Genomic DNA, 461,373 nt, shown 5'->3' with positions numbered 1-461,373 from the left:
CAGCAACCTTTGCAGTTTGATTTAGATACCCTTAAGCTTCAGGCTGTTATTGATTCTATTTCCGCGTCTAAACATACAAGTTATAGTCCTACACTTACGGTGTTTCATAATATTTATCAAATGATGATGGATGATGACATTTTAGATTCAGAATCATTGAAGTATATGAATCCACTCATTAAAATGGATGATAGCAAAAGACAATTTGAGCGTTGGTATAATGCCAAGCAAGAAGATCCTACGACCGTTGAGCGGATAAAAAAACAGCATGATTTTCACATGAACATCGTTAATAAACTGCATGAAGCTGGAGTACCTATAATTTGTGGCACTGATGGTGGTATTGGAGTTACGCTTCCAGGGTTTTCAATTCATACAGAACTGGCCTTTTACAAAGAAGCTGGCCTTTCTAATTATGAAGTGTTGAAAACAGCTACTGTCAATGCTTCTCGAACGCATTCAATGATGAATCAACTTGGAACTATTGAAGAGGGCAAGATTGCTAATTTGTTATTAGTGGATGAAAACCCGCTTTTTAAGTTGTCTTCGCTTAAAAAACCCACCTATGTTTTTGTGAAGGGGCGAAAATTGGACAGAGCGACTTTGGATTCTTTTAATGAAAAGGCAAAAAATCGAAAGAATTTAATAGCTACTGCTCTGAGGTATTTGGAAAACCTAATCATTGAAAAATAAACTACTGGTAAAAATGTATATGAAATCAGAAAAATTAAAATAAGATTTAATAGAAAGGCTTGTTTGCATCATAATTTATAGAACTGCGTCATAATTTTCAATCTATCATCAAACTTTATACATAAGGCTTCATAAGTGGTTAGAAGCATATTGCTTCTTGATAGATATTTGTAGAAACAAAAATTGAGCTATTAATAATAAAAATTAAAGTGTAACAAATACCTATCATCGCTCGTCATAACATTCAAAATACATCAATCATAATCATCAATCATAATCATCAATCAAAAAACGAACAGTACATGTTTTTCAAATCAAAAGAAGGAAAAGAAAAAATCTTATCCCTTTACAATCAAAAGTTGAATGAGCTGAATATTGAATATTCAGAAAAATTTATAGAAACAAAGTTTGGAGTCACTAATGTTATCATTACTGGCGACACTAAAAACCCTCCATTAGTACTGATTCACGGCACAGGAGGTTGTGCACCACAAATTTTAGATTCTTTCCCCAATCTAGCTTCAAAATATTGTGTCTATGCAGTAGATGTGTTAGCACAACCCAATAAAAGTGCAGAGAATCGATTAGACATGAAATCTTTAGATTATGGAAAATGGCTTATTGAAGTAATCATAAAACTAAGACTGAAAGACGTGACCCTGGTAGGCTTTTCCTTTGGAGGTTTCATTAGCTTAAAAGCACTAGTGTTTAATGAAACGACTATAAAACAGGTATTCTTAATTGCACCAGTCTATATTGTTAATGGTAATCCTCTTGTAGGTTTGTTTAAAATGTTCCTACCATTAAAAAAGTTTATAAAAACTAACAATCAAAAGCACATTAAAAAGGTAATGAACGTACTTTTTTCTGAATACGATGATTTTGCATTAGAGTTTATGTCTTCTACGTTTCAACACTGCAATATGGATTTTTCTCCTTTACCAATACTATCTAAAAATGATGCAAATAGAATAAAAACACCGATTACCATTTTTGCCTGTGAAAAGGATATCATGTTTCCCGGAAAAAAAATGATTAAAAGAGCAAAACGAATATTTTCTTCTATAGAAGAAGTTGTTTTGATTGAAGATGCTAAACACGTACCAAATTCAAAGGATTTTAAAAAAATAGAAGATTTAATTATTGATAAAAACAGGCACTGAAATGATACAAGAAATTAAATCTTTAAAATTTCCCAAATCCAATATAATTTCAATAAATGGAATTGAGTTAGAAGTATTTGAAGCGGGTAAAGAAAATATTGGCAATCCAATTGTACTCTGTCATGGCTTTCCCGAACATGCCTTTTCTTGGCGTTATCAAATACCAGCGCTTGCTAAAGCTGGTTATCATGTCATTGTTCCAAATCAAAGAGGATATGGCAATTCATCGCGCCCTAAAGAAGTAACGGCATATGATATAACCCATTTAACAGATGATTTAGTGGCCTTACTTGATTATTACAACTACAGAGATGCTGTTTTTGTGGGGCATGATTGGGGCGCAAATGTAGTTTGGAACCTTGCACTCTTGCATCCAGAGCGTGTCAATAAAATACTAAATCTTGCATTACCTTATCAAGAACGAGGTGAAAAACCATGGATTCAGTTTATGGAAGAGATTTTTGGTGAAGATTTCTATTTTGTTCATTTTAATAAAAAACCAGGAGTAGCAGATGCTGTGTTAGAGAATCATGCAGAAAACTTTCTTCGTAATTTATTTCGTAAGAATGTGCCTCTTGCACCACCAGAACCAGGAATGTTAATGATGAATCTTGCAAAAGCGGAAAAGCCTTTTGGTGAGCCTATTATGAACGACGTTGATTTGTCTGTATTTGTAACGGCCTTTAAAAATTCTGGGTTTAATGGCGCTATTAATTGGTATAGAAACCTTGACCGAAACTGGCACGTATTAGCAGATATAGACCCAATCATCAAACAGCCTACACTTATGATCTATGGTAATCTAGATATGATTCCAAAATTTGAAAGGCTACAGGATTTTGTTCCGAATCTGGATGTGATTTGTCTAGAGTGTGGCCATCACATTCAACAAGAGTTACCACATGAAACAAATGAATCGATTTTAAAATGGTTGGCAAAATTTAATGGTTAAAAAAGAAATGGAAACAAGAATGGTATTTTATAGAGAAGGAGCAGAATTTGTTTGAGACTATAGACAAGCCTTAATTTTTGAATCCATTTAATTAACAATACTAAAAATACGTATGAAACATTTTCTTTTATTCATCGGATTCCTAATGTTAAACGCTTCAGTTTTTGCACAAACGGAAGTATCTAAAATAGAAAACACGCTTTTAAATTATATAAATGGTACTTCTTACAATAAATCTGCACTTATTGAAAAAGCATTTTATACCAATGCAAACCTGTATTTAGAAAAAAGTAACAAAACACTTTGGACCGTTCCTGTCAAAGAATATGCAAGTTGATATAAAAATAAAAAAGAAGGAGAATTTACGGGAAGAATAGGTAACATTTTATCGATTGACAACTTTGAAGGTGTTGCTACTGCAAAAGCAGAAATTATTATCCCTAAGAGTGGTTTAAGATACATTGATTTGTTTCTTTTAAAAAAAATTGAAAACGAGTGGAAAATTATTAGCAAAACTGCTAGCAGTGAAAAAAGTAACCAAAATGGTGATAAAATATTATTTATAGTATCCAATGCCTCATTCCATGGAACATCTAAACTTCCAACGGGTAATAGCTTCTCTGAAATTGTTAATGCTTATGATACGTTTAAAAAGGAAGGGTTTACTGTGGACTTCGTTAGTCCATATGGAGGTAGTATTCCACTAGCTTATATTAATACATCTGACGCACTCCAAAAAAAACTGCTTTACAGTGAATACTTTATGTATGCTTTAAAACACACCAAAAAGCCTAAAGAAATTATTGCAAAAGATTATAAAGCGGTTCATTATATCGGAGGTGGAAGTGCAATGTATGATGTGCCTAAGAATAAAGAAATTCAAAAAATAACAATGACCATTTTTGAAGAATATAATGGTATTGTCTCTTCAGTATGTCATGGAACGGCTGGTATTGTTGATTTAAAAACAAAAGATGGGAAGTACTTGGTAAATAATAAAATAATTAGTGGATACCCAGAAGCTTATGAAAAAGAGGGTGCCGAATATTTTAAGCAATTCCCTTTTTTAATTCAAAAGACCATAGAAGAAAGAGGTGGAATATTTAAATATTCTCCTAGAAACTCGGTACATGTAGAGGTACAAGGAAATGTAATTACAGGTCAAAATTATTTATCATCTAAAGATGTAGCATTAAAAATAATCGAAAATTTAAATAATCGAGAAATCAGTCAATAAAATGAAAAAAGCCAACCAAATTTCACTAACATATTTTTGCATAATAGTATTGATGGGTAGTACAGTTTCATGCTCAAATGGTGATAATATTGCAGGTTTTAATCGTGCTTATGTAAGCATACCCGATTCAAGTTTTGAAGCGATACTTATAAAAACAGGTGTAGATTCTGATGGTATTATAAATCAGCAAATGCTAAGCAGTGATGCTGAAGGAATAGCTACCCTTGATTTAAGCAATCTAGATTATGGAGCTATTACTGATTTAACAGGAATAGAAGGCTTCACTAGTTTAAGGAAATTAATTGCCACCCAGCATGATATAGCACAAATTGATTTAAGTGATAATTTAAATTTGGATACGTTAAATCTTGCGGGTAATAAATTGTTAAGTATTGATATTAGCAACAACAGTAAACTAGTTTTACTTGATTTGACTGCTAATGAAATGAATTCAGTAGTTGGATTATCAGAATTAGGTGAATTAAAAGACTTGGATTTGTCTTGGAATTATTTTGAAACTTTTAGTATTTCTAGCGAGTCGTTAGAGGTTTTACATATGAGTAATAATGATTTGTATTCACTCGACATTAGTTCAGATCCAAATCTAAAAAACCTACTTTTAACATCAAATAAATTGCAAAGTTTAGAGGTGATTTCAAATAAAAAGTTAGAAACATTACTGGTTTCTGATAATGAGCTGCAAACTATTAATCTCTTAGAAAATAATGATTTAACGCATCTTTATATCACCAGTAATTCACTGGATAGGTTAAACGTGAGTTTTAATCAAAACCTTATTGATTTAAAAGTAGATAGAAATCCAAATCTGTCATGCATTAAAGTTCTTGATGGACAAAGTATACCACAGATTTCTAAATCAGATTATCAAGAGCTAAATGCTGATTGCAATTAAAAACGCCATAAAACTTTGAGATACAATCTATTTAATTTGCGGGCTTACTATAAAATGCAATAGAACAATATTTCATTATAGTAGACATAAGTAAAATTATTGGCACCCTATTTATTTCGGGATTTTACTATCTGATATTGAGCTTGTGGATATTCATGATAATCAAAGAATAGAGTACTATTATTATAATCAAATTTTGAGATGAATATAACCGAACAACTAAACACCATTAATGACTACTATGCTCCAAAAATAATTGGTGAAGTAAATGATGTTTTTATAAAACTGGTGAAAATACAGGGTAATAAAGTTCCTTGGCATCATCATAAAAATGAAGATGAATTATTTCTTATTATCAAAGGAGCGCTTCTGTTTGAAATAGAAAATCAAGAACCGTTTACCATGAAAAAGGGAGACTTGTTTATTGTGAAAAAGGGAATCAGTCATAAGGTAAGTTCTAAAAACGAATGCCATATAATGCTTATTGAAAATAAATCAACATTGCATACAGGAGAGGTTGTTAATGAAATTACTAAGCCTATTAAAAATCAAATCTAGTATGATAATGAACTATAAAAAAAGGTGTTTAAGTCTGCTATTGTTGTTGATTGTAGCATTCGCTTATACACAACCTAAAGAAGCAGATAAAATTAGGATTCTGTATAAATGATTGATATATAATTAATTATAATGAAAAGTTGCAATTCTGCCACCCCGACCGAGAAAATCCAATCATTAAAGGGTTGGATTTTTTTGGAATCATTGCCTTTTTGTGTTTAAGGAACCCATTTGATATCACTAATATCACATAAAGTGTTTACGTTTGGGTGACTATTTGGTACTAAAAAGACGCTTAACCCCTTCCTCATTTACAGAATAGTAAATAATAGTAAATTTAGATTTAGCTTAAATATTATAAACCCGACGGTTTTAGATTTTTAAAGTACAGAATAACAGTATTTTATATGATTTAATTAGTAACCGCATACGCTACCGTATACCGTGAGCTTCAAAAAAAAATCCGTTGATACTGAATGTAAATCATTCAATTTCAACGGATTAGTTGTAGCGAGAGAGGGACTTGAACCCTCGGCCTCCGGGTTATGAATCCGACGCTCTAACCAACTGAGCTACCTCGCCATATTATTTTTAAACGGCTGCAAATATAGTGGTAATTTATTTGTTCTTCAACAAAACTTCATGAAAAAAATTATACTGATCATTTATTTTTTTATCATTTAGAAATATATATATTGCTCGGCATAAAGTAGCATGACAATGAGCGATAAAATAAAATTTGAAATAGAGTTTGTAATTCAGTCTTCACCACAAATGTTATATCAGTACTTAGCAACGCCTTCAGGACTGTCTGAATGGTTTGCGGATAATGTTAATTCTAGAGGTGAAAAATTTACCTTCATTTGGGACGGGGCAGAAGAAGAGGCTAAACTGTTAAAAAGAAAAACAGATGAGTTTGTACGTTTTGCTTGGGAAGAAGCAGACGATGATAGCTTTTTTGAAATGAAGATAATAGTTGATGAAATAACAAAAGATGTTTCATTGTTTATAACCGACTTTGCCGAAGAAGATGAGATAGACGAGTCTAAAATGCTTTGGACCAATCAAGTATCTGATTTAAAACAGGTATTGGGTTCAGCTTAAAAATATTCTTATTTACAGTATCTTTGAGCCTTAATTTTTTAAGGCTTTTTTTATGTTCAATTTTAATGGCGGACTACTAGAGGATAATTCATCTTTTCTAAATGAAAAGAATAGGGGAGTGCAGCTGGGTGATGCCGTTTTTGAAGAGTTAAGGGTAGTAAACGGTGAAATAATTTATCTAGAAGATCATTATTTACGCCTAATGTCGTCCATGAGAATATTGAGAATGGAAATTCCAATGAACTTTACTATGGAGTTCATGGAAGCTGAAATTCTTAAGATATTCTCTGAAAGTGACCTTAAAAAAGCAAAGCGGGTTAAATTCAACGTTTTTAGAAATAGTCAAGAAGATTATTTTGATTCTGATAATAGTATTTCTTATTTTATTAACAGCAGTACGTTAGAGAATCCTTTTTTTGTATTGAACAATAGCATTTATGAAGTAGAACTTTTTAAAGACTTTTATAAAAATTCTACGATGCTATCTAACTTAGATACCAACAATAAAATTTTAAGTGTTGTAGCTGCGATTTACGCCCGTGAAAATGATTATCAGGATTGTCTGTTGCTTAACGAGAGAAAGCAGGTTATAGAGGCTATAAATGGTAATATTTTTGTAGTAAAAGGTAGTCAGGTTAAAACTCCGCCCATTACCGATGGTTGTACCAATGGTATTCTTAGAAAAAAATTGGTGGAACTGATTTCTAATTTAAAAGAGTTTGAGTTTGTGGAAGACAGTGTTTCTCCTTTTGAGCTACAAAAAGCAGACGAACTTTTCATAGTCAATGCAATTGACGGAATTATTCCTATAACCAAATACAGAAAGAAGGATTTTGTTAATATCGTTTCTAAAAGTTTATTGGGTAAACTAAATGCTGCGGCAAGATTGTCTTTGAGTCCCGGGAGTTAATTTAAACTTGGGTTCTCTGGAGCATTTGACCATAAAAGATAATTACCGCCTAATTGAATCATATTTTCTTTCCAAATGGCTTTTGCGGCCCTTTGAATGATTCTGCTTTCATGTTCATTTTCTACAACTATCCATGATTTTGAAGTAAGCTCTTCGTCTAGTTGTAAAGATGACCAGCCCGAGTATCCTAAAAAGAAACGAATATCATCTTCTGATATAATTTCCTTATTGATCAATTCTACAGTGGTTTCAAAATCTCCTCCCCAATATATACCATCAGAAATCTCAACACTGTTGTCAATTAAATGCGGAACCTTGTGTATAAAATAGAGGTTGTCTTGCTCTACGGGACCGCCATTATATACTTGAAAAGGTAATTCTATTTCAGTAACCAATTCATTGATTTGGTACTCTAATGGCTTATTTAAAATAAAGCCAACAGAGCCCTCAGTACTGTGTTCTGCTAATAAAACTACAGACCGGTTAAACGAAACATCTCCGGTTAACGATGGTTCGGCCACTAGTAATTTTCCTTTGGTTGGCTTTAAAGCTATCATAAATTTGATATGATTATATTTCTAAAGTAAGACAAATCCTCTTAAAAATCAAAAACATAGAAATAAAAAAAGCGCCTTTTAAGGCGCTTTTCATAAATTTATCAGTGTAAAATTAGTTTACAGCTTTACCTAAATCAGCACCTGCTTTAAACTTAACTACATTTTTAGCAGCGATTTGGATAGTTTTTCCAGTTGATGGATTTCTACCTTCTCTTGCATTTCTTTTAGATACGGACCAAGAACCGAAACCTACTAAAGAAACTCTATCTCCTTTTTTAAGAGAATTTTCAACATTTCCCAAGAAAGATTCCAATGACTTTTTTGCCGCAGCTTTTGTGATGCCAGCGTCAGCTGCCATTGCATCGATCAATTCTGTTTTGTTCATAATGTGATAATTAATTGTGATTAAATAATTTATACCTACTAACAAATTTATATGGATTTCTGGGCAACGCAAGTAAAACGGGCGGAAATCCCTTATTTTGTTGATAACTCAGCGTGTTTGTTGATAAAGTAGGTTTTTTTCTACGTTTCTTTCAGCCCAATAATAACGGGGCTTCAGCCCATTTTTGCATTTTCTTCCAAATTAAGGCCGTTCAACAGGTCTTTTACTTTCATTCTTTTCTTACCCTGTAACTGTATTTCTAGTAGATTTATATATCCCTCTTTAACGGCTACTTTTATCTCTTTCTTATTAAAAACTAGAGCTCCCACTGCAAGGTCATGTTTTTCGGTTTCGGTTTCTACCTTATATATTTTTGTGATGATATTTTGGTCACCATTTGTAAGTGTGGTCCAGGCAGCTGGGTACGGACTTAAACCTCTGATGAAATTATATATGGTAACGGCAGAATTGCTCCAGTTTATTTCACAAGTTTCCCTATGAATTTTATGTGCATCTTTTAAACTTGGTAAATTAGGCTGCGCATGGGTAGTAAAATTCCCAGATTCAATTTGTTCTACGGTTTTTAGTACGGTGTTTGCTCCTAAATGCATTAACCTATCATGTAAATCTTCGGCATTATCGGTTTCTTCAATCACTGCCTCGTCTTGCATAATTATTTCACCGGTGTCAATTTTTTCGTCAATAAAAAATGTGGTAACCCCTGTTTTTGTCTCTCCATTAATAATTGCCCAATTGATAGGGGCCGCACCACGGTATTGTGGCAATAGTGAAGCATGTAAGTTAAATGTGCCATATTCGGGCATACTCCAAACTACTTTGGGTAACATTCTAAAAGCAACAACAATTTGTAAATTGGCATTTAGCGATTTTATAGTATTTAAAAAGTCTTCGTCTTTTAGATTAGTAGGTTGTAGTACTTTAAGATTATTTTCAACGGCGTATTTTTTAACTGCAGATTGATTAAGTTTTCTTCCTCTACCCGCAGGTCTGTCCGGTGCTGTAATGACGCCAACAATATTATATTCATTTTTAACCAGTTTATCTAAAATGCCTACGGCAAAGTCCGGTGTTCCCATAAATACAATTCTCAATGCTTCCATATTATAATAGTTGGTATTCGTTAATGTTGTTTAATGTAATATAATTATCCTCCAAGAGCTCCTGTATTGCAGCAATGGTTATCTCTTGAGTGGTATTGAGTTTATTTTGTAATTCTCGTGAACCTGCATTTTTCTCTTTTAATATTTGGATGATTTTTATTTTGGCGTGAACAATAGGTGTGTTTCCTGTTGACTGACTAACACAAACATCACAGATTCCGCAGGGTTGTTCTTGTTGTTCTCCAAAATAATGTAAGAGCTGTATGCTTCTACACATAGTATCATTTTCAATGTAAGTAAGCATAGCATCAACTTTTGCTATTTTAAGTTGGTTTTGTTCTTCAATATTTTTTGCAAATACATTTATAGTCCTGTCATCATCTCTTGGTACCAAGAAAAACAATTCTAAATCGCTAGATGCGCTTGTGTAATCTATAATCTCATCTTTTGCCAATTGTTCAAAATTTTGATGGATCATTTTTTCTGGTAGAGCTGTTTTTTTGGATAATACATAGGTGTTAATATGTGTGTCAAACTCAAATAACCCACCATAAGTTCGAAGTACAATTTTTATAAAATCACCCAGTTTGTTGTTCTTATCTATATATCGATAAAGGGTGTCCTTGTCTGTTATAAATTTAATGGTAATTTTTTTTGAAAAGCTTTCAGAAAGTGAAATAACCGAATTTCTGTCCAATAACTGTAAGGTATTATAAGTAACAAAGGTATTGAGCTTATAAATGCTACAGAATTTATTGAAATTAAGATGAAATTTTGCTTCGGTGAATTCACCAAATCCAATTTGAAAGAAAGTATTTAGTTTTTTATAGATCAACTTCACCTGGGCAACACTAGGTAGAATTTCAATAAACTGCCTTTTTACCAGAACTTTATCAGTTGTATTGGTCAGTATTATTGCTTTTGAGAATTCCCCATTTCTACCGGCTCTACCAGCCTCTTGAAAGTAATTTTCTAAACTATCGGGAATTTGATAATGTATAACCAATTCTACGTCTGGTTTGTCTATGCCCATACCAAAGGCATTGGTGGCGACCATAATTTTGTACTTGTTCTTAAGCCAAAAATTCAATCGTTCTGTTTTTTTTGCCTGATCTACACCGCCATGGTAAAAAGTAGCACTAAGGTTGTTGTTCACCAAGAACTTAGACAATTCTTCTGCCATTCTTCTACTTCTAACGTAAATTATGGCACTATGCCGTACTTTTTGGCAGTATTGCTTTAAAAATCCTCTTTTATCTTCGGTAAACTGAACTTCTAGCCCAATGTTTTTTCTAAAAAATGAATCTTTTATGACTAAAGGGTAAGTGAGTTCTAATGAACTGATAATATCTTCACTTACTCTTTTTGTAGCCGTTGCGGTCAAAGCTACCATTGGAGGAGTAGGGTGTAATTCCCTTAAAATGGAGCAACTTAAATAGGCGGGTCTAAAATCATGTCCCCATTGTGATATACAGTGAGCTTCATCAATAACATACATAGAAACGTTCATGCTTTTTATACGCTCTTGTACTAATTCTTGCTGTAGGCGTTCCGGTGATAGGTATAGGAATTTGTAATTACCATAAATGCAATTATCCAATAGTTTATCGATCTCGTTGAATTTAAGTCCGCCTTTTAGACCTATGGCTTTAATGCCTAATGATTGAAGATTGTTTACTTGGTTTTCAATTAAAGCGATAAGCGGCGATATTACAATGCAAATGCCTTCTTTTGATAACGCAGGAACCTGAAAACAAATAGATTTTCCACCACCAGTGGGCAGTAGACCTAGTACATCTTGACCATTGATTATGGCATTGATGATTTCTTCTTGAGAGCCCCTAAAACTATCAAAACCCCAGTATTTGGATAAGATTTCTTTTGGGGTATTATTCACTAGCGCCGTTTATATGGTCTATTACAAATTGCAATCTATTTTCAATGGTTCCAAAAGGAACTTCAACAGGTTTGTACCCTAATTGTATGTACGTGTTTTCCAATTGTTCATGAATACCACAAGCTTGCTCAAAATTTTCCATTCTTTCATTATCCTGTACATAGATTTCTTTCCATGGTGGTAGTATTAACACTTCGTCATACCTGTTTTTTGAACATAAATCGGCATAACGTGGCTCAGGAGATTGCCCAAAATAGTTCATATATGCAATAACGTCAGGTAATCCACGATCGTAGAACACATGTTCTTTATTTATGTTGTTACCGTTCTCAAAATGCTTTAGTCGAGCATTGATCAACTCATCGTTAAAACTCTTGGCATCTTTAACAAAATCAATAGGGTTGACCAATTGATCTTCTAATGAAACATCACCCAATGCATCTAAAGTCATGGTTCTTATAACTTCATGAAAACAATGGTAGCCATTATTTTCTAGGGATGATATCAATACGGTTTTTCCAGTCCCCGGTCCTCCAGTGACAACAATTCTTTTGCTTTTCAAACTCTTATATTATAAACGCAAAAGTACATAAACCGCTAGTATTAAAAAACTGGTGTATTAGACTTATCTTTGCTTAAAATATGAGTTATGGACGAAAAGAATCCAGAGGAATTTTATAAAAAATTAAGAGAGCAGCTTACAGAAACTTCTAAATGGCCGTCTAATTATCTTTACAAGTTCATTGTTGAAACCGCTACAGGTAAAATAGACCAGATCGAAGCAATTTTTGATAATATGGGAGCTGTCATCAACTTAAAGAAATCCAAAAATGGAAAATATACCAGTGTTTCTATTACCGTTAATTTAAACGGACCTGATCAGGTTATAGAAAAATATAAAGAAGTTGGTGAAATAGGAGGGGTAATCTCCTTATAAAATAGCATTTCATCTATAATTTTATTAATTTGGCATCGTTATTAGAACACTTCTCAAACACAATAAGCTAAAATTTTCAATTTGCAATTAGTAGAAAACCTAGAATACAATACGGAGCGTCCTCATTTGATCATACCTGAATACGGTCGTCATTTTCAAAAAATGGTAGATCATGCAGTGTCCATTGAAGATCGCGAAGAAAGAAATAAAGTAGCCCAGGCAATTATAAGTGTAATGGGAAATCTACAACCACATTTACGTGATGTGCCAGATTTTCAACACAAACTTTGGGATCAACTTTTTATCATGTCTGATTTTAAGTTGGATGTGGACTCACCTTTTCCAATTACTTCAAAAGAGGTATTGAAACAACGACCCGATGCATTAGAGTATCCACAGAATTTTCCTAAATACAGGTTTTATGGCAACAACATAAAACGTATGATAGATGTAGCTGTAGAGTGGGAGAAAGGTGATAAACGCTCTGGTTTAGAGTATGCAATTGCCAACCATATGAAAAAATGCTATTTAAACTGGAACAAAGACGTTGTTGACGACAAAGCTATATTTAAGCATTTATTTGAATTGAGTGAAGGTCGCATAGACTTGGCTTCAACAGGTGAAAGCTTAACGGATAGTGGTCAGTTTTTGAAGAATAGAGTTGCCAAAAACCCTAGGTCCAGTTCAAATAAAAAAAATCAAAGAAATAATAACCGCGGTAAAAAACGCTATTAATTTCCACTTCTCTAGATGGGGACATTCAAAATTGAAGGAGGGCACCAGTTATCTGGTGAAATAACACCTCAAGGTGCAAAGAACGAAGCACTTCAAATACTTTGCGCTGTACTACTTACAGATGAAAAAGTAACGATCAACAATATACCGGATATCGTTGATGTAAATAAACTCATTGCACTTTTAGAAGATCTAGGTGTTAAAATTCAGAAGAAAGGCAAAGGCTCCTATACATTTAAGGCAGACGATGTTAATTTAGAATATTTACAATCTGATCAGTTCAAGCAAGATGGTAGAGGTTTAAGAGGATCTATTATGTTGGTAGGTCCATTATTGGCACGTTTTGGAAAAGGATATATTCCTAAACCAGGTGGTGACAAAATTGGACGTAGACGTTTAGATACCCATTTTGAAGGCTTTATTAAGCTTGGTGCAAAATTTCGCTATAATAAGGAGGAATACTTTTATGGTGTTGAAGCAGATAAGCTGAAGGGTACCTATATGTTGTTAGATGAAGCTTCTGTAACCGGAACTGCGAATATTGTAATGGCAGCTGTCTTGGCAGAAGGTCAAACAACTATTTACAATGCAGCATGTGAGCCTTATTTACAACAACTTTGTAAAATGCTAAATAGAATGGGCGCTAAAATTACAGGTGTTGGTTCTAATCTATTGGTTATTGATGGAGTTGAAAAATTAGGAGGTACAGATCACCGTATGTTGCCCGATATGATTGAAATTGGTAGTTGGATTGGTTTGGCGGCAATGACTAAAAGTGAATTGACCATTAAAGATGTAAGTTGGGACGATTTAGGACAAATACCTACGGTATTTGGTAAACTAGGTATCACCTTAGAAAGAAAAGGAGATGATATTTACATTCCTGCGCATAAAGATGGCTACGAAATTCAAAATTATATAGATGGATCTATTTTAACCATTGCAGATGCGCCTTGGCCGGGATTAACTCCAGATTTATTGAGTATTATTTTGGTAGTTGCCACACAATCAAGGGGAGAGGTATTGATTCATCAAAAGATGTTTGAAAGCCGTTTGTTCTTTGTAGATAAGTTATTGGATATGGGGGCAAAGGTTATTCTTTGTGATCCACATAGAGCTACTGTTATTGGTCATGATTTTCAATCTACATTAAAGGCGACCACAATGACCTCGCCAGATATTAGAGCAGGTGTTTCTTTGTTAATTGCAGCATTATCTGCTAAAGGAACGTCTACCATTCATAATATTGAACAGATAGATCGTGGTTATGAAAATATAGATGAAAGACTACGCGCTATTGGTGCTAAAATTGTTAGAGTGTAATACTTTAATTATAAAATAAATAAAACTCCATAGTAGATGCTTGTCTATTATGGAGTTTTTTAGTTTTTATACTATTTTTCTATAACTGTCCCATCAGGATATTGAGCGAATCTACCACGATTAACTTCATGGGTATGGTCAGGGTATCTCCATGGCCATCCTCCAAATTGTGTGGTTCTAAATTCATTCATCGCATTTTGTAATTCTTCATCGGTATTCATTACGAACGGACCGTATTTAGCAACAGGTTCTTCAATAGGTTTACCTTGTAGTATAAGTAAATGGGCATCTGCACCAATGGCTTCTATCTTAATTTCTTTAGTGGCATCAACATTTACGCCATGATTCGGCTCTATGGATTCTCCTGCAAGATTTATGGTGTTGCCATCATAAAAATAAATTGTCCTTTGTGTACCTATTTTTGCTTTTGGCAATGTAAGGGTCCCATTTAATTCAACTGTAATATTCCAAATGGCAACATCATTCTCTGGATCATTTGCCCAAGAGTCAGGTGCTGGATCTGGTACATTGTTTGCTTTAAATTGCCCGGCAATAACTTTTACGCTGGCGTTTTCTAATTTAACAACAGGAATTTCTTCGTGCCATAACATTTTAAAGTGTGGGTCTACAAATTTACTTTTAGCAGGTAAGTTCAGCCAGATTTGAAATAACTCTAAAGGATTTTCTTTTTGAGTGTGTACCAAGGGAAACATTTCTGAATGCTGAACACCTCTACCGGCCGTCATCCATTGTACATCACCTTCACCAAAACGCCCAGCGGCACCAAGTGAATCTGAATGATCACAAAATCCTTTATTAACAATGGTAATCGTTTCAAATCCACGATGTGGATGAGCAGGAAAACCTGGCACCGTTGTACCATGATACATTCTATACCCATCCTTTATCTCAAAATCATTCCCTAAAGTTCTTCCTTCCAATGAATCATCTGGTCCTAACTCTCCATTGCCTTTTGGATAATGGTCTAAATGATAAACACAAAATAAGAAGGGATCTTGTGTTTGCCATGGAAAGCCTAGTTTGAAAATGTTTTTAATTTCCATATTTGTTTTAGTTGTCAATTAAACAATCAGTGAACCGCATTGTTGATTTCTACCCAATTGTTCTCTGGGTCTTTTAAATAAATCTGCCTAACACCATCCGCTCTTAAGGTTACTGAATTCTCTGCCCCTGGCCAGTCATAATACGTAATTTGTTTTTCTTTTAAAGAGGCTATTAACTCATCTAATTTTTGGGTGGCCAAACATAGGTGCACACTCTTGCTGTGCTGCATGGCAACACTATCTTTTCCTATTAAATGTAGCTGAGAATTACCTTGTATAACAAACCACTTAAATCCGCTTGGCGCTGATGGATGCGGTATTTCTTTGAGGTTTAAAACGTTTTTGTAAAAGTCTCCCACCTTGTCCAAATCCTTAACGATTACAGAATAATGGTCATAATCAAAATCAAACGATTGGGCAGAGACAACTGTACTACATATGGTAAATAGTAGTATGGTTATTTTTTTCATTTTTTTGTTGTTTAAGTTTGGTTCAAGTTACTTAAAAATGAAAGAAGCTATCTGTTAAGATAGCTTCTTTTTTCTTTAGAATTATTGACCGTTTAATGGTGGCGGACCATCTATCATAGGTTCATAAACTTCATCACCTTTACGTGTTTTGTATTCTTCTTTTACTTTATTCACCAATTTTGGATTTTGAAAGAGGTCTAGCATAGTCATTGCCATTGCCTTAGATGCATGTATCATTCCTTTATGACCAATAGACATGCCGCCGCAAGCCACTACGGCCCAGGAATGCCACGGTGTGCCGGTAGGAGCTACTGATACCCCTAAATTTATATTTGGTACGTTCCAACTTACATCACCAACATCTGTAGATCCACCACCTGGATTCTTTTCCGTTTCCTTTAATGGATGTACCGATCCGTCTATTCCCACCTCTGGTTTACCTGTTGCTTTTTGTATTGCCTTACCAAAGGCAGTTTCTTCTTCAGTATAGGTTATAGGACCTAATAATTCCAAATTAGATTGCATAATTTCTCCCCCAGACCGGTTTACCAATGTTTCATAAATACCCGATACCAAAGAAATCTTATAATCTACATTGGCCATAATAGCGGCACCTTCCGCCATTTCTTTTACCCGTTCATAAGTGGGTAACATTTTTGATCTTTTAGGATCTCTAACACGTACCCAAAGCTTGGCATAATCTGGGACTACGTTAACCACTTGACCTCCATCTTGTATATGATAATGTATTCTAGAAGTTGGTAAAATATGTTCTCTATAATAGTTTATACCAGTGGTATAAAGCTCTAGGGCATCAGAGGCACTTCTTCCATTCCATGGATCGGCAGAAGCGTGAGCTGTTTGACCGTAAAATTCTACGATAAAATCTATTAATGAAAGTCCGCTCTGTACGTCTGCCTCTATTTGAGCAGATGGGTGCCAGCTTACATTGACATCTACATCATCCCAAAGTCCGGCCTTTACCATCCAAACTTTTGCAAAATACTTTTCTTCTGCAGGTGTGCCTAAAAATTTAACCGTTCCTTTTATTTTTCCGGCTTCCATCAATTCTTTAATAGCAATTGCCGAACCCAAACTTGCGGTACCGAACATGTTGTGACCACAACCATGCCCAGCCGCACCTTCTTCATAAGGTTCTTTTACGGGTGATGCCTTTTGAGAAATTCCCGGCAAGGCATCAAACTCTCCCAAAATACTGATTACGGGACTTCCTGATCCGTATGTAGCTGTAAAAGCGGTTGGGATATCTGCAACGCCTCTTGTAACTTTTAGCCCATTTTTTTCAGCATAATCGGCTAAAATTCGTGAAGATTCACTTTCGTCAAAAGCAGTTTCTGCCAATGCCCAAATAGAATCGCTAATTTTAATTAATTCTTCTTTGTGTTTTTCAATAGAAGTGATGATTTGGTTTTTGTCTTTGCTCATTTTCTGGGCAAAAACTGTTGCACTCAAGCAAAAACAGAGCGCCATTAGAATTGTTTTTTTCATTTTTTCAATTAGATTAAGTAGTTGTTTTGATTAGTCCTTTTAAATATACTCAACTTTAACCTAATTTCTTCCGATGATTTTTTGTATTCTAAATAATTATGAAAATCGTAATTATGATACTGCTTCTTTGTAAGTTTCTAAGCAGCGTTCCCTTGCCATTTTGTGATCTACCATTTTTTCTGGATAATCTTCAGTACCATATTCAGGAATCCATTCCTTTATGTATTTTTTGTCCTTATCAAATTTATCTACCTGTGTCATGGGGTTAAAGATTCTAAAGTAAGGTGCCGCATCTACACCACTGCCTGCTGCCCACTGCCAATTGCCAATGTTAGAGCTCATCTCATAGTCTAATAATTTTTCCGCAAAATAGGCTTCTCCCCAACGCCAATCTATCAATAAATGCTTACATAGAAAACTAGCAACTAACATTCTTACCCTATTGTGCATGTAACCTGTTTCATTTAACTGCCTCATGCCGGCATCGACCAATAAATATCCTGTCTTGCCTTTTTTCCATTTGTCAAATTCTTTTTCATTATTGCGCCATTCTATTCGGTCATACTTGGCTCTAAAAGCATTGGTGACCGTTTTAGGATAATGGTATAAGATGGACATGAAAAATTCTCTCCAAATTAATTCGCTCCAAAATACTTTGTTTTGTTCGGCTATTGCCTTTTTCATCATTTTACGAACAGATACGGTACCAAAACGTAAATGAGGTCCTAATCTAGATGTTCCTTTATCTTTTGCGGGAAAATTACGAGTGTCTTCGTAATTGTCTATTAGGGTAGGGGTTACATCATAATCTGGGACTTCAATTTTAGATTTTTCAAAACCGATATCGCTTAATGATAAATTTGGTAATCTGGTATTTTTAATCAAATTCGATAAATATTGGCTGGTGTAATGAATGTCCAAATCTGTATTGGCATTAAACTGTTCTTGCCACTTATTTTTATATGGTGTATAAACAACGTAAGGGTCACCATCACTTTTCGCAATTTCAGATTTTTCAAAAATCACCTGATCTTTAAAGGTCTTAAATTCAATGTCATTCTGCTTTAAAAGATCTGCGATTTTCTTATCTCTGTTCTTTGCGTAAGGTTCATAATCCCTATTGGTAAATACGGTTTTTACATTAAAATCTTCAATGATTGTTTTAAAGGCATCAATTGGAGAACTGTGATACATTGCAATAGAGCTTTCACATTCTTCTTGTAGTTGCTTACGCATGCGCTTTAGAGTATCATGAATAAAGGATACCCGAGCATCGTTTTTTGGCAATTTGGATAGTATTTCTTTATCGAAAATGAAAATGGGCAATACTTGATGATTACTTTTCAAAGCTTCTAAAAGACCAACATTATCATCTAACCTTAAATCTCTTCTAAACCAAAACAGTGATACTTCTTGTGACATTTAGTGTATGTTTAATGTTGAGAGTCCGCCATCAACTCCAATTATTTGTCCGGTCATCCAAGCGCTTTTATCGCTTAATAAAAATATTGCGGTTTCTGCAATATCCTCTGCATTACCAATTCTGTTTAAAGGGTGGCGCTCGTTCATTAATGCTCTTTTCTTATCATTGTTCAATAGTCTTTTTGCCAAAGGTGTATCTACTAATGATGGGGCAATAACATTCACTCTTATCTTTGGCGCATATTCTGCAGCCAGGGATTTGGCAAATCCCTCAATTGCTCCTTTAGATGCTGCAACACTTGTATGATATGGCATTCCTGTGCCAACAGCAATAGTACTGAAAAAAACGATACTAGATTGTTCGTTCATTCTAGAGACAATGTGTTTCATAACTTTTACTAAGGCAAAGAAATTGAGTTCCATATCATCTTTTATTGTCTCTAAAGACATCATTTTAAACGGCTTTAAATTGATGCTACCTGGGCAATACACAAAGCCATCTAATTTTTCAGGTAAAATATCAACATCAAGTTCATCTACCGTAACATCAAAAGGAATATGAGTAATATTTTTGTGATGTAGGTTTTCATTTGTTCTTGATGCCACAAATAAATGGTGTGTGTCCTTTAACGTTGTAATTATAGACTGCCCAATACCGTACGAACCGCCTATCAATAGTATATTTTTCATTTAAAAAGATTTAAATTCAAGTTGTGTTGGAATATCTGCTATGGAACCGAATAGTTCTTGTAATTTTTGCTCTCGAAAACTGAATATCTCTTGTAGTTGTTTTTTTACTAAAATAGGATGAGCGATCTGACCTAATATCCCTAATGGTAGTTTATAGTCAATGATGTCTTCCATTTCTACACCTTTGTCAATTTCTTTTATAAAGTGTTTATGATGCCAAAGTGCATAGGGTCCAAACCTTTGTTCATCAACAAAATAGCTTCCCTGCGCCACATGCGTAATCTCTGTTACCCATTTTGTGGTAAACCCAGGAAATGGAGAAACTTTATATTGTATTATCTGACCGGGAAACATTTCCCTGTCTGCCCCGGTAAGTATATTGAAACCCATATGTTTTGGGGTAATAACTTTTAAGTTTGCAGGGTCTGATAAAAATTGCCAAGCTTCATGCCTTGAAATAGGTAAAGCCTGTTTAGAATGTAGCTGATATAATTTCATATTCTATATTGAAAATAAAACAAATATTATTTTGTTTAATTAAATGTAAAAATAGTTAAACAATTTAATAATAACATTTTTATCGGTTCAAAAATTAACTTTATCGATTAAAATAAATTTAGGTTGCTTAAAAACAGCAGATTATCATTATTCTATCTTATTTTGCATCAATGAAAATCTTAAACCTTCTATTGTTTGTCACTTTCACTATCATTTGCAACGCTATTGGTAATGCACAGCAAAATGTTCAAACAGTGGGTGAACTGCCAAGTGATGTTTTTGAAACTTCTGGTCTTATTTATTACAACGGAAAACTAATTACCCATAATGATTCTGGTAATGAACCAATTTTGTATGAATTGGATACCTTGTCTTTAACCATTCAAAGAAGAGTAACCGTCAATAACGTAACCAATATTGATTGGGAGGCAATTTCTCAGGATGAGGATTATATCTATATAGGTGATTTTGGCAACAATGTTGGTACAAGAACAGATTTGGCAGTGTATAGAATTTCCAAAGATGATTATACTAGCTCAAATACTGTAACGGCCGAGATAATTAATTTCTCTTATGAGAACCAACAAAACTTTGAAAATAATGGCAACAGTGATTGGGATGCAGAAGCGTTTGTAGTGCTTGAAGATAATATACTAGTTTTTACAAAGCAGTGGCAAAGTCTAGGATCAGAGGCTTATCAATTTTCCAAATTACCTGGAAATCATGTAGCTATTAGCGTGGGAGCCAATGAGAATATTGGTTTGGTAACCGATGCTACCCATGATATTGAAGCTAATAGGTTGGTATTGATTGGTTATTCATCAATTTTAAGCCCTTTTGTTGGTGTGGTAGAAGATTTAAAAATTGATATGCCTTTTGAAGGATTTACCCAAGAATCTCTTGGACTTAATTTTGTGCAGACGGAAGGTATAACACAAACAACTTCTGGTAACTATTTTTTCTCTTCTGAATATTATTCTAGACAAACACCCACTATTGAATCTCCATCAAGGTTGTTCTCATTTCAAATACCATTAGTTGATTCTGAAGAACCTGAGGAACCGGAAACTCCCAATGAACCAGAGAATCCAAATGAGCCCGATAATCCAGGTCTGCCAGATGACAATGACGAAGATGAAGAGGATGAAAAATTGATTATTTATAGGGATCATTCTTCTGATCATTATTACTATTCTATTTCTACCGATAAAAATGTTTACGGGAAAGTAATTTATGATGTTACCGGTAAAGAGGTTTGGCAGAATTCTGAAAATGTAGAAAAAAAGGGTATCATTATCCAGCATTTAGAATCTTCAATATATTACATGGCTATTTTTTTAGAAGACAGTGTGGTTTCTACTCCCTTTGCTGTTTATTAAACTATAGGGTATACTATTTAAGTATTTGTTAACATTTCTACCCTTTCTTTATAGCTAGTTTTGTGATTATAACTAATCACACAAAAAATCATGAACAAAGTAGTACTTTTTTTATTGGCTATTGTTGCCTCTTTAACTGTTGAGGCTCAAATAAATACTCCTGCACCTAGTCCTGCAGCGAAATTAATTCAGACCGTTGGATTAACAGAAGTAAGCATTGATTATTCAAGACCATCTATGAGAGGTAGAAAGGTATATGGTAATTTGGTGCCTTTTGAAAAATTATGGCGTACAGGTGCAAATGCATACACCAAAGTTTCTTTTGATACCGATGTTACTATTGGAGGTAAAGAGGTTAAAGCGGGCACATATTCAATTTTTACAAAACCAGGAGCTTCTAATTGGGAAGTTTATATTTATACTGATATTGTTGGTGGTGGAACACCTAGTAAATGGGAAGAGAGTAAAATTGCTGCACAAATAACAACACCTGTATATAATATTGAAATGCCGGTTGAAACTTTTACCATCACCGTTGATGATGTTACCAGTAACGGTGCTAGTATTGGAATAATCTGGGAGAATACCTATGTAGCCATACCTTTTACGGTTCCTACCGATGCTGCCGTTATGAGTAGTATTGATAAAACCTTGAACGGACCAACTGCTGAGGATTACTATGCTGCCGCTGTTTACTATTCAAGCGAAGGAAAGGATGTTAAAAAAGCAAAAGAATGGATGGACAAAGCTATGTCCATGACAGAGAAACCTGCATTTTGGCAACTAAGACAACAGTCTTTAATTTTGGCTAAGGCAGGAGATAAGAAAGGGGCTATTGAGGCTGCAAAAAAATCTTTGGAGGGTGCAACTGCAGCCGGAAACAATGATTACATTAAAATGAACAATGATTCTATAAAAGAGTGGAGTTCTAAGTAATTACTACAATTTCTAAAATGAAAAAAGTCCGTGCTAAACACGGACTTTTTTTATGGGAATTATTGTCGTTTTATTCAAATACCTTAACACCATCATCAATGGCCAAATGGTAATATTCAGCATCTATACCTGTTTTGTTTTTATAAGACCTAAGCAAAGCCTTAATACTTTCATCTAAAGATTTTGTTTCAATAAGGTTTATGGTACAGCCACCAAAACCGCCGCCCATCATTCTTGAGCCAAGTACCCCATTTAGTTCCTCACCGATTTTTACCAAGTGGTCTAATTCGCTGGTAGTAATTTCATATTCGGTTGACATGGCCCAATGACCATCTTTTAAAACATTACCGACAGCAATGGCATCACCAGCAGTTAATTCTTGCATCATTTGCAATACACGTTCATTTTCTTCTATGATATACTTTGCCCGTTGAATGTCAATCTCATTCACCTTATTTTTTACCCTGACCAAATCATCCTTGCTTATATCCCTTAAAGATTTTACTTGGGGTCTATATGCTTGAACTTGCTTAACAATGTTCTCACATGATATGCGTCTTTTATTGTATTCAGAATCAACAGCTAAATTATGTTTGATGTTGGAGTTGATCAAGACCCAACTATAACCATCTAAATTAATTGGAATATACTTATGGCTTAGATCATTGCAATCTAAAAAAAATGCATTTCCTTTTTTACCGAAAAGCACGGCATATTGATCCATTAGCCCACAATTTAATCCAATCTTATGTTCTGCTTCTTGTGCGATTAGTGCAATATCTTCCCTTGAAATTTCTTTGTCAGATACTTGCGTAATGGCGTAAATAAATCCACAGCATAGGGCAGCAGAGGAGGACAGACCTGATCCAATTGGTATATCTCCGCCAAAAACACAATTCATTCCTTTTAAAGGGTAGTTTTTGGCTATTAAAATTTCAATGATTGCTTTAAAGTAATTTCCCCAAAAAGATTCAAATACTTTGTGCTCACCATTTAATTGAAAAACTATTTTCTCCGGTTGGGTCAAAAACGATTCTATCTGAATATTGTTTTCTTTATTACCGGAAACCGCAAAATATATACCTTTTTCAATAGATGCGGGTAGCACAAGGCCTTGGTTGTAATCTGTATGCTCACCAATTAAATTGATGCGCCCAGGTGCCTTTATTAGAATGGGATTTTTAAGATAATTAGCTTCAAAATAGGACTTAACTTTATTATGTGTCATTAAGAGGTTGAGTTGTTCTTAAGTTAATGGCTTCTTTAACATTCGGTCAAAAGCTTCAAATATAAAAGATATTACAATAACCAATGCTGCTCCACAGAAGTTAAGCCATAAATAGCCTAATTTTTCTTGTCCGGACGGGTAAATGTGAATTAGGTAATAATAAATTATACAGATAATAATTTGGGTTACCACAGCCGCAAAAAACACAGCATTACCTTTAATGAATTTGAAGAAAAATGCAATTAGAAATATCCCTAATACATTTCCATAAAAGATACTACCAATAATATTTACTAACTGAATAAGATTATCGAAAAGATTGGCAATACATGCAATCAAAATAGCGACAATACCCCAAATTAGAGTAAAAAATTTAGAAGCTTTGACATAGTGGGCTTCCGTTAGTTGTGCCGAACTTCTATTTCTCTTATATAAATCTAAAGCTGTAATGGTCCCTAAAGCATTTAATTCCGATGCAGTGGACGACATTGCGGCAGACAGTATTACAGCTAGCAATAACCCAACAAGGCCAGTAGGTAGGTTGTTGAGGATAAAGTGTATAAAAACATAATCTTTGTCATTGGTTTCTACAACATCATTAGCTTGACTTATAAGTGATTTTGCGGCTATTCTATTAGTACTGTCTTTTTGGTTAATGCGAATAATCTGCTTTTTAGCTTCTTCAACGGCGGAATATTCTTTTATTTCCAATGCAGCGGAAAATTTGTTTTGGGCTATTCTTTTTTCTGCTTCTAAAGCTATTTGTCCTTCTTGCAGTAGTTTGTAGTCTTCAGCATATTCAGATTCCATAACCGCTTGTGTTGCAGAAGGGTTGAAATTTAAAGGAGATGGATTGTATTGATAGAAGACAAAAACCATTACACCTACCAATAATATAAAGAATTGCATGGGTATTTTGAAAATGGCATTGAATACAAGTCCTAACTGACTTTCTCTTATGGATTTACCTGAAAGATATCGTTGAACCTGACTTTGGTCCGTGCCAAAATAGGCTAGAAAAAGAAAGAGTCCGCCTGTGATCCCGCTCCAAAAAGTATATCTACTAGAAGTATCCAGATCAAAATTCAAAATTTCAAGTTTGTTACTGGCACCTGCAATTTTCATTGCTTTGCTAAATGTAATATCGGAAGGTAAGTAGCCTAATATAAAAAAGAAAGTGATGAACATACCGGTCATAATTATGAACATCTGCTGTTTTTGCGTAACACTAACGGCGTTTGTGCCACCAGATACGGTGTAGATAATTACCAGGGTTCCAATAATAATGTTCAAGGTTCTTAAGTCCCAACCTAAAACAGCCGATAAAATAATTGAAGGTGCAAATATGGTAATACCTGCTGCTAAACCTCGTTGAATTAAGAATAAAACCGCGGCTAGTGACCTAGTCTTTAGATCGAACCGACCTTCTAAAAATTCATAGGCGGTATACACCTTCATCTTATGGTAAAGTGGCACAAAAACCATGCAAATGATAATCATGGCAAAGGGCAATCCAAAATAGAATTGCACAAACCCCATTCCGTCGTGAAAGGCTTGACCTGGTGTTGAAAGAAATGTTATGGCACTTGCTTGCGTTGCCATAACAGATAAACCTATGGTCCACCATTTAGAGTCGTTTCCGCCACGTACGTAATCATTAACATTCTGGCTTCCTTTGGTTTTCCATACACCATATATTACGATGAATAGAAGTGTACCGGCAAGAATTATCCAATCTAATCCTTCCATATTAATTGAATGAGGTCATTACGTAATAGAAAACAAGTACATAAATAAGGTTTAACACTAAAACAATGGTGTATTCTTTTTTCCAGGTGGTATTTTCATTTCGATCTTTACTCATCCTTTAATTTTCACTTTCGTTTCTACTTTCTCTTTTCCTACGGATAGCATATTAGAAAATAATTTATACGCACCTGGTACACCTACGGGTAATTCTCTAAAAAAGCTAAGTCCAGTATAAATATAATATCCCTTTCCATATGATGAAATCAGTAGACTACCTTTTGAAGCTTCTTCGCCTTCATCGTGCATTTCAAGTATTGGTGTAAACTCTTTACTCCATTTATTGGGAAAATATAATCCTCTTTCTTGTACCCAACCGTTAAAATCATTTTCATCAATCTCATTTGGAAAGTGAACCAAAGAATGATCTTTGGCTATAATGTTGACCTCAGAATTTTCATTGGTTACCCTATCTCTTGAAATTTCAATATCATACGGTGCAATATTTTCAAATTGTGCGCCCCATCTACTTGCTGTGTTATACTGCACAATTACCGTACCACCGTTCTTGGCATAATCTAAAATAAACCGTTGTTTAAATTTAAGTTCATCTACAACATTATAGGCTCTGATACCAAGTACTACAGCGTCATATTTATTTAAAGATTCTTTTGTAATGGTTGATGGGTCAATAAGTTGAACATTGTAGCCAATTTGTTCTAAACTTGTGGGTACTTCATCGCCTGCACCCATAATGTAACCAATATTTTCACCGGCTTTTTGTATGTTCAGGCGTACCACTTTTGCCTCGGAAGGTAGTAGAACCGTTTGGGTAGGGACATGATCGTATGCAATGGTGACCAATTCCTTTGTGATCTCTTTTCCGTTTACTTTAATGATAGGGGAGATACTACTTTCGTTTTCAGTAGACGGCGGACTTAAAGTGAAATACACCGTTTGTTCATCACCTTTTTTGGCAATGGAAAAGGGTTGTGTGTCAGTATCAAGTTTCCATCCTTTACCGTATTCCAATGCTATAGTTCCTGAAATGCTGTCTTGGTGTGCTTTTATGGTAACCGGAACTTTTTTACTTGACGCATCCGCAAATATCAATACTTTATCGGCAAAGCTTGCAGTGGCTTCCGGTATAATTTCAAAAGGTTGATAAATTTCACCTTTATCGGGTTTTGCATATTTATAAACAACAGGTCTTGTTATTGGTATTAAAGTGCCATTTATGTTCACTAGGAATTTTGCATAAAATGCTCTTGGCGTTTCTGGTTTGCCAATTAAATCGGTATTAGAAACCTTGTACGTACCTAAAGTACCTTTCTCAATTAACCAATAAGGGCTGGTGTAATCTGTTGAAGAAGGTATGTTCAGGTCCACTTTTTTGGTGACAAGGTTATTATTCTTTAAAGCTTCGTTGTCAATAGCTACTTTTTGATCGTTTATAAAGACCGACTTTAATTTTATGTCAATATCACTTCTATTCAGTGCCTGCACATTAACTTCAACCTCTTGTCCTGGGTTGGTATAAGCGGTTTGGGTAAACGCCTCTAAATGCAATCCTGATATGGCGAAAATTATAGCGGTTAATTCTTTGGTTTTTAGTTGTTTCCAATGTACATCAGATATTCCTTGTAATAAATTGTATGCTTTAAGTAATTCCGGAATATGAACAGTGGGGTCTTTGAAATTGAAATTCTCTTGTACCTTATAAAGGATATCACCTATTGGTTCACCACCATCAACTCTTTTCCAAGTGGTATCAATGCCATCGAATAAATTGGATTTATCTTTGGGTAAATCACCTTTCAATAATTCAATGTATTCATCTTCTGAACCCCTTGTACTTAATCTACCAAACCCTTGGCAAAGATGTTGACTACTTGCCAACGAAGCTATTTCATTATTAGACTTGCCTAACATAGGGTAGTAGGTACCAACATCCATATGTAGTAAATTGGTTTTATCTGCAGCCTTAAATTTTTCTTGACTACCGTAGAACCACCATGATGTATTAAAAAATAATCTTTTTGGCTGCCATATATCGGTCATTTTTAACTGCTCTGGGTATGCATTTGCATCATTTGCCAGATCAAAAGCTTCAAAACTTAACATGGCAGATGATGTATGGTGTCCATGTGTGGTGCCAGGTGTTCTATGATCAAACCTATTGATAATAACATCTGGCTTAAACGTTCTAATGGTTCTAACGACATCACCTAGTATAGCTTCTTTGTTCCAGATTTCTAATGTTTCACCAGGTTGTTTTGAATAGCCAAAATCATTTGCCCTACTGAAAAACTGTTCTCCGCCATCTACTCTTCTGGCCGCAAGTAATTCTTGCGTTCTCAATACTCCCAAAAGTTCACGTAGTTCTGGTCCAATAAGATTTTGACCGCCATCTCCTCTGGTCAATGACAAATATGCTGTTCTAGCTTTTACGTTATTAGCTAAATAAGCTATTAAACGAGTGTTTTCATCATCGGGATGAGCAGCAATAAATAGGGCGGTACCAAGAAAATTGAGTTTTTCAATGGAGTGGTAAATATCTGTTGCTGAACTGTTTTTAGGGGTTTGGGCTTTCAGGGTGCCGAGTACAAATAGACTGCAGGTAACGAACCCTAACAAATATCGCATTTTCAGTTGGTTTTGGTAGTAATTTCAAATATAATAAGATTAGTACCTAAGCTTACGATTTTACGACTTCTTTAACAAAATCATATGATCTGCTCTTCCTCTTCTTCCATATTCAAAAACTCTCCCTGTTGATAGGTAGAAATAAGAATTACACCTTTTTGAAGTACCAGGTTATTGGGGTAGGTCAGTATCTCACCGTTACTTCTTCTTAAATGTAAGTGAAAAGCCCTAATATCCTCTATTACGAATTTATCTAGATCAGCATTATCAGGGTCTAGAAGTTCTTTGTCCAAAATGCGAATGGTGTTACCAATTTTAAAAGGAAAGGAGAAGAAAATGATGACACCAGCGGTTATATTGCTCAGTATGGACCATTGCGCGAATAATGCAACACCAATTACTGCAAATACTGAAGATAACATTACACCTAGATCTTGATAATTTACGCTCCAAACAAAAGTAAGTGCTACTATTGCAATGATGGTCAACGCAATATTTATGAATTTAATGATTAGGTTGGTTCTTACCGGATTAAAATCACTGATTTTACTCACTTTTCTTACCGCAGTAGTAAAAAGGAATTTTAAAATTAAGATGACTAAAAGTACAATGAGACTATAAATTAGTTCATTGTAATGCTCATTAATAAATTCTTTCATATGCTATAACCCTAAACTATCGCGCAAAGATAAATCCTTATTCGATTTTTGTTGCCAATAGGGTGTTGTAATCCTGTTAATTCTTGTTGCTTTAGAAGTCAGTACTTTTTTGTTGTCACCAAATCCGTCGTGAAAGGTGTCTGTCCAACTTTCTATTAGATATGGAAATTCGTTTTCAAAGTTGATTTTTAAAGTGCGCTCAAGTTCTGGATACTTAATAGTGTATGTATTGGTATTACCTTTTGTATCTAAAGAGGTAATTGCATTATACGCTTTTAATTCTTTGTGGGTTAACCTTATAAATTCAAGAGAAGGAACTATAGAAACTTCACCAATTGGTAAATTTTTTGGGTCTATTCTTACTTTGTTCCAAATTTCATTTTCAAGAATGGCTTTTTCCATACTATAATCTTGGTCGCCTTCAGATTCAAAATAAGAATGACTGGTAATTTCAAAATCTTCTCTATTGTTCAATTGCGCATAAACATGTCCGCACCATTCTTGCGATGAGAAAGATACTTTTATAGCGTGTTGGTTATCTTGCACAGGATAGAAACTACTGGTCATAATAGAGTAGGGGTAAATTCCGGTAATGTAATTTTTTGTGGAATTTAACTTAAGAACCGGAATGTTGGTTTTATGGCTATTGTCAGCTTTAACTTGTTGTTCAGGTAGAAATGGTTCCGTTACATAAATCATTACTGCGCTACCTTCCCTGATCTCACCATATCTTGCCTGTTCTAGTTTGTAAGATGTAATTTCAGCCGTACCATTGTACCAGTATTTTTTAAATTCTTCGGATAACTGTTTTTTAGGTACTTCTACAACGGGTGTAGTTGTTGCCATGGCTAAAGTATCGCTATTCTTTTCCGATTTTTCTTTGCAGCTGGAAAAAATTAAAAGGACTCCGAAAATACTGTAAAATAATGTGGTTGGTTTTAATTGCTTTATACTTTTCATGGTGATAGTTTTTTATGTTACCAATTTTGATAATGTGTCATATACTAGTTGGGTGGGCAGGCCAACGACACTAGTGTATGAGCCTTTGATTTCTTCAATACCTATTAGCCCTATCCATTCTTGAATTCCGTATGCGCCTGCTTTATCATATGGTTTATATTTTTCAATATAATGATGAATCTCTGATTTGGCTAAATGCTTGAACTTGACTTCGGTAATCGAATGTTGTACAATTTGTCGTTCAACTGTGGTAAAACATACAGAAGAAATAACTTGATGCCAATCTCCGGAGAGCTTGCTTAGCATTTCTTTGGCTTCAGTCTCATTTGCTGCTTTTGCCAAAGACTCATTCTTATGCCAAACCACCGTATCAGACGTTATCAAAATATCTTCAGATTGAAGCTCATTTTTGAAAGCACTGGCTTTTAATTTAGCCAAATAATCCGAGATTTCTGCGCCCTGTAATTCTGATGGATACACTTCATCAACAGATTTTATTTGTACTTCAAAATCAAGCTCCATATCCTTGAAAAATTGATGTCTTCTTGGGGAGCCTGATGCTAATATTAAGCGATAATCTTTTAATTTTTGTTTCAGCATGATCTAATCGTTTGCTGCGCTAAAATGATTGGTCCAATCGCCACGTACTTTTAAAACTTGCTCAATAACATCTCTTACGCAACCATGTCCACCATTTTTGTGAGATATGTATTTGCTTACATTCTTTACTTCTGCTACGGCGTTTTGCGGGCAGGTGGGTAGTGCAACAGCTTTCATGGGGGGGATATCTGGTATGTCATCTCCCATATATAAAATATTTTCTGCTTCTATATGGTATATATCCATATACTCATCTAAAGCATCCATTTTATAATGTGCTCCCATATAAATATCCGTAACTCCTAAACCTCTTAGTCTAGTACGTACCCCTTCATTGGTGCCGCCAGTAATAATACAAACATTATAACCTTTGCTCAAGGCAACTTTAAGAGCATACCCGTCTTTTACACTCATATTGCGTAATAATTCTCCATTGCTGGTAATCATCAGGCTGCCGTCCGTGAATACACCATCGACATCGAAAATAAATGTTGTTATATCTTTTAAATACTCTTTATAGCTCTTTTCCATGTTTTTCTTTAATTGCGTTGCTTAAAAGGGTGTATAATTCCCTTTGGTGTTTGTTTTTTAATAGTTGTAAATGGTTGTGTAATGTTTTTAGATCACCTCTTTTGGCAGGTCCTGTCTGTGCTTGTAAAGGAGATAAATCATTTAATTTAGTGGCAGTTTCTGTAATTAATGGTTTTAGAAGGTTAAAATCAATTTGATGTTCTTCACAAATTTCAGCTCCTAAGGTATAGAGATAATTGGTGAAATTATTTACGAAAACGGCAGCAACGTGTAGTGTTTTTCGTTGTTCAGAATTTATTTCGACAACGGTATTGCTTAAGATATTGCCAAGATCGGTCAATAATTCAATATCGGTTTTAATAGCTGCTTCTATGCAGATAGGTATAGAAGCAAATGAAACTATTTTGCCTTTTGTGAAGGTTTGTAAAGGATAAAATATGCCAGGTCTTTTTACCCCGTTCAAAACAGCAATGGAAGTGGCTCCAGAGGTATGGGCAACGAGTCCGTTTTTATCCTTGAAAAAGCTTGTTACTGTACCAATAGCATCATCGGAAATTGCTAAAAGGTAAATATCCGCATTTGGTATATTGGTATAGTCCGTATTCACCAATAGTTTATCTTTTACAAATTCTAAGTGAGTGCTGTTTCTACCTACTACTTGTTTAATATTAACACCATCGGTTTGTTGTAGGGCATAATAAAGATTTTGCGCTACATTACCGGTGCCAACTATTATTACGGATATCATGTCGCAAAAGTACAAAGTTTATAGATCTATTGTTGTATTAAAATTAACAGTTTCAAAGACGTTATAAAGTGGTAAAAGTCATTCGTAAATGGTGAAAAGGCCTTATTTTTGCAACTTGAAAATCAACTCCTATCTTCCATGACGGAAATGTTCAAGAAAATATTCTTCTCTACGCGTTTAATGTCCATTTTGTTTATTGTTTTTGCCACGGCTATGGCATTCGGTACTTTTATTGAAAGCTGGTATAGTACAGAAACTGCTAGAATTTGGATTTATAATACCTGGTGGTTTGAGCTTATAATGGTGTTCTTCGTTATCAATTTTATTGGTAATATTTCTAGATACCGTTTATTAAGATGGGAAAAGTGGCCAGTACTAATTTTGCACCTGTCATGGGTCTTGATCATTGTTGGTGCCTTTGTAACGCGTTACATTAGTTTTGAGGGCATGATGCCTATAAGAGAGGGGAATACAGAGAATGTGTTCTACTCAGATAAAACATACTTAACCGTTTATGTTGACGGTGAAATTGACGGTGAACCTCGAAGAAAAATTTTAGAGGACGATTTGATCGTTACTCCGGAAGCTATAAAGTCTAACTTACCATGGAGTGCCGATTTCAATGGTGAAGATTTTGAAATTTCCTATGTTGAATTTATAAAGGGAGCTAAACAAGGCTTGTTACCGGACCCAAAAGGAACTAAGTTTTTAAAAATTGTTGAAGCTGGCGATGGTGAAAGACATGATCATTTTTTAGAAGATGGTAAAGTCTCTAGTATTCATAATGTGTTATTTGCCCTGAATAATAAGACAGATGGAGCAATCAATATTATGACGACCGATTCATTATATCAAATTTATGCTCCTTTTGATGGTAATTTTATGCGAATGGCAGACCAATTTCAAGGGGTTTTGGTTAAAGACAGTGTACAACCTTTACAGTTAAGGTCTTTGTATAATACGGCAGGTATGCAATTTGTAATACCTGATTCTATTACCCAAGGCTCATATGGTATTGTTGAAATTCCGGAAGATGAGAAAACAAAAATGGATCAAGATGCCATTGTTTTTGATGTATCGGCCAATGGGGAAACAAAACAAATAAAATTGCTGGGTAGCAAAGGGCCATCTGATTTTAGTGAGAAGGTTAATGTAGGCGGACTCAATTTTTCCATTAGATATGGATCTAAGGTACATGAGTTGCCATTCGGTATTAAATTGAACGATTTTATCGCCGAAAAATATCCTGGTACAGAAAAAGGTTATGCCTCTTTTATGAGTAGGGTGACTATTGAAGATGAAAGACCTTTTGATTACGATATTTTTATGAACCATGTATTGGACCATGAAGGTTATCGTTTTTTTCAATCTGGTTTTGACCCTGATGAAAAAGGGACTACATTATCTGTAAATCATGACTTTTGGGGAACTTGGATCACCTACATTGGTTATTTTCTTTTGTATATAGGATTAATGGGAATTATGTTCTTTGGTAAAACTCGTTTTCAAGATTTAGCAGATTCTTTGGATAAGCTTAAAATTAAAAAGAAAAAAATGTTTGGTGTTGTTACCCTTTTAATGACATTATCATTCTCCTCTTTTGCTCAAGAACAACATACACCAGAAGAGGGTCACCAACAGGCGCCAAGCAAAATGCAGATCGATTCTTTGCTTGAAGCTAGTATGGTCAGTAAAGCCCATGCCGATAAGTTTGGTAAATTGGTAATACAAGATGAAGGTGGGCGTATGAAGCCTATCAATACATTTTCATCTGAACTCCTTCGAAAGCTAAGCTTAAAAGATTCTTATTTAGGATATACATCTGATCAAATTTTACTTTCAATGATGATGAATCCGGCGGTTTGGTACAATACCGAATTTATTGCCTTGGATAAGAAATCGCAAAACGATAGTATTAGAAAAATTATAGGTATTCCTTCTGGTCAGAAATACGTTAAAGCAACTGATTTCTTTGATAAAAAAGGACAGTACAAATTAGAACCTTTTTTAAGAGAAGCTACCGCTACCAACAATCCGAATAAATTTCAACAAGATTTTAAGGATGCCAATATCCGATTAAGTCTATTGAATCAGGCTTTAGGACAAGACATTGTTAAGATTTTTCCATTGTTGGACGATGAAAATAATAAATGGATTTCAGCTGTTGAATATAGGGGTGGGCAGTATGAGATTAGAGATTCTTTGTACGCGAATTTTGTAAAAAATGCAATGCCTTATTATTTAATGACGTTAGGTAAAGCGCAACAAAGTGGAGACTATGCTTCTGCTGATAAATTATTGGCTGCATTTCATCAAAATCAGCTAAACCATGGTAGTGAGGTGTTGCCATCTCAACAGAAGATAGATACAGAGGTAATCTACAACAAGCTTAATATTTTTAATAGGTTGTACCAATATTATGCCTTAGTAGGTCTTTTAATGTTCTTTGTTCTAATATTTCAAATTTTCAAAGATCGTTCCATTTGGAGAGTGGCAATTTATTTTTTCAAAGGAACTATCATGTTGTTGTTCATTTGGCATACCGCTGGTCTAATATTACGTTGGTATATCTCTGGGCATGCACCTTGGAGTAACGCTTATGAAAGTATTCTATATGTAGCCTGGGCAACCATGGGTATTGGCTGGGCCTTGGGTCGTAAAAGTGACATGACTTTTGCAGCATCTGCATTTGTTACTTCAATGTTATTGTGGATAGCGCACCAAAGTTGGATCGATCCATCTATTGCCAACTTACAGCCAGTTTTGGACAGTTATTGGTTAATGATACATGTTGCGGTAATTGTGGGTAGTTATGGTCCCTTGACCGTAGGTATGATATTAGGTCTGGTATCCTTGATCTTAATGATTTTGACTACCAAAAAGAATAAAGAACGTATGGCAATCAATATCAAAGAATTGACCATTATTAATGAACTTGCCTTAACCACAGGTCTTGTGATGCTTACCATAGGAAACTTTTTAGGTGGTCAATGGGCCAATGAAAGTTGGGGGCGTTATTGGGGTTGGGATCCAAAAGAAACTTGGGCATTGATTTCCATAATGATCTACGCCTTTGTAATACACACCAGATTAGTGCCAGGTCTTAGAGGTAAATGGACATTTAACTTTATGAGCGTTGTTGCCTTTGGTAGTATTATGATGACATATTTTGGTGTAAATTTTTACCTGGTAGGTCTACATAGTTATGCAAGTGGAGCACAGGTTATTACGCCAACATTTATATATTATTTAGTTGCTGGAGTTTTAGTACTGGGCGGAATTAGCTTTTGGAGATATAAAGTTAATTATAGTAAATAAAAATAAGTATAGTATAAAAAGCCTCATGGAAATTTCCATGAGGCTTTTTGTTTTTAGTTACTCGTTAATTTTAATCTTTATTATCCAATAAATCCATTAATTCTTCGGCTGCTACCTTTCCTTTTTCCTTTAAAAAATCTCTAGGCGTATTATCGCCTAATTCAAAAACTATGGCCGGCATATGGTGGTTAACGTAAAAGTAATTTCTAGATACCATTGTTGGTTTTATTTCTGTTGATGGCTTTACATTGGTATGCTTCTGTGGTAGTCTATTGGTTATATTATTTATCCAGTCGAATACAATTTTGCCTTTATTACCGGTAATCGTAGAATCTATTGGATAGTAAATATCGTCCCAGGTGGAATGAAAATCTGCACCAAAAACAAATTCATAACCCTCAGATTCCTTTTTTACAAGAAAGTCTCTTACGCTTTGTGTTTCGGGTTGATTGAAATCTTGCCAATCTCGGTTTAAATCAATTCCGCCCATATTGTGTCTCCAATGTCCATTGTCTACCCCATCAGGATTCATTAACGGAACTACGAACAAGTCATAGTTATCTCTAAATTTTTGGGCCTTTGGAGAATCTCCGCTCAAAGTTTCAATAAATGATTTCATGGCAAGAAAACCGGTAACCTCTGGCGGATGTTGTCTAGAAATGACCATAACGGCTTTTTTGTGGTCTCCAGTGCTCACTTCCATTAAATTCATTGCTCTTTGTTCTTTGCTTTTGCCAATTTCGTAGGTTGAAATAAAGTCTTTGGTAGCTAATGAATCAATCCAACTTTTTACCCTAGTAGATCCGTAAAGTTCTTGTGCTGTAATATAAGTAGGGGATTTGTCTATATTTACTTTTATTTCTACCATTTCCGGTACTGCCTTTATACCAAATGAGCCAGAACCTTGGTTGATACTGGTAAAATTGGTGCTGTCCAATGGTGTAAAATGCAATCCATCTGTACTAATTTTAGGGTAGTATCTACTACGTGAATCTTGATAGGTCATTTTTATTGTTATGGTCTTTGGAGTGTTAGACCACACTTTAAATGCATACCACGGGCTCACATTAACAGGTGTATTCTCAGCATTAATCAAAGTGGTGTAGTGATCGTTGCCATCAAAAGTAACTCCGTTTAATCTTCCGCTTTCAAAGTCATTGCTAAAGAATACAGTTTCATGATCAAAAGTCCATACGCCTTTCCATTGCTTTTGTACTGGTTTGGATAGGGTAGATACCACTGCACTTTTACCTTGTCCTTGATATCCCTTGGCAATAGGTTCTTGATTTTTACAAGATAAAATCAACATACAGATCACTACGGTAATTATCGTTTTTTTCATAATTCTTTGGTATTCTTTAAACCTAGTCTATTTATTTTGAAGACTAACCTACATTATTCATTATAAATCTATCAACAAAAAAGAAAAATGAACTCATGAATTACAGTTTAATTGCAACTTTTCAATAATTCTTAATACGAGCATCACTCTATTAAATTTTAATGAATATAAGTTGCTTGTGAATGATTGTAAAGGGCGAATAATGTTGGTTGGTTTTTTGTTTTATCTAATTTGGTAAGGTATAAGTTAAGGGTGTCATTACGTTCAATTTCCTTACCTTTATTTTTTATAATTTTTGCATATGAATTCGAAGATAAAAGGATTAAATACTATTTGTACCCATGTGGGTGAATTAGAAGATAAGCAGCACAAAGGCGCAGTTTCTCCACTATATATGAGTACTTCTTACGCCTATGAAGATGTTGATGTAAAACGCTATCCAAGATATTTTAATACACCCAATCAAGAAGGTCTTTGTAAAAAGATCGCAGCGTTGGAGCATGCAGAATCTGCACTGATATTTGGTAGTGGAATGGCAGCTGTAAGCACCTCTCTATTAGCGTTTTTGGGTGCTGGTGATCATGTAGTGCTACAGCAGACGCTTTATGGGGGAACCTATAATTTAATTAACGAGGAGTTTTCTAAATACGGTATTGAATACTCTTTTACATCAGGATGGAACGCCGATGCTTTTGAGGCAGAAATAAAGGCAAATACCAAAGTTATTTATATAGAAACGCCATCTAATCCTTTATTGACCATAACAGATTTAGAGGCAATAGCGGCCCTGGCTAAAAAACATGGTTTAATAACCATGATAGATAATACTTTTGCTAGTCCGGTAAATCAAAACCCTATTGTTTTTGGAATTGATATCGTAATTCATAGTGCAACCAAATATATGGGTGGGCATTCGGATATTTGTGCAGGTGCAGTCGCCTCAACAACAGAAAATATGGACCGCATTTTTCAATTGGCGAAGAATTTTGGAGGAAGTTTAAGTGATTATACGGTATGGTTGCTAGAAAGAAGTATGAAAACAATGGGCATACGCGTTAAAGCGCAAAATGAAAATGCTTTGGCAATGGCAACTTTTTTAGAGGGATTGGAAGAGGTTGAAAAAGTATATTATCCTGGTTTACCAACACATATAGATCACGATATTGCCAAAAAACAAATGAAAGGATATGGTGGTATGTTGTCATTTGAATTGAATGAAAAATTAGATTCTTCAAAGTTTCAAAAAGCTTTGAGCCTAATAAAACCATCAATGAGTTTGGCAGGTGTAGAAAGTACTGTGTTATCCCCAACACAAACATCACACGCCTTAATGAGTGCAGAAGTAAGGGCTGAACAAGGTATTTCCGACGGATTAATTCGTTTTTCGTTAGGAATTGAGGAAATAGAAGACTTAAAGAAAGATATTCAACAAGCATTGAATTCCATTAAATAAATTAATAATTAGTAGTACTAAGAAAGAATATAAAATGAAATTGGATATTTTGGTTTTTGGAGCACACCCTGATGATGCTGAACTTGGGGCAGGAGGTACCATTGCAAAAGAAATAGCACTTGGAAAAAAAGTAGGTATAGTAGATTTAACACGTGGTGAATTGGGCACAAGAGGTTCTGCTGAGATACGTGATAAGGAATCTGCTGCTGCTGCAAAAGTTTTAGGTGTAGCTGTGCGAGAAAATTTAAAGTTTAGAGATGGTTTTTTCGTTAATGATGAGGAGCATCAACTGGAAGTCATAAAAATGATACGTAAATACCAGCCTAATACCGTTTTATGCAATGCTATTGATGATAGACATATAGACCATGGTAAAGGAAGTAAGTTGGTCAGTGACGCCTGTTTTTTAAGTGGGTTGAGAAGAATAGAAACAACAGTTGGGGAGGATAACCAAAAAGAATGGAGACCTAAACAAGTTTACCATTATATACAATGGAAAAATATTACACCAGATTTTGTGGTGGATATTAGTGGCTATATGGAAGAAAAAATCAATTCAATTCTGGCATATGCCTCTCAATTTCACGACCCTAATAGTAATGAGCCAGAAACGCCAATAAGTAGCAAAACTTTTATACAAAGCGTTAAGTATAGGGCAGAAGACTTAGGTAGATTGGTCGGTGTCGATTATGCAGAAGGATTTACAGTAGAAAGATTGGTAGCTGTAGATTCTCTTGATAACTTGATTTAAGCAGACTCTTTATATTGTTTTTGTGGTTGTTGAACCCTGGGTACGGTGAAGTAAAAACTTGAGCCTTTGCCCAAAGCACTGTGTACCCAAATTTTACCATTATTTTTTTCAACCATTTCTTTACAAAGGGAAAGTCCAAGTCCGGTGCCTTTTTCATCATTTGTACCATAAGTGGTGTGGTTGGAATCTTTTTCGAACAATTTACTGATGATATCTTCGCTCATGCCCATACCATTATCCTTTACATAAATTTCACAGGTCTTGATTTTTTGAATGGCGCCTATCACAATTTGCCCGTTGTTAGGAGTAAACTTAAGGGCATTGCTCAGTAAGTTTCTTATAATAATGTCTATTTGGTTGGGATCACACCAAATTTGACAATTGGGTTCAATTCTATTGACTATTGAAATAGATTTAGATTCGGCAATTTCGGATAACAAAGCTACATTTTCTTCTACAATGCTATCTAATTGTGTGGTAGCATGTTTTGTAACAGAACCGTTCATTTGCGTTTGACCCCACGAAAGTAGGTTGTTTAGAGTAAACGAAATAGTATCAATATCTACCTTTAGCTTGGGTACAAAATTCAAGAATTCTTCCTTGGTCATTTCCCCTTCTTTGAATAATTTCAAAAGACCTTGAAAAGCCCCAATTGGTCCTCTAAGGTCGTGACCAATTATGGAGAATAATTTGTTTTTGGTTTGGTTTAACTCATTTAAATAGGCTTGTTTCTCTTCTAAATCAGATTTTTTATTTCTTAACTCAAGATTTAATTTTTTCTGCTGTTGTTCATTTCTATGAATTATGAACATAATAATGGCAAAAATGATGAGAATAATAATGGCTACGTATACAAATATCTTCTGCTTTGCCAATGCTTTTTCATTATCATCGATCAACTGTTGTTTTTGTTGATCATATTCCATTTTTGTTTTAAGCATATTCAATGCTTTTTCATTTCCGGTTTGCGTTAATGATTCATAGGTTACCTGATAAATTTCATGATACCATAATGATTTTTCAAAATCTTTTTTCTTCTTATGTAATTGTGCTAATTTCTTAGCGCTGTTCTTAATTCCGGTTCTAAGCCCAATTTTTTTTGATAGATCAAAAGCATTTAAGGCATAAGCCTCGGCAATACTATCTTTACTTTGGTTCATGTAAGCCTCGGTCATACCAATTAAGAGGTCTATTTTGGCACGGTCATCCTCTATTTCTTTATGTAATAATTCGCTTTGTTTATACCAATAAAGCGCCCAAGTATTCTTGTTCTTTTTTAAATAGATTTTGCCTTTAATTTCATAACAGAACGCAAGCCATTCTAGAATTTTTTCTTTTTCAAAAGTTGCAATACTTATGTTGATATTGTACATGGCATATTCAAGCTCATTCATATCTGCGTAAGTAGATGCGATATTACTTAAGGTCTCGGCCATAAAAATTGGGTTACCTACTTCTTCATGTATTGCTTTTGATTTTTGTAAAAAGACCATAGCTTGTTCATAATCTTTTTGTTCAAGGTATAAATGCGCAATGTTGTCATTTACAATGGAAATGGAATTTTTATCATTGTTTTTTTCGGCTATTTCAATGGTTGCCAAGTACCATTTTAAAGCTTTTGAATAATCTCCTTTGTAACCATATTCTTTGGCCAAATCATTTAACGTTCTAATGATTAAAATAGAATTGTCATTATTTTTTTTGGCAAGCTGATAGGCTTTTTCAAAATAGGTAATTGCTTGGTCTATTTTGCCTTTATCAGAATAGTAACCTCCAATGGCGTGAAGAGAACTTATCTCACCATTTACATATTTGGATTTTTTGCTTAAATCAAGACTTTGTTTACTTAAAATTAAAAGACTGTCAAGATTATGATAGCGATGTTCAGTGGCAAGATTTATTAAATTATGAATATATAGTGTATCTCTGGTATCGAAAACATTAGAATTTCTAAATTCCTTTATTTCTTGCAGTAGCGTATCTCTTTTAGTATTTTGAGCTAAGGCTTTAGGAGCTATAATGCAGGAAAATAAGAACACACCAAGCCAACCCTTTAGTAGGTTGTATTTTAAACTTGAGGTTATTCTGCTAAAATTCATGGTAATCCCTATAACTTGGTTTAAAATTAGGTTAGTAGGCTAGGGATATAGAATAAATGTTGTGAAATGCGCTTTATTGTGTGTTTTAACGTCTTAAACGTGTAGTTGGTCGATGATTTCTTAAATCAAGGATGAATTATTAACCCAAAATATGGTTTTGTTAGTGATGTTCTTGTAAACAAATTATAATGAACTTAGAAGTTTCTTTCTAATTGATATCTATGGGAAGCTCAACAATAAACTGGCTGCCTTTGTTAGGTTCGCTTTTTACCATTATCTCTCCATTATTTTTAATAACCATAGCTTTTACAAGCCTTAGACCTAAGCCGGTACCTTTTTCTGAGTTTGTACCATAACTAGAGAAATTTTCAGAAGAACTAAAAAGCTTTTGAACATCGGTCTCTGTCATTCCAACGCCTGTGTCAGACACTTCAATAACCAAGTTCTTATTTTTTATTTTGGTGGAAATCGTAATCATGCCATTATTTGGGGTAAACTTAATGGCATTGTTAATTAGGTTTCTGAAAATGATATTAAATTGTTGTAAATCGGCAAAGACACTATGGTTAGCAGCTACTTGATTATTTACAACTATGGATTTCTTTTTAATTTCATTTCTATATAGTTGTAGAATTGTATCTAGTTCTTCTTTAACTAATATACTTTTAATATTTACGGTGCTACCTTGCATTTGTGTTTTTCCCCAATGTAAAAGATTGTCCATAGTAAACTGCACTTGTTCAATATCTTCTTTTAACTGTGGAGCAAATTTCTCAAAGTATTCTTTTCCTTCCGGGTCTTCTAGGTAAAGACCCAATATTTCATTTAAGGATATAATTGGACTCCTTAAATCGTGTCCAACTATTGAGAATAACCGATCCTGATTGTGATTTATTTGTTTAAGCGCTTTTTGATTCTCATTTAATACTTTTGCCTGATTGGCCAGTTTTTTATTTAATATTTTTTCTCGTCTATTGGCATTTAAAATAATGAATACTATTATAATCAATGTAAGTAGTGCAGCTAATGCCCATTTAATGTATTTGCGTTGTTGACTTAGTGCAAGCTCACTTTGGGCTTTGAGTTCTTCAGTTTCCTTTTCATAATTTAATCGTGCATTAAGCATAGTTAAATTTCGTGTATTCTTTTTCTTGAAATTATCATATGATAATTTTTCGGTCATCTCTAAATACTTCAAAGATTCAGCAACATCATTTTGCTGTTTTTTAATTTGATATAGAATACGATATGCTTGTTCTAAGCCACTATCGTGATTAGATGCTTTATATAATGCTATACTTTCTAAGATGTTTTCTTCTGCCAAGGGTAGGTTGTCCTTGCTTAGATAGGTGCCAGCTATACCGTATATAATATCGGCTTTGCTTTTTACATCGTTAAAGTTTTCATGCAGCACCAATGCTTTTTTATAATAATCTAAAGCGGTGTTAAAGTTATTTTTTGCTTGATTATAATACCCTAGTGTATATTGTGTCCAAGCCAGCCATGTTTTATTGGTTTGACTCTCAAATAACTTTAAACATTTATCTAGGTGAATTTTTGCTTCATCTAAATTGTTTAGTTTAATGTTTAAATATGCTAGATTACTTAATAGCATTACATCTTTAGTAGGATCCTTTAAATTTTGGGTCACTTCTAATGCCTTGTCGTAATATGCCAAAGCTTCGTTATAATTTTCCAATTTGCTGAAAATTGTGCCTAAATTCATGTTCATTCTAAACAGAAAAAACAAATCGTTTTGTTTTTCTGCAATTGAAAGTGCATGTAAAAAATTAGCATATGTGGCAGGGTAATCTTGCTTGAAAAAACTAGCCTGTCCTTGTACATTGTAGACCTTCATTTCAGTTTTTGGGTAAGTCGACAATAAGGGACTTTCAATGACCTGTAATGCATATTCTATTGATTTATTGGTATCCCCAGTATAAAGAAATAAAGTTGCTAAATTGGTCAAAGCTTCTAGCTCTCCTTGTTTGTAGTTGTTCTTTAAACTTAGTTCAAGTGCCTTTTCAGAATAAACGAGCATGGAGTCTTGCTCAATTAACCTTGAATAATAGGATAAGTAATTTAGGTTATCAATATATGCGGTATTGTCTTCAGTAAAGTCTGGTCCTCCTGTTAATTCAGAAATTTTTAATTTATAAAATTGAACACTATCAATTTGAGAAAAAGAGGTAGAATAACTTAGGCATATTAATGCAATGAGTAAAAAATTATATTTATAATTTGATTTAGAACGCATTAGGGGCTAAGTAGGTTGTTTTATTTAAAACTTCAAGTTATAAATAAATTAATTAAACGTTTATTAAAATTATTTATTTCTTCAAATTTCAATTTATTATTTGTTAGAACTAAAGAAAAAAATTATCTTTGCACTCGCTTACAAATGGTGGTTGTAGCTCAGCTGGTTAGAGCATCGGTTTGTGGTACCGAGGGTCGCCGGTTCGAACCCGGTCTTCCACCCTAAAGCAGATAGAAAGTCTTGGATTTATTCCAAGACTTTTTTGTTTTATAGGTGTTGGCTGTCAGTTTTTTATGCAAAAAAAATAAGCCTGACACAAAGTGCCAGGCTTATTAAATTTAAATAGGCTGATGCTTAATCTACCTTTAATTTTTGCTCTCTATTGGCTATTTCCCAAGCAGTGTAAAATACTAATCTAGTTCTGTTCTCCAATAGATCATAATTGATTTTATCTGGTGTATCACTTGGTTTGTGATAGTCAGCATGCGTACCATTAAAATAAAATATGATGGGAATATTATTTTTAGCAAAATTGTAGTGGTCACTTCTATAGTAAAAACGATTAGGGTCGTTTTCGTCATTATAGGTATAGTCCAATTCAATATTCATGAATTTCTTATTCACTTCTTCTGATAGGTTGTGTAATTCAATACTAAGCTTATCAGAACCTATTAAGTAAATATAATTTCTGTCTCCTTCACGTTTTGGGTCAATTCTACCGATCATGTCAATATTTAAATTGGCTACGGTTTGCTCTAGAGGCACAATAGGGTCAACATCAGTGTAATATTGAGATCCCAATAGTCCTTTTTCTTCACCAGTGACATGTAAGAATACTATAGACCTTTTTGGTCCCTTACCTGCATCGGCTGCATTTTTAAAGGCTTCTGCAATTTCCAATAGGGCAACAGTACCCGATCCGTCGTCATCTGCTCCATTATTTATTTGACCATCACCACTTACGCCAATATGGTCTAAATGAGAAGATATCACTAAAAATTCATTTGGTTTTTCTGAACCTTTTATGATGGCAACAACATTCTCTGAAGAGACCTTGTCATTAGAACTTTCAAAATTCAAAGTCAATTTTTCAGTTAAAACTTTAGAATCGTTTTCTTTTTCTATTGTCGGTAAAATACTTTCTGCAAGGGTTTGGTCTATAAACAAACTGTAAAACTCAGGGGCGTCATTATTTACAACTTCCATTCTACCACTGTTGTTTTGCTTCATAGATTCAAATCTGCGTTTAAATCTGCTGAAATTGTCCTTATCGTAATATAGTACTCCCTTGGCACCTTTGTCAACTGCAATTTGTATACGCTTGGTCAATGACTCTGACATATTGCTCCAAATAGATTTTTCTGAAGTGCCTGAAATAACGTAAGTACCATCTTCTTTTATGGGTTCACCAGATTTTAATAGTACAATTTTATCTGTAACATCTACATTGTCATAACTAGAGTATATCGTATCATCAATACCATAACCTATATAAACAATTTCATCATTTGAAGAATTTGCATCAGCAAAAGTAAGTACGTGTTCTCCTATGATAAAATCCGTATTGTTCAAGCTTAGTTTACCTATAGGTAGTTTACTTATCTCTAAAGGTACTTCTTGAAAATAGTTGCCATCTTCTTTTGCTGCAGGAATACCTAACTTTTCATATTCGGCCTTTAAGTAGGCTATTGCTTTTTTCTGACCTGGTTGTCCGGTTTCCCTACCTTCAAACTCATCCGATGCATAGATATATAGATGATCTTTTAATTCAGCTTCGGTAATTGTTTCTGCGTAAGTAATTTCAGATGCAATTTGTGGTTCTTCAGAAGCGTTTTCTTTAATGGTTTTTTGGGAAGAATTACAAGATAAGGCCGTTGCGACCAATAAGAATAGTGTTTTTTTCATTTTATAGTGATCAAAATTTATCAAAAATAATTAAATCTTAGTTGGTTTCAATTGTTGTATTCAACAATAAGATTACCTGCTTATTAAAAGCTTTAATTTTTTAAAGCTTCAGAGATAGCCGCTTCAACTAATGGCTCCATAACCATATAGCCTTCAGCTGTTGGGTGTACTTCATCTCTGGCATATTTCTTAGGAAGTCCATTACGCTCATCAACCATTTTTGAAAAATAATCTAAATAGATATGACCATGCGTATTGGCATATTCTTTTATCATCTCATTAAGCTTAATAATTTTTCCAGCAGGTTCTAAACCTGGCTTCCAAGGATAATCGTAGGCCGGTAAGGTAGAGGAAAGAATTACCTTAATGTCATTTGCATGCGCCATTTCTGCCATGCCTTTAATATTGTCCATAATCATTTTTAGGGTAGATGGCCCTGTATTACCTGCTATATCATTGGTTCCTGCCAATATTGTTACCACTTTTGGTTTAAGATCAATGACATCTTGTCTAAATCGTATTAACATTTGTGGCGTAGTTTGACCACTGATACCGCGATTAATATAGGGCTTGCCCTTAAAAAACTCCGGACGCGTTTTTAGCCAACCTATTGTAATGGAATTGCCCATAAACACCACCCGGTTTTCGTTTTCTTTGGCTTGTTCTATTGTGTCATTAGCAGCTTTAAAATGATTTAGATCAGGCCAATCTTGTGCATTTACAGAGGTTAATCCTAAAATAGATAGCATATAGGTAAACATTATTGTTTTTATTCTATTCATCTTTATTATGATTGTTGAATTTGTTCTTTTTCTTCAGATTTTAATGGGATGTTGTTTATAATATTCGCCTTATTTGGTCTTTGCGCTGCCAAATAGGCTAATAAGCACACAGAAATGACCAATGGAAGGGCATTGGCGGTATTGTAATATGCAAACAATCCTATGAAGGCAGGGATTTCAATAAGGGCATATTTGATATGTAAAGCCGATTGATACTTTTTTAGCTTTTCTTCTAAACGACTTTCTGATTTAATATTGGAAGTCATTTTTTTGAAGATCCATTGACTGCCAAAATACCCTAACATTGCAAATACGGGTACCATGTATAAAAAGACCCCTTGCCCTGCAGTACTCGTATTAAAAGAATTGATCTGTAAAAATACCCAAAGGGTAAAAATGCTTAAGCCTATTAATAGGAATAGGTGCATTATTGTAAGACTTTTGATAAAACTTTTTATTTCCATATTCTAATTTAAAATCCTAAGATAATATAAAATTGACCTATGATGAATTTGACGGGTTATTACTTGTCATTATTTAACCTAGGGCATCTATTAGAATTTTTATCTTTGCGCAGTATGAAAAAGATACTAACTATTTCTGTTCTGCTATTTTTAGCTGTCAAAGCTTACGGTCAAATTGAGCAAGATAAGGTTCTTCACTACTTAGGAGGTAATTTATATGGTCTTGTGGGGGCAGGGGTTGCGAATGAAATTTCAGATGGAGACAGAACGTGGACTTTTGTTGGTGCAGTTGGTGGAAGTTTGCTTATTGGTTTGGCCAAAGAGGCCATTGATCAAAATCAATATGGAGGATGGAGCAATGAAGATTTGTTAGCTACCGTATTGGGAGGTGTAACAATTGGTGCTACAATTGATATTTTCAAAAAAAGAAAACAATGTAAAAGGGAGCAATTATTTAAAGATGCTACAAAAACTGTAGATTACCGTCATCAAATGAAATTCCCAATAAAAACAACAGAGATCAACTCGCTATTTGTATTGGGAATGTCCAGTACTGTTCTAGAAAGGTAGTTTTCTAATACTTTGCACTTTTTCCTGTTGCAATAGTACGATTTATGAAATCGCGAATATCATCATTTGCAGTTTTTAAATCTTCTCTTCGTAGGTACATCATATGACCTGAACGATATCCTTTAAAACTAAATCTATCTTTCATGCGTCCGCTCGGGTCTACTTGCCACATGGTATATTTTGCATTGAAGTAGGTGGTAGCTCCATCATAATAGCCAGATTGTACCAAAACATTTAAATATGGGTTTTGTGCCATTGCTTGTCTTAAATTATCTCTGGTGTTGTCATCGTCATTGTTCCAAGGGTGTACCGGACCGAACATATTATATTTTACATCGGTCTTAAAATTTAACTCTTCCTGTAAGTAATAGTTAATGGCAGGGGTAAAGCTATGTAGCCAAGATGTTAATTCAGAATTATAGTCCGGCTTTGTTCCAGATAGTTGTTTATCTATTCCCAAATATCTTGAATCTAAGCGTCCTACGGTATGTCCGCTTTTATCTTTTAAAAGATTTTTCCAAAAGAAAGAAGTAGGTACGGAAAGGTTGTGGTCAAGAATGTCTTTTTTGTTCAATCCTGAGTAATAAGCCATTTTATCTGCTACAGCCTCTTTTTCGGAAGCCTCTAAAAATCCTCCTTTAGCCAATGCCGGTATTAACTTATCAATTGTATATGCTTCAGACTCCGGTAGAATTTCTAAAAGATCTTTACTCTGTAAGGCAGGTGGTAAAGCTTTGTGATGCCATGCCGCTGCAGTATAATAAGGTAGGTTTATTGCTTCGGCAACAGGTCCGGAATTGCGTATCACTTTATAATCAGCCGGTGAAACCATTATAACACCGTTTAAATACATCCATTGTTGATTTTGTAAAGCCAAAGAAAGACCCATTACACGTGTGCCCCCATAACTTTCCCCGATTATATATTTTGGCGAGCGCCATCTGTTGTTTCTGGTTACAAAGGTGTTCAGCCATTCTGCCAAATATTTAATATCGGCATTTATGCCAAAGAATTTGTCGCGGTCTACTTCTTTTCCGCTTGCAGGGATAGTTCTGCTATAACCTGTGTTTACAGGATTTACATAAACGATATCCGCAATATCTAAAACTGAATGTGGATTGTCATTTACACCATAAGGTTGAACAGGATATCCTTCATCATCAATTTTTAAAACCTTTGGTCCGGTATACGCTAAATGCATCCATACCGAACCTGATCCTGGACCACCATTAAATGAAATCAATAGCGGTCTTGCAGCACGATCCTTGATGTTGTTTCTAGTATAATAGGTATAATGTAAAGAGGCTATGGGTTTTGCATTTTCATCCCATACAGGTTGGGTCCCGGTCTGTGCGGTGTACGAAAAACTAGCGCCATTAATGGAAGCGTTATGTTGTGTTGTGATAACGGTGTCTACGGGTAATTCCCTAGACTGGCCAAAGGCAAATGCAGTGACCAAACAAAAGGTAAATTGTACTATTTTTTTCATGGTTTGATAAGGTTCTGTTGTAAAACGAAAATAAGCATAATTGTGCTATTTTATTCGTTGTTCGGACCTATTGAGTTTTAAATGTCAAATCCGTAATTATGATGGTTTTAAAAATGGAATGTTTAAAATTTTTTAGCTGGTATTCATAATGTTAATACAACTTAATTAATTATGGAATTACCTGATAATTATTTACTTTTCTAATTCATACAACTAATACTCATGAAACAACTTACAAGACGATCATTTAATGGTTTGGCTACTAAAGGCCTGTTAGGATCCGCCTTTCTCGCCAATATGCCGTTGGCAAATGCCTTTACAACTAATAAAAACAGTAAAAAATTAGGTGTAGCCTTGGTTGGTTTAGGGAGCTACAGTACTTATCAATTAGCACCTTCTTTATTGGATACGGAGCATTGTTATTTGGCAGGAATTGTAACCGGTACCAAAGAAAAGGAATCTGTTTGGAAAGAGAAATACAATATACCCAAAGAAAATATTTATAATTATGAGAATTTTGATACCATTGCGGATAATGACAGTATAGATGTTATTTATGTAGTATTACCCAACAGTATGCATGCGGAATTTTGTATTCGTGCGGCAAAGGCGGGTAAACATGTGATCTGTGAAAAACCAATGGCCGTAAGTGTTGCGGAATGTGATGCAATTATGAATGCCTGCAATGAGCATAAGGTTAAGCTTTCTGTTGGTTATAGAATGCAAAGCGACCCTTATACCCATGAAGTCAAAAAATACGTTAGGGAAAAAACTTTTGGTGATGTATTGTTTGTTTCATCTGATGCAGGATATGTCTCTAACGGTAATCCAGATCAATGGCGATTAAATAAAAAATTATCTGGTGGCGGAGCGCTCATGAACATGGGTGTGTACGCTATACAAACCAGTATTTATGGTACAGGTCAGAACCCTATTTCAGTTTCTGCACAAGAATTTAGTACTAGACCTGATTATTTTAAGGATACCGATGAGACCATTACAGCTCAGTTTAAATTTGAGAATGGTGCTGTTGCACATATGATGACTTCGCATAATGCAAATGGTAATAGATTAAAATGTCATTGTAGTAAAGGTTGGTTTGAGTTAGATCCAGCCCATAGTTATGGACCAATAAGTGGTAGAACTTCTAATGAAGATGTCTTAAAGTTTCCACATAAAAGACAACAGGCTTTACAGATGGATGATTTTGCAAAGCATATTTTGTTGGACAGTAAAAACTTGGCTCCTGGTGAAATGGGAAAAAGAGATATGATAATTGTAGAGGCTATTTACAAATCGATAAGAGAAGGTGGACAAGAACAGTTATTGTCATTAGGTGATTTAGGTATTGTGGTGTAATTATGTGAAAAACAAATAGTTAAAACTTAACTTAAAGTTAAGTTCAAGATTTGATCACTTCGATTTCAAGTTAAATTTACATGTTAACATTATCATAAGGTTTAGTTCATTTATTGCTAATTTTTAGAATACCTTATTACAAGGTTATCTCTATAGTTTTGGAATTCATAACCTAAAAACTATATTGATAATGAAACAAACGAAAAATTTACTATTTAAAGCCCTTTTCCTTTCTTGCTTAGGATTAGCTGTAATGAGCTGTGATGGAGAAGATGGTGTAGATGGTACAAATGGTATTGACGGTGTAGACGGTGCTGATGGCGCAGACGGAGCCGATGGTGCTGATGGCGCCGATGGTGCTGACGGACAAGATTTGACTCTGGAAGAATCTATTCCATTAACTAGTTCCGTAACTCCAAACGAACTTTTCGAACTAAAAGGTGCTTTTGCAGGTTCTGCCGACCTTAATATGATCATGTCTTCTGCAGATATCTTAGAATCTGATTCTACTTTTGTTTATGGTTCTTATATGGATGGTGCTGCACTATATCCTACCGAAGATGGTAACTATACTTTGATCAATAATCTAGAAGCAGATTACTCCATTGCAAGAATTATGTTGAATTCTGAACTTCAGCCTTTACAAGGAGATTATATAGTAAATTCTACAGCTACTGCATTTACGGCAATGTGTTCTGGATCTTCAATTACTGTTGAAGAGCACGGATTTGGTCCTTTATACCTATCTGGTGGAGAATGGGGCGGTAACGCTAAAGGTGTATTTAAAGTAAACCCTTTTAGAGCAAAAGAAGACAGGGTAGAAGTAGAAAGATTACCTGCACTGGGTGAGTGGTCAACTGAAAATGCTGTTGTTATTGGTAAAGATGCCTATTCTTCTCAAACGGTAATTTTTATGGGTGATGATCATAGTGATAATACATATCCGCAAGCTCATTTTGGAATGTACGTTGGTCAAAGAGGTGACCTTTATGGAGGTAAACTTTATGTACTTAGAGGTACAAATCCAGTAGAATCTGCTCCTGGAGAAGGCGGTCAGTTATTTGAAATGGGTATGGCTCAAGACATTGAATACGATGTAGAATGGGTAGAAGTTACTGAAAGAACTATAGATGAGTTGAACCAAGAAGCTATTGACTTGGGAGCTATAGGATTTCAAAGAATTGAAGATATCGATTGGAGAAGAGGTTCTGCCGATGCTCAAAGAGAAGTATATTTTAATGCTACCGGTAGAATACGTGGTGATAATCCGGACCTTAACTTAAGAGGTACAGGTTTTGGTCGTGTTTACAAACTAGTTTTAGATCCTGAAGATCCAACGGCTCCTGCTAAATTAACTGTTGTAGTTGATGGTGACTTAGAAGGTGGAAAAGGTGATGGAATGCATTCTCCAGATAACATTTTGGTAACTGAGAACTATGCTTACATTCAAGAAGATCCAAATGGTTATGGTGATTTAAATGCAGATATAACAGGTTTTGCCAAATTATGGCAATTAGACCTAAATACGGGCAACTTTGTTGAAGTTATGGAATGTAACCAAACATATGCTGCAAGTGTTGGTATTGGTAATACCGATAGTATGTGGGAAATAACCGGCTTGATCGATGTTACCGATATCATAGGTGCATCTGAACCAACCTTTATTGGTGGAGCTCAAGTACATGGTTGGAATTTTAGTACCACTCCTGATACAGCTGTAAGGGCAGACGGACTAAAATTTGTTGACCCAACAGCAATTAGTGAAGGCAGTGCTGCATTAGAAGGTTCAGTTTTATTCAAATTGACTGGCTTACCTAGATAAGTGATGTAATTGTACCAAGTTTAAAGGTTCCCTTCACTGGGAACCTTTTTCTATTCATATTAATTTCAAAGTGAAACATGAGAGCATTTTATTATAAATGGATTTTGATAGTATTTGTTTGTTTTTTTCTGTCCTGCAAGAATGAGGAAACAAAACCTTTGTTGGCTATAAATGCTAATGATCAATCTATGTTCAACAATGCTATAAGGGAACATTATTTTTTGGCATTGGATAGTACTTCTTATTACATGCAGAAATTAGATACCACACAATCGCTCTCAAAGAACAAAGAACTGTTTTTAAAAAGTAGGGAATGGTATAAAAGGGTAGAGCCTATGCTTATCGCGTATGATTATGAGAATTACATCTCAATGAATGCGCCTAATTTGCTTAAGGTAGAAATAGACGACCATACCGATATTAAAAAACAAAAACCAAAGAGTTTTCAAGTATTGGAAGAGCTCCTTTATAGTGAAGAAGGATATTCCAATGAAGATTTGAATTCCGTATTGGAGTATTTAAAGATTAGAATTCCGTTTGTACGAAAAAATCATATTCTCATCACCCAAAGAGATAGGCATCATTTAAAAATGATAAGAGATGCCATTGTAAATGTGGCTACTAAAGGTATTACAGGTTTTGATTCTCCAATGTTGGCAAACTCATTGAACGAAGCTGTTTATAATTATGAAATGCTACAAATAGTTTTGGATATTTATAAAGAGGCTTTTAGGGATAATACCTTATATGTACATTGGAAAAAAGAAATTTCTTCCACCATTGATGATTTACAAAGTGCCAATTTTGATGAATTTGATCGATACTCGTTTATAAAATTGCATACCAATACGCAATTGGATCTAGTGGATAAGACTGCTAATGATTGGGGAATTGAATTAAGCCAATCAAGGGCTTTAGACCCTAAGGTGACCAATCTTTTTGATAAGAATTTTTTCAATATGAAGATGTTCTCCACCCAAAGAGCACCAGATATTACTGAAGAAAGAATTGAGTTAGGAAGACAGTTGTTCAATGATACGGATTTATCCGGCTCCGGTACTATAAGCTGTGCGACTTGCCATATTGCGGAAAAAGCATTTACCGACGGGCATAAAATTGCTAAAGGTATAAACGGACAAGATTTGCAACGTAATTCACCAACATTAACCTATGCTGTTTACCAACGTTCTTTGTTTTATGATGGTAGGGCAGATGGTCTCGAGGATCAAATTGTTGGAGTCACCAATAATGAAAATGAGTTTCACATCGATTTGGAAAAATTAGAAGAGAAAATTCAAGATAAATCAGTGTATAAAGTTCAATTTGATTCGCTTTACGATGGCAAAATTACCGATATGAACGTGCGTAATGCTATTGCAACATATATAAGAAGTTTAGCTCCGTTCGATTCTAAATTTGATCGGAACATGAACAATCTAGAAGAAACCATGACTACTGAAGAGATTACCGGTTTTAATCTTTTTATGGGTAAAGCTGCGTGTGCCACTTGTCATTTTCCACCGGCATTTAACGGTACGGTGCCTCCTAAATATATGGAAAGCGAATTTGAAAATTTGGGCGTGCCCAAAAATGCAAGTTTTGAAAACCCTGTTTTAGATGATGATTGGGGGCAGTATTATCCTTATGAAGTAGAGGAGAAGAAGCATTTTTTTAAAACTTCAACAGTGCGTAATGCAGAATTAACCGGACCCTATATGCACAACGGGGTGTATGAAACTTTAGAGGAAGTAGTGGAGTTTTATAATGTTGGTGGTGGTCAGGGCATGGGCCTAGATGTACCTTACCAAACATTACCACCTGACTCTTTACATCTATCGACTACAGAATCAAAGGCGATTATTGCTTTTATGAAAACACTTACCGATAAAAGATTTGAGAAAGAAGCCATAAACTAGAATTTTTCAAAAACACCTAAACCAAAAAGGGCAAAATCATATTTAACTGGATCCAAAGGGTCCAGTTTTCTTAAGCTTTTATCTAGCTCGGCTAATGCTTTGGCATCGTTTTGTTTTCTTTTTAACAATCCTAATTTTCTAGCTACATTACCTGAATGTACATCTAATGGACAAGATAATTTTGAGGTAGGTATTCCTTTCCATATGCCAAAATCTACATTGGTAGTTGCATCTCTAACCATCCAACGTAAAAACATATTTATCCTTTTGGCGGCAGAACCTTTTAAAGGGTCAGATACATGCTTTGTTGTGCGTTGCTCATATGGTAACTCAAAAAATATTTTCTTGAATTTAGAAATGGTGGGCTGTAGAGAATTTTTGTCTTGAAGGGTTGTGAAAATACCTTCAAGACCTTGGTGTTGAAGGTAAATATTCTTTAAACTTTTTATAAAATATCTTAAATCATTTTCATTGAAAGTTCTATGAACAAATCCTGATAAATTATCTAAATCATCATCGGTATGATTAAGCACAAAGTCATACGGACTTTGTCCCATTTTTTCCATTAACTTATGAGAATTATTGATGATGCTCTTTCTGTTACCCCAAGCAATGGTTGCCGTTAGAAAAGCACTGATTTCAATATCTTCTTTTTGTGTGAAAAGATGCGGAATTTGTATAGGGTCGGTTTCTAAGAATTCAGGTTTATTGTATTCAAAAACCTTTTCGTCAAGAAATATTTTTAGCTCACTTTTTGTCATTCAATAGAAATATCTAACAATTGCATAATTAGCACAGGAACCACTAAAACCATATTGTAAATGGCGTGTAGCGCCATGGACCATAACAGACCAAATTTTACCCGTATGTAGCCTAAAAGAAAACCTACACTAATTTGTGGTGCAACCAACAATGGAGAAAAAAGTAAAACCTGAGTGCTCATTTCAAAATTACTGATATGCATAAAGCCGAACGCAATTGTAAACAAATAGAAAATTGGTTTAAAAAATTTTGAATCTTTAAAAAAGACAAGCGGACCTCTAAATAATAGTTCTTCAAAGAAAGGAGCTACAATTACTGCTAAAAAGAAAATAAGTGCCACTGAGTAGTTTCCAAATAAATCATCCATGGCATGTTTGCCCATCTCAAGCTTTAGGATACTTTCTAAAACTGCAGCTACCATTAATAATAGAATACTTGCCGTTAATGCAATAATTAAAAGCTTGAAGAGAACTCTCAATTTTTCTGATAAAGAACTTTCAATATCTTGTGTATAGACAGGTTTTATTATAAATGAAAGTAGCTCTTGAAGCATACGGATCTTGGTTATGCTATTATTATTTCCTTGTCTACAATTTTACCATCTACCATGGTTAATTTACGGTCTGCCATTTCTGCCAATTCAGCATTGTGGGTCACAATTACAAAGGTCTGACCAAACTTTTCACGAAGCTCAAAAAATAATTTATGCAGGTTGTCTGCACTTTCTGAATCTAAATTTCCACTAGGTTCATCAGCAAAAATTATGGAGGGGTTATTGATCAACGCACGGGCAACCGCTACCCGCTGTTGTTCTCCGCCAGATAGTTCTGATGGTTTGTGGTCATATCTGTGACCCAGGCCCAAAAAGTTTAATAGTTCTTTGGCTCTATCTTCAGCTTCAGATTTTGGCGTCTTTTTTATAAATGCAGGTAGGCATACATTTTCAATGGCCGTAAATTCTGGTAATAATTGGTGAAATTGAAAAATGAATCCTATATGTTCATTTCTAAATTTTGCTAAATCTTTATCATTTAGTTCCGTAGTTTCAATACCATTGATCAGTAACGTACTGTCTTTTCTATTTGATTGAACGTCTAAAGTTCCCAAAATTTGTAATAAGGTAGTTTTACCGGCACCGGAAGCACCAACTATAGATACTATTTCTCCTTTTTTAATATGGAGGTCAACTCCTTTTAATACTTCTAATTCTCCGTAATATTTATGAATGTTAGAAGCTTTTATCATGAGTTAAGTTTAGTTTAGAGTTGTGATAGTTTGAAATTCAAAATTAATGAAAAAGGGGCACGTTAAAAACTGTAATTTTCATTTAGTGATCATTTAGCCCAATGTTCTGGAGCCATTATTTAAGACTATATAGCAATATGAACTATTTATGATATTTTTACGTTTGTTGATGAAAGAAATATTAAATTTGTTCAACCTAAATTTAATTAGGTTAAACATTAAATATAAAATATGTCCCCGTATAGAAATTTAGAAGAATATAATCTTGAAATTACCGATGAAGTTAAAAGTAGGTACTCATCTATTATTGATGAAATTGGTGAAGATGTAGCAAGAGAGGGTTTGGTTAAAACACCTGAACGTGCTGCAAAAGCAATGCTATTTTTAACTCAAGGTTATAAGCAAGATGCCGTTGAAATTTTGAAAGGGGCAATGTTCAAAGAAGATTATGATGACATGGTCATTATAAAAGATATTGAGCTGTATTCCCTATGTGAGCATCATATGTTGCCATTTTTTGGTAAGGCACATATTGCTTACATACCAAATGGTCATATCGTAGGATTAAGTAAAATTCCAAGAGTGGTAGATGTTTTTGCAAGAAGGTTACAAGTACAGGAAAGGTTAACGCATGATATTTTAGAGTGTATAAATAATACTTTAAAGCCTAAGGGAGTGGCCGTTGTTATAGAAGCTTCACATATGTGTATGATGATGAGAGGTGTACAAAAGCAAAATTCTGTAACTACAACATCTGGTTTTAGAGGTCAATTTGAAAAAATTGAGACTAGAAATGAATTCTTGAAGTTAATTAGTGCTAAACTTTCCTAATTACTATCTCTGCACGTTGAGAATATTTTTTGTAAAATTTGGCATCTTTGTTGTATTCTAAAGTTAGAATAACTAATTTTTAAGTATGTCAATTTTAAAAGATAAAAAATACAAGCAACTTTTCATGGGGTTGCTATTTGATGGTATAGGTATGCTTTCTTTTGCTATACCTTTCGTCGGTGAATTTTCAGATGTGGTATGGGCTCCACTTTCTGCGTGGTTAATGACACGTATGTATAAAGGAAAAATAGGTCAAGCTGCCGGTGTTTTCACTTTTATAGAAGAAATTGTTCCTGGTTTTGATATCATACCTTCGTTTACGCTAATGTGGTTATATACATATGTGTTCAAGCCTTCTAAAAAAGGGCGTACAATTGAAGTGTAAAATCCACCTTTATTTTTATAGAAACTCTTAACTTTAACTCAAATACCATGAGTTTTGAAGAGAAGAAATTTTGTTGCAAAATCTAGTCTAAGTGGTCTTGCCGCTTTACTAGGAGTTGATATTATTTATAAGGAATTTATGCCTTTGGATTACACACCTGTGGCGTTACAAGAATCAGACCCGTTTAAGCTATTCAATAAGGATAAAGGCATGGTCGTACTAAACGATAAGCCTTGGAATATTGAGGCTCAAGCTCATCTTTTAGATGATAGGGTAACTCCAAATAAATCTATTTTTATTCGAAATAACGGATTGATTCCGGAAGACATAGATGTTGATACTTGGACACTTACCATAGACGGAGAGTCTGTTAAGCAGGAGAAAACATATACGTTGTCTGGGCTAAAGTCAAAATTTAAGCATCATACCTATCAATTGACCTTAGAGTGTGGTGGTAATGGTAGAAGCGAATTTGATCCACCTGCAAAAGGAAACCAGTGGACTGTGGGTGCGGTGTATTGTGCTAGTTGGACAGGTGTGAGATTGCGTGATGTGTTAGAAGATGTCGGTATTAAAGATGATGCTGTCTACTTTGGTTATCATTCAGCAGATACACACCTTAGTAGAGATCCTACTAAAGAACCGATATCTAGAGGAGCGCCCATGTCAAAAGCTTTACAAGATGAAACATTGTTGGCTTTTAAAATGAACGGTGAAGATATTCCCTTAGTACATGGTTATCCTTTACGGGTCATTGCAGGAGGATGGCCAGCCTCGGTTTCTGGCAAATGGTTACAGCGTATTAGCATTAGAAATATAGTTCATGACGGTACCAAAATGACCGGCACGGCATATAGAGTGCCTTGTAAACCCGTTGCTCCTGGTGAAAAAGTCGCGGATGAAGATATGTGTATCATTGAATCTATGCCGGTAAAATCTTTAATTACCTATCCAAAATCTGGAGCTGTTTTATCAAAGAATAAAAAATTAAGTATTAGAGGTCATGCATGGGCAGGTGAACTAGAAGTTGCCAAAATGGAATACTCTATAGATTTTGGCGCTACTTGGCATCATTGTACAATTGAAAAACCTGCAAACCGATTAGCGTGGCAGCATTTCTCAGCAGATATTTCATTTCCGCAAGAGGGTTATTATGAAGTTTGGGCAAAAGCTACCGATTCTAATGGGGTTAGTCAACCTATGTTATTGCCTGGGTGGAATCCAAAAGGGTATTTAAACAATGCTTGTCACAGGATAGCCGTAAAAATCGCATAAATGAAAAATCAGAATCATAATAAGCTAAAACGCGATTTTCAGGAATTATACAGAAAGATTATATTAGCTTGCGCTGTTATTGGCATTGGTGCAATAATTTTAGTGTATTTAATAGTTGATCCAAGTTTTTCTACATTTAAAACGGATGCACCACAAACCGAGCTGGTAACTATTCCCGAAGAGGACGATTACGATAAGATAGAAAATGGAATTCATGTACGTACCGGTTTTATAGATGCCCCGGGAATGATGGTTACCGTTCAAAACTGTACCAACTGTCATTCCGCTAAGTTGGTAATGCAGAACCGAATGAACGAAAATCGCTGGAAATCAACTATAAAATGGATGCAGGAAACCCAAAATTTATGGGACTTGGGAGAGAATGAAGCTGTAATTATTAATTACTTGGTAACCAATTACCCACCTAAGAAATTAGGTAGGAGGGCTGTACTGACGGATATTGAATGGTATCAATTTGAAGAATAAAAAAACAAAAGCCTTTGAATTAAACATCAAAGGCTTTTAGTTTTACATGTGGTTTATATTTTTACTACTCTACCGTAACAGAAAAAGTCTGAGCAATATCTGTTTCTCCGCCTGCATCTGCTAAAGTGCCATCGTTAGGTTTTGTAGGCTCATGACGTAACGTAATTGTAATTGTTCCAGAACCTGAATCACCAGTTGTTAATTCAAATTCAATACCAACTGGGTTTCCATCTTCATCGGTATCAGAATAAGTCACTTCAGATAAAGAACCAGATAGTCCAAAGAAAAACTGGTGCTCGTCTGCTTCTTCTTCTACTTCTTCGGTAATGTCCTCTGCAGGTGTTTCCGTTTCGTTCAATAATACAATACTCCCAGTATAGGTCGTATTTGCGGATAAATTATCAGCTGTTACCACAGGAGCATTAGGTCCATCTCCATCTAAATCTTGAGATTGCAATGTTGCAGAACCATTAGCGCTAGTTAACGTAACTGTCATGGTAGTAATAATTTCTTCTTCGTTTACTACTTCTGGGGTATCGTCATCACTTGAACATGAAGTCATTACGGTTGCCATTAAACTTAGTGCTAGAACGGTTTTTAGTGTGCTGTTTCTTTTCATAGTTTTACTTGTTTTCAATTGTTAGTAATAATTATTATTAATAGTTAAAAATTAGGCGCATACTTATATTTCTGCCCATATCATCTACAAAATAACGTTGCCTATTTAGGTAGTCACGATAGTTTGTATTTAGTAAGTTGGTTGCACTTAGACCTACGGTTAAGTCATTTTTATTTTTAATTGTAAAAGATGCTTCCGTATTTATTGCCAATAGGTGATAAGCTTCGGGCGGTGTATTAATTTCCAATAATACGTTCTCTTGTTGTTGAGGAGAAAAAACCTCAATATTTTCTGGATATCTGGATTGTTCAAATACATATTGACTTTCAAGACTTATAAGAAAATTGTTCCATTTGGTATTGGTGTATGTAATGCTATTTGTAAAATTTGCAGCGGGTATATTAATCAAAGGTGTGTCTGTTTCACTATCTGTACCTTTTACCCAAGCAAACTTATGATCTGTTCTAATGTTTGATGTCCAATTATTATATAAAGAAGCATCAATACCAAACAAAACTGCATTGGTCTGACGATAAGACCATACGGGGAAAGCGCCACGTATAGTAAATTCTACACCCGTTGGTTCAAGAAGTATAAAGTCTCTAATACTATTAACAAATGGAGCAATAGAATACCCCAATTTGTTACTATTTCTTTCTAGTGAAGCTGAAAATTTAGAAGAGGTTTCACTGTTCATTCTCAAATCTCCCAATTCTATTCGTGCCGCAGAATGGTGAAGACCATCGCTAAATAATTCAGATGGGTTAGGTGCTCTTTGAGATAGTGCATAGTTAAACCGTAAATGATCTTTTCCGTTTATTTCATAATGGAAACCTAATGTTCCTGAGACGTTATGATAGTCAAAGACAGGATTTGTTAGTAGTTGCGTACCTAAATCTTCCAATATGATATCGGCAAAATCTACATCATAACCACGTTCTTCCCAGCGAGAAGTTCTATAGAATTTTTTGGAATCTATTCTGCTGAAATCATATCGTAGTCCGGCATCTAGCGTCCAATCGGTATCAAGTTCATAACTTCCTATTGAATACAAACCAAAATCAAATTTATCGTAATCAGGTATTAATCTTCGGACACCGGTATCTGGATTGGCAAAATTGGTTTGGAACCTTCCTAGAGCTCCAACCTTGAGATCTAGACCTTGTTTTGCATCAAATTTTATATTGGTAAGTACGGAATGTGTGGTTAAATCAAGATCTAAAGATGCTTTATCCGCATCATCGCCTACACGTATATCATATTCGAATCTTCTGTTTTTTTGAAAATCGTATTGCAGGGTCCATTTTCCAAAACCTTCAAATCTTCTATAATAATTTAGCTTTCCTAAATGGTGGCTAACTTCTTGGTATGGTTGGGAAATATCATAAGTGAAATCGTTTACCACACTTGGTACGTCACTATTAATGGCTGTTATTAAATCATCTATATTGCCAATATGCGATGCTCTCAATATGCCAATTTCCGAATTAAAATATGAGTAGTAACCTTCCCATCCTTGTATAAAGTCTCGTTTACCTATACTAAGTGAGACCCCACTTTCTTTAATACCTGTATTTGATAATATATAATCTGGTGCTTCAAGATCCCCAAGTCTTTTAAATGACCCTTGTCCTTTAATATAAAGGCCTGATTTATATGATTTGGTCAATGAAGATGTTATGTTACCACCACGGCCATTGGAGGCAAGATTAAGTTGGGTTTTACCGAATAAAGAGTCGGTTCTTATTATTGGTAAAGGTTCAAGTACAATAACACCTGCGATAGCATCTCCTCCGTATTCTATAGCGGCAGCACCTTTTATAACGCTTATATTCTGATTTGCATTTACGTCTACATTAGGGGCATGCTCTTCTCCCCATTCCATATCTTGCATACGAACGTTATTGTTCAAAATTAAGATTCTACTACCGTTTAAACCTTGTATGACCGGTTTAACTATATTTCCTCCGGTATTTAAGGTTGATACTCCGGCAATCTTTTTTAATGCATCTCCTAAACTATTACCACTGCTTCGTTCGATATCTTTAACCGATAAAATATTTTCCTGAGCGGAATTTGTGTTTTTTGGTACATCACCAACAACTTTGACCTCCTTTAATTCTTCTAGGTGATGTTCTAGCCTAATTTCTGAATAGGTATCCCCATTAATGGTCAATGTTACAAACTTTGTTGTACATTCTGGATGCGATATTTCAAGTTCTATAACCCCGTCACATAGCTCCTTAAAGCTAAATTTTCCGTTTTGTTGGGAGACTGTAGAAAAACCTTTGCCAGTTATGTTAATAGTTGCTCCACGCAACGGACTGTTGTCATGGAAATCAACAATTTCTCCTAATAATATTGAATTGCAATCTTGAGCGTAAATAATTGTGCTACATAGGATTGCGAAAACATATAAATAATACTTCATTATATAAGTTTAGCGCTATAATAAATTGGTTGAAAAAGAAAACCAATTTTAAAATTCGGAAGGGGTATTAGGCTTGGAAGGGTGGGGGACGACCAAAAGTAGTGTACCTGAAAAGCGTTTTAGGTACTGTAATTGAAAAAGGTAACAGTTTTTTTTCCGTGATAATAATTACTGAAGCAAATATGAATAAAAATGTGGCAACAAAAGTGTATTCAGCGTTTTGATTCTGAACTGCCAATTCACAAATACTACAATTTTCTATAGTATCTACTTTATTGTCTTGATGGGAATAGACATGAAAAGAAGTTACCTTGATCAGCATAAGGCAGAACAAAATAAATACTGAGAAATATGTAAATATTGATCTCTTCACAGCGCTAAAGTACTAAAAGATGTAGAACTGTTTGTTAAAGAAAACCCAACAAAAGTGTGTTAGAATAAAAATCCAAGTCCAATTCTTTTCAGCATTTTTTTCTCAAAAGCCCAAAAAAATCTAAATTGACCAAATAACCATCCATAAATTACCAATAACACTTGATAGAAAGGGAAAATTAATAAAATTCGTAAAAACCAATACAGAGGGCTTCCCCACCAGGCAGTCGAAAAATTTTCTTGCTGAAGACCAATTAAATCTAGAAAAGGCTTTGCTACATATACAGATGATGATCCGGTGATGGCAAATACTATAAATATAATTACAAGTTGAAAATTACTGGTGATTCCCCAGCGTTCTTTTAATTTCTGCATGGCATGTATTGAAAACGCCAAATATACTTTTTATATACGTGGTATAAAAGGGCCTAATCGCTGATTGTATTTTCTTTGGAAATAAATAAAATAATTATACAGCTTATAATTTACTTCATAGCCATAATCAATTTGTCTAGAGTAATCTATTTGCATTTCATATAAATTTGGATTGTATCTAGCAGGCTGTAATACTCTTTGGTTCCATTCTAAAACCATTATTTGATTTCTATTTTCCAAGAAATTTTGCGAATAATAACCTTCAGGTTTTGCTATTGAGGCCAACCATATATTAAAACCAGGTTCTATGATAATAATTTCATATTCAGTTTCTTCACTTGAAATGGAAATGGTATCTCCTTCAACTTGGGTAAAGGCATTTTTTTCATCTTCGCTTATAGCTAGTGATGCGCTCTTTGTACCACAATTAAATAACAATGCACAAAAGGTCGCAGCTATAGTACCGTAAATAATTTTAAATATCTTCTTTTTCATAGAAATAAGATACAAAAAAAGCCGCTTGTATTTACAAGCGACTTAACTATATGATTTCTAGGTATTATTTACCGAAAAGACCTCCTAAAAGGCCTCCAAGACCACCTTGTTTTTTATTGCTGCCCATTACCATACCGGCAACATCATCTAATATGCTTCCGTCACCATCAGCATCTAATAATGAAGTGATAAGGCTTTGGTTTTCTTGAGGTTGACCTCCCAGCATACTACCTAAAAGAGCGTTCATGCCTGTGCCATCACTTACATTGCTCTGCGCAGTTTGCTTACCTAAAAAGCCCATAACTATAGGGGCTGCAATTTTTAATATTTGGGCAACCGATCCGGAATCTAAACCGGATTTTGCACTTAAAGCACTTTCTACTTGTGGTTGTTTACTTCCGAATACATGACCTAAAATACCCGCACCGTCATTCATTACACTTTCGTCTACACCGCCACTAAACAAACCTCCTAGGTTATCTAAGATTCCGCCACTATGATTACTTGATAATGCACTCATTAAACCCTGAGCACCTTCTGGTGTTGAAACGTTTTTTTTCATTGCACCAAGAATTAGTGGCATTGCCATACTTAGTACATTGGCGGTTTTGTCTTCAGGCTGATTTGTCTGCCCAGCTACACCGCTAATTAATTGTTGCCCCATTGGGCTATTTAATAAATCTAATAATCCTGCCATTGTAATGGTTAATTTAATGTTTATGCTGTAAAATACGAAAAAGAGTCAATAAAATATGCTATTGAGCTCTTAATTTAGTAAAGAAATAATTTGGTCGGCCAATTCTTGTCCAATTCTTTCTTGTGCCTCTAAAGTTGCTGCACCAATGTGTGGAGAAAGCGAAATACTAGAGTGCATTAGAATTTTAATTTCTGGTTTTGGTTCAGATTCATAAACGTCTAAACCGGCAAAAGCAACAGTACCGTTTTCTAAAGCATCGATCAATGCAACTTCATCTAAAACACCACCCCTTGCGGCATTGACGATACCAACACCCTGTTTCATTTTGGAGAATTCAGCTTTTCCCAGAACATAGTTCTCTTGACCGGGAATATGCAATGAAATATAGTCTGCATTCTTTAGGACATCATCTTTGTCAGTGTTCTTTAGTGTGAACGTAACATTTTGACCATCATAAAAAGTAAGCTCAATGTCTGTCTGCGCTACATCTGGATCACAGTATATAACCTTCATACCCGCGCCAATGGCAAGTTTAGCGGTAGCTTGACCAATGTTACCAAATCCGAATATACCTAAGGTTTTACCTCTAAGTTCCGTACCCTTTGAGTAAGATTTCTTTAATCCTTTAAAGTTACTATCACCTTCTAAAGGCATATTTCTATTTGCGTCATATAAAAAACGTGCCCCTCCATAAAGGTGTGCAAAAACCAATTCTGCCACAGATTCTGATGAGGCAGCTGGTGTATTTATGACATGAATATTTTTAGATTTAGCGTAATCTACATCAATATTATCCATACCAACACCACCTCTACCAATTAGTTTTAGAGTAGGACAGGCATCAATTAATTCTTTTCTAACTTTGGTAGCACTACGTACCAATAATGCTTCAATTTTATTTTCGTTGATATAGTTGCTTAATTGTTCTTGAGCAACCGTCGTCGTTAAAACGTTAAATCCAGCTTTCTCCAAAGTGGTGATTCCATTTTGGGAAATTCCATCATTTGCTAATATCTTCATATGTTTTAATACAATTTTATTGTTGTGTTCGGTATATGTTACAACAATTATCCTCTTCTTTCCATTTCGCTCATGACGTCTACCAATACACCAACACTCTCTAATGATAATGCATTGTACATGCTAGCTCTATACCCTCCCACAGAACGGTGACCGTTTAAACCATTAATTCCGGCTTCTTTTAACAAACTTTCAAAAGTGGTTTTTAAGACATCATCCGTAAGGTTGAAAGTGGCGTTCATTAAAGAACGATCCTCTACATTGGCAAAGCCTTCAAAAACAGGATTTAGATCAATCTCAGAATAAAGTAATCTTGCCTTCTTTTCGTTGATTTCTTCTATAGCTGCAATACCACCAAGATTTTTTAACCATTCTAACGTTAACATAGAAGTGTAAACTGCAAATACAGGTGGAGTATTGAACATGCTATCTTTCGAAATATGTACTTGATAATCTAACATTGAAGGAATTTTTCTTGATACTTGACCTAAAATTTCTTCTTTAACGACAACCAAAGTTGTCCCTGCAGGACCCATATTCTTTTGTGCACCGGCGTATATTAAATCGAACTGAGAGAAGTCTAAACTTCTTGAGAATATATCTGAGCTCATATCACAAACAAGAGGACAGTCGGTTTTTGGAAACTTCTTGAATTGGGTACCAAAAATTGTATTGTTAGATGTAATATGTAGATAATCTAAACCGCTGGGAACTGAGTATCCTTTAGGTATGTATTTAAAATTTTCATCTTTAGATGAGCCAACTTCAACCACATCGCCAAATAATTTAGCTTCTTTAATGGCTTTATCGCTCCAAGTACCTGTATTTAAATAACCTGCTTTTTTCTCTAGTAAATTGTATGCTACCATTAAAAATTCCATACTTGCACCACCTTGAAGAAATAATGCTTTATAGCCTTTGTCTTTAAGATCTAGCAGTTCTAATGCCAATGATCTTGCATTTTCCATTACGGCAACAAAATCTTTACTTCTATGTGAAATTTCAATAAGTGAAAGTCCAGAACCATTAAAGTCCATAACAGATTCAGAAGCTTTTAAAAGTACTTCTTTTGGTAAGATACAGGGACCGGCACTAAAATTATGTTTTTTCATCTTGTGTGTAATTTAAGGTTGCAAAGGTCAGAATTTTTTGAAGATTTTTCTTTACTATCGCTATTTAATTCTTAGAAGTGTTCAATAAGAATGCTATAGTATCTATTCCGTCGGCATAGTCGTTTAGCATTGGTTTTTGGGTGTTTCCAAAAGAAATTTCATCTTCTACAAAACCAGATGAAACAATACATTGTAAGTTTTCTTTATTGTCCTTAAGCTTCTCTTTTAATGTTGACTCATCTTCGTAGTACTCGTAAAACAATGAAGCTATTGGCGAACCAAAACTTTCCTCTTCTTTTAAAATCAAAAAACCATTATCCAATAATTTAAACTCGCTCATTAAATAAACTGCTTTATTGTAATCGTAGTTATTGGCGTATTTATGGTGGTTGATAATGCTATTGTACGGAAACATTGCTTTGAAAAAAGTGTCAATATTATATTCTTTTGGGAGGTATATTTTAGATACGCTTCTACACCCTAAACCAAAATATCTAAAAATATCCTCTCCTAATGCTGTTAGTTCTTCTTGGGATTCCTTTCCGGATAAAACAGCCACAGAATTTCTGTTTTTACGAATAATATTTGGTTTTTTACCGAAATAATACTCAAAATAACGTGCCGTATTGTTACTTCCAGTCGCAATTACAGCATCGTAATGATCAAGTTTTTCTTTGGTAAATATTACTTTATCTTTTAAAGCAGGTTCGGTGTCAATTAAAAAATCAATGAGAAGTGGAATTAATTTTTGATCATTGCTTGATAGTTTTACTAAAGCTTTATTGCCGGTAATTAAAACGCATAAAAGATCGTGAAACCCTACTAAAGGAATATTACCAGCCAAAATTAACGCTACAATCTTTTCATTGTTGATGCTAAGGTCGTAGTTACTCAGCCAGGCTTCAATATTTTCTTTAGAAAGTACTTTTCCCCATTCTTTGAAAGCATGGGTACAGTTTTCTTCTGTAAACCAGCCATTGTAATGATGTGCTCGTTCTATTTCTGATTTGAAAGAACTTACCCATTTGTCATTTAAATGATCAGAAATGGTGTTTTTGTCTATTAATTCACAAAAAGTTCTTAGAAAATTTCCAAGTTTAACAAAAGCTGTTATCGTAAGGTTGCTATGGGCCATTATATTTGTATACTAAATAGGTAGGAATTACCTTTGTGCAAAAATAAGCATGCCCGTTCTTTTTTGGGCATTTTAATGTAGAAGAAATTATGGCAATTATAATAACTGATGAATGTATAAATTGTGGGGCTTGTGAACCAGAATGTCCAAACACTGCAATTTATGAAGGAGCAGATGAGTGGAGATATAGTGATGGTACATCTTTAGAGGGCAATGTTGTTTTACCTGATGGAAAAGAAGTTGACGCGGGTGAAGTACAGGAACCTATTAGTGATGAAGTGTATTATATAGCTCCAGATAAATGTACCGAGTGTATGGGCTTTCATGAAGAGCCACAGTGTGCAGCTGTATGTCCGGTAGATTGTTGTGTGCCAGATGATGACCATGTTGAAACAGAGGAGGTTTTATTGGCAAAGCAACGCTTTATGCACCCTGAATAAATGAGGGGGTAATTTTTAGAATATAGCTATCATAAAAAATATATTCTGAATTAGATTTTATTATTACTTCTTGATGAAATAAAAAAAAAGCTACCTAAATCAATAGGTAGCTTTTTTATTAAATAAACTAAATCAAAATCAAAACTTGTAATTTAAAGATAAGTTGAACATGGTTCCTAATTGGCTAAAGTGGTAACCATCATACGTCATTTGAGAATAACGTTGGTTGAAAGTAATTAGGTTAGATTGGTTCTGAGTCAGAGCTGGATCTGCCAAGATAGCATCTCCTGCAGCATTTTGAGAAACAAAACTCCATTCTGGTAATACGTTGAACAAGTTGTTAATGTTTAAGGCTATAGTTAATTTATCTGTAGCACTGTAATTAACTCCTAAATCCGTAACTACTTTTGGATCGAATTCTGTACCCAAATTAAAGTTACCATTTGCATCAGTACTTAAACCTTGTTGAAAGAAGCTGGTTTTACCAAATAATGTGTTATTCAATGAAAAACCGAATTTATTGATGTCATAATTAGCTCCTAAAATCCACTTTGTTCTAGGTCTTGATGTAAAGAACAAGGCTTCTTGCGTTTGGTTAACTACAGATTGACCAGAATTTGCTACTAAGGCGATATCCTTTACAGGACCGTCTAGTTCATTCTGAATTGTATAGTTACCAGATAAGTTCAAATCTAAGCTGCCTTCTCCAATTTCAATTCCTTTGTAGGCAAGTACAACATCTACACCAGAGGTTTTGGTGTCAATTGCGTTAGAAAAGAAACTTACGTCACTTAGGTTGTTGTTCGCCAATAAAACGTCTAATGCGTTAGTAGCGTCGCCACTAGGGCCTATCTCATTACCTAATACAATTCTATCTTTTACTTTAATGTTGTAATAATCTAAAGTATAGCTGAATTTATTAGCGATTTTTCCACCAAAACCTATAGTAAAGTTTGTAGATGTTTCAGCGTCTAATTGAGGTATACCCAAAAGTTTTGCTTGTGTAGACACGTTGTTGATCAGACCACCAACTTGAATACCTTGACCCGGTACAAAGCTGTACTGTGCTTTTTGAGTATAAATTTGGTGTAGGGTAGGAGCTCTAAAACCAGAAGAAATAGAACCTCTCAATGTAAATGCATCGCTAAACTTGTAACGAGAACTAAACTTATATATGAACGTATTTCCAAAATCAGAATAGTTTTCCGTTCTAATAGTACCACTTAGTAAAAATGCATCAGATACATCGTAGTCTAAACTTAAATATCCACCAATGTTATAACGATTGAATTTTCCTGAGTTTTGAGGAGATGCACCTGCAAATGAATCTGCACCACCACCGTCATAAGAGGCAAGTTCACCTTCTATAATTTCAAAAGTTTCTGTTCTAAACTCAGCACCAACACCAATACTTACTTTGTCTGAAAGTAACCTTGAGATATCAATGTTACCAACATTATGGGAAAATCTAGTTCCTCCCGGATCAAAAGACTGCTGGCTATTTTCTCTATATAATTCTGAGCCTTCAGTAATTTCACCGTCATCAACAGAGCCATTGCCATTAGCATCTATAAATACAGATGGAGAATATACAACATTTCTATTGTGGGTATTGTTTACCTTATACGTTTGTAAGTTGCCACCGGTTGTGAAGCTTGCATCAACATTCCAATCATTAATAGTTGATTTAAATCCTATTGTTGCATTATAATCACTTAATAAACCTTCAAATGTTGGTAAGTAACCATCATATCCACCTGCAGTATTTGGGTTGTCACCAGGAAAGAAATCAGCTAGATAAGGAAAATCATCAACTGTTCTCCAATATGGTGTTCTGTAGTTTGCAAAACTATTTACAGCTTTGTAGACATATGCAGCGTTACCATATAAAGTGGTGTTTTCGCTTAAGTCATAACCTAAATTTACGGAGAATTTTGCAGCAGCAGTTTCTGGAGAACCATTGATGTTACCAGCATCTGGACGTCTTGATAAGAATTCTTGTACATCTGCAATATCGGCACCAAAATCAGCGGCTTCACCAGCAGCATTAACAGTACCTGGTCTATTTGCTTGATTTACTTTAGATAAATCCAATGTATAATTTACAAAACCTTTGTCTTCGCCTATGGTAGAACCGTTATTGATTGCTACACCGAACATTTCACCATCACCTTCAGAGGTAATACCTGTTCTCAACGTGGCAGAACCTTCATTTGGAGAATCTTTTAGAATAATGTTCATTACACCCGCAATAGCATCAGAACCATATTGAGCAGATGCTCCATCTCTAAGAATTTCCACTCTTTTAATCGCATCTGTAGGTATTGCCGATATATCAGCACCGGTTTCACCACGACCTGGGGATGTTTGAGTGTATAATAATGCACTTAAGTTTTTACGCTTTCCGTTTATTAATATCAACGTTCTACTTGGTCCCATATTTCTTATCTCATAAGGATCCAATAACGAAGTTGCGTCATTTACAGGTGTCTGTACCGTATTAAAAGATGGTATTCTGTATTGTAAAGCTTTGTCAAAAGTAGCCTGACCGGTAGAGGTCAATTCTTTAACACCAACAACATCAACAGGTAGTGGTGTATCTGTATTACTTCTAGGAGCGGTTCTAGACCCAACTACAATAAATTCATCTAGGGCTACACCTTCAGATAATTGAACATTAATTACGCTTTTGCCAGCTGTAGACACTTCTTGGGAAGCAAAACCTATATAGCTAAAAACTAATTTGGTGTCATTTTCAACATTAATGGTGTAATTACCATCAAAATCTGAAGTTGTTCCGTTTGTGGTTCCTTTTTCTACGATGTTCACACCTGCTAAAGGCATTCCTGAATCATCGGTTACCTTACCTGTAATGCTATTTTGAACCTTAGTGTTCAATGTCATGGCAGATATACCGTTTGTACTGGAGTTTAGTCTTAAAACCTTAGCTCTTTGTGGTTTTTTATGATAAACTACATAATATTTATTTCCTAAATATTCAAAATCGAAACTAGTTTTACGTTCTAGTTTATTTATGATTTTATCTAAAACAGGGAACTTATATTCCTCAGGGTTTAAACTGGTAGTAGATACCAGAGTGGGGTTGTAAGTAAAATACACTTCGTGCTTTTCACTTATCTCGTTTAAAAACTCACTTAAAGTGATTTTTTCTTTGAGTTTTTCAGACGCCATCATGCTAATACTACTAGTACATAGTAGTGTTGCAAAAAGCAATCTCTTTATTTGTTTTGTTCTCATAAATAAATAGTTTAGTTAATAAATAGGGTTTTCTTGTACGCGTAAAATATTTCCTTTGTTAATAATTCTTGTTCCTGTAGCCTTCTCTATGGCGGCTATACATATATTTAAATTCTGATTGGGAATACCACCGGAAATGGGTATTTCTTTTAAATGATCAGCTGAATACTGTACTTCTAGACCATATGTCAGTTCTAAATTGGTCATAACATCTTTAAGTGGAATTTCATTAAAGGCGTATGTACCGCCTCTCCATAAAGCATATGGGGTTTCAATATTTACCCTTTTATGAAGTAATTTTTTACTCTCATTTGAAAATGAAACCATTTCGCCCGGTATCATTTTTGCCACTTCACCATTTTTAAATTCTAAATGAATGGAACCCTCGTCAAGAACTACGTTTGTTTTTTGTTTTCTGGTATTCACATGAAACTGTGTGCCCAATACTTCAACCTTAAGGTCATTGGTTATTACCCAAAACTTGGCATTTGTACTTGGTATGGGTTTAACTTTAAAATAAGCTTCACCCATTAAGTTCAACAGGCGTGGATTATCATTGTCATATGAAATTTCAGAGTTGCCATTAAGTACCACAGATGTACCATCAGGTAGCTTTAGATCAATTATTTCTCCGTAATTGGTTTTGTGTACAGTGGTGGAATGTTCATTAAAATATGTAATGCTGCTGTAGCTGATAAGGATTAAAAGTACTGCAGCAGCTGTAGAGAATAATACCGTGTTCAATGAGCGAACTTTCTTCATTTTTTTTGTTGAAGAATCGTCAATATCAATTTTATCTAAAACCTTTGATAGCGCATGATCAACATCGATGTTGCTAGGGTAGTCTTGATTGAAATTAATACCCGTAATTATAGATTTTGCATTATGAACTGTTTCTATATGTTCTGGATTTTTTTGTATCCAAGAATTCCAATAGGAGACATCGTTATTGTTTAAGCCTTTGGCCCAGTTTTCAAAAGACGCATCGTTTAGAAAATAATGTAGATCGAATTTGTGCTTCTTGTTCATTTAGTAAGGTATTCCATTTATAAGAGATTTACTTCTTAAAAATATACCCTATTAAATTCAATTTTTTTTCAAAATATTTTTAATCTGTTGATTTTCAGATACTTTTCTTAGCTTTGATAAAGCTTTTTGAAGTACGTTTAAAACACTTTGGTAGTTCATATCCATAACTTCAGCAATATCGGAACTTTTCATTTCGCTGTAGTATTTCAAATAGAGTACCTCTTTTTGTCTAGGGGATAAATTATTAATCAGTTGGGCTAAGGTAGACGTGCATTTAAAATGCATCTCTTGGTGAATTGAAATTTCTTCGGCAGAAAAAGTAAAATTAGATTTAAATAGCTGTGCTTCAGAAATTGGAACGTTCTTTTGATTTTTTTGTAATTGTTTGATCAACCTTCTTTTGAAAGATACAAATAGGTAGGATTTAAGATTCTTAATCTCATTTTGTTTTTCGCGTTCTTCAAATAGTTGAATGAAGAAGTTTTGCAGACAATCTTCCGTTATTTCTCTGTTGTTACTAAGCTTTAAACCGTACACGTGTAACTGAGGATAGTATTTTTTAAAAAGGAGACTAAAGCCGTTTGCTTCGCCCTTTTTAAAGAAATACCATATTGTTTCATCTGAATGAAGTTCCATATATTTTCACATGTTCTGCTGACAAAGTAAGAAATATTTCTTAAATAATGTTAAATACGCTCAATTTAAGTATCGTTTAGCTAAATAATTTGAATTATATTTAATTTAATCGTATGTAATTTAACAGATGTGTTAGATTTAAAAATGAATGAAAATTGTGTTGGTAAAAACTATATTTGCACTCTTGAAATATTATAAATTATGAAAGCAGGTATTGTAGGGTTGCCAAATGTTGGTAAATCAACACTTTTTAATTGTTTGTCCAATGCTAAGGCACAAAGCGCAAACTTTCCGTTTTGTACAATTGAACCTAATATTGGTGTGGTTAATGTCCCAGACTCAAGGTTAGAGAAGTTAGAGGAATTGGTAAACCCAGAAAGAGTGTTACCTGCAACTGTAGAAATTGTGGATATTGCCGGCTTGGTTAAAGGTGCTAGTAAGGGAGAAGGTTTAGGGAATCAATTTTTAGGTAACATTCGTGAAACTGATGCTATTCTTCATGTATTACGTTGCTTTGATAATGACAATATAGTTCATGTTGATGGTAGTGTTGATCCTATTCGGGATAAGGAAACCATAGATATGGAGCTTCAGTTGAAAGATTTGGAGACTGTAGATAAGAAATTGGAAAAAGTAAAAAGAGCCGCACGAACGGGAAATAAGGAAGCTCAAAAAGAAGAAGCTGTTCTATTGGCAATTAAGACAGGTTTAGAAGCCGGTACCTCCGTAAGGGCTATCGAAATTGAAGAGGAGTTAAGGCTAGAATTTGTGAAACCGTTACAGTTTATAACCGATAAACCGGTAATGTATGTTTGTAATGTGGATGAAGAGGCAGCGGTTAATGGAAATGCGTATGTAGAAAAGGTGAAGGAAGCAGTTGCAGCAGAAAATGCAGAGGTCATATTCTTGGCTGTTGGCACTGAGGCTGACATTACCGAATTGGAAACATATGAAGAGCGCCAGATGTTTTTAGAAGATTTGGGCTTGGAAGAGCCTGGTTCGGCAAAATTAATTCGTGGAGCTTATAAGTTATTAGAATTGGAAACCTATTTTACCGCAGGGGTAAAGGAGGTACGTGCATGGACAATTCCTGTTGGTGCAACTGCGCCACAAGCAGCTGGAGTTATACATACCGATTTTGAAAAAGGTTTTATTCGTGCAGAAGTTATTGCTTATGATGACTATGTTGCCTTTGGGAGTGAGTCAAAAGTAAAAGAAGCGGGTAAAATGAGAGTTGAAGGTAAAGAATACATTGTTAAAGATGGTGATGTAATGCATTTCCGTTTTAATGTGTAAGAGGCTACTGATGTTAATTGGCGATTAATTTGATTGTTAAGTCTGTTTTTTAGTTAGATAATTAGTTGATTTGTTTTCTTTGAATAAATTAAAATTTTATCTATCTAAATGCAGAAGTTTAAAAAAATATTACCGCTTTACTTTATTATTTTATGTACAATTAGTTGCTCGGATTCTGAATCGAATGATTTGGGCACAGATGAATTTGTAGAGTTAGGAATTCCGGAGTTGACTACTAATATTGCTACGAATATTACTGATAATTCAGCTGTTTCAGGGGGTGACATTTCTGATGACGGAGGTGCGGAAATAATGTCTAAAGGAGTTTGTTGGAGTGTTTCTTCAACACCAACAATTGATGATTTTATAACATCTGATGGTACTGGCGCAGCAGATTTTACAAGTGTAATTGATGGGTTGGAACCAAATACCGAATATTTTGTGAGGGCTTACGCAACCAATAGTGAGGGTGTGGGCTATGGGAATGAAATAAGTTTCACTTCAATTGAGCCTGGACCTATTGCCAAAATTTTTAATGGAGATGTAATTCTTACTTCACAACAGGAGGTTGATGAATTTGGAGTCGTCGGTTATACCCAGATTTCAGGAAATATAACTGTTCAGGATATAAATTCACCTTCATCTATTGAAAATTTAAGCCCATTATCAACCATTTCTTTAATTAAGGGATCTTTGATAATTAAAGAAAATCTTTTTTTACATGAAATAACAGGTTTTGATGCCCTGGAGAATATTGAAGGTAGTTTAACCATTATTGCAAATGATAATTTGGAATCCATAAATAGTTTTGCCAATGTATTGTCAATTGGTGATGACTTAGAAATTTATGGCGTTAATAATGGTTCAGGTACAATTGATGGATTTGGCAATTTAACAACAATTGGTTCTAACCTGACAATACAGTTAGCATCTGGTGTTGAAAATTTGTTGTTTTTTGAATCAATACAAATGGTGAATGGTTCAATTTTTATTGCGTTAATGGAGAGTTTAACGAGTTTAAACGGATTGGAAAAATTAAACACCTTATTTAGCTTAAGGCTAAATGCTAATAATTCTCTCTTGTCTCTGTCTGGTTTAAATAATATTTCCAATATTGATGAGGCTTTAATGATTTCGGGTAATAGGTCTCTTGAAGACTTGAAAGGTCTAGAGTCACTGACAACTATATTAAACGGAGATTTGAATGTGAGTAATAATGTTAATCTTAAAAACCTGGGTGGACTTAACAACTTAGAGTCTATAGGCGGAAAACTTACAATATCAGGAAATGACTTACTTGAAAACCTTCAAGGCTTAAATAGTTTGAAGATAACTGGCGCTGGAATCGATTGTATTTTATGTGTTGGAACAATTGAAATACAATCCAATAATGCTCTTTTGAATATAGATGCTTTGGAAAACTTGAACACTGCCTGGAATGCAGATATTATTGTTGAGTATAATGAAAAACTAGAAAATTTAAATGGTTTTCAAAATCTATCTAATATTTTTAAATCATCTGGTGGTTCAAGTATATTTGGCGTAACATTAAGTCAAAATTCTAATTTAAATGATGTCTGTGGTCTAAAAAACTTATTCGATTCCAATCAGGGCAATTATTATCTTGATGGCTTTGGAAATGGAACAATATTACCGGAAGGAGAAGCAAATTCCTTGTTTCGAATGTGTGAATAACTTTGTAGTATATAAGTTTTGTAATATAAAATAACGCTGTAATGCATTTCCGTTTTAACGGTTAATGTTCATATATAGTCAGCCGATCTCGTAGCATTTTTAATTCTTGCTCCAGTCGGTTGACTTTTTTTATCATATGATTAATGGTGTCTATTCCTTCCATGTTAATACCAAGGTCATTTCTCAATCTGTAAATGCGTTCTATTTCTAATATGTGCTGTGGTAACACATAATTTTTGTTGTCAATTTCCTGAACTTCGATCATCTCAAACTCTAACAAGTCGTCAATGAACTCTAAGGGAGTTTGCGTTTGTTTGCAGTATACTTCTATTTGTATATAGTTCTCTAGATCCATAATTATCTTAATTCTGATAGCTGTTTAAACAATTCTTTTTCTTTTTGAGATAGATTGGTTGGCATAGTGATCTTATAGGTAATATATAAATCTCCATGCGTACCTTTCTTTTTATAAATAGGCATACCTTTTCCTTTTAACTTTATTTTGGTATCGTTCTGTGTTTCTGGTTTTACTTTTAATTTAACCTTTCCGGTCAATGTTGTAATTTCAATTGAGCTACCTAAAATGGCATCATAAAGAGAAATAGATTCATTTTTATATAAATCGTTTCCTACTCTTTGAAAATCTGTGTTGTTGTAAATTTCAAATGTTAGATATAAATCCCCTTTGGGACCACCGTTTACACCCTCGCCACCATAACCTGTAATCTTTATTGTTTGTCCGTCTTCGACACCTGCAGGGATAGTGATTCTAATTTTTTTGTTTCCAAGATTTAAAGTCTGCTTTTGTTCCTGTAGAATATCGGTCATATTTAAATTTAACGTAGCATTTAAATCTTGACCTTTAAATTGGGAGGTTCTTTGTCTTGTGCTGCCTCCAAAGCCGCCACCACCGAACATGGATTCAAAGAAATCTGAAAAATCTTCTTGCTGCCCGCTATAATTGGTGTAAGTTCTATTGGTATTAGAATTGGAACGGCGCTGGTTTTTTTTGGCTTCTTCAAAAGCTTCGGCATGTTCCCAATCTTTACCATATTGGTCGTATTTTTTTCTTTTTTCAGGATCGCTTAAAACCTCGTTCGCTTCATTAACGCGTTGAAACTTCTCTTGTGCGGATTTATCATTAGGGTTTAAATCCGGATGAAGTTTGCGGGCCAATTTGCGATACGCCTTTTTAATATCTGCTTGAGTAGCCGTTTTGTCTAATTCAAGAATTTTATAGTAATCAATAAATTCCATAAGTATTCAAATTCTTCATTAAAGATATTTAATTGACGAAAAAACTACAATGACATAGGTCAGTTATTATTAGTTCATTTATTATGAATTTTAATGCAATAGTTTTTGACCGAATTACCATATTTGTTGAGGCTATCAACAAAAGACATGAATTAATTGTTAATTACTTTAACAGTTAGCTATTTTATCTTTTGCCGAGTGGTGCTATCTTTAACGCAACTTTCATAATTTTTTTTATATGGCTCAAGAATCTCAATATACTGAAGATAACATACGCTCGCTCGATTGGAAAGAACATATCCGATTAAGACCTGGTATGTATATTGGTAAGTTAGGGGATGGGTCTTCTGCCGATGACGGAATCTATATTCTTTTAAAAGAGGTTATAGATAACTGTATAGATGAATTTGTAATGGGCGCTGGAAAGACCATTGAAATCTCCATAAAAGATAAAGTTGTAAAGGTAAGGGATTACGGTAGGGGTATACCTTTAGGTAAAGTGGTGGATGTAGTCTCTAAAATGAACACTGGTGGTAAATATGATAGTCGCGCCTTTAAAAAATCAGTGGGTCTAAACGGAGTTGGTACCAAGGCGGTTAATGCCTTATCCAGTTTTTTTGAGGTGCAATCTTCTAGGGATAATCAACTAAAGACCGCGCAGTTCAGTTCCGGGAATTTAGAAAGCGAAGTAGGTCCTGAGGAAACCAGTAAAAGAAAAGGTACCAAAGTTACCTTTATACCTGATGAGACCATTTTTAAAAATTACAAATACAGGAATGAGTATGTAGAACGTATGCTCAGAAACTATGTTTACTTGAACCCAGGGTTGACAATAGTTTATAATGGTGAAAAATTTCATTCTGAAAACGGATTAAAAGATCTTTTAGAGGATAATAACAATGTAGAAGATATGTTGTACCCTGTTATCCACTTAAAGGGTGAAGATATAGAAGTAGCCATTACCCATAGTAAAACACAATATAGTGAGGAGTACCATTCTTTTGTAAATGGTCAGCACACTACCCACGGTGGTACGCATCAAGCAGCATTTAGAGAGGCGATCGTAAAAACTATTCGTGACTTTTATGGAAAGTCTTATGATGCATCTGATATTAGGAAATCAATAATATCCGCTATATCGATCAAAGTAATGGAGCCGGTTTTTGAAAGTCAGACAAAAACTAAATTGGGTTCTACGGATATGGGTGGAGACTTTCCTACCGTACGTACGTATATCAATGACTTTGTTGGTAAGTATTTAGATAACTATCTACATAAGAATGCAGAGACGGCAGAGAAACTTCAACGTAAGATTATGATGGCGGAGAAGGAACGTAAGGAGCTATCCGGTATTCGTAAACTTGCTCGTGATAGGGCAAAGAAAGCCAGTCTTCATAATAAGAAATTACGGGACTGTAGGGTGCACTTAAGTGATATGAAGCATGATCGTAGATTGGAAAGTGCCCTGTTTATTACCGAGGGTGATTCTGCATCTGGTTCTATAACAAAGTCAAGGGATGTGAATACTCAGGCCGTTTTTAGTTTAAAAGGAAAGCCTTTGAACTCTTACGGAATGTCAAAGAAGATTGTATATGAAAATGAAGAATTCAATCTTCTGCAGGCAGCATTGAATATTGAGGAATCTATTGAAGATTTACGATATAATAATATCATTATTGCCACAGATGCCGATGTAGATGGTATGCATATTCGTTTATTGTTGATTACCTTCTTTTTGCAATTTTTCCCGGAATTGATAAAGGAAAATCATTTGTATATTCTACAGACTCCTTTATTCAGGGTTAGAAATAAAAAGGAGACTATTTATTGTTACAGTGATGAAGAGCGTCAAAATGCGATAAATAAGTTAAGTGGTAAACCAGAAATTACCCGATTTAAAGGGTTGGGGGAAATTTCACCTGATGAGTTTAGACATTTTATTGGTGACGATATTAGGTTGGAGCCCATAATGTTAGATAAAGCAATGTCCATTGAAGAATTGCTAAGTTTTTATATGGGGAAAAACACACCCGACCGACAAAAATTTATTATCAACAATCTTAAAGTAGAAGTTGATTTAATAGAAGATAAAGTAGTATAAATTAAGTTAATACGATTGCTTCTGAATGGAAGAAAATGACGATTTGAACGAGGAAATTAACGACAACCTTTCCGAAGAAAATAACGAAACAACTGAACCTGCCGAGGCCCTTACAAGGGTAACCGGTATGTATAAAGATTGGTTCTTGGATTACGCTTCATACGTAATTCTAGAAAGAGCTGTACCTGCTATTGAAGATGGTTTTAAACCTGTGCAGCGTAGAATCATGCATTCACTAAAAGAATTGGATGACGGTAGGTATAATAAAGTGGCGAATGTAGTAGGTCACACTATGCAGTATCACCCACATGGTGATGCCAGTATTGCCGATGCCATGGTTCAAATAGGTCAAAAGGACCTTTTAATAGATACCCAAGGAAACTGGGGTAATATTTTGACCGGGGATAGAGCGGCTGCTTCAAGATATATTGAGGCAAGGTTATCTAAATTTGCCTTAGAGGTTATTTTTAGTCCTAAAATTACCGAGTGGCAGGCTTCTTATGATGGAAGAAAAAAAGAACCTGTAAACTTACCCGTAAAATTTCCTTTGTTATTAGCTCAGGGAGCGGAAGGTATTGCTGTGGGGCTTTCCACAAAAGTACTTTCGCATAATTTTGTGGAGCTGATTGATGCCTCCATTAAGCACTTAAAAGGACAACGATTTAAAATCTTTCCGGATTTTCAAACGGCTGGTATTATTGATGTTACCAATTACAATGATGGACTTAGGGGTGGTAAAATTCGTGTGCGTGCAAAAATTTCCCAGTTGGATAAAAATACACTGGTAATCAATGAGATACCTTATGGTACTAATACTGGTAGTTTAATAGATTCTATTTTAAAGGCCAATGAAAAGGGTAAGATAAAAATTAAAAAAATTGAGGATAACACCGCCGCGGAAGTTGAAATATTGGTGCATTTGCCCAGTGGAATTTCACCTGATAAAACAATAGATGCCCTTTATGCATTTACGGCGTGTGAATCTTCTATTTCACCATTGGGTTGTATTATTGAAGATAATAAACCCTTATTCATTGGTGTAACGGAGATGTTGAAAAGATCTACGGATTCTACGGTTGATCTTTTAAAACAAGAATTGGAAATTCAACTTGGTGAGCTAGAGGAGCAATGGCATTTTGCCTCTTTAGAGCGAATTTTTATTGAGAACCGTATTTATAGAGATATTGAGGAAGAGGAGACTTGGGAAGGGGTAATAAATGCTATAGATAAAGGACTTGCTCCACATACAAAGCATTTAAAACGAGCCGTTACCGTAGAGGATATTACCAGGTTGACTGAAATTCGTATTAAAAGAATTTCAAAATTTGATTTAGATAAGGCCCAACAACATTTAGAGAGTCTGCAAGAGCGTATTGCGGAAGTTAAAAACCATTTGGCTAATTTGATAGAGTTTGCCATTGATTATTTTAAAAACCTAAAGGAAACTTATGGCAAGGATCGCGGTAGAAAAACCGAGATTCGTGTTTTTGACGATATAGAAGCTACCAAAGTGGTTATAAGGAATACCAAGCTCTATGTAAACAGGGAAGAAGGTTTTGTGGGTACTTCGTTAAAACGTGATGAATACGTGACGGATTGTAGTGATATAGATGATATTATTGTTATCACCAACGAGGGAAAGATGATGGTTTCAAAAGTAGATTCCAAAACTTTTGTTGGTAAGGGAATCATTCATGTCGCTGTATTTAAAAAGAAAGATAAGCGTACTACCTATAATTTAATATACAAGGACGGTAAAGGTGGGGCTACCTATATAAAACGTTTTAATGTTACCAGTATAACACGTGATAGAATTTATGAGCTAGGTACAGGTAAGCCTGGAACACAAGTACTATATTTTTCCGCAAACCCTAACGGTGAAGCTGAAGTTATTACCGTGTTGTTACGTCAAGTTGGAAGCATTAAAAAATTAAAATGGGATATTGATTTTTCAGATGTTCTTATAAAAGGAAGAGCCTCTAAAGGAAATATAGTAACCAAATATTCCGTAAAACGCATAGAACTTAAGGAAAAAGGTGTTTCCACTTTAAAACCAAGAAAAATTTGGTTTGATGATGTTGTGCGTAGATTGAATGTTGATGGCAGAGGTGAATTGTTGGGGGAGTTTAAAGGTGATGATTTACTTTTGGTTATCAATCAAAAAGGTGTGGCTAAAACATTTTTGCCAGTGCTTACTTCGCATTTTGATGACGATATGATCGTACTTGAAAAATGGATACCTGAGAAGCCCATCTCAGCCATTTATTGGGAGGGTGAGAAAGAAAGATTCTACGTAAAAAGATTTTTAATAGAGAACGAAAATAAGGAGGAATTATTTATTTCAGAACATCCAAAATCATACTTGGAGCTTGTTTCTACAGATTGGAGACCAATGATTGAAATTGAATTTCCAAAACCTAGAGGTAAAGAGGCTAAGGAAAATGAAAGTGTTGATATTGAGAATTTTATAGCTATAAAGGGAATTAAAGCTTTAGGTAATCAATTGATTACTGAAAAGGTGAAAAACATTAATAGCTTAGAGCCTTTGCCTTATGAGCCGGTTATCCCTGAAAAAACGGAAGATATTGAAGTAGTAGATGAGCAGGCAGTAGATTCTGGTACCGAAAATAAGAAATCAAAAGATGTAGATGGTGGTTCTGCAGATGAACCCACTTTATTTGATTAATTGAGTTTATGAAGAATTTTTTTGAAGAATTCAAGAATTTTGCCATCAAGGGCAATATGATAGATTTGGCTGTCGGTATTATTATTGGCACCGCATTTAATAAAGTCGTCAGTACTATTGTTTCTGCTATTATTATGCCTCCTCTCTCTTTGTTGACAGATGATGTTAATCTTTCAAATAAAAAGTGGATACTTAGGCAGGCAACGGATAGTGCAGAAGAAGTTGCCATTGGTTATGGGGAGCTTATAGAGTCACTTATAGATTTTGGAATTATTGCTTTTACCATTTTCGTAATGGTGAAGTTTATTAACAGGTTCAAGCAGAAATCTGAAGATCCTACAAATAAAGAGGTGGAAACACCAAAGAATATTGCGCTATTGTCTAGTTTGGAAAAATTGTTACAGGAGCAAAATGAGATACTTAGAAACAAGAAATAATAGTTTTGTGTTGAACAATTGAATTGTCTTATCGTAAAATAGAAAGTTAAGATTAGACATTTTTTTAGAACGGTTGGTTTTATAACTACCTTTACAAAAATTTGAATTAATGGATTTTACTAACCCGCTGGTATACGGTGCACCAGCTTTTATTGCCTTTATCTTATTAGAATTGACCTACAGCAAAACTCATGGAGATGATGATCTTTATGATTGGAAAGATTTTGCAGCTAGTAGCGCAATGGGTATTGGTTCGGCCATTATTGGTCCTTTACTTAAGGTTATTTTGTTGGTAGTTCTTTTTGAATGGGCCTATGAATTGTTCAACCCAATGGTTGATGGGGTGAGAACCAATATAATGGGATATGAGTCCTTTGGGTATGCTTGGTACGTGTGGCTCTTATGTCAGTTGGCCGATGATTTTACGTACTACTGGTTTCATAGGGCAAATCATGAAATACGAATTTTATGGGCTGCGCATATAGTACATCACTCTTCAGATAATTTTAATCTTGGTACCGCTATAAGAAATGGGTGGTTCACCTTGTTGTATAAACCTTTCTTCTATGTTTGGATGCCTATTATTGGTTTTCCGGTAGAAATGGTTGTAGTTTGTTTGGCTATAGAATCTTTCTGGCAGTTTCAATTGCATTCCCAATATGTGCCTAAAATGGGCTTTATAGAAAAAATCTTCAACACTCATACCATGCACCAAGTGCACCATGCACAGAATGTAGAGTACTTAGATAAGAATCACGGTGGATTTCTTAATTGTTTTGATAAAATGTTCGGTACCTGGAAAGAGTATGATGAAGAAATTGATGTAAAATTCGGCGTTATACATGCTCCTAATTCTAATAACCCTATTGTAATACTTACCCATGAATTTAAAGATATATGGGCAGATGTGAAGAAGGTGAAGAAATTTAAACATAAACTAATGTATATTTTTGGTCCTCCAGGATGGAGCCATGATGGTAGTACAATGACTGTTAAGCAACAACAAAGGCTTTTTAAGCAGCAAAAAGAACAAAACCCTGAAATGGCTTTTGATAGACCAAATTAAACACCTCAGGCGGTTTAAAATACAGTTGCAAGAAAATATAAAACCCTAATTAAACACATGTTTAATTAGGGTTTTTACGTTATTTAATTTTCCTATTGATCTTCAATTGGTGTAGCGGGCTTCTTATTCTTTTTCATTCTTAGGTCAAAGAATTCAACCATTAATGAAAATGCAATGGAGAAGTAAAGGTATCCTTTCGGGATGGTGCCCACTTCATTTCCAAATACAATTAGATGACTTAAATGAGCTGCTTCTGCAATTAGCATAAAACCTATTAAGATTAAAAAAGAAAGCCCTAGGATTTGAATGGAAGGGTGTCTATTTACGAATTCACCAACAGGATTGGCAAATAACATCATTATGATTACTGAGATAACTACGGCTACAATCATAAGTATTAAAGCATCGTTAGGGTTGGGAGAGATGCCGTTTGTCATTCCTATGGCAGTTAAAATAGAGTCAAATGAGAATACAATGTTTATTACGGTTATTTGCAAAATGGCATTGGTCAGGGATGTGGATCTCGCTTTCTTTACTTCGCGTTCGTCATGCCCTTTATCTTCGACCTTTTCATGAATTTCCTTAGTACTCTTGTAAAGCAGAAATAAACCTCCTAGAAAGAGTATTATTCCCTGTCCGCTAATTCCTCCTGTAATCCATTCACTGTCAAACACCCAAAACGGTTTTTTCATTGAAGTAAGCAATGAGATGCCAAATAACAATACAATTCTCATAACCATGGCCAATACAAGTCCAATATTGGTAGCTTTTTTTCTTTGTGCAGGTTCTAGTTTTCCTGCGGCAATGGAGATAAAAATTATATTATCTATACCTAAAACTATTTCAAGAAATGTTAGTGTAAGTAGGGCAATCCAAGCATCTGGACTGGCGAAAATTTCAAACATGGTTAGTTGGTTTTAATTGCGGTTCCGGTTTTTACTACTAATTTTTTGTTAGGGTCTTTTACAGCGCTTTTGTATTGAAAGGTGTAAGAAGAATCCGTTGTACTAATAATTTTATAATGTATAGCTGTTTTGCTATTAATGTCTTGTAGCACAAATTCGCAGTCATTGAACCAGCGGACGGTGGCGCTGTCTATTTTGTTTTCATAATAGTCAATGCTGTAATCTTTGGTTCTTATAAATTTTCCTTCCTTGACAGTGTCTCCAACTTCATAAGTGAATTTAAAAGTGCCTGTTTTATACTTTTCGCAATCGCGCTCAGGTTGGTAACAAGAACAAATTAAAAGGCTTGTAATAGCAGTAAAAAATATCTTTTTCATCATACTGCAAAATAAACAAATTCCCGATGATGATTCTAGTAAAAGTTAGGAATGCTGAATTTAGAATTTTAAAACTATTTTTCTAGGTATGTTTTAAATGTACCGTCATTATAGAAAATAACTATTCTGTCAATATTCTTTTCGCTAGGTGGTAAGGTGGTCTGTTTAGATTTATTGTAAGTTTTGGTTGGTTCTTTTTCGTTTAGTTTAGGAAAGCTGCCAATGCCGTAAAGCAACCATTGAATATCTACCTCCGCAAAGGCATCATTAATTTTCATGATAAACTCTAGGCTAGGTTTGTTTCTGCCATTCAACAAATGTGATATGCTAGATCTTTGCACCTCAATTAAATCTGCAAATGCAGAGGAGGAAAGTTCGTAATGGGTTAAAATTGACTTTAACCTTAATATGAATGAATTGCTGTCTAACATGTTTACAAAATTAATTCATGCTCCATTTAATAGTAGTTAAATTATGTGTAAAATTCTCAAATCCGCTTAAAAATTTATGAAGTTTATGTTTATTTAAATAACAGTAAATTACTGATTTTCAATTTAATGAAATGTTATTTATCTTTTTGATTAGAATTGTAAATTTCAATACCATTTAATTTGGTTCTTTTATCACAAACTGATTTACAATTGTAAACTGTACCTGTAGTATTTTTGTTTTTTGAAAAGTAATACATGGAAGAAATAAATTATAAGGACTATGGTGTAACCAGTATATCGGGAAGATATATTACTTATGACCATATAGATGAGTTTTTAAATTCATTACCGGTAACATTTAAAACTGAGGTAGTAGGTAGATCGGTACGCGGAGAAGCTATAAAAAGTGTTGTTTTTGGTAACGGACCTAAGCGAATTTTAATGTGGTCTCAAATGCACGGAAATGAATCAACGACAACGAAGGCTGTTTTAGATTTATTTAATTTTATGAATCAAGAATCCATGGAAGCCTTCAAAATATGGAATGCCTGTACCATTAAGATTATTCCAATTTTAAATCCAGATGGAGCTAGAGACTTTACTAGGATAAATGCCAATGAAATTGATTTAAATAGAGATGCACAAAACTTATCGCAACCAGAGAGTAAAGTGCTAAAAAAGGTCTATGAAGATTTTACACCAGATTTCTGTTATAATCTACATGATCAGCGTACTATTTTTAATGTAGGTACTACTCATAAACCGGCTACGGTTTCTTTTTTGGCTCCAGCTTTTGATGAAGACCGTAATAACTCACCGTCTAGAAAACTGAGTATGCAATTAATAGCGGCAATGAACAGCAAATTGCAAGAAGAAATACCTGGACAGGTAGGTAGGTATGATGATGGCTTTAATGCAAATTGCGTAGGCGATGCTTTTCAAATGAAGGGAACACCTACTATATTATTTGAAGCTGGTCATTATTATAATGATTATGATAGAGATGTAACAAGGGTATACATTTTTAAAGCTTTAGTAAAGAGTTTGTTAACTATAAGGGATAATGAAATAACAGATTATACCGTTGACCAATATTTATCAATACCGGAGAATGGTAAACAGTTTGTTGATATTGGGGTGTATAATATAGATTTTGAAAATAATTGTCTTACTTCGGCTGAATTTACACCAATTCAGTATAAGGAGGTACTAAAAAATGGTAAAGTGGAATTTGTTCCTATGGTTCATGTTTTTGATAAGGAACCTCCTGAAGTTTTTGCACATAAATCATTGAATTGCAATGATGAAAACGATGTGAAATGGTTGAGAGAAAATGATATTTTAAAACTACTTTCTTAGATTTCATTGTTTTATTTCTTTGAAATAGTAAAATTGTTTACATTTTCAATAAAAAAAATCGAGTTTCAATGAATTTAATGTGATTATTTTTTATTTTTGGCAGAAATTTTACAACTATGGGCAAAGTCAAATTAGACGAAATAGACCACCAAATTCTGGATATGTTAATTGATAACACCAGAACACCTTTTACTGATATTGCAAAAAAACTTCTTATTTCTGCAGGTACTGTTCATGTAAGGGTTAAGAAAATGGAAGAAGCCGGTATAATAAAAGGCTCTTCGCTAACTTTAGATTACGTAAAACTAGGTTATGCATTTATAGCGTATGTGGGTATTTTTCTTGAAAAAACGCACCAGACCAAATTTGTATTGGAACGTTTAAATCAAATACCTAATGTTACCATTGCACATATTACAACCGGGAAATTCAATATTTTCTGTAAGATTAGAGCAAAGGATACTACGCATGCTAAAAATATTATCTTTAAAATTGATGATATAGATGGTATCAGCAGAACCGAGACAATGATTTCGTTAGAAGAAAGCTTTAATGACAAAAAGCGTTTAATGCATACTATTTTTAACGAGTTATAAGAATAATATAGTCAACTAACTTGAAGAAAAGCCCGGTTAAATTTTTTAATTGGGCTTTTTTGGTTGTTTTTGTAAAACAAAAAATATTTTATGAAGGTAAAAGATTTAGAGAATAGCGAATTGCAATATTTTTACGGAACCTACTTAAATGCTTTAAATGAAGAAGAAGATTTAAAGTCTGCCTTAGAAAATGGCAAAAAGAACTTTCAACAGCTAATTGAAAATTTAACCAAAGATCAGTTGTTGTATAGCTACGGGGAGGGTAAATGGACTATAGCTGAAGTCTTAGTTCACTTAATAGATTCTGAACGCGTTTTTCAATACAGGGCTTTTCGAATTTCTAGAAACGATAAAACTCCTTTACCAGGTTTTGAGCAAGATGATTACGTTTTAGAGAGTTATGCAAATCAAAGAACTAAAGAGGATATTTTACAGGAATTCCTATTAGTTAGAGAAGCATCTATTAACTTTTTCAGTCTTTTATCTAATGATGTCTTAAAAAGAACCGGTACCGCAAGCGGATTACCTTGGTCTGTAGCAGCGCTAGGCCTTGTGATTAGTGGTCATCAAAGGCATCATTTTAATATTATAAAAGAGCGATATTTAGTTTAATCTAACTCTTGTTCGTGTTCGTTTTCAAAATTTAGGTGTAAGGCATTTGTCATATCTTCTGAAGACATTATTTTTTCGGGAGTGCTTGATTCTAGCTCTTTGCCTACATTCTCCTCAAAATTTGCGATAAAATTAGAAAGGCTCTTACTAATTTTTACCAAGTATAAGGTGTCTGTTGTTTTCAGCTCAACTGCCTCAACATAATCACCATTAATATTCTTGAAGGTTATAATGTCTTCATCACCATAACCATAAGGATAAGTTTCAATTAAAAGAGCTGCTAAGTTGTGGTCTAATTTACGATAATCTATAAGTCGTCTGGTCATAACTAATTTATTTATAGCGGGTTATTATTTAACTATAACTAAACTAGTCATTAAAATTACACACATCTTTATAGAGTTGTGAAAGTAATGATTTGGGTATGTGAAGTTTTTAAAGTTTGTAGTAAGCGAAAGCTTCAGTAAATAATGTTACCGGAATTTCAACATCAAACTTAGGTTCACCAATAGATTTTAAGAGTACAAAATTGATTTTTCCATGAGAATTTTTCTTGTCATACTTCATTAACTTTAGAATATTATCAATGTCGGTATCAGAAAATTCTACTTTGTCATACCTGTCCAAAAAAGTTTTCTTTATATCCTCCATGGCTTCTTGGGGTAGGTCTAATAGTTTTTGTGATAAATAGCCTTCTAAGATCATACCAATTGCTATTGCTTCTCCATGTAGCAACATTTCTTTAGATTCGTTTTCAAGAAAATACGATTCTATGGCGTGACCCAACGTGTGTCCGTAATTTAATATTTTACGTATATGTTGTTCGGTAGGGTCTTGCAAGACCACTTCATTTTTAATTTGAATTGAAGTAAGAATATGATTTTTCATATCCTCAAGGTTTTTAGCTTCTTTAAGTGAATGCCAGTAATCTTTATCTTGAATAAGACCATGTTTTAGCATTTCGGCAAACCCGCTTTTGACCTGTCTGTCTTCTAAGGTATCAAGGAAATCCGGAACCACCAATACCATTACCGGTTGGTTGATAACACCAATTTGATTCTTTAACGCGCCAAGGTCAATACCTGTTTTACCGCCTACCGAAGCATCTACCATAGATAATAGGGTAGTGGGTACATTTATGAAATCTATACCTCTTTTAAATGTAGAGGCAATAAAACCGCCCATATCGGTTAATACTCCTCCACCTAAATTTATTAGTAAACTTTTACGGTCCGCACCAAGTTCTGAAAGTGCCTCCCAAACACCAACGCAGGTTTCAATGTTTTTATTTATTTCCCCAGATTCAATTTCAATTATTTCAAATGCATAGTCTCCATTTAGCTCTGCCATGAAATTTGGTAGACAGTGTTCATGGGTATTTTCATCTACCATTATAAAAATGGTAGAATATTTTTTCTCTGCTAAATGAGTATTTAGGGCAGAAAAAGCTTGTTCATTGAAATGTACTGCGTAAGAATCTGAAATAATGGAATCCATTAAAAATATAGCTTAATTTGTTTGAAACTTGTACGCAAAATAAAGGTAATTTTTAGTCTTAAGATTATAAATTCTGTGATTATATTTGATCGTTATAGAAATTATAAGGAATGGACCAAATTTTTGAAAATACTGCAACTGCATTTGCTCTTAAAACCGATTCAGAATTAGAAAGAGCTTATTTTCTCTTTAAAATGATTTCAAATGAACCTTTGGTGAAAATGGGTTCTGTTATTACCAATTTTGCTTTTAAAGCTCATTTACCCGTAGAAAGTTTAATTCGTGCTACTGTTTTTGACCACTTTTGTGGTGGTGTTAATGAAAGGGATTGCTTGCCTGTAGTGGATCGTATGTGGCAAAAGGGTGTATGCTCTGTATTGGACTATTCTGTAGAAGGTAAAGAAGAGGAGGACCCTTTTGATACGGCTACTGAAATTATTTTGACCATTTTGGATTTTGTAAAGGAAAAGGACGCCATACCTTATGCTGTTTTTAAGCCAACCGGTTTTGGGAGATTTGCCTTATACCAAAAAATTAGCGAGAAAAAAGAACTCACTGATAAAGAAAAAGCAGAATGGCAAAGGGTTGTTAATAGGTTTGACAAAGTTTGTAAAAAAGCGCATGATCTTGAAGTGTCTTTGCTGATCGATGGAGAGGAAAGCTGGATGCAAGATGCCGCTGATGATCTGGCTGAAGAAATGATGCGCAAGTATAATAAGAAAAAAAGAATAGTATTCAATACCCTGCAAACATACAGATGGGATCGTTTACCGTATTTAAAAGCGTTGCATGAGCGAGCTATAAAAGATGGTTTCTTGGTTGGAATGAAAGTTGTTAGGGGTGCATACATGGAGAAAGAGAATGATCGAGCAAAGGAAATGGGCTACACTTCACCGATCTGCAAAACCAAACAAGAAACTGATGATAATTTCAATGCAACAATAGCATATATGATCGATAATATTGATGTGCTGTCCATTTTTGCAGGAACACACAATGAAGAGAGTTGTTATAAATTGATGGAGCTAATGGAAGAGAAGGGTATTGAAAAAAATAACACTCACATTTGGTTTGGTCAGTTGTATGGGATGAGCGATCATATTTCTTACAATTTGGCTGCTCATGGTTATAACGTTGCCAAATATTTGCCCTTTGGACCAGTACGCGATGTAATGCCCTATTTAATTAGAAGAGCGGATGAAAATACCTCTGTAGCGGGACAAACCAGTAGGGAGCTTACACTTTTGAAAAAAGAAAGAAAGCGCAGAAAAATGTAAGTTTATTGTAGTTGCACGTTTTCTATCGTAGCTTTTTCTCTGCAATTCTTAACAGTGAAAATATAATCTTGTTCCTTGTAATCGGACTCAATAACATAAGTTTTACAGGGAACGGATTTTGTATCACTATTTCCGAAATCCACATCACCCTCGGTTAAAATATAGGTCACTGCAGTAGAATCCAGCTGTAACTCTTGGAGTTTTTGTTGGGCTTCCTCACTATAGTACATAGATTTTGAGCGAATGTCTTTTAAGGTTCTGCAATTAGGTAGGTAGCAAAAATATACACCGGTTTCTTCAGATTTCTTTTTAAGAAAAAAAGTTAGAAAAACGATTCCTATAGACATCCCCACCAAAAAATAACCTAACCTCTTAAGAAAATCCATCCTAGCTGCTTATTTTAATAATTAAGATCGCGAAATTATGTCTTTTTAAATGGATAGAGAAAATTTTGCTTTTTTGTTTTAGAATATTAGGAAATTAATATCGCTATACTGAAGGTCAAACCATTCTCCGACCGATTTATTGGTCAAAATACCATGGTACATATATAGCCCATTTCGAAGTCCCTTATCAAAACGAAGGGAGTTTTCTAGTCCGCCGTCTTCGCCGATTTTAAGTAAATAAGGCGTGAATATATTACTGATACTTACTGATGCCGTTTTTGGATATCTAGAGGGTATATTGGGAACCCCGTAGTGTATTACATCATATTTTTTTCTAGTAGGCTTATTGTGATCGGTAATTTCACTGGTTTCAAAACATCCGCCTGTATCTATACTTACATCAATGATTACGGCTCCCTTTTTCATATGCTCTACCATGGTGCTGGTAACTACTACCGGTGACCGATCTTTTCCTCTTGTGGCGCCAATAGCAACATCGCAGCGTTTTAAGGCCTTCAATAAATTTTTAGGTTGTATTGTAGATGTGTATACCGTTTGTTTAAGATTGGTCTGTATGTTTCTTAGCTTGGTGATGGAATTGTCGAAAACTTTTACATTTGCCCCAATTCCTATTGCGGAACGTGCAGCAAATTCTCCTACGGTTCCTGCTCCAATGATGACCACTTCTACAGGTGGTACACCGCTTATGTTCCCGAACATTAACCCGTTACCATTATTATTTGCTGCCATTAATTCTGCGGCAATTAGTACTGAAGAAATACCTGCAATCTCACTGAGAGAACGCACGGCCGGGTATTTTCCTTCTTCATCACGGATATATTCAAAAGCTATAGCCGTAATTCGTTTTCTTGCCAATTCCTCAAAATATTCCTTGTACTGGGTCTTTATCTGAAGTGCGGATATTATTGTAGTCTGCGGATTTATATATTCTATTTCGGTAAGGGTAGGAGGTTCTACTTTTAAAATTAACGGGCACGCAAAAACCTTTTTAGTATCCCTGGTAATTTCCCCGCCAGCGGTTACATAATCCGCATCAGAAAAATGGGCTCCTTCACCTGCTCCTGATTCTATTAGAACACGATGACCGTTAGAAGTAATGGCATTGACTGCATCGGGCGTTAAACATATTCTTTTTTCTTGGTACTGATTTTCCTTTGGGATGCCTATAAACAATTCACCTTTTTGGCGTAAAACCTCTAAGGTTTCCTCTTGTGGAATTAATTGGTGTTTGCTAAACGGTGATGTGGGTTCATTCATAACTACAAAAATGCGTGGTTCAAATCACTGACTTGAAACTCAAATGTACAATTTTTAAAGAAATGAATGGGTTGTGCTTAATTAATGATATAGTGTAGTTAAAACTTAAGGTGTAGCCAACCTTGAACACGTTCTTGTAAATTTTTTAAAAAGTTCTCAATACTGCCGGTAGATAGTTTGGAATTTAAATCATCAGACAAAGAAGGCACTTCATTTAGGGAACTATCATCTTTTTTGTCACTGGTGTAGCCTTTAGCCTTTAGATCTTCTAGTTCAGCTTCCATTGCTTCTAGATCTATTCCATGAACATGCTTATCGTATAATTTAATACGAATAAAATAAACAAAGGGAATGGTAATCATACAAATAGGAATTATCCACCAGATATTATCAGTGTCAATATAGTGGTCAGAATCATAGAACACTTCAAACATTTGAAATGCGTACATAGCTATTGGAATGATGATGATATGATACCACCAATCTCGTGAGGTAAGAAACCAGAAAATCAATAAATATAAAGGAACAATTTTAGATGTTAAAAACCATAGGTATGTAGATGCATCAGGAAATCCGTTTCCGTCTAAAGTAAAACCTAATATTGATACATCACCATTTGAATCATATGGTAAATAATCATATGTTTTGTATAGAAAAGGTGATATGGCAATAAAAAAAACGAGAAGAGATTCTAAAAATATCTTCTTTTTGGCTTTCTTTTTTTTTGATTTGTTGATCATTGACAAAATAGTATTACTATATGCTAACGACCGTATTTATTATTTATTATATAAAAAAAAAGAGCAATTAAATTGCTCTTTAAATTTCAAAAAAATATAGATATTATATTTTCTTAGTCAACTTCCTTTTATCAACATTTAAATCTTGATTATCAATGTTGATTACTGGTGCTGCCATTGCTAAAAGGAATACGCCTAAAGCGATTGAAGCTAAGAATGTTCTTTTGTTTTTCATTTTCAAGGGGTTTTTGGTTATACAAATATTTAGTTCTCCTACAAACGTAAGAAAAAATATACAACTAAAGTGTTGTTAAACGTTAAAATTGTGACTTTTAACCGATTATTTGTACATTTTATCGAAATCCTTGTTTTTCATCGAATAAATACAATAAATCTTTAGTTTGAACGATGCAAAATTCCACAATTCTTACACCAAATGAATATTAGCGTTAAAACCCTTATTTAGAAAGAATTAGTTTTCTTGTTGTTTCGTCAATTATTTCAATAGTAATATTTTGAATATCCGTAGGAAGAAGGTTCGGTATTTTTTCTGGCCACTCCATAAATATCCAACCATTTGAAGACAAATATTCATCAAGCCCCATATCCATTGCTTCAGATTCATCATTTAGACGATAAAAATCAAAATGAAAGCCCAATAGTTCGCCCGTTTCAAGTGCATACTCATTGACAAGTCCAAAAGTTGGGCTACTTACAGTATCACTGCTACCCAATTCTTTGACCAATGATTTTATTAACGTAGTTTTTCCAGCGCCCATTGGGGCATAAAATGCTAATACTTTACTTTTAGAATGTGTTACAATTTGCTTGGCAACATTAGGTAACTCACCTTCGTTATAAATGAATTCCATTTTAATAAACTATTTAGGTTCCAAAACTACAAAAGGTATAATCATTTCTTCTAAAGAAACTCCGCCATGTTGATACGTGTTTCTATAATAACTTACATAGTGATTGTAATTATTGGGGTAGGCAAAGAAATAATCATTTTTAGCAAATATGAAAGAACTGCTCATATTTATACTTGGCAAATTAATGGTTTTTGGGTCTTTGGCTGCTAAAACCTCACTCTTTTCATACGTAAGACTTCTGCCGGTTTTATAGCGTAGATTCAGGCTTGTGTCCCTATCGCCAACAACTTTGGAAGGAGTTTTTACATTAATGGTGCCATGATCCGTGGTAATGATCAATTTCATTCCCAAGGTCTGCGCTTGCTGTATAATTTCTAACATGGGAGAATTCTTAAACCAACTGGTTGTTAATGAACGGTAAGATTTATCATTGGAAGCCAATTCTTTTATAACTTCCATTTCTGTTTTAGAATGAGAAAGCATATCCACAAAGTTGTACACAATTACGGTCAAATCATTATCCTTCTGCCCCTTAAAATTCTGACTTAAATGTTTGCCTTGTTTTAAACTACTAATTTTATGGTACTCCCATTTTAAATCAAGTCCAAGTCTTTTTAGTTGAGCATCTAAGAATTTGTCTTCAAAAAGGTTTTTTCCGCCTTCATCGGTATCGTTTTTCCACCATTCCGGATATTTCTTTTCCATATCCAACGGTGTTAACCCAGAAAATATCGCATTTCTGGCATACTGCGTTGCAGTAGGTAGAATACTATAATAAGAATCTTCTTTTTTCTTTTTGTAAAATGAGTTGACCGTATCTTCAAAAGCGTACCATTGATCGTATCGTAAATTATCTACTACGATCAATAATGTTTTTTGATCTTTTATCTCGGGTGCGATCCATTTCTTAAATAAGGTATGAGACATTACAGGTGCGTCCGTATCTGTAAACCAATCCTCATAATTGCGGTCTACAAACTTACCAAACTGTTGATTGGCTTCGGTTTTTTGGGATTCCAAGATCTCGAACATACCACTGTCTTCAATTTCTTCTAATTGAAGTTCCCAGTAAATTAGCTTTTTATAAAGGTCGGCCCATTCTTGATAAGTGCTGACCATGGATAAATCCATGGCTATTTTTCTAAATTCCTGCTGATAGTTACTAGTGGTTTTTTCAGAAACCAATCTAGAGTGGTCTAAATTCTTTTTAAGGGATAATAAAATTTGATTGGGGTTTACAGGTTTAATAAGGTAATCTGCAATTTTAGAACCTATGGCTTCTTCCATTATAAACTCCTCTTCACTTTTGGTGATCATGACCACAGGTAAAGAGTTGTTTATTGTTTTAATTTCTGATAATGTTTCCAAACCGGAGATGCCTGGCATGTTTTCATCAAGAAATACGATATCTACTCTAGTTTGTGCAAGTTCTTCTAGGGCCTCTTGTCCACTTTGACAGGTAATTACACTATAATTTTTAGATTCTAAAAAGATGATGTGTGGTTTAAGTAGATCTATTTCATCATCTACCCACAATATTTTTATTTTATTCATTGAATTATTATTTGACGATAATCAAATTATATGCTAATGCTTTTGTATAACTTTGAAATGTTAATTTCAGAAAAGACAACGTTATCTTGAAGACATCAAACAAATTGAAAATCTTTAATGATCCAATTTACGGATTTATTAGAATTCCCAATGCCCTAATATTTGACCTTATTGCCGATCCCTATTTTCAAAGGTTGAGAAGAATTTCACAAATGGGGTTGTCCTATTTAGTTTATCCGGGGGCACACCATACTAGATTCCATCATGCATTGGGTTGTATGTATTTAATGCAGAAGTCTATACAAGTGCTTCGTTTTAAAGGGGTTGAGATTTCTATAAGTGAAGAAGACGGACTTTTGTGTGCCATTCTTTTACATGATATTGGTCACGGACCTTTTTCACATGCCATGGAACATAGCATAGTTGAAGGTGTTAGCCACGAGTTTATTTCACTTCAATTCATGCAAGAACTCAACGAACGATTTAACGGAAGTTTAACGGAGGCCATTTCTATCTTTACTGGAAATCATGAAAAAAAATTCTTGAACCAGCTAGTGTCTAGTCAATTAGATATGGACCGTTTAGATTATTTAAAAAGAGATAGCTTTTATACTGGTGTAGCGGAAGGTAATACCAATGCAGAACGTTTAATTACCATGTTAAATGTAGTTGACGGTAGCTTGGTCATTGAAGAAAAGGGTATCTATTCGGTTGAAAAATTCTTAATGGCACGTAGGTTCATGTACTGGCAAGTTTATCTTCATAAAACAGCAGTGGTGGCAGAACGATTGCTTATCAGTATACTTAAAAGGGCACGTTTTCTAATTGAAAAAGGTGAAACATTGAATTCTAGTATTCCCTTACATTACTTTTTAACCCATCATATAGACATCAATAACTTTAATGGCGATACCTTATTAAAGTTTGCCAAGTTAGATGATATAGACATACTTGCAGCATTAAAAGATTGGCAATATTCTAATGACTTTGTTTTAAGTTCATTGTGTGCAATGATCATTAATAGAAAACTACTTCATATAAAGGTGAAAAAGGAGCCTATTAGCGAAACTAAATTTTTAATGCAATTAAATAAGGTAAAAGCCGAGTATAATATTACGGATGAAGAGGCTTCGTATTTTGTGTTTAAGGGCGAGTTGAGAAATAAAGCTTACGATAGGCAACATCAGACTATCAACATTTTAAGGAAAAATGGAAAAATAACCGATGTCGCCAAATTGTCTGATCACCTAAATTTAAATGCACTTTCAAAAACGGTAACCAAATATTATATGTGTTATCCTAAAGAAGGGGTTTAACAATTTTTCTTACTTTTACGCTCATGAAATTTACAGCAGGTCAGATTGCAGGTATCTTAGAAGGAGAAGTACATGGAAATCCAGAAATAGCCGTACATAAACTTGCTAAAATAGAGGAAGGTGAAGAAGGTTCCCTTACTTTTTTAGCCAATCCTAAGTATACTTCATTCATTTATAAAACAAAAGCATCGGTAACGATAGTGAATAAAAGTTTTGTTCCAGAACAAGATTTGAACACTACATTGATTAAAGTAGAAGATGCCTACAAGTCATTTTCCAAGTTGTTGGAATACTACAATCAGGTTAAAAATAATAAGGTGGGTATTGAAGAACCTATTTTTAAATCTGATAATGTTACTTATGGATCAGATGTATATATAGGTGCATTTGCATATTTAGGAAATAATGTGGTGTTAGGTGATAATGTGAAAATTTATCCAAATGCTTATATAGGTGATAACGTAAAGATTGGAAACAACGTTATCATTTTCGCTGGAGTAAAGGTGTATTCAGAAACTATAATTGGAAACAATTGCGTAATAAATAGTGGCGTAGTTTTGGGTGCAGACGGATTTGGTTTTGCTCCAAACGAAAACGGCGAGTTTATTAAAGTGCCACAGACCGGAAATGTAATCTTGGAGGATAACGTTGATATTGGCGCAGGTACCACCATAGATAGAGCTACATTAGGCTCTACTATTTTAAAAAAAGGGGTAAAGCTAGATAATCAAATACAAATAGCGCATAACGTTGAAATTGGAGAGCATACCGTAATTGCCGCTCAAACAGGCATTGCCGGCTCTACAAAAATTGGCAAACATTGTATGATTGGCGGACAGGTAGGTATCGTTGGTCATATTGTCATTGGCGACAATGTAAAAATACAGGCACAATCTGGTATCGGTAGAAATGTGAAAGACAATGAAGTTTTGCAAGGTTCACCAGCACTAAACTATGGTGATTTCAACAAATCATATGTTCATTTTAAGAATTTATCAAAAATAATAAGTAGAATCGACACCTTAGAAAAGAAAGATTGACGATGAGCACAACAACTATTAAACAAACAACAATTGGTAAAGAGGTAAGTCTTACGGGAGTAGGTTTACATACCGGTAGTGATGTAACCATTAAATTTGTACCCGCAGATAAAAATCACGGATACGCTTTTAAAAGAGTCGATTTGGAAGGTACTCCTATTATACCTGCAGATGCTAATTTGGTAAACAATACACAAAGAGGTACTAACTTAGAAAAGAACGGTGTTAAAATTCAGACTTCTGAGCACGTTTTGGCTGCTTTGGTAGGTTTGGAAATTGACAATGTTCTTATAGAGCTTAATGCTGCCGAGCCTCCGATTATGGATGGTTCTTCCAAGTTTTTTGTAGAGGCATTGGAAAAAGCTGGTATTGTTGAGCAAGATGCCTATAGAGAGGAGTACGTAGTTAAGGAAGTTATTTCATATAGAGACGAAAAAACGGGTAGTGAAATTACCATAATTCCTAGTGACACCTACCAAGTAACTACTATGGTGGATTTTGGCACTAAGGTTTTGGGTACCCAAAATGCTACCTTAGAGAATATTGCCGACTTCAAGAAAGAAATTGCCGATGCCCGTACCTTTAGTTTTTTACATGAATTGGAGGCTTTACTTGAAAATGGACTTATAAAAGGTGGTGATTTAAATAATGCCATTGTTTATGTGGATAAGGAGATTTCAGAAGAAACAATGAAAAAGCTTGAAAAAGCTTTTAATAAAAAGAAACTTTCCGTTAAGGCAAATGGTATTCTTGACAATTTGACCTTGCATCAGCCAAACGAGGCAGCTCGCCATAAATTATTGGATGTTATTGGTGATTTAGCCTTGGCAGGTACTAGAATTAGAGGTAAGGTTATTGCAAATAAGCCTGGGCACTATGTAAATACTCAATTTGCTAAAAAAATTGCTCAAATAATAAAATTGGAGAAACGTAACAACGTACCTAAGTACGATTTAAGTTTACCTCCATTGATGGATATTCATCAAATAATGGATATGCTACCGCATAGACCGCCATTCTTGTTGATCGATCGTATTTTAGAGCTTTCCGATCAACATGTTGTAGGTATGAAAAACGTTACCATGAACGAGCCGTTTTTTGTAGGTCATTTTCCTGGAGCTCCTGTAATGCCTGGTGTGTTGCAAGTAGAGGCAATGGCACAAACTGGTGGTATTTTGGTTCTGAGTACAGTGCCTGATCCAGAAAACTACTTAACACTTTTCATGAAAATTGACAAGGTTAAATTTAAAAGACAAGTGCTACCTGGAGATACATTAATATTCCATTGTAGTTTAATTACCCCGATAAGAAGGGGAATCTGCCATATGCAGGCTTATGCTTACGCTAATGATAAGTTGGTTAGTGAAGCGGAGATGATGGCTCAAATTGTAAAAAGAACATAGTATGAATCAACCTTTAGCCTATATTCATCCGGGAGCTAAAATAGCAAAGAATGTAGTTGTAGAGCCATTTACAACAATTCATAATAATGTTACTATTGGAGATGGTACCTGGATCGGGTCTAATGTAACTATCATGGAAGGTGCACGTATTGGGAAAAACTGTAATATTTTTCCTGGTGCGGTTATTTCCGCTTCTCCACAAGATTTAAAATACGAAGGGGAAGATACCACGGTAGTTATTGGTGATAATACTACCATTAGGGAGTGTGCCACTATACATAAGGGTACTTCAGACAGAATGAAAACGGTAATCGGCAAAAATTGTTTGATCATGGCTTATTGCCACGTTGCCCATGACTGTTTGGTTGGTGATAATTGTATTTTTTCTAATAATTCCACACTTGCGGGTCACGTTACAATTGGTGATAATGTAATTTTGGCTGGTTTGGTTGCCGTGCATCAATTTGTGTCGGTTGGTCAACATGCCTTTGTTACCGGAGGATCCTTGGTTAGAAAAGATGTGCCACCTTATGTGAAAGCGGCAAGAGAGCCTCTGTCATACGTAGGAATCAATTCTGTTGGTTTGAGAAGAAGAGGTTTCATCTCGGAAAAAATAAGGGAAATACAGAATATCTACCGTATCCTTTATCAAAAAAACTACAACAATACCCAAGCGGTACAAATTATAGAAGCTGAAATGGAGGCCACTCCAGAAAGAGATGAGATATTACAGTTTATTCGTGATTCTCAGCGTGGTATCATGAAAGGTTATTTCAGCAATAATTAAATATATTTTAAACTTAAGTTAACTACATTAATATTAAATAGTAATGGCATCTACATCAGATATACGAAAAGGACTATGCATAAGATATAATAACGATATCTATAAAATAATAGAATTTTTACATGTAAAACCAGGTAAAGGTCCTGCTTTTGTACGTACTAAATTAAAAAGTGTTTCAACAGGCAAAGTATTGGATAATACATTTTCTGCGGGTCATAAAATAGAAGATGTTCGTGTAGAAACACGTTCTTATCAATATTTATATCCAGAAGGTGAAACGTATCACTTTATGAATACTGATGATTACAATCAAATTACACTTCAAGAAAGCTCTTTAGATGCTCCTGGTCTTTTAAAAGAAGGAGAAATTGTAAAGATCATGTTCAATACAGAAGATAGCATGCCTTTATCTGTTGATATGCCGGCAAGTGTTGTTCTTGAGGTTACGTATACTGAACCTGGAGTAAAAGGTAATACAGCTACCAATGCTACAAAACCTGCAACGGTTGAAACTGGAGCGGAAGTGAATGTACCACTTTTTATTAATGAAGGTGACAAGGTTAAAATAGATACTTCTACAGGTTCTTACATGGAACGTGTAAAGGAATAATTGCCAAAGGTAGATTCTTTATTTAGAGCTAAAAAAGTCATTTGAAATTTCCTACTACTTTTTCGTTAAAACAGATCGCAGAGATAATCTCTAGTGAATATGTTGGGCATGATGATTTTCCTGTGTTGGGCATGAACGAGATTCATGTTGTGGAACCAGGGGATATTGTATTCGTAGACCACCCAAAGTATTATGATAAGGCTTTGGAGTCCAAGGCTACTATCATTTTGATCAATAAGCAAGTAGATTGTCCAAACGGAAAAGCATTATTGATTTCAGATGACCCATTTAGGGACTTCAATAAGCTTACTACATTCTTTCAGCCATTTGTACCAAGCAGTCAGTCAATTGCTGCAACTGCTAAAATTGGAAAGGATACTGTTATACAACCCAATACTTTTGTTGGTAACAATGTTGTAATAGGGGAGAATTGTATAATTCACTCAAACGTAACAATTTATGATAATTGCTTAATTGGTGATAATATTACCATACATGCAGGCACTGTTTTAGGTGCTGATGCCTTTTATTATAAAAAGCGCCCAGAAGGTTTTGATAAATTAATTTCGGGCGGTAGGGTAGTACTTGAGGATAATGTTGATATTGGTGCGCTTTGTACCATTGATAGAGGCGTTTCGGGTGATACGACAATTGGTTACGGAACAAAGTTGGACAATCAAGTTCATGTAGGTCACGATACGGTTATTGGTAAAAAGTGCTTAATTGCCTCTCAAACGGGTATTGCCGGTTGTGTTATTATTGAAGATGAAGTGACTTTGTGGGGACAAGTTGGTACCAATAGTGGAATTACCATAGGTGCCAAAGCTGTAATTATGGGGCAAACAGGAGTAACAAAATCTGTAAAAGGAGGTAAGAGCTACTTTGGTACGCCAATAGAGGAATCTCGTGAAAAGCTAAAGCAATTGGCCTATTTAAAGCAGATTCCAGAAATAATTAAAAAAATAGATAAGAAATAGCTAAGTAATGCTATAAAATTCATTAACAACTTATATTTTTGTTCATAATTAAAAAAATAAATAAACTACAGTAGTATGAGCGTATTAGTAAATAAGGATTCCAAAATAATCGTACAAGGTTTCACCGGTAGTGAAGGTACTTTCCATGCAGGACAGATGATTGAGTACGGTACTAATATCGTAGGTGGTGTTACACCAGGTAAAGGTGGACAAGAGCATTTGGGAAAACCCGTTTTCAATACGGTTACCGAAGCTGTTGAAAAGGTAGGCGCGGATACTACTATAATTTTCGTTCCGCCAGCATTTGCTGCGGATGCTATAATGGAAGCTGCTGAAGCTGGAATTAAAGTTATCATTACAATTACAGAAGGTATACCTGTTGCCGATATGGTAAAGGTGGCCAACTATATTAAAAATAAAGAATGTCGCTTGATCGGACCTAACTGTCCGGGTGTAATAACACCAGGTGAGGCAAAAGTTGGTATTATGCCAGGTTTTGTATTTAAAGAAGGTAATGTAGGTATTGTTTCCAAATCAGGAACTTTAACTTACGAAGCTGCTGACCAGGTGGTTCGCCAAGGTTTAGGAATTACTACTGCTATTGGTATTGGTGGTGATCCAATTATTGGAACTACTACTAAAGAAGCAGTTGAGTTATTGATCAATGATCCTGCTACAGAGTGTGTGGTAATGATCGGTGAGATCGGTGGACAATTAGAGGCTGATGCTGCACAGTGGTATAAAGCTAGTGGAAGTAAAAAACCAGTTGTTGGATTTATTGCAGGTGAAACTGCTCCGGCCGGTAGAACAATGGGTCATGCTGGTGCTATTGTTGGTGGTAGCGATGATACTGCCCAAGCCAAGAAAAGAATTATGAGAGAATGTGGAATTCACGTTGTAGATTCTCCAGCTGAAATTGGCTTAAAAGTTAAAGAAGTAATGGGATAAGATTCCCTCTTTATAGTATAAAATCCCGTTTATAGCGGGATTTTTTTTAGCCTATAAATGAAACAAAAGGTATATTTGATAAACATCGGTTTAAAACAACGGACTTATGAAATTATTAGAAGATAAAAACGTAATTATAACAGGGGCTAGCAGAGGAATTGGTATGGGTATAGCCCAAGTTTTTGCGGACCATGGAGCAAATGTTGCATTTACATATAGTTCTAGTGAAGCTCCTGCATTAGCGTTAGAGAAGGAATTAACAGAGAAAGGCGTAAAGGCAAAAGCCTATAAAAGTAATGCTGCCAGTTTTCAAGAAGCTGAAGAGCTGGTTGCTAAAGTACTAGAAGATTTTGATGGAAGAATTGATGTGTTGATCAACAACGCAGGTATTACTAAAGATAATCTTCTAATGCGTATGTCAGAAGCAGATTTTGATGCTGTCATAGATATCAACTTGAAATCTGTTTTTAATATGACCAAAGCCGTACAAAGAACTTTGTTGAAACAACGTAAAGGTTCTATCATTAATATGAGTAGTGTGGTTGGGGTAAAAGGTAATGCAGGTCAAACCAATTACGCTGCATCTAAGGCAGGTATGATCGGTTTTACTAAATCTGTAGCATTGGAATTAGGCTCTAGAAATATTAGATGTAACGCTATTGCACCAGGATTCATTGAAACAGAAATGACCGATAAATTGGATGAAAAAACGGTTCAAGGATGGAGAGACGGTATTCCGTTAAAACGAGGAGGTTCTACCGAGGATATTGCAAATGCATGTTTGTATTTTGCATCTGACCTTTCTAGTTATGTAACAGGTCAAGTACTTAATGTTGATGGTGGTATGCTTACCTAACACAATATTTATTCTTAGGCTTACTTTTTAAGTTCCTTTGATTAATTGAAATTTATAAGCATTCATGGAGAGCATAACGGTACTGTATATAATTATTGCGGCAATAGTTGCACTGGGTATCGTTGTTTTTCAGTATTTGTATAAACAGAAGGCTAAAAGCAAAATTAATTTGCTTTTAGCCTTTTTGCGATTTATAGGGGTTTTCGGATTGCTTCTATTATTGATAAATCCGAAGTTTTCTCAAAAAACGTATTCCTTAGAAAAACCTAATCTGGTTATTCTTGCTGATAATTCTTCTTCCATTTCTGAAAATGGAGCAGAGTTAAATGAGCTAATGAGTTCAATTGGAGCTTCTGATAAAATCTCAGATCGTTTTAATGTGGCTAGTTATAAATTTGGGACAGGGTTAGAAGTTTTGGATAGTCTTTCATTTGATGAAAAATATAGCAATTTTCATAAACCCTTATCAGCCTTAAAAAATATCTATAGTCGCGAGCAAACAATTACACTGTTGCTGTCAGACGGTAACCAGACTATTGGTGAGGACTATAGCTTTTTCAAATCTAATGAAAGCAATGCTATAAACACAGTGGTATTAGGTGATACTACTTTGTATAAAGATATTTCGGTAGGACCTATATTGACCAATAAATATGCATTTCTAAAAAATAAATTCCCATTAGAGACTTATATTTCTTATCAGGGCAAAGTAACTGCTTCCGCAACTGTTTTGGTTAGAATGGATAACAAAGTGGTGCATAGGGAAAAGGTTGAACTCAATGCAGATGTTAATTTAAAAACAATTTCTATTCAGGTTGATGCCAATTCAGTTGGCACAAAAAATATTCGTGTAGAAGTTACGAAACTGCAAGATGAACGTAACGTCAATAATAACGTACGCAGTACTAGTATTGAAGTCATAGACGAGAAAACAAAAATAGCCTTGGTCAGTGATATTTTACATCCAGACTTAGGTGCATTAAAAAAAGCTATTGAAAGTAATGAGCAAAGAGAGGTATCTTTTTTAAAGCCAAATACGGCTAATAATTTAGATGATATTGATTTGTTTATTTTTTATCAGCCCAATGTCAAATTTAAAAAATTGTTTGATTTTGTTAAGGATAGAAATTCTAATTCATTTGTGATTACAGGTATTCAAACGGATTATAACTTTTTGAACAGGAGTAATTTAGGTTTTGAAATTGAGAGTGGATATCCTGAGCAAGAAGTATTTGGGTTATTAAACAATGGCTTCTCAAAATATGATATTGCAAATTTTGATTTAACGGATTTTCCACCTTTGCTTAGTGATGCAGGACCAGTATTAATTACTACAGCTATTGAACCGCTGTTAGGAACACAGATTAAAGGAAAGGATATTCAACAGCCGTTACTTACGGTATTGGAACAAAACTCAAACAAAAAAGGACTTTTACTTGGAGAAAACCTTTGGAAGTGGAGGGTTCAGACATATAGAAATACCGGAGCGTTTTCTAATTTTGATGAGTTTATAGCAAATCTAGTCCGTTATTTAACCAGTTCTAAAAACAAGGCCAGGTTAAATGTAGATTACGAAAAAATTTATGAAGGCAGTAATAACACTATTATTACAGCAACTTATTTTGATGAAGCCTTTTTATTTGACCCAAATGCCAAAATCAGTATAAAGGTTACCGATACAAAAACCAAAAATACTCAAACGAGCCCCATGATTTTAAAGAACGGGTATTTTGAATCGGACTTATCCAACTTAATTGCAGGTAGTTATAGTTTTGTGGTGTCGGTTGAAAACTACCAAAAATCAGAAACTGGTTCATTTGTTATCAATGAATTTAATTTGGAAAATCAATTTGTTTCAAGCGATTATTTAAAATTGGAAAAATTGGCAACTAAGTCTGGCGGTAAATTGTATTATCCTTCCCAAATAGATGAACTAATAAGTGATTTGGAAGAAAATGACACCTACGTTCCCACGGAGAAAAGCACTGAAAATATCGTATCTTTGATTGATTTCGAAATACTGCTGGCAATAATTGTATTTGCCTTTGCTTCAGAATGGTTTATAAGAAAATATAACGGATTAATTTAATTGAACACTAATGGATAAATTACCTAAAATTGCATTACCTGCAATATTTGTTTTAATAGTACTAGTAATAATGTTTTCTAAATCTACGGTCACCATTGGTTCTGGTGAAGCTGGCGTATTGTATAAAACATTTGGAGATGGTGTAGTTACAGATGAACCGCCTTTAGGTGAAGGATTTCATATTGTTGCTCCATGGAATAAAGTTTTTATTTATGAAGTTAGACAGCAAGAAGTTTTAGAAAAAATGAATGTGCTTTCTAGTAACGGATTGGATATAAAATTAGAAGCTTCCGCTTGGTTTGAGCCTATTAGAAATGATTTGGGCAAGTTGCATCAAGAAAAAGGAGAAGACTATATTCAACGTGTTTTGTTGCCTACCATTAGATCGGCAGCACGATCTGTAGTTGGTCGTTATACGCCGGAGCAATTATATTCCAGCAAAAGAGATGCTATTCAACAAGAGATTTTTGATGAGACCAAAAAAATTGTTGAGGGAGAATATATTCAATTAAACGAAATATTGGTGCGTGATGTAACCTTACCGCCAACAATTAAAGAGGCTATTGAAAGAAAGTTACGGCAAGAACAGGAGTCATTGGAATATGAGTTTCGTTTAGTGACCGCTAGAAAAGAAGCTGAAAAAGTAACGATTGAGGCGCAAGGTAAAGCCGATGCCAATAAAATTTTAAGTGCATCCTTGACTGATAAAATTTTACAGGACAAAGGTATTGATGCAACGCTAAAGCTTTCTGAATCTCCCAATACCAAGGTGATTGTAGTTGGTGGTGGTGAATCTGGTCTTCCTTTAATTTTAGGTAATAACTAAAACACGTAGAACATTATTTTTGTTTCATTTTAAACTTTTGTTTTGCGAAATGAAAAATACCTTTTACTTTTACAACAGAATGAAAAATAGAACTACACATCATCATATTCATACACACGCTCAGGCGAGGTAGGAATGTATTGTAGTAGTACAACATATTTAAAAACCCGTTTGAGCAATCAAACGGGTTTTGTATTTAAATCTCTTTTGGTTGCCAAGCATTAAATTAAAACAATGACTAAAATTAGAATTGCTATTCAGAAATCGGGAAGACTTAATGAGGAATCCCTTCAAATTTTAAAAGACTGCGGAATTTCAATTGATAACGGCAAAGATCAATTAAAAGCATCTTCAAGAAATTTTCCAATGGAGGTTTTTTATCTAAGAAATGGTGACATCCCGCAGTACTTAAGAGATGGTGTAGTAGATATTGCTATTATCGGAGAAAATGTATTGATTGAAAAAGGAGAAGATATTTCCATTGCAGAAAAATTGGGCTTCTCTAAGTGTAAAGTTTCCTTGGCCGTACCAAAATCCGTTAAATATAATTCGGTAAAGGATTTTGAGGGTAAACGTATTGCTACTTCTTACCCAAATACAGTACTTAACTATTTGAAGGATAAAGGGGTTAAGGCAGACCTGCATATTATTAACGGTTCTGTTGAAATAGCACCCAATATTGGACTTGCAGATGCCATTTGTGATATTGTATCTAGCGGTAGTACTTTATTCAAGAATAACTTGAAAGAAGTAGAAGTAATGCTTACCAGTGAGGCGGTGTTAGCGGTTTCTCCCAAAATATCTAAAGAGCGAAGAGAATTGCTTGAGAAACTACAATTCAGGATTCAATCGGTTTTGCGCGCAAGAGCTTCAAAGTATGTCTTGTTGAATGCTCCAAATGATAAATTGGAAGGTATTTTAAAATTATTACCAGGAATGAGGAGTCCCACAGTTTTACCTTTAGCTGATGCGGGATGGAGTTCTGTGCATACCGTAATCAATAAAGATACTTTTTGGGAAGTGATCGATGAATTGAAAAAAGCCGGTGCAGAAGGTATCTTGGTTTGCCCAATTGAAAAGATGGTATTGTAAAATAGTAATAAGTAGTATTATTTGGAATTGATATTAGATGGAAATGTTCATTGTTCTATTTACATTTCGTAAACCAAAAACGAACAACCATCAACGAACAACTAAATAAATAATGAACAAAATATATAATCCACAGAGAGTAGATTGGAACAACGTTTTAAAACGACCTACGCAAACCGTTGCTGATATAGAAGGTTTAGTGAATGGTATTTTTGAGGAGGTACGATCAAATGGTGACGATACCATTAAAAAGTATACCGAACAATTTGACAAGGTGGTCTTGGAAAGTATGCTTGTGTCAAAGACCGAAATTGAAGAGGCACAAAAATTGGTTTCAGATGATTTGAAAGAAGCTATAAAGCTTTCAAAATCTAATATTGAGGTATTTCATAAGGCTCAAAAAACCGAGCGTGTTGAAGTAGAAACAGCTGCGGGAGTTTCTTGCTGGCAGGAGAAACGACCTATACAGAAGGTAGGATTGTATATTCCTGGGGGTACGGCTCCTTTGTTTTCAACAATTTTAATGTTGGCCGTGCCTGCAGCTATAGCTGGCAGTAAAGAAATTGTATTGTGCTCTCCACCGGATAAGGAGGGTAAACTAAATCCGGCTATTCTTTATACGGCAAATTTATGCGGTGTTACCAAAATAGTAAAAGTAGGAGGTATACAGGCTATTGCAGGAATGACCTTTGGTACAGCCACTATTCCTCAGGTGTATAAAATTTTTGGACCGGGTAACCAGTATGTAACCGTCGCTAAACAAATTGCTACCAAGTATGGTGTAGCCATAGATATGCCGGCAGGTCCTTCAGAATTATTGGTGGTTGCAGATGATTCTGCAAACGCCGCCTTTGTTGCTTCAGATTTATTGAGTCAGGCTGAACACGGAGTGGATAGTCAGGTAATTTTGGTGTCGACTTCAAAAAGTATGATTGATGCTGTTGAGAAGGAAGTAGCCCTTCAAATAGAAGAATTGCCACGAAAGGAAATCGCAAAGCAGGCAATTGCAAATAGTAAATTAATATATGTTGATAATGATCAAGATGCTATTGATTTAATAAATGAATACGGACCGGAACATTACATTGTTTGTGTAGAAAATGAAGATTTCTACATTGACAACACCCAAAATGCAGGTTCAGTGTTCATAGGAAATTATACGCCTGAAAGTGCCGGGGATTATGCATCGGGTACCAATCACACCTTACCTACCAATGGTTACGCCAAGCAATACAGCGGTGTAAACTTAGATAGTTTTATGAAGAGTATGACCTTTCAAAAGATAAATGAAAAAGGTATTCAAACCATAGGCAAAGCGATTGAGCTTATGGCTGAAGCAGAAGGCTTGCAGGCTCACAAGAATGCTGTAACCTTAAGATTAAACAGTTTAAAATAATGTCATTTTGGCTATGCTGAATGACCAATTCAATGTTGAACTAATGAGTTTCAATTTAAACAATATTACAAGGGAAAATGTTAAGGGTTTAAGTCCGTATTCTTCGGCACGTGACGAATATGTGTCCGATGGTTCTACTATGGTTTTCTTAGATGCTAATGAAAATCCGTTTGAAAACGGTGTCAACAGATATCCGGATCCACAACAACGTAGTTTAAAGACAATACTAGCTGCACAGAAAGGAATCAAGGAAGAAAACATACTTTTAGGTAATGGTAGTGATGAAGTTTTGGATCTGTTGTTCAGAGCTTTCTGTGAGCCTAAACAGGATAATATTATCACCTTGCCGCCAACATACGGCATGTACAAGGTGCTTTCGGGTATCAATTTAGTCGAAAATAGAGAAGTATTACTGACTACTGAATTTCAGCCGAATATTGCAGAAATTACAAAGGCAATTGACGAGCATACAAAATTGTTGTTTATCTGTTCTCCCAACAATCCTACGGGCAATAGTTTCTCTACTGCAATCATTGAAGAGCTTTTAAATTCTTTTAACGGGCTAGTGGTTATCGATGAAGCGTATATCGACTTTTCATCCGAAGAAAGCTGGGCATCTAAATTAGCAGATTACCCTAATTTGATTGTTACTCAGACCTTATCAAAAGCTTACGGCATGGCAGGTATTCGTTTGGGTTTATGTTTGGCATCTGCAGAGATTATCGCGGTAATCAATAAAATTAAACCGCCATATAATGTCAATCAGCTTACTCAAGATAAGGCTATTGAAAGGGTATCTGACCAAAAAGCCGTGCAAACAGAAGTTGCTTCCATTCTTGAAGAGCGTGAAAAACTGATGGAAACATTAAAAACCATATCTTTTGTTTCTACCATTTATCCTACCGATGCTAATTTTATTTTGACTAAAGTTGATGATGCTACACTTCGTTATACTCAGTTATTGGAAAAAGGTATAGTTGTACGTAATCGAACTACGCAACCCTTATGTGAAAATACGCTTAGATTTACCGTGGGTACATCAGAAGAAAATAATATTGTAATTACCGCTTTAAGAGCACTATCAAACTAATATGAAAAAAAGAGTACTATTTATAGACCGAGACGGTACAATTATAAGAGAAACTGTAGATGAGCAGATTGATGCATTTGAGAAAATGATTTTCTATCCTAAGGCATTTACTTATTTAGGTAAAATAGCGAAAGAATTGGATTATGAATTGGTCATGATTACAAATCAAGACGGCTTGGGTACAGATGTATTTCCTGAAGATACCTTTTGGCCGGTTCATAATTTCATTCTTAAATCATTCGAGAATGAAGGGGTTGTTTTTGATAAAGTTTTTCTTGACCGTACTTTTCCCCATGAAAATGCCGACACTAGAAAACCTGGTACCGGATTATTGACCGAATATTTTTCCGAGGATTATGATCTGGAGAATTCATTTGTTATCGGTGACCGATTAACGGATATGGAATTGGCTAAAAACCTTGGTTCTAAAGGGATTTTCATAAATGATGATACGAATCTTGGTACCGGTGAAATTACAGTAAAGCGTGATGAATTAGATAGCCATATTGCTATTGAAAGTAATGATTGGGAAAAGATATATGAGTTTTTAAAGCTGAATGATAGAACGGCTGAAATTCATAGAAAGACCAATGAAACCGATATTGCCATACAATTGAACCTAGACGGTACCGGTAAAAGTGATATCAATACCGGATTGGCATTTTTTGACCATATGCTAGATCAATTGGCTCGTCATGGGCAAATGGATTTAACCATTAAGGTTGATGGCGATTTAGAAGTTGATGAACACCATACTATTGAAGATACCGGTATAGCCTTAGGTGAAGTTTTTCATAATGCCTTAGGGAATAAACTGGGTATTGAGCGCTACGGATTCTGTTTACCAATGGATGATTGTTTGGCGCAATCCGCTATTGATTTTGGTGGCAGAAATTGGCTAGTATGGGATGCAGACTTTAAGCGTGAAATGGTAGGCGATATGCCAACTGAAATGTTCCACCATTTCTTTAAGTCGTTCACGGACGGAGCAAAAGCCAACTTGAACATTAAAGCCGAAGGTACCAACGAACATCATAAAATAGAAGCTATATTCAAAGCCTTTGCAAAAAGCATTAAAATGGCAGTAAAAAGAGATGTAGAAAAGATGGTGTTACCAAGTACTAAAGGAGTTCTATAATAGTACAAAGTATTAAGTATAAAATCCTTCTAAGATTTACTTTGTACTTCATACTGAGTATTTAATACTAGTTTTAATGAAAATTGTAATCATAAATTACGGCGCCGGTAATATACAGAGCATAAAATTTGCCATCAAAAGGTTAGGTTTTGATGCTGTTTTAAGTAGCGATGCCGAGGAAATAAAAAATGCCGATAAAGTAATTTTTCCGGGAGTAGGTGAGGCAAGCAGTGCTATGAAAATGCTGTTAAATAGTGGTCTGGATAGCATAATACCAACCTTAAAACAGCCTGTCTTAGGTATTTGTTTAGGCATGCAATTAATGTGTAATTCATCTGAAGAGGGTAATACCAAAGGATTGGGCATTTTTGATGTTGATGTCATAAAATTTGATACTAGCGTAAAGGTTCCCCAAATTGGTTGGAATCAAATATCGAACCTAAAATCAGATTTGTTTGGCTACATTGCTGAGAATGAGCATATTTACTTGGTTCATAGCTTTTATGCCCCATTGTGTAGCGAAACTATAGCTGAATGTTCATACGGACTCAACTATAGCGCAGCATTACAAAAAGAAAATTTTTACGGTACGCAGTTTCACCCAGAGAAATCTAGTGATGTTGGTGAGAAAATTTTAGAGAACTTTTTAAAAATGTAATGAAGCCGAATTACTTTATTTCCAAAGATAAAAGTCTATTAAACGTAGAAGCCATACAGGAGTTTATCGCAAATTCTTATTGGGGAAATAATAGGACTATTGAAGATGTAAAGACAACTATTGAACATTCGTACTGTTTTGGTATTTATACCGCTGAGAATGAACAAATTGGTTTTGCCAGGGTAGTAACCGACTATATCTATTTTGGTTATTTTATGGATGTCATTATCCTTAATAAATTCCAAGGTCAGGGTTACGGTAAAAAATTGGTAGCCTTTATGTTAGAAGACCCAATCATAAAAAACCTAAAAACACTTGCATTAAAAACCAAGGATGCCCATAAAATGTATGAGCGTTACGGATTTAATAAAATAGGAGATTCAGCATTGTGGATGTCTGTTGATAAACAAATTTTAGAATAAAAATGAGAATAATACCAGCCATAGATATCATAGACGGTAAGTGTGTACGCCTTTCCAAAGGGGATTATGACACCAAGAAGATATACAATGAAAACCCGTTAGAAGTAGCGAAAGAGTTTGAAGCACACGGAATAAAACATTTGCATTTAGTGGATTTAGATGGTGCAAAATCTAAGCATATTGTTAACCATAAAGTGCTAGAGCAAATTGCAAGCAAAACCGGACTACAGATTGATTTTGGTGGCGGATTGAAGACCGATGAAGATTTACGTATCGCTTTTGAAAGTGGTGCCAAGCAAATTACAGGTGGTAGTATTGCAGTTAAGGATGCTGAAACATTTATGGGTTGGATAGAAAAGCATGGTTCCGATAAAATAATATTGGGAGCCGATGCTATGGATGAAAAAGTAGCTGTTTCGGGCTGGTTAGAAGAATCTAAAGAAGAGTTGATTCCTTTTATACAATCGTACCAAGTGAAGGGAATTCAATACGTAATTTGTACGGATATTAGTAAAGATGGTATGTTAGAAGGTCCGTCTTTTAATTTATACTCAAAAATTATCAGTTCAACGGAATCTGGAATTAAACTGATTGCAAGCGGCGGAATATCTACTTTTGATGAGTTGCCTAAACTAGCCGAAATAGGTTGTGAAGGGACAATTATAGGTAAGGCTATATACGAGAATAGAATTAGTTTAAAACAGTTGGAATCTTATATTTTAAGTAATGGATAAGGAATTTCAAATCATTGAAGAGCTAAAGCAAAATGCTTTGTATCGTATAGATGAAAGTACACGTATGATCAAGAAAAGTCTTGCTGATATTTCTGAAGAAGAACTGTGGCAAAAACCGAACGCTTCTTTAAATAGCATTGCAAATTTAATTCTTCATTTGTGCGGTAATATATCGCAATATGCTATATCCTCTTTAGGAGAAAATGAAGATACTAGAAAACGTGATGTAGAATTTGCGGCTACCAATGGTTACACTAAAGAAGAGCTGCTAAAAAAGTTGGACGATGTGCTAGACTCGGCAAAAAGAATCATTTTTGATGCTTCAACAGCTCAATTGGTTCAAAAACGTTCGGTACAGGGATTTTCTTTTTCTGGAATAGGTATTATTCTCCACGTGGTAGAACACTACTCATATCATACTGGGCAAATAGCCTTTTGGGTAAAACAGCTGAAGAATAAGGACCTTGGTTTTTATGACGGTGTAGATTTGAATATAAAAAATAAGTAAGGAGATAAAAGTACAGAGTACAAAGAATGAAGTATCAAGTACAAAGTACAGAGTAACAAGTACAAAGTGCGTAGTACATAGTTATAAGTTTTGGATAGCTATAAAAAGTAACTTGATGTTAGAATAAAATATTTATTATAAAAAATTTAGCACTAATTACTTAGTGCTTAATACTTTAAAAAAAATGCTTGCAAAAAGAATAATTCCCTGTTTGGATATAAAGGACGGTAGAACGGTTAAAGGCGTAAATTTTGTTGATTTACGTGATGCTGGTGACCCTGTTGAACTTGCTGAAATTTATAGTAAAGAAGGGGCAGATGAATTGGTCTTTTTAGACATTTCTGCAACGGAACAAAAACGCAAAACATTGGCTGATTTGGTATACAGAGTTGCCGAAAAAGTGAATATTCCATTTACCGTAGGTGGCGGAATTTCCTCTGTAGAAGATGTAGATGTTCTATTGCAAAATGGTGCCGATAAAGTGTCTATAAACTCATCGGCAGTTAAGAATCCGCAGTTGATTAATGATTTGGTGGCTAAATTTGGTTCACAATGCATTGTGGTGGCTATAGATGCCAAACAGATAGATGGAGAATGGGTCGTGCATTTAGTGGGTGGCAAAGTACCTACAGAGCGTAAGTTGTTTGAATGGGCTAAGGAAGTTGAAGAGCGCGGTGCTGGTGAAATTCTATTTACATCAATGGATAATGATGGTACTAAAGATGGTTTTGCTAATGAAGCTTTGGCAAGATTATCCACAGAATTGAATATCCCGATTATCGCTTCTGGTGGTGCAGGTAATATGCAGCATTTTTCAGATACTTTTATAGAAGGAAAAGCAGATGCAGCTTTGGCGGCAAGTGTTTTTCATTTTAAGGAAATAGGGATTCAGGAATTGAAACTTGAATTACAGGAGAAGGGAATTCCTGTGAGGGTTTAGTTTCAATAAGTAGTCGCTAAGTGGTTAGTAGGTAGTTACAGTTTTCGGTAGTCAGAATGTCTCCTGAATTTACCTGCAGAGACAGACGCTTTAGAAGGCTTTAGGACACAATTTTAAATCGGTTACACTGAGTGAATTGAATTAAAATAGTGGCAACAAGAAGAAGTTATACAATGAAAAAAATAGGATTAATAGGTGGTATTACTTGGCAGTCTACTCAGTTGTACTACCAATTGTTAAATACAATGGTGGCAGAAGAACTGGGCGGACAAAGTTCTTGTCACTGCATTATTGAATCTGTGAACTTTGCTGAGTTTTCTAAAAAACAAGCTGCAGGAGATTGGGATGCTTTGCATAAAGAAATGACGAATATTGCATTAAGGCTGCAAGATGCCGGAGCAGAAATTATCGTTATTTGCGCCAATACCATGCACCTAAGTGCTCCAATAATGAAGAAAAGTTTGACTGTTCCGGTGCTACATATTGTTGAAGTAATCGGTAAGGTTATACAAGCCAAAGGTTGTAAAAAGGTTTTGTTGTTGGGTACCAGGTATACCATGGAAATGGATTTTTTCAAGGATATTCTTAGAAATCAATTTGGTATTGAAGCTTTGGTTCCAAACAAAAATGATAGAGATACGGTGCATAACATCATTTATAATGAACTTGCAAAAGGTATGATTAAAGATGAGTCTAGAAAAAAATATGTGGATATCATCAAAAAAGGGGAGAAGGAAGGTGCACAAGCCGTAATTTTAGGTTGTACGGAAATACCATTGTTAATTTCCCAAGCAGATTGTGACATACCTGCATTTGACACAACAAAGGAGCATGCTAAAGCTGCCGTTGAGTTTGCATTAGGGTAACAAGATTTAGAATAATTTAAAGTAAAAATAGAAGATAGTATATATGGAGTTTAAAACACCGGATTGGAATAAAACAAATGACGGATTAATACCTGCAATCATACAAGATGCACGTACTAAAAACGTGTTAATGTTGGGCTACATGAATGCCGAAGCGCTAAGTAAAACCACCGAAACGGGTAAGGTTACTTTTTTTAGTAGAACTAAAAACCGATTATGGACCAAAGGTGAGGAAAGTGGCAATTTTCTAAATTTGGTATCCATTAAAAATGATTGCGATCAAGATTCATTATTAATTTCGGTAAACCCTATAGGTCCTACTTGCCACACAGGTACCGATACTTGTTGGAAAGAAAGCAATGATTCAAACTTCGGGTTCTTCTCTGAATTGGAATCAACTATTGAACAAAGGCGCACGAATGCTGATGGAGAAAAATCATATGTAGCTTCCTTATTTGCAAAAGGCATTAATAAAGTAGCCCAGAAAGTGGGAGAGGAGGCCGTTGAAACTGTTATTGAGGCTATGGATACTAATGATGAGCTTTTCTTGTACGAAAGTGCCGATCTATTGTTTCATTATCTAATGCTCTTACAAGCAAAAGGTTTTACACTAAAAGATATTGAGGCTGAATTGATGAAACGTAAAAAATAATCTTTACAACCCATATTTTTTTACCGTATATGCGCTTAAAAATGTGTTTGCTTTTATTGTAGTATGGGTTGTATTCAACTTGTTTTCTAATTCTTGTTGTAGCTTTTCAAATAAATTTTCTGTTCCAAAAGTATTGGCCATTATTATGTAGTCGTTTTTAGAGGACAACAACACATGTGCTAAATCGGCTAATGTGATATCAAAGCGAATTGACTGTTTATACTGGCTATTTAAATGTACGTTCGTGGTATGTAGTCCAGAAAAGTTGATTTCATGATCATAGTCAGAATTCACATCTGTTTCTGTACCTACGCCAAGCAGTTTTAATATATCTGTCAAAAGAATTTCAAAATCATAAGCTATGATGAGGGAATTAGCTTTTGAAACCCTTATGCATTCATCTAGTAGTTCTTGAGATTTTGCATAAAATAATGACCCTGCAAACGTAATGATATCAAACCTATCACTGTCAAAGTTCAGGGTTTTGGTTTCCATTAACTCATAGCTAACGCCAGTGTGTTTAATGGACTTTTTAATCATCTCCTTACTAGGGTCAACACCAACTACGGTATTGCAAAATTTGGATAGCGCTATGGCAGATTGCCCAGTACCGCAACCAATGTCTAATCCATAATTACTTTTGGGGGTAGTAGGAAGATACGTTTTTAGAATATCTTCATGTAAGGAAGGTCTATAAGCTGCGTAATGCAAGGCTGTTATTTGGTCATACTCTTTACTCATATTCAAAAATTCTTTCCATGATTACGAAATCTATTCCCCTTTTTACATAGGTTTTATTGGTTTTGTGCATTTGGAATTTGGTGTAAAAAGTGCTTTTGTTCTGTCTGGCATTACACCAAATCTTTGTCAATTTTTTTGTGTTGGCAATGTGCATTATTTCTTCTAATAACAAGCTTCCATAGCCTTTACCTTGGTAGTCTTCTAACGTAGCAAATTTTCGAAATTGACCTTCATCGCCATCAATAAATAAAGAAATTACCGATATAAGTTTGTGGTCTATAATTAGTCCGTAATGCAGACCTTCATTGTCTTTTGGAAGCTTTACGTAGTCCAATGGTTGATTTGGCCACATAACCAAATGTCTTATAGGTAGTGTGTCTGCGGCAGAAATCTCAATTATTTTTGTGGTCATTGACATGGTGTATGCTTGACCTCAAATATAACTAGGTTCTGGATTATTCAAGTACTAAACAATCTTGAACTTTTTCAATTGACACCCATTTAAAAGTTATCGGTGACCATTCACTTTTTGGATTTGCCTTGTATGAAGCTTTGTTCTTTACGAAAACCTGATTGTTTTCAGTGAATACGTGTTGCGTGTCTATACCTTTTTTAGCGTAACGCTTTTTTGATTTTCTTCTGTTGATCATTGCACGTTTTTCTTATAACGGTTACGTCCCATATTAAATATGCCAACTTTAATGCCTATACCGGCCGAAAAGCCATTAATTCTAGAAATTCTGGTGGGTGGCAATTCTATTTTGCTAGAAAATCGATATTTTACCCCCGCTTCTAGTTGTAAGTATCTAGAGATATTAAAAAGAGCATTTATTCCCGGTTCGGCAACAAAGACTTCATCAAAATCATCTTCGGTAAGTTCCTCTTCAAAATTGTCGTCGTGTCTATATTTTGCATCCACGTAACCTACGGCACCGGCTCCAAGCAACAACGGAAAACTTAAATTAATTCTTTTCTTACTGAACAATATGGGTTCTAAATGTAACCCGCCATAAACAGCAATTAAATCTTCATATCTAGAGAGTGTATTGTTAAAGATATCTTGTTCGGAATATAAAAGATTGGCAGCAAATCCAACTTCGAACTGTTGATTGGCAACATAGGCAATTTTTAATCCCCCCAAATAGGCCCTTTCATTTTCAACTTCTCCTAAGCCCATATGAATACCAACATAGACGCCATGTACTACGTTGTTGCGATCGTTAAATTCAAGGTATTCATCAGTTTCCTCTTGTCCGTAGCTACACATGGCGGACAGAAATAAAAACAATAGAAGGCTAAATTGAAGTGGTTTCATTACTGTTTGATTTTTGATTGATTATCTAATAGACAACCTAAGCAACAAATAGTTGCACCAAAAACCACTATTTTTTAGATAAAACCCAAAATTTTACATTTTGTTGTGTAAACATACCTCTAATTACTTTTAAACTAGCTTATTAGAGGTGTCATTGGCTCCCCATGAGTCAAGACTAAGTAAAATAGTTTTAAGGGATTTTCCTCGTTCGGTCAAACCATATTCTACTTTTGGAGGAACAACAGGATACACTATACGTTCTACCAAGCCATCTTTTTCCAATTCGCGCACGGTTTGTGTAAACATTTTATTGGATATTCCCGGCACTTTTTTCTGTAATACACCCGATCGTAATGCGCCATCCAATAAATGAAAAAGTAAAATAGGTTTCCATTTGGTACCAATTAGATTCATCGTATGGTCTAACGGGCAATATTTTTTAGTATTCATTTAAAATTTAATTATTTGAAAATCAATATTTTACTCTTTTTGGTAACTATAGCACTTTTAGGTAAGTTATTGTCAATAAGTCAAATATAGATTTATTTTGTAGTAAAATTAGAACTATGGATAAGAATAAAGAATACCCAAAATCATTTTCGCATATTGGCATTACAGTACCGGACTTAAAGAAAGCGGTAGAATTTTACTCTGAAGTAATGGGTTGGTACGTAATTATGAAACCATCAAAAATTAAAAAAGAAAAAGAAACAGCGATTGGTTTAATGTGTATTGATGTTTTTGGTGATGATTGGGAAGAGTTTGAAATTGCACATATGTCTACCTCTGATGGTATAGGCGTAGAATTGTTCTCTTTTCCTCATGGAGTTAAAGAAGCACCGGAATTTAATCCGTTTAATACAGGATTATTTCATTTTTGCATTCAAGACCCAAATATAGAAGATTTGGTCGCTAAAATTGTGGCGCATGGAGGCAAACAGCGTATGCCTATACGTTCATACTATCCAAATGACAAACCCTATAAAATGTGTTATGTTGAAGACCCTTTTGGGATTGTTTTTGAAGTATACACGCACAGTTATGAACTAACCTATTCTTCTGGTGCGTATTCAGAATAATAATTCTTAAATGTTGATAAATGCGATTGCAATCTATTGATTGTCAATCGCATTTTGTATATATTTACCTTTCCCTCAGACTGTTTCATTTTAAAATAACTCACAACCATGAAATTATCTGTTCAAATCTTCCGTTTATTTCTTATTAGTATTATCTGGCTTTTATTTGTTTCTCTTTCCAGTAACGACTCCCAAAATTTTGATTCTGCAGCTCTTGACGAAGCTGAGCTGAAAACAGACGGACTCTATTTTGCTGAGTTTTATGACAATATTTATCGTGGTCATTTTGAGAATTTAGAGATCAAAAGAGATGACATGATGTTTTTAACCATTTTCGATCAATATTTAAGAGCTTATGGTGGTAATTGCGATCGTTATTTGCCAGCAGATAAAGTTGAAATTTTGAATGAAGTCTGTAAGACCGAGGAGGTTACAAAAAATGGCTGGGGAGATGTTGTTAGTAGGGTATGCGTAGAGTATACTTGGGTTGGTAGTGGTTTGTATGCCAAACCAGAATTATATGATGCTTATGCCGTAGTGGATCAAATACAACGTTCAAAAGGATTGAATACCATGATGGACATGATTACCAACCCTAATAGTATGGGGAATTCTGTAGATATGATTCATAAAACTAAAGGTTTAAATAATGATATGGTAAAACTGTTTCAGATGAACGCTTGTAATGGTGAAGCCTTAAAACGGTTCGATGAAAATTTAGAATTGTTTGCAAGAAATAAAGCATCTATTAGAATGCAACAAGCCAGCAAGTATACTACCATGAAAAAAACTGGCGGACCAACTGGTGCACAAAATTTCAACAAATTAATAGATGACTTGGTATATGACCAAGCAAAGACTTGGGCATTTAATAAATACACTGCCGGTAGTATTACAAATGTGCATTCTTCCGCTAAGGATAGTCAAGGCAGACCTAGAGAACTTAGCGCTAATTACAGCTATTCCGGTTTTGGTGGAAACAGTAGGGGATCTGTTCGTATTACATTTGATAACGGATTGCCAAAATGTATTTATTTTTCTGACTTTCCACAAAACTGTAAACCCCCTAACAGTAGTATTTTATCAGCTTATTCAGAAGGCAAATATGGAAATTAACGGTTTGTTATGGTACGGTTTTACCATTTCATCAATCTCATGTAGAACATGGTACATGTATTAAATTTCTTTTATTAGAACAACCCCTTTTTTACCTGAAATAGAAATATGTCCTTGTCCTTTTTTACCATATTTCGCCTTTATTTCACGCAACTTTTTGCCCTTATCCAACATTTTGGAATCTACGTCATGAAATGATTTTGGTAATCTGACCAAACCTTCTTCTAAAGTTGCAGAGAAGACATGTGGAAAGTTAATAACATTGATGTGTATTTCAGATGATTCTTGCTCCAAGCTTATTTTAGACGTTGCAGAAAGGATATTCTTTACCCATAAATCTGAAATTTTTAAGTTCAAATCAATATCCTTTTTAAGGCGATGTAAGCGTAGTTTACTAAATTTAAGATTGCCGTAAAGAGTACCTATTTCCTGTATATCAACTTCATCTTTATTAGAGTAAAATTCAAGGGATTCTACTTGGTGTATTTCTATGTTGCTGCCGCTGCTATTAAGTCTCATGGTATTCGCATGGTCCATATCCAAACCGCCATTGGTAATATCTATATTGGCATAATTGACATTTTTTGCCCTAAGCTTTCCATATTTCATACTTACATCCGCCTTGTTCAAATTATCGCTTATCCACATATCTCCATGCTGTACATCTGCCATTAATATACCTACCCAATCCTCAATAAAAACATCGCCAAATTTATTGATGACCTCTAGTTCAACTTTTTGGGGCACGTAAACCTTATAATCAATTTGCACATTGCTTCGGTCAAAATCGAACGGATTGGCTTTTTCGAAAAGGTTAGAGAAAAATCCGGAGTTCTTATCCGCTATTTCATAGTTAACGGATATAAATTTATCGCTATGTCTTATTACAGGTTTTATTCTATTCAAGAGCTCTTGGGCGTTTTCCCTTTTCTTATCGGTCACCGTAATATTGACGGTGATGGAGACTTCATTCTTGACCCATCCGTAGATATTGATATTACCGTATTTATTTTCCAAATGAAGTTCTCCTGCATTGGTGAAAGGGTAGGTTTTAGAGATATCCTTAGATACCTTTTCTTGTGCCAAGGCTGTAAAACCAAGCAGCATCGCCAAGGCGAAAAGCTTAAGCTTTTTACAAAGTATATCCATAATCGTCTTCTTTAATTTTAGATTCGTTTAGCTGCTGCAATAGATTTTCAATGAGTTCTATTCGCTTTCTATAATTGGAAACAATGGCTGCCAAAACCTGTTCATTATCTAGATTGTTCTGCATTTCAAGTTTTAGTTGCTCATATTCGGCATCAAGCTCTACCATAAATGACAGAAACTCTTCTTTATCTGCCGCCGTTAATTGATTGTTGTTTTGCACTAATTGTACTTGGTAGGTTACCAAACCTTTGTAATGCATATCTATATCCTGTAGTTCCTTAGAGACATAATGGGTTGGTGTATTGGGGCTGCCAAAGAAGGTAAGCCCAATAATTCCGGTAATTCCCAGTAGAATTACTATACTGGCGGCAATACGTATCATGGGCGATTTCCAGAGTGGTACCACCTTTGATGGATTTTCGTTTAATTGCGCTGCAATATTTGCCCACATTTTTGCACGGTCTGCCTTGTGGTCATCAAAGCCCGCTTTATTATCCCGTATATGTTTTTCAAATTGATCCATTACAATCCGTTTATAATTTCTACTAATTTCTTTTTTGCTCTGTGATACTGTGATTTAGAGGTAGATGTGGTTATGCCCAAAACATCACTAATCTCATTGTGATCATATCCTTCCAATAGGTAAAGGTTTATTATTTGCTTATACCCTAATGGAAGTTTTTCAATACCTGATTTCACTTTTAAAATATCCATGGCATCCACTTTTTCAATTTCCACTTCATCGGTTAGGTGGTATTCATGCTCATCCATAGAGGTAAGCGGTAGCCGCTTTACCTTTAAATGGTTAATACTCTTATTAATGACAATACGTTTTAACCAAGCACCAAAAGAAGACTCATATTTAAACCTATCCAGGTTTTTGAAAGCATCTACAAAACTATCTTGCACAATATCTTCGGCATCTTCCTTAATTCCCAAAAACCGCATACTAACGTTGTACATGGCATCAACATAGAGCTCGTACAGTTGATACTGCGAGGTTCTATCGCCAGTCTTGCTGCGCTCAACAAGGGATCGATGCGTAAAACGAATTTCGGTTTCCAATGAATTTAGGTGGTTATTTGTACTCTAAAATTGGTTTCTATGATAAAGACAACCAATTTTTTAGATAGTTGCATTTTGCTACAATTTATTTGAAACTAATAGACTTGTAAGTTAGTACGATCCAAAGGGCCGAATGTTACCATTGTGATAAAACTTTATCTGCTGTGCAACCTTTTACAAATTATGTTGTCAATTAGTAATGTTCATCAATCAATTAAACAAATAACATGATTAAAAAACAAAAACAACAAGTGTGCATAAAGCAGCTAAAACGTATGGCAGTGCTTATGTTACTATTTGCGGGCATTCAATTACATGCCCAAGAAAATTATACCATTAGTGGTAAAATTACCGACATTGACAACGGAGAAACTCTTTTTGGGGCATCTGTCTTTTTAGAGGGTACAAGTATTGGGGTGGTTACCAATGAATACGGATTTTATTCGTTGACCGCACCAGAAGGATCTTATCGTTTACTAATTACCTACATGGGATATGGTGATGTTAAGCAAGATGTGAACCTGAATAGAAACCAAAACTTCAATTTTGAAATTTCTGAAGTTTCTACCAAGTTAGATGAAGTAGAGGTAACGGCAGAGGAATCTGAAATTGCCGTATTACGGAAACCGGAAATGAGCGTCCTCAAAATGAACATTGAAACGGTTAAGCAAATGCCCGTGGTTCTGGGTGAAGTGGATATTTTAAAATCGCTACAAATGCTACCGGGGGTAACCAATAACGGTGAAGGTACCGGCGGTTTTCACGTACGTGGAGGTGCGGGCGACCAAAACCTGGTTCTGTTGGATGAGGCCATTATTTACAATACTTCCCACATGTTCGGTTTTTTCTCGGTCTTCAATGCAGATGCCATTAAAGATGTAAAACTGTACAAAGGTGGTATACCGGCAAGGTATGGTGGGCGTGTTTCCTCAGTGTTAGATGTTAGGCAGAAAGACGGTAACAGTAAACGGTTTGCTGCAACGGGCGGCATAGGTATCATATCTAGCCGTTTGGCACTAGAAGCGCCTTTGTTTAAAGAAAAAGGTTCTTTTTTAATTGCTGGTCGTCGTTCTTATGCCGATTTGTTATTAAAAGCTGCGGGGGAAGATAATAGCGTAAGTTTTTACGATCTAAACTTAAAAACGAATTATAAGATCAATACGAACAACCGACTTTTTCTTTCTGGTTATTTTGGGCGCGATGCTTTTGAGCTGGGAGAGAATTTTAGTAGTTCTTATGGGAATTCAACAGCTAACCTGCGTTGGAATCACATTTTTAATGATAAACTTTTTTCTAACCTGTCCGCTATTTATAGTAAGTATGACTATGAGCTGGGTATTACCTCTGCGGAGTTCGATTGGGTGTCGTCCATTACCAATTACAATCTAAAATATGACTTAAAGTATTACTTCAGTGATGCTTTTAAGCTAGATTTTGGTGCAAGCGGTATACATTATGAGTTTGATCCCGGGGAAATTATTCCTACAACCGAAACGTCATCTGTCAATCCTTTAGTATTGGATAAGAAAAGGGCGTTGGAAACTGGAGTGTATGTAAATGCGGAACACAAATTAACGGAGAAGCTGACTGCACAATACGGTTTGCGATACAGTGCATTTTCTAGACTTGGGGGGCAGCCCATGACGGAATATGCCAATAATCAACCGGTAGTCTATAATGAGGACCTAGGTATTTATGAACGTGGTGAAGCCATTGGCGAAACGGTCTACGAAAAGGGAGATGCCATTAAGACCTTTGGTAATTTGGAGCCTAGGGCGTCATTGGCATATACTATAAATGACAATTCTTCTTTAAAGGCTGGCTTTTCTAGGGTGGCGCAATACATACATCTATTATCCAACACTTCTTCGGCTACGCCATTAGATGTTTGGACACCAAGCGGTCAGTACATAGACCCGCAATTATCCAATCAATATGCCTTGGGCTACTTCCGTAATTTTAAGAACAAGGCGTATTCCATGGAGGCTGAGATTTATTATAAGAATACCGATAATAGAATCGATTATATAGATGGTTCTGATCTTATTGGACAGAATACCATTGAAACCGAAATATTGAAAGGGGAGTCAAGGGCATACGGACTAGAGCTTTTATTCCGTAAGAACGAGGGTAAATTTACGGGGTGGATCTCCTATACGCTATCCAAGTCAGAGCAGCGAACTCCCGGTGGTAATGCCGGTGGTTTGGGTATTAACGATGGTAATTGGTACAACACTCCTTATGATAGAACGCATGATGTCTCTATATCCGGGTCATATCGATTAAACGATAAATGGAGTTTTGGTACCAATTTGGTCTTTCAAACGGGTAGGCCAGTTACGTATCCTAATGGTCAATATGAGTATGAGGGCGTTTCCATTGCTAGTTATTCCGATAGAAATTCCGATCGCTTACCCGCATATCATCGTTTAGATCTGTCGGTCAATTATAAGCCCAACAGAAAGCCAAATGCCAAATTAAAAGGGGAGTGGGTTCTAGGTATTTATAACGCTTATAACCGCAAGAATGCTGCTTCTGTATCCTTTGGGCAGAATATAGAAACGGGAGCAAATGAGGCTACCAGAACCGCTATTTTCGGAATTGTACCATCCATTACCTATAACTTTAAATTTTAATACGATGAAAAATTATATAAAACCAATAATAGCCCTGTTCACCGTTATTCTTACGGGTTGTACAGATGTTATAGATGTTGACGTACAAACAGATACCTTACGTTTGGTGGTAGAGGCTTCCTTAGACTGGGAAAAAGGAACTACGGGTAATGATCAAGAGATTACGCTACGTACGTCCACACCTTTTTTTGACACTCAAAGTACCAATGTTACCGGTGCGGAAGTTACTGTGACCAATAACGCTACGGGAGAAGTTTTTCGTTTTACCGATCAGAATGATGGCACCTATACCACAAGTACCTTTCAGCCTCAATTGTTTGCCACCTATACTTTGGAAATTGTATATAATGGAGAACGGTATGTTGCTGAAGATACTATGAATCCTGTTCCCAATATTACCGATATCTACCAAGATACGGAAGATGGGTTTGATGATGAGGCAATAGAATTACATATTGTATTTACCGATTTTGAGGACGAAGGCGATAATTACCTTTTTAAGTTTGAACGACCACAAGACCTGTTACCTACTTTGGAAACAGGTGATGATGAGTTTATAAACGGGAACGAAGTGGACTGGTGGTATGAGATCGATGATGATGAGGAAGGTGATATACAACCGTTACAACCAGGTGATGTGGTAAACATTACCATGAACGGTATTTCTAGAGCTTACTATAATTACATGGATATTGTTATAGACCAAATTGGCGGCGTAGGTATTTTTGAAGCTACACCGGTAGATGTTCGTGGCAATTGCATTAATACGACCAACCCAGATAATTATGCCCATGGCTATTTTAGGGTAACGGAAACCAATAAGGTAAGTTATACGGTAGAGTAGAAGTCTTTTTTAAGAATAGAAAAACCAAGCGCTACAGCAATTAGTGCTTGGTTTTTTTGTTTTAAATGTAGTGTTCAATTATTTCTTAATCATTTTTGCTTTAGTGCACCTTGCGCGGCCCAATAGATTCCACCATATAAGTGGTCTATATAATTTTGTTTTTGAAAGGCTTCGGGTTTATGACCAAGTGTCGTATAAAATGAGCGACCTCCTTCAAATAGTTGATACCAAGCTATGGGGTGATGATCGCCCATACCTTCAAGCGGTATCTCGTCATATCCTTTTTGATAATCGTAGGTATTTTCGTCTACGGATAAGAGTACTGTGATTTTATCTGATTTTAATAATTTAAAATTGTACCACTCCTCACTCCATAACCATTTTTCCGGTAGGTGCATGTTTGAAGGGAAATTTGAATCATGATTGGTCAATACGGCAGATTGAAATTTTGGATGGTCCTTAAAAACGCCACCCACAAGATTATCAAACCACGGGTTTCTAATATCACTATCAGATGTTGAATGTACGCCTACAAAACCTTTTCCATTGTGTATGTGCGCTTTAAGAACATTAAGCTGTTCATTGCTTAAATTGTCCGTGTTTGCATTTAAAAAGACCACCACATCGTAAGACGGTAATTTTTTGGCAAGGTCTTCTGCGCTTTGCGTCCAATCAAATTTAAATTGATGCTCTACTGACATTTTATGGAAAGCGTCTACAGCTTTAGGAATACACTCATAATGCCAGGTATCTTGTGCTGTAAACAACAACACTTTAAATTGGTCTTGGGCATAGGTCATTTGATGGAAAAATAAAATGATGAAACATGTTAATTGTAAAAATCTAGTTTTCATAAGTTGAGTAAGTTGACGGTGAGTTGTTATAAAATGTTGAAATAAAGGAAGTTCCAGGCGGCATTAATGCTATACCACACTGGGTAATTGAAAGCTTCAACTTCCGCTATGGTATATTTAAGTCCGGCTGTTTCCGCGTATTTAAAGTATAGTTCAAAATCCATTTTACCACTCTGTCCTAATTCCTGATAATCTTTTACATGCCAGCTTATAAAACGGTGCTTGTATTTTTTGAAATAGTCAATGGGGTCAACTTTAGAAAAATGCATCCAATACAGGTCTGCTTGAAAACCAACATATGCCGGATCGGTATTTTCCAACAAATAATCATAAACAACCTTGTTTTCTATTGTTTTAAATTCATCGGAGTGATTGTGGTAGGCAAACGTTATTCCTCTTTCTGTGCACAGCTTACCAATAGCATTATAGTACTCGGTATACTTTTTTAATTCTGCTAGGGTCTTAATGTCTTTAATTTGATTGTTTGATATGGTTAGGTATTCAACACCTGCCTGTTTATGATCAGCTATACAATTTTTCCACCATTGCATGGCGTTTTTCCAAGCTTGATCTTCGTCTTTGGGCAGGTCGTAAAAGGTCATGGACCCGGTAAATTTCAAGTTGTTTTCTTCCACCAAACTTTTAAAAGCTAAGGGAGATAGTCCATAGAAAGAGCGGTCTTTATACACAAAGGTTTCAATATAACTAAAGCCCATTCTATCAAGATATTTTAAGGTCTCTTTTGGGTTGTTCTGCATTTGTTCATGAACCGAAACCAGCTGAATTCCAATATTCTTGTTTTTTGGATTTTTCTTGATATAACGTGTCTGCCAAAGTATTAGGTTCTGTGGGTCTTTGCCTATTAAATGTACATCGGTCTGATTCTTAAAATCAAAAGTAACTGTCATGGTTTCTTTGCCCGTAAAGTCGCAATCTTTCATGATCCAATCTTTTTCACTGGTAAATTCGCCTTTACCCAAAAACATATCGCCCTGTGCACTTTTTCCCAAGGCAAAAATGGAATCGGTCTTGGTATCATAACCAATAAGTTCAGTAAGCGTATGGTTGTAAATATCTCCTTCCTTTTGAAACACATCTACAGACATGGCAGTATGATCTATTGTAGGATAGTTATTAATTTTAATAAGCGGTATGCTGGCAACGCTATCTGTGGTATGATCTATAGAACTGACCCAGAACCCTAAATATTGTTGTAACCTATCTGCTTGTTCTGCAATGGGCATCTGTGAAAAAACAGTATTTGTTCCTATTAAAATGAAGAGTAAAAGAATACTATTCGTAAAATTTTTAATACTAGTATGATCCATCATAACTTTATATTTATAATGGTAAAAATAGAGGAGTTGATGGTCTATGACTATAATTAATCAAGCAATGAATAGTACTGATGTTGCACTTAGGTTACTATTTTGTAAACACTATTCAATTTAGGTTTTGCTACATATGTGCTATACAATGCATAATTTGTAATAATATGCAGCTAGATTAACATGTACCTTAGAACTGATTTAAGCATAAAATTGAGATAGCTTTTTTACTGGATTTTGATACCGAATGTTTCTGAAGTATTCTGAAAAATAGATATTCTAATTATAAATTTTAAACTAAAACAACGTATGAAAAATTTACTTTTTGCCACATGGGTTATAATGTGCTTTTCAACTTTTGGCTATGCACAATCGCCAGACAAGAAAGTACCGGAAAAGGAAGACACGGAGAAAATGCTTTTGACCATTTTCTTAAAACACGATCAGTCTATGAATTTAAGTGAAATAGAAGGCATTAGAACCAAGCAAGGCTTTTATGAAAGTTTTCCTCCGGAAGGTGTTTCGGTGGTCAATTGGTATGTTGTTATGGGTATTGGGCAAATGGTGGTATTAGAATTGCCCGCTTCTAAACTACGGGACGTGAACTTGGCGATAGAAAAAACGGCTTGGAAAGCTTTTAAATCTGAAATTTACCCTACATACAATTTGTACCCGTTAATAGAAGGGAAGTTGGAGAATAAGTCTAAAGTGAGTTATTAAGACTATTCGTTTATTTAACCCCTTTATAAGGCTCCACCAAGTATCTATTCCATTTTAAAATAACTTGTAGTGGTGTAGTAAGAGTTTAAATAAACAAATGAAAAACCAAGCGCTACAGCAATTAGTGCTTGGTTTTTTTTAGTTTGGTGAATGCAGACCCATTTTATTGCCTTCAGAATCCAGGAATATAGCGTAATAACCACTTTCGTCTGCATGAAGCGATTTCGGCACCATAATTTCGCCACCATTGATTTCGACTTTGTCGAGTATGGATTGTAAGTTATCACCGCCATTTAAATAAATGGTTATTCCGTTTGCAGAAGGGGTATAGCCTTCCGCTTTCATGATAACTCCAGTGACCATTTGATTTTCATAGGGGAATATACCCATTTGCATTTCCGGAAATTCCATTTTTTCAATTTCTATGTCCAAAATAGCTTGGTAAAAATTTACCGCCCTAGTAATATCCGTAGCCGGAATTTCAAAAATGGAAATAAAACTTTTCATATTGCTTTTGCTTTCAGTGGTATGCGTATCCATTGTTTTGTCTTGAGCATTACACTTAATTCCCCAAAAAGTAAATAATACCGCACCTAATAGTATTGCCTTTTTCATTTGTAGTGTTTATATCTAAAATACAAATATGGAATAGTATTCAACTAAAAAATTGTAAAAATGCGACACGCAGGCTATTTATAGAACAAGGTAGATAGCGCCATTTGTTCATTGCTTAAGAATGCTGTGGGACTAATGCCGGTAAATTCCTTAAAATCTTTATTGAAATGGGCTTGGTCAAAATAGTCGCTTTCATAGGCAATTTTGGTAAGGCTGTCCGTTTCTTTGTTCAGTAGCATTTTTAATGCCAATTGCAATCGTATGACCTTACCCAATTGTTTAGGACTAACGCCAATCTGCTTTTTAAAATTTCTTTCCAATTGTCTTCTTTTGGACAAATCCTCCTTGAGAATGGTGGTAATAGTCGCAGTACCGTTTGAAGATAAAAGTGCATCTACGGTTTGCTTTACAATAGTATCAATGGTGGATTGTTCGTTCAACCTCCCTAAAAGGAATTTTTCAATAACTGCAATGCGTTGTTTTGTGTCTTCCGCATTAATGATGTTGCTCTCCAGTTCATTGATAATTGAAGCATCAAAAAGTGAGGTTAGCGGGGTTTCTTTATTTGCCAACTGTTCAATGGGTGTAGTAACAAAATTGGCAAAGCCATAAGAGTAAAAACGTATGGCAAAAGTGTTTACATAGCCCGTAGGTTCAATAAAAAAGGGTGCTAGGATTTGCCCAAGTACAATGGCACGTGGTTGTAGTATAAATTCATCTTGCGAAGTATAGCGTTTAATATCATCCCCAAGAATAAACGCCATTTCAATACAACCATCCGGTACTATGCGCTGTCTTTCTGCACTATATTCAGCAGGAATTTCCAAAGTCCAATAACAACTGACCAAAGCTTTCAGATCTTGATGTGGTTGAAATGTTTGGTAGTTCATAGTTTTAGGATGTTGTTGGTGTGGGATATAACGGTGAGTATAAGAAACGTAGCGCAGAGGGTTTGCTTTAACTCTAGATTTATCACTAAGCCAAATATAATGTTTTGTGTTTATCTTCAATATTGAAACACCAAATTTTATATTTGGCGACATTGTAGATATGCCCAAAACTTTTGAACAAACTTAGACCGCACTATGTTTTTTATACAGTGTTGTACACCGTTTTTAAACTCTTCTTATGTACCTGTATGAATGTCGTCCAAATGTAATTCCTCCAATATTAAATAAGTCACTAAGTATATTTATATGATATCTTGATTGCAAACTATCAATGATTCGCTTAGCATGTTTATTAGATTTTCCAGAAATCATTAAAGATGTTGCGATATGTCTTACACCTGATTGATTTACTTGCCTTAGTAGATGCGGTTTCAATTCATTAACTACACCTATAAAGTTAAATAATAACTCAGGAAAAGGGTTGAAGTTTTTTACTTCACAGAATGATATTATTGACTTATTTTCAATAAAGTAATATTTCATTTTGCTATCATAAAAATCATCATCTAATAGAACACTGTTTGGTTTTATTATACAAATATCTGGAGTTGTGTAAATATTGTTATTGTGGTATGACTGAACATTAATATTATGTCTTATTTCAAAGATATGCTCAAGTTTTCCGATACTAATTTTTGCTTCAAAGAAGGAATAATTAGCGGGATTTCCGGCAGTGGTGCACTTGTATTTAAATTTATTTTTTAATAGATTTTTTATTGTAACTTCATATCCGTTGTTTTCATAAAATCTAACAACATTATTATAACAAGCCATTTCAAAAAAGTCACTTATTCTTTTAGAATTATTTGAAATAGCAGATCGATTTTTTCTTAAGTAAGTTTCAACATCTCTAGTTAACTCGCCGATTTCTTTAAACGGATTAGCCATTGTCTTCGTTTAAAAAACTGTTTTGAAATATTTTAACTTTTCGAAGAAACTCTTTAGTTTCTAGATACTCAAAAAGAGTTAAAGGAACTGAATATTTATCCATTAAAGTTTTGAATGATATTACAGTTTTTCTCATTTTGAAAAGCTCTTTAGAAGATAAATCATAAGTTCCTAATTGGATAGAATCAGCGTCACTATTGAAAACTATTCTAGACGAAAATTTATTAGCAGATTCAAAATTAGTTAGTACTCGTTTGTAGAAAATAGATAAAGCTAAGAGTAATTTTACAGTTTCACTATTTTCCCTTAATGAAGCATAATAGTCATATTTGCCAGAGATAAAGAAATTCACATCGCTTAATCGATTATTATATTCAATTGTCATTTGTTGACTCAATCCATATGGTACATTTTCTGTAAATTGTTTTATCATAGGTTATAAAATTCGTTCAGCAATGATCTACAACGTTTTAGCTAAGCGTAGTGCGGAGGCAAGGAAATCTTTTCGTTTCCGTCTGTCAACGTAGCTAAAGCTTATTGTTTAGTTTTATTTTTTCTTGTTCAAAGCTAAATCCATAAGATTTAGCGACCTCATAAATATACACAGACCTTTCGGTTTTGCCCTAAAATCCGCATTACCTTTAGGTTTTGTTAAAAAACGTTTTTTATTTCGGTTTAAGGTCCTCGGAATTGCTTTGCAAATTACTTTGAATTGGTTTTATGGTCTTTAACTGCAATTCTATCCTACGTAGTGAATTGGCGTTGTTTTCAATTTCTTTTGAGTAATCTTTGACTTCTGGATTTTGATTCCATAAAAGAGTTAAAACAGCAACCGTCAAAGCGAGAACTGGAATTAATATCTCAAATAACGTTTTAATAAAATTTATAAATATGTCATTATTCTTTCTAATGTATTTTTTTTCAGAGAATGCGCTAAGTCCTTCTGAAGGAGTTATAAAAAATCCATTATTAGACAGATTGAAGGAGTGTATTTCTTTTGAATGCGCTAATTCAGACAAAATTAGATTTCTGTATTTTTTTTGCTTTCCTAGAACCAAATCTATTTCGTCTATATTTAATCCGATTACGTCAGCTTGGTCAACACGAAACATGTCCTTATCTACATATTTTTCAGCCAACTTACCAAGTAATTTATGTCTAGTCAGATTAAATCGCATATAATTTTTTAAATGTTTTACAACGGCTCAGTATATGAAACGTAGCATGTGAAAAGACGCTAACTTTTCGGATAAACACAGAGCCGAATTTATATATTTTGTGTTTATTTTTTTCTCTTTTTAAAAGCCAAATTAAAAATTTGGCGGACATTCTAAATATACATAAACCTTTCGGTTAAACACTTATTAGCTATGTTTTATACACCGTGTTATGCCTTGTTTTTCTTTTTATCGAATAGCCCCTCAACGTCTTCAAGAGCTTTTTTTAACTCTCCAACGGTTCCAATAGTAAATGGTCTATTTCCTTCACTTCTTATTTTCATTGAGCCAAGAGGAGGAAGCCATTGTATATTTTCAGAATCAATAGGTTCGCCAGTTCTCGTTAAAGGATTTGTTGTCAATTTTGAGCTTTTCCACATTTCAAGTGCTCTTTCTTTTGCGGATACTAAATCTACAAGTTGCGGTAGTTCTTTCCCTTTTACAATGGTTGAAATAGCTTTAGAATCTGGTAAAGGAATTCCAGACCAGACGGTTAAAAGTTTGGTTACATAATCCCAAGTTGTATGAACATATTTTTTGGAACTGAAACTGCGAGAAAAGCTTCTCAAATCCACTAAAGCGGATTCTCTTTTTTCAGGAAGTGACAGTTGGGTCATTGAATCTGAATATTGTAAATAGTTAACATCGTTAATTAATTTATCAAATATTGAAATCAATTCTCTTGGAGTATCATTTTTAGGTGTTATAAATGAATCGAACTCAACATTCGTATATTGATTTAAAAGACCTTCCAGTTGGGCTAAAGTTAATCTAGAAGTAGTATTTGAAACTAGTTTTCTAATATTTCTTATTGTGTTTATAGAATGATTTTTATTAAATCCAATTTGTATACTATGATTAAACCCTAGGGCTAATTTTTTTACATCAGAATGCAATTGGTCAAGATTCTCAATGATTTTTCTATCAGTGTTTTTTGGGAATTTTAGAAAATTTGTTTCTTCATTTAATGTAGCATTAAATTCTTTTCTGATATTAAATAAAACTCGGTTAACGGTTTCTATTTCCTCAGAGTCATCAACAATTTTAATTCTTTCCCTAAGTAAAATTGGCATTTGTGTCAGGGATTCAATTTCAGGAGCTGATGAAGGCATCACAATCTTAATTGCTCCGAACCCTATATATTCCTCAATCATTTGAGCAAAACAAGAGAAATCTTTTGCTACAATAACTTCTTCAGTACTTTTCTTAACACCGATTCTTCCAATTGGGAGAGGTTCATATAGTATTTCAGATTTTTTCAATTATTGAGTTTTTTTAATAAGGCATAACAATTGTATATGCACACAATTGCACATATATCACCTATAAAAGTAATCTAATTCCCACCCACTTAAAAAAAGACCTATCAACAGTTATTAACAGACATTTATGAAGTTTAAACTTAGAAACTATGCTTGCCACCATACCACAAAGAACTTCTCAAACGTGTTGTTTTTCTTCATCCAAACCATAGGTGCGCTGTTATTTTCTAAGCGTTCTGTAATAGCTATAATAATTTCTTCGTGTGAGCGCCATGCTACGGTGTCCGTAGGATGCAACACCCATTCGCTTTTGGTAGGGATATAGAATGTATGTGGTGTAAAGTCAGCCGTATAAAATGCTGCCAAGCGTAACCAATAGCCTATAATACAATTTTTGTTTAACGGTGCAATGGATAATGGCTCTTTAGAATAAGGTTGAAATAACTGGGCTTTGTAGCAAACTTGCTGCGTCATGTTTTCGGCATCAATTCCTTTTTCCAACAATGCGGAGCGACCAATAGGCGTATGAATCAATGAAAATTGGTTGTTCTTTATCTTTTCTAGCTTGGCATAAAAGGCATCGCGCCGGTTGGGACCTACCAGTTGGTGTATGGGTTCTTTAATATCGGTGTCTATCAGATAGAATTTATAGGTCAATTCTATGTGAATTAACTGCTTTGTAGCGGTTTCCTGAACAATAAAATCTATTTCACCAATAGTCCGTTTTTCTTCCCGTATGGGCAAATTGTGCAGGAGTACATCATACGCATTACTAGCCTCTAATAACTGCTTGCACACAAATTCCATTTGATGTCCCAAACGCAATTTCTCCGGTATTCCACTTACCACAAAACTGTCTGCCGCCACATCAGGAAACTGAAACTGAGATACGCCAAACTGCACACCTTTCCAAAGCGGTGGAGTGCTTAAAAAGCCTTGTATCTGTTTAATCGTAGCTAGTTGGTCGATGGTTTATCTTTTTAGCTGTTGGGTCTTGGTTGTCGGTTGTTTGTAAATAGTGTTGCTAAATACCGGTAACTGAGCGTAGCCGAAGTTACTTTTTAAAATGCTACGCGCAAAATGTTGCATGCTAAACGCTATACGCTTTGCGCCGGTCGCTTTTCGCTACGCGCTAAACACATATCGCTTATCTGCATAATAATTGAATGTTGAGTTCACGAAACAAATAGATTGTTTCCTTGCTAAAAAGCTCCTCGTAAATACGAATTCTTTTATACCAAGCGCTAATCGCCGTAAGCTATTCGCTTTTCGTCAGCAACTATCCTAAAGAAAAAAGCGAACAGCGTATTGCGTTCGGCGACCAGCGAACAGCCGACAACCATCAACGAACAACCAACAACGAACAACCATCAACGAACATCCAACAACCAAACTTAAACAACAACGTTAACATTTCCCAAAAGCCGTGGGCATCCAAGGTAAAAGTGTTAATTTTATAGTATGGCTATGAATGAAAGAAAAGGGTTTCGCTTTGAAACGTACGAAGCACCCGAACAATCGATTTTTGATAAGCTTTTTGATATTTTTCAAGAGCTGATCACACATACTTCTGGCGATTTTGACGAAGCGATAGACTGGTTACGTGAGCTGGACAAGGAATATGAACTGACTACCGAAGACTACACCATTGACGATTTTATTGAAGATCTAAAAGCGAAAGGGTACATACGCGAAGAGTTTAAAGATGGCGGTGGTGACGGTGAAGATGGGGAAGAAGGTTCTGGCGGCGGAGATATTTCCATAACCGCAAAAATGGAACGTATTATTCGACAGCGTGCATTGGACCAAATTTTTGGCAAGTTAAAACGTAGTGGTGCGGGTAACCATAAAACAGGAAAATCCGGACAAGGTGATGAGCACACGGGCGACCTTAGGGAATACCGGTACGGCGATGGTCTAGAAAACATATCTATGACCGAGAGTCTTAAGAATGCCCAAATTAATCATGGTGTGGGCAGTTTTCAATTGAGCGAAAATGATCTGGTAGTAGAAGATACCCAGCATAAGGCGCAAATGAGCACCATTCTTATGATCGATATAAGCCATAGTATGATCCTGTATGGCGAAGACCGTATTACGCCCGCCAAAAAGGTGGCTATGGCATTGGCAGAATTGATTACCACCAGATACCCAAAAGACACCTTAGATATTTTGGTTTTTGGTAATGATGCCTGGCCCATACCCATTAAAGATTTACCGTACTTAAAAGTAGGTCCGTATCACACCAATACCGTTGCTGGATTACAATTGGCCATGGATATGCTGCGCAGAAAGCGTAATACCAATAAACAGATTTTTATGATTACCGATGGTAAGCCAAGTTGTCTGCGCATGCCAGACGGTACGTATTATAAAAACAGTGTGGGGCTAGATGATTTTATCGTGGAAAAATGCTACAATATGGCACGCCAAGCAAGAAAATTACATATACCCATTACCACGTTTATGATTGCCCAAGACCCATATCTCATGCAGTTTATTCGCCATTTTACGGAAGCCAACAAAGGCAAGGCATTTTTCACGGGATTAAAAGGATTGGGTGAAATGATATTTGAAGATTACGAAGCAAACAGAAAAAAAAGATTGAAATAAGACCAAAGGAATACTATGAAATTAGATTATAAAAACATACAAACGTTGGGGGCCTTAAAAGCTGCCGGATACCAAACCAAAAGTGTAAAAGATGAGTTGCGAGACAACCTTATTGATAAAATAAAAAAGGGAGAAGATGCCTTTACCGGTGTTTGGGGCTATGAAGACTCGGTTATTCCAGAATTGGAGCGCGCCATATTATCTAGACATAATATTAATTTATTGGGACTTCGTGGTCAGGCAAAAACACGTTTGGCGCATTTAATGGTAAACCTGTTAGATGAATATATTCCCGTTGTAGCAGGTTCCGAAATCAATGACGACCCCATGAAGCCCATGTCTAGATTTGCCATGGAACTGATTAAAGAAAAAGGGGATGATACCCCAATTTCGTGGTTGCATAAAAGTGAGCGTTTTGCAGAAAAATTGGCCACGCCAGATGTTACGGTGGCAGATTTAATTGGCGATGTGGATCCTATAAAAGCGGCAAACCTAAAATTATCTTATGCAGATGATAGGGTAATTCACTTTGGGATGATTCCACGTGCCAATCGCTGTATATTCGTAATCAATGAGTTACCCGATCTACAGGCACGTATTCAGGTGTCTTTATTCAATATTTTGGAGGAAGGTGATATCCAGATTAGGGGATTCAAACTGAGATTGCCTTTGGATATTCAGTTCGTATTCACGGCAAACCCGGAAGATTACACCAATAGAGGTAGTATTGTAACTCCACTAAAAGATAGAATTGGGTCGCAAATATTAACGCATTATCCTGATGATATTGAAATAGCCAGAAAAATTACGGAACAAGAAGCCAAATTGGATGCTCGACAAACCGATGCTGTTTATGTTCCGGATCTTGCAAAAGACCTTTTGGAACAAGTGATTTTTGAAGCACGGGACAGTGAGTATGTAGATGCCAAAAGTGGGGTGAGTGCCCGTACGAGTATTACAGCTTTTGAAAACTTATTGAGTACCGCAGAGCGCAGGTCTTTATTGAACGGTGGTGACCATACCATGGTACGTTTAAGCGATTTTTTAGGAATTGTACCTGCCATTACGGGGAAAATAGAATTGGTATATGAAGGAGAGCAAGAGGGAGCGGATGTTGTTGCTGGTATCCTTATAGATGATGCGGTAAAAACATTGTTTCCGAAGTATTTTCCAAAAATCAATAAACTAGAACGAAAAGATGAAGAAACCGTTTATGATGAACTGTTACACTGGTTTTTTCAAGGAGAAGGTTTTGAATTGATGGACGATTTTACCGATGAGGAATACAAACGTGCATTAGATAGTATTCCCGCATTAAACCAATTGATGAAAGATCATCAGCCAGATTTTGATTCTAAAGATGTCTATTTCTTAAAAGAGTTGTTATTATGGGGATTGGTATCCTACAAAAAATTGAACAAACAACGCTTTACAGACGGGTATGAGTTTAAAGACCTGTACAGTAGTTTCTTGAAAGGGATTTAAAATTCCATAGATAATTGAAAAGCCCGTTCAAACTTGAACGGGCTTTCTCTTTTTCATAGCAATTTAAACTCATTGCAATTGATAAGCGGGCAATTTAAAAATAAAGGAACTGCCTTCATATGGTTTACTGAGTACCACAATGGTGGTGTCATGTAAATCCATAATCTTTTTAACAATGGCAAGGCCTAAACCTAACCCTTGTTTTTTGGTAGTTTTATCTACCTGTTTATATCGATCAAATATAAATGGTTGGTCATTTATAGGTATGCCGTTACCGGTATCGGTAATATTGATTTCTATTTGTTTGCCCATTTTAACAAGGCTCAAAGTGACTTTTCCATGAGGCTCCGTGTACTTAATTGCATTCTCTATTAAATTCTGCAATGCCCTTTCTACCAAACCAATATCCGCATAGACCATATAATTCTCCTCAGGATTGTCCAATTCTAAATGCAATTGCTTTTGTTCTGCCAATAACCTGAACTTTGCAATAAGATCGTGTGAAAGTTCTGTGATAGAGAAAGGTTCTTTTATTGGGGTCACTTGTTCTGCTTCTAATTTAGAATACTCGAACAGTTGATTGATCAAGTCAGATAACTTATCAATGTTAGCATGGGTTATTTGTAAGTACTCGTCTTTTTGATCCTCTGTCAATGAATCTTTCTTGATCTGTAACGTTTCTATATATCCTTTTAAAACGGCAAGCGGAGTACGTAAGTCATGTGATACATTGGCAATCAACTCTCTACGTAAATTATCTACGGATTTTATTTTCTCCATATTCTCTACTATGGAGTCTGCCATTTTATTAAAGGAAAGAGCTACCACTTCAATATCGGATTCTTCAGGATTTTCTATTCTAATATCTAGATCGCCTTCTTGAAATTTACGAACGGTTTGTGTAATCAACCTTAAATTTTTGGTCAAGAACCAAATACTTAGAACTCCAATTAAAGCCGAAAAAAGCATGGTCAGCAAAATGGCACCAATGCTCAGTTTTGTAAAATACGAGCCAAAAAGGTTATCACTTATTAGGGCCAATTGCTTTCCGGCAACTATAATATAGATATAGCCTTCATGACCATCTATTGAAAATGGAGCTGCAGAAAAAATATTTTGCTCGTTGGGGTTTAAAGGGTCGTCGCCCAAAATAAATTCTTGTCCTTTTGATGCTATGTATTTATTAATCGGTTCTAAAGAAACCGATTTCATTGGCTCGTTATCGTTATGTTCCAATACTACGGAATACAGAATGTCACCGGCATTGTTCAAAAGATATATTTCTATACCCCGATTAACGGCCATCATATCATGCATTAAATCACCAAAAAGCGCTTTGTTTACACTACCGTCTTCAAGAAAAGGGGCATCTTTCTGAAATTTTTCCTGGATGACATGTTCTGCAACGTTAGCATTAATGCGCTGGGTAATGGCTTCATTGTAGTTAAGCGTAAGATACCCTGTGATAAAAATATAAGAGGCACCCATTAAAACAATTAGGAAAATAAAAGCGATCCATAATTTTTTGACCAGTTTAGGGGTCAAGGTCTTTTCATTCTTCATAATGCCATTATCTCTTCATTAAACTTGTAACCAACGCCCCATGTTGTTAAAATATAGGTTGGGTTTGCCATGTCAGATTCTATTTTGGCGCGTAATCTGTTGATATGGGAGTTTACCGTATGCTCGTATCCTTCAAAATTATAGCCCCAAATCATATTCAATAATTCTGTTCTGGTATAGTTTCTACCAGGGTTAGAGGCCATTAGGACCAATAGCTCAAATTCCTTAGGCGAAAGTTCGATCTTATAATCATCTACAACTACCTTACGTTTGTCAATATCTATGGTTAAACCCTCCGCTGATATTATGGAAGTATCTTCTTGTTTTTTACCGGTGTCGTTAGTTCTTCTTAAAACAGCTTTTATCCGTGCCAATAATTCCCTTATGCTAAAAGGTTTGGTCATATAATCATCTGCACCTATTTCCAAGCCCAGAACCCGATCAATTTCCTCTGACTTTGCGGTAAGCATGATTACGGGTGTATTTTTGGTAGCCCGTAGTCTTCTACAAACTTCAACACCATCTAAGCTTGGCAAGGTCAAATCTAAAAGTATGAGCTCATAATCATTTTGCAAAGCCAGTTGAAGTCCTTCATCGCCATCCATAGCCATGGTTGTTTCATAGCTGACATCAGACAAATGAAGTTCTAACAACTTAATGATTTCGGGGTCATCCTCTATAATTAGTATACGTTTCATGGAGTAACGAATTAAGATAAAAAGTATCACAGAAAAATCACATTACGCAGAAAAGTACCGTATCTACTGTAATGGTTTGGGTGTTGAGTCGTGTAATCCAATAATAATTACAAAGAAGTTGAATAAATCCGATGAACCGAATACATACAGCGATGTAAGGTGATAGCAAAAAAAAGCCTCGATAAAAATAATCGAGGCTAATATATCTAGAATTTTATATTATTTCCAGTGATCCACATGCTGGTTCATATCATCGAACAAATAGGTGCCCACAATTTCTTTTCTGTACACTACAGCCAAAAAGGTAACTAATAATAATACGGTGTATAGCAATAATATAAAAAAGCCCAGGGGCAAAAACGTACTTGGAATAAGATGATTTTCAAAATCCGAATAACTGAATAATATGATAATGGTTTCTACCAATTTATAGAGATAGACCAAAGAAATAAGATACAACACGTATTCTAAAGTGCGCATTGGCGGGTCACTTAGTTCGTTTTCATTGATTTTAAACCATAGTACATACAGAAAGACCAAATGGATTATGGATAACAAAGGGAAAATGTAGTTGTCAATCTTAAAGAAATAAAACTTGTTGGTGTACAAGCCGTAAAAACTAAAAATGTTCAATAGAAACAATACGGCAACCGATACGATTAAAGTACGTTTCCAGGTCAATATTCCTTTAATAGAATTCATAAAACTAAGTTTAAATGGTCTTAGGGGAACCATAGTTTCGTTTCAAGAACGGGTATGTTTTTCGTTTATTTTAAACAATTCGATGAACGGTTAACTTTGTTGATTAAGTTACTGACCTTAAGCTAACCACCTCTTCATGATACTATATTTTATAAATAAAAGCAACATAAAACTGATTGCAAAAATTATCAAAGGCATTTGCATGCTAGTTGGCCCTATGACATTACTTATATTACTGTAGAAATAAAAATATAGTATTTGAATAGTCGTTGCAATAATGGATATTAAACCTAATTTAAAAGCCATAATTTTTCTTAGAAGAAGAAATAGTGATGCTGTAGTTCCAGCAAAAACATCAACACCAAATACGATCAGCAACCAAAAAGGACGGTTCTCATAGATATATCGTTCATCATCTGTCAACACGTTATAAATTTCATCTGTAACAAAACATTCGCTTAAAAAAGATAGAATTCCAGTGATGCTATAAAAAAGGGCAAAAACAGCAACTGCCCAGAAAATTTTTGGCGGATTTACTGTTGAATTGATCATAGAGGGAACCTAAGTGTTTGTTACTTAGACCAATTTAATAAAAACTCCATGATTTACAGCAAACCACTGTATAGTTCATGCTAAATTGTAATTACTTTTGTAGCTATGAAAAAACTGCAGTTTTGCTATTTGGTACGATTACAATATTTAGGTTTTCGATATAACGGTTGGCAAGAGCAACCAAAAATGCGGACTATTACAGGCATGTTAAACAAAACCTATGCTTTCTTATACCCAGATAAGCATTTTAAAATATTAGGTGCCGGTAGAACAGATGCAAAGGTTTCTTCATTAGACGGTGCTTTTGAATTGTTCGTGGATGATGAAATTAAAGACTTCAATGGTTTTGTTATTGATTTCAATAAAAACCTACCACCGGATATTAGATTACTTTCCATATCAGCCGTTGAACCAAATTTTAATATTATTAAGGATAGTAAAACAAAGGAATATTGTTATTTCTTTTCCTTTGGAACCAAAAATCACCCATTTAGTGCCCCGTTCATTACAAACTATATGCACGACCTTAATTTAGATGTAATGAAAGAAGGTGCCACATTATTCACTGGGACTCATGACTTCTCTGTATATACTGCAGAATTAAAAGCGAATGCCAAAACCATAAGAAAAATTGATTCTTGCCATATTGAACCCAACACTATGTTGACCGCTAATTTTTTTCCAGAGCAGAGTTATGTTTTAAGAATTAAGGGCAAGGGTTTTATGCGATATCAAATTAGAATGATTATGGGAGCATTGGTGCAATTGGGCAAGGGGGAACTGTCACTTGATGATATTAGAACTTCTTTGCTTGCAGATGCTGATATGGTCTTAAAGACTATTGCGCCTGGTTCCGGTTTAATTCTTAATGAACTGACCTTTACGAATTAGTTGTTTGTTTAATATATTTATAAAAAATACCATATATGGCCACAAATAAAAAGCTCAACTTCCCAAAGCGAAAAAAGAAAAAATCGCGCCAGCAGAATAAGCTAGGGAAAGCTCCAGGAACTATAAGTTACATGGGGGATAAGGAGCGTGGAGATAGTGTTATTTATAGTACTACCTATAATGCCGATGGTTATGAGACCAAAGAGTTTACAGATTTAGAAGCATTTTTTGCGGAAAAAAGAACAGATCAAACTTCTTGGATCAATGTAGTTGGTATATCTGATGAGCCCTTTATTGAAAAACTAGGTAAGCATTTTAACCTAAACCCTTTGGTGTTAGAAGATATTGTAAATACCGAACAACGACCTAAGGTAGATGAATATGACGACTATATTTTTGGCATATTTAGAATGTTATATATTTCTGAGGAAGAAGAAATTGTAGGGGAACATATTGCCTTGGTCTTATTGGAGAATACCGTATTGGTATTCCAAGAGGTAAAAGCTGATGTGTTTAACGGGCTAAGAGACCGTATAACCGGTAAGTTAGGGCGCATTAGGACCAGAGGTGCAGATTACCTATTTTTTGCCCTTTTAGATGCTATTGTGGATAATTATTTTTTAGCCATTGAAAACCTGAACAACAGAATTGAAATTCTAGAGGAAGAAGTATATTCTAATCCAGAACCGGTGGTGGCAAAGAACATTCAACTACTTAAAAAGGAAGTGCTTAAGATCAGAAGATGGATCTTTCCGGTAAAGGAGCTAATAAGCCGACTTATAGATTCTGAAAATCCGTTGATTACAAAGGATACGAAATTGTTTTTACGAGACGTATTGGACCATGCCATTGAAATAAACGAAAGTTTACAGATTTATAGAGAAATGTCTATGAGTTTAATGGAAATGTACATGAGTAATATGAGTAATAAAATGAACGAGGTAATGAAAGTATTGACCATTATGGCCTCAATATTTATACCATTGACTTTTATTGCCGGTATCTACGGAATGAACTTTGACCATATGCCAGAACTGCATTATAAGTATGGTTATTACGTTGTTTGGATCGTAATGATACTTCTATTTATAGGAATGATGTTCTATTTTAAAAAGAAGAAGTGGTTATAAACCTGCGTCTATTGCCTTTATAAAGTACTGAATTACCTATAGCATACGTATTCCATTAAAGAAATATGCTTATGGGTCATTGGTAGCTTAGCGTTTCATATATCTTGCCCTTGTTCAATGTATTGGACAAATAAGGTTTTGACATTTTTTTAAAAGTGATCAAAATGTAGTAGTAACATTTAATATGTATATATGAAAACTAAGAATATTTATATGTCTTTAGCGGGAATCCTTTTAATGACAGGAACGCTAATGGCGCAAGAGAAGAATCAAGAAGTTTTAGATACTAAAATATCTAAATCTTATACTGTGAACAACGGAAAAAAGTTGGTTAAAAATTCAGTAGAAATTACCACAAAACGTTTAAATACCATTGAAAACGCTAAAGAAGATGAGGGCAAAATAGATCAGGATAGGGTAGTGGACAGTGTAGCCACAATTATTAAAACAGTTCAAATAGATAATGACGAAGACGATGCTTTCGATGAAAAAATAGTGTTCAGTTATGAAGCTAAAACTCCTGAAGATTTTGTTTTGGTTTCAAAAAACAATGAATTGGTGGTAGCCATGAATGAGGGTGACAATTTAAAAATCGTAGAGAACATCAATTTGAAAAGTAAAAAAATGATGAACGATAAAACCACTTATATTTTTACCAACGAACACGGTGAAAACTTAGAATTTTTGGTGGAAGAATATAGTAGACCCAATGAAACTGTTATGTTAGAAGAGTAATTCACTATAACAATGAATAGAAAAGAGCCGCAAATGCGGCTCTTTTTTTATATCAATCTTTAATTGTTTAACTAATCAAAAAGGCTAGATGATAAATACCGATCACCACGATCACAAACGATAGATACAATAATACCTTCTTCTATTTCTTGAGCTAATCTTAGGGCAACAGTAGCTGCGCCACCACTACTCATCCCAGAAAAAATACCTTCTTCCCTGGCTAATTTTCTTGCCATTTCCTTGGCTTCTATCTCATTGACCTCCATAATACGATCTACCTTTTTAGCATCAAAGATCTTAGGTAAATATTCCGTAGGCCATTTTCTAATACCAGGTATGCTGGCGTTATCACTTGGTTGTACTCCTACAATTTGTATATCCTTATTTTGTTCTTTTAAGTACGTAGAAGTTCCCATGATGGTACCCGTTGTACCCATAGCGGAAACAAAGTGGGTGATTTTACCTTGGGTATCGTTCCAAATTTCAGGTCCCGTTGTTTTATAATGTGCTTTCCAGTTATCTGGATTGCCAAATTGGTTCATCATTTTATAACCTTCATTGGCTACTTTATTTTCAGCATAATCGCGAGCACCTTCAATACCTACATCAGAAGAAGTTAGGGTCACTTTTGCGCCATAAGCTCTCATGGTCTGCACACGTTCTTTCGTAGAATTCTCGGGCATTACCAATTCTATATCCAATCCGTATACTCCCGCAATCATAGCTAAGGCAATACCGGTGTTACCGCTAGTAGCTTCGATCAGCTTATCATTTGCTGTAAAATCACCATTATCATAACCTGTTTTGATCATGTTATACGCGGCACGGTCCTTAACGCTTCCACCAGGATTATGACCCTCCATCTTAAAATACACGGATACGTTAGGGTTGGTATTTAAAACCCTTGATTTTACCAAAGGCGTATTACCAATGAGCGATAATAAAGAATTAGACATGGGGTATTGTTTTTATTTTAATTTCTGGGGTGTGGAAAACAGTGGAATGTGCGGGTACAGACGCCGTTATCCATGCGTTACCACCAATAATACTGTTGGCACCTATTACGGTATCTCCGCCTAAAATAGTGGCATTGGCATATATGGTGACATTATTTTCTATTGTTGGATGCCGTTTGGTCTTCTGTAAATTTTTAGCCACAAAAAGACCGCCCAAGGTAACCCCTTGGTATATTTTAACATCGTTCTTAATTATTGCAGTTTCACCTATGACCACACCTGTACCGTGATCTATATGGAACGACTTTCCTATTTGCGCACCAGGATTAATATCTACGCCGGTTTGTCTATGGGCATATTCCGTCATTAATCTTGGTACCAATGGAAATCCTGTTTTATACAGTTCGTGTGCCAACCTATATACGGATATGGCATAGAAGCCAGGATATGCCATGTACACCTCTTCAATAGATAATGAGGCAGGATCACAATTAACGGTAGCCTCTGCGTCTAAATTTAGACTTTCTAACACTAAGGGTAATTTTTCAACATAGTTCTCCCAAACCTTTTTACAGGGTTTTTCGCTTTCCCAGCAAGCTAGATCAACTAGTTCATCAAATTGTTTCTCCAATTCATCCAAGCTGTCCGCTACCGGTGTTTCAATATCGAACAGGGTATAAAAAAGTAAGTCGGTAAACTTTTCAGTATTTCTTTTTAATCGAAATCTTAAGTTTGGTTGCTTCTTGTGGGTATTAATCTTTTCGATAATAGATCGATGGTCCATGAGTTTGCATTAGTTCATCAAAATTAACCAAATAACTAAAAGTACTTCTCATCTAATGGTTAACTTTAGCTTAAAATCACAAGAGTTAGGTCGTATGTTAGAAACGAATATTACAAAAAGCACTTTACAATATTTAAATGCACTTAAAGAAAACAATAATAGAGAGTGGTTTACGGAACATAAACCCACCTTTCAAAAAGAACAAGAACAGGTAAAAAGCTTTTTTAATCATGTACTACAATTATTGAATACCCACGATGAAATTGAAAAATTAAAAATATTTAGAATTTATAGGGATGTTCGTTTTTCCAAGAACAAGACTCCTTATAAAACGCATTTTTCTGCCTCATTTGCTAGAGCTGGTAAGCATAGGCGTGGTGGCTACTATGTACAAATTGCACCGGGCAATAGTTTTATAGCTACCGGTTTTTGGGCTCCAGAGAAGAATGACCTTTTACGCATAAGAAAGGAATGGGAGTTAGATTCTTCTGAATTGGTAGCCATTATCGAAGACAATTCGTTTAAAAACATATGGGGTCCATTGGTAGGTGATGAGCTTAAGACAGCACCTAAGGGATTTGATAAAGAAGACCCCAACATTGCATTTATTCGTAAAAAACAATTCATTTTTACCAAAAGTTTTACCGATGCAGAGGTACTGTCAGACGATTTTGCCAAGCAAATAGACCAAGCGTTTAAGACTATAAGACCTTATTTTGACCTTATGAGCAGTATATTGACCACCAATTTAAATGGGGAATCACTATTGGACGAGCTCTAACTTTTCAAAATATTGAATTTGATCCTGTATTCTTTTAATCACCATATTCATCATTCGCTTGTTCAAGGCAGACGAGTTTTGAATATAAATTTCATATTCATCGACCGTAAATTGGCCAATGATCATACCTTTTAAAGAATTTCTAAACTTAATGTCTTTTTGAATGGCCTTGGTAACATAGTCCAAACGTTTTTCAAGTTTTAGCTCATAAAACGTATTTTTCATTTTCTTGATATAATTCTGAAAAGAGGCTAGGAATAAATCATTCTGTAATTTTAATATGGGGCGTAATGTAAGATTTTGAAATCGTTCATCATCACTCATATTTGGTACTATTCTGGCAGATGGAATTAAAGGTCGAATTGACTGCAATTTCTGTGTCCTGTCCATTATGTATAGATTTTACTTAAAGGTACGTATAAGATAAAATCCATATACAAGGGGTATAATAAGTTTTTAACCTCTTATGAACAATAACCACAGTATTAAATATGTACCCCTAAAATTTTGTTTATCATAATTCTGTCAAGCAACAATTATTAATATGAAACTTATTAATTGCTCTCTATTTACAATTGATAAATCGTACCTCTAAAATGGGTCAAATTGTAGTTTTACTAAATTAACAACTAACTTTGCAGTGTAAATTTTGCTAAAAAATAGACTATGAGATTTCATACAAGAAAATTAGTTAAACCAGGCGATTTAAATTCTAACGGCACTTTATTTGGTGGTAGATTATTAGCTTGGATAGATGAAGAAGCAGCCCTTTACGCCATTATTCAATTGGAAAACGGTAAAGTGGTTACCAAGTATATGTCAGAAATCAATTTCATGAGCGCTGCCGTTAAAGGTGACGTTATTGAAATAGGTATAGAGGTGGTAAAGTTCGGTAAAACATCATTGACCTTAAACTGCGAGGTACGTAATAAGATGAATCATGAAACTATTGTTACCGTAGATAATATTATTATGGTCAACCTAGGTGAAAACGGAAAACCTACACCACATGGTAAGACCAAAATAGAGTTTGTAAAAGATCGCTTAGCGGCATTGGGTGAAGTTGATTAACTTTCACCCAATTCTTTTGCTATTCGCTGTACGTCATCAAGTACTCGCAATAGGTTTCCTCCCCATAATTTTTCTATTTCTTCTTGGGTATAGCCTCTATTTACAAGTTCTAGGGTTACGTTGAAGGTTTCAGAAGCATCGTTCCAGCCTTCAATTCCACCGCCGCCATCAAAGTCAGAGCTAATACCCACATGGTCAATTCCTATTAATTTTACCATATAATCTATATGGTCTACGAAATCACTGACATTTACCGCTTCTGGCGCATCGCTTTTAGTTTCTGCAATTTCTTTGCCTATTTTTAAAACCTTAGGGTAGTTGTCCATGAATGCCGCCTTTTCAACATCGGATAAACTGGAAAATTGAGAACGCTCATACCAAGCTATATCCAAGGAATCTGCTACTTGCTGGTAAATTGATTTCATGAATGCTGCCCTTGCTTCATGCTTTTCCGTATTTAGATATGAACTAAAGGCAACCGTTTGTACTACACCACCATTTTCTTTCATCATAAGCAATTGCTCGTCATCTAAATTTCGGCTATGTCCACATAAGGCTCTTGCCGATGAATGCGAGGCTATTATAGGGGCTTTTGACAATGAAATCATTTGCTTTATAGCTTCTTTTGATGGGTGAGATACATCTATCATAATACCTAACCTGTTCATTTCGGCAACGGCCTCTTTCCCCAAATCACTTAAACCATTATGCAACCATTCATCATCAGCTTCACCTGTATTGGAGTCAGAAAACTGACTATGACCATTATGGGCCAATGAAATATAACGTGCGCCCAAATCATGGTAAACCTTAAATTGGTCCATATCTAGTCCGATCGGGTATGCATTTTCTACACCGATCATGGCAACCTTTTTACCACTTTCTACAATTCTTTTTACATCTGCAGAATTTAAGGCCAATTCAATTTGATCCGGTGCAATTTCTTCGCACAATTTATGGATAGCCTCAAATTTTGACATAGCATTTTCTTTGGCCTTGGCATAACCTTCATCTGTAAGTGTATCTTGACCTGTGTAAACAATAAGCCAAGTAACATCCAAACCGCCTTCTTCCATCTTGGGTAAATTGATTTGGGTATCTAGCCTCTGGCTGTAATTTACACTGTCTGTGAAGTTTTTGATGTTGATGTCATTATGGGTATCAATAGTAATGACTTCTTCATGAATTCGTTGGGCTTTTTCAAGCTTGGTTTCTTCTTTTTTCTCCTTTTTTTCTGCGCAGGATACTATCGATAAAACGCAAATTAAATAGATAAACTGTTTCATAGGGTTGGTTTATGACCTACAATTTAAGTGTATTCACAACAAATAACCAGCCTTAGAGAACATTTTATTGTCTGCATAATGGTTATAGCGCATTTTTAGGGAATTATAAGTTACAACCCAAACTAATTAAAGAAAACCTATTTATGGCAATTTCAAAAACTAAGGATTTACTTGGTCAATTGGCACAACTGGAAAAAACAGTAAGTGAATTTTCTTTTGAGGAGCTAAATGCCAATGAAGCTAAGGTGTTAAAAAACTCTTTTGACACGTTTAGATCTAGTTTAGAAAATCATATTTATTCTCCCAATACTACTTCCCCTATGGTTGAAGAAACCAAGGCTGGTGATATGAGAGAGCAAGAGAGCGCTCAAAACCAATTTATTGCTCATATAAGCCATGAGATCAGAACACCTTTAAACAGCATCATTGGGTTTACAAATTTGCTGAACGAAGAAAATTTGACCAAAAGCCAACACAAAAAAGTAGATGCTATACAATTTGCCTCCAATACACTTTTAAAGTTGATCAATGAGGTGCTGGATTATTCTAAAATATCTTCAGGTAATACCAATTTCGAGTCTGTAGATTTCAATCTGCATAGCTTGTTGAATGATGTTATGTTCTTGTGCGAAACCTTAATTGTTGATCGTGATATAGAGTTATTGGTAGAAATTGACGAAAACGTACCTAAGATAATTAAAGGAGACCCTTCTAAACTATCTCAGGTGCTTCTTAACCTTTTAGGGAACTCGGTAAAATTTGTACATAAAGGCTTTATTAAGCTTGAAGTTTTTGCATCTAAGACTTTCAATGGAGGTTGTGAACTTGAATTTTCCGTAGCAGATACCGGTATTGGTATTTCTCAGGAGAAAATAAAGACCATTTTCAATAGCTACACTCAAGCTGAAAATGACACCTCTAGTAAATATGGTGGTACGGGACTTGGTTTAACGATTACAAAAGAGATTATTGAAAAACTACAGGGCAATATTGAAATAGATAGTACTGTAGATAGCGGTACAACGGTAACTTTTAGGGTTCCTTATCCTTTAGGCAATAATATCCATACCAGCAAAAACACCAATAATGATAGCACATTAGAAGGTAAAAGGGTGTTGGCAGGAACCAAAATTATGGTTTTTGAAGACAACCAAATGAATCAGCGCTTAATTGTAGAGCAGTTGACCAAATGGGGCTGTAAGGTATATTCCAATCTAAGCTTGCCAAAATCATTGAAAACTTTAGAATCCAAAGAAATAGATCTCATTTTAATGGATCTTAAAATGCCCGGACAGAACGGCTTTGAAGTGTCTAAAGTCATTAGGGAGCATAGCAATACGAAGGTGAATACTATTCCTATTGTTGCATTTAGTGCAGATTTCACTGAGCAGGACAGTAAAGACTGTAAAGCAATTGGCATAAATGATTTTTTACTGAAACCGTACACATTAGAACAATTAATGAAGACCATACTAGACAATAAGAATATTAAACTTGAACAAGCAGAGTATTCTGCATTACTTCAAAAGCCAATGATAGAACCTAAAGAAACAACTGTTGTAGACCTTAACCATCTTTTAAAAGAGTGTTTTGGTGAGATAGATATGCTAAATGAACTGGTGAAGTTGTTCAAATTAAACGCCATAGAATTTATAGGTAACGTAAAAATTCATTTAAAAACCGAAAATTTAAAAGAGATAGCGTTATCCGCACATAAATTAAAGGCTGGTTTTGCCATGGTTAAAGCTGATGGTATGAGAAAGCTTATTGTAGACCTAGAGGCAAGCTGTAAAGCACATCAACCTGAAAAGGTAAAAGAGCTATATGAAATATTCTTAACCGATTATCCTTTGTTGGAGGAGAATTTGGATATGGATTTAAAGACCCTAAACAAAAAATAATATGGGTAAACGTGTACTCTTGGCAGATGATGATCAACTGTTGGCCTCGCTTTTAAATTTTAGGCTAAAAAAAGGCGGGTATGCGGTTCATCATTCCGTCAATGGAAAAGAGGTGAAGGAATATCTAAAAAATGATATGCCCGATATTATAGTGAGCGATATTATGATGCCTTATTTTTCAGGTATTGAGCTTATAGATTATGTTAGAAACGACCTTAAATCAAATACGCCTATCATTATTATTTCATCAGCAGGCAATGAACAGAACGTTCTTACCGCTTTTGAATTAGGAGCAAATGATTTTATTACAAAACCAGTTAGTCCAACAGAATTATTAGTACGCATAGCTAGAGAGATAAATAAATAATTTTAAATAATAACATTTGTTAATTCCCCCAAGACAAATAAAAATTTCACTGATTACAGCCCCGGAATTCAATTTAGAATATCTCTGGTGGCTCACCATATTGTTTTTGGTGTTATCGGTAATTTACTTTGTTGGGGTATTTCTAATCAGAAATAACATTACTGCCAATAACAAGCGTACCAAAGAAAAGAAGGTAGAATTTTCCCCTATGATCAATGAATTTTTATTCTATGATGATTCTAATTCTAAAGAGGAAAAAATGAACTATCTAAATTTAAAAGTACAGATAAGGGAATTGATCAAGAATAAATTCGATAGACATGTATTGACCGAAGTTTTACTTGATTTGCGCAAAGACCTATCTGGACAATCCCAAGATGTTTTAATCCATTTATACAAAGATTTAGGACTGCATCATGATGCTTATGAAAAATTGGGCAGTAGCAAGTGGCAAGTGGTTTCAAGCGGAATTTTGGAACTGACGACCATGGAGGTGGATGAAGCCTATGGCTTGATCATTAAATTCATTAACCATAGACAAAGTACTGTACGTAAACAGGCAGAAATTGCCGTGGTCAACCTAAAAGAAGAAGGTATTAAATACTTTCTTGACAATACAAAATATAAAATTGCAGAATGGCAACAGTTAAAGTTGTTAGATGTACTTAGGCACAAACCAAATTACACACCACCACAATTTGGGCTTTGGTTAACCTCTACCAATACACATGTAGTGTTGTTCTCTTTACGACTTATAAAATATTATAGTCAAAACGATGCTGAACAGTCAATCATAACATTGTTAAAACATAAAAAGAAAGAAATACAGGCAGAGGCAATAGAGTGCATTAAAGAGTTTCATTTTGTTAGCGCCTTACCCACATTAATTATGGTGTACCCTAAGGCAAGCCATGATATAAAAATTGCAATATTAGATGCCATAGGTGAATTGGGGTCTGCTTCAGAGGTGCCCTTTCTAGAAAAGTTAAAAGCTACAGAACGTCATTTCAATATTAAGGGCAAAGTTATTGGCACTTTGAACAAGATCAATCCTGAAAGTGTATTGCCTACAAAAAATATTTCTCAAGTAGATTTTTATGAGCCAGAGTTTGAATCGGTAGAAGAAGTAATTGAAGATGAGATACTTGAATCACTAATAGAACCTTCTTTGTCCATAGAAACGGAAGAGGTTATTGAGAATACTGATTCAATTAAAGCTGAAATAGAAGGGGAAGAAGATTTACCGGTTATAGTAAATGAATTTATAGAAAATACAGCGGTAGAGGCATCTACAGAGATTTCTATAGAACCTACAGCGAGCGTTACCGATTTACCAATGTCAAAACCAGAAGTTGAGGAGCAAATAAGTGAATTGGATCTTTCTTTCTTACCTCATGTTATGGGTGAAAATGAAACTAATGTAGGTATTATAAATGATGACGTAACTGAATTGGATGATGAAGAGACGAAGGAAACGGTTTTAGAGATTGAAAACGAAGAATTTACGTTTAATTTTTTACCGTTGGTAATAGATGATGTTGTAGCACAAGAAGATGTTGCCCTTGAGGAGTCCGATGCTTTAGAACCTATGTTCGTTTTAGAAAACGAAGCGTTAAACCAAGTGGGTAAGGTCACTGAAACTTTAGACAGCGAAGAAGATTTCGATGAGGAATTAAGTATTGATTGGACATCGATCATATCGGAAAACGACAAAAATAACTTAGAAGACGCTGCAATTGAACCTATTTTAGAAATAAAGAACGGTACCGTTAATTTTTCGGCCAATTTTATGCCTGAGGAAGAATTGGAGACCATGGTGATTTTAGAAAACATTTCGGAACTCGGAGATTGCCGTGAACTAGGTTTATTGTATGATATTATTGAGGAAAATACTTCTGAATTGGTTATTGAAAGAGCTAATGAGCTTATTGAAAAATTCTCCTATCAAACCCCACGACCAAATGATCTGTTAAGCGAGGACAGTAATTTGGCTATGAGCGTGTTTACAGATATTTATCACCAAGCAGATCATGAAACCAAACTTATGTTGATTCATGAAATCAAAATTGTGGGCGATGAAAAAGAATTCCGATTACTGAACAGTATTATAGATTCTACGTCTAACGATTTGTCCAAAGAGGCAAATGATGCATTGAATGCGATTAAAATCCGCTTAGCATTGCCCAAAGAAGAGATACAATTAGAAGGTGCAAAAAACTCCATTTTCGATGTTAATTTTGAATTGGAAATAACAGAGAAAGCAAAAAACAACGTAGCACACAAAGAAAGCGGTTCTACCTTATTTGACCAATTATGTTCCATGTCCAACTCTTTATATAATAAGAAAAATGGATAGTGAATTATTTGGTGTTGTTTTGGAATACATCAATTTTGTATTCTTTGTATTTACGTTAATACTCTTTATTCTATTTTCCTTAATGGCGTATTTCTCAACAAGAAATTCATTGCATTATAGAAATAAGAACAGCTTCACCGATATTTCAAAAATTATGGCATCTCCTTTGGCGCCAACAATTACCATTATAGCACCTGCTTATAATGAGGGGCTTACCATTGTAGAGAATATACGATCCTTGTTATCATTGCAATATGTCAACTATGATGTAATGGTGGTTAATGATGGTAGTAAAGATGATACATTACAGAAATTAATAGATTCTTACGACCTTGAAAAGATCGATGTAGAAATGGATCCCGACTGGAAATCAAAACCGGTTCGTGGAATATATAAATCTAAGAATAGGGCTTTTGAAAAGCTGACCGTTGTAGATAAAATGAACGGAGGCAAGTCTGATGCCCTTAATACCGGTGTAGCACTTTCTACGAGCAAATATGTAGGTTGTATAGATGTTGATTGCCTTTTACAGCCAGATGCCTTATTGCACGTGGTAAAATCTTTCTTTCAACGTTCCAAGAAAAGGGTGATAGCTGTTGGTGGTGTTATACGTGTGGCAAATTCATGTATTATTCAAGGCGGACAGTTAGAGGAAATTAGATTACCCAGTAATTGGCTGGCAAGATTCCAATTATTGGAATACACACGATCTTTTATTCTGGGAAGAATGGCCTGGGGTAGAATTGATAGTTTACTTATTATTTCTGGTGCATTTGGTTTTTTTGAACGTGAAATTGCTTTGGCTGTTGGCGGTTATGATACGGATACCGTTGGTGAGGATATGGAAATCGTCTTTAAAATGCGCCGTTACATGCATGATAGAAGGGAACCGTATACAATAGAGTATATTCCCGACCCTCTGTGCTGGACAGAAGTTCCAGAAGATCTCAACATTCTCGTAAACCAAAGAGATCGTTGGGCCAGGGGCAATTTAGAAACGTTGTTCAAGCATAAGGATATGCTGTTCAATTCAAAGTATGGTAGATTGGGATTGTTGAGCTATCCGTACTGGTTTTTTTATGAATGGCTTTCTCCATTATTGGAGTTTTTTGGTTTTTTCACCATTATCCTTTTTGCCTATTTAGGTATTTTAAATTGGGAATTCTTTTTCATGATTACGTTGGCCATTTTTCTGTTTTCGATCATGATTTCCTTTTACGCCATTCTTTGGGATGTGTATTCCTATAACCAATATAGAAAAACAAAAGATATTCTTATTCTCATGGGGCTGGCCATTTTAGAACCTTTCATTTTTCACCCAATTGTGGTATATGCTGCGGTCAGGGGCAATTATAAAAAATTATTTAAGATTAAATCTGGCTGGGGATCCCAAGTTAGAAAAGGTTTTGCAAAAGCAACATAATAGCAATGAACACAAGTAAAATAGATAGATATACCTTAAAGCAGTATACGCGGCTTATGATATCCTTTTTTGGATGTCTGCTGGTATTAACGCTTTTTCAATATGGTATGCTATACTATAAAGGTGTTATAGATGCTATTATTTCCATTAGTTTTCTTAAAGCTGTTGTACATCAAATTGGCTTTACTGCTTTAATGGGTATTGTTATGGTTTTTCCTTTTAATTTTTGGGAAAATCTACGCTCCAGATATGGGTTTAACCTGGTATTCGTTCTTTTGGGCTTAGTGCTGATATTTGAGGCAGTTCTTATTGCTTATTATTGTTCTACTTTGGTGCCTTTAGGGTCAGATTTACTAGGATATAGCTATGCAGATGTAAAGATAACCCTTGCCAATTCTGGCGGATTCATGATTTCGGTATACCTACTTTTTGCCGTTGCTTTTTTAATTGGTCTTTTTTGGGTTTTATATAAGGTTACTTCTAAATTTTATCATAGGATCAGTAGAATGTACCCTTTTACCATTGTTTTGTTTAGCCTGTTCATGGCTTCTTTGTTTACAGATGGAAAGCCCATTAACCAGAACAAAGTTCAATATTTAGCGGTTAACATATACAATACCAGTACAGAAGATAACTCATATACCTCTAAAGAAGAATACCCATTGGTTCAAGGTCCGATCATTGAAAATGTTCTTGGTGATTACTTTGAATTAAAAGAAGAGAAACCAAATATCGTATTTATTATGGTAGAAGGTCTGGGTAGGGATTTCGTTGGGGAAGGTGCCGAGTTTGGCGGATTTACCCCATTTCTAGATTCATTGACTACCAAATCCTTGTACTGGGAAAATTTCTTGAGCAATACCGGGAGAACTTTTGGGGTTTTACCTTCTTTATTGGGTTCGCTGCCTTTTGGTAAAAGCGGCTTTATGGAGCTAGAAGAATATCCTAATAAACTTACAATGTTCAGTGTTCTAAAAAATAATGGCTACCATACTTCTTTTTATCAAGGTACCAATAGTTCTTTTGATAAGGTTGACCGATTTCTAAATAGCGAGAATGTTGATTTTATACTGGATAAATCAGGATTTGGAATTCAATACCAGCAACAGGCTGAAGATGCCGCCGGTTCATCATGGGGATATCCAGATAAGGAATTGTTCAAAAAAAGTATCAGTTTAGAAAGAAACGAAGATCAACCAAGACTAGAAGTGTACATGACCATTAGTACGCATGAGCCATTTATACCGCCCAATCAAGATTTTTTTGAAACCAAAGTGGATCAGATTTTAAAGAATGGTGATTTTGGTTCCAGGGAGACAAAAATCATTGAAAAAAACAATAATGTTTTTGCCACACTGTTATATACAGACGATGCTATTCAATGGTTTATGGAATCCTATAAATCTCAGCCAAACTATGAGAATACCATTTTTGTGATTACCGGTGACCATAGGCTTATACCTATTCCGCAGAGAAACAGTATCAGTCGTTTTCATGTGCCATTGATCATGTATAGCCCAATGCTAAAAAAAACACGTAAAATGAGTTCTATCTCATCACATTTTGATGTCACTCCGTCTATTCTAGCGTTGTTGGATGATGCATACGAAATGAAAATGCCTAAAAAAGTAGCTTGGATGGGTGGTGCGATAGATATGGAAACAGCATTTAGGTCCACTAAGAACATACCTTTAATGCGTAACAAAAATGAGCTGAAAGAGTATATAAGTAAAGAGAAATTATATACCAACGGTGATATTATGGAGCTGGATGAAAATATGGATATCAGTTCTACCTTTGGCGGTAGTGGGGTTGAAAAATCATTGGAACGCTTTAAGTCCGTGAACCATTATGTCACTACAGAAAATAAAATCATACCAGATAGTTTGACCATATTTTCTGTTCAAACGGAAAAATTTACACCGGCAGAAATTACGTGGATCAACAGTATTTATGATGGAAGCAATTTTGATCGTTCCTTTTTTAAGGCACGGGATTTAGCTTTTAACAAAAAATGGGATGATGCACTTTTATTATGCCGTTACATTTTGTCTGAATCTCCCAGCCATATAGACACTAAGATTTTATCAGGACGGTTACACATTTGGAAAGGTAATTATGAGGAGTCGGTAAAGATTTTAAAGGAATGTATTGCCATGAACCCAAATTATATAGATTCCTACGCCGCACTTTTTGATGTGTATTTCTGGTATGATAAACACGCGGAAGGTTTGGCCTTGGTAGATATCGTTCAGGAAAACAGTGCTAGTGTCAATGAAATTTCCAATAAAATAGCAAGGGCTAAAACAAGCGCAAGAAAGGCAGGAATTAAAAATTATCAAACTTCAAAAGATACTACCAATAGCACTTTGGCATCTATAGAATAATGAATAAGAGTTGGCTACATATTACATCTTTAATCATGCTACTGCTTGTTACTCAGGCAAAAGGGCAAGATACACCGTATAGTAACCCTTCTTTTGAAAGTGCTTATGCTTTGGCGTATGAGGGCAAAACAAATACTGCCCACAATATATTGTACACCTTGATCAATGAATCGGAAACAGAGGAGGAAACTTCTATTCTATGGGCAAGAACCTTAAGTTGGCGAGGCGATTATGATGGTGCCAGGTCTGCGTTCAATACCATATTGTCTAAGAACAAGAATAACAGAGCAGCGTGGTTAGGGGCTATAAAGAACGAACTTTATGCCAAAAACTATCATACTGCACTTGGTCTTGCCAATAAGGCTTTACTGCATAAATCTAATGACCCTGAGCTGCAAAGATTACAAGCTATTGCCATAGACGGTATAAATGGCATTGTTTATAGTGATAAAGCTTGGTATAATGTAGACAGTAAAATAGCAAGGAGTTCATCAAAACCAAAAAAAGAAACTGCTAAGGTTGTTGAAAGGGATACCTTGCAAAATGTACATAAAACACCGGTTACCGAAGAACAGCTAAAAAACACGGTTTCGGTAAACAGTTCGGTTACTTTTTACGATAAGCGTTTTGATCCTATTACAACCTCTAGTATTTCTTACAATAGGCAAACACCTTACGGAGTGATCATTCCTAGAATAAACAACAGCAATAGGCTAGGCAAAAACGGAATTCAATTAGATGTAGACCTTTATCCAAAAATTACCAAGGGCGTTTATGCCTATTTAAATTATGGTTATTCGGAATCTGATTTGTATCCAAACCATAAAATGGGTGGGGATGTCTACTATAATCATAAAAGTGGTATTGAATTTTCTGCAGGTGGTAGATTCATAAATTTTGCGACCAAGGATGTAAAATCTATAACCAATTCATTGGGGTATTATACTGGTAACTACTATTTTTCATTGCGATCGTACATTACGCCAGAAGCCGATAATTTAACCAATGTATCGGGTAATCTATTAATCCGAAAGTATCTAAAAGACGCCGAAAACTTTATGGGTATAAATGTAGGTGTAGGGTTTTCACCAGAGCTACGTCAATTTACTTCTGGTGACCAATTACTGGCAGAAACCCTATTGTATATAGAATCTCAACGATTAAGTTTTGAGTATCAGTTTACAAGTAAGAATAATTTGAGCGCCTATAGAACCAATGTTGGGGTTTTGAGACAAGAACAATCTTTTGACCCTGGTAGTTATTTCTATTCTATTTCAGCGGGGCTCACCTATGAGTTCAATTTTTAGAACCCATATCGGTAATCCACTTATCGGCATACATGCCATATACCAAGCCCAGTTCATTATCATATACATATTGTTCATCTTTACCGCTGTCAAAATTTACGTTGAAGACAAATACTTTAATTCCTGCATCTCTTAACGCTAACATTAATTTCTTCTGACTGGAGATTATTCTACGTGATACTGCAGCGTATTTTACATCGTTCACCTTTAAGAAATTAATTTTGTCTCCCTTAATTGCCAATAAGGGTTCTTGGGAGATCATGATATGTATACCGTTTTCAGATGCTTTTTCTACGGCCATAACACTGAACAATTCCATAATTAGTCGGTCCTTATCAATAAAAGCATTGGCAAAAGCTAGTGGGTCGTTTACTTTATCAGTTATTAAAGTAGCATCTGGGTGTTGTTTGAACCAAGTATTTATGCCTTCCATATCTAAGGTGGTATAATCCCCATAGATTTTCTGTTTCATAAATTGGGCATGGGTAGGGGGCAAGGTACCTGTATAATCCGTAAAACGTGCCCACATGTTCCAATCATGTGCCGCTACTAATTTGCCGTCAGAAGTTTCTATAATATCCAGCTCAAAAAACCTGAATCCTTTTTTATAGTTTTCATCTAGGGCGTGTTTAGAATTGGTAGACTTTACACCATTGATTTCACCACCTGCGTGGGCAATGTAACGATCAATATTGTCTTCAAATTCATAGACCTCTCTTGGAAAATATATGGTTGTGTCCAATATTGGTGAAGCAATAGGTATTTGCTTGGTAATGGAATTATCATCTATTTGCTCAAAAATTTGCCCATCTATATGATGCATAATATATGCTTGTCTTCCTTTTAATGTACTTAACTGGGGTAGACCTAAATTGCTAAGTTCCTTCTGGTATCCCTCTAATTTTGCGGCTGCGGAATCATGTGCCAATATGGCTATGCTAGCTTTGGCATTCATCATTTCAGTAAGTACTTTAATAAAATCTAGTACATCTTGATCACTACCGTAGGTGTCAAAAGACTTAAATTCTATTTTGCGATTGCCTTGCAAGTGCACTATGGTAAGACCTCGTTCAATGCTTTCGGTTTGTGAACCATAGGTGAAGGTACTACGTTGGTGTGTATTAAAACTGTGGCTGTTGAGTTTAAGTTCTACATTGGTGAAATCATCTACGTAAGCAGTATGCTCTTTTACTGCATGTGCATTTACTTGGTAACCTATAAAGAAAGTTACCAATATTATATATAGTATACTTTTTGTTTTACTGCCGGGGAAACACATCATTATATGTATTGTTTTATGTTACTAAAGGTAAAAGATTATACCATTCTTAAAGGATTACTATAAAAACGCAAATATCATCTAGGTATTGTTATCTGTTATATTACTGAAAATCAACCTTTTGTATTAATGAAAGTTAAAAGATTTCTTAACAATAGCTTAAAACATATATGAAAGTTAGTATTCCGGATGGGTATAAAAAAGCATCAAATTTGAGGGAAATACCGATTAAGTACCTAAAAATAGGATGAACTACATTGGTCGCACCCCTAATAAAACACAGGGTTGAAGGGTATTTTTATGTTTAACAACATATTTAGGTAGTTTTTACAACATATTTAAATTGGTTCACCACAATTTATTGTGACAATCTTAACATCATTATATATTTACTATCAAGATATGAAAACCCAAATTAAGATTAACTTTTAAACCTACAATATGCTTTACGACACCTACGGTGAAGAATACCTTATTTTTCTTCAAGATTTAAATGAGATTTTAAGTATCAACGAATTAGCTGAGTTGGATTACATGTAAAATCTACCAAACCAAAACACCAATAAAATTTAAACCTATGGCACATCAAAACCAAGATTTCTCGTCCTATCAAAATTTCATCCAGGATTTAAATAGTATTCTGGTAAATTTTAATATCAATAAATTATCCTATTCTTAGGATGATAAAAAAGCAAAAAGAAAGCGCCCGTATAAAACGGGCGCTTTCTTTTTTAAAACAAAATTATATTTAGCCTAAATAGGTCTTAAGTAACTTGCTTCTAGAGGCATGTCTTAATTTACGAATTGCCTTTTCTCTAATTTGTCTAACACGTTCCCTGGTCAAATCAAAGGTTTGTCCGATCTCTGCCAAGGTCATGGACTGTTGATCACCAATACCGTAATATAGCTTTACTACATCTGCTTCTCTTGGAGAAAGGGTATCTAAAGCTCTATTGATTTCAGTGTTCAATGATTGCTGCAATAAGATGTTATCCGGTCTTGGAGATTCTCCTGAACGTAATACATCATACAGATTGGAATCTTCGCCTTCACGTAACGGAGCATCCATAGATACGTGTCTTCCAGAATTTTTCAATGATTGCTTTACTTCAGAAACGGTCATTTCCAACTCTTTGGCAATCTCTTCTGGAGACGGTGGGCGCTCATGTGCCTGCTCTAAATAAGAAAATGTCTTTTTTATCTTGTTAATTGAACCAATTTTGTTCAATGGTAAACGAACAACTCTAGATTGTTCTGCCAAAGCTTGCAATATGGATTGTCTGATCCACCAAACGGCATAGGATATAAACTTAAATCCTCTTGTTTCATCAAATCTTTTTGCTGCTTTAACTAAGCCTAAGTTACCTTCGTTAATTAAATCCGGTAATTTTAGACCCTGATTTTGGTATTGTTTTGCTACGGAAACCACAAATCTTAAGTTGGCCGTGGTCAATTTTTCCAAAGCTGCTTGACTACCTTCTCGAATCTTCTGCGCTAGTTCTACCTCTTCATTCGCTGTAATCAAATCAATTTTACTGATATCTTGCAAGTATTTATCCAGTGATTTCGATTCACGATTCGTTACCTGCTTGATAATCTTTAGTTGCCTCATATGTGTGTATGGAATTTAGAAGTTGTACAAGTTTACAGTATAGCATTTTTTATCGTAATAACCTAATGAATAACATCATAGTTCTACACCATTTATTAGCTTTAACAAAGATTTAAGGATTTATGACGTTACATTGGTAAAGCGTATTTTTGATGTCTTACAGCACATATTTATGAGTAAAAGGGCATTAAAAACACACCTATCCAAATCACCGAAAAAAGCGCTGGAAGAGCAGATATTGGAGTTGTACGAGAAATTTCCGGCGGTGAAGACTTACTATGACTTTGCCTTTAACCCTAAAGAGGATAAATTGGTGCAAGATGCCAAGGCAAAAATCTCAAACGAGTACTTCCCTTTAAAGAGAAAGCGACCACGGGCAAGACGTTCTGTAGCCCAAAAATTCATCAAACATTTTATTAAGTTAGGGGTAGACCCTCACCTTATTGCTGATGTCATGTGCTATAATCTTGAAATTGCACAAACGTTTTCAATGGAGAAAAATGTGCCCGACTCCTTTTTCAAGAGCATGTTGAATTCATTTAACGAGGTAGTTCACTTTACAAGCGTTCAAGGAATATTTACAGATTTTAAAGAGCGTATTCTTAAAATTTATACGGAAATCCAAAACCAAAAATGGCCTTATGAAGAAGAATTTTCTAAAGCCTTGGATATAATTGATTAGCATATGGCAATAGTTATCATAAGACAAGACAATAAGATAGATCTATGGAAAAATGCACTGCTTAAAGAGAATAGCTCACTTAAGGTGTACAGCTATCTAGAAGAGCACCCAAAGGAAGATATTACCATGGCCTGTATTTGGAAACATCCACAAGGTGCTCTGGCAGATTATCCAAACTTAAAATGTATTGCCTCTGCAGGGGCAGGGGTAGACTATATTTTTGAAGATGATACCAGACCTAAGAATATTCCCATTACACGTATTGTAGATCCTTATTTGGCCAGTGACATGTCTGAACATGTTCTGAGTGTTCTATTGGCGCATCTTAAAAATTTGAACGCATATAAATTGGATCAGATAGACCATGTTTGGCAACCTAAGGATTACAAAAGAATTAAGGACGTTACCGTTGGCATTTTAGGTCTTGGCGAATTAGGCGCACTTACTGCCAAAGACCTCACTTCCGTTGGGTTTAAGGTACAAGGGTGGAGCAGAAGCAAAAAAGACATACAGGGCGTAAAAACTTTTGCAGGTCCGGAAGAAAAGGATGCGTTTTTAAAGACTAGTGATATTTTAGTGTGCCTGCTACCGCTAACTCCGGCAACCGAAGGTATTTTAAATAAAGAATTGTTATCCAAACTTCCTCAAGATGCTTATGTTATTAATGTTGCCCGAGGGGGACACTTGGTAGATGAGGATCTTTTGACACTTTTAGACGAGCAACATTTATCAGGGGCTTGTTTAGATGTGTACCATACTGAACCCTTACCTAAAGACCATCCGTTTTGGAACCATAAAAAAATACACATGACCCCTCATTACGCCAGTGTATCGGACACCGGTTCGGTTATTCCACAAATTGTAGAAAACTACAAAAGGTTAGATTCCGGCGAAAAATTGCAGAATCTGGTAGATATGAACAAGGGATATTAATATTGTGTTTTAAAGTTTTTTATTTCCTATACCCATAAAATTCTTATAATTTTATAAGGTTTTTGCATTATTAATCTAAATAAACGCCTACAAACCTTTTGAAGTTACATAAAGAGACCGCTGAGAAGACCCTGTACGATTATCAAGAGGAAGATCTACATACTATTTTTAAGTATCTAGAAGAGAACGGTGATAATTCTAACCTGCTTTACCAACTGCCTACCGGTGGTGGTAAGACCGTGGTGTTTTCTGAAATAGCCAAGCGCTACATAGCCAAGACCAATAAAAAAGTCATTGTACTTACCCATCGTATAGAACTTAGTCAACAAACCTCTAGAATGTTGAAAGGGTTTGGGGTAAAGAACAAAATAATTAATAGCGAGGTCAAGGAGTGGCAGGATCAAGATGAGTTCATGTGTTTTGTTGCCATGGTAGAAACGCTGAACAACAGACTTCAGGAAGAGAAGGTAGAGATCAATAACATTGGTTTGGTCATTATTGATGAGGCGCATTACAATTCTTTCCGCAAACTCTTTAAGTACTTTGAGAACTCTGTCATACTTGGGGTTACGGCAACGCCTTTAAGCTCCAATATTAAGCTGCCCATGAAAGACAACTATAAAAAGTTGATCGTGGGCGAGTCTATAGAATCCTTGATTCAGAAAAAATTCTTGGCTAAGGCCAACATGTACAATTATGACGTAAGCTTACAGACCCTAAAATTGGGTATTAGTGGAGATTATACGGTAAAATCGTCCGATGAGCTTTATGGAAACCACAGCATGTTGAACAAGCTTGTTTCCGCTTACAATGAAATTGCAAAGGGTACCAAGACCTTAATTTTTAACAATGGTATAAATACCTCTAGGTACGTTTGCGAAACCTTTAAAAAAGCAGGGTATAACATTCGTCATTTAGATAATAAGAATAACGCTGCAGAGCGAAAAGAGATTCTAAAATGGTTTAAAGAAACCCCTGATGCCATTTTGACTTCAGTAAGTATTTTGACCACCGGTTTTGATGAACCTAGTGTAGAAACCATTATTTTGAACCGTGCTACACGTTCATTGACCCTTTATTTTCAAATGATCGGTCGTGGTTCTAGATATCTGCCAAACAAACAAGAATTCAATGTTATTGATATGGGTAACAATGTTGCCCGTTTTGGACTTTGGAACGCTGGTATAGATTGGCAGGAAATTTTCCATTTTCCAGATTTCTATTTGGAGAATATTAAGAACGATGAGGAAATTGAGCGTGAATTCGTTTATGAAATGCCGCCGGACCTAAGGGCGGAGTTTGCAAAATCGACCGACATTGATTTTGACATTAAGGCGGAATACAAAAAAAGTTTTGCCAACGGTGAAAAATCCAAACTGGTGCTGGAAAAGAGTATTGAGCAACATGCCAAAATATGTGTAGAAAACTCAGAAGATGTTTTTGATGCCCGTATTCTTGCGAAAAAATTAAAGGAAGAAATTCAATATCGTGTGCGCCAATATTCGTATTGTATTATGAACAATACCAAAAATTACAAGGAGTGGTTAGAGGAAGATTATGAGCGTAAACTACGTTCTAAAATCTCTAAACTTTTTGCGGCTAAAATGTAGAGTCAAAACTAGGTTAGGCATTATGATTTAGAATAAGCGTAGTTGCCAATTCTGTATTTAGGTGTACCGTATTTTACGGGATGTTGAAAAATGTAGGGTTCGTTACCTATTTACACAGAAGTTGGTTAATTTCAAGAGCTAGAACCACCAGAACGCTCTCAACTAATGAAAAATCACTTATTTTCACTCACCTTACTTCTAACCATTTTATTTTACGGCATTGCAGGTTATCACTTTTTAACCGGTTGGCATCCTATTGTCATGATGTTCATTGCCATTATTTTGGGGCTCGTAATTAACATTTTGGTATATGGCATCTTAAATGTTCTAGGTAAAAGTTTAAAGCAAATTTCTCTTCACCCTATAACCGCTGTTCTTAGCGCAGTTATTGTTTTTACCATTTTAAAATATATTGGGTTTGGTTGGCCTACCTTATTTTATACTTGCATCATAGCGTTAGGCATACTTTTATGTATTGCACTATACCAATTTCAATTGAAAAGGAACTTTATAAATGGTGCCTTTTTATTGATATTTTTAGTAGGCACAGGTTATGCTTTGTTCGCCCTGGCAAATTCCGGGTCGGACCCTTATGAGAAAGAAGTGCCATTGGCTTTTGCACATGACAATTCCTTTCCGCCAGAACCGGTTCCCATACAGAACCCTGCCGCACCTGGTACGTTCACGGTAAAAACGTTTACTTATGGTAGCGGTACGGATGTACAACGAGAGGAATTTTCAACCGGCGTAAAGTTTAAAACGAATACTGTTGATGGTTCCCTGTTAATTCCCGATTGGAAGGATAAAAAGAAAAAATGGCGCGAGCGCTATTGGGGTTTTGGTGCAGAGAATTTTCCATTGAACGGTAGGGTGTATATGCCAGAAGGTGAGGGACCTTTCCCCATTACCTTAATTGTACATGGTAATCATAGTATGATAGATTACTCCGATGATGGTTATGGCTACTTGGGGAATTTATTGGCTAGTAGGGGAATTATAGCGGTATCCGTAGATGAGAACTTTTTAAACGGTCATTGGTCCGGCGATTTTAGGGGAAAGGAAATGCCTGCGCGCGCATGGTTGTTATTAAAGCACTTGGAGCAATGGAGAACTTGGAACAATCAAGAGGGTCATGAGCTATCGCAAAAGGTAGATTTGAACAATATTATGCTCGTTGGGCATTCCCGTGGTGGAGAGGCGGTTTCCATTGCCGCAGCGTATAATCCGTTACCCTATTTTCCTGATCAGGCATTGGAAAAATTCAATTTCAATTTCGGAATTAAAGGGGTAGTGACACTTGCCCCTACAGATTATAGATATGAACGTAAGATCATACTGAACAATATAAATTTCTTAAGTATACAAGGCTCTTATGATGCTGATGAAGTGAGCTTTTGGGGTATGAGACCTTACCGTCGGTTACAGTACACAGATTCTATTTCCAGGTTTAAGGCAGGTGTCTACATTCACCATGCCAATCACGGTCAATTTAACTCCACTTGGGGAAATTCGGATTTTGGCGCACCGTCTAAATGGTTGTTGAATTTAAATCCGCTTTTAAAGGAGGTACAACAACAAGAAGCCGCCAAGGTGTTTATCAGCTCCTTTGCAGAGGCTACGTTGAAGAATAGGGAAGAATACCACGCCATATTCAAAAATGTTTCCGTTGCCAAACAATGGCTTCCGGTAGAGCATTACCTTACTTCTTTTGAATCCTCTAATTTTCATACTATTGCTGATTTTGAGGGCGATATTGATATAACTACGGCAAAAGATAGCGCAAAGATAATAGCCACGAATATGGCGCTTTGGAAAGAACAAAACCTACCTACACGAGATGAAGGTAGCCAAGAGAACAATGCCGTTATCTTGGGATGGGATTATGAGAAGTTCACTAATAGTTCCGATAAAGCAAGGTATGAAATCTTGCTTTCTGCAGCTGATTCCATCCCTTTTAGAAATACCACAAGTCTGCAGTTTACCCTAGGTGCGGGCAATCACGAATGGTTGGATTTCAATTTGACCGATGAGCAGAAAGAAGCAAAAGAAGATGCTGAAGAACGTGAAGTGCCACAGTTGGATTTCTCCATACAGCTTACCGATAAAGCGGGACAAACAAGCATGGTAAAAGTGAGCGATATCAAAGGCATAACCAAACCTTTAAAAACCCGCTTTACCAAATTCGGATTCTTGGATAAGGAAATGATCGGTGAAGATTGGGAAGTGCAATTACAGACCTTTCATATTCCCTTGGAAGCTTTTTTAGCAGCAAATTCAACACTTAAGGTCGATGAGATCACTACGATCAGTTTTATTTTCGACCAAACGGATTATGGGGTAGTGGTGCTAGATGAAATAGGGGTTTCGGGGGATTAGTTGTTGGTTGTTGGAAATTTAGCTTTGCTAAATTTCATAGAACAAAAAGTCTTTACTCTAATTTCTATTTTCTCAATTCTTACTTAACACATTGTAAAATCAAACTGCTTAATACTTCGTACTTTGTACTTCTCACTTTACACCTTTCAGTCAGTTCGAGTGAATTTCGAGGCACGAGAAATTAGTATCGAGAACTATTTCGTGTACCAAAGTTCTCGATACAACTTTTTGGTTTCGCTATGCTACAACTCCAAAGCCACTCGAAGTGACAGCGGTTTTAATCTGCAATACCAATCTATAAACGTATGGTCAGTTCGAGTGAATTTCGAGGCACGAGAAATTAGCTAGCCCGCCGAGTAGGAGGGTATCGAGAACTATTTCGTGTACCAAAGGTTCTCGATACATCTTTCTAGTTTCCGCTATGCTTTAACTAAAAAGCCACTCGAACTGACAATAGTACTTTATTGATAATCCGTTGCATTCATTCAACAGATTACCACGTAGCGAAAAGCTCCTCGCTATGACGTAATAAACTTGCCAACCAACAACCATTTCCCGTACTTTGTACTTAATACTTCGGACTTTGTACGTAAAAAAACATCCCAAAACCCTTCTCGTAATCGCATTGGTATGGCCAGAACCTGCTTCTACTGCGGCCGGTGTTCGTATGATGCAACTGTTACAGGTTTTTAAAAACCAAGGGTATCGAATTACGATTTCTTCTGCGGCTTCAAAATCAGCGTATTCGGCGGATATGGTAGCGCTTGGTTATGAAACTGCGGAAATCAAGATGAACGATAGTTCTTTTGATGTTTTTGTAAAAGATTTGAATCCTGATGTGGTGCTGTTTGATCGGTTTTTGACCGAAGAGCAATTTGGGTGGCGTGTTGCCGAAAACTGTCCGCAAGCGCTTCGTGTGTTAGATACCGAAGATTTGCATTCGCTGCGCTATGTACGCGAGCAGTGTTTTAAAAAAGAAATTCCATATACTACAGAAGCTTGGTTAGCTGATGACAAGACCAAACGGGAAATTGCCAGTATATATCGGTGCGATTTATCCCTGATCATTTCCAGCTATGAAATGGAACTACTGACCGAAGTACTCAAAATAGATAAAAGTCTATTGTTGTTAATCCCTTTTATGGTCGATGAAATTGGTAATGACTCCAGTTGGAAAACATTTGAACAACGACAAGATTTTATTTTCATTGGCGGAGGCAAACACGCCCCTAATATAGATGCCGTAAAATGTTTAAAATCCATTATATGGCCATTGGTGCACAAACAATTGCCCGAAGCAACTATACATATTTACGGTGCTTATTTGCCACAGCAGCTATTGGAGATGCACAACCCAAAAGAGAAGTTTCTAGTACACGGTAGAGCGGATCATGTTGATGATGTTATGCAAAACGCCAAAGTATGTTTGGCTCCGCTACGTTTTGGAGCGGGTATCAAAGGAAAATTACTTTCCGCCATGCAAAACGGTACACCAAGTGTAACTACCACCTTGGGCGCAGAAGGCATGCACGGCATTTTGGACTGGAACGGATATATAGAAAATGACCATAGCGCTTTTGTAGAAGCGGCAGTTCGCTTATACACTAAAAAAGAAGCATGGCAAACCGCACAAGATCAAGCCAAAACTTTAGTCAATACTTTATACAATAAAACAAGTCTAGAAGCCATACTTGCAAACAGCATAGCACAGCTTCAAAAAAATATAGAAACACACCGCAAGCAGAATTTTATAGGCGCCCTACTACAACACCATACCATGAGTGCCACCAAGTTTATGAGTAAATGGATTGAGGAGAAGAATAGGGGGTAGGATAAGTTTGTTATAGGTTGTGCTAAAATGCGTATTATTCCAGTTTATTTTTTTGTATCGCCAATCTATATTTTAGTTAATGACATTTGACATTGTCTTTTAAGTTATACTATTCATGAAATCAACACCTTGTTTTTTTTCGTCCCACTTAAGAACTTGAATTTTTCGACCTGGTCTAAATTCTAAAATATCCTTTCTGTTAAAGGAGGTTAGAAGTTTAGCTAGAGTTGAACCCATGCCTTCAGGTGCAATTAAAATTGAAAAAATAGGTAAGGCTATACAAGAATATCCAATTAATTGGGATAAATCAATAAGTTTAAGTTGACCTATTTTGACTTCAACAAATACGAGTTCTACCTTATCTTCATATTCTATAAAACCGGTAATGTCTTGTCGAATTTTGTAAGTAGGAAATTCAGAAAAAAAACGTTGATATTTTAACTTTATGATAAAATTAGATAAATCACTATCGTGAGTATCTAACACGGTAATACTTTTAGCTTTTCTACCAAAATCCCCTTTAAGTCTATTCTCAAGCCAAATTATTATATCCGGATATATTTCTATTTCGTTTTTATACATCAGTTCTGAATATAACAGTTTAAACAATTACATATTTCCTTATACGCATCGAAATGTTTACCTCTTATTTCGTTAGGTAAATCAGAATCATTTTCATCAGGATGTACTGGCTTTGTTTTTAATCTATTAATTGTTCCATCACATAACGGAATGGTAGTATCAAAATTTGATTTATTTATATCTGCCAATTCAGTTAAGGCCTGTCCTTTATGAGAAATATAAAAACCAATTTTTTGATAATCTTCAGCAAAAATCTTTATTTGATGTTCTTTAGCCCATGACCTGTTTCCTTTTTTATTGTTTGGGTCTCTTAAATTTGGATGACCATAATTTATATTTTGAATTGGCACTTGAATTGACTGTATAAGTCGACATAACTGAGGCGGGAGATTCCAATTTTTTTGAGTAATTTCTATATACACACGATGCCTGTATGGTTCAGAAAAGCCATAATAATTTGAAGGTCTGACATATCCAGTAACATCGCCAATACCTCGAATAAATTCTTTCTTATTGATTTCCGTTGATTCCAAAATTGGTTCTGGAACTTGAAAATCATGATAACTGAATCTTGTACCGTTTATTAAAAATTTAATGAATAACCATGCAATATCCTCCTTATCCCATTTTAAAACTAATGAAATGCTATTTTCTGAAACATTTTTAGCTACATTAATACCTATATTTTGGAGTCTAACGATTACTTGATCAAGACTCGTCTGAATATGTAGCTTTTGATCTAAATCTAATGATCTACCTCCTGTTACCTTTTGACTTTTATATTCAAAATCAATAATGATTTTTTTAACATCCTGATTATATTGGATTTCTCCTCTACCTGTAATCAACCCTAATAAGTATGAAATGTCAGGAGTTAAAAAATTTGAAATTTTATTTTTATCCATTTAATCTGATTTTTATTGGCCAATTGATAGTTCTTTAAATATATTGTCAGCAATAGCTTTTGCCATAAGTGGCGGAACTGCATTACCGATTTGAGCTCTAATGGCTACTTTAGGTCCATAAAAAATATAATTATCATCAAATGATTGTAATCTAGCGGCTTCCCTTGCTGTAATAGACCTATTTAAGAAAGGGTGGTTGTTTTTACCATTTGATGCTGCATCAAATCTAGTATCAATTGTTGGTGATGGTTTATTCCATTCTAATCTACCATAGGTTGATTTGAATTGTTGTTTACCTAATAACTCTTGAGGCAAATATTCTTTACCTTTTTCAGGTGGGATCATTTTAAGTTTATTTATTGCTACCAAAGCGTGATTAGATGCTTTATGATTGTACAATTTATCACTATCACGTCTCATCATTTTTTGATATTTAGAGCTAGACTCATTTATGTATTCTTGTTCAAAAGCCCCCTCATTCGAATCTAAATATGCTAAATCAAAAATTGCATCTTTGACAGTAACTAAATTTTTGACTGTGGGTGTTGGAAGGGAAATCTTTTTTATTTTACTACATATAAATATTGCTCTTTCTCTTGTCTGAGGAACTCCAAAGTCTGTTGCTTTTAGTATACCAACATCTACATGATATCCTAGTTTTTTGATCTCAGATTTAATTTGATCTTTAAACCACCCCTTTGAAGTTGAAAGTATACTCTTAACATTTTCAATTACAAATACCTCTGGCTGAATTCGGTTAACGATGTTCAAATACTCTTTAAATAAAAAATTGCGAGGATCCTCAAGCCCTAGCTTTTTTCCCTTCAACGAATATCCTTGACAAGGCGGGCCACCAACAATCATATTGACACCTCTTTCTATTGACAAATCGATGACCTTTTGTTTAATAAACTCTTCTTGTATATCACCAGTGATTACCTCGACCTCAGGCATGTTATTTTTTAAGGTTATCGCTAACTTCTCATTGATATCTAATGCAACCTTAGTCTTAAAGTGAAGATTTTTATGCATGCCATAGGACATACCACCGGCACCACAGAATAAGTCTAGTATTTTAAAATCAGCTATTTCTCTCAAATTTTATTTTTTTTATTAGAATCCTTTTGAAGAGTTCTTTTCCATTAACTATTGGTTTAAATAAATCATATTCATTGTCAGAACCATGATTAGCTTCTCCGATTATCTCAAATTGATCTTTGTTATGATATTTAAGAAAAGTTATTGGAACTCCCATTACTCCATTGTAATCCATTGGTATTTCAGATACTTTAGAGACATTAATTGCATCGTAGTTATCGTATTTAGGGTATTTATCTGGATCGTAAGAGCAGGTGAGTTTTAGATCTTTATGCTTTCTTTCGTTATCTAAATTAGTTAGCCACATTGCATTACCTAAACTTCTCCATTTTTGACCGTTTTCATCAATCCAGAAACGTGTTTCTCTTGGTGGAGTGTCATCAGGAACTTTGAAAGCCATATCACCGAATCGATATCCAATCCATGCTTCACCGTTTTTTATGTGAGGAAACACATCTTTATAAGTTATCGCGTTTTGATTCCCAATTAATAAATATTTTTTGTCGTGTTTCACAAGTAGTGAGAACAACTGTGTAAATTTTGAAAAAGGGGGATTTGTGACCACGATATCAGCTTCTTTCAAATATTCAATACATTCCTTACTGCGAAAGTCACCGTCTCCTTTAAGTTGTTTTACATTTCCCTCTTTATCTAGTAAACTTTTGATATTATAATCGTTTAAAGGTACATCATAGCCATCAGAAATATTTTCTACAACCAAAACATAGGCTGACTTTTTATTTAATCGAATATTCTTTTCGTCAATTAAATCAAGAGTCTCAACAATTCTAGAGCCTTTATATGATGTGCAAATCAATTTTTTTAATTTGAGGATATTGAAATATTTTAAAAAATATTTTGTGAATGCAGATTCATAGGGATCATCACAGTTACACAATACAATTTTTCCAGCAAATTGACTTGCGTATTTAGTTACTTCCTCTTCAACAGTTTTATAGGCAGTGTACCATTCATCTGTATTATGTGTATGTTTTGCTTTATTTAATATTGTATTGCCCGCCATAAACTCTTTTACTAATCACTTTTAATTATTTACGTAAATTTACTTTAGATTTTTTCAATTTGGCATAAGGTTTCGCTAAATGAAGTTTCAATTTGTTCTAACGGATAGTAACGAAGTTCTATATTTCAATTATTGTACGCAAGTACTTATAAAATGAGTTATGCAGAGTTATCAACGAAAATATAGTGCTAAAACTGCCAACTGTAACTGCATACTGATACTGCCCACTGAACACCAAACACTACTAATAATTACGTAATTTTGAGCTTTCAATAAATTGCTTAAAATGGAACTGAATAAAATGCTAGCATATATTACAAAGGTCATTGAACATATGCCACAAGATTGGTTGAACTTAACCACGCATAGGTTGGATATTTACAATGAAGAACTGGCTAAAGTCCAGTTTTTAGACCAGTTTATCCACCTAGCAAAAGAAGGGAATTTCAGCACTGCGGCATTGAGCAATTTACCTACGGCGTATGACTACATTCGTTTGGGTCACCCGTTGTCCTGCGTTCTAGAATGGGCAATTGGGAACATCAACGGGTTACCAGCTGAGCAGGTGATCAGTTTTCAATCCAAAACGGCACCTATTTTAGGCATTTTAAGAAAAAATCTTTTAGAACAGAGAAATACGCTTATCACATACACCAACGAGCTCCCAAGTGCATTTGATATTGATGTGCTAAAATCCATTTACGGTTTTTCATTTGAGCTGAAAAAAGTGGATAGTCCCGCTGATGTGGAATCGTTCAATGGCAGTACCATTTTCATCTCACAGCAACATGATAGTTCAGCAATAAGCGTATCATCACATATTGACTTTTACGTTAGTATGTATGCAGAATTGGGAAGTGTTTTGCTTATCAACGGTGCAAAAAATATAAATTACATTTCAGATATTCAGCATTTTAGACGAAGGGAAACCGTTGCCATGACACCTCATAATTGCTTGAACGCTTTACGGTCTTTGGTGCAATTACCGGCTGAAAATTCGGTAACCACCAACACAACGGAGCATAAAGCTGCCGTGTTGGATCTGATACGAGAGGTGAGTGGCAGCCAGACCACACCATTGGTAGCATCGAGCGGATTATCCGTTCAATATGCGATTCTAATGGGCTTGGTGCATGACGCTTTGAAAAACCATAAGGGCAAAGCCATTAAAATTGTGGTTCCACCTAATTGCTACGGTGGTACCAATGATCAAGCAAGGCGCGTTGCCGCTTGCAGTGATGCCATAGAAATTGTGGATTTACTGGTAGATGGTGATAATGATATGGTGCAAAGCATTGATCATGTTTTGGAACAAATAGCTGCCCAAGATGCCATTCCTTATATAATTGCGGAAATACCAACGAACCCGAGAGTTGAAGTTCCTGACCTTCAAAAACTAAGGGCTGTATTAAGTGCCAAACGAAAAACCGATACTGGGAGCCAGGCTATTGATCCCGTATTTATTTTGGACCAAACGTTTTGCCCAAATGTCCATTTTTTAGGGGATTCCGACGTTCTTTCATCTGTTAGAACCATTTCCTTTGCCAGTGGTTCTAAATTTCCAAGTGGTGGAAAGTGTACTGCCGGATATTGTATAGCGAATAAAAAAGCGGAAGCTTTGATCGAGAAAATACAGTTGCACTTAGCCCTTTGTGATAATGAGGCTACGGATTTGCAGTATGAAATTTTAGCAAAACAAATGCCGTCTATGATGCAGCGAATTTATGATGCCTATATCAATACACGAGATTTTGTTTCCTTTATAGAAAAAACATTGCCTACGGCTAAAATCAATTTTGTATCCGAGGCATTGGCAAAGGAAGGTTTTACACCATCGGTCTTTTCTTTGGACCTACCCACAAAAGGGCATACTCCAGAAGAAAAGGAGGCATACAAAAGAAAGATGAACGCCCTGTTGATCGATTTAATGATTACAGAAATACCCGATGAAAGTAAGTATTGCGTAAGCTACGGACAATTGAAAGGGTGTTATTGGACCATACCGGCAACATCAACTCAGGGTACCACCAAAGAGGACGATAAGGATTATATCGCCCGTGTATCGCTTTCCCCTAATATGGACCTAGAACGCCATAAAGAGGTCTTCTTAAAGTTCGTGGAACAAATGTAAAAATGGCTAGGGTAGGGCTATTCTATGTAGCCCTGCTTGCGCATCCAATCATCATTGAACATTTTGCCAACATACCTGCTACCATGGTCATGAAATAAAACCACCACAACATCATCTTTGGTAAAGTGTTTCTTTAACTGCAAAACGCCTTTAATGGCAGAACCGGCAGAATTGCCCAAGAACATGCCTTCTTCCTTTGCCAAACGCTGGGTGTATACCGCACCGTCTTTATCGGTTACTTTGGTAAATCCGTCAATAATATCAAAGTCTACGTTTTTGGGTAGAATGTCTTCGCCAATACCTTCGGTTACGTAAGGGTAGATTTCTTTCTCATCAAAAATTCCCGTTTCGTGGTATTTTTTGAATACGCTACCATAGGTATCTATACCCCAAACTTTTATCTTGGGATTCTGTTCTTTTAAATACTTGCCCACACCAGAAATTGTTCCGCCCGTACCCACACCAACTACAAAATGAGTAATCTTACCATCGGTCTGTTTCCAAATTTCCGGTCCGGTGCTTTCGTAATGTGCTTTGGCATTACTTGGGTTGTCATATTGATTCACGTACCAACTATTAGGCGTCTCTTTCGCCAATCTTTTGGAAACCGAATAATAGGATCGTGGATCATCTGGCTCAACAGCAGTAGGGCACACGACCACTTCTGCACCTACGGCACGTAAAATGTCGCACTTTTCTTTGGACTGTTTATCCGCCAATACAAAAATACATTTGTAGCCTTTTACAATGGCAGCCAACGCCAAGCCCATACCTGTATTGCCAGATGTACCTTCAATAATGGTGCCGCCAGGTTGCAATCTTCCATCCGCTTCAGCATCTTCGATCATCTTTAAGGCCATACGATCCTTAACCGAATTACCAGGGTTAAACGTTTCATATTTAGCCAATACCAAACAAGGCAATTCTGCCGTAAGTGTATTGATTTTTACAAGGGGAGTATTACCAATTGTTCCCAATATATTTTCTGCGTATTCCATAGCTGCTATTAAAGTCTTTCAAAAGTATAAAACGAGAATGACGAAAGCAATTTTGTTGCATATACATCAAAAATTAAATGAATCTTTTCTTTTGGTATGATAACGATAACTACCGCACCACAGTAACCTCCAACTCAACTTTTAAGGTTTCAAATAGGCTCTTAACTTCCAATACGGTACTGGTCTGTTTTATCCCATGCTTTTTTACCCAGTCTTGAAAAATATCAAAAGAGGCAAAGAATTCATCTGATGACGTGGTATAAATATTTAATCGCACAATATTCTTGCACGCATACCCGGCTTCATCAATGACCTTTTCTAAATTGCTTATGGTGTCCGTAAGTTGGCTTCTCATATCGCCAGTACTTGATATACCGGCATCATTAATGGCTGTTTGACCGGAGATGTACAACGTTGCTTCGGGCTTTACGACTTCAACCGCTTGAACATAACTTCTTTCATTCTGCCATTCCCAGGGATTAATTATTCTTCGTTCCATGCTATTTTATATTTGGTGTCCATTTTTACACTACAAATATTTGAATTAAAGCACCGTTCAAGTGTGACATACATCACAATTATAAAACTAGGAAAGGCTAAGAGGATAATCTGCTAAGTGTTTCTCGTGATACGCCCAAATAAGAAGCTAACAAGGTTTTTGGTACGCGTTGAAATAATGCAGGATGTGTTTTGAGCAATTGTTCATACCTACCCTTGGCGTCTGATGTTAGAAAAGATACAATCCTATTTTGCGAGGCGATATGACCTAAATTTGATTTCATTAAAAAGAAACGCTCCATTTTTGGAAATGCCGATGACAAGGCATGATAATTGTCAAGGGGTAAAGCGTATACACTTGTGGGTTCAATGGACTGCAATGACATGGAAGCCTTGGTTTGCATGAAATAGGCGGAAAAATCACTTTCCCACCAATCTTCCATAGCAAATGAAATAATATGTTCCTTACCATCTTGGTCTACTAACACCAATTTTAAGAGTCCGGAGACAATAAAATAACAGTTATTTACTTTTTCTCCCTGCTGGATAAGAAAATCCTTTTTACCATAATTTTCGAATGAGAAGTATGAAAGCACTTCTACAAATTCATGATCTGTAAGAGGTACTAGTTTTTGAATATGTTGTTTTAACTTCTCTTCCATTGATTATGAACCAAAGGTCGATATTATTAAAAAACAAAGCAATTACATGTTACTGTACTTATAATCAAATTATTCACGGTGTTTTTGATGATGGACTATTCCTCTGTCCAATAATCCATTACCAAAACATCGGCAATGATAGGACCTACTTTGGCTACCAAATCTAAGTGGGCTTTATGAAAAAGGTATATTTCCCTACCGTGTTCATCGTTAAATGTCAGCGTGAAGGTATGTGTAAAACCTTTGGTGGCGCCTTCTTCACTATCATTTATTCCCCATTCCAATGCCGTAATCTGTGGAATTTGGTCTTTAAGGGCTACAAAAGCTTGTTCCGCTTCTTTAATCTGCGCTTTGGTAGCATCTGATTTATATTTTAAATGAACCACGTGCCTCAATTTTTTATGATCTCTATTTATTTTGGGCAGTACGTTGTAGGTCACCAATTTATGTAAATCGAACCGAAACGAACCTGCAATGAGAAAATCCTTTTCGTCAATGGAGTGCGACCTTAAACCGTAATAAATGGAATACCCCGTTTCCAAATAGTTCATAGGGCTAAGAATCCCTTCCTTATTCAACTTAAGCAATTGTATAGCCTCATCATCTCTAGTACCTACCGCCAATACCGCTTCATCAGTATTTACCGAAATGACTTCAATTCTTGTTTGTCCGGATAGTTTGGTGCTCTCGTCATCCTTTAGAACAAAGTGTGGTACTAATGCTCCCTTCTTATCGACCTTAAAAACACTTACACCATCTCCATGGTACACAAAATCTTTTCTTTTTATAAAATTGCCCCTTTTGTAGTATTTATGATGTCTGTGACCTACAATTACATAATGCTGATCTTCCAAGGTAACCCCGGTAACTGGGTAAGTGCCCGTAAGGTAACGATCTGTTTTGTTGTCACTTATATTGTTTATATTCTTGAACGTTCCATCTTCATACACCCTAAAGCTGCTAACGCCATTATCTTGAAAACCACCGGTATATAAATAGGTTTTACCTTTTATTTGATGCACATACATGCCAATAATACCATCTGTATGTACCGTTTCATCATCTTTCATTGACTGTACGTGGGTAAGCGCTCCATTTTCCTGAATTTGAAAACAACTTAGACCGGGATTTTCCTCTAGTCCGCCAACAAACAAATAAGACCCATTTTTCATATGTACTACCTGTAAGGTAATGGCAGTGCCCAAATAGGTATCTTCTGTATCTTCGGTCAATGCCGTACGTTCTAAAGATCCTGAATCCAATATTTTAAAACTTTCAATTACATTTCCATGCTTGTTGGCTACAAATAAAAAGTCATTGTTTTTTATACGGGTGGCTACCATACCCCGTGCCGGACCTTTTTTCATATGCAATTCATGGCCGCTTATGGGAGAAAGAATTCCGTCTTCATTTAAACCATACACATCTATATTGCCCACACCGCCGGCAAACACATAATGTTTACCGCCTTTCTCATAGCTAGTAACAGAAACAGTATTCTCTCCAGAAATGGCTTTAAAATCCTTTCTATACAGCATTAAATCATCCGTAGACTGTGCATTGCCTATCTGCGCTATCGCGAAAATTGCAGCAAGCACATATTTAAATGTATTCATGATTTTCTTGTTGTTCGTCGTCATTATGTATGCTTAATTTAAAACGAATTTGGCACCTGCAATGGCAATTTCCCTGTCTTGATCTATAGTACCGCCACTAACACCAATTGCCCCAATGATTTCTCCTTGCTTGTTTTTAATGGGATAGCCACCGGGAAAAGTCATGAGTCCGTCATTAGAATGTTCAATATTATAAATAATACCGCCAGGTTGTGTCAGTTCGCCCAGTTCACCGGTATCCATATTAAAATACCTTGCCGTTTTTGCCTTTTTGATCGCTACATCAATACTTCCTAAAAAAGATTGGTCCATTCTTATAAACGCTTTTAGGTTAGCACCGGCATCTACCACGGCTATATTTACAAGTACGCCATCGGCTTCCGCTTTTGACTTTGCTTCAAGTAACACTTCCAAAGCTTCATTGTGGGTAATGTTGTAGGTCACTTGCGCATAAGCGCCATCCATTAGTATTAAAAATACCAATGTAAGTATCAGTCGGTTTACTTTTCGTAATTGTTTCATACCTCTCTATGCTGTTTTGCTTTACAAAAATTGAAAACAGTACCGAGAATAAAGTTGAACTTGTTCAACTATGGTTAATTTAATGAAATTTAAAGCTGTTTTTTTATTTTACTTAGAAATTCATGTGTGATGCCGAGATAGCTAGAAGTCTGCCGATCCGTTAATTTAGAAGCAATTTCCGGGTAGGTAGATGTGAAGAGAAGATATCTTTCTTTTGCCGTTAAGCTATGGTTTTGCACCAACCTGCGCTGCCATGCCACGACGGACTTCTGAAACATGATGCGAAACAATTTTTCTGCAGACGGTATTGCCGCGTATAGTTGTTCCTTGTTCTTCCTGTTAATAATTAGCACTTGACTATCCTCTAAAGCCTGAATGTTCAATTCTGAGGGTTTGTTGTTCATAAAACTATCTATGTCCATAAGCCACCAATCTTTTGCGGCGAAGAACATGGTGTTTTCATTACCTTTTTTGTCCAAGGTAAACGTTCTAAAACAACCTTCTAGCACAAAACCTTCAAACTTGCAGATTTCACCTTGTTGTAATATGAAATCTTTTTTATCAATAGTCTTTAGATGAAAATAGCTGCTAAATTCTTCTTCTTCATCTTTTGATAAATGAACAATTTTATTGACGTGCGCTATTAAAGGGTCGAAAATCATTGATGGTCTTATATTCTGAGTTACAATCCAAAATGATTAATAGGACCATTGCCATGACCCAAGATTTTATCTTTACCCGCGGCAATAGCTTGGTTTACGTAATTACACCCTTTTGTAATTGCTTCATCCATAGAAAATCCTAGACTTAAATAAGCTGCAATGCTTGAAGAAAGACTACAACCGGTACCATGTACATTAGTAGTGTTTACCCTTGGGTTGGTGATGATTTTTACTGTTTTGGTCTCATGAACATAAAAAACATCGGTCATAATAAAAGAATCATTATCCACATGACCACCTTTCAACAAAACGGAGATTTGGAATTCTTCACCAATTTTTTGTGCCATAACTTTCATGTTGTCCACATTGATTTTTTCATTGATCAATAATTCCGCTTCGGGTATGTTAGGCGTAATCAAGCTTACCTTTGGTAGGAAATCCTTTAAACATTCAATAGCATCGTCCGCAATTAATTTATGACCGGATGTACTCACCATAACAGGGTCCAATACAATATTAGTTGCTTTATACTCGGTCAATTTAGCCGCTACCACATTGATTACCTCGCAAGAATGGAGCATACCAATTTTAATGGCGCCAAAATAAATATCACTCAATACGGCATCTAGTTGTTTTTCCAAATGTGCAATGGGTATAGCGTGTATATCTGTTACACCTTGCGTATTCTGAGCCGTAGTGGCCGTTATTACCGTTGCCGCAAATGCACCGCAGGCGCTAATACTTTTAATATCTGCCTGTATACCTGCACAACCCCCAGAATCGCTCCCAGCGATACTTAACACACTATTATAGGTTCTATTTAAATCTTCCATGCTTCTTTATTATAGGCGCTATCCCAAAACATCCATTCCAATTTAGATGCTTTTATAAAAGCTGTTTTCATTTTTTGTAAAACTTCTTCCGGAGCATTTTCCGCATACCTATTGGTAATAGCTACCGCATTATTGACCGAAGCTGCAAATTCTTCTCCACCATAGGTATCTATCCAATCTTGATATGGGTTATCTGCTTTATTGGTTTGGTTTTCTTGAATGTAATCCCCAATTTCTTTGTAAATGGTAAAGCAGGGGAGCACGGCTGCCAGCGCTTCTTCTAAAGAATGGTTTGCTACCATACGCGTTAAATAACTAGTGTACAATTCACAAGTAGGCGAGGGCTCATGTGTTAACCGATTATCTTTCAAGAAAATTTGATGAAGCGCATTTTCAACATGAATAATGCCGGTTGCCGAATCCAGAAAAAACTGTGTGTCGTTTTCATGCTGACACTTAACACCCACTGTAGCAAGTACTTTTTTATACTCTGCCAAATACATGGCGTCTTGATTGATATAAAATTGAAATACATCCGATGATAGCGTGCCGTTCATCAGTTCTTTGATAAAGGGCTGTTGTTTTATTGCTTCTAGAATAAAATCTGTTTCTTGTCTTACTAGTGTGTACCAGTCTTGCATACTATTTGTTTTAATTCTTTTGTTGCCGTTAGAGGTTCAACTGCTTTTGAAATTGCGGAAACTACGGCAATACCGTCGGCACCGTTGCTTATAATCTCCGCTGTATTGTTTTTGTTGACACCACCAATACAGACCACAGGTTTGTCATATACTTTTCGTATTGATCTAAGACCCGAAATTCCTAAAGGTTTTGCCAAGTCTGCAGTTTTCGTATCCGTTGAAAAAATAGGGGAGATGCCAATATAATCTGCCGCTTGGGCATTATCCTTTATAGCTTGTTCCAAAGTACTTACCGATAGTCCGATAATGGAATTTTTTCCTAGTAGACGTCTGGCAACATTAAATGGCATATCGGTTTGTCCAATGTGAACTCCGTTTGCATTCACTGCCAGAGCAATGTCTATACGGTCATTAATGATCAATGGAATGTTATAAACAACACACAACTCTTTTGCATGAACGGCACGTTTGTAAAATGTAGCCGTGTCGCAGGTCTTCTCACGTAATTGTACCGATGTTACACCGCCCTTTAAAGCAGCTTCTAGAATAGCAAAAAAGGTATTATCGTCCCTAATACTATCATCGGTAACATACATTAAAGCGTAATCTATTTTAGGCATTCGTCTTAACTTTTACCGCTAAAACTTCAGGGGAAAGCTCATATAGACTATCATAAAAATTCATTTGAAGACTACCCGGACCGGCACTCTTTTCATTTGCCATATCACCTGCAACGCCCATTATGGCCATTGCCGCAACTGCAGCTAAATGTGTATTTTCCTCAACACCCAAACAAGCACCTACCATAGCGGTTGCCGTACAGCCCATTCCGGTAATTTTTGCCATTATCGGGCTTCCATTTTCTATTTTGCTAATAGTATCTGCAGTGATGATGTAATCTATAGCACCACTGATCACTACGGTATTATTGAGTTGCTTGGCAAGTAGGGTAGCACCCTCAATGGCATCTTGGGTGTCCATAGTACTATCAACACCCTTAGTGGAATTGGTCAATTTTGCCAGGGCCATAATCTCCGAGGCATTTCCACGAATTACATTGGGTATTGCTGTCTCTATGATCTTCTGTGCCACTTCCGTTCTGTATGCAGATGCACCAACGCCAACCGGGTCGAAAACAAAAGGGGTATTGGTCGCCTTGGCTTGTGCTGCAGCCATTAGCATACTTTCTACCCATTTTTCGCTCAGTGTTCCCATATTGATAACCAGCGAAGAAGAAATAGTAACAATATCCTTGACCTCTTCTTTAGCGTGAGCCATTACAGGAGATGCACCAACAGCCAATAAAGCATTGGCAGTATTGTTCATGACTACATAATTGGTAATGTTATGAACTAAAGGACTCTTACTTCTTATTTCTTGTAATATCTCGGAAATACTGCTCATTGAATAATTATAATCGGTTATTTTGGTGAGCAACTAAGTTCGCTAAATTCAAAAAAATAGAAAACAATAATGTATTAGTATTGTGTAAAGTTATTAACGTTAGTTTCTTAATAATGATTTAAATAGCTTAAGCAAACAGTTTTTTGAACAATAGACGTCTACATTTCAATGGCTGATATGGTAGCCACCTTTACTTTGATTTGTAATCATCGTTTTTAGAAAAATACCCTTCGTTTGATACTGCAGCATCGCTAACTTCTATACCAGCCGTTTTGAACCAAACTTCTGCATAATTACCATCGGCATATTGCTTTTGAATATCGCCACCATGGGTTTCTGCACCAGAACACCAGTTCATGTTTTCATCTGGAGATTTTCCGTTGGTTTGATTATAAGCGCCCAATTTAAAAAAGCAGCCTTCACCAGCGTATGCCTCTTTGCGTTCAACACCATCTTGACCAATTGGGAAGAACAATTTCTTGGTTTGCTCAGGTATATCCGCCTGTGTTGGGTATTCCGATTCCAATAAATTTTTGGTAAACGTTTTGGTATCATGTCCGTCACTCATAAACTTTAAGCTCATGATACCGTCTTTTACAATAACCTCATAGCTGAATTCTTCACCTAGCGCTATGCCATCTTCAGGTTCCGCAGGATAAGTATCCACAGTTTCACCAACTACCGAAAAATCATTGCCCCAAACAGCGGTAGAGTAGTCCCATCTCTTAGAATTATCATCGCCAGCGGTATTGATCTCATAATGCCAAAATACAGAGCCTTTGGTATGACCTGGGTATTTTTTATAAAAGATTTTCAATGGCTCGTTTTCAAAGGCATCTGCGCTATGAATTTGACCCACAACTACCGCGTGGGTTGCTGCCACACGGGCATCTCCCGTAGATGACACGTTCATTACTTTAAGAGTTGCCGTCAATTTGTCATTTGCCGTTTTTGGGTACCATTTTTTAATTTGCGCCAGTTCGGTCCTGGTATTATTGGAAGAGCCATGGGTATTGCCACCATTGGGTGCTTTAAAAACTACCCAATCATCTTTACCATCATTGGCAACGTAGAAGAAATCTTTGTTTTCAAAGTTATTGGCTATTCCCGCATTTGAACCATCGCCCAAAATTAATTTCCAATCATCAAAGAACGGAATTACCTCACTTGCGTAAACCATTTCTTCTGGATCATTCTCAATAGGAGCATCATTTGTTTTCTTGGTTGTGTTCTTACAATTAGTAAAACAAAAAATTGTTACTAACGATGCCAAGGCAATTATATGTTTTTTCATTTTCTTACGATATAAAGCGATAAGATAGGAATAGTTTAAACAATTAATAAATTATAGGATATTTTCTATTGAGATAATGAAGAATAACCTTCTATTCATGAATATCTTGCCAAACCATTACCACTTTACCTCGTGTACGCATTTTTTCAATATGTGCTATTGCTTCTGGTATCTGGGTATACGGATATGACTTTTCTATGTGGACCTTGATTTGTTCTTCTTTAATAAGAGAAGCCAAAACTTTCAAATCTTTAGTATTCGCTTCAGCCGTAAATTGGGTCAATGGGAACTTACTGAAAGCTTTTTTCAATAAAACGGCAAACATATGCCCTATAGTAGTAAAACCAACCATAACACCTCTTTTGCCCATTCGTGTATAATCGGAATGTGTTAGATTGCCATGAACATCAATGACTACATCATAATCTCCTTTATGCTGGTGAATATCTTCCTTATCATACCCGATGGTATTATCTGCGCCCATTGATTTTACAAAGTCCGAATTTCTGGAAGAACATACAGCCGTAACATGTGCTCCGTATGCCTTGGCAATTTGGACCGCAAAATGACCCACACCACCAGATGCCCCATTAATCAATACAGATTCTCCATTTTTTATGTTTCCATGCGTAATTATTGCCTGATAAGCTGTTAGACCGGCAATGGGAACACCTGCCATGGTAGTGAATTTTGTATGCTCTGGCATTTTAGCACAGACATTGGCCGGAACACAAGCAAATTCTGCAAAAGCACCACCATCTAACATTTCACCAAATACATGGTCTCCATTTTTAAAATGCTGCACGCCAGAACCAATTTCTACTATAATTCCTGCAAAATCAGCACCTAATATGGCATCCTTGGGTTTAAAAAGTCCGAACGAAAATCTAGCAAAAAAGGGCTTTCCCTGTAGAATATGCCAATCCGCCGCGTTAGCGGAATTCGCCATTACCTTTACCAAAATATGATTGGTTTTAACTACCGGTTTAGCAACTTCTTCCATTTGAAGAATCTCCGGACCGCCATATTTATACTTGGTAAATGCCTTCATATCCTCTAAAATTGAAATTAGTTACTTTACCTCGTTCTCTAACTCGCTACTTGTCTCAAATGATTTAATATTGTTTAAGGTGATCGTAGTTATTTGATCCATTGCTTCTTTTGTAAAATATGCCTGATGCGATGTAATCAACACATTAGGGAAACTTAATAGTCTCAATATCATATCATCTTGAATGATATGTTCTGAATGATCCTCAAAAAACAGATTTTCTTCCTGCTCATAAACATCGATTCCCAAATACCCTATTTTTCTATCTTTAAGTCCGGCAATGGCATCTTCCGTTTTGATCAGGGCACCTCTACTGGTATTGATGATCATAACACCATCTTTCATTTTAGCAATAGATGCTTTATTGATGATATGCTTGGTATGTTTGTTTAAAGGACAGTGCAACGATATAATATCCGATTTTTGAAATACTTCTTCAAGCGGTAAAAATTCTATCCCTGCAGCTACCAGTTCTTCATTTTCAGCAATGTCATATGCAATGAGCTTACTTCCAAAACCTTTTAATAATTTACTGAATGTTGCTCCAATTTTTCCCGTTCCAATAATACCTATGGTTTTATTGCTCAGGTTGAAACCAATAAAGTTCTTTAATGAAAAGTTGCCTTCCCTGACCCGGTTGTAAGCTTTGTGCGTTTTACGGTTAAGGGTCAATATTAAAGCCAAGGCATGCTCTGCAACCGCTTCTGGCGAATAGGCAGGCACCCTTACTACTTTTATGCCTTCTTTGTCCGCAGCTTCTAAATCTACATTGTTGTAGCCAGCGCAGCGTAGTGCTATTAGTTCTATACCGTTGGCGGATAATATTTTAATAGTTTCTTCATTGACTACATCGTTTACAAAAACACATACCACATTGCAATCTGCCGAAAGTTTGGCAGTATCTGGATTTAAAGCGGTTTCATAAAATGAAAAATTATAGTCATATTCGGCATTATACTTTTCAAAATACTCTTGGTCATAAGATTTGGTACTGAATACGGCAATGTTCATTAAGATAGTTTTGATGATGAATAGTATCTTAAAGTTAACTATACTAGTTTAGTAATCCAATCCTATTTCACGAGTTTTTAGAATGGTGTTGTTACTATCTATTTTAATAGTTCGGCTATTTCATTATTGCCCTGCATTTTTGCATGTGATAAGGCCGTATTACCACGGTTATCCTTAATTGTTGCGTCAGCGCCATTTTTTAGCAAAAAATTGACAATATCTTTATGACCAAAAGTACTAGCATAAATTAACGCCGTTGCATCATTATAATTTTGCTGATTGACCTTGGCTCCGCTGTCAATAAGCATTTTAGCTATTTCAAAATTACCTTTAAAACAAACACCCATTAATGCGGTATTGCCAGATGTATCTTTAGCATTTACATCGCAACCTTTCTCCAATAGAAATGAAACAACCTCTTTTTGGTTGTTATATGCTGATAATATTAAAGGGGTAAACCCCTTACTATCAACGGCATTTATTGACTCCTTATTTTGATTGTAAAGATTGCGTAATGTTTCTACATCTCCAGTTCTAGAAGCCTCAAAAATGTTTTGAGCGTTACCTGTAAGTGTACTTATCATAATAGTTAGTATTAGTAAATTCTTCATTATTTTCTGTATTGGAAAAGAGGATGCATAATAGCACCCTCTTTTTAGTATAAATATTTAATGCATGAAATCTTTCTGTGAAAAACCTAGTGCTTTTGCTAAAGCCATTCCAAAATTCCTATCTGCTTGATAGAAATGACCAATCATGGTTTTTTGAATGTTTTTATCTGTTACAGCACTTAAATCGCCACTTAAGTTTTTAATTAAATTTTCTTGCTGTTGTTTAGATAGCGTTCTATAAAAATCCCCAGCTTGGGCAAAATCATTGGTTTTAGAGATTTTCTTTTGTGTAATAGTTACATTGCTAAGTGTAGTTTCTGATTGCTTGTATTGTGGATCTTCTGCTAAAGCCGCTTTTGAACTTGGTTGGTAGTTCACATCCGGATTTTCAAATCTTTTATTTCCTGCACTGTTCCAACTATCAGAATTATAGTTGTTAGGTTCTTCTAAAGGCTTGTTGACTTCCAATTGTAAAAAATTAGGACCAAGACGATGTCTTTGTGTATCAAAATAAGAGAACAATCTACCTTGTAACAATTTATCCTCAGAAGGTTCTACACCTGGAATTAAAGCACCTGGAGAGAAAGCAATACTTTCTACCTGCTCAAAAAAGTTTACCGGGTTCTTATTTAAAGTCATGGTACCAATTTTAATTTTTTCAATTTTATCGGCTGGCCAGTCTTTAGTTGCATCTAAAGGCCAAAAGTCGAAAGAATGCATGTCCTCTGGCTTGATTAACTGCACATACAAATCCCATTGAGGATAATTTTTATCGTCAATATCCTTTCTTAAGCTCATGGTAGCATGTTGCCAATCTTTGCCTTGTTGTTCAGCGGCTTCTTCAATAGTCAAGTTTTTCTCTCCTTGTTTAGAAACCCACGAATACTTTACATAAGTAACATCTCCTTCGGCATTTATCCATTTATAACCGTGCACACTGCTACCGTTCATGTATTGGTATCCTTTTGGAATACCTAAATCCGTATATAATCTTGTAAGCATATGTGTAGATTCTGGCACATGCGAAAAGAAATCGAAAAATCTGTTAGGATCCTGTTTATTGGTTACAGGCGAAGGTTTTAACGAGTGTACCATGTCCGGGAATTTAATGGCATCCCTGATAAAGAAAATTGGCAAGTTGTTACCTACGATATCATAATTTCCTTGTTCCGTATAAAACTTAACGGCAAAACCTCTTGGGTCTCTTGCAGTTTCAGGAGAACCTTTTCCATGTATTACGGTAGAGAAGCGAACGGCAAGGTCTGTCTTTTTGCCAACTTGTGAAAATAATACCGCTTTTGTGAACTCGGACATATCTTTAGTAGCTTCAAAATACCCCGATGCTCCTGCGCCTCTAGGGTGTACCACTCGTTCTGGAATTCTTTCCCTATCAAACGCTGCCAGTTTTTCTACCAAATAAATATCTTCCAATAAAACGGGTCCATATTCACCTACGGTTTTGGAATTCTGATTATCGCTAACTGGAACACCACCATTTGTAGTTATTGTGTTGTTAGACTGGGCCAAACCTACACCTGCCAAGGCTAGGGTAATAAGCGTCACTAATCTTTTTTTCATTCTTTATAGATTTATGTTATAATGATGAAGCAAAATTCAATTAGAAGCGCTTATCAATCAAATTAATACTCTATATACTTGTATTGCTAAAATTAATATGCCACCTAAATGACCTTGCAACAATTAGAATATGTGATTGCACTAGACGCTTATAGACACTTTGTTACGGCCGCAGAAAAGTGTTTTGTTACCCAACCTACCATAACCATACAGGTTAAAAAATTAGAGGATGAAATAGGATTTTTAATTTTTGACAAGAGTAAGTTCCCTCTAAAGCCTACCAGTTTAGGGGAAATGTTCATATTGAAGGCTAAGATGATATTGAAAGAAGCCTGTGAACTTAAAAATATGGTGAATATTGAGTTGAACAGTATTGAAGGGGAATTTCGTTTAGCCGTATTGCCCACAATTTCATCTTATTTGATCCCATTAATTTCCGGACCATTTTCAAAGAAATATCCCAACACAAGATTGATGATTGAAGAAATGGAAAGTGACCAAATTATAAGGTCTTTACACAATAAGGAAATAGATATAGGTCTATTGGTAACACCATTGAACGATGCCCACCTAAGGGAAATAAAACTATACAATGAGCCTTTTGTGTTTTATGGGCAGCCTGGTTTTATAGATAAGGATAAGAACAAAATATCTGTTGAGGAAATAGAAGGGTTAACTAATTTATGGTTACTGGAGAAAGGACATTGTTTTAGAAACCAGGTTCTAAATATTTGTGGGCACACCAATACTAACGGAAACATTCAGTTTCAAAGCGGTTCTATTGAAGCTTTAAAGAAAATGGTAGATAATTATGGAGGATTTACATTAGTGCCTGAAATGGCCATTAGCACTAATGATAATGGCCATGTACTTCATTTTCAAAAACCAAAACCGGTTAGGGAAGTAAGTCTAGTTGTTCAACAAACTTTTTCAAAAGAGGTGTTATTAGATGCACTTAGACATGAGATTTTAGATAAAACTCCTAAAGAATTTGAAAAGAACCAACGCTTTATAAAGATTAATTGGCGTTAGCCATCAGTTTCCTAAATTAAAATCCGTTATCATTTCTAAATTTGATATATGCTCTCTACCGGCAGCCTTTTCATAATCCGAGTGTACATCATTGGCACCGCTTTTAATTCCCTCGTAAATGCCTGCAATTACCGTACCCATAAAATCACCTAATGCGGCTTTTCTATCTGCTGCATAACTATCAATTGTTACTGAATTATAGATCAAGTTAGTACCATACACCTTATTGATGTTTTCGGCCAACTCACTTTGTGTAACGGGTTCGCCAATTAGGTTATAAACATTGCCATTATGTTTGTTTTCTACGAGTAATTTTGCATAGGCAAAACCTAGTTCTTCTCGGCTGGTATAGGTACATTTTCCTTGACCGGCACAGTTTTCTATTCTTCCTTCTTTTACATAGGTATCTATATATTCCAAATCTGGTTCTATGTAAATTCCGTTTCTTCCTATAACCCAGTTGAGTCCGGAATTCTGTACATCTTTTTCTGTTTGACGGTTGCTTTGTACAATAGGGCTGAAGGCGTTATTAATTTCATCTCCCACAATACTGGTGTACACTATTTTTTGTACTCCATTTTGTTTGGCAGCTTCAATCACATTTCTGTGTTGCTGAATTCGTTTTTGAGGTTCATCCATGCCAGATACCAAAAGAACGGCATCTACACCTTGTAATGCTTCATTAAAATCCTCGCGACTATTGTAGTCTCCCTTTCTGATTTCTACATCTAAATATGTAGCTTTTTCAGGTGTTCTGGCAATGCCGATTACATTTTCTTTTCCTATTAAATTGATAAGATGCTTTACAATGGATGCACCTAATTTTCCACTTGCCGATGTTACTGCTATTTTCATAGTATTAGTATTTTGATTTATTTACAGCTTTACTTGTTTTGTTCTTAATGCGATGATTTTCTCTTTTATTACAGGTATTCTAATGAAAAAGCCAATACCAACAATTATGGCATAAACCATCCATGTTTTCTCTAAAATAGCTACGTGTAAAAGGCTAAGTATAATAGCCCAATATGCCAAACTTTGAAGCTTTTTCCATGTTCGTTTTAATTTTTTCATCCACTTTCTGCTTGAAGTGAACAACAACGGAATCAATATTAAAACGGCTATGAATCCGGCTATATAATTGAATTGGGTGAAGGTTTCTGAAAAACCTTCTGCCCAAATAAATATGACAAAATGCAACAGACTCCATACAGCCGTAACTATACCCATAGCTTGTCTTACAAATAGATTATGGATACCAAACAGGATAAAAAACGGAGTACAGGTCAACACGGCGGTCATCCATCTTATTGAAAATTCACCTGTGATATGATATAACATTTCTAAAGTTGACATGCCTTCTTTACCTCCATTTTCAACTAAAGTGAAAACAAATCCATTAGAAGTATCAATTTTAAACATGGCACTTAAAATGAACATTGGTATTATGGCAAGAATGGTTACTATGATCCAGCCATAATTCTTTTTTATAAATGGCATATTATAAAGAGGCTTTTAGTTCGTTCAATTCTTTTTCCAAAGCTTCTGCTTTGTCCTTAAACTTTTGCATTGCCTTTTTCATTTGACCAATTTTTTTGAATGCCTCATCATCTTGCACTGCGGTGTACGTTGTTACACCATCTTTTTCTTTGAATTTTGACTTACTGCCACATGTTGGGCAAATTTTTATATCACTCATGTTATTTAGAATTAATGATAACCACTTTACCGTCATGTTTTGGTGTTAAATGGTATTTGTTGGTTTGTTGTATTTCTTTTAAAAATCGTTTTGTATCGTGCATTTCCGCATTATCCACGTATACTATTGTTTTACTATGAAAATTGGGTTCTAGCATTAGAAAAAGGGATAGGTATAAATCTTTCCATCCATCAAGAAATAATAAATCTATAGGTTCCGCATATCCTTTAAGTGTTTCCATAGCATCGCCAATTCTCATTTCTATTAGGTGATCAACACCAGCACTTTTAAAATTCTCAATGGCTTTTTTTGCTTTAGAATCTATAAGTTCGGTTGTAACAATACTGCCATTTGTTTCTAGAATACCCTCGGCTAAATACAAAGTAGATATACCGAATGAAGAACCGAATTCAACCACATTTTTAATTCGATTTTCTTTAATAAGATGTACTATATCTACTCCTTGCTTTTTTGAAATGGCCAGGTAGGTATCCTTAAAATGTATGGGTCGTATAGGTCCTAGAATGCTTTTCGTCAAAGCCTTCATTATTCTTATATCATCGTATTTGGCATCTTCATACAAATTTGCCAATGTAGCTGCTATTTTTTGCTGTGCTGCAATTATCATATTTTGAACCTTTTAAAAGGAACAACCGTGTTAACGGCTATTCCTTTTCTATAAATTTTATGGGCACTGCCAAAGGGTATAATGCCCTGAGGCTTGCCTTTAATATAGAAGTTAGTTTCTTTTGAATGCCTCATGGGCTTGCCCTGAGGTGTTTTACTCTCTAGAGGGAATTAGAATTTTCCGTTCTCGTTTTTCCATTCGGATTTTGCAGGTATAGTAGCAATAACATCCCAGTGTTCTACAATTAAACCATTTTCCAATCTGAATAGATCATAATAAGCGGTATGGTCGCCTTTACCGAATTTACCTTCGCTAACGCTCAGCACATAGTTGCCCTGACCCAAAACCATATGTAGTTCATCATACTGCATTACCAGACCGTTATCCGCAAAATATTTCATTGCTGCCCCAAAACCATCCAAGCCATCTGCCACAGCGGGATTATGTTGAATGTACGTTGTTGTGTTGATGTAGTTGGTCACCTTATCCATTTCATGATTTAAAAGCACATTTTCTATAAAACCTTTGACTACAGCTTTATTTGCTTCTGTCTTATCTAGATCGGTCAGAGTAGTGGCACCGTCAAATTGAGTTCTGCCACTTGGATTCGGCTTTTGAACAGGTAATAGGTTGTCCCAATGCTCAATGATCATTCCATCTTCAAAACGGAAAATATCAAATCCTGCTTTTGGTCCAAAAAAGTCATATTCAGTATGCGTAAACACAAAATCCCCATCTTGAAAAGCACGTAGCACATTTGCTTTAAAGCCTCCTTCCGGGGCATGTTGCATTACTTCACTAAAACCTTGTAAGCCATCTGCCACCTCTAAATTGTGCTGAATGTACGTATTGGGATTAATGTAGGAAATAGGTGTTTGGTCACCTGTATTAAAGCTGTTCAATAACGCAATAACTTTGTTTTTATTAGATAATTTTACATTCTTTAAAGAGGTTAGTGATTGAAATCTGATCATATCTATGGTAGACTGATCCATCATCCCCATGAATTCTTTAGCAACCGCGGCATTCATAAAATCATTGATTACTGCATCTGAATGCGCTTTTGTATCCCAATACGCAACAGCAACTTGTTCTCCTTTTTTATTAAACCCAGTAATTCGTTGTAAAAATCCGGTTTGTTTTTCACTGAATTCTGGTCCAACCCGGTCGTTTACCGTATTAAAAGCTTCAACATTGGCACCTTCCTTTAATTTAAAGGTCATTACTTCTGTAAATGTGCTATTCGTAGCCGTAAATTCATCGGTTATTGTAAAACGGGACATCTTCATTGAAGAACCATCAATCATACCTGCATAACTGGCAACAGACTCATCTGACATAAATTTATTCATTGAAGCTTCTGCATCGGCAACTGATTTCCAATATACCAATACCACATATCTACCTTGTTCGTCAACACCGCTTTGACGTCTAATAAAACCAGGTTGCTTACTTGTAAAAGTTTCTTCTACTTCAGCATCTAATTTGTTAAATTCCAATTCACTTACGGTTGTCTTGATATTGAAACTAGTTACTTCTAAAACAGTCTCAACTTTTTTTTCTGGGCTGTTACAGCTGGCTATTGCCATCGTAAACAGACTAATTGCGAATAATTTTGATTTCATAATTTTCATTTTAGTTGATTTTAAGTGTAATTCTACACTGCAAAACTAAAATGGCAATAGTGGTATTCTATTATCAAAATGAGGCTAAGAATGGTAAATGTGAGTAATTATATTAGACTGTTTCTGAATGTTTTAGGAGAAACACCAGTATTTTTTTTAAAAAATTTGGTAAAATTGGTAAGCTCATCAAAGCCAATTTCGTACGCTATTTCTTTAAAGCCGTTATCTGTACTGACAATTGATCTTTTTGCTTCAAGAATTACGTAACCGTCAATAAAGGTTTTAGCTGTGTCCAAGGTAAATTCCTTAACTATTTCATTTAGGTGTTTGGTAGTAATGGTAAGCATTTCGGCATAGTCTTTCACATTCCTTGTAGTAGCATAATTTTGTTCTACTAAGTTTTTAAATGCGATGAAAATGGTGTAGTTCTTTGCATTATTATAGGGTAATTGCTGATCAAATTCTCGTTCAAGTCTCAATAAATAAAGATTGATCAAAGAGGCCACTATATTATTTCTAGCATAATCATTTGAATTCCTAAGCTCTTCATTTAATTCCTGTATAAAGGAATGATTTATCTCTTCATTTTCTGAAATAGGGGATGTGATGTGATAATTATACAGATGCGAAATCATATTGATCGAGGATTTTGAGAAGTGGTTCATCACAAAATTTTCTGTAAACAACACCAAAAACCCTTTGTAAGCGGCATTCTTCTGAAAAGCATGAACTTGACCTTTTGCCAATTTTAGTACCGAGCCTTTTTGTACGGTATAATCTTTTAAATCTACTTGATGTGTGCCATTGCCATCTGTAACGATCAATAATGCAAAAAAATGAATTCTGTGTGGTTGGGTAGGGTTATGATCTGTTATTTCAGGGATTCTAGCAAAAAACTTGGTCAGATTTAAACACTCAAAACTATGCTTATTATCGGCATCTTGAAATGATATGTCGGGTATGGTTTTCAAATCTAATACTATAGATTATTAATAACCAATAGGTATCTCAACCCTGTTCATATCCCAAGCAATATACATTAGAGCAACACCTTGTTCTGAGTCTTCAAATTGAATGGAAAATTCTTCTACGGGTTGATCGTTCTGTAAGACATGTGCATCAACTCTTAAAACATCATTTTTATCATCATAGCTATAGTGTCCCCATTGATCAACATCGCTGTTAAATATAATGGTCCATATCTCTTCGGTAGGTATAGCATACATAGTATACGTTCCTTCCCTAAGTAATTTACCATCTATTTTAACGTCTTGATAAACCTTTATCTCAGTTGCCTCATTAGCACCAAGTCGCCATATTTCATTGTAGTTGACCATACCACCAAAAACTTGGCGACCTTTCTTTTGGGGTCTACTATAATCTATTTTTAGAATAGGGCTGTCAGGTAAATTTCGCTCTGGAGCAAATTTTATATCATGGGCAAAATGATCAGGTAAATACGCCCTGTCTAACGGACTTTTATCTAAGCCCCTAAAACTTTGGGCAAAACTAACTGAAGTAACTAGGCTTAGGCAGGCGATAAGTAGCGTAATTTTTTTCATAATAATTAAATAAGTTTAAAATGATTTAGCATTTAAATTTAATGATAATTAAAATGAAAACTAGACTATTCGCTAGGTATCTACCTAAGAATCAACATTGCTTATAACATCAATCCTCCGGTCGCTTCAATACGTTGACCGTTGATCCAACCTGCATCTTCTGTACACAAGAAGGCTACAACACCTCCTATGTCTTCGGGTTCACCAACGCGACCTAAAGCCGTATTACTACTAATTTTCTGACGTCTTTCCTCATTATCTTTATTTGCGCCACCACCAAAGTCTGTACCAACGGCACCAGGAGCCACTACATTTGCCCTTATTTTTTTTGAACTCAACTCTTTTGCCAAAAACCTTGTAAATACATCAATACCACCTTTCATACTTGCATACGCAGAAGAACCCGGTATGGTAACACGTACCAACCCAGAGGATATATTTATAATACCGCCACCATCATTTAATTGGTCTACGGCATGTTGGGTTAGAAAATAAACGCCTTTTAAGTGAATGTTCATCATATCATCAAAATCGGCTTCGGTGGTTTCTAAAAAAGGCTTGTAAATTCCCGTTCCGGCATTATTTATCAAATAATCAAATTTAGCTACGCGATAATTTTCATTCAAATACATGCTAATTCTCTTAAAAAAACTAGAGAAATTTGACGTATCGCTTGTATCTAATTGAAATGCAACAGCTTTTTGCCCCAGTTCTTCAATTTGTTTGACCACTTGTTCAGCAGCCTCTTTTTTGGAGTGGTAGGTCAAAATTATATCTAATCCTTTTTCAGCGATCTTTAATGCAATATTCTTACCTATTCCACGGCTACCACCTGTAACCAAGGCAATTTTTGAAGATGATTTCATGATGTTCAATGTCTATAATTTGTGAAGTTTTTAGTGTAACTAAAATACAGATACCGTTTTTTCAATAGTACTTCAGCTACGTTATTTTTTTATTAAAGTTGATCTTTACTTAAGTTTTGGGGTCGCGTTTAAATAATTGAATTAGATCAAATACCAAAACACAGAAAACAACCCAGATAAAACCAGCAATGAATCCGCCCGCAATATCGGATGGAAAGTGCACCCCTAAATAAATTCGACTAATACCAATACTTAAAATTACCGTTAATAATACTATCACCAATAAGTATTTAAACACTTTTTGAATGTCGAATTTGATCACCAAAAAAATGAGAAAGCCATAGAAAGCCATTGCACTCATGGCATGTCCGCTAGGATAACTTAAGGTTTCCACAGAGACCAAATGTTCTATTCCTGGTCTAGCTCTATCAATAAATCGTTTTAACATCATATTTGAAACTGTTGCCAATGCTAACACCAAAGTTGCCTGTACAATATATTTCCAACGTTTAAAGACCAAAAGGGAGACTAACAAAAAAATGGATAATACAATTAAATAACCATAAGTATCGCCAACATTGGTCATAAATTTAAAGTAGTTGGTTAAGCTAGGTGTACGTCTAGAAACAATGTAATCGGTTATTGCAGTATCATAATTGGCAAGCATTTCGGTCTTTAATGTCTCTGTTAATTCTACAAATAGATTTATGCCGCCAACGACTATAACAAGGGCAATAATTACAGTTATCACATAAGGTAACGTTGTATTGTACTGGTTAAGCTTATTTTCTAAAAATTCTCGTAGCGATTTTATAAATGTAAAAAGGGATTGTTTCATGAAACGATCTATTTAATTCGATGTAAACTTAGCCGATATGGGTCAATATCAGTGTTTCAAACAAATTGATAAATAACTCGTTTGAGTTAAACTCATTTTTTAAAGGGGTATGTGATCATACAGATTTGGACGAGTATATTCTGAAACCTTATCTTTATGCGATAATAGAACTGTTAGAAATTATGAAATCACCCGATTGGAAAACTGCCATAGAATTTGATGATATTACTTATAAAAAATGTGACGGCGTAGCACGTATTGCTTTCAATAGGCCTAATGTGCGCAATGCCTTTAGACCACATACCACAAGTGAACTTATAAAAGCATTTTATGATGCACAGGAAGATACTTCTATAGGAGTGGTGCTACTTTCTGCGGAAGGTCCTTCAACTAAAGACGGAATATGGTCTTTTTGTAGCGGTGGCGACCAAAAGGCTAGGGGAGAGAAAGGATATGTTGGGCAAGATGGACAGCACCGTTTGAATATTCTTGAAGTACAACGAATGATTCGTTTTATGCCCAAAGTGGTGATCTGTGTTGTACCGGGTTGGGCCGTAGGTGGCGGACATAGCCTTCACGTAGTTTGTGATATGACCTTGGCCAGTAAGGAACATGCTATTTTTAAACAAACCGATGCTGATGTTACCAGCTTTGATGGTGGATACGGTTCTGCATATTTGGCAAAAATGGTGGGACAGAAAAAAGCACGTGAAATTTTCTTTTTAGGTAGAAACTATTCCGCACAAGATGCGTTTGACATGGGTATGGTCAATGCCGTTATACCCCATGATGAGTTAGAGGATACTGCTTTTCAATGGGCACAAGAAGTTTTGGAGAAATCTCCAACTTCTATTAAAATGCTTAAGTTCTCCATGAACCTAACCGATGACGGTATGGTAGGTCAGCAAGTATTTGCCGGTGAAGCAACAAGATTGGCTTATATGACCGAAGAAGCAAAAGAAGGTAGAAATGCATTTCTAGAAAAGCGTAAACCTGATTTTGGCAAGGACAATTGGCTACCGTAGGTTGGTTGTCCGTTGATGGTTGTTCGTTGATGGTTGTCCGTTGATGGTTGTCCGTTGATGGTTGTCCGTTGATGGTTGTTTTAAAAAAGTTCATTTTTTCTTTTGGAAAAATGAACTTTTTTATGCTAAAAGCTAAAAGTGGTTGTTCAAACGCGAAGCGTTTAGCTATCATAAAGCAGTACTTAATACTCAGTACTTTTTACTTAATACTTTTTTCTGAACACTTAAAACAAAAACCACCCTAAACTAAAAAGAGTCCAACCCTTTGAAGATCAGACTCTTTTACGAGAACACTATATGAAAATGAAAAAATTTATTTCGTTTTTAACAACACTGTAAAGATATATATGTTCTTCAGTTCGTAGAAACTATTGTTGTCATGTAAGAGCAATCTGTTGTGTGTTTCTTGAGAATTGTGGTGTTGCTTAAATTATTTAAAGCTAAAGTGTATTATTGAATAGACCTTATGATTTCCTTTAACAATGTATTGAACTGTTCGTCAGATTGCTCTTCCAGTCCGGTACGTACCACAACTAAATCTTTAGAGGGTATTATGAATATGCGTTGACCTTGAAATCCGTTTACGGAATACAGGTCTTTTGATATATCTGGATATTTTCCATTTGCATTCAACCAAAAATGTGCACCGTAGACTCCATCAGAATTTACGGTAGGGGTAGAAACATAATCCACCCAAGTTTCCGAGAAAATACGTTCCCCGTTCCAATCCCCTTTATTTAAATATAGTAGCCCAAACTTAGCCCAATCTCTGGTAGTAGCCCAAGCATAGGATGATAGTATGTAATTACCCATTAAATCCGTCTCTAACAACATTGAATTCATACCAATTTTATCGATCAATTCTTGATAAGGAAAATCTAGATATTCTTGGTGGGTTTCAAATTGTTCGCGCAATATCCCTGACAAAAGATTGGTGGTACCGGAAGAGTAGTTCCAAATTTCGGTCGGGTCCGCGATTACGTTTTTATTACGCTGCGCCAAAGTCATATCCGAATCTAAAAAAAGCATGCGGGTAACGTCTGATATTTTAAAATAATTTTCTTCCCAAGCCAAACCACTCTGCATGCGTAATAAATGATCTATAGTAATATTACTTTTCAGATTTTTCATACGTATCTCATTGCCAAATGGTTTATAATCCATCTTCATTTCCCCTTGATATTCTAAAATACCATAAAGTGTAGCTAATAAACTTTTAGTCATAGACCACCCCAATATTTTGGTATCCTCCGTAAATCCTCTAATATAGCGTTCACCTATGATTTGGTTTTTATGAACCACCAATAGAGACCTTGTTCTCTGTTCAGGATCTTTAAAAGCATTTTCAAATGCGACCTCTAATTTATCATAATCAACATTCGCTAAAATGGTATCTTTTACACCGTTGTTACCAAAAGGAAACGGTAGTGTATCTTTTACGAAAAACCTGTTGGGGATGATATCAAAATTATGCTTCTCATATTCGTCATTGGTCAAGACGGCACCTAACCCCTCCTTGAAAACCGCTTTTCTTGGCATAAGTCCATAAACACTTGCCGTAGCGGAATTATCCTCAGTGGAAACCTCACAATCAGATAACTTGATTAAAGGCATTTCGTGATCGTTTAAAATTACATCCACGGGTTCTCTATCCGCAATAAATACACTGGATGCCATACTTTTTGATGCGTAACCGGAAATGAGGTTCAGCTTTGGGTAATTAAAATAAATAGCGGCAATAATGCCTACCAAGGCAATTCCTAAAAGTAATTTTAACTTTCTCATTATTGTTTGATGGTTTTTATCTGATTGAAAATCAGAATTCTTAAATGGCAACTTACAATTTTTGCCAAGTTTTATCTGCAGATAACCTAAAACTTCCTAAATAGTCAAAATTGCATTCTTGGGGCAAAATCAATGATAGAAAGGTACTCTGGTCTTTAGCACGGTACAAATGATACTCCTTACCTACAATGGGTTCAAAACTAAACTTAGCATTGTAGACCAAATTGTTATATTCAAAATCGGTCATTAATTTATCATAAGCCTTCTGCAAAGCTTCATACTGTGCTTTAAACTGGTTATTAGCACCTACAATATGGGTGTTTTTCCATGAAGTAACATCGGGTGGTGTAATTCTTGGGGCCGCTACACCACTTGCAAATGGCAGTAGTTTTCCATGATATTCTTGAGCATCTTCATCAAAGACGACATTATCCGGTTTTTTTTCTTTTTTCATATCAACAAATTTAAAGAAAAGCATTCATGTATATTGCAAGGTTTTAAGGGTATAGGTATCTTCCATATTCTATTGAAGTCACTATACGAAATCATTATAATTGATGAATTTAAAATTATGTTTTTACTGTATTGTATTTATGGTCTTTATTTCATGCAATACAGAGAAACCTTCTAGGGAGGAAGCCCTTTTTACTGGTTACTGTGCTAGTTGTCATATTGCTCCAGATATACAATCTTTACCTAAAGATATCTGGAAAAATGAAGTGTTACCCGAAATGGGAGCCAGAATGGGCATATTTACCAAAGGAAAACACCCTTATTACAAGCTGCCTTTTCATGAACAAATTGCTGTAATCAAAACTGGCGTTTACCCTTCAAAACCTTTAATTCCGTTAGAAGACTGGAAACTACTAAAGGAATATATAATTGAATTGGCTCCAGATAGTCTTCTAAGTAATGTTCATAAAACTGAAAGTACACCACTAGATACATTCACGGCTTTCCCTATAAGTTTAGATAGCGTAAAGGGCAGTATGATTACATATTTGGATATCGATAGTGAAAAAAACAGAATAATTACAGGTAGCCGTCAAGGAGAATTAAATACATATGATTTAAATACCAAGACCTTTGAGCTTTTAGGAGATTTCGACTCCGCAATAATCAATGCCAGAATTTTAAACGATAGTGTGTATGTCACTAGTATGGGGAAAATGGACCCCAATGAAATACCACGTGGCGCAGCTGTTTTAAGAAAAGGAAATGAAACAGCGGTATTACAGGATTCTCTCCATAGACCGGTACACACGCTATTTTTAGACCTTGATAAAAATGGTAGTGAGGAAATTGTTATTAGCGAGTTTGGAGACTTAAAAGGAAAATTAACCTTATTAAAGAAAAATGATTTCGGGTTTTACGAAGAACAAGTGCTACTAGCTTTGCCAGGTGCGTTAAGGGTAATACCTAAAGATATGAACAACGATGGTAAAGAGGATTTGGTAGTGTTGTTTGCACAAGGTGATGAATCGGTCTATATATTATACCAACAAGAAAATTTAAAATTCGAAGCTGAAAAGGTACTACGGTTTAGTCCGGTCTATGGATCTAGCTGGATTGAGCTTATTGATTATAATAAAGACGGATTTGAGGATATCATCACCGTAAATGGAGACAATGCAGACAAATCTTTTGTAAACAAACCATATCACGGAATGCGAATTCATATAAATGATGGGCAGAACAACTTTAAAGAATCATATTTTCATCCATTAAACGGTGCTACAAGGGTTATTGCCAATGATTTTGATCAAGACGGGGACATTGATTTTGCTTTGTTGGCTACTTTCCCCGATTTTGATAATCACCCTGATTATAATTTCATATATCTGGAAAATAAGGAAAGTACTTCCTATACGTTTTCCCAAGAGCATTTAACCGACACCAAATTAGGAAGGTGGTTTTTAATGGATGCCGAAGATATTGATGATGATGGAGATATTGACATCGTACTTAGTGCCCTTAGTTTTTCATTTACACCAGCCCCGGAACACTTAGAAGAAGCATGGAAAGAAAGTTATACGGATCTACTAATTTTAAAAAATAAGCTACATTAGTAACTATGTTGAAAAGAGGGGTCGTTTTATTTTTTGCCATTTTGGTGCTAAGTTGCCAAGAAGAAGTGGTAATAGATAAATACGATTGGGTGCCTATAGAAGTTACGGCAACGGCCTATAATTCAATACCCAACCAAACATCATACGAACACCCTGCAATTACGGCATGGGGCGACTCCATAAAACCAGGAAAAAAATGGATAGCCGTCTCTAGAGATCTTTTAAAAAAAGGGCTTTCTTATAATACTCTGGTAAAGATAGATACCTTTGAAGGCATTTATATTGTAAAAGATAAAATGCATTCTAGATGGCGTAACCGTATAGATATTTATATGGGTGAAAATATTGAAAATGCCAAGGAGTGGGGAAGAAGAAAAATTACTATATCATACGCTGTTGAAAAGGACAGCACGGAAAGCATCATTAAATGAAAAAGTATCTTTTTTACATCGTTTTAATAGGTTTATTTTCATGTTCTTCATCTAAAACTATTGTAGAACGACCAATTACTTTTAATGAGGAAAGGAAGGTGTTAACCTTGGAATACTTGCAAAACAGATACGGATTAGAGCAAGATTCCCCTGAGATCGACCCTAAAATGATCGTATTGCATTGGACGGTTATTCCAACATTTGAAAAATCTTTTGCAGCTTTTGATCCCGTATCATTACCCAATTGGAGACCTGATATTAAAAATGTGAGCGGTTTAAATGTATCTTCCCAGTTTATGATAGATAGGGATGGCACCATATATCAATTACTGCCAGAAACAACCATGGCACGCCATGTAATTGGGTTAAACCATTGTGCCATTGGTGTTGAAAATGTTGGTGGTACGGATGATTTGCCTTTGACCAAAGCACAGCTAAAGTCTAACATTTGGCTTGTTAGATACTTAAAGGACAAATATGACATAGACTATCTAATTGGTCATTATGAGTACACGCTCTTTGAAAACCATCCGCTATGGTTAGAACAAGATGAAGGATATAGAACTAAAAAGACCGATCCTGGTACAGTCTTCATGAACGATGTTAGAAAAGCGGTCAAAGATTTGAACTTTAAAAAATTACCTACTAATCATAATTAATATAATTATAGAATGAAACACCTATTATTAGCCGCATTGTTTTTATGCTCTTGTTCAGTCATTTGCCAAACCGACAACATTACCTCCCAATTGTATGATACCTATGAGAATTACAAAGAAGGTTCTATTGGGAAGAGACGGATTAAACGAGCAGATATTCAACCATTGATAGACAATTATACGGCAAACGATAAATTTAAGGTTCAAACCGTAGGAAAGTCGATCGGCGGAAAAAAGTTAAGTTTAATTAGTATTGGCTCTGGGGAAACCAATGTATTTCTTTGGTCTCAAATGCATGGTGACGAACCTACAGCGACACAGGCTATATTTGATATTCTGAATTTTTTTGACAGCGCAAATTTTAAAAAAGAAAAAGAGGAGATCCTAGCTAATTTAACCATTCATTTTTTACCCATGCTGAACCCAGATGGGGCAGAACTTTTTCAAAGACGTAATCTCTTGGGTATAGATATCAATAGAGATGCCCTACGATTGCAATCGCCCGAATCTAAAACTTTAAAAAGGGTGAGGGACAGTTTAAATGCCGATTTCGGATTCAACCTACATGATCAAAGCACGTACTATAATGCGGAACGAACAGAAAAGCCTGCTACCATTTCTTATTTAGCACCGGCTTATAATTATGAAAAGGATATTAATGAAACCCGTGGCGATGCCATGAAAATTATTGTGTTCATGAATGATATTCTTCAAAAGTATGCCCCGGGACAAGTAGGTAGATATAATGATGATTTTGAGCCACGGGCTTTTGGAGATAATATTCAAAAATGGGGGACAAGTACCATTTTAATAGAGTCTGGCGGTTACCCCAATGATATTGAAAAACAGGAAATTAGGAAGCTAAATTACACTTCAATTTTATCGGCCATATATACGATCGCAAAAAAATCTTACGAAACCATTGCTATTGAGAAATATGAGGAAATTCCCGAAAATGACAGAAAGTTGTTTGATCTTAAAATAACAGGAGCAAGTTATAACCTAATGGGTAATACCTACGTTTTGGACCTAGGTATCAATCAAATTGAAGTAGATTACCCGGATCATAATTCATTTTGGTATAGTAGCAGAATATTGGACCAAGGTGATCTTTCTACATATTATGGTTATGAAACCTTAGATGCCACTGGGTATACCATAAAACAAGCAAAAGTATATCCAAGGACTTTAAATTCTTTTGAAGAGGTAAAAGCTTTGAATTTCAATGATATTTTAAAACAGGGATTTGGGTATGTGCGTTTATCAACGTTTCCTGCAAAGCGCATTAATTCGCCATTTCCAGTGCACTTGATTGGTGCAAAATACAATGTTCATGAATTGAACTTATCACCCGGAATAAATCCTACGTTCTTTTTGGAAAAAAATGGAGTTACGGAATATGCGGTCATTAATGGATTTTTGGTCAACTTAAAAAAGACCGATATCAATGTACCCAATAGTATGATTTTTAGATAAAGGTCATACCATTAATGGAATAAAAAAAGGGAAGCATTTGCTTCCCTTTTTTACATATATAGATTTTGTGCTTTACATAGCATCTTCTGCATCTAAAAGTGCAAAAAACTTATCTAAGTTTGGCAAAATAACAATCTTAGTTCTTCTGTTCATAGCCATGTGCTCTTTAGTATCGTTCTCTACCAATGGTAAGTAGCTACTTCTACCAGAAGCAATTAATTGAGAAGGATCTACGTCATATTCTTTCTGTAATTTACGTACGATTGAAGTTGCACGCTTTACACTTAAATCCCAGTTATCCGTAACCATAGGAGTGTTAATAGTTCTAGAATCTGTATGACCTTCTACCATAACTTCCATACTTGGCTCTGACTTGATAACATCCGCCAATTTTTTAAGAATATTGTCAGCTTTGTTACTTACTCTATAACTAGCTGTATTGAACAATAACTCATCAGAAATATTAATCATAACCACAGTCTTATCAATACTAACATCAATATCTTCTCCCTCTTCAGAGATAGACTGCTTTAATTTGTAAGAAACTGCCAAGTTCATTGAATCTTGTAATGTTTTAGCACCAGCTAATTTTGCAGGGTCAACATTTTTCAATGTATTTCTCATTTTAGCCTTTGTGTTGTTGCTCATTACAGCTACATCGTCCACACTTGTGAACTGGCTATCGTTCATTTCCTTTAAAGAGTTTATTTTATTATTGTACTCTTCAACACGAGCTTCAATACGTGTCATTTGAGCTTGCAACTCTTCTTTTTCTACTTGTGTTTTCTGTAAGATACTTTGGGTTTGAGATAAGTTATCTTCTAATGCAACATATTTCTTTTTTGAAACACATGAAGTTAAAAGCGCTACAGATACTATAGTAACTAAGGATAATCTTTTCATTTTGTTCTTTTTAATTAATATTAGTTTAATCGTTTTTATATACGGCTTAAACAGAATTACGGATGTTTAAATTTTTAACTCAATCCGTTTTTCCCTGTAAAATACGTCTACAACAAAATGATTATCAATATGTTGTTCATTTCGGTTAAGAGCAAAAAAAAGAAGCATTTACATGCTTCTTTTTACTTTTTGTAGGTGTTATATCTATTCGCAACCTCCGGTAAATCCGTTTGCACTAAACTTGGTTTGTACCGCTCCTTGTCTAGATCCTGTATTGATCTGTATAGCTAAGTTATTTTCACCGCTACCATCTCTTTTAGGACTACAATATTCAAATAAATAGAAACTATTGGCTCTTTCAGAAACCTTTTCGGAGATATCTCTAAATGTTGTTTCCAGCTCATCTTTGTTGGTAGCAAAGACACTAGCCGTTTTACCAACAGCTGTTAGAACCTCAGTGTCAATTTCAGCACCAAGCCCAATACTAAAGAAGGAAATATTGGCATTTGCCTCATTAACTTTTTTCAGGGCAGCACTTTCCGTATAACGTGATGCTTGATCGGTACCATCAGTAAATATCACAACTGATGCAGCTCCGATTTTACCATCGGCCGTAGAAACCTTTACTAAATCTGATGCAATATCGGTCGATTTGATAACGGCTCCATATAAGTCTGTTGAAGGGTCATTACTGATATCATCTGTTATACCCTCAATAGCATCTTTCAATTCAGTTTTTGAAGGAGTAAGCTCATTTAATAAATGTAATTCATCCTCACCATCAAACCAGTAGATAGCCATTTTTACAGATTCTTGTGTAGTAGCAGGCATTACAGCGTCAACAAAACTAGTTGAAGCTAATTTTAGCTCTTCTAGACTACTGCTCAATACACTATTACTTAAATCAAGTACCAATAAGGTATTGTTCGAGAAAATTTGTGAATTTGGAGAAATACGTGCCGATGATTCTGACGTTGAAATGGTATTAAAACAATCATCATTTCTACCTTGCTCATAAATAGTGAACTGGTCTGCCGTTAACCCAGGTACAGGGTTTCCATTGGTATCAGATACTTTGAAAAATACTGACACTTTACCTGGCAATGTGGTATATTGATCTTGTATGGATAATACGAGCTCACCTTCTTCCAAACCTAAACATTCATCAACTTCCGTTCCTTCTCCCAGTCCGTCTCCAGTGTTCAAAATCATGCTTACATCATCATCTGCGTTACCACAAGAAACAAGTAGGGTAACCATAAAAAACACACTAAAGGTTTTTAAAAAATTTTTCATATTCAATTATTACGGGTTCAACTAGCAGAACGCACAAAGTTTATTTAAATTATAGCGAATAATAAAATTAATGTTAAAGATTGTTAAAGCTTACCCACTTGAAGCCTTTAAATTCTACAAGACCTATATTTTGTTAGGCTTAAGCACATAACGCTTCATAATATAAATTATAATTTCACTACATTAGAAGATGTAAAATGCAATGAATGACCCACGAGTTCAAAAGGATATTTAACGAGTATAGACTAGCCAAAGCTTCTGGTTTAAAATGTGTTTTGGCCACAGTAGTAGATTTAGACGGTTCTTCTTATCGTAGACCCGGTGTTCGTATGCTTATACGCGAAGACCATGTTATGATCGGTGCGGTCAGTGGTGGTTGTGTTGAGAAAGAAGTGTTGTTTCAGGCACAATCGGTATTTAAAAACAATTGTGCAAAACTAATGACGTATGATGGCAGGTATAGATTAGGATGTGAAGGAATACTTTATTTGTTATTGGAACCATTTGAGCCAAACGAAACTTGTTTGCATGCATTTGACCAGGTAATTAAGGATAGAAAATCATTTCAATTAGTTACATCTTACGAAAGAACTTATGGGGAACTTAAAGGATTCGGTACTTTTATCACCATAAATGCTACTAATTATGCTTTTAACATGCTAACCGAAAGGCAAACAGAAGCGCTGCATTTTTCTCAGGTTATGGCTCCTTGCCAACGACTTTTGTTAATTGGTGGTGAACATGACGCCGTTCAGCTTTCCCAATTTGGTTTAGGCATGGGCTGGGAGGTAAGTGTTGCCGTTACCCCTAAAGAAGATAAAACCTTAGAGGATTTTCCAGGTATTGATTCCATATTAATCTATGAACCAGAAGATTTTCCAGTAGATATCATAGATAGCAATACTGCCGTATTACTAATGACCCATAGCTATGTAAAAGATTTGAAATACCTAATATCTTTAAAAAACTGTAATCCTGCGTATTTGGGAGTATTGGGTCCGGCAAGGCGAAGAGAAAATCTATTATCGGAATTATTGGAACATGACATGGATATAGACATCAGTTTTGTTGAACGTATTCATGGTCCTGCAGGGTTGAATATAGGTGCCGAAACACCACAGGAAATAGCAATATCGATTTTAGCGGAAATTTTAACGGTAATCAGAAAAACCGAACCTATGATGCTAAAAGATAAGTTGAAAGAAATTCATCATTAACATGGCTATGAAGATTGCTGTATTGATTATGGCCGCAGGTGCCTCAAGAAGAATGGAAGGCATTAAACAACTTATGCCCTGGAAAGACTCTAATTTTCTAGTTGAAACTATAAAAACTGTTCAAAAATCTGATACCACAAGTATTAACGTTGTTCTAGGTTCTAATGCGGATCTTATCGCATCTACCTGTCAATTAACTAAAATGAATATAAATGTATTCACCAATACCCATTGGGATAAGGGTTTAGGTAATAGTATAGCATACGGTGTTCAATCATTACTAAAGCAGCATGAACCATATAACGGTATTTTAATTTGTTTGGCTGATCAGCCCCTACTTGAACACCAACATTTAAACAATTTAATTGACCAATTTGAAAAAAACACTTCTAAAATTATAGCTACGGATTATAATGCAAAAGCAGGTGTTCCTGTATTGTTCCCTACATTGCACTTTAAGGCATTGTCTCAACTAGATGGTGATTTTGGGGCAAAAGATTATTTGAATAAACATACCAACAACATCATCTCTTTAAATGCTGCAAGGCAAATAATAGATATTGATACCACCAGAGAATACGAACAGTTAATGGCAGAAGCCAAAAAAACACATATTTAGCAAATGACCCGACTTAAGAGCACTTTTTTAATAACTATTTTGGCCGTAGTTTCATTACCTAGTTTTGCCCAAGAAATGGGCTTTGAAGAATACAATCCAACATCTACATTAGTTGTACCGGGAACAGAGATCACAAAAGCAAAATTCCCGTTCATTGATGTTCATAGCCATCAAAGAGATATGTCTGTAGAAGCCTTAAATGGACTAATTACCCACATGGATGCCATGAACGAAGCCATAATGGTGAACCTAAGTGGTAGATCGGGCAAAAGTTTAAAAGAAAAAGTAGATAATATCAATAAAAGCTATCCTAATAGATTTGTAGTATTTGCCAATGTTGATTTTGAAGGAGCAAAAGATATGGCATGGGGCGAACAAGCTGCAGCTCAATTAGAACAAGACATAAAGAATGGCGCTAAAGGACTAAAAATATTTAAAAGCTTAGGACTGAGAAATAAAGATGCCAATGGCAACCGATTGGCCATTGATGACCCTCGCTTAGATCCCATTTGGGCCAAATGTGCCCAAATGGGCGTTCCAGTATTAATACACGCGGCTGATCCCAAATCTTTTTGGGATGATATGGATGCAGATAATGAACGTTGGCTAGAGCTAAAAACCCATCCTAGAAGAAAACGTACGGCAACAGATCCCGCCCCGTTTGAACAGATTATTCAAGAACAGCACAATGTATTTAAAAAACACCCTAATACTAAATTTATTAATGCCCACATGGGTTGGCACGCAAATAACTTAGAAAAACTAGGTGAATTATTAGATGAAATGCCAAACATGAATGTTGGGATATCTGCTGTAATTGCCGAGTTAGGAAGACAGCCACAACATGCAAGAGCTTTTTTTATCAAATATCAAGACAGGGTATTATTTGGAAAAGACAGTTGGAAGCCCGAAGAATTTCCGACGTATTTTAGGGTGCTTGAAAGCAATGACGAGTATTTTCCCTACTACAAGAAATACCATGCTTTTTGGGCAATGTACGGATTAAATTTACCCGATGAAGTGTTAAGGAAATTGTACTACCAAAACGCTCTAAACCTTATTCCTGGTTTAGATACTTCTTTGTTCGAAGAGTAAAACCTACACCTTTTTGAGTTCAATGGTTTCTTCTACAGCAGGAATATCATCTACATTTTGAAAAATGCCACATGAAACTTGTTTCTTGACCAAGCTTTGTGTGCTTTTTCTTTTTGTCAATGCTTCTATCTCAGGATTTAAAAACTGCATATCACGTATTTTTTTAATAAAACGTACATATGTATCTCATGTTGTATGAGTTAGAATTAATTTACCCTAATTTAAAAAAGAATTTACCTGAAAGTGTGACAAATGGGAAAATCAACATACTAATGGGGAAATAAGTTTTAAGAGATGCAGAAAGAAGCGGTCTTCACAAATTTAATACGAGAACATCAAGGGCTTTTGTACAAGGTGACTTCAATTTATACTGATAATAAGGAAGACCAAGAAGATCTTTTTCAAGAAGTGGTATTTCAACTTTGGAAATATTTTGATTCGTTTCGTAATGATGCCAAAATAACAACTTGGATGTATCGCGTGGCAATGAATACATCTATCACATTTATAAAAAAGAAAAAGAGACGACCAGATTCCGTTTCAGTTGCTGAAGTCTTTATTAACGAATCTGATACCCATAATGAAGTTTTTGAAGAACGATTACGGTTACTTTATCAGCATCTAAAACACCTGAATACATTAGAAAAGGGACTCATTTTTCTATTGCTAGAAGGCAAAAGTTATAATGAAATAGCACAGATTACGGGCTTGAGTGCAAGTAATGTGGGTACAAAAATATCTCGAGTAAAGAAAAAATTAAAAACGAACATGACAAATAAATAAATCATGGAATTAGAAGAACTACAATCCGCTTGGACAAAAATGAGCGATGAATTAGATCAACAAAAAAAATTAACGAACAAAATCATATTAGACATGACAAAACAGAAATATCAGAACAAATTCACTACCATTACCAAATATGAATCTTTAGGCGCATTGGTATGTTTCGCAATCGCATTATTTGTAATCTTTAACTTTAACAAATTAGATACTTGGTATTTGCAGGCATGTGGGGCATTTACGCTCTTGTTTTTAATTGTATTGCCGGTTTCAGTGTTATCAACCCTTAAAAAAATCAAGAATATCGATATTCTAAATGGATCTTACAAAGAGAATCTTAAAGTTTACGTGCATACAAAAAATAGATTGCTCAGGTTGCAACAGATCGGAATTGTGGTTGGTTTTATTGGCTTATTTTTCATTGTGCCGGTAACCTCAAAAATAATTTCCAACAAGAACGTTTTTCTAAATAGTTTAAAAACGGAACAAATTATTACTTTGACTATAACATTAGTTGCTATGGCTTTTTTCTGTAATTGGGCATACAAAGGGTATAAAAAGATTACAAGATCTGCACAAGAGCTTTTACAGGATTTGGAGTAAGCGAATTATTCGGTAAGCTTCTTTTGAATATAATTTAAAATCAGCATCCAATTCATTTTTAGTAGGAGAGAGGCGGTTGGCACATTATCATCGGCAATGGCAGAAATAATGGCTTCATGCTGATTGTCAGATTTATTATAAAAAAAATCGTCATTGGTGAAAGCATGTTCATAGAAAAAAAGACGAGTTTTGAGGTCATTTAGTATTTTGAGCGCTAACTCGTTTTTGTATCCTTTGGTAAGTAATCTATGAAATTCCAAATCGGCTTGAATTCTATCAAGGGCATTGGTGGCATTTTCAAAAACTTCTTGTTGCGCTTTCAATTTAATAATATGCTCTTCATTAAACTCTGAGTTTTCAATAGCCATAACCTCTAAATTGGCTACCAATTCATAGAGATCTTCAGCTTCCTCTACATCTAGTTCAGCTATAATAAACCCTCTATTTGGCACAGCTTTAATTATCCTTGACTGCTGTAATTGTGTAAGTGCTTCACGTATTGGGGTTACACTCACTTTTAAATGTCTTGACAAGGCTGCTAAATTGATTGTTTTTCCGGTCTTAAGATTACCTGTAATCATTTCGGAAAGTAAATAATCTCGTACTTGGTCCCTTAAATTCATTCTAACAATCATGTATCAAATATAATATATCGTATACGATTAAAACTAATGTTTAACTTCATTATTGCCATTCAATGCACTTACTAGCTGCTAATGTGTAACATAGCCATACTATACAGACTATTTTTTCGTTTTATCCACACAACCCTACAATTAAACAAACATGAAAAATCTAACATCTTATTTAAAAAAAGGAATTCTACTTACGGGAATATTGTGCATGGCATATAGCTGTAGTGATGACGACACTACCGCCCAGGATGTAACACTATCCCAAACAGAACTTAAAGCAGTTCTAGAAACCGATGAAATTATTGGTGATATTGATCTTGCTTTATTTGAGCTATCTTCTAACGACAGCAGTACCGGCAAAACTTCAAATAATGATTGCTACAGTGCAGTATATTCAGACACGGGCTATGTTGCAACATTCAATAATTGTGTATTGAACGGAACTGATAATGTTAATGGCACTTTAAACGTTACTTATGACCAACAAGGAGAAACAAGCTCTTTTACAGCTAGTTATGTTGACTTTTATGTAGGAAAAATTAAAATAAATGGAACCAGATCATTCACGTTCAGCACAAATTCAGATGATAGCGCTATAACTTTTGAGGTTACTAGCGATATGACGGTAGAAATGGAAGATGGTTCTATAATTGCTGACAGCGGAACCAAATCTACCACTATTGCATTCAACGATAGTAGTACGTATAGTATTGAAGGTAATTGGACCGTAGTTTTTGAAGGTAATACCTATAATGTAAACGTAAACAGTGCATTAACAAGTGAATTATCTTGTGCTTATGTTTCTAGCGGAGATATGGATGTTTCTAAAAACGGACTCTCAGTAAATGTACATTTTGGTGATGGCACTTGTGATGATATTGCAACACTTACATACCCTAATGGAGTAGAGGAAGAAATTACTTTAGAGGATTAAATAAAATAATGAAAATGAAAAGGGATAAGACTTTTAGGTCTTATCCCTTTTTTTTTTAGCTAACTCAAAAAATTCTTAATGTGTAAACTGTCTACTTGCTACCCATTGCACTCTTTTACTGGTTTTAAAGCTTGAAAAGAATGTGTTTCTCCTTGTTTCCGTTGGTGTATTTCTGATAAAAGTTCTCATGATGTTCGTTTTTAAATCTGGTGAATAGTCAGATTGATTAATGATCGATTGTTTTTTTGATTTGATGTGTGATGAATATTAATGAGTAAACTGTCTACTTGCTACCCATTGCACTCTTTTACTGGCTTTAAAGCTTGAAAAGAAAGTGTTTCTTCTTGTTTCCGTTGGTGTATTTCTGATAAAAGTTCTCATGATGTTCGTTTTTAGATCTGGTGATTAGTCAGATTGATTAATGATTGATTGTTTTTTAATTTGATGTGTGATGATATTAATGTGTAAACTGCCTACTTGCTACCCATTGTACCCTTTTACTGGCTTTAAAACTTGAAAAGAAGGTGTTTCTCCTTGTTTCCGTTGGTGTATTTCTGATAAAAGTTCTCATGATGTTCGTTTTTAGATCTGGTGATTAGTCAGATTGATTAATGATCGATTGTTTTTTGATGTGATGTGTTATGAATATTAATGAGTAAACTGTCTACTTGCTACCCATTGCACTCTTTTACTGGCTTTAAAGGTTGAAAAGAATGTGTTTCTTCTTGTTTCCGTTGGTGTATTTCTGATAAAAGTTCTCATGATGTTCGTTTTTAAATCTGGTGATTAGTCAGATTGATTAATGATCGATTGTTTTTTGATGTGATGTGTGATGAACGTTAATGTGTAAACTGTCTACTTGCTACCCATTGCACTCTTTTACTGGCTTTAAAGCTTGAAAAGAATGTGTTTCTTCTTGTTTCCGTTGGTGTATTTCTGATAAAAGTTCTCATGATGTTCGTTTTTAGATCTGGTGATTAGTCAGATTGATTAATGATCGATTGTTTTTTGATTTGATGTGTGATGAATATTAATGAGTAAACTGTCTACTTGCTACCCATTGTACGCGCTTACTATTTCTAAAAGCGGTTAAAAAAATATTTCGTCTAGATTCTGTTGGTGTATTTTTAATAAAAGTTCTCATGATATATTGTTTTTAATTGATGAATAATAATTCTGTTATACTTACAAGACGACCATAAATATATTTTGTTACAGTACTATGCATAAAAAGGTACTATTTTTAACAAATTAAACTTTTGAAAATCAATTAAAATTCTGATTCACAATATTTTATATTATTTTATAAAAATTAAATTTTAACAAAATATTGAATGAAATAGAATAACGGTGTATCAGAATTAAAAATTATAAGGTTCTAAAATGGAAAAAGAATAGGAGTAATGTATCTTACATATTGAAATTAATCTTAAGTCTTTCAAAACTTTGATAGTTTGAGCGCCACTAATGCTAAATAATTGAAATACAAATCATATCTTTGTAGAACTTTAGAGGGATGCAACTAATATCTGCAATGACCTTACAACAAATGACATCGTAGTTAACCCATAAGCTTTCCTTCGGTTATCAACGTCACTACGTATTTCAACCCCTTTACAGTAAAATCTATTATTATCATTAAAATTACGAATGGCAAAATCGCAACAAACATTTAATAAAACTGAAAAAGAAAAAAAACGCTTAAAGAAGCGTGAAGAGAAGAAGAAAAAAATGCTAGCCCGTAAAGCGGCAGCAAAAGAAAATGGTACTTCGGGTATTCCTCTTGCTTATGTAGATTTCAATGGAAATTTGGTAGACACTCCGCCAGATCCAGCAATGAAGGTTGAAATAGAAGCGGAAGACATTGTACTGGGTATACCAAAGAAAGAAGAAGGTGATGTTGAAGAATTTGATCCGGTAAGAAACGGTAAAGTTTCTTTCTTTGATACCACTAAAGGATTTGGTTTCATTATCGATGCTGAAAACAACGAGAAATATTTTGTTCACGTTAGCGGATTGGTTGATGAAATCATGGAAAACGACAAGGTTTCTTACGAATTAGAAAAAGGCATGAAAGGCATGAACGCCGTTCGTGTTAAAAAAATCTAGCATTCTCAATAACATTCAATGGCAAAAATGCAGCGTAATACCTTATTGGTGATTCTGTCATTTTTTGCCATTTATTTTATTTGGGGCTCTACCTATTTATGGAATAAAATTGCCGTAACTGAACTACCCGCCTTTATGCTTGCAGGAATTAGATTTGTTACTGCCGGTAGTTTAATTTTTATCATCTCAAAATTTTTGGGTTTACCCTTAAAAATTTCCAAACAAGAATTCAAAAATACTTTCATAGCAGGTTTTCTATTTCTAACTTTTGGAAATGGGGTAGTAGTATGGGCATTAAAGTTCGTAGATAGCGGGTTTGCAGCGTTAGAAGTTTCTGCCCAACCCTTGGTGGTATTATTAATGATGCGGATAATACAGGGTAAAAAAATACAACCTATGTCTATCATTGGTGTTATTTTGGGCATTATAGGTATATTCTTATTGGTAGGTCAAAAAGAGATCATAGCTCAAGAAGGTGCTGTACTAGGAATGATACTAATTTTTATCTGTATGCTAAGCTGGTCTTACGGTAGTTTGTTTGTTGGTAAGGCCGTACTACCTAAAAATTTCTTTGTAAATACCGGGTATCAAATGCTAACTAGTGGTCTTTCATTAATGATTATAAGTACATTCCTGGGTGAAAAATGGTCTTCACCACTTACCTGGAGTACTCCGGTAATCTGGTCCATGCTACTTTTAATAATCTTTGGTAGTATTATTACATTTACTGCATTTAATTACTTGTTAAGAATTGTTTCCCCAGACAAGGTGGCTACATCAACTTATGTTAACCCCATTGTTGCAATGATACTTGGTTGGTATTTCTTGAACGAGAATATCACCTTGCAATCAGCCATAGCCTCTGTAGTTTTATTAACGGGAGTATACTTTATAAACACCAAAAAAAGTTTGACCATTCTATCTCGCTTTTCAGGTAAGCGAATTCCTAAGAAGATAGTAGAGTAGGGGTAATCTTTAAAACTTGGGACGGTTTCATTTGACCTAAAGAGATATCACCTATTCTTATACGTACCAAACGTACCGTAGGGAAACCTACCGCAGCTGTCATTTTTCGTATTTGTCTGTATTTACCTTCCTTGATCACCATACTGATCCATGATGTTGGTCTATGTCTACCAATGCGCAAAGCAGCTCTTGCTTCTGGTAATATTGGTTCTTCTTTTAAGTAATCCACATCACACGGTAAAGTTTCATACTTTTTACCGAACAACCCAATGACCACACCTTTAGATAATTTATCTATAGCGTCTGTTGTTACTAAACCATCCAATTGCACCAAATACTGTTTTTCTATTCCTGATCTATTGATGTCGTCACTCCATTTTCCATCTGTGGTCATCAGTAACAAACCTTCAGACTTCTCGTCAAGCCTACCCACAGGCATTGTTCCTTCAGGAAAATCAGAAAGTTCACTTAAAAAGCGTTTTTTTCGAAGTTGACGGTCTTCTCCAGAAGTTAATTGACTTAACATGCCAAAAGGTTTATAAACCTTAAAATGGAAATGTTCCATTAAATTTCTGCCTTACAATTAATATTAGTTACAAATGGTCGCAAAAGATACCCTTTTTAACCCATGAATTAGTAATAAACTAGCGAGATTGTTACCTTTGCACACTCCAGAGAAGATTTTATGCAAGAGACAGTTTTTGAACTACAGGACAGAAAGACAGATAAAGAACTTTACAGCTACCAACAAGGAGCAATTCAACAAATATTTGACAAGTTCGATTCAGAACGAGATGATTACCACCTTCTATACCAATTACCAACGGGTGGTGGTAAAACCGTAATTTTCTCGGAAATTGTTCGCCAGTACCTTAAGAACCATAACAAGAAGGTTTTGGTTATGACACACCGTATAGAGTTATGTAACCAAACTTCTACCATGCTTACAAGTTTTGGTGTTGTAAACAAGGTTGTGAACAGTAAGGCAAACCTTGATGACCAAGAGCGTTATAGCTGTTATGTTGCCATGGTTGAAACACTGAACAATAGGTTGAACGATGATCAGTTGGATATTTCTGATGTTGGTTTGGTCATTATTGATGAGGCTCACTATAATTCTTTTACCAAACTATTTAAGTTCTTTGAAAATTCGTTCGTACTTGGAGTTACGGCAACTCCGTTAAGTTCTAACAAGGATTTGCCAATGAACAAGAACTATGATGAACTTATACCTGGTGAAACCATAGAAAATCTTATTGCCAATGACTTTTTGGCAAGAGCAGAAGTGTTTCATTATGACATGGGACTAACTTCATTGGAAATTGGTTCTAACGGTGATTATACCGTTAAATCATCTGCAGATCTTTATACAAGCCCGGCAATGTTGAGCAAGCTTTTAGAAGCTTACACCAAACATTCAAAAGGTAAAAAGACCTTAATTTTCAATAACGGTATTGAAACCTCTATACAAGTTTACCATACCTTTCAAGCTGCAGGTTTAAATATTATGCACCTTGATAATACCGCAACAAAAAAGCAGCGAAAACAAATTTTAAAATGGTTTAAAGAAACACCGGATGCCATATTAACTTCGGTTAGTATTTTAACAACTGGTTTTGATGAACCTACGATTGATACTATTATATTGAACAGGGCTACAAAATCTCTTACGCTTTACTATCAAATGATCGGTAGGGGATCTAGGGTCTTGAACAATAAATCCAAATTCACGGTAATCGACTTAGGTAACAACCTATATCGTTTTGGACCTTGGGGCGCAGATTTAGATTGGGGTGCAATTTTTAAATCGCCCAATTTCTACATGGATCGCATACGTGATGATGAAGATATTGAGAGCGATTTTAAACTTGAACTTTCAGATGAAGTCAAAGCTGAGTTCAAAAACTCCAAAGAAACCTATTTTGATATTAAGGAAACTTACGAAACTGCAACATTTGCAGGGGAATCTTCTAAAGTAGTTCTTGAACGATCTATAGCTCAACACGCATACATTTGTATTGAAAACAGTGAAGATGTCTATGATGCCATAGCATTGGCAAAGCTATTAAAAGAAGATATTGATAATAGAATTCACGTTTACGGAAAATGTATTAGCAAAAGCACCTATAACTTTTTAAGTTGGCTAAAAGATGATTATCAAAAGAAACTAAATGCTTATTTACGTGAGAATTTTGATTCTGTTTTTGAAGATATACATGGTCACCCGCCAGAAGATTAAAATTATAACTTATAAAAAAGGGCTATTCTTACGAATAGCCCTTTTTCATTGCAAAACTTAACCTTATTCTACGATAAGACTATATTGTGGCGTTGGATTTAAAGGGCAGAAATATACATATTCACCTTTTTCTAATTTAGTTTCTTTAGAATGACCAACCGTGTTGTTCTTAACCGCTGCAGTTACGTATGCAGTTTGAATGTGGTTCTCTGGTTTTGAAGCATCTTTTCCTTTTTTTACTAAAACCAAACCTACATCTTTACCCACATTATTGTTGGCAACGTCAAAAATATAAGTGCCTTCGCTAACAGTGATAGATTTTTGGGTGAATTCCCCTGTTGTTTGCTCTAAGGCAATTTTCTTAACTGGCTGCTTCATCATTTTGTCTTGTGCATTTGCGTTGAATGAAAATGCCAATACGATAACTAAAATTGATAATACTCTTTTCATGTTTTTAAAATTTAGTGTGGGTTTCCCCGTTTTAATGATTAATAATTATTATTTGTAATTGTTTATAAAGATGGTGCTACAGGAAAATCAACCGGAACCTGTGTAGTACTGTGTATATAGTTGGAAATTGTTTTATCACCAACCAATGATATTGTATCTATTAAATTGGCTTTTGTATAACCTGCCGCAAAATAATCGTTCAATACGTCCTCATCAGTGCGACCTCTATTTTCAGTAATATTCTTCGCTAATTTTGCAAGTGCATTTAATTTAGTGTCAAAAGAGGCTTTTCCTGCTCTAAGCTCTAAAATTTGTTCATCTGTAAAACCGTTCATTTTACCAATGGCTGTATGTGCCGATAAACAGTAAATACAATTGTTAACTTGGCTTACCGCTAAATTGACAACTTCTTTCTCCTTAGCTGATAATGAAGTTTTGGCATTGGCAAAATTCAAGTAGTTTTCTAATGCGGTATCACTATTGGCATATGTGGCATATAAATTAGGAACAAAGCCCAATGCTTTTTCCAAATTATCGAAAATACCTTGATTTTTCTCGCTTACTTCTTCTCTTGTTGGTACATTAAATGTGCTCATATTATTATTTTTTTAAATTGAATTTATTATGTTATTAATCTTGTACAAAGGTAAATTGGTGAAGTAGTTATGGTCATGTTTGAAATTCCCATTGACATGTCAATTTTTCCCTCAAAGCAATGAATTGAATACTCGGGCCAGTTTTGAGGAATTATCAGAATCACAATAATAGTCCGATAAATGATTGTGCTTACAATGCTCTTTCACATTGATTGCATTAGACGCGTCTATCCTTTTAGATGTAAATATTTCTATTAAATTAAAAATTGATTTGTGTTTTAAGTTCATGTCTTTACTGTTTTAATTCTACAGTACAAAGATCATCTTTAAGTGAAACTTAAAACGGGCTATTTTACCCTAGTAGTTGTCAATTTTTCCCTAAACGGCTTTTGCCAGTTGTTTCTTAAATTGAGAAGGAGAGAGGCTTGTCAATTTTTTAAATAGCCTACTTAGATGAGATGCATCTTCAAAACCAATTTCATAAGCAATTTCCTTTGCTGTTTTATCGGTATAAATAAGTAGTCTTTTAGCCTCAAGAACTATACGTTCATGTATTATTTGTAAAGGAGTAGTATTGAATTTTGCAAAGGTATTTGAAAGGGTCTTAGGAGATTTAAATAACTTATCCGCGTAAAAAGAGACTGAATGCTCCTCTTTAAAATGGGCTTCTACCAACAAATTAAATGACCTTAGCAAATCTAGCTTTACATCACTGGCAGCACTTCCAAATCCTTCTTTTGCCTTAAGCAGCCTTGTGCTCATTATCATAAAGCGAGCCATTAGCATGCGTAGCATTTCGGCTTGTATCGTATCTTCCGTATTTAATTCATCTACAAAAACCTCATGAAGGGTATTAAACTTTCGTTGTTCATTTTCTCCTAAATCTATTAATGGAAAATGTGCATTGCTAAAAAATAACAACCCAGCACAACTTACTTCTTGGTCATGGTCTTTAATGCAATAAAACTCTCTATTGAACTGATAAACAATTAAATCTTTACCCTCAACAAAATGAATAAATTGAATTGGTGTCAACGCAAGCAGACTATGCTCTGAAATGATATATGGTATGCCATCTACCTCAATAGTGGCTTTATTACTTTTAGTTCTAATAAAAATATAGAGTCCGGCTTGTTTTGGTTTTCCGTAATTCTCCAACAAAGCTTCATTACCAATTTTTAGTAATCCGCCAGTACTAAAATCCTTAAAAACTTCTTGCATGAAGTCTTGGTCTTAAAAAAGGTTGATACATTACACTGGTATTGCATCAACCTTTTCAAAAATATAGAAATAGCACTTCTTTAAAACCTCACGGAAACCTTTCCTCTTAAGTAAAATGGAGTACCGGGAGTAAAATGAATTTCCTCTACAGATGCAGTTTCATTGAACAATCTGCTTTCTGTAGCAAATTGGGTCTCGTTCCATTCGGTATCAAATAAATTCTCTATTATCAAACCCAATGTCCAGTTTTTTATATGATAGTTAAGGTTCATATCGGTTACAAAGTAACCTTCAGCTACAATGCTATTGTCTTCATTTGCTGCTCTATCACCTAAATAACGATAGTTTAAAGCACCAGAGAATTTTCCTAAATCCGTTACCGATAAACCACCTACTGAAGTAAAATCCGGAGCAAGAGGTATATAATCTTCCCCATCAAGTTCTTCAGTGCTTCTAGCGTAGGTATAATTGATATCATTATAAAGATACAGCCAATCTAACACCTGGTAACGAGCACCTAGTTCAACACCTAACCTACGAGTCTTGCCACTTGGTTCAACAATACCAGCGTCACCTACATAAACAAATTCCTGGTCTAATAACAGCCCCCATAAGGTAGCGTTCAGCACAAGTTTATCCGTAGGTTTAATTATAGTACCTAAATCTGCACCGTAAGCGGTTGGCAATATATCCCTACCTTCATTTGCAGTGACTACTCGAGTATCGTTAGAATGAAATCCTAGACCCGTTTTCAAAAACACTTGCCAATTTCTATTTACGGTATACAATGTATTTAGTTTTGGACTCACTTTTGCCTTACTTTCACTTTTGTTGTCATAAAGCTCGCTTAGTTTGTTTTCATAATCGAAGTTGAAATAATCTAAGCGTACAGAAGGATTAAAAGTCCAATTACCTGTTTTATATTCCCCGTCAACAAATCCGTAAAAATTGGTTTCATCTACATCGCCAAAAGCAAACTGCTCAAGGGTGGTTTTTCTGTTTAATGTATGTGACAGAGTTACATCATCTACATTGTCATACCTAAACCCGCCACCTGCAGAATACTTAAAAGTATCATCTTTACCCACAGCAATGTTAATCTGTTCAAAAATAGTTTCGGCACCCATAATGGTCCTATCTTCAAATTGACGAATTTGATCTCCGTTGACCGGATCATCCAAAAAGAATGTAAAATTTGAAAACAACTCAAAATCATATTTACTTATAAAAGCCCTTGTTTTCAAAAATTGGTCTTCACCCAAGAATTTTACATGGTTCAACATTAAGTTGGTTCTACTGGTTTGACCACCTTCAGTATCATCAATTGCACCAAATCTACCTATTAGGTTTTGATCCACCGCTCTTTGAGGTATTTGACCAGAAGCATCCCATTTACTTTGAAAATGCGAAGCGGTCAAAGTCAATTCTTCATTTCCTATATCTTTATAATTATAGCGTCCTAGAATATTAATTCTATTAAAGTTTTGAGGAGAATCAAAAGGTCCGTCCGTAAGATAGACTTCAGAAGCTAAATAAGCATTACTTTTACTACTTTCCAAAACTTTAAAAAGTCCAACAAATCTATTGGTATTGAACTGTCCGGATTCATAAGAAACCATGCTTTGATCTATACTTTTCTTCAGACTTAAATCAACATACCCGGCAGTATTAAAATTTCCTTTATCGGCATAATACAAGCCTTTTCCAAAATTTATATTATTAATGGTTTCAGGAATAACAAAGTGTAGATCTGCATAACCTTGCCCATGCGCATGCGAGACCATGTTTACCGGCATACCATCAACGCTAATGGCTACATCCGTTCCATGATCTATGTCAAATCCTCTTAAAAATATTTGCTCGGCCTTACCTCCACCGGCATGCTGTCCTATTAATAATCCAGGAACTTTACGTAAAATCTCTTGTGAAGATTTCACCGGATCGTTCTGTACATCAATGTTCACTATTCTACTCATAGCATCAACTTTTGATACGACTACCACCTGATCCAAATTTATGCTAGACTCCTCTAAAGCAATTTGCACTCCTTCATTAACATGTTGGGGCTGTATGACCAATACATAAGTTTTATATCCTAGGTTAGAAAAGTAAACCGAATCGTTCACTGTTGTTGAAGGAAGTGAGAATGATCCTGATAAATTGGTATGGCTATGTTGCCCGGTCGTCTGATTAAAAATACCAACATTTTCTAATGCAAGACCTTCTTTATCCGTTACTTTTCCCTTTAGGTTTTGTGCTGTCGCACTGGTTATTACACCAAATATCATAAATAGGCTCAACAGTTTTAAAGCCCTTTTACTGCTAGAATTCATAAAGTTGTTTTTAGAAAGATTGTTTTCAATGATACTTACGACAAAAAACAAGGAAGGTTTTAATTATTTATAGAAAGGCAAAAATAATGGTTATATAAAGCTCTGCAACCTAATTACGCTTTATGACATTTTTTTCACGATAAGAGTCAATTTTTTCTATGAATAAAACAAAACTTTGAAGAGGATTTAAACACTACTAGAAATTAGTTTTATGAAAAAACAAGCATTGTTAATACCATACAATAAGAATATTGCATTAGATAATAGAATTGTTATGGCCCCTATGACCAGAAGCAGGGCCACAAATGAAGAAAACAAACCAACAGAAGATTTACATGTGCCGTATTATAAACAAAGGGCATCTGCCGGATTGATCATTACAGAAGGCTCACAAGTTTCTAAACAGGCGGTTGGCTATGTGAATACGCCTGGCATCTACTCTCAAGAGCAGGTAGAGGCATGGAGCAAAGTCACTAAAGAAGTTCATGATAATGGAGGAAAGATTTTTATTCAGTTGTGGCATGTAGGGCGTATGTCTCACCCGGATTTTCATGATGGCGATTTACCTTTAGCTCCTTCTGCAATTAACCCCAATGCAAAAAGCTACACCCCTAATGGTTTTAAAGATACCGTAACCCCTAAAGCAATGAGCATTGATGAAATAAAACAAACGGTCAGTGACTTTAAAAATGCTGCTAAAAATGCAATAGATGCAGGTTTTGATGGCGTAGAAATACATTCATCTAACGGATACTTATTTCATCAATTTTTTAACGGCACATCTAATCATAGAACAGACGAATATGGAGGAAACATTGAAAATAGAACCCGGTTCTTTTTTGAAGTTTTGGATGCCATTAAAGAAGTGGTGCCCCAACAAAAAATAGGAGCAAGATTTAATCCTTCTTTAGATGGCCTGTTTGGTATTACAATGGACGAGGAAACCATACCAACTTTTGAATACATCATAAAAAGGTTAAATGATTATGATCTAGCCTACATTCATTTGTCCGAGCCATTTACAGATGTTTCCAACATACCCTATGCAGTACAGCATATTGCCGCGCATTTTAGACCATTGTACACCGGTACATTAATGATAAACTCTAATTTTGACAGGGAATCTGGCAACAAAATAATTGAAGACGGCAATGCTGATTTGGTTGCCTTTGGCAAACTATTTATATCTAACCCAGATTTGGTAGAGCGATTCAAGAATAATTATGAACTAGCCGAATGGAATGAAGATACATTTTACACACCGGGTAGGGAAGGATATCTTGATTACCCAACATACAAGGAAAGTAACATCACTGTTTAGAAAACAAATTAGCCCCATAACAAAAAAAGCAGCCTAAACGGCTGCTTTTCTTTTTTAAACTATATGGTCTGTATTTTGTTCTAAATCTTCATTTTCCGCACCTCCCTGGCTGTACAATTGGTTCTCTTCATCTTTTAAAGAATTTTCAGATTTGCTTTGCGGCAGTTTCCTCCCTGGTACATCTAAATCCTTACCAGCAAAATCGACTTTTCGGTCTCTATCCTTGAGCTGACTATCATCGCCATTATCCGTTCTTGTGTTTTTAGTTTTTTCTCCCAGAGCCTGTAAATCATCCGTGGTAACATCAGAATTATAGGTTGACTTTTTATCTTCAGTTTTCATATATAACATTTTAATAATTGAAATGGTAAGCTACTACTTACATCCACTATTTATTAGCACAAATGCCTTTTATCCTTGCTTTATTATTTAACAGGTATTTTAATATTGACTGTGGGTATTGCATCAATATTTTTGGTTAACGAATTAATACAAATAGGGCATTTTAATCACCTTGCAAGAAAACAAATTGAAATGGAAAATGTATTAGTTGCCGGTGCTAACGGTACTACAGGAAAGAAAATAGTTACACTTTTAAAAAACTCTCAATATTTTGAACCTATTGCAATGGTCAGAAAAAAAGAACAGCAGGAGCAATTTGAGAAAGAGAATATTAAAACGGTTTTGGGTGATTTGGAAAAAGATGTATCACACACCGTAAAAGATATGGACAAAGTCATTTTTGCTGCAGGTTCAGGAGGAAAAAAAGTAGTTGAAGTTGACCAAGAAGGTGCTAAAAATTTAATTGACGCCTCTAAAAACGCGAACATTAAGAAATTTGTAATGCTAAGTTCTATGGGAGCAGATAATCCTGAACAGGCCGAAGATCTAAAGGATTATTTAAAAGCGAAACACAATGCTGATGAATATCTAAAATCTGCCAATATAATGCATACCATAGTAAGACCAGGTTCGTTAACCAATGATGCTGGTACAGGTAAAATTGAATTACAGGATAAATTGAACAAAAAAGGATCGATAACAAGAGATGATGTTGCGCAAACTCTAGTAAGATCATTACATGACGATGCGGCCATTAACAGAACTTTTGAAATTATAGAGGGCGATACGCTAATTTCTAAAGCAATGGATGCCAATTCGTAAAAAAAATAAGTAGGTGGTTGTAAAAAGTCAATCTTAATTCTTTTAAGGTTGGCTTTTTTATTGGCACCATCAAAGGATATAATGCCCCGAAGCTTGCCTCGAATTTAAAAGTTTAATTCCTTTAAGTGCCTCATGGGCTTGCCCTGAGGTGTTTTACTCTTAATAACCTCTATACAAACCATGCAAACATTATATAACTTGAAGAGGTTACGTATCTTCGTATAAAAACCAAATACTCTGAACATGAAAAAAACGTATTTAAAAAGTATAGCAGTACTGGCTATATTACTTTGCATACAGTCTTGTAAAGAAAATAAAAAAGAAAACACCACCACTACCAATAATGAGGTGGAACTTGACAGTACAGATCTAGCCTTGTTAGAACTTAATTTGCCAGAAGGGTTTCAAATTGAAGTTTATGCCAGGGGAGTAGATGGTGCAAGATCAATGGCTATGGGTGATAATGGCACTTTGTTTGTTGGTACCAGAACAGAAAATACCGTCTACGCCATACAAGATACCAACGGTGATTTTAAAGCTGACAATATTATGGTTTTAGATACCATGGAAGTACCAAATGGTATAGCCATGAGAAATGGCGACCTATATGTAGCACAGGTAGGTAGTTTGTGGAAATATCCCAATATAGAAAATCAACTAGGAAATACGCTTGAAAAAGAGTTGATCTATGATGACTACCCAACAGAATTTCATCACGGATGGAAGTATATTGCCTTTGGTCCAGATGACAAATTATATGTACCAGTTGGTGCTCCTTGTAATATTTGTAATCGTACCGAAGAAGATGAGCGTTTTGCAACGATAACCAGAATGGACCCTGATGGAAGCAATCGTGAAATTTATGCCAGAGGAGTAAGGAATTCAGTTGGTTTTACTTGGCACCCCGATACAAAACAAATGTGGTTTACAGATAACGGACGTGATATGCTAGGTGATGATATACCGCCATGCGAATTAAATACCGTTACCGAAGCCGGACAACATTTTGGATACCCTTTTTGCCACGGGGGCATTGTTAAAGATCCTGAATTCGGAGATTTACACCCTTGTTCAGATTTTGTTGATCCCGCCTTACAACTAGATGCACATGTGGCTCCATTAGGAATCAAATTTTACACAGGCAATATGTTTCCTGCTGACTACAAAGGAAAAGCATTTATTGCAGAACATGGTTCTTGGAACAGAAGCAAAAAAGTTGGATATAGAATCATGATGGTCGATATTGAAGATGGCGAAGCAGTAAACAGTGAGCCGTTTATAGATGGTTGGTTAGATGAAGCTGAACAAAAAGCAACAGGCAGACCGGTAGACTTATTACTATTAAAAGATGGTTCAATGTTGATTTCAGATGATTACGGAGATGCTATTTATCGTGTTTCATATAATGAGACCGCATTGGCCAATAACTAAATCCTAAAGAGGTTTTTATATAAAAAGCAGTCGTTTTCGGCTGCTTTTTAATTTTACACACACCTTATTTTGCTACCTATGTATTATATTTATACTATAGGTCCATACCAATAAAACATCATACCATGAATACTTTAAGTTCGCGTAGAACATTTTTAAAGCAAACAGGGGTTTTATCCGTTAGCTCCATACTTCCGTTATCCGTTCTTCCGGTACATTACAAGTATAAAATGGGACTTCAATTGTTCACTATTAGAGATGCCATGGCCAAAGATCCGTTAGGAAGCATAAAATATGCTAGGTCCTTAGGTTATGAAGATGGAGAAATTTATGGGTACAACGGTGATAATGACACATATTATGGCATAAAATCAAAAGAGTTTAAAAAGCAGCTAGATAGTTTGGATTTTACTATTTCTAGTGGTCATTATGATTTTTCCAGTCGCTTTAATCAACCTATTGATGTTTTAAAAAAATATGTGGACCAGTGCATTATTGGTTCTAAAAATTTAAACAGCAAATACATTACCTGGCCTTGGCTTGCCCCGGAATATAGAACTATCGAGAATTTTAAAGTACTGACAGATAAGTTAAACATCATAGGTGAACAAGTAACCAATGCAGGTTTACAATTTGCGTATCATAACCACGATTTTGAATTTACGGACCATAATGGTGAACAGGGCTATGATATTATCCTATCCGGTACAGACCCAAATTTGGTAAAATTACAAATGGATATGTATTGGGTAGAACATTCATCAAATAAAAGTATTCATGAATTGATCAAAGAAAATCAAGGTAGATATGTCATGTGGCATATTAAGGATATGGACAAAGTAACGCGTGACTATTCTGAAATGGGTAACGGTTCTATTGATTATAAGAATATATTATCATCCATAGAACAGAAAGATTTACAATACTATTATATTGAGCAAGGTGGTAATTTTGCAAAAAATTCAATGCAAAGTATTACAGACAGTGCCATATATTTTAAAAAACATCTGCAACGCTACCTTTAATCAATGGCATATCCAAACAAAGTTTATTTAAATGGAAATATTGTAGATGCAGAGGAAGCAAAAATATCTGTATTCGACCGCGGATTTATTTTTGGTGACGGATTGTACGAAGTTATGGTACAGATCAATGGTTCTTTCTTTTACGAGAAAGAACATTTAGAACGGCTACAATACGGTTTACAAGCAATCAACATAGATTTTCATACAGCCATTCTTAAAAAAGAAATACCCAAATTATTACATGCTGCTCAGCTGACAGCTATTGACTGTATGTTGTATATACAGATTACTAGGGGAGTAGCTCCAAGGCAACACTCTTTTCCGCAACAATGTCAACCTACGGTAATGATGTATGCCATACCAAAAGTATTACCTGTTATCAATGAAATTAATGCCAAGGTAATAACCAGAAAAGATTTTAGATGGTCTCGCTGCGATATTAAAATGACCTCACTTTTAGGCAATGTTATGCTTAATGAAGAAGCTATGCAGCATGAATGCTACGAAACTATTTTACATAGAAACGGAGTTTATACAGAAGCTTCGCATAGCAATGTATTCTTTGTTAAAGAAGGCGTGGTTTATACACATAAGGCAAATGAACATATTCTTAACGGAATTACAAGGATAGTGGTCATTGAACTTTGTAATTCGCTAGGCATACCTTTAAAAGAAGAAGCTATTTCAGTTGAAGAAATTGAACATATTGATGAAGCCTTCTTAACAGGAACCAGTACCCAAATAGCCTCAATTCAACAGATTGATGATAAATTACTATACTCGGAAAATGAAAAAGGCCCCATTACAAAAAAACTGCAAGAGGCCTTTTTAAAACTTAAGTAGCTAATTATTTTACTTGAAAATAATCGAAGAACTGATCGGTATCCTTTATTTCCATTAGACCAAGTATATAACATACCTCACTTAAATCCGAAAAATCAAGACCACCTTCATCTACGCTTTCATTTAAATATCTGCCATCTTTTCCATTATACTGATTGCCAAGTCGTATTGCCGTATTCCAGATGTTGGTTAATTTTTCATCATTGATTTTAGTCTCCCAAGCTACTTTATCATCAGATTTTAAACCAGGTGTACCATTGCCAACAGCGTTACCATCAGCAATTTTGTGATAATCCGTAACCGTTTGTGTGTATTTAAGCTTTGTAGGTTCTGTTACGGATTCGTTCCAATCACTATGCTGTACCACATGAATATGTTCTTTTATTTTAATTGACGGATTTTGATTTGATATTTGCTTTACCCAATCTGCCGTGAAATCTGACTGACCTGCTTCGGCTACCCAAACATCGCCACCATTTTTAATGGTCTTTACCACTAATTTTGCAACTTTAGCTACAGATGCTTCCCATTCCTTATCAGCATCTGTCCAATTATTTTTAAATGCCATTTTCATTAATTCGTTTGGCGGAACGTAAAGTCCTTCTTGAATACCATAAGAACCAGCAACAGCATAGTAATTTAAAGGCTTAAAATCCGGGTGTTTCAAAAGTGTAGCCAAACCTGCAGCTGTATGTAAATCATCAATATCCGTTTTGCAATCTAACTGTACCAATAATAAATCCTTAGAGATATCATAATTTGGTTTTTGGGCTGTCAAACAAAAGCTAAATAATAAAATGCACGTAATACCTGATATGGCTTTCTTAAAGTCAAATGTGTTTTTCATGTTGTTGAATACTATGAGTTGATTTTTTTGTTGTTTCTACTAATGTATCAATATTTATAATAGCATAATTGATGATTTTCTCATAAATCATGAAATAAACAACATCAGACATAATCAATAAAGATGTTCAATTTAGTTTTACAGAGAGTAAATGTTTCATTTTGAGCACAAAACTCATAAAGTATTCACAAAAAAAGAATATAAGTGATCAATAACCGCTCATTGTCAACTATTGGCGTCATCTTTGTTCACTAATAAGTATTATAAATTAAATTACATTACAATGAGTAAAGGAACAGTAAAATTTTTCAACGACACAAAAGGTTTCGGTTTTATCACTGAAGAAGGAGTTGAGAAAGATCACTTTGTACACATTTCTGGGTTGATCGACGAAATTCGCGAAGGCGATGAAGTTGAATTTGAACTTAAAGAAGGTAACAAAGGTTTAAACGCAGTGAACGTTAAAGTTATCTAAGACATATATACATTCAAGTTTAAGAAAAAGCCCTCTACTATTAGAGGGCTTTTTTTATTATCGCTCATTTTTAAGTCTATCAAAATCTTTCTCTAATTGAAATAACTTTTCTTCTATGTTAAAATTGGTCTCTGGCAGTCTATGATAGAAAACGTATCGTACACGCCACATTTCCTTAATTTCCTTTAACTGGAGTACTACGTCATCTACATTTTTATGATCCGCCCGTAACACAAAACTATCATTGGTAATAAACAATCTCCTTAAAATGATTTCCTTTTCTGTTACCGTAAAAACCAAGGTGCCATTATTAAGTTTTGAATATACCGTTGGCGGCACCCATTCCCCAATAGCAATATCCTTAGGGAACATTCCTAGTTCATTTCTGCTCATTTCTAAATTTTGAACGGTGTATGCCCTAAATTTTTTATCTGGATTTATAGGTAATGATAAAAAAGGGAGATCTTGTATGTAAGAATCCTTGCTGAAATACTTTATATAATCGGTCTGATTCACAGCTGTAATACAAGGTACTTTAATAAAGAATTCTTGCTCACCAAGGTCTTGCTCAACAGTTAAATTGCCTTTGAACTTTAATAAATTATTTACCGTTAATTCGGTTGTTAGCAAGTCATCTATAGGAATGCTAAAATAATTAGCAATTTTTATCAATGTTTCTAGTTTTGGCTCACTCCTCCCTTCTTCATAAGCACCCAAAGTACCTCGTTTTAAGTCGAATAGCTCTGCAAATGCTTGCTGACTAAGACTTTTTAAACTTCTGATTTTCCTAATATTTTTACCGAAATATGACATTTTTTGCTAATTAAATTTGCAAATGATAAATATTTATTTATATTTGTCTAACAAAATTAGCAATAAATATTTGAATTGCTATTATTTTGAGCTATTAATTTTTGTTTAACCAATTTTAAAAACTCAATATCATGTTCGTCGTAGTTATTTACATTTTAGCGCTCCTCTTATCAATTTAGGATTACGCACCAATATTATTTTGTATTATTGAATTTAAGAATCCACTTACAAAAACCAACACAAATGAAAAACCATTTTAATATAACCAGAGATTACCTGCTTGAATTGAATTTTAATATTGTAAAGGAGAATAGGGCAGACGGAATTATGGTTGTTGAGAAAGAAGATTCTGGAATAAAAAATTTGATTTTGGGAGTATCGCCTCCAATTTTGATTATGGAACAATTTATATTCTCCGTTCACAATCAATCTGAAAAAATCTTTAAAAGCTTACTTCAGAAGAATAGAGATATCATTCACGGCGCTTTTGTTTTAGATGAAACTGCAAACCGCGTCATATTCAGGGACACCTTACAAATTGAGAATATGGATTTGAACGAGTTTGAAGCCAGTCTCAATTCATTAAGCTTACTTATGAGTGAATACTCGGACAAAATCATTGAATTTTCTAAATATTAAAAACAATAAAATCATGAATATATTTAAAAGACTATTTAAAATAGGAGAGGCTGAAACCAATTCGGCTATTGACAAAATGGAAGATCCCATTAAGATGACGGAACAAGGCATTAGGGACATGAAATTAGACTTAGAAAAAAGTTTAGAGGCCCTTGCACAAGTAAAAGCACTTGCTATACGTTCTAAGAACGATCAAGACGTTTATAAGAACAAAGCCAAGGAATATCAAGATAAAGCTATTATCATTCTAAAGAAGGCCAATAGCAAAGAATTGGACGCTGCCGAAGCGGACAGACTGGCAAAAGAAGCTCTAATGCAGAAAGAGAACAATGAGAAACAATTAGAGGCTACCAAGGTAGAGACTGAAAAATTTGAGGCTAATGTAAGTCAAATGCAAGGCAACGTTGAAGCGCTAAAGGCGAATATAAATAATTGGGAAAACGAACTTAAAACGTTAAAAGCGCGTGTTAAAGTAAGTAATGCTACCAAAAATTTAAATAAGCAAATGGCAGAGTTAGACAGTAGTGGTACGGTTTCTATGCTTGAGCGTATGAAAGAAAAAATAGCGCAAGAAGAGGCCTTGGCCGAAGCGTATGGTGATATTGCCAATGCTAGTAAATCTATTGATGAAGAACTAGATAAAGCTGCAGATACCACAGAAGCCGCTGCAGATGACGAACTTCAAAAATTAAAAGAACAATTAGGGTTCACAAAAACCAAAAAATAAGAATTTGAATCAACTAACCGACATATTATTTTCTGAAGTAAACATTACGTTGACCGTACTGTTGATACTTCTAATTGTTTACTGGATCATTACCATGATCGGTGGTCTTGATTATGACCTTGATGTAGATATAGAGGTAGATGCAGATATAGATTTTGATGCCGGTATTGAAGGCGGTAATCTAGATTTTGAGGACATTTCAAATGCAGAGGTCAATAAAGACGATGTTATAGGTAAGAAACGTAAACCCTTAAAAAAGTGGCAAATATTTCTCATTTATTTCAACTTTGTTGGCTTGCCGTTCATGTTCACTTTTACCTTCTGGATTTTCGTTTGGTGGTTTTCTACTACCATACTTACAACACTTACAGGTACCTATGAAAACTACATTGGTTTTATCATAATGATTGCGGTTCTTATTCCTGCTTTGTTTATCAATAAAATTCTTACCACCCCGTTTAAAGGATTTTTTAAGCAATTGAATAAGGATGGTGACGCCCCGGTAGATTTTTTGGGGAGACAAGCAATTATGTTATCTAGTATTAGTGAAGATAAACTGGGTAATGCAGAAGTAAAAGCAGATGGCAACAGTCATTCTATTTACGTAAAATCGTTAGACCGTAAACCTTTGCCCTATGGCAGTTCTGTACTTATTATTAAAAGATCTGCGGATCACACACACTTTTTAGTTCAATCTTATAATCAATAAATCTTAAATCATTTATGGAATCCATCTTTTCAATTATTGGTATAGGTCTAGGAGTTCTTCTTTTCCTTATCATCGTTTATTTTGCAATTATTGCCATGTTCTACAAAAAGGTTCATCAAGGTCAAGCCTTGGTAAGAACTGGTTTTGGTGGCACAAAGGTAGCCACCGATAAAGGTCTTTATGTGGTTCCTGTTTTTCACCGTGTAGAGGTAATGGATATCTCGGTAAAGAAAATTCAAATAGAAAGACTGGCTACAGAAGGTCTTATCTGTAAGGATAATATGCGTGCAGATATTAAAGTGGCGTTCTTTGTTAGGGTAAACAATGAGGTTGACCTTATTAAAAAGGTAGCGCAGACTATTGGTGTACAAAGAGCCTCTAGACAAGAGACGCTTGAAGAACTTTTTGAAGCCAAATTCTCGGAAGCTTTAAAAACCGTGGGTAAAAAATTCGATTTTATTCAACTGTATGAAGCCCGTAGGGAGTTTAGAGATGAAATTGTAGATATTATTGGTATTGACCTAAACGGCTATACTTTAGAGGATTGTGCCATTGATTACTTGGAACAAACTGCTGTTGCCCATTTAAAGGCCGATAATATTTTAGATGCTGAAGGTATCAAAAAGATTACCGATCTAACCGCTGCACAAAACATTAAAGCGAATCTTATTAAGCGCGATGAGGAGAAAATAATCCGTAAACAAGATGTTGAAGCTCGTGAGGCTATTCTTGAGCTGGACAAGCAGTTAGCGGAAAAAGAGGAGCAACAAAAAAGAGAAATCTCTAACATAAAGTCTCGCGAAGAAGCAGAAACTTTAAAAGTAGCCGAAGAAGAGCGTTTAAAGTCTGAAACCGCACGTATTGCAACACAAGAAAAGGTAAAGGTTGCCGAAGAGAATATGGAGCGACAAATTATTGTAGCGTTGAAAAATAAACAACGTACAGATGCTGTTGAAACCGAAAGAGTTGAAAAAGACCGTTTATTAGAGGCTACGGAAAGAGAGCGAGTTGTTACCCTGGCTCAAATCGAGAAAGAGAAAGTAGTAGAAGTTGAGAAAAAGAATATTCAAGATGTTATTCGTGATCGTGTTACCCTAGAAAAAGGAGTAGTGGAAGAGCAGGAGAACATGAAAGACATTGAAGCTTTCAAGACTGCAGATCGTGAAAAACAAGTTAAGATCACCATTGCTGAAGCTAATGCACAAGAAGATTTGATCAAAACGATCAAAGCGGCCGAGGCTCAAAAAGAAGCGGCCAAGCAAAAAGCGGAGGAAATCAATATTGAAGCACTAGCACATAAAGAAGCTAGTGAGAAAGAAGCAGAAGCACGTAAGATTTTGGCTGAAGCACAAGCTAAAGAAGAAGCTACCGTTGGTATGTCAGAAGCACAAGTAATGCATGCCAAGGCGGATGCCTATGAGCGTGAAGGTGTTGTACAGGCGCTTATCATCGAGAAAAAAGCAAAAGCAGAGGCTGCAGGTATTGAGGCTAAAGCGGAAGCAAAACGTAAAGATGGTTTAGCTGAGGCGGATGTAATTAAAGAGAAAGCGTTAGCAGATGCTGCCGGTATAGAAGAAAAAGCGAATGCCATGAAGAAATTAGATGGTGTTGGTAAAGAGCATGAAGAGTTCAAGCTGCGTTTAGACAAAGAACTACAAATTGACCTGGCTCAAATTAATATCCAGAAAGATATTGCCGATGCTCAAGCTCAAGTTATTGGAGATGCATTAAAAGCTGCCAAAATTGATATTGTTGGTGGTGAAACAATGTTCTTTGACCAGATTATCGGGCAAATTACCAAAGGTAAAGGTTATGACAGGCTCGTAGCTAACAGTACCAACATTCAAGATGTAAAAGATGCTATTTTAGGTAGTGATGACGTAAAGGGCAACCTTTTGGAAAAGGTGAAAGAATTCGCTGATAAATATGGTATTTCTTCAGATGACCTTAAGAATTTAACCATTGCAAATTTATTGATGGATCTAAAATCCAAGTCCAGCGATAATGATGAACAAACCTTGTTCAGCAATTTATTCAACCTTGCCAAAGGTTTAGGAATGAGTGATAAGAAATTGCGTTAACACCAAAGCTTATTACTTCAACTAAATTAATAATGTAATTTAAAAGCCTAAGAATTTTTATGGCAGAGCATACCCAAACAGACACTACGGAAGAGCATGTATTGGACGGTGGCACATATGATGTTATCAAAAATAGATTACAGAAGCAAAAAGAGCTGTTACAGAACAAGTTAATTGACCTTAACAATGACAGAAAAACAGTTTTTGGTTCTTTAGAGACCAAGCTTATTGCTAATGACCGCATCAATACGGAGAACAACTGTATTGCACGTGATATTGTTTCTTTTGGCAATACGTGTCTGTTTGGTTATAATGTTCATTTTGGGCTAAGGACGGACATCAACATTAAAGATGTTTTTAGTTGTTATCACTTTGAGGATAATAGCTTTAAGGCAATAGATCTTGGTCTTTTAGAGGATGATACTTTTAAGACAGATTTCACCAATCTGTACAAGTATTACAGAAATACTATATTCTCCAATTTTGCCATCATTGGTAATTATCTACATATGGTCTTTCGTTTAAGCGATAGCCCTACAGATATAAAAACCTTTAAATGGTTATTGGTCAACAATACTTTAAAATATGTTGACAACAGAAGTGAACATGAATATAAATTTCCGGTTCAACAAGAATTTAAGTGGCAAGAGGCAAGTAGGGATATGCACCGCTATGGTGTACACTCACATGTTTCTATTAAAGATCGTGTATTTGTTGAAACCATTGGTGGTGACCTAACCATTAAAATTGAAGATAATACCGAAGAAGGCAAAGGTATTTTTGATGAACCTGTTGAGTATGTAGACCAGACTTTAGATGATGGTCAGTATCGTTTTGGAGATTTAGGAAACTTGTTGGTTCTAGAAATAAAACCATTTCAAGAGTCGCCTCGTTACTTTGTTTTTAACGATAAAATGAAAGAAGTACAGAAAATAGAATCTGTAAAAGATGCCTGTATTCTTCTTCCCGATGATCAAGGAATCATTTTCCCAACCGGATATTATTTACAAACCGGAGAATATCACATTTTTGACAATGCAATACCAAATGTAAAATTTCAACAACGCATTGTATCGCCCAACGGTGAGGATTTTCTTTACGTGTTTTATGCAGCTAATGAAGGACTCTATAATCTTATGTCCTTCAACATCATTAGTCAAGTTATAAAAACACCAATAATTTGTAACGGATTTACCATTTTAGAAAATGGTGAACTATGCTATTTTAAGACAGAGCAGGAGCAGACGAAACACCACGTAGTACAAATTTGGCAAACCCCTTATTTGAAAGGTGATTATATGCCATCGCAACATGAAGACACTTTGTTGTACAAAATTGGCAATAAGGACATTGTGCGGGCAATGGCTGAAGTAAACAGCTTAATTACCTTGCTGAACAAAAATGATAATTATGCGGGTCTCTACAGTGATATCGCCAAGTTTTCAAAAGATATTATAGATGCATATTACTGGTTGCCAGAACCGGAAACGCATCAACTTAATATTCCTATAGAGGAAATCAACAAAGCTTCCAATGCCGCTATAGATGAATTTGAGAAGGTTGTACAGCTTCGTAAAAATGCTCAAAATCAATCTAAGGAAATTCAAAAAAACTCATCGGAACTATTCAATAAAATTAAAAGCACATCTTTTAAAAGTATTGATGAATTCGTAGCACTTTTAACGCGTTTACGATCCACTAGGGGTGAGGTTATTTCGCTAAAAGAGGTTAGATATATTGACCTGGAATTTCTTAAATCATTAGAAGAGGAAATTGAAGCACAGACCAAAAAAATATCTGAGCGCTGCGTCCAGTTTTTATTGAATCCGAATGCCCTACAACCTTACCATAAAGCTTTAGAAGAAAAAAAGAGTTTCATAGATACCGTTGAAAAGGTAATAGAAGCCAAGAAAAAGGAAGAGGAAATCAATGAAATCAGTACCGATCTTGAAATGTTGATTGATATTGTTTCAAATTTAGAGATAGAGGATACTGCACATTCCACTAAAATAATAGATGATATATCGTTGATTTTTTCCACGATAAATGAGTTAAAGGCGGCTTTAAAGAACAAAAGAAATTCTTTGGGCATATCTGAAGCAAAGGCAGAATTTGCCGCTCAATTAAAGTTGATTGATCAAAGTATCATCAATTATATTGACATGGCAACCACTCCTGAGAAGTGCGATGAATATCAAACCAAAACATCTATTCAACTCGAGGAGCTTGAGGGCAAATTCACGGATTTCGAGGAATTTATTGAAATCATCATTGAAAAAAGAGAAGAGGTATATGCTGCTTTTGATGCCCGAAAAAATTCCTTAATTGAAAAACGAAATAAGAAGTCAAGCGCATTGACCAATGCTTCTCAACGTATTTTAAAAGGAGTTCAAAAGAAGGCACAGAGTTTTAATACTGCGGTTGAAATCAACGGGTATTTTGCATCGGACCTAATGATCAATAAGCTTCGCGACATCATTACCCAACTGCAGGAGTTAGATGATAGTGGAAAGGCTGAAGAGATAGAGACCCAACTTAAAACTGCCCGAGAGGATGCACTTAGAAAGTTAAAGGATAAACTTGACCTTTATGAAGATGGCGACAGTGTCATTAGGTTAGGAAAGCACAAATTTGGTGTTAACAAGCAGCAATTGGATTTAACCATTGTTTTTCATGACAATGAACTAAATTATCATTTAACGGGGACCGATTTCTACAAACAACTGGATAATGAAGAGTTTGTAAACAATAGGCATTTATGGAACCAAGAGTATGTATCTGAAACCGATGAAATCTATAGAGGTGCCTACTTAGCCTATAAATTGTTTTCCAACTTTAGCGAAGATGAGTTACTATCGCTAAATGACGATGAGTTATTGAAGGTAGTTCAAGAACAGAGTAGAAATGACTATTCTGAAGGTTATGTAAAAGGTGTTCATGATGTAGATGCATCAAGATTATTAAAGTTATTGGTTCATAAGCATCATGAATTAGGTTTGCTTACTTACCGACCAGAAATAAGAGGATATGCTCAATTTTTCTGGAACAGTTTAAATGAAGAGGTGAAAAACGAGTTGGATAAAAGTCTAAAAACAGCAGGTGAGGTTCTACAGTACTTTCCAACATCTAACGAATATGCTTCTGTCGTTGAAAAAATACAGGGTTTAGTAGCTCAATTTGGAGAAAATACTGCCCTATATGACTCATTGCTGAGTGAAGATATTGCTTCCTATATATTTGAAGAACTTAAATCTGATTCTGAGTTTGTTTACAGCAGTGTGGCAATACAATTGAAAGAAGACTTTATAAAATTCCTAAAATCACAACAGGCAGATTTAAAATTTAAAAAGAGCATTGAAGATACGGTTAGTTTAGAGGACAAAGTTCGTTTAGCTAAACAATGGGTGGCCGCATTCTTAAAAACCAAAGAAAAAGAAAGCCAAGGAATAGATCTTAAAAGATATACGCATGAAATTGTTGGGGCTTTATTGTTCAGAGATGAATCCGCCTCAAAAATTAAATCTGTTTCACCTAACGAAACCATTAAGGAATTAAGAGGCTCCCATACCACCATAAACAATGGTACGTATATCTTTAATTACCATGATTTTATTTCTAGAATGAGATTGTTCGTAACCAGTGAGGTACCGGCATTTCAAAAATTTAAAAAGACCAAATTAGAAATAACGGAGCAACTTAAAAACGATTTAAAACTAGAAGAGTTTAAACCTAGGGTGCTTACTTCTTTTGTGCGTAATAAGTTGATCGACCAAGTGTATTTTCCCATTTTCGGTAATAACCTGGCAAAACAGCTAGGTACGGTTGGCGCCAATAAACGAACCGATAGAATGGGAATGTTGCTTTTAATATCTCCACCTGGTTACGGAAAAACCACGTTAATGGAATATATAGCCAACAGATTGGGCTTAATATTCGTAAAAATTAACGGTCCGGCAATTGGTCATGAAGTCACCAACGTAGACCCCGCATCTGCAAATAATAGTGCGGCAAGGGAAGAACTAAAAAAGCTGAATTTGGCTTTTGAAATGGGAAACAATGTTATGTTATATTTAGATGACATTCAACACTGTAACCCAGAATTTCTTCAGAAATTTATTTCCTTATCTGATGGTACCCGTAAAATAGAAGGGGTTTATGACAATGAACCTAAAACTTATGATTTAAGGGGCAAAAAGTTCTGTGTGATTATGGCGGGTAACCCTTATACCGAAAGTGGAGAGAAATTTAAGATTCCAGATATGTTGGCAAACCGTGCAGATATCTATAACCTTGGTGATATTATTGGAGAAACTGAACATCTGTTCAGATTGAGCTTAATTGAAAACTCGCTCACCGCAAACCCCATTTTACAACAATTGGCAAGCAAGGAGTTTGAAGATGTATATACCTTGGTCAACCAAATAGAATCTAAAACGGATGAAGGTCAACTAAAAGGAAACCATTCCAGTCAAGAGGTTGAGGAATATAAAAAAGTATTGGAAAAGGTTCTTAAGGTTAGAGATGTGCTCTTAAAGGTTAATGCCACCTATATTAAAAGTGCAGCTATGCAAGATGAATACCGAACCGAGCCTGCTTTTAAATTACAAGGTTCGTATAGGGATATGAACAAACTTGTTGCCCAAATTGTTCCAATAATGAACGATAAGGAGTTAAACACCTTATTACGATCTCATTATGAAAATGAAGCACAGACACTTACCGGGTCAGCAGAGGCTAATTTATTGAAGTACAACGAATTAATCGGACAGCTTTCTACAGATGAAAATGAAAGATGGTCTGCCATAAAAGAGCAGTTTGTAAAGAATAATAAAATCAAAGGTTTTGGCAATGCCAACGAAATGGCTCAGGTTTTATCGCAAATGATGGAGTTTTCAGAAAATCTTGCCGGTATTAAGTCGGTCTTACAAAACGGACTTAAAAAAGACTAGTTGAATTAAAACACTTCTATTTTTCGTTATTTCAAGATCTTATAGGTGTTCACATAAAAATAAGACGTAGTTTCGCAGCCGCAAAAAAGCTGTGTTATGAAACGTATCAACGAATACAAAAAACTTTTTGGGGTAGAGAAGGAAATTGAACTTAAAGCCTTAAAAACCAAGTACAGAAACTTGGTTAAAGAATGGCATCCAGATAAATTTCAAGAGGGTGATGAAAAGAGGGAAGAGGCAGAAGTGCAAAGTCGTAGAATTATTGATGGCTACCACTTTCTAGTAAGTATTGCTCCAGAAACCAAAGAAGCCAATAAAGATGCTTACGAAGAAAGCATTACTTCTGGTATTACAGATTTTCAACATAATGGTCTTGTTTTAGAAGTTACTTTTGTTGATGGTGCTACGTACGAATATTTTGGAGTTACAAAACCTATCTTCCAAAAGATGATCAATGCCAACAAATTAAACAGATTTGCCAAAAGAAGTATTTTTCCAAATTACTTATATAGAAAATCTAAACGAGATCTTCAAGAAGCATAATATCATATTTTTAAAGGGTTATAACGCATGAAAAATCAAAAGGATATTTTATCAAAATTGAATATCAATGCGCTAAACCCTATGCAAGAATTGGCGATAGAAACCATTTCTTCGTCAGACAACACCATATTACTTTCACCCACGGGTACTGGTAAAACCTTGGCGTTTCTATTACCGGTCCTAGACCTTTTGGATCCAAACAATCCTGAAGTGCAAGTGCTCATTTTAGTGCCCTCTCGTGAGCTGGCCATACAAATAGAGCAAGTGCTGCGTGATATGGGTACCGGTTTTAAGGTAAATGCCATTTATGGCGGTAGGGCAATGTCCAAGGACAAGATTGAACTAAAACATACACCTGCCATTTTAATTGGCACACCTGGTAGAATTTTAGATCATTTTATGGCAGATCGTTTCACCAAAGACCATATTAATACGCTTGTACTTGATGAGTTTGATAAATCGCTCGAAGTTGGTTTTGAAGAGCAAATGACAGAAATTTTGCTAGAATTGCCAAACCTTAAAAAGCGCATTCTTACCTCTGCGACCGAGGGCGTTAAAATCCCAAAATTTGTGGGTATGGAAAATCCAAGAAGAATTAATTTTCTAAAAAAAGAAATTCCATCACAGTTAACCATTAGCACTGTTGTTTCCAAAGAAAAAGACAAACTGAACACTTTGGTTCAGTTACTTGAATTTATTGGTGAAGAACCTGGCATTATTTTCTGTAATTACAAGGATAGTATTGAAAGTGTAAGCGTTTTTTTAAGCGAGCAAAGTATTTTGCACGAATGCTTTTCCGGTGGTATGGAACAACGAGATCGCGAACGTGCGCTTATTAAATTCAGAAATGGCAGTAGCAGAATTTTGGTGGCAACTGATCTTGCTGCTAGGGGCATTGACATTACCGAACTAAAATTCATTGTTCATTACGAATTACCACATCGTATAGAAGAGTTTACCCACCGTAACGGTAGAACTGCGCGTGTAAATGAATTGGGAACAGCCTATGTTCTAAAATGGGATAAAGAAAAATTACCTGAGTTTATTGAAGCATCGACCCCAATTAAAATCAATTCCTCAAAAAAATTAGGTGATCCGTTTTGGGAAACCTTATTTATTTCTGGCGGAAGAAAAGATAAAATATCCAAAGGTGATATTGCGGGACTTTTCTTTAAGCAAGGCGACTTAAATAGAGACCAATTGGGAGATATAGAACTAAAGCAAGATTGCGCTTTTGTTGCGGTACCTAAAAGTCTATCAAAAGAGCTTGCGAATAAATTGAACAACACCCGATTAAAAAAGAAGAAAGTACGCATTACCGTACTTTAAGCATTGTTAGTATTTTTGTCCTTATTAAGGTAGTATCATGAAGGAAGAACAGCAGTATAAAGAAACAGAAATCGACTTAAACGAGATTGAAAGTTGTATTGATATTTTAAATCGTTTGGTAAACGACACCAACCAGATTTTTGAAATTCCCGAAGATAGACGTATTGCCTTAATTAAAGCTGCCGGCCAATTATCTCGCCCTAGCAAACAAGAATTTGCTAAACGGGTAAAGGATGCCAAACGAAATGAAAAAAGAAAGCAGGCTGTTCGTGACAAACATGCCCGTAAAGAAACCGGAATTCGTAGTGCGCGTGAAGCCCATGTCTTTGTTGCGCCAAAATTACTACCTGCAGCCGAATTGGCCAGTAAAGATTTGCCGGAGCTTACTACCCCTCGAAACTGTTATGTGTGTAAGGCCGAGTTTACAAAGCTTCACCATTTTTATGATACCATGTGTACAGATTGTGGCGATTTCAACTATGCCAAAAGATTTCAGACTGCAAATGTTAAAGGTCAGGTAGCGGTGATTACCGGTTCACGTTTAAAAATTGGTTATCATATTACCTTAATGCTACTTCGTGGAGGCGCAACGGTCATTGCTACCACACGTTTTCCAGTAGATTCTGCATTACGTTTTTCTAAGGAGGAAGATTTTATGGAGTGGGGGCACCGACTTAAAATTCATGGTCTAGACTTGCGCCATATACCCAGTGTAGAAATCTTCTGCAATTTTGTAGAGCAGCAATATGACAAACTGGATATCTTGATCAATAATGCTGCGCAAACAGTGCGTAGACCAGCAGGATTCTACCATCACTTAATGGAGAACGAAGAGCGCGAATTCTCATCCCTTCCAAAATTTGCCCAAATGGTTTTAAGCGACCATGAAAGCTGTTTGGAAGAGCTTAAAACATTCAGCTCAAAAGCATCACCAAATCAAAACATGCCGGTTACATGGCACGGACCAGAACCTGGTATTGGTTTAAGAGCTTCCGCTCAACTATCACAAATACCGTATAGTTTTGACAATGCATTGGTTGCCCAAGAGGTTTTTCCAACTGGCGAGTTAGATGCCGATCTTCAACAAGTAGATTTACGCAAAACCAACAGTTGGCGACTAAAATTAGGAGAGATAGAAACTACCGAAATGATCGAGGTTCAATTGGTCAACTCCGTTGCACCTTTTGTACTGTGCAATCGTTTGGCTGAAATGATGAAAAAAGAAAATACCGGTCAAAAACATATTATCAACGTTACGGCCATGGAAGGTAAATTCCACCGTTTCTTTAAGGAGTCGCGCCATCCGCATACCAATATGGCGAAGGCTGCATTGAATATGTTAACGCATACCGCAGCTGGCGAACTTGCAAAAGATGGTATTTTTATGAACGCTGTGGATACGGGCTGGGTTACCGATGAGGATCCAGCGGAATTAGCGAAAAAGAAACAAGAAGTACATGATTTTCAGCCTCCGCTAGATATTGTTGATGGTGCAGCCAGAGTTATGGATCCATTATTTGACGGTATAAATACAGGTAAACATTGGTGTGGTAAATTTTTAAAGGATTACTTCCCAATTGATTGGTAGACAACTACTTTTATCTTTTGAAAAACATGTCTTTTAATGAGTAAAAGAAATAATAGCTACCTTTATTTAGTTATTATTTTATATTCGATTATGGGTAACAGTCAAGACAACTTATCAAAGATCAAAAATGAAATACTAAACTCAGATTTTAATGTTCCTTATAGCTGTAAAATAGAACTTAGTGAATTGATTCAACCTACTGTGGGTGTAAAAACAATAGCTAAAGATGATAAGGATATCAATATAGGTTCATCAAAAATTGGAGGTAAACCAGATTTACCCATTAACTTCGATTGGCCCAAAATGGACAATGAGTTTCTTACTTTTTGTGCTCAATACAACTTAGAGGAAATCAATAATTATGATGTCTCTAACAAATTACCAGCTAGCGGAATAATTTATGTTTTTATTTATATTGATAAAGAATGGCCAGGTTTCCTAAACAAGAAAAATTCTTATAAAGTTATTTTTCAAGAAAACACAGACGAATTAATTAGAACAGAATTCCCCTTGAATTACTTCAGTGAAGGAATTTTTGAACCCTCCAAGATTGAATATTTTGAATCGTATACCATGCCTGATGATGAGAGTATTATCTTGAAAAATTTTCAAGATAGTTATGAAGGTTTTCATGATTTCTATCATTCTACCTACGAATATATACAACATTTAACTGAGTTAGATATAGATAGTTTTCATCAAGTATTAGGTTATGATCGTTCAATTCAATCTAGTGTAACATATAGTTTTGCAGAAATTGAATTAGAAATTAATTCACAAGATGAATGGAATACTAAAAAGTCTGAAATTTTAGAGTTATCAAAAAAATACCAATTACTTCTACAACTTGAAACTGATGGCAATAACTTAGATAAGTTTGGTGGCAGTTCTACTATTTACTTCGGAATGGACCCTAAAGATCTAAAAATGAAAAATTTCGATAACGTTATTATGGCTTTTCAGGGTACTTAATATCCAAATTTGGATAAAACAGTACATTAGCATTGATAGGAATTAATGGTTCAGGTCTTTTTTTTACATACTTTTTCTTAATATTATTGAGACTTCCGTAATTTTTATAGCTTTTATTGCTTCATTCTGAATAGATCAAAAACTTTTAATAAAAAGTTAAAAATCATACGGTTCTAATTTACTAGTCTGAATCTATTTTCGTTTTTTTGCGGCATGATTAGGCTAACTATCAACCCATTACTATTATTTATTGTATGCTGTTGTTTCAGTATTACAAATTTGTTGAATGCCCAAGAGGTCAAAAATTACAACGGACCGTTACAAATTGGCAAATACAACGGTAAGGCAACCTATACGTATAAAATTGTTGATAACGACACAGTACTGGATGGTAACTTTTTAGTGTTACGCTCCAATCTTCAAGAGCTTTTACAAAAACAAGATTATTCTTTTCAATTTAAAGGTAGCTTTGTGGATGGTACGGCCAATGGTCCTTGGAAATTTCAATTTGGGGAATTCAACTCCAAAAGCCAATCTGAAGTTATTGATTATCAATACCGTGTATTGGTAAGCGGTGTTCAAAAAACTTCTACGGGAAAAATAAAGATGGGCAAACCAAATGGTGAGTGGACCATTTTAGAAGAGCAAATCGAAGATTCCGAAATTTCAGAAACCTTATTTAAAAGTGTCATTACTTTTGATGACGGGGTACCACAGCAAAATTTCAGTATCAATAATGAAGATTACACCTTAGTTGGTAGGTTTTTAAGGGATGGTGTGGCACATGATGAGTGGTCTTTATTTCCCACTAACGGAATTGACCAATCTGAAAGCTGGTTTTTTAAAGATGGTCTGTTACAGTCTATACGTGTAGATGATGATAATGAACATAAGACCATAACCGCATTTAAAGATTATTCCGGCGAAACGAAAACTATAAATTTAGATGCGTCCTATATTGCTGCACTTGATATTCAGTTTTCTCAAGAAGATGTTACTACACTTCATCAAAACAATCTACCTAAGTTATTAAAACAAAATGCTCTGCGCTATCAAGAAATAGACGATATTTTATCAGCGTTGGGTAAATCTGATTTTCTTCCGGAGTTTAAGGTAAAGGTGCCTTATTACCCATTAGATTCATTAGAAAGAGATGATATTGATAGTACGGTGGCATATTATAAAAAAGCGAGGGAATTAAGTGAATCCATCCTACAAAACTCACAATTGAATATTTTAAAGCTGTCAGATGAAACTACAGCATATCAATACAATACGGTACTTCAAATAAAGAAGAATTTTTTAACGCCTATTCAAGAAATGGTACGCTATGATTCTTTATCCATTTTAGAATATACTTCACGTAAAGAGCTGTTGGATCACGTATTTGCAGAGGATTTACCCAAACCTAATATGACCATTGCTATTGAGATGGATAGTATCACCTCTACAAAACAGTATACAATACCTACTTCAACTGTACCTTCCTATGATGCTACTAGTACTTCTTATATTAAAACCATTGCCAAAATGGGATATGATGGTATACAGGCTATTGCAAACGAAGTAAAAGAAACCCTTGCTCAGGAAAAAAGACAGAATGAACTGGCTAATCTTGAAGAGGAAATTATTGTTCAAAACGATTCCTTAGTGATGTTCATTGATTCTATGGGAACCAGCCTTCCTGTAAACTATTTAGCCGCCTTACGTCAATTAAAGTCTTTTGCGAGCGCTACGCTGAACGATTATTCTAAAGTAAAATCTGCCCAAAACAGATTAACTGCGGCTAGAAGTACGCTTACCTGTTTAAAGAATTTAAATGAATTATCCGTTACAGTATCCAACATGCCCACATTTAAAAGTACCATACAAGATTCATATACCGATCGTATTTGGAATCCGTTTATGGCAACCTTAATGGATGAAGACATTAAAAAGAGAATAACATCTGCTTACACTAAAATTCTGGAACCCTATTTCTTAAAGCAAATAGAACAATCGCTCACATGTGAAAACACCTTCAATTTAAATGAGCATATTAACGCCACTTACCATACGGTAATAATGCTAAAGGATAAGGATACCAAAAAGCTGGAACGTAAACTGAAAAAAGAAAAGGACCCTTCAGTAATTTTAGAAATGTTGAATGTACAAAACACAAAGCAATAGTCTATGAAATCGTTTGGTACATACATAATAAAAGGGTTGTTTTTGTTTTGCTTTCTAACAGCATTCCATAGTATTTCACAAGAAGAGGAGCCAGAGGTTTTACCCGAGTATTCTAAGTATAAGGACCTCTCTACAAAAACCTGGATCAATACTTACGGAAACATACGTATTGGCAAACGCTTATTTTGGGATGCCCAAACACACTTAAGACTTGAAGAAACAGAAGCTACACCTTTTGTAGGTCAGGTAGCCCAAGTCTATAACAGACATGCTATAGGGTATATACATTCTAAATATTTCAATGTACGTTTAGGTGGTGTGCTCCGATTGAATTTTAATACCGATGAAGCTTCAACTGATCGTAATTTAGTGCCTGAATGGCGTATTTGGCATCAGTATCAATTTGCACAGGCTTTGGAAAGTATGATGATTTATCACCGTATTCGTATAGAGCATAGATGGACCCAAGGTTTTGCCGAGAATAGCGAGTATATTTTTAGAAATAGATGGCGTTACATGTTCAGAATGAAAATTCCATTGAACAATCATAAGTTAAAACCAAAAACATTGTACGTAGCTCCAGAGGCAGAATTGATCATGCAAAGTGGAAAAGCGGTAGTAGCCAGCCCTATGGAAGATTTACGACTTACAACTACCTTAGGATATATACTAACACCTAGGTTGACCGTGGCTGCGGGTGCCATGTATTCCCAAGGTCAAGATTTAGCCAATGGTGGATTTTTTAAACATAGTTGGGCCATGCGCTTTCATGTATACTTCTCTCCAGATTTTAGAAAGGTTAAGAACAAACTTCCAGAAATTCATTTAACGGACTAGATAGGTACCGCAATTAAAAGAGTATGAAGAAAAAGGATATTACACTTTACGGCTTACTTGTTATACTTACTGTATTGGTAATTTATTTTGGCATAAAATCTAATTCGCTTCAAAATGAAATCGGTGAGAGTAGTAAGGCAAAAGAAGAACTAGATGTATTGGTTACTGGCAATAAAGAGTTAATGGCCATTGATTCCGTACTTATTGAAGGTGATTATAACAAGGCTATTGCTTCATACAATTCTACGCTAGAAAATCATGAAGAACTGAATACAGTTATTCCTTTAAGAATTGCCCTAGCAGAAAAACTTATGCAGAATGATAGCAAAGCAAAACTTGAAATAAGCGAAACTGACGTTTTAAAAGATTCCGTTGCCGTCAACCCAATTAGTCAAACGGAAATTAGGAGTATTGACTCCTTAAGTTTTGCCCTGGAGAAAGCACGTGTACAATTGAACAATATGCGTAAGCAATTGAACAATAAATCCTTTGGTGAATATCTTAGTTTTAGCACAAAGAAGGGAACTGCATTGCATTATGTAGGTCAAGTAAAAAACAACAAGGCCAACGGCTCAGGTATTGCGCTTTTGGAAACGGGCAGTAGGTATGAAGGGCAATGGAAAGACAATGCTCGTGAAGGATACGGTACATTTTACTGGCCAGATGGCGAATATTACATTGGCAGCTATGAAAATGATATGCGTAGTGGAGAAGGTACCTACTTTTGGCCCAATGGAGATAAATACAAAGGTCAATGGAAAGATGACAAACGAAACGGAAAGGGAATTTTTCATTCAAAAGAAGGCTCCGTTATCAGTGGTATCTGGGAAAATGATAAACTTAAAGATTCTGGCAAAAAAGAAAAGAAACAATAAGTTTCTGATTTGCCCGCTTTATAGTTTTAGGTAAAATAGCCATTGCTTACCATATGAATCTCAATTTATCCGTTGGATACTATCAAAATCATAAAAATTACATTAGCGGTATGTTTTGCGTTTAGGTTTAAGTAACTTTAGGTTTTAACCAACCTATCTGTACACTACAATGAAAACGCTATTTCGTTACCTTACTTCCGTATCGTTTATTTTACTTACCACAACACTTTTATCCCAAGACTTTTCTGCACTGGAATATAGAACTATTGGTCCACAAAGAGGTGGTCGTGTAACTACGGTTACAGGTACACCCATGTTACCAGGTACATTCTATTTAGGTGCATCTGGTGCTGGTGTATGGAAAACTGATGATTACGGTACAACTTGGAACAATATATCCGATGGATTTTTCGATACTCCCTCCATAGGTGCCATTGAAGTTGCGCTAAATGACCCTAATATTGTATATGTTGGTACAGGTTCTGATGGATTAAGAAGTAATATTATTAGTGGTAAAGGCATGTACAAATCTATAGACGGTGGTAAAACCTGGAGTCATATCGGACTTGAAAATGCAGGACAGATCGGAGCGGTAGAAATTGACCCTACCAATAGTAATGTGGTTTGGGTGGCCGCTATTGGTAATGCATTCAAGGCAAATGAAGAACGTGGTATTTACAAAACAATGGATGGTGGAACTACTTGGACAAAAATGTTGCATATATCCAATACTACAGGATTTGCCGATTTAGAATTGTTACCGGGAAATCCTAATGTGGTTTACGCTGCCGCATGGAAAGCACAACGAACTCCGTGGACAATCATCTCTGGTGGTGAAAATAAAGAAGGAGGTATTTATAAATCGGTCAATGGAGGTAAGGACTGGACAAAATTAGAAGAGGGACTGCCACAGGGTTTGATCGGAAAAATAGATTTAGCCGTATCCCCTGTAGATTCAAGTATTCTGTATGCAGTAATTGAAGCTCCTGGTGATGAGGGCGGAGTATACAAATCTATTGATCAGGGTAAAAGTTTTGTACAGACATCAAGCAATAAAGGTCTTGTAAATAGACCTTTTTATTACACTAATATTGAACTAGACCCTACAAACCCTGATATTGTCTATTCCAATGCCAATCCGCTTTTGAAATCTAAAGATGGTGGAAAATCATGGACAATGATGTCCGTACCACATGGTGACAATCATGATATATGGTTGAACCCTAACAATCCAGATTTGTTGATTCAATGTAATGACGGCGGTGCCAATGTTTCTCATAATGGAGGTAAAACCTGGTCTTCTCAATTTAATCAACCTACCGCAGAAATCTATCAAGTTGCTGTGGATAATCAATATCCATATTGGATCTATGGCGCGCAACAAGATAACACAACGATAGCCATACCTAGTTCTGCTCCAAGTGCCACAGCTGTACAAGGAAGCTCACAGACCATGATAGATGTAGGTGGTTGTGAAACCGGACCCACTATTCCTAAACCTGGCAATCACAATATTGTTTACAATAACTGTAAAGGTCGTTTTAGTGTTTATAATAAGATTACGGGAGTTGGTAGAGAATACTCTATTGGAGCATCCAACATCTATGGGCATAATCCTAAAGACCTAAAATATAGATTTCAAAGGGTAGCACCAATTCATGTTTCACCACATGATCCAGATGTTGTTTATATGGGCTCACAGTTTGTACATAAGACCAGAAATGACGGGGTTATTTGGGAAACCATCTCGCCAGATTTAACCGCTTTTGAGGCCGACAAGCAAGTAAACTCGGGGAGCCCGATCACTAGGGATATTACAGGTGAAGAATATTACAGCACCTTATATTCTATTAGGGAATCTAAAATAAAAGAAGGATTAATTTGGACAGGCTCCAACGATGGTGTAGTTTCTTTAACACAAGATGGCGGACAAACTTGGACGAACGTAACGCCTAAGAAAATGCTAAAAGGGGGTAGAGTGGAATCTATTGAGCCATCTCAATTTAACCCCGCGAAAGCGTATATCTCCGTTGACAGACATTTGTTGGGGGATACTACTCCATATTTCTATAAAACCGAAGATTATGGTAAAACTTGGGAGTTGTTGACCAACGGAATTCCGTCTGACTATACCAGCAAAGTATTACGCGAAGACCTTGTTCAAGAAGGGCTATTGTTTGCAGGTACTGAATATGGAATGTTCGTATCCATGAACGATGGCATAGATTGGAAGCCGTTTCAACAGAACTTGCCCGTAACACCAATTACCGATATTACTATTTATAGAGGGGATTTAGTTTTAAGCACCATGGGTCGCGGCTTTTGGGTATTGGACAACATCACCAGTTTAAGAAATAATGCAATTTCATCGTTAAAAGATACTCCTGTATTATTTCAACCGGATAATACAATCAGATACCGAACACCTAGAAGATCAAAAGGATTTCCTGATTATTCTTCAACTGGGGTACTTATTGATTACTACTTACCAAAAGATGGTAAAAACAATGTACAATTAGAAATATTGGATGCCAGCAAACAAACTATCGCCACTATTAGCAGTGATTCCACTAAAACAAAATCCACAAAAGAAGAAGTGGACAATATGAGTTTAAGCATGTCTTTCAGTTATTTTGATAATACGTTGAATACTAAAAAAGGCATTAACAGATTTCAATGGGATATGCGCCAAAAAGGAGCATGGAGTGATAAGGCTTCTAGAAGTTACAAAAATGGACCTATGGTGCCACCAGGAAATTATATTGTAAAATTAACGGTTGATCATAAATCATTTGAGCAGCCATTTGAAATTTTAGTGGACCCACGATTAGCCGATGAAGGTATTGACGAAAAAATTATTGCTGAGCATTTAGCATTTGAAAATAAAGTATTGGACTTATTGACCAAAGCCAGAAAATTTCAATCGGAATTAGAGGCTGAAATCAAAAAAAGTAAAGGGGACAGAAAAGAGTCTTTGGAGAGCGTATTAAAAGTCATTAAGAATGATGAAGGAGCGTATCCACAGCAGATGCTGGTTCCGCAAATCAGCTATTTATCCTATATCGTTGGGGGTGCAGATAAAATACCCGGTAACGAAGAAGTTGAACGCCTAAAAGATTTAGAACAACAATTACAGGCGGTTAAACAAAAGGCTCAACTTAACTAATTACATATTGGCAATTGTTGAAGTATTCGGCAATTGCCAAAAAAATTCGTCGATAAAATTTTACTTTCCGTATAAACAAAAAGGGTAGACTTCTATTCATTTTTAGTAAAGAAGTATAAAGTTTCACTTTTGAGGTGTTAATTAAAAACGCACCTTAAATGAAACAATTTATAATCATAGCTAGCATTTTATTTGCTCACTTTGGTTTTGCTCAAGATGTTGAAACAAATTCCTCATCAAAAAAAATATGGTCTTTAGAAGACTGTATTGAATATGCCATTGAAAACAATATTACCGTAAAAGATGCTGAATTGAACACAAGCATTTCAGAGGTAGATTATAGCGCGGCAAAATCAGCAAAACTTCCTAATCTTTTTGGTAGTGCTTCTCAAAATTTTTCTAGCGGTACATCTATAGACCCTATTACCAGCGACTATGTTTCTGATCAGATCCATAGTACCAATTTAGGTATCAATAGTTCTGTAACACTTTTTCAAGGGAATCAGTTAACCAATCAAGTAAAACAGAATAAGCTTTTAATAGAACAGAATAGCTTATTGGCGCAAGAAGCAAAAAACAACATTGTTATCAGTATTCTTGAATCATACTTACAAACCTTATTCAGTAAGGAAGGTATTACCATTGCCGAGAATAATTTAGATGCATCTGAAAAAGAAGTGCTAAGGGCTAAATCTAGATTAGATGCGGGTACTATTGCCTTAAGTGATTATACCGAGGCGCAAAGTCAGGCAGCAACCAACAAATACAATGTTATTGCCGCAAAAAATGATTACGAGCTTAATATCATTGATCTAAAGCAATTACTGGAGCTATCTCCTTTAGAGGACTTAGAAATTGAAACGGTTGATGAAAATCAAGATTTACTTCACCTTGAATTAAATAGAGAAGCTATTTATACCAATGCGCTTTCATACCTGCCAGAAGTAGAAGCCAGTAACACCAATATTCTGATCAACGAAAAAGAGTTGGAAATCGCCAAAGGTGGTTACTTACCTACATTATCGTTAACAGGGAGTCTTGGTTCCGGATATACAAGTATTAGCGACAATACTTTCTATGATCAATTGGATGTCAACTTTAACCAAAGATTGGGCTTAAGCTTAAATATTCCAATTTTTAATAGAAACCAGACAAAGTCTGCTGTACAGACGGCAACTTTTAATATTGAAAAAGCTGAAATACAAAAGCAAACGGTAGAAAAAGAGGTCATTAAAAAGGTGGAAACCGCTTACCAGAACGCACTTTCTTCCCAAGAACAATTGGTAGCCGCAGAGGCATCACAACAAGCCGCTGAACAATCCTATAATCTTGCACAGAAGAAATACGAGTTGGGAGATTTAAGTACTACGGATCTTGTAATTAGTCAAAACACTTACACCAATGCCCAACAGAATTACCTACAATCAAAATATCTAAACATTCTATACCATCAATTATTACAATTCTATCAAGGAAACGAAATTAAACTTTAATCAAAATGAAAAATAAAAATAAAATCATAATAGGCGGTATTGCATTAGTGATCGTAGCCCTTGTAGCTTACAGTTTTATGAAAGGCGACGACAGTACTGCTATTGAGGTAAAAACAGTTTTGGCCAAAAAAGGAGATGTAACCACTATGGTAACAGCTACAGGAACCATAGAACCCATTAATCAGGTTGATGTAGGTACACAAGTATCCGGTGTGGTAGAGAAAATATATGTGGATTACAATAGCGAAGTCAAAGAAGGGCAACTTATTGCCGAATTAGATAAGACCAACCTTAAAGCGGCTACCGTGCAAGCTCAAGCATCATATGACAACGCAGTTAGTAACCGTAATTATTTACAGACCATTTATGAAAGACAAAAAACATTATATGACAATCAGGTCATCAGTAAGTCTGATTTTGATGATGCCGTTTACAATTATGAAACTGCAAAAGGTACGGTTACACAGCGTTTATCCGACTTACAACAGGCGAGAACAAATTTAGGTTATGCCAATATTTACTCACCAATAGATGGAGTTGTACTTTCAAGAGATATTGAAGAAGGACAAACGGTAGCGGCAAGTTATAGTACACCAACATTATTTACCATAGCACAAGATTTAAAGGAGATGCAAGTTGAAGCAGATGTTGATGAGGCTGATATAGGAGTGGTAGAAGAGGGGCAGCGTGTAAGCTTTACTGTTGATGCATACCAAGGCCAAAAATTTGAAGGCACGGTTACACAAGTAAGATTAGACCCAACCATTACTTCAAATGTAGTTACATATACCGTGGTGATAAAAGCGGATAATCCTGACTTAAGATTAAAACCCGGACTTACGGCTACGATTTCCATTTACACCTTAGAGTTAAAAGATGTGCTATCAGTAGAAGCTAAGGCCATCAATTTTAAACCCACGCCACCTGAAATGATGGCTTATAATGAACAGGAAAACTTAGCTATGGAAAGACCTCAAGGTGGACCTATGAATTCTGATGAAGGCTCTACTAAGGTATGGGTGATGGAAGCTAATGGCGCTATTTCACCTAAGGAAGTGACCTTAGGGGCAAGTGATGGGGTAAACGTACAAGTTTTAAATGGTATTAATGAGGGTGATAAATTGGTGTACAGCTTAAAATCTGAATCCACAATAGCTGGTCCGCCGTCCGGAAACTCAGAAGAAAGTCCGTTTATGCCAAAACCACCAGGAGGTAAAAGATAAAGATCATGAGCAAGGAAATTATAAAAATTCAAGATTTAAAGCGCGAGTTTACCATGGGTAATGAAACTGTTCATGCCTTAAGAGGTATTTCATTTACCATAAAAGAAGGTGAGTTCGTTACCATAATGGGATCTAGTGGCTCTGGCAAGAGTACGATGTTGAACATTTTAGGTTGTTTGGATCAACCTACCTCAGGAACATATGAGATTGATGGTGTGAGCATGAAAGATTTAAGCAGAAACCAATTAGCGACCATCAGAAACGAAAAAATAGGATTCATTTTTCAATCCTATAATTTATTGGCAAGAACATCTGCCATAGAAAATGTTGAGTTACCGCTACTCTATAATAGCGCCGTAAGTAATGAAGAGCGTAGAGAACGTGCCATACATGCATTGCAAATGGTTGGTCTGGGCGAAAGGCTATATCACACACCATCTCAACTCTCCGGGGGGCAGCAACAACGTGTTGCCATTGCCAGATCTCTGGTAAACAATCCCGTTATGATATTGGCAGATGAAGCTACCGGTAACCTAGATACTAGAACGTCTTACGAAATCATGTCTTTATTCCAAGACCTGAACAGCCAAGGCATTACAATAACCTTTGTTACCCATGAGCCCGATATTGCGACTTTTAGCAATAGAACCATTGTTTTGAAAGATGGAAATATTATTCAGGATTACAAGAATAACAACATTCAATCAGCTGCTGCCGAACTGGCTAAACTACCACAACAAGATCATTGATTATGAGAATATTAAATCTACTTAAAATCGCATATAAAGCTATTGTTCTAAACAAAGTTAGAACTTTACTTACCATGTTGGGTATTATTATAGGTGTAGCATCTGTAATTGCCATGCTCGCCATTGGTGAGGGCTCAAAAGAAAGTATTAGAAGCACTATTTCTAGTATGGGATCCAACATGATAACTATACGCCCTGGAACAGATGATAGGGGACCTGCAAGGGGTAGTGGAGGAGACGTACAGACCTTAACACTTAAAAATTATGATGTCATAAAAGAGAAATCTACATTATTAAGTTACATTACTCCCGTAGTGAACGGTGGCGGACAAGTCATTAGTGGCGCTAACAACTGGCCAAGTACCATTTATGGTGTAAATCCAGAATATTTGGACATTAAAGTGGTGGGGTTACAAAGCGGAAGCATGTTTACGGATGCGGAAGTGAAATCAGCTTCAAAGGTTGTGGTGTTGGGGCAAACCGTAGTTGACAATGTTTTTCCAGATGGTCAAGATCCCGTTGGGCAAATGATACGTTTTGATAATATACCGTTCAAAGTTATTGGTGTTTTAGAGGAAAAAGGTGAAAATACTTTTGGGCAAGACCAAGATGATGTTGTTATAGCCCCATACACCACGGTACAAAAAAGAATTTTGGCAATAGATTATCTGAATCAGATTATGGCATCTGCGGTTAGTGAAGATGATGCACCCGATGCGGTGATAGAGGTAACGGACATTCTTCGTAACGAACACAAATTAATGGATAATGAAGATGATGATTTTTCCGTACGTTCCATGGAAGAATTGATATCTACTTTTAGCTCCACCAGTGAAATGCTTACCGTATTATTAGTGGCAGTAGCAAGTATATCCTTATTGATCGGTGGTATTGGTATCATGAATATCATGTATGTTTCCGTGAAAGAAAGAACCAAGGAAATTGGACTTCGTATGGCAGTAGGTGGCAAAGGATCGGATATTCTTATGCAATTTTTAATAGAAGCTGTATTAATTAGCATTACTGGAGGAATCATTGGTGTAATCTTAGGCCTTGGAGCTACTGTTTTTATAGAAAAGTTCTTACATTGGCCCACGAGTGTTGCTATGTATTCCATAATAATATCATTTGCAGTTTGTGCAGTTACCGGTATTTTCTTTGGTTGGTACCCGGCAAGAAAGGCTTCTGCTTTAGACCCGATTACAGCATTACGCTACGAATAATAAGTTATGTATAAGAATAAAAATATTATAATTGCCCAGCACCTTCTCATTTGGTTGGTGCTGTTCAGTATACCCTTTGCGTTATCGTACGGGCAAAATTTAGAAACTGGCAGACTTATTGCCCATTTTCTAATTCCTGTATTATTTTATGCAATCATATTTTATCTCAATTTTTTTATTCTGATCGATAAGTTTCTATTTGCAAAAAAAACACTGATTTTCGTAGTTCTTAATATTATTATCATTGGATTTTTTATGTTGGCCAAAGAGTTTATTGAAGATAACTTTTTCAGTATGCTTATAAAGAATCGTCCGCCGGAAAATGAAAGAGTAGGTCCACCATTTAAATTGTTCATCTATATACAAATGTTGACTTATGCGGCACCGCTACTTTTTTCCATTGCCATTAAGACCACTAAAAGATGGGTAAGAACAGAGGCGGAACGTAAAGAAGCGGATAATTTTAAGTTACAGACAGAGTTACAGCACTTGCGATACCAATTACAGCCGCATTTTTTCTTTAATTCATTGAACAACATTTATTCATTAGTAGATATTTCTCCTGATAAAGCCAAGTCTACCATTCATAGTTTAGGTAAGCTTATGCGCTACCTACTTTATGAAACCAATACCGAGATGGTACCACTTTCTAAAGAAATAGAATTCATGAGAAAGTATATTGAATTAATGAAATTACGGTTGACCGATAAGACAACCGTGGAATCTAGTTTCCCTATAAGTGAACCACAAATAAATATAGCTCCTTTGTTATTTATTTCCCTAATAGAGAACGCTTTTAAACATGGGGTTTCTGCAAATAAGGAAAGTGTCATCTCAATAGATATGATTACGCAAGATAGCAGTGTAATTTTTCAAATAGAAAATTATAACTTTCCAAAAGAGGAAACTGATAAAAGTGGTTCCGGTATTGGGCTACCTAACTTGGAAAAGAGGTTACATTTGCTCTACCCAAATAAACATGAGTTTGTTCAGGAAATCAAAGATGGTATTTATTCGGTGTACCTAAAAATTATAACGTAAAATGGAAGCAGTTGAAATTACTTGCATGATTGTTGACGATGAACCTATGGCGGTTAATCTTGTGGAAAGTTATGTTGATAAAACACCATATTTAACCCTTAAAAAGAAATGCAATAGTGCAATTGAGGCCATGCAATTTTTGAATACGGAAAAAGTAGATTTACTTTTTTTAGATATTCAGATGCCCGATTTAACGGGACTGGAATTCTCCAAAATGCTTTCAAAAGAAACTAGGGTCATTTTTACAACAGCTTTTGATCAATACGCCTTGGAAGGGTTTAAAGTTGAGGCCTTGGATTATTTATTGAAACCTTTTGACTATGCCGAGTTTTTGACCGCTGCGAACAAAGCTTTAGATTGGTTTACTTTGGTCAAAAGAAAGACAACTACTACTAAAGTATCTGAAGCAAAGGAATTTCTATTTGTAAAATCAGAATATAAACAACTGCGTATTAAACTAGCAGACGTACTTTATTTTGAAGGGTTAAAAGATTATATTAAAATATGGCTAAAAGATAATCCTAAGCCTATACTTACTTTAATGAGTCTTAAAAGTCTAGAAGAAGATTTACCATCTTCCCAATTTATGCGGGTTCATAGATCTTTTATAGTTGCCCTTAAATATGTTGAAGTAATAGAGCGTAGCCAAATTATCATTAACAAACAACGTATTACAGTATCGGAACAGTACAAACCTAAGTTTTTAGAATATATCAACAATAACTCCTTGAATTCTTAAAGCAATAGATTTTTTGCTTTTAATTACATTGAGTTTATCAAATTTATAATCTCCACAATACGTTCCCTTTTCTCTTCCTTCTAATTGGGGGTATGTTTTCGCTTGCCTACTCTTAAATGAACAGTGATTAAAAGTGCCATTTGATAATTGATTGTTACTACATCCATATTATTCGGTCATATGGTATGTTTTGGTTTGAGCCCATTTTAAATTTTTCACAGCTAATAATTACAATAGGTTAGCAATAATTTTAGCGCTCTTAACAAAACACACTATCCCATGGAAAAAGATAATAAGGAGACTTCTAAAATTAAGGAATTAGAAAATTTCAAAAAAGATATGACAGGTAAGCCCCTTACTACAAATCAAGGGCTTAAAGTCAACGACACCAATAACAGTCTAAAGTCAGGCGAAAGAGGATCAACCTTGTTAGAAGATTTTCTTTTACGAGAGAAAATTACAAGTTTTGACCATGAGCGTATACCGGAGCGAATTGTACATGCCCGCGGTAGTGCTGCACATGGTTATTTTGAATTATATGAAAGTATAGAAGAGTATAGTAAAGCGGGTATTTTTACGGATACTAAACGTAAAACACCCGTATTCGTACGTTTTTCTACCGTTGCCGGATCAAAGGGGTCTCCTGATTTAGCCAGAGATGTAAGAGGGTTTGCCGTAAAATTCTATACACAAGAAGGCACGTGGGACCTTGTTGGAAACAACATGCCCATATTCTTTATTCAAGATGCCATGAAGTTTCCCGATCTAATACATTCGGTTAAACCAGAGCCTAATAAAGAGATTCCACAAGCTGCATCTGCTCATGATACATTCTACGACTTTGTCTCACTGACTACAGAAACTTTACACAATCATATTTGGGCAATGAGCGATAGAGCTATTCCCAGAAGCTTGCGAATGATGGAAGGGTTCGGTATTCATACCTTTAGATTGATCAATGACAAAGGGGAGGCGCATTTTGTGAAATTTCATTGGAAACCAACTTTAGGGGTACATTCTGTAACATGGGAAGAAGCCGTAAAAATTAACGGTGCCGATCCAGATTTTCATAGAAGGGATTTATGGGATGCCATTGAAGCAGGGCAGTACCCTGAATGGGAATTAGGTCTACAAATTGTTCCAGAAGCAGATGAGCATAAATATGACTTTGACCTTTTAGACCCCACTAAATTGATACCAGAGGAAATGGTACCGGTAAAAATTATTGGTAAAATGACCTTGAACAGAAATCCTGACAACTTTTTCGCAGAAACGGAACAAGTGGCTTTTCTACCTGGACATATAGTACCGGGAATCGATTTTACAAACGATCCATTATTACAGGGGCGATTATTCTCATATAGAGACACACAATTATCCCGATTAGGTAGCCCAAATTTTCATCAAATTCCCATTAACAGACCTGTAGCGGACACACATAACAATCAACGTGATGCCCACATGCAAATGGAAATCCCAAAAGGACAAACAGCTTATTTTCCAAATAGTTTAAGTGGTGGTTGTCCTCATTTATCCAAAATGGCAGAGGGATCATTTCATTCATATGAAGAACGTATAGATGCCAAAAAAATAAGAACACGTAGCGAAAGCTTTAGCGATCATTTTTCTCAACCAGCGCTATTTTATAGAAGTTTGGCAGATTGGGAAAAAGAACATGTTGCAGCTGCATATACTTTTGAATTGGGCAAATGTAACCATGAACATATTAAAGAACGTATGTTATGGTTAATAGCACAAATAGATACAGATCTTGCTAACAAGGTAGGGGAAGGACTGGGAATGGAAATTCCAAAAGAAATAGAGCAACCAATAAATCAAGCAATTGGTGCTGATGCCGATGTGAAAAAGCACCAACCAGGAAAAAAGAAAATCTATTTAGAAAAATCTAAAGCCCTTAGCATGGCGCACACCAAATTCGATAGCATTGCCACAAGACAAATTGCAATTTTAGCCGCAGATGGTTTCAGCATGAGCGATTATTCTCCAATTAAAGAAGCATTGGAAAAAGAAGGTGCTATGTTAAAAATTGTTGCTCCACATGGTGGTACCATTAAATGTGATAAAGGAAAGAAACATAAAGTAGATGCAGCAATTGCAACAACAGAAAGTGTTCTTTTTGATGCCATTTACATTCCAGGTGGTGAAAAGTCCGTGAGCACCATTATCGAAAATGGAAAATATATAAAATTCATTAATGAAACTTTCAAATACTGCAAGGCAATTGCAGCAGATAAGGAAGGTGAAAATGTATTAGATCATACGTTCGTAGCTAACTTTAAAGAAGATGGCGCAATACATATCAACGATTCAACAGATAAATTCATTAAAAGTATTGCCAAACATAGAAACTGGGATAGAAGGGAACATACTGACAAAGTTCCGGTATAAATAATAATATGTTCGGGTAAAATTGCGCCGAGCTTTTAATCTTAATAAATAAATACAAAAATTATGAAAACTAGAAATATCAAAAAATTTGCACTAATGACATTTGCGGTATTGGCATTTGCTTCTTGTAACGATCAAAAGAAAAAAGATGCCGATAAAAAAGCCATGGAAGAAAAAGTAGCCATGGAGGAGGCTGAAATGAAAGCTGAAGAAACAAGAATGCAGGAAGAAGCCAAAAAGAAAGAAATGATGGCAACAAGTATTGCAGCGGTTGCCGGTAAAAATGAAGAGTTAAGCACATTGGTATCTGCGCTTAAAGCGGCAGATTTAGATCAAATGTTATCAGAACCTGGTAGCTATACCGTATTTGCCCCATCTAATAATGCATTTGAAAAACTTCCTAAAAAAATGTCGATTGCAGAATTGGGTAAACCGGAGAACAAAGAAATGTTGACTCAAGTATTACAATACCACGTAGTATCTGGTGTAATTACTAGCGACAAGCTTGTAGAGGCTATTAACGGAGCCAACGGAAAATATACCTTTACAACCGTTGGAGGTAAAGATTTGACCGCAAGCTTAAAGGGTGATAAAATCAACTTAAAGGATGAAAAAGGTAATAGAACAGAAATTGTTTTAGGTAATGTAGAAGCTTCCAATGGGGTAGTACACGTTATTAATGATGTGCTAATAATGAAGTAATCAGTATATACTTTCTATAAACAAAAAGGAGGACTTCATTAGTCCTCCTTTTTATATTTTAAATAGAAATTTCTACTCTTCACTTGATAGTACATCGCTAAGTTCTAACTCCTCATCCATAGTATTATCTACGGGTACAGAGTCTTTTACCGTATTAAATTTTGCAACACGTTCCATATCATCCTCTTCGCCAGAAAAGTAAGGGAACACGTCCATAATAGGTGATTCTGATATGGAAGGAACAGAATATTCACCCATAGTATCTTTCATAACACTAATGGTATTGTCATATGCTTCTTTTACGTCATTGGCCTGAACTAAAAGGTACATATTGGTCTTGCGTTCTTTACCACTTTCTTCGTCAAAAGCAATTAATGATACTTTTGATTTGAACCATCTGTCCGAATTTTCAAAGGGATGAATTTCTGCAAAATTGGCAACCTTAATATTCGTAATCTTTATTTCTTCCGTATCGCTTAGGTAAGCGGACATTTCTTCCGTAATTCTACTTTCTGCTTCGGTATAAGAAATTGCATCTACCAAAAATGGCTCGGTTTTCACCTTTAACATTCCAGATGCATCATCTAATTTTCTATATTTTATTTTACACTCGTACCACGTTGCACTCATATCTTATATTTTTTTTGGGGTGCTAAATATACTTCTTAGTCATAGTTTGCAACCTTAAAAAAAGCAATAGATATTCACAATTTCAAAATGAGGGGTATAGATGATTAGTACTTAAGTACTTATGAAAAAATGGTGCAAAAAGAAAATTAATTGAGTTGTGCGCTAAAATAATTCTTGTTTTACATGGTCATAATAAGAATCACTCACCGGAATAATCACATCGGATAATTGCAAGTCTCTACCTTTTAATCCAGTGACATAATTTCTATTGACAATGTACGATCTATGCACTCTCATAAATAGACTGCTAGGCAACTCTTGTTCTAATGCCTTTAAACGCTGATTGCTGATTATTTTTTTGATTTTCAGATGAAAAGTTACATACTCACTATCACTTACTACAAAAAGAATATCGTCATACTTAACTTTATGAAGATCATATCCAGATTTAATGGTTATGGTATCCAATTTATCAATAGTGGTATTGGATTGTACCTTGTTTACCGCAGTAACAAAGCGTTCAAAGGTTATTGGTTTCAACAAGTAATCTACAGCATTTAATTCGTATCCTTCTAAAGCATAGTGAGAATAAGCCGTCGTAAAAATAACTTTGGTTTTAGACCCGAGCATTTTGGCAAAGTCCGTTCCTTTTATTTCTGGCATTTGAATGTCCAAAAACAATAAATCAACTTGTTTTTCCTTCATTATGCTCAAAGCTTCTAATGGATTCTCAGCTTCACCAACTAAATTTAAAAACTCTAATTTATCAATATAAGTTATTAATAAAGACCTAGCCAACTCTTCATCATCTACAACTATACAGTTTATACTATTCATGTAATCTGAGTTTTAAATTCACTTTAAACGCCTTAGAAGTTTCATTGATCACTAATTCATGTCGATCAGGATACAAGATAGCCAAACGCTTTTTTACATTTTCTATGCCAATACCGCCAACATCATCTTTTACAACAACATGCTCTGGTTTTGAATTTTCTAGTTCAAAATCAATACCATCAGTAAATGAGGTAATTTTTAAGTTGATAAATGTGCCTTCAATCTTTTCAATATTACTATGTTTTAAGGCGTTTTCCAAAAAAGGAATCAGCAACATGGGTACAATGGGCACATTTTGATCTTCAATAGAAAACGTAGTTGAAATAGGGTAGGTTTTACTACTCTTAAGGGAGAACAGTTTTATATAATTCTCAATATAATCTATCTCTTTGTATAACGGTACAATTTCTTGTTCACATTCATATAGCACATAACGCAACATGTCTGATAAATAACTAATACTCTTTTGCGTTCTACCGGCATCAATTGCAGATAGTGCATAAATATTGTTCAAGGCATTAAATAGAAAATGAGGATTGATCTGTGATTTTAATAGCTTGAGCTCTGTTTGTAACGCTTCATTTTTATTGATGATGATTTCCTCTTCTTTACGTTGTGCAAACAAGAATATTTCTACAAGTGTTGCAATGATATAGGCAATTGTAATTAAAAGTAGGTTAATGAAAAACCGTGAAGGTGGTCTACGTAATTCTTGCAAAGGTCTGCCGCCGTCAAACCTTGGTCCGGGTCTTGGTCCGGGCAAAGTACCCATATTCGGTTCGTTAACCATTCCTCCTGACCAAGGGATTACATTGGTCAAAATTAAGGTCAAGCCTACTACCACTGCAATGGATGCTATTGCAAATAAAATGTACTTTCTCCTTAATAAAAGGTATGGCACCGTTAAATAAATCAGTACAGCAATTACTATTATTTGAAAAATAAGTACCATACCGTTTTCCAGTACGAACTGAAAATCACTACCACTAAAGATCCATGCGGTAGACCAAACCAAAAGCCATAAGGCTACATGAAATACTATATTCTTATGTCTGTTCATGGTACAAATAAAAGGAATAAATTTTCAACCCAACCTTAAAAACAGCGCTTTAAACCGCTGCTAATTAAACGTTCATTGTATATAGAACACCTTTCGCTTAAATGTAAACGGCAAACACTTAAAACGACCATTCCGCATTAAAGATTCTTACATCTTTGCTAACGAATATTAGTTATAAAATTATATATATATGAAACGTATTACATTAAAAACAGGATTGTTATTTGCCCTATTAGTTGCTTTTGGAACAGTAGCAGTTAACGCACAATCTAAAGGTGAAAGAAGAGAGCCCCCAACATATGCCAAACTTTTAGAAGAAATGGATGCAGATGAAGATGGCCAGCTTTCTAAAGAAGAGGTAAAAGGTCCATTAAAGGATAACTTTTCTGAAATAGATACCAATGAAGATGGTTTTATTTCTAAAGAGGAATTTGATGAGGCTCCAAAACCTAAAGGAAGACCTAGAAATTAATTTCTACACAGTTTATTTTAAATATTGATTCAGTAAAACACCTCAGGGCAAGCCCATGAGGCATTCAAAGGAATCACACTTTTAAATTCGAGGCAAGCCTTGGGGTATTATACCCTTTGGCGGTGCCAATAAAATTTGTTGAAGTTAGCCCAAAGCTTCATGGTCCGCCATGAAGCTTTATTTATCATCAATAAGATAAGCATATAAACAAATGGTCTTATTCAGAAAGGTTAGAAGTAGATTGATAAAATTAGAGAAATTCAAGACCTATTTAATCTACGCATTAGGCGAAATTCTACTTATAGTCATAGGTCTTCTAATTGCATGGAAGATCAATGATATCAACGAATCCAGAAAAAATAGAATTGTAGAAGTTAAAATCTACAAAAGCCTAAGCCAAGAACTGAACACAAATTTAGGTGTATTGGATAGTGCCATTGCAGACTATACCAAGAATATACAGACCTTGCAAAACACCATAAATTATTTGGGTATGGAACCTGCGGAATTAACTGCTGATGCCAAGTCAATGATCGTAAATTTAAATTACCGTAAGACCATTGTTAGGGATGAAGCCATAAACTCAATTAATGCAACCAATAAATTTGAATTTATTGAAAGTGATTCGCTCAAAAAACTGATTGCCGCTTATCCCAATGAACTTGACAATTTTAACAATCAACAAATCAAGATTGAAAATATTATAAACGAGCGCCTGAAACCTATCATTGAAAAGCATATTTCATTAATTGAAATTTTACCGGAAGACAGCTATAATTATCAGCGTATGAAAAACTACGGCAACCGATCAAATTATCCGGATTTGCTAGTAAGCAGAGAATATCAAAACAGTGTCATTGACAGGTTGTTACAAACCAAAGGACAACTTTCTATTGCCAAAAATTTAAGGAATAAGACAAAAATTATTGCTACAAAATTAAATCAAGAACTGAACAGTTCTTAACAAATTCACCTTAATATGAAATCATCTGTCTTTGCCTACTGTTTTAAACATTTACTGGCTTACAAATTGAAATAGCCATCAAACTTTCTTGATCAAAATACTGTCTCACTTAAAATTTCCACCGGTTCACTGATTTTTAAAAATCCGTAGTAATCAAGACATTAGTTTTATACAGCTTTAATAACATTAATCAATTTAAAAATTACATTATGAGAAAAAAAAACATAAAAAGAATACCTTCTATTTCTTTTGCTCTTGCATTAGCATTTATAACCTTTGTTGCCTGTAGTAGCGACAGTGTTGATGATGGAGTGATAGATGATAGTACAACAGACGATAGTGATGTAGATGATGAAGTGGTCACTGAGCTTCATGCTGCGTATAGTGCGTTTAATTCAGATGCCGTGACTATTTATTTAGATGGTTCTGAAGTTGTTATAGAGACTACCGGACTTCCAAATCATGAAACGGTTTATTGGGGAGAGGGTAATTCCCTATATAAAGAAGAGCCAGATGTTGCCCTTACACCAAGTATCATGTCCAGTAACAACAACGCTTATACCATACGTGTAGATGCTACTCCTGATTTAACGGGTAGTACTGTACAAACAGAATTAGGTACTGTTGGTATTGCGGTAAGCGGCTCTTCAATATTCAATGACCAAGAAGGTGGGGGTGCCTTAGATCAAGCTGCTGCTAGTTTAGATTGGACAGGTGCCCATATTGGTCCTGGTGTGTATCATTATCACCTAGAGCCAAAGGCTTTTACCAATGACGACGATAACCTAGTAGGCATATTATTGGACGGAGTATTTCTTTACGGACGTAAATGCAGTGCAACGGGTGATTACCCAACGGATTTAGATGCTTCTGGCGGACATACTTCTACCACACAGTATACTGATGGTGAAGAAGAATACCATTATCACATTATCAATGAAGTGTATTCTACTACAGGTTCCTATTTAGCATTTGCAGGTCCATATCAAGGCTACTAAAAATGAATAGTAAACACTTCCATATCCTTTGCCTTGCACTGATGTTGCAGACCGGCTGTAAACAAAATTCCGGTTCAAAGCCTCAGGTAGCAACCCCTGTTGAAGTCAGTCAAGACACTAAATTCAAGGAAGAGTTGACCCTTAATCAATTAGAAGGTACCTGGTACTACAAAAACTCACCTTATGATGGTTATGCATTAACCTTACATGAGAACGGCACATTGGCAGAAAAGGTGGGTTTTGTTAAAGGAAAAAGAGAAGGAGTCGCCAAAAGATGGTCTGTCAATGAAGTTCTTAGGGTTGAGTATCATTATAAAAATAACCGACTTGAAGGTTCTTACAAAACCTGGTGGGAAAACGGTCAGTTAGCTCAAGAAGCTAATTACGTAAATGGTAAAATGGATGGTGTGGAGAGAAAATGGTATCCTGATGGGCAATTGGCAAAAGAAAGACAATTGGTAAACGGTAGGGAAGAAGGACTACAAAAGGCTTGGTTGCAAAACGGAACCTTATATGTAAACTATGAAGCCAAAAACGGACGCATATTTGGTCTAAGAAGAGCAAATTCTTGCTACCAATTAGAAGATGAAGTTGTAGTTAAATCAGAAAATGAACCTTTATGAAAAAGACTTTATTTCACGTAGCAGCTATACTTGTTTTGATTTCCTGTAAACCAACAGTAAAAAAAGAGCATATTCAGGTAACTGAAACTAGCCGGGTAGCGTATTTGCCCTATTATAATGACGAATCTTTTACACCACATTGGTTGACACCAAACTCTGAAGAGGAGAAACGATTTCATAAAATACCCGATTTTAAACTGGTTGATCAATTAGGTGATACATTGACACAGAAGTCATTTGAAAATCAAGTATATATTACCGACTTCTTTTTTACTACATGCCCCGGCATTTGTTTGAAGATGACGAACAATATGACCAAAGTACAAGAGGCTTTTCTAGATAATCCTGAAGTTGCCATCCTTTCCCATTCCGTAACACCATCCATAGATTCTGTGGCCGTGCTTAAAACGTATGCGGATAAAAACGGGGTTATAGATTCAAAATGGCACTTGGTTACTGGTGACAAAACTGAAATTTATAACTTAGGTAGAAACGAATATTTCGTGGAGAATGATTTAGGTATACCAAAGGACATTAATGACTTTTTACATACAGAAAACTTCTTGCTCATAGATAAAAATAAACACATACGGGGTATCTACAACGGACTCAACCGTGCTTCAATAGCACAATTGATTACTGATGTAAATGCCTTGCTAGAAGAAAGTTGATTGCAATTGTTTGATTATTTATTGACAAAAAGCCCGTAAACATTAGCTTACGGGCTTTTTAATATCAACTAATTTATTAACTATTTCAAAGCAGCCAATAATTTTTCAGCTACCAATTCTGATGATGCAGGGTTTTGACCTGTAATTAAATTACCGTCTTGTACTGCATATGCTGCCCAATCCTCTTTCTTAGAGTAGATTCCGCCGTTTTCTTGTAGCATATCTTCTACCAAAAATGGTACAATCTCAGTTAGCTGTACAGCTTCTTCTTCACTATTCGTAAATCCTGTTACTTTTTTACCTTTTACTAAAGGATTACCATCTGTACCGGAAACTCTTTTTAGAGCAGCAGGTGCATGACATACAAATGCAATTGGTTTTTCTTGTTCATTGAATGTTTCAATCAATTTTACAGAAGTAAGGTCGTTTGCCAAATCCCATAACGGTCCATGACCACCTGGGTAGAAAACGGCATCAAAATCATTGGCATTTACATCTGCCAATACTTTTGTGTTGGCAATTATCTCTTGCGCTTCTTTATCCTCTTTAAAGCGTTTGGTGTCCTTTGTTTGTGCATCTTCAGTATCACTACTAGGGTCAATTGGTGCTTGACCTCCTTTTGGTGTTGCTACCGTAATTTCTGCTCCTTTATCTAAAAGAGCATAATATGGAGCTGCAAACTCTTCAACCCAAAACCCTGTTTTCTTTCCCGTGTCTCCCAATTGATCGTGAGACGTTAATACAAATAATATTTTCATTTTATCTTCTTTTTAGTTACGCAATTATTTTGAAGTCTTATTATTAGACTTTTACTATCATTTTACCTTTGTTCTTACCATCCATCATATCCAAGAATGCTTGTGGTGTATTATCAAAACCTTCTACTATTGTTTCTTTATAGGTCAGTTTTTCTTCGCCCAACCATGTAGACAATTGTTTCATTGCCTGTGGAAATTTGTCGGCATAATTAGACACAATGAACCCTTGCATTAATGCACTGTTCTTTACCAAGAAAGGCTGTACGGCAACCGCCATGGGCAATTCAGTTTTATTGTAGACCGATATAGCCCCACAGATAATAATACGGGCAAACTGATTTATATTGAATAATACCGCATCAGATATTGGTCCGCCAACATTATCAAAGTAGACATCCACTCCGTTTGGCGCCGCTTCTTTAATAGCAGCTTTCATATCTTTGGTTGTTTTATAATTGATACCGTGGTCAAAACCGAATTCTGATTTCAGCATATCAATTTTTTCGTCTGTACCAGCGATACCGATTACATTTAAACCAAGAATTTTACCGATTTGTCCTACCACACTACCCACAGCACCCGCAGCACCAGAAACTACCAAGGTTTCACCTTTTTTAGGCTTCCCAATTTCATGAAGCCCTAAATAGGCGGTCAATCCGGTCATACCTACAATGCCTAAAAAGGCACTTAATGGTGCTTTGCTTTTATCTATTTTCTGCAAGCCTTCGCCTGTAGAAATTTGCCTTTCTTTCCATTGTAATAGACCTGAAACAAAATCTCCTTTTTGGAAATTACCATTTTTAGATTCCAACACTTCTGCTACAATACCGGAACTTATAGGTTCTCCCACTTTAAATGGAGGAACGTATGATTTTGCATCGCTCATTCTACCACGTAAGTAGGGGTCAACGGATATATATTTCGCCTCTAATAAAAGCTCACCGTCAGAGACCTTTAGTTCATTGTCCAATTCTTTAAATTCAAAATCGGAAAGGGTAGGGGTTCCTACCGGACGTTGTTTTAAATTAATTGACTTATTCATAAGTTATCTTTTAAATTATATAATAATTCTACAACTGGAACGCTGGTCTATACCGTTTTAAAAAGTGCATTTACCCACTTAGAATTCCAGTGTATTTTTCGCTATTTCTAATTACAGTTCAAAGGTATTCAAAAAAAGAATGAACATTCATTTATTAACAAAGCTTTAAAAGATTGAACTGTAGAGTAGATTTAAAAAAAGCACCATTTTAGGTGCTTTTAAAACTTAATTATTATTCCATGATCATTATAGATTTCACATTTACGAATTCCTTCATTCCAAATCCGCCATGTTCTCTACCATATCCTGAATCTTTTACTCCACCAAATGGCATACTTGGTTCTGCCAACCCAAAAGAGTTTATAAATACCATACCGGTGTCAAAATGTTTTTCAGCAAGTTCTGTTGCCTTTTTTATATCTTTTGAAAATATACCACCACCTAAGCCAAATCTACTGTCATTGGCTATACGCATGGCATCTTCATTATCCTTCGCTTTTATTAATGAAGCCACAGGTCCGAACAACTCATCATCATACGCTGGTTGCCCAGGCGTAACATTGGCAAGTACCGTTGCAGGGTAGAAGTAACCCTCACCGTCTGGTATTTTTCCTCCACATAATACATTGGCTCCTTTCTCTACACTTTCTTGTACTTGTTCGTGAATTTTCTCTCTAAGATCTTCACGAGCCATTGGTCCCAACTCGGTATCCTCATTCTTTGGGTCTCCTACTTTTAAGGCATCCATGGCTTTTACGAATTTTTCCTTGAATTCATCATATACCTTCTCGGTAGCTATGAATCGTTTGGCAGCAATACAGGTTTCTCCATTGTTATAAATACGTCCCATAACACTCTTTTCTACCGCTACATCTATATCCGCATCATCCAATACCAAATAGGCATCGTTACTACCTAATTCCAAAACCGTTTTCTTTAGTTGGGCACCTGCTTTTTCTCCAATTTTCTCACCTGCCACTGGGCTTCCGGTAAGGGTAACGCCTCTAACCAAATCATGCTCAATTATGGCATTCGATTGGTCATGTTCAATAACCAAGACATTAAAAAGATGTGCTGGCAAACCAGCCGTATCAAAAATAGTCTTCAATAATTTAGCAGTACCGGTTACGTTAGATGCATGTTTCAGTAAAATACTATTACCTGCCATTAGGTTTACAATAGTATATCGCAATACTTGATAACTAGGGTAATTCCAAGGCTGTATACCGTAAATAATTCCCATAGGAGAATAGGTGATAATTCCTTTTCCTCCATTTGATAGCTCACGCTCTTCATTCTTTAAAATCTCTGGCGCGTGTTCCGCAGAATATTCACATATTGCAGTACATAAGTCAACCTCTTGATTACTTTGCTTAAGTAATTTTCCCATTTCATCGGTCATTAACTCCGCAAGTTCTTTCTTATAATTTTGAAGCTCCTTACCAATTGCTTTTATGATTTCACCACGTTCTTCAACGCTTTTCATCTTCCATTTTAGAAAAGCCTTATGAGATTGTTGAATGCTTTCTTCAACTTGCTCATCGGTCATGTACGCATGAGATGCTATTTCTTTTCCCGTTGTGGGGTTAATTGTTTTAAATGTATCTTGTTTTGTTGTCGTAGACATAATATTATTTTTAAGTTACTCGATAATCGAGGTTTTAATACTTCATAGATTAAGCCGAAATATTAATTTGTTTTCAATTCATAGCTTTGGGGGGCTTACCCCAGAGATTGTTTACTGTTGCTCGCTTGGCACCAAATAAACATCGTTGATATTTACTCTAGCTGGCTGAGTTAACACGTAATAAATGGAATTTGCAATATCCTCCGCCTCAAGCGTTTCCATTTTTTGCATTTCCTTCATCTTATCCTTAATATCCTCATCGGTAATCGTGCTGGTCAAATTTGTAGCCACGGCACCAGGTTCTATAGAGGTAATGTTGATACCATATTTTGGTGCTAATTCTTGGCGTAAACCTTCCGAAAACATTTTCACTGCAGATTTCGTTGCACAATACACCGCTCCACCAGGAAAATACCTGTTGGCGGCCATGGACGATATATTTATAATGTTACCGCCTTTATTTTCTTTCAATGCAGGTAGCACTGCCGCAACACCATTTAATACACCTTTAATGTTAACATCCACCATTTTATTCCATTCGTCTGTCTTCAATTTTTCAACAAACGATAACGGCATTAAACCTGCATTGTTGACCAATCCTGTAATTTTACCGTATTCTCTCTTTGTTTTGGAAACGACCTTTTCAAAATCTTCTTTTTTAGTTACATCTCCTGTAACCACAAGAGCTTCTCCACCTTTTTTGGTGATATCTGATTTTAAATCGTTCAATTCATCTTCACTACGTGCCATTAAAACTACTTTAGCTCCATTATCCGCTAATTTCATTGCTGTAGCTCTACCAATACCACTAGATGCTCCTGTTATAATAATTACTTTATCTTCTATTTTCATTGCGTTTTAATTTGATTTAAGCACAAGATAGGAGCAGTTTTTGAGTTCTATTGACCAGATTAATTCAACTATTGACGTATATAGTTTTACGATACTTCTTTATTGATTTAAGTCAAAAAAAACTACTTTTTAGGGTGTTAAAAAGGATACTGAAGAAATTATAGATTTATTAAGACCATTACTTATTTAAATGCCATTAATTTGATGCCTTATTTCTTTTTCTAAATAAAGGTGGAGTTATGATGACAAACAAAATGATAGGCATTGTGGGTGGTGTTGGTAGTTATGCGGGCATAGATTTAATTAAAAAAGTCTACGACCTTACGGAAGCCACATCTGATCAAGAACATTTACCGGTATCTATGCTATCTGTACCTCATAAAATTATTGATCGTACCAAATTTTTATTGGGTGAGACAGATGTGAACCCTGGCATTGCCATTTCTGAAATCATAGCTTCGTTGATTGCTAGTGGAGCCGGTATTATTGGTATTCCCTGCAACACCGCGCATGCCAAGCCTATTTTAAGTTTCATTGAAAAGAGCATTCCTGAATCCTGTATTTTGGTAAACTTAATTGAAGAAGTTGGTAAATATATATCGGAAAAACATCCAGAAATTACTAGGGTAGGTGTATTGGGAACTACTGGTACAATTTTGGCGAAAGTATATCCTGAAGTGCTATCAAAATATGGTATTGAGGTAATACAACCTTCTGAAGATATTCAAGATTTATTTGTGCATCCGTCGATTTATGATACTAGTTATGGTATAAAGGCTTTCTCTAATCCTGTTCATCAAAAGGCAAAAGAAAATTTGAGTATGGCAGCCACATATTTATCTAGAAAAGGTGCCCAAGCGGTAATATTAGGTTGTACCGAAATTCCGTTAGCCATTCAATATGAAAAAATAGAAAACAGTTTAATTATTGATGCCACTACGGTATTGGCAAGTGCCCTTATCAGAGAATCTAAAAAAATGGAACAATTAGTTTAAGTATGCACAGCAGGCATACAAGTTGCTCTTTTCAATAACATATATTCGCCTTTAATTTTAAAATCCCGAATAGATGAGCCTGTATAACGTTTGAAGGTTTTTGAAAGATGACTTACATCTGTAAAACCTAAATCATCTGCTATTTGGGTAAGGGTGAAGTCTGAATTTAAGAGGCGAATTTCTACCAATTTCAGTTTTGCCTTTATTATATATTCACGTAAAGACATACTTACCTGTTTTTTAAAATATTCACTTACATAGGTGGGCGACATGTTAAATACCTTGGCTAAATTTTCGACCTTTAATAATTCCGTCTTATCGATATGGGTATTAATATAGGTGAGCATTTTAGTGATGCGATCATCAACTTGGTTCTTTGGTAATTCAAAATAATTGCTCTTTTTAATATTGCGAATCAAAATTTCTAAAATACTCGTCATTAAACTAGTGACCAAGTTTATAGATTCTTCTCCATAATTTCTAGACTCTTGAAGAATCATACCTATTAAATTTTCTAGATAGTTACGATCCATTTCGTTCTTAATGATATCGCCTGGCAATTGATTGTAGTTAGATAGTATGTAAGACGCTTCTTTAAACCATTCATTTCTATCAATGGTTATCCTATTCGCATTTTTAAAAAACGAATCGGTGAACTTTAAAAAAATAAAACGTGTAGGTTTTTCTATGGTAAAAGAATGGCACTTTAAGGGTGGTAACAAAAACATACTATTCTTACTATAGCTATAGTCATTATAGTTTATGCACTGCGTACCTTCACCTTCTTTAATTAAAACCAGTTCAAAAAAATTGTTCTTCACCGGGCGTTGCTTCCAGCTAGTCAATTCAATTTCTTGTATTTCAAAAGGTTTATGTGCTTCTAATACCTGCATTTTACGAATATTTGGATGGAAAATTACAAAATAAGTATACAATTGAATACAAAACATCAAAAATAACCTTTAAAAATACATGTTACATTTATCCAACTTACCTCTTATTTAAAAGCTGTAGTTTATTTTACTTAGTTTTAGTTTTAGTTTTTATTTTTCCTATTTTCAAATCATTTAATTAGAAACATTTTCATGAAGAAATCTTATTTAACCCTAGTAGTACATATTTTAGTAAAAGAAGTATATAGAGATGAAATAAAAGCTGAATTACTAAAGCTTATTAGTCCTACAAGAGGCGAAGAAGGTTGTATTGCTTATGATTTACACCAAGATAATGACAACCCAAACCTATTCCTATTTCATGAAAAATGGGTAAATCAAGAATATTTAACCAAACATTCTCAAAGTGACCACATTGCGGCATATAGAATTATTTCTAAAGACAAATTAGAGAATGTTACTGCTTACAAAATGACGGAGCTTACCAACTAGACTAGTAATAATAAAGGTTTTATATCTAAAACATATAATATAAAACCACTATTTATATTGGCTTACAGCTTGTTTTGGCAATATTTTAATATTTGATTGCTCTAAAACCTGTTTTTGTACATACATCACCTTTTTTTATACTACAACATAGGCTCATTACCTATATATCTTTGTCTCAAAATTAAATAACAGATATAAAATATATATAATGAGCACACCTAATATTGCCAAAGAAGACATCCTAAACGCTTTTAATTACAGACACGCTACCAAGGAATTTGATGCTACAAAGACCATTTCTGATGCCGACATGAAATTCATCTTAGAAACGGCACATTTATCGCCTAGTTCATTTGGTTTTGAGCCCTGGCATTTTGTGGTCGTACAAGACAAAGAGTTAAGAGAGCTTTTAAAACCGGTTGCTTGGGGCGCTCCTTTAAAATTAGATACTGCCAGTCACTTTGTTTTAGGTTTGGCAATGAAAGCACCAATGGTAAAACACAATGCGCCTTACATAGAACACATGATGAAAGAGGTAAAACAAATGCCTGCCGAAGTTATAGAAATGTACTCTAAATTTTATAGAGAATTTCAGGAGCGCGATTTTAACCTGGATACGGATAAAAAGTTATTCGATTGGTCTTCTAAGCAAACCTATATTGCATTGGGTAATATGATGACATCAGCAGCATTAACAGGCATAGATTCTTGCCCAATTGAAGGATTTCATCAGGAAAAAGCAGAGGCTTTATTACAAGAGAAATTTGGAATTGATACCGATAAATACGGACTAGCTTTTATGGCCGCCTTTGGATATAGAAAAGCGGACCCAGAGTTTCCTAAATCTAGAAGAAATTTTGAAGACATTGTAACTTGGAAATAAGGACAAGTTCATTTAAAAATCACATTTATGAAAGCAATAGGATATAAAAAAAATCTTCCGGCAACAGATGTTAATTCGCTTCAGGATATAGAAATAGATATGCCTAAAGCAACTGGTAAAGATATTTTAGTTGAAGTAAAAGCCATTTCTGTAAACCCTGTAGATTATAAAATTAGAGCCAATAGACCAGCTTCAGATGGAGAATGGAGTGTTATTGGTTGGGATGCTACAGGTGTTGTTAAGGAAGTAGGTGAAGATGTTACCTTGTTTAACGTTGGTGATGAAGTTTGGTATGCTGGTGATTTAAACCGGCAAGGTAGTAATGCCGAATATCAGTTGGTTGATGAACGTATAGTAGGTAAAAAACCTGCAAGTTTATCGTTTGCAGAAGCCGCTGCCTTACCATTAACTACGCTAACGGCTTACGAAATGCTATTTCATAGATTAGAGGTTTCTAAAAATGATGCCAAAAAATCTATTTTGGTTATTGGTGCTGCTGGTGGCGTGGGTTCTATTTTAGTGCAACTGGCTAAAAAGTTTACAAAATTGAATATTATTGGTACCGCTTCTAGAGAAGAAACTAATTCTTGGCTAAAAGAATTGGGTGCAGATACGGTAATTAATCACAGAAATAAGCTTAGTGATGAATTTGAAAAATACCACTTGCCAGCACCTGAATACGTAGTGAGTTTAAATGCTACGGAACATCACGTAGATGAAATTGTAAAACTGATTAAACCACAAGGGAAATTTGGATTCATAGATGACCCAAAATCATTAAACGTGATGCCTTTTAAGGGTAAAGCGGTATCTACTCATATAGAATTGATGTTTACGCGCTCTATGTTCCAGACCGATGACATGATTGAGCAGCATAATATCTTAAACGAAGTTTCTGAGCTTATAGACAACGGAACAGTAAGAACCACTTTGGGAGAAAACTTCGGGACTATAAATGCTGAAAATCTTAGAAAAGCTCATGCTTTTTTAGAGACAGGAAAAGCAAAAGGTAAAATTGTTTTAGAAGGATTTTAGACTCTATGAGTCAAATAAATTAAGCAAAATGAAAAATATATTATCAATTTTAGCTGTAACGGCTGTATTTGCAAGTAACAAGATAACTGCACAAACACCAATAACAGACGACATTAAGTCTGTAAATGAAGTGGTAACCGCAGATAATGTAGAATGGGGTTGGTTAAACCCTTTGCGAGGCGATAAGAGTCCGGCTGCCGGAAAACTTTGGGGAGACAGAACAAAAAATGAACCAGCGGGATTTTTAGTGAAATTCAATAAAGGATTTTCTTCGCCACCACATATTCATAACATCACTTATAGAGGTGTAGTAATTAAGGGATTGTTACATAATGATGATGAAAATGCCGAGAAACAATGGCTACCAGCAGGTTCTTATTGGCAACAGCCAGCGGGAGAAGCGCATATTACCGCTGCTGACGGTGAAGAAAATTTAGCTTTTTTAGACATTCAAGAAGGTCCGTATTTAGTAAAACCAACGTCTGAAGCTTTTGATAATGGTGAAAGACCAATTAATGTTGATAAAACAAACTTGGTCTGGTTAAATGCTAACGACATCCAATGGGTTTCTGAAAAGAGCAATGTAGAAACTGCATTTTTATGGGGAAGTCACGAAAAAAATCAGCTACGTGCCGCACTTTTAAAATTGCCAGCTGGTTTTAATGGAAAGATTAAAAACTTAAGTCCTAATTTTAGAGCAGTGGTCATTTCTGGTGAAGTAACACATCAGTTTATTAAAAAAGATACTAAAAATGATTTACAACCCGGTTCTTATTTTGGAGCTGAAAAAAATGCAACTTCAATCATTTCTACCACTAAAGAAACAATTCTTTACATAAGAAGTAATGGTGATTATGAGGTAGAATAGATTACAAACATTATCTTATGTTCAAGGTTATCACTATCTAAACAATCAAACCAATTATGATCGATCCAAAATTTCCTGAATTAACTAATGTTCAGGTAGAAAAACTTAAGAAGTACGGTGAAATAGAATTCTATAAGGAGCCAACGATCGTTTTGGATTTTGGAGACCGGCATTATGATTTTTTTGTGGTGCTTACTGGCGGAATCAGAATTATAGACCCTGATAAAAAAGATGAAAATATTGCCATTCATACCAGGCATCAATTCTCAGGTTCAAGTAGTATTCTTTCGCACAGAGCCGTTGGGGTTTGCGGTGAAACCTTGGCAAATACACAGCTCATAAGAATTAGTCCTGAAAATCTAAAAAGTGCCATTGCCAAATTCAGTGATATTAGCGATGTACTTCTGAATGCATTTTTATTACGTGAAGACGCGCTTAAAAACAACGTTCAGGGTATTAAGCTCATTGGTTCTGAACACTCCAATGAAACCTACGCTATCCGTGATTTCATGGACAAGAATGATATTTGGTACAATTTTATTGATTCGGATAAGGAAGACGGATTGGTGCAACTATTGGAAACTTTCAATTTAAAAGAATCTGACCTGCCTGTTTTGATCAATAGTCAGAATGAGATTTCCGTTCGTCCATCCATAGATGAAATTGGTACGTGTACCGGTGTTAGATTACAATTGGATGATGATGTTTATGATGTTCTGGTGGTAGGTGCTGGTCCCGCTGGCTTGGCTGCTAGTGTTTATGCCGCTTCAGAAGGCTTAAAAGTGTTGACTATAGATAGTAATTCCCCTGGCGGACAAGCCGGTAAAAGTTCTAAAATTGAGAACTATCTTGGGTTTCCTACCGGAATTTCAGGACGTGACCTTGCCAATAATGGCTACATACAGGCACAAAAGTTTGGTTGTACCATATCCGTGCCGCATAGGGTAGAGGGCATAGTGCGCAAAAATGGTTATTACGAAGTTAATTCTAACAACACATCTATACTAAAGGCTAAAACGGTCATTGCCGCAACAGGTGCCGCGTATAGAAGACTGCCTTTAGAAGGTATTGAAAAATTTGAAGGTTCCGGAGTGTACTATAGTGCCACTTCAATGCATGCCAATATGTGTAAAAACAGCGAAATAGGTATTGTGGGCGGTGGCAACTCCGCAGGTCAGGCGGCATTGTTTTTAGCAAACCATGCGCATAAAGTACATGTAATCATCAGAAACGAGGATATTGGCGCAAAAATGAGCGATTACCTTGTGCAGCGAATTTTCGCATGTGATAATATTGAAGTTTTAACGGGTAGTAATGTCGTTAAGGTTGAAGGCGATACGTATTTGGAAAAGGTAGAAATCAAACAAAACGATGCTTTAGTAGAAAACAACATTAATTACCTATTTACATTTGTTGGCGCAAAACCGTGTACGGAGTGGTTAGATAATATTATAGACACAGATGCTAAAGGCTTTGTACACACAGGGCTCACTATTTGCGACAATGCTTTAAATGGCGAATCCGTATTCAAACATAGAAAGCCTTACACTTTTGAAACCAGTTTACCCGGACTTTTTGCTGTTGGCGATGTGCGTTCCGGGTCGGTTAAACGTGTAGCTTCGGCAGTAGGTGAAGGGTCTATTGTAGTTAGTGACATCCATAAATTTTTAGCGCTTGAAACCGAAGCGAAAATTATATAGTACTTTTAAGCCCTATGCCACGTACCATTATCGAAAATATTGTAATTCAAGAATACAAAGACCAAACCTTTTTTGAGTTTTGTAAGTACACTACCATCAGGTTTTTTGAGATTGTGTATTTTGAAAAGGGTAGCGGCACCATAAAAATTAATGGGAAAACGGTAAACTATTCGGCTAATAGTATTTTTGTTTTTGTGCCAGATGATATTTATATCGTAAACCCAGAATCGGCAACTACTACCATTGCCATAAAATTCTTGAAAAGCTTTTTTAGGGGAGATGCACCACAAAATGCAAATCTTCCGGTGAACGATTGGTTTAGAAAAATTGAAGGGATTTTAAATAGTGAAAGTCATCAATTACGTGAAATGCGTTTTGAAACCGAATCGGATAAAATACATTTATTGTCATTAATAAAAATGGTGGCTGCGGAAAACGATAAAAAGAAATCATACGACCTGTTTATCATTCAAAATTCACTTTCCGTAATTCTTCACCTTATTGCCCGTAACATTCAGTTTTTAAATGCTGATATGAGTACCAAAATTGTGGAGTCTTCTAAAATTCAGCAAATCATCAACTTTATTCACGCTAATATTTACAATTCAGAATTGCTTACCACCCAAAACTTGGCAGAAGAGTTTCATATGGCGGACAATTATATTAGTGAGTACTTTAAAAAACATACCGATGTTTCTTTAAAAAAATACATTCTTAACTACAAATTAAAACTGGTAGAAACCCGATTAAAATATACCGATTTACAGTTTTCAGAAATTGCAATGGAATTAGGCTTTACAGATTCCAGTCACCTTAACAAAACCTTTCAAAGTTATAAGGGAATGACTATTGGTGCTTATAAGGCAAGTATTTCCCAATAAATTACTATTTACCTCTTTTTTTACTAAAAGCCCTGTGTTTTTTACTTATCCAAAGCTTGAGTGCCTAGGTAACTTTGTACTGTAATACTAACAGAACAATAATTAACCAAAAACTCAATACTATGGAATACAAGAATTTTCAAACATTTACGGCAGAACAAAAAGGAGGAATTTTAACAGTGACCATCAACTTTGGTCCTGTAAACGTACAAGGGCAAGAAATGCTTGCAGATTTAAGCAGTCTTTGTTTACGACTGGAGCGCGATAGAAGCGTAAAAGTAGTTGTTTTTGAATCTTCAAATCCAGATTATTGGGTATGCCATTATGATACCAACTTACTTAGAGATATGTCTATGGAAGCGGTACCAAGAAACGAAGTACAGTTATTAGACTTACAAGCTGTTTTAGAACGTTTAAGCAACGTACCACAAGCAACTATTGCTAAAATTGAAGGTTTTGCACGTGGTGGCGGACACGAAATGGCATTGGCACTAGATATGCGTTTTGCAGCAAGAGGTAAAGCCAAATTTATGCAAATGGAAGTAGGTATGGGCATTTTACCTTGTGGTGGTGGCGCTTCACGTATGGCAAGACAAACTGGTTTAGGTAAGGCACTGGAAATTATCTTAGGAGCCAGAGATTGGGATGCAGACGAAGCTGAAAAATTCGGAACTATTAACAAGGCGTTAGATGCAGATGAAATAGGACCATACGTAGATGCTTTGGCAGAGCGCATCTCCAAATTTCCGGCAGATTCTATTGCTGCTAGTAAACGTGCAGTTTATGCATCCATAGACTTGCCAATTAAAGAGGCTTTAAAAGAAGAAGCCTACCAATTGTTTCAAGCTACGAGCAGAACACCAGCCATAAAAAGATTCACCTACGCAGATGAAAATGGTGCTCAGTTTGACCATAATAACCAAAAGAATTGGGAGCAAATGGTGATGGATATTCAAGAAGTAAATTAAGGGCGCTGAGCGCCTTTCGCAACAAGCTTTACGCCAATCGCATATCGACTTTCAGTTTTTGCGTATAACGCGAAGCGTGTAGCATACAGCGAAAAACATACAACAATTAACGAATAACGATTAACGATTAACGATTAACGATTAACGAAAAATAAAAGAAGATTAGATATGAAAGCAATGCTTATAAACAACTACGGAGAAAATGGGAATTTCGAGGTATCGGAAATTGAAAAACCAACCGTAAAGGCAAATCACGTATTGGTAAAAATAGCGGCATCTAGTGTAAATACAATTGACACTATGATTAAGAATATGGGAACGGATTTACCATTATCACCAGCTACACCAGCCTTATTAGGTATGGATTTCTCAGGAACTATAGAATCGGTTGGCGATGGCGTAGAGGGTTTTAAAGTAGGCGATGAAGTGTACGGTTGTGCTGGCGGTTTAGCCGATTTACCAGGAACCTTAACGGAATATATTGTAGCCGATAGCAACCTTGTAGCGCACAAACCAAAAGGCTTAACCATGCGCGAAACTGCAGCTTTACCATTAGTAGCTATTACAGCTTACGAAGGTTTAACAAGAGCAGGTGTAAAAGAAGGTCAGAAAGTATTGGTACACGGTGGTTCTGGTGGTGTTGGTCATTTAGCGGTGCAGTTGGCAAAGTATTTTGGAGCAGAAGTTTTTGCTACAGGTACTGGTGGTAATCAAAAAGCTATTGTTGAAAAATTTGGTGCAACCTTCATCGATTTTAAAACTGAAAAAGTAGCAGATTACACAGCAAAATATACCGATGGTGGTTTTGATGTGGTTTTTGATACCGTTGGTGGTGCAAACCTGACCAATTCTATTGAAGCGGTTGCCTTAAACGGACATATTTCTACTACGGTGTCGTTGTGTGAGTTAGACTTAACTCCGTTGCATTTTAAAGGAGCATCATTACACGTAGTATTTATGCTAATACCAATGTTGCACAATTTTAAAAGAGAGGAACACGGAACTATTTTAGGGCGTTTGGCTGAAATTTCTAATGAAGGACATTTAACGCCAATAGTAGATGAAAACAAGTTTTCCTTAGAAGAAGTTGGTGATGCTTACGCACATTTACAAAGCGGAAAAGCTATTGGTAAAATAGTAGTTGAGAACTAAAACGATAGGGATTTGCAATGTATCCTTATGGTTGATTAATAGTGTCAAATGCCTCTTTTTAGAGGCATTTTTCATTTAAAACTTAGCAAAACCTTGTTTTTTACTAAAACCTCCATTTTTACTACCAAAGTAGAACAGCCGGTTGTGCGTAATTTTGTTATAGATAAAAAAATAGCAGTAGCTATACTTAAAACATATAATTATGAAAACTTTAGAACATACAAATGCACTTGCAGAAGCTCGTGCGCTAGAAGTACCTTCACGAGAATTATCGTTAAGACGCGATCCATCAGTTGCACAATTTTGGAATGAAAACCGAAAATTGCTAGAAGCTGCTTGGGCAGAATGGGAAATAGAAAACAAGGACGATTTACTAGTTCCTGACGAAACTTTGCTTGACCCACGTTTACGTAAAGCTATTAAAGAGGCTTGGGAAAACCCGGAAAAAGAATCTGCTGTTGCCGATTTATGGGAAGAAGTTATACCTGGTGTTTATGTAGCGCAGTTTTTTGATGTAGATCGCTTGGCGGATTTCCGCAACTATTTAGAAGCTGTTGCAAATTCAAGAGTACCAAAACGTGCGCCTTATGGCATACAGTTAAATCGATATGGTATGATGCTAGATCCTCGTTCTGAAGGGCATTTGGCAGCACCTAATTTTCAGGCATTTTATAATGATATGATGGACCGTTTTATGCGTCCGATAGCACGTTTATTATTGGGAACTTATGGTTATGACAATCAGACTTTTGGATTTTCAATACAATACAATCCGGATAAAGACAAGGATTTACACGCACATACCGATGCTTCTGCGGCTACCTTGAATATCAACATTAACTTACCTGATGAAGAATTTACAGGTTCTATAGTCGATTTCTATGATAAAGCTTCAGGTAAAACGGTACAAACTAAGTTTGAGCCAGGAAAAGCCATCATCCATAGAGGTAATGTGCCACACGCAACACACCCAATTACAAGCGGACAACGTAGTAATTTAGTAGTTTGGCTGTATGGTGACCGTATGCAAATACCACGTGGTAGTACCAGTAGTTACGGGAATAGTAACAGTGACTCTATTAAAGATGTTGCCTTGGAAAGTGTTACCGCTCGCCAACGTTGGAGTTTGCCAGATGGTCCTAAGGATACTGTAGCACCATTCTAATTACAGGAAGCGTAGTTTATTATATTAGACAAAAATGAAATTATAAAACTGGCAATAGTTGTATTGCCAGTTTTCATCAACATAAAAGAACAAAATGAAACATATATTAATAACAGGAAGTACAGACGGCATAGGAAAATTACTAGCCTTGCGTTTGGCTAAAGAAGGGCACTTTGTAGCCATTCACGGTAGGAGCGATGCTAAATTAAGCGCTACTTTAAAAGAAATTAAACAGCAATCTAATAATGAAAATGTTATTGGCTTTTTAGCGGACTTTTCAGACTTAAGTGCAGTTAAAAAAATGGCTGAAGAAGTTGCAGAAAAAATGCCAGTAATTGATGTTTTGGTCAACAATGCAGGCGTTTTAATGACAAACAGCAATAGTGCCGCTACGGATATTCGGTTTGTGGTAAACTACTTTGCACCATATCTATTGACTAATGGCATATTAGCAAATTTAAAAGCATCAGACACACCAAGAGTTGTGAATTTAAGTTCCGCCGCTCAATCAACTATAAATGTACAAGCTTTAGAAGGCAAAACAGGTTTGGGTGCCAACGAAGCTTATGCGCAAAGCAAACTGGCATTAACAATGTGGAGTTTTTATTTAGCGGAACAAGAACCATCAATTACGGTAGTGGCGGTAAATCCGGGTTCTTTATTAAATACAAAAATGGCTAAAGAAGCGTATGGGCAGCATTGGTCTCCTGCAGAAAAGGGAGTTGACATTCTGTACAATTTAAGTATGACAGATTTAGCAAAATCTGGTGAGTATTTTGATAATGATAAAGGTTCATATGCCACAGCACACGCAGATGCATACAACACTCAGAAAATTGAAAATTTACTTTCTATAACAAATACATTGGTTTAGGACTTTTTTGTTCTTTTAATTTGATACAACCTTTTTATTATGAATAATTTTGCAAGAATAAAACACCTCAGGATAAGCCCATGAGACATTCAACGGAAATAAACTTTTAAATTCGAGGCAAGCCTCGGGGTATTATACCCTTTGGCGGTGCCAATAAAATTTCGCTATTAAAACCGATAAAATGAGGATTGTAGTAAAATTGCTATTTGCATGCACAGCTTTAATAATAACATCTTGCGGTGGTAAAAAGGATAGCAAGAAAGCCGAAAACACTATAAACTTACGTTTTGTAGATGAGTATGTTCTGCCGGCAGAGTCAGCTCTTAACAGCACTAAAGTTGGTGGCTTATCCAGTATTGATTATGCAAATGGCAGTTATTATTTAATCAGTGATAATACTGAATCTCCAAGATTTTATCAGGCTGAGATTTCGTTTGACTTAAATGGTTTTGATTCCATCTTCATGAAATCGGTCACACTCCTTAAAGATAAAAATGGTCTAGGTTTTTCTGAAGGAAGTATTGATCCAGAATCTTTAAGATATGATAACGGCTCGTTCATTTGGACAAGTGAAGGTAATATCAATAATGGAGTAAACCCATTTGTACGTATTTCAGATTCAAGCGGAAAATTCGTTAAAGAAATTGATGTCAGAGACCGTTTTTTAATTCATCCTGACCCAAAGTTTGGCCCTCGTCATAATGGTGTTTTTGAAAGTATAACCTTAAGCCATCAACAAAAAGGGTATTGGGCGGCAATGGAATTACCACTAAAACAAGATGGCGATGAACCAACGTTAGACGAGACTGATTCGCCAGTAAGGATTGCTTTCATCAATAAAGAAACCGGTAGTTTTGAAAAAGAAATAGTGTACGAATTAGATAATGTAACCAGGCAAGCTATTAATGGGCATTCTTTTGAATTGAACGGTGTTGTAGAAATTTTGGAATATGATACTAATAAGTTTTTAGTTTTGGAACGTTCTTACGCTATGGGGTACAAAGATGGTGGTAACACGGTTAAAATTTATGATGTAGATGCCAGTAATGCAACAGACGTAAGCAATTTTAAAAGTTTAAAAGTCAGAAACTACTCAAAGGCAACCAAAAAGCTTTTGTATAATTTTGATACTATCCGAAATGATTTAACAAACGGTGTTGTAGACAATATTGAAGGTATTACGTTTGGCCCAAATTTTGAAAATGGCAATAGGTCTTTAATTGTGGTTGCCGATAACAACTTCAATCTTTACGGCAGTCAACTCAATCAGTTTATTTTGTTTGAATTTGGCAAGTAATTTAAAAACTTGTATTCCTAAAAGTATTCAAGCTTAAAAATGAGATTAATTTTAAAATGGTCTCAGCTTTTCTTATTTTTCAATAATTCCCAAAAGTTTCAAAATTATTTAGGAATTTAAAATGGAATTGAAGTTCTTGCACGATTAATTTTTGCTCATAATAATGGATGACTTAATTACATTTTCAATTGCCGTTTTTACTGGTTTCTTTGCCATTACAAACCCAATTTCTAACATGACCGTTTTTTTATCGTTAACCCAAGGTGCCGATAATAAAACTAAGGAGGATATCAATAAAAGAGCAAACCTAATTGCATTTATTATTGTATTGGTCTTTGTGCTTTTAGGCAAGTATATTTTTGAACTTTTCAATATCAGTATTCCTGCGTTTAAGATCACGGGCGGAATTCTAATTTTCTATATTGGTTTTGAGATGCTACAATCAAAACAATCTAACGTAAAAAATATAAAACACGTTAATATTGATGAGAATATTGCCGTGTCTCCACTTGCCATTCCAATTTTGGCCGGTCCGGGAACTATTGTTACCGCAATGAACTTTGTGTCCAGTGCACAACCGGTACATATTGCTATAGTTATTGCCGTATTCGGTTTTATGAGCCTTCTAACTTATTTCACGTTCAGACTTAGTAATTTAATAGTAAAATTAGTTGGCTTTAACGTTATTTCGGTAATTGGAAAAATAATGGGTCTTATCATAGCCATTATTGGTACGGGTATGATCATAGAGGGCATTAAAATTTCCTTTAATCTAATTACGAAGTAATTGGCTTACTAAACCATAGGTCTTTATTCTTAATTGATATAACATGAAAAAAGTACTTGTTTTATTTGCTCACCCAAAGTTTGAAAAATCTAGGGCAAATACCATTTTGGTCAATTATATCAGAAATAAAGAGGGTGTAACCTTTCACGATTTGTATGAAGAGTATCCAGATTTTCATATTGATGTTTCCTATGAAAAAAAATTATTGGAAGAACATGATGTAATCGTTTGGCATCATCCAATGTACTGGTACAGTTGTCCGCCTTTATTAAAGCAATGGATAGATATGGTGTTGGAATTTAATTGGGCATACGGACCAAAGGGCAAGGCCCTAACTTCAAAAATATGTTTAAATGCCATTACTACCGGTGGAAGTAAAGAATTGTATTGCTCACAAGGTAGCAACAGCTATACCATTACCGAGTTTTTAAGACCTTTTGAACAGACCGCCAACCTTTGTCTAATGAATTATAGACAACCATTTACCGTTATGGGTACCTATAGATTAACTGATGAACAGCTTAGCGAATACGGTTCGCAATACAGTTCTTTGATAGATAGCCTACAAAATGAAAAGACGGTGCTTAGTACTTAAGTTTGAGTTCTATTAAAAGCACCAAATAAACCAAACCAATTATGACCGGAAGCCTTCTTTTTGATGCCATTGTATTTTTATTGGGAGCGATCATCTGTGTCTCAATAGCTAAAAGATTAGGCTTGAGCTCTGTTTTGGGCTATCTGATCGCCGGAGTTTTAATAGGTCCGTATGTTTTGGGATTTATAGGTGAAGAGGGAGAAGACATTCTTCATTTTGCTGAATTTGGAGTAGTGGTCATGCTTTTCTTGATTGGGCTTGAAATTGAACCAAAGAACTTCTGGAATATGCGTAAATCCATTGCTGGTATGGGTGGTTTACAAGTTGCCGGGACCATGTTGCTCTCTTATCTCTTTTTTATACTAATTGATTTTGATTGGAAGGTTGCCTTGGTGATATCTATGGCGGTAGCTTTATCTTCAACGGCTATAGCCATGCAAACTATTGATGAAAAAGGCCTTATGGAAACTACCTTTGGTAATTCGGCATTTTCCATATTATTATTTCAAGATATCATCGTGATCTTTATGTTGGGAGCAATTCCTTTGCTTTCCAATACCGAGGTTGAAGCAGCTGCAGATAGCCATGAATCTACCGGTAATCTTTTAGATGGTTTGCCCATGGGCTACCAAACATTGGCCATTATTCTATCTGTTGTGTTGATCATAGGTGCGGGTCAATATTTAATTGTTCCCATGTTAAGAAGAGTCGCTAAAACGGGAGTTAGGGAACTGCTGTTTGCCTCTGCTTTGTTAATCGTATTCAGTATTTCATTCTTAATGGAGTATGTTGGCCTATCACCTGCTTTAGGTGCCTTTTTAGGGGGAGTGGTACTTTCTAGTAGTGAGTACAAACATGAACTTGAAAGTAACCTTGAACCTTTTAAAAACCTTCTTTTAGGTTTGTTCTTTATAGCCGTAGGTGCGTCCATCAATTTTGTGGTCATTGCCAAAATTCCGTTGACTATTGGCGGTATATTATTGGCAATAGTATTGATAAAGGCTTTGATACTTTTTATTACGGGAAAGGTATTTAAACTAAAACTAGACCAAAACTTGTTGTTAACTTTTAGCTTGGCCCAAATTGGGGAATTTGCTTTTGTATTGCTATCCTTCGCATTTCAATTAAATATCCTAGATCAGGAACAGATGGATATAATGTTGGTAATCACGGCACTGACCATGTCCATAACCCCCATAATAAGTATCATAAACGAACGTTTCATCTTACCAAAAATTGGAACTAAAGAGTCCATCAAAAGACCTATGGATCATATTGCGAAATCACAAAATGTTATTTTGGTAGGTTTTGGTCATTTTGGAAGTACGGTCGGTAGATTTTTACGCTCTCATGGTATTGAAGCTACTATATTAGATCAAGACTCCAATAGGGTAGATGTACTCCGTAAAATGGGTTTTGAAGTATATTATGGTGATGCCACTAGAATAGATCTTCTTGAAGCTGCAGGTATTGCAAAGGCTAAAATATTGATATGCGCTATAGATAATCCTCCCATAACACAAGAAATTACCAAACTTGTGAAAGAAAAATATCCTCATGTAGAATTAATGATACGTGCCCAGAATAGAAATGATGCATATGAATTGCTGAATTTGGGCTTTGAGAATATTTACCGAGAATCATTGGATACCTCTTTAGCATTGGCAAAAGATGTTTTAAGTAAACTAGGTTTTAGAAAATACACCTTAATTAGACAGGTCCAGAATTTTATTAAATATGATGAATCTAGTTTAAGAAGGCTGGCAATGGAACCCAAAGGCGATGATGATTACCTTTTTAAGGTTAGAAAAGAACTTGAAGAGCAAGAGCGATTATTGGAGGAGGATTTTAAAAGAGGCATTGTTGAATATGATATCCATTGGGATAGTGAGTCTATTAGAAAAGTATTGAAAAACCAACAGAACAATGCCAAATCTTAAACGCTAAACCAATAGCGTAAAGTACCACCAAAACTCAATCTTAAAACTTCTATACAATTTACTCATTCGTAGATCAAATTCCCTAAATCATCTATTAGTACAGTTTTTTCAACTGTTTCATTTAAACCACTTGCCATATTACTTGTCAAAGTATGGAACGATAAAGTAAAGTTTAACTTTTAAAACTAAAACAGATGAAAACAAATACTATAACATATGCAATACTTGGTTTGTTATTAATTGCTTTTGCTTTACCAAGCAATGCCCAAACACGTAAAAGAACAACAACAAAAACTACCACTACCAGGACTGTAACTAAAACACCTGGAAGGGTTTCCAGTAAGAAAGTAGTATACAGAACACCAACGAAAAAGGTGGTTTCGGTGAGATCGGTTCCTAATAAAACCGTGGTTAGACACAATGGTCAAAATTATTACTATGCCAATAATAAATATTATACGGCTTCTAGAGGTAGATATATTGCCATTGCACCAAAAGTAGGATTTAGAATCAACACTTTACCTTCTAATTCAGCAAGAGTAAGATTTAATAATCGACTTTATTTTAATGTAGGGGGCACTTTTTATATTGAAGCAAATTCTGGATATGAGGTGGTTGAACCAGAAATTGGCACCGTAGTTTATGAATTACCAGATGGGTATGAAAAGGTTACTATTGACGGTTTAACATACTATGAATATGCTAACATACTTTATGAAAAAATACAACTGGACGGTTCTAGAGCCTATGAAGTGGTAGGTATTATTGATATGGAATAATTAGTTTAAAATTGAATTTGTAAAGGGCTTACCTATAATGGGTAGGCCTTTTCTGTTTATGAATAGTAGTGAAATATGACAACGGTTAGTTTTTACAAGAACACGTTTTGTTAGATTTACTACTTCATTACATTATTTATCATCAAAACAATAATTAACCAATGCCGTCAACAAATCAACTAATTGGTATTTTCATTTTTGCTATGACTCTGCTAAGTGCTACCTCAAATACTGTTAATAGCAGTAAGAATACCCTAAACTTTACCATTATCAATAAAGACAAAGCCATTGGCACCCTAAAAGCTACCAAAGTTGTTAATGGTTCAAAAATTCATTATCAAAGTATTACGGCAATTAAAACAAGGGTGATCAAGGAAATTGAAGTAGATTATAAATATGATGTTGTATTTGAGGATAACCTATTAAAAAAGGCTAGCGTAATCATTGGGGTAGATGATAAACCCTATGCCGATATCATCACCAACCGTGCAGATAAAACCTATCTAATTACTAAAAACAAAAAGAAAGAATCGGTTATAGAAAATGCTATACATTACGCGACCATAGTTTTATATTTTAAAGAACCAATAGGTATTGATAGTTGCTATTCTGAACAAGATGGTAGCTTTAACACCATTGTACCTTTAGGCAATCATGTCTATAAAAAGATCAACGCCAAAAAACATGAAAATGTGTACTATTATGAAGGTGGATATTTACAGAAGGCTGAAATTGATGGCGGATTGATAAAATTTGAAATAGTGGCAGAAAATTGAATTTTAACCTAATAAAATAAATGGTCATGAATACAGGGTTAGTGTTATCTGGAGGTGGTATTAGAGGTGTAGCCCATATTGGAACCATAAAAGCCTTGGAAGAATGTAATATTTTTCCGACCCATATTTCAGGTACCAGTGCAGGTGCCATAGTTGGTGCCCTATACGCCGGTGGTATTCAATGGCAAGAAATTTTAGACTTTTTCAAGGCAATCCCAATTTTTCACACCAATAGGTTCGCAAGAAGAAAACCCGGATTTTTAGATACCGAAAAGTTTTATGACGAGTTTAAAAAGTTTTTTCCAAATGATAATTTTGGCGCCTTACCAAAACCATTGTTTATTACTGCTACCGACATTATAAAGGGCGAATTGGTCATTTTTGAAAAAGGAGAATTGATCAAACCAATTTTAGCCTCGGCAACTTTTCCCGGTGTTTTCTCTCCAATTGATATAGAAGGGTCTTATTATATAGATGGCGGTGTACTGAACAATTTCCCTGTAGAACCTCTCTTAGGCTCTTGTAAAACTATAATTGGCAGTTATGTAAACGCTCTTAAACCTGTAGCCATTAACGACCTAAAACATTCTTACAATGTTCTTGAAAGAGCATACAAAATAAAATCAGCCGCAGAATCTCTTGCAAAATTCCCTACTTGTAAATTTGTAATATCACCTAATGAACTTTGTGAGTTCGCAACTTTTGATATGCGCAATATAGATACGATCTTCAAAATTGGTTACGAAAGCACCATTAAGGTTTTAGACGGTTTAGAATATAAAAAGTAAAACGTATTTACTCAGAGACATACTGTGCGCGTTCCATGAAGAAATCTTCAAATCGCTCTAATTTTGGAGATAATTTTTCAGCATATAGTACATACTGGCATTTTCTAATACTTTGTGAAACCGTAACCATTGCGGTATAATCGGATTTCTGAATTAAAAAATCAGCGTCATCAATACTGCAAATTTTTAATTGCGAAGTACTTACACCATTTAACAAAAACAATTTATGTAGGGTAGTAGGGGTGGTAATCAATACATCGATCCCCTCAAAAATTTCCGACTTCTGAATGTCTATATGCAGTTCTTTATAACTAGCATAGAGCCTCATATCCGTATACTTGGTATACTCAAAAAACTTATCATAGAGCTCCAGCACTTTTTCTTTGTTTTCAACAACGACCACTGCTCTAGGCGCATTACCTTCTGCCTTGCACTGTAATTTTTGTAAAGTTGTCAAAATTAAAGCGGTGGTTTTTCCACTCTCCTTAGGACCATAACAATATACATTTGCACCACTTTTAATAACCGGTATACTCTTCTTCTGAAGTGAAGTGGGCTTTTCAATTGCCAATGCTGTCAACCTTTCAAGTAAATGCGGATTCAGTTTTTTAAATGCCATAGATGATGATACAAATTAAACGAGCTGTTCATGTGCAAAGATACTACCTACAAGGGGGCAATACCAATTAGAAGGAATATTTAAGCACTAGCTATATAGTATTAGAAAAACGCCCAGCATAATACCTGCCAATGGAACTAGCTTTTTACGCTTATTTTGCTCTTTGAAGATAAAGCCACCTATGACCACGGCAATAAGAATTTGACTTCGTTTAATGGCCGATAAAAGCATGATCAATGCATCCGGATCCTGTAATGCCTTAAAGTAAAAGTAATCTGCAATTTGAAGTAAAATACCCACCAATGGTATGGTCCATCTCCAAGTAAATGCCTTTCTTTTTTCGGCATACGGAAACCAAGTTACCGTAAGTATAATCAATAAAAATAAAACGGTGTAAAAGCAAAACCAGAATTGCAATGTTTGCGGATTCAAGGCTAAGCTTTGAATTAGAAATTTATCGTACAAACCGCTTGAAGCTCCTAAAAAAGTTGCTCCAACAATAGCAAAAATCCATTTATTTCTCTTAAAGTGGATTCCTTCTTTTTTACCGATTCTTGAGTAGAGAATCACAGAAAATATGATAAGAAAAAAACCGATCCACTGCCATGAATTCGGTTTTTCCTGATAAATGGTAATGGCTCCTATAAAAGTAAAAAATGGCCCAGCAGATCTTATGGGCGTAACAATGGTTATGGGCAAATGCTTTAATGCTTGGTAGGCCAACACCCATGATGCTGCCATGATCGCTGATTTAATTGCAATAAATCCGTGAGTTTCAAGAGGAATATTGGTGATATAAAAATCTATGGACACCATATATTCCTTGAAGAACAAGGAGCCAAAATAAAAGGGCAGGAGCAATAAAAACCCCGATGAGATCGTACCCAACAATACAGGAAAAACCTCATTGCCCTGTACAGCATGTTTTTTGCATAAGTTGTGTAATCCTAAAAATAATGCCGCTAAAAGTCCAAGGTACATCCACATAATGCGCGCGAAGATATTGGTTTTATCTTATTTGTTCATAACCTAAAAACCTTGTATTGCACCTTTAAAACAAAAAGGGGTTGCCTTTTGTAAAGACACCCCCTTTTTCAACACTCAAACTTAATGTTAATAAGCCATTTTTACTATTTTTTCAGCGTCTTCTGGCATTAGAGCTTGTCGCTCACCTAATTTCCATCCTCGGTCTGTAAAACGTTTAGCAATTTCCTCAGCAGTACCTTCGTATTCTTTGGTATAATCTGACAATTTCGTGTCTATGCCCAATTCTTGAAAGAAAGCTTCGGTTTTCTCAATAGCCGCATAAGCCTTGTCATCAACACTTCCCTCGGTTATATTCCATACACGTTCGCCATATTGAGCCAATTTTTCCTTTTTGGCCTCAAAATTATACTTGTAATGACTTGGTGCCACAATTGCCAATGTACGTGCATGATCAATACCGAACAACGCGGTTAATTCATGCCCCATCATGTGTACGGCCCAATCTCCAGGTACTCCTTTTTGAATTAATCCGTTCAAGGCCATGGTACAGCTCCACATAAAATCGGCCGCAGGTTTATAATCCGTAGGGTCTTTAATCACCTTTGGCGCTACTTCGATCAACGTTTGCATAATACTTTCTGCAAATCTATCTTGTAACGATGCTTCTATAGGATATGTCATGTACTGTTCCAAAACATGTGTAAAAGCATCGGTAATACCGTTTACCAATTGACGTTCAGGAATAGATGTAATCACTTGTGGGTCAAGCACGGAAAACTCTGGGAACAATCCTGGTCCGCCCATGGCTAATTTCTCCTTTGTTTCCGCTCTTGTGATCACCGCTCCTGAATTCATTTCAGAACCTGTTGCCGGTAACGTCAAAACCGTACCAAATGGCATTCCTTTTTGGGTTCTTACATTTTTAGTTAGTATATCCCATGGGGTGTCACCTTCATACACAGCTGCCGCAGAAAGGAATTTTGTCCCGTCAATTACAGAACCGCCGCCTACTGCCAACAAGTAAGATATATTTTCATCCTTAATAACCTTCAACGCCTTCATCAATGTATCATATTCTGGATTGGCAGGAATTCCGCCAAACTCAATAACATCAAAATTGGACAGTGCCTTGGTTACCTGGTCGTAAATGCCATTTTTCTTAATACTACCGCCACCGTAAAGCATAAGTACTTTAGCATTGGCGGGTATTTCACTTTCGATTTTTTTGATCGTATCCTTTCCAAAAATTATTTTGGTGGGATTCTTAAATTCAAAATTGTTCATTTTCTTTCTCTTTTAATTTTTAATTGTTCATTGACTTTACTATTCTATAACAGTAACCAAATCTTTCATTGGTTTTCTCACCTTTACAAGGTTCACCAACCAATCTTCACTCTCATTCCTATAGCCTAACGGCAATAATACCGCACTTCTTAATCCTTTTTCACGAAGACCCAATATTTTATCTACAGCTGCAGGATCAAAACCCTCAATAGGCGTTGCATCTACTTTTTCAAAAGCTGCCGCAGCAATGGCTTGTGAAAAAGCAATATAAGCTTGCTTTGCCGCGTGGTTAAAATTCTCCTCTTCATCTTTTTGTGGGTATGAATCCAACAACATCTTTCTATAGTTTTCCCAACCTTCATTTTTAAAACCACGAATTTCATTGGTAAGGTCGAACATATAGTTAATGCGTTCTTCCGTATACGTGTCCCAAGCGGCAAATACCAAAAGGTGAGAACAATCTGTAATCATAGATTGGTTCCATGCTACCGGTCTAATCTGTTCTTTTATTTCTTGATTTTTAACCACTATAATTTCAAAAGGCTGTAAGCCACTAGAAGTAGGAGCCAAGCGTGCCGCCTCTAATATGCGTTCCACTTTATCTTCAGCAACTTTTTCACCATTCATGGCTTTAGCTGCATATCTCCAATTCAATTTATCCAATAATTCCATTATCTAATCTTAATTAAGTTGTTTTTGCTAATTGTTCTATATCATTCGACGTAATTATAACATCGGTATTACTCGTGGTATTTGCCAAATTGAGCATTGCTTGTGCAATACTGTCGGCATTAATTATTCTATATTTCTTTAAGAGACCAATGAATAGGGGCTGAATTACTTTAAAAACTACCAGACCTATCTTTTCTAGTAATCGTTGTTCGTTTCTTTCCCCGCCTATTAAAGAAGGTCTTAAAATTGAAGTTCTCGGTATTGCCTGATTTAAAACTTCTTGCTCCATTTCTCCTTTAGTACGGTTATAGAAAACACTACTTTTCTTATTTGCACCCATTGCGGAAATAACCAAAAAAGTGTTGATTCCATTAGCCTTCGCCAATTTTGCCGCGGCTACAGGTATACCATAATCAATGTCTCTGTACAAAGATTTATCCGGAGTCTTTTTTGCGGTGGTACCTATACAACAATAGACTTCATCACCGGTAAAATCATTTTTAAAGTGTTCCAATTCTAAAAGGTCACCTATATACTGCATCACTTTATTGGGCAAACCCTTTATGCTAGATCTTGAAAACAACTTTATGCTTTCATATCTATCATCAACAATAAGTTTCTCTAAAAGCAAGCCGCCCGTTAAACCAGAAGCTCCTAAAATAATTGCCGTCTTTTTCATCCTATTCGCATACTTTTATACTGCTCCAAGCTGCCTCAAAAGCTAGTTCCAATTGTTTGTCGTCCAAAACTAATGCACCACGATTTTGAGCAATGGTTAAAAAGGAAAGCGGATTTATAGCATAGGCATACAACATATAATCTGACATGGGTTTTATAACTCCTTCTTTAATTCCTCTTTTCCATAAATCTAACAACGGTTGTAAATGCCTTATCCCTTCTTGTCTGCTTTCTTCATCTATCATGGGCGTATTATCACATTGGGCCAAGAACATGGCGTATGCATCTTCTTTTAGTTTAAATTCAGCAATACGTTTCCAGATTACTTCAAAACCTTTTTTGACCGACATGGTTTCATCATAAGTAGCAAAAGCGTAAGCTGTATAACTTGATTTCACCTCTAAATATGTCTTGTTTACCAAATCTTGCTTGTTTTCAAAATAGAGGTAAATAGTGGCAGGAGAAACACAGGCCATTTTAGCAATTTTGCTCATAGGAGTTGCATGAAAGCCATCATTATTTACAAGCTCTATAGTTGCATTTATCAATGCGTTGCGTTTGTCTATACTTTTTTGAAGTGCTGCCATAATTTTATTTTCCTATACAAAGATATCGAATAAAAGAATGAACGTTCATTTTTTAATATAAGTTTGTGAAATTTAAATCCTTACTAAAGTTTAAACCTATTGTCGCAAATTGTATATAATTTCTTTAACGCGTTTACGTTGTTACAATAATATTAAACTTAACCCAAACAATTTTTATGAGATTACTTCCTTTCCTAATCGCTTTTATATCTTTAAGTTCGGTATTTGCACAAGATAAATATGTTACTATAGACTTACAGTATCACAAACCTACCGATGAATTAAAAGAGAAAATTATTAATGCCAAATACGAACCGGGTTCAATTTTTATTAATAACTATCTAACAATAAAAAAAGATAATCAAAGCACATTTACCGATAGTTCGGGAAACATTTTAAAAAATCTATACGATTTTAAAACGGAAATGTCAACCAACAATATTTTCTTCACGGGAGATATAGTAACCGGTATTAACGATTACGGCAAAAAAGAAAATGACAAATTTATAAATCTACATGCAGTTGATGCCTCTGGCAATAAAATTGACAGTGAAATCAATTCAAAATCAGAATATTATTTTTCATCCAATATGTCTAGGGTCTATAAGCACTATTTCAGCAAGGACCAAGATTATTTTACTATACACTATAATAAACCAGATCCTAGTAAGGGCTGGGGATATGATTTACAGGAAGGTTTAATGAATGGCAAAGGAGAAATTATTATAGAACCTAAATACAAAAGCGTAAAACAAATTGAAAACGATTTTTTTATTGTTACCGATGGAGATAACTCCAAAAAAGTAATTAATCTAAAGGATATGAGTTCAATACCAGCTAATTTTAGTGATATTTTCTCATTTAACGACGTACCAAATGCACAAAGATTGGATCCATACCTATCCTTTAATGAAAAAATAATTGCGGAAGATGCAAATTCAAAAGCTTGGGGCATTTATAATTTAAATACCAAAAGCTGGGAAGTACCCGCCATTTACCAGCAACTAATTCCTGTTAATACATTTAGACAAGTTGATGATAAAATGAGACACATACTATTTACAGATACCTTTATTGCCGTTAAAGATAACCAATGGGGTCTCATAAATAACACCAACAATACGATTATACCATTTGAATATGAAAAGGTAGAATACAATAACAAATATTTTAAAGTTTTCAATAAAGAAGGTAAAATGAATTACTTTGATACAGCATCTAAAACCTTGCTTTTCAATACATTCTATGATGACATTCACTACAACGTAGACGAACCTAGCTTAGCGGTATTAACTTTAAACCAAAATGTAGGTCTTTTTGATTTTGACAACAAGGTATTTTTTGTCGATCCATCTGAAGGGTTCAAAGGTTATGAATATGTGAACAAGTATAAACTTATATTATTGAAACGTAAAAATGCAGAAGGTAGAAGTGATAGGGCATTATTTTCTATTGAGAACAAAAAAATAATTTATAAAGATTTTAATGATTTTTACTATGCAGATAGAAATGGTAAATTTTCTAAAATCCTACATTTTGATGGTACCAGTTCAATAATAGACAATAATGGCAAAGTTATAGTACCTCCAGGCAATTATTACGGTAGACCACAATATCAACAAGGTGTATTCTTCTATTATAATAGTTCAAGTAAACGCGCAAAAGCAGTTCATTGCTATAAAAATAATGGTGAACCTATAGATGCCGCTACTTGTGCAGAAAAGTTCAGTAAGAAGAAAAAGAAATAACAAAATCCTTAAAATATCAAAAGCAACTATTCTTTAATAGTTGCTTTTTTTATTCGCATAACTTTCAACTTAAATAAAAACAACAAAACCTCATAAATTCTAAGAACATCCTATAACGGCTCTATCTGATAATTCACTAACTTTAAGATGTCAAATAAAGGTAGTTCCCACGTCCTTTTCATTTACTACAACATCTAACCTTAGTAGGTATTCCATAACACATGTATAAAATTCTATCTTTAGATGGCGGCGGAAGTTGGGCAATAATTCAATTGCTTACCTTAAAAGATCGTTACGGAAATTTAAACGGTCACCAAATACTTAAAAAATTTGATTTAATTATTGCAAACTCAGGGGGCAGTATCGTGTTGGCGGCATTGGCAGAAAATTATACATTAGATAAGGCAATTGCCCTTTTTAAGGAGAAAAGAAACAGGGAGCTTATATTTCATAAAAATACTTTTAAAGACCGCTATTTTCCGGTGGATTATCTCGGACTCTTCAATGCAGGTTTCGGACCTAAATATAGTGCCAAAAGAAAAAAGGAAGCGTTTGAGAGCTTATTTCCAGAAATCGATGAAATACAAATGGATGGACTTCCAAAACTCATTGGAAAGGATTCACTTAAAATTGTTGTTGCAACATACGATGCACTGAACAATCGTGCAAAATTCTTCAAATCGTTCTCATCGAATTCCGAAGGAGATGATTCCGTTAGACTTACACAGGCCATAAACGCTTCATCTAACGCTCCCGTACAATATTTTGATTTTCCTGCACGCTTTAAGGCTAAGGGTAGCGATATATTCTATGAGCTTTGGGACGGAGCCTTAGGCGGATTCAACAATCCTATTTTAGCGGGAATCATTGAAGCATACAAGCTTGGTGTTGACCTTAAGACCATTCGTGTAATTTCTCTTGGCACCAGCAATTCCTTAATGTCAGCAGATTCTAAAAGGGACTTTTGGAACTGGAAACAAATTGCGCTTCAATTCAGAAGAAAGAAATTCCATTTTTCAAAATGGAAACCTCAATTTAATTTTTTTAAAGAAACGGTACTGCACCAAGCTAAAACCATATTATATCAACCGCCAGACACCGCCAATTACATTGCTATGATGTTCTTAAAAGCTGCAACGGGCAATAAACCCAATGAGCAGATTATTAGATTATCTCCTTTAATACATTATGATAGCCATAGTTCTGAAGAAATTATTCCATTGATCCAACAGCTCTATAAAATGGATATGGACTTAACTACAGATGAAGAAATCGATAAATTAATAAAGTGTTTTATTGGTTGGAAAAACGGACTGATCTATAATCAGCCTATTGAATTTAGAGTAGAACGTAGTAATGACCTTCTGTTCTTACAGGGCGATAAATGGTACAAAGAAGGTATGGATAGGTGGATTACTTGGGAACAAATATAAATAAGTGATCATATCTTCTAATTAATATGAATTTACAAAATCGTTTCCACCGATTATATCCGCCCCTAGCCAAAGTGTACCTATCTTTGTTTAAAATCATTTTATGCCAAGCCAATTTTCAGATTTAGGAATTTCTACGGATTTACAAAAAAGTCTAGATGAATTACAGATAACCGAACCCACCACTATTCAGAAGAAATGCATTCCTATAATTTTGGACAAAAAGGATGACCTTGTTGCCTTAGCAAAAACAGGAACTGGAAAAACCGCTGCTTTTGGTCTACCATTATTGCAATTGATAAACAGCAAAAGTACAGCTGTACAAGCTGTTATTTTAGCACCAACAAGAGAATTGGCACAACAGATTCATGCCAACTTAATATCGTATACATCAAATAATACTGATATTTCCATTGCTGCTTTATGTGGTGGTATTCCCATTAAACCTCAAATAGAGGTACTTAAAACTCCTACCCAAATTATTGTCGCTACACCTGGTAGATTAGTTGATTTAGTAAAACGCGAAGCTTTAGATATTACTAAACTGAAGTATTTGGTTTTAGATGAGGCCGATGAAATGGTAACTGCATTAAAAGACGATTTAGATACCATTATTGCTAGCATACCTAAAGCTAGACGCACTTTTCTATTCACTGCAACCATGTCCGGTGCCATTAAACAAATGGTGCAAAATTATATGTCCAAACATGTGGTGCATATTGAAGCTGATATGTCTACCCTTGGTCATATAGGCATTGATCATAAATATTTAGTTGTGGAGCCCATTGAAAAACTAGATGTATTAACACATTTTTTGAATTCAAAAGAGGGGCAAAGCGGAATCATATTTTGTAAGACCAAGGCCGCCGTAAACAAACTGGCAAAAAAATTGGCTATAAATAAATTTTCTTCGGGAGCGTTGCACGGTAGTCTATCTCAACCTATTAGAGATCGCATTATGGGGCAATTTAGAGAGGGACACATTAAAATTCTTGTGGCTACCGATTTGGCTGCCAGAGGTATAGACGTTAAAGAATTGGGTTACGTAGTAAATTATCATTTGCCAGACACCTACGATGCTTATGTGCATAGAAGTGGACGTACGGCCAGAGCAGGGGCAAAGGGACTTTCTTTGACCATTTTACAAAAAGAGGAGGTTGCAGAAGTTTTCGATTTTGAGAAAGAATTGGGTATTTCTTTTTCTAAATATCAAAAAGCGGACGCCAAAAGTATTGAAGAGAACAACACTTTATTATGGGCCAAGAAAATATTTAAAACAAAACCGAACAGAGAAATTTCAGATGAACTTAGAACGAAAGTTAAAACGGTATTTCACCATTTGACTAAAGATGAACTCGTTGAGAAAATTTTGGCACATTACCTAGCTGAGCACAGCACTTCTGATAACCAATCTAAGTAAAAGTAGAAAATGAAAGTAATTTTAACATGTTTAGTATCAATTTTAGCTATGGTGGTTGTAAATGGTCAAACACCGGTGCAATCTTATTTTGAGTGGACTAATTTACCTTTTACAAAAGAAGAATTAAACACTAGACGAGAAAATCTGATGACTGAATTAGCCCAATTAAATAAAAAGGGGCTAGTATTAATTCCCGCGAAAGACGGATTTTCATTTGGTGAAACATTTAGGCAAACAGATGATTTTTATTACTTTACCGGTTTAGAATTGCCAAATGCCATTTTAGTTTTGAACTTGAATAATCAAAAAGTTATTATCTATACACCAGAACAGGATATCAGGTTTGAAAACAGTTCTAGAAAAAATGATTTTCCCGGAAGACCTCTATTATATGACAATAGTATCATAAACAGAACAGGTATCCCACTCGCTTCCATAGAAGATTTTACCAATCTGTTGAATTTAGAAAACTCCAATAAATCTAAAATATTAATCAATAACGGTAGACCTGGTGAAGTAAAATTTGCACCCAATGACTACATAGCTACCTATTCTCCTGTTCAAGTTCTTTTAGAGGCAATCAAAAAGAGACATACAGATTTAAGTTTTGAAAATATCTACGAAGCAATTGCCAAAGTACGTATGATAAAATCTGAAAATGAAGTAAAAATCTTAAAACAGGCGGCAAATATAACAGTTAAAGGTATTAAAGAGGCAGCAAAAGCTATAAAACCAGGAATAGACGAACGTTATTTAGAAGGCGTTTTAGAAGGCGATTTCAAGAAAAATGGTTCACAAAGGCTAGCCTTTGGGTCCATCATAAAATCCGGACCAAATTCTCATTGGCCCTGGAGAATTTTAGCAACACATTATAATCGGAGAAACCGTATTATGCAAAATGGAGATCTTGTTATTTTTGATGTAGGGTGCGAATATGAACAATACGTAAGTGATATAGGAAGAACATTTCCGGTTTCTGGTAAATTCACAAATGAACAAAAAGAGATTCTGATGATGGAAACCAAAATTGCTGATGAAATTATTAAGTTTTTAAAACCAGGAATAACCTTTAAGGATGTGCAGAAATTCACCAATACCATTATTCCTGAACACTCAAAAAAATATATGCAAGTAGGTTTGTTTTTTGGTCACCATTTAGGCTTATCAACAGGCGATCCAAACTTATCGAATGCACTTTTAAAACCAGGCATGGTATTTACTGTAGAGCCGTGGTATTATAATCATGATAACAATATTTCAGTATTTACAGAAGATATGATATTAATCACGGAAGATGGTTGTGAAGTGTTAAGTTCGGACTTACCTAGAACACCTGAAGATTTAGAGAATTTGATGAAAAGTTAATCGCTACATTTTATTATACCTTATTTAAATGCTATTGAGAATGTTTTTTAATATTCCTGTAGGCTATTTACTTTTTAGATTTTAATCCTACAAACAACACAGTAGACACCAATAATAACAAAAGGTACCAAGTATTACCTACAAGGTCCAAATAAGTTATACTACCCTTTGCAAAGCTCAAAATCATAAGTACTTGAGCTCCATAAGGCAATAACCCTTGAGTTATACAAGCAAAAACATCTAAGATAGATGCTGTCTGTTTGTTCTCTAAAGCATACTCATCATTAATAGATTTAGCAATGGGTCCAGATATAATTATGGAGACCGTATTGTTCGCAATTGCCATATTAATAGTTGATACCAATGTTGCAATACCAAACTGTGCCGACTTCTTACTTTTTACAAAAGTTTTAATTTTTAATAGTATAAACGCTATACCGCCATTGTACGTCACCAAAGCGGCCAAACCACCCGTTAATAATGATAAAAGAAATATCTCCGTCATATTGGTAAAGCCTGTATATGATATTCTTGTAAATTCCAACACGGTGAAATCACCATAAAAGACACCTAAGATTCCAGCCGAAATTGCGCCCAATACAAGCGTCACAAAAACGTTCACACCTATTACTGAAAGTATAATTACAATTAAATAAGGCAAAATTTTAAGAATGGAATAATGATACTCTTCCATTTCCATTCCTACGGTATTCATGGTTAGACCTTCATACATTAAAATGGCCATACTTATAATGGCAGCAGGTACAGCTATTTTGATATTCGCCTTGAACTTATCACTCATTTTTACGTTCAGTGATTGTGTAGCAGCAATGGTGGTATCTGAAATTACCGATAGATTATCACCGAACATGGAACCTCCTAACAAGGCACCGCACAAAATACCCAGCGAAAAATTACCAGTATCCGCAAAACCAATTACAATTGGAGCCAGCGCTACTATAGCCCCTACAGAGGTACCCGTAGAAATAGACAAAAATGCAGCAATTACAAACACACCTACATATATATAGTGTCCGCTGATAACATCCAGACCTAAATGAACAATAGCATCTACACTGCCCATAGCTTTGGTTGTCGCTGCAAATGCTCCTGCCAATAAGTATATAAGACACATGGTCAAAATTTTATCATTACCGCACCCTTCTAAAAGAATGGCAATTTTCTCCTTCATAGATTGCTTAAACATGAGAAATGCTACCAGTATACCAGCAATTACGGCAATAGGAGCGGGTAGGGCATAAAAATCATTTTGAAAAATGCCTACGCCTAGAAATATTGCAATGAATATTAAAAATGGAATAAGTGCCTTTGCATTGGCTGTTACAGCTTTTACTTGAGTCATATATGGTTATTTGTAGAATCACGTTTAGAGCTATAGCAAATACAAGAGGAAGGATTTAACGTTTTTTCCAAGGTATTGGCTTATCGCTTTTAGCACCTTGCTCGTTATTGCAGGTTGCTATCTCTATTTGAGATTCTTGATAATTTAAGGGCGCAAAATTAATAAACCATCAGTACATAAAATCAAAAATTATACTAATTATATCTTAATTTAAACCGTTTCGACCAATTACAGAAAATGCCATTTTAAGATGACAAAAGGCTAAAAAATTTCACTTATACAATAGGGGCTTTTACTGAATTATACGCTCCATTCGCTGAGAAGCTTCATTCTCATTTAAACTTCGAACTACATTTAAAATCTAAACGGAGACTGGTATCTATACCTACTTAGATGCTTAAACCGTATAACAACCCTAAAAATTAAAATCGATGAGAAAAATGAATCTTAACTTAGGAACAACTGCATTATTTGTATGCCTGCTTTTCTTAACCTCTTGCAGTAATGATTCCGATGATGTTTCAATCACCGAAGAAGAAACAACAGATGATACTAGCGACACCAATGAGGCAAGTAGTACTGTGGACAGTGACTCCTATATTTTAGCCGTTGCACCAGACAATGGGGTATATTTAATTGATCATGATGGTAATACTTTATTTGATTGGGATTTCAATGGTGACCAATTGGGTAATGATGCCATGCTTCAATCTGATGGCAGCTTGGTAGCTACGATAAAAGCTGATAATCCACAGATAACCTTTGGTGGTTATGGTGGCGGATTTAGAAAAATAAACGCAGACCAATCCATTGAATGGGAAGTGGACTATTCTACTAGTACCTACATCTCACATCATGATGTAAATTACTTATCGAACGGAAATATCATATTTCCCGTATGGGAAGAAGTAAGTGCTGCAGATGCTGCCGAGATGGGATTTTCGGGTAATTTTAATATTTACCCTGAAGCTATTATTGAAATGAATCCTTTAACCCAAGAAATAGTTTGGGAGTGGCATGCTACAGACCATATTGTTCAAGATTATGATGAAAGCAAATTGAACTTTGGTGTCGTGGCCGATGTTCCCAACCTTATTGACATCAATTATAATAATGATCAAACTGATGGTGACATTATGCATGTAAACGGTATAACCCTAGATGAAACGAACGACCTTTTATACATGACCGTTAACTTTTATAGCGAGGTTTGGGTTATTGATCATAGCACCTCAACAGAAGAGGCTGCCACCAATACCGGCGGAAACTATAATTTAGGTGGTGACCTGGTTTACCGTTTTGGAAACCCCCTTACTTATGACAATGTTGGTGATGTTACCATGAACAGGGTACATTATCCTAATCTTTTTGATGATAATAAGATGTTGGTATTTGTAAATAACAAATACGATAACCAGTCTGCAGTAGCAGAATACCAATTGAGTCCGCCTTATGAACTGGTAGCCGGTCAAGATAATGAGCCTGAATTAATATGGGAATTCACAGATACCGATTTATATAGTAATGGTTTAGGCAGTGGGGTTAGAATGAGCAATGGCAACACCCTTATCTGCGAAGGCACAGGTGCTATTTGGGAAGTTAATAGCGACGGAGATGTGCTGTGGAGATTTACAAATTACAATAGACCGTGGCGTGCGTATGCATTTACAAAAGACGACGATGCAATAACCGCATTAGGTCTATAATTAAAGATAGTTTTTTTGATTGATTGATTGATGACGAAGGGCTCCAATAGCAATATTGGAGCTTTTCTATTTTTAAAATTCATCTACATGATGAAATATAAGCAACTAGCATTGTTCAAATATGTAACCGGTAAAGGTTCAGGCATTCGCTTTAAATCTTATGGCATACACTTAAAATTCCTCTTAAGTCTTTGTTTTATCAATAGGTTTACCATTCCAAAATTACTAAGATCAAAAAAATGAAAATATATACTACGCTATTATTGTTATTTGGTTGGGCAATTGGGCAAGCTCAAAATACAGAGGATAATATTACTTATCAAAGCATTATAGACGCAGAACATATTATGGTCCAATTAAGTACAGCAGACCAAGCTACTATGATGTCTATGTTGCACCAGGGCTTTTACGTGTATTTTGATGTTAAAGGAAAAAAGAAGAAAAATGTTTCCATTCAATATCCAATCAATATTACTCCGCCAGAACGTCCAGAACGAAATGAAAGAGATAGCAATACTCGTAAAAAAACGGATGAACAAGAGCGGAAAGGACCGGACATGAACAAGCTATTGGAAGAAATGCCCAGAACGGCACGCTTTATTAATTTTGACCATGAAGAAGAATTTCATTTAGACCTAAACAATCTAGGTGTTACCATAAACTACAACTTTGACGAAGCTTCAAAAGAACTTCATTATCACTTAAAAATACCAAAAAATAGCATTGCTGATAATAACACCAAACTATCCAAATTATCCATTGGTATTGTGACTCCAAAAACTAAATCAGAAACAAAAACTGTGGGCTCAAATGTTAGTTTTGGTGCTGGAGGTCAAGGTGGTGGACCTGGAGGTGGCAGAGGTGGTCAAGGTGGTGGTCCTGGCGGTGGAGGTAGAGGAGGTTCTCAAGGAACACCACCACAAGATCAGCGACCAGAAGAAGTCTCCATTAATATTTGGTTTAAGGCCGATGCCAACAATTAAGTATTACAAAATTTTTCATCTATTGATTCTATAGATACGTAGTAATAATTACACTATTGGTATATATTGTTTTCACTTACTAAGAGGTAAATATACTTTTGTAACACATAAATATTAAAACACATAACCATGAAAAAAGTAATTGCAACGTTTATCATTATTGCTTCAATAACCAGTTGTAACAGTGTAAAGAACATGAACACCTCATCTATGTCCGATGCTGCTACATTATTAAGCTCACTAAGTTCTAATTCTACGGTACAGCAGGTGGCGAGCTTATTTAGCCTATTGGATACCAACAATGATCAAGCTATTAGCTCAACTGAAGCTATTGGCGAAGTTTCTGAAAATTTTGATGTATTGGACACTGATAATAACGCTAGCCTTAATTTAACCGAATTGGAAGGTATACTTGGTTTGTTAAAATAAAACCTTCCATATAAACGTATTCCCCCTAATACGTTTATTTTCATTTTGAGTTATTTGCTAAGAACCCCCTGTTTAAGATAAACAGGGGGTTCTTTTTTTGTAGAAGATTAATAATGAAAACTTAATTCGTTGCTTTATTAAATTTGTAAGTAATACCAATATTTAATCCAAAAGAAGAGTATGGTACTTTTTGGGACAGTTCTTTAGAAGTATCAGTATTGGTATTCGAGAGGTTATCTACGTACGTAGTAGTTCTATCTACACCTTCTGGCAAATTATCAATGGTATATAGCCCACTAACCGCTACAGTACCATCAGGTAGTTTTACATCTGTATTGAATTCGGATATTTCAGAATCTTTACGCTTTAAACTAATACCGTAATATTCAGCTTCTACAAACAGGCTAAAATTATCATCTAAATCATATTTATATCCAAGAGCTCCCACGAACCCTAAAGGAAAATGTCCATGAAAATCCTCTTTATAGTTCGTTTCGGAATAAGAGCCTTCCGGTACACCAAAAGCCTCGGCTTCGGCTTCAGAAAAAACAGATTTTTGATAAATGACACCTTCCGTTTTACCTCCCAATTTTAATAATGCTCCAAAACGTCCATATATATTATTGGTAAATTTATATACCACAGATGCGGAAGCACCAAATGCCCTTGCCCTTGCAACAGCATTCACTTCTGTATCCGGTAGACTAACAACAGAAATATCCTGGTCAGCACCATGCAAATAACCTACTCCAAGATCAAAACCGAAAGAGTCGTCAAAAAAATAGGTGCCTCTAAGTTGAAAGTTTGTGCCTTCTCCATAACTGCCATATGAGTTTTCTGTTTCCGTTGTCGTAATTCGTTCTCCCAATTTCATACCTGCACTTCCAACGGCATAACCAGAACTTGCCGAGACTTGCCATTGCCCATATGCCGTTGTGCTAAAAATTGCCAACACAGCTATTAACATTTTATACTTCATAATTCATTTTTTATGTATTAGATCAAGTAAATTTCATTCTAATCATTAAACCCAATTTTTCTTAAAAACCTAATAAATATTACGCTTAACACTTGCTAGAGTGCGTATAAAAGAGGTAGAATAAGAGTTTTAGTATTGAGCTTTTTTTAAATTGAACGCCAAATTTACATCAAACCAATAATACAGCTTAGCTTAAAAGATTTTTTAACTAATTATATTAATTTGAATTATAAACCTATTGAAATAAATGAATGGTTAATCCTCTATAAACGGATCGGCATATTTCTCATCAATGATAAACTCTGTATCGGTCAAGGTATGTAGAAAATCAACTAATGCTTGTTTGTCATTATCGGATAAGTTCAATCGGCGAACGTTATTACCTTGCGTAAGTCTATTATCCAAATTTGGGTTGTTCTGTACACCGCTATTGTAATGCTCAATAACCTCTTCAAGAGTTTCAAATCTACCATCGTGCATGTAAGGTCCTGTTAAAGCAATGTTTCTTAAAGATGGCACTTTAAATTCACCCAAATCATTATTATTACCGGTTATACCGCCCACGCCCGGATCTGTAATAGTAGCATCTAGCCCGTTGTTTCTAGCAGCATCACCCACAAAAACATTGGTAGCATGACAATCAAAACATCTGGTCTGGTTGCTCATAAAAAGTTGCTTACCTCTATTTTCTGAATTTGTAAAATTTGGAAAGTTGTCATCTATATCGTTTACTTGTGCCAAACCTTCATCAAATTTAGATTCATATGAAACCATAGAACGTATAAATTGAGATAATGCCAATGCTATACGCTCACTGGTAACATTGTCATCACCGAAGGCATTAGTGAATAAAGCTTCATAATAATCTACGACCGACAGTTTTGCTTCCAATTCAGGCAAAGTTAGTCCCATTTCCAAAAGGTCTTGAATTGGAACCAATGTTTGCTCTTCTAGACTAGCCGCTCTTTCATCCCAAAAAAATCTTCCATTTTCATAAAACCTGGCATTTGCCAGCCCCATTGAATTTCTTGAAGTTAATTCACCATTAAACCCTGTACTTAAGGCAGTAGGATCAGAAAAACCATGTTCTTGAATATGGCAAGACGCGCAAGAAATAGTATTGTTCCTAGATAAATTAGTATCATAGAACAACACCCTGCCTAAAGTTGCTCCGTTATCTGTTATTTCGTTATTGTTAGGGGTATTATCTTCATTTCTAACATCATTATCCAAGAAAAAATCTGGCAAAAGTATATTGGCATAATTGAAAGGAGAATCGGCAAGGCTAATATAGATGAATCAATGGTAAGGTCATTAGTATTTTCTTCATTATCATCAACAACCGTATCATTATTTTCATCATTGACCAATAGTTGTTCTTCTTCGGTTATATCTATATACTCATCTTTACTACACGAACTTAAAATAATCACTAGTAAGCAAATTGGGACAAAACACTTTTTCATATTACATTGTTTTTTAAAAGATTGATAAAAATTAAAAAGTAGTTTTCTGTCATGGAGGTCAAATAAATTAGGGTAGGGTAACGGTAGAAATATGGTATTGCAAAAGCTTCGCCATTACTGGCGAAACTTCTACAATCCAAGGGTTAAGAATTAAAAATTAGGGGATAAACTAAAGTTGTTCACTGCGGCTGAAATCTCATAACCTAAACGAGCGCCTTCATCGCTATCAGCTTGTATATGTACACCCAATGGTATCCTAGAATATCCATTTTCTTCGGCCATTTCCGTAAAAGAACTGAACCTTCTAGGGGTGCCATCAAAATCTGATCTTCCGGCATGGGTTCTATCGGTAAAGTTAATGGCGTCTCCCCCAAATATGTCTATAAAAACTCCCGATGCCGCCGCTGCAAATGTAGCATGCCCTGACGGGTAAGCCGGAAAAGCTGGATTGGGGCTGGAAATGAATCGTGCTAAATTTGTTTGAAAATCATCGTTGATGTACTCCAGAATAAATCTACTTGGTCTTTCTGAATTATAGGTGTATTTATCATCCCAAGCAGAAACCGCAGCATCATTAGTTGCAAAACCAAGCTTCAGCAACAACTCCAATGCTTGTTCAAAATCCAAGTCTTCCTGTTCAATTAATTGATTGGCAATGGAAAACTGCCTACCAGGAGGACTCATCATTAACCCTTCTACATCATCTGACCAAAATTCGGCTATCCAAAGATCTTCGTTATCTGATAACCTAGCGGTTGTAGCAGAAATCTCAACTTCTTCCATTTGCTCATAATAGCCACTATTTCTATTAGTGTTGTGGGAAAATGGCGGCGGTGTGCTAGAGGTCTGTTCCGGACTGATCACAAATGTTCTTACCCTGTTCCAATAAGGAAACCACGCACTTTCTCCTTCAGATGCCGCCCATAAGCCTTCACCAACAGGTGCTACATATGATGCAGGATTAGGATCTAACTGTTGAGATTCTGCTTCGGTATCGGTTTGGCTATAGGCAATTACACTTTCTGCGACCAAAGTCCCCCATGCTATGGAATTCTCAATTTCTTCTTGTGAAAGTTCTTCCGTTAGTTCATCTGCCAACTCATCCTCTAAAGTTGCAATACCCGTTTTTGCATTATTGGAAACACTGAACATAAAATGGTCCATTACCAAGGCATAACATGTGTTAAGTGCCAAATTTCTATCTACGTTATTTGCTCTTTCATCTAAATCAAGATTAAAGCCCTGTAATTGACCTTGTGTAGATCCATAACCATCCATATCCGCTACGGCAGTTTCGTACCCGGCCAAATGAATGTAGGCTAAAGCTCTTGCTGTAGTATTAGGTCTTAAGCCATCAGTATATCTATCCAAAACCAGCCAAAGATCATTCCAATCCACAATTAATTGCACAGTCTCCTCAGATGGGTTCAAGCCATTGTTACGGTTATTTTGCCTTCTAGCGGTCAAAGAGTCTTGGGCCACTGTTTCAAAATCATCTGTGTCCGTTTCACTAATTTCAAGTACGTCTAACTCATCTTTTGCACAAGCCTGTAGTAGGATCACCGATAGGATAATCAACACCCATCTTAAATTATAATTTCTCATAAATTTCTGTATTAAAGGTTAATGTTTAACTGAAGGCCTTTTGTGCCTTTCCCTTAATACGCTGAGGTAGTACATATACCCAACCCTCTTTTTGAAAAAAAAATAAAATCTATTGATTTACTACCTAATTAATGGAAAAACCCAAGTAGTATTTGAAGTATAATTAGTTATTAAAAATGTATGCTGAACTGTAGGTTGGGGGCAAAACCAATAGTTTTACGATAAGGTTCATCTACTGGTGGTTCATTTTGAAAAATATTGACAATATTGTCCTGATCAAATAAATTAACGATTGACAAGCCCACAATTCCTTTCCAACTTTTCTTAGTGTTCGTAAAGCCATACGTGGCAGAAACATCAAATTGATGCATACTTGGAAAACGTTCTGTATACGCTATATCCAAACTATTTTGTGAGGTATTGCCATCTTCATCAAAATCTGGAACAACTACCGGCATACCTGAAAAGTAACCCCAGGTCACCGCCAAATTAAAAGGATCTAAGTGCCATAAACCCGTAACGTGTAAGATATGGCGTTGGTCAAAAAAAATGGGTGAATCGGTATCAAATTCGGTATCTACCTCACTTAATGAATAACTGAATAACGATTCAAAATTATTCCAACGCTTTTTTATAAATAGATCAGCCCCAACACTTGTTAACTTTCCTTCTTCAAGTATACTGGTATTAGTTTGCACGGTTACGTTTTTCGTATTTCTACTGTACAATTCTACATCAAACAGCCAGCCCGATCTATTGTATAAAGCTCCTATCATGGCTTGGTAGCCCTCTAAAACGGATGTAGTTGCATCTGGCAGATACCAAAATTGAGATTGATCATTAAAATCATCAAAATCGTCACGTAGTTTTTTTTGAATAAATTGATGTGAACGACCGGCAGATGTTTTTAAATACAATGCATCACTAAGACTTATATTTACTGATAATCTGGGATCCGCATAAAATCTTTTATTGGGTTCAAAATAGTCTGCATGCATGCCTAAATTGGCCGTCACTTTATCATTCCAGTTTTTATTGTATGAAATGAAAGTACTATGGGTCAATGCATTTTGATCCCTACGACTGTCAACACTATTTTCATCATTTCGCTGATCAAACCGTAAATTATAATCGGTAAGGGTGTACCCCGTTTCTAAAGTAGTATTCTCGTTCAACTGTAGCTGAACTTCACTAATAAACCGAGTATCGTTTATTGTATTGGAATATTTTTCAAAACTTGAGCGTACATCTGCAGAAAAGCCCTCACTTTTATTATCAATATACAATGACGATGTACTTACTCTTGCCTGTGCACTTAATCTGTCCAAAAATGTACCTTCCCATTTTATAGTCATTCCCCAATTATCCAAATATAAATCCCTGAAATCCCTGTTATCTTTATCATCCGAATCCTCTAAAACTGCAGACAATCTATTCTGTATATTTATATAACTAATTGTTGCTTTATGATTCTCATTGATATCATAAATCAATTTTGAATTTATATCATAAAAGCCAACTTTAAAATAATCACTATTTACATCGTTGGTAACAGATTCTAAGCGGCTGCCTTGAAAATTTAAATTTGAAAAAGCCCTTAATTTAGGTGAGTTAACTCCTGGGTAGTTTGATCTACCAGCCACATAAAGCGCAAGTTTATCTTTTACCAAAGGTACTTCTGCCGTTGCGCCAGCATAAACCGTATTCGCTTGAACGGTATATGAAGTTGAATCTGGCACCTTGTTTTTTGTGGTCATGTGAATAAGTCCGCCAACACGACCTCCCCATTTGGCAGAAAGCGTATTTCTTTGAATCTCAATTTCACTTATAGTAGTTGGGTTATACGGTGCGATAGCTCCAAAAAAATGTCCATTATGGTATATTGGGATATCATCAATTTCAATAAGGGACTGATCAAAGGTATTGCCCCTAAAATTTAAACTACCTGGCTTACCGCTAGGGGTGTGTACACCAGGTATATTCTTAACTACATTAAAAACATCTCCGTCCGTTTCACCCGCAAGCAAACCCAAAGATTCCATGTTTATTTGAAACGTATTATCGCTAATTTTAGCGTTGACCCCCCTGGTCAAATAATCTGTTATCTGAACCTCATTTAAATGAATCATTGCGTGTTGTAGTCGCAATGGAGATTTTAGTTCATTTAAATCCATAGCTTTCATATGTATGGTATTATAAAAAGCCGAATGGATATGAACGGAATCTAATGGAAATAAATTCTTAATGGTATAAGTAGATTTTATAGGGTATAAAAACCGTTCTTCTCCAGAATTTATCCGAATAGTAACATTACTTACAAATTCTTCAGTTTCTGAATCTACTACCGTAAATGTTACATTTTGCCTAACTGGAATAATCATAAAGGAATTGGTCCCGTTCTCTACAAATTTGACAGGAGCTATTTCTTTAATAGCATTTATGCAATGAATTAAATTATCACATTTAAAATTAGAGGGTAGAACTACTGGGGCTAAAAGGGTATGGTTATAAGTAAAATCTACATTGTAAACATCTTTGAGTTGCTCTAAACGATCAACCAACTTTAAAGCAGGTTCATTTTGTGAATATGTTGAATGATGATAAAATATACAGAAGAAAATACTAAGGAGAACCGTTATTATTGCACTCTTTTTCTGTTTATAACTTATCATACTAGGTTTTAACTGATTCAATGTTATTCAAAAATAACCTTATTACGGTCTTTAATCCGGTATTCAATCTCCATAGTGGTAAAAATAGTGGTAAGGGTATGTTGCAAATCTTTATGTTCTATTGTTCCTGTAAATTGTAATGACTCATAAGCTTTGGGAAGATCTATTTCCACATTATAATATCGTTTAACATCAGCAATTACATTCTTTAGCGGTGTTTTTTCGTAATTGCTAATACCGCTCATCCAATCTGGACGAGACAATTGATGGGTTGTTAATTGGAGTTCTCCATTATGCAGTGTTACGCTTTGACCCATGGTTATTATTTTGTCATTTTCTTGGTATGAAACTTTTATTTTACCTTCATAACAATACACTTTAAATTGATCGTTTTGTGTATTGATATTGAATTGTGTTCCTAAAACCGAAACTTGTGCTGTAGGTGTATTGACCACAAATGGTGACCCACTGGTCACCTTAAAGTAAGCTTGCCCTTTAAGTGTAACAAGCCTACTTTCTTCCCATTTGTTTTCATTATACGTAATACTAGAACCAGCATCAATTGCTACCTGAGAACCCAATGGCAAGTCTATTGTTTTATTTTCTGCAATTTCGGTTGTGATGGTAGTTGCCCCAGTAGACATAAAATACCAAACGATGCTACATGTAAATAGTACGGCCAAACCTGCGGCAATACCCAACCAATTTTTATTTGTAGATTTTTTGATCGGTACAACCGTAGCATTCGCTTCTTTTAATCTGGACAAACCCGCATTTGCATTAAATGGTTTAACTTTCCAAGTATCAATATCATCTATAACCGTTTTGAGCGCATCTAATTCACCCGATGCTTTCAGTTGTTCTTTCTCCTCGTCACTTAAACGATCATCGATCCAACGGGCAATTAAATTATTATCTTCTAAATGCTTGCTCATACCAGTAATACGTTTGAAAAACTATTTAACCAACCCGTTAAATTGAAAAATCTTTAATTTCTGAAATATTGTTCAATTTTATCAATGCTTTTGAAATGCGTTTCTCAATTGCTGTTTCACTAACTTCTAATCTTAATGCAATTTCTTTATAGGTTAATTTATCTATCCTGTTCATTAAAAAAGCTTCTCTTTGCTTTTCTGGCAGATTAGATATAACAGTTTCAAGCTTTAACCTAAACTCTTTGGTTCTAAGTTTAAAATAAGGATCTTCATTCTCTTGTTCAAGCACTAAACCCCTTTCAAATTTTAATGCTACTTTTTTATTACGGAGCGTATCTATCATAAGGTTTCTTGCCATTTTATATAAAAAACCAGCTACCTTATCGTAAAGTACGGCACCACATTTAGACCACAATTTCACGAATGAATCATGCACAATATCCTCTGCACGTTGCATATCCCCAAATTTGTAATACAAGTAATTACGTAAACTTTCTGCATGGGTTCTATACACTTGATTGTAAACCTGCTCTTCACAAATAGATGGTTCTTGCCCCATTGATCTAAATTAATTCCTTTATCTATAATAATCCGTACTACTATATTTAACAGCCTTTATAGCTTAAGATGCAATATACTATAAAAATAAAAGCCTATAGATTACTATAGGCTTTGATATATTCATGGTTGACTATTTTGACAATGCTCAAGGAGCGTATTTAATTACTTACTACAGTTTTGATTATAATACAGGACAATAGCTGCTAATTCTGCTCCTTTACCATATTCATCATCTTTAAAGTCCCCATTGTTCATTTTATCTATGAGTGCTTTGCAGTCTCCTATTTGCTTCTTCACCTTTTTCTTGTATCCTATCCAGTCTACATCGCCGACAACTAGCCTATATACCTGTTCAAGATCCGAACCTGACTTTTTAATGAAGTATTTAATAATAGTACCTCTGGTACTTGGTCCTCTTACAACTCTTCTTGATACTTGTTTTGTTTGACTAGCGGTTAAGTTTCCACTTTGTACATAATAGGTATCGTAATCAGTTTGTATACTACCATAATTGGTTTGAATATTTTTGGCCAAAAGCATCGTACTGCCATAAACCATAACTTGATATTCCTCTAATTTTTTAGATTTTGCGGAGGTTCTAAAATATTCAATGTCACCTGTCTTTATATGCTCAATTTCTTCATGTGCAATTTTAGCAGTTTCTGAACCTTCTGCTGTAAATAGAATCTTACTACCCTTATTTTCTACTATACCCTCTTTAACATCTCCATTTTTAAAGGTCACTGTACCTTTGTGTTGTGCTGATAAATTTGATAGTATTAAAAATAATGCTACTAATGATAAAGTTTTGAAATTCATTTGTTAATGGTTTAAGAATTTTAGAAATTCTATAACGCACTACAAATAAATTAATTACATACAACTCAATCTTTGAAGAATCTTTGTCAAGTTCAAATACAATTGTTACAAACAAGTACTTGTATAGAATCTTCTGCAAAAAACAGGTATAACCAGATATTTATAGTTACACGACAACCTATTTATAATTACTTACTTTTTCGCCAAACATGTGGCTATAAACCTCATCAATTGCATTATGAATATCTGATTTTGTAAAAGGTTTTGCTACAAAATCTATACAACCAAGCTCTTTTGCCACTACTTCAAATTCTTGTTTGGTTGAGGTAGATATAAATGGTAATCTATCACTGAACATTTCTAAAAATGAGAGTCCGTTCATACCAGGCATTTCTATATCTGAAATTACAAACTGAGGTTTGTTGATTTGTATATGTACCCATGCATCATAAGAATCTTCAAAAGTGGTTATCTTACCTACTAAAGGGTGGGTTGTAGCCAACTTTTCAGCCAAGGACAACCAAAGATGAGAGTCATCTACAATAACTAGTTCGAGCTTCATACTTTTCGAGTTTAAAGAGGGAAAAGTATCCTATTGTCTCAAAATGAAAAATTAATTCGGTTGAACGGTTTAAAAAGGTCTTCAAATGTTGAAACAAGACATTGAAATCTCTCTTATTCATTACATTTATCTGTAAAAACAGGTGCTTAAAATATCCTGTTAAACCAGTGTTTACCACAAAAGTAGAAGGCTAGAATTTCTTCTAGCCTTTTGTTCCTTATAATCTTCTTAGGTTTATACCTGTCAAGACTGTACTAATTATTGACAAACGGCTCACCATATCCGTGACCGCAAATTAATTTAAACAAAACATGCTTCGCACTTACCTTGTATCAATAATTGTGATATCTCTATTTTTCTGTTTGGAATTTCGGGAAGTGATACATGTACGGGCAAACAATCTACCTTACCACATTGTAAACATTGAAAATGTGGATGAACATCTTTATGTTCTTTAGAGGTACAGCCGTTGCATTTTGCATACCATTTTAATCCATCTTTCCCTAAAAAGGAGTGTAGAACTCCATCATCTTCCAACTTATCCAATACACGATAAATAGTGGTTTTATTGAACGTATCTCCTAACTGCTCAATTAAAGTTTTTGCAGAAATGGCCACTGAGCCTGTGCTAAACTCATTAAGTAAAACCTCAACAGCCTTTGTTTTTCTAATTACTCCCATAAAACAAATATAACGCAACTTTGTTGCATTAACAAATATTATGATTACATTTGCAACTCAGTTGTATTAACAATAACATCAATGCTATTAATTAAACAAAAATCTGACATTTTAGGAACTTTTGCCAGTTCCTTATGTCTTATTCATTGTATTGCCACTCCATTTCTATTTCTGGCTCAAGCTAGCGCAGCAACCTTTTACAGTGGTCCGCCTGTGTGGTGGAAATCTTTAGATTACGTGTTCTTGGCTATTTCATTTCTTGCCATATTTTGGTCAACAAAAAACACAACAGTAAAATGGATAAAACCAATGCTTTGGTTAAGTTGGTCTGTACTGGCGGTAATAATTCTAAATGAAAAATTAGACCTTTTCCCAATACCAGAATTTGCTATTTATATTCCTGCTATTGCATTAGTTACATTGCATTTGTATAATAGAAATCATTGTAAATGCGCTACGGATAATTGTTGTATACATGAAGAATAAAGAACAAATAGAGATAGTAGGGGATAACCACTTTTCCTCAAGCATAGAAACCCCGTTAAGAACTGATGCTTTTGCTAAAAGCGATGATGAAAAAATAGAAAACATTCAGCATCATTTTGCCAAAATCATGGAAGAGCTAGGTTTAGATTTAACCGATGATAGTTTATCCGGTACGCCATACCGTTTCGCAAAAATGTATGTAAAAGAATTGTTTTACGGTTTAAACCCAAAAAACAAACCGAAGCTTTCGGTTTTTGATAATAAGTATGAATACAAGAAAATGCTTATTGAACAAAATATCACTATAGATTCATCTTGCGAGCATCATTTTTTACCCATAACCGGGCACGCACATATTGCATACATACCAAAAGATAAAGTTATTGGTTTGTCTAAAATTAACCGTTTAGTCGATTATTACTCACATCGTCCACAGGTGCAAGAACGTTTATCATTACAAATCTTAAAAGATCTCCGAGAAATTTTAGATACCAAAGATGTTATTGTTATGATTACCGCCAAACACCTATGTGTGTCTTCAAGAGGTATAAAAGACAAAGATAGTTTTACTACAACTATTGAGTATGATGGATGTTTTTCCGAGCCCGATTTACGAAATCAATTCTTTAGAATAATTAATAAATAATTACATTACAAATTGCTTTTATTAATTGCAGCCTTAAATCTAGAGAGTTTACTAATATTGCTCTTATGCGAATCAATTTCATTTCCCTGTAAATACAGCACAAGAGAAAAATATATTCTTTATTTAAACAACAACACCGTATTAAAAATCTTGCCTAAATCTTCCTTTATAATTTTAACTAAGAAAGTTCAATATTTAACAACTCTGCAAAACCTAGGATGTTTGCATGTGGTAAGCAGAGTTGTTGTGCAGTGCTAGTATAAATTTTCCTAAATGGTCTGCCCTTTCATCTAAATCAATCAGATTAGGAAATTAAATTCCTTGATTTTTTTGGCGACCATCGTAAAATGACATAGCCAATTATTGCCGAAATAAAAGAACCTATAAGTATACCAACCTTGGCTGAGCTAATGTATGTTGGATTATTGTTAAATGCAAGATTAGCTATAAAAATAGCCATAGTAAATCCTATCCCAGCAATAAAGGAAACCCCAAAAATATGTCTAGTATTTATATCCTTGGGAATTTGAACAATACGAAGTTTTTGAGCCAGAAAAATAACTAGAGGAATTCCTAATCCTTTGCCTAACACTAAACATATAATGATATTTATGACCAATGGCAATTCCAATCCTATAGCGCCATTTATGGCTACACCAGCATTAGCTAATGCAAATAATGGAATAATAAAATAAGCGACCCAACCATGCAAGACATGTTCCAAATGCTGTAACGGAGAACGGAATTTTGAGCTCCAATCTTCTAGATTACCCATATGTTCCAATTGCTCCTTAGAAAGAATAGGCTTTTTTAAAACACTAGCTTCCTTAATATTTTCGTAAATATTCTCTAGTTGAGTAATGAAAGTGACTGTTTCTATGCGCTGTCTAATTGGAATGGAAAAAGCCAATAAAATTCCTGCCACTGTAGGGTGAACTCCAGATTTTAAGAATAACAACCAAACTAATATTCCCGTAAAGAATATCACAAAACGCGAGTACACTCCTTTATAGGTTAAAAAATACAGAAATGCCAGTAATACCAATGCAATGAATAAAAGTGTCGTTTTTATAGTGCCACTATAAAATACGGCAATAACAAGAACGGCTTCTATATCATCAACAATAGCAAAGGCTATTAAAAAAATTTTTAAACTCAGTGGAACTTTTTTCCCAAGAGCATTGAGCACTGCTAGCGAAAATGCAATATCGGTAGCCATAGGAATACCCCAGCCCTGAAAGGTCTCAGTATTATTATTCAACAACAAATACAATCCTACAGGAACTAAGACACCGCCAACGGCTCCAAATAATGGAAAAGCCAGTTTCTTCAATGAGTTAAGCTCTCCTATCATAACTTCTCTTTTAATCTCTAGCCCTATGAGGAAAAAGAAAATTGCCATTAATCCATCGTTGATCCAGAGAATTAAGGGTTTTACCAAGATAAAACTATCAGTCTGGATTCCAACTTCATAATTCCAAATTGCTTCATAATTGTTGCCCCAGGGTGAATTTGCCCATACTAACGCAATAATAGTAGCAGCAAATAGTAGAAGGCCACTAAGACCTTCTATTTTAATAAATTTTTGAAATGGAGTTAACAGTTTTCTTGTCATATTTAAAATTAGATGATTAATAATTTTTTAAAATCTCTGTCACCAGAGCTTTTAAGTTTTAAATTTTAGATTAAGGTTTAATTTGGCTGCTGCAATAGCAGGTTATTATTGCTTTTATTTCATTATTTAAATAACCTGAGGTCTAGAGCTATTAAGAATATGATACAATTCTTACCCTTTTTTTATAGTCAACCATAGTGTGGAAGCGTTCCAAACATGATTCGTAAATAATTTTCTGATTATTTTCTCTAAATTTTTACATATTAGATTTTGGACTAATTGTACAAATGGCATATGTAAGCTCCTATATTTGGCTTTTAATTATCAATTCTATTACGTTCAGTTGATTGGCCTACCCTATAAAATGTTAGCACTAAAACTACTATACCGATAACCAATAAAAAGTACACTTCCATTGAAGACATAAGATTGCTCATATCAAGCGATTTTTGAGCGATATTAAGCACGGATTTACTTTCACCGACTTGAATAAGGGCTAGATTATTTAGGTCTACCTTTATTGCTTCAATATCATCGCCCATTGGGATTTTCGTTTCAATTATAGGAATTTCAAAGCTTTTTGAATATCCTAAATTATTATAATATTTTTTTTCTTGGACTTTAAGATGCTCAAAATCATTTTGTAAACTTTTAAAAGTTGTTGATTCTTCTAAAATGAGTTTTGTTTTGGAAAATAGATTAATTAAGGTCTCAATTTCCTTATTATATGAAATATTGACAGTTTCAGAACCATATATGTAATTGAGTTGCTTTTTGTAAACTAAGCTATTGAGCTTGTAGATGTAATCCTGCGCAAGAACCCTGTCTTCATATACTGAGGTAACAGCTTCTTGAGCGGTCTCAAAATGTCGTTTATCTATACGGTTGGTACCTAGTATTAGAATAAAAACAGCTATTAGACCTAATACGATATTAAATTTATTTGAAACTGCAAATTTGTTGAACATTATGAAAAAAGTTAAAGTTAGTGTATATGCACAATTAACTAAATAGCTAATATTATACCTAAACTTTAAGCTTAGTATGCCAAACATTATAAAGTCCTGTATTACAAGGGTTAATTTTAAATTCTTAAAACATACAAAAAATAGAATCGAGGAAATACTACTCGCTTGGGTAATTTTTACTCGATTTTGATAAGGTTTTTTATGGAAATAGGAATATCAAACAGCGATTGAAATTCATTGTATAACAAACTGAAATTACTAATGCAACTTAGTTGCATTTTTATAAAAAATTTATATCTTCGCCAAATATTTCCATGTGATCATCACATAATCAAACCATATTCATTTCAATGAAGGGTAGTCGTATAAAACATAGTATAACTAGAATACTTCTAGTACTTTATCTTTTCACGAATGTGTCTGGACTACATGTTTTATCCCATTCAAATGATGAACAAGAGCATGATACTTGCATTATTTGCGATCATGCTATAATAAATAACTTTACCCCAACTATTTCCCCCAGTTCAAGCGATTTCGAAATAGAGAATCCTGAATTTATAATACCACTTGAAATTGTCACCAATTACCGTTTTACAATAGATAGTACTATTGTTACCAAGGCACTATTCTCTAGACCTCCACCTGTATTGCTATAAGTTTCACTACAATTTATGCTAAAAGTTGTTTGATCTATATGCCTTATACTATTTGGCTATATAAACTAAATTCATACACTTTTAAGCTAAACCATACCTCTATCACTTTGCTTTTTTAAAGAGCAACTATTCAACTCTTATAGTTCATTATTATGTTTTATAAAATACTGGGTATATGGCTATTCTTTGGTCTATACTCAATGGCACTTGCACAAAATACTTATCAAATTAAAGGTGTTATGATACATGCTAAAGACTTATCACCGGCACAAGGCGCCACTATTGTTAGTAAAAACTTGTATGCCGTTTCTATGGAAGATGGAGCTTTTACGATAAACAATGTAGCTGAAGGTACTTACACCTTTACCGTATCACATATTGGCTGCCAGCCTGCAACCATGAATGTTGAAGTACATCAAAACATTCAGGAAATAAAAGTTTTTTTACTTGAAGCAGCCACTGAACTAGAGGAAGTAAAGGTCAACGGAAAGACCAAAAATAGGGAAGCCAAAGAGGTACCGATCGTTACACAAAGCGTATCTAAGGATTTTCTAGACCAAAATAGGGAAAACACCTTAATGCAAACTTTGAGCAAAATAGCCGGTGTAAGTACTATTAACATAGGATCAGGGCAATCTAAACCTGTAATTCGCGGTTTAGGGTTTAATAGGGTTGCCGTGGTACAAAACGGCATAAAACATGAAGCACAACAATGGGGCAATGACCACGGATTGGAAATTGACCAGCACGGCATTGAAAACATACGTATTATTAAAGGACCGGCTTCTTTACTATATGGTTCAGACGCTATAGCGGGTGTTGTAGATATTCAACCTAATAAAACTCCGTTACCCAATTCTTTTAATGGTGAAGTAAATATTCTAGGTGAAAGCAATAATGATTTACTAGGTGTTTCTACAGGTTTTGCGTCTAGAAAAGATAAATGGTTTTATCGCGGAAGATTAACATATAGAGATTACGGAGATTACAAAGTACCTGCAGATAGAATCAATTATGAAAATTACATATTTGAATTGCATGAAAATAATTTAAGAAATACAGCCGGATATGAGGCTGATGCAAGTTTAGGTATAGGTTTTGTCTCTGAGGGTATTAAATCTGAAACCGTCTTTAGCAATGTTAATGCAAAAAACGGATTCTTTGCGAACGCACATGGCTTGGAGGTAAGAACTTCCAGTATAGATTATGACAGCTCTAACAGAGATATTGATCTTCCATATCATAAAGTAAACCACTTTAAAATTACCAACAATACTGTTTTAAGCGCGGGTACACATATTTTAAACATTGACCTTGGCTACCAAAATAACAATAGGGAAGAGCATTCAGAACCAGTACCACATGGGTATATGCCAACACCTCCCGATACCAAGGAAAGATTGTTTGTTAAAAATACCTATTCCCTAAATTTTCGTGATACGTTCAAACCCACTGACCAACATAACCTGGTCTTTGGCTTAAATACGGAATACCAAAATAATAATATAGGAGGATGGGGCTTTTTAATCCCGGAATACAATCGGTTTTCTGCTGGTGTTTTTGGCTATGATCAGTTTAAGGTAAATTCCAATCTTCATGTGCTAGCAGGATTACGCTATGATATTGGTAGGGTAGACACCAAAGCGCATTATGATTGGTACCCGTCCACAGTAAACAACGATGATGGTTCCACATCATATATACACCTACAAAGGTCTAAAAACAAAACTCTTGATTTTGGCAGTCTTAGTGCTTCACTTGGGCTTAGCTACATTCAAAATAAGACCAGCTATAAAATTAACATTGGTAGAAGTTTTAGAATGCCTTTGGCCAACGAATTGGCATCTGACGGTGTCAACTATCACATGTACCGTTTTGAGCAAGGTAATCTTGATCTAGACCCAGAAATATCTTATCAGTTAGATTTAAGTGTAGACCATGCTGAAGAAACTTTTAGTGTAGGGGTTAGCCCGTTCGTGAATTTTTTTCAAAATTATATTTACCTCAATCCAACATCAAGCTATTTTGAAACCATACAAATTTATGAATATACACAAGCTAAGGTTTTTAGAATGGGAGGAGAGTTCAACGCAAGTGCCTCTATTTTTAAAAATCTGCAATTAGATGCATCTGTAGAATATGTGTATTCTAGACAGCAGAGCGGTCCAAAAGAAGGATTTACGTTGCCATTTTCACCGCCTTTATCTGCCTTACTTTCCGCAAAATATCAATTTAACAAGCTGCTATTCTTTGAGAAACCTCAATTGATCGCAGATTTTAGAATTACAGCCGATCAAGAAGACATTGTTCCTCCCGAAGAAAAAACAGATGGCTATCAAGTTTTAAACATGTCTTTCTTATCAGAATTAGATGCGTTTAGAAATAACGCCCCACTTGAAATGCGCATAAAACTGAATAACGTATTCAATACCAAATATTTTAATCATACTAGCTTTTACAGACTTATAGATGTTCCGGAGGTTGGCAGAAACATCTCATTGTCCCTAACAGTACCTTTTTAAAATCAGAAATCAGTAATCAGTAATCAGTAATCAAATTAAAAATGAAAACAATGAAAACAACTATTATGAAACCAAATTTGAAATTTTTAGCAATCGTTGCGTCTGTCGGACTCTTTTTACAATCATGTAGTAGTGATGATGATGAAGGAGCTATTGAATTGAATGCTCCAGTAATTACCAATTTTGAATTTGGTGAAGGTCATCATGACGAAGATGGGGATGATGATCATGATCATGATTCAGAAGAAGCATACGCTCTTAAAGGTTCAGACATTCATTTAGCAGCAGAAATTGCTGCAGAAGCTACCGTAAGTAGTATTACACTTTCTATTCATTCCGATGAAGTAACTGCCGGAGAAGGAGAAGTAGATTGGGATTTTGAGCAAGTATTTACAGATGCCAAATACTTGGTGCTTAATCCTGAATTTCATGAGCATGTAGATGTACCAACAGACATTCCTTCTGGCGAATACCATATTGAACTTTTGGTTACCGATGAATTGGGGAACAGCACAGAAGTAGATGGTCACCTTATAATACTAGATGCCATAGCTATTAGTGGTTTTGAAATGGATGAAACAGTAGCTAGAGGAGATGATTTCCATATTGAATTCATGATACTAGCTGCGCATGACATACATAGTATAACCGTAGATATTCATGCAGACGGAGTTACACCTGGAGAAGGGGAAGTAGCATGGGATTTTGAAGAAGAATTTTTAGAAGGTTACCATGAAGAAATGGAAGCGGAATTCCATGAGCATATAGATGTACCTGCTACTGCTCCTGCAGGAGAATATCATATCATCTTTACTGTTGAAGATGAAGATGGTAATACCGTAGCATACGAAACACATATTGATGTAACTGCTTAAATTATAAAACAAAACCGCACGGCGTACCAACATGCTGTGCGGTCTTAAATCTAATCTTATGAAATCTACTTTTAAATATTTTTATATTTTATCCATTATAATGCTAACTGCGGCATGTACTAGTGACGACAGCGTTCAAATTGATGAAGAAAAGCCTACAATTACAGTTAACTATACGGAAGGGTTTCCTCAAGGTTGCGCGTTACTTACTAGAGGAGAAACCTATAATTTCAGGGCAATGGTTACGGATAACAATGAACTTGCGGCTTACAGTATTGATATCCATCATAATTTTGATCACCATACCCATGATGACCAGATAACAGAATGTGATTTAGGTGAAATTAAATCAGCTGTAAATCCTTTGATCTATGTGGAAAACTTTACCATTGAAGGCGCATTGACCAGTTATGAAATCAATATCCCGGTAACCATACCTAATAACATAGATACGGGCGATTACCACTGTGCATATTCGGTTACAGATGCAACCGGTTGGCAAAGTAGAACATCTATAGATATTAAAATTGTGGAGTAAAGGCTAGCTAAAGCTGACCATCATGATCATTACTATCAAACACTTTTTTTCCGCTAACATAGGTAGCTAAAATCTTGATATCCCTTATGGTTATAGGATCAGCCTTAGTAATGTCTTCATCAAACACCACAAAATCTGCCAACTTACCTATTTCTAAGGTTCCTTTAATATCATCTTCAAATGAGGCATATGCGGCATTCTTAGTATAGGCGGTCAATGCTTGTTCTACCGTAATTTTCTGTTCTGGCACCCATCCTTCAGGATTTTTATCATCTAAGGTTCTACGGGTAACCGCAGCATAAATACCGTCTAAGGGTGTTGCTGGAGCTACAGGCCAATCGCTACCAAAAACAATATTAGCTTGTGCATCTATTAAGGACTTAAAGGCATAAGTAGTTTTAATTCTTTCTGACCCTATAAGTTCTTCTGCCCATCTTCCATCATCTATTGCATGATAGGGTTGTACACTCACAATGACTCCCAATTCTGCAAATCTCGATATATCCTCGGGCGCTAAGTGTTGCGCATGTTCTATCCGTAATCTTCTGTCTTTTTTACCGTTCTTTTCAATTATCCGTTCATAAATATTCAAAACGGAATGTATTGCTTTATCACCAATACCATGAACCATAACTTGTTGACCTTCCTCATCTGCTTTCAATATCCATTTGTACAAATCTTCTTCATCGTTGATAAAATATCCTGAATCTTCTGGCTTATCTGTATATGGCTCTCTAAATGCTGCCGTATGTGACCCCAAAGAACCGTCTACAAAACCTTTTAAACCACCTACTTTTAACCATTTATCACTTTCTCTATCGGTATTTGTTCGCTTATACCAATTATTCAACGGATCTACCGAGTAAATACGAACAGAAAGTTCTCCATTATCCTTTAGTTTTTTAGCCGCCGTATAGGTTCCCAAACTATCTACATCATGTACCGAGGTTACCCCATTGGACAATAAATAGGTTTGTGCCGCTTTTATTGATTTTATCTTTTCACTTTCGGTCGGCATTGGAATTTTCTCCAATACCGGAGTCATAGCATGCCCTTTTAAAATTCCTGTAAGGTTACCTTTATCATCTTTTACAAATTCGCCCCCTTCAACATTAGGCGTATCCTTATTAATTCCAGCAATTTTTAAGGCAGCGGTATTGGCTAGTATCATATGTCCATCAAGGCGAAATAATGCAACAGGATTATCCGTAGTAAATTCATCGATCCACTCTTTGTTCGGAAGCGTTCCTCCCCAAAGCGTATGATCCCAATTTCCCTCAAGAATCCATGCCCCGGATGGTAATGACTCAGAATGCTCTGCAATCCTTTTTACAAATTCGTCTTGCGAATCCGCATCTCTTAATTCAACACTCAAAAGGGCATTGCCCCCCATGAGTAAATGCACATGACAATCAATGAATCCGGGAGTAATGAACTTCCCCTTCATGTCCAGTACCTGAGTGGTTTTACTTTTGTATCCTTCAAGTAAAGTTGATGTACCTATTGCTATTATTGAATCGCCAAGAATAGCCATAGATTCAGCCTTAGGCTGATTTTCATTTCCGGTCCAAATATTGGCATTTACTATAAGAACATCTGCCGATACCGATTTCTGTTCACATGCCACACTAAAGATAAAAACTATGACAGGCACTAATATATTTACTAACTTTTTCAAGAAAACCATTTTATATTTTACAGTTTAAATATTTGAATAGAAGATAATTAATGTTACAAATTACGACTTACCAAATAATCAAAACAAATTACTCCATTTTCTTTTTTAAATTTTGGTTACCAATTTAAATCTTTAATCATAGCGTGGTAGTATTAGTTTTAATTTGAATACATTAGAACAATGAAATTCAATTTTCTTTTTATAAGTACGTTTCATCAATAAACTAGATACACAAAATTAGCCGAGCAACCACCATACAACAGGTACTTGACCAATTGGACATCATTATTGATGATGCCATGGAAACGAATAGCCGCATTGGTTATTTTGCTTATCTATACAGAAGGGTAACCGCAGAAATTCAAAAGGAGATAGTACTGGGCAATTTTGAAGACAATGCCCGTATGGAAATCTTTGATGTAGCCTTCGCCAATTACTATTTAGATGCCTACAATGGATATAAAAAGCAGACGCCAATCAGTAAATCGTGGCAATTTGCCTTTGGTTCAAAAGATGAACCTTTAACCATTTTACAACATATTATGCTAGGTATTAATACACACATTAACCTAGACTTGGGTTTGGCGGCTAGTATGGTAATGCAGGATAGGGATATTTTGGAAATTGAAAAGGATTTCAATACAGTAAATGGTATCTTAGGGAATATTGTCAATGAAATGCAAGACAGATTAAGTAGGGTTTCTCCCTTACTTTTTCTATTGGACATTGCAGGTAAGAATACCGATGAAGAGATTATCAATTTTAGTCTGGGCAAGGCTAGGGCATTTTCATGGTACAATGCCAATTTGCTTTGGGGCTTGGGCGTTGGTCATCAAGATGACGCTATACGTCAAATGGATTTAGCGGTTTTACGATTAGGGGAATTCATTAAATCCCAGAAATCAACTCTTATCAACTATACCCTTAAGTTTATAGGGAAATTTGAAGAAAAGAACGTGGTTGCAGTAATTTCTAAATTGCGCAAGGATTAATTTTTATTGAATTGATCAAAACTATATTTACTTTAAAAGTATTAATTAGAAATTACTAAAAATCGCAACTGTTTAATAACCAATTCTAAATAATATACCCTACAACTATTAAATTTATAATTGTAAGTTAAAAGAGTATTAAATAATCTTCTTAACCCTAGTAATTTCACTAATTTGAAGCTACATCTAAATAGTAAATTTGAGTTCTTTTTAAGGGACAGTTGGTAGATTTTCAACTTGTCTTTTACCCTTTATTTTCTATTTCGAAGTTACAACACAAATTAAACTACAATCAAACTATGAAAACTATTATTAAAACTGTACTATTATTGCTATGCATTAGTAGTATCGGGTTCTCTTTGCGTGCACAAGAAAAAAACAAAAATCCCTTTAGTGGACTAAAATTTAGAAATATTGGTCCTGCAATGACCTCTGGTCGTATTGCCGATATTGCTATTCATCCTGAAAATGAAAATATCTGGTACGTAGCCGTTGGTTCTGGCGGCATGTGGAAAACAATGAATTCTGGAACTACCTGGACACCTATTTTTGAAAAACAAGGTGCCTATTCAATGGGTTGTGTAACCATAGACCCTAGTAATCCACACACTATTTGGGTAGGAACAGGTGAAAACGTAGGTGGTCGCCATGCCGGTTTTGGTGATGGGATCTATGTTAGTCATGATGATGGTAAGACATGGAAGAATATGGGTCTAGAAAATTCTGAACACCTTTCCAAAATTATTGTACATCCTACCGATTCCGACACCATTTGGATAGCTTCACAAGGTCCTTTATGGAGTAAAGGTGGCGATCGTGGTGTTTATAAAACTATAGATGGTGGTAAAACTTGGAAACGTACCTTGGGTGATGCTGAATGGGTTGGAGCAACAGATATGCTAATAGATCCAACCAATCCTGATGTTCTATATGCGGCTACATGGCAAAGACACAGAACTGTTGCCGGCTATTTAGGCGGCGGTCCTGGTTCTGGACTTCACAAAAGTACAGATGGTGGTGAAACTTGGAAACCTTTAAAAAATGGAATCCCAAAATCCAATCTTGGTAAAACGGGCTTGGCTATGTCCCCATTTAACCCGGAAGTTATTTATGCCGCGCTTGAGCTTGACAGAACCAAAGGTGGTTTCTATATGTCTAACAATGGTGGAGAATCTTGGGTTAAACAATCCGATGCCGTTTCTGGTGGTACGGGTCCGCATTACTATCAAGAAATTATTGCTTCGCCACATGAAGAAGGTACGGTTTACTTTATGAACAATAGTGCATTGGTAACCAAAGACCACGGGAAGACCTTTACACAAATGAGCAGGTCTAACCAACATAGTGACAGTCATGCACTGGTATTTAAAAAATCGGACCCAAATTATTTATTAATCGGTACTGATGGTGGCTTATATGAAAGTTTTGATAATACCAAAAGTTGGAAATATGTAAGAAACCTGCCTATTACCCAATACTTTAAAATTGCCGTTGACGATGCTAAACCATTTTATAATGTGTATGGCGGCACGCAAGATAATGGTTCACATGGCGGACCTTCACGTACCAGAAGTTCCGATGGTATAGCTAGTGCAGATTGGTGGAAAACCCTAGGTGCGGATGGTGCACAAACGGCTACAGAACCTGGTAATCCTGATATTACTTATGGTGAATTTCAGCAGGGGGCGTTATGGAGAATTGATAGTAAAACTTTAGAAAGTGTTTTTATACAACCTCAAGCTAGGGAAGGTGACCCGTTTGAACGTTTCAACTGGGATGCTCCAATTCTTGTGAGTCCACATAACCCAACTCGCTTATATTTTGCATCGCAACGTGTATGGAAATCAGAAAACAGGGGAGATGCTTGGGAACCTATTTCAGAAGACCTTACATTGAACCAAGAACGAATGGAGTTCCCTTATTATGGAACATCGCAAAGCTGGGACAATGCTTGGGATATTAAAGCGATGTCCAATTACAATACCATAACCTCACTAGCTGAATCTCCAAAACAGGAAGGTTTAATTTATGCCGGTACGGATGACGGACTTATTCAAGTTACTGAAGATGGTGGTGCAACATGGAGAAAATTTAGCCTAAATAACATTAAAGGTGTTCCTGAAATTCCCTTTGTAAATGATGTTAGAGCCGACCTTTTTGACGCGAATGTGGTATATGCTGCATTAGACAATCATAAATACGGAGATTACAAACCATATATTATTAAAAGTAGTGACAAAGGAAAATCTTGGACTTTAATCAATGGTAACCTACCGAATAAATTACTGATTTGGAGACTGGTACAGGACCATGTTAAAAAAGATATACTTTTCGCTGCCACTGAATTCGGTGTATACGTCACCTTAAATGGTGGTGGTAAATGGACTAAGCTTGAAGATGGCATGCCTAATATTCCTATCCGAGATATTACCATACAACGTCGAGAAAATGATTTGGTTGCAGGATCGTTCGCAAGAGGTATCTATATTTTAGATGATATCTCACCATTGCGTGAGTATGATGCTAGTGCTTCGGCTAAACTTTTCCCAGTTAAAACCGTGCCATGGTATAAACCATCTAGTAGGGTAGGTAGCCAAGGTGATGCTGAATGGATAGGTGAAAACCCTCCTTTTGGCGCAACATTTACTTATTTCATGTCTAATAAACTAAAATCAAAAAAAGACATTCGTAAAGCTGCAGAGAAAAAAGGTACAGGCAAATTTCCTGGATGGGATGCGCTGGAAGAAGAGAAATTACAAGATGGACCATCAATCGTATTGGTAATCAAAGACGCTAGCGGAAATGTGATAAACAGCGTAAAAGGTACCAACAAAGAAGGCTTTAATCGCGTAAGCTGGAATTTGAGCTATCCAAATAAAAATGGAGAACGTTTAGAAGCCCCAAGAGGAAGACGTGGTCGCCGTGGAGGTGGCATTATGGTTACACCGGGCGAATATTCAGTAACATTAATGAAGCGTGAAGATGGAGTGAATACTGTTTTACAAGGTCCGGAATTATTTAATGTAACACCTGTATTTGAAAGTGCTTTACCTAGAAAGTCAAATGAAGAAATCAGTAATTTTAGAGAAGCTGCTTTTGCTTTTCAACAAGATTTAACAGCTACAAATATTGCCTTGTCCACAAGTCAAAAAACCGTTAATGCCATGTTACGTGCCTTGAACAAAGCACCTAATCCTTCTGAAGATTTGTATAAAAAATTATACGATACTAAAAACAACTTATTGGCTATCGATAAGGAGTTAAACGGTGATGAGATAAAAGAAGAAATAGGTGAACGTTCTAACCCTACAGCCAGTGATGGTAGTTCAATAGGGTGGAGAGCCTTAGGAACTACCTACGGACCAACAGGTGAACATAAAGCCTTTTTAAGTCGTGTACAAAGTCAGCTTAAGAAAGTAAAGACCAAGCTTCAACCGGTAATAGAAACCGAACTACCAGCACTTGAAGGTGAATTGAAAAAATCTGGAGCTCCTTGGATTGAAGGTCAAGGACTTATCAAAAATTAATTTCAAGAATAGTTATAAGCAGCACTAGTACTGCTCAACAAGAACATATACCGCTTAAAAACTTAGTCGTACAAATTCATATGTCTAAGTTTTTAAGCGGTATTTTTTTATGTTAGTACGTATAAATTTCAACTTAATTACTTCAATAACACCTAGGTTTGGATTATTTTGTTTAACTATTTATTGTATTAATTAAACATTATGTATTTTTAGTGTCTAATTTGTAGAGATACAATTCATGAGTAATATTAAAATTATGTTCGGAATATTTAAAAAAAAGTCGGAAAAAGAAAAGTTACAATCTCAATATGAAAAATTGTTGAGTGAAGCTCATAAACTTTCTACCATCAATAGAAAAATGAGCGATCAAAAAGCTTTTGAAGCCGATGAAATAATGAAAAAAATTGAAATGCTTTCTTAATTAAGCTTATTCAATTTAGAAATAGTAATAAAGTGAAGTAGGTAAACATGGATAAGCAGGATTATAAAATACATATTGTAGGTGCTGGGGTTAGTGGATTGATAGCTGCGACTGTTTTAGAACAAAACGGATTTTCTCCTATAATTATTGAAGCTACGGATAGAGTTGGAGGTAGGGTAAAGACAGATAAGATAAATGGTTATCAATTAGATCAAGGTTTTCAAGTATTGTTAACTGCATATCCAGCTGCTCAAAAATATCTCGATTATAAATCTTTGGAGCTACAACACTTTTTACCTGGCGCGTCAATTTTCAAGAATAAAAAACAAGAGGTGATAGGTGATCCGCTAAGGGATACATCGCTGCTGTTTTCAACTCTTTTTTCTAGTATTGGTTCATTTTCAGACAAATTAAAAATTTTAAAATTAAACACCAGACTTAAGAATAAAACTATTGATGAAATTTTCTCAGACAAAGAACAATCTACTCTTTCTTATTTAAAAGCACTAGATTTCTCTGAAAGTATGATCAATGATTTTTTCAAACCCTTCTTTAGCGGAATTTTTTTAGAAGATCTATTAGAAACCTCTAGCAGAATGTTTGAGTTTGTTTATAAAATGTTTGGTGAAGGCAGTGCTGCATTACCTAAAGGTGGCATTGAAGAGATTCCTAAACAATTATTACAGAAATTAGAAAATACAACGATTACTTATAACTCAGCCGTATCCTCAGTGATAGATGGTAAAATTATACTTAGCAATGGACAAGAAATAGCAAGTGATTTTATTATTGTTGCAACTGAAGCTAGTAACTTAATTCAAAACTTAAAGAATCAGACAATTGATTGGCAGCGTTGTGATACTTTATATTTTGAAACGGAAGACAGGGCAATTCAAAAACCGTTGATTGGATTAATTCCTGATCAAAACACATTGATCAATAATATTTTTTACCATACCGGTCTTAAAACATCCGTAAATGGCGGTAAGGAATTACTATCGGTTACAGTAGTAAATAATCAGGGCTTATCAGGAAAAACTTTTATTGACCAAGTACAAAAGGAGCTGAAAGAATTATGTAATATTACCACTAGCTCATTTATAAAACACTACAGCATTCCTAAGTCACTACCAAGATTAAGTGATTTACAATACGAAATATCACCTTCTGAAACACGCTTGACCGAAACCATATATTTGGCAGGTGACGTACAATTAAATGGATCATTAAACGCGGCAATGATTGCTGGTGAAAAAGCGGCGTTTGGGGTTATAGAGAATTTACAGGGTATTTTTAAATAATTGCTTCTTAAAGTTTTACTCCCAATTGTTAGACCAGTCTTTCCAAACCACATCTAAGCCTTGTGCTTTCAGCATTTCCGTAATTTCCTCCGTTGGTCTTTCATCGGATATTTCAAATTGTTCCAATGATTCTGGCGCTACGGCATACCCACCTGGGTTGGTTTTGGATTCTGCGCTTATGGAGGTAATGCCTAAATTGACAATGTTATTTCTAAATATTTCACTTTCACGTGTAGATATAGAAAGTTCTACATCTTCATCCAATAACCGAAAAGCACAAATTAGCTGGACCAAATCTGGATCCGTCATTTCAACTTTAGGTTCCAGCCCGCCCGAATGTGGTCTTAACCGAGGGAAAGAAATGGAGTATTTTGTCTTCCAATAGGTTTTCTGTAAATATTTTAAATGCAGTGCTGTAAAAAAACTATCGGCACGCCAATCTTCCAACCCGAATAAAGCACCTAATCCAATTTTATGAATACCCGCCTTGCCCAAGCGATCGGGCGTGTCCAACCTAAAATCGAAATTCGACTTTTTACCTTTTGGGTGGTGTTTTTTGTATTCGTCCCTATGATAGGTCTCTTGATAGACCAACACGGCATACAATCCGCTTTCGATCAATAGCTCATATTCATCTTGCAATAAAGGCTGAACTTCAATAGTAATGTTCGCAAACTGAGAACGAATTAATTGTAAAGCATTATTGATATAGTCTACACCAACTATTTTGTTTGCCTCACCGGTTACCAAAAGAATATGGTCATAGCCTTTAGATTTTATATAGGCAACTTCCTTTAAAATTTCAGCATCGGTCAAGGTTCTACGCGGTATTTTGTTGGTCATGCTAAATCCGCAATAGGTACAAATATTTTGGCATTCGTTACTTAAATACATGGGCGAATACATTTGTATGGTATTGCCAAAGCGCTTTTTGGTCAACTGCCTACTTAACTGCGCCATTTGCTCCAAATAAGGTTTTGCAGCGGGCGATATCAATGCTTTAAAATCTTCTAAATCGCGTTTAGAATTGCCCAGTGCACGTAACACATCATGCTCCGTTTTTGCAAAAATACTCTCTAAGGTTTTATCCCAATTATAGGTATCAAAGACCGACTTAAAATTGCTCATGTTATTTAGTTCAAGAAACTGGTTAACGGACTACTTGCTTCGGCTTTTTTATGCACTACCGGAGCCAATTTTGCTTCATAGGCCATTCTGCCCGCTGTTACGGCCATTTTAAATGCTTTTGCCATTTCAACAGGATGTTGGGAAACCGCTATTGCCGTGTTAACCAGCACTGCGTCTGCACCTAATTCCATCGCAAAGGCAGCATGTGATGGTGCCCCAATACCGGCATCAACAATAACCGGAACATTGCTCTGGTCTATTATAATCTCTAGAAAATCTTGCGTTTTCAGGCCTTTGTTACTGCCTATTGGAGCGCCTAACGGCATTACACATTGCACTCCAACTTCTTCCAATCGTTTGCACAGAACGGGATCGGCATGTATGTAGGGCATCACCACAAACCCTAATTTTACAAGCTCTTCTGCCGCTTTTAAGGTTTCTATTGGGTCTGGCAGCAAGTATTTTGGATCAGGATGTATTTCCAATTTCACCCAGTTGGTCTCTAGAGCCTCACGAGATAATTGGGCGGCAAATACCGCTTCTTTTGCCGTACGCACCCCAGATGTATTGGGCAATAAATTTATACGTTCATGTTGTAAATGCCGTAATATATCGTCTTGTGTATCTTCCACATCTACACGTTTAAGGGCAACGGTGACCAACTCACTTTCAGAAGCCAATAAAGCTTCTTTCATTAATGATGACGAGCTAAATTTCCCTGTCCCCGTAAACAATCGTGAACTAAACTTTTTATCTGCGATCTGTAACATATTATTTTATTTTTTCATCTGAGATCCATCGCTGCTCATCAAGCGGACCTCCATTAATCAATTTTTTAAATTCTGATATGGAATTGAAGTTTCGGGTTATTTCGCCAGATACCGCAATACCATGAATACCGGTTTTCATTAGTTCCGTAACATCTTCCAAAACAATACCACCTATGGCAATAACCGGCACCTGCGATTTCAATTCTTCAAGGATGGTCAAATACCCGTTTATGCCTAAAATCGGACTCAAATTTTCTTTGGTCTTCGTAAAACGAAAAGGACCTAGACCTATATAATCCACTTTCTTATCCAATAAAGCTTCACAATCTTCTAAGGTATTGGCCGTACCGCCAATAATTTGCCATGATGCCAGTTCTTTTCTAGCAACGGTAGGGCAAGTATCGGTCTTTCCCAAATGTACTCCGTCCGCTTTTACCGAAGCTGCAATCTTATAAAAGTCATTGATTATTAATCTCGTCTGGTATTTTTCCGTGATCTCCCTTGCTTTTTTTGCGGTTTCCCAAACCACTTTTCCCGGTAACTTCTTTAGGCGTAGCTGCACCAGTTCCGCTCCTGCGGTACATGCTTTTTGAATGTGCTCTAAATGCTCTTCGGGTGTTTGTCCCTGTGATATATAGTGTAATTTCGGAATCATATATTTTACTGCTTAATTGCCTTTTAAACTATTCTTTAATTGTGCCTTCCGCTTTTCCATCCATGCCTGCTCATATGCCCTTTTTAAGTTTATAAAGCTTTGTATAGGGTTGTCCATATTCCATACGCCGCCTAAGACCCCAATTCCCCCAAATCCTAAACTTAAGGTTTCTGCTATGTTGGTATTGGTAATACCGCCCATACCTATAATCAATTTAGTACTATGGTTAACATTAAAACCTTTGCCTTCATATCCTTTTTTAGAGATGGATGTAAAAACGGGACTCAGCAAATGGTAATCGAATTCAAATTCACAATCTTCCAATACCTGTGGGTCATGAAAAGAGGAACTTATGGTTTTACCATACATATTCAGATTTTTAAAGTACTGACCGGGGTTATCAATATGATCTATTCGCATTTGTTCTTGAAAATGCAACCCTTTTAGAGGATAATCATTGATCAGCTCATGATGTAAGTGTACTACGATCCTATTATGATATTTTGAATCTATAGCATTCAAATAATCACAATGTTCTTGATAGTCCTTAAAAGGTTTTCTTAGATGATAATATTCCAAACCTTCCTGAAACAATTGATGTAGTAGTTCAATTTCGTTAGGAATATCTTTTTCCGGTGCTATTAGTACGATCATTTTTTTGAGTTAAGGATTGCAATGAAAATCCTTTTGCCTTTTTGCAAAAGATTGAAATGGAAAGCCTGCCCACGCTTTTTAGCGTGGGAACTTCCTTAAACACTTAAAGGTAGACTTCTGAACCTTTGTCTTTAAATTCTTTTGACTTTTCATCCATTCCCTTTTGAATGACCTCATTGTTTACAATTTCATTGCTTGCCGCAAAATCCCGTACTTCTTGAGATATTTTCATGGAACAGAATTTGGGTCCGCACATGGAGCAGAAGTGGGCAATTTTAGCCCCTGCTGCAGGTAGGGTTTCATCATGATACTCGCAGGCACGCTCTGGATCTAAACCTAAGTTGAATTGGTCTTCCCATCTAAACTCAAATCGTGCTTTACTTAAAGCGTTATCACGATGTTGAGAACCTGGGTGGCCTTTGGCGAGATCTGCGGCATGGGCCGCCAATTTGTAGGTTACCACACCTACACGCACATCTTCTTTATTGGGTAGGCCCAAATGTTCTTTTGGGGTTACATAACATAACATGGCGCAACCGTACCAGCCGATCATTGCCGCACCTATTCCTGAGGTTATATGATCATAACCCGGCGCAATATCAGTAGTCAAGGGTCCTAAAGTATAAAAAGGTGCTTCATCACAAACTTGGATCTGCTTTTCCATATTTTCCTTGATCATATGCATGGGAACATGACCAGGACCTTCAATAAAACATTGTACCTCATGTTTACGCGCAATTTGTGTTAATTCCCCTAAGGTTTCCAGTTCTGCAAACTGAGCTTCGTCATTGGCATCTGCTACCGAGCCCGGGCGCAGACCGTCACCTAATGAGAATGCCACATCATACTGTTTTAAAATCTCGCAGATCTCTTCAAAATGGGTATATAAAAAGCTCTCTTTATGATGCGCCAAGCACCATTTGGCCATAATAGACCCTCCACGAGATACAATACCCGTTACGCGCTTTGCGGTCATTGGGATATAACGCAGCAATACCCCGGCGTGAATGGTAAAATAATCTACCCCTTGTTCTGCCTGTTCTATTAAGGTATCCTTAAAAATCTCCCATGTAAGATCTTCTGCAACTCCGTTCACCTTTTCCAATGCCTGGTAAATGGGTACCGTACCTACCGGAACAGGAGAGTTGCGAATGATCCATTCACGGGTTTCGTGAATGTTTTCACCTGTTGACAGGTCCATAATGTTATCCGCTCCCCAACGGCATGCCCAGACCGCCTTTTCCACTTCTTCTTCAATAGAGGAGGTCACTGCGGAATTACCTATGTTCGCATTTATTTTTACCAGAAAATTACGCCCCAAGATCATAGGCTCTGCCTCTGGGTGGTTAATGTTAGAAGGTATAACAGCACGGCCACGTGCCACTTCGTCCCTTACAAATTCAGGCGTAATCTTTTGTGGTATAGACGCACCAAAATGTTCGCCCTTATGTTGTTCCCTAATCTGGGTCATTTCATCTATACGCTGATTTTCGCGTATGGCTATATACTCCATCTCTGGAGTAATGATCCCTTTCTTAGCATAATGTAGCTGCGTAACATTTTCGCCTTTTTTTGCCCGCAACGGTTTCTTCAACAGCTTAAAACGCATGTGATCTAAACTTTTATCGTTCAATCTCTCGTTGCAATATTTTGATGAGTAAGTCTCCAATTCTTCTACATTACCTCTTTCCCTGATCCAATTTTCACGAATCCGCTCAATACCGGCGTGCACATCTATTTTTATGTTAGGATCCGTATACGGACCAGATGTATCATAAACGGTTACCGGTTCATTAGGAGTTTTCTTTTTGGTCAAGGAATCAATGGTATCCGTCAACGTTATTTCGCGCATTGCTACCTTTATTTCAGGATACAATTTTCCCGGTACGTAAATTTTTTGGGAATTGGGAAATGGTTTACGGGTTATACCGCCTTGTTTGGGTGCTGTATCTTTATTCTTCATATTCTTGTATGGTGATTTGTGTGGTCGTTATCTTTTGTACCTAGTGTTATTAATATTTTGAAGTGGAATTTTATCCTCCTTGTGTAGCCCTGATCACTAAAATTTTATCATTTTCGTTCAGCGTTTTGGTGTTCCAAGCACTCTTGGTAATAATATTCTCATTGACCGCTACGGCTATGCCATTTTCGGAAATCTTCAATTCTTTGATAATAAGGTCTAAAGTGGCATCAGACCTAAATAGGTGAGGGGTGTCGTTTACAATAATGTTTATCATCTGCTTAAAAATTTAATCAAGAGCACATGGCCACATTGATTTGATTACAGTGTAAACTAGGGGAATATGAAATTGAAATGATAAATGGAAAGTACAGGTAGTTGTTCCCGATAACTTTTCCCTACGTTGATATTAATCAAATCAGGTTCTAAGGATATTTCTCAAACTATGAAATAGCTACTCCTAAAGTCTACATGGCTAAGTTAGGAATTAGATATGAGATATGATGGTGAAAGTTGTTATGATTACCAGTTTATTTCAAATTCGTCAATATCTGTTAAGTCCTACACCAAGACTTTTATTGTATACCTATATCAGTGATGTAGTTTGAGCTACTAAAAGGAGCACCTTATATTCTGTAATCTTTCATATATTAGCGTAAAATATACGCATAGTATGCAACAATCTATCAAGCTTTCTGTAGACGCCGTAGTATTTGGGTATGAATCTGAAACCATATCCGTATTACTCATCAAGAGAAAATATGAACCTTTTAAAGGAAAATGGGCAATACCCGGCGGATTCGTTTTAGATTCAGAGTCGCTTGAAGAAGCGGTAGAGCGGGAGCTAAAGGAAGAAACAGGTATTAAAATTAATTATCTGGAACAACTTTACACTTTTGGCAAACCGGATAGAGACCCCAGAAATAGGGTAGTATCCGTTGCATATTTTGGACTCATTAAACCAAGTGCCTTTAAATTATTGGCATCAACCGATGCTGAAGAGGCACAATGGTTTACCATTAACAATCTCCCAGAACTTTCCTTTGATCATGCCGAGATTCTAAAACTTGCCATAACTAGGTTACAGGCTAAAATAACTTATGAACCTATTGGTTTTGAGCTGTTAGACACAAAATTCCCGTTTTCAGATTTAGAGAAACTGTATGCTGCAGTACTAGGAAGAGCTATTGACAGGCGAAATTTTAGAAAAAAAATGCTAGGTCTTAATGTTTTAGATGAACTAGATGAAAAAGTTTCTAAAGGTTCCGGTAGGCCCGCAAACTTGTTCATGTTCAATAAGGACCGGTATTTCAAGCTTAAAAAGGAAGGAATCATCTTCGAGATATAATCGATTTTTTTTAATTTGCGTAAAATAAACACAAATAATTCTTTGTAAACTTAAATTATGTTTTATATTTGCGTCATAATTACGCAAATATAGTTTTATGTTATTCACTTCCAAAAACGCACTACCAATAAATAAGGACAACTTACGTTCTATTTTCCTAGCAGGTAGTATGGACCATAGACAGGAGCATAGTTGGAGAGATGAAATCATTGGCGAATTTGGTTCGCACCATATTTTTGACCCTACACATACACAGCATGATGATTTAAGCAATGCGGAATTAAAGCATCACATTATGTGGGAATTAGAGGCCATGCAGCAATCAGATTTTATTTTACTCAATTTTCTAAAAGATTCCAAATCTCCTATTTCACTTGTGGAACTAGGACTATATGTACAGTCTGGCAAGCTGATCGTGGTTTGTCCGCAAGAATTTTATAAACACAATTATGTACATATACTTTGCGAAAAATACAGCACTCCAATTTTCAATACCCTCAAAGAAGCAAAAACACTATTAAAAAACAGCATTTAAAATAATGATTATGAACGGACTATTATTAACCGACGGATACAAAACAGGACACCACCAACAATACCCTAAAGGTACAGAAGAAGTATATTCTAACTGGACACCAAGAAGCAACAAATACGCTCCCAAAGGGTGCGACAAAGTAGTTTCTTTTGGGCAACAATATGTTTTTCAATGGTTACATGATTATTTTCAAGATAACTTCTTTTCCAAACCAAAAGCTCAGGTTTGTAATGAATTGAAAGAAGAGCTGTCGTTGTATTTGGGTACCGATTATGATGTTACGCATTATGAGGAACTACACGATCTTCAATACTTGCCCATTAAAGTAAAATCTATCATAGAAGGGGTAGAAGTACCTGTAAGGGTTCCCATGGTTACCGTTGTGAACACGGATAAAAAATTCTACTGGATCACCAATTTCCTAGAGACCATTTTATCTACCATGCTTTGGCAGCCAATGACATCTGCATCTATTGCTTTGTGTTACAAACGAATTTTTAAAAAATGGACCTTAAAGACCGATAAGGACAACTTGGCTTTCATCGATTTTCAGGGACACGATTTTTCCATGAGAGGTATGGGCGGTCTGCAAAGTGCTATATCATCTGGTATGGGGCATGCATCTGTATTTTTGGGGTCAGATACCTTACCGGTCATTAGTAGCCTACGTAACTATTACAAAGCTGAAGGTTTTGTGGTAGGCTCTGTAAATGCTACCGAACACTCCGTTATGTGTGCTGGTACCAAAGATGATGAAATTGGAACGTTCAGAACCCTAATGCAAACCTACCCAACGGGCATTTTATCCGTGGTTAGTGATACGTGGGATCTATGGAAGGTATTGACCGAATACCTTCCAAAACTTAAAGAAGAGGTACTTTCTAGAGATGGCAAATTAGTGATCAGACCAGATAGCGGCGATCCTGTAGATATCATTTGTGGCGAGTCTCGTGAGCTTGGTAGCAACACTCCTAAAGAAAAAGGGGTAGTGGAGCTACTTTGGGATATTTTTGGAGGTACCGTAAACGAACAGGGTTATAAAGTGCTAGATGCACATATTGGCGCTATTTACGGTGATAGTATTACCACTGAAAGGGCAGAGGCTATCTGTCAACGCTTAAGCGATAAAGGCTTTGCCACAACTAACGTGGTATTGGGTATTGGATCGTTTACTTACCAATTTAATACAAGAGATACGTTTGGTTTTGCCATGAAAGCAACTTCTGTAGTGGTAAATGGTGAGCGTAGGGAAATTTTCAAAGATCCTATTACCGATGACGGTGTTAAAAAATCTGCAAAGGGATTGGTAAAAGTAGAATTACAAAATGGTGAATATGTATTGGTAGACAAAGTGACTCCTCAAGAAGAAAATACGGGCGAGTTACAAGTAATCTATGAAAACGGGAAATTTGTAAACCAGGTGAATATACAGGAGATAAGAGACCGTATCAATAGCAATCTTTAAAAATATCTTATCATGTGGTTTGAAGAATTGACAGGATTTGTAGAATTATCACCTAGTAATGTACGTGATCATATCAGTATTGATGGAAAGCATTTAATTTCTAAAATCAATAATCGATCCTTTCAATTCGGAAAACTAGATGTTTCCTCTTTAGAAGAACTAAGAAAACAAGATTTACAGGTAGACACTTCTAACCAAATAAAGGTCTCAGAATTGGTGGCTGATATTCAAAAAGTACATTGCGATCCAAATAATGCAAATGCACTATTTCAAGCAGCCTCTCAATTTAATTTATTGGAAATGGTTGGTCCTGAGGTTTCGCCTAAAGCGGGAGTTGGTATTTACGAAAATGACTTTACCCAAGGACCGGCGTGCGCCATAGCTTGTGGTGCAGGCACCATTTATAGAAACTATTTTGTGCCTATTGAAAACCAAATTGGGCAAACGGGTACCTATCAAATTGATTGTTTAGATGAAATCGGTAAAGAGCTTCATAATCAAGAGCTCCAATTATGGAAAATGACGAACGGTTATACTATTTTAAGTCAAGAAGGCTTGCTCAGTATTAATAAGCAGTTAGGATGCTTTACAGATGCCCAAAGAGAGAAATTAAAAGGTAAACTAAAGGTAGGAATACAATGGAATACAGAAGTTACCTTAACGGATGAAAAACAGATAGTATCTCAAATATATTGTGCTGCACTACCTGTAGCATATTCTCATATCGAGTCTTATTATTGGGAAAATTTTGCTAGAATAATTTTAGAGGCTACTTATGAAGCCACATTATACACGGCATTATTAAATCTAAAAAACAACAAGTCAAACAAGGTCTTTTTAACCTTGGTAGGCGGTGGTGCTTTTGGTAATGATCTAGATTGGATATTAGAATCAATGTTCAAAGCGCTAGAGAAATTTAGAAAAACGCCTTTAGATGTGAGCATTGTAAGCTACGGAAACTCAAATCATATTTTGAAACAGGAAATTGATAATTTCAACAACAAGAATTAACACATGAAATACGAAAGCAAAAGATTTAAAGACGGACAAGTAACTGCCAAAATCATTGAAGGCGGGGATATTCATATAAAAATTAGAGGTAACAGCTACGAAGATTTGTTTAAAGCTGCTGTCATTAAAGAAGCCTGGGATGCAGAAAATGCCACCAACAAAACAGCCTTTGCCAAACTCACTATCTTTTGTCTGATAGGGCAGCGTTCGGATAGGCGATTCAATAAAGGAGAATCGTTTGATTTAAGGGTGATTTGTAAGTTTATCAATGATATGAAATTCGACTCCGTGGCTATTTTACATCCGCACAGTCCTATTTCATTGGCGCTAATTGATAATTCCAAAAAAATATCTCATGTAGATTACGTTGAAAAGGCTTTCACGCACATTGGTAACCCTGTATTGGTGAGTCCCGATGCTGGTGCGTATAAAACCACCCATGAAATTGCTGAAAAATTGAATGCCGATTTGGTACCGTCCAATAAAGTACGAGTAGATGGTGCTCCGGTAATTAGTATTCAAGGTGATGTAAAGGGCAAACAATGCTTAATTGTTGATGATCTAGCCGATGGAGGCAGAACATTCAAATTCTTGGCGGAAGCGTTAAAACAGCAAGGTGCCGCAGAGGTTTATTTATATGTTACCCACGCCCAATTCAACTATGGTTTTGATGAACTCAAAGAAACTATTGACCATATATATTGTACCGATAGCTACAAAGATATTGATGATGATTTTGTTACGCAGTTCAAATTAGCGGGGTTGTAGAATTCTTAATAATAGTAAAACAAAAAATAGCGCATTTCTGCGCTATTTTTTTTGTTCAAAATTTTTAAAACGTACTTACTCCGCTATATACTAACTGCCATCCTTTTAAATTTGGTTTACTTATATTGAACCAATAGTATTCAATTCATCCTCAATAATATACATTTCGGTAATTCGTAATTTATTTCTTTACTGTTACGCTGTAAGTTTGTATCATCAATCAAACCAAAGCAATGCATCATGGAAAATGCCCAACCTAAAGTCAGTAAGAACAAACAGATTTTCAGAATAATTTTATTTGTCAGCACGTTCATTTCTTTATGGTTCGTCCCATGGATTTTAGTAAAAGCATGGATTTTACCATTGCCCAATACGGTTCAAGAGCAAGTAGACCAAACGTTAAGCCATGGTTTTGACGGAGTAATCGTGTATGTTGATGAAGCGGGCAAACCACCGGCATTCTATACCGCTGGGTACCACAATAAAGCACAGCAAATACCTGCCAAACCTAATGCTCTGTTCAAAATAGCTAGTATCAGCAAGTTATACGTTGCGGTTGCAATCACTAGATTAGCATATGAGAACCAAATAGATTTGGACCAACCGCTTTCCGATTATTTTCCAGAGCTTATAGGTAGTATTGAAAATGCCGATAAAATCACATTGCGAATGATGGTTCAGCACCGTAGCGGCATCCCCAATTTTACCGATAATCCAGACTATTGGAAAAATCAACCGAACACCAATACAGATGTACTTACATATGCTCTCCATTTGCCAGCGGAATTTGAACCCAACAAGGATTATGGCTACTCCAATACCAATTACCTATTACTTTCTAGAGTTATAGAGCAAGTAACAGGCGGTAGTCGTCAAGATTATTTTAAACAAGAAATACTGATTCCTTTAGGGCTTAACCATACCTACGGATCGCTTAGCGAAGTAAACATAGATGATGTAATGAGCGGTTATTATGTGGGTATCGATGAAGATTTTAAATATGAGGACAATGGCATGATGCTGGCTACCGCAGCAGATGTTGGCACCTTCTTAAGGGCGTTGAACAACGGTACCTTACTCAATGAGCAAGAAATGGAAATCTACACGTCACTGTATGAATTTAATCACGGTGGTCTGGCTGCCGGATACCAATGTCTGGCTGAATACCATAAAGATATTGATGCCGTGGTTGTTCAATTCATGAATACAACCGATTTTGAAGGCTATCAATGGAATTTACTACAAATAACTCATAGCAGAGTGGTTAAAATACTACGTAAAGGATAATAACACCATAATCTTATAACTATCTCAAAATTATATGATTACACACTTGAACATGTAACAATTATAGTTTTTCATCGTCCTACAGACAAGTCATCAATCAATCCATCAATCAATATGAAAGTTTTAGTGGTCGGCGCTAGTGGTGCCACAGGTAGTCAATTGGTAGCGCAACTTCTTTTGCAACAGCACTCCGTAAAAGTTGTTGTTCGTTCTCCCCATAAACTCCCTGAATCATGGAAGAACAATGCGCATCTTCAAATGATTATAGCAAGTATATTAGACCTTACCGAAACCGAAATGCAAGATTTGGTAAGCGATTGCCATGCAGTGGCATCGTGCCTAGGACACAATTTAACCTGGAAAGGTATCTACGGTCAACCTAGAAGATTGGTTGCCGATGCTACCAAACGTTTATGCAATGCCATAGAATCCAATAATTTAGAACGTACTACAAAGTTTGTTCTAATGAATACGACCGGTAATCGAAATCGTGATTTGGACGAACGGATTTCTTTCACCCAAAAATGCGTAATCGGTTTGCTTCGCGTACTACTTCCTCCTCATGTAGATAATGAAAAGGCGGCAGATTATTTAAGAACGCAAATTGGACAAAACAATACAGCCATTGAATGGGTAGCCGTAAGACCGGACGCATTAATTAACGAAGAAAAAGTAAGTGATTATGAAATTTTTCCTTCACCCAAGCGTAGCGCTATATTTAATGCCGGTAAAGTTAGCCGTATCAATGTCGCTCATTTTATGGCTAGCCTTATCAATGACAAAAACTTATGGAGTACATGGAAGGGGCAGATGCCCGTTATCTATAGTTCATCGAAAGAAAATTAATTAAAGATTAGAAAAATGGGAAGAATCATTAAACAGTTAGAAAAACAACGATCAGGGAAAAAGGTTCTGGTGCTTTTCTTGTTAACCAATATCGTTTATGCGTATATGCTTTTAGTTACCATACCGGCAACAATGACTTTCTCTAACGGATTACAATTATTAGATATGATGCCCGCTGGATATGATTTAAATTATGTAAACACCCTTTTGCAAACACTAGGAAATACCGGTCGCCAAATGTATCTTACCAAACAAATTCCTGTTGATATGATTTACCCATTACTCTTTGGTATTTCTTATGCAGCAGTTCTAGCATATTTCCTAAAGAAACTACCTGGACTAAACCGAAACTACCTATATCTGTGTCTTTTACCTGTAATTGCCGGTATAGCAGATTATTTTGAAAACATTGGTATTGTTACTATGCTGAATGCCTACCCAACGGTTACGGAAACTTCTGTACATCTCACCAGTATATTTTCAATTATTAAAAGTAGTGCTACCAGTATTTATTTTATGGTTTTAATAGTAGTCTTGATCATACTTGGTTATCGTACATTGAAACCTAAAGGCAAAAATTTGTAACACTAATAAAATTTCAAGAACTGTCAATAGGTGGGAAGCACTATTTCATACAACGCACTGTACAGCCAAAAACACGTAAAAACAAATCAGTGCTTTAATTTTATACTACACCATCCCAAAACAAATACACTTTATCTATAAAATTAAAAATATATAGTCACCACTACATGTAAGCAAATACCCTAAAGGCAGACTCATACTCATATAACCAACAACACTATTTATGAAAACGATTTTCTCCTTTGTTTTAAGCTTAAGTTCCATTTTCATGTTCGCTCAGAAAACTATAGACTTTCCTTCTAAAGACGGTTTACTGATTACTGCAGATTATTATGAAGCCAAAGGGAGCGAAACCTTTATACTCCTTTTTCATCAAGCAGGGTGGAGCCGTGGAGAATATAAAGAAATAGCACCCAAACTAAACACTTTGGGTTATAATTGCTTGGCAATTGACCAACGTTCTGGTGGAGCGATAAATTCCGTTACCAACCAGACCAATAAAAGAGCCGTAGCGGCAGGAAAGGAGACCACATACCTAGATGCTTTTCAAGATATTGAAGCAACCGTAGCTTATGTTAAAAAAGCATATTCCTCAAAGAAAATCATTATTTGGGGCAGTTCTTATACTTCTTCTCTGGTACTTAAATATGCGGGAGACTATCCAGATAGTATACATGCCGTCATGGCATTTTCTCCCGGAGAATATTTTGGCAAAGACGATTTCATAAAAAATAGTGCCGCACACATTAAAGTACCTACGTTTATTACTTCCGCTCAAAACGAACAGGATAATTGGGCCGCCATAAACCAAGCGATACCAACTACAAGAAAAGTAACCTATGTACCGGCAACGGCAGGAAATCATGGTTCGCGAGCTTTATGGGAGAAATTTGATGATAACGATAGCTATTGGAAAGCCGTAAAGAACTTTTTAAAGCAGATTTAATTATATCTTCAACACCTAATGAGACAGCCAACCATCTATTTTCATATACTATGCGCGTTACTTTTATCCATTATTAGTTGCAAGCAAGCCGACAAAAAAGAGGATGCCTTTAAAAAAGTAAAAAACGAAGTATTGGTTTTAGGAACTATTCACGGCGGACATCTTACAGATAGCGTTTATACTACCAACTACCTAAAAAGATTAATTAAGAACATTGATCCAGATTACATATTAACCGAAATTCCTCCTAATCGTTTTAAAGCTGCCTATGACGGGTTTAAAAGAGACGATAGTATTTCTGAGCCGCGTACCATGCGTTTTCCTGAATATGTAGATGTTGTTTTTCCGCTATCCAAAACCATAGATTTTGAAATTATCCCTACCGCTGGTTGGACTAAGATCATGGCAGATGAACGTGGAAATAAACTTAGAGCGATACGTCAAGATATTTCTAGAACAGCAGATTGGACGGCATACGTTGCCGCTAATGAACGTACAGATTCTTTATACAAAGCAAGTGGCAAGGTAAATGACCCTTATTTTATCCATACCAATACATATGATAGCATTCAAGATATTGGATTGCAGACCTATAATGAGCTGTTTAATGAAGAACTAGGTCTTGGTGGTTGGGAAAATATAAATATTGCTCATTATTGGAATATAGAAAAGGCTCTTGAAAAGCACCGCTACCAAGGTAAACGAATTTTAATCACCTATGGTGCAGGCCATAAAGGTTGGTTTTTAAGGGAACTTCGAAAGCGCGATGATATTGAGCTATTAGATATGCATCCATTTTTAGATGCTATTCAAGAATAGCTTTTTGGGCTAATATGGGTTATTAACAAAACGAGGTACAAATGGGAGGGAAGCACTATGCATAACAAGCCATATTTATCCCAAAAACGCTAAAAAGAATACAACAGTTGCTGTAATTTTGTATTTCATACACCCCAAATAATACAAAAGCTTGCTAGAAAATAGACGACAATTACCCCAAACCCAATTAACAGATGAAGACCATTTCATATACTGTTTAGAAGGTGTCGATGATATAGAAAATGAATTGCTGACCGAAGCGCAACAAAGCTTAGAACAACTGGCCATGAAATATGGTATTGCAAGTATTTATAAAACATGCGATACTATTGAAGGTCTGGAAGACAGTCTAAACGCACTGGTGTTAGATGATCATAATTTTAAGGATTATGAAATAATCTACTTGGTCATGCATGGCGAAGCCAATAGTATTTGCCTAAACGATTATTATTATACCTTACAGGAAATTGCGGAAATTTTTGAAGGCCGATTAAAAGGCAAGATCCTGCATTTCTCCAATGCCAAAATTCTAGATTTGGACGAGGATGAAGCCCAGTACTTTTTAGACATCACCAACGCAAAAGCTGTCTCTGGCTATGGTAATGCTTTCAACGGCTTTAGCAGTGCCAACCTGGATAAAGCCTTTTTTAATCTTTTCAAAGAAGATGATAATATGTTCGATGTGGTAGAGGAGCTACACCAAAGACATTACAATATCTGTAAAATGTTGGATTTTAGGTTGTATTATTAGAGTTGACGATAGCAACAAGTGTATACACACTAATTTTTCTTTATTCTCTGTTTGCTTTAGTTATCATTAACTAGGGTAACCTGCACTAGCTTTGGTTGAAAATCAAGATGATGTCTATTATGCCAAAGGCACCATTAACATGTATCAATTTTAAAAAGTAGTAGGAGAGGGACAAGTAAACAAAGCCCTGAGCCATTTTCTAGAGGACTGGAACACTACCAATAGGATACTCAAAACAAATACAAACCGATATGCCACAAGCGAAGATCTTATAGGTTATTTCAGAAAAGTTACGCCAGATTCGCTACAGTATTTGGCAACTGATTTATTTGAAAGTGTTAAGCCAGCGTCTGTAAAATAATAACTTCATTTTAGAAATTTACTATAATGCTAGCATCAGAACAATTCATCCCTATTATTTAACAGTTCAGTAATTCGTGTTTAATATTTACCTAAAGCTAATAGACATTTGCAGTATGAAACTCTATATCATTATAGAGTTTCATTAAAAAAGAAATCATCAATCATTAATCAAAAAACGAACAATCATGAAAAAAATTAAAATGTTATTAATCAAAAATCAAATCGTATCAAAAATAGCTTGTGTAGCCTTTGTATTAATAACTAGTATTACATACGCGCAGAACACAAATACCGGAACAACACAAAGGGAGGGTTTTATCTTTGAATTTGCAGTAGGAGGAGGTATTATCAGTTTAGAAGATAGTGCCGGTTTTCAAACTTTCGACAAATCTCAAGGAACTTTTGTATTTCCAGATTTAAAGTTTGGCTATATGTTAAATGAAAATCTTGCCATTACTGCCGCAATGCCTGGGAACATATATAAGTTTCAGGATAATGACAGGCATTTTGGAGCTTTTGTTCCATCGCTACAATACTGGGTAAAAGATCGTTGGTGGATACATGGAGGAATAGGTCTAGCTGTAGATTCGCCAGCACTATATGATATTGAAGACAATGTAAATGACGATTGGAACTTTGGTTGTGCTGTAATGGCAAGTACAGGTTACGAAATTTACAAAAAGAAAAACTTTGCACTTAATCTGCAGTCTAAATTAGTTCTTGGTCGTGCATCGTTAAGTGGTGACGCACATAGAGACGCTGTACTCTTTAATATAGGTGTAGGGTTTAGTTGGTTCTAAGCATTACAACCTATTCATATGTAAGCATTGCTAATGAATACAAAAACATTACAAAAAATAGGTGGGTTCTGTTCCATTTCTCTCGGATTAATCTACATCATAGCGTTTATAGTTTATGGTGGAATTTTAGATTATCCAAAAGCAGACGCAACGGATACTGAAAGTTTACATTTCTTAATTGACAATTATGTAAACATCCATGATTCGCAAACCAGATACATCCTTAGTTGAATACATAAGATCGTAATTATTTAAAATTCTGAATAACATCTTATTACCCTATTTATTACTAGTTTTAAAGTGTTCAAGCAAAACCAAAATAGAGCTTAAAAATGAAGAAAACCTATTTTATATCGACACTTATATTGTTTGCTTTGCTGTATGCTTGTAAAACTGAATCAGAGCATACAAATAATCATATTACACCAACGTTTAAAAACGCATACTTAGGTCAAAAGCCACCGGGTTTAACTCCCATACCATTTGCTCCAGGTCTTGTGTCTACAGAAATTTATGAGTACGATGGTGCATTCTCCAAAGATATGAAAGCATTTTATTTTATAAGAAGAGGAGAAGAACATAAAAAATCAGCTTTTTATGAATACAAATACAATGAAACGAACGGAAAATGGGAAAAATCTGAAATAGCATCTCCATGGATTGGAAGACCGGTAATAGCTCCAGATGGTGAAACCATGCATTTAGGTGACAAGTATCTAAAAAGAACAGAATCTGGATGGTCAGAATTACAAAGCCTTGAGCCGCCTACGGTAAGTAATGATTCTATGTATATTATGAGGCTTTCATCTTCTTCGAACGGTACATATTATTTTGACACCTATAAGGAGAACGATCCTACCTTTCCAATTCGCTATTCACGTTTAATTAATGGTAAACACGAAGAGCCCAAAGCATTACCCAAATCTATAAATACAGGAACTTTTTTAAGCCATCCTTTTATTGCCCCAGATGAATCTTATATATTATTTGATGCTGAAAGAGAAGATGGTTTCGGAGATGCTGATATTTATATCAGTTTTAAACAAAAAGATGGTAGTTGGGGCAATAGTATCAATTTAGGTGATAAAATAAACACCAACGCGTGGGAAGCTTCTGCAAGTATAACCCCAGATGGTAAATACCTTTTCTTTAGTAGAAATGTAGGTACAGACGATTTTGCAAATGTAGATATTTTTTGGGTTGATGCCACAATCATTAATGCATTAAGACTTAATCAAACTAATCAATAGTTAAAACCAATGAAATATATAGTATTATTTAGTTTACTAATAACGATGAGTTGTTCCAATACAACGAAGTCGAAAGGAACATCGACAACTTCAAAAAATCAACAAAACTTTATTGCCGTTCTTGACACCATTTGGGCAACAGAGCAGAATCCGATTAGATCTAGAGATTCATTAATTTCTATATATGGTGTCGACTCTGAATTAGTGAAAGAAAAGCAATTGCTTATTGATAAAAATCACATAATCAATGAAAAAAAAGTAAAAGATATTCTTGACACATATGGCTGGCCAACAAAAGAAATTGCTGGAGAGCGAGGAAATTGGACCATTTGCAACGTTATTCAACATTCAGACAATAAAGTTCGAATTCAATATCTACCCATTATGAGACAGGCTGTAAAAGAAAAAAAATTAGAACCTCGTTTTTTGGTTAGAGCAGAAGACAGAATTGCAACAGAACGAGGAGATTTACAAATCTATGGAGGACAGATGAAATACTACCCAGAAACCAAGAGTTTTAATCTATGGCCGGTTTTTGAACCTGAAAATATAGATAAAAGAAGAACCGAAATCGGACTCGATTCAATTGCTATATTCCTGAAGAATAGATTTGATTTTGAATGGAATCTCGAAGAACAGATAAAAAGAACAAAGGAGTTTGAATTAGCAAAGCAAAATGATAACAAATAGTCTTAGATGATCATAATTTTAAGGATTATGAAATAATCTATTTGGTCATGCATGGTGAAGCCAATAGTATTTGCCTAAACGATTACTATTACACCTTACAGGAAATTGCAGAGATTTTTGAAGGCCGATTAAAAGGCAAGATCCTGCATTTCTCCAATGCCAAAATTCTAGATTTGGACGAGGATGAAGCCCAGTATTTTTTGGACATCACCAACGCAAAAGCTGTCTCTGGCTATGGTAATGCTTTCAACGGCGTTAGCAGTGCCAACCTAGATAAAGCCTTTTTTAATCTTTTCAAAGAAGATGATAATATGTTCGATGTGGTAGAGGAGCTACACCAAAGACATTACAATATCTGTAAAATGTTGGATTTTAGGTTGTATTATTAATTCAGTAAGAGCGCCGAGCATATAAATACTAATTTTACTTTATTATCAGTTTGCTTTAGTTATCAATAACTAGGGTGATTATTTTACTTGGGTATTTATTAAAGAAAAGTATTTTTGTTTTATGGAAGACAAGTTACAGTTACTAAGACAACATTTTGAGGAAATCGTTTCTTTAACTGATGAGGAGTGGAACTTTGTACAATCACACTTTGAATTTAAAAGTCTTAAAAAACACCAATTTTTAATACAAGTTGGGCAGCCTGTAGACTTTGAATATTGGATTATCAAAGGTTTGGTAAAAGCATATTCCATAGACGAAAAAGGCAAAGAACACATTCTTCAATTTGCTATGGAAGACTATTGGGTGAGTGACCATTGTGCTTTTCAACATCAAGAACCGGGAACCATTTTTGTGGACTGCCTTGAAGATTCTGAGTTCTTCTGTTTGTCTTTAGAGAACAGGGAAAAGATTTGTTTTGAAGTACCTGCTGTTGCCAACTTCTTCAGAATTAAATCAAACCACGGTTATATCAATTTGCAACAAAGAATCTTGTCTTTGCTTACAATGACTGCAGAAAATAGGTATGAGTACCTATTAAACAAACTTCCAAAATTAATACAACGCGTTCCTAAAAAATTAATCGCTTCCTATTTAGGCGTATCCAGAGAGACTTTAAGTCGTTTTAACAGCTAAAAGTGACCTGAATCACTTTTCAAAATTGATATACATCACAAAAAATCCGTGATGTATGTCCTCGCACACCCCTTGGTTTTCATAGAATTTTGTATCGAACAATTAAATACAATGTACTATGAAAACTACAAGAACACTTTTTCTATTATTTACGGTAATTGCCATAGGTTTTAATGCCTATGCGCAAGAAAACAAAAGACCCTTAATGGGTAACGCCTACGGTATTATTAATATTGATGAATACGTAACACTACTACCTAAAAGTCATAATGGTATCATCAAAGACATCAGATTATTAGATCGTGAACACGCAGGTGTAAGAATCTTTAGGTTGTATGACGAAGTGCCTATGCACTACCACGCAAAATCTGATGCTTACCTCTATATTTTAAATGGCAAAGCAGAATTTTATGTTGCCGATAAAGGTCCTGTTGTTGCAGGAAAAGGCGACTTACTTTTTTGGGGCAAAGGTACAGCACACGGAAACGGAAAAATTTTAGAAGGTCCGTTAGACGTACTCGTTTTTGATGCCATTGCCAGAGACCCAAGCGATGTAATCTGGGTAGACCCTTCAACCCAAAAGAAATTTTTAGGCAACTAATTAAATCATATTCACTTTTATAAATAATAACGATGAAAACAATAACAATTATAAAAACAGTCTTGTTCGCACTTGTAATGAATTTTACACTATTAGCACAAGCACAATTAGAAACGATAGCAACATTTCCAGAATCAAGACCAGGAAATATAACGGTGTCTAACGACGGAAGAATATTTGTAACAATGAGTGCCTTAAGTGCTTCAAAGTATATGGTGAAAGAAATTTTACCTAATGGAGAAGCTATTCCTTTTGGAGATAAAGAATGGATTGTAAAACCAGAAAACGGAAGTATAAAAGGTATCAATTCAACTATCGGAATACAAGCCGATGCTAACGGAATACTTTGGGTGTTGGATATGGGTAATGTGAAACAAAATCAGGTTCCAAAATTGGTGGGTTTTGATTTGGTAACCGGTAATGTAACAAAGGTTTTTCCTATTCCGAATACGGTATTGTCAACAAAACCTTTTTTACAGGATTTTGTGATTGATGTGAAAAACAACATTGCGGTAATTGCAGATATGACCGATGCTTTAAATCCGCCAATTGCACCTGCTTTTGTCGTGATTAACTTAGAAACAGGTTATATAAGACGAGTTCTGGAAGGGAATGCTTCATTTTTGTCGGCAGATGAACCAGTGAAAATTCACGGAAGATTGGTCTCTCATAAAAGAAAAGATGGTACTACCATTCAGCCAAGATATCCTTTAAATCCAATTTCTATAGATGACGAAAACAAGTATATCTACTATGGTGCAATGGGAAACACCAAAATCTACCGTATTCCGTCTGCTGTTTTAGCTGATGAAAGTAAGCAAGATAGCGACCTAAATAATTACATCGAGTTTTATGCCAACAAACCAAAATCTGACGGATTTAAAGTGGGTGCAAACGGAAAAGTATATGTAACCGATGTTGAAAATTCAGCCATTGTAGAAAGTACGCCTGCTGGAATGAAAACCATTGCACAATCTAAAAAAGACCTGTCTTGGCCAGATGGTGTTGCTATACACGGAAACTACTTGTATATCGTAGCAAATCAGCTTCATAATCTGCCTTTGTTAAATGAAGGAAAAGATGCTAGTAAACCGCCATACTTGGTATTAAAAATGAAGCTTCAAGATTAAATAAAATTATAAACAAGGTGATGTATGATCAAAATTAAAATGTGACATACATCACTTTAAAATGGTGATGTATATCCTCGCACACACCCTGCATTAATCGAAAATTTGTATAAGAAATTTAAAAACATATTAAAATGAAAACAATAGTAAATACATTAAAAACAATGGCGTTAGCAGCTACACTTTTTACTGCTTTAACTACAAACGCACAACAAGTACCAACATCACCTTATGGTGCAGACGATGAAATTGGTGCTCTTAACCTTTTGAATGAAGAAACGGTTTTAGATGCCGTAAAATTGGTTAAGAAAGGAAAAGTATATCGCCTAGGAATGGTTGTAAATGCGCAAACCGCAGCTTTCCGTCACAGATACTTTCATATTGAAACTTTACAACCAGAAACTGCTGCTGCAGGTTCTAACAAATTCACTTATGTAGATGACCAGTTAATTGGTTGGACAGGTGTTGGATCTCAAATAAATGGATTGGCACACTACGGTAGAGACAATGTGCATTATAACGGACATAAAGTAGAAGATTTTTTAACCGTTTCTGGTGTAAAAAAATTAGGTCTAGAAAAATTACCTCCAATTGTAACTAGAGGTATTGTATTGGATATGCGCTCATATTACAATCAAGACATTGTAAAAGAAGGTACTGTTTTTACAGTAGAAGATATTGAAAAAGTAGCCAAAAAACAAGGCATTGAAATCCGTAAAGGTGATGTGGTTTTGTTTTATACAGGATGGACAAAATTAATGGGTAAAGATGACAAACGTTACCTAGCTGGCGGACCTGGAATTGGTACTGAAGCTGCACATTACTTAGGTAAAAAAGGAATTGTAGCAGCAGGTGCAGATAACTGGTCTTTTGAAGCGGTACCACACGAAAACAGCGAACTTTCTTTTCCTGTAAATCAAATGATGGCAACCGAGTACGGTGTACAAGTATTGGAAAACATTCTTGTAGATGAGTTGGTAGAAGATAAAGCTTGGGAATTCCTTTTTGTATTAGGTCACCCTTTATATGAAGGTTCTACACAAGTACAAATAAATCCTGTTGCCATTAAATAACAATAACAAAAAGAATTGAAATTATGGAAACATCAACAATACATAGAGATACTACGGTAGCCAAAAAGAAAAGTCTACCAGCAGCATTATGGGCATTGACCATAAGTGCATTTGCCATAGGAACAACGGAATTTGTAATTGTAGGTTTATTATCTACAGTTGCAAGTGACCTAGGCACCTCATTAACATCAGCAGGGTTATTAGTAAGTCTGTACGCCATTGGTGTTGCCATTGGTGCACCCATATTAACTGCCTTAACAGGTAAAATCCCTAGAAAACAATTATTAATGGGTATTATGTTGCTTTTCATCATTGGTAACGGATTAGCAGCTATCTCACCAAGTTTTGAGTTGTTGCTATTATCAAGAGTGGTAACAGGTTTTGCACACGGTGTGTTTTTCTCTATCGGGTCTACAATCGCAGCTAGTTTAGTGCCAAAAGATAAAAGGGCTACTGCCATTTCTATAATGTTTGCTGGTCTTACTGTTGCTATTGTAACTGGTGTGCCTTTAGGGACATACATCGGTCAGAATTTTGGATGGAGAGCAACCTTTATAGGTGTTGCTTTATTAGGATTAGTAGGTGCAATAGCTAGTTTGGCTTTGGTTCCTAAAAACATTAAACAATCAGCGCCATTACGTCTTATAGACCAATTAAAAGTGATTAAGAATCCGTCTATTTTATTGGTGTTAGCCATTACTGCATTTGGTTATGGTGGTACATTTGTAACCTTTACCTATTTAACTCCTTTGTTGGAGGAAGTAACGGGTTTCTCTTCAAATATGACCAGTATATTCCTTTTAATTTATGGTATTGCCATCGCAATTGGAAATATCATAGGTGGTAAAGTCTCTAACAACAAACCAGGAAAAGCCTTATTGGTAATGTTTGCTTTACAAGCTATAGTATTGTTTGTATTATACTTCACCGCTTCTAGTCAGATTTTTGCCATCGTAACCCTATTTTTTATGGGAATCCTAGCGTTTTCAAACGTACCGGCATTACAATTGTATGTCGTAAAAATGGCGGAAAAATACCTACCAGGAACAGAAGACGTAGCATCTGCCTTAAACATTGCAGCTTTTAACGTTGGTATTGCTATTGGTGCTTATGTAGGCGGAATGGTTGTAGAATCGAGCTTAGGTATTGAAGCGACACCTTGGGTAGGGGGTATTTTAGTGATTGTGGGATTCTTGTTGACCCTAGTTTTATTCAAAAAAGAAAAAATATAAATTATAACTAATGACTACATTAAAATTTAGAAATAACGACGAAATGCCAATTTTAGGCTTAGGAACTTTTAGATCTGAACCTAATGAAGTGTACAATGCAGTACTTTCCGCAATAAAAATGGGATACAGACATATAGATTGTGCTGCAGCTTACGGAAACGAAAAAGAAGTAGGTAATGCCATTGCCGATGCGATAAAACAAGGTTTGGTTACGCGTGAAGATTTATGGGTGACTTCCAAATTATGGAATGCTTCTCACGGTGAAGATAATGTGATTCCTGCACTGAACCAGACTTTAGAAGATTTACAACTAGAGTATCTAGACCTGTATCTTATCCACTGGCCTGTCGCTCTTAAAAAAGGAACGGAAATGCCTGAAAAAGCATCTGATTTTATTCCATTATCAGAGGTGCCTTTAACCAATACTTGGAAAGGGATGGAAGCTGCTTTAGAGGAAGGACTTGCAAAACATATTGGCGTGAGCAATTTCAATGAAAATCAGTTGAAAGAAATACTAGCGAGTGCTGTGCATCAACCAGAGATGAATCAGGTAGAAATGCATCCGTTTTTACAGCAAGAAGCATTACAATCATTCTGCTTAAAAAACGATATTCTGCTAACTGCATACGCACCTTTAGGTTCGCTTGTAGATGAAAATTCCAAACTACGTTTGTTGGAAAATGACACAATAAAAAACATTGCCAAAGCAAGACATATGTCGCCTGCCCAAGTCGCATTGGCATATACAATACAACGAGGCATTGCAGTAATTCCTAAATCTATTAATGAAGCGAGATTGCTTCAGAACCTAGAGACCTTAAACCATTTGCTTACCGAAGAAGATATGGCGTTGTTGAAAGATTTAGACAAAGCACATCGCTTTATTGACGGTAAATTTTGGGAAGTTGACAACGGACCATACACTGCAGATCGTATCTGGAATGCTTAATCACATTGTTCATCAGGTGTCTTAACAGATACCTGATGAATTTAAAAAACACACAATATGAATCCATTTGATAAACTATACAAACCAGGTAAAATGACACTTGGTATAGAGTTTCCTTTAGATAACGATTGGTCAACCGAAGGAAATCGCAAACGCTTGGAAGACAACAGACCTTTTGGAGTTCCAGATATCTCCAATCATTTAGCATTGGCACAACAAATTGACGAAGCAGGATTCGCAGCTTTATGGATGCGAGATGTTCCTGTGTACGACCCTAACTTTGGCGATGGTGCACAATTATTCGATACGCTTCCATATTTGGGCTATTTAGCTGCTGCTACCAAAAACATTTTGTTGGGTACAGCTGCCATAGTATTGCCATTACAACAACCTATAAAATTAGCGAAAGCTGCTGCTACCATAGAAAATTTAAGTGATGGCAGACTATTGTTAGGCTTGGGTTTGGGAGACAGACCTGTGGAGTTCCCAATGTATAATATCGACTATAAAAAAAGACCTGAAATCTTTAAAAGCAATCTTGACATTATTAAAGAAGCTTGGAAAACAAACAGTAATTTAAAATCTAAATACGATTTTTTAACTAACGGTATAGAAGTCTATCCTAAACCGAAAAAAGACATTCCACTTGTAATCGCTGGTCATTCCGGACAAAGTATTAATTGGATAGCAAAAAACGCACAAGCTTGGTTTAATTATCCAAGGCCGGTAGCGGAAACTTTAGAAAACAGAAAATACTGGTGTAATGCTTTATACGATGAAGACCAAGCAGCAAAGCCTTATATCTCGGCTATACATTTAAACCTGTCTAAAGACGACAATGCTACTTTTAAACCACAGCGTTTTGGTGGCACCGTGGGCATCAACCATCTTACCGAATATTTAAAAGCATATGAAAATGTAGGAGTCAACCATATGGCTATCAACCTCAGAAAATCTGAAACACCAGTTAGTGAAGCTATTGCTAAAATTGAAGAGGTTGTATTACCGGAGTTTTTGAAGGTTGATTAAAAGGCAAAATTCTGCATTTCTACAACATAATGATAATATGTTCGATGTGGTCGAAGAATTACACCAAAGACATTACAATGTCTGTAAAATGTTAGATTTTAGGTTGTATTATTAGAATAGAACTGCCTTACAGCATCTCCAGAAAAAAGGGTAAAGCCAAATTTGTGTTTTTTTGGGGCCAAACGGCAAACAGCTCGGTTTCCTGAGGTACATTATTCAGTTCAATGAATTTAATTTTAGTATTGTGGTCATCCCTAAGGGAGTTGGGTACTATAGAAATACCCAATCCGCCTTCCACTAGCTTAAAAATCGTAGGGGCATGAATTGATCGATGTGATATTTTAGGAGCAAATCCATAATCGTTACAAAGTGCTACAATTTGGTCATAGTACATTTGACTGTTCTCGTTAGGCAATAAGATGAAAGACTCATCTGACAATTGCGATACATCCTTAAAATTAGATGTAGAAATTGCATGATCTCTTGGTAATACCAAAGCGAATTTTTCTTTAAAGACCGATTTGATTTTCAATGTAGCGGGAACAATATTAGAGCGTATAAATCCAATATCAATTCTGCCTGCTTCCAAAGCAGAAAGCTGATCGGTGTTACTAAGGTCGTTCAGGTAAAATTCAATATTCGGGTGCGTTTCGGTAAATTTCTTAATAATAGTGGGCAAGTATGTTTGCATTGCAGAACCTACAAATCCAATTTTAAGCAATCCTTGTTTTCCAGAAACTGCAGATTTCCAACGTTCCATGGAAACGGTAGCCTGATTTTGTATCAGCATAGCCTCTTGTTTAAAAAGAATTCCCTCAGCACTTAAACGCACCTTTCTATTGTTGCGTATAAACAGACTTTTTCCCAAAATAAACTCTAAACGCTGTATTTGTTGGCTCAGAGCAGATTGTGAAATGTACAATTTCTCTGCCGCCTCACGGTAGTGTAACGTATCTGCCAACACCAAAAAATAGTGGAGATGTCTAAATTCTAATTGATTAGTCATACTTATCAATAAACGTACAATGTTAATTGTTAATTGTCAAATTAGGTAAGAACTTTGTAAAATAATTATATCTAATATTTAGTTTTAATACCTGGTAGCTATGAATTTTCAACAAAATACTTCTTTAGATAAAGTGTTGACCGCTTTGTTTCTTCCCTATAAAAAAAGCGTTACCGATGTAGAAAAAATCTCCAAGGCAATGATCGATGCCGATATGATTTCTAATGAAGATGAAATCGTTAATGATCATATTGCTTTTCGTACCTTAGGTGTTCCTAATTTGGGAATTTCTTCTTTTGAAAAGATATTTTTGCACTACGGATACACCAAAATGGACTCCTACTATTTTCCAGGTAAAAAACTAGATGCCTATTGGTATGCACCGCCAAGCCCGGAGTATCCTAGAATTTTTATTAGTGAGCTAAGAGTACAAGACCTATCTAGTAAAGCGCAACGTATCATTTCTGAATATACCAACGCCATCAACACAGACCCTATAGATACCATTGATTTGGACGATACAAAAGCAGTTGGTGACTTTTTCTATCAGCCGTTATGGAAGTTGCCAACGTTAGCCCATTTTCAACAACTATCGGAAGAAAGCGAATATGCCGCTTGGGTCATCTACAATCGTTACTATTTAAATCACTACACCATTAGTGTTCATGACTTACCTTCCCCATATAATTCTTTGGAAGTATTTAATGAGTTTTTAGAAGGATTGGGAATTGTGCTTAATACCTCTGGTGGAAAAATAAAAACCAGTAAGGACGGTTTATTACGCCAAAGTAGTTCGGTAGCCGAAATGGTAGATGCCACTTTTGCCCATAACGAAACCATGAAAATTTCAGGCAGTTATGTGGAATTCGCTGAGCGTTCTATATTGCCAGAATTTGAGTTTTTAGATAAGTATGAAATACAAAGAGAGCATAGAAGGGAAGGCTTTGAAGCAGCAAATGCAGATAAAATATTTGAAAGCACTTATTTGGAGCAGACTTCCAAGAAGTAAAATTTATACTTTTTGATGAGGCTAATGTAGAGTTAGCTTAGTTAGCATAATTAGTATTGTATTTAACGTCTGATTATACTGCTTTTCTATTTTGTTATTAGGCGTTTTGGCATTTTCTAGGGTAAAGAAGTATTAGATATTATTCTTCTATAAATTTTTTCTAATAGACTCTTATAAAATGTAATAAAACCGGGGTACAAGGTTCATGAACTTCTTTAAAAAACAATAAATATTTTGTAAGTAAACACTTATTAATACCTGACGGTAGGAGGGCGGTGTAATGTATTTATGAGTATATGTAAGTGTGTGTATGGACTGACTATGGAAGTAATATTTAAATACGTATTTAAGTATTTGCTTAAATACGTTAATAATATTAAATTTGAACTATGGAAAAAGCCATTTGCATTAGATTAGAAGCCGACGCTAAACAAATAATGAACTGTAGGCAAGTTGTTCAAAAAATGGAAAATTCTTTTGATGAACTTTCTAACATTTTAAGTTTAACTGGCAACCCTGTTCGTTTAAAGATATTGTATTTGCTGAATCAAGAGGAACGACTTTGTGTTTGTGATTTAAGTGATATTTTAGAAATGAATGTTTCTGCCATTTCACAGCATTTAAGAAAATTAAAAGACAGAAATATTATTTTCTCCTGTAAGGAAGCACAAACTATATTCTATTCAATTAAGAAAGAAAAAATATCATTATTGGTTCCGTTTTTTAAAATATTAGACAATAATAAAGTTCTAGAAGATAAATTATGATTTCAGAAAAGAAGTTAGTTGGGACAACGATTATAACTGCAATAGCAGCTTCATTATGCTGTATTACGCCAATTTTAGCTTTATTAGCAGGAGCAAGTGGAATAGCATCAACATTCTCTTGGATTGAACCGTTTAGACCTTTCTTAATTGCGCTTACACTTTTAATATTAGCAATAGCTTGGTATCAAACCTTGAAGGTAAAAAAACAAAAAATTGATTGCGAATGTGAAAACGAAAAGCCAAAATTCATTAACTCAAAAAAATTTCTGCTTTTAGTTACGTTGTTTGCAGGATTAATGCTTGCATTTCCATATTACACTCAAATATTTTATCCAAATACAAATAAGGAAGTAGTTTACGTATCAGAAACTAATGTGAGTAAAGTTGAATACAAGATTAAAGGAATGACTTGTACCGGATGTGAAGTACATATTGAAAGTGAAGTAAATAAACTCAATGGAATAATTGAAGTTAAAGCAAATCACGAAAAAGCGAATACAATTGTCAAATACGACAAAACAAAAGTGACTACTAAAGAAATTAAAGATGCCATAGGAAAAACCGGTTATAAGATTATAGAATGATGGAGGAAATACAATTAAAATCAACAATTACGTGTCCAAAATGTGGGCATAAGAAAGAAGAAGAAATGCCAACAAATAATTGTCAGTTCTTTTATGAATGTGAAAATTGTAAAGAAATATTAAAACCTAAAGAAGGTGATTGTTGCGTTTATTGTTCGTATGGATTAGTTGCTTGTCCGCCAATTCAGAAAAACAAAAGTTGTTGTTAATTAATATGTAAAATAGAGTCTTGAATATAAACTTAGCCTCAAAAAATTTTCGTCAAAAATTTTATGCTTTTGTGGCAATCCACTTTTGGAATACGTGATTTTTAATAAGTGCAAAAAGGCTAGCTTTTAAATGGCGTTGGCTATGCGGCTGGAGATTGTGTTTAAAATAAATTTTCAGAGCAATTTGATTTTAAAAAGCAATGAGCTCATAGGCAGCGGCTATTTTACATAACCCGTGACAAATAAAATTAGCCAGTGGCTGATATTATTTTGCGGCGAAATGAAGCGGCTGCCTCAATTAGAATATAGTTGAACTTACCGTAGTTTGGTTATTACATAATTACTTTTGCGTGCCTTATAACGTAACTATGTAAAATAGCGCGGAAATGCGCTATCTACTAAACTACTATATTTGTACTATAATGTTCTGCGTTATGTAACTTTGCTTTGGTAAAAGCGAAGTTCTTAGCTCAAATTTTCTTTTATTTTTTTCTTTCCAAAAGTTTCTTTAAAAAATGTAATGGAATACTCTTTGCCCGAAGCGACGATAGGAGCGAAGTGGGAATGTGTATGGAATGGGATAAATGACTAACTATTCTTCTTCCTCAAATAAAATACTAGCCTTTTCCAATAAATCTTTTCCAGACCTTTTATAACCTAATTTTTCTATTTTATTATCTAGATAAAAAGAAAAGGGTAACAATGAATTTTCAAATAACTTATTTGCTTCCTCTTGACTTCTAGGTCTTGGTCTGGCATTTGCAAGATTAAATCTTAAATAATCTTTTTCATATTCAAGCAATGCTTTTTGCATTGTTGTTTTCTTTTTTACAAGAGCATCCTTATTAAACATTAAAGTTTCAACATCAATAATTACAAGGTCGTGGACTCTTGAAATATCCATTCCTAATTCTTCTAATCGTGCCAATTCTTCAACAAACCATGTGTTTATTACACTATTTAATCCAGCAGCATTAAACATTCTGTAATGTAAAATTAATACTGGAAATATTTGAACTTTTACCAAAGGTATGTTTGGGTCGTAAACAGCTTCGCCGTTCAATATTTTTCTAATAGTTTCTACTATCTGTCTAACAGCTTTTGCACTACCTTTTTCATTTTCGAAAAGCTTAATCTTTAATTCATTTTCTAAATCTCTGTAATCAAAAGATTGTTTGCTTTCCTTGCTTATTAAGATGTCTTTTGATTCATAAACATGAACATATTTACCATTTCGCATATAGTAATCTGGTGCACCATCCATGATTCCATCTAATTCTGAACCTGATTTTTGAATGTATCTATTTCCGTAAATTTCTTTTAATAACCTTGACAATACATATTGTTCACTAAATTGATATGTTTTTAGGTTGTAAAAACCAGGCACTTTATCTCCATTTTGCAATTGATTATTAATAGCTTTCAGTCTAAAAAAGAGACCATTATAAATCATTTCGATAGTAAATAAAGGTGAAATGATTCTGTATTTATCTTCTTCAAATTTATATAAAGGATTACTTCTTACTTTGAGAAAATCTACCTCGGTTATAAGCTCATCTTCTTTTGCTATATGTTTATCTATAAAAGCTTTACTCTCTTGTTCTTCAAGATGAATTTCCACATGAGATTCTTTATTCATCATTAATACCGAGTAGACTATTCCAAATAAACGTCTCAAATAGTCTTTATAGCCTGTAACCTCATAATGTGCATAAAATGTATCTAATAAGGGTTGACAGTCTTCACGTTGCGATAAAAATTCAAAATAAAATAAAGCTCTTTTAAATTGACATTCATAAAGTTTTTCAACTCTAAAATTGATAATATCATTATTGTGAAAGCTAATTTGTAGAAGAGCTTGTGCTGCAGTAAATGATAAATTATTTTCCTCTCTTATTTGCTTGCTAATTATGTCCCTCTCGGTAATTGTAATTTGATTCAATAAAACATAAGCTTTAAAGGTATCTTGCTCAATTTCTTCGTTTGTTTTTGTTGTTGTTTGGTCATCAGGTATGTGGTCAAAAATAAACTCAAAAAGCTTTAAACTAGAGACAGGATATGGCACCTCATAAAATTCTATAGGATATGGGGCATTTTCTACGTACTGTAAAATATTAGTATATATGGTTTGTGCAAAGTCAGAATTTTCAGGACTGAAATACATATTCAAAAAATGAACAATATCTGAGTATCTCGATTTCTCTGTGTTGAAACCTAAAAAGAAAGAACCCATTTTAAGCAGGTCGAATTTATCAATTCCAGATAAGTATTCTTCTAATGTACCACGCTCTTCATTTGGGAAACAGGCTTCAAAATTAATTCCGAGTTTCAACAATTTTTTTATTTTTTAAAATTATGGGAATATTTTACTAATGTTTATGTTTTAGAAAAAACCATTTGTAAATTCATTTATATCGATAGTATGATAATCTCTTTTTTTATCAATATGCTGTTCTATACGATAGAGATGATTATCTTCTAAATCTGTATATAAATCTATTAAAACTGTACAATTATAGCTTTGGCTACCATCTGTTACACCTATATTAAAACTGTGCCGCTCGTTTACCTTTTTTATTTCTCCAGCATTAACTTTTTTTTCTAAAAAGTTAAGTGTTTTTATTGCTTCCATATTATTATAATTTTGAAAATTAAATATACAAAAACGAATTACCAAAAATAATTATTGTTTATAAGTGGATTATATTGTTAACAATTATTATATCATAATATGAGATAATTAAAATGTTAAATTTATATTTGTAATTGAAAATCAATTGTTTATAAATGAATCGCATTAAAGAAATATTAGAACTGAAAGGAGTGAAGCAGACTTGGCTAGCTGAGAGGCTAAATAAGAGTTATAATATGGTTAATTCTTATGTTCAAAATCGAAGACAACCAAGTCTTGAAATTCTTTATGAAATAGCAAATTTGTTACAAGTTGAAGCACGGGAGCTATTAGATTCTAATCAATTAGTTTCAAAAGAATCAAATACTGGTGATACTGTAGAAATACCTTTAGTAGGTTCTGTTTCTTGTGGATTACCAATTTTTGCTGAAGAAAATATTGAAGCACAAATATCTATATCTACAAAATTAATCCGAAAATCTGCTAATTATTTTTTCTTAAGAGCTTTTGGTGATTCGATGAACAAAAAGGGAATTAATAGTGGTGATTTGCTATTGATAAAACAACAACAAGTCGCTGAAAATAAAGATTTAGTTTTAGCATTAGTAGATGATGATGCTACCGTTAAAGAGTTTATAAACAACGGTGATACTATTGTCTTAAAACCTCATTCCACAAATCCGAAACACCAACCTATGATATTAGCAAATGATTTTAGAATACAAGGTATAGTTGAAAAAATAATATCACTTTAAAATAAAAATTATGGCAAGACAAAGTAAAAGAGGTAGAGATGCAGGAACTGGACAGTTTATCACTATCAAAGAAGCAAATAGAAGACCAAAAACGACAGTTATCGAAACAATTAAGGTTGGTCCGACTAAAAAAAGGAAGAAATAGATTAAAAATAATATTATGGCTCTTGATAAACTACCCGTAAAAAAACTTATTGAGTTTAGAAGGTTATCTAAAACTAGAAAAGTGACTTTTGCTAACAAACTAAAAGTTGGCAAAAAATCAACTTCAGATGGTGGTGGTGGTGGAAACTATTGGGTCAGAAGTGTTAGTGCTATTAGCAGTGCTTTTAAAGAAAACGACAATTCATACATTACTGATAAAATTGAAGAAGTTACAAATTTTTATGACCTAAATCAAAGAGCACAAACCAAAACAATGTATAAACGAAACATTGATATACTGGATAAGTATAAAGATTTCGATTTTACTTTATGGAGACCATCTGCTGATTTGAAATTTCTACCAAAGCCGCATTCGATATTAGAGATGAACGGTTTACCTGTTCAAATTCTACCTAACCATATATTTTCATATGGTACAAAAAATAACCAAAGCGTCGGTGCAATTTGGTTTGTTATATGGCAAGATGGTTTTAAGCCAAGTGATTTGGGTATTTATTCGGAAACTTTATTTAGATATCTTTCATCATACTTGTCAAAAAACTATATGATTAATCCAGCTTCTTGTATTATTGTTGATATCTTAAGTATGAAATCGATTAGCTATAATGAGGTTTTGAATGGTGGAGTTTCATCTTTGTTAGATGATACTATGAAATCAGTAAAAGAGTATTTATAACATATACTAAATGAGAAATAAGATTTGGTATGAAATGATACAGATTAAATATGGAGAGGTGTATCTTTCATTATATCTGGATTTTCAAAAAGATTTAAAGCGTTATATAAAAATTGCAACGTTAGTATTTTCAGGTTCAGGTGTATTTGGTTGGGCATTTTGGGAACCATTGGCTTGGATAGCTTGTATAGTTATAGCTGTTATTCAATTAATTGCTTTAATAGAAAATCAAATTGTACGTTCAGAAGCTGAATTAGAGGAAATATCTGTTTTGAGAAGTATGTATTTAAGGTATTTAACTAAACTAGAAGAACTCTGGTATGACTGTGAGAATGATACAATGAAGGAAAAGAAAATCAAAGATGTTTTTTTTACATTGAAAAATACAGATTTTGTCTCCATTGAAAAGCTAGATGATAAGCTTAATATAAAACATTGGAAAAAACTTAAAAACAAAGCAGATATTAGAACACGAGAATACTTTAATAATTTTTAAAATAATAGTAATGGCAAAGCAAAACGAAAGACCGCAACCCCCGAAACCTTCTAACACTAATCAACAACCTTCAGGTATTGTTAAAGGAAGTGTTCCAACAATGAGAAATCCACCACCACCTCCGCCAAAGAAAAATGACTGATTTTTTACACGATTTTGTTTCTTCAAATTTTAAAGAGTTTAACTTAAACTTTAAAAGTAATCCTAATGGGAGGGAAGGAGTTAATTTTTTAATTGGAGATAATCAAATACACCTACAATCTATTGATTTAGACACCGTACAACGCAGTATTAAATTATCTAAACAAGATTTAGGAGAATTAAGAAATAAACTGTTTGTTGCTCTAGTATTAATAGTAGATAAAGAACCAAAGATTGTTTATTTAATTCCATCAGAAGATTTATCACAATCAAACAGCAATATATTTATAAATAATGAAGTAAGTTTAATGCCTAGTTTATCTAATTGGGAGATTAAAGTATCTAGTAGTACAATTCCAGAATTAGCAAAATACTCGCTAGAAAATATGATTGATAAACTAAAATCTTAGTTTTATAATATTATGTAAAATAGAAGTAATGCGTTTTTACCCAGATCGAGCGTTGGCAAAACGGCCTCAGAAAACTTTGGTCAAAACAATAGGCGAATGAGCGTGCATATTTTAGAGGTCTAGCAATATATATTCTTAACAATAACAAGGTTTAAGGCTAGCTCAAAGCAATCTTAATCAGTTCTAATGTTTTCTAAAATATAGCGATTGAGCCGTGATTGTTTCCAAAGTTTTGTGCAGCCTTGATTTTTTTTGTTTCTTTTTTTATCAAGAAAAAAAGATAATAAAAAACTAATAATAGTCACGATTTTAAATTTCAGTTTTAAATATTCTTAAACAACTAAAATCAAAAAAGGTTGAATAATTGCATAATTATAGCAAGTGTATAGAAATTATCTCGCAGAGTAATTTTATACTCTTGCGGAAACCTTTACGAGAATGTCGTAGAAAAAAATATTGCAGGATTATTATCGAATACGCGAATTTTAAACAAATCTAAAAGGTTAGCTTTTTTTGGCGCTGGCAATGCGGTTGGAAATTGTGTTTTAAAAAATTACTGCGATAGCATAATTATTTTAAAAAAGCAATCGAGCGCATTGGCGTGCGGCAATTTTACATAACGGCTAATTATAGCTACAAACAGCAGAATGTTTCTTATTTAGTACTAAACCCAAGAGCCTAATGTTTAATGACCCAAGTACTACAGTTTATTGTGTGTACAGGACTTCCTGGGATATTTTACATAATATTACATTTTAGCTATCAAATAGCGAAAACGCTATATAATACTAAAATGAGATATTTGTACTATAATTTATATTATGTAAAATAGAATTTCTATAACCCACTATTTCTTTATTAATATCAGCCATTAAAATTCTCACTTCATAAGTCCACCAACATCATCTCACCGACTTTTAAATCATCCACAGGATAATTCAAAAGCTCGTGTATGTAAAATAGAATATTTAATAACCCACTATTAGTTACATAATTCATCCCTATTATAAAAATTTAAAAACTAACTTATAAGTCCACCTGCATCGTCTCACCGACTTTTAAATCATCCACAGGATAATCTAAAAGCTCGTGTATGTAAAATAGAATATTTAACAACCTTACTATTAGTTACATATTTCTTCCCTAATAAAGATATTCCAAAACCCAACTTACAAGTCCACCAACATCGTCTCATCAGCTTTAAAACCATCCATAGGATAATTAAAAGTTCACATTAACAAATTTCAACTTAAGAAACCTTTTTAGGTTCTGAGTGAATATGAAGCGGCATGAAATACATAAACACCAACATGATCAGAAAATATAATACGGCAAATATGGTATACGTATAATCACCGGCATCTGGAGAAATTGGTAATAATACCAAAGACATGTTCAACATAGATTGTATCACCAAAACACAAATACCACTTTTAGTTTTTGAATACACTATGGCACACATACCTGCTGCGCCCATCATATTCAAGAATAAGGGCCACACCGGTAAATCTTCTATAACCCCCACATTGATATAAACAGACGGCAACCACCATAAAGACCATACAAAACCAATAATCTGAGTTGCCAAAAACGGATTTATTTTCTTTGACAGTACACGCACGGCATACCCGATCCAGACCACCTCACCCAAAAATGCCCATGACAACAAGAACAACGTAAATTTTAAAGTGGGTATATACAATTGGAACTGTAGAAAAGATATATCATTATGGTATATGGCTTTGATCGATAAGGTGATGAGACCTATGGTAAATGCAAAGAGCAAACTAAACAAATACCATTTAGGGTGTATCTTCCACACTGCCATAGGTCTGAACAAATTCTTGATACCTTCATTCCCTTTGGTAATTTTCACTATAAATACTAACAAGAAAAACAGTGCATAAAACCTACCATTGGTATATGGAAAAAATTCTATAATCCCCTTACTTTTTGCATAGGTGATGACAAAATTCAACAATGGCGCCAGGGTTAAAAATACCCAGATTTCATACTTTTTTAAAAAGTTGATCATTTTTGTGGTCATCGGTATTCTCTTAGTTGTGGTTTGGTTATTCGGATCAAATGTAATCTAAAATGTATAGAAACTCCCTAAAGGTTTATGGCGCCGAACACTCCAAAATCGGCTTCTTTTTGCACCCCTTCTATCACGGATTGGTACCATAAGCTAAATCCTGTATCTTCAAAAAGCTGTGTGTAGTTATGGGAAAATGACCGCTCTATTCCATAAGGTTGCGAATTTGGGTTTTTAGTGAAATCAACATCTACCCCAATGGGTTCTATGGCAATGAAGATAGTGTTTTTCAAAAGGTTTAAATAGTTAAACAAATGCTTTAATTGTTGTTGTGTAAAATACTCTAATACACCACCTGAAGTAATAATAATTATATTATCCGTTCCGTTTTCCCTGATCCATTCAGCACCATCTGCAGCTACGAAGTCAATATTTGGATATTGCTGGTATTTTTTTGTGTTAAATTCAATTTGATCAGCACTTAAATCTATACCAATGAATTTTTCTATTTGCGGAAACTGTCTACTCAAATACTCTAGAACCTCACCGTTACCCGTACCTATTTCTATCATGGTATGGTATTTTTCTGGACTGGCTTTAAGAAGCTTTTTAAGCATTTCAAATACAGGTAAGCAATGTGGCAAAAAGAAATTGTTTAATACACTCTCTTTCTCAGAAAAATATTTTCTGCCGGTTTGCTCCCAAAAGTTTTTATGATAGTTGGCCAGTAGATTGAAATCTTTATTTTTCTCAGCTTGTTTTAAAAGGGCTGCACGCATTAGCCGCTCATTTAAATTCAGTTCATTACCCACATTAAAACTGATTCCCTTTTTTATGAGAGATTCAGCTTTTTTAGGTTGCAACTGCACTAAAATTGCACCTGTAAATTCTTTAATTTGCTTTTTCATTACAATTTTAAGTTCTAAAATCTATTGAATCACCTGTACTACGCTACCACAGGTTAACATACCACTATCAAAATATGGGTTCCTAATTTCTTCATCAAGACTTAGCCATACCGCACCTTGGTTACTATTGGCCATAGGGCAACGTTGTACGTATAAATTTTCTGAAGGTGATTTCAAATTCATGGCCATAGCTACCATATGTTCATTTAAGACTACTAAATGTTCCCTTTGTTGTTCTAGATGGCCACTATTACCAATTGCCGAGAACATGGCTATACTTTTTTCCAAATGTTCTTTTTCAAGTGTACCCAAATCCTTTTTTGGTAATGATTCAAAAGCAGCTGCAGCTTTTTTGGCCAAAGAAGTAATTTGCTGGGGTTCACCAGAAACAAATGCATCTTTCATTTCCAAATAGGTATGCAAGGCCTTAGAAAAATCATCTTGAAAAGACTTTGAAAATTCCATCTCCATATGAGATGATGTTTCAGCTTTATTACTAGTAGCTTCCATCCCAGTATGATGTTCATGTCCGGTCGTTACCCTACCTCCCATTTTGTTCATCATAGATTTCTTACCCTGTAACTGTGCAGCAGCATCAATGGTAAACGTACCATTGGAAACAATTTCCTCTCCATGCTGTAAGCCGCTAGCAATACTTATGTTTTCACCGTTTCTTCCGTTGATTTTTACTTCCCGCATTTTAAAAATGGGTTGATCCACACTTGTTTTTACGTATACCAAAGACCGCTCCCCCGTCCACATTACAGCACTTGCAGGTACGGTTATAATATCCTCATTATGGTTGTTGTCACCAGAGATTTTACCGGTAACGAACATACCCGGTTTAAATAAATCATTTGTATTTTTAAGAATGGCCCTAACAATGACCGTACGGGTAGCATTGCTTAAAATTGGGTCTACAAAAGATACCGTTGCCTCAAATTCTTTTGCAGCATAAGCATTTGATACTACTTTTATTTTCTGCCCAACTTTTAAACTTGATATTTGATTTTCATAAGCATCGAATTCTGCCCAAACCGTAGTAAGGTTACTCACTTTTAATATAGGCTGACCTTGTTTTACGTAGTCCCCTTCCCTAGCCGTAACCTCTGTAACGGTACCGGTTACCGTAGCATAGATCGGAAAATTGTCCTTAACCTTACCTGTAGTTTCAATTGCGGCAATTTGAGCATCGGATAATTTCCACAATTTCAATTTGTTCCTCACTGCTTCATATAAAGCCGGTTGAGATTCTTTTAGGGTTGCCGTGGTCAAAAGCTCTTGTTGTGCCGCGACCAAATTAGGGGAGTAAATGGTTGCCAATAGCTGGCCTTTCTGTATCTTTTGCCCCTCATAATTCACATGTAAACGTTCTAAACGACCATCAAAATAACTGGCCTGTACCGCATTATTCTCATCATTAGGTACAATTTTACCGGAAAGTAAAATACTGTTATCCCCAGATGCACCAGCAACCGATCCTACTATTGTTGTTTGAATATTTGCCAAGGCAATGGCATTTTCGGTCATTTTAATTTCGTTGGCCGAGAGTCCGTCCGCACCTGTCTCCGCAGGTATTAAATCCATACCACATATGGGGCAATCGCCTGGTTCTGGCTGCATGATCTGTGGATGCATAGAACAGGTCCACATTTCACTGGACCCAACCTCTTCATGGTCATGATCATTGTGCACTTTTTCACCCGGGGCAGTAGAATTAGTGCCAAATATAAAATAGCCACAAAGCAACCCTACGAACACGGCGGCAACTAGGTAAAGAACATTTTTCTTCATACTTATTTTTCGTTTTCAAGGCGCTTGATCATCGCCTTCATTTCTTCAATTTCCTTTTTTTGTGCTTTGATAATATCATTGGCCAACTTTTTGACCTCTGGATCCTGAATATCTGCACGTTCACTGGTTAAAATTGCAATAGAATGATGTGGTATCATTGCCTTCATCCACAACACATCGCCTACAATGGGCGCTTGTACCCTAACCAAGCCCAAAGCAGCTAAAAACAAAGCTATACTGCCAAAGATTATAACCATATTCTTCTTTCTGTTCTTATACATACTACGCATGGCAAAAAACATGATCAATGCCATGGTAGAAATACCCAAACAACTCATATAGAACCTTGTGAGACTAAAATAAACATGGTCTATAGCATAGGTATTTAAGTACATGGTGATGTACATGGCCACAAACGATGCCCCTAGCATCAGTGCAAATTTTGTATAGTTATTGGTATCCATTTTATGATTTTTATGTTCTTCTGTTTTCATGATTTTTTAGTTTTAATTCAACTTCTTTTTAATTTTCCTAATAGTAGGCGAACTTGTATACCACAGTAAAAATCCGCTACCAACGGTAATCAATCCTAAAAGGGAAAAGGCTCTAAGTATTATATTGTTGAAATTGTCCCTGCCTTGATAATCCATAGTGTGGGTCATCCAAAGAAAATCAAACCAGCGCCAATCTCTATATCTAACTGTTTGAAACCTGCCATTGTTGACAGCTACATAAGCCTTTAAGTTTTTATCTGTCTTATAAGAAATTTCATAAGCAGGTAGAGGTCTTCCGCGATATTCATGATGCTTGCCCACAGCATCAATTCTCTGTATTTGCCCAAGTTCTAAGTCAGAAAGCATAAAGCGGTCAGCAACATTTAATGCCTCTTGTTCTGTGAGCCCTTCTTTTATTGCCCCTGTACGTGCGTTAAAGAGCTTTGTATTGTTGATCCAATAATACGGTTGCCCAGCAATTTCAAGTAACTCTAAAGTTTTGATAGGTTCTTGAATATCTATTTGGGAGCTTCCTATCAAATTTGAAAAAGATGCCTGTTCAGGAACTACTTTCTTATAATGATCCCCGTGTATTTCATCTATATCCGTCCAACTAAAATACATTCCACTAATAGTCCACATCAAAAACTGAATACCTAAAAAGATACCCAAATACCTATGTGCTTTTCTTATTCTTAATGCCGTTTTACGCTTTACCATTTTATATATCAATCTAAATCCGAACCTCTTAACCTTAATGAATTTGCAATTACCGATACAGAACTAAAACTCATTGCCAAAGCCGCGATCATAGGCGACAACAGTATGCCAAAAAATGGGAATAACACTCCCGCAGCTATAGGCACACCAAGTGTATTATAGATCAGAGCAAAAAAGAGATTCTGTTTTATGTTCTGCATAACTTTATGACTAAGGTTTCTAGCTTTTACAATACCATGTAAATCTCCTTTTACCAATGTGATCATGGCACTTTCAATAGCAACATCCGTTCCTGTACCCATGGCAATACCCACATCACTTTTAGCCAAGGCAGGGGCATCATTAATACCATCACCGGCCATAGCCACAACCCTACCCTGCTCTTGCAATTTTTCAACTTCATTGAGCTTATTCTCGGGTAACATTTCAGCTTTAAAATCGGTAAGGTTCAATTCTCCGGCAACAGCTTGTGCCGTATTGTGGTTATCACCGGTTAACATTATCACCTCTATGCCTTTATCCTGTAGTTCTTTAATGGCCTTTGCACTAGAGGGTTTAATTTTATCACCAATAACAACATACCCTGCTACTTCTTCATTTACTGCTAAATATGAGACTGTTTTACCTTGCTTTTGATGGCCTTGAACTTCTGATTGCATTTGTGACGATACCGGTGCATTTGCATATTCCATCATTTTGGCATTGCCTAAATAGAGAGACTTACCGTCTACACTACCCTCTACCCCTTTACCTGTTACGGAATTGAACTGTTCTGTTTTAGATATCTCTACCTGTTTCTCTTTTCCATACTTTACCGTGGCTTGGGCCAGTGGATGCTCGCTGGAGTTGTTCAGAGATGCAATTAGATGTAAAATCTCATTCTCAGTATAATCTTTAGAGAAAACCCCTATTTTATCAACAGTTGGTTTTCCTTCTGTAATGGTACCTGTTTTATCAACAATAAGGGTATTTACCTTATCCATTTTCTCAAGTGCTTCAGCATTTTTAATGAGTACCCCGTTTTGAGCTCCTTTACCAACACCGACCATTACTGACATGGGCGTGGCCAACCCTAAAGCACAGGGACAAGCAATTATTAAAACTGCTATTGCATTGACCAAGGCATAAACATACGCAGGATCAGGACCCCAGATCGCCCATACTACAAATGTTATTAGGGAAACAAGGACAACCACCGGCACAAAATACCCAGAAACGGTATCGGCCAACTTTTGTATAGGTGCACGACTACGGCTAGCATCGTTCACCATATGGATAATTTGAGATAAAAGGGTATCACTGCCTACCTTTTCCGCCTGCATTAAGAAAGATTGGTTTCCGTTTATGGTTCCACTATTAACATGATCACCAACGGTTTTATTTACCGGTATGGGTTCACCAGAGATCATGGACTCGTCCACAGTAGTGTCTCCTTCAGTAATCTTACCATCTACAGGAATTTTATCACCTGGCTTAACTAGTAAAACATCTCCTTTTTCAATGGTATCTATAGCTACTTCTTCCTCTTTGCCATCCACAACTTTTATGGCTTTATTTGGGGCAAGTTTCAATAGTTCCTTTACCGCAGAATTTGTTTTGCTATGTGCCCTGGCCTCTAATACCTGACCCATTAATACCAACGTCAATATTACCGTTGCGGCTTCAAAGTACACATGCACTGCACCGGATTCCGTTTTAAATTGTGCTGGAAAAAAATCTGGAAACAACATACCAAAGACACTAAAAAGCCATGCGACACCGGCACCGATACCAATTAAGGTAAACATATTAAGATTCCATGTCCTTATACTTCTATACGCTCTTTCAAAAAACATGCGCGTAGCATAGAACACCACCGGAATTGATAAGACAAACTGAATCCAGTTCCATTGTTTCTGGGGCATAACCTTATATAACGGGTTATCCGGAATCATTTCGCTCATAGCAATAATGAATATGGGCAAGGTAAATGCTAATGCGATCCAGAATTTTTTGAGCAATTTCTTATAGGTTTTCTCTTCTGCAGAACTATCAGCCTCCATAGGAACCAAATCCATACCACATATAGGACATGAGCCCGCTTCATCTTTAACTATTTCTGGGTGCATAGGACAAGTCCACTGTTCTGATGATGTAGAAGAGAGGTTCTGTTCTTCAACCAAGTCCATACCACAAACCGGGCAATCACCCGGCTTATCATATGTTTTATCACCTTCACAATGCATGGGACAATAAAAGGTGCCGTTGCCCTTCTTTGATTTCTTTACATGGTTATCTTTCTTAGATACATCCTTATTAAAGTCTTCACTAGAACCATGAATAGAATATGTACCGCCTTCTTTCTTCAGCACGTTCTGAAAAGTCTCTATTGGAATATGCGATTGCATTTCAATAGTTGCCTCCGCTTTTTCTAAATCTACAGATGCATTGGTAACACCATCAACTTTTGAAAGTGTCTGCTCAACATGACTTCGGCATCCGTTACATGTCATTCCGTGTATGTGATAAACGTGTTTCATAATGCACTTTAGTTTAATTTCTTAATCATAAGGTGTAGCATAGAAAACCGATTCTATAACGCCTTACTTGGACTACCATAAATTCAACAATTAATAGGGAACAGCTTAACCTGAACCGAAAAATAATTGCTATTAAACCTTAAAAAATGCCTGATACGGAAGTGATTAAACACTAACCATTAACATAAGAAATACACTTCCTGTACCAGGACTTTATTCTTTACTATCTTTTAACCTACTCATAAAATCAATTACCATTAATTTCTCTTGTTCAGAAAAAATTGCATCTCTATGCATTAGTGTATAGCTATAAAGTGGCATTTCTGAATTTTTAATTTGTTTTATGATAGATTGCAGCTTACTAACCTTTCTTCGATTAGAATATGCTCCCCATTCACTAAAATTCAACTCTACTTTACCTTCATTGATATGATCTTCTAAGAACCATGCCGCTGGTTGCAGTTTACTATACCAAGGATATACTGTGTTATTACTATGGCAATCATAACAAGACACCTTAATCTGTTTCTCAACCTCTAACGGCACTTTGTTCACTTTCATAAAATCAGTATCAAGAATCAAGTTGCTTTCATTCTTATCCGTAGGAAAAAATTGAATAATCCCTAATACAACGAGACCTATGTAGGCTATGAATTTTATCTTTTTCACTTAGTTGATTTCTCTCTGTACTTTACCACATTTTAACATTGAGCTACCATAATATGGGTTAAGTACAGTCTCATTTTTGCTTAACCAAGCTGTACCGCCATCATACATTGGACAAAACTGCTCATACAATGTATTTTCACTACCTGTAATAGCGATCATATCGGTTATATCCTTACTCAGTATTTTAAAGTGTTCGCGTTGATGGGCTATATCACTTTCCGAAATATGCTCCGAATGTTCTATTGCATCTTCAATAATATCCGTTAAGGTTACCTGTTGACTTTCTGTATATGCCGATCTATTAAGGTTACCCAATGATTTCGCAAGTGCACCGCCTAGCTTTTGGGCTTTATTATTATCATCTTGGACCAAAGCATTCTTTAAGTTGAAGTAATCTTCAAGAATAATTTCTGAGCTTGCACTTTGTTCACTGCCCATAGTCTCTGATTTTCCCATATCCTCTTGCTTTTCTACATTTTCTTTAGCCGAAGGTGTTGACTTTTTATCTGCGTCTTTACATGACACCGTTAACATTATAGTAGCAAGCAATGCTACTGAAACTATACTTCTTTTCTTTGTTTTCATTTTTATTTATTTAATATTCATTATTTGATTAAAACCTTACCGATAATCCTGCTCCCGCTCCAAAACGATTGTCATAACTACCCATTAGTGAAAAATTTCTGGAAAGCATATATTCCGCTCCCGCACTCCACACCGTTTCTGAAACGTAGTCTTTGTTCATTGGAAGGTCATTGACCAACCCTAAATCAATTTGGTATTCATAATATCCGAAAATAGATAGCTTAGGAAATATCATTACACTACGACCAACACCAATACGGGGTCTTAGTTTATTATCTGTACGAACGTCTAAATTAAACAGGTACGGAGTCAAATACCTTACACCTACAACAGCTGTTGTACTTAATTCATCTAAACTATCCTGAATTTCATTTTCCATGTTTACCCCTCCGAATACACGCAAATAATCATGTAAATAATATTCATACGTAACTTCAGCTTCCAAGTTTTGGTTCCAACCATACTCAAGTGTAACATTGAATTGGTTTCTAATATTTGATGTAACCAAATTAAATCCGCTAGTATGGGAAGCCAGATCCGCCATACCCCAAGAATACCATTCATTTGTTTCATCTATAATTTTGGAGACCGGAAAATCCTTCATTCTAGGATCTCTAGGTGTATCATAAGAAACTACCCTAGCCATACCCCCCATCATATGGTAAAGTATATGACAGTGAAAAAACCAATCACCGTATTCATCGCCATCATTACCATAAAACTCTATGGTAACCTGTTGCATAGGCGGTACATTTACAGTATGCTTTAAAGGTGAATACTCCCCATTATCATTGAGTACCCTAAAAAAGTGCCCGTGCAAATGCATAGGATGGTGCATCATGGTAAGATTATTGAAAGTAATACGAGTAACCTCTTTATTGTTTATCTTAATATTGTCGGCTTCAGATAATGGTACTCCATTCATACTCCAGATATACCTGTTCATATTACCCGTAAGATTTAATAATATTTCTTTGACGGGAACATTTTTGTCGTAGCTAGTTTTTTCAGGCGACTTTAAGTAATCATAATTATATTCGGCAAACATATCCATACCCTCCATTTGCATTGCTGGCATAGTCTGCTCTTTTTTCATATTCATTCCTGACATATTAGAATGATCCATAGACATTGACATTGAGTCTTTGGTCATATTCATACCAGACATTGGTTTATCTTTCTTCATATCCATTTCTGCCGTTTTTGAATGCTCCATTTTATCCATTTGCATTCCATATTCGGCCTTGATCTCAAAACGCTCATCTTTTTTTGGACGAAACTTCAAGGCATGAGCCCCCATTTTCATATCCATTTTTGCCATTTTCTGCATCATCCCGATTTTATCGGGTCTAGGAATTGTAGGAGCAGGTAAAATTCTGCCAGTACCAAGAAACGCGGATGCCGTTCCCGATCCATCTTGCGCCATAATCTTGAATTCTATTTTGCCCTCTGCAGGAATAGTCACAATAAAATCATATGTTTCTGCTATCCCTATAAATGTTTTATTCTTTTTAACTGGTACTACGTCAAGACCGTCGGCCGACACTAACAACGGATCACTGCCCCCAAAGGTCATCCAGAATGATGTAGATGCAGCCCCGTCTATAATTCTTAAACGCACTTTTTCACCAGGTTTAAACTGGGAATATTCAATACTTTCTTCTCCATTAATTAAAAAAGCTGGGTAATAAACATCTGCAATATCCGCACCTTCCATACGTTGTCGCCAAAAATCTAATTGTGCCCCAAAAGCCCCACGAGAAATAACTTGATTCAAGGGTGTAGCCGTTCCCTTTTTAATGCCATACCATTCATTTCCACGTTTAAGGTTTCTAAGTACGTTCATAGGTTTTTCATTAGTCCAGTCAGAAAGCACCAAAACCAACTCCTTGTCATACTCTAAAGTTTTTTCCTTTGGTTTTATAACAATAGAACCATAAACACCACTTTGCTCTTGTAACATAGTATGGGAATGGTACCAATAGGTTCCACTTTGCCTTATTGGAAACTCATATTTTTGAGTATGTCCCGGTTCTATAGGCGGCGTGTTCAAATATGGTACTCCATCATAATAGTTTGGTAGCAATAGACCATGCCAATGCACAGAAGTCTCTACACTCATTTCATTTTTTACATATATAACCGCGTAATCCCCTTCTGTAAATTCTAAAGTTGGACCAGGAATTGTACCGTCAACGGTCATACCCATAACATCTTTTCCCGCCTTATTAACAGTAGCCTCACGTAATGTAATCGTGTGCTCTCTTACTGGAAGATTATTAACGTTACCTTGTTCTTCTTGACCATAAACTCCATAAGTCAAGGCTATTAAAAACATTAGTATTTTATTGATTTTCATATGCTAGTTTTTCCAAATAAAATTATGCACTAATTAAAATTTATTGTGTCATAATTATGGTTCTTATCTACGTAATTCCGTCTAAGGTGTTTCTTCTATTCAACTGATTGTTTTTATATTCCGTTAAACTCATACCTGTTTCTTTCTTAAAAAGCCTACTTAAATGATTTACATTGCTATAATCAAGTAATTGTGAAATTTCGGTAAAGTTGTATTCTTGCAATTGCACCAATTCTTTCACCTTTTCCAGCTTAAGTTTTATAAAGTATTTTTCAATAGTAACATTTTCATTCACGGAAAATATCTTACTAATCTTTGAATACTCCAAGCCCATTAAACCCTCTAAATACTTAGACAGTGTATGTTCTAAATGAAACGGTAATGTTTGTAACAATTTAATGAGTTCAATTTTTATTTGTTCTACCAATCGTTGCTCTTGACCAAGTAATATTTCAAAACCATTTTGCTCTAATGCCGATTGTATATTCACAAAGTCATCATTAGAACTTTCCGTATAAGTAATTGTCCCTAACTCAATATTTTTCAATGTAATACCTAACTTTTCAATTTCACTTCTAATGACTTTAATACAGCGACTACACACCATATTCTTTACAAATAATTTCTTGTCCATAGCCTAGTCTATTAAGTAATTAATAATTGCCGATTGCAGGTAGTATTGCTGAATAGATGCTATTTGATTCAACTCAAATTTGAGCTGTAGTTCCTGTATGTCCAACACATCATTAAAGTCAATTGTGCCGGTCTCATAATTGGCAATTAGAATTTGCTCGGCATCTTTGGCCTGCGCTACATTTTTACTTTGAATGTTGTAGGCTATTCTAGCTTGGTTACGTTCTGATATCGCTTTTGCAAAAGCAGACTCCAATACATTAAGGCGACTGTTCTTTTGAAATTCTATTTCTTGTTTTCGTAATTCATTTTGCTTGGAAATAGATTTATACCTATGATTAAAAATGGGCACTGAAACTGAAACCATGGGCATTAAAATATCTTTACCATTGTCATCTAAGACCATATCGGTACGTTCGCTAACCGGTAAATAGTCTATACCAAACCCAATTGCAGGTGCACTTTCACGCTGGTTAAGCAATTCTGATTTTACAACAGACTCATAAAGTTTATCATATTTTAATAGCTCTGGGTTAAGGGCAAGTTTTTCTGTATCTATACCAAAATCTTCATTGGGAATTTCCAATAAGGCAACTATTTCCACAGCTGAATTTTCTTCTCTATTGCGTAAAATATTAAAGGCTGCCCGTTCAGAAATAAAAGCTTCTTCTAGTATTTCTATTTGCTGTTGTAGCTCATTCTGGCGAATCTGTAATCGTAAAACATCTACCGCAGAGGCCTTTCCCACTTGTACCGAGGTCAATGCCAGGCGCTCATAGGTTTGTAATAGTTGAATATTTTGTTCAAGTATTCCTTGCTTTGAACGTATTAGAAATAACTCATAATATGATCGGGATACCGATAGCGCCAATTTTCTTTTTGCGATAACGATTTCCACATACTCCGAATCTGCCATTGAGGTGGCGTAATTTTCACGGGCGGTAATTGTACCAAACCATGGCAACATTTGTTTTACCCCTATCCTTGCACGTTGTGCACCAACCCTAGTTTCCGGTTCACTTACAAAATAGCCGGCACTTATTTCCGTATTAGGAATCCAAGCCGCCTCATTTACTTTTTCATCCGCAATTTGATATCTTAATTCCAGAGATTGAATCTCAGGATTATTTTCAACCGCTTCCTCTATATACTTTTGAACATGTTGTGCTTTTACGGAAAGAACAACAAACCAAAAACAGATATTTAGTATACTATTTTTCATCTGTTTAATTTTTTAAGTTGATATTCTTTTTTCCAGCTAAACAATACCGGAACTAAAAAGTATGAAGTGATATCTATAATCATTCCTCCAAATATTGGAATTGCCATAGGTATCATAATATCACTACCTTTTCCTGTGGATGTCAATACCGGTAGCAATGCTAATATTGTGGTTACGGTAGTCATTAAACAAGGACGAATGCGTTTACCTGCAGCTTCTAAAGTTGCTTTTCTAATTCCGGTCTTATCCGTAGGTTTCTCACTATCAAATGTCTGGGTCAAATAGGTTGCCATGACCACGCCGTCATCTGTAGCAATACCGAACAAGGCAATAAAACCAACCCAAACGGCCACACTTAAGTTAATGGTCTTCATATTAAAAAGTGTGCGCAGATTTTCACCGAACAAGCTAAAATTGAAAAACCAATCTTGTCCGTAAAGCCAGATCATTACAAACCCGCCGGCAAAAGCAACCGCTATACCTGTAAACACCATTAAGGATGTGGTTACCGACCTGAATTGAAAATATAAGATCAAGAAAATGATCAATAATGCCATGGGCACCACAATAGAAAGGGTTTTCTCTGCTCTTAGTTGGTTTTCGTAAGTTCCCGTAAAGCGATAACTTATACCTTGAGGTACTGTTAAGCTGCCTTCTTCAATTTTCTTATCAATTAAAGCTTGGGCACTCTCAACAACATTTACTTCGGCAAAACCATCTAATTTATCAAACAATACATAGCCTATTAAAAAAGTATCTTCACTTTTAATTACTTGCGGACCCTGTTCATACCTAATTGTAACTAGATCACCCAAGGGTACTTGAGACCCATTTTTTACAGGAACATATATGTTCTTTAAATCATCGGGATTGGACCTTAATTCCCTAGGGTAACGAACCCTTACCCCGTAACGCTCCCTTCCTTCAACGGTCTGTGTTAATGGCATACCCCCAACGGCAACCTGCAACACCTCTTGCACATCCATAATAGAAAGTCCATAACGCGCTAGCTGATCACGTTTAATATCAATTAGCAGGTATGGTTTACCAACAATACGATCTGCAAATACAGCTTGCTTTTTGACTCCATCTACTTCTTTTAAAATAGATTCCAATTGCAGCCCAAAATTCTCTATGGTTTTAAGATCAGGACCTTTCACCTTAATACCCATTGGAGCACGCATACCGGTCTGTAGCATTACAAGCCTGGTCTCTATAGGTTGTAATTTTGGGGCAGAAGTCACACCTGGAAATTTGGTCACTTTAACGATCTCGTTCCAAATATCATCTGGACTGTTAATTTCGGGGCGCCAATTTCTATAATATAATCCGTCTTCATCCGCTATCAGATCTTTATCTGTAGCAGTTGTCTTAAGCTGTGATGCTTTGTAACTGGCGTCTTCATTAATCTTGTTATTCGGGTTAATGACAAACTGACCATTTTTGAGAACGAACAAGCCATCATTATTTACTTTGTAACGTTGTCTATCACCATTACTATTCCGCATATATTCAGACTTATACTGAATCATATTTTCATACATAGATAGCGGAGCTGGATCAAGTGCAGATTCCGTTCTACCAGACTTACCTACCACCGTCTCTATCTCAGGAATACCGGCAACTGCCATATCTAACTGCTGCAATACACGCTTATTCTCTTCTACACCGGCATGTGGCAAAGAAGTGGGCATTAAGAGGAAAGAACCTTCATTAAGTGCCGGCATAAATTCCTTACCCGTATTTCTCATGATCAAGAACCCCAATAGCAAAACAGTAGTGGGAATCGTTAAAAAGAGCAAACGATTTTTTAGTGCCCAACGTAGAATTTGATCATAATATCTTCTAAAAACTGCAAAAACCCCCAAAAGACCAAAGCAAATAATGGAGACAAAAATCAAGTTCAAAATAATACTTCGATCAAAACCAAGTGGTCTCCAATACGTTGCCAATAACATTACGATTGCTAAAGTAGAAACACCTATATTGATAAGATTTTCTTGGCTTGTAGAGATAAATGATTTCAACTTTAAAAAAGCAATTATCCCAAAGGCAACTAACAGTAAACCTAGCCAAAAACCATATATTACCGCAGTGATACCAAGTACTACGAAAAGACCGTTTACAACATAGGCCGTACCTGTTTTTATACTTCTTTTTCTGAAAAGAAATGCGGCAATGGGCGGTATTAAGAAAAGTGCAATAACCAGTGATGCCGTTAATGCCATGGTTTTTGTAAATGCCAATGGCCTAAAAAGTTTTCCCTCTGCCCCTATCATGGTAAATACAGGCAAAAAGCTAATGATAGTGGTTAAAACTGCCGTTAGTATGGCTCCAGAAACTTCTGAAGTGGCATTATAAATAATTTCATTGGTAGTGTATTCCTCCCCATTGACATTAAGGCGTAGTTTATCGTCCTCTTGATGTCTTATCATATTCTCCGCTAGGATTACACCTACATCTACCATGGTGCCAATAGCGATAGCTATTCCCGATAAGGCCACAATGTTAGCGTCTACATTAAATAGTTTCATTGCTATGAACACCATTAATACGGCAACGGGCAATAATCCCGATATTAGGATAGATGCACGCAGATTATATACCATTACGATAATTACAAGAATGGTTATAAGAATCTCTAGGGTAAGCGCCTCATCCAAAGTATGCAAGGTTTCTTGAATAAGTTCCGTACGGTCATAAAACGGTACTATGGTCAATTGAGATGTACGACCGTCTTTTAATATTTTTGAAGGCAAACCAGAAGATATCTCTACAATTTGTTCCTTTACATTGTTTATTACCTCTAACGGATTGGCGCCATACCTAGCCACTACAACCCCACCAACAACTTCTGCACCTTCCTTATCTAAAATACCTCTTCTAGTTTGTGGCCCCAAGTGAACGTTAGCTACATCCTTAACACGTATTGAAACAAAATCCTTTGAGGTAACTACGGCATTCTCTATATCTGCAATTGATTTTACATAACCTAAACCTCTAACCAGATATTCCGCCTGGTTCATCTCCAAGGTTTGCACTCCAATATCCTGATTGGACTCCTTCACCGCTTTAACTACATCTCCCAATCCAATACCGTACTGCCTCATTTTTTCAGGCTCCACATCAATTTGATACTCCTGTACATACCCACCAATAGACGCTACTTCAGATACTCCGCCAGCCGATGCAAGACCGTACTTTACATAATAATCTTGTATGCTACGTAATTCTTGTAAATCCCATCCACCAGTTACATTGCCATCTTTATCACGCCCTTCTAAAGTGTACCAATAAATTTGTCCTAACCCTGTGGCATCTGGACCTAGAGTGGGGTTTACTCCGTCCGGTAGCAGACCACTAGGTAGTGAGTTTAGTTTTTCAAGAATTCTACTCCGGGTCCAGTAAAATTCAACATTTTCCTCAAAAATGATATATATACTGGAAAATCCGAACATAGATGAGCTACGGATAGTCTTAACCCCAGGTATACCCAATAAGGTTGTCGTTAAAGGATAGGTAATTTGGTCTTCAATATCTTGAGGAGATCTACCTTCCCATTTACTGAAAACAATCTGTTGGTTTTCACCAATGTCGGGAATGGCATCTACTGCCACCGGATTAGAAGGTAAAATACCCGTGTTCCAATTAAAAGGAGTGCTTACAATACCCCAACATACAAACAAGACCAGTAACAATACAGCAACCAACTTGTTCTCTATGAGAAATTTAATGCTCTTATTTAGCATATATCATTGATATTAAATAGTTGAATTAAAAGTTTAGATGTTAAAACAATAACAAACAAAACATGCCCAAATCAGGTATCCTGTAGGGCTCAATTTCCGATCAAAAACCGGAACTATTTAATAAATCAAATTAAAAACGTCTGGTGCAGCACTTGCACATTCTGTTTGACAAACGGAGGGGAATAATCTTTATAGGAAAATTCATTAGAATCAATTCCTTGAAAAAGATTGATATAAGAATAAGTAAATGTAGCCACAAAAACCTGTTGATCAAAAGATAATTGATCAAACGATACTTTCATGCTTTCCGCTCCTTCAACATTCAATTGAGCATCTGTACAGCAAGATTTTTCGGTTATAGTGGTGTTCTCACAATCGGTTTTAACTTTTTCCATACCGCAAGTTTTCACTTGCTCCATGATAGAAAAATCAACCAACATATCTCCACAATAGTGCATATCTACACTAAATGACATCGTAGATAAAAGCACTACAACTGCCATAACAACAGAGATAAATTTGTGAGCTAAAATTTTCATTACTTGCAAAATTACTAATTATCTTAATACAAAAGGTGCTATTTTGCTAATTCTATTGATTTTATCCATCATAAAACAATCCAAATTAATCATTCACCATCTAAACAAATAGATGCACATCTACATTTTCTTCAGAAACAGTAAAAGTAAAATCACTACGATCTCAAGACTGTTCAACAAGGAAAAAAGAAAAAATTAGGATCAATAAAATAAAAACTTTATTTTAGTACCATAATTTAATAAGCGTGACAACGAAACCAAATTTTGTTCTTCTTTCTGAAAACAACACCTACTACGTAGAATACCTAATTGGGCATCTTGTTTTAGCCAACAGTATTACAGAAGCTGTTATTTTTGAGTCGCAATCCCAAGCACTTAAATTTCAAAAATACTTATATAAGCATTGTAGTGTAAGGTTCTCTGTGAACACCTTTATTGCCTAAAAGTTTAAGTTTATCATTTTTAAAATGGGTTAAATACTTCTTAAAGAGTAAAAGTATAATCAACCTAGAACGTATCTTACCTCAAAAAACATATGAAATATATTACCTGCTTATTTCTTTTTACCGCATTGGTTTCTTGCAAGTTATCGGATGACACCAATCCTATAGTTGTTGAACCAATTGATTATTCTGAAATCAACGAAGAGCAAATTAATACGTATTTAGAAGATAATTTTCTTCAATCACAAAAAACGGATTCTGGCCTACATTACATTATTGAAAACCAAGGAGAAGGCGCAAAACCTTCAGCAACATCGAATGTAACCGTTGCTTACAAAGGATACTTACTTGATGGACGTGTTTTTGACCAAAATACGGATGGACTAACCATAGGATTAGACCAAGTGATTTCCGGGTGGACCGAGGGTATACCCTTATTTAATGAGGGAGGAAATGGCATATTACTTATACCGGCACACCTAGGTTATGGTAGTTTTGATGTCAATGGAATACCAGGCGGTTCAGTATTAATATTTGAAGTTGAATTGATTTCGGTTAATTAAACGAAAACACTTCTACCTGCATTTTTGCGGTTTTAACCTGGGTGACGGCTGCTTCCTGTTCCGTCCAAGCAAAGTACAAGGTCTCTTCCATAATTTCCATTTGAGGAAATCCGGATTTTCTAGAATCTACCATTTCGGTAATTACTTGTTGCTGAGACGTTTTCCCGCTCAAAGTAATTGCCATTGCTTTGAACAAGGCGGTCGTATCATTTGCTTCCATCCAACTCACTACAGCGGTTTCCTCATCTACCCAAAGCACATCTACCCTACCCATTACCTTTCCCTCAACTATGGTAATCGGAGTTGAAAACTGAGCACCAGCATCAGCGGAAAATACCAGTTGTACTTTTTGTTTGTTGCCAGCACCGGTAAACCAAGCTACGACCAAATTATGACCTAAAACATCAACTTTAGGACCGTTCACGGGGCATCCTTTGATCTGCCAATCATCTTCATGTATTACTTTAGGTGCCGTCCACTCCCCGTTAACCTGACGAACTATACTTATATCACGAACTTCTTTATTTGATCGGTCCCTATAAATTACAATAGGACCGTTATCGGTAATTGCGGAAGTTGTTTGGCAGCAATCGCAAGTCCTGTCATCTAATTCATATTCTTCAATAAGTTTACCCGTTGCAGAAACTACACCACCACGCAGTGTCATTGCCCCGCGCTCCCCTAATTCATTTATTTCGGTATTTCTTCCATCTAGCCAATTCACAAAAAAATTGTTCTGATAAGGAACTATACTTACAAATCCATGTTCAGTGGGCGTGCCATCCGTATGCAAACGCAAATCTGTATTCCAATGTTTTTCTCCTTTTGGTTTCACGTTCATTTTAATATCATAAGAATACGTGCCAAGGCTAGATTTTTTTAAAACGTGAGACCAAAGGCTACCATTATTTTCAGAGATCATAGGATAATCTGCCCAATTGACGAACCAGTTTGTACCACTCAGTATATTTTCTGATTCTTGCCATTCACCGTCCATTAATTCTGAATATTTTAAAGTGGTCAAAGTATCATCAACAGTTTCTACCCAAGACATTAAGGCAACATCTTTATTTACCATGATATGAGGTAAAGAGCTAGCCATGGCAGCAGGAGAAGTCATTTTTTGCACCAGTGGCAGCTGCTTATTGGGTTCCGGTTTAGTGGTTGAATTTTTGCACCCAAAACTGATACCTAAAACCAAGAATACAACAGCAGTACATATTAATTTACGCATTATTGAACAGCTCTAAGTTTTTCAATCATTTCTGGACTGTCCCATTTTAAGCCTCCATCAAAACGTAACACCTGTTCACCTACTTCATTATAAATGAAGGTAGCCGGTAAGGCACTTACCCCTTTGTTGGCATAGACACCATTAAATTTTATAAAATTCAGATTAAAACCTCGTGCCTCTTTAAATTTTTCAATTTTTGCCACGGACTGGTCCGAAGCAAATAAGAATACATAATTTTCATTCTCTAATATAGCCTGCGCCTTTTCCATATCCGGCATTTCCGCAATACATGGCCTACACCATGTAGCCCAATAGTTTAAGAGTACCCGTTTGCCTTTATAATCGCTTAAGGAAATTGCGTTGCCCTCCAAATCTTCATAGGTAGCAGTCGATTTCTTTTCAACTACATTATCTTCATTAACCGTTGCCTTTTGAGTGTTGGTGTTAACATCTTTACAACTTGTCATGGCAGTAGCCAAAACTATGATTAACAGTGTTTTTAAATACATACCCAAATATAATATTTCAATGGTTTAAAACATTAGAAATTAAACCAAAAAAAACCGCCCTATTAGGCGGTTCTTAATTTATTACCGAGTTTATTTATTTGATTTCAACAAGCTCTAGCTCAAAGGTCAAATCTTCACCGGCCAATGGATGATTTGCATCAACCACTATGTCATTTTCATTTACTTCTGCTACGCGCAATTGTCTTTCACTACCATCTGCATTAGTGGCCATTAAAGCCATATTTACTTTTGGCTCAATTTCAGCTGGTAATTCAGATTTTGGTACAGTTTGAAAAAGCTCTTTTTGCTTTTCCCCGTATGCATCTTCCTTAGCTATGACGATAGTCTTTTTCTCGTTAGGTTCCATATCCAACAAACCTTTTTCAAAACCAGGAATCAAACTACCTTGTCCTAATTTTACTTCTAGAGGTTCTCTGTCTACCGAACTATCAAATACCTGACCATCACTTAATTTTCCTATGTAATGTACACGTACTTGACTATCTGCTTTTACTTTGCTCATACTATTAATTTCTACTATTTCACTTAATTAAGATACAAAGGTATTGTTCTTAATAGGGAATAACGAAGATTATAGAAAAACCTTCCTTTTTTAGCCTCATCTTAACATTATTAGCACGTAAACCTTTAAAAGCCTATCCTTTATGATCGATTACCTTTAATTACGACCAATTTTAATCTATATTTTCAGAATGTAAGGATTCAACATTGCCATTATATTGAATAGTATTCCTATTGGTAGTATTCACATTTACCAAACAAGACTTATTGGGAAATATATGCATGGTTATAGTATACCGATCCGTTTTATTGCTTATTTGAAAGTTGATGATATACTTTTGTTTGTCTTCACTGAAAATTTGTTCATAATCGCTGGGAACACCATTAAACTCAACCCCATCCGCAATACCGTAAGTACCTCCAAATTGTCTTTCACCGTAGTAAGGCAAATTTGCGGAAACACTATCATTGAATACTTTTAAAAAATATCCGTTACCATTTAAGTCTATTCTAGAAACACTATTTCCAGGTGGTAAAAGTCCGCTGTTGGCAATAGCAGTTAAACTCTGTGTTGCCATGGGACTAGCAGATTTAGCTGAAAACTCAAAATTCTTTGACGAAATTAAGGCATGTATAGGATGCGCATCATCAATTAAGGTTTTAGATGATTTACAACTAAACATGATAGAACAGATAAGTACAAATAAAAATGGTGCTTTCATAAGGTTTAACTTTACACACCCTAATCGCTACCAATTTTATGCCAAAGAGTGTAAATTAATCTTCAAATTCTTCTTCCTCGAACTCGGTATTCGCTAAAACCGATTTTTTAAAATTGACACTGTGAGACTCTTTGTACAATGCCTTTATCAATCGTTGACGTTTTCTATCTGAAATATCCAATGTATCAAGTGCCTTTATTTTTTGCTTTAACGCTGCCCTTTGCAACATAACGGCAGTTTCATAATTAGGCTCAAACTGAAACATTATTGGTCCTTCATCTTCTTCATTAGGTTTTACAGAAGGCGTAGTGTTCTGTTGTGAGTACAACAAACTAGTACAAAAAAATGTGCAGCAAATAGCTAGCCGCATAAATAGTTTCATATCAATTTCATAAGTGTTCTACCTCTAAATTAAGAACAATTATTTTAAAATGTAAAGAAACCCAATAGTTAAAGAAAAATAATATTCAAATTTACCAATCACCTAAGAAATAAGCTTTTAAACGGTTTGTCTTGAATCAATACGCTTTCTAAATTTTAACGTGTACTCCATAAAATCGAATTCAAGTTCAGAAGTTTCCCTGATATGAAAATTGACCATGTTGTATTGTTCCGGCAATAGGTCATTAGTAGACTTTAAATACTCAAGCAAACTTTTATTAACCTCTGAAAGCTTCTTAATCGTATTTTTTAAATGCACCTTGGTTTCAAACAATGCCATCGTTGTAGGTTCATACAAATAGGAATCTACCCTAATTTTAAAATGTTGGATAGTGTTTTTACAACGTTCCAACTTACCTAAGCACTGAGATTTATCCTGTACATTTTCCATGGCGGTTGATTTAAAAGTAAAAATGTGGGAATTTTACTTCAATTTAAGATAAACACTTCATATTTGTACTATGTTTGTGTAAGTTTAACTTAATTTTAAAATGGAACCGAAACTGCTAACCTTATAAAAACAAAACAGTTAGCAAAACTTAATATTGACCTACCATATTATTAAGATATTTTTAATTGTGAAGCATTACCAAAATCAGTATCTTAAACTAAACTTATAGCCTATGAATATCAATTTTGAATACGACGATGTAAAAGCCAGTAATCGTTTAGAGATTATGGCAGCGCAAAAATTAGAGAAATTATTGGATAAGTATGATTTTATTGTAAGATCCGATGTTTTTTTCAAAAAAGAGAATACCTCTTCCCCCGACACAGGTATGGTTTGCAACATACGCTTAAGTGCACCGGGACCGCGATTATTTGCACAATCCTCTTCAGCTAGTTTTGAAGCTTCCATAGCTTCTTCGATTGAGGATTTACACCGACAATTAGAAAAAAGAAAAGCAAAAATGCAGTCCCATTAGACTGCATTTTTTTTATACCACTTCCTATTCTTCAATCAACGTATATTCCGCGACCGCTTCTTTAATTTTTTCAGAGAAAGGATTTCGCTTTAATTCTAAAAGCAACCGTTTTCTTTTACGATCCGATATTTCAACAGAATCCAAGATTTCCTTTACACGATATTGATATGCGATACGACTTTGTTTCAATGCAATTCGTTCCGAAGCAGTTAAAACGTAATCGGATTCAAATTGATTTAACAAAGGGCGTTTGTTTACTTTTGCACTAACGCTATCTGAATTTTGTGCAACGGCAGTGTTCATCCCCAAAAAAAGGCACATGAAAACACCACCCCAAAGAGCTAGTTTTTTCATTTCATATAGTTGTTCTACCCTTAAAGTAGCAATTTTATTACTACCGGTCAAAAAACTAGAAACTTACTTGCACTTCATCGAAAGTATTGCTCGCTTTAACTGCAAAAGGTAATCTGCCAAGCTTTTTAGATACTTATGGCAAATAGGCTAAAAATATAGTCAAAAGATGTAATGCTTTTTAAACACAAATATCACCTTTGCAAAAACGATAAGGTATTTAAATAAATGATAATCAAGCATTAACGTTTTAAACAAATCACAGTGCTACTTTCCATTTTTTAATACCTTTGCAACTTCAAAAATTTTATATGATAGTCTGGATAGTCTTTATCGCATTTGTACTTGTATTTCTTGCCCTTGACCTAGGGGTATTCCACAAGAACGAACATGTAATCAAATCTAAGGAGGCAGGCATCTGGACCGCTATATGGGTAACCGTTGCCCTAGCATTCAGTGGTGTTATTTATTGGCTCTTCAATGTGGAAATTATTGACAACCCAACTGCACTTACGCCAAATGACGCCGTTTTAAAATATATAACGGGTTATCTCATTGAGCTTTCACTTAGTGTGGACAATGTATTTGTAATCGCCGTTATTTTTTCATCCTTTAAAATTCCGCCTTTATACCAACACCGTGTGCTATTTTGGGGAATTCTAGGGGCAATCGTATTTAGAGCATTAATGATTTTATTTGGTGTTGCATTAATAACCAAATTCGAATGGATCATTTACGTTTTTGGAGTATTCTTATTGTATACCGCATTTAAAATGCTAAAGGGCGATGACGATAATTTTGACCCAAAAAATTCATTTGTCTTTAAACAAATAAAGAAGATTTACCCCGTAACGACGACTATGCATGGTCACGATTTCTTTGTTAAACGAATGGGGCTCAATGCTGCTACACCGCTTTTTGTTGCATTAATAGTGATCGAATTGACAGATATTCTTTTTGCACTTGATAGTATACCTGCCATATTAGCGATAACAGCTGACCCGTTTATTGTATTCAGCTCTAACATACTTGCTATTTTAGGTTTACGATCTATGTATTTTCTAATATCCAGAATGCTAGAAAAATTCAGGTACATCAATTATAGCTTAGTGATTATTTTAGCTTTCGTAGGTCTAAAAATGCTTTTCTCTCATTATGTTCATTTACCTGAATGGGTCTCGCTGACCGTAATTTCGGTAGCACTGATTTCCGGTATTCTTGCATCTACTCTAATTAAGGATAAGAACAAGGAACACGGTACCGAGAGCTAACATTATTTTGTATTTAATTTTGCATCTATAATAGCAACAGCATCATTAACGGTCTGCATGTTTTCCATATCCTCGTTCTCTAACCGGATGTCAAAAGCATCCTCCACATCCAACACAATATCTACCAAGTTAGCAGAGTTGATATTTAAGTCGTTCATCAGATGGCTATCTTCTGAAATATCAGAAAACGCTACGTCATCGGGAAGGTAGACTTTGATAATATTTTTTAATTTTTGATACTTTTCTTCCTTTTCCATACTACTATTCAATTTTTAATACTATTCGGTATAAACTTATAGGGTCATTTAGTAAACGCTTTAAAAATTACACAGGCATTGACATCTCCAAATCCAAAACTGGCTTTGGCTATTATACTAGGTGCATTTTCTAACGTCTTTCTTGGGATACATGAATCTGCGATCAGTTCAGTTATTTCAGGGTGAATATCTTCACAATTAATATTTTTAAAAACAACTTGTTCTTTAAATTGAAGAATAGCTGCCACACATTCTATACTACCTGCAGCTGCCAAACAATGACCTACTGCACCTTTAAAAGAATTAATAAAAGGAAAATCCGCCCCTTTTCTATTTAAGGCCACGCTCCAATTCTTAATTTCCAAGCCGTCTTTTGAGGTAGCCGTCAAATGTCCGTTAATAACATCTATATCCGATGCTTCTATACCGGCATTGACTACAGCATTCTTAATACAGCGCTGTACCGCCAAGCTGTTGGGAGCTGTCATAGAGCCTTCGCCTACTTGCCCTCCACTATTGATTTCCCCACCTAGAACTTCGGCATATATGTGTGCACCACGTTCTTGCGCACTTTCTAAAGATTCTAATACCAAAGCTCCTGCCCCGCTACCCGGTATAAATCCGCATGCTGTTGCACTCATTGGCCGGCTCGCCTTTGCCGGATCATTATTATATCCCCTAGGCAATATACGCATGGCATCAAAACCTCCCCATACATACGGTCCGCTGTCACTACAACTACCTGTGAGCATAATTTCCGCTTTTCCTTGACTTATTCTATCATAAGCCATAACTATTCCTTCTGTTCCCGTGGTACAAGCTGCAGAATTGGTGGTCACTTGATTTCCACACCCTAACATACCCCCTAAATAAGCACTAATTCCACTTGCCATGGTTTGAATAACCGAAGTACTACCCAATCTTCTCACATTACCATCATCTATTAAGTGAATGGCTTCCCTAAATTTATCTACCCCTAGTATACCTGTTCCAAAAACAATTCCACGATCCCAACTAGGCTCATTTGTCGTATTCTTAACAAGTCTCGCATCATTCCAAGCATCAACACCTGCAATTACACCATACACAATTCCCGAAGCATTTAGCCCCCTTCTTTCCAAGGGGGTAAAATAAGAATTGATCAAATTATCTTTCACCAAGGGCTCTCCCGCTACTTGACAACCAAAGCCAAGTTTCTCTAAATTTGGTTGATGCCTAATGCCACTTTTACCATCCAATAATGCCTGGGTAAAATCAGTAAGACCAACACCATTTGGTGCACACACTCCTAAACCTGTAATTACAACGCGTCTACCCATTAGCTATCTCATCATGCCTGCCAATATACCCTTACAGACCAGTTTATCTTGTTCATTGTACATTTTTACATGGCACTTTAATTTCTGGAATCTAAAATATTTCAGTTCTGAAATTACTTTTACCCGTTCTCCTGGAAAAACAGGTAATAAATATTCCATTTCCGAACTGCTCATACTTATACCAACCGTTTTCTCTGCCGCATCTTTCCCCATTAAATATATGCCCAAACACACCAAACCTATTTGGGCACAACACTCCGTCAATATGACTCCAGGCGTTACAGGGTTATTCTTAAAATGACCACTATAAAAATCAGCATCAGCCTTAAACGTATATGAGCCATCAATACCAGTATCATGCGCATTTAAAATTTCATCTACAAATAAAAAAGGATGCGCATAAGGCAATTGGTCCAATATATAAGAATATGATTTTTTCATAGGTTTTACATTTACAATAAACTTTCACCACCATCTACCTTGATCACGGTACCCGTTATCCATTTTGCCTCATCAGTGGTAAGTAAATACACTGCATTGGCAATGTCTTCTGGAGTGGTTAAACGATTATTAGGGTTTCTACTCAGGGCATTTTCTTTAATTTGTTCAAAACCGGGAATCATTGATAATGATTTGGTCATTGTAATACCCGCTTGTATACAATTTGCCTTTATACCTACGGAAGCGAACTCCAGTGCAATACTTCTTGTCAATGCCTCTAACGCCACCTTAGCCACTGAAACAGCGCTATAATTAGGTAAGGCCTTGGTATTACCTTCACTGGTAAACGATATTACCCTAGTATCATCAGCAAACAACGCTGCTGTTTCCAAGGCTTTTGTCCAATCGAACAAGCTCAATGCCATTGCGTCAAAAGTTATTCTGAAATCTACATCTGTTAAAGTAGATGCTGTTTTGGAGTACATAGGCTTTAATGTGCCTTTTGCCACGCTATGTACCATTACCTTAATCTTATGCCCAAAAGGCAACTTCTGCCTTATATCATCAATAATTCCTTTTCTTTTCCCATCATTTAAGGCATCTACATTCATTGCCAGTAATTGATTGCCAAATGCTTCAATTTCATTGAAATGTTCTTCGATGATATCCATATTTGCTCGTCTATCCCGATGAATTATGATGATATGGTAGCCATGTGAAGCCAATTTCTTTGCCGTTGCCAACCCTAACCCGCTACTACCGCCTAAAATTAATGCCCAATACCTATTTTCCATATTTAAAATATACTACCATTCTATTAATACCCGTTGTGCCGAAAATCCTGGTCCAAAACTTAGAATGAGCCCTTGCTCTCCTTCCGGAATTTTCTTATCCATGAAGCGCTCTAAAACGTAAAGCACCGTAGCACTGCTCATATTTCCATAAAGACGCAATACCTCTCTAGTGTCATCAATGTTTTTCCCTAAAGCGCCAAATAAAGCTTCTACGGTCTGCACAATTTTTCTTCCACCGGGATGAAATACCAAATGGTCTACTTTCTGAATGGAACTACCGTACTTTCCTAAAAAAGGATGTACTATTTCTGCAAAATGTTCAGCAATGGTTTCGGGTACTGCGGGATCAAGTATCATTTTCAATCCGTGGTTGGTAAGGTCAAACCCCATCATTTGGGTAGCATTATGAAAATGGTACATTTCCTCTCCAATTATTTTAGGTCCAATTGCATTTTCTTCGGATGATAATAACACACATGCCGCCCCATCACCAAAAATTGCCGCACTGACCATATTTGCCATGGAATAGTCTTGAAGCTGAAAGGTTGCGGTGGGACTTTCTACCGATACCAAGGCAATGCGCTTACCCGGATTGGATTTCAAAAAATTGTGTGCATATATGAGCCCGGAAACGCCAGCTGCACAACCCATTTCTGTTACGGGAAGTCTAACTACATCTTGTCGCATACCCAATTCATTGATCAAATATGCATCTAACGATGGAATCATTATACCTGTACAACTAACCGTAATAATGTAATCTATTGATGAAGCCGCCCAATTACTTTTGCCCAAGGCTTTCTTTAAAACATTGCCCCCCATACGTTTGGCTTCTCTGCTATAAATCTTGTTCTTATCTTCAAAAGAAGTTGTTTGAAACACTTCTTCCGGTGGCATAATTGAATAACGTTTATCTACCGCAGCGCCTTCAAATATTTTAACTACTTTTCTGGTAAACCGTTGCTCTTGCCCACTTAACCAATATTCAACAAGGGGAATAATATCCTCGGTATTTCTATAATACGGTGGTAATTCTTTGGTGACAGTTACAATTCTTGTGTAATTCATAGCTTTCTTAATCTTCAATCTACTACTTCTTTTTTAAAACCCATACATATCTAAATGCCCATTTCCATTGTATGTGATGCGTTACATTAGAAACCCTATGCGCTATTTGTCGCAATTCATTTATTTTAATTGCTCTTCGAATAGATAATAAGCCATCTTTTTTGCCAATTTCAGTTTTTATAAAAAACCAACTAAATATTTTAAACAAGTAATAGGCAACCGGACTACGCTCCAAATCATTGATGACCACCCCAATTGAAGCTAATTGTACAAACCGATTTACAAACTTTAAAACACCATCATCCGTAAAGTGGTGAAGGGTCAATGTAGACATCACAATATCTATTTTTAAATCGGAGAAATCGTGTAAAAGAATATCAGCCTGTATATAGCTAATTTCTGGATAATCTATGGTATTCCGCTTTGCCAACTCCAATGCTTTTGCATTTAAGTCTATTCCTATTAATTTAAGGTCAATATTCTTCTTTCTGGCTGCAGACGCAAGCTTTTTCAGCATGGTTCCATCGGAACAACCCATATCTAAAATCGTATACGATTCATTATTTTTAAACCTAAGTAATTCAAAAACAGCATTTAAAGTAATACGGTAACCACCTAGAAAATTATTGACCCTATTAATATCATTTAATATTAACTCAAGCTCGGAGATGGAACCTTTGTAGGTATCCATAATCTCCACTTCTTCACTTCTATGCTTAAAATCTATCATTAAACTATAGGCTTACCATGTGTTTTTGAAATAATATATCTTAATACTGTTTTTGATCTTCCAATGGTTTTTAAGCCTATTGAAACCCATTTTTCATTTAATAATATGCCTTGTAATATTCTGCCAAACCATAATCTTCTAGCTAAATTTTTAGACCAAGCTTTCCGGTAATCTTGTTCTAAAGCAACACGACTATATTTACCTTGTCCGTAAAATTGAACAATCAGTTCTGAAGCAATTTTAGCACTGTGTATTGCCATAGCCATACCATTGCCACAGAGTGGATGTATAAGTCCCGCAGTATCTCCACACATTAGCATATGGTCTACTACACTGTCTTTTTTATCAAAGGATATTTGTGCTATGGTCATGGGATTATCAAAAACAGGTTCGGAATTTTCTAGAAATTTTCTCAAAGACGGATTTTCCCCAACAATTTCTTGTGTGTAGCTATCCACATCTTTACAAGCTTTAAAACTGTTGTAGTGTGCTAAATAACAGAAATTTATTGCTCCTGTTTCCGTTTGGGACAAGCCACCATAACCTCCTTTAAAATTGTGTAATGCTACTTTACCCTTTGGAAAATCAGAAACCTTATAATGTGCCTTTACCGCCAACCAAGAATGCTTCTTTCTACTGAAGTTTCTATCGAGTTTCTTATCTAGCATAGAACGCTTACCATATGCGCCAATGACTATTTTTGCCGTATAGTTCTTTACATTTGTTACCACGGTAAATTGATCATCTTTAAACGCCGTAGAAATTACTTTTTCAAAATAAAAAATGACCCCAAGTTCTTTTGCCCGTAGATATAGGTAATTATCAAATGCATATCTACTAATACCAAATCCGCCCAAGGGTAGTTCGGTTTCTATACTATAACCATCAATGGCACTCATACTAAACCGGGTAATTTCCATAGCTCCTTTTGCTCTTAAGTCTATACCCAAACGTTGTAAATATGGCTCAACTTCTTTAGACACATACTCACCGCATACTTTATGATGTGGATAAGTCTGTTTCTCCAATATGGCAACATCCAATCCTTCCATAGCCAAATGAACCGCGGCGCAAAGTCCCGCTAGACCACCTCCAATTATCAGTATGCTATGCTCCTTCATTGCATGGAAGTTACACCAAAAACAAAAAAGCCCTGCAAATGCAGGGCTTTTATTTTTAACTCAATACCAAACTTTAAAATCTTAGTTCGTCTGAGTTTTAGCTTCTTGTTTTAGAGACTCACTGGCAACAATTGCCAACTCCACACGTCTGTTCTTTGCTTTTCCCGCAGCGGTACTGTTATCACCAACTGGCTGTGTTTCTCCATACCATTTGGTATCGAATCGACTAGCATCTATCCCTTGGCTTATTAAATAATTGGTTACCGACTCCGCCCTTTGCTTAGAAAGATTAAGGTTATACTCTTCTGCACCTGCACTATCGGTATGACCCTCTACTAAAATATTTGATTTTGGGTATTCTTTGAAAATACCAACCAATTTGTTCAATGTAGTTGCAGATGTACCTTGTACATTTGATTTATTGGTGTCAAAATAAACTCCGGCATCTTCGTTAAACGTAACATTGATACCTTCACCTACTCTTTTCACTTCTGCTCCTGGAATTTCCTCTTCTATACGTTCAGCTTGGCGGTCCATTCTATTTCCTATGTACCCACCGGCAGCGCCACCTATGGCAGCACCTAAAATTGCACCCAGAGCGGTATTATTTCCACTACCTACGTTATTTCCTAAAACACCACCGATTACGGCTCCACCCGTTGCGCCTATTACCGCACCTTTTTGGGTTTTATTTGCATTTTTTACTGTACTACAGCTCATTACCATGGCAAGAGCGATTATGTAACTAGTTTTGCGTAATATCATTGTTTTCATATACTTTATTTAATTTATAAGTAGGTAATTATTTTTTACTGAATTCATAAACTACGTTCACGGGTGACCCTTCTACCATAACGTTAGACTTTAGGGTCATTGCATACTCCGTAAGGTTTTCAATATTTAAACGGTAACCCGCACCTCCGGAAATATCCTGGTTTTTCTCGTTAATGAATTTGAACTGTAGTTGGCTTGTATAATTTTCTTCACGTTCTACAACTGACCATCTAATATAACGATCGCCCCCTGTACAAAATGTGGATTGGTCAATGGTATATCTACCAGTGCTGTTATTATCTCTAAAGAACCATTCGCTGCCCTCTAAACAAATATCTTCAACATCATTGAACAAAACAGCCTTAACATTGCCCGTATTACCCTCAAAAGAAACATTGTTCAAGGTCCAAGTACCGCTTAGTAGGTTACGCTTGCCCCTAGCATCCTTCGAAATTGAGCACGAGGATATTAAGAGTACCACACTAAAAAGCAAAATCATTTTTTTCATAAGTAAATTATTTAGGTTTGATCTATATACGTCATTTGTCATTATTTGGACGGAAACTTTTTATATTTTCGACCAATTGACATTGCAAAGATGCTCTTAAACAATCATACTTATTACCTCTTTTAACATTTTTGTTGACCTGTTTCCTTTAATAAGCTATGAGCTCTAGCAAATCTTTTTCAAACCTAGATTTTGCAAGATACTGTGCTTCTAGTTCGGCATTAAAAGGTATTGGCGTTTCTAAGCTACCAACTCTTTTTATTGGACCATCCAGGTACTCAAAACAATTCTCCATGACCATTGCAGAAATATCACTTGCAATTCCGCCGAAAAGGCTATCTTCCTGTAGTATTATAACTTTTCCCGTTCTTATAACCGAATCATAAATAGCTTTTGTATCCAGGGGTTGCAAGGTTCTTAAATCCAATACATCTGCCCTAATTTCCGTATGCTTATCTAAAGTTTCCAATGCCCAGTGCACTCCCGCACCATAAGTAATAATAGTTATTTGATCTCCCTGCCTTAAAAGACTGGCTTCCCCCAAGGGCAGGGTATAGTAATCAACAGGTACTTCTTGGTAAACACTTCTGTACAACCCTTTATGTTCAAAAAACAATACCGGATTTGGATCTTCAATTGACGTAGCTAGCAACCCTTTTGCATCATATGGAAACGCGGGGTACACAACTTTTAAACCGGGTGTTTTGGTAAACCATGCTTCATTGGTCTGGGAGTGAAAAGGACCTGCCGCTACCCCACCACCACAGGGCATTCGTATAACTACATCTGCGTTTTCTCCCCATCTGTAATAGCTCTTTGCCAAATAATTTACAATAGGATTAAATCCGCTACTGGCAAAATCCGCAAATTGCATTTCCATAACTGCCTTCATACCGTTTATGGACAAACCCATAGAAGCCGAAACAATTGCCGATTCGCAAATAGGTGTATTACGTACTCTTTCTTTACCAAAATCGTTAACGAACCCGTCGGTAATTTTAAATACCCCACCGTATTCAGCGACATCTTGTCCCATTATCACCAGGTTATCAAACTTCTTCATAGCCTGTCTCAAACCTTCTGATATGGCATCTACCAAACGGATTTTTGTAATAAATTTACTAGGTCTAACTTCTTTATAATCAAATTTTTGATACACATCACCTAACTCTATAGTTTCATTAGGTTTAATAGTATCCTCAGCAAAAGCAATTCTCAAATGTTCATCAATTTCTACCTGTATTTCAGTTTTGTAAGCCGCTATACTTTCTGGGGTCAACAAATTTTCGCCGATCAAATAAGTCGTAAAATTTTCTAGCGGATCTTTAGCCGCCCAGGTATCTAGAAGCTCTTGAGGCACATATTTTGTTCCGCTGGCCTCTTCATGTCCGCGCATGCGAAACGTCTTAAATTCCAACAAAATTGGTCTTGGATTTATACGCATATCCCTTACCAAATGAGCAACTTTAAAATAAACTTCTAAAATATTGTTCCCATCAATAATATGCGATTCCATACCATAACCCACACCTTTATCGGCAATATTATCACACTTAAACTGCTCGTTTGTGGGAGTAGACAATCCATACCCATTGTTTTCAACACAAAAAAGTACAGGAAGTTCCCAAACAGCGGCGACATTTAACGCTTCATGAAAATCTCCTTCACTTGTTGCTCCTTCCCCTGTAAATACAGCAGTTACTTTTTTCTCCTTTTTTAGTTTATGAGCCAAAGCAATACCATCTGCAACACCTAACTGCGGACCCAAATGAGAGATCATACCAATAATCTTGAAATCTTGTGTGCCAAAATGAAAGCTACGGTCCCTACCCTGTGTAAATCCGCTAGCTTTACCTTGCCATTGTGCAAATAATCTATATAATGGAATTTCCCTGGTTGTAAAAACACCCAAGTTTCTATGCATGGGCAATATATATTCATCTTCCTTTAAAGCCGTAGTTACCCCAACAGAAATAGCCTCTTGACCAATACCGCTAAACCATTTGGAAATTTTGCCCTGTCTCAGTAATATCAACATTTTCTCCTCAACCATACGAGGTTTAATCATTGATTTATAAAGTTTTAACTTAACGTCTTCCGTTACTTTAAAATCGGTGTAATTCATTAATACGGTCAATTTAGACTATTAAACTATAAATGTAACAAAAATGGATATAGCAAGTATCGATTATAACAACGCTATTAAATCAGCAATAATTATTAATTTTACGTAAAATCTTTAAAATATGAGTTTGGTACCTAGTGTAGACTTGACTGACTTTCTTTCGGAAGATCCAAAAAGAAAACAGAAATTTATAAATGAAATTGGAAAAGCCTTTGAAGAGATTGGCTTTGTTGCGTTGGGCGGACATTTCCTGTCCGATGAGCTGGTAGATTCGCTTTATGCAGAGATAAAAGCTTTTTTTGATTTACCTGATGATGTAAAAGACGGGTACCAAATTGAAGGCATAGGCGGGCAACGCGGCTATACTTCTTTTGGTAAAGAACATGCCAAAGGTAGAAAAGAAGGTGATTTAAAAGAGTTTTGGCATTTTGGACAGTATGTTGAGGATAATGATAAGTTAGAAAAGGAATATCCTGCAAATGTCATTGTAAAAGAATTACCTGAGTTTAACAAAGTAGGTAAGGAAACGTATAAAATGTTGGAAAAAACGGCAAAATACGTTTTACGCGCATTGGCCCTTCACTTAAACTTAGATGAGTTTTATTTTGATAACTTCATCAAGAACGGAAATTCAATTTTACGTCCAATCCACTACCCACCTATAAAGACAGAGCCAAAGAATGCCGTTAGAGCTGCTGCACATGGTGATATAAATTTGATTACCCTTTTAATGGGTGCACATGGTAAAGGTTTACAAGTGCAAAACCACGAAGGCGAATGGGTAGATGCCATTGCAAAGCCAGATGAGTTAATGATCAACGTTGGCGATATGCTGTCACGATTAACAAATAATAAATTGCTTTCCACAATCCATCAGGTGGTTAACCCTCCTAAGGAACTTTGGGGCACTTCTAGATATTCTGTTCCGTTCTTTATGCATCCTGTTAGCGAAATGCCGCTAAACTGTTTAGAGAACTGTATTGATGATGAGCATCCTAAACTATATGAAGATATTACTGCTGGAGAATTTTTACATGAAAGATTAATTGAGTTAGGGTTAATTAAAAAATAATAACCATGGATCTAAAAGACCAGTTAAAGAATCTTTTTCCAGACCACGAACCCGAAGAAAACGAGGTAGAAAATAAGACGGAAAACCCTATTTGGCTTCAAGAAGACCCAATAATCTGTAAGTACGAAAAACGCAAAGGTAAACCCATTACAATATTGGAAGGTTATACCGGTGCGGACGAAGATTTTAAGAAATTGGCCAAAGAACTAAAGACGAAATTGAGTGTTGGTGGCAGTTTTAAAGACGATAAAATTATAATTCAAGGAGATTATCGCGATAAAATCATGTCAATACTTAAAGATAAAGGCTTTGCAGTGAAGCGTGTAGGCGGTTAATTTAACATTATTTCAGTCTTTAAAACTATCATTTGTTTTCTGTTAAATAATTTTATAACGTTGTTATAAGTATTATTTTTAATCATTCTAACTAAATCAAACCTGGTATGAGTTCTCTCTTACACATTACCAATGGAGATGTTTTTACCGAACGCCTTCAGAAATTAAATTTAGACGGTGACGTCATTACATGGCGCGAAATGCTTTGTGAAGGCCAAACACTGCCTAACGTAGGTACGGAAACATTTTGGAAAGCACGTTTTGAGTTTCTCCATAAAAATTATAAAGTTTCAAAATCGTGGTTTATAGAAAAGACACTTAAAGAATACAGATCGCTCTGTAGTCATAAACAACAAGATCATATCGTACTTTGGTTCGAATATGATCTTTTTTGTCAAGTGAATATGCTAGCGGTCATTAGCTGGCTTCTCACCCATAGAAAATATGCCCAAATATCTTTGGTATGTAGTGGAAAGGAAGATGAATCCGATAAGATGTATAGCCTTAACGAGCTATCTGACGAACAATTATTGGGTCTTTACAAAAACAAAAAGGTATTAACACAAGATGATACTGAATATGCCGATTATGTTTGGCAACTTTACTGTAGCAATAACCCTATTCGGTTAGAGAACCTGACCGACTTTAAGGATTATCAGTTTGATTATTTAGGTGATGCCGTAAAATCCCACCTAAAACGTTTTCCAAGCATTAATAACGGACTTAATGATATGGAGAATACCATTTTAAAATTGGCCATTGACAAAAAACCAAAGTCCAAAACAGAATACATGGATGTGCTGCTTAAAAATCAGGGAAATCTTGGTTTTTCCAATACTCAATATGATCGTGCCATAACACGATTAAAACCTTTGATCACCAGCTTAAATCCTGTCCGTATTTCCAAAAAAGGAAAGGAAATCCTAGAAGGCAAAACAAGTTATTATTCTTGTATTCAAGACAACGATGTGTATTTAGGAGGTGCTTTAAAGTACAATTTCCTTTATAACACCACTACGAACCGAATCTTAAAATTATAGCATGCAATTAAAGCCTGCTGAACTTGTCATCAATGAAGATGGCAGTATTTATCATCTGAATTTATTACCAGAAGATATTGCAACCACGGTTATCACCGTTGGCGACCCAGATAGGGTTGGTCAGGTTTCCCGTTTTTTTGATACCATTGAGGTCAGAAAAGGAAAGCGTGAATTCCATACCCATACCGGGCATTTGAACGGCAAACGAATTTCTGTTATTTCTACCGGCATAGGTACGGATAATATTGATATTGTCTTAAACGAGTTAGATGCATTGGTAAACATTGATTTTAAGACAAGAACATTAAAAAAAGAGCACACTTCTTTAAATATTATTAGAATAGGGACCAGTGGGGCCATACAACCCAACATACCCATTGATTCGTTTTTAATAAGTGAATATGCTATAGGATTTGATGGGCTTCTGCATTTCTATGAGCACAGTAACATCAATTATCCAGAAATAGAAGAATCATTCATAGCACACACCTCTTGGCATAAGACCAAAGCAAGGCCATACGTGCTATCCTACTCAAAAAAACTAGGAGAACTGTTTACGGATAATCGTATACGATTAGGATTCACAGCAACAAATACAGGGTTCTACGGTCCTCAACAGCGACAATTAAGAATTAAGCCAAGTCAAATGGAATTAATGGAGAAATTATCCTCTTTTTCCTATAATGATCTTCAATTGACCAACCTTGAGATGGAAACTTCGGGTATTTATGCCCTTTCACAGCTACTAGGTCACGAGGCCGTATCACTAAATTGTATTTTAGCGAACAGGTCAACCGGGGAGTTCTCTACCACCCCAACCGCTTCGGTAGATAAACTTATTGAGTTCTGTTTGGAAAGATTGGCTTAACATAGATTTACAATAATCTTAAAATTGTACTACTTATTTTTACGCAAATCTTACAATGAAAAAAGACAATTTAAAGCATAGGGATATTAATTGGCTCTATTTTAACGAGCGTGTTCTACTTGAAGCTAAAAGTGATGACACACCGTTGTTAGAGCGATTAAAGTTTTTGGCGATATTCTCATCTAATCTAGATGAGTATTTTAAGGTTCGTGTCTCTCAGCTTCGTCAAATTAAAAATCTTGATAAAAAGTTTCGTAAAAAATTAATGTTCAAGGCAAATTCTACCTTACAGCATATTTTACAAACCGTAAACGAACAACAAGTACAATTTGGCAAAGTCATAGCTTCTACCCTAGCTCAATTGGAAGAACATGACATATTCATTAAGAATTCCAAAAACATTAGTGAAAACCAGAAGCAATTTTTAGAAGAGCTGTTTTTGAATGACATAAAAGATGCATGTGAGATTCATGAGGAAAATGCATTTTTAACCGATGGTGCACTTTATTTAGTAGTAGCACACCCTGGAGATGAATATAGCCTTGTTAAAATACCAACAGATGGACAAGAACGTTTTATTCCTATTCCAGGAGATGGTCATCAATTTTGCTATATAGATGATGCAATAAGGCTAAATATTGATAAATTACTTCCGTCAAAAGAGGTCCTTGGTTGTTATTCTATTAAACTATCTAGAGATGCTGAATTATATTTGGATGACGATTACTCTGATGTAGAACTTGTTGAGAAAATTTACAACTCTTTGGACAAACGCCTATCAGGTCAGGCCACCAGACTACTTTATGATGAGTCAATGCCAAATTGGCTAATAGATTCATTGAAACGTGATTTTAAACTGGGAGACGTTGATCTTTCACCAGGCGGCACTTACCATAATTTATCCGATTTTTTCTCTTTTCCCGCTCCAGAAGGAACAGCACATTTACAATACCAAGAGAAACCGGCATTGCCTCACCCAGAATTATCATTTACAACGGATATATTTAATAGTATCGCCACAAAAGACCAATTGGTACATTTTCCGTACCAAGATTTTAAGGTGGTTGAAGATTTTTTGACAGCAGCAGCCACAGACCCACAGGTAAAAGCTATAAAAATGACCATTTACCGTATTGCCAAGTCATCATCTCTAGCAGATGCCATATTGACCGCATTGGATAATAATAAAGAGGTCACATTATTCGTAGAGGCACAAGCAAGGTTCGATGAAGCCAATAACATTAAATGGGGACGTATTTTTGAGGAGAAAGGCGCTAAAGTAATTTTCAGCATACCACAAGTAAAGGTGCATTCAAAAATTGCCATGGTATATAGAACGGAGGGCGAAATTGAAAAGCGCTACGCTTATATTGGCACTGGTAATTTTAATGCTAAAACATCCAAAATTTATTGTGATCACGGTTTATTTACCGCTCATAAGAAAATAACCAAAGATTTAAGCCAGGTGTTTCAGGTGCTGGAACGTAAATTGATCGTACCTAAATTGAAGCGTTTAATGGTTTCGCCGTTTACAACCAGAATTACGTTTATGAACCTTATTCAAAATGAGATTACGGCGGCATTGAACGGAAAGAAAGCTGGTATTACTGCGAAAATGAACAGCCTTGAAGATTCTAACATGATCAAGGCATTGTACAGAGCTGCTAATGCAGGTGTCCATGTTAGATTGATCGTAAGAGGGTTCTGTTGCTATTTAACATCTAACGAAAACCCTAGTGACGGCATGAAAGACAACGTGTACATTACTAGTATTGTAGATCGGTATTTGGAACATGGGCGTATCTATTTATTTGAAAATGGCGGAGACGAACTAATGTACATTGGGTCGGCTGATTGGATGACCCGTAACCTTGATAGAAGAATTGAGGTATTAACACCCATTTTGGACGAGGACATCTTTAACGAATTGAAGCATATTCTGTCATTGCAGCTAAATGACAATCAAAAAGCACGTATACTTGATGTAAATAACACCAACAAAAAAGTCGATATGGCAGATGGTGACGCACCAATACGATCACAATACGCCATCTATGACTATCTAAAAAGTAAATTGAATGAAAACGGTTAAGATAATTGGAGTTCCAGAACATTTTAACCTTCCTTGGCATCTAGCCATTGAAGAAGGTGCTTTTGAGGAGCGTGGTATTCAACTTGAATGGACAGATATACCTGAAGGAACAGGTAAAATGAGCCAAATGCTAAAAGATGGCGAAACAGATCTGGCAATCATTTTGACAGAAGGTATTGTTAAGAGCATCACCGAAGGCAACCCCGTAAAAATTATTCAAGAATATATTGCATCTCCCCTGCTTTGGGGTATACACGTAGATGCCAAAAGTTCGTTCCAATCATTAAATGAGTTAGAAAATACCACTGCAGCCATTAGTCGCTTTGGTAGTGGCAGCCATTTAATGGCTTACGTTCAAGCTAAGCAAATGGGATGGGACACCCATAATTTAAAATTCAACATTATAAACAATCTTGAAGGTGCAATAAATGGTTTAGCTTCTGGTGATGCCGATTATTTTATGTGGGAGCGTTTTACCACAAAGCCATTGGTAGATAAAGGTACTTTTAGACATTTAGGAAATTGCCCTACACCATGGCCATGTTTTGTTCTTGTAGGTACCAACACCTTTCTTGAAGAAAATAGCGGAATTCTAGATCATATACTTGAGATAATCAATACCTATACTAGAGAATTTAAACAAATACCTAAAATAGATACTACGCTAGCAAATAGGTATCATCAACAATTGGAAGATATTCAAGAGTGGTTGCAAATAACCGATTGGAGTCAAAAACAGCTACCCGCAGAGACTTTGATCCATGTACAAAACACATTACGGGAACTAAACCTTATAGAAGATTCAATTCCCGTAACAGAAATTTTAAAATAGTTTTAGATTGTCGCTAAACTAAAATGCTTTTGAATCAAAGCTTTAAAGGTATCATCTGACAAAGGCTTTTGCGCATAATCGGCAACATATTTGTTTGTATTAGCTCTCTCTTTATCGTCTTTATTATCACTAATTGTAACTAGAACAATGGTTATTTGATCTTTAAACTTTTTAGGAACCATATCCTCATAAGCTTTCATAAACTGCCAACCGTCCATCACCGGCATTCTAAGGTCTAACATGACCATACAAGGTAATTCTAACTGCTCTTGACCTTTACCGAGAATAAAATCTAAAGCTTCTTGACCGTTTAATGCAGAATTAATATTGACGTCCATATCCAGCTTATTGATAAAAATAGAATGCAAGAAGTTGCTTGCATCATCATCATCGACCAGTAAAATGGTATTCAGCCTGTCTAAGTTATTCATTTAAGTAGTTTTAGTTTGTTTGATTGAGTGGTGTACCTTTCGATACCTACTAAATTTAAAGCATTTATTTATTATCTAACTTACCACGTTATCATTTTATTGCCTAAATCATTCAAAATTTTATTACTGGCAGAAAAATGTCCATTACCAAACCAGTACCCACGATTAGCACTTAATGGCGATGGGTGACCCGATGTTAAAATCGAATGCTTCTTTGCATTGATCAGTTTCGCTTTTTTTTTGGCAAAGCCACCCCATAATAGAAAAATCAATTGCTCTCTGTTTTCTGAAAGCGATCTTATAACAGCATCGGTAAATGTTTCCCACCCCTTTTTCTGATGACTTCCGGCTTCATGTTCCCGTACGGTAAGCGTAGCATTTAACAATAAAACACCCTGTCTAGCCCAATCTTCAAGATTTCCACTCTGCGGGTATGTTTTGCCTATATCATTTTCCAGTTCCTTAAATATATTCACTAATGATGGTGGATGTTTTACACCATCCTTTACCGAAAAACATAATCCATTAGCTTGATTAGGACCATGATAGGGATCCTGCCCTATAATTACAACTTTTACATCATTAAAATCACAATAATCAAATGCCGCAAAGATGTCATTTTTACCGGGGTAGCAAGTGTGCTCACTATACTCATTGTCCACAAATTGTATAAGATCTTTAAAATAAGGCTTCTCAAATTCACCCACGAGTTGATGTCGCCAACTTGGAACTAGTTTATTTTGTAAGGTATTCAATAGATCATTCATCTTTTTCAAATGTAATATTATGATTATCACAAGTCAACTCATGTCATAACAATTAAATACTAAACATAATTCCATTAATTAGCCCCAGAACACATTTCATCGGATCAACCGATAATTGCTCCATCTATTAGATTTCATCGTCAATGTGTACCTTTGCCACTTATTATTAAGATAACGTGGCCAACATACATTCCAAAACATTACAAGACCTAGAATTTCCATCGGTATTACAACAAGTATCCCTTAGGTGCCATACTGAACTAGGTAAAGAAACCGCTTTACAAATTGCCCCTTTCATTACGGAAGAGGTCATCAAAATTGAACTGGGCAAAACTGCTGAATACCTATCTTCATTAGTAAGTGAAAATCGTATTCCAAATCATGGTTTTGATAGTATCAACGCCGATCTAAAGCTATTGAAAATTGAAAACACTACTTTAGAACTCCAAGGTTTTAAACGTATAGCCAGTATTTGCTTAACGGTTGCACAACATCAAAAATTTTTTAAAAAATTCAAGGATTACTATCCATTATTAAATGATTTTGCCGTTAAACTTGAACCCAATACTGAAATACCCAATCTAATCAATGGCGTAATTGATCGATTTGGAGAGGTTAAAGACAATGCCTCCGATCAGTTATTTGCCATAAGACGGCAAATTAATGCCGTAAGGGGAAAAATCAGCCAAAGTTTTGGTGCTGCCCTTAACACCTACCAAGCCTCGGATTACTTGGATGAAATAAGGGAATCGGTCGTAGAAAATAGACGCGTTTTGGCGGTCAAGGCCATGTACCGTAAAAAAATCAAAGGTGCCGTCATGGGTACATCAAAGACAGGAAGTATAGTTTACATAGAACCGGAAGCGGCCTTAAAGTACAGCAGAGAGCTAAACAACCTAGAATTTGAAGAGAAGGAAGAAGTACAGCGTATACTTAAGCTGTTAACTTCCCAAATTAGACCATTTAGAGCTCTTTTAAGCGCATATCAAGAATTTCTAACACAAATAGACGTCATAGCAGCAAAAGCTAAGTACTCGGAAGATATCAACGCTTTAATGCCTGAAATCAATGCAGACAATAGGTTGTATCTGAGGGAAGCATATCATCCGTTGTTATTTTTAAACAATAAGCGCAAAGGGGAAAAGACTTTTCCACAGACTATAGAACTTCATCAAGAAAACAGGATCATTGTTATTTCCGGTCCCAATGCTGGTGGTAAGAGTATTACGTTAAAAACCATTGGCTTGCTTCAAGTAATGCTTCAAAGCGGAATGTTGATACCTGTTCACGAGAGAAGTGAAGTTTGCTTCTTCAAAAAGATTTTAACTGATATAGGAGACAACCAAAGTATTGAAAATCACTTAAGTACATATAGCTATCGTTTAAAGAACATGAACCAGTTTTTAAAGCGATGCGATGATAATACCCTGTTTTTAATAGATGAATTTGGAACAGGTAGTGACCCTGAATTGGGCGGTGCGCTTGCCGAAGCGTTTTTAGAAGTGTTTTATGAACGCGGGTCTTACGGAGTCATAACTACACACTATGCCAATTTAAAGGCTCTTGCCAATGAATTACCGCACGTAACCAATGCCAATATGCTTTTTGACGGCAAAACATTGGAACCTACCTTTCAATTAATTTTAGGACAAGCCGGTAGTTCATTTACTTTTGAAGTAGCCCAAAAAAATGGTATCCCCTATTCATTGATCAATAAGGCGAAAAAGAAAATTGAACGAGGTAAAGTAAGGTTTGATGCCACGATTGCAAAATTGCAGAAAGAACGCAATAAAATGGCGCAAACAGGGTCTAGATTAAAAGAGGAAGAAGACAAGGCCAGAGAAGAAAGTCAGCGTTTGGAAAAACTAAATGCAAAAATAAAATCTAAACTTGAAAACTATCAAGAGCTCTACGATCATGATCAGCGAATGATCCAATTGGGGAACAAAGTAAACGTTGCTGCGGACAAATATTTTCAAGACAATAAGAAACGACCTTTGGTTTCTGAACTTTTGCGAATTGTAGAAACAGAAAACAGTAAAAGAAAAAAGAAAACGGCGCACCAGGCCAAATTGGAAAGAGCCAAAAAAGCTCAAGTTGCACAAGAAGTACAAAAAGAAGTAAAGGTAATTCGCGAGAAAAAGAAGGTAGAGAAGAAAAAGGCGATTATTAAGGAAAGGAATAAACCAAGACCAGTTTTTAAGGTTGGTGATCGGGTACGTATGCAAGATGGTAAAGCTGTTGGGAGCATAGATTCTCTAGAAAAAGGGAAAGCAATTGTTAATTATGGCATTTTCACCACCAATGTCAGTGTTGACCAGTTAGAAATGGTTGAAAAGAAAAAATAGCTTATTCGGTACTCATAAGAATTCAATGATATATACGTTCTATTAAAACAATATAATCCCCCAAAAGTTAAGTAAACGATATGAAAAAACATTTTTGTAGTCTATTATCATTAGGCATTGTTCTTAATGTATTATCATGTTCTTCATCTGACAATACGGTTATTGAACAAGAAGAAACGACCGAAGTTTTAGTAGAAGAGACCGAGATTAATGAAGAGGAAGAACCAGAAGAAGAACCAGAAATTGAAAATGAAGAAAGTCTCATTGTTTGGGAAAATTGGTACTTATCTGTTCCTATTGACAATGGCGACGGCAAGGCCACCTCTATTTTTTATGAGGATATTGTAAATGAGCAATTAACTAACGAGGAGTCCGAGTATTTTTATAAAAATGATGATGGCACGTATACCATGTTCACGAGATTTACAGGATTCACCACTTCTGGAACTTCTGAATTGGGTGATAAATATTGCAGAACGGAATTAAGAGAATTCTGGCAAGGCAATCAAAGCACGGATGATAACTGGTATATGGATGAAGGAACGCATATATTGGAAACTACCTTAAACGTTGATTTTGTTGAAGGTAACGGTAGAACTATAATTGCACAGATTCACGGAAAAGAAACCGAAGGTTTAGAGGGGTCACCAGCAACCGTTAAGATAAGATGGAACAGCGGAACCATTCAATTAGATTACTACACCGTACCTAATGATAACGAGCCATGGACCAGTACTTACGACAACAAGATAGATGTAGCCGATGTTGATAACGAAATATTTACTTTTAAATTAAAAATAGAAGATGGTAAGTGTTACTACGCATTAGAATGTGAAGCAAAAGATATTTCTATTGACTACACCCTAATGTATGATTATGTTGGTAATGGATATGCTTATCAAAATTATTTTAAAACCGGGAACTACTTTGGCTGGCATGATGATTACGAGCAAACCGCACAAGTTACCCTAAGAAAAGTTGTAACTGATCATTACTAAAAAAGATGAATTCAAATTAGACCATAATGATCTGATTGGCACACATCTCAATTGACAATCAAAAACTTACAAAAAATCGTATATGATTTTTTGTAAGTGTTTTTTTATTAAAACCAATACCCCTATTCTCGCTCCAACTTGAATTTCTTTATAATCGAACTTAAAAATTTCGCTTTATCCCCTTAACGGACTTATTTAAACTTACTTTCATTTCCTTAAATAGATCATAAAATTTAATTAGGTACACTTTCTCTAATGTATCTTTACAATGTGGAACAATCTAAAAAAATAATTCTCTTTGATGGCGTTTGCAACTTATGCAACAATAGTGTGCAATTTGTAATTAAGCGAGATGTTAACGATGTATTCCAATTTGCTGCGTTACAAAGTGAAACAGGCAAAAAGCTATTAACAGAACGAAATATTGACACCCAAGAAGTTGACTCTATAATTCTTATAGAACCCAATGTTGCCTATTACACAAAATCCTCAGCAGCTCTTGAAATTGGAAAACATTTAAAAGGACTTAAGGCAATATCTTCCATTTTACTGTGGCTACCCGAGTCTTTAAGAAATATCGTATACGATTTTATTGCTAGAAATAGATACAAATGGTATGGTAAAAAAGATAATTGTATGATTCCTAGTGAGGAATTAAAAAGCAAATTCATCTAATCTCTTGAATTCCCCTCCTAAGTTTTAAATTTTAATTCTAATAAGTATAGTTTTACTCCATTTAACATTTATGCTCATACATTTATTATCAATGACTTATATTATCAACATTGATATAAACATTGAATTTAATGAGCGATTTAAAAAGGAAACGGTATAAGAAAAAAAGATATGTAATACCTATCACACTAATAGTTTTACTAATTGCTATACGGCTCTCCCTACCCTACATCGTAAAAAATTACGTAAATAATGTTCTTGCGGACATTCCTGGTTATTATGGTCAAGTTGAAGACATTGACCTATCTATTATTCGGGGTGCGTACACCATACACGGCATGTACCTCAATACAGTTAACGGCAATACGGAAGTGCCGTTTTTAGATTTTAAAGAAACGGATATTTCCATTGAATGGAATGCCCTATTTAATGGAAGGATCGTTAGTGAAATCGAAATGAGAGAACCTACGGTCATTTATATTTTTGAAGACCAACAAGACTCCACTGCTCAGGCTGATGCTGAAGATTGGACCAAAGCGTTAACCGACCTAGTTCCAATTGATATTAACCGATTTACAGTTAAAAATGGAAAACTTGCATTTTTACAGCTGCAAGCTGACCCCAACATAGATCTGCACTTGTCTCATGTAGAACTCTCCGCAACCAACTTAAGAAATGTAGTTGAAAAATCAAGAACGTTACCATCTAACATTAAAGCTACTGCCACTTCTATCGGTAATGGTAATGTAGTATTAGAAGGTGATATGAATTTGGTAAAAGAAATACCGGATATGGATATAACATTTAGCTTGGAAAATGCCAATGCAACGGCTCTTAACGACTTTACTAACCACTACGCCGGAATTGATTTTGACGAAGGTTCTTTTGATTTGTTCGGAGAACTTGCCATTGCCGATGGATATTTAAAGGGTTCGTTTAAACCTATTTTAAAAAATGCCAAACTCATTGGAAAAGATGACGGCTTCTTGAAAACCTTATGGGAAGGCTTTGTTGGCTTTTTTAAATTCATTCTTAAAAATCATAAGCAAGATACGCTCGCCACTAAAATTCCGGTTGAAGGAGACCTTAACAGCGTAAAAACAAAAATCTGGCCCACAGTTACGCGAGTTTTCAGAAATGCATGGATACAGGCTTATAAGGACATTACAGATGATGATCTAAACTTTAAGGATGCCGCCGATGGAGCCGATAAGTTAAATGAGAAATCAAAAAAGAATTAAATTAAATATCCAATTGCTATACATACCTAGGAAAACTTATTCATCCAAACAATAATGAACGATACTATAAAAAAAATTGCCCTTAGCGGTTACATTTCCAAAGGCATCGTATTTTCCATTACAGGAATTCTAGCTTTCTTATCGGCATTTAATATGGGAGGAAGAAAAGCTGGAAAAATTTCAATTATTAATTATTTGGAACAACAAACCCTAGGCTCTGTAATTGTAGTTTTACTAGGTGTAGGACTTATTTGCTATGGCATTTGGAGATTGATACAAGGGGTAAACGACCCTGAAGGCATTGGAACCGATTTTAAAGGTTTGGTAAAACGAATTAGTTTTTCCATAAGCGGAATCATTTACTTCTCACTAGGCTTAATTGCCATTGCCGAAGCGTTCGGTTTATTTTCCATTTATAGTACTGGCAACAATAGCAAAGAACCTTCATTAAATACATCCACCCGCTCGCTGATTTTTATTATCATTGGAGGTGCCCTTGCTATAAAAGCGATATATCAATTTGTTAAAATCTATAAAGGTAATTTCATTAACAACTTTGACATACAATCCGTCACATCACTGAACACACGAAAATATATTAAAAGAATGGGTTATGCCGGTTTACTATCTAGAGGCATTGTCACCAGTATTATTTCCTATTTTTTTCTGTCAACAGGAATTGATTTAAATGCCTCTTCTAAACAAGTCAAAGGTACTGCCGAAGCTTTTTCATTTATACAAGATCAAGCTTATGGCAAATATTTATTAGGTTTTGTTGCTGCCGGTTTGGTTTGCTATGGGTTGTTCATGTTCAGTACCGCAGCCTACCGAAAGTACAATGATTGAAAAAGTTATTTTTTATAATTATCGTCCCAATTCTTAACCTTTGGTTCGTGCAACTTACCAACTGACTTTGCTACCATCATAGAAACGGAAGCGTCACCAGACACGTTAATTACCGTTCTACACATATCCAATGGTCTATCAACAGCAAATATGAGCGCTAATCCAGCTTCAGGTATTCCTGCTTGCGCAAGAACTATAACCAGCATTACCATACCTGCTCCGGGTACCGCAGCGCTTCCTATTGATGCAAGGGTAGCCGTTACAATAATACCCAATTGTGCGGAAAGACTAAGCTCCATACCAAAAGCCTGAGCAATAAAAACCGCTGCAATAGCTTGGTATAAACTAGTACCATCCATATTTATAGTTGCACCAATTGGCAATACAAAACTTGTTACTTCTTCATCTACCCCTAAATGCTCCTCTACCCTTTCCATGGTGACCGGCAGCGTAGCAGCACTAGAACTTGTAGAAAAAGCTAGAAGTTGCGCCGGTGACATGCCTTTCATGAACTTACTTGGAGAAGTTTTAGTAAAAATCCAAACCAAAAGTAGATAAACACCTAACATTAGCGCTAGTCCTAGAATAACACAGAAAGCATACCACGCCAAGGCTTTAAAGAGGTCCATACTTGGAGATTCCACGATTAAGGCTGCCAATAATGCAAATACACCATAAGGTGCCGCCAGCATAATTAAATCTATAAGCTTTAGAATTACTTCATTAAAACCATCAAAGAATTTTTTTACAGGTGTTGCTTGTTCTTCCGGTATAAGTATCAATCCTATTCCAAAGAAAATGGCAAAAAATATCACTTGCAGCATGTTTCCATTATCAGAAGCTGCATTAAATATATTACTAGGCACCAAATCTTCTAGCGCTTGTAACGGGCCCGCCTCTTTTTGCTTTTCCGCTTTAGACTTTATGGCATCGGCATCACCTTTGTAGTTTTCAACCAGTTCAGTTCTTGTCTGTTCGGTAATTGAGCCTCCAGGTTTCACAATATTTACTACTCCTAAACCTATGGTAACGGCAATAACGGTAGTGGCAATGTATATCGCTATTGTGCGCCCTCCCATCTGCGAAAGCTTAGAAATATCCTTTAAATCTGATACTCCTTTTATTAACGAGCCCAAAATAAGTGGTACCGCAATTAATTTTAATGAGTTGATAAAAATGTTACCAAATGGTTTGATCCAATCTGAAATAAATTTTGGACCCCATTCCAATTGAACCATTGCTAAAGCAAATAAAACCCCTGCCAACATTCCCAATAGAATTTGCCAATGCAACTCAAGCTTCCTCATATATAATTTAGTTTAGGGAAGTAAGATAGTATTTTGCAAGGAAAAGTGCTAAAAACGAACCTATAATTTAATAGTTCTATTCATAAGTGTATAGTCCGCTAACACCAATGCCGTCATAGCTTCTACAATGGGTACCGCTCTTGGCACTACACATGGATCGTGTCTTCCCTTACCCTGTGTTTTTACCATATTACCCTCTTTATCAATAGTTTCATAGCCTTGTATTACTGTAGCCACTGGTTTAAATGCAACATTGAAGTAAATATCCATTCCGTTACTTACTCCCCCTTGAATACCACCACTGAAATTGGTCTTTGTAGATCCGTCACTATTAAATTGATCGTTATGTGCACTACCTTTCATCTTTACACCTTCAAAACCACTACCATATTCAAAGCCTTTAACAGCATTGATCGATAGCATTGCCTTGCCTAATTCAGCGTGTAACTTATCAAATACAGGTTCACCCAAACCAATCGGTACATTTTTGGCGACGCAGGTAATTATTCCACCTATGGTATCACCTTCCTTTTTAATGGATTTTATATACTCTTCCATCCTAGCGGCCATTTCCGGATCAGGACATCTCACCACATTGGATTCCGTTAGAGCAAGATCTAATTCCGTATAGTGCTTACCTAAGCCCAAATCACCCACTTGTGAAACAAAGGCTTGTATCTCAATTCCTTTTAAGAACTGTTTTGCAATGGCACCTGCCACTACCCTACTAGCTGTTTCCCTTGCTGAACTTCTTCCTCCACCACGATAATCCCTAAAACCATATTTCTGATCATATACATAATCTGCATGAGACGGTCTGTAAGAATCTTTAATATGACCATAATCCTTAGACTTCTGATTGGTATTATGTATAGCAAAACCAATTGGAGTACCAGTGGTCTTACCTTCAAAAATACCGGAATAAAATTCTACTTCATCCGGCTCTTTACGCTGGGTAACTATAGCAGACTGCCCGGGTTTACGACGATCTAAATCTTTTTGTATGGCTTCAAAATCTAATTCAATTTCAGAAGGACAACCATCTATAACTCCACCAATTGCCCTACCATGAGATTCTCCAAATGTGCTTACCCTAAATATATTTCCAAAGCTATTACCTGCCATAATTAAGTACGTTCTTTTTATGTACGTAAGTTATCACTACTTACCATTTCACAAGCTTCAAAGGTAAATGTTAAATGCATGAAAGAAAAATTTATAAAGTGCTTAATATTACCTTAACCTAACTGTTTTGTGATAATGATTAATTAACCTAATCATTATAGATTGTTGACCCTCCAAATGACTGGCATGTATACCATTAGGTTTAATTTTGCCCTAAAAATTACCCTCATTGAAAAAACGTCGTCTTGAAATAGCGGTTCTATCTGATATTCACTTAGGCTCATACGCTTGTCACGCGGAAGAATTACTAACATACCTATCTAGTATTGATCCTAAAATACTAATTCTTAACGGTGACATTATTGACGCAAAAAGAATGCGCAATAATTACTTTCCTCCAACACATTTAAAGGTAGTCAAGAAAATATTCTCATTAGCAGCAAAGGGAACTGTGGTACACTACATAACAGGCAACAAGGACGAACCTTTTAGAAAAATAGATGACATCTATATGGGTACCATTCAGGTGTCAAATAGACTTTCTCTAAAGCTAAATGGCAAAAACACGCTTTTTTTACATGGCGATATTTTTGACTTTTCATTTAGACATTCCCATTGGTTATTGAATTTTGGTGAAACTGGTTTTGATACCTTGTTAAAACTAGCAAAATTAAAGACCAAGGTTTTAGGACTGTTCGGTAAGAAAAACAAGCCGTTCTCCAATCCTGAATTAGATTATGGCGAAAGAGACCCAAACCAAATCTCCCTATTTGAAAATAACGTTGTAAAAATGGCGGTAAACCATCATTATGACCATGTGGTCTGTGGCCATAGCCATTCTCCCAACAAACAGCTTTTTGAAACCAAAAAGGGCGAATGTCTGTACTTAAATTCTGGCGATTGGGTAAAACATATGACTGCCCTGGAATATTCTTTTAAACGCTGGAAACTGTACCGATATGAAAATGACAAACTAGCATCGTTCTATATGGATGAAGAACTCAAATCTATGAACATGAACGAGTTAATTGCTACCATTACCCAAAGAAAAGAACGGGAGTCTAAAAAAGCAAAAGACGGTTTTACCGATAACTAAGCAATTAAAGCTTCTTTTAAAACACTTACCGGATGTTTCGCGATTCTCTTGGTCCCGTCAAAAATTTGGTGCCTACAACTTGTTCCATTTGCAGCTATAATGGTTTCTACCGAAGATTTATTTACTGCAGGAAAAAGTTTTAAACCACCAATTTTCATACTGGTCTCGTAATGTTCTTCCTCATAACCAAAAGAACCTGCCATACCACAACACCCAGAAGGTATAATAGTCACTTTATAATTGCTGGGAAGATTCAAAATATCAAAGGTAACTTTCTGGTTACTCAGCGCTTTTTGATGACAATGATTATGAATCTTAATATCTTTGGCATTAGTTGTAAAACTGGTCGAATCTAAATTGCCATCGCTTACCTCCTTAGCTAAAAACTCCTCAATTAAGAATGAATTATCGGCAATTTTCTGTGCAACTTCTTTATCACCGGTCATTCGCTTATACTCATCCCTAAATGACAAAATTGCCGAAGGCTCCAAACCTAAAACCGGCAACCCGGCATCTGCGAATTTCTGTAATTGTTCAGAATTCTTGATAGCTAATTTTTGAGCTTGTTTCAAAAACCCTTTTGAAAGGAATGTTCTTCCGCTTTCAGCATAGTACAATGAAACATCATAACCAAGTTTTGTCATCAATTCAATAGCATCTTTACCAACTTCAATATCCAAATAGCGAGTAAATTCATCTATAAACAGTACAACCTTCTTACTTTTTATAACTTTCTTATTATCAAATTTTTGAAGGTGTTTATCAAAATTAAAGCTATAAACCTTTGGCAAGCTTCTTTCTTTTGCCACACCGCTGGTTTTCTTCAATAATCCTCCAAGAAATTTAGAATCGTATACCGCATTGGTCAAGCTAGAAACCTTACTGCCCAAACCATTCAATTTAGTATTATAGGCAAACAATTTACCGCGTAAAGAATATCCGTTCGCTTCTTGATATTGATACAAAAACTCTGCTTTTAAAGTAGACACATCTACATTGCTGGGACACTCACTTGCACACGCCTTACAACTTAAACAGAGATCAAAAGCCTCTTTAATTTCAGGGCTGTCAAATCTATTTTTGGCAGAACTATTTGGGTTGGTCAAAAATTCCCGTAAGGTATTGGCTCTTCCCCTTGTGGTATCTTTTTCATTTTTTGTAGCATGGTAGCTCGGGCACATTCCGCCTTTTGCTTTGTCTGTTTTTCTACAGTCGCCGCTTCCATTACATTTTTCAGCAGCTTTCAAAATACCTTGACTATCAGAGAAATCCATCAACGTATCAACCTCTGGCTCTTTACGGTCAACTTCGTACCTAAAAGACTGGTCCATGGGGTAGGCATCAACAATTTTACCGGGATTGAAAATTCCTTTAGGGTCAAAATATGATTTTATCCTTCTTAACAATTCATAGTTCTTTTGCCCAATCATTAAGGGTATGAACTCGGCACGCACAATACCGTCTCCGTGCTCCCCACTAAAAGAACCTTTATATTTTTTGGTCAACTTGGCAACATCGGTTGTTATTGCCCTGAACAAGCCCACATCGGCAGATTTTTTCAGGTTGAGAATTGGTCTTAAATGGAGCTCACCCGCCCCTGCATGGGCATAATAAACCGCACTTTGACCATAACCCTTCATAATCAAGGAAAACTCAGCAATAAAATCTTTTAAATCTGGCAATGCTACAGCCGTATCTTCTATACATGCTACCGCCTTCATATCTCCCACAATATTACCTAAGAGCCCTAAACCTGCTTTGCGCAGCTCAATAGCCTTGGCAATTTGATCACCGTACAATACAGGATTGGCATAACTTAAACCTGAATTTGCAATTGTTTTTTGCAATGCCGCAATCGCATCTTCCAATTCCTTCTTTGTATGCGCAGATACTTGCAGCATCAACAAGGCCGCTGGATCACCTTCAACAAAAAACCTATTCGCCAATTGAGCGCGGTTATTCTTAGTACAATCCAGAATAACCTTATCCATCATTTCACATAGTTGTAATGGATGTTCCATTACCGGAACAACATCCATCAAACAATCTTCCAAAGTGGTATAATGGGTGATGACCATCGCAGAAAGTGCAGGCGGTAAAGGATTTAATTGCACGGTTATTTCCGTTGTAAAAGCTAATGTACCCTCGCTTCCACATAGTAGTTCCGCCATATTAAAATAAGACAAATCACCCCCAAAAATATCTGTTTTCAATAACTCATCAACAGCGTACCCAGTACTTCTCCTATGTATTTCTGGTTTTGGAAAATTTTTCTTAATTTCTAGAGCTATTTCTTTATTTGATAGCTCATTATACACCTTTTTATAAAGTGAAGCTTCAAATGAATTTTCCTGTAATTTTTGTTTAAATTCTTCTGTAGAAATCCTTCCGAACTCAGCTTCGCTACCATCGGACAATACAGTTTTCATAGAGATAACTTTATCTCTGGTAACTCCATACTGAATAGATGTGGTACCAGAGGAATTATTACCTACCATACCACCGATCATACATCTATTAGATGTTGATGTATTAGGACCAAAAAATAATCCGTATGGCTTTAGATATTCATTCAATTCATCTCTAATGACTCCCGGTTGAACAGTAACCTGTTTTTTAGCCTCATCCACACGAATAATGTCGGTAAAATGTTTTGACACATCTACAACCAAACCATCGCCAACACATTGGCCCGCTAATGAAGTACCTGCAGTTCTAGGTATAATACTAATGTTTTCATCATTGGAAAAACACACTATTTTCTTAATATCCTCAACAGACTTTGGAAAAGCCGCACCTAATGGTATTTTACGATACACCGATGCATCGGTAGCATAAAGTGTTTTGGTAAGATTATCAAATTGTACATCTCCCTCTAAATCTTCTCGTAACTTTGAAAGCAAATTATTATCCAACGTAACACAATTTTGATTGCTAAATTAAGTTTTATTGTGTGAGCCACATTATAAATTAGCTCATTTTTCATCACAAAAACCTATAACTATATGAAGATTTTAAAAAGTATTATAGCCTTGTCTTTACTGGCAACATGTACAATTTCCGCTCAAGATATTGCCGATCACGCACTTGGATTAAGATTAGGAGATAGCGATGGCTTTGGCGCAGAGATCAGTTATCAAAAATCACTAACTAGATACACTAGAGCAGAATTTGACCTAGGATGGAGAGATAGTAGAAACTTTGACGCTTTTAAGTTAGCCGGTCTTTACCAATGGGTAAGACCTATTGAAGGAGATTTCAATTGGTACTACGGTGTTGGTGGCGGTTTAGGAAGCGTAGACTTCCCAAACAACCCCAATAACGACAATGATGGCGGTCTTTTTATATTCGCGGCCGGAGATATAGGTATTGAATACAATTTTGACATACCCCTAATTCTATCTCTAGACTTTAGACCAGAACTTGGCGTCATAGGATACGATGGGTTCTCTGACAATTTTGATTTTGATATAGGACTAGGAATTAGATACCAGTTCTAACTACAAAAATAGTATTAGAAAAAAGACCTTTAACCTTGCGTTAAGGGTCTTTTTTTATATCTCATATATAAGTACATTTGTAGCTTAACCTAAGTGAGATATATGAAAAATAGTATTGTAATACTGCTTGCCGGAATTTTATTGTTCAGTTGTAATTCTAAACCGGAAAGCTTTACCCTTAACGGCAAACTAAGAGGAGAATTGACGGATGGCACCCGTGTTTTTCTCAAAACCATTGGCGAGAACAACCAGCCAATGGATATAGATACCGCAACCACTACCAATGGTGAGTTTACATTTACCGGTAAAGCCGATATACCAGAATTGCACTATATTTTTGTAGAACAATTACCAGGATATACCGCGGTAATACTAGAAAACGGAGAAATTGATTTTAGCGCCCAAAAAGACAGTATGGGGTTTGCTGAAATAAGCGGAACATTTCAAAATGATGCTTTTGCCGATTACATGAAGCAATCAAGAGAAATCTCCCTTCAAGCCCAATCTATACAGCAAGATATGAAATCAGCTTCTGGTGAGGCCGCTATTGCCCTGCAGGATGAAATGAAAGAACTTCAAGAAGAGTACAAAACCTTTGAATTGGACTACGTTAAAAGCCACCCAAAGGCACTTATCTCCGCATTAGTGTTAGACAGAGCCATTGCAACAAAAGCGGTAGGATTAGAAGAAGTCGAAGAAATTTACAAAACGTTGTCCGAAGAAATTAAAAACAGCAAGACAGGAAAACAAATTCAAGAAGGCATAGAAAAATTAAAAGCTTCTGAAGAGGCCGGAAAAAATTCAAGTATTGGCGCTAAGGCTCCAGAATTTTCAGGACCTAGTTTAGATGGTAGCGTTCTTGCATTAAAAGATGTAATGGGAAAAGTTACATTAATAGATTTTTGGGCAGGATGGTGCAGACCATGTAGAGCTGAAAACCCCAATATTGTTGCTGTTTACAACAAGTACCACGATAAAGGGCTTAATATCTTGGGCGTCTCTTTAGACCGTACCGAAGAAGCCTGGAAAAAAGCGATAGCCGAAGATGGCTTGGAATGGAATCATATCTCCAACATCGCTTACTTTGATGATAAGATTGCAAAATTATATAATGTTGACGCTATACCAGCTGCTTTTCTTTTAGATGAAAACGGTGTTATCGTTGCTAAAAATTTAAGAGGACCTGCTTTAGAAGCCAAGGTTGCAGAATTATTGAATTAACCATTAAAATTCAATTCAAAAAAAATCCCCTAGGTCAAAACCTAGGGGATTTTTTTATATTATAATATGCGAATTAAAACTTATTATAGTAATCATTAAAATTACCAGAAACCGTCACATCTCCGTTCTTTATAACCCTACCTGTTACAGCAACAACAGAATCGTCACCTAAAAACTCAATAGACGCACCGTCATTAAGAACCAAATCACCGTAGATGGTTAAATTACCCTCAACTATTAAGGTTGCACCAGAATTGATGGTAATATTTCTTTGACGGTTATTTCTACCAACAACTAAGGTACCGTTCATTTCAAACAAACCGTTTTCATTAATGGCCACACCTTCTCTAACAGTCCATGATCCGCACAGCAATAAAGCCCCACTAACATTTACGTTGTTGAACCTTTTTGAACCACTGTACGCTAATTCATCACCATTATTGACGTTTAGATTGGCACTACCGGAATATCTTGACAATTCTGAACATCTCTCTTCCAAACTCTCACTTGGTCTATTCAGTTTAATAATTTGAAAGCCCGATTTACCAGAGGCAGCAAAAATATAATCATCTTTTGATGCCACATAATTAATAGAGCCTGAAAGCTCAATTACACCGACACCAACTGTATTATCAGCTTTAGTTTCTGAAAGACTTAATCCGCCAGCTCCATTTGCCATTAAAAGAACATCATCATTTACTGCAACACCATTGGTTACAATTTCTCCAGGCTCTGCATTATCAGGATTAGTTAAAATAGGTAAATACTCAACAAAGCTTCCAGATGCACTATTATACACTCCAGCTCCTTTTGTCCCTTCAGAAACAATAATATTATTGCCTAAAAAATCCAATGTTCGCTTAGCATCAATTCCAAAATCTGATTGTATACCTATGCTTCTAACGGTATTTAAATTGGTATCTAAAAAACTAACGCCTTCCGCAGCATCCAATACCGCCAACTCGTTACCGTTATACGCTACAGAGCGCAAATCTGAAAAAGCAGCTTCATTTTTTACGCTTAAATCGTTTTTATCATAAACAACTACAAAGCCGTCTTGTCCACTGGTTACCACAACATCGTTATTTACAATACGAACATCTGTTGCATTAAAACCTTCTTGGAAGCCATAGCTTATGTTAGATGTATTTATTCTACCACCACTAACAGCTATTTTAGCAACCAATGAGTTTGCCGTGGCGGTTACAGATTGTTCTGAGTCTACACCACCGGCTACATATATATATCCATTATCATAAGCAATGGAATTCAAATCCGCATTGGTGTAATACACCCTAGATGTAACTCTAGGATTGTTAGGGTCACTAATGTTTACAACATCAATTGCACCAACATAGTCTTGCCCTACAGTGTTATAAGAGACATAACCATAATCACCGTCTAAAGCGACATGTGTTGCTGCTAAATTTTCTCCATTGGTAAATGTTGGAGGATCAATTTGAGCTACCAGGGTCAACGGATAGTCACCAGCAGGTTCTGCCTTGCCGGTAGTATTGTACCTTTTAGCGCTAGCAGAAGGGTCTTCATAAATATCAAGGACACCTGCTTCATCAAAACTTACACTATTTAAAAGCTTTGACTGATCTGTTTCATTTACTAAATTATCTTCGGGGTTTTCAAAAACCGTGGTTTCATCACTACAACTTGTAATAAAAAATACTGCCGAAATAGCTAGTAGCCATGATTTTCTGATAGATAGGTTTGATTTCATTTTAAATTCGGGTTTTTGCATTAACGACCCGAATTGCCGTATTGTTGTCTATTCACAGAGAAATCCGATGAAATGCACTATATATTAGACCATCTTACAGAATAATATTACAAAACTTAAGAAAAACTTAAATTTTTCCCATTTTGCCTAAAACAAAAAGCAAAATAATTGGCAATGCCAATAACCCCACCATTAAAGTATCGGTCTGTAATAAGCTAGGCATAAACAACAATGTACAGGCATAACCACCAATAGCGCCACCAAAATGGGCCGTATGACCTATATTTCCCAATCGTTTTTTCATACCATATATAGAATATAATAAATAACCAATACCAACAACATATGCCGGAACAGGAATTGGTATGAACATAATACCCAATTGCATATTTGGTTGTAATAATATTGCAGCATATAAAATACCGGTTACCGCACCACTAGCACCAACAGCAGAATAATACGGCTCATCTTTATGAAAATTTAATGCCAAAAGACTACCAGCCAAAAGACTAACAGCATAAATTATTAAAAACTGGGTCTGACCAAACCAATTGATCACAACACCAGCAAAAAAGTACAACGTCAACATATTAAACAACAGATGCGAAATATCCACATGTAAAAAACCAGAAGTTGCCATACGATCTTTCTGTCCCGCTTTAATAGCCCCTATACTAAATTTATATCTTTCAAAAAAGGTGGTATCATTAAACCCTTTCATTGAAACCAATACATTTGCCGCAATTATTGCTATTGTCGCTAAATCTAGGTTATACATTATCTACTGTTTATTTGCCTTCAAATATAGTTATATTTGCCCATAATTTTTTTCAGCATGCAACTATTGGCCTTTGTTTTGATCTATCCTTTTTTATGGGTTGTTTCTATTTTGCCACATCGTTTATTTTATGGATTATCTGATTTTGCCTGCTTTTTCATTTACCGCGTTTTTGGTTACAGAAGAAAGGTTGTTCAAGAGAATTTAAATTTGGTCTTTCCCGAGAAATCCAAAAATGAAATAAATCGTATTGAAAAAGACTTCTACAAACATTTGTGCGACACCTTTCTTGAAATGGTCAAAACCATGAACCTCAGTAAAGAGTCCGTTGCTAAAAAATACCAAATAGTTAATCCGGAAGTTTTGCTTGAAATTGAAAAAGAGCGTAGCATTATTATATTATGTGCACATTATGCCAATTGGGAGTGGAACGTTAGCATAAATAATTATGTACACTCCAAAGGCTATGCCGTTTACCAAAAAGTCAACAATTCTTATTTTGACAATTTTATTAGAAAAGTAAGGGCCAGATGGAACACCACATTAATTACCCAAGCACAAACCGCTAAAACGGTAATTAAAAATTTCAGAAATAATGTAAGGGCAACTTACGGTATGGTAAGCGACCAATCTCCACAAGCTCATAGAGCTCATTATTGGACCGATTTTATGGGAATTACCGTACCCATATTCAACGGAGGTGAAATTTTAGCGCGCAAAACAGGATTGGCCACAGTTTTCTTAAAAGTAAGCAAGGTGAAACGAGGTCATTACAAAGCCGAATTCATACCTATTGCCCTAAACAGTAAAGAAACCAAGGAACACGAGATAACCAACACTTTTCTTAGATTAACAGAAGAACAGATAAGAGAAAAACCGGAATATTATCTATGGACCCATAAACGTTGGAAACATAGAGACAAAAAAGCGGCGGCTTTTGCAGAAGTAAATTAACATGCAACAAAAATAAACCCGAAAGTAGATTGTTTACTTTCAGGTTTTTAAATAGGTATAACTAAAGCTATAAACCTGCAATAGATTTTATTTCACCAATTATTCTATCTGCCAAATCATTGGCTTCGGTTTGGCTTTTAGCTTCCGTATAAATTCTTATAATAGGTTCTGTATTGGATTTTCTAAGGTGTACCCAGTTCTCTGCAAAATCAATTTTAACACCATCAATAGTAGATAATTCTTCATCGGCATATTTTTCCGCCATTGACTTCAAAATTCCGTCTACATCTAAACCTGGTGTTAGCTCAATCTTCTTTTTGCTCATAAAATAGCTAGGATAGCTTGCCCTTAATTCTGCAACAGTACCACCTTTTTCAGCCATTAACATTAAAAACAATGCGGTACCCACCAAAGAATCTCGACCATAGTGACTCTCTGGGTAGATAATACCTCCGTTACCCTCACCACCAATTATAGCATTATTGCTCTTCATTTTTGTTACCACGTTCACTTCACCAACTGCCGCAGCCTCATAGGTACCTCCGTGTTTTCGAGTGATATCACGTAATGCTCTTGAAGATGATAAATTAGAAACCGTATTCCCCTTGGTCTTACCAAGCACGTAATCTGCACAAGCAACCAAAGTATATTCTTCGCCAAACATTTCACCATCATTGCTAATAAAGGCCAAACGATCAACATCTGGATCTACAACAATACCAAAATCCGCATTTTCCTTCACGACTAGGTCACAAATATCTTTTAAATGCTCCTTTAACGGTTCTGGGTTATGTGGAAAATGACCCGTTGGCTTGCAATATAGCTCAACTACTTCTACTCCAAATTCCTTTAATAATTTTGGAATGGCAATACCTCCTGTAGAATTCACACCATCCACAACAACTTTAAACTTTGCTTTTTTAACGACTTCTGCATCAATCAAAGAAAGATTCAACACTTCATCGATATGGATATCTATATAACTATCATTCTTGTTTACCTGCCCTAAATCATCAACATCAGAGAAATCAAAATCTTCTTTTTCCGCAATTTCTAAAATTTTAGCACCTTGGGCGGCATCCAAAAACTCCCCTCTTTCATTGAGTAATTTCAAAGCATTCCATTGCTTAGGGTTATGACTAGCGGTTAGAATAATTCCGCCGTCCGCCTTTTCCATAGGCACCGCTATTTCTACTGTTGGCGTTGTTGACAAATCAAGATCAACCACATCTATACCTAAACCTACCAAAGTAGATACAACAAGATTTTGGATCATTTCACCAGACAAACGAGCATCACGACCAATTACCACTTTTAACTTTTCTATTTTAGAGTATTCTTTTAACCAGACCCCATAAGAAGCAGCAAATTTTACTGCATCGATCGGTGTAAGGTTGTCTCCTGGCTTACCTCCTATTGTTCCTCGTATTCCTGATATGGATTTTATAAGTGTCATATTTCTTAATAAGTTTTTGCAAATATAAACGGTTAGTTTTTACCACTATTGCGCTTCTTTGTAAATTCGACTTTATAAGCATAAAAATAATAGCGTGAATTTTTTAGCACATATCTTTCTATCATTCGGAGACAAAGAAATCACCATTGGCAACTTTATTGCCGATAGTATTCGCGCTAATAAATTTCAACACTTACCAACAAAAGTTCAAAAGGGCATAAAACTACACAGACATATTGACACCTATACAGATGCGCATAGTATCCCAAAGATTAGCAGTAGAAGATTGCATGCCAATTATAGTCACTATAGCAGAGTTATCGTAGACATCTATTACGACCATTTTTTAGCTAAAAATTGGTCCAAATATTCTGACACACCTTTAGACATATTTGTAGAAGATTTTTACGACCTCTTGGAAGATAATTATGAAATTTTACCTGAAGGTGTAAAACGCATGATGCCGTATATGATTTCTGACAATTGGCTTTACAACTATTCTAAAATGGAAGGCATTGGCAATGTACTGAATGGTATGAACCGAAGAACGAAAAACAAATCTAAAATGAATTTTGCCATTATAGACCTAGAAGAACATTATGATTCTTTTGAAAAAGAATTCACCGATTTTTTTGAAGAGTTAATTACATTTTCAAAACATAAGTATATATCGCTATTAAATAAATAATATACTAAAATTCTATTTATCAAAATATTAAATACATTTAATTAACCTAAATATTTAACTAACTATGAACCATCTAAAATTAGCCATTATACTGATAGCTTTCGTGATTTTTGGCAGCTGCAAAGAGAATCCACCCGCACCAACCGGAACAGTTACCAGTAAGGCAATGGTTGTTTCCGCACGTGAAGAAGCTTCAAAAATAGGAAGCGATATAATGCAAAAAGGAGGTAATGCATTTGATGCCATGGTTGCTACAGAAATGGCTTTGGTAGTTGCTTATCCTTTTGCCGGAAATCTAGGTGGCGGTGGCTTTATGGTCTATAGAAAAGCAAACGGAGAAACAGGTGCACTAGATTACCGTGAAAAAGCTCCACTATCTGCCCATAGAGACATGTATTTGGATTCCCTGGGCAACGTAATACCAAACAAAAGTACTTTAGGAGCAACCGCGATTGGGGTACCCGGCACAGTTGCCGGTATTATAGAAGTACACAAAAAATTTGGTTCATTACCTCTTGAAGAGATTATGGCCCCGGTAATTGTCCTGGCCGAACGTGGTGTAGTGGTTACTGCAAATCAAGAAAAAAGACTTGCCAGTCAACGAGATAAGTTTATAGAAGTAAATAGTGACAGCACCAAATTTGCTACTGAATTCAAAGAAAACGATACCATTAAATATCCTGCATTGGCAAAAACGTTTAGAAGTATCGCCAAAAACGGCAGAGATGGTTTTTACAAAGGTGAAGTCGCTCAAAAATTAGCAGCGTTCATTCAAGAAAAAGGCGGATATATTACAGAACAAGACCTAGAAAAATACCAAGCAGTATGGAGAGATCCAATTACGTTTGACTATAAGGATTTACATATTATTTCCATGAGTCCACCTAGTAGCGGTGGGGTTACCATAAATCAAATTTTTAAGATGATGGAGAAATATGATGTTGCGGAATTTGGACACAACAGTCCTAAAATGATACAACTATTTACCGAGGCATCTAGAAGAGCTTATGCGGATAGAAATTACTTTTTGGGTGATCCAGATTTTGTAGATATACCTTTTGACCGATTATTAAGCGAGGATTACCTAAACGAAAGAATGGCTAATTTTTCTTTTGATCAAGCCACAAAATCTTCTGAGGTACAACATGGCAATATTGAAATTGTTGAGAGCATGGAAACCACGCACTACTCCATCATAGACCAAGAAGGTAATGCGGTATCCGTTACAACGACTCTCAATGGTGCTTACGGCTCTAAACTTTATTCAGATGAGCTGGGCTTCTTTTTAAATAATGAAATGGATGATTTTAGCGCAAAAGCAGGCGTACCAAATATGTTTGGACTGGTAGGTGCGGAAGCAAACAGTATTGCTGCTGAAAAGAGGATGTTGAGCAGTATGACCCCAACAATTGTTGAACGTAATGGTAAGCTTTGGATGGTTGTTGGCACACCTGGAGGTTCAACCATTATAACCGCCGTAGCCCAGACTATTTTAAATAGTTATGAATTTAAAATGAGCATGCAAGATGCTGTCAACGCACCAAGATTTCACCATCAATGGCTTCCTGATATGGTAATTTTTGAACCAGACGGTTTTTCTACCACTCTTACAGATGAGCTTAAAACAAAAGGGTATATTATCAACGAGGAAAGAACACCTATTATAGGTAAAGTAGATGCTATACGTGTTTTGGACAACGGCAAGCTTGAAGGTGGCGCAGATAAACGTGGTGATGACGCTGCAGTTGGGTTTTAGATGTATCTAAAAATTATAATTTTAGGAATTAAATATTATTATAATAAATTTTAAATCAATATCTTATAATACATATGATAAAGAAACTATTTAAGTTTATTGGAATACTTGCACTAGTGCTTGCCATGGGTTATGGTGTATTATATTATTTATATAATGAACCCCTACCTACAGGAGAATCTGATCCAGAAGCAGATGCTTTAGCCTATAGAATGTTAGATGCCCTTAATTACAAAAATTATAATAATACCAATGTCTTGGAATGGTCTTTTCGTGGTAACCATCATTATAAATGGGATCGAAGAAAAGAAATTGTTTCCGTTTCATGGGATGATATCACGGTACATTTAGACCTGATCACCCCTTCTTCCAGTAAGGCTACAATCAACAATTCAAGTGCCTCTTATGAGAAAACTAAGGATTTAATAGAAAAAGCCCAAAGCTATTTCAACAATGATTCTTTTTGGTTAGTAGCCCCTTTTAAAGTTTTTGACCATGGAACAGAACGTTATTTAGTAGACCTAGAAGATGGTTCTGAAGCATTATTGGTAACCTATACCCAAGGCGGAGATACACCTGGTGATTCTTATATGTGGATCATAGAACCTAGCGGAAAACCAAAAAGCTTTAAACTTTGGACCAAGATCATTCCCATAGGCGGAGTTGAAGCTACATGGCAAGATTGGACAAAAACAGAAAGCGGAGTATTTTTACCTACCCTCCATAAACTTGGTCCTTTATCTATATCTATGGGAGAGGTTGTGGGTAAATAATTATATTTTAAACTATGAATCTAATCATTAAACTAATCACATTTAACGAAGTAACAGCAGATTTACAATCTCAACTAACGGAATTATATAAAGAGCTCAATGCCGAAATAACTCAATTGGACCTAGCATCCGCTCTATCGGATTACAACACCACAGATGTTGTCGTTTGTTTGGACAAGGAAAAACTGGTTGGCATAGCCATGATGGCAAAATATAAAGTAGTCTCTGGCCATAAAGGCATGATTGAAGATGTTGTAGTTTCTTCGCAATATAGAGGACAGGGTATAGGGAGAAAACTAATGAAAAAACTGCTTGAACACGCAAAACAAGAAAAGCTTTGTACGGTACTATTGTTTAGCGGACACCATAGAACAGCCGCAATTTCACTCTACAAAAGCTTAGGATTTAAACTAAAAGAAAGCGGATTATATGTTAAACCAATTCTTTAGTTAACTTTCTTAACATGCTGTAATTGATCTTTTAACTCTTTCATAGATTCTTGTAATTGTCGTAACAATCCACTATCGGTAGTTGCATCAACATTAAAAGTTATCTTACTACTAACTTCCCAAATTTCTTGTATTTGAAAAGGCTTAATATCATAAGGAGGATAAGTTTCATTTAAAGAAACCAGCGTGATGTTATTTGAGTTAGGTCGTTTCTCTATCTTCTTTACCATAATGGAATCTTGCAAAACAACGACATACATTTTATTTGCACTTACATAGTCAATATGTTCAATAGCTCTAGCCAACACCCATTCCCCCGGATGTAAATTAGGCAACATACTATCTCCTTCTACCTGAAACCCTCTATAGGTTGCATTTCTAAATTCTGGAATAGGCAAATCAAATGCCGGCAATTGTTTATACCAACTGGTATCTGAAATATTTTGCGGATACCCTGCTGCTGCTTTGGCGTTTACCAAAACCATATTGTCCCGGTTGGCAGAATCAACCGTAACCACTTTTGGTATGACACTGGTTTTTGATGTTTCCAAATACTGCTCTTCACTTTCCCCAAACAACCAAAGAGGATTGATTTTAAATTGTTTTAATAACTCTAATACTACTTTACCTGAAAGTTTTGTTCTTCCACGTTCTATATCTGCTGTGGTGTTCGATACGCCGATTAGTGAGGCAAACTCCGCTTGGGTATAACCCAATTCCCTACGTAAATCTGTAAATCGTTTTAACGTCAATTCATTTTCCATAGTAAGTCATTTTCTATCAAGACATTAACTTTCCTGACACCTCAAATATACTAATTATGGATTATATCCAATTAATTATTTGGATTATTTCCATAATTAGGAATATTTCCATAATTTTGGATTAATTACAAATAGAAATATGGATTTTAACCGAATAAAAGAAAAACTGAACATATTAGCAGATGCCGCTAAATACGACGTTTCTTGTTCTAGCAGTGGAAGTAACAGAAAAAACAAGAATAATGGTCTGGGCGATACCGGTAATGGTATTTGCCATACTTATACTGAAGATGGGCGATGCGTTTCATTGTTAAAAATCTTATTGACCAATCATTGCATTTTTGACTGCGCTTATTGCGTTACGCGAAAAAGTAATGATATTAAAAGAGCTGCTTTTAAAATTCAAGAGGTAGTAGACCTTACCATCAACTTCTATAGAAGAAACTACATTGAAGGCTTATTTTTAAGCTCCGGTATTTTCAAAAGCGCAGACCATACCATGGAGCGTTTAATTGCAGTAGCTAAAAAACTACGTGAAGAAGAAAATTTTAATGGATACATTCATTTAAAATCCATACCAGGTGCAAGCGATGAATTAATGTATGAGGCCGGTTTATATGCTGATCGTTTATCGGTCAACATTGAAATCCCCACTATTTCCGGCCTTAAACTTTTGGCTCCAGACAAAAAACATGAAGATTTCATTAAACCTATGCAAAAGGTAAAGGATGAAATTATACGCTACAAAGAGGAGAAGAAGATTATTAAAAGCACCTCTAAATATGCACCCGCCGGTCAAAGTACTCAAATGATTATTGGTGCTACAGGCGAAAGCGATAAGGACATCATGTATTCTGCCACCCACTTTTACAAAAATTTTAAAATGAAGCGTGTGTATTATTCTGGCTACGTACCTATATCCAGTGATAGTAGATTGCCCTCTTTGGGTTCTGAAGTACCAATGTTAAGAGAAAATAGATTGTACCAAACAGATTGGTTACTTCGATTTTATGGATTCAGCGTAAATGAAATTTTAGATGTCAACAACCCCAATCTTGATATGGATATTGATCCTAAATTAATGTGGGCGCTACGTAATCTTAATCATTTTCCTATTGATATCAATAAAGCAGATGCCCGAATGTTAGCACGTATACCAGGCATAGGAATGAGTTCTGTACATAAAATAATAAGTGGCAGGAAATATAGAAATCTCAACTGGGAACATCTTAAAAAAATGGGAGTAGCCCTAAATCGTGCTCAGTATTTTATCATATGCAATTCTAGTGATTGGGAACGTAGAGATCTTGATGCCAATAAAATAAAAGGTATGATTTTACAATCACAAAATAGTAAGTATAAAAATATACATAACAACCAATTATCACTATTTGATTAAAGTAACCCTTTAATAAATAAACACATTATGGAAACCCTTGACAACACCTTAACCACTTCTCAAATTTCAATTCTGAATACCATAATTGCTCGTGTTCAAAGTAAAATATTATCCATTGGATACCATTTGGTATTTATAAAAAGTAAAATTAAAAAAAGACTTAAAATAATTTCTAGAATCTTTTTCTTCAACTTTTAAAACTATAGTTATGAACGCTTCTAAAACCTTAATTTACGATGGCAGTATCAACGGATTTTTAACTGCTGTTTTCTCCGGATTTGAGCAGAAATTAACGCATGCAGATATTCAGAAGAACAATCAGCTACAAAGCGGACTTTTTGCAGAAAATGAAACCATTTTCACCAATGTTGAAAAAGCACAACGAGTATGGAATGGTGTTCAAAAAAAGAGTAATACAGCAATAAAGAACATCTATTTTTCCTTTCTAAGCGAGCACAATAATATTGAAGCCCTACTCTATCATTATATTCAAAAACTTATGGGCAGTAAATATTACGGTTCTACAGATTTTAGCGATGACGGAGTTTTAAAAATCAATCAACTTGCACATAAAGTAGGGAGAGAAAAACACCGTATGGAAGCTTTTGTACGTTTTCAACTAACAAAAGATGATGTCTATTTTGCAAACATAGAACCAGATTTTGATGTTATACCTTTAATCTCCAAACATTTTAGAAATAGATACGCAGACCAACAGTGGATCATTTATGATGTAAAACGTAAATACGGAATCTTCTATGATTTACATACTGTTGAAATCATTTCGCTAGATTTAACCAATATACATTCAAATACACTTAAAAAAAGTTCTGTGTTCACCGATGAAGAATTTGAATATCAGGACCTTTGGAACAATTATTTTAAAAGTACCACCATTAAATCTCGTATTAATACAAAACTACATGTGCAACATGTACCTAAGCGTTATTGGAAATACTTATCGGAGAAAAAAGTATCATAGCTTAAACTCATATTGTATTATTATTTCGTGTTAGTTTAGAGTTACTTTATTATTAATTTCCATCTAAACTAGCCATCTTAACAGGTAAATAATCGCTATATATTCTACGCTAATATCAGCTTTTACTTATAATGTAGAATCCAGTCTGAATATTCAAAATTCATAAAAAAAACAGACAAGTCTGTCTGTTTTAATAAATTTGTATATATTTGCAATATGAAACATGCCGAGGTTAAAAAAAGAATTACAGAAACTGCTTCTTATCTATTCTATAAGAACGGTTACAATTCAACTGGTATCAATGAAATTATTTCAGAAGCTGGTATTGCAAAAGCTACCTTATACAATCATTTTAAATCAAAAGAAGAAATTTGTTTAGCATATCTTCAATACAAGAATCATAATTTTCTAAAAGATTTTGAGTCTTTTACCACATCTAAACCTAAAGGCAAAAATCAAATATTAGCCATATTTGATTTCTTACAAATGTTTTACCAAGAAAAAGATTTTAATGGCTGTTGGTGTATAAAAACCGTATCTGAAATTCCTAAAGAAAACGAACTCATTAGAAATGAAATTCAATCTCAAAAAAAAGAATTTATTGCGGAAATTGAAAAATTAATTGTCAATAATTTGAATTATCTAACTAGTAATGAAGCGCCTACCCTTGCAAGGCAAATTTACTTACTTTATGAAAGCGCGGTAGGTGAAAGTCATTTACATCAACAAGATTGGCCAATTACTGAATCTAAAAATTTGTGCATAAAAATATTGGAGTAAAAAAATTTACCTATTACAGACAGACTTGTCTGTCTGTTTTAAACACTTTTCATTTCTTTAACTAGCATTAATAACATGAATTACAAACATAATCCTCTTTCAATATTAAAGTTTAAGCGTAAAAATCAAGTAATAACAAAAAACTATACAGTGTGTGTTTAACAAAAACTGGAATTAGAATTAATCATTATTTATAAATAAAAACTATTATGGAAAATTTAGAAAACAAAGTAGCCCTAGTAATTGGCGGAACAAGTGGAATTGGATATGCAACCTCTAAAGCTTTATTGGCTGGTGGTGCCACTGTACATGTCGTTGGAAGAAATACCGATAAAATTGACGACGCACCAAATTTGATAAAACATACGGCAAACATATCTAACATAGCCGATGTAGATGCTTTAATAGCCGAAATTGATGCTCTGGAAAACTTGGACTATTTAGTGAATGCATCCGGTATATTTGGTCCTAAACCATTTTTAGACCACACTATGGAAGATTACAACTCTTATTTAGACCTTAATAGAGGGTTCTTTTTTATTACACAAAGTGCTGCCAAGAAAATGAAAGACACCAATGGTGGCTCTATAGTTAATGTGGGCTCTATGTGGGCCAAACAAGCGGTAAAAGCAACACCATCTTCGGCATACTCAATGCAAAAGGCAGGTTTACACTCTCTTACCCAACACTTAGCGATGGAGTTGGCAGATGATAACATTCGTGTAAATGCTGTGTCCCCTGCTTTAGTCAACACACCGGTATATCATGGAGTTTTTGGTAGCGAGACCGCTGCAAAGGAAGCCTTAGTTGGTTTTAACGGTTTTCACCCCATTGGACGTTTTGGTGAATCAGAAGATATTGCCAATAGTATTGTTTTCCTATTATCAGATAAAGCCTCTTGGGTTACTGGTGCCATATGGGATACCGATGGTGGAGTAATGGCTGGTAGAAACTAATATTACATTTAAAATTTAACCATAACCCTAAGTTACAAGGGTTATGGTTTTATATTAAGTTACCATACTCATTGCATTTTGTCCCAACCATTGACTTAGTTAGTGGGTTTTAAACAATTTAACATATCTAATTTTTAAACTGAAGTAATGAAATATAAACTTGCAATGGTAATTATGACCTTGTTCATATTCGCTTGTAACGACTCGACCCAGCTTTACGTTAAACCTAAAAGCACAAATTACTTTTTTTCACCTGCCACAACTTACAACTATATGAACATTGATAGTGTAAAGTTGTTCTACAGGGAAGCGGGTTTCAAAAACAAACCTACCATTGTACTTTTGCATGGCTACCCGTCTTCTTCACATACGTATAGAAATTTAATTCCTATGTTGGCAACACAATATCATGTTATCGCTCCCGATAATTTAGGTTCAGGTTTTAGTACACATTTAGATCCTGATCATATTACATATACGTTTGATTTATTAGCAGATTACACTGAAAGATTACTTAATAAATTAAATATTGGCACATACGTTATGTATATGCAAGATTTTGGAGCACCTGTTGGATATAGATTAATGATGAATAATCCCGACAGAATTGAAGCCCTAATAGTTCAAAATGCCAATGTATATTTAGATGGGCTAACTATACAACGACAAGAATTTTTTAAATCCGCACAGATAGACAGCTCACAAAAGAATGTTGATTTTTTATATAGTTTAACCGGTAGAGATGCCATAATCAACAAACAATACTTGTTTGACCTAGACAGCTCCAATATAAACGCCCAAAGTCCAGATGCTTGGGTACATGATTTGGCTTTTTTATCATCTGAAAAAGATCGCAAAATTCAAGTACAACTTTTTCAAGATTACTACACGAACTTATTGAGATATCCAAAATGGCAACAAATGCTAAAGAAAAACCAACCGAAAACATTAATTGCCTGGGGTAAAAAAGATGTGAAATTCAACTATAAAGGAGCCGAAGCCTATTTACGGGACCTACCAAACGCAGAAATACACTTACTAGATGCCGGACATTTTGCCGCTGAAGAAAAGACAAGGGAAATTGCTAAGCTTATCCTAGATTTTTTGAACGTTAATTAACTTAAACAAAAACTAGTACTTGAAGTAGATAGATGAAGATGATATTTGTCAGTAATTATTTGCTTCTACAGGTATAATTTTGAATGAGTTAAAAGAAAGATATACCAAATACTTTACTTTAAATTATTTCAAGATGAATTACAGCATACTTGCCACTTCACAATCAAAGAACGATGCCACCATCCATGTAAAAGAATCCGTTATTGATTTTGGGACAACCGCTAAAACGACAAATACACTCCCTAATCCAGCGGAACTATTTTTGAGTTCGTTTGCTGCCTGTATGCTCAAAAATGTGGAACGTTTTTCTATGATGATGAAATTTGATTACCAGAAAACATCTTTAGAAGTATCTGCGGTAAGACTAGAAAACCCCTCAAGAATGAATTACATTGAGTACTCTTTAACCATTTATAGTGATGATGACGCAATAAACAAATCGCTTTTGAAAAAGAATATTGAGAAGTATGGTACCATTTATAATACCATAAAACAATCATGTACTATAACCGGCAGCATTAAAATAACCGCAACTAGCTAACGTGTAAACGATAGTATTTTATTTGATAAAACCAATTTAATCAATGTTGGCAAAATAGCATTTACCGAACCAACCTACCCGTTACATTTCCGGCAATAATATTATTCACCTCGCTCACCGTCGCAAAATTAACATCCCCTTCATACGTATGTTTTAAAGCACATGCTGCGCTTGCAAATTCCATAGCCTTATAATCATCATATTGCTGAAGTCCGTAAATTAACCCTGCAGCAAATGCATCTCCAGTCCCAATACGATCTACAACATGTGTAATATCAATATCTTCAGTTTCCCTAAATTCTTGACCGTTCCACATTCTAGCTCTTATTTTGTGCCATGATGAATTTAAAGAAGTTCTGATTTTATCAAAAACCTTTTCAATACTCGGAAATTCAAGAATCAACTGTTTACTTGCTTCAATGAAATCTTCATTATCATAGCCAAAGTTAGTTCCTAAAACTTCATTAATTTCATTTACTCCGCCTATAAAAATTGTTGAATAATTTAAAAGATCGATCAAAGCTTCTTTAGGATCTTGTCCATATTTCCAAAGTCCACTACGATAAGTTGGATCTGCAGAAACCGCCATCCCTTTTTCTCTTGCCAGTTTTAAACCGTCTTTTAGCAAGTCATAAGCACCTTTTGACAGCGCAGGTGTAATACCGGTCCAATGCATCCATTCACCATCCTCTAAAGCCGTTTCCCAATTTACCTTAGATGGTTCAATTTCTGAGAATGCCGAATGTGAACGGTTATAAGAGATCATACTAGGTCTAATTACCGCACCTACCTCTAAAAAGTAGACGCCAAGAGGTCTTTTTGATTTTACGATAGCGGAAGTATCTACACCAAATTTTTGAATATAGGTCATTGCTGTATCACCAATAAAATCATCTGAAACAGCACTAATATGCTTAACTTTTCCTCCAAAATTAGAAATGGATATACCAACGTTCAGTTCTGTTCCTCCAAAATAAAATTCCACAATATTAGATTGCACAAATTTCTTATTGCCGCGTGGTGATATTCGCATTAAAACTTCGCCAAATGTTATAATCTGTCCCATAAAATAATTTTAATCCTAAAATAACCAATGATTATCAAAAAACTATAGTTCCAAAAAAATATATCAAAACTAGGCTGAAATGAGACATAACTTTCTGTTTGCATAAACACTGCGGTTACTTTTATAATTCATTTAGATATTTTTAAACGCAACCTTTGTACATATTTATTTACTTTGTTTATATGGCGCACTCCCTTAAACACGAATGGCGAAAAAAAGAAAAGAATATTTACCTTCCTAAAAAGGAACCTGTACTTATTACCATTCCGCAATTTCAATATATCACTATTAAGGGTTCTGGTAACCCTAACAGCAAACTTTTTCAAGAACACATACAAACTTTATACAGTACGGCTTACACAATTAAAATGAACCTAAAACAAATGGAACTATTACCAAACAATTATATGGATTGGACAGTTTACCCTTTAGAAGGTTTTTGGGACATCTCTGAAAAAGCAAAATTAAATTTCACCGGAGAAATCAATAAAGATGAATTGGTTTTTGAGTTAATGATACGGCAACCCGCTTTCATTACAAGTGATTTCTTTAATGAAATGCTTGAACTTGTAAAGAATAAAAAGCCTCAAAAAGTGCTTGACAAGGTAAAATTCAAGACAATTGATGAAGGTGATTGTATTCAAATGTTGCACATGGGCAGTTTTGACAAGGAAGACGAAACATTTAAAATAATGGAAACATTTGCCAAGAATAAAGGGCTTAAGAGAAAGTCTAAAGTCCACAAGGAAATCTACTTGTCCGATTTCAGGAAAACGCCTGAAAGTAAGTTAAAAACAGTATTACGGTTTACAACCGAACCTTAAATCTTAACAGAAAATAGTAAATATCGAATTTTTATTAAACTTAAAAATGCACACAACATAATTAAAAAATTGCTCACATCTTTGTATCTTAAAGTATTCATCATCAATCCATCCTTAAAATGCTTTTAAAACCATTACCACTTAGTGTTATACTTTTATTATTTAATATGGTTGCTGGTCAAACCAAAATATCAGAAGAACAATTTATAACCATTGGTGGTATTGAACAATGGATAACCATTAACGGCAACGATATCACCAATCCAATTATTTTATTTGTACACGGTGGACCGGGTAGCACAATGAGCCATTACAAGGATGAGCCATTTACCAATTGGGAAAAAGAGTTCACCCTTGTACATTGGGACCAACGCGGAGCCGGCAAAACATTTGGAAAAAATGCTCCAGAAGAAGTCAATGAAACATTTTATCAGAACAACCCGCTTTCCATTGCAGAAATGACCGATGATGGTATTGCGGTCTCAACATACTTACTTGAGCGCTTTAACAAAAACAAAATCATACTAATAGGTACCTCTTGGGGATCAATTCTTGGTACCTTAATGGCTCAAAAGAATCCAAGTTTATTTCATGCGTATATTGGCCATGCACAATTTGTCCACTTTTCAGAAAACATTAAAAATGCCTATTCAGAAGTGCACCAAATAGCACAAACAAAAAAAGATGAATCCATAATTTTAAAACTTAAAGATTTAGGACCACCTCCTTATTCAAAAGCCAAAACCTATGGTCAACTATTACGTATAACCAAACAGTATGAAAAAGAAAACGCTGCCCCTGCTCCAACTTCATGGTTCAAAATAGATCCTGCATATGAAAACAACCAAGACAGTAAAGACCGCTACAACGGAGATGATTATTCATTTTTAAACCTTGTTGGCGATGTGGATCTTGGTATAAAATCAATGGTTCAGGACATTAATTTCAACAAAACGGCACAATCTTTTCACCTACCTGTCATCTTAATACAAGGTGAAGGTGATATTCTTTGTTCAAAAAAATTAAATCAATCTTATTTTGAAAAAATCAGGGCTCCAAAAAAAGAATATGTTTTAGTCTCCAATGCAGCCCATGGTTTAAACGAAGCTATTGTTAAAAAACAATATGAAATCTTAAAATCACTTTATATCCAGAAATAACATATTTCCATTGAGCAGCTTATTTGCTCCCCTTATCACCCACAAAATGATCGCTTTTAGCTTTAAACAACACATTAAAGGTTGTTAGACTGCCATAGATACGGGTAATGTATTGTTGAAGATCTATCTTCTCCTGATCATCTAAATTTTTACTGGAATTTATTTTTTGCTCCATAACACGTATACGATCACGAACCATCACTATTTTATGAAAAAAAGTATTTATAGGTATCTCTTTATTACTTAAACCAGCCTCACCTGGTTCTAATATTAAATTTCCACCTTTCCATTTATCGGCTATGGCAACACGCTGGGTAGCGTCGCTCCATTTTTGTAAAATGGAGACCAATGAACTTTCCACTTCAAAAAAACTAACCGTATCCACTTCATTTTCAATTGCCTCAATTACCTCGTAGTCAGAATCTATATCAATAGTTTCTAAACCACTATCCATAAATGTCACCCAATACATATTACTGGATACGTTTGTAATTACACCATTACCAAATTCCGTATGTGATATTCTAGAGCCTATTCCTAATATTTTCATTGTTTTCAACTTTTATGCATCGCTAATTTAAGATCAGTTTTGATGATCAGCAAATAAGAACTTACTTTTTACAACCAATGAAGTCAATATTGATTTTTGTTATCTAGTCTACTTCATGTACATTTAGTGACAATATTTGTACACAACCTTAATCCATCAACATGAAAAATATAATGGCAATTGCCTTTTTTAGTTTTCTATTTATTTCTTGCGGAGAAAAAAAGAAAGAAATAGCCGAACATATACAGTCACCTAAAAAAATAAAAGCCCTTATTATTGACGGACAGAACAACCATTACGTGTGGCCAAAAACAACGATGATGTTAAAGGACTATTTAGAACAGACCAATTTATTTACAGTAGATATTGAAAGAATGGACTCTATATGGTTAGGAATAAAATATAATAAAACACGCCCCGAAGCTTATGAATCTTTTATTGAGACCTACCCTTTGAAAGATAAAACATATCAAACTTCTCACAGCCCTATTAAAACATCAGACTTTTCATTCAATTTTGATAATTATGATGTTATCATTTCCAACCTTGGTGCCGATTCTCCTTTATGGCCCGTTAAAACTAGGGAAGCTTTTGAAAGTTATATGAAAAATGGAGGAGGACTTGTGGTTATACATGCTGCAGATAATGCATGGGGAGAATGGGAAGAATACAATAAAATGATCGGATTAGGTGCATGGGGCGGCCGTGATGAAAAATCAGGACCTTACGTATACTATAATGAACAAGGAGAAATCATAAAAGATACCGTAGTTGGTGTTTGCGGTTCTCATGGACCAGAATACGAATTTCAAATTACTACAAGGGCAGCGGAACATCCTATCATGAAAGGTTTACCTGAAAAATGGTTGCACACACCAGATGAAATGTACGAACGTATGAGAGGACCATTTGAAAATGCGACTATACTAGCCACGGCATATGCCGATGTTGAAAAGAATGCTCCACCATGGGACCCCAATGTTACCGGCTTAGGACAACACGTACCACAATTAATGGCCATAAATTATGGTAAGGGTCGTGTTTTTCACTCCACACTAGGACACTTTGATTATTCTATGGAATGTACAGGCTTTATAACTACGCTTCAACGAGGATCTGAATGGGCGGCAACGGGAGTAGTAACACAGGAAATTCCTAAAGATTTCCCTTCAGCCGATGCCTCAAATTCTAGACCTTGGAAATAACATATAATTATTTATTCTGAAACCGGATCACAGTCCTCTCTTCTTCTAGAATCTATTAGGTAGATTATTTTCCAGGCATCTTTCTCTTTAAACAATTGAAATGAATTAACACCACAATGACTGAATTCACCTTTGTACCAAAATTCGTACGGCGCCCAAACATGGGCCATGCCGCCATCTATTTGAATTTTATAGTCTAGTACTTTTTCGTGAAAGGTAATGGAATCAGGCGTGGTAATCATAAAATTAATTATGTCGTTAAAGTTATTATCCCGAATACTCATTTTACCCAGCACATTTAAATTTACAGTTTGCATTTTAACATCGGGGTCAACAACGCCTTTCATGGCAAATTCATTTTTGCCATTAAAAGCATAAAAAAAAGTCTCAACGGCATACTTAACCTTTACCTCTTCGTCTATTTGCGCATTTACTGCATTTATCATAAAAAGCATCAATAGCAAAGAGAAATATTTCATTGTTATTCTTTTGAAAAGTTATTTACGGTAAAAATAGGTAAAATATGAATGATGACTTTTCAAATGGATTCTAATTAGGGAGTGCTTAGTCTCATTAAAACTCCTTACTTTTATGGCGCAAAACCAAAATTAAGTTATGTCAACAGCTAAAAAAGAATACAAAAGAGTTACGGTCAAATCTTTAGTGGATATGAAGAAGAACGGAGAAAAAATCTCCATGCTTACAGCATATGACTATTCAATGGCCAAAATTGTAGATGCTGCCAAAGTCGATGTTATTTTGGTTGGTGATTCTGCCAGTAATGTCATGGCGGGTCATGAAACTACTTTACCTATTACTTTAGATCAAATGATTTATCATGCTTCTTCTGTTATTAGAGCTATTGACCGTGCGTTAGTGGTTGTAGATTTACCTTTTGGAAGCTACCAAAGCGACCCTAAGGAAGCTTTGCGATCGGCAATTAGAATTATGAAAGAAAGTGGTGCCCATGCTGTAAAGCTTGAGGGTGGTGCAGAAATTAAGGAATCCGTTAAAAGAATACTTGCAGCCGGTATTCCGGTAATGGGCCATTTGGGCCTTACACCACAATCCATCTATAAGTTTGGAACATATACCGTTCGTGCCAAGGAAGAGGAAGAAGCAGAGAAATTAATGGAAGATGCCAAACTACTTCAAAAACTGGGTTGCTTTGGTATAGTTCTAGAAAAAATACCTGCAATGCTCACAAAGCAAGTCTCTGAAAATTTGACCATACCTACCATAGGTATCGGTGGTGGTAAATATGCAGATGGTCAGGTATTGGTTGTTCATGATCTTTTAGGAATGACACATGAATTCAACCCACGTTTTTTACGTAGATATATGAATCTTTATGAAGAAATGGGAAATGCCATCTCCAATTACGTCAGCGATGTAAAAAGCCAAGATTTCCCTAATGATGACGAGCAATACTAATTATTATCATCATATTCTTTGTCAAAAAAAACACATTCTACCGTAGACAATCTTCAAGTACTTTTTGAAGACAATCACCTTATCATCATTAATAAGCGACCTGGTGATATTGTACAGGGCGACAAAACCGGAGACCAACCTCTTAGCGATACCGTTAAGGCATATTTAAAAATTAAATACAATAAACCTGGTAATGTATATTTAGGTGTAGTTCATCGTTTAGATAGACCTACATCTGGTATTGTGGTGTTCGCAAAGACATCAAAAGCCCTACCAAGATTGAATAAGATGTTTGCTGAAAAAGATGCAAAGAAAACATATTGGGCAATTGTTAAAAATAACCCTAAAGAACCGGAAAAAAGGCTGGTTCACTGGATGAAAAGAAATACAAAGCAAAATAAATCTTACGCAAACATTAAAGAGGTTCCCGATAGTAAAAAAGCGATGCTTACCTACAAAACTATAAAAAAGCTTAACCATTACTTTCTTTTGCAGATTGATTTGGAAACAGGTAGACACCACCAAATTAGATCACAATTAAGCGCTATTGGCTCGCCAATTAAGGGCGATTTAAAATATGGTTTCAATAGAAGTAATGATGATGGCAGTATACATTTACACGCCAGAAAATTACGTTTAACACATCCTGTAAAAAAAGAACCTTTAGAGATCATTGCCCCACCACCAAATGACCCTATTTGGAATGCATGTCTTTAATTTCACTATTTTTAAGGAAAACACTATGACCATGATAAAGAAATTATCGATTTTAAGCGTTTTCTTACTAATTACGTCTTGCAGCAGCTATAATTCAATTGATTCATTCTACAACGCGCACAAAAACGATAATCAGGTTACAGCGATTCGAGTACCACAATTTATGCTTACCATGATCAGTGAAATTTCACCAGAAATGAAAGCTGTGGTAGGTAACACCAAAGATTTAAGATATATGCAATTCCCTAGTACAACTACTAGTCGCACTCAATTTTTAAATCAGCAGATGAATGGTATTACCGGAAATTCATTCATAGAGATATTTCGTAAGAACGATGAACTTAAACGAAATGTAGTATCTGTTCGTGAAAGAAAAAATTTAGTCAAGGAAATCTTGATTTACAATAACGACAACCAAACCGGGTCCTTTTTATATTTCAATGGAGATTTTGATCCTGCAAAGGTTAGGGAAATGGCAAAAAACGAGCAATTCACCAAATTTGGAGATAATATCATTAATCAATTTGGAGCAAGTACACCTGGCATCAACTCCCAGAACAAATAAGTTACTTAGGTAGCTTTTTTTGAACGTATACTTTCTATAACCACAGAACTTAATATTAGTATACCTCCAATAATAGTTGTGCCCCTTGGTATTTCAGAAAGAAAAATTGCTCCTATTATAATCCCGTAAACAGGTTGAATACTACTCAAAATACTTACCGTAGTAATATTAAAATGTTTAAATGTCATTAAAAATAAGGTATGCCCAATAGCTGTAGTCAATATAGCTAAGGCCACAAGCACGTGCCACTGAGCCACAATGGCCCCTGAAGTAACCGTAAATAAAAATGGAAATAATAGCACCCCAACTATTGCTGTTTGGTAGGTCATTAACATTGACCCATTATACTTTGAAACTTTCTTTTTTAAAAGAATGTTTCTTAACGCATAGGCCAAAGCAGAAAACACACCAAAGCCTATAGCTATTGTATATGAATCTTCAAAATTTAAAGTTGGACTAAGAAAATACATTCCGGTTAACACCAGAACAGCCAGTAAAATATGTACCAGCTGAAATTTGGTTTTTAAGAGAACTGGTTCTAGCAAAGCCGTAATTACAGGATAAGTGAAGATAGATAGCATGCCAATGGCTACGTTGGATAATTTTAAAGCATAGAAATAGGCGATCCAATGAGTGCCCATTAATAACCCACTTAATAAGATAACCCCTGTATCTTTTTTATCTATTTTTAAACCAAACCCCTTCCATTTACAATACAAAAACAATGCAATAAATGCCAAAATAGCCCGCGCACCTATTGCCACTGGCACCGGCAACTGTACATATCTACCCAATGCCCCCGATGTGGAAATAAACAGCATGGCCAAATTGATTTCCAATAAATGTTGAAAATGGTTATTTTTCATTTTCTCATCACTTTCTTATCGTGTTCTTGCCAAGGCTTTTTCACGTATAATTTCTGAAACTGATTTATTCTGTAGGTGACTTTCTAACCAAGACAGGATATCTAAATATAAAAATGCTCTTTTCTCATATGGATGATGCTCATATTTTTTAAGCTCCGTATACAATTTCTGAAACTCCGACTTCAATTGGTTTGGATAAATACCACCAAGACTTCTTAAGAACTTTATCATCTCCTTTTGTACGGCATGCATATCGTTCATTTTTAAGAGAAACTTATATGTACTCTTTAATTGAATTTCCAAATGATAGTCCATCCCTGCCTCATAATGAGCAACTAAACTTAAAACCCTAGCAAAGCACATTAAATCTTCACGCATTTTTAAATTCTTGTTATCAATGATTTTTTTCAAGTATTGAATACACGTTTTATTGTCACCAATTCCAAAATACAGACATGCTATTTTATAATACAAAACCATTACATGATGCACATCTATCCTATCTCTGTGCTTGTTAATTCCGTATTCAATAATTTTTACCAAATACAATCCTTTTTCAAAGTTGCCTTCCAAAAAATGCAAATTCAATTTGTTGGCATTTAAATACATAAACGCTAATGAATTGATATTGTCGTTATCTGGAAAGTTCTTTTCCTTAATGGTAGTTTCTAAACGCTCAAGCACTTCTTTGAATTGAGAACTATATTGCACATAAAAAAGAGATTCTAGCAAATAATGATTGCCTTTTAAGAAGAATACCGGGTTTAAATAGATCATATCTTTATGATCATAAAAAAGATCTACCCATTTGCTAGCATATTTAAAACAAGACAAGAAGTCTTGCGTTAAAAAACTGTACCATAAGTGGGCCTTGTACAACCATAATTTTTCTCTAAAACCTAAGTCTTCTATGTTGTATAGCGGTAAATGGTCATTAAAATAGGTTTTTACCTTTTGAAAATCTTCATTACTTCTAACGTAGCCAACCTTTAACATCATCCCATAAAGTTGTAATGAAAGGTTAGATAGTTTACTGGTCATAACATTATGCCCAGACAATTCTTTTGCCTGTATTGCAAGTTCATCTGCACGATCAGGAATACTACGGGTTATATATTGCGTTTCAATGATTTTTTCCAACTCAACTATCTCATAGGCAATATTCTTCTCTTCATTTTCAATTGCTATTGCTTTTACCTTATCCAATATTTTCAGGCTTTGTTTATAAAGGCCTTTCTGATATAGAATTGTAGCAAAATCCAATTGCTCCCTTATTTGAACCCTTATATTCTGGTTAACCGGATTTAATCTAAGGCTCACCAAAATCTGTTTATATAGATGAGCTTTTAGGTTAGAAAGCTGAGCTTTTTTAACAATCCCACTTTCTAGTATTGTTTTCTCATCATATTGTTTAATTTTATCCAATAAATTGAACAGAGCTAAAAATTTGGCATCGGTATTCACACCTAATCTACCCACGTAAAGCTTAAATTGACGCTTCTCAGATTTAGAAAGTGATTTAACCAGAACGAACAAAGCATCTTTATGCGCATTTGTCATCGTAAAAATAATAGTTTAAAGAATTGTAATTCAATGTTTTATATACCTAAAAAACTGACTTAACGTTGTAAACATGTTCACAAAATTAGTATGTTTTGTGTTTTAGGTTATATATTCGTTTGACGAGTAAAACTACGTAAATTATATGAGTAAAGATATCGTACAAATATTTGACACTACTTTAAGAGATGGAGAACAAGTACCTGGCTGCAAACTAGACAGGGAACAAAAATTGGTCATCGCTGAACGCCTAGATATTTTGGGTGTAAATGTGATTGAGGCCGGTTTTCCCGTATCTAGTCCAGGAGATTTCCAATCTGTGGAAGCTATATCCAAACTTGTAAAAAATGCAACTGTTTGTGGCTTAACAAGAGCGGTAAAAAATGACATTGAAGTAGCCGCGGAAGCACTTAAGTATGCCAAAATGCCCAGAATACATACAGGTATAGGCACATCTGATTCTCATATAAAATTCAAGTTCAACTCAAATAGGGACGCTATAATAGAACGTGCAGTGGCTGCGGTCAGTTATGCCAAAACTTTTGTAGAAGATGTTGAATTCTATGCTGAAGATGCCGGTAGAACGGACAATGAGTTTTTAGCACGTGTATGTGAAGCCGTAATAAAGGCAGGAGCCACTGTATTGAATATACCTGATACCACTGGTTATTGTTTGCCCGACGAATACGGAGCAAAAATGAAATACCTTCGTGAAAACGTAAAAGGAATTGAGAAAGCAACACTTTCTTGCCATTGCCACAACGATTTAGGTTTAGCGACCGCCAATTCAATTGCAGGTGTAATCAATGGTGCCAGACAAATAGAATGCACCATAAACGGAATTGGAGAAAGAGCTGGTAATACTTCTTTAGAAGAAGTGGTCATGATTATGCGTCAGCACCCGGATTTAAATTTAGACACCAGTATAAACAGCAAATTGTTATACGACACTAGCTTAATGGTTTCCAATAAAATGGGAATGATGGTTCAACCGAACAAAGCGATTGTTGGAGCCAATGCCTTTGCCCACAGTTCTGGAATTCACCAAGATGGAGTAATTAAAAATAGGGAGACCTATGAAATTATAGACCCTGCAGATGTAGGTGTCACAGAATCTTCAATTGTGTTGACCGCCAGAAGTGGTAGAGCAGCCTTGGCTTATAGAGCAAAAATTGTGGGTTACGAATTAACCAAAACACAACTAGACCAAGTATACCAAGAGTTCTTGAAATATGCCGACGTTAAAAAAGAGGTGAAAGACGATGACATTCATCAAATAATTGAGACCTCAAAAATAGATTTACAAAGTATAAGCTAATTATGCATTTAGACATTGCTGTTTTAGAGGGAGATGGTATTGGACCAGAGGTTGTTGCACAAACTATAAAGTGCCTGCGTTCTGTTGAAGAAACTTTTGGGCATAGTTTTACATTTAAGAACGGTCTAATTGGTGCATCAGCCATTAAGCAGACAGGCAGCCCTTTACCTAAAGAAACTTTAAAACTTTGCAAAAGTACAGATGCTACTCTTTTTGGTGCTTTGGGCCTTCCTGAATTTGATGACAATCCTAAAGCCAAAGTATGGCCAGAACAAGGTCTTTTGAAATTACGGAAAAAATTAGGGCTGTTTGCCAATATTAGACCCGTAAAGGTGTTCCCTTCATTGGTTAGGCAATCACCACTTTCAAAGACACAAGTTCAAAATACCGACCTAATTATTTTCAGGGAATTATCAGGCGGAATCTATTATGGTAACAAATCCAATGATGAAGATAAAAATTCAGCAACGGACACTTGTACTTACACTGAGTCTGAAATCAGTAGGATAGCCCACCTAGCCTTCAAATCTGCCAGGTCAAGAAAGAAGAAGGTAACATTGGTTGACAAGGCCAATGTTCTTGAAACATCTCGTTTATGGAGACGCGTAGTTCGTGCTATTTCTGAAAGTTATCCAGATGTGGAATTGAATTGCCTGTTTATTGATAATGCTGCGGTTCAGATGATTTTAAACCCATCACAGTTCGATGTTATATTGACCGACAATATGTTTGGCGATATACTATCTGACCAAGGAAGCGTTATTGCCGGATCTATTGGGTTACTGCCTTCTGCTTCAGTTGGGCTAGAGCATGCCATGTTTGAACCTATTCATGGATCTTACCCTGATGCAGCCGGTAAAAACATTGCAAATCCAGTAGCCTCTATTTTAAGCGTCGCAATGCTATTGCAACATTTTAAAATGAACGAGGAATCTGATGCAGTAGTAGCAGCGGTCTTAAAATCTTTTTCTAAAAAAATAGTAACACCAGATATATTAGGAAGCTCTAAATATGGGACCAATTATGTTGGTGACTTTATTGCCGATAATATTATGGAATTAGATGGTAGTTTTAATATTAACGATGAAAACATAGGCTTAGGTAAATCTACCATTATCTAAGCTACTCATTATTTAATTGGGTCACCAATTCATTGAACTCCTTTTTAAATTCAATATACTTCTCCCCTGTTGCCGGCCCGTTGAAACCGGTATGAATTTTCCTAACATTACCTTTTTTATCGATAAAAATGGTTGTGGGATACGACAGCACATGATTAAGCATAGGTAGTTTTTCTTGCGCTTTTAATTTATCGTAAGTACCGTATTGCGCAAGTAAAATTGGGTAACCCACCCCTATTCTATCTTTTAGACGCTGAATGCCTTTAAAGGCTTTATCTTCTGTTTTTGCCGACTCAAAAGCTAGCCCTATGACTTCTATATCTTTATTTTCAGCCATATATTCCACTAGAAACTTTGTTTCATCTAGACAATTTGGGCACCAGGTTCCCATTAATTGCACAATAACGACCTTGTTATGAAATCTATCATCTGACAATGAAACCTTATCGCCATTACTATCCGGAAAGGTAAATGCCAATTTATCATAACCTTCGTTCAAAAATGTAAGTGAATCTGGATCCGGTAGTTCAAAATCATCATTTCTAGTAGCCACAAATGGCTCTTTAAAATGATTTCCAGAATAGAAAACACCATTCATACTAGAGTCCGTAACTTTTGCGGTAAACAGAAAAGCATGGGCACCATCAAATGCAGATAATTTAAGAGAATCGCCATCCATTACACCATCTAAAAACCTATAGTCTCCCGTAGTGGTTCTAAACGTTCCGGTTACCTTATGTCCTTCCTGCAAAAAAATACCTTTACCTACGTATTCTTCTTCCAAATTAGGACTAAAATAAGTTTCCCATATGCCGGTAACGTTCTCCTTGCCTTTCTTATTTGCAACCTTAAACCTTTCATTAACACCATGAATTGCCTTAAAAGGAACTATCCTATCTAGACTTTCTTTAATAAATTGCCCCTCAATGGTACTATCTGTAAAAGTGCCCGCCAAATATCCTTCAAAAACCGGTGTATACATAAAAATAGAATCTCCCTTAACTTCCACTTCATCTATTCGTATAACTTCATCGGCATTTATAATATTCATTTCATAATCACCATTTATGTTCTTTTCAACTTTTAAGTTAAAAGGTAACACTTGGTTATCCATTACTTCTAGCTCAACCAACCAATTGCCCTCAGCTAAGTTTTTAACCACCTTTTCTTCTTTACAACCTACTAATACCATGAACACAAAAAGTACTGCAATACTTATTCTCATATTTTATTATTTAAAGAACTTCTAATAAACAATTAAAAAGGCAGAATTAAAAATTAAAATAAAGACTTCATAGCTTATTGAATGTATTAGGGCATTGTTTTATCTTTGCGGCCTATAAATGTTTTGAATGAAAATATCATATAACTGGCTTAAACAGTTCATACAAATAGATTGGGAATCACAAAAAACCGGTGAACTTTTAACGGATTTGGGTTTAGAGGTCGAAGGAATTGAAAAATTTGAATCTGTAAAAGGCGGATTAAAAGGTATTGTTGTAGGACACGTTTTAAGTTGTGAAAAGCATACAAACGCCGATAAACTTAAGGTGACCAAGGTTGACATAGGTTTAGATGCCCCTGTCCAAATTGTTTGCGGAGCTAAAAACGTAGCTGCCGGGCAAAAAGTACCTGTAGCTACTATAGGCACTACACTATATACTTCGGAGGGCGAAGCATGGACCATTAAAAAAGGTAAAATAAGGGGCGAAGAAAGTTTTGGTATGATCTGCGCCGAAGACGAACTAGGTCTTGGTGATAGCCATGATGGAATTATGGTTTTAGAAAAGGACCTAAAACCTGGTACACCTTGTGCCGATATCTTTGCTATTGAAGAAGACGAAGTATTCGAAATTGGCTTAACACCTAACCGTGCAGACGCCATGAGCCATTTTGGTGTTGCAAGAGACCTTAAAGCAGGCTTAAAACAAAAAGAAATTACCAAAGAACTGATTACCCCTTCTACTAGTCACTTTAATATTAATGACCGATCATTAAAGATTGATGTAGATGTAGTTAAAACCGAATTAGCACCTCGTTATTGCGGAATTACGATTAGCAATCTAATCATACAGCCCTCTCCTACTTGGTTACAGAATAGATTAAAAGCCATAGGATTAACTCCTAAAAACAATGTAGTAGATGCCACCAATTACGTACTACATGAGCTTGGGCAACCTTTACACGCTTTTGATGCAGCTAAAATAAAAGGCAATAAGATTATTGTTCAAACCTTAGCTAAAGGCACTAAGTTTACCACTTTGGACGGAGTTGAAAGAACACTTCATGAAGACGATTTAATGATTTGTGACACCGAAAAGCCATTGTGCTTGGCAGGCGTTTTTGGCGGTTTGGGTTCTGGTGTAACTGAAGAAACAACATCTATTTTCTTAGAGAGCGCCTATTTTAACCCCGTATCTATTAGAAAATCAGCGAAAAGACACGGCCTAAATACTGATGCTTCGTTTAGGTTTGAGCGTGGTATTGACATTGAAAATGTGGAGTACAGCTTAAAACGTGCCGCACTTTTAATCAAAGAAATTGCAGGAGGAGAAATTACCTCTGACATTTATGACCTCTACCCTAAGAAACAGCCTAATTTTGAAGTATTTCTTGCTTTTGAAAAAATCAATAAGTTAATTGGACAAGAAATTCCTCAAGATACCATTAAATCTATATTGGCTTCTTTGGACATTAAGGTAAAGAACGTAACTGAAGCCGGCATGGGTCTTGAAGTACCTTCTTACAGAGTAGACGTACAAAGACAAGTTGATGTCATAGAAGAAATTTTAAGGGTATATGGTTACAACAACGTTGCATTTAGCCAAAAACTAAACGCCTCTATTGCAACCACTACCGCTGCTGCAGACCATAAAATACAAAGCACTATTGGTAATTCACTGGCATCTAAAGGTTATAATGAAATTTTAACCAATAGCTTGACCAACCCTGAATATACTACATTAATTGAATCTGATGAAGATGAATATAGGTCAATTGAAATCATTAACCCTTTAAGCGGTGACCTATCAATTTTAAGAAGAACATCTCTATTTTCAGCATTGGAAGCTGCTAGCTACAACATAAACCGTAGACGTGCTAGCCTTAAATTATTCGAGTTCGGAAAAACATATTATGCAAAAGGTGATAAAAGAATTGAGCCTAAATATCTGAGCATCTTATTAACCGGCAACACTGCACCGGATAGCTGGACAAGTAAAGCAATGGCAACTAATTTTTTCGAATTAAAATCAATTGTCCAATCAGTACTATTAAGATTGGGGTTAGACAATTTAAAAAGTGAACCTACATCTTCCCCTATCTTTTCAGAGGGGCTAACATTTACCTATAAGAAGAACTCGTTGGTATCATTTGGATTGGTTAAAAAGTCCATATTAAAACATTTTGACATTAAGCAAGATGTATTATTTGCGGATTTTGACTGGGGCACTATTTTAAAGCAAATTAATACCACGCCCGTAAAGTACAAGGAAATCCCTAAACACCCTGAAGTAAAAAGGGATTTTGCCCTTCTACTTGATCAAAAAGCTACATATCGTGAACTGCATGAACTTGCTTTCAGTGCAGAAAGAAAATATTTAAAGGATATGACCTTGTTTGATGTGTACGAAGGAAAAAATTTACCGGAAGGGAAAAAATCCTATGCCGTAAGCTTTACCTTGCAAGATGACAAGAGTACTTTGACCGAAAAGCAAATAGAAAAAATTATGTCCAAGCTACAAAATAGCTACGAACGTAATTTAGGTGCTAGTCTAAGGTAACTACAACATTTTTTCAGGAACAAAAACGGTATCAATCTCATGAATGATGCCGTTTGATTGATTTGAGTCTGCCGTAGTAATCATAGCATGATTACCAAATTTATCGGTTAAGACAATATCAATACCTTGCATTGAAGCCGTAATTTCATCGCCTTGTATGGTCGTAAATTTAGCTATGCCATTTCCTCTACACATTGCTTTAAGTATACTAGATGCCGATAATTTATCTGCAATGATATGATAAGAAAGCATCGCCTTTAAGGTCCTTTTATTTTCCGGATCAAACAATTTATCCAATGTTGATTTTGAAAGTTTTTCAAATGCGAGATTAGAGGGCGCAAAGACAGTAAACTCCCCATTATAATTTAAGACTTTATCCAAATTAACCGCTCTTAATGCATTTAACAAACTAGAATGGTTTTCAAAGCTTTCCGTTCGTTCTAAAATAGATTTTTCCGAAGGTAATTTTGAAATTAAATTATCGAACTTAAATTCAATTGCATTGTCCTGCGCATGCATACTAAACCCAAAAAATAGGGCACACAGGGACACGAGGGATGTCCATTTTTTCATAATAGTTGGTTCTTAAGGGGCAAATGTTCTAAAAATCGACGAACGGGTCAATTTCATCGTCAATATACAATTTGAACCCATTTGCACCTAGTTCAAATTATCGAAAAAACAAATTTTAACATTTTATTAACTTTTAATTAAGTTGAACAGAATTTACATGAAAACACTAATTACTTAACTTTGAGTGTATTGCTTAAAAAAGAACATATGTTACTGCCTAAAACAAATATTGAACAGAAGCTATCTTCTATTAAAAAGAAACGAATTTTAGCTGAAGACATAGACCTTAAACAAGTGTATTCCATATTATCCAATCTTGATAATGAATTAGATAGAATAGAGAACAATGTAATTATTGGTAATGGCGTTGCGAACAATAAATTCAATATTGATTTATTGAACAGTGACAAGATTTATCACACCAAAGAAATTAAACAGATATGTATAGATTATCGATTACGTTTTCTTGATACTAAGTATTTTAAAGGCACTATACCAGCTGAAGGGCTTTCAAAAATTAAAGCCCTTGAAAAAGAACACAATACTGAAATTAAGGGTTTTAAAATTATTGCTCCATCTAAGCTGTTTAAGTTAGAGGATAAAGATGATCCACTATTGTTTGCCCCTATTGGAAATGGCTATTACTATTTAATACACCAATGGGGCAATGACCTTCATCCTTTTAGAAAATTATTAATGTGGCCTTTTAAAAACATGGCGAACCTTATCATACTAGTATTACTAATTAGTTTCCTAGTTACTTTAATGATTCCAAACGGTCTATTTTCCAAATCAAGTACAAATGCCCAATTTTGGATTCTATATTTCTTCATGTTTAAATGTATAGCTTCTGTAGTTATTTTTTATGGCTTTGCATTAGGAAAAAACTTTAGCCCTGCTATATGGAACAGCAAATATTATAACAGTTAAACCAGTTAAATTTTAATTGATAAATATGGTTTGGGGTATACCGGAAACGTCTAAATTATCTATCAATTTAAAATCGGGCGAAGGTGTTATTCTTAGTATACCTCCTTCATTGTTCGCTCCCCTTTTTTGATAACCAATTAGTATGTAATTGTTCTTATCATCATATGCAATAGCCGTAGTACCAGCTATATTATATTTTACATTTAATTCAGAATCCGATAAAAAGTTCTCAAACAAATAAACTACAGTTCCGTTCCTATTAAAATCATAGGTAGCTGGCACTTCTTTAATAGCTGCATCTGGCATGTATTTTTGAAAATAAAATTTGCCATCATTACCAATATGATAATCCTGAGTAGAAATAAATCCCGGTGCTGTATCTTCCCCATAAGTAGTATAGACCTTATCTAAAGTCATTGGATCAATTGTCGTATGCAATTCAGGATAACTCACTATTATTTCACCAGAATCATTCTTAAACAACCTTAACGCGTCATAACCCAAATCTACATTGACCATTACATCTAGGGTGTTTAAGTCTATTACCGATAAATGATATTCATTGGACACAAATTCATTTAAAGTTAAAACAAAAAGTTTGCCCGAGGATTCCACAATATCTACAGGTTTATTATCAATGGTAATCTCTGAGTAAGCTGAAGGATTGTCCAAAGAACTTACCCTTACTACATAATGTTTGTCCTTACCCACCAAATCTACTTCATACGCGGCAAACACATTATCTTCATTATAAGTTACAGAAGCTACGCTAACATCACAGGCATTTAAATCATTGAATAGCTGAACTGAACCAGAAGTCTGATTTTCTGAATTATACCATTGCAAAGCAGCTTCGCAATTGGCTGTATAAAAATACCCTAAGCCATTTACAGATTTTATTTTTATAGCACTTGTAGGTATATTTCCTAAAGAAACCACTTCACTTTCCGTAGCCAAATTACCCTCATTATCGCGCACAATAACGGCATTCACGTTATCGTTCGTTTTTAAAAAGACCGTATAGTCTACAGCTATATTAGTTGATGTTTCTTCTTGTTGCTCATTGGTAGATTTATCGCAGGCAACGAAACTTAAGGCCAGCACAAAGCAGGCCACAAAATTGTAGGTTTTCATAAAACATTGATTTGGGTTAATCTATTATTCTATGCTTAAACAGCGTACATTTTATTACGCTGGTCTTTTAATGCCTTGTCAGACATATATTCATCAAACGTAGAATATCTATCAATGTTGCCCTTTGGAGTCAATTCTATAATTCTATTTGCTACAGTTTGAGCAAATTCGTGATCATGTGTTGTAAAAAGCACCGTTCCTTTAAAGTTCTTCAAAGAGTTGTTAAAAGCTGTAATACTTTCAAGATCCAAGTGGTTTGTTGGCTCATCCAACATTAATACATTAGCACGCATTAACATCATTCTACTTAACATACAACGAACTTTTTCACCTCCTGAAAGTACCGTACATTTTTTAAGTGCCTCTTCTCCACTAAACAACATTTTACCTAAAAAACCTCTAATATAAACCTCTTCTCTTTCCTCCTCGGTTTTGGCATACTGGCGCAACCAGTCTACAAGGTTAATGTTATCTGTAAAGAAATCAGAATTATCTGCTGGCAAGTATGATTGAGTGGTAGTAACACCCCACTGGTAAGATCCTTTATCAGCCTTTTTATTTCCGTTTATAATTTCATAGAATGCAGATGTTGCTCTAGAATCCCTAGATATAATAGCAACTTTATCTCCCTTAGCCAGGTTTATATTAATATTATTGAACAACACCTCTCCTTCTTCCGTAGAAGCGGAAAGACCTTCAACGTTCAAAATTTGATCGCCTGCTTCTCTTTCCCTATCAAATATAATTGCCGGATATCTACGGCTAGACGGTTTAATATCATCAACCTTTAACTTGGAAAGCATTTTTTTACGTGAAGTTGCTTGTTTACTTTTTGCAACGTTTGCACTAAATCGAGAAATAAACTCCTGTAATTCTTTTGCTTTTTCTTCGGCCTTCTTATTTTGTTGTGCACGTTGGCGAGCAGCTAACTGACTACTTTCGTACCAAAAAGTATAATTACCTGAGTATAGGTTTAGTTTACCAAAATCTATATCTCCTATGTCTGTACATACCGTATCTAAAAAGTGACGGTCATGACTCACTACTATTACCGTATTCTCATAATCTGCCAAGAAATTCTCTAACCAACTAATTGTTTCATAATCCAAGTCGTTGGTAGGCTCATCCATAATCAATACATCTGGATTACCAAATAACGCCTGTGCCAGCAACACTCGTACTTTTAGTTTAGAATCTAACTCTGACATTAGGGTATAATGCATATCGGCATTAATACCAAGGTTAGAAAGTAGGGCGGCCGCATTACTATCTGCATTCCAACCGTTCATTTCCTCAAATTTCACTTGTAACTCCCCTATTCTATCTGCATTCTTATCATCATAATCAGCATAAAGAGCGTCTATTTCTTTTTTGATTTCATACAGTGGTTTATTACCCATAACCACAGCTTCTAAAACCGTATATTCATCTGCAGAGTTGTGATTTTGCTCCAGTATGGACATTCTTTTACCAGGCTCCAAATGTACATGACCAGAAGTTGGATCGATCTGTCCTGCCAATATCTTTAAAAAAGTAGACTTACCAGCTCCGTTAGCACCAATAATACCATAACAATTACCTTGCGTAAAGGCAACGTTTACTTCATCGAATAAAACTCTTTTCCCAAATTGTACAGAAAGATTAGAAACAGATAACATAGAAACTAAATTTTAAAAATCCGTGCAAAAATACAGAATTTATAGGCTTACACGGCTTAGATTTTGATCTAATTCTCTAAAAGATGCTTAAGTTAGCACTTCATAACATTTAACTAGCTATTAACAACATCTGGTGATCTTGTTTATTATTTTTGACTATCACCAGTCCCATATACTATATGATAAGAATTTTACTCTCTACTTGCGTAGCCTTATTAGTGGGTTGTTCCTCCACAAAAAAAGATTCTGACACCGTACTTTTTGCTGGTGAAATTGTAAACCCAACAAGTGATCAAGTAATTTTACTTAAAGGTGGATCAAAAATAGATTCAGCAAAACTTGATGAAAATAACAGGTTCAAGTTTAAATTATCTTCAATTGAAAATGGTCTTTACCATTTTAATATAGCTCCAGAACACCAATATGTGTATTTAGAAAAAGGTGATAGCCTTATGGTTAGGCTCAATACAATATATTTTGATGAATCTTTAGTTTTTTCTGGCAGTAATGAAGAAACAAATAATTTTCTCTTAGATCTTTTCTTGGCAACAGAAGTAGAAGATTCTGACATGTATTCTGAATACTACGAATTGGAACCCTTGGAATTTTTAGAGAAAATCAAATCTCTAAAGCAACAAAAAGTCAATAAACTAAATGAACTGAATGCTGAAAATTTAATTTCCAATCAAGCTATTAAATTACTAACGGGGAGCATTGACTATACCTACAACAGATATAAAGAAATATATCCTTTTAGACATAAAAGAAAAACAGCAGAGGAAAATTTTCATGATTTACCAAAAAACTTCTATGCCTATAGAAGCGACATAAATTACGATGACCATACGCTAACTTACCTAAGACCCTATTATGACTTCATGAAAGCTCATTTAGGAAATTTATCTTACATGACCTGTATGGATAACTGTGGCGATATTCATGAAAACGTAAGCAAACAATTACATTACAAAAAACACAAGCTCCATTTAATAGATAGCCTTGTAGTTGAAAAGGAATTAAGGGACAACTTATTTAGAAATGTTGCATTTGACTACCTATTAAAGAAAAAAGATGCTCCGGAAAACACAGAAATTTTCATCAAAGAATTTAAGAAGGTCTCAAAGAACAATATGCACTTAGCGGAAATTGAGAATCTTTATCAGGGAATTGCAAATCTTCAACCCACCAAAATGATTCCCAATCTTTCTGTTCTTACTTTTGAAAACGAATCAAAAACGCTAACGGAGATTGCCGCAAACAAAAAGGTATTATTCTATTTTTGGTCTGGCACCAATAGAAAACAGTATTTAGATATCTTCAAGAGAATTGCTGTACTGAAAGAAAACAAGCCTGATCACGAACTTATTGGCATCAATATTAAAACCGACTATGACCAGTGGAAGAACATACTAACCACACTTGGTGTAGACCCAACATTACAATATCATAGTAACGATTTTAAGGAACTTACCGAAAAATTGGTGTTATATCCCATCAATAAAGCTATCATAACGGACAACTCTGTAATTGTTGATGGTTTTTCAAATATTTACAAAAATTAATGAGAGCTATGGCTTTCCAACAATTTCTCAAACCAAAGTCCTGGTAATATATTTTTAAGTGTCAACGAAAATTTTTGAATGAAGGAACCAACTTTATAGTGAGGTTTTGGATTTTTTGTTTCAATAATTTTTGCAATTTTTCTACCTACATCTGCCGGATCTCCCCCACTATCAACATCAGCATCAATAGCCTCAAGAGTATTCTTGTAATCACGTTTATACGGAGAATTATCATACACAGGAGTATGGTACCTACCAGAAGCAATATTTGTTGCAAAATCTCCCGGAGCCAATGTGGTAAGCTTAACCCCAAATTGCTTGGTTTCCATTCTATAGCTTTCGGTAACAATTTCTAAAGCCCCTTTAGATGCCGAGTAAATACCTCTATAGGGCAGCCCCATATAACCGGCAATTGAAGTAATATTAATAATAAGACCATTTTTTTGACCGCGCATGATGGGCAAAATGTTGTTCATTACGTTCAATGGGCCATTAAAATTTGTTGCAAAAGCATTAAGTACTTCTTCATGCGGTGTTTCTTCCATAGGACCGGTAATACCTATACCTGCATTATTGATCAATACATCAATCTTATTTTCTTTCCCTAAAAGTGTATTGATACATTGTTTAATGGTTTCTACATTTCTGACATTCATTTCCAAAAGAGGAAAATCCGTAAATGAAGGATATCTACTTACATCACGAGTTGTACCATATACGATGTACCCTTTACTCTTTAAATGTATGCCTATTGCTTTTCCAATTCCTGAAGACCCACCTGTTATTAGTACTACTTTTGTTTTCATTTTAAAGAAAATAAGTGATGCTAAATTTTATATAGAGTTGATTTTGAATATATTACCCAAGTTTAAGTTCTTTCACTTTTGGGTACAAAAAAAGGCAAGCTACCTACATCGCACCGCTACGACCGTATACCCTTGCTGCGTTCCCACCCTGGGGGATTCTACAGGAGCTGGTCGTGTAGGACTTGCCGGGTGCAAATATACAATCTTTTAAAACTTTGACAATCCTTTTAGTTTCTAATTTTTATGAATTAAATTGCCTTTTATTAACAATCACTCATGCTTTTAGTGGATTACCACTAATTCTAAAACACCGATTTACTTAATGAATATCTTAAAAATAATCTGTATTATTCTTATTACCAGCATTTTCACTTCTTGCGGTAGTGGCAACCAAAAAGCCTCTTCATTATTTGAAATTAAATTAGAGAATAATTTAAAACAAATAAATCAAAATCAAGAAATAGGTGTTTCCATCAACAACAAGAAAGAAAAACAGATAGAAAGTGTGGAATATAGTATTGACAACACTACTTTACCTGTGAATAATGGTAAAATTAAATTCGATCTGCCTACACTAGGACATAAAGTTTTAACTGCTAAAATTACTTTTGATGGTGAAACTGTTGAAATAAACAAGAATTTCAAATTACTATCAGAAAAGGCTCCGGAGATATATACGTATAACATTATAAATGAATTTCCCCACGATACCAAAGCCTACACCCAAGGTTTAGAATTTTACAACGACACTCTTTACGAATCAACAGGTAAAAAGGGTCAATCTTTTTTAAGAAAATTAAACTTTAAAACAGGAAAAGTATACAAGCAAATAGATTTAGACGCCGCGTATTTTGGTGAAGGCATTACAATTCTCAATGACAAAATCTACCAACTTACTTGGCAAAGTGGCTTGGGCTTTATTTACGACCTAAATACTTTTAAAAAACTTGATAATTTTCAATATGGAAAAAGTCGAGAAGGTTGGGGATTAACCAATGATGGCACAAAAATTTTTAAAAGTGATGGTACGGAAAAAATTTGGTTCATAAACCCCAACACTATGACAGAAGAAGGTCATATAGAAACAGTGACCAATTCCTCTATTTTTAATTCTGCCAATGAACTGGAATATGTAGATGGCAAGATATATGCCAACGTATACCAAAAACCCAGCGTTATGATCATTGACAGCAAAACCGGTGCAATTGAAGGGGTTATTAATTTTAGCGGCTTAAGTGATAAAATAACCAAAACAGATAATTGGGACAAAGTAAATTATGTTCTCAACGGTATTGCCTACCATCCAGAACGAAAGACATTTTTTGTTACCGGCAAATTTTGGGATAAAATGTTTGAAGTTCAAATACAGAAAAAATAGAATGAATTCATTTCAAAAGGAAATTACAGTTTCTGTAGATGACTTAGATGATTTAAACCATGTTAATAACGTAAGATACGTTCAATGGATTCAAGACATTTCTAAAGAACATTGGCAAACAAAAGCATCTCCCATAATGCAAGATGAAGTTATCTGGGTAGTATTAAGTCATCATATTGAATATAAACGTGCGGCGGTTTTGAACGACCGAATTAAAATAACTACCTATATAGACTCCAGTTCAGGTGCAAAATCAATTAGAGTGGTTGAAATGAAACACGCTGTTACCAACAAGCTACTTGTAAAATCAAGCACAGAGTGGTGTCTTCTAGAAAGCAAATCTTACAAACCCATGAGAATTCCAGACGATATAAAGGAAATTTTCATATAACTTAGGTGTTGTAAAATTAGAATCACGTGCGTACCAAAATATTTATCATCTTACCGCTGCTATTTGCCATTTTATGGTCCGCATCATGTAGAAAAGATTTTGAATATGCCCCCAGTAATGGTCATCTTTCCTTTTCCAAGGATACTGTCTATCTAGATACCGTATTTTCAAATATTGGTAGTAGCACGTACACGCTAAAGGTTTTTAATGACACGAAGGACGATGTGGTAATACCTAATATAGCTCTTGAAAATGGCACTGCGAGTTTCTACAGACTTAATGTTGATGGTGTCGCCGGTAAAGAATTTAATAATATACCTATTTATGCAAAGGACAGCCTTTTTATTCTAATTGAAACAACCATTGATATTGTAGAACCCACAGCTAACGAATTACTTTATACAGACGCCATTCAGTTCGATAGTGGGCCGTATCAACAATCAGTGCAATTAGTAACCTTAGCAAAAGATGCCATATTCCTTTACCCAAACGACGAATTAAAGAGTCAATCTGAAATAATAGATGTTCAAGTTGACGAATCAACGGAACCTATAGAATTAGAAGGATTTGTGCTAACAGACGACTATTTAACCTTTAAAAACGATAAACCCTACGTAGTTTATGGCTACGCTATAGTTGAGGAGAACAAAAAATTAAATATTGAGGCTGGATCTAGAATACACTTCCATCAGAATTCTGGTATTTTGGTAAAAAATGGCGGTTCCATTTTAATAAATGGAGAACTCAGCGACAACCAAAAACTCTTAGAAGGAGAAGTACTATTTGAAGGTGATAGGCTTGAACCGGATTTTGATAACGTTACAGGACAATGGGGCGCCATCTGGATAAGCTCTGGAAGTCAGAACAATACCATAAATTATTTAACCATTAAGAATGCACAAATTGGTTTGTTTGTTGAAGGAAGGGAAAACAATCCGGAATCTACCCTAACCATAACAAATACCAAAATTTTTAACAGTTCTACCACTAACCTTTGGGCAAGAAATGCAAATATTACAGGGGAAAATTTAGTAATAGGCAGTGCTGGCAATTCGTCTTTACTTATAGAAAATGGTGGATATTATAACTTTACACATTCAACTATATCCAATTATTGGAACAAAGGTTTTAGGTTCAATGCTGCTTTGGAAATTAGAAACGATACTAGAACCAATCCTGAATTAGCATACGACTTGCAAAAAGCAGAATTCAAAAATTCAATTATTGATGGCAATAGTCAAATTGAAATTTCATTGAGCCCTAACGGACAACATACATTTAATTATT

The 461,373-nt window shown here is 35.4% G+C and carries 445 protein-coding genes, 2 tRNA genes, 1 other RNA gene, 1 pseudogene and 2 riboswitches (2 of these 451 only partly in view); of the genes and pseudogenes, 239 read left to right on the top strand and 210 right to left on the bottom strand.

Annotated elements, in window-relative coordinates; translation table 11 throughout:
- The 7 genes from VBZ51_RS12680 to VBZ51_RS12650 all read left to right on the top strand — a co-directional run.
- Positions 1-693, top strand: partial view of an amidohydrolase family protein gene (locus VBZ51_RS12680; RefSeq protein ID WP_054558033.1) — the end only. It extends 741 nt beyond the left edge of the window; the window shows 693 of its 1,434 coding nt (coding positions 742-1,434); the start codon falls outside the window, past its left edge; it ends in the stop codon at positions 691-693.
- A 302-nt stretch (positions 694-995) separates the two neighbouring features.
- Positions 996-1,856: an alpha/beta fold hydrolase gene (locus tag VBZ51_RS12675; protein WP_054557931.1), complete on the top strand. Its 861-nt coding sequence runs from the start codon at positions 996-998 to the stop codon at positions 1,854-1,856.
- A 1-nt stretch (position 1,857) separates the two neighbouring features.
- Positions 1,858-2,808: an alpha/beta fold hydrolase gene (locus tag VBZ51_RS12670; RefSeq protein WP_054557930.1), complete on the top strand. Its 951-nt coding sequence runs from the start codon at positions 1,858-1,860 to the stop codon at positions 2,806-2,808.
- A 112-nt stretch (positions 2,809-2,920) separates the two neighbouring features.
- Positions 2,921-3,145, top strand: coding sequence for a hypothetical protein (locus VBZ51_RS12665; protein WP_241240861.1), 225 nt, complete (start codon positions 2,921-2,923; stop codon positions 3,143-3,145).
- A 129-nt stretch (positions 3,146-3,274) separates the two neighbouring features.
- On the top strand, positions 3,275-4,045 hold the full coding sequence (locus VBZ51_RS12660) for a type 1 glutamine amidotransferase domain-containing protein (RefSeq protein ID WP_241240860.1): 771 nt from the start codon (positions 3,275-3,277) through the stop codon (positions 4,043-4,045).
- Position 4,046: 1 nt separating this feature from the next.
- Positions 4,047-4,958: a hypothetical protein gene (locus tag VBZ51_RS12655; RefSeq protein WP_054557929.1), complete on the top strand. Its 912-nt coding sequence runs from the start codon at positions 4,047-4,049 to the stop codon at positions 4,956-4,958.
- Between the two features lie 201 nt (positions 4,959-5,159).
- Positions 5,160-5,516, top strand: a complete 357-nt coding sequence (locus VBZ51_RS12650; RefSeq protein WP_054557928.1) for a cupin domain-containing protein — start codon at positions 5,160-5,162, stop codon at positions 5,514-5,516.
- Positions 5,517-6,024: 508 nt separating this feature from the next.
- Here the strand turns inward: VBZ51_RS12650 and VBZ51_RS12645 are convergent.
- A tRNA-Met gene (locus tag VBZ51_RS12645) sits at positions 6,025-6,098 on the bottom strand.
- Between the two features lie 138 nt (positions 6,099-6,236).
- Between VBZ51_RS12645 and VBZ51_RS12640 the strand changes: the two genes are divergently transcribed.
- Together VBZ51_RS12640 and VBZ51_RS12635 are read left to right on the top strand one after the other, a co-directional pair.
- A complete protein-coding gene (locus VBZ51_RS12640) occupies positions 6,237-6,620 on the top strand; it encodes an START-like domain-containing protein (RefSeq protein WP_058104221.1) in 384 nt (127 codons plus the stop codon).
- Between the two features lie 52 nt (positions 6,621-6,672).
- On the top strand, positions 6,673-7,530 hold the full coding sequence (locus VBZ51_RS12635) for an aminotransferase class IV (RefSeq protein WP_416577163.1): 858 nt from the start codon (positions 6,673-6,675) through the stop codon (positions 7,528-7,530).
- Here the strand turns inward: VBZ51_RS12635 and VBZ51_RS12630 are convergent.
- From VBZ51_RS12630 to VBZ51_RS12610, 5 genes are all read right to left on the bottom strand, one after another.
- Entirely contained in the window at positions 7,527-8,087 is a 561-nt protein-coding gene (locus VBZ51_RS12630; protein WP_058102541.1) for a YqgE/AlgH family protein, read from the bottom strand. The two genes, VBZ51_RS12635 and VBZ51_RS12630, sit on opposite strands and share 4 nt — an antisense overlap.
- A 112-nt stretch (positions 8,088-8,199) precedes the next feature.
- The gene (locus VBZ51_RS12625) at positions 8,200-8,475 is read right to left on the bottom strand and encodes an HU family DNA-binding protein (RefSeq protein ID WP_257786218.1); all 276 of its coding nucleotides are present in this window, start codon (positions 8,473-8,475) and stop codon (positions 8,200-8,202) included.
- Positions 8,476-8,645: 170 nt separating this feature from the next.
- The gene (gene fmt, locus VBZ51_RS12620) at positions 8,646-9,593 is read right to left on the bottom strand and encodes a methionyl-tRNA formyltransferase (RefSeq protein WP_416577162.1); all 948 of its coding nucleotides are present in this window, start codon (positions 9,591-9,593) and stop codon (positions 8,646-8,648) included.
- A 1-nt stretch (position 9,594) separates the two neighbouring features.
- Positions 9,595-11,490, bottom strand: a complete 1,896-nt coding sequence (locus VBZ51_RS12615; protein ID WP_416577161.1) for a RecQ family ATP-dependent DNA helicase — start codon at positions 11,488-11,490, stop codon at positions 9,595-9,597.
- Positions 11,483-12,052: an AAA family ATPase gene (locus VBZ51_RS12610; protein WP_091604693.1), complete on the bottom strand. Its 570-nt coding sequence runs from the start codon at positions 12,050-12,052 to the stop codon at positions 11,483-11,485. The genes VBZ51_RS12615 and VBZ51_RS12610 overlap by 8 nt, the downstream gene beginning before the upstream one ends.
- 87 nt (positions 12,053-12,139) lie before the next feature.
- Between VBZ51_RS12610 and VBZ51_RS12605 the strand changes: the two genes are divergently transcribed.
- From VBZ51_RS12605 to murA, 3 genes are all read left to right on the top strand, one after another.
- Positions 12,140-12,427, top strand: coding sequence for a DUF493 family protein (locus VBZ51_RS12605; RefSeq protein ID WP_058102546.1), 288 nt, complete (start codon positions 12,140-12,142; stop codon positions 12,425-12,427).
- An 81-nt stretch (positions 12,428-12,508) separates the two neighbouring features.
- Entirely contained in the window at positions 12,509-13,162 is a 654-nt protein-coding gene (locus VBZ51_RS12600) for a DUF4290 domain-containing protein (RefSeq protein WP_215997650.1), read from the top strand.
- A 15-nt stretch (positions 13,163-13,177) separates the two neighbouring features.
- Positions 13,178-14,485 carry a UDP-N-acetylglucosamine 1-carboxyvinyltransferase gene (gene murA / locus VBZ51_RS12595; protein ID WP_321827259.1) on the top strand — a complete coding sequence of 436 codons (1,308 nt, stop codon included), beginning with the start codon at positions 13,178-13,180 and terminating at the stop codon, positions 14,483-14,485.
- A 71-nt stretch (positions 14,486-14,556) separates the two neighbouring features.
- On the opposite strand, the gene VBZ51_RS12590 is transcribed toward murA, so the two are convergent.
- The 6 genes from VBZ51_RS12590 to VBZ51_RS12565 form a co-directional block, all read right to left on the bottom strand.
- Positions 14,557-15,549 (bottom strand): pirin family protein, encoded by a 993-nt coding sequence (locus VBZ51_RS12590; protein WP_416577160.1) that lies wholly within the window; start codon positions 15,547-15,549, stop codon positions 14,557-14,559.
- A gap of 26 nt (positions 15,550-15,575) precedes the next feature.
- Entirely contained in the window at positions 15,576-16,019 is a 444-nt protein-coding gene (locus VBZ51_RS12585) for a VOC family protein (protein WP_416577159.1), read from the bottom strand.
- Between the two features lie 81 nt (positions 16,020-16,100).
- Positions 16,101-17,528, bottom strand: coding sequence for an amidohydrolase (locus VBZ51_RS12580; RefSeq protein WP_058102551.1), 1,428 nt, complete (start codon positions 17,526-17,528; stop codon positions 16,101-16,103).
- Between the two features lie 111 nt (positions 17,529-17,639).
- Positions 17,640-18,950, bottom strand: a complete 1,311-nt coding sequence (locus tag VBZ51_RS12575) for a cryptochrome/photolyase family protein (protein WP_416577158.1) — start codon at positions 18,948-18,950, stop codon at positions 17,640-17,642.
- Positions 18,951-19,640 (bottom strand): SDR family oxidoreductase, encoded by a 690-nt coding sequence (locus tag VBZ51_RS12570; RefSeq protein ID WP_348360546.1) that lies wholly within the window; start codon positions 19,638-19,640, stop codon positions 18,951-18,953.
- Positions 19,641-20,138, bottom strand: a complete 498-nt coding sequence (locus tag VBZ51_RS12565) for an SRPBCC family protein (protein ID WP_416577157.1) — start codon at positions 20,136-20,138, stop codon at positions 19,641-19,643.
- A 170-nt stretch (positions 20,139-20,308) separates the two neighbouring features.
- Here VBZ51_RS12565 and VBZ51_RS12560 point away from each other — a divergent pair, with 170 nt between their 5' ends.
- Together VBZ51_RS12560 and VBZ51_RS12555 are read left to right on the top strand one after the other, a co-directional pair.
- Positions 20,309-21,517 carry a hypothetical protein gene (locus VBZ51_RS12560; protein ID WP_416577156.1) on the top strand — a complete coding sequence of 403 codons (1,209 nt, stop codon included), beginning with the start codon at positions 20,309-20,311 and terminating at the stop codon, positions 21,515-21,517.
- Positions 21,518-21,607: 90 nt separating this feature from the next.
- Complete coding sequence (locus VBZ51_RS12555) at positions 21,608-22,453, top strand: DUF2911 domain-containing protein (protein WP_416577155.1); 846 nt, start codon at positions 21,608-21,610, stop codon at positions 22,451-22,453.
- 70 nt (positions 22,454-22,523) lie between these two features.
- Here the strand turns inward: VBZ51_RS12555 and galK are convergent, their stop codons facing one another.
- From galK to VBZ51_RS12515, 8 genes are all read right to left on the bottom strand, one after another.
- Positions 22,524-23,681 carry a galactokinase gene (galK, locus tag VBZ51_RS12550; RefSeq protein WP_416577154.1) on the bottom strand — a complete coding sequence of 386 codons (1,158 nt, stop codon included), beginning with the start codon at positions 23,679-23,681 and terminating at the stop codon, positions 22,524-22,526.
- An 18-nt stretch (positions 23,682-23,699) separates the two neighbouring features.
- On the bottom strand, positions 23,700-25,430 hold the full coding sequence (locus tag VBZ51_RS12545) for a sodium:solute symporter (protein WP_416577153.1): 1,731 nt from the start codon (positions 25,428-25,430) through the stop codon (positions 23,700-23,702).
- 111 nt (positions 25,431-25,541) lie between these two features.
- Positions 25,542-28,073: a PIG-L family deacetylase gene (locus VBZ51_RS12540; protein WP_416577152.1), complete on the bottom strand. Its 2,532-nt coding sequence runs from the start codon at positions 28,071-28,073 to the stop codon at positions 25,542-25,544.
- An 80-nt stretch (positions 28,074-28,153) separates the two neighbouring features.
- Entirely contained in the window at positions 28,154-28,732 is a 579-nt protein-coding gene (locus VBZ51_RS12535) for a mechanosensitive ion channel domain-containing protein (RefSeq protein ID WP_074673639.1), read from the bottom strand.
- A 3-nt stretch (positions 28,733-28,735) separates the two neighbouring features.
- A complete protein-coding gene (locus VBZ51_RS12530) occupies positions 28,736-29,692 on the bottom strand; it encodes a septum formation inhibitor Maf (RefSeq protein ID WP_416577151.1) in 957 nt (318 codons plus the stop codon).
- A 12-nt stretch (positions 29,693-29,704) separates the two neighbouring features.
- Positions 29,705-30,292 (bottom strand): Maf family nucleotide pyrophosphatase, encoded by a 588-nt coding sequence (locus VBZ51_RS12525; protein ID WP_416577150.1) that lies wholly within the window; start codon positions 30,290-30,292, stop codon positions 29,705-29,707.
- A 3-nt stretch (positions 30,293-30,295) separates the two neighbouring features.
- Positions 30,296-30,823, bottom strand: a complete 528-nt coding sequence (locus tag VBZ51_RS12520) for a KdsC family phosphatase (RefSeq protein ID WP_058102563.1) — start codon at positions 30,821-30,823, stop codon at positions 30,296-30,298.
- Positions 30,807-31,571: a Rossmann-like and DUF2520 domain-containing protein gene (locus VBZ51_RS12515; RefSeq protein WP_416577149.1), complete on the bottom strand. Its 765-nt coding sequence runs from the start codon at positions 31,569-31,571 to the stop codon at positions 30,807-30,809. The genes VBZ51_RS12520 and VBZ51_RS12515 overlap by 17 nt, the downstream gene beginning before the upstream one ends.
- A 138-nt stretch (positions 31,572-31,709) precedes the next feature.
- On the opposite strand from VBZ51_RS12515, the gene ccsA reads away from it, so the two are divergent.
- The gene (gene ccsA, locus VBZ51_RS12510) at positions 31,710-34,889 is read left to right on the top strand and encodes a cytochrome c biogenesis protein CcsA (RefSeq protein ID WP_416577200.1); all 3,180 of its coding nucleotides are present in this window, start codon (positions 31,710-31,712) and stop codon (positions 34,887-34,889) included.
- A 70-nt stretch (positions 34,890-34,959) separates the two neighbouring features.
- Here ccsA and VBZ51_RS12505 read toward each other — a convergent pair whose 3' ends face one another.
- Positions 34,960-36,231 carry a M14 family metallopeptidase gene (locus VBZ51_RS12505; protein ID WP_416577148.1) on the bottom strand — a complete coding sequence of 424 codons (1,272 nt, stop codon included), beginning with the start codon at positions 36,229-36,231 and terminating at the stop codon, positions 34,960-34,962.
- Between the two features lie 301 nt (positions 36,232-36,532).
- Between VBZ51_RS12505 and VBZ51_RS12500 the strand changes: the two genes are divergently transcribed.
- Together VBZ51_RS12500 and bshB1 are read left to right on the top strand one after the other, a co-directional pair.
- A complete protein-coding gene (locus tag VBZ51_RS12500) occupies positions 36,533-37,684 on the top strand; it encodes a trans-sulfuration enzyme family protein (protein ID WP_416577147.1) in 1,152 nt (383 codons plus the stop codon).
- 34 nt (positions 37,685-37,718) lie between these two features.
- Positions 37,719-38,435 carry a bacillithiol biosynthesis deacetylase BshB1 gene (bshB1, locus tag VBZ51_RS12495; RefSeq protein WP_416577146.1) on the top strand — a complete coding sequence of 239 codons (717 nt, stop codon included), beginning with the start codon at positions 37,719-37,721 and terminating at the stop codon, positions 38,433-38,435.
- Here bshB1 and VBZ51_RS12490 read toward each other — a convergent pair.
- Complete coding sequence (locus VBZ51_RS12490) at positions 38,432-40,534, bottom strand: ATP-binding protein (protein ID WP_416577145.1); 2,103 nt, start codon at positions 40,532-40,534, stop codon at positions 38,432-38,434. The genes bshB1 and VBZ51_RS12490 overlap by 4 nt on opposite strands.
- 208 nt (positions 40,535-40,742) lie before the next feature.
- The gene (locus VBZ51_RS12485) at positions 40,743-42,791 is read right to left on the bottom strand and encodes a tetratricopeptide repeat protein (RefSeq protein ID WP_416577144.1); all 2,049 of its coding nucleotides are present in this window, start codon (positions 42,789-42,791) and stop codon (positions 40,743-40,745) included.
- Positions 42,792-42,937: 146 nt separating this feature from the next.
- Between VBZ51_RS12485 and VBZ51_RS12480 the strand changes: the two genes are divergently transcribed.
- A tRNA-His gene (locus tag VBZ51_RS12480) sits at positions 42,938-43,013 on the top strand.
- 132 nt (positions 43,014-43,145) lie between these two features.
- Here the strand turns inward: VBZ51_RS12480 and VBZ51_RS12475 are convergent.
- The 3 genes from VBZ51_RS12475 to VBZ51_RS12465 all read right to left on the bottom strand — a co-directional run bounded on the left by VBZ51_RS12475 (position 43,146) and on the right by VBZ51_RS12465 (position 45,942).
- On the bottom strand, positions 43,146-44,696 hold the full coding sequence (locus tag VBZ51_RS12475) for a M28 family metallopeptidase (protein ID WP_416577143.1): 1,551 nt from the start codon (positions 44,694-44,696) through the stop codon (positions 43,146-43,148).
- Between the two features lie 92 nt (positions 44,697-44,788).
- Positions 44,789-45,457, bottom strand: a complete 669-nt coding sequence (locus tag VBZ51_RS12470) for an SGNH/GDSL hydrolase family protein (RefSeq protein WP_416577199.1) — start codon at positions 45,455-45,457, stop codon at positions 44,789-44,791.
- Between the two features lie 26 nt (positions 45,458-45,483).
- Positions 45,484-45,942, bottom strand: a complete 459-nt coding sequence (locus VBZ51_RS12465; protein ID WP_416577142.1) for a hypothetical protein — start codon at positions 45,940-45,942, stop codon at positions 45,484-45,486.
- A 114-nt stretch (positions 45,943-46,056) separates the two neighbouring features.
- On the opposite strand from VBZ51_RS12465, the gene VBZ51_RS12460 reads away from it, so the two are divergent.
- Positions 46,057-46,512 carry a hypothetical protein gene (locus tag VBZ51_RS12460; RefSeq protein WP_416577141.1) on the top strand — a complete coding sequence of 152 codons (456 nt, stop codon included), beginning with the start codon at positions 46,057-46,059 and terminating at the stop codon, positions 46,510-46,512.
- 4 nt (positions 46,513-46,516) lie between these two features.
- Here the strand turns inward: VBZ51_RS12460 and VBZ51_RS12455 are convergent, their stop codons facing one another.
- Positions 46,517-48,001 (bottom strand): S10 family peptidase, encoded by a 1,485-nt coding sequence (locus VBZ51_RS12455; RefSeq protein ID WP_416577140.1) that lies wholly within the window; start codon positions 47,999-48,001, stop codon positions 46,517-46,519.
- Positions 48,002-48,223: 222 nt separating this feature from the next.
- On the opposite strand from VBZ51_RS12455, the gene VBZ51_RS12450 reads away from it, so the two are divergent.
- From VBZ51_RS12450 to VBZ51_RS12440, 3 genes are all read left to right on the top strand, one after another.
- On the top strand, positions 48,224-49,360 hold the full coding sequence (locus tag VBZ51_RS12450) for a Gfo/Idh/MocA family protein (RefSeq protein ID WP_416577139.1): 1,137 nt from the start codon (positions 48,224-48,226) through the stop codon (positions 49,358-49,360).
- A 190-nt stretch (positions 49,361-49,550) separates the two neighbouring features.
- Positions 49,551-51,182 (top strand): alkaline phosphatase PhoX, encoded by a 1,632-nt coding sequence (locus VBZ51_RS12445; RefSeq protein WP_416577138.1) that lies wholly within the window; start codon positions 49,551-49,553, stop codon positions 51,180-51,182.
- 77 nt (positions 51,183-51,259) lie between these two features.
- On the top strand, positions 51,260-53,098 hold the full coding sequence (locus VBZ51_RS12440; protein ID WP_416577137.1) for a cytochrome-c peroxidase: 1,839 nt from the start codon (positions 51,260-51,262) through the stop codon (positions 53,096-53,098).
- Here VBZ51_RS12440 and VBZ51_RS12435 read toward each other — a convergent pair.
- Genes VBZ51_RS12435 through VBZ51_RS12425 form a run of 3 tightly spaced genes read right to left on the bottom strand, consistent with a single transcriptional unit; the run spans position 53,095 to position 55,105 of the window.
- Complete coding sequence (locus VBZ51_RS12435; protein WP_210706914.1) at positions 53,095-53,859, bottom strand: TIGR02757 family protein; 765 nt, start codon at positions 53,857-53,859, stop codon at positions 53,095-53,097. The two genes, VBZ51_RS12440 and VBZ51_RS12435, sit on opposite strands and share 4 nt — an antisense overlap.
- Positions 53,856-54,413, bottom strand: coding sequence for a CPBP family intramembrane glutamic endopeptidase (locus VBZ51_RS12430; RefSeq protein WP_348426353.1), 558 nt, complete (start codon positions 54,411-54,413; stop codon positions 53,856-53,858). Before VBZ51_RS12430 ends, VBZ51_RS12435 begins: the two co-directional genes overlap by 4 nt.
- 11 nt (positions 54,414-54,424) lie before the next feature.
- Positions 54,425-55,105: an ABC transporter ATP-binding protein gene (locus VBZ51_RS12425; RefSeq protein ID WP_071342093.1), complete on the bottom strand. Its 681-nt coding sequence runs from the start codon at positions 55,103-55,105 to the stop codon at positions 54,425-54,427.
- A gap of 231 nt (positions 55,106-55,336) precedes the next feature.
- On the opposite strand from VBZ51_RS12425, the gene folE (VBZ51_RS12420) reads away from it, so the two are divergent.
- The 4 genes from folE (VBZ51_RS12420) (at position 55,337) to VBZ51_RS12405 (ending at position 58,082) form a co-directional block, all read left to right on the top strand.
- Positions 55,337-55,936, top strand: a complete 600-nt coding sequence (gene folE, locus VBZ51_RS12420; protein WP_058102580.1) for a GTP cyclohydrolase I FolE — start codon at positions 55,337-55,339, stop codon at positions 55,934-55,936.
- A gap of 85 nt (positions 55,937-56,021) precedes the next feature.
- Entirely contained in the window at positions 56,022-56,321 is a 300-nt protein-coding gene (locus tag VBZ51_RS12415) for a hypothetical protein (protein WP_091604622.1), read from the top strand.
- Between the two features lie 54 nt (positions 56,322-56,375).
- A complete protein-coding gene (locus tag VBZ51_RS12410; RefSeq protein WP_416577136.1) occupies positions 56,376-57,596 on the top strand; it encodes a sulfite oxidase in 1,221 nt (406 codons plus the stop codon).
- Complete coding sequence (locus VBZ51_RS12405) at positions 57,597-58,082, top strand: monoheme cytochrome C (RefSeq protein ID WP_416577135.1); 486 nt, start codon at positions 57,597-57,599, stop codon at positions 58,080-58,082.
- A gap of 64 nt (positions 58,083-58,146) precedes the next feature.
- Here VBZ51_RS12405 and VBZ51_RS12400 read toward each other — a convergent pair whose 3' ends face one another.
- From VBZ51_RS12400 to VBZ51_RS12365, 8 genes are all read right to left on the bottom strand, one after another.
- Positions 58,147-58,701: a type 1 periplasmic binding fold superfamily protein gene (locus VBZ51_RS12400; protein ID WP_215997677.1), complete on the bottom strand. Its 555-nt coding sequence runs from the start codon at positions 58,699-58,701 to the stop codon at positions 58,147-58,149.
- Positions 58,702-58,738: 37 nt separating this feature from the next.
- Positions 58,739-61,132 (bottom strand): TonB-dependent receptor, encoded by a 2,394-nt coding sequence (locus VBZ51_RS12395; RefSeq protein WP_416577134.1) that lies wholly within the window; start codon positions 61,130-61,132, stop codon positions 58,739-58,741.
- Positions 61,133-61,564: 432 nt separating this feature from the next.
- Positions 61,565-61,879 (bottom strand): DUF6787 family protein, encoded by a 315-nt coding sequence (locus tag VBZ51_RS12390; protein ID WP_416577133.1) that lies wholly within the window; start codon positions 61,877-61,879, stop codon positions 61,565-61,567.
- 30 nt (positions 61,880-61,909) lie between these two features.
- On the bottom strand, positions 61,910-62,374 hold the full coding sequence (locus tag VBZ51_RS12385) for a DUF6146 family protein (RefSeq protein WP_348101471.1): 465 nt from the start codon (positions 62,372-62,374) through the stop codon (positions 61,910-61,912).
- A 64-nt stretch (positions 62,375-62,438) separates the two neighbouring features.
- Positions 62,439-63,071 carry a DUF937 domain-containing protein gene (locus VBZ51_RS12380; RefSeq protein ID WP_071342101.1) on the bottom strand — a complete coding sequence of 211 codons (633 nt, stop codon included), beginning with the start codon at positions 63,069-63,071 and terminating at the stop codon, positions 62,439-62,441.
- 69 nt (positions 63,072-63,140) lie between these two features.
- The gene (locus VBZ51_RS12375) at positions 63,141-64,091 is read right to left on the bottom strand and encodes a D-2-hydroxyacid dehydrogenase (RefSeq protein ID WP_416577132.1); all 951 of its coding nucleotides are present in this window, start codon (positions 64,089-64,091) and stop codon (positions 63,141-63,143) included.
- A gap of 47 nt (positions 64,092-64,138) precedes the next feature.
- A complete protein-coding gene (gene serC / locus VBZ51_RS12370) occupies positions 64,139-65,203 on the bottom strand; it encodes a 3-phosphoserine/phosphohydroxythreonine transaminase (RefSeq protein ID WP_058102591.1) in 1,065 nt (354 codons plus the stop codon).
- Positions 65,204-65,267: 64 nt separating this feature from the next.
- Positions 65,268-66,338, bottom strand: coding sequence for an acyl-CoA reductase (locus VBZ51_RS12365; RefSeq protein WP_416577131.1), 1,071 nt, complete (start codon positions 66,336-66,338; stop codon positions 65,268-65,270).
- Positions 66,339-66,427: 89 nt separating this feature from the next.
- Between VBZ51_RS12365 and VBZ51_RS12360 the strand changes: the two genes are divergently transcribed.
- Positions 66,428-66,778 (top strand): 4Fe-4S dicluster domain-containing protein, encoded by a 351-nt coding sequence (locus VBZ51_RS12360; RefSeq protein ID WP_058102593.1) that lies wholly within the window; start codon positions 66,428-66,430, stop codon positions 66,776-66,778.
- 138 nt (positions 66,779-66,916) lie between these two features.
- Here the strand turns inward: VBZ51_RS12360 and VBZ51_RS12355 are convergent, their stop codons facing one another.
- The 3 genes from VBZ51_RS12355 to VBZ51_RS12345 are packed head-to-tail and all read right to left on the bottom strand — an operon-like array spanning position 66,917 to position 71,701.
- Entirely contained in the window at positions 66,917-70,036 is a 3,120-nt protein-coding gene (locus tag VBZ51_RS12355; protein ID WP_416577130.1) for a TonB-dependent receptor, read from the bottom strand.
- Positions 70,037-70,051: 15 nt separating this feature from the next.
- On the bottom strand, positions 70,052-71,065 hold the full coding sequence (locus VBZ51_RS12350; protein ID WP_416577129.1) for a FecR family protein: 1,014 nt from the start codon (positions 71,063-71,065) through the stop codon (positions 70,052-70,054).
- Positions 71,066-71,122: 57 nt separating this feature from the next.
- Positions 71,123-71,701 carry an RNA polymerase sigma factor gene (locus VBZ51_RS12345; RefSeq protein WP_416577128.1) on the bottom strand — a complete coding sequence of 193 codons (579 nt, stop codon included), beginning with the start codon at positions 71,699-71,701 and terminating at the stop codon, positions 71,123-71,125.
- A gap of 201 nt (positions 71,702-71,902) precedes the next feature.
- Here VBZ51_RS12345 and ychF point away from each other — a divergent pair, with 201 nt between their 5' ends.
- Positions 71,903-72,997 (top strand): redox-regulated ATPase YchF, encoded by a 1,095-nt coding sequence (gene ychF / locus VBZ51_RS12340; RefSeq protein WP_416577127.1) that lies wholly within the window; start codon positions 71,903-71,905, stop codon positions 72,995-72,997.
- Between the two features lie 108 nt (positions 72,998-73,105).
- Entirely contained in the window at positions 73,106-74,692 is a 1,587-nt protein-coding gene (locus VBZ51_RS12335; RefSeq protein ID WP_416577126.1) for a hypothetical protein, read from the top strand.
- 61 nt (positions 74,693-74,753) lie between these two features.
- Here VBZ51_RS12335 and VBZ51_RS12330 read toward each other — a convergent pair whose 3' ends face one another.
- Together VBZ51_RS12330 and VBZ51_RS12325 are read right to left on the bottom strand one after the other, a co-directional pair.
- The gene (locus VBZ51_RS12330) at positions 74,754-75,047 is read right to left on the bottom strand and encodes a chaperone modulator CbpM (RefSeq protein WP_416577125.1); all 294 of its coding nucleotides are present in this window, start codon (positions 75,045-75,047) and stop codon (positions 74,754-74,756) included.
- A 2-nt stretch (positions 75,048-75,049) separates the two neighbouring features.
- On the bottom strand, positions 75,050-75,949 hold the full coding sequence (locus VBZ51_RS12325) for a DnaJ C-terminal domain-containing protein (protein WP_416577124.1): 900 nt from the start codon (positions 75,947-75,949) through the stop codon (positions 75,050-75,052).
- A 238-nt stretch (positions 75,950-76,187) separates the two neighbouring features.
- Here VBZ51_RS12325 and VBZ51_RS12320 point away from each other — a divergent pair, with 238 nt between their 5' ends.
- The 4 genes from VBZ51_RS12320 (at position 76,188) to VBZ51_RS12305 (ending at position 82,239) form a co-directional block, all read left to right on the top strand.
- Positions 76,188-78,050, top strand: coding sequence for a DNA topoisomerase IV subunit B (locus VBZ51_RS12320; protein ID WP_074673671.1), 1,863 nt, complete (start codon positions 76,188-76,190; stop codon positions 78,048-78,050).
- Between the two features lie 25 nt (positions 78,051-78,075).
- Positions 78,076-80,736: a DNA gyrase/topoisomerase IV subunit A gene (locus VBZ51_RS12315; protein WP_416577123.1), complete on the top strand. Its 2,661-nt coding sequence runs from the start codon at positions 78,076-78,078 to the stop codon at positions 80,734-80,736.
- An 8-nt stretch (positions 80,737-80,744) separates the two neighbouring features.
- Entirely contained in the window at positions 80,745-81,173 is a 429-nt protein-coding gene (mscL, locus tag VBZ51_RS12310) for a large-conductance mechanosensitive channel protein MscL (RefSeq protein ID WP_416577122.1), read from the top strand.
- A 109-nt stretch (positions 81,174-81,282) separates the two neighbouring features.
- A complete protein-coding gene (locus tag VBZ51_RS12305; RefSeq protein ID WP_058102603.1) occupies positions 81,283-82,239 on the top strand; it encodes a sterol desaturase family protein in 957 nt (318 codons plus the stop codon).
- 92 nt (positions 82,240-82,331) lie between these two features.
- Here VBZ51_RS12305 and VBZ51_RS12300 read toward each other — a convergent pair whose 3' ends face one another.
- The 3 genes from VBZ51_RS12300 to VBZ51_RS12290 all read right to left on the bottom strand — a co-directional run bounded on the left by VBZ51_RS12300 (position 82,332) and on the right by VBZ51_RS12290 (position 83,952).
- A complete protein-coding gene (locus VBZ51_RS12300; RefSeq protein ID WP_305522823.1) occupies positions 82,332-83,144 on the bottom strand; it encodes a TerC family protein in 813 nt (270 codons plus the stop codon).
- 2 nt (positions 83,145-83,146) lie between these two features.
- Entirely contained in the window at positions 83,147-83,524 is a 378-nt protein-coding gene (locus tag VBZ51_RS12295) for a hypothetical protein (RefSeq protein WP_210706894.1), read from the bottom strand.
- A gap of 71 nt (positions 83,525-83,595) precedes the next feature.
- Entirely contained in the window at positions 83,596-83,952 is a 357-nt protein-coding gene (locus VBZ51_RS12290; protein WP_215997687.1) for a helix-turn-helix transcriptional regulator, read from the bottom strand.
- A 255-nt stretch (positions 83,953-84,207) separates the two neighbouring features.
- Here VBZ51_RS12290 and VBZ51_RS12285 point away from each other — a divergent pair, with 255 nt between their 5' ends.
- The 3 genes from VBZ51_RS12285 to VBZ51_RS12275 all read left to right on the top strand — a co-directional run bounded on the left by VBZ51_RS12285 (position 84,208) and on the right by VBZ51_RS12275 (position 86,519).
- Positions 84,208-85,311 carry a M14 metallopeptidase family protein gene (locus tag VBZ51_RS12285; RefSeq protein WP_416577121.1) on the top strand — a complete coding sequence of 368 codons (1,104 nt, stop codon included), beginning with the start codon at positions 84,208-84,210 and terminating at the stop codon, positions 85,309-85,311.
- Between the two features lie 116 nt (positions 85,312-85,427).
- Positions 85,428-85,907, top strand: a complete 480-nt coding sequence (locus tag VBZ51_RS12280; RefSeq protein ID WP_027066901.1) for an Lrp/AsnC family transcriptional regulator — start codon at positions 85,428-85,430, stop codon at positions 85,905-85,907.
- Positions 85,908-85,997: 90 nt separating this feature from the next.
- Positions 85,998-86,519, top strand: a complete 522-nt coding sequence (locus VBZ51_RS12275) for a DinB family protein (RefSeq protein WP_416577120.1) — start codon at positions 85,998-86,000, stop codon at positions 86,517-86,519.
- On the opposite strand, the gene VBZ51_RS12270 is transcribed toward VBZ51_RS12275, so the two are convergent.
- A complete protein-coding gene (locus tag VBZ51_RS12270) occupies positions 86,516-86,845 on the bottom strand; it encodes a hypothetical protein (protein ID WP_348101488.1) in 330 nt (109 codons plus the stop codon). The two genes, VBZ51_RS12275 and VBZ51_RS12270, sit on opposite strands and share 4 nt — an antisense overlap.
- 109 nt (positions 86,846-86,954) lie before the next feature.
- Entirely contained in the window at positions 86,955-88,016 is a 1,062-nt protein-coding gene (gene aroB, locus VBZ51_RS12265; protein WP_416577119.1) for a 3-dehydroquinate synthase, read from the bottom strand.
- Positions 88,017-88,126: 110 nt separating this feature from the next.
- Between aroB and VBZ51_RS12260 the strand changes: the two genes are divergently transcribed.
- Positions 88,127-89,293, top strand: coding sequence for a proline dehydrogenase family protein (locus tag VBZ51_RS12260; protein WP_416577118.1), 1,167 nt, complete (start codon positions 88,127-88,129; stop codon positions 89,291-89,293).
- A 2-nt stretch (positions 89,294-89,295) separates the two neighbouring features.
- Here VBZ51_RS12260 and VBZ51_RS12255 read toward each other — a convergent pair whose 3' ends face one another.
- The 6 genes from VBZ51_RS12255 to VBZ51_RS12230 all read right to left on the bottom strand — a co-directional run bounded on the left by VBZ51_RS12255 (position 89,296) and on the right by VBZ51_RS12230 (position 94,123).
- On the bottom strand, positions 89,296-89,679 hold the full coding sequence (locus VBZ51_RS12255) for a DUF4258 domain-containing protein (protein WP_071342120.1): 384 nt from the start codon (positions 89,677-89,679) through the stop codon (positions 89,296-89,298).
- Between the two features lie 78 nt (positions 89,680-89,757).
- Complete coding sequence (locus tag VBZ51_RS12250) at positions 89,758-90,957, bottom strand: alanine dehydrogenase (RefSeq protein ID WP_058102613.1); 1,200 nt, start codon at positions 90,955-90,957, stop codon at positions 89,758-89,760.
- Between the two features lie 98 nt (positions 90,958-91,055).
- Positions 91,056-91,697 (bottom strand): hypothetical protein, encoded by a 642-nt coding sequence (locus tag VBZ51_RS12245; RefSeq protein WP_286812451.1) that lies wholly within the window; start codon positions 91,695-91,697, stop codon positions 91,056-91,058.
- A 103-nt stretch (positions 91,698-91,800) separates the two neighbouring features.
- Positions 91,801-91,932: a hypothetical protein gene (locus tag VBZ51_RS12240; protein ID WP_262493567.1), complete on the bottom strand. Its 132-nt coding sequence runs from the start codon at positions 91,930-91,932 to the stop codon at positions 91,801-91,803.
- A gap of 223 nt (positions 91,933-92,155) precedes the next feature.
- Complete coding sequence (gene tsaE, locus VBZ51_RS12235; RefSeq protein WP_416577117.1) at positions 92,156-92,569, bottom strand: tRNA (adenosine(37)-N6)-threonylcarbamoyltransferase complex ATPase subunit type 1 TsaE; 414 nt, start codon at positions 92,567-92,569, stop codon at positions 92,156-92,158.
- A 9-nt stretch (positions 92,570-92,578) separates the two neighbouring features.
- Entirely contained in the window at positions 92,579-94,123 is a 1,545-nt protein-coding gene (locus tag VBZ51_RS12230; RefSeq protein WP_074673683.1) for a response regulator, read from the bottom strand.
- Positions 94,124-94,209: 86 nt separating this feature from the next.
- On the opposite strand from VBZ51_RS12230, the gene VBZ51_RS12225 reads away from it, so the two are divergent.
- The 21 genes from VBZ51_RS12225 (at position 94,210) to hisIE (ending at position 114,471) form a co-directional block, all read left to right on the top strand.
- Positions 94,210-95,439, top strand: coding sequence for an HD domain-containing protein (locus VBZ51_RS12225; protein WP_416577116.1), 1,230 nt, complete (start codon positions 94,210-94,212; stop codon positions 95,437-95,439).
- A 23-nt stretch (positions 95,440-95,462) separates the two neighbouring features.
- Positions 95,463-96,479 carry a UDP-3-O-(3-hydroxymyristoyl)glucosamine N-acyltransferase gene (lpxD, locus tag VBZ51_RS12220; RefSeq protein WP_416577115.1) on the top strand — a complete coding sequence of 339 codons (1,017 nt, stop codon included), beginning with the start codon at positions 95,463-95,465 and terminating at the stop codon, positions 96,477-96,479.
- A 2-nt stretch (positions 96,480-96,481) separates the two neighbouring features.
- Complete coding sequence (locus VBZ51_RS12215; protein ID WP_416577114.1) at positions 96,482-97,882, top strand: bifunctional UDP-3-O-[3-hydroxymyristoyl] N-acetylglucosamine deacetylase/3-hydroxyacyl-ACP dehydratase; 1,401 nt, start codon at positions 96,482-96,484, stop codon at positions 97,880-97,882.
- A gap of 1 nt (position 97,883) precedes the next feature.
- On the top strand, positions 97,884-98,669 hold the full coding sequence (lpxA, locus tag VBZ51_RS12210; RefSeq protein ID WP_058102620.1) for an acyl-ACP--UDP-N-acetylglucosamine O-acyltransferase: 786 nt from the start codon (positions 97,884-97,886) through the stop codon (positions 98,667-98,669).
- 43 nt (positions 98,670-98,712) lie between these two features.
- Positions 98,713-99,279, top strand: a complete 567-nt coding sequence (gene efp, locus VBZ51_RS12205; protein ID WP_058102621.1) for an elongation factor P — start codon at positions 98,713-98,715, stop codon at positions 99,277-99,279.
- A 41-nt stretch (positions 99,280-99,320) separates the two neighbouring features.
- Entirely contained in the window at positions 99,321-100,256 is a 936-nt protein-coding gene (locus VBZ51_RS12200) for a UDP-3-O-(3-hydroxymyristoyl)glucosamine N-acyltransferase (RefSeq protein WP_416577113.1), read from the top strand.
- A gap of 75 nt (positions 100,257-100,331) precedes the next feature.
- Entirely contained in the window at positions 100,332-101,204 is an 873-nt protein-coding gene (sucD, locus tag VBZ51_RS12195) for a succinate--CoA ligase subunit alpha (RefSeq protein ID WP_058102623.1), read from the top strand.
- A gap of 106 nt (positions 101,205-101,310) precedes the next feature.
- The gene (fabG, locus tag VBZ51_RS12190) at positions 101,311-102,060 is read left to right on the top strand and encodes a 3-oxoacyl-[acyl-carrier-protein] reductase (RefSeq protein WP_058102624.1); all 750 of its coding nucleotides are present in this window, start codon (positions 101,311-101,313) and stop codon (positions 102,058-102,060) included.
- 64 nt (positions 102,061-102,124) lie between these two features.
- Positions 102,125-104,149 (top strand): VWA domain-containing protein, encoded by a 2,025-nt coding sequence (locus VBZ51_RS12185; protein ID WP_416577112.1) that lies wholly within the window; start codon positions 102,125-102,127, stop codon positions 104,147-104,149.
- Positions 104,150-104,159: 10 nt separating this feature from the next.
- The gene (locus tag VBZ51_RS12180) at positions 104,160-104,975 is read left to right on the top strand and encodes a prohibitin family protein (protein ID WP_058102626.1); all 816 of its coding nucleotides are present in this window, start codon (positions 104,160-104,162) and stop codon (positions 104,973-104,975) included.
- Positions 104,976-105,209: 234 nt separating this feature from the next.
- Entirely contained in the window at positions 105,210-106,067 is an 858-nt protein-coding gene (gene hisG, locus VBZ51_RS12175) for an ATP phosphoribosyltransferase (protein ID WP_276473399.1), read from the top strand.
- Positions 106,068-106,179: 112 nt separating this feature from the next.
- Positions 106,180-107,463 carry a histidinol dehydrogenase gene (gene hisD / locus VBZ51_RS12170; RefSeq protein WP_416577111.1) on the top strand — a complete coding sequence of 428 codons (1,284 nt, stop codon included), beginning with the start codon at positions 106,180-106,182 and terminating at the stop codon, positions 107,461-107,463.
- A 43-nt stretch (positions 107,464-107,506) separates the two neighbouring features.
- Positions 107,507-108,553 carry a histidinol-phosphate transaminase gene (gene hisC, locus VBZ51_RS12165; RefSeq protein ID WP_416577110.1) on the top strand — a complete coding sequence of 349 codons (1,047 nt, stop codon included), beginning with the start codon at positions 107,507-107,509 and terminating at the stop codon, positions 108,551-108,553.
- Position 108,554: 1 nt separating this feature from the next.
- Entirely contained in the window at positions 108,555-109,691 is a 1,137-nt protein-coding gene (gene hisB / locus VBZ51_RS12160) for a bifunctional histidinol-phosphatase/imidazoleglycerol-phosphate dehydratase HisB (protein ID WP_416577109.1), read from the top strand.
- Between the two features lie 76 nt (positions 109,692-109,767).
- Positions 109,768-110,349, top strand: a complete 582-nt coding sequence (gene hisH, locus VBZ51_RS12155; protein WP_416577108.1) for an imidazole glycerol phosphate synthase subunit HisH — start codon at positions 109,768-109,770, stop codon at positions 110,347-110,349.
- Entirely contained in the window at positions 110,349-110,771 is a 423-nt protein-coding gene (locus VBZ51_RS12150) for a GNAT family N-acetyltransferase (protein WP_416577107.1), read from the top strand. Before hisH ends, VBZ51_RS12150 begins: the two co-directional genes overlap by 1 nt.
- Positions 110,772-110,773: 2 nt before the next feature.
- Complete coding sequence (gene hisA / locus VBZ51_RS12145) at positions 110,774-111,505, top strand: 1-(5-phosphoribosyl)-5-[(5-phosphoribosylamino)methylideneamino]imidazole-4-carboxamide isomerase (protein ID WP_416577106.1); 732 nt, start codon at positions 110,774-110,776, stop codon at positions 111,503-111,505.
- On the top strand, positions 111,498-112,013 hold the full coding sequence (locus VBZ51_RS12140) for a DinB family protein (RefSeq protein WP_416577105.1): 516 nt from the start codon (positions 111,498-111,500) through the stop codon (positions 112,011-112,013). The genes hisA and VBZ51_RS12140 overlap by 8 nt, the downstream gene beginning before the upstream one ends.
- Positions 112,014-112,197: 184 nt before the next feature.
- On the top strand, positions 112,198-112,953 hold the full coding sequence (hisF, locus tag VBZ51_RS12135; protein ID WP_416577104.1) for an imidazole glycerol phosphate synthase subunit HisF: 756 nt from the start codon (positions 112,198-112,200) through the stop codon (positions 112,951-112,953).
- A gap of 173 nt (positions 112,954-113,126) precedes the next feature.
- Positions 113,127-113,819 (top strand): aspartate/glutamate racemase family protein, encoded by a 693-nt coding sequence (locus VBZ51_RS12130; RefSeq protein WP_416577103.1) that lies wholly within the window; start codon positions 113,127-113,129, stop codon positions 113,817-113,819.
- Positions 113,820-113,862: 43 nt separating this feature from the next.
- Positions 113,863-114,471: a bifunctional phosphoribosyl-AMP cyclohydrolase/phosphoribosyl-ATP diphosphatase HisIE gene (gene hisIE / locus VBZ51_RS12125; RefSeq protein WP_416577102.1), complete on the top strand. Its 609-nt coding sequence runs from the start codon at positions 113,863-113,865 to the stop codon at positions 114,469-114,471.
- Between the two features lie 3 nt (positions 114,472-114,474).
- On the opposite strand, the gene VBZ51_RS12120 is transcribed toward hisIE, so the two are convergent.
- From VBZ51_RS12120 to VBZ51_RS12100, 5 genes are all read right to left on the bottom strand, one after another.
- Positions 114,475-115,212, bottom strand: coding sequence for a class I SAM-dependent methyltransferase (locus tag VBZ51_RS12120; protein WP_416577101.1), 738 nt, complete (start codon positions 115,210-115,212; stop codon positions 114,475-114,477).
- On the bottom strand, positions 115,205-115,624 hold the full coding sequence (locus VBZ51_RS12115; protein WP_416577100.1) for a GNAT family N-acetyltransferase: 420 nt from the start codon (positions 115,622-115,624) through the stop codon (positions 115,205-115,207). Before VBZ51_RS12115 ends, VBZ51_RS12120 begins: the two co-directional genes overlap by 8 nt.
- A 43-nt stretch (positions 115,625-115,667) precedes the next feature.
- A complete protein-coding gene (locus VBZ51_RS12110) occupies positions 115,668-115,862 on the bottom strand; it encodes a hypothetical protein (RefSeq protein ID WP_058102640.1) in 195 nt (64 codons plus the stop codon).
- On the bottom strand, positions 115,859-116,527 hold the full coding sequence (locus tag VBZ51_RS12105) for a hypothetical protein (RefSeq protein ID WP_416577099.1): 669 nt from the start codon (positions 116,525-116,527) through the stop codon (positions 115,859-115,861). Before VBZ51_RS12105 ends, VBZ51_RS12110 begins: the two co-directional genes overlap by 4 nt.
- A gap of 129 nt (positions 116,528-116,656) precedes the next feature.
- Entirely contained in the window at positions 116,657-116,977 is a 321-nt protein-coding gene (locus tag VBZ51_RS12100) for a winged helix-turn-helix transcriptional regulator (protein WP_416577098.1), read from the bottom strand.
- Between the two features lie 116 nt (positions 116,978-117,093).
- On the opposite strand from VBZ51_RS12100, the gene VBZ51_RS12095 reads away from it, so the two are divergent.
- Together VBZ51_RS12095 and VBZ51_RS12090 are read left to right on the top strand one after the other, a co-directional pair.
- Positions 117,094-117,606, top strand: a complete 513-nt coding sequence (locus VBZ51_RS12095; protein WP_074673699.1) for a VOC family protein — start codon at positions 117,094-117,096, stop codon at positions 117,604-117,606.
- A 108-nt stretch (positions 117,607-117,714) separates the two neighbouring features.
- Positions 117,715-118,722 carry a hypothetical protein gene (locus tag VBZ51_RS12090; protein ID WP_416577097.1) on the top strand — a complete coding sequence of 336 codons (1,008 nt, stop codon included), beginning with the start codon at positions 117,715-117,717 and terminating at the stop codon, positions 118,720-118,722.
- A gap of 60 nt (positions 118,723-118,782) precedes the next feature.
- On the opposite strand, the gene VBZ51_RS12085 is transcribed toward VBZ51_RS12090, so the two are convergent.
- From VBZ51_RS12085 to VBZ51_RS12075, 3 genes are read right to left on the bottom strand one after another with little or no spacing between them, the layout of a single operon-like run.
- Positions 118,783-119,871, bottom strand: a complete 1,089-nt coding sequence (locus tag VBZ51_RS12085; RefSeq protein ID WP_416577096.1) for a hypothetical protein — start codon at positions 119,869-119,871, stop codon at positions 118,783-118,785.
- Positions 119,855-120,394 (bottom strand): hypothetical protein, encoded by a 540-nt coding sequence (locus VBZ51_RS12080; RefSeq protein ID WP_416577095.1) that lies wholly within the window; start codon positions 120,392-120,394, stop codon positions 119,855-119,857. The genes VBZ51_RS12085 and VBZ51_RS12080 overlap by 17 nt, the downstream gene beginning before the upstream one ends.
- Positions 120,394-120,936, bottom strand: coding sequence for an RNA polymerase sigma factor (locus tag VBZ51_RS12075; RefSeq protein WP_300025463.1), 543 nt, complete (start codon positions 120,934-120,936; stop codon positions 120,394-120,396). The genes VBZ51_RS12080 and VBZ51_RS12075 overlap by 1 nt, the downstream gene beginning before the upstream one ends.
- A 227-nt stretch (positions 120,937-121,163) precedes the next feature.
- Here VBZ51_RS12075 and VBZ51_RS12070 point away from each other — a divergent pair, with 227 nt between their 5' ends.
- Together VBZ51_RS12070 and VBZ51_RS12065 are read left to right on the top strand one after the other, a co-directional pair.
- The gene (locus VBZ51_RS12070) at positions 121,164-123,572 is read left to right on the top strand and encodes a TonB-dependent receptor (protein ID WP_416577094.1); all 2,409 of its coding nucleotides are present in this window, start codon (positions 121,164-121,166) and stop codon (positions 123,570-123,572) included.
- Between the two features lie 4 nt (positions 123,573-123,576).
- Positions 123,577-124,416, top strand: a complete 840-nt coding sequence (locus tag VBZ51_RS12065; protein ID WP_416577093.1) for a DUF4249 family protein — start codon at positions 123,577-123,579, stop codon at positions 124,414-124,416.
- A gap of 89 nt (positions 124,417-124,505) precedes the next feature.
- On the opposite strand, the gene VBZ51_RS12060 is transcribed toward VBZ51_RS12065, so the two are convergent.
- Together VBZ51_RS12060 and VBZ51_RS12055 are read right to left on the bottom strand one after the other, a co-directional pair.
- Positions 124,506-125,270 (bottom strand): ThuA domain-containing protein, encoded by a 765-nt coding sequence (locus tag VBZ51_RS12060; protein ID WP_416577092.1) that lies wholly within the window; start codon positions 125,268-125,270, stop codon positions 124,506-124,508.
- A gap of 26 nt (positions 125,271-125,296) precedes the next feature.
- Positions 125,297-126,601 (bottom strand): sugar phosphate isomerase/epimerase family protein, encoded by a 1,305-nt coding sequence (locus VBZ51_RS12055; RefSeq protein WP_416577091.1) that lies wholly within the window; start codon positions 126,599-126,601, stop codon positions 125,297-125,299.
- Positions 126,602-126,907: 306 nt separating this feature from the next.
- Between VBZ51_RS12055 and VBZ51_RS12050 the strand changes: the two genes are divergently transcribed.
- The gene (locus tag VBZ51_RS12050) at positions 126,908-127,318 is read left to right on the top strand and encodes a hypothetical protein (RefSeq protein WP_416577090.1); all 411 of its coding nucleotides are present in this window, start codon (positions 126,908-126,910) and stop codon (positions 127,316-127,318) included.
- Positions 127,319-127,456: 138 nt separating this feature from the next.
- Here the strand turns inward: VBZ51_RS12050 and VBZ51_RS12045 are convergent, their stop codons facing one another.
- The 7 genes from VBZ51_RS12045 to VBZ51_RS12015 all read right to left on the bottom strand — a co-directional run bounded on the left by VBZ51_RS12045 (position 127,457) and on the right by VBZ51_RS12015 (position 133,153).
- A complete protein-coding gene (locus tag VBZ51_RS12045) occupies positions 127,457-127,933 on the bottom strand; it encodes a VOC family protein (protein WP_416577089.1) in 477 nt (158 codons plus the stop codon).
- Between the two features lie 74 nt (positions 127,934-128,007).
- Positions 128,008-128,823 (bottom strand): AraC family transcriptional regulator, encoded by an 816-nt coding sequence (locus VBZ51_RS12040; RefSeq protein WP_416577088.1) that lies wholly within the window; start codon positions 128,821-128,823, stop codon positions 128,008-128,010.
- A 225-nt stretch (positions 128,824-129,048) separates the two neighbouring features.
- Complete coding sequence (locus VBZ51_RS12035) at positions 129,049-129,771, bottom strand: hypothetical protein (RefSeq protein ID WP_416577087.1); 723 nt, start codon at positions 129,769-129,771, stop codon at positions 129,049-129,051.
- The gene (locus tag VBZ51_RS12030; protein ID WP_416577086.1) at positions 129,764-130,204 is read right to left on the bottom strand and encodes a hypothetical protein; all 441 of its coding nucleotides are present in this window, start codon (positions 130,202-130,204) and stop codon (positions 129,764-129,766) included. The genes VBZ51_RS12035 and VBZ51_RS12030 overlap by 8 nt, the downstream gene beginning before the upstream one ends.
- Before the next feature lie 232 nt (positions 130,205-130,436).
- Positions 130,437-130,949, bottom strand: coding sequence for a hypothetical protein (locus VBZ51_RS12025; RefSeq protein WP_416577085.1), 513 nt, complete (start codon positions 130,947-130,949; stop codon positions 130,437-130,439).
- A gap of 209 nt (positions 130,950-131,158) precedes the next feature.
- On the bottom strand, positions 131,159-132,250 hold the full coding sequence (locus VBZ51_RS12020; protein ID WP_416577084.1) for a hypothetical protein: 1,092 nt from the start codon (positions 132,248-132,250) through the stop codon (positions 131,159-131,161).
- Between the two features lie 147 nt (positions 132,251-132,397).
- Complete coding sequence (locus VBZ51_RS12015; protein ID WP_416577083.1) at positions 132,398-133,153, bottom strand: DUF1853 family protein; 756 nt, start codon at positions 133,151-133,153, stop codon at positions 132,398-132,400.
- A 558-nt stretch (positions 133,154-133,711) separates the two neighbouring features.
- On the opposite strand from VBZ51_RS12015, the gene VBZ51_RS12010 reads away from it, so the two are divergent.
- Positions 133,712-134,863 carry a vWA domain-containing protein gene (locus VBZ51_RS12010; protein WP_058102657.1) on the top strand — a complete coding sequence of 384 codons (1,152 nt, stop codon included), beginning with the start codon at positions 133,712-133,714 and terminating at the stop codon, positions 134,861-134,863.
- 15 nt (positions 134,864-134,878) lie between these two features.
- Positions 134,879-136,348 carry a magnesium chelatase gene (locus VBZ51_RS12005; RefSeq protein ID WP_416577082.1) on the top strand — a complete coding sequence of 490 codons (1,470 nt, stop codon included), beginning with the start codon at positions 134,879-134,881 and terminating at the stop codon, positions 136,346-136,348.
- A 69-nt stretch (positions 136,349-136,417) separates the two neighbouring features.
- Here the strand turns inward: VBZ51_RS12005 and VBZ51_RS12000 are convergent, their stop codons facing one another.
- From VBZ51_RS12000 to VBZ51_RS11985, 4 genes are all read right to left on the bottom strand, one after another.
- Positions 136,418-137,911 carry an ATP-binding protein gene (locus VBZ51_RS12000; RefSeq protein WP_416577081.1) on the bottom strand — a complete coding sequence of 498 codons (1,494 nt, stop codon included), beginning with the start codon at positions 137,909-137,911 and terminating at the stop codon, positions 136,418-136,420.
- Entirely contained in the window at positions 137,908-138,609 is a 702-nt protein-coding gene (locus tag VBZ51_RS11995) for a response regulator transcription factor (RefSeq protein ID WP_058102660.1), read from the bottom strand. The genes VBZ51_RS12000 and VBZ51_RS11995 overlap by 4 nt, the downstream gene beginning before the upstream one ends.
- Before the next feature lie 219 nt (positions 138,610-138,828).
- Positions 138,829-139,311 carry a hypothetical protein gene (locus VBZ51_RS11990; protein WP_416577080.1) on the bottom strand — a complete coding sequence of 161 codons (483 nt, stop codon included), beginning with the start codon at positions 139,309-139,311 and terminating at the stop codon, positions 138,829-138,831.
- A 117-nt stretch (positions 139,312-139,428) separates the two neighbouring features.
- Positions 139,429-139,863 carry a hypothetical protein gene (locus VBZ51_RS11985; RefSeq protein WP_416577079.1) on the bottom strand — a complete coding sequence of 145 codons (435 nt, stop codon included), beginning with the start codon at positions 139,861-139,863 and terminating at the stop codon, positions 139,429-139,431.
- Between the two features lie 105 nt (positions 139,864-139,968).
- Here VBZ51_RS11985 and truA point away from each other — a divergent pair, with 105 nt between their 5' ends.
- The 3 genes from truA to VBZ51_RS11970 all read left to right on the top strand — a co-directional run bounded on the left by truA (position 139,969) and on the right by VBZ51_RS11970 (position 142,619).
- On the top strand, positions 139,969-140,754 hold the full coding sequence (truA, locus tag VBZ51_RS11980; RefSeq protein ID WP_416577078.1) for a tRNA pseudouridine(38-40) synthase TruA: 786 nt from the start codon (positions 139,969-139,971) through the stop codon (positions 140,752-140,754).
- 35 nt (positions 140,755-140,789) lie between these two features.
- Complete coding sequence (gene corA / locus VBZ51_RS11975; RefSeq protein ID WP_099192688.1) at positions 140,790-141,884, top strand: magnesium/cobalt transporter CorA; 1,095 nt, start codon at positions 140,790-140,792, stop codon at positions 141,882-141,884.
- 192 nt (positions 141,885-142,076) lie between these two features.
- The gene (locus VBZ51_RS11970) at positions 142,077-142,619 is read left to right on the top strand and encodes a hypothetical protein (protein ID WP_416577077.1); all 543 of its coding nucleotides are present in this window, start codon (positions 142,077-142,079) and stop codon (positions 142,617-142,619) included.
- 71 nt (positions 142,620-142,690) lie between these two features.
- Here VBZ51_RS11970 and cysM read toward each other — a convergent pair whose 3' ends face one another.
- Together cysM and epsC are read right to left on the bottom strand one after the other, a co-directional pair.
- Positions 142,691-143,575 carry a cysteine synthase CysM gene (cysM, locus tag VBZ51_RS11965; RefSeq protein ID WP_058102666.1) on the bottom strand — a complete coding sequence of 295 codons (885 nt, stop codon included), beginning with the start codon at positions 143,573-143,575 and terminating at the stop codon, positions 142,691-142,693.
- Entirely contained in the window at positions 143,568-144,359 is a 792-nt protein-coding gene (gene epsC / locus VBZ51_RS11960) for a serine O-acetyltransferase EpsC (RefSeq protein ID WP_058102667.1), read from the bottom strand. Before epsC ends, cysM begins: the two co-directional genes overlap by 8 nt.
- Positions 144,360-144,414: 55 nt before the next feature.
- On the opposite strand from epsC, the gene VBZ51_RS11955 reads away from it, so the two are divergent.
- Positions 144,415-145,140: a DUF2461 domain-containing protein gene (locus tag VBZ51_RS11955; RefSeq protein ID WP_416577076.1), complete on the top strand. Its 726-nt coding sequence runs from the start codon at positions 144,415-144,417 to the stop codon at positions 145,138-145,140.
- On the opposite strand, the gene VBZ51_RS11950 is transcribed toward VBZ51_RS11955, so the two are convergent.
- Positions 145,123-145,530 (bottom strand): hypothetical protein, encoded by a 408-nt coding sequence (locus VBZ51_RS11950; protein WP_058102668.1) that lies wholly within the window; start codon positions 145,528-145,530, stop codon positions 145,123-145,125. The two genes, VBZ51_RS11955 and VBZ51_RS11950, sit on opposite strands and share 18 nt — an antisense overlap.
- 276 nt (positions 145,531-145,806) lie before the next feature.
- Between VBZ51_RS11950 and VBZ51_RS11945 the strand changes: the two genes are divergently transcribed.
- A complete protein-coding gene (locus VBZ51_RS11945) occupies positions 145,807-146,211 on the top strand; it encodes an acyl-CoA thioesterase (RefSeq protein WP_058102669.1) in 405 nt (134 codons plus the stop codon).
- Here the strand turns inward: VBZ51_RS11945 and VBZ51_RS11940 are convergent.
- Entirely contained in the window at positions 146,208-147,497 is a 1,290-nt protein-coding gene (locus tag VBZ51_RS11940; protein ID WP_416577075.1) for a dipeptidase, read from the bottom strand. The two genes, VBZ51_RS11945 and VBZ51_RS11940, sit on opposite strands and share 4 nt — an antisense overlap.
- Before the next feature lie 143 nt (positions 147,498-147,640).
- Between VBZ51_RS11940 and VBZ51_RS11935 the strand changes: the two genes are divergently transcribed.
- From VBZ51_RS11935 to VBZ51_RS11910, 6 genes are read left to right on the top strand one after another with little or no spacing between them, the layout of a single operon-like run.
- Positions 147,641-149,398, top strand: coding sequence for an ATP-binding protein (locus VBZ51_RS11935; RefSeq protein ID WP_416577074.1), 1,758 nt, complete (start codon positions 147,641-147,643; stop codon positions 149,396-149,398).
- A 1-nt stretch (position 149,399) separates the two neighbouring features.
- Positions 149,400-149,765 (top strand): response regulator transcription factor, encoded by a 366-nt coding sequence (locus VBZ51_RS11930; protein ID WP_058102672.1) that lies wholly within the window; start codon positions 149,400-149,402, stop codon positions 149,763-149,765.
- Positions 149,766-149,781: 16 nt separating this feature from the next.
- A complete protein-coding gene (locus tag VBZ51_RS11925; RefSeq protein WP_416577073.1) occupies positions 149,782-152,121 on the top strand; it encodes a HEAT repeat domain-containing protein in 2,340 nt (779 codons plus the stop codon).
- Positions 152,114-153,544 (top strand): glycosyltransferase family 2 protein, encoded by a 1,431-nt coding sequence (locus VBZ51_RS11920; RefSeq protein WP_058102674.1) that lies wholly within the window; start codon positions 152,114-152,116, stop codon positions 153,542-153,544. Before VBZ51_RS11925 ends, VBZ51_RS11920 begins: the two co-directional genes overlap by 8 nt.
- Before the next feature lie 5 nt (positions 153,545-153,549).
- A complete protein-coding gene (locus VBZ51_RS11915) occupies positions 153,550-155,931 on the top strand; it encodes a sulfatase-like hydrolase/transferase (RefSeq protein ID WP_416577072.1) in 2,382 nt (793 codons plus the stop codon).
- 35 nt (positions 155,932-155,966) lie between these two features.
- Positions 155,967-157,238, top strand: a complete 1,272-nt coding sequence (locus VBZ51_RS11910; RefSeq protein WP_416577071.1) for a YaiO family outer membrane beta-barrel protein — start codon at positions 155,967-155,969, stop codon at positions 157,236-157,238.
- Here the strand turns inward: VBZ51_RS11910 and VBZ51_RS11905 are convergent.
- Both VBZ51_RS11905 and VBZ51_RS11900 read right to left on the bottom strand, forming a co-directional pair.
- On the bottom strand, positions 157,228-158,520 hold the full coding sequence (locus tag VBZ51_RS11905; RefSeq protein ID WP_416577070.1) for a hypothetical protein: 1,293 nt from the start codon (positions 158,518-158,520) through the stop codon (positions 157,228-157,230). The two genes, VBZ51_RS11910 and VBZ51_RS11905, sit on opposite strands and share 11 nt — an antisense overlap.
- A gap of 745 nt (positions 158,521-159,265) precedes the next feature.
- Complete coding sequence (locus VBZ51_RS11900) at positions 159,266-160,129, bottom strand: sigma-70 family RNA polymerase sigma factor (RefSeq protein WP_036154298.1); 864 nt, start codon at positions 160,127-160,129, stop codon at positions 159,266-159,268.
- 172 nt (positions 160,130-160,301) lie between these two features.
- Between VBZ51_RS11900 and VBZ51_RS11895 the strand changes: the two genes are divergently transcribed.
- The 5 genes from VBZ51_RS11895 (at position 160,302) to VBZ51_RS11875 (ending at position 167,561) form a co-directional block, all read left to right on the top strand.
- Positions 160,302-160,811 (top strand): DUF6155 family protein, encoded by a 510-nt coding sequence (locus VBZ51_RS11895; RefSeq protein WP_416577069.1) that lies wholly within the window; start codon positions 160,302-160,304, stop codon positions 160,809-160,811.
- Positions 160,812-160,814: 3 nt separating this feature from the next.
- Positions 160,815-161,744 carry a 2-hydroxyacid dehydrogenase gene (locus VBZ51_RS11890; RefSeq protein ID WP_416577068.1) on the top strand — a complete coding sequence of 310 codons (930 nt, stop codon included), beginning with the start codon at positions 160,815-160,817 and terminating at the stop codon, positions 161,742-161,744.
- 98 nt (positions 161,745-161,842) lie between these two features.
- Positions 161,843-163,354, top strand: coding sequence for a DEAD/DEAH box helicase (locus VBZ51_RS11885; RefSeq protein ID WP_058102680.1), 1,512 nt, complete (start codon positions 161,843-161,845; stop codon positions 163,352-163,354).
- A 165-nt stretch (positions 163,355-163,519) separates the two neighbouring features.
- Complete coding sequence (locus tag VBZ51_RS11880; RefSeq protein WP_416577067.1) at positions 163,520-165,730, top strand: hypothetical protein; 2,211 nt, start codon at positions 163,520-163,522, stop codon at positions 165,728-165,730.
- A gap of 583 nt (positions 165,731-166,313) precedes the next feature.
- Positions 166,314-167,561, top strand: coding sequence for a glycosyltransferase (locus VBZ51_RS11875; protein ID WP_416577066.1), 1,248 nt, complete (start codon positions 166,314-166,316; stop codon positions 167,559-167,561).
- Positions 167,562-167,660: 99 nt separating this feature from the next.
- Here VBZ51_RS11875 and VBZ51_RS11870 read toward each other — a convergent pair whose 3' ends face one another.
- Genes VBZ51_RS11870 through VBZ51_RS11855 form a run of 4 tightly spaced genes read right to left on the bottom strand, consistent with a single transcriptional unit; the run spans position 167,661 to position 171,170 of the window.
- Positions 167,661-168,143, bottom strand: coding sequence for a hypothetical protein (locus VBZ51_RS11870; protein ID WP_416577065.1), 483 nt, complete (start codon positions 168,141-168,143; stop codon positions 167,661-167,663).
- A complete protein-coding gene (locus tag VBZ51_RS11865; RefSeq protein WP_416577064.1) occupies positions 168,143-169,048 on the bottom strand; it encodes a hypothetical protein in 906 nt (301 codons plus the stop codon). Before VBZ51_RS11865 ends, VBZ51_RS11870 begins: the two co-directional genes overlap by 1 nt.
- A gap of 12 nt (positions 169,049-169,060) precedes the next feature.
- Positions 169,061-170,146, bottom strand: coding sequence for a DNA cytosine methyltransferase (locus VBZ51_RS11860; protein WP_416577063.1), 1,086 nt, complete (start codon positions 170,144-170,146; stop codon positions 169,061-169,063).
- On the bottom strand, positions 170,130-171,170 hold the full coding sequence (locus tag VBZ51_RS11855; RefSeq protein ID WP_416577062.1) for an adenine-specific methyltransferase EcoRI family protein: 1,041 nt from the start codon (positions 171,168-171,170) through the stop codon (positions 170,130-170,132). Before VBZ51_RS11855 ends, VBZ51_RS11860 begins: the two co-directional genes overlap by 17 nt.
- Positions 171,171-171,456: 286 nt before the next feature.
- Here VBZ51_RS11855 and VBZ51_RS11850 point away from each other — a divergent pair, with 286 nt between their 5' ends.
- Positions 171,457-173,301 carry a cystathionine beta-synthase gene (locus tag VBZ51_RS11850; RefSeq protein ID WP_416577061.1) on the top strand — a complete coding sequence of 615 codons (1,845 nt, stop codon included), beginning with the start codon at positions 171,457-171,459 and terminating at the stop codon, positions 173,299-173,301.
- 17 nt (positions 173,302-173,318) lie between these two features.
- Here the strand turns inward: VBZ51_RS11850 and VBZ51_RS11845 are convergent, their stop codons facing one another.
- From VBZ51_RS11845 to VBZ51_RS11775, 15 genes are all read right to left on the bottom strand, one after another.
- Entirely contained in the window at positions 173,319-174,299 is a 981-nt protein-coding gene (locus VBZ51_RS11845; protein ID WP_416577060.1) for a PLP-dependent cysteine synthase family protein, read from the bottom strand.
- A 109-nt stretch (positions 174,300-174,408) separates the two neighbouring features.
- A complete protein-coding gene (locus tag VBZ51_RS11840) occupies positions 174,409-174,798 on the bottom strand; it encodes a RidA family protein (protein ID WP_416577059.1) in 390 nt (129 codons plus the stop codon).
- Positions 174,799-174,895: 97 nt separating this feature from the next.
- Positions 174,896-175,459, bottom strand: a complete 564-nt coding sequence (locus tag VBZ51_RS11835; RefSeq protein ID WP_416577058.1) for a Crp/Fnr family transcriptional regulator — start codon at positions 175,457-175,459, stop codon at positions 174,896-174,898.
- A gap of 95 nt (positions 175,460-175,554) precedes the next feature.
- Positions 175,555-177,075, bottom strand: a complete 1,521-nt coding sequence (locus tag VBZ51_RS11830; RefSeq protein WP_416577057.1) for a Dabb family protein — start codon at positions 177,073-177,075, stop codon at positions 175,555-175,557.
- A 33-nt stretch (positions 177,076-177,108) separates the two neighbouring features.
- Complete coding sequence (locus VBZ51_RS11825) at positions 177,109-177,540, bottom strand: GlcG/HbpS family heme-binding protein (RefSeq protein WP_416577198.1); 432 nt, start codon at positions 177,538-177,540, stop codon at positions 177,109-177,111.
- 146 nt (positions 177,541-177,686) lie between these two features.
- Entirely contained in the window at positions 177,687-178,259 is a 573-nt protein-coding gene (locus tag VBZ51_RS11820) for a Crp/Fnr family transcriptional regulator (RefSeq protein WP_416577056.1), read from the bottom strand.
- A gap of 20 nt (positions 178,260-178,279) precedes the next feature.
- Entirely contained in the window at positions 178,280-179,092 is an 813-nt protein-coding gene (thiD, locus tag VBZ51_RS11815) for a bifunctional hydroxymethylpyrimidine kinase/phosphomethylpyrimidine kinase (RefSeq protein WP_416577055.1), read from the bottom strand.
- Entirely contained in the window at positions 179,080-179,733 is a 654-nt protein-coding gene (tenA, locus tag VBZ51_RS11810; protein ID WP_321827371.1) for a thiaminase II, read from the bottom strand. Before tenA ends, thiD begins: the two co-directional genes overlap by 13 nt.
- Complete coding sequence (gene thiE, locus VBZ51_RS11805) at positions 179,712-180,353, bottom strand: thiamine phosphate synthase (protein WP_416577054.1); 642 nt, start codon at positions 180,351-180,353, stop codon at positions 179,712-179,714. The genes tenA and thiE (VBZ51_RS11805) overlap by 22 nt, the downstream gene beginning before the upstream one ends.
- Complete coding sequence (gene thiM / locus VBZ51_RS11800) at positions 180,346-181,137, bottom strand: hydroxyethylthiazole kinase (protein WP_416577053.1); 792 nt, start codon at positions 181,135-181,137, stop codon at positions 180,346-180,348. The genes thiE (VBZ51_RS11805) and thiM overlap by 8 nt, the downstream gene beginning before the upstream one ends.
- Positions 181,138-181,327: 190 nt before the next feature.
- Positions 181,328-182,431, bottom strand: coding sequence for a polysaccharide lyase family 7 protein (locus VBZ51_RS11795; RefSeq protein WP_416577052.1), 1,104 nt, complete (start codon positions 182,429-182,431; stop codon positions 181,328-181,330).
- A 91-nt stretch (positions 182,432-182,522) separates the two neighbouring features.
- Entirely contained in the window at positions 182,523-183,482 is a 960-nt protein-coding gene (locus VBZ51_RS11790) for an NAD(P)-dependent alcohol dehydrogenase (RefSeq protein ID WP_416577051.1), read from the bottom strand.
- A 21-nt stretch (positions 183,483-183,503) separates the two neighbouring features.
- Entirely contained in the window at positions 183,504-184,493 is a 990-nt protein-coding gene (locus tag VBZ51_RS11785; protein ID WP_416577050.1) for a 2-hydroxyacid dehydrogenase, read from the bottom strand.
- Between the two features lie 98 nt (positions 184,494-184,591).
- Positions 184,592-185,104 carry an ankyrin repeat domain-containing protein gene (locus VBZ51_RS11780; protein WP_305523188.1) on the bottom strand — a complete coding sequence of 171 codons (513 nt, stop codon included), beginning with the start codon at positions 185,102-185,104 and terminating at the stop codon, positions 184,592-184,594.
- A 57-nt stretch (positions 185,105-185,161) separates the two neighbouring features.
- Positions 185,162-186,682, bottom strand: a complete 1,521-nt coding sequence (locus VBZ51_RS11775; RefSeq protein WP_416577049.1) for a catalase — start codon at positions 186,680-186,682, stop codon at positions 185,162-185,164.
- Between the two features lie 108 nt (positions 186,683-186,790).
- On the opposite strand from VBZ51_RS11775, the gene VBZ51_RS11770 reads away from it, so the two are divergent.
- Positions 186,791-187,714, top strand: coding sequence for a LysR substrate-binding domain-containing protein (locus VBZ51_RS11770; RefSeq protein ID WP_416577048.1), 924 nt, complete (start codon positions 186,791-186,793; stop codon positions 187,712-187,714).
- A 3-nt stretch (positions 187,715-187,717) separates the two neighbouring features.
- Here the strand turns inward: VBZ51_RS11770 and VBZ51_RS11765 are convergent, their stop codons facing one another.
- The 9 genes from VBZ51_RS11765 to VBZ51_RS11725 all read right to left on the bottom strand — a co-directional run bounded on the left by VBZ51_RS11765 (position 187,718) and on the right by VBZ51_RS11725 (position 194,932).
- A complete protein-coding gene (locus VBZ51_RS11765) occupies positions 187,718-188,569 on the bottom strand; it encodes an SDR family oxidoreductase (RefSeq protein WP_416577047.1) in 852 nt (283 codons plus the stop codon).
- A gap of 21 nt (positions 188,570-188,590) precedes the next feature.
- Positions 188,591-189,214, bottom strand: coding sequence for a ferric reductase-like transmembrane domain-containing protein (locus VBZ51_RS11760; protein WP_416577046.1), 624 nt, complete (start codon positions 189,212-189,214; stop codon positions 188,591-188,593).
- 1 nt (position 189,215) lies between these two features.
- Positions 189,216-189,413, bottom strand: a complete 198-nt coding sequence (locus tag VBZ51_RS11755; RefSeq protein ID WP_215997759.1) for a hypothetical protein — start codon at positions 189,411-189,413, stop codon at positions 189,216-189,218.
- A gap of 1 nt (position 189,414) precedes the next feature.
- Complete coding sequence (locus tag VBZ51_RS11750; protein WP_416577045.1) at positions 189,415-190,041, bottom strand: O-methyltransferase; 627 nt, start codon at positions 190,039-190,041, stop codon at positions 189,415-189,417.
- Between the two features lie 170 nt (positions 190,042-190,211).
- Entirely contained in the window at positions 190,212-191,666 is a 1,455-nt protein-coding gene (locus VBZ51_RS11745) for a hypothetical protein (protein WP_416577044.1), read from the bottom strand.
- A gap of 107 nt (positions 191,667-191,773) precedes the next feature.
- On the bottom strand, positions 191,774-192,637 hold the full coding sequence (locus VBZ51_RS11740) for a helix-turn-helix domain-containing protein (protein ID WP_416577043.1): 864 nt from the start codon (positions 192,635-192,637) through the stop codon (positions 191,774-191,776).
- 18 nt (positions 192,638-192,655) lie between these two features.
- On the bottom strand, positions 192,656-193,228 hold the full coding sequence (locus VBZ51_RS11735) for a DUF2911 domain-containing protein (protein WP_416577042.1): 573 nt from the start codon (positions 193,226-193,228) through the stop codon (positions 192,656-192,658).
- A gap of 101 nt (positions 193,229-193,329) precedes the next feature.
- Positions 193,330-194,094, bottom strand: a complete 765-nt coding sequence (locus tag VBZ51_RS11730; RefSeq protein ID WP_416577041.1) for an SDR family NAD(P)-dependent oxidoreductase — start codon at positions 194,092-194,094, stop codon at positions 193,330-193,332.
- Positions 194,095-194,203: 109 nt separating this feature from the next.
- Positions 194,204-194,932, bottom strand: a complete 729-nt coding sequence (locus VBZ51_RS11725; protein ID WP_348101403.1) for a phosphatase PAP2 family protein — start codon at positions 194,930-194,932, stop codon at positions 194,204-194,206.
- Between the two features lie 182 nt (positions 194,933-195,114).
- Between VBZ51_RS11725 and VBZ51_RS11720 the strand changes: the two genes are divergently transcribed.
- A complete protein-coding gene (locus VBZ51_RS11720; RefSeq protein WP_058102702.1) occupies positions 195,115-195,957 on the top strand; it encodes a 1,4-dihydroxy-2-naphthoyl-CoA synthase in 843 nt (280 codons plus the stop codon).
- Positions 195,958-196,407: 450 nt separating this feature from the next.
- Here the strand turns inward: VBZ51_RS11720 and VBZ51_RS11715 are convergent, their stop codons facing one another.
- Together VBZ51_RS11715 and VBZ51_RS11710 are read right to left on the bottom strand one after the other, a co-directional pair.
- A complete protein-coding gene (locus VBZ51_RS11715) occupies positions 196,408-197,742 on the bottom strand; it encodes a serine hydrolase domain-containing protein (protein WP_416577040.1) in 1,335 nt (444 codons plus the stop codon).
- A 52-nt stretch (positions 197,743-197,794) separates the two neighbouring features.
- Positions 197,795-198,196, bottom strand: coding sequence for a DUF2452 domain-containing protein (locus VBZ51_RS11710; RefSeq protein ID WP_074674792.1), 402 nt, complete (start codon positions 198,194-198,196; stop codon positions 197,795-197,797).
- A gap of 103 nt (positions 198,197-198,299) precedes the next feature.
- Between VBZ51_RS11710 and VBZ51_RS11705 the strand changes: the two genes are divergently transcribed.
- From VBZ51_RS11705 to VBZ51_RS11690, 4 genes are read left to right on the top strand one after another with little or no spacing between them, the layout of a single operon-like run.
- Positions 198,300-199,811, top strand: coding sequence for an FG-GAP repeat domain-containing protein (locus tag VBZ51_RS11705; protein ID WP_416577039.1), 1,512 nt, complete (start codon positions 198,300-198,302; stop codon positions 199,809-199,811).
- 5 nt (positions 199,812-199,816) lie between these two features.
- Positions 199,817-200,242 carry a 3D domain-containing protein gene (locus VBZ51_RS11700; RefSeq protein WP_416577038.1) on the top strand — a complete coding sequence of 142 codons (426 nt, stop codon included), beginning with the start codon at positions 199,817-199,819 and terminating at the stop codon, positions 200,240-200,242.
- A complete protein-coding gene (locus VBZ51_RS11695) occupies positions 200,239-200,901 on the top strand; it encodes a peptidoglycan recognition family protein (RefSeq protein ID WP_348427484.1) in 663 nt (220 codons plus the stop codon). Before VBZ51_RS11700 ends, VBZ51_RS11695 begins: the two co-directional genes overlap by 4 nt.
- Before the next feature lie 12 nt (positions 200,902-200,913).
- On the top strand, positions 200,914-202,377 hold the full coding sequence (locus VBZ51_RS11690) for a M14 metallopeptidase family protein (protein WP_416577037.1): 1,464 nt from the start codon (positions 200,914-200,916) through the stop codon (positions 202,375-202,377).
- A gap of 72 nt (positions 202,378-202,449) precedes the next feature.
- On the opposite strand, the gene VBZ51_RS11685 is transcribed toward VBZ51_RS11690, so the two are convergent.
- Both VBZ51_RS11685 and VBZ51_RS11680 read right to left on the bottom strand, forming a co-directional pair.
- Positions 202,450-203,280 (bottom strand): OmpA family protein, encoded by an 831-nt coding sequence (locus VBZ51_RS11685; RefSeq protein WP_416577036.1) that lies wholly within the window; start codon positions 203,278-203,280, stop codon positions 202,450-202,452.
- A gap of 204 nt (positions 203,281-203,484) precedes the next feature.
- Entirely contained in the window at positions 203,485-204,576 is a 1,092-nt protein-coding gene (locus tag VBZ51_RS11680; protein ID WP_058102709.1) for a vWA domain-containing protein, read from the bottom strand.
- Between the two features lie 206 nt (positions 204,577-204,782).
- On the opposite strand from VBZ51_RS11680, the gene VBZ51_RS11675 reads away from it, so the two are divergent.
- From VBZ51_RS11675 to VBZ51_RS11665, 3 genes are read left to right on the top strand one after another with little or no spacing between them, the layout of a single operon-like run.
- Entirely contained in the window at positions 204,783-205,793 is a 1,011-nt protein-coding gene (locus VBZ51_RS11675) for an XdhC family protein (protein WP_416577035.1), read from the top strand.
- Positions 205,794-205,800: 7 nt separating this feature from the next.
- Positions 205,801-206,412, top strand: a complete 612-nt coding sequence (locus tag VBZ51_RS11670) for a nucleotidyltransferase family protein (protein WP_416577034.1) — start codon at positions 205,801-205,803, stop codon at positions 206,410-206,412.
- Positions 206,413-206,415: 3 nt separating this feature from the next.
- The gene (locus tag VBZ51_RS11665) at positions 206,416-207,507 is read left to right on the top strand and encodes an amidohydrolase family protein (RefSeq protein WP_416577033.1); all 1,092 of its coding nucleotides are present in this window, start codon (positions 206,416-206,418) and stop codon (positions 207,505-207,507) included.
- 3 nt (positions 207,508-207,510) lie between these two features.
- Here the strand turns inward: VBZ51_RS11665 and VBZ51_RS11660 are convergent, their stop codons facing one another.
- Entirely contained in the window at positions 207,511-207,657 is a 147-nt protein-coding gene (locus tag VBZ51_RS11660) for a hypothetical protein (RefSeq protein WP_416577032.1), read from the bottom strand.
- A gap of 144 nt (positions 207,658-207,801) precedes the next feature.
- Here VBZ51_RS11660 and VBZ51_RS11655 point away from each other — a divergent pair, with 144 nt between their 5' ends.
- Both VBZ51_RS11655 and VBZ51_RS11650 read left to right on the top strand, forming a co-directional pair.
- On the top strand, positions 207,802-208,290 hold the full coding sequence (locus tag VBZ51_RS11655; RefSeq protein WP_058102713.1) for an RNA polymerase sigma factor: 489 nt from the start codon (positions 207,802-207,804) through the stop codon (positions 208,288-208,290).
- 3 nt (positions 208,291-208,293) lie between these two features.
- The gene (locus VBZ51_RS11650) at positions 208,294-208,893 is read left to right on the top strand and encodes a hypothetical protein (protein ID WP_210707054.1); all 600 of its coding nucleotides are present in this window, start codon (positions 208,294-208,296) and stop codon (positions 208,891-208,893) included.
- Between the two features lie 5 nt (positions 208,894-208,898).
- Here VBZ51_RS11650 and VBZ51_RS11645 read toward each other — a convergent pair whose 3' ends face one another.
- Positions 208,899-209,528, bottom strand: a complete 630-nt coding sequence (locus tag VBZ51_RS11645) for a GntR family transcriptional regulator (RefSeq protein WP_058102715.1) — start codon at positions 209,526-209,528, stop codon at positions 208,899-208,901.
- Positions 209,529-209,679: 151 nt separating this feature from the next.
- Between VBZ51_RS11645 and VBZ51_RS11640 the strand changes: the two genes are divergently transcribed.
- The 3 genes from VBZ51_RS11640 to VBZ51_RS11630 all read left to right on the top strand — a co-directional run bounded on the left by VBZ51_RS11640 (position 209,680) and on the right by VBZ51_RS11630 (position 213,537).
- On the top strand, positions 209,680-210,462 hold the full coding sequence (locus VBZ51_RS11640; protein ID WP_416577031.1) for a hypothetical protein: 783 nt from the start codon (positions 209,680-209,682) through the stop codon (positions 210,460-210,462).
- A gap of 1,650 nt (positions 210,463-212,112) precedes the next feature.
- Positions 212,113-212,571, top strand: a complete 459-nt coding sequence (locus VBZ51_RS11635; protein ID WP_416577030.1) for a cold-shock protein — start codon at positions 212,113-212,115, stop codon at positions 212,569-212,571.
- Between the two features lie 18 nt (positions 212,572-212,589).
- The gene (locus VBZ51_RS11630; protein WP_210707056.1) at positions 212,590-213,537 is read left to right on the top strand and encodes an EamA family transporter; all 948 of its coding nucleotides are present in this window, start codon (positions 212,590-212,592) and stop codon (positions 213,535-213,537) included.
- On the opposite strand, the gene VBZ51_RS11625 is transcribed toward VBZ51_RS11630, so the two are convergent.
- Positions 213,518-214,102: a pseudouridine synthase gene (locus VBZ51_RS11625; RefSeq protein ID WP_416577029.1), complete on the bottom strand. Its 585-nt coding sequence runs from the start codon at positions 214,100-214,102 to the stop codon at positions 213,518-213,520. The two genes, VBZ51_RS11630 and VBZ51_RS11625, sit on opposite strands and share 20 nt — an antisense overlap.
- A gap of 120 nt (positions 214,103-214,222) precedes the next feature.
- On the opposite strand from VBZ51_RS11625, the gene VBZ51_RS11620 reads away from it, so the two are divergent.
- Entirely contained in the window at positions 214,223-215,776 is a 1,554-nt protein-coding gene (locus VBZ51_RS11620; RefSeq protein WP_058102719.1) for a DEAD/DEAH box helicase, read from the top strand.
- A 63-nt stretch (positions 215,777-215,839) separates the two neighbouring features.
- Here VBZ51_RS11620 and VBZ51_RS11615 read toward each other — a convergent pair whose 3' ends face one another.
- The 4 genes from VBZ51_RS11615 to VBZ51_RS11600 all read right to left on the bottom strand — a co-directional run bounded on the left by VBZ51_RS11615 (position 215,840) and on the right by VBZ51_RS11600 (position 220,331).
- Complete coding sequence (locus tag VBZ51_RS11615) at positions 215,840-216,226, bottom strand: hypothetical protein (protein WP_058102720.1); 387 nt, start codon at positions 216,224-216,226, stop codon at positions 215,840-215,842.
- Positions 216,227-216,288: 62 nt separating this feature from the next.
- Entirely contained in the window at positions 216,289-216,822 is a 534-nt protein-coding gene (locus VBZ51_RS11610) for a carboxymuconolactone decarboxylase family protein (RefSeq protein WP_058102721.1), read from the bottom strand.
- A 378-nt stretch (positions 216,823-217,200) separates the two neighbouring features.
- The gene (locus VBZ51_RS11605) at positions 217,201-218,043 is read right to left on the bottom strand and encodes a helix-turn-helix domain-containing protein (RefSeq protein ID WP_416577028.1); all 843 of its coding nucleotides are present in this window, start codon (positions 218,041-218,043) and stop codon (positions 217,201-217,203) included.
- A gap of 80 nt (positions 218,044-218,123) precedes the next feature.
- A complete protein-coding gene (locus VBZ51_RS11600; RefSeq protein ID WP_416577197.1) occupies positions 218,124-220,331 on the bottom strand; it encodes a TonB-dependent receptor plug domain-containing protein in 2,208 nt (735 codons plus the stop codon).
- A 256-nt stretch (positions 220,332-220,587) separates the two neighbouring features.
- On the opposite strand from VBZ51_RS11600, the gene VBZ51_RS11595 reads away from it, so the two are divergent.
- Positions 220,588-221,697 carry an alkene reductase gene (locus VBZ51_RS11595; RefSeq protein WP_416577027.1) on the top strand — a complete coding sequence of 370 codons (1,110 nt, stop codon included), beginning with the start codon at positions 220,588-220,590 and terminating at the stop codon, positions 221,695-221,697.
- Between the two features lie 54 nt (positions 221,698-221,751).
- Here the strand turns inward: VBZ51_RS11595 and VBZ51_RS11590 are convergent, their stop codons facing one another.
- Positions 221,752-222,039, bottom strand: coding sequence for a hypothetical protein (locus VBZ51_RS11590; protein WP_416577026.1), 288 nt, complete (start codon positions 222,037-222,039; stop codon positions 221,752-221,754).
- A gap of 192 nt (positions 222,040-222,231) precedes the next feature.
- Here VBZ51_RS11590 and VBZ51_RS11585 point away from each other — a divergent pair, with 192 nt between their 5' ends.
- The 4 genes from VBZ51_RS11585 to VBZ51_RS11570 all read left to right on the top strand — a co-directional run bounded on the left by VBZ51_RS11585 (position 222,232) and on the right by VBZ51_RS11570 (position 226,160).
- Complete coding sequence (locus VBZ51_RS11585) at positions 222,232-222,861, top strand: SDR family oxidoreductase (protein WP_058104233.1); 630 nt, start codon at positions 222,232-222,234, stop codon at positions 222,859-222,861.
- Positions 222,862-223,104: 243 nt separating this feature from the next.
- Entirely contained in the window at positions 223,105-224,292 is a 1,188-nt protein-coding gene (locus tag VBZ51_RS11580; protein WP_210707063.1) for a PQQ-dependent sugar dehydrogenase, read from the top strand.
- Positions 224,293-224,417: 125 nt separating this feature from the next.
- On the top strand, positions 224,418-225,317 hold the full coding sequence (locus VBZ51_RS11575) for a sugar phosphate isomerase/epimerase family protein (protein ID WP_416577025.1): 900 nt from the start codon (positions 224,418-224,420) through the stop codon (positions 225,315-225,317).
- 3 nt (positions 225,318-225,320) lie between these two features.
- Positions 225,321-226,160, top strand: coding sequence for an aminotransferase class IV (locus tag VBZ51_RS11570; RefSeq protein WP_416577024.1), 840 nt, complete (start codon positions 225,321-225,323; stop codon positions 226,158-226,160).
- A 4-nt stretch (positions 226,161-226,164) separates the two neighbouring features.
- On the opposite strand, the gene VBZ51_RS11565 is transcribed toward VBZ51_RS11570, so the two are convergent.
- Entirely contained in the window at positions 226,165-227,007 is an 843-nt protein-coding gene (locus tag VBZ51_RS11565; protein ID WP_416577023.1) for a hypothetical protein, read from the bottom strand.
- A gap of 283 nt (positions 227,008-227,290) precedes the next feature.
- On the opposite strand from VBZ51_RS11565, the gene VBZ51_RS11560 reads away from it, so the two are divergent.
- Positions 227,291-227,482, top strand: a complete 192-nt coding sequence (locus VBZ51_RS11560) for a cold-shock protein (protein WP_027067037.1) — start codon at positions 227,291-227,293, stop codon at positions 227,480-227,482.
- A gap of 57 nt (positions 227,483-227,539) precedes the next feature.
- Here VBZ51_RS11560 and VBZ51_RS11555 read toward each other — a convergent pair whose 3' ends face one another.
- Positions 227,540-228,295, bottom strand: a complete 756-nt coding sequence (locus tag VBZ51_RS11555) for a helix-turn-helix domain-containing protein (RefSeq protein ID WP_291960785.1) — start codon at positions 228,293-228,295, stop codon at positions 227,540-227,542.
- A gap of 243 nt (positions 228,296-228,538) precedes the next feature.
- Here VBZ51_RS11555 and VBZ51_RS11550 point away from each other — a divergent pair, with 243 nt between their 5' ends.
- The 21 genes from VBZ51_RS11550 (at position 228,539) to VBZ51_RS11450 (ending at position 258,458) form a co-directional block, all read left to right on the top strand.
- Positions 228,539-228,934, top strand: coding sequence for a molecular chaperone Tir (locus VBZ51_RS11550; protein WP_058102732.1), 396 nt, complete (start codon positions 228,539-228,541; stop codon positions 228,932-228,934).
- A 13-nt stretch (positions 228,935-228,947) separates the two neighbouring features.
- On the top strand, positions 228,948-229,661 hold the full coding sequence (locus tag VBZ51_RS11545; RefSeq protein WP_074674794.1) for a PspA/IM30 family protein: 714 nt from the start codon (positions 228,948-228,950) through the stop codon (positions 229,659-229,661).
- A gap of 4 nt (positions 229,662-229,665) precedes the next feature.
- A complete protein-coding gene (locus VBZ51_RS11540; protein ID WP_058102733.1) occupies positions 229,666-230,370 on the top strand; it encodes an OB-fold-containig protein in 705 nt (234 codons plus the stop codon).
- A 14-nt stretch (positions 230,371-230,384) separates the two neighbouring features.
- On the top strand, positions 230,385-232,451 hold the full coding sequence (locus VBZ51_RS11535; RefSeq protein ID WP_058102734.1) for a flotillin family protein: 2,067 nt from the start codon (positions 230,385-230,387) through the stop codon (positions 232,449-232,451).
- Between the two features lie 59 nt (positions 232,452-232,510).
- Positions 232,511-237,400, top strand: a complete 4,890-nt coding sequence (locus VBZ51_RS11530; RefSeq protein ID WP_416577022.1) for a DNA repair ATPase — start codon at positions 232,511-232,513, stop codon at positions 237,398-237,400.
- Positions 237,401-237,496: 96 nt separating this feature from the next.
- Positions 237,497-237,943: a KTSC domain-containing protein gene (locus VBZ51_RS11525; RefSeq protein WP_416577021.1), complete on the top strand. Its 447-nt coding sequence runs from the start codon at positions 237,497-237,499 to the stop codon at positions 237,941-237,943.
- Positions 237,944-237,970: 27 nt separating this feature from the next.
- Positions 237,971-239,272: a DEAD/DEAH box helicase gene (locus tag VBZ51_RS11520; RefSeq protein ID WP_416577020.1), complete on the top strand. Its 1,302-nt coding sequence runs from the start codon at positions 237,971-237,973 to the stop codon at positions 239,270-239,272.
- A 37-nt stretch (positions 239,273-239,309) separates the two neighbouring features.
- The gene (locus VBZ51_RS11515; RefSeq protein WP_074673853.1) at positions 239,310-240,860 is read left to right on the top strand and encodes an SDR family NAD(P)-dependent oxidoreductase; all 1,551 of its coding nucleotides are present in this window, start codon (positions 239,310-239,312) and stop codon (positions 240,858-240,860) included.
- Between the two features lie 36 nt (positions 240,861-240,896).
- Positions 240,897-241,832: a DUF1963 domain-containing protein gene (locus tag VBZ51_RS11510; RefSeq protein WP_416577019.1), complete on the top strand. Its 936-nt coding sequence runs from the start codon at positions 240,897-240,899 to the stop codon at positions 241,830-241,832.
- A gap of 282 nt (positions 241,833-242,114) precedes the next feature.
- A complete protein-coding gene (locus VBZ51_RS11505) occupies positions 242,115-244,001 on the top strand; it encodes a hypothetical protein (protein WP_416577018.1) in 1,887 nt (628 codons plus the stop codon).
- Positions 244,002-244,043: 42 nt separating this feature from the next.
- Positions 244,044-244,838, top strand: coding sequence for a DUF2490 domain-containing protein (locus VBZ51_RS11500; protein WP_416577017.1), 795 nt, complete (start codon positions 244,044-244,046; stop codon positions 244,836-244,838).
- Between the two features lie 23 nt (positions 244,839-244,861).
- Positions 244,862-245,713, top strand: coding sequence for an MORN repeat-containing protein (locus VBZ51_RS11495; RefSeq protein WP_416577016.1), 852 nt, complete (start codon positions 244,862-244,864; stop codon positions 245,711-245,713).
- Between the two features lie 169 nt (positions 245,714-245,882).
- Positions 245,883-248,879 (top strand): WD40/YVTN/BNR-like repeat-containing protein, encoded by a 2,997-nt coding sequence (locus tag VBZ51_RS11490; protein WP_416577015.1) that lies wholly within the window; start codon positions 245,883-245,885, stop codon positions 248,877-248,879.
- A 158-nt stretch (positions 248,880-249,037) separates the two neighbouring features.
- Positions 249,038-250,372, top strand: coding sequence for a TolC family protein (locus VBZ51_RS11485; RefSeq protein ID WP_416577014.1), 1,335 nt, complete (start codon positions 249,038-249,040; stop codon positions 250,370-250,372).
- 5 nt (positions 250,373-250,377) lie between these two features.
- Entirely contained in the window at positions 250,378-251,595 is a 1,218-nt protein-coding gene (locus VBZ51_RS11480) for an efflux RND transporter periplasmic adaptor subunit (RefSeq protein WP_416577013.1), read from the top strand.
- Between the two features lie 5 nt (positions 251,596-251,600).
- Complete coding sequence (locus tag VBZ51_RS11475; RefSeq protein ID WP_071342230.1) at positions 251,601-252,344, top strand: ABC transporter ATP-binding protein; 744 nt, start codon at positions 251,601-251,603, stop codon at positions 252,342-252,344.
- A 2-nt stretch (positions 252,345-252,346) separates the two neighbouring features.
- Positions 252,347-253,567 carry an ABC transporter permease gene (locus VBZ51_RS11470; protein WP_058102746.1) on the top strand — a complete coding sequence of 407 codons (1,221 nt, stop codon included), beginning with the start codon at positions 252,347-252,349 and terminating at the stop codon, positions 253,565-253,567.
- 6 nt (positions 253,568-253,573) lie between these two features.
- Positions 253,574-254,608 (top strand): sensor histidine kinase, encoded by a 1,035-nt coding sequence (locus VBZ51_RS11465; RefSeq protein ID WP_071342232.1) that lies wholly within the window; start codon positions 253,574-253,576, stop codon positions 254,606-254,608.
- 1 nt (position 254,609) lies between these two features.
- Entirely contained in the window at positions 254,610-255,347 is a 738-nt protein-coding gene (locus VBZ51_RS11460; protein ID WP_416577012.1) for a LytR/AlgR family response regulator transcription factor, read from the top strand.
- Between the two features lie 279 nt (positions 255,348-255,626).
- A complete protein-coding gene (locus tag VBZ51_RS11455; RefSeq protein WP_416577011.1) occupies positions 255,627-257,756 on the top strand; it encodes a catalase in 2,130 nt (709 codons plus the stop codon).
- A gap of 63 nt (positions 257,757-257,819) precedes the next feature.
- Entirely contained in the window at positions 257,820-258,458 is a 639-nt protein-coding gene (locus tag VBZ51_RS11450; protein WP_416577010.1) for a fasciclin domain-containing protein, read from the top strand.
- A gap of 72 nt (positions 258,459-258,530) precedes the next feature.
- Here VBZ51_RS11450 and VBZ51_RS11445 read toward each other — a convergent pair whose 3' ends face one another.
- From VBZ51_RS11445 to VBZ51_RS11435, 3 genes are all read right to left on the bottom strand, one after another.
- Positions 258,531-259,088, bottom strand: a complete 558-nt coding sequence (locus tag VBZ51_RS11445) for a DUF4494 domain-containing protein (protein WP_074673874.1) — start codon at positions 259,086-259,088, stop codon at positions 258,531-258,533.
- Positions 259,089-259,250: 162 nt separating this feature from the next.
- The gene (locus tag VBZ51_RS11440; protein ID WP_416577009.1) at positions 259,251-259,925 is read right to left on the bottom strand and encodes a LytR/AlgR family response regulator transcription factor; all 675 of its coding nucleotides are present in this window, start codon (positions 259,923-259,925) and stop codon (positions 259,251-259,253) included.
- The gene (locus VBZ51_RS11435; RefSeq protein WP_321827432.1) at positions 259,918-260,985 is read right to left on the bottom strand and encodes a sensor histidine kinase; all 1,068 of its coding nucleotides are present in this window, start codon (positions 260,983-260,985) and stop codon (positions 259,918-259,920) included. Before VBZ51_RS11435 ends, VBZ51_RS11440 begins: the two co-directional genes overlap by 8 nt.
- Before the next feature lie 190 nt (positions 260,986-261,175).
- On the opposite strand from VBZ51_RS11435, the gene VBZ51_RS11430 reads away from it, so the two are divergent.
- The 5 genes from VBZ51_RS11430 (at position 261,176) to VBZ51_RS11410 (ending at position 264,713) form a co-directional block, all read left to right on the top strand.
- Entirely contained in the window at positions 261,176-261,457 is a 282-nt protein-coding gene (locus tag VBZ51_RS11430; protein ID WP_058102755.1) for an EF-hand domain-containing protein, read from the top strand.
- A 211-nt stretch (positions 261,458-261,668) separates the two neighbouring features.
- Complete coding sequence (locus VBZ51_RS11425; protein WP_416577008.1) at positions 261,669-262,421, top strand: hypothetical protein; 753 nt, start codon at positions 261,669-261,671, stop codon at positions 262,419-262,421.
- A 209-nt stretch (positions 262,422-262,630) separates the two neighbouring features.
- Positions 262,631-263,419 (top strand): YHYH protein, encoded by a 789-nt coding sequence (locus VBZ51_RS11420; RefSeq protein WP_416577007.1) that lies wholly within the window; start codon positions 262,631-262,633, stop codon positions 263,417-263,419.
- A 2-nt stretch (positions 263,420-263,421) separates the two neighbouring features.
- Positions 263,422-264,042: a toxin-antitoxin system YwqK family antitoxin gene (locus VBZ51_RS11415; protein ID WP_416577006.1), complete on the top strand. Its 621-nt coding sequence runs from the start codon at positions 263,422-263,424 to the stop codon at positions 264,040-264,042.
- Positions 264,039-264,713, top strand: coding sequence for an SCO family protein (locus VBZ51_RS11410; RefSeq protein ID WP_416577005.1), 675 nt, complete (start codon positions 264,039-264,041; stop codon positions 264,711-264,713). Before VBZ51_RS11415 ends, VBZ51_RS11410 begins: the two co-directional genes overlap by 4 nt.
- Before the next feature lie 80 nt (positions 264,714-264,793).
- Here VBZ51_RS11410 and VBZ51_RS11405 read toward each other — a convergent pair whose 3' ends face one another.
- The 4 genes from VBZ51_RS11405 to VBZ51_RS11390 form a co-directional block, all read right to left on the bottom strand.
- Positions 264,794-265,471: a type 1 glutamine amidotransferase domain-containing protein gene (locus VBZ51_RS11405; RefSeq protein ID WP_291960817.1), complete on the bottom strand. Its 678-nt coding sequence runs from the start codon at positions 265,469-265,471 to the stop codon at positions 264,794-264,796.
- Positions 265,472-265,514: 43 nt separating this feature from the next.
- Positions 265,515-266,513, bottom strand: a complete 999-nt coding sequence (locus tag VBZ51_RS11400) for an NADP-dependent oxidoreductase (RefSeq protein ID WP_416577004.1) — start codon at positions 266,511-266,513, stop codon at positions 265,515-265,517.
- Between the two features lie 232 nt (positions 266,514-266,745).
- Complete coding sequence (locus tag VBZ51_RS11395) at positions 266,746-268,140, bottom strand: NAD-dependent succinate-semialdehyde dehydrogenase (protein WP_416577003.1); 1,395 nt, start codon at positions 268,138-268,140, stop codon at positions 266,746-266,748.
- Positions 268,141-268,251: 111 nt separating this feature from the next.
- Complete coding sequence (locus VBZ51_RS11390; RefSeq protein ID WP_058102766.1) at positions 268,252-268,992, bottom strand: SDR family oxidoreductase; 741 nt, start codon at positions 268,990-268,992, stop codon at positions 268,252-268,254.
- A gap of 239 nt (positions 268,993-269,231) precedes the next feature.
- Between VBZ51_RS11390 and VBZ51_RS11385 the strand changes: the two genes are divergently transcribed.
- Positions 269,232-269,987 (top strand): aspartate/glutamate racemase family protein, encoded by a 756-nt coding sequence (locus VBZ51_RS11385; RefSeq protein WP_236973409.1) that lies wholly within the window; start codon positions 269,232-269,234, stop codon positions 269,985-269,987.
- Here VBZ51_RS11385 and VBZ51_RS11380 read toward each other — a convergent pair.
- Positions 269,984-270,880, bottom strand: coding sequence for an AraC family transcriptional regulator (locus VBZ51_RS11380; protein ID WP_416577002.1), 897 nt, complete (start codon positions 270,878-270,880; stop codon positions 269,984-269,986). The genes VBZ51_RS11385 and VBZ51_RS11380 overlap by 4 nt on opposite strands.
- 192 nt (positions 270,881-271,072) lie before the next feature.
- Here VBZ51_RS11380 and VBZ51_RS11375 point away from each other — a divergent pair, with 192 nt between their 5' ends.
- The 17 genes from VBZ51_RS11375 to VBZ51_RS11295 all read left to right on the top strand — a co-directional run bounded on the left by VBZ51_RS11375 (position 271,073) and on the right by VBZ51_RS11295 (position 287,860).
- Positions 271,073-271,372, top strand: a complete 300-nt coding sequence (locus VBZ51_RS11375; protein WP_416577001.1) for a putative quinol monooxygenase — start codon at positions 271,073-271,075, stop codon at positions 271,370-271,372.
- A 208-nt stretch (positions 271,373-271,580) separates the two neighbouring features.
- Positions 271,581-272,255 carry an NAD(P)H-dependent oxidoreductase gene (locus VBZ51_RS11370; RefSeq protein WP_099192878.1) on the top strand — a complete coding sequence of 225 codons (675 nt, stop codon included), beginning with the start codon at positions 271,581-271,583 and terminating at the stop codon, positions 272,253-272,255.
- A 27-nt stretch (positions 272,256-272,282) separates the two neighbouring features.
- The gene (locus tag VBZ51_RS11365) at positions 272,283-273,290 is read left to right on the top strand and encodes a zinc-binding alcohol dehydrogenase family protein (RefSeq protein WP_416577000.1); all 1,008 of its coding nucleotides are present in this window, start codon (positions 272,283-272,285) and stop codon (positions 273,288-273,290) included.
- Positions 273,291-273,318: 28 nt separating this feature from the next.
- Positions 273,319-274,158, top strand: a complete 840-nt coding sequence (locus tag VBZ51_RS11360) for a DUF4437 domain-containing protein (RefSeq protein WP_416576999.1) — start codon at positions 273,319-273,321, stop codon at positions 274,156-274,158.
- Positions 274,159-274,214: 56 nt separating this feature from the next.
- Complete coding sequence (locus tag VBZ51_RS11355; RefSeq protein WP_416576998.1) at positions 274,215-275,858, top strand: FAD-dependent oxidoreductase; 1,644 nt, start codon at positions 274,215-274,217, stop codon at positions 275,856-275,858.
- A gap of 14 nt (positions 275,859-275,872) precedes the next feature.
- Positions 275,873-276,739: an AraC family transcriptional regulator gene (locus tag VBZ51_RS11350; protein ID WP_416576997.1), complete on the top strand. Its 867-nt coding sequence runs from the start codon at positions 275,873-275,875 to the stop codon at positions 276,737-276,739.
- Between the two features lie 122 nt (positions 276,740-276,861).
- Entirely contained in the window at positions 276,862-277,707 is an 846-nt protein-coding gene (locus VBZ51_RS11345) for an enoyl-CoA hydratase/isomerase family protein (RefSeq protein WP_416576996.1), read from the top strand.
- A gap of 168 nt (positions 277,708-277,875) precedes the next feature.
- Positions 277,876-278,859: a zinc-dependent alcohol dehydrogenase family protein gene (locus VBZ51_RS11340; RefSeq protein WP_416576995.1), complete on the top strand. Its 984-nt coding sequence runs from the start codon at positions 277,876-277,878 to the stop codon at positions 278,857-278,859.
- A gap of 202 nt (positions 278,860-279,061) precedes the next feature.
- Positions 279,062-280,024 carry a 2OG-Fe(II) oxygenase gene (locus VBZ51_RS11335; RefSeq protein ID WP_416576994.1) on the top strand — a complete coding sequence of 321 codons (963 nt, stop codon included), beginning with the start codon at positions 279,062-279,064 and terminating at the stop codon, positions 280,022-280,024.
- Positions 280,025-280,118: 94 nt separating this feature from the next.
- The gene (locus VBZ51_RS11330; RefSeq protein WP_416576993.1) at positions 280,119-280,898 is read left to right on the top strand and encodes an SDR family NAD(P)-dependent oxidoreductase; all 780 of its coding nucleotides are present in this window, start codon (positions 280,119-280,121) and stop codon (positions 280,896-280,898) included.
- A 181-nt stretch (positions 280,899-281,079) separates the two neighbouring features.
- Complete coding sequence (locus VBZ51_RS11325; protein WP_416576992.1) at positions 281,080-282,195, top strand: esterase-like activity of phytase family protein; 1,116 nt, start codon at positions 281,080-281,082, stop codon at positions 282,193-282,195.
- Between the two features lie 163 nt (positions 282,196-282,358).
- On the top strand, positions 282,359-282,982 hold the full coding sequence (locus VBZ51_RS11320) for a MarC family protein (RefSeq protein WP_058102779.1): 624 nt from the start codon (positions 282,359-282,361) through the stop codon (positions 282,980-282,982).
- Between the two features lie 43 nt (positions 282,983-283,025).
- Positions 283,026-283,577, top strand: a complete 552-nt coding sequence (locus tag VBZ51_RS11315) for an NAD(P)H-dependent oxidoreductase (RefSeq protein WP_058102780.1) — start codon at positions 283,026-283,028, stop codon at positions 283,575-283,577.
- Between the two features lie 41 nt (positions 283,578-283,618).
- Positions 283,619-285,517 carry a monovalent cation:proton antiporter-2 (CPA2) family protein gene (locus VBZ51_RS11310; protein WP_091604179.1) on the top strand — a complete coding sequence of 633 codons (1,899 nt, stop codon included), beginning with the start codon at positions 283,619-283,621 and terminating at the stop codon, positions 285,515-285,517.
- A gap of 194 nt (positions 285,518-285,711) precedes the next feature.
- Positions 285,712-286,296: a DUF6515 family protein gene (locus tag VBZ51_RS11305; RefSeq protein WP_416576991.1), complete on the top strand. Its 585-nt coding sequence runs from the start codon at positions 285,712-285,714 to the stop codon at positions 286,294-286,296.
- A 203-nt stretch (positions 286,297-286,499) separates the two neighbouring features.
- Positions 286,500-287,072 (top strand): DUF6134 family protein, encoded by a 573-nt coding sequence (locus VBZ51_RS11300; protein WP_416576990.1) that lies wholly within the window; start codon positions 286,500-286,502, stop codon positions 287,070-287,072.
- 26 nt (positions 287,073-287,098) lie between these two features.
- The gene (locus VBZ51_RS11295; RefSeq protein ID WP_416576989.1) at positions 287,099-287,860 is read left to right on the top strand and encodes a patatin-like phospholipase family protein; all 762 of its coding nucleotides are present in this window, start codon (positions 287,099-287,101) and stop codon (positions 287,858-287,860) included.
- Between the two features lie 7 nt (positions 287,861-287,867).
- Here VBZ51_RS11295 and VBZ51_RS11290 read toward each other — a convergent pair whose 3' ends face one another.
- From VBZ51_RS11290 to VBZ51_RS11265, 6 genes are all read right to left on the bottom strand, one after another.
- Positions 287,868-288,479, bottom strand: a complete 612-nt coding sequence (locus VBZ51_RS11290; protein WP_416576988.1) for a DEAD/DEAH box helicase — start codon at positions 288,477-288,479, stop codon at positions 287,868-287,870.
- An 87-nt stretch (positions 288,480-288,566) separates the two neighbouring features.
- The gene (locus tag VBZ51_RS11285; protein WP_291962861.1) at positions 288,567-289,466 is read right to left on the bottom strand and encodes an EamA family transporter; all 900 of its coding nucleotides are present in this window, start codon (positions 289,464-289,466) and stop codon (positions 288,567-288,569) included.
- 126 nt (positions 289,467-289,592) lie between these two features.
- A complete protein-coding gene (locus VBZ51_RS11280) occupies positions 289,593-290,750 on the bottom strand; it encodes an iron-containing alcohol dehydrogenase (protein WP_099192901.1) in 1,158 nt (385 codons plus the stop codon).
- Between the two features lie 39 nt (positions 290,751-290,789).
- On the bottom strand, positions 290,790-291,422 hold the full coding sequence (locus tag VBZ51_RS11275; protein ID WP_071342269.1) for a nitroreductase family protein: 633 nt from the start codon (positions 291,420-291,422) through the stop codon (positions 290,790-290,792).
- 13 nt (positions 291,423-291,435) lie between these two features.
- On the bottom strand, positions 291,436-292,101 hold the full coding sequence (locus VBZ51_RS11270; protein WP_416576987.1) for an NAD(P)H-binding protein: 666 nt from the start codon (positions 292,099-292,101) through the stop codon (positions 291,436-291,438).
- Position 292,102: 1 nt separating this feature from the next.
- Positions 292,103-292,687, bottom strand: coding sequence for a TetR/AcrR family transcriptional regulator (locus VBZ51_RS11265; RefSeq protein ID WP_058102790.1), 585 nt, complete (start codon positions 292,685-292,687; stop codon positions 292,103-292,105).
- Positions 292,688-292,863: 176 nt separating this feature from the next.
- Here VBZ51_RS11265 and VBZ51_RS11260 point away from each other — a divergent pair, with 176 nt between their 5' ends.
- The 4 genes from VBZ51_RS11260 to VBZ51_RS11245 all read left to right on the top strand — a co-directional run bounded on the left by VBZ51_RS11260 (position 292,864) and on the right by VBZ51_RS11245 (position 298,653).
- Complete coding sequence (locus tag VBZ51_RS11260) at positions 292,864-294,435, top strand: WG repeat-containing protein (protein WP_348101341.1); 1,572 nt, start codon at positions 292,864-292,866, stop codon at positions 294,433-294,435.
- A 221-nt stretch (positions 294,436-294,656) separates the two neighbouring features.
- Positions 294,657-295,868 carry a patatin-like phospholipase family protein gene (locus tag VBZ51_RS11255; protein ID WP_416576986.1) on the top strand — a complete coding sequence of 404 codons (1,212 nt, stop codon included), beginning with the start codon at positions 294,657-294,659 and terminating at the stop codon, positions 295,866-295,868.
- A gap of 103 nt (positions 295,869-295,971) precedes the next feature.
- Complete coding sequence (locus tag VBZ51_RS11250; protein WP_416576985.1) at positions 295,972-297,288, top strand: DEAD/DEAH box helicase; 1,317 nt, start codon at positions 295,972-295,974, stop codon at positions 297,286-297,288.
- A gap of 9 nt (positions 297,289-297,297) precedes the next feature.
- The gene (locus tag VBZ51_RS11245; RefSeq protein WP_416576984.1) at positions 297,298-298,653 is read left to right on the top strand and encodes an aminopeptidase P N-terminal domain-containing protein; all 1,356 of its coding nucleotides are present in this window, start codon (positions 297,298-297,300) and stop codon (positions 298,651-298,653) included.
- Between the two features lie 67 nt (positions 298,654-298,720).
- Here VBZ51_RS11245 and VBZ51_RS11240 read toward each other — a convergent pair whose 3' ends face one another.
- Positions 298,721-300,016, bottom strand: coding sequence for a Na+/H+ antiporter NhaC family protein (locus VBZ51_RS11240; RefSeq protein WP_074673945.1), 1,296 nt, complete (start codon positions 300,014-300,016; stop codon positions 298,721-298,723).
- Between the two features lie 51 nt (positions 300,017-300,067).
- Positions 300,068-300,164: riboswitch (SAM-I-IV-variant riboswitch) on the bottom strand.
- 292 nt (positions 300,165-300,456) lie between these two features.
- Here VBZ51_RS11240 and VBZ51_RS11235 point away from each other — a divergent pair.
- The 3 genes from VBZ51_RS11235 (at position 300,457) to VBZ51_RS11225 (ending at position 303,134) form a co-directional block, all read left to right on the top strand.
- On the top strand, positions 300,457-301,722 hold the full coding sequence (locus VBZ51_RS11235; protein WP_416576983.1) for an arylsulfotransferase family protein: 1,266 nt from the start codon (positions 300,457-300,459) through the stop codon (positions 301,720-301,722).
- Positions 301,723-301,961: 239 nt separating this feature from the next.
- Complete coding sequence (locus VBZ51_RS11230) at positions 301,962-302,705, top strand: hypothetical protein (RefSeq protein WP_416576982.1); 744 nt, start codon at positions 301,962-301,964, stop codon at positions 302,703-302,705.
- Between the two features lie 129 nt (positions 302,706-302,834).
- On the top strand, positions 302,835-303,134 hold the full coding sequence (locus VBZ51_RS11225; protein WP_058102799.1) for a hypothetical protein: 300 nt from the start codon (positions 302,835-302,837) through the stop codon (positions 303,132-303,134).
- Positions 303,135-303,255: 121 nt separating this feature from the next.
- On the opposite strand, the gene VBZ51_RS11220 is transcribed toward VBZ51_RS11225, so the two are convergent.
- From VBZ51_RS11220 to VBZ51_RS11175, 10 genes are all read right to left on the bottom strand, one after another.
- A complete protein-coding gene (locus tag VBZ51_RS11220; protein WP_210707115.1) occupies positions 303,256-304,113 on the bottom strand; it encodes an outer membrane beta-barrel protein in 858 nt (285 codons plus the stop codon).
- 255 nt (positions 304,114-304,368) lie between these two features.
- The gene (locus VBZ51_RS11215) at positions 304,369-305,361 is read right to left on the bottom strand and encodes a cytochrome-c peroxidase (protein ID WP_416576981.1); all 993 of its coding nucleotides are present in this window, start codon (positions 305,359-305,361) and stop codon (positions 304,369-304,371) included.
- Complete coding sequence (locus VBZ51_RS11210; protein ID WP_416576980.1) at positions 305,295-305,579, bottom strand: hypothetical protein; 285 nt, start codon at positions 305,577-305,579, stop codon at positions 305,295-305,297. Before VBZ51_RS11210 ends, VBZ51_RS11215 begins: the two co-directional genes overlap by 67 nt.
- A gap of 150 nt (positions 305,580-305,729) precedes the next feature.
- A complete protein-coding gene (locus VBZ51_RS11205; protein WP_416576979.1) occupies positions 305,730-307,184 on the bottom strand; it encodes a vanadium-dependent haloperoxidase in 1,455 nt (484 codons plus the stop codon).
- A gap of 170 nt (positions 307,185-307,354) precedes the next feature.
- Entirely contained in the window at positions 307,355-309,856 is a 2,502-nt protein-coding gene (locus VBZ51_RS11200; protein ID WP_416576978.1) for a TonB-dependent receptor plug domain-containing protein, read from the bottom strand.
- Positions 309,857-309,879: 23 nt separating this feature from the next.
- On the bottom strand, positions 309,880-310,791 hold the full coding sequence (locus tag VBZ51_RS11195) for a FecR family protein (protein WP_416576977.1): 912 nt from the start codon (positions 310,789-310,791) through the stop codon (positions 309,880-309,882).
- A gap of 37 nt (positions 310,792-310,828) precedes the next feature.
- Entirely contained in the window at positions 310,829-311,350 is a 522-nt protein-coding gene (locus VBZ51_RS11190; protein WP_416576976.1) for an RNA polymerase sigma factor, read from the bottom strand.
- Between the two features lie 164 nt (positions 311,351-311,514).
- Positions 311,515-312,171 carry a hypothetical protein gene (locus tag VBZ51_RS11185; protein ID WP_416576975.1) on the bottom strand — a complete coding sequence of 219 codons (657 nt, stop codon included), beginning with the start codon at positions 312,169-312,171 and terminating at the stop codon, positions 311,515-311,517.
- A 178-nt stretch (positions 312,172-312,349) separates the two neighbouring features.
- Complete coding sequence (locus tag VBZ51_RS11180; RefSeq protein WP_099192917.1) at positions 312,350-312,733, bottom strand: response regulator; 384 nt, start codon at positions 312,731-312,733, stop codon at positions 312,350-312,352.
- A gap of 300 nt (positions 312,734-313,033) precedes the next feature.
- The gene (locus VBZ51_RS11175) at positions 313,034-313,414 is read right to left on the bottom strand and encodes a Fur family transcriptional regulator (protein ID WP_058102808.1); all 381 of its coding nucleotides are present in this window, start codon (positions 313,412-313,414) and stop codon (positions 313,034-313,036) included.
- Between the two features lie 81 nt (positions 313,415-313,495).
- On the opposite strand from VBZ51_RS11175, the gene VBZ51_RS11170 reads away from it, so the two are divergent.
- Positions 313,496-313,900: a MerC domain-containing protein gene (locus tag VBZ51_RS11170; protein WP_416576974.1), complete on the top strand. Its 405-nt coding sequence runs from the start codon at positions 313,496-313,498 to the stop codon at positions 313,898-313,900.
- Positions 313,890-314,546 (top strand): GTP cyclohydrolase I FolE, encoded by a 657-nt coding sequence (folE, locus tag VBZ51_RS11165; protein ID WP_416576973.1) that lies wholly within the window; start codon positions 313,890-313,892, stop codon positions 314,544-314,546. The genes VBZ51_RS11170 and folE (VBZ51_RS11165) overlap by 11 nt, the downstream gene beginning before the upstream one ends.
- 304 nt (positions 314,547-314,850) lie before the next feature.
- On the opposite strand, the gene nhaA is transcribed toward folE (VBZ51_RS11165), so the two are convergent.
- On the bottom strand, positions 314,851-316,161 hold the full coding sequence (nhaA, locus tag VBZ51_RS11160; protein ID WP_416576972.1) for a Na+/H+ antiporter NhaA: 1,311 nt from the start codon (positions 316,159-316,161) through the stop codon (positions 314,851-314,853).
- Between the two features lie 317 nt (positions 316,162-316,478).
- Positions 316,479-317,129: a hypothetical protein gene (locus VBZ51_RS11155; protein ID WP_416576971.1), complete on the bottom strand. Its 651-nt coding sequence runs from the start codon at positions 317,127-317,129 to the stop codon at positions 316,479-316,481.
- A 350-nt stretch (positions 317,130-317,479) separates the two neighbouring features.
- Between VBZ51_RS11155 and VBZ51_RS11150 the strand changes: the two genes are divergently transcribed.
- The 4 genes from VBZ51_RS11150 (at position 317,480) to VBZ51_RS11135 (ending at position 321,723) form a co-directional block, all read left to right on the top strand.
- On the top strand, positions 317,480-317,788 hold the full coding sequence (locus VBZ51_RS11150) for a hypothetical protein (protein WP_416576970.1): 309 nt from the start codon (positions 317,480-317,482) through the stop codon (positions 317,786-317,788).
- A 152-nt stretch (positions 317,789-317,940) separates the two neighbouring features.
- Positions 317,941-320,310, top strand: a complete 2,370-nt coding sequence (locus VBZ51_RS11145; protein WP_416576969.1) for a TonB-dependent receptor — start codon at positions 317,941-317,943, stop codon at positions 320,308-320,310.
- Positions 320,311-320,360: 50 nt separating this feature from the next.
- Positions 320,361-321,185 (top strand): DUF4625 domain-containing protein, encoded by an 825-nt coding sequence (locus VBZ51_RS11140; RefSeq protein ID WP_416576968.1) that lies wholly within the window; start codon positions 320,361-320,363, stop codon positions 321,183-321,185.
- 58 nt (positions 321,186-321,243) lie between these two features.
- Positions 321,244-321,723, top strand: a complete 480-nt coding sequence (locus tag VBZ51_RS11135) for a DUF4625 domain-containing protein (RefSeq protein ID WP_416576967.1) — start codon at positions 321,244-321,246, stop codon at positions 321,721-321,723.
- Positions 321,724-321,730: 7 nt separating this feature from the next.
- Here the strand turns inward: VBZ51_RS11135 and VBZ51_RS11130 are convergent, their stop codons facing one another.
- Entirely contained in the window at positions 321,731-323,401 is a 1,671-nt protein-coding gene (locus tag VBZ51_RS11130; protein ID WP_416576966.1) for an amidohydrolase, read from the bottom strand.
- A 227-nt stretch (positions 323,402-323,628) separates the two neighbouring features.
- Between VBZ51_RS11130 and VBZ51_RS11125 the strand changes: the two genes are divergently transcribed.
- From VBZ51_RS11125 to VBZ51_RS11110, 4 genes are all read left to right on the top strand, one after another.
- The gene (locus VBZ51_RS11125) at positions 323,629-324,393 is read left to right on the top strand and encodes a DUF5995 family protein (RefSeq protein ID WP_416577196.1); all 765 of its coding nucleotides are present in this window, start codon (positions 323,629-323,631) and stop codon (positions 324,391-324,393) included.
- Positions 324,394-324,692: 299 nt separating this feature from the next.
- Positions 324,693-327,920 (top strand): WD40/YVTN/BNR-like repeat-containing protein, encoded by a 3,228-nt coding sequence (locus VBZ51_RS11120; RefSeq protein ID WP_416576965.1) that lies wholly within the window; start codon positions 324,693-324,695, stop codon positions 327,918-327,920.
- A gap of 256 nt (positions 327,921-328,176) precedes the next feature.
- Positions 328,177-328,341 carry a Lacal_2735 family protein gene (locus tag VBZ51_RS11115; RefSeq protein WP_139254467.1) on the top strand — a complete coding sequence of 55 codons (165 nt, stop codon included), beginning with the start codon at positions 328,177-328,179 and terminating at the stop codon, positions 328,339-328,341.
- Positions 328,342-328,388: 47 nt separating this feature from the next.
- Positions 328,389-329,642, top strand: coding sequence for an NAD(P)/FAD-dependent oxidoreductase (locus VBZ51_RS11110; protein WP_416576964.1), 1,254 nt, complete (start codon positions 328,389-328,391; stop codon positions 329,640-329,642).
- 15 nt (positions 329,643-329,657) lie between these two features.
- On the opposite strand, the gene thiH is transcribed toward VBZ51_RS11110, so the two are convergent.
- From thiH to thiS, 6 genes are all read right to left on the bottom strand, one after another.
- A complete protein-coding gene (gene thiH / locus VBZ51_RS11105) occupies positions 329,658-330,770 on the bottom strand; it encodes a 2-iminoacetate synthase ThiH (RefSeq protein ID WP_215998216.1) in 1,113 nt (370 codons plus the stop codon).
- Positions 330,771-330,775: 5 nt separating this feature from the next.
- Positions 330,776-331,540, bottom strand: coding sequence for a thiazole synthase (locus VBZ51_RS11100; protein WP_099192935.1), 765 nt, complete (start codon positions 331,538-331,540; stop codon positions 330,776-330,778).
- A gap of 1 nt (position 331,541) precedes the next feature.
- A complete protein-coding gene (thiE, locus tag VBZ51_RS11095) occupies positions 331,542-332,195 on the bottom strand; it encodes a thiamine phosphate synthase (RefSeq protein ID WP_074674011.1) in 654 nt (217 codons plus the stop codon).
- A gap of 12 nt (positions 332,196-332,207) precedes the next feature.
- The gene (locus tag VBZ51_RS11090; protein ID WP_416576963.1) at positions 332,208-332,849 is read right to left on the bottom strand and encodes a thiamine phosphate synthase; all 642 of its coding nucleotides are present in this window, start codon (positions 332,847-332,849) and stop codon (positions 332,208-332,210) included.
- A 103-nt stretch (positions 332,850-332,952) separates the two neighbouring features.
- The gene (thiC, locus tag VBZ51_RS11085; RefSeq protein ID WP_416576962.1) at positions 332,953-334,812 is read right to left on the bottom strand and encodes a phosphomethylpyrimidine synthase ThiC; all 1,860 of its coding nucleotides are present in this window, start codon (positions 334,810-334,812) and stop codon (positions 332,953-332,955) included.
- 70 nt (positions 334,813-334,882) lie between these two features.
- Positions 334,883-335,086 (bottom strand): sulfur carrier protein ThiS, encoded by a 204-nt coding sequence (thiS, locus tag VBZ51_RS11080; RefSeq protein ID WP_416576961.1) that lies wholly within the window; start codon positions 335,084-335,086, stop codon positions 334,883-334,885.
- Positions 335,087-335,187: 101 nt separating this feature from the next.
- Positions 335,188-335,281, bottom strand: a riboswitch (TPP riboswitch).
- Between the two features lie 201 nt (positions 335,282-335,482).
- On the opposite strand from thiS, the gene VBZ51_RS11075 reads away from it, so the two are divergent.
- The 23 genes and pseudogenes from VBZ51_RS11075 (at position 335,483) to VBZ51_RS10965 (ending at position 355,485) form a co-directional block, all read left to right on the top strand.
- Positions 335,483-336,157, top strand: coding sequence for an NUDIX hydrolase (locus VBZ51_RS11075; RefSeq protein WP_091604023.1), 675 nt, complete (start codon positions 335,483-335,485; stop codon positions 336,155-336,157).
- 97 nt (positions 336,158-336,254) lie between these two features.
- Positions 336,255-336,692, top strand: coding sequence for a nucleoside 2-deoxyribosyltransferase domain-containing protein (locus VBZ51_RS11070; protein WP_416576960.1), 438 nt, complete (start codon positions 336,255-336,257; stop codon positions 336,690-336,692).
- 10 nt (positions 336,693-336,702) lie between these two features.
- The gene (locus tag VBZ51_RS11065; RefSeq protein ID WP_416576959.1) at positions 336,703-338,157 is read left to right on the top strand and encodes a nicotinate phosphoribosyltransferase; all 1,455 of its coding nucleotides are present in this window, start codon (positions 336,703-336,705) and stop codon (positions 338,155-338,157) included.
- A gap of 12 nt (positions 338,158-338,169) precedes the next feature.
- On the top strand, positions 338,170-339,168 hold the full coding sequence (locus VBZ51_RS11060; RefSeq protein WP_416576958.1) for a hypothetical protein: 999 nt from the start codon (positions 338,170-338,172) through the stop codon (positions 339,166-339,168).
- Between the two features lie 3 nt (positions 339,169-339,171).
- Positions 339,172-339,936 carry a phosphoribosyltransferase family protein gene (locus VBZ51_RS11055; RefSeq protein WP_416576957.1) on the top strand — a complete coding sequence of 255 codons (765 nt, stop codon included), beginning with the start codon at positions 339,172-339,174 and terminating at the stop codon, positions 339,934-339,936.
- Between the two features lie 240 nt (positions 339,937-340,176).
- Positions 340,177-341,223 (top strand): serine hydrolase domain-containing protein, encoded by a 1,047-nt coding sequence (locus VBZ51_RS11050; RefSeq protein ID WP_416576956.1) that lies wholly within the window; start codon positions 340,177-340,179, stop codon positions 341,221-341,223.
- A gap of 114 nt (positions 341,224-341,337) precedes the next feature.
- Positions 341,338-342,069: an NAD(P)-dependent oxidoreductase gene (locus VBZ51_RS11045; RefSeq protein ID WP_416576955.1), complete on the top strand. Its 732-nt coding sequence runs from the start codon at positions 341,338-341,340 to the stop codon at positions 342,067-342,069.
- A 15-nt stretch (positions 342,070-342,084) separates the two neighbouring features.
- Positions 342,085-342,654: a hypothetical protein gene (locus tag VBZ51_RS11040; protein WP_416576954.1), complete on the top strand. Its 570-nt coding sequence runs from the start codon at positions 342,085-342,087 to the stop codon at positions 342,652-342,654.
- A gap of 223 nt (positions 342,655-342,877) precedes the next feature.
- On the top strand, positions 342,878-343,600 hold the full coding sequence (locus VBZ51_RS11035; RefSeq protein WP_416576953.1) for an alpha/beta hydrolase: 723 nt from the start codon (positions 342,878-342,880) through the stop codon (positions 343,598-343,600).
- A gap of 18 nt (positions 343,601-343,618) precedes the next feature.
- Positions 343,619-344,419: a hypothetical protein gene (locus VBZ51_RS11030; protein ID WP_416576952.1), complete on the top strand. Its 801-nt coding sequence runs from the start codon at positions 343,619-343,621 to the stop codon at positions 344,417-344,419.
- A 151-nt stretch (positions 344,420-344,570) separates the two neighbouring features.
- Entirely contained in the window at positions 344,571-345,170 is a 600-nt protein-coding gene (locus tag VBZ51_RS11025; RefSeq protein WP_416576951.1) for a DUF6642 family protein, read from the top strand.
- A gap of 548 nt (positions 345,171-345,718) precedes the next feature.
- Positions 345,719-346,333, top strand: coding sequence for a hypothetical protein (locus tag VBZ51_RS11020; RefSeq protein ID WP_245188827.1), 615 nt, complete (start codon positions 345,719-345,721; stop codon positions 346,331-346,333).
- A gap of 332 nt (positions 346,334-346,665) precedes the next feature.
- Positions 346,666-347,583, top strand: a complete 918-nt coding sequence (locus VBZ51_RS11015; RefSeq protein WP_348427387.1) for a hypothetical protein — start codon at positions 346,666-346,668, stop codon at positions 347,581-347,583.
- Between the two features lie 9 nt (positions 347,584-347,592).
- The gene (locus VBZ51_RS11010) at positions 347,593-348,273 is read left to right on the top strand and encodes a DUF6624 domain-containing protein (protein ID WP_416576950.1); all 681 of its coding nucleotides are present in this window, start codon (positions 347,593-347,595) and stop codon (positions 348,271-348,273) included.
- Positions 348,270-348,662: pseudogene (locus tag VBZ51_RS11005) on the top strand (DUF6642 family protein); the annotation flags it as partial. The gene VBZ51_RS11010 and the pseudogene VBZ51_RS11005, both read left to right, overlap by 4 nt.
- A 121-nt stretch (positions 348,663-348,783) precedes the next feature.
- A complete protein-coding gene (locus VBZ51_RS11000; protein ID WP_416576949.1) occupies positions 348,784-349,356 on the top strand; it encodes a Crp/Fnr family transcriptional regulator in 573 nt (190 codons plus the stop codon).
- A gap of 118 nt (positions 349,357-349,474) precedes the next feature.
- Positions 349,475-349,957, top strand: a complete 483-nt coding sequence (locus VBZ51_RS10995; protein ID WP_416576948.1) for a cupin domain-containing protein — start codon at positions 349,475-349,477, stop codon at positions 349,955-349,957.
- A 32-nt stretch (positions 349,958-349,989) separates the two neighbouring features.
- Positions 349,990-351,087 (top strand): L-dopachrome tautomerase-related protein, encoded by a 1,098-nt coding sequence (locus tag VBZ51_RS10990; RefSeq protein ID WP_416576947.1) that lies wholly within the window; start codon positions 349,990-349,992, stop codon positions 351,085-351,087.
- 134 nt (positions 351,088-351,221) lie between these two features.
- On the top strand, positions 351,222-352,160 hold the full coding sequence (locus VBZ51_RS10985) for a cyclase family protein (protein ID WP_339724293.1): 939 nt from the start codon (positions 351,222-351,224) through the stop codon (positions 352,158-352,160).
- 23 nt (positions 352,161-352,183) lie between these two features.
- Entirely contained in the window at positions 352,184-353,392 is a 1,209-nt protein-coding gene (locus tag VBZ51_RS10980; protein WP_099192950.1) for an MFS transporter, read from the top strand.
- 10 nt (positions 353,393-353,402) lie between these two features.
- Positions 353,403-354,341 carry an aldo/keto reductase gene (locus VBZ51_RS10975; RefSeq protein ID WP_416576946.1) on the top strand — a complete coding sequence of 313 codons (939 nt, stop codon included), beginning with the start codon at positions 353,403-353,405 and terminating at the stop codon, positions 354,339-354,341.
- Between the two features lie 57 nt (positions 354,342-354,398).
- Positions 354,399-355,370 (top strand): TIGR03571 family LLM class oxidoreductase, encoded by a 972-nt coding sequence (locus tag VBZ51_RS10970; protein ID WP_416576945.1) that lies wholly within the window; start codon positions 354,399-354,401, stop codon positions 355,368-355,370.
- The gene (locus VBZ51_RS10965) at positions 355,363-355,485 is read left to right on the top strand and encodes a DUF6642 family protein (RefSeq protein ID WP_416576944.1); all 123 of its coding nucleotides are present in this window, start codon (positions 355,363-355,365) and stop codon (positions 355,483-355,485) included. The genes VBZ51_RS10970 and VBZ51_RS10965 overlap by 8 nt, the downstream gene beginning before the upstream one ends.
- 12 nt (positions 355,486-355,497) lie before the next feature.
- Here the strand turns inward: VBZ51_RS10965 and VBZ51_RS10960 are convergent, their stop codons facing one another.
- Positions 355,498-356,376, bottom strand: a complete 879-nt coding sequence (locus VBZ51_RS10960; protein WP_416576943.1) for a LysR family transcriptional regulator — start codon at positions 356,374-356,376, stop codon at positions 355,498-355,500.
- Between the two features lie 100 nt (positions 356,377-356,476).
- On the opposite strand from VBZ51_RS10960, the gene VBZ51_RS10955 reads away from it, so the two are divergent.
- The 4 genes from VBZ51_RS10955 (at position 356,477) to VBZ51_RS10940 (ending at position 358,945) form a co-directional block, all read left to right on the top strand.
- Positions 356,477-357,385 carry a DUF1338 domain-containing protein gene (locus VBZ51_RS10955; protein ID WP_416576942.1) on the top strand — a complete coding sequence of 303 codons (909 nt, stop codon included), beginning with the start codon at positions 356,477-356,479 and terminating at the stop codon, positions 357,383-357,385.
- 389 nt (positions 357,386-357,774) lie between these two features.
- Entirely contained in the window at positions 357,775-358,152 is a 378-nt protein-coding gene (locus VBZ51_RS10950; RefSeq protein WP_071342314.1) for an ArsR/SmtB family transcription factor, read from the top strand.
- Positions 358,149-358,736 (top strand): mercuric transport protein MerTP, encoded by a 588-nt coding sequence (merTP, locus tag VBZ51_RS10945; RefSeq protein ID WP_416576941.1) that lies wholly within the window; start codon positions 358,149-358,151, stop codon positions 358,734-358,736. Before VBZ51_RS10950 ends, merTP begins: the two co-directional genes overlap by 4 nt.
- Positions 358,736-358,945: a GDCCVxC domain-containing (seleno)protein gene (locus tag VBZ51_RS10940; RefSeq protein ID WP_348427672.1), complete on the top strand. Its 210-nt coding sequence runs from the start codon at positions 358,736-358,738 to the stop codon at positions 358,943-358,945. Before merTP ends, VBZ51_RS10940 begins: the two co-directional genes overlap by 1 nt.
- A gap of 592 nt (positions 358,946-359,537) precedes the next feature.
- On the opposite strand, the gene VBZ51_RS10935 is transcribed toward VBZ51_RS10940, so the two are convergent.
- Both VBZ51_RS10935 and VBZ51_RS10930 read right to left on the bottom strand, forming a co-directional pair.
- Positions 359,538-361,277 (bottom strand): hypothetical protein, encoded by a 1,740-nt coding sequence (locus VBZ51_RS10935; protein ID WP_416576940.1) that lies wholly within the window; start codon positions 361,275-361,277, stop codon positions 359,538-359,540.
- A gap of 51 nt (positions 361,278-361,328) precedes the next feature.
- Complete coding sequence (locus VBZ51_RS10930; RefSeq protein ID WP_416576939.1) at positions 361,329-361,577, bottom strand: hypothetical protein; 249 nt, start codon at positions 361,575-361,577, stop codon at positions 361,329-361,331.
- A 155-nt stretch (positions 361,578-361,732) separates the two neighbouring features.
- Here VBZ51_RS10930 and VBZ51_RS10925 point away from each other — a divergent pair, with 155 nt between their 5' ends.
- Genes VBZ51_RS10925 through VBZ51_RS10900 form a run of 6 tightly spaced genes read left to right on the top strand, consistent with a single transcriptional unit; the run spans position 361,733 to position 364,220 of the window.
- A complete protein-coding gene (locus VBZ51_RS10925; protein WP_416576938.1) occupies positions 361,733-362,332 on the top strand; it encodes a LexA family protein in 600 nt (199 codons plus the stop codon).
- 10 nt (positions 362,333-362,342) lie between these two features.
- Positions 362,343-362,477: a hypothetical protein gene (locus VBZ51_RS10920; RefSeq protein ID WP_416576937.1), complete on the top strand. Its 135-nt coding sequence runs from the start codon at positions 362,343-362,345 to the stop codon at positions 362,475-362,477.
- A 15-nt stretch (positions 362,478-362,492) separates the two neighbouring features.
- Positions 362,493-363,173, top strand: a complete 681-nt coding sequence (locus VBZ51_RS10915) for a hypothetical protein (protein WP_416576936.1) — start codon at positions 362,493-362,495, stop codon at positions 363,171-363,173.
- Positions 363,174-363,183: 10 nt separating this feature from the next.
- Positions 363,184-363,669 (top strand): hypothetical protein, encoded by a 486-nt coding sequence (locus VBZ51_RS10910; protein WP_416576935.1) that lies wholly within the window; start codon positions 363,184-363,186, stop codon positions 363,667-363,669.
- Positions 363,670-363,679: 10 nt separating this feature from the next.
- Entirely contained in the window at positions 363,680-363,811 is a 132-nt protein-coding gene (locus VBZ51_RS10905) for a hypothetical protein (RefSeq protein ID WP_416576934.1), read from the top strand.
- A complete protein-coding gene (locus VBZ51_RS10900; RefSeq protein ID WP_416576933.1) occupies positions 363,804-364,220 on the top strand; it encodes a hypothetical protein in 417 nt (138 codons plus the stop codon). The genes VBZ51_RS10905 and VBZ51_RS10900 overlap by 8 nt, the downstream gene beginning before the upstream one ends.
- A gap of 1,249 nt (positions 364,221-365,469) precedes the next feature.
- On the opposite strand, the gene VBZ51_RS10895 is transcribed toward VBZ51_RS10900, so the two are convergent.
- The 13 genes from VBZ51_RS10895 to VBZ51_RS10835 form a co-directional block, all read right to left on the bottom strand.
- Complete coding sequence (locus VBZ51_RS10895) at positions 365,470-366,267, bottom strand: type II CAAX prenyl endopeptidase Rce1 family protein (RefSeq protein ID WP_091603969.1); 798 nt, start codon at positions 366,265-366,267, stop codon at positions 365,470-365,472.
- 65 nt (positions 366,268-366,332) lie between these two features.
- Complete coding sequence (locus tag VBZ51_RS10890; protein WP_416576932.1) at positions 366,333-367,163, bottom strand: class I SAM-dependent methyltransferase; 831 nt, start codon at positions 367,161-367,163, stop codon at positions 366,333-366,335.
- A 21-nt stretch (positions 367,164-367,184) separates the two neighbouring features.
- Positions 367,185-368,957 (bottom strand): efflux RND transporter periplasmic adaptor subunit, encoded by a 1,773-nt coding sequence (locus VBZ51_RS10885; protein WP_416576931.1) that lies wholly within the window; start codon positions 368,955-368,957, stop codon positions 367,185-367,187.
- A 2-nt stretch (positions 368,958-368,959) separates the two neighbouring features.
- On the bottom strand, positions 368,960-369,451 hold the full coding sequence (locus VBZ51_RS10880) for a DUF305 domain-containing protein (protein WP_416576930.1): 492 nt from the start codon (positions 369,449-369,451) through the stop codon (positions 368,960-368,962).
- A 12-nt stretch (positions 369,452-369,463) separates the two neighbouring features.
- Complete coding sequence (locus tag VBZ51_RS10875; protein WP_416576929.1) at positions 369,464-370,171, bottom strand: PepSY domain-containing protein; 708 nt, start codon at positions 370,169-370,171, stop codon at positions 369,464-369,466.
- Positions 370,172-370,179: 8 nt separating this feature from the next.
- Positions 370,180-372,690, bottom strand: a complete 2,511-nt coding sequence (locus VBZ51_RS10870; RefSeq protein WP_416576928.1) for a heavy metal translocating P-type ATPase — start codon at positions 372,688-372,690, stop codon at positions 370,180-370,182.
- 213 nt (positions 372,691-372,903) lie between these two features.
- The gene (locus tag VBZ51_RS10865; RefSeq protein WP_416576927.1) at positions 372,904-373,359 is read right to left on the bottom strand and encodes a heme-binding domain-containing protein; all 456 of its coding nucleotides are present in this window, start codon (positions 373,357-373,359) and stop codon (positions 372,904-372,906) included.
- Positions 373,360-373,944 carry a DUF3347 domain-containing protein gene (locus tag VBZ51_RS10860; protein WP_416576926.1) on the bottom strand — a complete coding sequence of 195 codons (585 nt, stop codon included), beginning with the start codon at positions 373,942-373,944 and terminating at the stop codon, positions 373,360-373,362.
- 28 nt (positions 373,945-373,972) lie between these two features.
- The gene (locus tag VBZ51_RS10855) at positions 373,973-376,303 is read right to left on the bottom strand and encodes a multicopper oxidase domain-containing protein (protein WP_416576925.1); all 2,331 of its coding nucleotides are present in this window, start codon (positions 376,301-376,303) and stop codon (positions 373,973-373,975) included.
- A gap of 67 nt (positions 376,304-376,370) precedes the next feature.
- The gene (locus VBZ51_RS10850; protein WP_215998181.1) at positions 376,371-376,937 is read right to left on the bottom strand and encodes a helix-turn-helix domain-containing protein; all 567 of its coding nucleotides are present in this window, start codon (positions 376,935-376,937) and stop codon (positions 376,371-376,373) included.
- Positions 376,938-376,940: 3 nt separating this feature from the next.
- Entirely contained in the window at positions 376,941-378,158 is a 1,218-nt protein-coding gene (locus tag VBZ51_RS10845; RefSeq protein ID WP_305521044.1) for a TolC family protein, read from the bottom strand.
- A complete protein-coding gene (locus tag VBZ51_RS10840; protein WP_416576924.1) occupies positions 378,155-381,907 on the bottom strand; it encodes an efflux RND transporter permease subunit in 3,753 nt (1,250 codons plus the stop codon). The genes VBZ51_RS10845 and VBZ51_RS10840 overlap by 4 nt, the downstream gene beginning before the upstream one ends.
- Positions 381,908-382,032: 125 nt before the next feature.
- Complete coding sequence (locus VBZ51_RS10835) at positions 382,033-382,446, bottom strand: HYC_CC_PP family protein (RefSeq protein ID WP_416577195.1); 414 nt, start codon at positions 382,444-382,446, stop codon at positions 382,033-382,035.
- 535 nt (positions 382,447-382,981) lie between these two features.
- On the opposite strand from VBZ51_RS10835, the gene VBZ51_RS10830 reads away from it, so the two are divergent.
- Positions 382,982-383,452 (top strand): FKBP-type peptidyl-prolyl cis-trans isomerase, encoded by a 471-nt coding sequence (locus VBZ51_RS10830; RefSeq protein WP_210707172.1) that lies wholly within the window; start codon positions 382,982-382,984, stop codon positions 383,450-383,452.
- Here the strand turns inward: VBZ51_RS10830 and VBZ51_RS10825 are convergent.
- The 6 genes from VBZ51_RS10825 to VBZ51_RS10800 form a co-directional block, all read right to left on the bottom strand.
- Positions 383,445-384,686: a hypothetical protein gene (locus tag VBZ51_RS10825; RefSeq protein WP_416576923.1), complete on the bottom strand. Its 1,242-nt coding sequence runs from the start codon at positions 384,684-384,686 to the stop codon at positions 383,445-383,447. The genes VBZ51_RS10830 and VBZ51_RS10825 overlap by 8 nt on opposite strands.
- Entirely contained in the window at positions 384,686-385,195 is a 510-nt protein-coding gene (locus VBZ51_RS10820) for a TlpA disulfide reductase family protein (protein ID WP_348427366.1), read from the bottom strand. Before VBZ51_RS10820 ends, VBZ51_RS10825 begins: the two co-directional genes overlap by 1 nt.
- Positions 385,196-385,289: 94 nt before the next feature.
- Entirely contained in the window at positions 385,290-385,718 is a 429-nt protein-coding gene (locus VBZ51_RS10815; RefSeq protein WP_416576922.1) for an FKBP-type peptidyl-prolyl cis-trans isomerase, read from the bottom strand.
- A gap of 172 nt (positions 385,719-385,890) precedes the next feature.
- Entirely contained in the window at positions 385,891-386,439 is a 549-nt protein-coding gene (locus VBZ51_RS10810) for a DUF4251 domain-containing protein (RefSeq protein WP_416576921.1), read from the bottom strand.
- A 55-nt stretch (positions 386,440-386,494) separates the two neighbouring features.
- Entirely contained in the window at positions 386,495-386,767 is a 273-nt protein-coding gene (locus VBZ51_RS10805; protein ID WP_091603929.1) for a hypothetical protein, read from the bottom strand.
- 171 nt (positions 386,768-386,938) lie between these two features.
- On the bottom strand, positions 386,939-387,271 hold the full coding sequence (locus tag VBZ51_RS10800; protein ID WP_058102866.1) for a hypothetical protein: 333 nt from the start codon (positions 387,269-387,271) through the stop codon (positions 386,939-386,941).
- 232 nt (positions 387,272-387,503) lie between these two features.
- Here VBZ51_RS10800 and VBZ51_RS10795 point away from each other — a divergent pair, with 232 nt between their 5' ends.
- The gene (locus VBZ51_RS10795; RefSeq protein WP_058102867.1) at positions 387,504-387,806 is read left to right on the top strand and encodes an HPF/RaiA family ribosome-associated protein; all 303 of its coding nucleotides are present in this window, start codon (positions 387,504-387,506) and stop codon (positions 387,804-387,806) included.
- A gap of 24 nt (positions 387,807-387,830) precedes the next feature.
- Here the strand turns inward: VBZ51_RS10795 and VBZ51_RS10790 are convergent, their stop codons facing one another.
- The gene (locus VBZ51_RS10790) at positions 387,831-388,160 is read right to left on the bottom strand and encodes a hypothetical protein (protein ID WP_071342334.1); all 330 of its coding nucleotides are present in this window, start codon (positions 388,158-388,160) and stop codon (positions 387,831-387,833) included.
- A 308-nt stretch (positions 388,161-388,468) separates the two neighbouring features.
- Here VBZ51_RS10790 and VBZ51_RS10785 point away from each other — a divergent pair, with 308 nt between their 5' ends.
- Positions 388,469-389,428 (top strand): TerC family protein, encoded by a 960-nt coding sequence (locus VBZ51_RS10785; protein ID WP_416576920.1) that lies wholly within the window; start codon positions 388,469-388,471, stop codon positions 389,426-389,428.
- A 2-nt stretch (positions 389,429-389,430) separates the two neighbouring features.
- On the opposite strand, the gene VBZ51_RS10780 is transcribed toward VBZ51_RS10785, so the two are convergent.
- The 10 genes from VBZ51_RS10780 to VBZ51_RS10735 form a co-directional block, all read right to left on the bottom strand.
- Positions 389,431-389,685, bottom strand: a complete 255-nt coding sequence (locus VBZ51_RS10780) for an acyl carrier protein (protein WP_416577194.1) — start codon at positions 389,683-389,685, stop codon at positions 389,431-389,433.
- A 44-nt stretch (positions 389,686-389,729) separates the two neighbouring features.
- The gene (locus VBZ51_RS10775) at positions 389,730-391,004 is read right to left on the bottom strand and encodes a beta-ketoacyl-[acyl-carrier-protein] synthase family protein (protein ID WP_340158088.1); all 1,275 of its coding nucleotides are present in this window, start codon (positions 391,002-391,004) and stop codon (positions 389,730-389,732) included.
- A gap of 3 nt (positions 391,005-391,007) precedes the next feature.
- Positions 391,008-391,445 (bottom strand): 3-hydroxyacyl-ACP dehydratase FabZ family protein, encoded by a 438-nt coding sequence (locus tag VBZ51_RS10770; protein ID WP_416576919.1) that lies wholly within the window; start codon positions 391,443-391,445, stop codon positions 391,008-391,010.
- A gap of 11 nt (positions 391,446-391,456) precedes the next feature.
- Positions 391,457-392,239, bottom strand: coding sequence for an SDR family oxidoreductase (locus tag VBZ51_RS10765; RefSeq protein WP_416576918.1), 783 nt, complete (start codon positions 392,237-392,239; stop codon positions 391,457-391,459).
- 12 nt (positions 392,240-392,251) lie between these two features.
- Complete coding sequence (locus tag VBZ51_RS10760) at positions 392,252-393,307, bottom strand: type III polyketide synthase (RefSeq protein ID WP_416576917.1); 1,056 nt, start codon at positions 393,305-393,307, stop codon at positions 392,252-392,254.
- Positions 393,308-393,329: 22 nt separating this feature from the next.
- Positions 393,330-394,037 carry a methyltransferase domain-containing protein gene (locus tag VBZ51_RS10755; protein ID WP_416576916.1) on the bottom strand — a complete coding sequence of 236 codons (708 nt, stop codon included), beginning with the start codon at positions 394,035-394,037 and terminating at the stop codon, positions 393,330-393,332.
- Positions 394,037-395,158, bottom strand: coding sequence for an NAD(P)/FAD-dependent oxidoreductase (locus VBZ51_RS10750; RefSeq protein WP_416576915.1), 1,122 nt, complete (start codon positions 395,156-395,158; stop codon positions 394,037-394,039). Before VBZ51_RS10750 ends, VBZ51_RS10755 begins: the two co-directional genes overlap by 1 nt.
- A gap of 81 nt (positions 395,159-395,239) precedes the next feature.
- Positions 395,240-395,923, bottom strand: coding sequence for an OmpA family protein (locus tag VBZ51_RS10745; RefSeq protein WP_394332422.1), 684 nt, complete (start codon positions 395,921-395,923; stop codon positions 395,240-395,242).
- Between the two features lie 37 nt (positions 395,924-395,960).
- On the bottom strand, positions 395,961-396,440 hold the full coding sequence (locus VBZ51_RS10740) for a lipocalin family protein (RefSeq protein WP_058102878.1): 480 nt from the start codon (positions 396,438-396,440) through the stop codon (positions 395,961-395,963).
- A 148-nt stretch (positions 396,441-396,588) separates the two neighbouring features.
- Complete coding sequence (locus tag VBZ51_RS10735) at positions 396,589-398,565, bottom strand: alpha-ketoacid dehydrogenase subunit alpha/beta (RefSeq protein WP_416576914.1); 1,977 nt, start codon at positions 398,563-398,565, stop codon at positions 396,589-396,591.
- 121 nt (positions 398,566-398,686) lie between these two features.
- Here VBZ51_RS10735 and VBZ51_RS10730 point away from each other — a divergent pair, with 121 nt between their 5' ends.
- The 6 genes from VBZ51_RS10730 to VBZ51_RS10705 all read left to right on the top strand — a co-directional run bounded on the left by VBZ51_RS10730 (position 398,687) and on the right by VBZ51_RS10705 (position 404,804).
- Positions 398,687-399,637: an isopenicillin N synthase family dioxygenase gene (locus VBZ51_RS10730; RefSeq protein WP_058102880.1), complete on the top strand. Its 951-nt coding sequence runs from the start codon at positions 398,687-398,689 to the stop codon at positions 399,635-399,637.
- A gap of 5 nt (positions 399,638-399,642) precedes the next feature.
- A complete protein-coding gene (locus tag VBZ51_RS10725) occupies positions 399,643-399,972 on the top strand; it encodes a translation initiation factor (RefSeq protein ID WP_416576913.1) in 330 nt (109 codons plus the stop codon).
- Between the two features lie 107 nt (positions 399,973-400,079).
- Positions 400,080-401,012, top strand: coding sequence for a DUF1835 domain-containing protein (locus tag VBZ51_RS10720; RefSeq protein WP_058102882.1), 933 nt, complete (start codon positions 400,080-400,082; stop codon positions 401,010-401,012).
- Position 401,013: 1 nt separating this feature from the next.
- Entirely contained in the window at positions 401,014-401,880 is an 867-nt protein-coding gene (locus VBZ51_RS10715; RefSeq protein ID WP_099192983.1) for a nucleoside phosphorylase, read from the top strand.
- A 55-nt stretch (positions 401,881-401,935) separates the two neighbouring features.
- The gene (ppk1, locus tag VBZ51_RS10710) at positions 401,936-403,972 is read left to right on the top strand and encodes a polyphosphate kinase 1 (RefSeq protein WP_416576912.1); all 2,037 of its coding nucleotides are present in this window, start codon (positions 401,936-401,938) and stop codon (positions 403,970-403,972) included.
- Entirely contained in the window at positions 403,959-404,804 is an 846-nt protein-coding gene (locus VBZ51_RS10705; protein WP_416576911.1) for a substrate-binding domain-containing protein, read from the top strand. Before ppk1 ends, VBZ51_RS10705 begins: the two co-directional genes overlap by 14 nt.
- Positions 404,805-404,806: 2 nt before the next feature.
- Here VBZ51_RS10705 and VBZ51_RS10700 read toward each other — a convergent pair whose 3' ends face one another.
- Positions 404,807-405,235, bottom strand: coding sequence for a response regulator (locus VBZ51_RS10700; protein WP_416576910.1), 429 nt, complete (start codon positions 405,233-405,235; stop codon positions 404,807-404,809).
- Positions 405,236-405,315: 80 nt separating this feature from the next.
- Entirely contained in the window at positions 405,316-406,002 is a 687-nt protein-coding gene (ung, locus tag VBZ51_RS10695; RefSeq protein WP_416576909.1) for a uracil-DNA glycosylase, read from the bottom strand.
- A 176-nt stretch (positions 406,003-406,178) separates the two neighbouring features.
- Between ung and VBZ51_RS10690 the strand changes: the two genes are divergently transcribed.
- The 5 genes from VBZ51_RS10690 (at position 406,179) to VBZ51_RS10670 (ending at position 412,110) form a co-directional block, all read left to right on the top strand.
- Complete coding sequence (locus tag VBZ51_RS10690) at positions 406,179-408,350, top strand: endonuclease MutS2 (protein ID WP_416576908.1); 2,172 nt, start codon at positions 406,179-406,181, stop codon at positions 408,348-408,350.
- 80 nt (positions 408,351-408,430) lie between these two features.
- Positions 408,431-409,348, top strand: coding sequence for a polysaccharide lyase family 7 protein (locus VBZ51_RS10685; RefSeq protein WP_058102889.1), 918 nt, complete (start codon positions 408,431-408,433; stop codon positions 409,346-409,348).
- Between the two features lie 255 nt (positions 409,349-409,603).
- Positions 409,604-410,023, top strand: coding sequence for a thiol-disulfide oxidoreductase DCC family protein (locus tag VBZ51_RS10680; RefSeq protein WP_416576907.1), 420 nt, complete (start codon positions 409,604-409,606; stop codon positions 410,021-410,023).
- A gap of 131 nt (positions 410,024-410,154) precedes the next feature.
- Positions 410,155-411,264, top strand: a complete 1,110-nt coding sequence (locus VBZ51_RS10675) for a DUF748 domain-containing protein (protein WP_416576906.1) — start codon at positions 410,155-410,157, stop codon at positions 411,262-411,264.
- Between the two features lie 54 nt (positions 411,265-411,318).
- Positions 411,319-412,110, top strand: coding sequence for a DUF1206 domain-containing protein (locus tag VBZ51_RS10670; protein WP_416576905.1), 792 nt, complete (start codon positions 411,319-411,321; stop codon positions 412,108-412,110).
- Positions 412,111-412,115: 5 nt separating this feature from the next.
- Here VBZ51_RS10670 and VBZ51_RS10665 read toward each other — a convergent pair whose 3' ends face one another.
- Both VBZ51_RS10665 and aroC read right to left on the bottom strand, forming a co-directional pair.
- The gene (locus VBZ51_RS10665) at positions 412,116-413,417 is read right to left on the bottom strand and encodes a dicarboxylate/amino acid:cation symporter (RefSeq protein ID WP_416576904.1); all 1,302 of its coding nucleotides are present in this window, start codon (positions 413,415-413,417) and stop codon (positions 412,116-412,118) included.
- Between the two features lie 60 nt (positions 413,418-413,477).
- Positions 413,478-414,542 carry a chorismate synthase gene (gene aroC / locus VBZ51_RS10660; protein ID WP_416576903.1) on the bottom strand — a complete coding sequence of 355 codons (1,065 nt, stop codon included), beginning with the start codon at positions 414,540-414,542 and terminating at the stop codon, positions 413,478-413,480.
- A gap of 229 nt (positions 414,543-414,771) precedes the next feature.
- Between aroC and VBZ51_RS10655 the strand changes: the two genes are divergently transcribed.
- On the top strand, positions 414,772-415,638 hold the full coding sequence (locus tag VBZ51_RS10655) for a UDP-2,3-diacylglucosamine diphosphatase (protein ID WP_416576902.1): 867 nt from the start codon (positions 414,772-414,774) through the stop codon (positions 415,636-415,638).
- Here VBZ51_RS10655 and VBZ51_RS10650 read toward each other — a convergent pair.
- On the bottom strand, positions 415,635-418,553 hold the full coding sequence (locus VBZ51_RS10650; RefSeq protein ID WP_416576901.1) for an FAD-binding and (Fe-S)-binding domain-containing protein: 2,919 nt from the start codon (positions 418,551-418,553) through the stop codon (positions 415,635-415,637). The two genes, VBZ51_RS10655 and VBZ51_RS10650, sit on opposite strands and share 4 nt — an antisense overlap.
- A 90-nt stretch (positions 418,554-418,643) precedes the next feature.
- On the opposite strand from VBZ51_RS10650, the gene VBZ51_RS10645 reads away from it, so the two are divergent.
- The gene (locus VBZ51_RS10645) at positions 418,644-419,138 is read left to right on the top strand and encodes a hypothetical protein (RefSeq protein ID WP_074674106.1); all 495 of its coding nucleotides are present in this window, start codon (positions 418,644-418,646) and stop codon (positions 419,136-419,138) included.
- 102 nt (positions 419,139-419,240) lie between these two features.
- On the top strand, positions 419,241-420,359 hold the full coding sequence (locus VBZ51_RS10640; RefSeq protein ID WP_416576900.1) for a redoxin domain-containing protein: 1,119 nt from the start codon (positions 419,241-419,243) through the stop codon (positions 420,357-420,359).
- 73 nt (positions 420,360-420,432) lie between these two features.
- Here VBZ51_RS10640 and VBZ51_RS10635 read toward each other — a convergent pair whose 3' ends face one another.
- Both VBZ51_RS10635 and VBZ51_RS10630 read right to left on the bottom strand, forming a co-directional pair.
- Positions 420,433-422,091 (bottom strand): hypothetical protein, encoded by a 1,659-nt coding sequence (locus VBZ51_RS10635; protein WP_416576899.1) that lies wholly within the window; start codon positions 422,089-422,091, stop codon positions 420,433-420,435.
- Positions 422,092-422,218: 127 nt separating this feature from the next.
- Positions 422,219-422,869, bottom strand: a complete 651-nt coding sequence (locus VBZ51_RS10630; protein ID WP_058102900.1) for a rhomboid family intramembrane serine protease — start codon at positions 422,867-422,869, stop codon at positions 422,219-422,221.
- A 36-nt stretch (positions 422,870-422,905) separates the two neighbouring features.
- Here VBZ51_RS10630 and VBZ51_RS10625 point away from each other — a divergent pair, with 36 nt between their 5' ends.
- Positions 422,906-423,823 (top strand): lysophospholipid acyltransferase family protein, encoded by a 918-nt coding sequence (locus VBZ51_RS10625; RefSeq protein WP_367889350.1) that lies wholly within the window; start codon positions 422,906-422,908, stop codon positions 423,821-423,823.
- 67 nt (positions 423,824-423,890) lie between these two features.
- Here VBZ51_RS10625 and glmM read toward each other — a convergent pair whose 3' ends face one another.
- Positions 423,891-425,279, bottom strand: a complete 1,389-nt coding sequence (glmM, locus tag VBZ51_RS10620; RefSeq protein WP_416576898.1) for a phosphoglucosamine mutase — start codon at positions 425,277-425,279, stop codon at positions 423,891-423,893.
- Between the two features lie 94 nt (positions 425,280-425,373).
- Between glmM and VBZ51_RS10615 the strand changes: the two genes are divergently transcribed.
- From VBZ51_RS10615 to VBZ51_RS10600, 4 genes are all read left to right on the top strand, one after another.
- Positions 425,374-425,967 carry an acyl carrier protein phosphodiesterase gene (locus tag VBZ51_RS10615; protein ID WP_348427333.1) on the top strand — a complete coding sequence of 198 codons (594 nt, stop codon included), beginning with the start codon at positions 425,374-425,376 and terminating at the stop codon, positions 425,965-425,967.
- A 64-nt stretch (positions 425,968-426,031) separates the two neighbouring features.
- A complete protein-coding gene (gene ggt, locus VBZ51_RS10610) occupies positions 426,032-427,723 on the top strand; it encodes a gamma-glutamyltransferase (RefSeq protein ID WP_416576897.1) in 1,692 nt (563 codons plus the stop codon).
- A gap of 74 nt (positions 427,724-427,797) precedes the next feature.
- Positions 427,798-428,496 (top strand): hypothetical protein, encoded by a 699-nt coding sequence (locus VBZ51_RS10605; RefSeq protein WP_416576896.1) that lies wholly within the window; start codon positions 427,798-427,800, stop codon positions 428,494-428,496.
- A gap of 14 nt (positions 428,497-428,510) precedes the next feature.
- Positions 428,511-428,945: a GNAT family N-acetyltransferase gene (locus VBZ51_RS10600; protein ID WP_416576895.1), complete on the top strand. Its 435-nt coding sequence runs from the start codon at positions 428,511-428,513 to the stop codon at positions 428,943-428,945.
- Here the strand turns inward: VBZ51_RS10600 and VBZ51_RS10595 are convergent.
- Positions 428,942-429,709, bottom strand: a complete 768-nt coding sequence (locus VBZ51_RS10595) for an XRE family transcriptional regulator (RefSeq protein WP_071342370.1) — start codon at positions 429,707-429,709, stop codon at positions 428,942-428,944. The two genes, VBZ51_RS10600 and VBZ51_RS10595, sit on opposite strands and share 4 nt — an antisense overlap.
- Before the next feature lie 139 nt (positions 429,710-429,848).
- On the opposite strand from VBZ51_RS10595, the gene VBZ51_RS10590 reads away from it, so the two are divergent.
- The 6 genes from VBZ51_RS10590 (at position 429,849) to VBZ51_RS10565 (ending at position 435,486) form a co-directional block, all read left to right on the top strand.
- Entirely contained in the window at positions 429,849-431,108 is a 1,260-nt protein-coding gene (locus tag VBZ51_RS10590; protein WP_416576894.1) for a putative DNA modification/repair radical SAM protein, read from the top strand.
- Positions 431,109-431,316: 208 nt separating this feature from the next.
- On the top strand, positions 431,317-432,090 hold the full coding sequence (locus VBZ51_RS10585) for a TIGR03915 family putative DNA repair protein (protein ID WP_416576893.1): 774 nt from the start codon (positions 431,317-431,319) through the stop codon (positions 432,088-432,090).
- A 216-nt stretch (positions 432,091-432,306) separates the two neighbouring features.
- Positions 432,307-432,870 carry a TetR/AcrR family transcriptional regulator gene (locus VBZ51_RS10580; protein ID WP_416576892.1) on the top strand — a complete coding sequence of 188 codons (564 nt, stop codon included), beginning with the start codon at positions 432,307-432,309 and terminating at the stop codon, positions 432,868-432,870.
- A gap of 209 nt (positions 432,871-433,079) precedes the next feature.
- The gene (locus VBZ51_RS10575) at positions 433,080-433,826 is read left to right on the top strand and encodes an SDR family NAD(P)-dependent oxidoreductase (RefSeq protein ID WP_058102911.1); all 747 of its coding nucleotides are present in this window, start codon (positions 433,080-433,082) and stop codon (positions 433,824-433,826) included.
- A gap of 147 nt (positions 433,827-433,973) precedes the next feature.
- Positions 433,974-434,945: an alpha/beta fold hydrolase gene (locus VBZ51_RS10570; RefSeq protein ID WP_416576891.1), complete on the top strand. Its 972-nt coding sequence runs from the start codon at positions 433,974-433,976 to the stop codon at positions 434,943-434,945.
- 133 nt (positions 434,946-435,078) lie between these two features.
- Positions 435,079-435,486, top strand: a complete 408-nt coding sequence (locus tag VBZ51_RS10565; RefSeq protein WP_416576890.1) for an OsmC family protein — start codon at positions 435,079-435,081, stop codon at positions 435,484-435,486.
- A 61-nt stretch (positions 435,487-435,547) separates the two neighbouring features.
- On the opposite strand, the gene VBZ51_RS10560 is transcribed toward VBZ51_RS10565, so the two are convergent.
- On the bottom strand, positions 435,548-436,552 hold the full coding sequence (locus VBZ51_RS10560) for a sugar kinase (protein WP_416576889.1): 1,005 nt from the start codon (positions 436,550-436,552) through the stop codon (positions 435,548-435,550).
- 182 nt (positions 436,553-436,734) lie between these two features.
- Between VBZ51_RS10560 and VBZ51_RS10555 the strand changes: the two genes are divergently transcribed.
- A complete protein-coding gene (locus VBZ51_RS10555) occupies positions 436,735-437,376 on the top strand; it encodes a GyrI-like domain-containing protein (protein ID WP_416576888.1) in 642 nt (213 codons plus the stop codon).
- 119 nt (positions 437,377-437,495) lie between these two features.
- Positions 437,496-438,536, top strand: a complete 1,041-nt coding sequence (locus VBZ51_RS10550) for an alpha/beta hydrolase (protein WP_416576887.1) — start codon at positions 437,496-437,498, stop codon at positions 438,534-438,536.
- A 19-nt stretch (positions 438,537-438,555) separates the two neighbouring features.
- Here VBZ51_RS10550 and VBZ51_RS10545 read toward each other — a convergent pair whose 3' ends face one another.
- Positions 438,556-439,086 carry a hypothetical protein gene (locus VBZ51_RS10545; RefSeq protein ID WP_416576886.1) on the bottom strand — a complete coding sequence of 177 codons (531 nt, stop codon included), beginning with the start codon at positions 439,084-439,086 and terminating at the stop codon, positions 438,556-438,558.
- Positions 439,087-439,247: 161 nt separating this feature from the next.
- Here VBZ51_RS10545 and VBZ51_RS10540 point away from each other — a divergent pair, with 161 nt between their 5' ends.
- Positions 439,248-440,291 carry a ThuA domain-containing protein gene (locus VBZ51_RS10540; protein WP_416576885.1) on the top strand — a complete coding sequence of 348 codons (1,044 nt, stop codon included), beginning with the start codon at positions 439,248-439,250 and terminating at the stop codon, positions 440,289-440,291.
- Positions 440,292-440,302: 11 nt separating this feature from the next.
- Here VBZ51_RS10540 and VBZ51_RS10535 read toward each other — a convergent pair whose 3' ends face one another.
- Entirely contained in the window at positions 440,303-440,770 is a 468-nt protein-coding gene (locus VBZ51_RS10535; RefSeq protein ID WP_215998145.1) for a nuclear transport factor 2 family protein, read from the bottom strand.
- Between the two features lie 136 nt (positions 440,771-440,906).
- On the opposite strand from VBZ51_RS10535, the gene panB reads away from it, so the two are divergent.
- The 3 genes from panB to VBZ51_RS10520 are packed head-to-tail and all read left to right on the top strand — an operon-like array spanning position 440,907 to position 443,007.
- Positions 440,907-441,725 carry a 3-methyl-2-oxobutanoate hydroxymethyltransferase gene (gene panB / locus VBZ51_RS10530; RefSeq protein WP_058102919.1) on the top strand — a complete coding sequence of 273 codons (819 nt, stop codon included), beginning with the start codon at positions 440,907-440,909 and terminating at the stop codon, positions 441,723-441,725.
- Positions 441,726-441,743: 18 nt separating this feature from the next.
- On the top strand, positions 441,744-442,442 hold the full coding sequence (locus VBZ51_RS10525) for an RluA family pseudouridine synthase (protein WP_074674125.1): 699 nt from the start codon (positions 441,744-441,746) through the stop codon (positions 442,440-442,442).
- Between the two features lie 31 nt (positions 442,443-442,473).
- Positions 442,474-443,007: a DUF4252 domain-containing protein gene (locus VBZ51_RS10520; protein ID WP_305521083.1), complete on the top strand. Its 534-nt coding sequence runs from the start codon at positions 442,474-442,476 to the stop codon at positions 443,005-443,007.
- Between the two features lie 5 nt (positions 443,008-443,012).
- On the opposite strand, the gene VBZ51_RS10515 is transcribed toward VBZ51_RS10520, so the two are convergent.
- Positions 443,013-443,873, bottom strand: a complete 861-nt coding sequence (locus VBZ51_RS10515) for a DMT family transporter (protein WP_416576884.1) — start codon at positions 443,871-443,873, stop codon at positions 443,013-443,015.
- A gap of 15 nt (positions 443,874-443,888) precedes the next feature.
- Positions 443,889-445,433, bottom strand: a complete 1,545-nt coding sequence (locus VBZ51_RS10510) for a hypothetical protein (RefSeq protein WP_091603825.1) — start codon at positions 445,431-445,433, stop codon at positions 443,889-443,891.
- Positions 445,434-445,578: 145 nt separating this feature from the next.
- Between VBZ51_RS10510 and VBZ51_RS10505 the strand changes: the two genes are divergently transcribed.
- Positions 445,579-446,751 (top strand): 2-isopropylmalate synthase, encoded by a 1,173-nt coding sequence (locus VBZ51_RS10505; RefSeq protein ID WP_074674129.1) that lies wholly within the window; start codon positions 445,579-445,581, stop codon positions 446,749-446,751.
- A 2-nt stretch (positions 446,752-446,753) separates the two neighbouring features.
- Positions 446,754-447,872 (top strand): 3-isopropylmalate dehydrogenase, encoded by a 1,119-nt coding sequence (gene leuB, locus VBZ51_RS10500; protein WP_416576883.1) that lies wholly within the window; start codon positions 446,754-446,756, stop codon positions 447,870-447,872.
- 1 nt (position 447,873) lies between these two features.
- On the opposite strand, the gene VBZ51_RS10495 is transcribed toward leuB, so the two are convergent.
- The gene (locus VBZ51_RS10495; protein ID WP_099193011.1) at positions 447,874-449,097 is read right to left on the bottom strand and encodes a TlpA family protein disulfide reductase; all 1,224 of its coding nucleotides are present in this window, start codon (positions 449,095-449,097) and stop codon (positions 447,874-447,876) included.
- Between the two features lie 127 nt (positions 449,098-449,224).
- Here VBZ51_RS10495 and pheT point away from each other — a divergent pair, with 127 nt between their 5' ends.
- Positions 449,225-451,654 (top strand): phenylalanine--tRNA ligase subunit beta, encoded by a 2,430-nt coding sequence (pheT, locus tag VBZ51_RS10490; protein WP_416576882.1) that lies wholly within the window; start codon positions 449,225-449,227, stop codon positions 451,652-451,654.
- On the opposite strand, the gene VBZ51_RS10485 is transcribed toward pheT, so the two are convergent.
- Entirely contained in the window at positions 451,655-452,227 is a 573-nt protein-coding gene (locus VBZ51_RS10485; RefSeq protein WP_058102927.1) for a fasciclin domain-containing protein, read from the bottom strand.
- Positions 452,228-452,434: 207 nt separating this feature from the next.
- Between VBZ51_RS10485 and VBZ51_RS10480 the strand changes: the two genes are divergently transcribed.
- Entirely contained in the window at positions 452,435-453,157 is a 723-nt protein-coding gene (locus tag VBZ51_RS10480) for a hypothetical protein (RefSeq protein WP_416576881.1), read from the top strand.
- Positions 453,158-453,169: 12 nt separating this feature from the next.
- Here the strand turns inward: VBZ51_RS10480 and VBZ51_RS10475 are convergent, their stop codons facing one another.
- A complete protein-coding gene (locus tag VBZ51_RS10475; RefSeq protein WP_416576880.1) occupies positions 453,170-454,291 on the bottom strand; it encodes a hypothetical protein in 1,122 nt (373 codons plus the stop codon).
- Positions 454,292-454,326: 35 nt separating this feature from the next.
- Positions 454,327-455,949: an ABC-F family ATP-binding cassette domain-containing protein gene (locus VBZ51_RS10470; RefSeq protein WP_058102930.1), complete on the bottom strand. Its 1,623-nt coding sequence runs from the start codon at positions 455,947-455,949 to the stop codon at positions 454,327-454,329.
- A gap of 179 nt (positions 455,950-456,128) precedes the next feature.
- Here VBZ51_RS10470 and VBZ51_RS10465 point away from each other — a divergent pair, with 179 nt between their 5' ends.
- Entirely contained in the window at positions 456,129-457,511 is a 1,383-nt protein-coding gene (locus VBZ51_RS10465; RefSeq protein ID WP_348359435.1) for a transaldolase, read from the top strand.
- Here the strand turns inward: VBZ51_RS10465 and VBZ51_RS10460 are convergent.
- Together VBZ51_RS10460 and ffs are read right to left on the bottom strand one after the other, a co-directional pair.
- A complete protein-coding gene (locus tag VBZ51_RS10460; RefSeq protein ID WP_416576879.1) occupies positions 457,508-458,317 on the bottom strand; it encodes an SDR family oxidoreductase in 810 nt (269 codons plus the stop codon). The two genes, VBZ51_RS10465 and VBZ51_RS10460, sit on opposite strands and share 4 nt — an antisense overlap.
- A gap of 89 nt (positions 458,318-458,406) precedes the next feature.
- Positions 458,407-458,505, bottom strand: an RNA gene (gene ffs / locus VBZ51_RS10455) — signal recognition particle sRNA small type.
- A 134-nt stretch (positions 458,506-458,639) separates the two neighbouring features.
- Here ffs and VBZ51_RS10450 point away from each other — a divergent pair.
- The 3 genes in view from VBZ51_RS10450 to VBZ51_RS10440 are tightly spaced (at most 26 nt apart) and all read left to right on the top strand, a layout consistent with a single transcriptional unit that may run on beyond the window.
- Positions 458,640-459,695, top strand: a complete 1,056-nt coding sequence (locus tag VBZ51_RS10450; protein WP_416576878.1) for a glutaminyl-peptide cyclotransferase — start codon at positions 458,640-458,642, stop codon at positions 459,693-459,695.
- Between the two features lies 1 nt (position 459,696).
- Complete coding sequence (locus VBZ51_RS10445; protein WP_074674139.1) at positions 459,697-460,086, top strand: acyl-CoA thioesterase; 390 nt, start codon at positions 459,697-459,699, stop codon at positions 460,084-460,086.
- A 26-nt stretch (positions 460,087-460,112) separates the two neighbouring features.
- Positions 460,113-461,373 carry the 5' portion of a hypothetical protein gene (locus tag VBZ51_RS10440; protein WP_416576877.1) on the top strand. Its footprint extends 266 nt past the window's final position, so only the first 1,261 of its 1,527 coding nucleotides appear in the window; its start codon is at positions 460,113-460,115; its stop codon lies off the right edge, out of view.

Origin of the sequence: Maribacter sp. HS (assembly GCF_048059195.1) — a bacterium.
GTDB classification, from domain to species: domain Bacteria; phylum Bacteroidota; class Bacteroidia; order Flavobacteriales; family Flavobacteriaceae; genus Maribacter; species Maribacter dokdonensis.
This window is presented reverse-complemented; position numbering and strand designations above follow the sequence as displayed.

Excerpts from the sequence above, each read along its gene's own strand:
- VBZ51_RS12040 (WP_416577088.1), bottom strand. The coding sequence starts at position 128,823 with ATGAACTACCAAACATTTCAACCACATCAAGATCTGAAAGCTTTGGTC.
- VBZ51_RS11765 (WP_416577047.1), bottom strand. The coding sequence starts at position 188,569 with ATGAAAATAGCAGTAACATCGGCAAGTGGAAAATTAGGTGCATCCATT.
- VBZ51_RS10870 (WP_416576928.1), bottom strand. The coding sequence starts at position 372,690 with ATGAAACACGTTTATCACATACACGGAATGACATGTAACGGATGCCGA.
- VBZ51_RS10545 (WP_416576886.1), bottom strand. The coding sequence starts at position 439,086 with ATGAAAATATTAGGAATAGGCTCTAGAATATCACATACGGAATTTGGT.
- fmt (WP_416577162.1), bottom strand. The coding sequence starts at position 9,593 with ATGGAAGCATTGAGAATTGTATTTATGGGAACACCGGACTTTGCCGTA.
- VBZ51_RS11715 (WP_416577040.1), bottom strand. The coding sequence starts at position 197,742 with ATGAGAAAGTTAAAATTACTTTTAGGAATTGCCTTGGTAGGCATTATT.
- VBZ51_RS11360 (WP_416576999.1), top strand. The coding sequence starts at position 273,319 with ATGAAAAATATATTATCAATTTTAGCTGTAACGGCTGTATTTGCAAGT.
- VBZ51_RS10750 (WP_416576915.1), bottom strand. The coding sequence starts at position 395,158 with ATGAAGGAGCATAGCATACTGATAATTGGAGGTGGTCTAGCGGGACTT.
- VBZ51_RS12460 (WP_416577141.1), top strand. The coding sequence starts at position 46,057 with ATGAAAAAGATACTAACTATTTCTGTTCTGCTATTTTTAGCTGTCAAA.
- VBZ51_RS11310 (WP_091604179.1), top strand. The coding sequence starts at position 283,619 with ATGACCGGAAGCCTTCTTTTTGATGCCATTGTATTTTTATTGGGAGCG.
- thiE (WP_074674011.1), bottom strand. The coding sequence starts at position 332,195 with ATGATTCCGAAATTACACTATATATCACAGGGACAAACACCCGAAGAG.
- VBZ51_RS11610 (WP_058102721.1), bottom strand. The coding sequence starts at position 216,822 with ATGAGCACATTTAATGTACCAACAAGAGAAGAAGTAAGCGAGAAAAAT.
- VBZ51_RS10895 (WP_091603969.1), bottom strand. The coding sequence starts at position 366,267 with ATGACCACAAAAATGATCAACTTTTTAAAAAAGTATGAAATCTGGGTA.
- VBZ51_RS11670 (WP_416577034.1), top strand. The coding sequence starts at position 205,801 with ATGAAGATTGCTGTATTGATTATGGCCGCAGGTGCCTCAAGAAGAATG.
- VBZ51_RS11590 (WP_416577026.1), bottom strand. The coding sequence starts at position 222,039 with ATGAAAACTGAAGATAAAAAGTCAACCTATAATTCTGATGTTACCACG.
- VBZ51_RS11640 (WP_416577031.1), top strand. The coding sequence starts at position 209,680 with ATGAAAAATCTAACATCTTATTTAAAAAAAGGAATTCTACTTACGGGA.
- VBZ51_RS12390 (WP_416577133.1), bottom strand. The coding sequence starts at position 61,879 with ATGCAGAAATTAAAAGAACGCTGGGGAATCACCAGTAATTTTCAACTT.
- VBZ51_RS12560 (WP_416577156.1), top strand. The coding sequence starts at position 20,309 with ATGAAAATCTTAAACCTTCTATTGTTTGTCACTTTCACTATCATTTGC.
- VBZ51_RS12215 (WP_416577114.1), top strand. The coding sequence starts at position 96,482 with ATGAGCACAACAACTATTAAACAAACAACAATTGGTAAAGAGGTAAGT.
- VBZ51_RS11035 (WP_416576953.1), top strand. The coding sequence starts at position 342,878 with ATGAAAACGATTTTCTCCTTTGTTTTAAGCTTAAGTTCCATTTTCATG.
- VBZ51_RS12485 (WP_416577144.1), bottom strand. The coding sequence starts at position 42,791 with ATGCGTTCTAAATCAAATTATAAATATAATTTTTTACTCATTGCATTA.
- VBZ51_RS11710 (WP_074674792.1), bottom strand. The coding sequence starts at position 198,196 with ATGAAAAAAGAAAAAAAACCGGATAATGTCGTCTTTGATGAAGATGCT.
- folE (WP_058102580.1), top strand. The coding sequence starts at position 55,337 with ATGTCCCCGTATAGAAATTTAGAAGAATATAATCTTGAAATTACCGAT.
- VBZ51_RS12230 (WP_074673683.1), bottom strand. The coding sequence starts at position 94,123 with ATGAATAAAATAAAAATATTGTGGGTAGATGATGAAATAGATCTACTT.
- VBZ51_RS11355 (WP_416576998.1), top strand. The coding sequence starts at position 274,215 with ATGATCGATCCAAAATTTCCTGAATTAACTAATGTTCAGGTAGAAAAA.
- VBZ51_RS11950 (WP_058102668.1), bottom strand. The coding sequence starts at position 145,530 with ATGGACAGGACACAGAAATTGCAGTCAATTCGACCTTTAATTCCATCT.
- VBZ51_RS11235 (WP_416576983.1), top strand. The coding sequence starts at position 300,457 with ATGAATCTTAACTTAGGAACAACTGCATTATTTGTATGCCTGCTTTTC.
- VBZ51_RS12285 (WP_416577121.1), top strand. The coding sequence starts at position 84,208 with ATGGAAGAAATAAATTATAAGGACTATGGTGTAACCAGTATATCGGGA.
- VBZ51_RS12005 (WP_416577082.1), top strand. The coding sequence starts at position 134,879 with ATGAAATTAGATTATAAAAACATACAAACGTTGGGGGCCTTAAAAGCT.
- VBZ51_RS10450 (WP_416576878.1), top strand. The coding sequence starts at position 458,640 with ATGAATATCTTAAAAATAATCTGTATTATTCTTATTACCAGCATTTTC.
- VBZ51_RS11490 (WP_416577015.1), top strand. The coding sequence starts at position 245,883 with ATGAAAACGCTATTTCGTTACCTTACTTCCGTATCGTTTATTTTACTT.
- VBZ51_RS10825 (WP_416576923.1), bottom strand. The coding sequence starts at position 384,686 with ATGCGTAAATTAATATGTACTGCTGTTGTATTCTTGGTTTTAGGTATC.
- VBZ51_RS11780 (WP_305523188.1), bottom strand. The coding sequence starts at position 185,104 with ATGAAGAATTTACTAATACTAACTATTATGATAAGTACACTTACAGGT.
- mscL (WP_416577122.1), top strand. The coding sequence starts at position 80,745 with ATGAAGAATTTTTTTGAAGAATTCAAGAATTTTGCCATCAAGGGCAAT.
- VBZ51_RS11030 (WP_416576952.1), top strand. The coding sequence starts at position 343,619 with ATGAGACAGCCAACCATCTATTTTCATATACTATGCGCGTTACTTTTA.
- VBZ51_RS11825 (WP_416577198.1), bottom strand. The coding sequence starts at position 177,540 with ATGGATGGCGCTTATGCGCAAGTGACCTACAACATTACCCACAATGAA.
- VBZ51_RS10840 (WP_416576924.1), bottom strand. The coding sequence starts at position 381,907 with ATGCTAAATAAGAGCATTAAATTTCTCATAGAGAACAAGTTGGTTGCT.
- VBZ51_RS11795 (WP_416577052.1), bottom strand. The coding sequence starts at position 182,431 with ATGAAAAAACATATAATTGCCTTGGCATCGTTAGTAACAATTTTTTGT.
- folE (WP_416576973.1), top strand. The coding sequence starts at position 313,890 with ATGAAGAATAAAGAACAAATAGAGATAGTAGGGGATAACCACTTTTCC.
- VBZ51_RS12515 (WP_416577149.1), bottom strand. The coding sequence starts at position 31,571 with ATGATATCCGTAATAATAGTTGGCACCGGTAATGTAGCGCAAAATCTT.
- VBZ51_RS10480 (WP_416576881.1), top strand. The coding sequence starts at position 452,435 with ATGTTACTGCCTAAAACAAATATTGAACAGAAGCTATCTTCTATTAAA.
- VBZ51_RS10920 (WP_416576937.1), top strand. The coding sequence starts at position 362,343 with ATGGCAAGACAAAGTAAAAGAGGTAGAGATGCAGGAACTGGACAGTTT.
- VBZ51_RS10675 (WP_416576906.1), top strand. The coding sequence starts at position 410,155 with ATGAGCGATTTAAAAAGGAAACGGTATAAGAAAAAAAGATATGTAATA.
- VBZ51_RS10815 (WP_416576922.1), bottom strand. The coding sequence starts at position 385,718 with ATGAGCAAAGTAAAAGCAGATAGTCAAGTACGTGTACATTACATAGGA.
- VBZ51_RS11615 (WP_058102720.1), bottom strand. The coding sequence starts at position 216,226 with ATGAAAAGAGTATTATCAATTTTAGTTATCGTATTGGCATTTTCATTC.
- VBZ51_RS11495 (WP_416577016.1), top strand. The coding sequence starts at position 244,862 with ATGAAGAAAAAGGATATTACACTTTACGGCTTACTTGTTATACTTACT.
- VBZ51_RS11910 (WP_416577071.1), top strand. The coding sequence starts at position 155,967 with ATGCTACTGCTTGTTACTCAGGCAAAAGGGCAAGATACACCGTATAGT.
- VBZ51_RS12500 (WP_416577147.1), top strand. The coding sequence starts at position 36,533 with ATGAATTCGAAGATAAAAGGATTAAATACTATTTGTACCCATGTGGGT.
- VBZ51_RS11840 (WP_416577059.1), bottom strand. The coding sequence starts at position 174,798 with ATGGAACGAAGAATAATTAATCCCTGGGAATGGCAGAATGAAAGAAGT.
- VBZ51_RS10520 (WP_305521083.1), top strand. The coding sequence starts at position 442,474 with ATGATAAAGAAATTATCGATTTTAAGCGTTTTCTTACTAATTACGTCT.
- VBZ51_RS11570 (WP_416577024.1), top strand. The coding sequence starts at position 225,321 with ATGGCATATCCAAACAAAGTTTATTTAAATGGAAATATTGTAGATGCA.
- VBZ51_RS12470 (WP_416577199.1), bottom strand. The coding sequence starts at position 45,457 with ATGTTTACCTATATGCTATCTATTTTAGGATTAACCTCTGTAAATGCA.
- VBZ51_RS10700 (WP_416576910.1), bottom strand. The coding sequence starts at position 405,235 with ATGAATAACTTAGACAGGCTGAATACCATTTTACTGGTCGATGATGAT.
- VBZ51_RS11455 (WP_416577011.1), top strand. The coding sequence starts at position 255,627 with ATGGAAAAAGATAATAAGGAGACTTCTAAAATTAAGGAATTAGAAAAT.
- VBZ51_RS10605 (WP_416576896.1), top strand. The coding sequence starts at position 427,798 with ATGATAAAGAAACTATTTAAGTTTATTGGAATACTTGCACTAGTGCTT.
- VBZ51_RS10795 (WP_058102867.1), top strand. The coding sequence starts at position 387,504 with ATGAATATCAATTTTGAATACGACGATGTAAAAGCCAGTAATCGTTTA.
- VBZ51_RS12255 (WP_071342120.1), bottom strand. The coding sequence starts at position 89,679 with ATGGATTTTCTTAAGAGGTTAGGTTATTTTTTGGTGGGGATGTCTATA.
- VBZ51_RS12095 (WP_074673699.1), top strand. The coding sequence starts at position 117,094 with ATGGATAAGAATAAAGAATACCCAAAATCATTTTCGCATATTGGCATT.
- VBZ51_RS11460 (WP_416577012.1), top strand. The coding sequence starts at position 254,610 with ATGGAAGCAGTTGAAATTACTTGCATGATTGTTGACGATGAACCTATG.
- VBZ51_RS11550 (WP_058102732.1), top strand. The coding sequence starts at position 228,539 with ATGAAAAACCATTTTAATATAACCAGAGATTACCTGCTTGAATTGAAT.
- VBZ51_RS10790 (WP_071342334.1), bottom strand. The coding sequence starts at position 388,160 with ATGAAAAAACTAGCTCTTTGGGGTGGTGTTTTCATGTGCCTTTTTTTG.
- VBZ51_RS11660 (WP_416577032.1), bottom strand. The coding sequence starts at position 207,657 with ATGCAGTTTTTAAATCCTGAGATAGAAGCATTGACAAAAAGAAAAAGC.
- VBZ51_RS11870 (WP_416577065.1), bottom strand. The coding sequence starts at position 168,143 with ATGTATAAAAACGAAATAGAAATATATCCGGATATAATAATTTGGCTT.
- VBZ51_RS10740 (WP_058102878.1), bottom strand. The coding sequence starts at position 396,440 with ATGAAAAAAATGATTTTGCTTTTTAGTGTGGTACTCTTAATATCCTCG.
- VBZ51_RS11835 (WP_416577058.1), bottom strand. The coding sequence starts at position 175,459 with ATGGAAGAGAAGTTAAAACAACATATTCAAAAACTAGTACCTCTTACA.
- VBZ51_RS12505 (WP_416577148.1), bottom strand. The coding sequence starts at position 36,231 with ATGAAAAAAACGATAATTACCGTAGTGATCTGTATGTTGATTTTATCT.
- VBZ51_RS11170 (WP_416576974.1), top strand. The coding sequence starts at position 313,496 with ATGCTATTAATTAAACAAAAATCTGACATTTTAGGAACTTTTGCCAGT.
- VBZ51_RS10810 (WP_416576921.1), bottom strand. The coding sequence starts at position 386,439 with ATGAAAGCACCATTTTTATTTGTACTTATCTGTTCTATCATGTTTAGT.
- VBZ51_RS10735 (WP_416576914.1), bottom strand. The coding sequence starts at position 398,565 with ATGAATTACACCGATTTTAAAGTAACGGAAGACGTTAAGTTAAAACTT.
- VBZ51_RS11205 (WP_416576979.1), bottom strand. The coding sequence starts at position 307,184 with ATGAGAAATTATAATTTAAGATGGGTGTTGATTATCCTATCGGTGATC.
- VBZ51_RS12530 (WP_416577151.1), bottom strand. The coding sequence starts at position 29,692 with ATGAAAAGTATAAAGCAATTAAAACCAACCACATTATTTTACAGTATT.
- VBZ51_RS10775 (WP_340158088.1), bottom strand. The coding sequence starts at position 391,004 with ATGGGTAGACGCGTTGTAATTACAGGTTTAGGAGTGTGTGCACCAAAT.
- VBZ51_RS10685 (WP_058102889.1), top strand. The coding sequence starts at position 408,431 with ATGAAAAAACATTTTTGTAGTCTATTATCATTAGGCATTGTTCTTAAT.
- hisA (WP_416577106.1), top strand. The coding sequence starts at position 110,774 with ATGAGAATAATACCAGCCATAGATATCATAGACGGTAAGTGTGTACGC.
- VBZ51_RS11705 (WP_416577039.1), top strand. The coding sequence starts at position 198,300 with ATGAATTTAAAATTATGTTTTTACTGTATTGTATTTATGGTCTTTATT.
- hisIE (WP_416577102.1), top strand. The coding sequence starts at position 113,863 with ATGGAGTTTAAAACACCGGATTGGAATAAAACAAATGACGGATTAATA.
- VBZ51_RS10635 (WP_416576899.1), bottom strand. The coding sequence starts at position 422,091 with ATGAAATCAAACCTATCTATCAGAAAATCATGGCTACTAGCTATTTCG.
- VBZ51_RS10765 (WP_416576918.1), bottom strand. The coding sequence starts at position 392,239 with ATGGAAAATAGGTATTGGGCATTAATTTTAGGCGGTAGTAGCGGGTTA.
- VBZ51_RS10475 (WP_416576880.1), bottom strand. The coding sequence starts at position 454,291 with ATGAAAACCTACAATTTTGTGGCCTGCTTTGTGCTGGCCTTAAGTTTC.
- leuB (WP_416576883.1), top strand. The coding sequence starts at position 446,754 with ATGCATTTAGACATTGCTGTTTTAGAGGGAGATGGTATTGGACCAGAG.
- VBZ51_RS12475 (WP_416577143.1), bottom strand. The coding sequence starts at position 44,696 with ATGAAAAAAACACTATTCTTATTGGTCGCAACGGCCTTATCTTGTAAT.
- VBZ51_RS10715 (WP_099192983.1), top strand. The coding sequence starts at position 401,014 with ATGCAATTAAAGCCTGCTGAACTTGTCATCAATGAAGATGGCAGTATT.
- VBZ51_RS10680 (WP_416576907.1), top strand. The coding sequence starts at position 409,604 with ATGTATCTTTACAATGTGGAACAATCTAAAAAAATAATTCTCTTTGAT.
- VBZ51_RS12250 (WP_058102613.1), bottom strand. The coding sequence starts at position 90,957 with ATGAATGAACCCACATCACCGTTTAGCAAACACCAATTAATTCCACAA.
- ychF (WP_416577127.1), top strand. The coding sequence starts at position 71,903 with ATGAAAGCAGGTATTGTAGGGTTGCCAAATGTTGGTAAATCAACACTT.
- thiM (WP_416577053.1), bottom strand. The coding sequence starts at position 181,137 with ATGAGCAGTATTTCCGAGATATTACAAGAAATAAGAAGTAAGAGTCCT.
- VBZ51_RS11330 (WP_416576993.1), top strand. The coding sequence starts at position 280,119 with ATGAAACATATATTAATAACAGGAAGTACAGACGGCATAGGAAAATTA.
- VBZ51_RS12675 (WP_054557931.1), top strand. The coding sequence starts at position 996 with ATGTTTTTCAAATCAAAAGAAGGAAAAGAAAAAATCTTATCCCTTTAC.
- VBZ51_RS11630 (WP_210707056.1), top strand. The coding sequence starts at position 212,590 with ATGGCAAAAATGCAGCGTAATACCTTATTGGTGATTCTGTCATTTTTT.
- VBZ51_RS12545 (WP_416577153.1), bottom strand. The coding sequence starts at position 25,430 with ATGGAAGGATTAGATTGGATAATTCTTGCCGGTACACTTCTATTCATC.
- VBZ51_RS11440 (WP_416577009.1), bottom strand. The coding sequence starts at position 259,925 with ATGAATAGTATAAACTGTATAGTTGTAGATGATGAAGAGTTGGCTAGG.
- VBZ51_RS11300 (WP_416576990.1), top strand. The coding sequence starts at position 286,500 with ATGACTCTGCTAAGTGCTACCTCAAATACTGTTAATAGCAGTAAGAAT.
- VBZ51_RS11450 (WP_416577010.1), top strand. The coding sequence starts at position 257,820 with ATGAAAACTAGAAATATCAAAAAATTTGCACTAATGACATTTGCGGTA.
- VBZ51_RS12570 (WP_348360546.1), bottom strand. The coding sequence starts at position 19,640 with ATGAAAAATATACTATTGATAGGCGGTTCGTACGGTATTGGGCAGTCT.
- VBZ51_RS12525 (WP_416577150.1), bottom strand. The coding sequence starts at position 30,292 with ATGCTGAAACAAAAATTAAAAGATTATCGCTTAATATTAGCATCAGGC.
- VBZ51_RS10665 (WP_416576904.1), bottom strand. The coding sequence starts at position 413,417 with ATGAGGAAGCTTGAGTTGCATTGGCAAATTCTATTGGGAATGTTGGCA.
- VBZ51_RS12035 (WP_416577087.1), bottom strand. The coding sequence starts at position 129,771 with ATGGCTAATCCGTTTAAAGAAATCGGCGAGTTAACTAGAGATGTTGAA.
- VBZ51_RS12455 (WP_416577140.1), bottom strand. The coding sequence starts at position 48,001 with ATGAAAAAAATAGTACAATTTACCTTTTGTTTGGTCACTGCATTTGCC.
- VBZ51_RS11995 (WP_058102660.1), bottom strand. The coding sequence starts at position 138,609 with ATGAAACGTATACTAATTATAGAGGATGACCCCGAAATCATTAAGTTG.
- VBZ51_RS11150 (WP_416576970.1), top strand. The coding sequence starts at position 317,480 with ATGAAGGGTAGTCGTATAAAACATAGTATAACTAGAATACTTCTAGTA.
- VBZ51_RS10755 (WP_416576916.1), bottom strand. The coding sequence starts at position 394,037 with ATGATAGATTTTAAGCATAGAAGTGAAGAAGTGGAGATTATGGATACC.
- VBZ51_RS11465 (WP_071342232.1), top strand. The coding sequence starts at position 253,574 with ATGTATAAGAATAAAAATATTATAATTGCCCAGCACCTTCTCATTTGG.
- hisG (WP_276473399.1), top strand. The coding sequence starts at position 105,210 with ATGACTAAAATTAGAATTGCTATTCAGAAATCGGGAAGACTTAATGAG.
- VBZ51_RS12260 (WP_416577118.1), top strand. The coding sequence starts at position 88,127 with ATGGACCAAATTTTTGAAAATACTGCAACTGCATTTGCTCTTAAAACC.
- VBZ51_RS12245 (WP_286812451.1), bottom strand. The coding sequence starts at position 91,697 with ATGATCAACAAATCAAAAAAAAAGAAAGCCAAAAAGAAGATATTTTTA.
- VBZ51_RS11265 (WP_058102790.1), bottom strand. The coding sequence starts at position 292,687 with ATGGCAGCACTTCAAAAAAGTATAGACAAACGCAACGCATTGATAAAT.
- VBZ51_RS12580 (WP_058102551.1), bottom strand. The coding sequence starts at position 17,528 with ATGAAAAAAACAATTCTAATGGCGCTCTGTTTTTGCTTGAGTGCAACA.
- VBZ51_RS11665 (WP_416577033.1), top strand. The coding sequence starts at position 206,416 with ATGACCCGACTTAAGAGCACTTTTTTAATAACTATTTTGGCCGTAGTT.
- VBZ51_RS10785 (WP_416576920.1), top strand. The coding sequence starts at position 388,469 with ATGATAGTCTGGATAGTCTTTATCGCATTTGTACTTGTATTTCTTGCC.
- VBZ51_RS12540 (WP_416577152.1), bottom strand. The coding sequence starts at position 28,073 with ATGCGATATTTGTTAGGGTTCGTTACCTGCAGTCTATTTGTACTCGGC.
- VBZ51_RS11435 (WP_321827432.1), bottom strand. The coding sequence starts at position 260,985 with ATGAACAGACATAAGAATATAGTATTTCATGTAGCCTTATGGCTTTTG.
- VBZ51_RS10955 (WP_416576942.1), top strand. The coding sequence starts at position 356,477 with ATGAATTTTCAACAAAATACTTCTTTAGATAAAGTGTTGACCGCTTTG.
- VBZ51_RS12325 (WP_416577124.1), bottom strand. The coding sequence starts at position 75,949 with ATGGAATTTATTGATTACTATAAAATTCTTGAATTAGACAAAACGGCT.
- VBZ51_RS11905 (WP_416577070.1), bottom strand. The coding sequence starts at position 158,520 with ATGATGTGTTTCCCCGGCAGTAAAACAAAAAGTATACTATATATAATA.
- VBZ51_RS10820 (WP_348427366.1), bottom strand. The coding sequence starts at position 385,195 with ATGTATTTAAAAACACTGTTAATCATAGTTTTGGCTACTGCCATGACA.
- VBZ51_RS11510 (WP_416577019.1), top strand. The coding sequence starts at position 240,897 with ATGAGTAAAAGAAATAATAGCTACCTTTATTTAGTTATTATTTTATAT.
- VBZ51_RS12090 (WP_416577097.1), top strand. The coding sequence starts at position 117,715 with ATGAAATTATCTGTTCAAATCTTCCGTTTATTTCTTATTAGTATTATC.
- VBZ51_RS10510 (WP_091603825.1), bottom strand. The coding sequence starts at position 445,433 with ATGACAAATGCGCATAAAGATGCTTTGTTCGTTCTGGTTAAATCACTT.
- VBZ51_RS11700 (WP_416577038.1), top strand. The coding sequence starts at position 199,817 with ATGTTGAAAAGAGGGGTCGTTTTATTTTTTGCCATTTTGGTGCTAAGT.
- VBZ51_RS11010 (WP_416576950.1), top strand. The coding sequence starts at position 347,593 with ATGAAATATATAGTATTATTTAGTTTACTAATAACGATGAGTTGTTCC.
- VBZ51_RS12555 (WP_416577155.1), top strand. The coding sequence starts at position 21,608 with ATGAACAAAGTAGTACTTTTTTTATTGGCTATTGTTGCCTCTTTAACT.
- VBZ51_RS12270 (WP_348101488.1), bottom strand. The coding sequence starts at position 86,845 with ATGACCAGACGACTTATAGATTATCGTAAATTAGACCACAACTTAGCA.
- VBZ51_RS12045 (WP_416577089.1), bottom strand. The coding sequence starts at position 127,933 with ATGAAAAAGGCAATACTATTAGGTGCGGTATTATTTACTTTTTGGGGA.
- VBZ51_RS11380 (WP_416577002.1), bottom strand. The coding sequence starts at position 270,880 with ATGCAGGTATTAGAAGCACATAAACCTTTTGAAATACAAGAAATTGAA.
- VBZ51_RS12435 (WP_210706914.1), bottom strand. The coding sequence starts at position 53,859 with ATGACAAAAAGTGAGCTAAAAATATTTCTTGACGAAAAGGTTTTTGAA.
- VBZ51_RS11375 (WP_416577001.1), top strand. The coding sequence starts at position 271,073 with ATGAAGAAATCTTATTTAACCCTAGTAGTACATATTTTAGTAAAAGAA.
- VBZ51_RS11250 (WP_416576985.1), top strand. The coding sequence starts at position 295,972 with ATGCCAAGCCAATTTTCAGATTTAGGAATTTCTACGGATTTACAAAAA.
- VBZ51_RS10850 (WP_215998181.1), bottom strand. The coding sequence starts at position 376,937 with ATGGACAAGAAATTATTTGTAAAGAATATGGTGTGTAGTCGCTGTATT.
- VBZ51_RS12380 (WP_071342101.1), bottom strand. The coding sequence starts at position 63,071 with ATGGCAGGATTATTAGATTTATTAAATAGCCCAATGGGGCAACAATTA.
- VBZ51_RS11890 (WP_416577068.1), top strand. The coding sequence starts at position 160,815 with ATGGCAATAGTTATCATAAGACAAGACAATAAGATAGATCTATGGAAA.
- lpxA (WP_058102620.1), top strand. The coding sequence starts at position 97,884 with ATGAATCAACCTTTAGCCTATATTCATCCGGGAGCTAAAATAGCAAAG.
- VBZ51_RS12335 (WP_416577126.1), top strand. The coding sequence starts at position 73,106 with ATGCAGAAGTTTAAAAAAATATTACCGCTTTACTTTATTATTTTATGT.
- VBZ51_RS10670 (WP_416576905.1), top strand. The coding sequence starts at position 411,319 with ATGAACGATACTATAAAAAAAATTGCCCTTAGCGGTTACATTTCCAAA.
- VBZ51_RS12355 (WP_416577130.1), bottom strand. The coding sequence starts at position 70,036 with ATGAGAACAAAACAAATAAAGAGATTGCTTTTTGCAACACTACTATGT.
- VBZ51_RS10585 (WP_416576893.1), top strand. The coding sequence starts at position 431,317 with ATGAACGCTTCTAAAACCTTAATTTACGATGGCAGTATCAACGGATTT.
- VBZ51_RS12030 (WP_416577086.1), bottom strand. The coding sequence starts at position 130,204 with ATGATAAAACAATTTACAGAAAATGTACCATATGGATTGAGTCAACAA.
- VBZ51_RS10910 (WP_416576935.1), top strand. The coding sequence starts at position 363,184 with ATGAGAAATAAGATTTGGTATGAAATGATACAGATTAAATATGGAGAG.
- ppk1 (WP_416576912.1), top strand. The coding sequence starts at position 401,936 with ATGAAAAAAGACAATTTAAAGCATAGGGATATTAATTGGCTCTATTTT.
- VBZ51_RS11755 (WP_215997759.1), bottom strand. The coding sequence starts at position 189,413 with ATGAGTGATATAAAAATTTGCCCAACATGTGGCAGTAAGTCAAAATTC.
- VBZ51_RS11680 (WP_058102709.1), bottom strand. The coding sequence starts at position 204,576 with ATGAAAAATTTTTTAAAAACCTTTAGTGTGTTTTTTATGGTTACCCTA.
- VBZ51_RS12065 (WP_416577093.1), top strand. The coding sequence starts at position 123,577 with ATGAAAAATTATATAAAACCAATAATAGCCCTGTTCACCGTTATTCTT.
- VBZ51_RS11055 (WP_416576957.1), top strand. The coding sequence starts at position 339,172 with ATGAAATACGAAAGCAAAAGATTTAAAGACGGACAAGTAACTGCCAAA.
- VBZ51_RS12405 (WP_416577135.1), top strand. The coding sequence starts at position 57,597 with ATGAAAAATCAGAATCATAATAAGCTAAAACGCGATTTTCAGGAATTA.
- VBZ51_RS12520 (WP_058102563.1), bottom strand. The coding sequence starts at position 30,823 with ATGGAAAAGAGCTATAAAGAGTATTTAAAAGATATAACAACATTTATT.
- VBZ51_RS11625 (WP_416577029.1), bottom strand. The coding sequence starts at position 214,102 with ATGGAACATTTCCATTTTAAGGTTTATAAACCTTTTGGCATGTTAAGT.
- VBZ51_RS12010 (WP_058102657.1), top strand. The coding sequence starts at position 133,712 with ATGGCTATGAATGAAAGAAAAGGGTTTCGCTTTGAAACGTACGAAGCA.
- VBZ51_RS10645 (WP_074674106.1), top strand. The coding sequence starts at position 418,644 with ATGAAGATTTTAAAAAGTATTATAGCCTTGTCTTTACTGGCAACATGT.
- VBZ51_RS11770 (WP_416577048.1), top strand. The coding sequence starts at position 186,791 with ATGACCTTGCAACAATTAGAATATGTGATTGCACTAGACGCTTATAGA.
- VBZ51_RS11445 (WP_074673874.1), bottom strand. The coding sequence starts at position 259,088 with ATGAGTGCAACGTGGTACGAGTGTAAAATAAAATATAGAAAATTAGAT.
- VBZ51_RS12055 (WP_416577091.1), bottom strand. The coding sequence starts at position 126,601 with ATGATGGATCATACTAGTATTAAAAATTTTACGAATAGTATTCTTTTA.
- VBZ51_RS11175 (WP_058102808.1), bottom strand. The coding sequence starts at position 313,414 with ATGGGAGTAATTAGAAAAACAAAGGCTGTTGAGGTTTTACTTAATGAG.
- hisH (WP_416577108.1), top strand. The coding sequence starts at position 109,768 with ATGAAAATTGTAATCATAAATTACGGCGCCGGTAATATACAGAGCATA.
- VBZ51_RS11935 (WP_416577074.1), top strand. The coding sequence starts at position 147,641 with ATGGCAATTTCAAAAACTAAGGATTTACTTGGTCAATTGGCACAACTG.
- VBZ51_RS10485 (WP_058102927.1), bottom strand. The coding sequence starts at position 452,227 with ATGAAAAAATGGACATCCCTCGTGTCCCTGTGTGCCCTATTTTTTGGG.
- VBZ51_RS12450 (WP_416577139.1), top strand. The coding sequence starts at position 48,224 with ATGAAACAACTTACAAGACGATCATTTAATGGTTTGGCTACTAAAGGC.
- VBZ51_RS12025 (WP_416577085.1), bottom strand. The coding sequence starts at position 130,949 with ATGCGATTTAATCTGACTAGACATAAATTACTTGGTAAGTTGGCTGAA.
- VBZ51_RS11320 (WP_058102779.1), top strand. The coding sequence starts at position 282,359 with ATGGATGACTTAATTACATTTTCAATTGCCGTTTTTACTGGTTTCTTT.
- VBZ51_RS11230 (WP_416576982.1), top strand. The coding sequence starts at position 301,962 with ATGAAAATATATACTACGCTATTATTGTTATTTGGTTGGGCAATTGGG.
- VBZ51_RS11750 (WP_416577045.1), bottom strand. The coding sequence starts at position 190,041 with ATGATAATTGCAGCACAGCAAAAAATAGCAGCTACATTGGCAAATTTG.
- VBZ51_RS11305 (WP_416576991.1), top strand. The coding sequence starts at position 285,712 with ATGAAAACAAATACTATAACATATGCAATACTTGGTTTGTTATTAATT.
- VBZ51_RS11365 (WP_416577000.1), top strand. The coding sequence starts at position 272,283 with ATGAAAGCAATAGGATATAAAAAAAATCTTCCGGCAACAGATGTTAAT.
- VBZ51_RS12585 (WP_416577159.1), bottom strand. The coding sequence starts at position 16,019 with ATGAAAAAAATAACCATACTACTATTTACCATATGTAGTACAGTTGTC.
- VBZ51_RS11515 (WP_074673853.1), top strand. The coding sequence starts at position 239,310 with ATGAAGGAAGAACAGCAGTATAAAGAAACAGAAATCGACTTAAACGAG.
- VBZ51_RS12590 (WP_416577160.1), bottom strand. The coding sequence starts at position 15,549 with ATGGAAATTAAAAACATTTTCAAACTAGGCTTTCCATGGCAAACACAA.
- VBZ51_RS11015 (WP_348427387.1), top strand. The coding sequence starts at position 346,666 with ATGAAGAAAACCTATTTTATATCGACACTTATATTGTTTGCTTTGCTG.
- VBZ51_RS11315 (WP_058102780.1), top strand. The coding sequence starts at position 283,026 with ATGAAAAAAGTACTTGTTTTATTTGCTCACCCAAAGTTTGAAAAATCT.
- VBZ51_RS12605 (WP_058102546.1), top strand. The coding sequence starts at position 12,140 with ATGGACGAAAAGAATCCAGAGGAATTTTATAAAAAATTAAGAGAGCAG.
- VBZ51_RS10540 (WP_416576885.1), top strand. The coding sequence starts at position 439,248 with ATGAAAAATATAATGGCAATTGCCTTTTTTAGTTTTCTATTTATTTCT.
- pheT (WP_416576882.1), top strand. The coding sequence starts at position 449,225 with ATGAAAATATCATATAACTGGCTTAAACAGTTCATACAAATAGATTGG.
- VBZ51_RS11745 (WP_416577044.1), bottom strand. The coding sequence starts at position 191,666 with ATGAAATCAAAATTATTCGCAATTAGTCTGTTTACGATGGCAATAGCC.
- VBZ51_RS11000 (WP_416576949.1), top strand. The coding sequence starts at position 348,784 with ATGGAAGACAAGTTACAGTTACTAAGACAACATTTTGAGGAAATCGTT.
- VBZ51_RS11855 (WP_416577062.1), bottom strand. The coding sequence starts at position 171,170 with ATGGCGGGCAATACAATATTAAATAAAGCAAAACATACACATAATACA.
- VBZ51_RS11340 (WP_416576995.1), top strand. The coding sequence starts at position 277,876 with ATGAAAGCAATGCTTATAAACAACTACGGAGAAAATGGGAATTTCGAG.
- VBZ51_RS11475 (WP_071342230.1), top strand. The coding sequence starts at position 251,601 with ATGAGCAAGGAAATTATAAAAATTCAAGATTTAAAGCGCGAGTTTACC.
- VBZ51_RS10640 (WP_416576900.1), top strand. The coding sequence starts at position 419,241 with ATGAAAAATAGTATTGTAATACTGCTTGCCGGAATTTTATTGTTCAGT.
- VBZ51_RS11775 (WP_416577049.1), bottom strand. The coding sequence starts at position 186,682 with ATGAAAAAAAGATTAGTGACGCTTATTACCCTAGCCTTGGCAGGTGTA.
- VBZ51_RS11585 (WP_058104233.1), top strand. The coding sequence starts at position 222,232 with ATGGAAAATGTATTAGTTGCCGGTGCTAACGGTACTACAGGAAAGAAA.
- VBZ51_RS12635 (WP_416577163.1), top strand. The coding sequence starts at position 6,673 with ATGTTCAATTTTAATGGCGGACTACTAGAGGATAATTCATCTTTTCTA.
- VBZ51_RS10835 (WP_416577195.1), bottom strand. The coding sequence starts at position 382,446 with ATGAAAATTTTAGCTCACAAATTTATCTCTGTTGTTATGGCAGTTGTA.
- ung (WP_416576909.1), bottom strand. The coding sequence starts at position 406,002 with ATGAATGATCTATTGAATACCTTACAAAATAAACTAGTTCCAAGTTGG.
- hisB (WP_416577109.1), top strand. The coding sequence starts at position 108,555 with ATGAAAAAAAGAGTACTATTTATAGACCGAGACGGTACAATTATAAGA.
- VBZ51_RS11545 (WP_074674794.1), top strand. The coding sequence starts at position 228,948 with ATGAATATATTTAAAAGACTATTTAAAATAGGAGAGGCTGAAACCAAT.
- VBZ51_RS10970 (WP_416576945.1), top strand. The coding sequence starts at position 354,399 with ATGAATCCATTTGATAAACTATACAAACCAGGTAAAATGACACTTGGT.
- glmM (WP_416576898.1), bottom strand. The coding sequence starts at position 425,279 with ATGACACTTATAAAATCCATATCAGGAATACGAGGAACAATAGGAGGT.
- VBZ51_RS12070 (WP_416577094.1), top strand. The coding sequence starts at position 121,164 with ATGATTAAAAAACAAAAACAACAAGTGTGCATAAAGCAGCTAAAACGT.
- VBZ51_RS11605 (WP_416577028.1), bottom strand. The coding sequence starts at position 218,043 with ATGCAAGAAGTTTTTAAGGATTTTAGTACTGGCGGATTACTAAAAATT.
- VBZ51_RS11895 (WP_416577069.1), top strand. The coding sequence starts at position 160,302 with ATGAGTAAAAGGGCATTAAAAACACACCTATCCAAATCACCGAAAAAA.
- VBZ51_RS12085 (WP_416577096.1), bottom strand. The coding sequence starts at position 119,871 with ATGGATATACTTTGTAAAAAGCTTAAGCTTTTCGCCTTGGCGATGCTG.
- VBZ51_RS11530 (WP_416577022.1), top strand. The coding sequence starts at position 232,511 with ATGGCAGAGCATACCCAAACAGACACTACGGAAGAGCATGTATTGGAC.
- VBZ51_RS11390 (WP_058102766.1), bottom strand. The coding sequence starts at position 268,992 with ATGAAAATAGAAGATAAAGTAATTATTATAACAGGAGCATCTAGTGGT.
- VBZ51_RS11930 (WP_058102672.1), top strand. The coding sequence starts at position 149,400 with ATGGGTAAACGTGTACTCTTGGCAGATGATGATCAACTGTTGGCCTCG.
- VBZ51_RS12400 (WP_215997677.1), bottom strand. The coding sequence starts at position 58,701 with ATGAAAAGAAACAGCACACTAAAAACCGTTCTAGCACTAAGTTTAATG.
- VBZ51_RS12345 (WP_416577128.1), bottom strand. The coding sequence starts at position 71,701 with ATGGAACTTCATTCAGATGAAACAATATGGTATTTCTTTAAAAAGGGC.
- corA (WP_099192688.1), top strand. The coding sequence starts at position 140,790 with ATGGCCACAAATAAAAAGCTCAACTTCCCAAAGCGAAAAAAGAAAAAA.
- VBZ51_RS10855 (WP_416576925.1), bottom strand. The coding sequence starts at position 376,303 with ATGAAAATCAATAAAATACTAATGTTTTTAATAGCCTTGACTTATGGA.
- VBZ51_RS11940 (WP_416577075.1), bottom strand. The coding sequence starts at position 147,497 with ATGAAACAGTTTATCTATTTAATTTGCGTTTTATCGATAGTATCCTGC.
- VBZ51_RS10915 (WP_416576936.1), top strand. The coding sequence starts at position 362,493 with ATGGCTCTTGATAAACTACCCGTAAAAAAACTTATTGAGTTTAGAAGG.
- VBZ51_RS11210 (WP_416576980.1), bottom strand. The coding sequence starts at position 305,579 with ATGAAAAAGTGTTTTGTCCCAATTTGCTTACTAGTGATTATTTTAAGT.
- VBZ51_RS11070 (WP_416576960.1), top strand. The coding sequence starts at position 336,255 with ATGTTATTCACTTCCAAAAACGCACTACCAATAAATAAGGACAACTTA.
- VBZ51_RS11060 (WP_416576958.1), top strand. The coding sequence starts at position 338,170 with ATGTGGTTTGAAGAATTGACAGGATTTGTAGAATTATCACCTAGTAAT.
- VBZ51_RS12360 (WP_058102593.1), top strand. The coding sequence starts at position 66,428 with ATGGCAATTATAATAACTGATGAATGTATAAATTGTGGGGCTTGTGAA.
- VBZ51_RS11635 (WP_416577030.1), top strand. The coding sequence starts at position 212,113 with ATGGCAAAATCGCAACAAACATTTAATAAAACTGAAAAAGAAAAAAAA.
- VBZ51_RS11295 (WP_416576989.1), top strand. The coding sequence starts at position 287,099 with ATGAATACAGGGTTAGTGTTATCTGGAGGTGGTATTAGAGGTGTAGCC.
- VBZ51_RS11255 (WP_416576986.1), top strand. The coding sequence starts at position 294,657 with ATGTATAAAATTCTATCTTTAGATGGCGGCGGAAGTTGGGCAATAATT.
- panB (WP_058102919.1), top strand. The coding sequence starts at position 440,907 with ATGTCAACAGCTAAAAAAGAATACAAAAGAGTTACGGTCAAATCTTTA.
- VBZ51_RS11525 (WP_416577021.1), top strand. The coding sequence starts at position 237,497 with ATGAAACGTATCAACGAATACAAAAAACTTTTTGGGGTAGAGAAGGAA.
- VBZ51_RS11720 (WP_058102702.1), top strand. The coding sequence starts at position 195,115 with ATGAAATCACCCGATTGGAAAACTGCCATAGAATTTGATGATATTACT.
- VBZ51_RS10555 (WP_416576888.1), top strand. The coding sequence starts at position 436,735 with ATGGCGCACTCCCTTAAACACGAATGGCGAAAAAAAGAAAAGAATATT.
- VBZ51_RS11955 (WP_416577076.1), top strand. The coding sequence starts at position 144,415 with ATGGTTAACTTTAGCTTAAAATCACAAGAGTTAGGTCGTATGTTAGAA.
- VBZ51_RS11115 (WP_139254467.1), top strand. The coding sequence starts at position 328,177 with ATGTTCGGAATATTTAAAAAAAAGTCGGAAAAAGAAAAGTTACAATCT.
- thiE (WP_416577054.1), bottom strand. The coding sequence starts at position 180,353 with ATGCCTAAAATAGATTACGCTTTAATGTATGTTACCGATGATAGTATT.
- VBZ51_RS11280 (WP_099192901.1), bottom strand. The coding sequence starts at position 290,750 with ATGAACAATTTTGAATTTAAGAATCCCACCAAAATAATTTTTGGAAAG.
- VBZ51_RS11685 (WP_416577036.1), bottom strand. The coding sequence starts at position 203,280 with ATGAAAAGATTATCCTTAGTTACTATAGTATCTGTAGCGCTTTTAACT.
- VBZ51_RS11075 (WP_091604023.1), top strand. The coding sequence starts at position 335,483 with ATGCAACAATCTATCAAGCTTTCTGTAGACGCCGTAGTATTTGGGTAT.
- VBZ51_RS12120 (WP_416577101.1), bottom strand. The coding sequence starts at position 115,212 with ATGAGTAAAGAGTATGACCAAATAACAGCCTTGCATTACGCAGCTTAT.
- VBZ51_RS12100 (WP_416577098.1), bottom strand. The coding sequence starts at position 116,977 with ATGAATACTAAAAAATATTGCCCGTTAGACCATACGATGAATCTAATT.
- VBZ51_RS10575 (WP_058102911.1), top strand. The coding sequence starts at position 433,080 with ATGGAAAATTTAGAAAACAAAGTAGCCCTAGTAATTGGCGGAACAAGT.
- VBZ51_RS12640 (WP_058104221.1), top strand. The coding sequence starts at position 6,237 with ATGAGCGATAAAATAAAATTTGAAATAGAGTTTGTAATTCAGTCTTCA.
- VBZ51_RS11620 (WP_058102719.1), top strand. The coding sequence starts at position 214,223 with ATGCAAGAGACAGTTTTTGAACTACAGGACAGAAAGACAGATAAAGAA.
- VBZ51_RS10975 (WP_416576946.1), top strand. The coding sequence starts at position 353,403 with ATGACTACATTAAAATTTAGAAATAACGACGAAATGCCAATTTTAGGC.
- VBZ51_RS11110 (WP_416576964.1), top strand. The coding sequence starts at position 328,389 with ATGGATAAGCAGGATTATAAAATACATATTGTAGGTGCTGGGGTTAGT.
- VBZ51_RS12440 (WP_416577137.1), top strand. The coding sequence starts at position 51,260 with ATGAGAGCATTTTATTATAAATGGATTTTGATAGTATTTGTTTGTTTT.
- VBZ51_RS11405 (WP_291960817.1), bottom strand. The coding sequence starts at position 265,471 with ATGAAAATATTATTTGTATTAACGTCTCACGATCAATTGGGAGACACG.
- VBZ51_RS12630 (WP_058102541.1), bottom strand. The coding sequence starts at position 8,087 with ATGATAGCTTTAAAGCCAACCAAAGGAAAATTACTAGTGGCCGAACCA.
- VBZ51_RS11565 (WP_416577023.1), bottom strand. The coding sequence starts at position 227,007 with ATGAAAAACACATTTGACTTTAAGAAAGCCATATCAGGTATTACGTGC.
- VBZ51_RS11180 (WP_099192917.1), bottom strand. The coding sequence starts at position 312,733 with ATGAAGCTCGAACTAGTTATTGTAGATGACTCTCATCTTTGGTTGTCC.
- VBZ51_RS10505 (WP_074674129.1), top strand. The coding sequence starts at position 445,579 with ATGAGTAAAGATATCGTACAAATATTTGACACTACTTTAAGAGATGGA.
- VBZ51_RS10630 (WP_058102900.1), bottom strand. The coding sequence starts at position 422,869 with ATGTATAACCTAGATTTAGCGACAATAGCAATAATTGCGGCAAATGTA.
- VBZ51_RS11915 (WP_416577072.1), top strand. The coding sequence starts at position 153,550 with ATGAACACAAGTAAAATAGATAGATATACCTTAAAGCAGTATACGCGG.
- VBZ51_RS12280 (WP_027066901.1), top strand. The coding sequence starts at position 85,428 with ATGGGCAAAGTCAAATTAGACGAAATAGACCACCAAATTCTGGATATG.
- truA (WP_416577078.1), top strand. The coding sequence starts at position 139,969 with ATGAAAAAACTGCAGTTTTGCTATTTGGTACGATTACAATATTTAGGT.
- VBZ51_RS10560 (WP_416576889.1), bottom strand. The coding sequence starts at position 436,552 with ATGGGACAGATTATAACATTTGGCGAAGTTTTAATGCGAATATCACCA.
- VBZ51_RS11400 (WP_416577004.1), bottom strand. The coding sequence starts at position 266,513 with ATGAATAAGTCAATTAATTTAAAACAACGTCCGGTAGGAACCCCTACC.
- VBZ51_RS10885 (WP_416576931.1), bottom strand. The coding sequence starts at position 368,957 with ATGAAGAAAAATGTTCTTTACCTAGTTGCCGCCGTGTTCGTAGGGTTG.
- VBZ51_RS11555 (WP_291960785.1), bottom strand. The coding sequence starts at position 228,295 with ATGTCATATTTCGGTAAAAATATTAGGAAAATCAGAAGTTTAAAAAGT.
- VBZ51_RS10770 (WP_416576919.1), bottom strand. The coding sequence starts at position 391,445 with ATGAAAAAATCATATTCTTATATATTGGACCAATTGCCTTATGCGCAT.
- VBZ51_RS12240 (WP_262493567.1), bottom strand. The coding sequence starts at position 91,932 with ATGAAAAACAAAAGAACATTCTTAGCTTCAATCGCTTTAGGCGTATTC.
- VBZ51_RS12275 (WP_416577120.1), top strand. The coding sequence starts at position 85,998 with ATGAAGGTAAAAGATTTAGAGAATAGCGAATTGCAATATTTTTACGGA.
- VBZ51_RS12650 (WP_054557928.1), top strand. The coding sequence starts at position 5,160 with ATGAATATAACCGAACAACTAAACACCATTAATGACTACTATGCTCCA.
- efp (WP_058102621.1), top strand. The coding sequence starts at position 98,713 with ATGGCATCTACATCAGATATACGAAAAGGACTATGCATAAGATATAAT.
- VBZ51_RS11900 (WP_036154298.1), bottom strand. The coding sequence starts at position 160,129 with ATGAGGCAACTAAAGATTATCAAGCAGGTAACGAATCGTGAATCGAAA.
- VBZ51_RS11650 (WP_210707054.1), top strand. The coding sequence starts at position 208,294 with ATGGAATTAGAAGAACTACAATCCGCTTGGACAAAAATGAGCGATGAA.
- thiH (WP_215998216.1), bottom strand. The coding sequence starts at position 330,770 with ATGAGCAATTTTAAGTCGGTCTTTGATACCTATAATTGGGATAAAACC.
- VBZ51_RS11275 (WP_071342269.1), bottom strand. The coding sequence starts at position 291,422 with ATGGAATTATTGGATAAATTGAATTGGAGATATGCAGCTAAAGCCATG.
- VBZ51_RS11090 (WP_416576963.1), bottom strand. The coding sequence starts at position 332,849 with ATGATCGTACTAATAGCACCGGAAAAAGATATTCCTAACGAAATTGAA.
- VBZ51_RS11970 (WP_416577077.1), top strand. The coding sequence starts at position 142,077 with ATGAAAACTAAGAATATTTATATGTCTTTAGCGGGAATCCTTTTAATG.
- ccsA (WP_416577200.1), top strand. The coding sequence starts at position 31,710 with ATGACGGAAATGTTCAAGAAAATATTCTTCTCTACGCGTTTAATGTCC.
- VBZ51_RS10465 (WP_348359435.1), top strand. The coding sequence starts at position 456,129 with ATGATAAGAATTTTACTCTCTACTTGCGTAGCCTTATTAGTGGGTTGT.
- VBZ51_RS10745 (WP_394332422.1), bottom strand. The coding sequence starts at position 395,923 with ATGATATTACGCAAAACTAGTTACATAATCGCTCTTGCCATGGTAATG.
- VBZ51_RS10590 (WP_416576894.1), top strand. The coding sequence starts at position 429,849 with ATGGATTTTAACCGAATAAAAGAAAAACTGAACATATTAGCAGATGCC.
- VBZ51_RS11225 (WP_058102799.1), top strand. The coding sequence starts at position 302,835 with ATGAAAAAAGTAATTGCAACGTTTATCATTATTGCTTCAATAACCAGT.
- VBZ51_RS11270 (WP_416576987.1), bottom strand. The coding sequence starts at position 292,101 with ATGAAAAAGACGGCAATTATTTTAGGAGCTTCTGGTTTAACGGGCGGC.
- VBZ51_RS12465 (WP_416577142.1), bottom strand. The coding sequence starts at position 45,942 with ATGGAAATAAAAAGTTTTATCAAAAGTCTTACAATAATGCACCTATTC.
- VBZ51_RS12425 (WP_071342093.1), bottom strand. The coding sequence starts at position 55,105 with ATGATAAAAGCTTCTAACATTCATAAATATTACGGAGAATTAGAAGTA.
- VBZ51_RS12140 (WP_416577105.1), top strand. The coding sequence starts at position 111,498 with ATGGATAAGGAATTTCAAATCATTGAAGAGCTAAAGCAAAATGCTTTG.
- VBZ51_RS11990 (WP_416577080.1), bottom strand. The coding sequence starts at position 139,311 with ATGAATTCTATTAAAGGAATATTGACCTGGAAACGTACTTTAATCGTA.
- VBZ51_RS11370 (WP_099192878.1), top strand. The coding sequence starts at position 271,581 with ATGAGCACACCTAATATTGCCAAAGAAGACATCCTAAACGCTTTTAAT.
- VBZ51_RS11290 (WP_416576988.1), bottom strand. The coding sequence starts at position 288,479 with ATGGCATTTAAAAAACTGAATCCGCATTTACTTGAAAGGTTGACAGCA.
- merTP (WP_416576941.1), top strand. The coding sequence starts at position 358,149 with ATGATTTCAGAAAAGAAGTTAGTTGGGACAACGATTATAACTGCAATA.
- VBZ51_RS11830 (WP_416577057.1), bottom strand. The coding sequence starts at position 177,075 with ATGAATACATTTAAATATGTGCTTGCTGCAATTTTCGCGATAGCGCAG.
- VBZ51_RS11345 (WP_416576996.1), top strand. The coding sequence starts at position 276,862 with ATGGAATACAAGAATTTTCAAACATTTACGGCAGAACAAAAAGGAGGA.
- hisC (WP_416577110.1), top strand. The coding sequence starts at position 107,507 with ATGAGTTTCAATTTAAACAATATTACAAGGGAAAATGTTAAGGGTTTA.
- VBZ51_RS11785 (WP_416577050.1), bottom strand. The coding sequence starts at position 184,493 with ATGAACATTGCCGTATTCAGTACCAAATCTTATGACCAAGAGTATTTT.
- VBZ51_RS10705 (WP_416576911.1), top strand. The coding sequence starts at position 403,959 with ATGAAAACGGTTAAGATAATTGGAGTTCCAGAACATTTTAACCTTCCT.
- VBZ51_RS10580 (WP_416576892.1), top strand. The coding sequence starts at position 432,307 with ATGAAACATGCCGAGGTTAAAAAAAGAATTACAGAAACTGCTTCTTAT.
- nhaA (WP_416576972.1), bottom strand. The coding sequence starts at position 316,161 with ATGACAAGAAAACTGTTAACTCCATTTCAAAAATTTATTAAAATAGAA.
- VBZ51_RS11050 (WP_416576956.1), top strand. The coding sequence starts at position 340,177 with ATGGAAAATGCCCAACCTAAAGTCAGTAAGAACAAACAGATTTTCAGA.
- VBZ51_RS11385 (WP_236973409.1), top strand. The coding sequence starts at position 269,232 with ATGATGACAAACAAAATGATAGGCATTGTGGGTGGTGTTGGTAGTTAT.
- hisF (WP_416577104.1), top strand. The coding sequence starts at position 112,198 with ATGCTTGCAAAAAGAATAATTCCCTGTTTGGATATAAAGGACGGTAGA.
- VBZ51_RS12305 (WP_058102603.1), top strand. The coding sequence starts at position 81,283 with ATGGATTTTACTAACCCGCTGGTATACGGTGCACCAGCTTTTATTGCC.
- VBZ51_RS11880 (WP_416577067.1), top strand. The coding sequence starts at position 163,520 with ATGAAAAATCACTTATTTTCACTCACCTTACTTCTAACCATTTTATTT.
- VBZ51_RS12395 (WP_416577134.1), bottom strand. The coding sequence starts at position 61,132 with ATGAAGTATTATTTATATGTTTTCGCAATCCTATGTAGCACAATTATT.
- VBZ51_RS11100 (WP_099192935.1), bottom strand. The coding sequence starts at position 331,540 with ATGTTACAGATCGCAGATAAAAAGTTTAGTTCACGATTGTTTACGGGG.
- VBZ51_RS11865 (WP_416577064.1), bottom strand. The coding sequence starts at position 169,048 with ATGGATAAAAATAAAATTTCAAATTTTTTAACTCCTGACATTTCATAC.
- VBZ51_RS10565 (WP_416576890.1), top strand. The coding sequence starts at position 435,079 with ATGAATTACAGCATACTTGCCACTTCACAATCAAAGAACGATGCCACC.
- VBZ51_RS11560 (WP_027067037.1), top strand. The coding sequence starts at position 227,291 with ATGAGTAAAGGAACAGTAAAATTTTTCAACGACACAAAAGGTTTCGGT.
- VBZ51_RS11395 (WP_416577003.1), bottom strand. The coding sequence starts at position 268,140 with ATGTCTACGACAACAAAACAAGATACATTTAAAACAATTAACCCCACA.
- sucD (WP_058102623.1), top strand. The coding sequence starts at position 100,332 with ATGAGCGTATTAGTAAATAAGGATTCCAAAATAATCGTACAAGGTTTC.
- VBZ51_RS12150 (WP_416577107.1), top strand. The coding sequence starts at position 110,349 with ATGAAGCCGAATTACTTTATTTCCAAAGATAAAAGTCTATTAAACGTA.
- VBZ51_RS11155 (WP_416576971.1), bottom strand. The coding sequence starts at position 317,129 with ATGTTCAACAAATTTGCAGTTTCAAATAAATTTAATATCGTATTAGGT.
- VBZ51_RS11195 (WP_416576977.1), bottom strand. The coding sequence starts at position 310,791 with ATGAGCAAGCATTTAGAAGATAATAATTTAATTGCCCGTTGGATCGAT.
- VBZ51_RS12535 (WP_074673639.1), bottom strand. The coding sequence starts at position 28,732 with ATGAAAGAATTTATTAATGAGCATTACAATGAACTAATTTATAGTCTC.
- epsC (WP_058102667.1), bottom strand. The coding sequence starts at position 144,359 with ATGGACCATCGATCTATTATCGAAAAGATTAATACCCACAAGAAGCAA.
- VBZ51_RS10950 (WP_071342314.1), top strand. The coding sequence starts at position 357,775 with ATGGAAAAAGCCATTTGCATTAGATTAGAAGCCGACGCTAAACAAATA.
- aroB (WP_416577119.1), bottom strand. The coding sequence starts at position 88,016 with ATGGATTCCATTATTTCAGATTCTTACGCAGTACATTTCAATGAACAA.
- VBZ51_RS10890 (WP_416576932.1), bottom strand. The coding sequence starts at position 367,163 with ATGAAAAAGCAAATTAAAGAATTTACAGGTGCAATTTTAGTGCAGTTG.
- VBZ51_RS10570 (WP_416576891.1), top strand. The coding sequence starts at position 433,974 with ATGAAATATAAACTTGCAATGGTAATTATGACCTTGTTCATATTCGCT.
- VBZ51_RS11470 (WP_058102746.1), top strand. The coding sequence starts at position 252,347 with ATGAGAATATTAAATCTACTTAAAATCGCATATAAAGCTATTGTTCTA.
- VBZ51_RS12445 (WP_416577138.1), top strand. The coding sequence starts at position 49,551 with ATGAAACAAACGAAAAATTTACTATTTAAAGCCCTTTTCCTTTCTTGC.
- VBZ51_RS11020 (WP_245188827.1), top strand. The coding sequence starts at position 345,719 with ATGAAAAAAATTAAAATGTTATTAATCAAAAATCAAATCGTATCAAAA.
- VBZ51_RS12180 (WP_058102626.1), top strand. The coding sequence starts at position 104,160 with ATGGATAAATTACCTAAAATTGCATTACCTGCAATATTTGTTTTAATA.
- VBZ51_RS12575 (WP_416577158.1), bottom strand. The coding sequence starts at position 18,950 with ATGTCACAAGAAGTATCACTGTTTTGGTTTAGAAGAGATTTAAGGTTA.
- VBZ51_RS10600 (WP_416576895.1), top strand. The coding sequence starts at position 428,511 with ATGAATCTAATCATTAAACTAATCACATTTAACGAAGTAACAGCAGAT.
- VBZ51_RS10900 (WP_416576933.1), top strand. The coding sequence starts at position 363,804 with ATGACTGATTTTTTACACGATTTTGTTTCTTCAAATTTTAAAGAGTTT.
- VBZ51_RS12350 (WP_416577129.1), bottom strand. The coding sequence starts at position 71,065 with ATGAACAAGAAGCACAAATTCGATCTACATTATTTTCTAAACGATGCG.
- VBZ51_RS10725 (WP_416576913.1), top strand. The coding sequence starts at position 399,643 with ATGGATCTAAAAGACCAGTTAAAGAATCTTTTTCCAGACCACGAACCC.
- VBZ51_RS11220 (WP_210707115.1), bottom strand. The coding sequence starts at position 304,113 with ATGAAGTATAAAATGTTAATAGCTGTGTTGGCAATTTTTAGCACAACG.
- VBZ51_RS11135 (WP_416576967.1), top strand. The coding sequence starts at position 321,244 with ATGAAATCTACTTTTAAATATTTTTATATTTTATCCATTATAATGCTA.
- VBZ51_RS11725 (WP_348101403.1), bottom strand. The coding sequence starts at position 194,932 with ATGAAACAATCCCTTTTTACATTTATAAAATCGCTACGAGAATTTTTA.
- VBZ51_RS12665 (WP_241240861.1), top strand. The coding sequence starts at position 2,921 with ATGAAACATTTTCTTTTATTCATCGGATTCCTAATGTTAAACGCTTCA.
- galK (WP_416577154.1), bottom strand. The coding sequence starts at position 23,681 with ATGACACATAATAAAGTTAAGTCCTATTTTGAAGCTAATTATCTTAAA.
- VBZ51_RS11695 (WP_348427484.1), top strand. The coding sequence starts at position 200,239 with ATGAAAAAGTATCTTTTTTACATCGTTTTAATAGGTTTATTTTCATGT.
- VBZ51_RS10875 (WP_416576929.1), bottom strand. The coding sequence starts at position 370,171 with ATGGTAAAGCGTAAAACGGCATTAAGAATAAGAAAAGCACATAGGTAT.
- VBZ51_RS11520 (WP_416577020.1), top strand. The coding sequence starts at position 237,971 with ATGAAAAATCAAAAGGATATTTTATCAAAATTGAATATCAATGCGCTA.
- VBZ51_RS11240 (WP_074673945.1), bottom strand. The coding sequence starts at position 300,016 with ATGACTCAAGTAAAAGCTGTAACAGCCAATGCAAAGGCACTTATTCCA.
- VBZ51_RS12375 (WP_416577132.1), bottom strand. The coding sequence starts at position 64,091 with ATGAAGATATTAGCAAATGATGGAATTTCCCAAAATGGAATCACCACT.
- VBZ51_RS11410 (WP_416577005.1), top strand. The coding sequence starts at position 264,039 with ATGAAAAAGACTTTATTTCACGTAGCAGCTATACTTGTTTTGATTTCC.
- fabG (WP_058102624.1), top strand. The coding sequence starts at position 101,311 with ATGAAATTATTAGAAGATAAAAACGTAATTATAACAGGGGCTAGCAGA.
- VBZ51_RS11420 (WP_416577007.1), top strand. The coding sequence starts at position 262,631 with ATGAGAAAAAAAAACATAAAAAGAATACCTTCTATTTCTTTTGCTCTT.
- VBZ51_RS10760 (WP_416576917.1), bottom strand. The coding sequence starts at position 393,307 with ATGAATTACACAAGAATTGTAACTGTCACCAAAGAATTACCACCGTAT.
- VBZ51_RS11820 (WP_416577056.1), bottom strand. The coding sequence starts at position 178,259 with ATGATTTTCGACCCTTTAATAGCGCACGTCAATAAAATTGTTCATTTA.
- VBZ51_RS10550 (WP_416576887.1), top strand. The coding sequence starts at position 437,496 with ATGCTTTTAAAACCATTACCACTTAGTGTTATACTTTTATTATTTAAT.
- thiC (WP_416576962.1), bottom strand. The coding sequence starts at position 334,812 with ATGAAGAATAAAGATACAGCACCCAAACAAGGCGGTATAACCCGTAAA.
- VBZ51_RS10535 (WP_215998145.1), bottom strand. The coding sequence starts at position 440,770 with ATGAAATATTTCTCTTTGCTATTGATGCTTTTTATGATAAATGCAGTA.
- VBZ51_RS11790 (WP_416577051.1), bottom strand. The coding sequence starts at position 183,482 with ATGAAGGCATTTACCAAGTATAAATATGGCGGTCCGGAGATTCTTCAA.
- VBZ51_RS12130 (WP_416577103.1), top strand. The coding sequence starts at position 113,127 with ATGAAAAAAATAGGATTAATAGGTGGTATTACTTGGCAGTCTACTCAG.
- VBZ51_RS12110 (WP_058102640.1), bottom strand. The coding sequence starts at position 115,862 with ATGATCAACAGAAGAAAATCAAAAAAGCGTTACGCTAAAAAAGGTATA.
- serC (WP_058102591.1), bottom strand. The coding sequence starts at position 65,203 with ATGAAAAAACATAATTTTAGTGCCGGTCCCTGTATCTTACCAAAAGAA.
- VBZ51_RS11040 (WP_416576954.1), top strand. The coding sequence starts at position 342,085 with ATGGGAAGAATCATTAAACAGTTAGAAAAACAACGATCAGGGAAAAAG.
- VBZ51_RS11190 (WP_416576976.1), bottom strand. The coding sequence starts at position 311,350 with ATGGGGCAAGAACCATCTATTTGTGAAGAGCAGGTTTACAATCAAGTG.
- thiS (WP_416576961.1), bottom strand. The coding sequence starts at position 335,086 with ATGATAAACATTATTGTAAACGACACCCCTCACCTATTTAGGTCTGAT.
- VBZ51_RS11645 (WP_058102715.1), bottom strand. The coding sequence starts at position 209,528 with ATGATTGTTAGAATGAATTTAAGGGACCAAGTACGAGATTATTTACTT.
- VBZ51_RS12365 (WP_416577131.1), bottom strand. The coding sequence starts at position 66,338 with ATGGCCCATAGCAACCTTACGATAACAGCTTTTGTTAAACTTGGAAAT.
- tenA (WP_321827371.1), bottom strand. The coding sequence starts at position 179,733 with ATGCAAGACTGGTACACACTAGTAAGACAAGAAACAGATTTTATTCTA.
- VBZ51_RS12295 (WP_210706894.1), bottom strand. The coding sequence starts at position 83,524 with ATGATGAAAAAGATATTTTTTACTGCTATTACAAGCCTTTTAATTTGT.
- VBZ51_RS12105 (WP_416577099.1), bottom strand. The coding sequence starts at position 116,527 with ATGAAACCACTTCAATTTAGCCTTCTATTGTTTTTATTTCTGTCCGCC.
- VBZ51_RS11535 (WP_058102734.1), top strand. The coding sequence starts at position 230,385 with ATGGAATCCATCTTTTCAATTATTGGTATAGGTCTAGGAGTTCTTCTT.
- VBZ51_RS11600 (WP_416577197.1), bottom strand. The coding sequence starts at position 220,331 with ATGATATTTGGTGTAATAACCAGTGCGACAGCACAAAACCTAAAGGGA.
- VBZ51_RS10495 (WP_099193011.1), bottom strand. The coding sequence starts at position 449,097 with ATGAGAATAAGTATTGCAGTACTTTTTGTGTTCATGGTATTAGTAGGT.
- VBZ51_RS12290 (WP_215997687.1), bottom strand. The coding sequence starts at position 83,952 with ATGTTAGACAGCAATTCATTCATATTAAGGTTAAAGTCAATTTTAACC.
- VBZ51_RS12115 (WP_416577100.1), bottom strand. The coding sequence starts at position 115,624 with ATGACCACAAAAATAATTGAGATTTCTGCCGCAGACACACTACCTATA.
- VBZ51_RS12185 (WP_416577112.1), top strand. The coding sequence starts at position 102,125 with ATGGAGAGCATAACGGTACTGTATATAATTATTGCGGCAATAGTTGCA.
- VBZ51_RS10930 (WP_416576939.1), bottom strand. The coding sequence starts at position 361,577 with ATGGAAGCAATAAAAACACTTAACTTTTTAGAAAAAAAAGTTAATGCT.
- VBZ51_RS10925 (WP_416576938.1), top strand. The coding sequence starts at position 361,733 with ATGAATCGCATTAAAGAAATATTAGAACTGAAAGGAGTGAAGCAGACT.
- ggt (WP_416576897.1), top strand. The coding sequence starts at position 426,032 with ATGAACCATCTAAAATTAGCCATTATACTGATAGCTTTCGTGATTTTT.
- VBZ51_RS10995 (WP_416576948.1), top strand. The coding sequence starts at position 349,475 with ATGAAAACTACAAGAACACTTTTTCTATTATTTACGGTAATTGCCATA.
- VBZ51_RS10990 (WP_416576947.1), top strand. The coding sequence starts at position 349,990 with ATGAAAACAATAACAATTATAAAAACAGTCTTGTTCGCACTTGTAATG.
- VBZ51_RS12300 (WP_305522823.1), bottom strand. The coding sequence starts at position 83,144 with ATGTTTGAAATTTTCGCCAGTCCAGATGCTTGGATTGCCCTACTTACA.
- VBZ51_RS11595 (WP_416577027.1), top strand. The coding sequence starts at position 220,588 with ATGAAAAAACAAGCATTGTTAATACCATACAATAAGAATATTGCATTA.
- VBZ51_RS10720 (WP_058102882.1), top strand. The coding sequence starts at position 400,080 with ATGAGTTCTCTCTTACACATTACCAATGGAGATGTTTTTACCGAACGC.
- VBZ51_RS12080 (WP_416577095.1), bottom strand. The coding sequence starts at position 120,394 with ATGGATCAATTTGAAAAACATATACGGGATAATAAAGCGGGCTTTGAT.
- VBZ51_RS10880 (WP_416576930.1), bottom strand. The coding sequence starts at position 369,451 with ATGAAAACAGAAGAACATAAAAATCATAAAATGGATACCAATAACTAT.
- VBZ51_RS12655 (WP_054557929.1), top strand. The coding sequence starts at position 4,047 with ATGAAAAAAGCCAACCAAATTTCACTAACATATTTTTGCATAATAGTA.
- VBZ51_RS12565 (WP_416577157.1), bottom strand. The coding sequence starts at position 20,138 with ATGAAATTATATCAGCTACATTCTAAACAGGCTTTACCTATTTCAAGG.
- VBZ51_RS10595 (WP_071342370.1), bottom strand. The coding sequence starts at position 429,709 with ATGGAAAATGAATTGACGTTAAAACGATTTACAGATTTACGTAGGGAA.
- aroC (WP_416576903.1), bottom strand. The coding sequence starts at position 414,542 with ATGGCAGGTAATAGCTTTGGAAATATATTTAGGGTAAGCACATTTGGA.
- VBZ51_RS11730 (WP_416577041.1), bottom strand. The coding sequence starts at position 194,094 with ATGAAATCATCTTCAAAAATTGCCTTGGTTACAGGTGGTAGCCGTGGA.
- VBZ51_RS11845 (WP_416577060.1), bottom strand. The coding sequence starts at position 174,299 with ATGGAATACGCAGAAAATATATTGGGAACAATTGGTAATACTCCCCTT.
- VBZ51_RS10780 (WP_416577194.1), bottom strand. The coding sequence starts at position 389,685 with ATGGAAAAGGAAGAAAAGTATCAAAAATTAAAAAATATTATCAAAGTC.
- VBZ51_RS12060 (WP_416577092.1), bottom strand. The coding sequence starts at position 125,270 with ATGAAAACTAGATTTTTACAATTAACATGTTTCATCATTTTATTTTTC.
- VBZ51_RS11580 (WP_210707063.1), top strand. The coding sequence starts at position 223,105 with ATGAAAAAAACGTATTTAAAAAGTATAGCAGTACTGGCTATATTACTT.
- VBZ51_RS11045 (WP_416576955.1), top strand. The coding sequence starts at position 341,338 with ATGAAAGTTTTAGTGGTCGGCGCTAGTGGTGCCACAGGTAGTCAATTG.
- VBZ51_RS11655 (WP_058102713.1), top strand. The coding sequence starts at position 207,802 with ATGCAGAAAGAAGCGGTCTTCACAAATTTAATACGAGAACATCAAGGG.
- VBZ51_RS11335 (WP_416576994.1), top strand. The coding sequence starts at position 279,062 with ATGAAAACTTTAGAACATACAAATGCACTTGCAGAAGCTCGTGCGCTA.
- VBZ51_RS11200 (WP_416576978.1), bottom strand. The coding sequence starts at position 309,856 with ATGATAAGTTATAAACAGAAAAAGAGTGCAATAATAACGGTTCTCCTT.
- VBZ51_RS10730 (WP_058102880.1), top strand. The coding sequence starts at position 398,687 with ATGAGTTTGGTACCTAGTGTAGACTTGACTGACTTTCTTTCGGAAGAT.
- VBZ51_RS11260 (WP_348101341.1), top strand. The coding sequence starts at position 292,864 with ATGAGATTACTTCCTTTCCTAATCGCTTTTATATCTTTAAGTTCGGTA.
- VBZ51_RS11735 (WP_416577042.1), bottom strand. The coding sequence starts at position 193,228 with ATGAAAAAAATTACGCTACTTATCGCCTGCCTAAGCCTAGTTACTTCA.
- VBZ51_RS10860 (WP_416576926.1), bottom strand. The coding sequence starts at position 373,944 with ATGAAAACAAAGAAAAGAAGTATAGTTTCAGTAGCATTGCTTGCTACT.
- VBZ51_RS11350 (WP_416576997.1), top strand. The coding sequence starts at position 275,873 with ATGCCACGTACCATTATCGAAAATATTGTAATTCAAGAATACAAAGAC.
- VBZ51_RS10845 (WP_305521044.1), bottom strand. The coding sequence starts at position 378,158 with ATGAAAAATAGTATACTAAATATCTGTTTTTGGTTTGTTGTTCTTTCC.
- VBZ51_RS11415 (WP_416577006.1), top strand. The coding sequence starts at position 263,422 with ATGAATAGTAAACACTTCCATATCCTTTGCCTTGCACTGATGTTGCAG.
- VBZ51_RS10800 (WP_058102866.1), bottom strand. The coding sequence starts at position 387,271 with ATGGAAAATGTACAGGATAAATCTCAGTGCTTAGGTAAGTTGGAACGT.
- VBZ51_RS11285 (WP_291962861.1), bottom strand. The coding sequence starts at position 289,466 with ATGTGGATGTACCTTGGACTTTTAGCGGCATTATTTTTAGGATTACAC.
- VBZ51_RS10830 (WP_210707172.1), top strand. The coding sequence starts at position 382,982 with ATGAAATATATTACCTGCTTATTTCTTTTTACCGCATTGGTTTCTTGC.
- VBZ51_RS11485 (WP_416577014.1), top strand. The coding sequence starts at position 249,038 with ATGAAACAATTTATAATCATAGCTAGCATTTTATTTGCTCACTTTGGT.
- VBZ51_RS10445 (WP_074674139.1), top strand. The coding sequence starts at position 459,697 with ATGAATTCATTTCAAAAGGAAATTACAGTTTCTGTAGATGACTTAGAT.
- VBZ51_RS11675 (WP_416577035.1), top strand. The coding sequence starts at position 204,783 with ATGACCCACGAGTTCAAAAGGATATTTAACGAGTATAGACTAGCCAAA.
- VBZ51_RS11425 (WP_416577008.1), top strand. The coding sequence starts at position 261,669 with ATGGTCTTATTCAGAAAGGTTAGAAGTAGATTGATAAAATTAGAGAAA.
- VBZ51_RS10985 (WP_339724293.1), top strand. The coding sequence starts at position 351,222 with ATGAAAACAATAGTAAATACATTAAAAACAATGGCGTTAGCAGCTACA.
- VBZ51_RS11480 (WP_416577013.1), top strand. The coding sequence starts at position 250,378 with ATGAAAAATAAAAATAAAATCATAATAGGCGGTATTGCATTAGTGATC.
- VBZ51_RS10905 (WP_416576934.1), top strand. The coding sequence starts at position 363,680 with ATGGCAAAGCAAAACGAAAGACCGCAACCCCCGAAACCTTCTAACACT.
- VBZ51_RS11120 (WP_416576965.1), top strand. The coding sequence starts at position 324,693 with ATGAAAACTATTATTAAAACTGTACTATTATTGCTATGCATTAGTAGT.
- VBZ51_RS12385 (WP_348101471.1), bottom strand. The coding sequence starts at position 62,374 with ATGAAAAAGAAGATATTTAAAATTATTTACGGTACTATAGCTGCGACC.
- VBZ51_RS11985 (WP_416577079.1), bottom strand. The coding sequence starts at position 139,863 with ATGATCAATTCAACAGTAAATCCGCCAAAAATTTTCTGGGCAGTTGCT.
- VBZ51_RS11140 (WP_416576968.1), top strand. The coding sequence starts at position 320,361 with ATGAAAACAACTATTATGAAACCAAATTTGAAATTTTTAGCAATCGTT.
- VBZ51_RS10940 (WP_348427672.1), top strand. The coding sequence starts at position 358,736 with ATGGAGGAAATACAATTAAAATCAACAATTACGTGTCCAAAATGTGGG.
- hisD (WP_416577111.1), top strand. The coding sequence starts at position 106,180 with ATGAACAAAATATATAATCCACAGAGAGTAGATTGGAACAACGTTTTA.
- thiD (WP_416577055.1), bottom strand. The coding sequence starts at position 179,092 with ATGGAAGATTTAAATAGAACCTATAATAGTGTGTTAAGTATCGCTGGG.
- lpxD (WP_416577115.1), top strand. The coding sequence starts at position 95,463 with ATGAAATTTACAGCAGGTCAGATTGCAGGTATCTTAGAAGGAGAAGTA.
- VBZ51_RS10470 (WP_058102930.1), bottom strand. The coding sequence starts at position 455,949 with ATGTTATCTGTTTCTAATCTTTCTGTACAATTTGGGAAAAGAGTTTTA.
- VBZ51_RS12415 (WP_091604622.1), top strand. The coding sequence starts at position 56,022 with ATGTCAATTTTAAAAGATAAAAAATACAAGCAACTTTTCATGGGGTTG.
- VBZ51_RS12320 (WP_074673671.1), top strand. The coding sequence starts at position 76,188 with ATGGCTCAAGAATCTCAATATACTGAAGATAACATACGCTCGCTCGAT.
- VBZ51_RS10515 (WP_416576884.1), bottom strand. The coding sequence starts at position 443,873 with ATGAAAAATAACCATTTTCAACATTTATTGGAAATCAATTTGGCCATG.
- VBZ51_RS12670 (WP_054557930.1), top strand. The coding sequence starts at position 1,858 with ATGATACAAGAAATTAAATCTTTAAAATTTCCCAAATCCAATATAATT.
- VBZ51_RS12315 (WP_416577123.1), top strand. The coding sequence starts at position 78,076 with ATGGAAGAAAATGACGATTTGAACGAGGAAATTAACGACAACCTTTCC.
- VBZ51_RS12490 (WP_416577145.1), bottom strand. The coding sequence starts at position 40,534 with ATGAATTTTAGCAGAATAACCTCAAGTTTAAAATACAACCTACTAAAG.
- VBZ51_RS11245 (WP_416576984.1), top strand. The coding sequence starts at position 297,298 with ATGAAAGTAATTTTAACATGTTTAGTATCAATTTTAGCTATGGTGGTT.
- VBZ51_RS11690 (WP_416577037.1), top strand. The coding sequence starts at position 200,914 with ATGAAACACCTATTATTAGCCGCATTGTTTTTATGCTCTTGTTCAGTC.
- VBZ51_RS11850 (WP_416577061.1), top strand. The coding sequence starts at position 171,457 with ATGGAACTGAATAAAATGCTAGCATATATTACAAAGGTCATTGAACAT.
- VBZ51_RS11185 (WP_416576975.1), bottom strand. The coding sequence starts at position 312,171 with ATGAATTTCAAAACTTTATCATTAGTAGCATTATTTTTAATACTATCA.
- VBZ51_RS10960 (WP_416576943.1), bottom strand. The coding sequence starts at position 356,376 with ATGACTAATCAATTAGAATTTAGACATCTCCACTATTTTTTGGTGTTG.
- VBZ51_RS11920 (WP_058102674.1), top strand. The coding sequence starts at position 152,114 with ATGGATAGTGAATTATTTGGTGTTGTTTTGGAATACATCAATTTTGTA.
- murA (WP_321827259.1), top strand. The coding sequence starts at position 13,178 with ATGGGGACATTCAAAATTGAAGGAGGGCACCAGTTATCTGGTGAAATA.
- VBZ51_RS12430 (WP_348426353.1), bottom strand. The coding sequence starts at position 54,413 with ATGCTTCAAGAGCTACTTTCATTTATAATAAAACCTGTCTATACACAA.
- VBZ51_RS11575 (WP_416577025.1), top strand. The coding sequence starts at position 224,418 with ATGAATACTTTAAGTTCGCGTAGAACATTTTTAAAGCAAACAGGGGTT.
- VBZ51_RS12000 (WP_416577081.1), bottom strand. The coding sequence starts at position 137,911 with ATGAAGAATGAAAAGACCTTGACCCCTAAACTGGTCAAAAAATTATGG.
- VBZ51_RS11145 (WP_416576969.1), top strand. The coding sequence starts at position 317,941 with ATGTTTTATAAAATACTGGGTATATGGCTATTCTTTGGTCTATACTCA.
- VBZ51_RS10460 (WP_416576879.1), bottom strand. The coding sequence starts at position 458,317 with ATGAAAACAAAAGTAGTACTAATAACAGGTGGGTCTTCAGGAATTGGA.
- VBZ51_RS11945 (WP_058102669.1), top strand. The coding sequence starts at position 145,807 with ATGAGATTTCATACAAGAAAATTAGTTAAACCAGGCGATTTAAATTCT.
- bshB1 (WP_416577146.1), top strand. The coding sequence starts at position 37,719 with ATGAAATTGGATATTTTGGTTTTTGGAGCACACCCTGATGATGCTGAA.
- VBZ51_RS11325 (WP_416576992.1), top strand. The coding sequence starts at position 281,080 with ATGAGGATTGTAGTAAAATTGCTATTTGCATGCACAGCTTTAATAATA.
- VBZ51_RS10980 (WP_099192950.1), top strand. The coding sequence starts at position 352,184 with ATGGAAACATCAACAATACATAGAGATACTACGGTAGCCAAAAAGAAA.
- VBZ51_RS12330 (WP_416577125.1), bottom strand. The coding sequence starts at position 75,047 with ATGGATCTAGAGAACTATATACAAATAGAAGTATACTGCAAACAAACG.
- VBZ51_RS11760 (WP_416577046.1), bottom strand. The coding sequence starts at position 189,214 with ATGCCATTTATAAAAAAGAATTATGGCTGGATCATAGTAACCATTCTT.
- tsaE (WP_416577117.1), bottom strand. The coding sequence starts at position 92,569 with ATGGAATTCATTTATAACGAAGGTGAGTTACCTAATGTTGCCAAGCAA.
- VBZ51_RS11065 (WP_416576959.1), top strand. The coding sequence starts at position 336,703 with ATGAACGGACTATTATTAACCGACGGATACAAAACAGGACACCACCAA.
- VBZ51_RS12050 (WP_416577090.1), top strand. The coding sequence starts at position 126,908 with ATGAAAAATTTACTTTTTGCCACATGGGTTATAATGTGCTTTTCAACT.
- VBZ51_RS11430 (WP_058102755.1), top strand. The coding sequence starts at position 261,176 with ATGAAACGTATTACATTAAAAACAGGATTGTTATTTGCCCTATTAGTT.
- cysM (WP_058102666.1), bottom strand. The coding sequence starts at position 143,575 with ATGTCTAATTCTTTATTATCGCTCATTGGTAATACGCCTTTGGTAAAA.